421 protein-coding genes, 6 tRNA genes, 3 rRNA genes, 1 other RNA gene, 8 pseudogenes and 1 riboswitch (2 of these 440 only partly in view) are annotated in these 457070 nt (G+C 62.4%); of the genes and pseudogenes, 216 read left to right on the top strand and 223 right to left on the bottom strand.

Annotation, left to right across the window (positions count from 1 at the left end):
• The 12 genes from tuf to tyrS all read right to left on the bottom strand — a co-directional run.
• A protein-coding gene (gene tuf, locus NUH87_RS20420) for an elongation factor Tu (protein WP_338522482.1) crosses the window boundary here: on the bottom strand, positions 1-554 show its start. Its footprint begins 640 nt before the window's first position; 554 of the gene's 1194 nt are visible here — the first part of the coding sequence; its start codon is at positions 552-554; its stop codon lies off the left edge, out of view.
• An 84-nt stretch (positions 555-638) separates the two neighbouring features.
• Positions 639-714 (bottom strand) — tRNA-Thr (locus NUH87_RS20415).
• A gap of 26 nt (positions 715-740) precedes the next feature.
• Positions 741-814 (bottom strand) — tRNA-Gly (locus NUH87_RS20410).
• Positions 815-840: 26 nt separating this feature from the next.
• A tRNA-Tyr gene (locus NUH87_RS20405) sits at positions 841-925 on the bottom strand.
• Positions 926-1066: 141 nt separating this feature from the next.
• Complete coding sequence (locus tag NUH87_RS20400; RefSeq protein ID WP_338522481.1) at positions 1067-1513, bottom strand: SPOR domain-containing protein; 447 nt, start codon at positions 1511-1513, stop codon at positions 1067-1069.
• A 98-nt stretch (positions 1514-1611) separates the two neighbouring features.
• On the bottom strand, positions 1612-2571 hold the full coding sequence (gene birA / locus NUH87_RS20395) for a bifunctional biotin--[acetyl-CoA-carboxylase] ligase/biotin operon repressor BirA (protein ID WP_338522480.1): 960 nt from the start codon (positions 2569-2571) through the stop codon (positions 1612-1614).
• A gap of 178 nt (positions 2572-2749) precedes the next feature.
• A 5S ribosomal RNA gene (gene rrf, locus NUH87_RS20390) occupies positions 2750-2865 on the bottom strand.
• A 152-nt stretch (positions 2866-3017) separates the two neighbouring features.
• A 23S ribosomal RNA gene (locus tag NUH87_RS20385) occupies positions 3018-5908 on the bottom strand.
• Between the two features lie 250 nt (positions 5909-6158).
• Positions 6159-6234: transfer RNA gene (locus tag NUH87_RS20380), tRNA-Ala, on the bottom strand.
• Between the two features lie 28 nt (positions 6235-6262).
• Positions 6263-6339, bottom strand: a tRNA-Ile gene (locus tag NUH87_RS20375).
• An 82-nt stretch (positions 6340-6421) separates the two neighbouring features.
• Positions 6422-7958 (bottom strand): 16S ribosomal RNA (locus NUH87_RS20370).
• The 16S, 23S and 5S rRNA genes sit together here with 2 tRNA genes alongside, the layout of an rRNA operon.
• Before the next feature lie 666 nt (positions 7959-8624).
• Positions 8625-9824 carry a tyrosine--tRNA ligase gene (gene tyrS / locus NUH87_RS20365; RefSeq protein WP_338522479.1) on the bottom strand — a complete coding sequence of 400 codons (1200 nt, stop codon included), beginning with the start codon at positions 9822-9824 and terminating at the stop codon, positions 8625-8627.
• 209 nt (positions 9825-10033) lie between these two features.
• On the opposite strand from tyrS, the gene NUH87_RS20360 reads away from it, so the two are divergent.
• Positions 10034-11446 carry a peptidoglycan DD-metalloendopeptidase family protein gene (locus NUH87_RS20360; protein WP_338522478.1) on the top strand — a complete coding sequence of 471 codons (1413 nt, stop codon included), beginning with the start codon at positions 10034-10036 and terminating at the stop codon, positions 11444-11446.
• A gap of 6 nt (positions 11447-11452) precedes the next feature.
• Entirely contained in the window at positions 11453-12541 is a 1089-nt protein-coding gene (locus NUH87_RS20355; RefSeq protein ID WP_338522477.1) for an anhydro-N-acetylmuramic acid kinase, read from the top strand.
• A 55-nt stretch (positions 12542-12596) separates the two neighbouring features.
• Here the strand turns inward: NUH87_RS20355 and erpA are convergent, their stop codons facing one another.
• Together erpA and argC are read right to left on the bottom strand one after the other, a co-directional pair.
• On the bottom strand, positions 12597-12947 hold the full coding sequence (erpA, locus tag NUH87_RS20350; RefSeq protein ID WP_007906865.1) for an iron-sulfur cluster insertion protein ErpA: 351 nt from the start codon (positions 12945-12947) through the stop codon (positions 12597-12599).
• Positions 12948-13116: 169 nt separating this feature from the next.
• Positions 13117-14151 carry an N-acetyl-gamma-glutamyl-phosphate reductase gene (gene argC / locus NUH87_RS20345; RefSeq protein WP_338522476.1) on the bottom strand — a complete coding sequence of 345 codons (1035 nt, stop codon included), beginning with the start codon at positions 14149-14151 and terminating at the stop codon, positions 13117-13119.
• A gap of 135 nt (positions 14152-14286) precedes the next feature.
• Here argC and hemJ point away from each other — a divergent pair, with 135 nt between their 5' ends.
• The 6 genes from hemJ (at position 14287) to coq7 (ending at position 18771) form a co-directional block, all read left to right on the top strand.
• Entirely contained in the window at positions 14287-14715 is a 429-nt protein-coding gene (hemJ, locus tag NUH87_RS20340) for a protoporphyrinogen oxidase HemJ (protein ID WP_338522475.1), read from the top strand.
• Positions 14716-14750: 35 nt separating this feature from the next.
• Positions 14751-15722: a nitronate monooxygenase family protein gene (locus NUH87_RS20335; protein WP_338522474.1), complete on the top strand. Its 972-nt coding sequence runs from the start codon at positions 14751-14753 to the stop codon at positions 15720-15722.
• Between the two features lie 72 nt (positions 15723-15794).
• Complete coding sequence (locus NUH87_RS20330; RefSeq protein WP_338522473.1) at positions 15795-16754, top strand: DUF805 domain-containing protein; 960 nt, start codon at positions 15795-15797, stop codon at positions 16752-16754.
• Positions 16755-16814: 60 nt separating this feature from the next.
• Positions 16815-17603, top strand: coding sequence for an SDR family oxidoreductase (locus NUH87_RS20325; protein WP_338522472.1), 789 nt, complete (start codon positions 16815-16817; stop codon positions 17601-17603).
• Between the two features lie 63 nt (positions 17604-17666).
• Positions 17667-18005 carry a histidine triad nucleotide-binding protein gene (locus NUH87_RS20320; protein WP_040064873.1) on the top strand — a complete coding sequence of 113 codons (339 nt, stop codon included), beginning with the start codon at positions 17667-17669 and terminating at the stop codon, positions 18003-18005.
• Positions 18006-18123: 118 nt separating this feature from the next.
• A complete protein-coding gene (gene coq7 / locus NUH87_RS20315; RefSeq protein ID WP_338522471.1) occupies positions 18124-18771 on the top strand; it encodes a 2-polyprenyl-3-methyl-6-methoxy-1,4-benzoquinone monooxygenase in 648 nt (215 codons plus the stop codon).
• A 75-nt stretch (positions 18772-18846) separates the two neighbouring features.
• Here the strand turns inward: coq7 and speD are convergent, their stop codons facing one another.
• Positions 18847-19641 (bottom strand): adenosylmethionine decarboxylase, encoded by a 795-nt coding sequence (speD, locus tag NUH87_RS20310; protein ID WP_338522470.1) that lies wholly within the window; start codon positions 19639-19641, stop codon positions 18847-18849.
• 77 nt (positions 19642-19718) lie between these two features.
• Complete coding sequence (locus NUH87_RS20305) at positions 19719-20141, bottom strand: OsmC family protein (RefSeq protein ID WP_338522469.1); 423 nt, start codon at positions 20139-20141, stop codon at positions 19719-19721.
• A 221-nt stretch (positions 20142-20362) separates the two neighbouring features.
• Here NUH87_RS20305 and crp point away from each other — a divergent pair, with 221 nt between their 5' ends.
• On the top strand, positions 20363-21007 hold the full coding sequence (gene crp, locus NUH87_RS20300) for a cAMP-activated global transcriptional regulator CRP (RefSeq protein WP_338522468.1): 645 nt from the start codon (positions 20363-20365) through the stop codon (positions 21005-21007).
• Here the strand turns inward: crp and NUH87_RS20295 are convergent.
• The 4 genes from NUH87_RS20295 to NUH87_RS20280 are packed head-to-tail and all read right to left on the bottom strand — an operon-like array spanning position 21004 to position 24221.
• The gene (locus NUH87_RS20295) at positions 21004-21705 is read right to left on the bottom strand and encodes a lipoate--protein ligase family protein (RefSeq protein WP_338522467.1); all 702 of its coding nucleotides are present in this window, start codon (positions 21703-21705) and stop codon (positions 21004-21006) included. The genes crp and NUH87_RS20295 overlap by 4 nt on opposite strands.
• A gap of 27 nt (positions 21706-21732) precedes the next feature.
• Positions 21733-22572, bottom strand: a complete 840-nt coding sequence (trpC, locus tag NUH87_RS20290) for an indole-3-glycerol phosphate synthase TrpC (protein ID WP_338522466.1) — start codon at positions 22570-22572, stop codon at positions 21733-21735.
• On the bottom strand, positions 22569-23618 hold the full coding sequence (gene trpD / locus NUH87_RS20285; protein ID WP_338522465.1) for an anthranilate phosphoribosyltransferase: 1050 nt from the start codon (positions 23616-23618) through the stop codon (positions 22569-22571). Before trpD ends, trpC begins: the two co-directional genes overlap by 4 nt.
• Positions 23619-23627: 9 nt before the next feature.
• A complete protein-coding gene (locus NUH87_RS20280; protein WP_338522464.1) occupies positions 23628-24221 on the bottom strand; it encodes an aminodeoxychorismate/anthranilate synthase component II in 594 nt (197 codons plus the stop codon).
• 428 nt (positions 24222-24649) lie between these two features.
• Between NUH87_RS20280 and estP the strand changes: the two genes are divergently transcribed.
• Positions 24650-26527 carry an esterase EstP gene (estP, locus tag NUH87_RS20275; protein ID WP_338522463.1) on the top strand — a complete coding sequence of 626 codons (1878 nt, stop codon included), beginning with the start codon at positions 24650-24652 and terminating at the stop codon, positions 26525-26527.
• A gap of 73 nt (positions 26528-26600) precedes the next feature.
• Here estP and trpE read toward each other — a convergent pair whose 3' ends face one another.
• The 10 genes and pseudogenes from trpE to NUH87_RS20225 all read right to left on the bottom strand — a co-directional run bounded on the left by trpE (position 26601) and on the right by NUH87_RS20225 (position 38741).
• Positions 26601-28082: an anthranilate synthase component I gene (trpE, locus tag NUH87_RS20270; RefSeq protein ID WP_338522462.1), complete on the bottom strand. Its 1482-nt coding sequence runs from the start codon at positions 28080-28082 to the stop codon at positions 26601-26603.
• A gap of 70 nt (positions 28083-28152) precedes the next feature.
• Positions 28153-28968 carry a phosphoglycolate phosphatase gene (locus NUH87_RS20265; protein WP_338522461.1) on the bottom strand — a complete coding sequence of 272 codons (816 nt, stop codon included), beginning with the start codon at positions 28966-28968 and terminating at the stop codon, positions 28153-28155.
• Entirely contained in the window at positions 28965-29639 is a 675-nt protein-coding gene (gene rpe / locus NUH87_RS20260) for a ribulose-phosphate 3-epimerase (RefSeq protein WP_338522460.1), read from the bottom strand. The genes NUH87_RS20265 and rpe overlap by 4 nt, the downstream gene beginning before the upstream one ends.
• A 117-nt stretch (positions 29640-29756) precedes the next feature.
• Positions 29757-30905 (bottom strand): iron-containing alcohol dehydrogenase, encoded by a 1149-nt coding sequence (locus NUH87_RS20255; protein WP_338522459.1) that lies wholly within the window; start codon positions 30903-30905, stop codon positions 29757-29759.
• A gap of 108 nt (positions 30906-31013) precedes the next feature.
• On the bottom strand, positions 31014-31838 hold the full coding sequence (locus NUH87_RS20250) for an ABC transporter permease (protein ID WP_338522458.1): 825 nt from the start codon (positions 31836-31838) through the stop codon (positions 31014-31016).
• Positions 31839-31850: 12 nt separating this feature from the next.
• Positions 31851-33097, bottom strand: a pseudogene (locus NUH87_RS20245) (ABC transporter permease).
• 83 nt (positions 33098-33180) lie between these two features.
• On the bottom strand, positions 33181-34221 hold the full coding sequence (locus NUH87_RS20240; RefSeq protein ID WP_338522457.1) for an ABC transporter substrate-binding protein: 1041 nt from the start codon (positions 34219-34221) through the stop codon (positions 33181-33183).
• A 69-nt stretch (positions 34222-34290) separates the two neighbouring features.
• The gene (locus tag NUH87_RS20235; RefSeq protein ID WP_338522456.1) at positions 34291-35415 is read right to left on the bottom strand and encodes an ABC transporter ATP-binding protein; all 1125 of its coding nucleotides are present in this window, start codon (positions 35413-35415) and stop codon (positions 34291-34293) included.
• Positions 35416-35671: 256 nt separating this feature from the next.
• Positions 35672-36301 carry a response regulator transcription factor gene (locus NUH87_RS20230; protein WP_338522455.1) on the bottom strand — a complete coding sequence of 210 codons (630 nt, stop codon included), beginning with the start codon at positions 36299-36301 and terminating at the stop codon, positions 35672-35674.
• A gap of 46 nt (positions 36302-36347) precedes the next feature.
• On the bottom strand, positions 36348-38741 hold the full coding sequence (locus tag NUH87_RS20225) for a PAS domain-containing sensor histidine kinase (RefSeq protein ID WP_338522454.1): 2394 nt from the start codon (positions 38739-38741) through the stop codon (positions 36348-36350).
• 72 nt (positions 38742-38813) lie between these two features.
• On the opposite strand from NUH87_RS20225, the gene NUH87_RS20220 reads away from it, so the two are divergent.
• Complete coding sequence (locus NUH87_RS20220; protein ID WP_338522453.1) at positions 38814-39803, top strand: alpha/beta hydrolase family protein; 990 nt, start codon at positions 38814-38816, stop codon at positions 39801-39803.
• An 85-nt stretch (positions 39804-39888) separates the two neighbouring features.
• Here NUH87_RS20220 and NUH87_RS20215 read toward each other — a convergent pair whose 3' ends face one another.
• From NUH87_RS20215 to NUH87_RS20205, 3 genes are read right to left on the bottom strand one after another with little or no spacing between them, the layout of a single operon-like run.
• Positions 39889-40656 (bottom strand): TerB family tellurite resistance protein, encoded by a 768-nt coding sequence (locus NUH87_RS20215; RefSeq protein WP_338522452.1) that lies wholly within the window; start codon positions 40654-40656, stop codon positions 39889-39891.
• Between the two features lie 2 nt (positions 40657-40658).
• Positions 40659-41333 carry an N-acetylmuramate alpha-1-phosphate uridylyltransferase MurU gene (murU, locus tag NUH87_RS20210; RefSeq protein WP_338522451.1) on the bottom strand — a complete coding sequence of 225 codons (675 nt, stop codon included), beginning with the start codon at positions 41331-41333 and terminating at the stop codon, positions 40659-40661.
• Positions 41330-42355 carry an aminoglycoside phosphotransferase family protein gene (locus NUH87_RS20205; protein ID WP_338522450.1) on the bottom strand — a complete coding sequence of 342 codons (1026 nt, stop codon included), beginning with the start codon at positions 42353-42355 and terminating at the stop codon, positions 41330-41332. The genes murU and NUH87_RS20205 overlap by 4 nt, the downstream gene beginning before the upstream one ends.
• Before the next feature lie 1134 nt (positions 42356-43489).
• Here NUH87_RS20205 and ltrA point away from each other — a divergent pair.
• The 12 genes and pseudogenes from ltrA (at position 43490) to NUH87_RS20145 (ending at position 59494) form a co-directional block, all read left to right on the top strand.
• Positions 43490-45214, top strand: a complete 1725-nt coding sequence (ltrA, locus tag NUH87_RS20200; RefSeq protein WP_338522449.1) for a group II intron reverse transcriptase/maturase — start codon at positions 43490-43492, stop codon at positions 45212-45214.
• Between the two features lie 129 nt (positions 45215-45343).
• Complete coding sequence (locus tag NUH87_RS20195; protein ID WP_338522448.1) at positions 45344-48169, top strand: LPS-assembly protein LptD; 2826 nt, start codon at positions 45344-45346, stop codon at positions 48167-48169.
• On the top strand, positions 48150-49466 hold the full coding sequence (locus NUH87_RS20190; protein WP_338522447.1) for a peptidylprolyl isomerase: 1317 nt from the start codon (positions 48150-48152) through the stop codon (positions 49464-49466). The genes NUH87_RS20195 and NUH87_RS20190 overlap by 20 nt, the downstream gene beginning before the upstream one ends.
• A complete protein-coding gene (pdxA, locus tag NUH87_RS20185; protein WP_338522446.1) occupies positions 49463-50452 on the top strand; it encodes a 4-hydroxythreonine-4-phosphate dehydrogenase PdxA in 990 nt (329 codons plus the stop codon). Before NUH87_RS20190 ends, pdxA begins: the two co-directional genes overlap by 4 nt.
• Positions 50449-51267 (top strand): 16S rRNA (adenine(1518)-N(6)/adenine(1519)-N(6))-dimethyltransferase RsmA, encoded by an 819-nt coding sequence (gene rsmA / locus NUH87_RS20180; protein ID WP_040063437.1) that lies wholly within the window; start codon positions 50449-50451, stop codon positions 51265-51267. The genes pdxA and rsmA overlap by 4 nt, the downstream gene beginning before the upstream one ends.
• Before the next feature lie 108 nt (positions 51268-51375).
• The gene (apaG, locus tag NUH87_RS20175; RefSeq protein ID WP_040063438.1) at positions 51376-51756 is read left to right on the top strand and encodes a Co2+/Mg2+ efflux protein ApaG; all 381 of its coding nucleotides are present in this window, start codon (positions 51376-51378) and stop codon (positions 51754-51756) included.
• Complete coding sequence (locus NUH87_RS20170; RefSeq protein WP_338522445.1) at positions 51756-52631, top strand: symmetrical bis(5'-nucleosyl)-tetraphosphatase; 876 nt, start codon at positions 51756-51758, stop codon at positions 52629-52631. The genes apaG and NUH87_RS20170 overlap by 1 nt, the downstream gene beginning before the upstream one ends.
• Positions 52632-52666: 35 nt before the next feature.
• Positions 52667-52996, top strand: coding sequence for a thiosulfate sulfurtransferase GlpE (gene glpE / locus NUH87_RS20165; RefSeq protein ID WP_040063441.1), 330 nt, complete (start codon positions 52667-52669; stop codon positions 52994-52996).
• 301 nt (positions 52997-53297) lie between these two features.
• Positions 53298-55220, top strand: a complete 1923-nt coding sequence (locus NUH87_RS20160; RefSeq protein WP_040063444.1) for a PrkA family serine protein kinase — start codon at positions 53298-53300, stop codon at positions 55218-55220.
• Positions 55221-55362: 142 nt separating this feature from the next.
• Complete coding sequence (locus NUH87_RS20155; protein ID WP_338522444.1) at positions 55363-56634, top strand: YeaH/YhbH family protein; 1272 nt, start codon at positions 55363-55365, stop codon at positions 56632-56634.
• Positions 56631-58200: pseudogene (locus tag NUH87_RS20150) on the top strand (SpoVR family protein). Before NUH87_RS20155 ends, NUH87_RS20150 begins: the two are co-directional and overlap by 4 nt.
• 64 nt (positions 58201-58264) lie before the next feature.
• The gene (locus tag NUH87_RS20145) at positions 58265-59494 is read left to right on the top strand and encodes a multifunctional CCA addition/repair protein (protein ID WP_338522443.1); all 1230 of its coding nucleotides are present in this window, start codon (positions 58265-58267) and stop codon (positions 59492-59494) included.
• Between the two features lie 9 nt (positions 59495-59503).
• Here the strand turns inward: NUH87_RS20145 and folK are convergent, their stop codons facing one another.
• Entirely contained in the window at positions 59504-60022 is a 519-nt protein-coding gene (gene folK, locus NUH87_RS20140) for a 2-amino-4-hydroxy-6-hydroxymethyldihydropteridine diphosphokinase (RefSeq protein ID WP_040063451.1), read from the bottom strand.
• Positions 60013-60366, bottom strand: coding sequence for a dihydroneopterin aldolase (gene folB / locus NUH87_RS20135; RefSeq protein ID WP_040063453.1), 354 nt, complete (start codon positions 60364-60366; stop codon positions 60013-60015). Before folB ends, folK begins: the two co-directional genes overlap by 10 nt.
• A gap of 74 nt (positions 60367-60440) precedes the next feature.
• Here folB and plsY point away from each other — a divergent pair, with 74 nt between their 5' ends.
• Positions 60441-61010 carry a glycerol-3-phosphate 1-O-acyltransferase PlsY gene (plsY, locus tag NUH87_RS20130; RefSeq protein WP_338522442.1) on the top strand — a complete coding sequence of 190 codons (570 nt, stop codon included), beginning with the start codon at positions 60441-60443 and terminating at the stop codon, positions 61008-61010.
• A 47-nt stretch (positions 61011-61057) separates the two neighbouring features.
• On the opposite strand, the gene tsaD is transcribed toward plsY, so the two are convergent.
• On the bottom strand, positions 61058-62083 hold the full coding sequence (gene tsaD, locus NUH87_RS20125; RefSeq protein WP_338522441.1) for a tRNA (adenosine(37)-N6)-threonylcarbamoyltransferase complex transferase subunit TsaD: 1026 nt from the start codon (positions 62081-62083) through the stop codon (positions 61058-61060).
• Positions 62084-62278: 195 nt separating this feature from the next.
• Between tsaD and rpsU the strand changes: the two genes are divergently transcribed.
• The 5 genes and pseudogenes from rpsU (at position 62279) to NUH87_RS20100 (ending at position 70552) form a co-directional block, all read left to right on the top strand.
• Positions 62279-62494 (top strand): 30S ribosomal protein S21, encoded by a 216-nt coding sequence (gene rpsU, locus NUH87_RS20120; protein ID WP_002551877.1) that lies wholly within the window; start codon positions 62279-62281, stop codon positions 62492-62494.
• 242 nt (positions 62495-62736) lie between these two features.
• A pseudogene (gene dnaG, locus NUH87_RS20115) lies at positions 62737-64697 on the top strand (DNA primase).
• 67 nt (positions 64698-64764) lie between these two features.
• On the top strand, positions 64765-66612 hold the full coding sequence (gene rpoD, locus NUH87_RS20110; RefSeq protein WP_040063462.1) for an RNA polymerase sigma factor RpoD: 1848 nt from the start codon (positions 64765-64767) through the stop codon (positions 66610-66612).
• Positions 66613-66719: 107 nt separating this feature from the next.
• The gene (locus NUH87_RS20105) at positions 66720-70460 is read left to right on the top strand and encodes a bifunctional diguanylate cyclase/phosphodiesterase (protein WP_338522440.1); all 3741 of its coding nucleotides are present in this window, start codon (positions 66720-66722) and stop codon (positions 70458-70460) included.
• Positions 70461-70475: 15 nt separating this feature from the next.
• Positions 70476-70552, top strand: a tRNA-Ile gene (locus tag NUH87_RS20100).
• 255 nt (positions 70553-70807) lie between these two features.
• On the opposite strand, the pseudogene NUH87_RS31315 reads toward NUH87_RS20100, so the two are convergent.
• Positions 70808-71545 (bottom strand): annotated as a pseudogene (locus tag NUH87_RS31315) (phage integrase); the annotation flags it as partial.
• Positions 71546-71744: 199 nt separating this feature from the next.
• Entirely contained in the window at positions 71745-72005 is a 261-nt protein-coding gene (locus tag NUH87_RS20090; RefSeq protein WP_338522439.1) for a helix-turn-helix transcriptional regulator, read from the bottom strand.
• 87 nt (positions 72006-72092) lie between these two features.
• Between NUH87_RS20090 and NUH87_RS20085 the strand changes: the two genes are divergently transcribed.
• The 7 genes from NUH87_RS20085 (at position 72093) to NUH87_RS20055 (ending at position 76932) form a co-directional block, all read left to right on the top strand.
• A complete protein-coding gene (locus tag NUH87_RS20085; RefSeq protein WP_338522438.1) occupies positions 72093-72314 on the top strand; it encodes a hypothetical protein in 222 nt (73 codons plus the stop codon).
• A 9-nt stretch (positions 72315-72323) separates the two neighbouring features.
• Entirely contained in the window at positions 72324-75002 is a 2679-nt protein-coding gene (locus tag NUH87_RS20080) for a toprim domain-containing protein (protein WP_338522437.1), read from the top strand.
• Between the two features lie 422 nt (positions 75003-75424).
• Positions 75425-75625, top strand: coding sequence for a hypothetical protein (locus NUH87_RS20075; RefSeq protein ID WP_338522436.1), 201 nt, complete (start codon positions 75425-75427; stop codon positions 75623-75625).
• Positions 75622-75981 carry a DUF7673 family protein gene (locus NUH87_RS20070; RefSeq protein ID WP_338522435.1) on the top strand — a complete coding sequence of 120 codons (360 nt, stop codon included), beginning with the start codon at positions 75622-75624 and terminating at the stop codon, positions 75979-75981. The genes NUH87_RS20075 and NUH87_RS20070 overlap by 4 nt, the downstream gene beginning before the upstream one ends.
• On the top strand, positions 75981-76232 hold the full coding sequence (locus tag NUH87_RS20065; protein ID WP_338522434.1) for a hypothetical protein: 252 nt from the start codon (positions 75981-75983) through the stop codon (positions 76230-76232). The genes NUH87_RS20070 and NUH87_RS20065 overlap by 1 nt, the downstream gene beginning before the upstream one ends.
• Positions 76233-76304: 72 nt before the next feature.
• Complete coding sequence (locus NUH87_RS20060) at positions 76305-76640, top strand: hypothetical protein (protein WP_338522433.1); 336 nt, start codon at positions 76305-76307, stop codon at positions 76638-76640.
• A complete protein-coding gene (locus NUH87_RS20055) occupies positions 76633-76932 on the top strand; it encodes a hypothetical protein (RefSeq protein WP_338522432.1) in 300 nt (99 codons plus the stop codon). Before NUH87_RS20060 ends, NUH87_RS20055 begins: the two co-directional genes overlap by 8 nt.
• Positions 76933-77562: 630 nt before the next feature.
• Here the strand turns inward: NUH87_RS20055 and NUH87_RS20050 are convergent.
• Entirely contained in the window at positions 77563-77820 is a 258-nt protein-coding gene (locus NUH87_RS20050; RefSeq protein WP_338522431.1) for an ogr/Delta-like zinc finger family protein, read from the bottom strand.
• 182 nt (positions 77821-78002) lie between these two features.
• Here NUH87_RS20050 and NUH87_RS20045 point away from each other — a divergent pair, with 182 nt between their 5' ends.
• Both NUH87_RS20045 and NUH87_RS20040 read left to right on the top strand, forming a co-directional pair.
• Positions 78003-78350 (top strand): hypothetical protein, encoded by a 348-nt coding sequence (locus NUH87_RS20045; protein WP_338522430.1) that lies wholly within the window; start codon positions 78003-78005, stop codon positions 78348-78350.
• 17 nt (positions 78351-78367) lie between these two features.
• Positions 78368-78985 (top strand): DUF2335 domain-containing protein, encoded by a 618-nt coding sequence (locus NUH87_RS20040; protein WP_338522429.1) that lies wholly within the window; start codon positions 78368-78370, stop codon positions 78983-78985.
• A gap of 183 nt (positions 78986-79168) precedes the next feature.
• Here the strand turns inward: NUH87_RS20040 and NUH87_RS20035 are convergent, their stop codons facing one another.
• From NUH87_RS20035 to NUH87_RS20025, 3 genes are all read right to left on the bottom strand, one after another.
• Positions 79169-79804 carry a hypothetical protein gene (locus NUH87_RS20035; protein ID WP_338522428.1) on the bottom strand — a complete coding sequence of 212 codons (636 nt, stop codon included), beginning with the start codon at positions 79802-79804 and terminating at the stop codon, positions 79169-79171.
• A gap of 115 nt (positions 79805-79919) precedes the next feature.
• Positions 79920-80756, bottom strand: coding sequence for a phage portal protein (locus NUH87_RS20030; RefSeq protein ID WP_338522427.1), 837 nt, complete (start codon positions 80754-80756; stop codon positions 79920-79922).
• Positions 80692-82713, bottom strand: a complete 2022-nt coding sequence (locus tag NUH87_RS20025; protein ID WP_338522426.1) for a terminase large subunit domain-containing protein — start codon at positions 82711-82713, stop codon at positions 80692-80694. Before NUH87_RS20025 ends, NUH87_RS20030 begins: the two co-directional genes overlap by 65 nt.
• A gap of 162 nt (positions 82714-82875) precedes the next feature.
• Here NUH87_RS20025 and NUH87_RS20020 point away from each other — a divergent pair, with 162 nt between their 5' ends.
• The 8 genes from NUH87_RS20020 (at position 82876) to NUH87_RS19985 (ending at position 88690) form a co-directional block, all read left to right on the top strand.
• Entirely contained in the window at positions 82876-83712 is an 837-nt protein-coding gene (locus NUH87_RS20020; RefSeq protein WP_338522425.1) for a GPO family capsid scaffolding protein, read from the top strand.
• Positions 83712-84770, top strand: coding sequence for a phage major capsid protein, P2 family (locus tag NUH87_RS20015; protein ID WP_338522424.1), 1059 nt, complete (start codon positions 83712-83714; stop codon positions 84768-84770). The genes NUH87_RS20020 and NUH87_RS20015 overlap by 1 nt, the downstream gene beginning before the upstream one ends.
• Positions 84767-85453 (top strand): phage terminase small subunit, encoded by a 687-nt coding sequence (gpM, locus tag NUH87_RS20010; RefSeq protein ID WP_338522423.1) that lies wholly within the window; start codon positions 84767-84769, stop codon positions 85451-85453. Before NUH87_RS20015 ends, gpM begins: the two co-directional genes overlap by 4 nt.
• A gap of 99 nt (positions 85454-85552) precedes the next feature.
• The gene (locus NUH87_RS20005) at positions 85553-86014 is read left to right on the top strand and encodes a head completion/stabilization protein (protein WP_338522422.1); all 462 of its coding nucleotides are present in this window, start codon (positions 85553-85555) and stop codon (positions 86012-86014) included.
• Entirely contained in the window at positions 86014-86469 is a 456-nt protein-coding gene (locus NUH87_RS20000; RefSeq protein WP_338522421.1) for a phage tail protein, read from the top strand. The genes NUH87_RS20005 and NUH87_RS20000 overlap by 1 nt, the downstream gene beginning before the upstream one ends.
• Positions 86450-87106: a virion morphogenesis protein gene (locus NUH87_RS19995; protein WP_338522420.1), complete on the top strand. Its 657-nt coding sequence runs from the start codon at positions 86450-86452 to the stop codon at positions 87104-87106. The genes NUH87_RS20000 and NUH87_RS19995 overlap by 20 nt, the downstream gene beginning before the upstream one ends.
• Positions 87107-87118: 12 nt before the next feature.
• Positions 87119-88237, top strand: coding sequence for a DUF2586 domain-containing protein (locus NUH87_RS19990; protein WP_338522419.1), 1119 nt, complete (start codon positions 87119-87121; stop codon positions 88235-88237).
• Positions 88238-88240: 3 nt separating this feature from the next.
• Entirely contained in the window at positions 88241-88690 is a 450-nt protein-coding gene (locus tag NUH87_RS19985) for a phage protein (RefSeq protein ID WP_338522418.1), read from the top strand.
• A gap of 172 nt (positions 88691-88862) precedes the next feature.
• Here NUH87_RS19985 and NUH87_RS19980 read toward each other — a convergent pair whose 3' ends face one another.
• Entirely contained in the window at positions 88863-89246 is a 384-nt protein-coding gene (locus NUH87_RS19980) for a hypothetical protein (RefSeq protein ID WP_338522417.1), read from the bottom strand.
• Positions 89247-89655: 409 nt separating this feature from the next.
• On the opposite strand from NUH87_RS19980, the gene NUH87_RS19975 reads away from it, so the two are divergent.
• The 13 genes from NUH87_RS19975 to NUH87_RS19915 all read left to right on the top strand — a co-directional run bounded on the left by NUH87_RS19975 (position 89656) and on the right by NUH87_RS19915 (position 101137).
• Positions 89656-89943 (top strand): putative phage tail assembly chaperone, encoded by a 288-nt coding sequence (locus NUH87_RS19975; RefSeq protein ID WP_338522416.1) that lies wholly within the window; start codon positions 89656-89658, stop codon positions 89941-89943.
• A 23-nt stretch (positions 89944-89966) separates the two neighbouring features.
• On the top strand, positions 89967-90107 hold the full coding sequence (locus NUH87_RS19970; protein ID WP_338522415.1) for a DUF6890 family protein: 141 nt from the start codon (positions 89967-89969) through the stop codon (positions 90105-90107).
• Positions 90108-90123: 16 nt separating this feature from the next.
• Positions 90124-92085 carry a phage tail tape measure protein gene (locus NUH87_RS19965; protein ID WP_338522414.1) on the top strand — a complete coding sequence of 654 codons (1962 nt, stop codon included), beginning with the start codon at positions 90124-90126 and terminating at the stop codon, positions 92083-92085.
• Positions 92082-92399 carry a DUF2590 family protein gene (locus tag NUH87_RS19960; RefSeq protein WP_338522413.1) on the top strand — a complete coding sequence of 106 codons (318 nt, stop codon included), beginning with the start codon at positions 92082-92084 and terminating at the stop codon, positions 92397-92399. Before NUH87_RS19965 ends, NUH87_RS19960 begins: the two co-directional genes overlap by 4 nt.
• A complete protein-coding gene (locus NUH87_RS19955) occupies positions 92396-93571 on the top strand; it encodes a baseplate J/gp47 family protein (protein WP_338522412.1) in 1176 nt (391 codons plus the stop codon). Before NUH87_RS19960 ends, NUH87_RS19955 begins: the two co-directional genes overlap by 4 nt.
• Positions 93564-94088: a phage tail protein gene (locus NUH87_RS19950; protein WP_338522411.1), complete on the top strand. Its 525-nt coding sequence runs from the start codon at positions 93564-93566 to the stop codon at positions 94086-94088. Before NUH87_RS19955 ends, NUH87_RS19950 begins: the two co-directional genes overlap by 8 nt.
• A 9-nt stretch (positions 94089-94097) precedes the next feature.
• Positions 94098-95753: a phage tail protein gene (locus NUH87_RS19945; RefSeq protein ID WP_338522410.1), complete on the top strand. Its 1656-nt coding sequence runs from the start codon at positions 94098-94100 to the stop codon at positions 95751-95753.
• Between the two features lie 7 nt (positions 95754-95760).
• Positions 95761-96468 carry a hypothetical protein gene (locus NUH87_RS19940; RefSeq protein WP_338522409.1) on the top strand — a complete coding sequence of 236 codons (708 nt, stop codon included), beginning with the start codon at positions 95761-95763 and terminating at the stop codon, positions 96466-96468.
• Entirely contained in the window at positions 96465-97382 is a 918-nt protein-coding gene (locus tag NUH87_RS19935) for a hypothetical protein (RefSeq protein WP_338522407.1), read from the top strand. Before NUH87_RS19940 ends, NUH87_RS19935 begins: the two co-directional genes overlap by 4 nt.
• On the top strand, positions 97379-97918 hold the full coding sequence (locus tag NUH87_RS19930) for a DNA-binding protein (RefSeq protein ID WP_338522406.1): 540 nt from the start codon (positions 97379-97381) through the stop codon (positions 97916-97918). The genes NUH87_RS19935 and NUH87_RS19930 overlap by 4 nt, the downstream gene beginning before the upstream one ends.
• Positions 97915-98607 carry a hypothetical protein gene (locus NUH87_RS19925; protein WP_338522405.1) on the top strand — a complete coding sequence of 231 codons (693 nt, stop codon included), beginning with the start codon at positions 97915-97917 and terminating at the stop codon, positions 98605-98607. The genes NUH87_RS19930 and NUH87_RS19925 overlap by 4 nt, the downstream gene beginning before the upstream one ends.
• On the top strand, positions 98592-99572 hold the full coding sequence (locus NUH87_RS19920; RefSeq protein ID WP_338522404.1) for a hypothetical protein: 981 nt from the start codon (positions 98592-98594) through the stop codon (positions 99570-99572). The genes NUH87_RS19925 and NUH87_RS19920 overlap by 16 nt, the downstream gene beginning before the upstream one ends.
• Positions 99573-99670: 98 nt before the next feature.
• Complete coding sequence (locus NUH87_RS19915) at positions 99671-101137, top strand: Shedu immune nuclease family protein (protein ID WP_338522403.1); 1467 nt, start codon at positions 99671-99673, stop codon at positions 101135-101137.
• 104 nt (positions 101138-101241) lie between these two features.
• On the opposite strand, the gene NUH87_RS19910 is transcribed toward NUH87_RS19915, so the two are convergent.
• Positions 101242-101985 carry a hypothetical protein gene (locus NUH87_RS19910; RefSeq protein ID WP_338522402.1) on the bottom strand — a complete coding sequence of 248 codons (744 nt, stop codon included), beginning with the start codon at positions 101983-101985 and terminating at the stop codon, positions 101242-101244.
• A gap of 129 nt (positions 101986-102114) precedes the next feature.
• A complete protein-coding gene (locus tag NUH87_RS19905; RefSeq protein WP_338522401.1) occupies positions 102115-102756 on the bottom strand; it encodes a GIY-YIG nuclease family protein in 642 nt (213 codons plus the stop codon).
• A gap of 105 nt (positions 102757-102861) precedes the next feature.
• On the opposite strand from NUH87_RS19905, the gene NUH87_RS19900 reads away from it, so the two are divergent.
• Together NUH87_RS19900 and NUH87_RS19895 are read left to right on the top strand one after the other, a co-directional pair.
• Positions 102862-103140, top strand: a complete 279-nt coding sequence (locus tag NUH87_RS19900; protein ID WP_338522400.1) for a Com family DNA-binding transcriptional regulator — start codon at positions 102862-102864, stop codon at positions 103138-103140.
• Positions 103101-103952, top strand: a complete 852-nt coding sequence (locus NUH87_RS19895) for a DNA cytosine methyltransferase (protein WP_338522399.1) — start codon at positions 103101-103103, stop codon at positions 103950-103952. Before NUH87_RS19900 ends, NUH87_RS19895 begins: the two co-directional genes overlap by 40 nt.
• A 183-nt stretch (positions 103953-104135) precedes the next feature.
• Here the strand turns inward: NUH87_RS19895 and NUH87_RS19890 are convergent, their stop codons facing one another.
• The gene (locus tag NUH87_RS19890; RefSeq protein WP_338522398.1) at positions 104136-105200 is read right to left on the bottom strand and encodes an SEC-C metal-binding domain-containing protein; all 1065 of its coding nucleotides are present in this window, start codon (positions 105198-105200) and stop codon (positions 104136-104138) included.
• 138 nt (positions 105201-105338) lie between these two features.
• On the opposite strand from NUH87_RS19890, the gene hxsA2 reads away from it, so the two are divergent.
• The 5 genes from hxsA2 (at position 105339) to NUH87_RS19865 (ending at position 108883) form a co-directional block, all read left to right on the top strand.
• The gene (gene hxsA2 / locus NUH87_RS19885; RefSeq protein ID WP_338522397.1) at positions 105339-105635 is read left to right on the top strand and encodes a His-Xaa-Ser repeat protein HxsA2; all 297 of its coding nucleotides are present in this window, start codon (positions 105339-105341) and stop codon (positions 105633-105635) included.
• Positions 105635-105931 (top strand): His-Xaa-Ser system protein HxsD, encoded by a 297-nt coding sequence (hxsD, locus tag NUH87_RS19880; protein ID WP_338522395.1) that lies wholly within the window; start codon positions 105635-105637, stop codon positions 105929-105931. Before hxsA2 ends, hxsD begins: the two co-directional genes overlap by 1 nt.
• Position 105932: 1 nt before the next feature.
• On the top strand, positions 105933-107390 hold the full coding sequence (gene hxsB / locus NUH87_RS19875; protein WP_338522394.1) for a His-Xaa-Ser system radical SAM maturase HxsB: 1458 nt from the start codon (positions 105933-105935) through the stop codon (positions 107388-107390).
• A complete protein-coding gene (hxsC, locus tag NUH87_RS19870; RefSeq protein WP_338522392.1) occupies positions 107384-108556 on the top strand; it encodes a His-Xaa-Ser system radical SAM maturase HxsC in 1173 nt (390 codons plus the stop codon). The genes hxsB and hxsC overlap by 7 nt, the downstream gene beginning before the upstream one ends.
• Before the next feature lie 120 nt (positions 108557-108676).
• Positions 108677-108883 carry a hypothetical protein gene (locus NUH87_RS19865; RefSeq protein WP_338522391.1) on the top strand — a complete coding sequence of 69 codons (207 nt, stop codon included), beginning with the start codon at positions 108677-108679 and terminating at the stop codon, positions 108881-108883.
• Between the two features lie 405 nt (positions 108884-109288).
• On the opposite strand, the gene NUH87_RS19860 is transcribed toward NUH87_RS19865, so the two are convergent.
• Complete coding sequence (locus NUH87_RS19860; RefSeq protein ID WP_338522390.1) at positions 109289-110074, bottom strand: CHAD domain-containing protein; 786 nt, start codon at positions 110072-110074, stop codon at positions 109289-109291.
• Positions 110075-110398: 324 nt separating this feature from the next.
• On the opposite strand from NUH87_RS19860, the gene NUH87_RS19855 reads away from it, so the two are divergent.
• Entirely contained in the window at positions 110399-110665 is a 267-nt protein-coding gene (locus NUH87_RS19855) for a hypothetical protein (protein ID WP_338522389.1), read from the top strand.
• A 638-nt stretch (positions 110666-111303) separates the two neighbouring features.
• Here NUH87_RS19855 and NUH87_RS19850 read toward each other — a convergent pair.
• A complete protein-coding gene (locus NUH87_RS19850; RefSeq protein WP_338522387.1) occupies positions 111304-111609 on the bottom strand; it encodes an XRE family transcriptional regulator in 306 nt (101 codons plus the stop codon).
• Positions 111602-112015 (bottom strand): type II toxin-antitoxin system RelE/ParE family toxin, encoded by a 414-nt coding sequence (locus NUH87_RS19845; RefSeq protein WP_338522385.1) that lies wholly within the window; start codon positions 112013-112015, stop codon positions 111602-111604. The genes NUH87_RS19850 and NUH87_RS19845 overlap by 8 nt, the downstream gene beginning before the upstream one ends.
• Positions 112016-112302: 287 nt before the next feature.
• On the opposite strand from NUH87_RS19845, the gene NUH87_RS19840 reads away from it, so the two are divergent.
• From NUH87_RS19840 to NUH87_RS19830, 3 genes are all read left to right on the top strand, one after another.
• Positions 112303-112764 (top strand): Lrp/AsnC family transcriptional regulator, encoded by a 462-nt coding sequence (locus NUH87_RS19840; protein ID WP_338522384.1) that lies wholly within the window; start codon positions 112303-112305, stop codon positions 112762-112764.
• Positions 112765-113113: 349 nt separating this feature from the next.
• Positions 113114-114796 (top strand): flavin monoamine oxidase family protein, encoded by a 1683-nt coding sequence (locus NUH87_RS19835; protein WP_040071296.1) that lies wholly within the window; start codon positions 113114-113116, stop codon positions 114794-114796.
• 13 nt (positions 114797-114809) lie between these two features.
• Positions 114810-115604 carry a carbon-nitrogen hydrolase family protein gene (locus NUH87_RS19830; protein ID WP_338522383.1) on the top strand — a complete coding sequence of 265 codons (795 nt, stop codon included), beginning with the start codon at positions 114810-114812 and terminating at the stop codon, positions 115602-115604.
• Between the two features lie 236 nt (positions 115605-115840).
• Here NUH87_RS19830 and NUH87_RS19825 read toward each other — a convergent pair whose 3' ends face one another.
• The 4 genes from NUH87_RS19825 to NUH87_RS19810 form a co-directional block, all read right to left on the bottom strand.
• Positions 115841-116161 carry a DNA-binding transcriptional regulator gene (locus tag NUH87_RS19825; RefSeq protein ID WP_338522382.1) on the bottom strand — a complete coding sequence of 107 codons (321 nt, stop codon included), beginning with the start codon at positions 116159-116161 and terminating at the stop codon, positions 115841-115843.
• Entirely contained in the window at positions 116145-116510 is a 366-nt protein-coding gene (locus NUH87_RS19820; RefSeq protein ID WP_338522381.1) for a type II toxin-antitoxin system RelE/ParE family toxin, read from the bottom strand. The genes NUH87_RS19825 and NUH87_RS19820 overlap by 17 nt, the downstream gene beginning before the upstream one ends.
• A gap of 222 nt (positions 116511-116732) precedes the next feature.
• On the bottom strand, positions 116733-118016 hold the full coding sequence (locus NUH87_RS19815) for an aspartate aminotransferase family protein (protein WP_338522379.1): 1284 nt from the start codon (positions 118014-118016) through the stop codon (positions 116733-116735).
• Entirely contained in the window at positions 118013-118711 is a 699-nt protein-coding gene (locus NUH87_RS19810; protein WP_040071300.1) for an MOSC domain-containing protein, read from the bottom strand. The genes NUH87_RS19815 and NUH87_RS19810 overlap by 4 nt, the downstream gene beginning before the upstream one ends.
• 102 nt (positions 118712-118813) lie before the next feature.
• On the opposite strand from NUH87_RS19810, the gene NUH87_RS19805 reads away from it, so the two are divergent.
• Positions 118814-119737: a LysR family transcriptional regulator gene (locus NUH87_RS19805; protein ID WP_338522377.1), complete on the top strand. Its 924-nt coding sequence runs from the start codon at positions 118814-118816 to the stop codon at positions 119735-119737.
• Between the two features lie 232 nt (positions 119738-119969).
• Here the strand turns inward: NUH87_RS19805 and NUH87_RS19800 are convergent, their stop codons facing one another.
• From NUH87_RS19800 to bioB, 10 genes are all read right to left on the bottom strand, one after another.
• Positions 119970-121748, bottom strand: coding sequence for an acyl-CoA dehydrogenase C-terminal domain-containing protein (locus tag NUH87_RS19800; protein ID WP_338522375.1), 1779 nt, complete (start codon positions 121746-121748; stop codon positions 119970-119972).
• A 187-nt stretch (positions 121749-121935) separates the two neighbouring features.
• Complete coding sequence (locus NUH87_RS19795) at positions 121936-123732, bottom strand: acyl-CoA dehydrogenase C-terminal domain-containing protein (protein WP_338522374.1); 1797 nt, start codon at positions 123730-123732, stop codon at positions 121936-121938.
• 89 nt (positions 123733-123821) lie between these two features.
• Positions 123822-125114 (bottom strand): GGDEF domain-containing protein, encoded by a 1293-nt coding sequence (locus tag NUH87_RS19790; RefSeq protein ID WP_338522373.1) that lies wholly within the window; start codon positions 125112-125114, stop codon positions 123822-123824.
• Positions 125115-125342: 228 nt separating this feature from the next.
• Positions 125343-127148 (bottom strand): phenylacyl-CoA dehydrogenase, encoded by a 1806-nt coding sequence (locus NUH87_RS19785; protein WP_040071305.1) that lies wholly within the window; start codon positions 127146-127148, stop codon positions 125343-125345.
• Between the two features lie 357 nt (positions 127149-127505).
• A complete protein-coding gene (locus tag NUH87_RS19780) occupies positions 127506-127799 on the bottom strand; it encodes a hypothetical protein (RefSeq protein ID WP_040071306.1) in 294 nt (97 codons plus the stop codon).
• A gap of 149 nt (positions 127800-127948) precedes the next feature.
• Positions 127949-128629, bottom strand: a complete 681-nt coding sequence (gene bioD / locus NUH87_RS19775) for a dethiobiotin synthase (RefSeq protein ID WP_040071307.1) — start codon at positions 128627-128629, stop codon at positions 127949-127951.
• Positions 128626-129438, bottom strand: a complete 813-nt coding sequence (gene bioC, locus NUH87_RS19770) for a malonyl-ACP O-methyltransferase BioC (protein WP_338522370.1) — start codon at positions 129436-129438, stop codon at positions 128626-128628. Before bioC ends, bioD begins: the two co-directional genes overlap by 4 nt.
• Positions 129431-130162, bottom strand: a complete 732-nt coding sequence (locus tag NUH87_RS19765) for an alpha/beta fold hydrolase (RefSeq protein ID WP_338522369.1) — start codon at positions 130160-130162, stop codon at positions 129431-129433. The genes bioC and NUH87_RS19765 overlap by 8 nt, the downstream gene beginning before the upstream one ends.
• The gene (bioF, locus tag NUH87_RS19760; protein ID WP_338522368.1) at positions 130155-131345 is read right to left on the bottom strand and encodes an 8-amino-7-oxononanoate synthase; all 1191 of its coding nucleotides are present in this window, start codon (positions 131343-131345) and stop codon (positions 130155-130157) included. Before bioF ends, NUH87_RS19765 begins: the two co-directional genes overlap by 8 nt.
• A 16-nt stretch (positions 131346-131361) precedes the next feature.
• A complete protein-coding gene (gene bioB / locus NUH87_RS19755; protein WP_040071311.1) occupies positions 131362-132417 on the bottom strand; it encodes a biotin synthase BioB in 1056 nt (351 codons plus the stop codon).
• Between the two features lie 93 nt (positions 132418-132510).
• Between bioB and NUH87_RS19750 the strand changes: the two genes are divergently transcribed.
• The 5 genes from NUH87_RS19750 (at position 132511) to rarD (ending at position 138490) form a co-directional block, all read left to right on the top strand.
• The gene (locus NUH87_RS19750) at positions 132511-133248 is read left to right on the top strand and encodes a ComF family protein (protein WP_338522367.1); all 738 of its coding nucleotides are present in this window, start codon (positions 132511-132513) and stop codon (positions 133246-133248) included.
• A gap of 181 nt (positions 133249-133429) precedes the next feature.
• Positions 133430-134194, top strand: coding sequence for a TOBE domain-containing protein (locus tag NUH87_RS19745; protein WP_338522366.1), 765 nt, complete (start codon positions 133430-133432; stop codon positions 134192-134194).
• A gap of 158 nt (positions 134195-134352) precedes the next feature.
• Positions 134353-136254, top strand: a complete 1902-nt coding sequence (locus NUH87_RS19740) for a PhoX family phosphatase (RefSeq protein WP_338522365.1) — start codon at positions 134353-134355, stop codon at positions 136252-136254.
• 319 nt (positions 136255-136573) lie between these two features.
• Positions 136574-137548 (top strand): serine/threonine protein kinase, encoded by a 975-nt coding sequence (locus NUH87_RS19735; RefSeq protein ID WP_338522364.1) that lies wholly within the window; start codon positions 136574-136576, stop codon positions 137546-137548.
• A gap of 54 nt (positions 137549-137602) precedes the next feature.
• Positions 137603-138490 (top strand): EamA family transporter RarD, encoded by an 888-nt coding sequence (gene rarD / locus NUH87_RS19730; RefSeq protein WP_338522363.1) that lies wholly within the window; start codon positions 137603-137605, stop codon positions 138488-138490.
• A gap of 216 nt (positions 138491-138706) precedes the next feature.
• On the opposite strand, the gene NUH87_RS19725 is transcribed toward rarD, so the two are convergent.
• Positions 138707-139228 (bottom strand): glycine cleavage system protein R, encoded by a 522-nt coding sequence (locus NUH87_RS19725; RefSeq protein ID WP_338522362.1) that lies wholly within the window; start codon positions 139226-139228, stop codon positions 138707-138709.
• A 423-nt stretch (positions 139229-139651) separates the two neighbouring features.
• Here NUH87_RS19725 and NUH87_RS19720 point away from each other — a divergent pair, with 423 nt between their 5' ends.
• The gene (locus NUH87_RS19720) at positions 139652-141829 is read left to right on the top strand and encodes a malate synthase G (protein ID WP_338522361.1); all 2178 of its coding nucleotides are present in this window, start codon (positions 139652-139654) and stop codon (positions 141827-141829) included.
• Positions 141830-141907: 78 nt separating this feature from the next.
• Here the strand turns inward: NUH87_RS19720 and NUH87_RS19715 are convergent, their stop codons facing one another.
• Positions 141908-142351, bottom strand: coding sequence for a response regulator (locus tag NUH87_RS19715; protein ID WP_040071319.1), 444 nt, complete (start codon positions 142349-142351; stop codon positions 141908-141910).
• A gap of 313 nt (positions 142352-142664) precedes the next feature.
• Here NUH87_RS19715 and NUH87_RS19710 point away from each other — a divergent pair, with 313 nt between their 5' ends.
• Together NUH87_RS19710 and NUH87_RS19705 are read left to right on the top strand one after the other, a co-directional pair.
• On the top strand, positions 142665-144599 hold the full coding sequence (locus tag NUH87_RS19710; RefSeq protein ID WP_338522360.1) for a putative nucleotidyltransferase substrate binding domain-containing protein: 1935 nt from the start codon (positions 142665-142667) through the stop codon (positions 144597-144599).
• Positions 144596-145303, top strand: coding sequence for a 3'-5' exonuclease (locus NUH87_RS19705; RefSeq protein ID WP_338522359.1), 708 nt, complete (start codon positions 144596-144598; stop codon positions 145301-145303). Before NUH87_RS19710 ends, NUH87_RS19705 begins: the two co-directional genes overlap by 4 nt.
• Before the next feature lie 202 nt (positions 145304-145505).
• On the opposite strand, the gene creD is transcribed toward NUH87_RS19705, so the two are convergent.
• The 4 genes from creD to NUH87_RS19685 form a co-directional block, all read right to left on the bottom strand.
• The gene (gene creD, locus NUH87_RS19700) at positions 145506-146879 is read right to left on the bottom strand and encodes a cell envelope integrity protein CreD (RefSeq protein ID WP_338522358.1); all 1374 of its coding nucleotides are present in this window, start codon (positions 146877-146879) and stop codon (positions 145506-145508) included.
• A gap of 95 nt (positions 146880-146974) precedes the next feature.
• Entirely contained in the window at positions 146975-148393 is a 1419-nt protein-coding gene (gene creC, locus NUH87_RS19695; protein ID WP_338522357.1) for a two-component system sensor histidine kinase CreC, read from the bottom strand.
• The gene (gene creB / locus NUH87_RS19690) at positions 148393-149073 is read right to left on the bottom strand and encodes a two-component system response regulator CreB (protein WP_338522356.1); all 681 of its coding nucleotides are present in this window, start codon (positions 149071-149073) and stop codon (positions 148393-148395) included. Before creB ends, creC begins: the two co-directional genes overlap by 1 nt.
• Before the next feature lie 58 nt (positions 149074-149131).
• Positions 149132-149632, bottom strand: a complete 501-nt coding sequence (locus tag NUH87_RS19685; protein WP_338522355.1) for an ATP-dependent zinc protease — start codon at positions 149630-149632, stop codon at positions 149132-149134.
• A 195-nt stretch (positions 149633-149827) separates the two neighbouring features.
• Between NUH87_RS19685 and NUH87_RS19680 the strand changes: the two genes are divergently transcribed.
• Positions 149828-150751 (top strand): acyltransferase, encoded by a 924-nt coding sequence (locus NUH87_RS19680; protein WP_338522354.1) that lies wholly within the window; start codon positions 149828-149830, stop codon positions 150749-150751.
• Positions 150752-150809: 58 nt separating this feature from the next.
• Here the strand turns inward: NUH87_RS19680 and NUH87_RS19675 are convergent, their stop codons facing one another.
• Positions 150810-151352: a DUF2780 domain-containing protein gene (locus tag NUH87_RS19675; protein ID WP_338522353.1), complete on the bottom strand. Its 543-nt coding sequence runs from the start codon at positions 151350-151352 to the stop codon at positions 150810-150812.
• Positions 151353-151573: 221 nt separating this feature from the next.
• Between NUH87_RS19675 and NUH87_RS19670 the strand changes: the two genes are divergently transcribed.
• From NUH87_RS19670 to NUH87_RS19650, 5 genes are all read left to right on the top strand, one after another.
• Positions 151574-152161 carry a fasciclin domain-containing protein gene (locus NUH87_RS19670; RefSeq protein ID WP_338522352.1) on the top strand — a complete coding sequence of 196 codons (588 nt, stop codon included), beginning with the start codon at positions 151574-151576 and terminating at the stop codon, positions 152159-152161.
• Between the two features lie 155 nt (positions 152162-152316).
• Complete coding sequence (locus tag NUH87_RS19665; protein WP_338522351.1) at positions 152317-152961, top strand: sigma-70 family RNA polymerase sigma factor; 645 nt, start codon at positions 152317-152319, stop codon at positions 152959-152961.
• Positions 152958-153632 (top strand): anti-sigma factor, encoded by a 675-nt coding sequence (locus tag NUH87_RS19660; protein ID WP_338522350.1) that lies wholly within the window; start codon positions 152958-152960, stop codon positions 153630-153632. The genes NUH87_RS19665 and NUH87_RS19660 overlap by 4 nt, the downstream gene beginning before the upstream one ends.
• A gap of 123 nt (positions 153633-153755) precedes the next feature.
• On the top strand, positions 153756-154793 hold the full coding sequence (locus NUH87_RS19655; protein WP_338522349.1) for an RHS repeat-associated core domain-containing protein: 1038 nt from the start codon (positions 153756-153758) through the stop codon (positions 154791-154793).
• 448 nt (positions 154794-155241) lie between these two features.
• Positions 155242-155502, top strand: a complete 261-nt coding sequence (locus NUH87_RS19650; RefSeq protein ID WP_338522348.1) for a short-chain dehydrogenase — start codon at positions 155242-155244, stop codon at positions 155500-155502.
• A gap of 66 nt (positions 155503-155568) precedes the next feature.
• Here NUH87_RS19650 and fdhA read toward each other — a convergent pair whose 3' ends face one another.
• From fdhA to NUH87_RS19615, 7 genes are all read right to left on the bottom strand, one after another.
• Positions 155569-156768, bottom strand: a complete 1200-nt coding sequence (fdhA, locus tag NUH87_RS19645; RefSeq protein ID WP_040071332.1) for a formaldehyde dehydrogenase, glutathione-independent — start codon at positions 156766-156768, stop codon at positions 155569-155571.
• Positions 156769-156880: 112 nt separating this feature from the next.
• Complete coding sequence (purU, locus tag NUH87_RS19640; protein ID WP_040071333.1) at positions 156881-157738, bottom strand: formyltetrahydrofolate deformylase; 858 nt, start codon at positions 157736-157738, stop codon at positions 156881-156883.
• 89 nt (positions 157739-157827) lie between these two features.
• Entirely contained in the window at positions 157828-158460 is a 633-nt protein-coding gene (locus NUH87_RS19635) for a sarcosine oxidase subunit gamma (protein WP_338522347.1), read from the bottom strand.
• A gap of 121 nt (positions 158461-158581) precedes the next feature.
• Positions 158582-161599 (bottom strand): sarcosine oxidase subunit alpha, encoded by a 3018-nt coding sequence (locus tag NUH87_RS19630; protein WP_338522346.1) that lies wholly within the window; start codon positions 161597-161599, stop codon positions 158582-158584.
• Positions 161596-161925 carry a sarcosine oxidase subunit delta gene (locus NUH87_RS19625; protein ID WP_040071336.1) on the bottom strand — a complete coding sequence of 110 codons (330 nt, stop codon included), beginning with the start codon at positions 161923-161925 and terminating at the stop codon, positions 161596-161598. Before NUH87_RS19625 ends, NUH87_RS19630 begins: the two co-directional genes overlap by 4 nt.
• 14 nt (positions 161926-161939) lie before the next feature.
• The gene (locus tag NUH87_RS19620; RefSeq protein ID WP_040071338.1) at positions 161940-163190 is read right to left on the bottom strand and encodes a sarcosine oxidase subunit beta; all 1251 of its coding nucleotides are present in this window, start codon (positions 163188-163190) and stop codon (positions 161940-161942) included.
• A gap of 23 nt (positions 163191-163213) precedes the next feature.
• Positions 163214-164467: a serine hydroxymethyltransferase gene (locus NUH87_RS19615; RefSeq protein WP_040071339.1), complete on the bottom strand. Its 1254-nt coding sequence runs from the start codon at positions 164465-164467 to the stop codon at positions 163214-163216.
• A 430-nt stretch (positions 164468-164897) separates the two neighbouring features.
• Between NUH87_RS19615 and NUH87_RS19610 the strand changes: the two genes are divergently transcribed.
• On the top strand, positions 164898-165938 hold the full coding sequence (locus NUH87_RS19610; protein WP_338522345.1) for a low specificity L-threonine aldolase: 1041 nt from the start codon (positions 164898-164900) through the stop codon (positions 165936-165938).
• A gap of 2 nt (positions 165939-165940) precedes the next feature.
• Here NUH87_RS19610 and NUH87_RS19605 read toward each other — a convergent pair whose 3' ends face one another.
• Together NUH87_RS19605 and NUH87_RS19600 are read right to left on the bottom strand one after the other, a co-directional pair.
• Positions 165941-166243 (bottom strand): cell division protein ZapA, encoded by a 303-nt coding sequence (locus NUH87_RS19605; RefSeq protein WP_040071341.1) that lies wholly within the window; start codon positions 166241-166243, stop codon positions 165941-165943.
• The gene (locus NUH87_RS19600) at positions 166240-166470 is read right to left on the bottom strand and encodes a hypothetical protein (protein WP_338526874.1); all 231 of its coding nucleotides are present in this window, start codon (positions 166468-166470) and stop codon (positions 166240-166242) included. The genes NUH87_RS19605 and NUH87_RS19600 overlap by 4 nt, the downstream gene beginning before the upstream one ends.
• Before the next feature lie 212 nt (positions 166471-166682).
• On the opposite strand from NUH87_RS19600, the pseudogene NUH87_RS31310 reads away from it, so the two are divergent.
• Positions 166683-167522 (top strand): annotated as a pseudogene (locus NUH87_RS31310) (MCP four helix bundle domain-containing protein); the annotation flags it as partial.
• Positions 167505-168377, top strand: coding sequence for a methyl-accepting chemotaxis protein (locus tag NUH87_RS31305; protein WP_422393949.1), 873 nt, complete (start codon positions 167505-167507; stop codon positions 168375-168377). The pseudogene NUH87_RS31310 and the gene NUH87_RS31305, both read left to right, overlap by 18 nt.
• Positions 168378-168430: 53 nt before the next feature.
• Here the strand turns inward: NUH87_RS31305 and gbcB are convergent, their stop codons facing one another.
• Positions 168431-169531 (bottom strand): glycine-betaine demethylase subunit GbcB, encoded by a 1101-nt coding sequence (gbcB, locus tag NUH87_RS19590; protein WP_338522343.1) that lies wholly within the window; start codon positions 169529-169531, stop codon positions 168431-168433.
• Positions 169532-169815: 284 nt separating this feature from the next.
• Here gbcB and gbcA point away from each other — a divergent pair, with 284 nt between their 5' ends.
• Complete coding sequence (gene gbcA / locus NUH87_RS19585) at positions 169816-171111, top strand: glycine-betaine demethylase subunit GbcA (protein ID WP_338522342.1); 1296 nt, start codon at positions 169816-169818, stop codon at positions 171109-171111.
• 69 nt (positions 171112-171180) lie between these two features.
• On the opposite strand, the gene NUH87_RS19580 is transcribed toward gbcA, so the two are convergent.
• The 9 genes from NUH87_RS19580 to NUH87_RS19540 form a co-directional block, all read right to left on the bottom strand.
• Positions 171181-172425 carry a metallophosphoesterase gene (locus NUH87_RS19580; protein WP_338522341.1) on the bottom strand — a complete coding sequence of 415 codons (1245 nt, stop codon included), beginning with the start codon at positions 172423-172425 and terminating at the stop codon, positions 171181-171183.
• A gap of 10 nt (positions 172426-172435) precedes the next feature.
• Positions 172436-174304, bottom strand: a complete 1869-nt coding sequence (locus NUH87_RS19575; protein ID WP_338522340.1) for a hypothetical protein — start codon at positions 174302-174304, stop codon at positions 172436-172438.
• Between the two features lie 220 nt (positions 174305-174524).
• Positions 174525-177977, bottom strand: coding sequence for a GMC family oxidoreductase N-terminal domain-containing protein (locus NUH87_RS19570; RefSeq protein WP_338522339.1), 3453 nt, complete (start codon positions 177975-177977; stop codon positions 174525-174527).
• A 1188-nt stretch (positions 177978-179165) separates the two neighbouring features.
• The gene (locus NUH87_RS19565) at positions 179166-179936 is read right to left on the bottom strand and encodes an electron transfer flavoprotein subunit beta (RefSeq protein ID WP_338522338.1); all 771 of its coding nucleotides are present in this window, start codon (positions 179934-179936) and stop codon (positions 179166-179168) included.
• Positions 179937-179951: 15 nt separating this feature from the next.
• Complete coding sequence (locus NUH87_RS19560) at positions 179952-181172, bottom strand: electron transfer flavoprotein subunit alpha/FixB family protein (RefSeq protein ID WP_338522337.1); 1221 nt, start codon at positions 181170-181172, stop codon at positions 179952-179954.
• Positions 181172-183115, bottom strand: a complete 1944-nt coding sequence (gene dgcB / locus NUH87_RS19555) for a dimethylglycine demethylation protein DgcB (RefSeq protein WP_338522336.1) — start codon at positions 183113-183115, stop codon at positions 181172-181174. The genes NUH87_RS19560 and dgcB overlap by 1 nt, the downstream gene beginning before the upstream one ends.
• A 126-nt stretch (positions 183116-183241) precedes the next feature.
• Positions 183242-185302: a dimethylglycine demethylation protein DgcA gene (gene dgcA, locus NUH87_RS19550; RefSeq protein WP_338522335.1), complete on the bottom strand. Its 2061-nt coding sequence runs from the start codon at positions 185300-185302 to the stop codon at positions 183242-183244.
• 15 nt (positions 185303-185317) lie between these two features.
• On the bottom strand, positions 185318-185848 hold the full coding sequence (locus NUH87_RS19545) for a DUF5943 domain-containing protein (protein ID WP_040071353.1): 531 nt from the start codon (positions 185846-185848) through the stop codon (positions 185318-185320).
• Positions 185849-185944: 96 nt separating this feature from the next.
• On the bottom strand, positions 185945-186922 hold the full coding sequence (locus tag NUH87_RS19540; protein ID WP_338522334.1) for a dipeptidase: 978 nt from the start codon (positions 186920-186922) through the stop codon (positions 185945-185947).
• Between the two features lie 269 nt (positions 186923-187191).
• On the opposite strand from NUH87_RS19540, the gene NUH87_RS19535 reads away from it, so the two are divergent.
• From NUH87_RS19535 to NUH87_RS19520, 4 genes are all read left to right on the top strand, one after another.
• Positions 187192-187593 carry a lysozyme inhibitor LprI family protein gene (locus tag NUH87_RS19535; RefSeq protein ID WP_040071355.1) on the top strand — a complete coding sequence of 134 codons (402 nt, stop codon included), beginning with the start codon at positions 187192-187194 and terminating at the stop codon, positions 187591-187593.
• Between the two features lie 86 nt (positions 187594-187679).
• Positions 187680-188456: a DUF4239 domain-containing protein gene (locus tag NUH87_RS19530; protein WP_338522333.1), complete on the top strand. Its 777-nt coding sequence runs from the start codon at positions 187680-187682 to the stop codon at positions 188454-188456.
• Between the two features lie 67 nt (positions 188457-188523).
• The gene (locus NUH87_RS19525; RefSeq protein WP_338522332.1) at positions 188524-189009 is read left to right on the top strand and encodes a hypothetical protein; all 486 of its coding nucleotides are present in this window, start codon (positions 188524-188526) and stop codon (positions 189007-189009) included.
• 172 nt (positions 189010-189181) lie between these two features.
• Positions 189182-189598, top strand: a complete 417-nt coding sequence (locus NUH87_RS19520; protein ID WP_338522331.1) for a DUF3010 family protein — start codon at positions 189182-189184, stop codon at positions 189596-189598.
• Between the two features lie 8 nt (positions 189599-189606).
• On the opposite strand, the gene NUH87_RS19515 is transcribed toward NUH87_RS19520, so the two are convergent.
• Positions 189607-190551, bottom strand: coding sequence for a GlxA family transcriptional regulator (locus tag NUH87_RS19515; protein ID WP_218224319.1), 945 nt, complete (start codon positions 190549-190551; stop codon positions 189607-189609).
• Between the two features lie 194 nt (positions 190552-190745).
• Between NUH87_RS19515 and choX the strand changes: the two genes are divergently transcribed.
• From choX to NUH87_RS19485, 6 genes are all read left to right on the top strand, one after another.
• Positions 190746-191690, top strand: a complete 945-nt coding sequence (gene choX / locus NUH87_RS19510; RefSeq protein WP_040071361.1) for a choline ABC transporter substrate-binding protein — start codon at positions 190746-190748, stop codon at positions 191688-191690.
• A gap of 71 nt (positions 191691-191761) precedes the next feature.
• Entirely contained in the window at positions 191762-192649 is an 888-nt protein-coding gene (locus NUH87_RS19505) for a 3-keto-5-aminohexanoate cleavage protein (protein ID WP_040071362.1), read from the top strand.
• Between the two features lie 174 nt (positions 192650-192823).
• Complete coding sequence (locus NUH87_RS19500) at positions 192824-193789, top strand: L-carnitine dehydrogenase (protein ID WP_338522330.1); 966 nt, start codon at positions 192824-192826, stop codon at positions 193787-193789.
• 171 nt (positions 193790-193960) lie between these two features.
• Entirely contained in the window at positions 193961-194437 is a 477-nt protein-coding gene (locus NUH87_RS19495) for a thioesterase family protein (RefSeq protein ID WP_338522329.1), read from the top strand.
• A gap of 24 nt (positions 194438-194461) precedes the next feature.
• Positions 194462-195625 (top strand): gamma-butyrobetaine dioxygenase, encoded by a 1164-nt coding sequence (locus tag NUH87_RS19490; protein ID WP_338522328.1) that lies wholly within the window; start codon positions 194462-194464, stop codon positions 195623-195625.
• Positions 195626-195903: 278 nt separating this feature from the next.
• Positions 195904-196167: a hypothetical protein gene (locus NUH87_RS19485; protein WP_040071365.1), complete on the top strand. Its 264-nt coding sequence runs from the start codon at positions 195904-195906 to the stop codon at positions 196165-196167.
• A 207-nt stretch (positions 196168-196374) separates the two neighbouring features.
• Here the strand turns inward: NUH87_RS19485 and NUH87_RS19480 are convergent, their stop codons facing one another.
• Complete coding sequence (locus NUH87_RS19480; RefSeq protein ID WP_040071366.1) at positions 196375-197478, bottom strand: GlxA family transcriptional regulator; 1104 nt, start codon at positions 197476-197478, stop codon at positions 196375-196377.
• A 432-nt stretch (positions 197479-197910) separates the two neighbouring features.
• Entirely contained in the window at positions 197911-199287 is a 1377-nt protein-coding gene (locus NUH87_RS19475; RefSeq protein WP_338522327.1) for an L-serine ammonia-lyase, read from the bottom strand.
• 440 nt (positions 199288-199727) lie between these two features.
• On the opposite strand from NUH87_RS19475, the gene NUH87_RS19470 reads away from it, so the two are divergent.
• From NUH87_RS19470 to choV, 3 genes are all read left to right on the top strand, one after another.
• Positions 199728-200675, top strand: a complete 948-nt coding sequence (locus tag NUH87_RS19470) for a choline ABC transporter substrate-binding protein (protein ID WP_338522326.1) — start codon at positions 199728-199730, stop codon at positions 200673-200675.
• Between the two features lie 69 nt (positions 200676-200744).
• Positions 200745-201590 (top strand): choline ABC transporter permease subunit, encoded by an 846-nt coding sequence (gene choW / locus NUH87_RS19465; RefSeq protein ID WP_338522325.1) that lies wholly within the window; start codon positions 200745-200747, stop codon positions 201588-201590.
• Positions 201587-202765 (top strand): choline ABC transporter ATP-binding protein, encoded by a 1179-nt coding sequence (gene choV, locus NUH87_RS19460; protein WP_338522324.1) that lies wholly within the window; start codon positions 201587-201589, stop codon positions 202763-202765. The genes choW and choV overlap by 4 nt, the downstream gene beginning before the upstream one ends.
• Before the next feature lie 140 nt (positions 202766-202905).
• On the opposite strand, the gene NUH87_RS19455 is transcribed toward choV, so the two are convergent.
• Positions 202906-204495 carry a BCCT family transporter gene (locus tag NUH87_RS19455; RefSeq protein ID WP_338526872.1) on the bottom strand — a complete coding sequence of 530 codons (1590 nt, stop codon included), beginning with the start codon at positions 204493-204495 and terminating at the stop codon, positions 202906-202908.
• Between the two features lie 424 nt (positions 204496-204919).
• Between NUH87_RS19455 and betI the strand changes: the two genes are divergently transcribed.
• From betI to yccS, 11 genes are all read left to right on the top strand, one after another.
• Entirely contained in the window at positions 204920-205513 is a 594-nt protein-coding gene (gene betI / locus NUH87_RS19450; protein ID WP_338522323.1) for a transcriptional regulator BetI, read from the top strand.
• A 107-nt stretch (positions 205514-205620) separates the two neighbouring features.
• Entirely contained in the window at positions 205621-207093 is a 1473-nt protein-coding gene (betB, locus tag NUH87_RS19445) for a betaine-aldehyde dehydrogenase (RefSeq protein WP_338522322.1), read from the top strand.
• A gap of 78 nt (positions 207094-207171) precedes the next feature.
• A complete protein-coding gene (gene betA / locus NUH87_RS19440; RefSeq protein WP_338522321.1) occupies positions 207172-208875 on the top strand; it encodes a choline dehydrogenase in 1704 nt (567 codons plus the stop codon).
• A gap of 206 nt (positions 208876-209081) precedes the next feature.
• Positions 209082-209777: an RraA family protein gene (locus NUH87_RS19435; RefSeq protein ID WP_040071373.1), complete on the top strand. Its 696-nt coding sequence runs from the start codon at positions 209082-209084 to the stop codon at positions 209775-209777.
• Between the two features lie 147 nt (positions 209778-209924).
• Entirely contained in the window at positions 209925-211367 is a 1443-nt protein-coding gene (locus tag NUH87_RS19430; protein ID WP_338522320.1) for a TldD/PmbA family protein, read from the top strand.
• Entirely contained in the window at positions 211367-212704 is a 1338-nt protein-coding gene (locus tag NUH87_RS19425) for a TldD/PmbA family protein (RefSeq protein WP_338522319.1), read from the top strand. Before NUH87_RS19430 ends, NUH87_RS19425 begins: the two co-directional genes overlap by 1 nt.
• Before the next feature lie 376 nt (positions 212705-213080).
• Entirely contained in the window at positions 213081-213920 is an 840-nt protein-coding gene (locus NUH87_RS19420) for an alpha/beta hydrolase (RefSeq protein ID WP_338522318.1), read from the top strand.
• Positions 213921-214023: 103 nt separating this feature from the next.
• The gene (gene mdtD / locus NUH87_RS19415; protein WP_338522317.1) at positions 214024-215454 is read left to right on the top strand and encodes a multidrug transporter subunit MdtD; all 1431 of its coding nucleotides are present in this window, start codon (positions 214024-214026) and stop codon (positions 215452-215454) included.
• A 161-nt stretch (positions 215455-215615) separates the two neighbouring features.
• Positions 215616-216953: an ATP-dependent RNA helicase DbpA gene (dbpA, locus tag NUH87_RS19410; RefSeq protein WP_338526869.1), complete on the top strand. Its 1338-nt coding sequence runs from the start codon at positions 215616-215618 to the stop codon at positions 216951-216953.
• Between the two features lie 68 nt (positions 216954-217021).
• Positions 217022-218200, top strand: a complete 1179-nt coding sequence (locus tag NUH87_RS19405; RefSeq protein ID WP_338526867.1) for an NAD(P)/FAD-dependent oxidoreductase — start codon at positions 217022-217024, stop codon at positions 218198-218200.
• Between the two features lie 144 nt (positions 218201-218344).
• Positions 218345-220528 (top strand): YccS family putative transporter, encoded by a 2184-nt coding sequence (yccS, locus tag NUH87_RS19400; RefSeq protein WP_338522316.1) that lies wholly within the window; start codon positions 218345-218347, stop codon positions 220526-220528.
• 29 nt (positions 220529-220557) lie between these two features.
• On the opposite strand, the gene NUH87_RS19395 is transcribed toward yccS, so the two are convergent.
• A complete protein-coding gene (locus tag NUH87_RS19395; RefSeq protein WP_338522315.1) occupies positions 220558-221295 on the bottom strand; it encodes a substrate-binding periplasmic protein in 738 nt (245 codons plus the stop codon).
• 323 nt (positions 221296-221618) lie between these two features.
• On the opposite strand from NUH87_RS19395, the gene NUH87_RS19390 reads away from it, so the two are divergent.
• Positions 221619-222086: a GNAT family N-acetyltransferase gene (locus NUH87_RS19390; RefSeq protein ID WP_338522314.1), complete on the top strand. Its 468-nt coding sequence runs from the start codon at positions 221619-221621 to the stop codon at positions 222084-222086.
• Here NUH87_RS19390 and NUH87_RS19385 read toward each other — a convergent pair.
• From NUH87_RS19385 to tkt, 11 genes are all read right to left on the bottom strand, one after another.
• Positions 222077-222373 (bottom strand): winged helix-turn-helix domain-containing protein, encoded by a 297-nt coding sequence (locus NUH87_RS19385; protein WP_040071429.1) that lies wholly within the window; start codon positions 222371-222373, stop codon positions 222077-222079. The two genes, NUH87_RS19390 and NUH87_RS19385, sit on opposite strands and share 10 nt — an antisense overlap.
• A gap of 59 nt (positions 222374-222432) precedes the next feature.
• Positions 222433-222942, bottom strand: a complete 510-nt coding sequence (locus tag NUH87_RS19380; RefSeq protein ID WP_040071382.1) for a M48 family metallopeptidase — start codon at positions 222940-222942, stop codon at positions 222433-222435.
• 42 nt (positions 222943-222984) lie between these two features.
• Positions 222985-225108 (bottom strand): putative bifunctional diguanylate cyclase/phosphodiesterase, encoded by a 2124-nt coding sequence (locus NUH87_RS19375; RefSeq protein WP_338522313.1) that lies wholly within the window; start codon positions 225106-225108, stop codon positions 222985-222987.
• Between the two features lie 238 nt (positions 225109-225346).
• Positions 225347-225586 (bottom strand): hypothetical protein, encoded by a 240-nt coding sequence (locus NUH87_RS19370; RefSeq protein WP_040071384.1) that lies wholly within the window; start codon positions 225584-225586, stop codon positions 225347-225349.
• Between the two features lie 323 nt (positions 225587-225909).
• Positions 225910-226092 (bottom strand): hypothetical protein, encoded by a 183-nt coding sequence (locus tag NUH87_RS19365; protein ID WP_338522312.1) that lies wholly within the window; start codon positions 226090-226092, stop codon positions 225910-225912.
• A 700-nt stretch (positions 226093-226792) separates the two neighbouring features.
• The gene (gene fba / locus NUH87_RS19360) at positions 226793-227857 is read right to left on the bottom strand and encodes a class II fructose-bisphosphate aldolase (RefSeq protein ID WP_040071386.1); all 1065 of its coding nucleotides are present in this window, start codon (positions 227855-227857) and stop codon (positions 226793-226795) included.
• An 86-nt stretch (positions 227858-227943) separates the two neighbouring features.
• Positions 227944-228276 (bottom strand): MliC family protein, encoded by a 333-nt coding sequence (locus NUH87_RS19355; protein ID WP_040071387.1) that lies wholly within the window; start codon positions 228274-228276, stop codon positions 227944-227946.
• 59 nt (positions 228277-228335) lie between these two features.
• Positions 228336-228560, bottom strand: coding sequence for a hypothetical protein (locus tag NUH87_RS19350; protein WP_040071388.1), 225 nt, complete (start codon positions 228558-228560; stop codon positions 228336-228338).
• 31 nt (positions 228561-228591) lie between these two features.
• Positions 228592-229755 (bottom strand): phosphoglycerate kinase, encoded by a 1164-nt coding sequence (locus tag NUH87_RS19345; RefSeq protein ID WP_338522311.1) that lies wholly within the window; start codon positions 229753-229755, stop codon positions 228592-228594.
• 17 nt (positions 229756-229772) lie between these two features.
• Positions 229773-230822 carry an erythrose-4-phosphate dehydrogenase gene (gene epd, locus NUH87_RS19340; protein ID WP_040071390.1) on the bottom strand — a complete coding sequence of 350 codons (1050 nt, stop codon included), beginning with the start codon at positions 230820-230822 and terminating at the stop codon, positions 229773-229775.
• Positions 230823-230948: 126 nt separating this feature from the next.
• A complete protein-coding gene (tkt, locus tag NUH87_RS19335) occupies positions 230949-232946 on the bottom strand; it encodes a transketolase (RefSeq protein WP_338522310.1) in 1998 nt (665 codons plus the stop codon).
• Positions 232947-233218: 272 nt separating this feature from the next.
• Here tkt and NUH87_RS19330 point away from each other — a divergent pair, with 272 nt between their 5' ends.
• From NUH87_RS19330 to NUH87_RS19315, 4 genes are all read left to right on the top strand, one after another.
• The gene (locus tag NUH87_RS19330; RefSeq protein ID WP_338522309.1) at positions 233219-234235 is read left to right on the top strand and encodes a metalloregulator ArsR/SmtB family transcription factor; all 1017 of its coding nucleotides are present in this window, start codon (positions 233219-233221) and stop codon (positions 234233-234235) included.
• A complete protein-coding gene (gene metK, locus NUH87_RS19325; protein WP_338522308.1) occupies positions 234232-235422 on the top strand; it encodes a methionine adenosyltransferase in 1191 nt (396 codons plus the stop codon). Before NUH87_RS19330 ends, metK begins: the two co-directional genes overlap by 4 nt.
• Before the next feature lie 127 nt (positions 235423-235549).
• Positions 235550-237220 (top strand): NAD-dependent DNA ligase LigB, encoded by a 1671-nt coding sequence (gene ligB / locus NUH87_RS19320; RefSeq protein WP_338522307.1) that lies wholly within the window; start codon positions 235550-235552, stop codon positions 237218-237220.
• Between the two features lie 100 nt (positions 237221-237320).
• A complete protein-coding gene (locus NUH87_RS19315) occupies positions 237321-237716 on the top strand; it encodes a DUF1090 domain-containing protein (protein ID WP_338522306.1) in 396 nt (131 codons plus the stop codon).
• Positions 237717-237767: 51 nt separating this feature from the next.
• Here the strand turns inward: NUH87_RS19315 and NUH87_RS19310 are convergent, their stop codons facing one another.
• A complete protein-coding gene (locus NUH87_RS19310) occupies positions 237768-238217 on the bottom strand; it encodes a c-type cytochrome (protein WP_338522305.1) in 450 nt (149 codons plus the stop codon).
• 146 nt (positions 238218-238363) lie between these two features.
• Between NUH87_RS19310 and NUH87_RS19305 the strand changes: the two genes are divergently transcribed.
• Positions 238364-239515, top strand: a complete 1152-nt coding sequence (locus NUH87_RS19305) for a murein transglycosylase A (RefSeq protein WP_338522304.1) — start codon at positions 238364-238366, stop codon at positions 239513-239515.
• A 68-nt stretch (positions 239516-239583) separates the two neighbouring features.
• Here the strand turns inward: NUH87_RS19305 and NUH87_RS19300 are convergent, their stop codons facing one another.
• Both NUH87_RS19300 and NUH87_RS19295 read right to left on the bottom strand, forming a co-directional pair.
• The gene (locus tag NUH87_RS19300) at positions 239584-239964 is read right to left on the bottom strand and encodes an MAPEG family protein (RefSeq protein ID WP_338522303.1); all 381 of its coding nucleotides are present in this window, start codon (positions 239962-239964) and stop codon (positions 239584-239586) included.
• 97 nt (positions 239965-240061) lie between these two features.
• Positions 240062-240466 (bottom strand): acyl-CoA thioesterase, encoded by a 405-nt coding sequence (locus NUH87_RS19295; protein WP_338522302.1) that lies wholly within the window; start codon positions 240464-240466, stop codon positions 240062-240064.
• Between the two features lie 317 nt (positions 240467-240783).
• Here NUH87_RS19295 and NUH87_RS19290 point away from each other — a divergent pair, with 317 nt between their 5' ends.
• From NUH87_RS19290 to NUH87_RS19270, 5 genes are all read left to right on the top strand, one after another.
• Positions 240784-241287 (top strand): inclusion body family protein, encoded by a 504-nt coding sequence (locus tag NUH87_RS19290; RefSeq protein ID WP_040071403.1) that lies wholly within the window; start codon positions 240784-240786, stop codon positions 241285-241287.
• Between the two features lie 125 nt (positions 241288-241412).
• Complete coding sequence (locus NUH87_RS19285) at positions 241413-241925, top strand: AidA/PixA family protein (RefSeq protein WP_338522301.1); 513 nt, start codon at positions 241413-241415, stop codon at positions 241923-241925.
• A 146-nt stretch (positions 241926-242071) separates the two neighbouring features.
• A riboswitch (S-adenosyl-L-homocysteine riboswitch) is annotated at positions 242072-242178 on the top strand.
• A gap of 22 nt (positions 242179-242200) precedes the next feature.
• Complete coding sequence (gene ahcY, locus NUH87_RS19280) at positions 242201-243610, top strand: adenosylhomocysteinase (protein WP_338522300.1); 1410 nt, start codon at positions 242201-242203, stop codon at positions 243608-243610.
• Positions 243611-243692: 82 nt separating this feature from the next.
• Positions 243693-244538 (top strand): methylenetetrahydrofolate reductase [NAD(P)H], encoded by an 846-nt coding sequence (metF, locus tag NUH87_RS19275; protein ID WP_040071406.1) that lies wholly within the window; start codon positions 243693-243695, stop codon positions 244536-244538.
• Positions 244539-244931: 393 nt separating this feature from the next.
• A complete protein-coding gene (locus NUH87_RS19270; protein WP_338522299.1) occupies positions 244932-246788 on the top strand; it encodes a DEAD/DEAH box helicase in 1857 nt (618 codons plus the stop codon).
• Positions 246789-246970: 182 nt separating this feature from the next.
• Here NUH87_RS19270 and NUH87_RS19265 read toward each other — a convergent pair whose 3' ends face one another.
• Entirely contained in the window at positions 246971-247567 is a 597-nt protein-coding gene (locus NUH87_RS19265; RefSeq protein ID WP_040071409.1) for a YceI family protein, read from the bottom strand.
• A 32-nt stretch (positions 247568-247599) separates the two neighbouring features.
• Positions 247600-248151 (bottom strand): cytochrome b, encoded by a 552-nt coding sequence (locus NUH87_RS19260; protein ID WP_338522298.1) that lies wholly within the window; start codon positions 248149-248151, stop codon positions 247600-247602.
• 286 nt (positions 248152-248437) lie between these two features.
• On the opposite strand from NUH87_RS19260, the gene NUH87_RS19255 reads away from it, so the two are divergent.
• Positions 248438-249844, top strand: a complete 1407-nt coding sequence (locus NUH87_RS19255) for an adenosylmethionine--8-amino-7-oxononanoate transaminase (protein WP_040071411.1) — start codon at positions 248438-248440, stop codon at positions 249842-249844.
• 86 nt (positions 249845-249930) lie between these two features.
• Positions 249931-250650: a 16S rRNA (uracil(1498)-N(3))-methyltransferase gene (locus tag NUH87_RS19250; RefSeq protein WP_338522297.1), complete on the top strand. Its 720-nt coding sequence runs from the start codon at positions 249931-249933 to the stop codon at positions 250648-250650.
• 46 nt (positions 250651-250696) lie between these two features.
• Here the strand turns inward: NUH87_RS19250 and trhA are convergent, their stop codons facing one another.
• The gene (trhA, locus tag NUH87_RS19245) at positions 250697-251314 is read right to left on the bottom strand and encodes a PAQR family membrane homeostasis protein TrhA (RefSeq protein WP_040071413.1); all 618 of its coding nucleotides are present in this window, start codon (positions 251312-251314) and stop codon (positions 250697-250699) included.
• 240 nt (positions 251315-251554) lie between these two features.
• Between trhA and NUH87_RS19240 the strand changes: the two genes are divergently transcribed.
• Complete coding sequence (locus tag NUH87_RS19240) at positions 251555-252469, top strand: LysR family transcriptional regulator (protein ID WP_040071414.1); 915 nt, start codon at positions 251555-251557, stop codon at positions 252467-252469.
• A 31-nt stretch (positions 252470-252500) separates the two neighbouring features.
• Here the strand turns inward: NUH87_RS19240 and madM are convergent, their stop codons facing one another.
• The 11 genes from madM to NUH87_RS19185 all read right to left on the bottom strand — a co-directional run bounded on the left by madM (position 252501) and on the right by NUH87_RS19185 (position 260924).
• Positions 252501-253265 carry a malonate transporter subunit MadM gene (gene madM, locus NUH87_RS19235; RefSeq protein WP_338522296.1) on the bottom strand — a complete coding sequence of 255 codons (765 nt, stop codon included), beginning with the start codon at positions 253263-253265 and terminating at the stop codon, positions 252501-252503.
• 1 nt (position 253266) lies between these two features.
• Positions 253267-253683: a malonate transporter subunit MadL gene (madL, locus tag NUH87_RS19230; protein ID WP_338522295.1), complete on the bottom strand. Its 417-nt coding sequence runs from the start codon at positions 253681-253683 to the stop codon at positions 253267-253269.
• 65 nt (positions 253684-253748) lie between these two features.
• Positions 253749-254678: a malonate decarboxylase subunit epsilon gene (gene mdcH / locus NUH87_RS19225; protein WP_338522294.1), complete on the bottom strand. Its 930-nt coding sequence runs from the start codon at positions 254676-254678 to the stop codon at positions 253749-253751.
• Complete coding sequence (locus NUH87_RS19220) at positions 254675-255304, bottom strand: malonate decarboxylase holo-ACP synthase (protein WP_338522293.1); 630 nt, start codon at positions 255302-255304, stop codon at positions 254675-254677. Before NUH87_RS19220 ends, mdcH begins: the two co-directional genes overlap by 4 nt.
• A gap of 6 nt (positions 255305-255310) precedes the next feature.
• Positions 255311-256114 (bottom strand): biotin-independent malonate decarboxylase subunit gamma, encoded by an 804-nt coding sequence (mdcE, locus tag NUH87_RS19215; protein ID WP_338522292.1) that lies wholly within the window; start codon positions 256112-256114, stop codon positions 255311-255313.
• Complete coding sequence (locus NUH87_RS19210) at positions 256111-256962, bottom strand: biotin-independent malonate decarboxylase subunit beta (protein WP_338522291.1); 852 nt, start codon at positions 256960-256962, stop codon at positions 256111-256113. Before NUH87_RS19210 ends, mdcE begins: the two co-directional genes overlap by 4 nt.
• Positions 256955-257254, bottom strand: coding sequence for a malonate decarboxylase subunit delta (locus NUH87_RS19205; protein WP_040069734.1), 300 nt, complete (start codon positions 257252-257254; stop codon positions 256955-256957). The genes NUH87_RS19210 and NUH87_RS19205 overlap by 8 nt, the downstream gene beginning before the upstream one ends.
• Positions 257254-258111 carry a triphosphoribosyl-dephospho-CoA synthase gene (locus NUH87_RS19200; RefSeq protein ID WP_338522290.1) on the bottom strand — a complete coding sequence of 286 codons (858 nt, stop codon included), beginning with the start codon at positions 258109-258111 and terminating at the stop codon, positions 257254-257256. Before NUH87_RS19200 ends, NUH87_RS19205 begins: the two co-directional genes overlap by 1 nt.
• A complete protein-coding gene (gene mdcA / locus NUH87_RS19195) occupies positions 258112-259788 on the bottom strand; it encodes a malonate decarboxylase subunit alpha (RefSeq protein ID WP_338522289.1) in 1677 nt (558 codons plus the stop codon).
• Positions 259789-259897: 109 nt separating this feature from the next.
• A complete protein-coding gene (locus NUH87_RS19190; protein WP_338522288.1) occupies positions 259898-260332 on the bottom strand; it encodes a hypothetical protein in 435 nt (144 codons plus the stop codon).
• The gene (locus NUH87_RS19185; RefSeq protein ID WP_338522287.1) at positions 260295-260924 is read right to left on the bottom strand and encodes a nucleotidyltransferase domain-containing protein; all 630 of its coding nucleotides are present in this window, start codon (positions 260922-260924) and stop codon (positions 260295-260297) included. The genes NUH87_RS19190 and NUH87_RS19185 overlap by 38 nt, the downstream gene beginning before the upstream one ends.
• 233 nt (positions 260925-261157) lie before the next feature.
• Between NUH87_RS19185 and NUH87_RS19180 the strand changes: the two genes are divergently transcribed.
• Positions 261158-261643 (top strand): hypothetical protein, encoded by a 486-nt coding sequence (locus NUH87_RS19180; RefSeq protein ID WP_338522286.1) that lies wholly within the window; start codon positions 261158-261160, stop codon positions 261641-261643.
• Positions 261644-261666: 23 nt separating this feature from the next.
• On the opposite strand, the gene NUH87_RS19175 is transcribed toward NUH87_RS19180, so the two are convergent.
• From NUH87_RS19175 to pilG, 6 genes are read right to left on the bottom strand one after another with little or no spacing between them, the layout of a single operon-like run.
• Positions 261667-262122 carry a chemotaxis protein CheW gene (locus tag NUH87_RS19175; protein ID WP_338522285.1) on the bottom strand — a complete coding sequence of 152 codons (456 nt, stop codon included), beginning with the start codon at positions 262120-262122 and terminating at the stop codon, positions 261667-261669.
• Positions 262115-268021: an Hpt domain-containing protein gene (locus NUH87_RS19170; protein ID WP_338522284.1), complete on the bottom strand. Its 5907-nt coding sequence runs from the start codon at positions 268019-268021 to the stop codon at positions 262115-262117. The genes NUH87_RS19175 and NUH87_RS19170 overlap by 8 nt, the downstream gene beginning before the upstream one ends.
• A 10-nt stretch (positions 268022-268031) precedes the next feature.
• Positions 268032-270089, bottom strand: coding sequence for a methyl-accepting chemotaxis protein (locus tag NUH87_RS19165; protein ID WP_338522283.1), 2058 nt, complete (start codon positions 270087-270089; stop codon positions 268032-268034).
• A gap of 3 nt (positions 270090-270092) precedes the next feature.
• Complete coding sequence (locus tag NUH87_RS19160; protein ID WP_338522282.1) at positions 270093-270644, bottom strand: chemotaxis protein CheW; 552 nt, start codon at positions 270642-270644, stop codon at positions 270093-270095.
• A gap of 12 nt (positions 270645-270656) precedes the next feature.
• Positions 270657-271022, bottom strand: coding sequence for a twitching motility response regulator PilH (gene pilH / locus NUH87_RS19155; RefSeq protein ID WP_040071471.1), 366 nt, complete (start codon positions 271020-271022; stop codon positions 270657-270659).
• A 45-nt stretch (positions 271023-271067) separates the two neighbouring features.
• Positions 271068-271475: a twitching motility response regulator PilG gene (pilG, locus tag NUH87_RS19150; RefSeq protein WP_040071472.1), complete on the bottom strand. Its 408-nt coding sequence runs from the start codon at positions 271473-271475 to the stop codon at positions 271068-271070.
• Between the two features lie 251 nt (positions 271476-271726).
• Between pilG and gshB the strand changes: the two genes are divergently transcribed.
• From gshB to NUH87_RS19115, 7 genes are all read left to right on the top strand, one after another.
• Positions 271727-272680 carry a glutathione synthase gene (gene gshB, locus NUH87_RS19145; protein ID WP_338522281.1) on the top strand — a complete coding sequence of 318 codons (954 nt, stop codon included), beginning with the start codon at positions 271727-271729 and terminating at the stop codon, positions 272678-272680.
• Between the two features lie 77 nt (positions 272681-272757).
• Complete coding sequence (locus NUH87_RS19140; RefSeq protein ID WP_338522280.1) at positions 272758-273657, top strand: energy transducer TonB; 900 nt, start codon at positions 272758-272760, stop codon at positions 273655-273657.
• A gap of 52 nt (positions 273658-273709) precedes the next feature.
• Positions 273710-274279, top strand: coding sequence for a YqgE/AlgH family protein (locus NUH87_RS19135; protein WP_040071475.1), 570 nt, complete (start codon positions 273710-273712; stop codon positions 274277-274279).
• Complete coding sequence (gene ruvX / locus NUH87_RS19130) at positions 274279-274719, top strand: Holliday junction resolvase RuvX (RefSeq protein ID WP_040071477.1); 441 nt, start codon at positions 274279-274281, stop codon at positions 274717-274719. Before NUH87_RS19135 ends, ruvX begins: the two co-directional genes overlap by 1 nt.
• A gap of 67 nt (positions 274720-274786) precedes the next feature.
• Complete coding sequence (gene pyrR, locus NUH87_RS19125; RefSeq protein ID WP_040071478.1) at positions 274787-275293, top strand: bifunctional pyr operon transcriptional regulator/uracil phosphoribosyltransferase PyrR; 507 nt, start codon at positions 274787-274789, stop codon at positions 275291-275293.
• Positions 275294-275305: 12 nt separating this feature from the next.
• A complete protein-coding gene (locus NUH87_RS19120) occupies positions 275306-276310 on the top strand; it encodes an aspartate carbamoyltransferase catalytic subunit (protein WP_040071479.1) in 1005 nt (334 codons plus the stop codon).
• Entirely contained in the window at positions 276307-277578 is a 1272-nt protein-coding gene (locus tag NUH87_RS19115; protein WP_338522278.1) for a dihydroorotase, read from the top strand. Before NUH87_RS19120 ends, NUH87_RS19115 begins: the two co-directional genes overlap by 4 nt.
• A 46-nt stretch (positions 277579-277624) precedes the next feature.
• Here NUH87_RS19115 and NUH87_RS19110 read toward each other — a convergent pair whose 3' ends face one another.
• Entirely contained in the window at positions 277625-278044 is a 420-nt protein-coding gene (locus NUH87_RS19110) for a TM2 domain-containing protein (protein ID WP_338522277.1), read from the bottom strand.
• A gap of 250 nt (positions 278045-278294) precedes the next feature.
• On the opposite strand from NUH87_RS19110, the gene NUH87_RS19105 reads away from it, so the two are divergent.
• Entirely contained in the window at positions 278295-278939 is a 645-nt protein-coding gene (locus tag NUH87_RS19105) for a C40 family peptidase (protein ID WP_040071482.1), read from the top strand.
• 51 nt (positions 278940-278990) lie between these two features.
• Here the strand turns inward: NUH87_RS19105 and NUH87_RS19100 are convergent, their stop codons facing one another.
• Together NUH87_RS19100 and NUH87_RS19095 are read right to left on the bottom strand one after the other, a co-directional pair.
• On the bottom strand, positions 278991-280097 hold the full coding sequence (locus NUH87_RS19100) for a PilT/PilU family type 4a pilus ATPase (RefSeq protein ID WP_338522276.1): 1107 nt from the start codon (positions 280095-280097) through the stop codon (positions 278991-278993).
• Between the two features lie 64 nt (positions 280098-280161).
• A complete protein-coding gene (locus NUH87_RS19095; protein ID WP_040071484.1) occupies positions 280162-281196 on the bottom strand; it encodes a type IV pilus twitching motility protein PilT in 1035 nt (344 codons plus the stop codon).
• Positions 281197-281252: 56 nt separating this feature from the next.
• Here NUH87_RS19095 and NUH87_RS19090 point away from each other — a divergent pair, with 56 nt between their 5' ends.
• The 9 genes from NUH87_RS19090 to NUH87_RS19050 all read left to right on the top strand — a co-directional run bounded on the left by NUH87_RS19090 (position 281253) and on the right by NUH87_RS19050 (position 287942).
• Complete coding sequence (locus tag NUH87_RS19090; RefSeq protein WP_338522275.1) at positions 281253-281939, top strand: YggS family pyridoxal phosphate-dependent enzyme; 687 nt, start codon at positions 281253-281255, stop codon at positions 281937-281939.
• A 33-nt stretch (positions 281940-281972) separates the two neighbouring features.
• Entirely contained in the window at positions 281973-282797 is an 825-nt protein-coding gene (gene proC, locus NUH87_RS19085; RefSeq protein ID WP_040071486.1) for a pyrroline-5-carboxylate reductase, read from the top strand.
• An 18-nt stretch (positions 282798-282815) separates the two neighbouring features.
• The gene (locus NUH87_RS19080) at positions 282816-283406 is read left to right on the top strand and encodes a YggT family protein (RefSeq protein ID WP_338522274.1); all 591 of its coding nucleotides are present in this window, start codon (positions 282816-282818) and stop codon (positions 283404-283406) included.
• A 181-nt stretch (positions 283407-283587) separates the two neighbouring features.
• Entirely contained in the window at positions 283588-284727 is a 1140-nt protein-coding gene (gene metX, locus NUH87_RS19075; RefSeq protein ID WP_040071488.1) for a homoserine O-succinyltransferase MetX, read from the top strand.
• 7 nt (positions 284728-284734) lie between these two features.
• Positions 284735-285355: a methionine biosynthesis protein MetW gene (metW, locus tag NUH87_RS19070; RefSeq protein ID WP_040071489.1), complete on the top strand. Its 621-nt coding sequence runs from the start codon at positions 284735-284737 to the stop codon at positions 285353-285355.
• A 27-nt stretch (positions 285356-285382) separates the two neighbouring features.
• Positions 285383-285817 carry a DUF4426 domain-containing protein gene (locus NUH87_RS19065; protein ID WP_338522273.1) on the top strand — a complete coding sequence of 145 codons (435 nt, stop codon included), beginning with the start codon at positions 285383-285385 and terminating at the stop codon, positions 285815-285817.
• The gene (gene rdgB / locus NUH87_RS19060; protein ID WP_338522272.1) at positions 285814-286410 is read left to right on the top strand and encodes an RdgB/HAM1 family non-canonical purine NTP pyrophosphatase; all 597 of its coding nucleotides are present in this window, start codon (positions 285814-285816) and stop codon (positions 286408-286410) included. Before NUH87_RS19065 ends, rdgB begins: the two co-directional genes overlap by 4 nt.
• Positions 286407-287609, top strand: coding sequence for a radical SAM family heme chaperone HemW (gene hemW / locus NUH87_RS19055; RefSeq protein ID WP_338522271.1), 1203 nt, complete (start codon positions 286407-286409; stop codon positions 287607-287609). The genes rdgB and hemW overlap by 4 nt, the downstream gene beginning before the upstream one ends.
• Before the next feature lie 9 nt (positions 287610-287618).
• Positions 287619-287942, top strand: coding sequence for a DUF3392 domain-containing protein (locus tag NUH87_RS19050; protein WP_060781995.1), 324 nt, complete (start codon positions 287619-287621; stop codon positions 287940-287942).
• A gap of 147 nt (positions 287943-288089) precedes the next feature.
• Here NUH87_RS19050 and trmB read toward each other — a convergent pair whose 3' ends face one another.
• The 4 genes from trmB to NUH87_RS19030 form a co-directional block, all read right to left on the bottom strand.
• The gene (trmB, locus tag NUH87_RS19045) at positions 288090-288815 is read right to left on the bottom strand and encodes a tRNA (guanosine(46)-N7)-methyltransferase TrmB (RefSeq protein ID WP_338522270.1); all 726 of its coding nucleotides are present in this window, start codon (positions 288813-288815) and stop codon (positions 288090-288092) included.
• Between the two features lie 9 nt (positions 288816-288824).
• A complete protein-coding gene (locus NUH87_RS19040) occupies positions 288825-289619 on the bottom strand; it encodes a thiazole synthase (protein ID WP_100944605.1) in 795 nt (264 codons plus the stop codon).
• A 65-nt stretch (positions 289620-289684) separates the two neighbouring features.
• Positions 289685-289885, bottom strand: coding sequence for a sulfur carrier protein ThiS (gene thiS, locus NUH87_RS19035; RefSeq protein WP_040071495.1), 201 nt, complete (start codon positions 289883-289885; stop codon positions 289685-289687).
• An 87-nt stretch (positions 289886-289972) separates the two neighbouring features.
• Positions 289973-290353, bottom strand: a complete 381-nt coding sequence (locus NUH87_RS19030; RefSeq protein ID WP_040071496.1) for a DUF423 domain-containing protein — start codon at positions 290351-290353, stop codon at positions 289973-289975.
• Between the two features lie 70 nt (positions 290354-290423).
• Here NUH87_RS19030 and mtgA point away from each other — a divergent pair, with 70 nt between their 5' ends.
• Entirely contained in the window at positions 290424-291146 is a 723-nt protein-coding gene (gene mtgA / locus NUH87_RS19025) for a monofunctional biosynthetic peptidoglycan transglycosylase (protein WP_338522269.1), read from the top strand.
• 53 nt (positions 291147-291199) lie between these two features.
• Here the strand turns inward: mtgA and rpoH are convergent, their stop codons facing one another.
• The 4 genes from rpoH to ftsY all read right to left on the bottom strand — a co-directional run bounded on the left by rpoH (position 291200) and on the right by ftsY (position 295349).
• Entirely contained in the window at positions 291200-292054 is an 855-nt protein-coding gene (rpoH, locus tag NUH87_RS19020; RefSeq protein WP_040071498.1) for an RNA polymerase sigma factor RpoH, read from the bottom strand.
• 129 nt (positions 292055-292183) lie between these two features.
• A complete protein-coding gene (gene ftsX / locus NUH87_RS19015; protein ID WP_040071499.1) occupies positions 292184-293206 on the bottom strand; it encodes a permease-like cell division protein FtsX in 1023 nt (340 codons plus the stop codon).
• Entirely contained in the window at positions 293203-293874 is a 672-nt protein-coding gene (gene ftsE / locus NUH87_RS19010) for a cell division ATP-binding protein FtsE (protein WP_040071500.1), read from the bottom strand. Before ftsE ends, ftsX begins: the two co-directional genes overlap by 4 nt.
• Positions 293871-295349 carry a signal recognition particle-docking protein FtsY gene (gene ftsY / locus NUH87_RS19005; protein WP_338522268.1) on the bottom strand — a complete coding sequence of 493 codons (1479 nt, stop codon included), beginning with the start codon at positions 295347-295349 and terminating at the stop codon, positions 293871-293873. The genes ftsE and ftsY overlap by 4 nt, the downstream gene beginning before the upstream one ends.
• Positions 295350-295523: 174 nt before the next feature.
• Between ftsY and NUH87_RS19000 the strand changes: the two genes are divergently transcribed.
• From NUH87_RS19000 to NUH87_RS18985, 4 genes are read left to right on the top strand one after another with little or no spacing between them, the layout of a single operon-like run.
• Entirely contained in the window at positions 295524-296876 is a 1353-nt protein-coding gene (locus NUH87_RS19000; protein WP_338522267.1) for a pitrilysin family protein, read from the top strand.
• Positions 296873-298363 carry a pitrilysin family protein gene (locus NUH87_RS18995; protein ID WP_338522266.1) on the top strand — a complete coding sequence of 497 codons (1491 nt, stop codon included), beginning with the start codon at positions 296873-296875 and terminating at the stop codon, positions 298361-298363. The genes NUH87_RS19000 and NUH87_RS18995 overlap by 4 nt, the downstream gene beginning before the upstream one ends.
• Positions 298363-298980: a 16S rRNA (guanine(966)-N(2))-methyltransferase RsmD gene (rsmD, locus tag NUH87_RS18990; protein ID WP_338522265.1), complete on the top strand. Its 618-nt coding sequence runs from the start codon at positions 298363-298365 to the stop codon at positions 298978-298980. The genes NUH87_RS18995 and rsmD overlap by 1 nt, the downstream gene beginning before the upstream one ends.
• A 59-nt stretch (positions 298981-299039) precedes the next feature.
• On the top strand, positions 299040-300026 hold the full coding sequence (locus NUH87_RS18985) for a hydrolase (RefSeq protein ID WP_338526866.1): 987 nt from the start codon (positions 299040-299042) through the stop codon (positions 300024-300026).
• A gap of 131 nt (positions 300027-300157) precedes the next feature.
• Here the strand turns inward: NUH87_RS18985 and NUH87_RS18980 are convergent, their stop codons facing one another.
• Complete coding sequence (locus tag NUH87_RS18980; RefSeq protein WP_338522264.1) at positions 300158-301012, bottom strand: sulfurtransferase; 855 nt, start codon at positions 301010-301012, stop codon at positions 300158-300160.
• 132 nt (positions 301013-301144) lie between these two features.
• On the bottom strand, positions 301145-301816 hold the full coding sequence (locus NUH87_RS18975; protein WP_338522263.1) for a TetR/AcrR family transcriptional regulator: 672 nt from the start codon (positions 301814-301816) through the stop codon (positions 301145-301147).
• 176 nt (positions 301817-301992) lie between these two features.
• Between NUH87_RS18975 and NUH87_RS18970 the strand changes: the two genes are divergently transcribed.
• The 5 genes and pseudogenes from NUH87_RS18970 to NUH87_RS18950 all read left to right on the top strand — a co-directional run bounded on the left by NUH87_RS18970 (position 301993) and on the right by NUH87_RS18950 (position 306640).
• A complete protein-coding gene (locus tag NUH87_RS18970) occupies positions 301993-303423 on the top strand; it encodes a coniferyl aldehyde dehydrogenase (protein WP_040071507.1) in 1431 nt (476 codons plus the stop codon).
• Positions 303424-303451: 28 nt separating this feature from the next.
• Complete coding sequence (locus NUH87_RS18965) at positions 303452-303994, top strand: twin-arginine translocation pathway signal protein (protein WP_338522262.1); 543 nt, start codon at positions 303452-303454, stop codon at positions 303992-303994.
• A gap of 66 nt (positions 303995-304060) precedes the next feature.
• A pseudogene (locus NUH87_RS18960) lies at positions 304061-305655 on the top strand (GMC family oxidoreductase N-terminal domain-containing protein).
• Between the two features lie 117 nt (positions 305656-305772).
• Positions 305773-306252, top strand: a complete 480-nt coding sequence (coaD, locus tag NUH87_RS18955) for a pantetheine-phosphate adenylyltransferase (RefSeq protein ID WP_040071510.1) — start codon at positions 305773-305775, stop codon at positions 306250-306252.
• 136 nt (positions 306253-306388) lie between these two features.
• A complete protein-coding gene (locus NUH87_RS18950) occupies positions 306389-306640 on the top strand; it encodes a YfhL family 4Fe-4S dicluster ferredoxin (protein ID WP_040071511.1) in 252 nt (83 codons plus the stop codon).
• A gap of 40 nt (positions 306641-306680) precedes the next feature.
• Here the strand turns inward: NUH87_RS18950 and NUH87_RS18945 are convergent, their stop codons facing one another.
• The 3 genes from NUH87_RS18945 to NUH87_RS18935 form a co-directional block, all read right to left on the bottom strand.
• Entirely contained in the window at positions 306681-307019 is a 339-nt protein-coding gene (locus NUH87_RS18945; RefSeq protein WP_338522261.1) for a multidrug transporter, read from the bottom strand.
• A gap of 69 nt (positions 307020-307088) precedes the next feature.
• The gene (gene mutM, locus NUH87_RS18940; protein ID WP_040071513.1) at positions 307089-307901 is read right to left on the bottom strand and encodes a bifunctional DNA-formamidopyrimidine glycosylase/DNA-(apurinic or apyrimidinic site) lyase; all 813 of its coding nucleotides are present in this window, start codon (positions 307899-307901) and stop codon (positions 307089-307091) included.
• Between the two features lie 49 nt (positions 307902-307950).
• Entirely contained in the window at positions 307951-308763 is an 813-nt protein-coding gene (locus NUH87_RS18935; RefSeq protein WP_338526863.1) for an HDOD domain-containing protein, read from the bottom strand.
• Between the two features lie 198 nt (positions 308764-308961).
• Here NUH87_RS18935 and NUH87_RS18930 point away from each other — a divergent pair, with 198 nt between their 5' ends.
• The 3 genes from NUH87_RS18930 to ilvD all read left to right on the top strand — a co-directional run bounded on the left by NUH87_RS18930 (position 308962) and on the right by ilvD (position 313638).
• Positions 308962-310158: a class I SAM-dependent rRNA methyltransferase gene (locus tag NUH87_RS18930; RefSeq protein WP_338522260.1), complete on the top strand. Its 1197-nt coding sequence runs from the start codon at positions 308962-308964 to the stop codon at positions 310156-310158.
• Positions 310159-310312: 154 nt separating this feature from the next.
• Positions 310313-311533 (top strand): MFS transporter, encoded by a 1221-nt coding sequence (locus NUH87_RS18925; protein WP_338522259.1) that lies wholly within the window; start codon positions 310313-310315, stop codon positions 311531-311533.
• Between the two features lie 257 nt (positions 311534-311790).
• Entirely contained in the window at positions 311791-313638 is a 1848-nt protein-coding gene (gene ilvD, locus NUH87_RS18920; RefSeq protein WP_338522258.1) for a dihydroxy-acid dehydratase, read from the top strand.
• Between the two features lie 77 nt (positions 313639-313715).
• Here ilvD and NUH87_RS18915 read toward each other — a convergent pair whose 3' ends face one another.
• A complete protein-coding gene (locus NUH87_RS18915) occupies positions 313716-314297 on the bottom strand; it encodes a YopT-type cysteine protease domain-containing protein (protein WP_338522257.1) in 582 nt (193 codons plus the stop codon).
• Positions 314298-314493: 196 nt separating this feature from the next.
• Entirely contained in the window at positions 314494-315078 is a 585-nt protein-coding gene (locus tag NUH87_RS18910) for a YopT-type cysteine protease domain-containing protein (RefSeq protein WP_338522256.1), read from the bottom strand.
• A 335-nt stretch (positions 315079-315413) separates the two neighbouring features.
• Here NUH87_RS18910 and NUH87_RS18905 point away from each other — a divergent pair, with 335 nt between their 5' ends.
• Complete coding sequence (locus NUH87_RS18905) at positions 315414-316805, top strand: L-cystine transporter (RefSeq protein WP_338522255.1); 1392 nt, start codon at positions 315414-315416, stop codon at positions 316803-316805.
• Positions 316806-316879: 74 nt separating this feature from the next.
• On the opposite strand, the gene NUH87_RS18900 is transcribed toward NUH87_RS18905, so the two are convergent.
• Complete coding sequence (locus NUH87_RS18900) at positions 316880-317392, bottom strand: dihydrofolate reductase (RefSeq protein WP_040071525.1); 513 nt, start codon at positions 317390-317392, stop codon at positions 316880-316882.
• A 139-nt stretch (positions 317393-317531) separates the two neighbouring features.
• On the opposite strand from NUH87_RS18900, the gene NUH87_RS18895 reads away from it, so the two are divergent.
• Together NUH87_RS18895 and NUH87_RS18890 are read left to right on the top strand one after the other, a co-directional pair.
• The gene (locus tag NUH87_RS18895; protein ID WP_338522254.1) at positions 317532-318911 is read left to right on the top strand and encodes a DUF2868 domain-containing protein; all 1380 of its coding nucleotides are present in this window, start codon (positions 317532-317534) and stop codon (positions 318909-318911) included.
• Positions 318904-320277 (top strand): DUF3482 domain-containing protein, encoded by a 1374-nt coding sequence (locus NUH87_RS18890; RefSeq protein WP_338522253.1) that lies wholly within the window; start codon positions 318904-318906, stop codon positions 320275-320277. Before NUH87_RS18895 ends, NUH87_RS18890 begins: the two co-directional genes overlap by 8 nt.
• A 10-nt stretch (positions 320278-320287) precedes the next feature.
• Here the strand turns inward: NUH87_RS18890 and NUH87_RS18885 are convergent, their stop codons facing one another.
• The 13 genes from NUH87_RS18885 to NUH87_RS18825 form a co-directional block, all read right to left on the bottom strand.
• Positions 320288-320824, bottom strand: coding sequence for a hypothetical protein (locus NUH87_RS18885; RefSeq protein WP_338522252.1), 537 nt, complete (start codon positions 320822-320824; stop codon positions 320288-320290).
• Positions 320825-320956: 132 nt separating this feature from the next.
• Positions 320957-322333, bottom strand: a complete 1377-nt coding sequence (locus NUH87_RS18880; protein ID WP_338522250.1) for an efflux transporter outer membrane subunit — start codon at positions 322331-322333, stop codon at positions 320957-320959.
• Positions 322330-323340: a hypothetical protein gene (locus NUH87_RS18875; RefSeq protein WP_338522249.1), complete on the bottom strand. Its 1011-nt coding sequence runs from the start codon at positions 323338-323340 to the stop codon at positions 322330-322332. Before NUH87_RS18875 ends, NUH87_RS18880 begins: the two co-directional genes overlap by 4 nt.
• Complete coding sequence (locus NUH87_RS18870; protein ID WP_338522248.1) at positions 323337-325502, bottom strand: peptidase domain-containing ABC transporter; 2166 nt, start codon at positions 325500-325502, stop codon at positions 323337-323339. The genes NUH87_RS18875 and NUH87_RS18870 overlap by 4 nt, the downstream gene beginning before the upstream one ends.
• Positions 325499-326779, bottom strand: a complete 1281-nt coding sequence (locus NUH87_RS18865; protein WP_338522247.1) for an HlyD family secretion protein — start codon at positions 326777-326779, stop codon at positions 325499-325501. The genes NUH87_RS18870 and NUH87_RS18865 overlap by 4 nt, the downstream gene beginning before the upstream one ends.
• A gap of 185 nt (positions 326780-326964) precedes the next feature.
• On the bottom strand, positions 326965-327117 hold the full coding sequence (locus NUH87_RS18860; protein ID WP_191489403.1) for a hypothetical protein: 153 nt from the start codon (positions 327115-327117) through the stop codon (positions 326965-326967).
• Between the two features lie 175 nt (positions 327118-327292).
• Complete coding sequence (locus NUH87_RS18855; RefSeq protein WP_338522246.1) at positions 327293-327892, bottom strand: phosphonate degradation HD-domain oxygenase; 600 nt, start codon at positions 327890-327892, stop codon at positions 327293-327295.
• Positions 327889-329025, bottom strand: coding sequence for a TIGR03364 family FAD-dependent oxidoreductase (locus NUH87_RS18850; protein WP_338522245.1), 1137 nt, complete (start codon positions 329023-329025; stop codon positions 327889-327891). The genes NUH87_RS18855 and NUH87_RS18850 overlap by 4 nt, the downstream gene beginning before the upstream one ends.
• A 159-nt stretch (positions 329026-329184) precedes the next feature.
• On the bottom strand, positions 329185-330207 hold the full coding sequence (locus NUH87_RS18845) for a putative 2-aminoethylphosphonate ABC transporter substrate-binding protein (RefSeq protein ID WP_040071538.1): 1023 nt from the start codon (positions 330205-330207) through the stop codon (positions 329185-329187).
• A gap of 53 nt (positions 330208-330260) precedes the next feature.
• A complete protein-coding gene (locus tag NUH87_RS18840) occupies positions 330261-331985 on the bottom strand; it encodes a putative 2-aminoethylphosphonate ABC transporter permease subunit (protein ID WP_338522244.1) in 1725 nt (574 codons plus the stop codon).
• A gap of 1 nt (position 331986) precedes the next feature.
• Complete coding sequence (locus tag NUH87_RS18835) at positions 331987-333063, bottom strand: putative 2-aminoethylphosphonate ABC transporter ATP-binding protein (protein WP_338522243.1); 1077 nt, start codon at positions 333061-333063, stop codon at positions 331987-331989.
• Between the two features lie 103 nt (positions 333064-333166).
• Positions 333167-334030 carry a LysR family transcriptional regulator gene (locus NUH87_RS18830; RefSeq protein WP_338522241.1) on the bottom strand — a complete coding sequence of 288 codons (864 nt, stop codon included), beginning with the start codon at positions 334028-334030 and terminating at the stop codon, positions 333167-333169.
• A gap of 17 nt (positions 334031-334047) precedes the next feature.
• The gene (locus NUH87_RS18825; protein ID WP_338522240.1) at positions 334048-336414 is read right to left on the bottom strand and encodes a heavy metal translocating P-type ATPase; all 2367 of its coding nucleotides are present in this window, start codon (positions 336412-336414) and stop codon (positions 334048-334050) included.
• Positions 336415-336497: 83 nt separating this feature from the next.
• Here NUH87_RS18825 and cadR point away from each other — a divergent pair, with 83 nt between their 5' ends.
• Entirely contained in the window at positions 336498-336944 is a 447-nt protein-coding gene (gene cadR / locus NUH87_RS18820; RefSeq protein WP_338522239.1) for a Cd(II)/Pb(II)-responsive transcriptional regulator, read from the top strand.
• Between the two features lie 142 nt (positions 336945-337086).
• On the opposite strand, the gene NUH87_RS18815 is transcribed toward cadR, so the two are convergent.
• The 3 genes from NUH87_RS18815 to NUH87_RS18805 form a co-directional block, all read right to left on the bottom strand.
• A complete protein-coding gene (locus tag NUH87_RS18815; RefSeq protein WP_338522238.1) occupies positions 337087-338058 on the bottom strand; it encodes a thymidylate synthase in 972 nt (323 codons plus the stop codon).
• Between the two features lie 48 nt (positions 338059-338106).
• The gene (lgt, locus tag NUH87_RS18810) at positions 338107-338919 is read right to left on the bottom strand and encodes a prolipoprotein diacylglyceryl transferase (RefSeq protein ID WP_338522237.1); all 813 of its coding nucleotides are present in this window, start codon (positions 338917-338919) and stop codon (positions 338107-338109) included.
• Between the two features lie 125 nt (positions 338920-339044).
• Positions 339045-339827, bottom strand: a complete 783-nt coding sequence (locus tag NUH87_RS18805; protein ID WP_040071550.1) for a sulfite exporter TauE/SafE family protein — start codon at positions 339825-339827, stop codon at positions 339045-339047.
• A 112-nt stretch (positions 339828-339939) separates the two neighbouring features.
• Here NUH87_RS18805 and NUH87_RS18800 point away from each other — a divergent pair, with 112 nt between their 5' ends.
• Entirely contained in the window at positions 339940-340686 is a 747-nt protein-coding gene (locus tag NUH87_RS18800; RefSeq protein WP_338522235.1) for an NRDE family protein, read from the top strand.
• A gap of 6 nt (positions 340687-340692) precedes the next feature.
• On the opposite strand, the gene ptsP is transcribed toward NUH87_RS18800, so the two are convergent.
• Together ptsP and NUH87_RS18790 are read right to left on the bottom strand one after the other, a co-directional pair.
• Positions 340693-342966 (bottom strand): phosphoenolpyruvate--protein phosphotransferase, encoded by a 2274-nt coding sequence (gene ptsP / locus NUH87_RS18795; RefSeq protein WP_338522234.1) that lies wholly within the window; start codon positions 342964-342966, stop codon positions 340693-340695.
• A 21-nt stretch (positions 342967-342987) separates the two neighbouring features.
• Positions 342988-343467: an RNA pyrophosphohydrolase gene (locus NUH87_RS18790; protein ID WP_040071746.1), complete on the bottom strand. Its 480-nt coding sequence runs from the start codon at positions 343465-343467 to the stop codon at positions 342988-342990.
• A gap of 143 nt (positions 343468-343610) precedes the next feature.
• Here NUH87_RS18790 and NUH87_RS18785 point away from each other — a divergent pair, with 143 nt between their 5' ends.
• Positions 343611-344267, top strand: a complete 657-nt coding sequence (locus tag NUH87_RS18785) for an HAD family hydrolase (protein WP_338522232.1) — start codon at positions 343611-343613, stop codon at positions 344265-344267.
• 26 nt (positions 344268-344293) lie between these two features.
• Here the strand turns inward: NUH87_RS18785 and NUH87_RS18780 are convergent, their stop codons facing one another.
• The 4 genes from NUH87_RS18780 to ilvA form a co-directional block, all read right to left on the bottom strand.
• On the bottom strand, positions 344294-344761 hold the full coding sequence (locus tag NUH87_RS18780) for a DUF2269 domain-containing protein (protein ID WP_338522230.1): 468 nt from the start codon (positions 344759-344761) through the stop codon (positions 344294-344296).
• A complete protein-coding gene (locus NUH87_RS18775) occupies positions 344758-346014 on the bottom strand; it encodes an SDR family oxidoreductase (protein WP_338522229.1) in 1257 nt (418 codons plus the stop codon). The genes NUH87_RS18780 and NUH87_RS18775 overlap by 4 nt, the downstream gene beginning before the upstream one ends.
• Before the next feature lie 22 nt (positions 346015-346036).
• Positions 346037-346465: a DUF2269 domain-containing protein gene (locus NUH87_RS18770; RefSeq protein WP_338522228.1), complete on the bottom strand. Its 429-nt coding sequence runs from the start codon at positions 346463-346465 to the stop codon at positions 346037-346039.
• Between the two features lie 79 nt (positions 346466-346544).
• Complete coding sequence (ilvA, locus tag NUH87_RS18765; RefSeq protein ID WP_422393870.1) at positions 346545-348059, bottom strand: threonine ammonia-lyase, biosynthetic; 1515 nt, start codon at positions 348057-348059, stop codon at positions 346545-346547.
• Between the two features lie 207 nt (positions 348060-348266).
• Here ilvA and rpiA point away from each other — a divergent pair, with 207 nt between their 5' ends.
• Positions 348267-348938: a ribose-5-phosphate isomerase RpiA gene (rpiA, locus tag NUH87_RS18760; RefSeq protein ID WP_338522226.1), complete on the top strand. Its 672-nt coding sequence runs from the start codon at positions 348267-348269 to the stop codon at positions 348936-348938.
• A 40-nt stretch (positions 348939-348978) separates the two neighbouring features.
• Here rpiA and NUH87_RS18755 read toward each other — a convergent pair whose 3' ends face one another.
• Together NUH87_RS18755 and NUH87_RS18750 are read right to left on the bottom strand one after the other, a co-directional pair.
• Positions 348979-349644, bottom strand: coding sequence for a fumarylacetoacetate hydrolase family protein (locus tag NUH87_RS18755; RefSeq protein ID WP_338522225.1), 666 nt, complete (start codon positions 349642-349644; stop codon positions 348979-348981).
• A 37-nt stretch (positions 349645-349681) separates the two neighbouring features.
• Positions 349682-351076 carry an FAD-binding oxidoreductase gene (locus NUH87_RS18750; protein ID WP_338522224.1) on the bottom strand — a complete coding sequence of 465 codons (1395 nt, stop codon included), beginning with the start codon at positions 351074-351076 and terminating at the stop codon, positions 349682-349684.
• A gap of 202 nt (positions 351077-351278) precedes the next feature.
• Here NUH87_RS18750 and serA point away from each other — a divergent pair, with 202 nt between their 5' ends.
• The gene (gene serA / locus NUH87_RS18745; RefSeq protein ID WP_338522223.1) at positions 351279-352508 is read left to right on the top strand and encodes a phosphoglycerate dehydrogenase; all 1230 of its coding nucleotides are present in this window, start codon (positions 351279-351281) and stop codon (positions 352506-352508) included.
• A 63-nt stretch (positions 352509-352571) separates the two neighbouring features.
• Here the strand turns inward: serA and NUH87_RS18740 are convergent, their stop codons facing one another.
• Positions 352572-353012, bottom strand: coding sequence for a DUF4399 domain-containing protein (locus tag NUH87_RS18740; RefSeq protein WP_338522222.1), 441 nt, complete (start codon positions 353010-353012; stop codon positions 352572-352574).
• 136 nt (positions 353013-353148) lie between these two features.
• Here NUH87_RS18740 and NUH87_RS18735 point away from each other — a divergent pair, with 136 nt between their 5' ends.
• Positions 353149-353748 (top strand): transporter substrate-binding domain-containing protein, encoded by a 600-nt coding sequence (locus tag NUH87_RS18735; RefSeq protein WP_338522220.1) that lies wholly within the window; start codon positions 353149-353151, stop codon positions 353746-353748.
• Positions 353749-353912: 164 nt separating this feature from the next.
• Here the strand turns inward: NUH87_RS18735 and NUH87_RS18730 are convergent, their stop codons facing one another.
• Entirely contained in the window at positions 353913-354416 is a 504-nt protein-coding gene (locus NUH87_RS18730) for a DUF523 domain-containing protein (protein WP_338522219.1), read from the bottom strand.
• Positions 354413-355048: a 2OG-Fe(II) oxygenase gene (locus tag NUH87_RS18725; protein WP_338522218.1), complete on the bottom strand. Its 636-nt coding sequence runs from the start codon at positions 355046-355048 to the stop codon at positions 354413-354415. The genes NUH87_RS18730 and NUH87_RS18725 overlap by 4 nt, the downstream gene beginning before the upstream one ends.
• A 108-nt stretch (positions 355049-355156) precedes the next feature.
• On the opposite strand from NUH87_RS18725, the gene NUH87_RS18720 reads away from it, so the two are divergent.
• On the top strand, positions 355157-355918 hold the full coding sequence (locus NUH87_RS18720) for a DUF2059 domain-containing protein (RefSeq protein WP_338522217.1): 762 nt from the start codon (positions 355157-355159) through the stop codon (positions 355916-355918).
• A 23-nt stretch (positions 355919-355941) separates the two neighbouring features.
• Here the strand turns inward: NUH87_RS18720 and NUH87_RS18715 are convergent, their stop codons facing one another.
• Entirely contained in the window at positions 355942-357894 is a 1953-nt protein-coding gene (locus NUH87_RS18715; protein ID WP_338522216.1) for an ATP-dependent DNA helicase RecQ, read from the bottom strand.
• Positions 357895-358173: 279 nt separating this feature from the next.
• On the opposite strand from NUH87_RS18715, the gene NUH87_RS18710 reads away from it, so the two are divergent.
• Positions 358174-359289, top strand: coding sequence for a S8 family peptidase (locus tag NUH87_RS18710; protein WP_338522214.1), 1116 nt, complete (start codon positions 358174-358176; stop codon positions 359287-359289).
• Positions 359290-359501: 212 nt separating this feature from the next.
• Complete coding sequence (locus NUH87_RS18705; protein ID WP_338522213.1) at positions 359502-360263, top strand: hypothetical protein; 762 nt, start codon at positions 359502-359504, stop codon at positions 360261-360263.
• Between the two features lie 244 nt (positions 360264-360507).
• Here NUH87_RS18705 and NUH87_RS18700 read toward each other — a convergent pair whose 3' ends face one another.
• The 3 genes from NUH87_RS18700 to NUH87_RS18690 form a co-directional block, all read right to left on the bottom strand.
• On the bottom strand, positions 360508-362055 hold the full coding sequence (locus NUH87_RS18700; RefSeq protein WP_338522212.1) for a phosphoenolpyruvate carboxykinase: 1548 nt from the start codon (positions 362053-362055) through the stop codon (positions 360508-360510).
• 179 nt (positions 362056-362234) lie between these two features.
• Complete coding sequence (gene hslO / locus NUH87_RS18695) at positions 362235-363137, bottom strand: Hsp33 family molecular chaperone HslO (RefSeq protein WP_040071572.1); 903 nt, start codon at positions 363135-363137, stop codon at positions 362235-362237.
• A 136-nt stretch (positions 363138-363273) separates the two neighbouring features.
• Positions 363274-363678 carry an RNA-binding S4 domain-containing protein gene (locus NUH87_RS18690; protein ID WP_338522211.1) on the bottom strand — a complete coding sequence of 135 codons (405 nt, stop codon included), beginning with the start codon at positions 363676-363678 and terminating at the stop codon, positions 363274-363276.
• 217 nt (positions 363679-363895) lie between these two features.
• Between NUH87_RS18690 and NUH87_RS18685 the strand changes: the two genes are divergently transcribed.
• Together NUH87_RS18685 and rimK are read left to right on the top strand one after the other, a co-directional pair.
• Positions 363896-364378, top strand: a complete 483-nt coding sequence (locus NUH87_RS18685; RefSeq protein ID WP_040071747.1) for an ATP-dependent zinc protease — start codon at positions 363896-363898, stop codon at positions 364376-364378.
• Complete coding sequence (rimK, locus tag NUH87_RS18680) at positions 364375-365280, top strand: 30S ribosomal protein S6--L-glutamate ligase (RefSeq protein ID WP_040071574.1); 906 nt, start codon at positions 364375-364377, stop codon at positions 365278-365280. Before NUH87_RS18685 ends, rimK begins: the two co-directional genes overlap by 4 nt.
• Here rimK and NUH87_RS18675 read toward each other — a convergent pair.
• Both NUH87_RS18675 and ompR read right to left on the bottom strand, forming a co-directional pair.
• Positions 365277-366590 carry an ATP-binding protein gene (locus NUH87_RS18675; RefSeq protein ID WP_040071575.1) on the bottom strand — a complete coding sequence of 438 codons (1314 nt, stop codon included), beginning with the start codon at positions 366588-366590 and terminating at the stop codon, positions 365277-365279. The genes rimK and NUH87_RS18675 overlap by 4 nt on opposite strands.
• Positions 366591-366729: 139 nt before the next feature.
• Positions 366730-367470, bottom strand: coding sequence for a two-component system response regulator OmpR (gene ompR, locus NUH87_RS18670; protein ID WP_040071576.1), 741 nt, complete (start codon positions 367468-367470; stop codon positions 366730-366732).
• 338 nt (positions 367471-367808) lie between these two features.
• Here ompR and NUH87_RS18665 point away from each other — a divergent pair, with 338 nt between their 5' ends.
• The 3 genes from NUH87_RS18665 to gshA all read left to right on the top strand — a co-directional run bounded on the left by NUH87_RS18665 (position 367809) and on the right by gshA (position 372299).
• The gene (locus NUH87_RS18665) at positions 367809-370133 is read left to right on the top strand and encodes a Tex family protein (protein WP_338522209.1); all 2325 of its coding nucleotides are present in this window, start codon (positions 367809-367811) and stop codon (positions 370131-370133) included.
• Positions 370133-370516 (top strand): PaaI family thioesterase, encoded by a 384-nt coding sequence (locus NUH87_RS18660; RefSeq protein ID WP_338522208.1) that lies wholly within the window; start codon positions 370133-370135, stop codon positions 370514-370516. The genes NUH87_RS18665 and NUH87_RS18660 overlap by 1 nt, the downstream gene beginning before the upstream one ends.
• A gap of 199 nt (positions 370517-370715) precedes the next feature.
• On the top strand, positions 370716-372299 hold the full coding sequence (gshA, locus tag NUH87_RS18655; RefSeq protein ID WP_338522207.1) for a glutamate--cysteine ligase: 1584 nt from the start codon (positions 370716-370718) through the stop codon (positions 372297-372299).
• A 42-nt stretch (positions 372300-372341) separates the two neighbouring features.
• Here gshA and argA read toward each other — a convergent pair whose 3' ends face one another.
• Positions 372342-373640, bottom strand: coding sequence for an amino-acid N-acetyltransferase (gene argA, locus NUH87_RS18650; RefSeq protein WP_338522206.1), 1299 nt, complete (start codon positions 373638-373640; stop codon positions 372342-372344).
• A gap of 158 nt (positions 373641-373798) precedes the next feature.
• A complete protein-coding gene (gene argE / locus NUH87_RS18645) occupies positions 373799-374959 on the bottom strand; it encodes an acetylornithine deacetylase (RefSeq protein ID WP_040071580.1) in 1161 nt (386 codons plus the stop codon).
• Between the two features lie 159 nt (positions 374960-375118).
• Between argE and NUH87_RS18640 the strand changes: the two genes are divergently transcribed.
• The 7 genes from NUH87_RS18640 (at position 375119) to NUH87_RS18610 (ending at position 387539) form a co-directional block, all read left to right on the top strand.
• On the top strand, positions 375119-376486 hold the full coding sequence (locus NUH87_RS18640; protein WP_338522205.1) for an inorganic triphosphatase: 1368 nt from the start codon (positions 375119-375121) through the stop codon (positions 376484-376486).
• A 242-nt stretch (positions 376487-376728) separates the two neighbouring features.
• Positions 376729-377796: a cellulose biosynthesis protein BcsQ gene (gene bcsQ, locus NUH87_RS18635; RefSeq protein WP_338522204.1), complete on the top strand. Its 1068-nt coding sequence runs from the start codon at positions 376729-376731 to the stop codon at positions 377794-377796.
• Positions 377793-379982 carry a UDP-forming cellulose synthase catalytic subunit gene (gene bcsA / locus NUH87_RS18630; protein WP_338522203.1) on the top strand — a complete coding sequence of 730 codons (2190 nt, stop codon included), beginning with the start codon at positions 377793-377795 and terminating at the stop codon, positions 379980-379982. The genes bcsQ and bcsA overlap by 4 nt, the downstream gene beginning before the upstream one ends.
• Positions 379979-382276 carry a cellulose biosynthesis cyclic di-GMP-binding regulatory protein BcsB gene (bcsB, locus tag NUH87_RS18625; protein ID WP_338522202.1) on the top strand — a complete coding sequence of 766 codons (2298 nt, stop codon included), beginning with the start codon at positions 379979-379981 and terminating at the stop codon, positions 382274-382276. Before bcsA ends, bcsB begins: the two co-directional genes overlap by 4 nt.
• A gap of 23 nt (positions 382277-382299) precedes the next feature.
• Complete coding sequence (locus NUH87_RS18620; RefSeq protein WP_338522201.1) at positions 382300-386196, top strand: cellulose synthase subunit BcsC-related outer membrane protein; 3897 nt, start codon at positions 382300-382302, stop codon at positions 386194-386196.
• Positions 386197-386214: 18 nt separating this feature from the next.
• Positions 386215-386874, top strand: a complete 660-nt coding sequence (locus NUH87_RS18615) for an SGNH/GDSL hydrolase family protein (RefSeq protein WP_338522200.1) — start codon at positions 386215-386217, stop codon at positions 386872-386874.
• Complete coding sequence (locus NUH87_RS18610; RefSeq protein ID WP_338522199.1) at positions 386871-387539, top strand: cell division protein FtsQ; 669 nt, start codon at positions 386871-386873, stop codon at positions 387537-387539. Before NUH87_RS18615 ends, NUH87_RS18610 begins: the two co-directional genes overlap by 4 nt.
• Positions 387540-387543: 4 nt before the next feature.
• On the opposite strand, the gene NUH87_RS18605 is transcribed toward NUH87_RS18610, so the two are convergent.
• Entirely contained in the window at positions 387544-388020 is a 477-nt protein-coding gene (locus NUH87_RS18605) for an Lrp/AsnC family transcriptional regulator (protein WP_338522198.1), read from the bottom strand.
• 140 nt (positions 388021-388160) lie between these two features.
• On the opposite strand from NUH87_RS18605, the gene NUH87_RS18600 reads away from it, so the two are divergent.
• From NUH87_RS18600 to NUH87_RS18575, 6 genes are all read left to right on the top strand, one after another.
• A complete protein-coding gene (locus NUH87_RS18600; protein WP_338522197.1) occupies positions 388161-388499 on the top strand; it encodes a hypothetical protein in 339 nt (112 codons plus the stop codon).
• A 142-nt stretch (positions 388500-388641) separates the two neighbouring features.
• The gene (locus NUH87_RS18595) at positions 388642-390423 is read left to right on the top strand and encodes a GspE/PulE family protein (protein WP_338522196.1); all 1782 of its coding nucleotides are present in this window, start codon (positions 388642-388644) and stop codon (positions 390421-390423) included.
• A gap of 111 nt (positions 390424-390534) precedes the next feature.
• Positions 390535-391455 (top strand): SPFH domain-containing protein, encoded by a 921-nt coding sequence (locus tag NUH87_RS18590; RefSeq protein ID WP_040071592.1) that lies wholly within the window; start codon positions 390535-390537, stop codon positions 391453-391455.
• 10 nt (positions 391456-391465) lie between these two features.
• Positions 391466-391915, top strand: coding sequence for an NfeD family protein (locus NUH87_RS18585; RefSeq protein ID WP_338522195.1), 450 nt, complete (start codon positions 391466-391468; stop codon positions 391913-391915).
• Between the two features lie 69 nt (positions 391916-391984).
• On the top strand, positions 391985-392302 hold the full coding sequence (locus NUH87_RS18580) for a DUF2388 domain-containing protein (protein WP_040071594.1): 318 nt from the start codon (positions 391985-391987) through the stop codon (positions 392300-392302).
• 232 nt (positions 392303-392534) lie between these two features.
• Positions 392535-393674, top strand: a complete 1140-nt coding sequence (locus NUH87_RS18575; protein WP_040071595.1) for a DegT/DnrJ/EryC1/StrS family aminotransferase — start codon at positions 392535-392537, stop codon at positions 393672-393674.
• Positions 393675-393766: 92 nt separating this feature from the next.
• On the opposite strand, the gene gcvH is transcribed toward NUH87_RS18575, so the two are convergent.
• The 6 genes from gcvH to NUH87_RS18545 all read right to left on the bottom strand — a co-directional run bounded on the left by gcvH (position 393767) and on the right by NUH87_RS18545 (position 399869).
• Positions 393767-394150: a glycine cleavage system protein GcvH gene (gene gcvH / locus NUH87_RS18570; RefSeq protein WP_338522194.1), complete on the bottom strand. Its 384-nt coding sequence runs from the start codon at positions 394148-394150 to the stop codon at positions 393767-393769.
• A gap of 58 nt (positions 394151-394208) precedes the next feature.
• Positions 394209-395291: a glycine cleavage system aminomethyltransferase GcvT gene (gene gcvT / locus NUH87_RS18565; RefSeq protein ID WP_338522193.1), complete on the bottom strand. Its 1083-nt coding sequence runs from the start codon at positions 395289-395291 to the stop codon at positions 394209-394211.
• A gap of 223 nt (positions 395292-395514) precedes the next feature.
• Positions 395515-396732 carry a 2-octaprenyl-3-methyl-6-methoxy-1,4-benzoquinol hydroxylase gene (locus NUH87_RS18560; protein ID WP_338526862.1) on the bottom strand — a complete coding sequence of 406 codons (1218 nt, stop codon included), beginning with the start codon at positions 396730-396732 and terminating at the stop codon, positions 395515-395517.
• A gap of 35 nt (positions 396733-396767) precedes the next feature.
• Positions 396768-397955, bottom strand: coding sequence for a 2-octaprenyl-6-methoxyphenyl hydroxylase (gene ubiH / locus NUH87_RS18555; RefSeq protein ID WP_338522192.1), 1188 nt, complete (start codon positions 397953-397955; stop codon positions 396768-396770).
• Positions 397952-399286, bottom strand: coding sequence for a Xaa-Pro aminopeptidase (gene pepP, locus NUH87_RS18550; protein WP_338522191.1), 1335 nt, complete (start codon positions 399284-399286; stop codon positions 397952-397954). The genes ubiH and pepP overlap by 4 nt, the downstream gene beginning before the upstream one ends.
• A 28-nt stretch (positions 399287-399314) precedes the next feature.
• On the bottom strand, positions 399315-399869 hold the full coding sequence (locus NUH87_RS18545) for a YecA family protein (RefSeq protein ID WP_338522190.1): 555 nt from the start codon (positions 399867-399869) through the stop codon (positions 399315-399317).
• Positions 399870-400014: 145 nt separating this feature from the next.
• Between NUH87_RS18545 and NUH87_RS18540 the strand changes: the two genes are divergently transcribed.
• The 4 genes from NUH87_RS18540 to NUH87_RS18525 all read left to right on the top strand — a co-directional run bounded on the left by NUH87_RS18540 (position 400015) and on the right by NUH87_RS18525 (position 401440).
• The gene (locus tag NUH87_RS18540) at positions 400015-400224 is read left to right on the top strand and encodes a TIGR02449 family protein (RefSeq protein WP_040071602.1); all 210 of its coding nucleotides are present in this window, start codon (positions 400015-400017) and stop codon (positions 400222-400224) included.
• A complete protein-coding gene (locus tag NUH87_RS18535; RefSeq protein ID WP_040071603.1) occupies positions 400221-400538 on the top strand; it encodes a cell division protein ZapA in 318 nt (105 codons plus the stop codon). The genes NUH87_RS18540 and NUH87_RS18535 overlap by 4 nt, the downstream gene beginning before the upstream one ends.
• 31 nt (positions 400539-400569) lie before the next feature.
• Positions 400570-400748, top strand: a non-coding RNA gene (ssrS, locus tag NUH87_RS18530) — 6S RNA.
• Between the two features lie 86 nt (positions 400749-400834).
• Positions 400835-401440 (top strand): 5-formyltetrahydrofolate cyclo-ligase, encoded by a 606-nt coding sequence (locus tag NUH87_RS18525; protein ID WP_040071749.1) that lies wholly within the window; start codon positions 400835-400837, stop codon positions 401438-401440.
• Between the two features lie 46 nt (positions 401441-401486).
• Here NUH87_RS18525 and NUH87_RS18520 read toward each other — a convergent pair whose 3' ends face one another.
• Entirely contained in the window at positions 401487-401645 is a 159-nt protein-coding gene (locus NUH87_RS18520; RefSeq protein ID WP_157016069.1) for a hypothetical protein, read from the bottom strand.
• 185 nt (positions 401646-401830) lie between these two features.
• Here NUH87_RS18520 and NUH87_RS18515 point away from each other — a divergent pair, with 185 nt between their 5' ends.
• Positions 401831-402280, top strand: coding sequence for an EVE domain-containing protein (locus NUH87_RS18515; RefSeq protein ID WP_040071604.1), 450 nt, complete (start codon positions 401831-401833; stop codon positions 402278-402280).
• Positions 402281-402303: 23 nt separating this feature from the next.
• Here the strand turns inward: NUH87_RS18515 and NUH87_RS18510 are convergent, their stop codons facing one another.
• Positions 402304-402720, bottom strand: a complete 417-nt coding sequence (locus NUH87_RS18510; RefSeq protein WP_040071608.1) for a flagellar basal body-associated protein FliL — start codon at positions 402718-402720, stop codon at positions 402304-402306.
• 157 nt (positions 402721-402877) lie between these two features.
• Here NUH87_RS18510 and NUH87_RS18505 point away from each other — a divergent pair, with 157 nt between their 5' ends.
• Entirely contained in the window at positions 402878-403855 is a 978-nt protein-coding gene (locus NUH87_RS18505; protein ID WP_040071609.1) for an NADPH:quinone oxidoreductase family protein, read from the top strand.
• A gap of 118 nt (positions 403856-403973) precedes the next feature.
• Entirely contained in the window at positions 403974-404582 is a 609-nt protein-coding gene (locus tag NUH87_RS18500) for a flagellar basal body-associated protein FliL (protein WP_338522189.1), read from the top strand.
• A 55-nt stretch (positions 404583-404637) separates the two neighbouring features.
• Here NUH87_RS18500 and NUH87_RS18495 read toward each other — a convergent pair whose 3' ends face one another.
• The 3 genes from NUH87_RS18495 to NUH87_RS18485 form a co-directional block, all read right to left on the bottom strand.
• Entirely contained in the window at positions 404638-405234 is a 597-nt protein-coding gene (locus tag NUH87_RS18495; protein ID WP_338522188.1) for a hypothetical protein, read from the bottom strand.
• A complete protein-coding gene (locus tag NUH87_RS18490) occupies positions 405186-405722 on the bottom strand; it encodes an anthrax toxin-like adenylyl cyclase domain-containing protein (protein WP_338522187.1) in 537 nt (178 codons plus the stop codon). Before NUH87_RS18490 ends, NUH87_RS18495 begins: the two co-directional genes overlap by 49 nt.
• Positions 405723-405947: 225 nt before the next feature.
• Positions 405948-406595, bottom strand: a complete 648-nt coding sequence (locus NUH87_RS18485; RefSeq protein WP_338526860.1) for a gamma-glutamylcyclotransferase — start codon at positions 406593-406595, stop codon at positions 405948-405950.
• 348 nt (positions 406596-406943) lie between these two features.
• On the opposite strand from NUH87_RS18485, the gene NUH87_RS18480 reads away from it, so the two are divergent.
• On the top strand, positions 406944-407393 hold the full coding sequence (locus NUH87_RS18480; protein ID WP_338526858.1) for a sn-glycerol-3-phosphate transporter: 450 nt from the start codon (positions 406944-406946) through the stop codon (positions 407391-407393).
• A 70-nt stretch (positions 407394-407463) separates the two neighbouring features.
• Here the strand turns inward: NUH87_RS18480 and NUH87_RS18475 are convergent, their stop codons facing one another.
• From NUH87_RS18475 to NUH87_RS18455, 5 genes are all read right to left on the bottom strand, one after another.
• On the bottom strand, positions 407464-408432 hold the full coding sequence (locus NUH87_RS18475) for a CDP-6-deoxy-delta-3,4-glucoseen reductase (RefSeq protein WP_040071616.1): 969 nt from the start codon (positions 408430-408432) through the stop codon (positions 407464-407466).
• The gene (gene ubiD, locus NUH87_RS18470) at positions 408432-409898 is read right to left on the bottom strand and encodes a 4-hydroxy-3-polyprenylbenzoate decarboxylase (protein ID WP_040071617.1); all 1467 of its coding nucleotides are present in this window, start codon (positions 409896-409898) and stop codon (positions 408432-408434) included. The genes NUH87_RS18475 and ubiD overlap by 1 nt, the downstream gene beginning before the upstream one ends.
• Positions 409899-410027: 129 nt before the next feature.
• On the bottom strand, positions 410028-411287 hold the full coding sequence (rho, locus tag NUH87_RS18465; protein ID WP_040071618.1) for a transcription termination factor Rho: 1260 nt from the start codon (positions 411285-411287) through the stop codon (positions 410028-410030).
• A gap of 242 nt (positions 411288-411529) precedes the next feature.
• Positions 411530-411856, bottom strand: a complete 327-nt coding sequence (gene trxA, locus NUH87_RS18460) for a thioredoxin TrxA (RefSeq protein ID WP_338522186.1) — start codon at positions 411854-411856, stop codon at positions 411530-411532.
• Positions 411857-412019: 163 nt separating this feature from the next.
• A complete protein-coding gene (locus tag NUH87_RS18455; RefSeq protein ID WP_338522185.1) occupies positions 412020-412718 on the bottom strand; it encodes a FadR/GntR family transcriptional regulator in 699 nt (232 codons plus the stop codon).
• A gap of 251 nt (positions 412719-412969) precedes the next feature.
• Between NUH87_RS18455 and NUH87_RS18450 the strand changes: the two genes are divergently transcribed.
• The 4 genes and pseudogenes from NUH87_RS18450 to NUH87_RS18435 all read left to right on the top strand — a co-directional run bounded on the left by NUH87_RS18450 (position 412970) and on the right by NUH87_RS18435 (position 415815).
• Entirely contained in the window at positions 412970-413755 is a 786-nt protein-coding gene (locus tag NUH87_RS18450) for a transporter substrate-binding domain-containing protein (RefSeq protein WP_338522184.1), read from the top strand.
• A 24-nt stretch (positions 413756-413779) separates the two neighbouring features.
• A pseudogene (locus tag NUH87_RS18445) lies at positions 413780-414444 on the top strand (amino acid ABC transporter permease).
• On the top strand, positions 414444-415091 hold the full coding sequence (locus NUH87_RS18440) for an amino acid ABC transporter permease (protein ID WP_338522183.1): 648 nt from the start codon (positions 414444-414446) through the stop codon (positions 415089-415091). Before NUH87_RS18445 ends, NUH87_RS18440 begins: the two are co-directional and overlap by 1 nt.
• Complete coding sequence (locus NUH87_RS18435) at positions 415078-415815, top strand: amino acid ABC transporter ATP-binding protein (RefSeq protein ID WP_338522182.1); 738 nt, start codon at positions 415078-415080, stop codon at positions 415813-415815. Before NUH87_RS18440 ends, NUH87_RS18435 begins: the two co-directional genes overlap by 14 nt.
• 4 nt (positions 415816-415819) lie before the next feature.
• Here the strand turns inward: NUH87_RS18435 and NUH87_RS18430 are convergent, their stop codons facing one another.
• The 4 genes from NUH87_RS18430 to NUH87_RS18415 all read right to left on the bottom strand — a co-directional run bounded on the left by NUH87_RS18430 (position 415820) and on the right by NUH87_RS18415 (position 420346).
• Positions 415820-416371: a hypothetical protein gene (locus NUH87_RS18430; protein ID WP_338522181.1), complete on the bottom strand. Its 552-nt coding sequence runs from the start codon at positions 416369-416371 to the stop codon at positions 415820-415822.
• Positions 416368-418788, bottom strand: a complete 2421-nt coding sequence (locus tag NUH87_RS18425; RefSeq protein WP_338522180.1) for a fimbria/pilus outer membrane usher protein — start codon at positions 418786-418788, stop codon at positions 416368-416370. Before NUH87_RS18425 ends, NUH87_RS18430 begins: the two co-directional genes overlap by 4 nt.
• A gap of 70 nt (positions 418789-418858) precedes the next feature.
• The gene (locus NUH87_RS18420) at positions 418859-419551 is read right to left on the bottom strand and encodes a fimbria/pilus chaperone family protein (protein ID WP_338522179.1); all 693 of its coding nucleotides are present in this window, start codon (positions 419549-419551) and stop codon (positions 418859-418861) included.
• 141 nt (positions 419552-419692) lie between these two features.
• Positions 419693-420346: a DUF1120 domain-containing protein gene (locus NUH87_RS18415; protein ID WP_338522178.1), complete on the bottom strand. Its 654-nt coding sequence runs from the start codon at positions 420344-420346 to the stop codon at positions 419693-419695.
• A 426-nt stretch (positions 420347-420772) separates the two neighbouring features.
• On the opposite strand from NUH87_RS18415, the gene ppx reads away from it, so the two are divergent.
• Positions 420773-422281, top strand: a complete 1509-nt coding sequence (gene ppx / locus NUH87_RS18410) for an exopolyphosphatase (RefSeq protein WP_338522177.1) — start codon at positions 420773-420775, stop codon at positions 422279-422281.
• On the opposite strand, the gene ppk1 is transcribed toward ppx, so the two are convergent.
• The gene (ppk1, locus tag NUH87_RS18405) at positions 422268-424490 is read right to left on the bottom strand and encodes a polyphosphate kinase 1 (RefSeq protein WP_338522176.1); all 2223 of its coding nucleotides are present in this window, start codon (positions 424488-424490) and stop codon (positions 422268-422270) included. The genes ppx and ppk1 overlap by 14 nt on opposite strands.
• A gap of 18 nt (positions 424491-424508) precedes the next feature.
• Entirely contained in the window at positions 424509-425522 is a 1014-nt protein-coding gene (gene hemB / locus NUH87_RS18400; RefSeq protein ID WP_040071632.1) for a porphobilinogen synthase, read from the bottom strand.
• A 207-nt stretch (positions 425523-425729) separates the two neighbouring features.
• Between hemB and NUH87_RS18395 the strand changes: the two genes are divergently transcribed.
• Entirely contained in the window at positions 425730-426332 is a 603-nt protein-coding gene (locus NUH87_RS18395) for a DedA family protein (protein WP_040071633.1), read from the top strand.
• Here the strand turns inward: NUH87_RS18395 and NUH87_RS18390 are convergent.
• A complete protein-coding gene (locus NUH87_RS18390) occupies positions 426310-427551 on the bottom strand; it encodes a sterol desaturase family protein (RefSeq protein ID WP_338522175.1) in 1242 nt (413 codons plus the stop codon). The two genes, NUH87_RS18395 and NUH87_RS18390, sit on opposite strands and share 23 nt — an antisense overlap.
• A gap of 169 nt (positions 427552-427720) precedes the next feature.
• A complete protein-coding gene (locus NUH87_RS18385; RefSeq protein ID WP_338522174.1) occupies positions 427721-429619 on the bottom strand; it encodes an FTR1 family protein in 1899 nt (632 codons plus the stop codon).
• Between the two features lie 203 nt (positions 429620-429822).
• Here NUH87_RS18385 and NUH87_RS18380 point away from each other — a divergent pair, with 203 nt between their 5' ends.
• The 5 genes from NUH87_RS18380 to NUH87_RS18360 all read left to right on the top strand — a co-directional run bounded on the left by NUH87_RS18380 (position 429823) and on the right by NUH87_RS18360 (position 434518).
• A complete protein-coding gene (locus tag NUH87_RS18380; RefSeq protein WP_338522172.1) occupies positions 429823-431169 on the top strand; it encodes a hypothetical protein in 1347 nt (448 codons plus the stop codon).
• Between the two features lie 179 nt (positions 431170-431348).
• A complete protein-coding gene (locus NUH87_RS18375) occupies positions 431349-432746 on the top strand; it encodes a hypothetical protein (protein WP_338522171.1) in 1398 nt (465 codons plus the stop codon).
• Between the two features lie 17 nt (positions 432747-432763).
• Complete coding sequence (locus NUH87_RS18370; protein ID WP_338522170.1) at positions 432764-433138, top strand: YcfL family protein; 375 nt, start codon at positions 432764-432766, stop codon at positions 433136-433138.
• 42 nt (positions 433139-433180) lie between these two features.
• On the top strand, positions 433181-433771 hold the full coding sequence (gene lpoB, locus NUH87_RS18365) for a penicillin-binding protein activator LpoB (protein ID WP_338522169.1): 591 nt from the start codon (positions 433181-433183) through the stop codon (positions 433769-433771).
• Between the two features lie 3 nt (positions 433772-433774).
• Positions 433775-434518 (top strand): penicillin-binding protein activator LpoB, encoded by a 744-nt coding sequence (locus tag NUH87_RS18360; RefSeq protein WP_338522168.1) that lies wholly within the window; start codon positions 433775-433777, stop codon positions 434516-434518.
• 135 nt (positions 434519-434653) lie between these two features.
• Here the strand turns inward: NUH87_RS18360 and NUH87_RS18355 are convergent, their stop codons facing one another.
• Both NUH87_RS18355 and NUH87_RS18350 read right to left on the bottom strand, forming a co-directional pair.
• Complete coding sequence (locus NUH87_RS18355; RefSeq protein WP_040071641.1) at positions 434654-435286, bottom strand: LysE family transporter; 633 nt, start codon at positions 435284-435286, stop codon at positions 434654-434656.
• 77 nt (positions 435287-435363) lie between these two features.
• Positions 435364-437274 carry an ATP-binding cassette domain-containing protein gene (locus tag NUH87_RS18350; RefSeq protein ID WP_338522166.1) on the bottom strand — a complete coding sequence of 637 codons (1911 nt, stop codon included), beginning with the start codon at positions 437272-437274 and terminating at the stop codon, positions 435364-435366.
• Positions 437275-437324: 50 nt separating this feature from the next.
• Between NUH87_RS18350 and NUH87_RS18345 the strand changes: the two genes are divergently transcribed.
• Positions 437325-437789: a TIGR02444 family protein gene (locus tag NUH87_RS18345; RefSeq protein WP_338522164.1), complete on the top strand. Its 465-nt coding sequence runs from the start codon at positions 437325-437327 to the stop codon at positions 437787-437789.
• On the opposite strand, the gene NUH87_RS18340 is transcribed toward NUH87_RS18345, so the two are convergent.
• On the bottom strand, positions 437786-438733 hold the full coding sequence (locus NUH87_RS18340) for an AlgP family protein (protein WP_338522163.1): 948 nt from the start codon (positions 438731-438733) through the stop codon (positions 437786-437788). The two genes, NUH87_RS18345 and NUH87_RS18340, sit on opposite strands and share 4 nt — an antisense overlap.
• A 172-nt stretch (positions 438734-438905) precedes the next feature.
• Here NUH87_RS18340 and NUH87_RS18335 point away from each other — a divergent pair, with 172 nt between their 5' ends.
• The gene (locus NUH87_RS18335; protein ID WP_338522162.1) at positions 438906-439571 is read left to right on the top strand and encodes an FKBP-type peptidyl-prolyl cis-trans isomerase; all 666 of its coding nucleotides are present in this window, start codon (positions 438906-438908) and stop codon (positions 439569-439571) included.
• 65 nt (positions 439572-439636) lie between these two features.
• Here the strand turns inward: NUH87_RS18335 and NUH87_RS18330 are convergent, their stop codons facing one another.
• The 8 genes and pseudogenes from NUH87_RS18330 to NUH87_RS18295 all read right to left on the bottom strand — a co-directional run bounded on the left by NUH87_RS18330 (position 439637) and on the right by NUH87_RS18295 (position 447056).
• Positions 439637-440095 (bottom strand): Rsd/AlgQ family anti-sigma factor, encoded by a 459-nt coding sequence (locus NUH87_RS18330; RefSeq protein ID WP_040071645.1) that lies wholly within the window; start codon positions 440093-440095, stop codon positions 439637-439639.
• A gap of 188 nt (positions 440096-440283) precedes the next feature.
• Positions 440284-440796: a disulfide bond formation protein B gene (locus tag NUH87_RS18325; protein WP_338522161.1), complete on the bottom strand. Its 513-nt coding sequence runs from the start codon at positions 440794-440796 to the stop codon at positions 440284-440286.
• A gap of 224 nt (positions 440797-441020) precedes the next feature.
• On the bottom strand, positions 441021-442244 hold the full coding sequence (locus NUH87_RS18320) for a heme biosynthesis protein HemY (RefSeq protein WP_338522160.1): 1224 nt from the start codon (positions 442242-442244) through the stop codon (positions 441021-441023).
• On the bottom strand, positions 442241-443368 hold the full coding sequence (locus NUH87_RS18315) for a uroporphyrinogen-III C-methyltransferase (RefSeq protein WP_338522159.1): 1128 nt from the start codon (positions 443366-443368) through the stop codon (positions 442241-442243). Before NUH87_RS18315 ends, NUH87_RS18320 begins: the two co-directional genes overlap by 4 nt.
• An 18-nt stretch (positions 443369-443386) precedes the next feature.
• Positions 443387-444154: a uroporphyrinogen-III synthase gene (locus NUH87_RS18310; RefSeq protein ID WP_338522158.1), complete on the bottom strand. Its 768-nt coding sequence runs from the start codon at positions 444152-444154 to the stop codon at positions 443387-443389.
• The gene (gene hemC, locus NUH87_RS18305; RefSeq protein WP_040071650.1) at positions 444151-445092 is read right to left on the bottom strand and encodes a hydroxymethylbilane synthase; all 942 of its coding nucleotides are present in this window, start codon (positions 445090-445092) and stop codon (positions 444151-444153) included. The genes NUH87_RS18310 and hemC overlap by 4 nt, the downstream gene beginning before the upstream one ends.
• A gap of 139 nt (positions 445093-445231) precedes the next feature.
• Positions 445232-445978, bottom strand: a complete 747-nt coding sequence (locus tag NUH87_RS18300) for a LytR/AlgR family response regulator transcription factor (protein WP_040071651.1) — start codon at positions 445976-445978, stop codon at positions 445232-445234.
• Positions 445975-447056: pseudogene (locus NUH87_RS18295) on the bottom strand (sensor histidine kinase). Before NUH87_RS18295 ends, NUH87_RS18300 begins: the two are co-directional and overlap by 4 nt.
• A 275-nt stretch (positions 447057-447331) precedes the next feature.
• On the opposite strand from NUH87_RS18295, the gene argH reads away from it, so the two are divergent.
• Entirely contained in the window at positions 447332-448726 is a 1395-nt protein-coding gene (gene argH / locus NUH87_RS18290) for an argininosuccinate lyase (protein WP_338522156.1), read from the top strand.
• A 97-nt stretch (positions 448727-448823) separates the two neighbouring features.
• On the opposite strand, the gene NUH87_RS18285 is transcribed toward argH, so the two are convergent.
• The gene (locus tag NUH87_RS18285) at positions 448824-449483 is read right to left on the bottom strand and encodes a glutathione S-transferase family protein (RefSeq protein WP_040071654.1); all 660 of its coding nucleotides are present in this window, start codon (positions 449481-449483) and stop codon (positions 448824-448826) included.
• A 124-nt stretch (positions 449484-449607) separates the two neighbouring features.
• Between NUH87_RS18285 and NUH87_RS18280 the strand changes: the two genes are divergently transcribed.
• The 3 genes from NUH87_RS18280 (at position 449608) to NUH87_RS18270 (ending at position 453334) form a co-directional block, all read left to right on the top strand.
• Positions 449608-449892, top strand: coding sequence for a hypothetical protein (locus NUH87_RS18280; RefSeq protein WP_040071655.1), 285 nt, complete (start codon positions 449608-449610; stop codon positions 449890-449892).
• A 176-nt stretch (positions 449893-450068) separates the two neighbouring features.
• Entirely contained in the window at positions 450069-450314 is a 246-nt protein-coding gene (locus NUH87_RS18275; RefSeq protein WP_338522155.1) for a TIGR02647 family protein, read from the top strand.
• 173 nt (positions 450315-450487) lie between these two features.
• Positions 450488-453334 carry a class I adenylate cyclase gene (locus NUH87_RS18270; protein ID WP_338522153.1) on the top strand — a complete coding sequence of 949 codons (2847 nt, stop codon included), beginning with the start codon at positions 450488-450490 and terminating at the stop codon, positions 453332-453334.
• A 70-nt stretch (positions 453335-453404) separates the two neighbouring features.
• On the opposite strand, the gene rnk is transcribed toward NUH87_RS18270, so the two are convergent.
• The 4 genes from rnk to NUH87_RS18250 form a co-directional block, all read right to left on the bottom strand.
• Entirely contained in the window at positions 453405-453818 is a 414-nt protein-coding gene (gene rnk / locus NUH87_RS18265; protein ID WP_040071658.1) for a nucleoside diphosphate kinase regulator, read from the bottom strand.
• Between the two features lie 220 nt (positions 453819-454038).
• On the bottom strand, positions 454039-454260 hold the full coding sequence (locus NUH87_RS18260) for a DUF1289 domain-containing protein (RefSeq protein WP_338522152.1): 222 nt from the start codon (positions 454258-454260) through the stop codon (positions 454039-454041).
• A 2-nt stretch (positions 454261-454262) separates the two neighbouring features.
• Positions 454263-454631, bottom strand: coding sequence for an iron donor protein CyaY (gene cyaY / locus NUH87_RS18255; protein ID WP_338522151.1), 369 nt, complete (start codon positions 454629-454631; stop codon positions 454263-454265).
• Positions 454618-454848: a hypothetical protein gene (locus tag NUH87_RS18250; protein WP_167337465.1), complete on the bottom strand. Its 231-nt coding sequence runs from the start codon at positions 454846-454848 to the stop codon at positions 454618-454620. Before NUH87_RS18250 ends, cyaY begins: the two co-directional genes overlap by 14 nt.
• Between NUH87_RS18250 and lptM the strand changes: the two genes are divergently transcribed.
• The 3 genes in view from lptM to dapF are tightly spaced (at most 9 nt apart) and all read left to right on the top strand, a layout consistent with a single transcriptional unit that may run on beyond the window.
• Complete coding sequence (gene lptM, locus NUH87_RS18245; protein WP_040071661.1) at positions 454847-455011, top strand: LPS translocon maturation chaperone LptM; 165 nt, start codon at positions 454847-454849, stop codon at positions 455009-455011. The two genes, NUH87_RS18250 and lptM, sit on opposite strands and share 2 nt — an antisense overlap.
• 9 nt (positions 455012-455020) lie before the next feature.
• Positions 455021-456268: a diaminopimelate decarboxylase gene (gene lysA, locus NUH87_RS18240; RefSeq protein ID WP_338522149.1), complete on the top strand. Its 1248-nt coding sequence runs from the start codon at positions 455021-455023 to the stop codon at positions 456266-456268.
• Between the two features lie 4 nt (positions 456269-456272).
• On the top strand, positions 456273-457070 hold the 5' portion of the coding sequence (dapF, locus tag NUH87_RS18235) for a diaminopimelate epimerase (RefSeq protein ID WP_338522148.1). It continues 33 nt past the right edge of the window; only the first 798 of its 831 coding nucleotides appear in the window; the start codon lies at positions 456273-456275; its stop codon lies beyond the right edge, outside the window.

The raw sequence follows: 457070 nt of genomic DNA, 5'->3' as shown, positions 1-457070 counted from the left end.
TTGTCATCATTGCCTTCCAGCGCCATACGCGCGGAACCGATGATGATCGGAGTGTCATCGCCTGGGAAGTCATAAGTGCTCAGCAGATCGCGCACTTCCATCTCAACCAGTTCCAGCAGCTCAGCGTCGTCTACCAGGTCAGCCTTGTTCAGGAAAACCACGATGTATGGAACGCCTACCTGACGGGACAGCAGGATGTGTTCACGAGTTTGCGGCATCGGACCATCGGCGGCCGAGCAAACCAGGATCGCACCGTCCATCTGGGCAGCACCGGTGATCATGTTTTTTACGTAGTCGGCGTGACCAGGGCAGTCAACGTGAGCGTAGTGACGCTCGGCCGAATCGTACTCAACGTGAGCGGTGTTGATGGTGATACCGCGAGCTTTCTCTTCCGGGGCGCTGTCGATTTTATCGAACTCAACCTTGGCCGAACCGAACACTTCGGAACAAACGCGGGTCAGAGCGGCAGTCAGCGTGGTCTTACCGTGGTCGACGTGACCAATGGTACCTACGTTGACGTGCGGCTTATTACGTTCGAACTTTTCCTTAGCCATCGAAATCACCCTCAGGAGAAGAATTGAGCAAGCTACATCAGCCATTAAAACAAAGGCAGATATTTTCATATCTGCCTTGTTATATGGAGCTCTTGAGCGGATTTGAACCGCTGACCTCACCCTTACCAAGGGTGTGCTCTACCAACTGAGCTACAAGAGCGAAACACTGTGCACAAACAGCAAACTTGGAGCGGGTAGCGGGAATCGAACCCGCATCATCAGCTTGGAAGGCTGAGGTTCTACCACTAAACTATACCCGCGGAGCTTGCAGCTCACGCTTGAAATATGGTGGAGGGGGAAGGATTCGAACCTTCGAAGTCGTAGACGTCAGATTTACAGTCTGATCCCTTTGGCCGCTCGGGAACCCCTCCTAAGCGAGCCGACATTTTACATCATGTCGACCTTCTGTCAAGCATTTTCTCATTTAAATCATGAGGTTAGCTGCGTTGACCCGCTTCGTAGCCAGTCCCTCAAGAGGTGTTCACTGCGAAGCGGGCGCCATTCTATGCAAACTATTCGACAGTTGCAATACCCTCGCAGGGCATTATTTTATGTTTTAACTCATTGAATTCTTTAGCAAGGTTCTGCAGCAGGGCATCGTCCAGCAAATGCTGGCTTTCGGGCGCGATCCGCACCCAGTAACCCGTCGAATCAGGCACATTCACCTGCTCGACCCGCGCCTTGATATTGCTGCCCTGGAGACGCTGCGCGACGGACTGCGCCAGATCCTGGCGAGCGACAGCTCCCAGATAAACACATTCGCCCTCGCGTACCTGGGTGCTTCCAGCCGCACGACGACCACCCGCCCCGTCCGACTCGCTCAACAACTGGATATCCTGGTGAGCGCTGCGGTACAACGAAAGAGGTGCGACTTCCTTGGCCCTCAGGGGTGCCTCCTGCTGATGCCAGACGTAATAGACACCGTTGAGCACCAGCAGCAACAGAAACAACCAACGCATAGGAACCTCAATCGAGCGGACACGCCACCGCCAAGCCAACAAATACCCGATCAGGCACCGGACGCGCCTGCTGGACAAACTCACTACCACTCTCGAACTCAAGCATCGTCACGCAGCCTCAAGCTGAGCTCGCCACCGCTGAAGACCTTTTCGACGCCATCGACCTGCAGGCGCAAGGCGCCTTGCTGATCGATACCCAGCACGACCCCTTCAACCTGGTTCACCCCGGCGACCAGGGCCACCTTGCGCCCTTGCCAGAGGTGATTCTGCTCCCACTCAGCCTGGATCGCGGCAAAACCCGAGGACTGGTGCCATTCCAGGTAAAAGCGCAGCTTTTCACCCAGGCTGGCGATCAACTGGTTGCGATCGATCGACCGCCCCGTTTCCAGGCGAGCCGATGTCCACAGCTGATCCACCTGGTCGGCGACCTGCATGTTGACGTTGATCCCAACCCCCAGCACGACGTGACAGACATCCGCCGGGTCGCCGACCAGCTCCAGCAAAATGCCGGCGATCTTCTTGTTGTCGACCAGGACATCGTTTGGCCACTTCAGACCCGCCCCGGCAATGCCCAGCTCACGCAATGCCTGCAGAACGGCCAGGCCAACCACAAGACTCAGGCCTTCCAGCTGACGCATGCCGCCGTCGATCCTGAGCAACAGACTGTAATAGATATTTTCCGCGAACGGACTGACCCACTGGCGCCCCCTGCGCCCTCGCCCCGCGGTCTGCCGCTCGGCCACCACGATAAAAGGTGCAACAACGCCCTCGCCCACCAGGCGCAACGCCTCGGCATTGGTCGAGTCGATGGAGTCGTAAACATGAACAGGCCAGGGCGCCGAAGGCGTTGCAGTCGCAATCTCCAGCTCGCTCAGCAGCACCAGCGGATTGGCCAACTGGTAACCCCGGCCACGGACTTTATGGATAACCAGCCCGAACTCCGCCTCCAATTGCTGGAGCTGCTTCCAGACAGCACTGCGACTGACCCCCAGCGCCGCTCCAAGCGCTTGCCCGGAGTGGAATCGACCATCTTTGAGGAGCTTCAACAACGTCAGCATGCAGGTCTCGCCTAACAATGAGGCAGGCATGATAGCCATGCGCCGAGGCCTTGCATAGAAACCCAGGGCGCGTAGCGACCAGGTGAAACCCTAGAAGCCAGCCTGCTGCGGGCGGCATTTCGATGGCGTAAAAACAAAACCCCTACCTGCGGTCGCAGATAGGGGTTTCGGAATTTAATCTTGACGATGACCTACTCTCACATGGGGAAACCCCACACTACCATCGGCGATGCATCGTTTCACTGCTGAGTTCGGGATGGGATCAGGTGGTTCCAATGCTCTATGGTCGTCAAGAAATTCGGTAGCCAGGTCGTTGGCCCTTGCGGGTTCACGCTCCAGCGAATGGGTATGTGACAGCTTGGTGTTTTGTGAGTTACAAATTTTCGGTTCGTTTCGTCTTCACACACCGCAATCTGGCCTTTCGACTCAAATTGCTTGGGTGTTATATGGTCAAGCCTCACGGGCAATTAGTATTGGTTAGCTCAACGCCTCACAGCGCTTACACACCCAACCTATCAACGTCGTAGTCTTCGACGGCCCTTCAGGGAACTCAAGGTTCCAGTGAGATCTCATCTTGAGGCAAGTTTCCCGCTTAGATGCTTTCAGCGGTTATCTTTTCCGAACATAGCTACCCGGCAATGCCACTGGCGTGACAACCGGAACACCAGAGGTTCGTCCACTCCGGTCCTCTCGTACTAGGAGCAGCCCCTCTCAAATCTCAAACGTCCACGGCAGATAGGGACCGAACTGTCTCACGACGTTCTAAACCCAGCTCGCGTACCACTTTAAATGGCGAACAGCCATACCCTTGGGACCGGCTTCAGCCCCAGGATGTGATGAGCCGACATCGAGGTGCCAAACACCGCCGTCGATATGAACTCTTGGGCGGTATCAGCCTGTTATCCCCGGAGTACCTTTTATCCGTTGAGCGATGGCCCTTCCATACAGAACCACCGGATCACTAAGACCTACTTTCGTACCTGCTCGACGTGTCTGTCTCGCAGTCAAGCGCGCTTTTGCCTTTATACTCTACGACCGATTTCCGACCGGTCTGAGCGCACCTTCGTACTCCTCCGTTACTCTTTAGGAGGAGACCGCCCCAGTCAAACTACCCACCATACACTGTCCTCGATCCGGATAACGGACCTGAGTTAGAACCTCAAAGTTGCCAGGGTGGTATTTCAAGGATGGCTCCACGCAGACTGGCGTCCACGCTTCAAAGCCTCCCACCTATCCTACACAAGCAAATTCAAAGTCCAGTGCAAAGCTATAGTAAAGGTTCACGGGGTCTTTCCGTCTAGCCGCGGATACACTGCATCTTCACAGCGATTTCAATTTCACTGAGTCTCGGGTGGAGACAGCGCCGCCATCGTTACGCCATTCGTGCAGGTCGGAACTTACCCGACAAGGAATTTCGCTACCTTAGGACCGTTATAGTTACGGCCGCCGTTTACCGGGGCTTCGATCAAGAGCTTCGCGTTAGCTAACCCCATCAATTAACCTTCCGGCACCGGGCAGGCGTCACACCCTATACGTCCACTTTCGTGTTTGCAGAGTGCTGTGTTTTTAATAAACAGTCGCAGCGGCCTGGTATCTTCGACCGGCATGGGCTTACGGAGCAAGTCCTTCACCCTCACCGGCGCACCTTCTCCCGAAGTTACGGTGCCATTTTGCCTAGTTCCTTCACCCGAGTTCTCTCAAGCGCCTTGGTATTCTCTACCCAACCACCTGTGTCGGTTTGGGGTACGGTTCCTGGTTACCTGAAGCTTAGAAGCTTTTCTTGGAAGCATGGCATCAACCACTTCGCGTCCTAAAGGACACTCGTCATCAGCTCTCGGCCTTGAACTCCCGGATTTACCTAAGAGTCCAGCCTACCACCTTAAACTTGGACAACCAACGCCAAGCTGGCCTAGCCTTCTCCGTCCCTCCATCGCAATAACCAGAAGTACAGGAATATTAACCTGTTTTCCATCGACTACGCTTTTCAGCCTCGCCTTAGGGACCGACTAACCCTGCGTCGATTAACGTTGCGCAGGAAACCTTGGTCTTTCGGCGTGGGTGTTTTTCACACCCATTGTCGTTACTCATGTCAGCATTCGCACTTCTGATACCTCCAGCAAGCTTCTCAACTCACCTTCACAGGCTTACAGAACGCTCCTCTACCGCATCACTTACGTGATACCCGTAGCTTCGGTGCATGGTTTGAGCCCCGTTACATCTTCCGCGCAGGCCGACTCGACTAGTGAGCTATTACGCTTTCTTTAAAGGGTGGCTGCTTCTAAGCCAACCTCCTAGCTGTCTAAGCCTTCCCACATCGTTTCCCACTTAACCATGACTTTGGGACCTTAGCTGACGGTCTGGGTTGTTTCCCTTTTCACGACGGACGTTAGCACCCGCCGTGTGTCTCCCATGCTCGGCACTTGTAGGTATTCGGAGTTTGCATCGGTTTGGTAAGTCGGGATGACCCCCTAGCCGAAACAGTGCTCTACCCCCTACAGTGATACATGAGGCGCTACCTAAATAGCTTTCGAGGAGAACCAGCTATCTCCGAGCTTGATTAGCCTTTCACTCCGATCCACAGGTCATCCGCTAACTTTTCAACGGTAGTCGGTTCGGTCCTCCAGTCAGTGTTACCTAACCTTCAACCTGCCCATGGATAGATCGCCCGGTTTCGGGTCTATACCCAGCGACTAAACGCCCTATTAAGACTCGCTTTCGCTACGCCTCCCCTATTCGGTTAAGCTCGCCACTGAATATAAGTCGCTGACCCATTATACAAAAGGTACGCAGTCACCCAACAAAGTGGGCTCCCACTGCTTGTACGCATACGGTTTCAGGATCTATTTCACTCCCCTCTCCGGGGTTCTTTTCGCCTTTCCCTCACGGTACTAGTTCACTATCGGTCAGTCAGTAGTATTTAGCCTTGGAGGATGGTCCCCCCATATTCAGACAAGGTTTCTCGTGCCCCGTCCTACTCGATTTCATGACTAAGAGACTTTCGCGTACAGGGCTATCACCCACTATGGCCGCACTTTCCAGAGCGTTCCGCTAATCTCAAAGCCACTTAAGGGCTAGTCCCCGTTCGCTCGCCACTACTAAGGGAATCTCGGTTGATTTCTTTTCCTCAGGGTACTTAGATGTTTCAGTTCCCCTGGTTCGCCTCTTGCACCTATGTATTCAGTGCAAGATAACCAGCTTATGCTGGCTGGGTTCCCCCATTCAGAGATCTCCGGATCAAAGTCTGTTTGCCGACTCCCCGAAGCTTATCGCAGGCTACCACGTCTTTCATCGCCTCTGACTGCCAAGGCATCCACCGTATGCGCTTCTTCACTTGACCATATAACCCCAAGCAATCTGGTTATACTATGAAGACGACATTCGCCGAAAATTTGCATGCTGCTCAATTAAGAGCCTCACAAATTTTACCTTAGCCTGATCCGTTACCAGTGAAAGTAACGTTCAGTCTATCTTTCTATCACATACCCAAATTTTTAAAGAACGATTCTGAAAAAGATCAGAAATCAACATTCAGCGCCGTTTTAGCGGAATGCTCATTTCTAAGCTTTGACACAAGAAACAGCCGTAAATGGTGGAGCCAAACGGGATCGAACCGTTGACCTCCTGCGTGCAAGGCAGGCGCTCTCCCAGCTGAGCTATGGCCCCGTATTTCTACAGGCTTCCCACACAAAATTGGTGGGTCTGGGCAGATTCGAACTGCCGACCTCACCCTTATCAGGGGTGCGCTCTAACCAACTGAGCTACAGACCCAATTTCGGGCTGCTTCTAATCGTCTTCTTCAATGAATCAAGCAATTCGTGTGGGAACTTATGGAGCAGCTGATGTCGTCGATTAAGGAGGTGATCCAGCCGCAGGTTCCCCTACGGCTACCTTGTTACGACTTCACCCCAGTCATGAATCACACCGTGGTAACCGTCCCCCCGAAGGTTAGACTAGCTACTTCTGGTGCAACCCACTCCCATGGTGTGACGGGCGGTGTGTACAAGGCCCGGGAACGTATTCACCGCGACATTCTGATTCGCGATTACTAGCGATTCCGACTTCACGCAGTCGAGTTGCAGACTGCGATCCGGACTACGATCGGTTTTATGGGATTAGCTCCACCTCGCGGCTTGGCAACCCTTTGTACCGACCATTGTAGCACGTGTGTAGCCCAGGCCGTAAGGGCCATGATGACTTGACGTCATCCCCACCTTCCTCCGGTTTGTCACCGGCAGTCTCCTTAGAGTGCCCACCATAACGTGCTGGTAACTAAGGACAAGGGTTGCGCTCGTTACGGGACTTAACCCAACATCTCACGACACGAGCTGACGACAGCCATGCAGCACCTGTCTCAATGTTCCCGAAGGCACCAATCCATCTCTGGAAAGTTCATTGGATGTCAAGGCCTGGTAAGGTTCTTCGCGTTGCTTCGAATTAAACCACATGCTCCACCGCTTGTGCGGGCCCCCGTCAATTCATTTGAGTTTTAACCTTGCGGCCGTACTCCCCAGGCGGTCAACTTAATGCGTTAGCTGCGCCACTAAAGACTCAAGGTCCCCAACGGCTAGTTGACATCGTTTACGGCGTGGACTACCAGGGTATCTAATCCTGTTTGCTCCCCACGCTTTCGCACCTCAGTGTCAGTATCAGTCCAGGTGGTCGCCTTCGCCACTGGTGTTCCTTCCTATATCTACGCATTTCACCGCTACACAGGAAATTCCACCACCCTCTACCATACTCTAGCTCGCCAGTTTTGGATGCAGTTCCCAGGTTGAGCCCGGGGATTTCACATTCAACTTAACGAACCACCTACGCGCGCTTTACGCCCAGTAATTCCGATTAACGCTTGCACCCTCTGTATTACCGCGGCTGCTGGCACAGAGTTAGCCGGTGCTTATTCTGTCGGTAACGTCAAAACACTAACGTATTAGGTTAATGCCCTTCCTCCCAACTTAAAGTGCTTTACAATCCGAAGACCTTCTTCACACACGCGGCATGGCTGGATCAGGCTTTCGCCCATTGTCCAATATTCCCCACTGCTGCCTCCCGTAGGAGTCTGGACCGTGTCTCAGTTCCAGTGTGACTGATCATCCTCTCAGACCAGTTACGGATCGTCGCCTTGGTGAGCCATTACCTCACCAACTAGCTAATCCGACCTAGGCTCATCTGATAGCGCAAGGCCCGAAGGTCCCCTGCTTTCTCCCGTAGGACGTATGCGGTATTAGCGTTCCTTTCGAAACGTTGTCCCCCACTACCAGGCAGATTCCTAGGCATTACTCACCCGTCCGCCGCTGAATCGAAGAGCAAGCTCTTCTCATCCGCTCGACTTGCATGTGTTAGGCCTGCCGCCAGCGTTCAATCTGAGCCATGATCAAACTCTTCAGTTCAAACATCTTTGGGTTTTGAGAAAACCCTAAACTTGGCTCAGCAATCGTTGGTTACATCTTTGATTTCTCGCGGAGTAACTTGTGATGCTGATAATCTAATGACTATTCAGTCTGACTCCACAAGCACCCACACGAATTGCTTGATTCAGTTGTTAAAGAGCGGTTGGTGAGCTGTTCGCTCAACCGAGGCGCGCATTCTACAGCAGCCTCATTTGCTGTCAAGTGATTATTTTCAGAAGTTTTCAAGGCTTCCCGTGTAACTTCAACCACTTGCGCTTCCGATCTCTCGTTAGCGGGAGGCGAATTCTACAGCGTTACACGCTGCTGTCAACACCTCTTTTACACCGCTTTCGATCGAGAGGATCAAACCGCTGAACCGGCGAAAACACGCTGCCGTTTCAGCTCCTTCTGGGCTTCGATACTCTGAAGCGAACCGCCGACCCAAACTCTCAAAACCCTTGTAACTCATTGAATCTCAAAGGCTTTTCCGTTTCGACCGCGCCGGAAGTGGGGCGAATTATAGACCTGTAGGATTTGCCGTCAACCGTTAATTTCACTTTTCTGTCATAAAGGTCAAAGGCACCGCAAAAACAACTAAGGGAGCCTGCGGCTCCCTTAGCGTTCACCTCACACCCAGCTGGTGCGCCCTCTATCTAAAAGACAGCGTTACTCGGCCTTGAGGGTGATCCGTGCAAATGCCTTCTTTCCAGCCTGACAAACGTGAGTAGCACCCAGCTTGTATATAAAGGAGCGGTCGACGACCTCCCCATCGATACGCACACCGCCGGAACCCAGCAGATCACGAGCGACCGCCGAGTTCTTCACCAGACCCGCCTTATTGAGGACAGCGGCAATCGGCATGTCTTCAGTCGCGCCGATTTCGACCTCAGGCAGATCATCCGGCAGCTCGCCATCTTTCATGCGATTGCCCGCCCCACGGTGAGCACTGGCCGCCGCCTCTTCACCATGGAAGCGCGCGACGATCTCTTCAGCCAGCTTGATCTTGATATCACGCGGGTTGGCACCCGCCTCGACATCCTTGCGCAGCTGATTGATCTCATCCATCGAACGGAAGCTCAGCAGCTCGAAGTAGCGCCACATCAAGGCATCAGGGATCGATACCAGCTTGCCGTACATGACACCCGGCGCTTCCTGGATCCCCACATAGTTGCCCAGGGACTTGGACATCTTCTTCACGCCATCCAGCCCTTCGAGCAACGGCATGGTGAGAATGCACTGAGCCTCCTGTCCATAGGCGCGTTGCAACTCACGCCCCATCAGCAGGTTGAACTTCTGGTCGGTACCGCCCAACTCGACATCCGCGCGCAGCGCAACGGAGTCATACCCCTGCACCAGCGGATAAAGGAACTCATGGATGGCGATAGGCTGGTTGGTGCCATAGCGCTTGCTGAAGTCGTCGCGCTCGAGCATTCGTGCCACGGTGTACTGCGACGTCAGGCGAATGAAGTCCGCCGGCCCCATCTGGTCCATCCAGGTGGAGTTGAACGCCACCTCGGTCCTGGCCGGATCAAGGATCTTGAACACCTGGTTCTTGTAGGTCTCGGCATTCTCGAGCACCTGCTCGCGCGTCAGCGGTGGACGCGTGGCGCTCTTGCCGCTCGGGTCACCAATCATGCCGGTGAAGTCGCCGATCAGGAAGATCACCTGATGCCCCAGCTCCTGGAACTGGCGCAGCTTGTTGATAAGGACCGTGTGTCCCAGATGCAGATCCGGTGCCGTCGGGTCAAAGCCGGCCTTGATACGCAACGGCTGGCCGCGTTTGAGCTTCTCGACCAATTCGGACTCGACCAACACCTCTTCCGCACCACGCTTGATCAGCGCGAGCTGCTCTTCAACCGACTTCATAACCAACCTGCAAGGCTCAGATTCAAAGGGAACCAACCATACAAGATCACAGCCCAAATACAAGTTTTGCCCGGCATACGGGCACGAAACGCCCGTCCGCACATGACAGACTTGCTTCAGAGGTGTTTTGGTTATATTTTATACAGTTATTTCATCTTCATCATGTCATTCATCTTTTCCAGTTCATCTTCTTCAAAGTCAAATTACCTATGACCACAGAGCCGCCTAAAGCGCCCCCGCTTTATCCGAAGACCCACCTGCTGGCCGCAAGTGGCATCGCCGCCCTTCTCAGCCTGGCGCTACTGATATTTCCATCCAGTGACGTAGAGGCCAAGAAGACAACGTTGAACCTGGAGCTGGAACGCCCAGCCGATCAACTGACACAAGACAAAGACGCCGTCGAACTCGATCAAGCCACAAATGAAGGCAATCCATCGCCTTTCGCCCAGATCGACAACAGCGCCGAAGAGCCCCACGACACCGCCAAGACCGAACCGGCGCCCGAGGAAAAGAAGGCTTCAGGCCATCGCGAGGTGACCGTTACCCGCGGCGATACGCTCTCTACCCTGTTCGAAAAGGTCGGCCTGCCGGCTGCATCGGTACATGAGGTCCTGGCCAGCGATAAACAAGCCAAGCAGTTTTCCCAACTCAAGCATGGTCAGACCCTGGAGTTCGAGCTGAGCCCCGACGGCCAGTTGAACAACCTGCACAGCAAGGTCAGCGACCTTGAGACCATCACCCTGACCAAGGGCCCGAAAGGTTTCACCTTCAATCGTGTGATTGCCAAGCCGGTGGTGCGTTCTGCCTACGTGCACGGCGTTATCAAAGGCTCGCTGTCACTCTCCGCCCAACGCGCCGGCATGCCCCATAGCCTGACCCAAGAAATGACCAAGGTGTTCGGCTACGACATCGACTTCGCCCAGGACATCCGCCCCGGCGACGAGTTCGAAGTGATCTACGAGCAGAAAGTGGTCAACGGCAAGATCGTCGGCACCGGCAATATCCTGTCCGCACGCTTCACCAATCGTGGCAAGACCCACACCGCCGTGCGCTACACCAACAAGCAGGGTTCCAGCAGCTACTACACCGCCGATGGCAACAGCATGCGCAAGGCCTTTATCCGCACGCCCGTGGATTTCGCCCGCATCAGCTCGCGCTTCTCCATGGGCCGCAAGCATCCGATCCTGAACAAGATTCGCGCCCACAAAGGCGTCGACTACGCAGCTCCGCGCGGTACGCCGATCAAGGCCGCCGGCGACGGCAAGGTACTCCTGGCCGGTCGTCGCGGCGGCTATGGCAACACGGTGATCATCCAGCACAACAATACCTACCGGACCCTCTACGGTCACATGCAGGGTTTTGCCAAAGGTGTACACACCGGCAGCAGCGTCAAGCAAGGCCAGGTCATTGGCTACATCGGCACCACCGGCCTGTCGACCGGGCCGCACCTGCACTACGAGTTCCAGGTCAATGGCGTACACGTCGACCCGCTGGGCCAGAAACTGCCCATGGCCGACCCGATCGCCAAGTCCGAACGGGCCCGCTTCCTGCAACAGAGCCAGCCGCTGATGGCGCGCATGGACCAGGAAAAGCCCAGCAAAGTCGCCTCGGCCAAACGGTAAACCACGATGCTCTACATAGGTGTGATGTCCGGGACCAGTCTTGATGGGCTGGACATTGCCCTGGTAGCGCTCGACGGCTCCATCCGGCTGCTGGCCAGCCACTACATCCCCATGCCGCAGGCCTTGCGCGCAGAACTGCTTGGCCTGTGCGCCAGCGGCCCCGACGAAATTGCCCGGGCCGCCATCGCCGAGCAGAACTGGGTCAGCCTGGCCGCCCAGGGTATCAACACCCTGCTGGAACAACAGCGACTCAAGCCCGATGCCGTGCGAGCCATCGGCAGTCACGGCCAGACCATCCGCCACGAGCCCGCACGCGGTTTTACCGTGCAGATCGGCAACCCGGCCTTGCTCGCGGAACTGACCGGCATCACCGTCGTCAGCGACTTCCGGCGCCGTGATGTGGCGGCCGGCGGTCAGGGCGCACCACTGGTTCCGGCGTTCCATGAAGCGCTTTTCGAAGCGCGCAAGGGACAGCGCGCCGTGCTGAATGTCGGCGGATTCAGCAATCTGAGCCTGATCGAACCGGGCCAGGCGGTCTCCGGCTTCGACTGCGGCCCCGGCAATGTGCTGCTCGACGCCTGGATCCAGGATCAGCGCAACGAACCCTACGACCGCAACGGCCAATGGGCGACCAGCGGCCGAGTTGATTCCGCGCTGCTGCAAGCCCTGCTCAGCGATCCGTTCTTCCAGACCCAGGGCCCGAAAAGCACCGGTCGGGAGGTGTTCAACCTGAACTGGCTGAAACGGCATCTGAGCCGCCTGCCCGCCCTGGCGGCCGAAGATATCCAGGCCACCCTGCTCGAACTCAGCGCACGGACCATCGTCGAGTCGCTGACAAGCGCCCAGGAGAAGACCGAAGAATTACTGGTGTGTGGCGGCGGTGCCCATAACGCGGCCCTGATGGCGCGACTGGCCCAGTTGCTGCCCGGCACCCGGGTCGGCAGCACCGCCACCCATGGCGTGGACCCCGACTGGGTCGAAGCCATGGCCTTTGCCTGGCTGGCCCAATGCTGCCTTGATGGCATCGAAGCCAATCGCCCAAGTGTCACCGGCGCACGCGGCCTGCGGGTGCTGGGCGCCATCTACCCTGCCTGACACACAGCAAAACGCCGCGAAGTTCGCGGCGTTGGCGGTAAAGCGCACTCTACAATCAGATCGAGAATGACGACCCGCAACCACAGGTCGTGGTGGCATTCGGGTTCTTGATCACAAAACGAGAGCCTTCCAGGCCTTCCTGGTAATCCACCTCGGCGCCTGCCAGGTACTGGAAGCTCATCGGATCGACCACCAGGCTGACGCCTTCGCGCTCGACGATGGTGTCGTCATCGGCCACTTCCTCATCGAAGGTGAAGCCGTACTGAAACCCTGAACAACCGCCACCCGTAACGAATACGCGCAGCTTCAAGCGATCATTACCCTCTTCATCGACCAGACTCTTCACCTTGTGCGCGGCACCGTGAGTGAATTGCAAAGCCGTGGGGGTGAAGGATTCGACGCTCATGCTGACTATCTCCCGGCGTTACGCCGCCATAATGCGTGATGACGCGCATTATCCGCTTCTCCTAGAAAAGCGGTCAACTATTGTTAGGGTATATCAATCAACCCAGGCAACCTCGCAGAATGCAGGAAGGCCCGCTTGACGGGCCTTCCTGGCAAACGCGATCGAGACCTTACGGCAGCATGCCCGCATGGGACAGGCCCAGGCGCTCGTCCAGACCGAACAGGATGTTCATGTTCTGCACCGCCTGGCCCGAGGCACCCTTGACCAGGTTGTCGATCACCGACAACACCACCACCAGGTCCCCGTCCTGCGGACGATGCACGGCAATCCGGCACACGTTGGCGCCGCGTACGCTACGGGTTTCCGGGTGGCTACCGGCCGGCATCACGTCGACGAACGGTTCGTTGGCGTAACGCTTCTCGAACAGCGCCTGCAGATCCACCGAACGATCGACCACGGTCGCGTAAAGCGTGGAGTGAATACCGCGGATCATCGGCGTGAGGTGCGGTACGAAGGTCAGCCCCACGTCCTGACCGGCGGCACGCCGCAGCCCCTGGCGGATTTCCGGCAAGTGACGATGGCCCTTGACCGCATAGGCCTTCAGGCTTTCGGAGGTTTCCGAGTACAGCGAACCGACGCTGGCGCCACGACCAGCCCCGCTGACGCCCGACTTGCAGTCGGCGATCAGGCGCGTGGTATCCGCCAGGCCCGCTTCAAGCAGCGGCAGGAAACCCAGCTGGGTGGCGGTCGGATAGCATCCCGGCACGGCAATCAGGCGGGCCTGCTTGATCTTCTCGCGGTTCACTTCCGGCAAGCCATAGACCGCCTCGTCCAGCAACCCCGGCGCACCGTGCGGCTGGCCATACCACTTGGCCCATTCCTCGGCGTCCTGCAGACGGAAGTCGGCGGACAGGTCGATGACCTTGGTGCCGGCCGACAGCAACTCACCGGCCAGGGCGTGGGCCACGCCATGGGGCGTGGCGAAGAACACCACATCGCAGGCGCCGAGGGTATTGATGTCCGGCACACTGAACCTCAGGCCGTCGTAATGACCACGCAGGTTCGGGTACATGTCGGCCACGGCCAGGCCCGCCTCGGATCGCGAAGTGATGACGACCACTTCTGCCTGCGGATGCTGTGCCAACAGACGCAGCAATTCGACACCGGTGTAACCCGTGCCGCCGACGATACCGACCTTGACCATGACCTGCCCCCTCAACGAAACCACTGGAAAGCCCACGATGATAGGGGCCGCGCGCGCCTGCGACAACCGTCAAGGTGACGTGCGGGCGCACGAGCCTCTACTATTCGGCCTACCGTGAACCTGGGAATAACCAAAATGCTCTATCTGTGGGTCAAAGCCTTCCATATCGTCAGCGTCATCTGCTGGTTTGCCGGCCTGTTCTATCTGCCGCGCCTGTTCGTCTACCACGCCCAGAGCGAGGACAGCACCAGCCAGGAGCGTTTCAGCGTCATGGAACGCAAGCTGTATCGCGCGATCATGGGCCCGGCGATGATCGCCACGCTGATCTTCGGCGGCTGGCTGATCGCCCTCAACCCGAGCATCTTCAGCCAAGGCGCCTGGATACATGCCAAGCTGACCCTGGTGGCCGTGCTGATCGGCTATCACCATATTTGCGGCGCCCAGGTGAAACGCTTTGCCCGTGGCGAAAACACCCGCAGTCATGTCTTTTATCGCTGGTTCAATGAAGTGCCGGTTCTGATATTGCTGGCTATTGTCATTCTGGTCGTTGTCCGGCCGTTCTAGCTAGAGTCCACTCATCCCTTATCGGAGCACTCTCCATGTCGCTGCCCGCCCTGCTCGAACAACGCCTGCGCTTGCCCGTGGTGGCCGCGCCGATGTTCCTGATTTCCAACCCGCAACTGGTGCTCGCTTGCTGCCGCAACGGGGTGGTGGGCAGCTTCCCGGCACTGAACCAGCGTGAAAGCAGTGGTTTCAAGGCCTGGCTCGAGGAAATCGAAGCAGGCCTGGCGACGCTGGACAATCCGGCGCCTTACGCCGTCAACCTGATCGTGCACAACAGCAACCCGCGACTACAGGCCGATCTGCAGATCTGCATCGAACACAAGGTGCCAATCGTCATCACCAGCCTGGGCGCCGTCAAGGAACTGGTGGACGCCGTACACGGCTACGGCGGCCTGGTGTTCCACGACGTGACCACCCGTCGCCATGCCGAAAAAGCCGCCGAAGCCGGGGTGGATGGCCTGATTGCCGTGGCAGCCGGTGCCGGTGGCCATGCCGGCACCTGGAGTCCGTTTGCCCTGATCGCCGAAATCCGCCAGTTCTTCGACAAGACGCTGTTGCTGGCCGGCTGCCTGAACCACGGTCACGAGATTCTCGCCGCACAGTTGCTCGGCGCGGACCTGGCCTATTTCGGCACCCGATTTATCGGAACCACGGAAAGTCATGCTTCCGATGCGTATAAAGAGATGCTGCTCACAGCCCAGGCAGCCGATATCGTGCACACTGCGGCGGTATCCGGCGTACCGGCGAGCTTCATGCGCCAGAGCCTGGAAAAGGCCGGCTTCGACCTCGCCGCGCTGCAAGGCAAGGGCGAGGTGAACTTCGGTGCCAAGCTCAAGCCGATCAGCGATGAGGCCAAGGCCTGGAAAACCGTCTGGTCGGCCGGCCAGGGGGTCGGTGAAATCGCTGACCTGCCCAGCGTCGACCAATTGATCGCCCGGCTCGATGCCGAGTACCGCAAAGCCCAGGCACTGGCCGCGGAACTGCCACGGCACTGGCCGCGCCGGTAAGTAGAAGGTGGCCTGCACCCCTGTTGCAGGCTTACACTGCAACGCCAATGACTTGTGACAAGGACGCCCTTCATGAGCGAAAACCGCTTCAAAATTGTGTTCGACGGCACCTTGCAGGCCGGTGTGGATAAATCCACCGCCCTGCACAACCTCGCCGCCCTGTTCAAGACCGATGCCGCTTCGATCGAGCGACTGTTCAGCGGTCAGCCGGTTGCCCTGAAACGCGACCTTTCAGCCGCCGAGGCCGAGTCCTACCTGCAAGCCCTGCGCAAGACCGGCATCGAGGCCCGCCTGGAAGCCGAACCGGCCGCGGTCGAGCTGAGCCTGGCGGATATCGATGACCTGCCGGCCAGTACCGCACCGGCGGACACCGCGACCGAGCAATCGCCCTACGCCCCGCCGCAGGCCCGGGTCGGGGATGCCCTTCCCGCCTTTGGCCAGCTCCAGGCCTTCACCACTCGCGGGCGGATCGGTCGGCTGCGCTACCTGGCCTGGAGCATGGTCCTGATGTTCGTGACCCTCCCGGTGGCGGGCGCAATCTTCGCCCTCGCCATGGGCACTGCGGCAGCCTCCCTGAACACGGCGATCACCATCGGCGTTGTGCTCGGCGGCGCGGCCTTGATCGCCTTCATGGTCTTTTCCATCCAGATCGCCGTACAGCGCCTGCACGATATCGGTTGGTCCGGCTGGCTCTGGCTGCTGACCCTGGTACCGTTCGTGGGCAGCGTATTCCCCTTCGTGCTGATGTTCTGCCCCGGCAACAACGGCGCCAACCAATACGGCGCACCGCCACCGCCCAACAGCACCGCGGTCAAGGTCCTGGCCGTGCTCTCGGTCGTCTGCGGGGTCATCTTTGGCGTTGCGGCCGTGACCGGTGGCCTGACCAACCTGGAGAAAGGCTACTACAAGGAATCGGCCAGCTATTCCGAAAGCAGCGACGCCGTCAGCCCCGACGAAGCCGACAGCGCCAGCGATGCAGCAGCCGAACCCGCTCCGCCCGCTGTAGACTATGGGAAAGACGAGAAAGAATAACCGTTTCCGAGCCTGCGACCCTCTGTCCCAAGGCTCGGAGCCGTTGTGATGGAGAACTGCATGACCCGTTACGCCCTGATCACCGGCGCCTCCAGTGGCATTGGCCTGGCACTGGCCGAAGCCCTGGCGCGCCGGGGCCGCAGCCTGATTCTGGTGGCCCGCCAGCGTGATCAGCTGGAAACCATTGCCCTGGAGTTGACCCAGCGCTTCGGCGTCGAGGTGCTGTTTCGCGCCTGCGACCTGAGCGAGCCGCTGCGCCTTTCCGGCTTTCTCCTGGAACTGGAAGAAGGCGAACGGCAGATCGACCTGCTGGTCAACTGCGCCGGCCTCGGCACCTGCGGCCCGTTCCTGGCCCAGGATTGGGGGACGGAGCAGGACCTGATCGAGGTCAATATCCTGGCCCTGACCCGACTTTGTCATACCCTGGGTAACCTCATGGCGATACACGGTGGCGGACAGATCCTCAACGTGGCATCGATGGCGGCTTTTCACCCGGCCCCCTGGATGAGCACCTATTACGCGAGCAAGGCCTACGTGCTGCACTTCTCCGAAGGCCTGCGCGAAGAGTTGAAGAAAACCGGCATCAAGGTGTCGGTGCTCTGCCCGGGCCTAACCCGGACCGCGTTCTTTCGCACGGCCCAGCTGGCGGTCGAAAAGCTTGCCCACAGCCGGCTGATGATGAGCCCCGAAGAGGTGGCGCTATACGCGGTGCGCGCCCTGGACAAGAACCGGGCGGTGATCATTCCCGGCTGGCGCAACCGCTGGCTGGCCCGGGCCCCGCGCCTGGTGCCACGCTGGATGATGCGCAAGCTCGCCGGTGTCACCACCAAGGCCTATTGCCCGCGCTGAAACTTAAACTCACGGCCGTGTCCGTACAGACTCTGGCCCGACTCACCCAACGGAGAAACAGCTGTGGATACTCTGTTCACCAAGATCATCAACAGAGAAATACCCGCGAGGATCATCTACGAAGATGACCAGGTCCTCGCCTTCCACGATATCGCCCCGCAGGCACCGGTGCATTTCCTGGTCGTGCCGAAAAAGCCGGTACGCACGCTCAATGACCTGACCGAAGACGACAAGGCCCTGGCCGGGCACATCCTCTTCACCGCCCAGCGCCTGGCCCTGGAGCTGGGATGCGAAGAAGGCTTTCGCGTGGTGATGAACTGCAATGAACAAGGCGGGCAGACCGTCTATCACATTCATATGCACGTGCTGGGTCAGCGCCAGATGCACTGGCCGCCGGGCTGATACCCCACGCCCTGTGTAGGAGCGAGCAAGCTCGCTCCTACAGGCCCCATGACCCAACGCAAACCTTCCTCTCTCGATTGCGGTAAACTGCAGACCGAGATTTTTCCCGGAGGTCAGCATGACTACCCAACGTCACTACTCGCCGATTGATCGTTTTCTGCTGCAAGCCGATACCGCCATGCGCACCCTGCTGCCGTTCAGCGGCCAGCCCTACCGTCCTTCGCCGGCCATCGTGCAGCCCGACGCGCCGATGAGCGAAGACGACAGCCGTCACGTCGCCGGCCTGATGCGCATCAACCATACCGGGGAAGTCTGTGCCCAGGCGCTCTATCAGGGCCAGGCCCTGACCGCCAAGCTGCCCCACGTACGCGCGGCCATGGAAAAGGCCGCCGAAGAAGAGATCGATCACCTGGCCTGGTGCGAACAGCGCATCCGCCAACTGGGCAGCCACCCCAGCGTGCTCAATCCGCTGTTCTATGGTCTGTCCTTTGGTATCGGCGCCGCGGCCGGCCTGATCAGCGACAAGATGAGCCTGGGTTTCGTCGCCGCCACCGAAGACCAGGTGTGCAAACACCTGAACGAGCACCTGGAACAGTTGCCCGCCGAAGACGAAAAGTCCCGGGCGATCCTCGAGCAGATGCGCATCGACGAAGAACAGCACGCCGAGTCCGCCCTGGACGCCGGCGGCTTTCGCTTCCCGGCACCGGTGAAGTTCGGCATGAGCCTGCTGGCCAAGGTCATGACCAAGAGCACCTACCGGATCTGATGCCACGCCAGCCCCTGCAAGGGGCGGCCAAAAAGAAGGGCGCCACTGGGGCGCCCTTCTTTTTGCCCGGAAAACCTACGCCGGCATATTGCGCGCGTAAAAGATCTCCAGCATTTCGTGTTTCACCCGCTGGGTCACCTGGGCACGCTGCTCCGGCGACAGGTTGCTGGTCGCGTCACCAAACAGGTAGTTGTCCAGTTCGAAATCCTTGAGCAGCATCTTGGTGTGGAACAGGTTCTCCTGGTACACGTTCACATCCGTCATCTGATAGCTCTTGCGGCTGTCTTCCGAGAGATAGTTCTGGATCGAGTTGATCTCGTGGTCGATGAAGTGCTTCCTGCCTTCGACATCACGGGTGAAGCCGCGCACGCGATAATCGACGGTGACGATGTCCGAGTCGAACTGGTGAATCAGGTAGTTGAGGGCTTTGAGCGGTGAGATGACGCCGCAGGTCGACACATCGATGTCCACACGGAAGGTCGCGATACCGTCGACCGGATGGATTTCCGGGTAGGTATGCACCGTGATGTGGCTCTTGTCGAGGTGGGCCAGGAGGGTCTCGGGCAACGGGCCTGGGGATTCTTCGATCTGACTGTCGGTCGGGGTCACCGGCTGCTCGGAGATCAGGATCGTGACACTGGCACCTTGGGGATCATAATCCTGACGCGCGATGTTCAGGATGTTGGCACCAATGATATCCACCACCTCCGTGAGGATCTGGGTCAGACGTGCCGCGTCGTATTCCTGATTGATGTACTCGACGTAGGCCTGCTGATCCTGCGGGGTTTCCGCGTAACAGATGTCATAGATGTTGAAGCTCAAGGTCTTGGTCAGGTTGTTGAACCCGTGGAGCTTGAGTTTGCTTTTCACCGTTAACGACTCTCCATGCAGACCAAGGCGACTGATCGCCAGAGTCTGCACGGACTTTATGATAGTTGAATGTCGACTCAGCCGAGTTCGACGATCTCGTAGTCGTGGCTGATGGCAACGCCGGCGGCACCGAGCATGATCGAGGCCGAGCAGTATTTCTCCGCCGACAGTTCGATCGCCCGCTTGACCTGGGCTTCTTTCAAGCCACGACCCTTGACCACGAAATGCAGGTGAATCTTGGTGAACACCTTGGGATCTTCAGTGGCGCGCTCGGCCTCGAGAAAGGCTTCGCAGCTTTCAACCGGCTGACGGGACTTCTTGAGAATGCTCACCACATCGAAGTTGCTGCAGCCACCCAGGCCCAACAGCACCATTTCCATCGGGCGGACACCCAGGTTGCGGCCACCGCTTTCCGGCGGACCGTCCATGACCACCACATGCCCGCTACCGGACTCTCCGAGGAACATGGCTTCGCCAGCCCATTGGATGCGTGCCTTCATCACCTAGACTCCACTGCTGAAAAAAGGGACCCAGCTTAGCACAGCGCCCCGCCCACGCAGGAAAACGGCAACGGGCGACGACCGGTCAGTCACCTGGGTAAATTCACAAATTTCGACAGAGTGCGTCTGCTATGCTGGCGCCAAATGAATGGCGTTCTGCCAGCCTTGCAGCTAGGCCTAAAAAAACAAATCACACTGTGCAGTCTTTCCGGGATACAACCATGGTTGCTCTGGCTTCCGCCCCCAAGATCAAGAACCTCGACAAACTGCTGATGCATTGTCAGCGCCGCCGCTATCAGGCCAAGAGCAATATCATTTGTGCCGGTGATCGCTCGCAAACGCTGTTTTTCATCATCAAGGGCGCGGTCACGATCCTGATCGAGGATGACGACGGGCGGGAAATGATCATCGCCTACCTCAACACGGGCGATTTTTTCGGCGAACTGGGTCTGTTCGAACAGGCCGGCCTGGAGCAGGAGCGCAGCGCCTGGGTGCGTGCCAAGGTCGAGTGCGAAGTGGCAGAGATCAGCTACTGCAAATTCCGCGAACTGGCCCAGCAGGACCCGGACATTCTCTACGCCCTCAGCGGCCAGATTGCCCAGCGCCTGCGCAACACCACACGCAAGGTGGGCGACCTGGCGTTCTTCGACGTCACCGGTCGCGTCGCCCGCTGCCTGCTCGAACTGTGCAAGCAACCCGATGCCATGACCCACCCCGACGGCATGCAGATCAAGATCACCCGTCAGGAAATCGGACGGATCGTCGGCTGCTCGCGGGAAATGGTCGGGCGGGTGCTCAAGGATCTGGAAGAACAGAACCTGGTGAACGTCAAAGGCAAGACCATGGTGGTGTTCGGCACCCGTTAGCGGCAGAACATGTCCGTCAACATCTGCTGATACAGCTCGCTGAGCCGCTCGAGGAATAGCGGTGCGGCATAGACCTCATGCAGGGCCACATGGCTTTGCGCCCTGACCCGTGCCTCCAACTGGCAGGCCTGGTTGAAGCGATTGACCGCCGCCACCATCGCGTCGCGCTCGTTATCGATCAACATCGCACCATGCACCAGGCCCACCGGCCGAGTGCCGCCCCGGCTCTGGCGCCAGCGCTGGGCAGTGCCGACCATCTTGCGGCCATTGAGGTTGACGTTGAAGCGACCGTCACAAAACGCGCCGTCGATTTCACCCAGGGATGACACACCGCCCAACTCATCCAGTGCATCGCAGATCGGCTGGCACAGGCGCCGGTAGCCCGTCTCGATGCGATGCTGGTCGCCTTCATCACGGGGCGGTGCATACACCAGGGCGATATTGACGGTGGAACCGGACTGCGGCACCGGCTCGCCACCGGTTTCCCGCAGCAATACCGGCCAGTCGCTGGCGGCCAGGGCTTCGCAGGCCGCGTCGAAACCCGGCAAACGATTCAAGCGCCGAGGCATGACCAGCGCGCGGTCGCTGGGCTGCCAGAACAACAGCCCCCAATCCTGCTCACCGGCACAGACCGAGGCCAGCAGATCCTGTTCGGCGCGCAGGCCGGCTTCGACGGTGAGGGAAATCGGCAAGGCCATTGGCGTCATCCTGATAGCAACTGCCCGTCAGTCGAGGGTAGAACCCATGACCACCGGCGCGCCACGCTCCGGGAAAAACAGGCGCTGCAATTCATCGCCCGGACTTTCCGCACGCATGAACGCCTCGCCCACCAGGAACGAATACACCTCGCTGACTTCCATCAGCTCGACATCCGCCCGGTTGAGAATGCCGCTCTCGGTAATGACCAGGCGATCACGGGGGATGATCGGCAACAGGTCGAGAGTGGTTTCCAGGCTGACCTCAAAGGTGTGCAGGTTACGGTTGTTGATACCGATCAGCGGCGTATCCAACACCTTCAGCGCCCGCTCCAGTTCGGCGGCGTCATGGGACTCCACCAATACGTCGAGGCCGACCCCCTTGGCCACATTGGCCAATTCAGCCATCTGCCCATCGTCCAGCGCCGCGACGATCAGCAGGATGCAATCGGCGCCGAGGGCACGGGCTTCGACGATCTGATACGGGTCGACCATGAAATCCTTGCGGATCACCGGCAGCTTGCACGCCGCGCGCGCCTGTTGCAGGTAAAGGTCGGCGCCCTGGAAGTAGTCCACGTCGGTCAACACCGACAGGCAGGTCGCCCCGCCCTTTTCGTAGCTGCGCGCAATGTCGGCCGGGATGAAGTGCTCCCGGATCACGCCCTTGCTCGGCGAAGCCTTCTTGATTTCGGCAATCACCGCCGGCTGTTTCTGCTTCGCCCGCTCGATCAGCGCCTTGGCGAAACCGCGCGGCGCGTCGGCGGCCCGGGCCATCGCCTCAAGCTCTGCCAGGCTCACGCGGGCGCTACGCTCGGCCACTTCCTCGGCCTTGCGAGCGAGGATCTTCTCCAGAACGGTTGGCACACTCATCCTTCATTCTCCTGCTTGAATACGGCGGTGAACGCGCCCAGTTCTTCGAGTTTTTCCCGGGCAAGACCGGTGTGCAGTGCATCGTGAGCCAGAGCCACACCCTCCTTGAGACTGCTGGCGTGATCGGCGGCATACAGCGCGGCACCGGCATTGAGCACGATCATTTCCGCGGCCTTCTGGCCGTTCTCGGTCTTGCGCCGCCCCAGGGCATCTCGGATCAGCTCCAGGGACGCCGCCGGGCTCTCGACCACCAGGCCAAACAGACTCTGGCTCTTTATACCCAGGTCTTCGGGCTGAACCCAGTATTCAGTTATTGCACCATCTTTCAGCTCCGCCACATAGGTCGGCGCGGCGAGGCTGAATTCATCCAGGCCGTCCTGGGAATGCACCACCAGCACGTGCTTGCTGCCCAGGCGGTGCAACACTTCGGCCAGTGGCCGGCACAACGCCTGGGTGAACACGCCGACCACCTGGTGTTTCACACCGGCCGGATTCGTAAGCGGGCCGAGCATGTTGAACAAGGTGCGCAGGCCCAGGTCGCGGCGCGGCGCGGCGGCATGCTTCATCGCACTGTGATGGGTCTGGGCGAACATGAAGCCGATCCCGACGTTATCGATGCAGCGCGCCACCTGGACCGGTGTCAGGTTCAGGTAGATGCCGGCGGCTTCGAGCAGGTCGGCGCTGCCACTTTTGCCCGACACCGCGCGGTTGCCGTGCTTGGCAACGGTGCAACCGGCAGCGGCCACGACAAAGGCGGATGCCGTGGATACGTTGAAAATATTCGCCCCGTCACCGCCGGTGCCGACCACGTCGACCACGCCGTCGAGGGTCTTGAGTTCGACCTTGTCCGCCAGCTCGCGCATCACCGAGACCGCGCCGACGATTTCGTCGATGCTTTCGCTCTTCATCCGCATGGCCATCATGAAGGCGCCGATCTGCGCCTCGGTGCATTGCCCGGTCATGATTTCACGCATGACATCGCGCATTTCTTCGGTGCTCAGGTCCAGGTGGCCGACGATACGGCTCAGGGCAGTCTTGATATCCATGAAAACTCCTTAGCGCGTGCCGCCGGTCTGTTTGAGAAAGTTGGCGAACAGCTGGTGACCCTGCTCGGAGAGAATCGACTCGGGATGGAATTGCACCCCTTCGATGTTCAGTGTCTTGTGGCGCAGGCCCATGATCTCGTCGACCGAGCCGTCTTCCAACTGGGTCCAGGCGGTCAGCTCCAGGCAGTCGGGCAAGGTTTCGCGCTTGACGATCAGGGAGTGATAGCGGGTAACGGTCAACGGCAGGTTCAAGCCCTCGAACACGCCCTTGCCCTCATGGAACAGCGGGCTGGTCTTGCCGTGCATCACCTGGCGGGCACGAACCACATCGCCGCCGAAGGCCTGGCCGATGGACTGGTGGCCCAGGCATACGCCGAGGATCGGAAGCTTGCCAGCAAAATGCAGGATGGCTTCGATGGAAACGCCTGCCTCACTCGGCGTGCAAGGGCCCGGCGAGACGACGATGCGTTCAGGCTTGAGGGCTTCGATCTGGGCGATGGTCATCTCGTCATTGCGAATGACCTTGACCTCGGCACCTAACTCACCAAGGTACTGAACGACGTTGTAGGTAAAGGAATCATAGTTGTCGATCATCAGTAACATCTGGGCCAACCTCTTGAATACTGACTTTGGCTTCGAACCTTCCCGCGCCGGTCATGGGCACGGCGATACCGCAGTGGCGGCGATGGAGCATCAGGAAGGCAAACGGGGGCGGGCCGGGCGAGCCGGCAGGGGATTAAAGTCAGGCGCGCCAACGCCAACGGGCGTGGGCCTTGATAACACGCATCAAGAGCTTGCTGACAATCAACACAGGGTAACTCTCACCAATACATTTCGGCACAGTAGCCTACCGGGACGACGGGCGCAATATCGTCGAAAATTATCGCAACACACAGCAAGGAACAAATCCCACATCAATACGAAAGCAATCCTACCGAAATAGGAAAAACCTCCTGCAATGCGCATGTCCATCCTCTTGATATGGTCATTCGGGCCATCTTTGGCAAAAAACCAGAAAAGGATTTTCGTGCATGCGCAAAGCGCCCTTCTTTCGTTCCGCCTTGAGTCTATTGGCCATGCCCCTGATCAGCGGCCAGGCACTGGCGGCCCCCTCCCCTTATTCATCGCTGATCGCTTTTGGCGACAGCCTCGGCGACTCCGGGCAGTTTCCCGGCGGTGAACGCTTCACCAACCGCGATGCCAATGGCAACTTCGCCCCCGTCTCGCCGATGATCCTCGGCGGTCGACTGGGTATCGACCCTGACCAACTCAATCCCTCCACCTCCCTGGACACTCGTCCAGATGGCAACAACTGGTCGGTCGGCGGCTACCGTACCGACCAGATCCTCGAGTCGATCATCGGCACCTCGCAGCTCATCATCCCGCCGGGCGAGCCTGGCGCCGGCACGGTCCTGCGCGAGCGCCCCGGCTATCTGGCCAATGGCCGCCGGGCCGACCCGAACGCCCTCTACTACCTGACCGGTGGCGGCAATGACTTCTTCCAGGGATACGTCACCAATGCCGCCGACGCCGCCGCGGCCGGCGCACGCCTGGCCGCCAGTGCACAGGCACTGCAGCAGGGCGGAGCGCGCTACATCATGGTCTGGCTGCTGCCCGACCTGGGCCTGACCCCGAACTACAGCGGCACACCACTGCAAGGCGTAGTGTCGCAACTGTCCGGCGTATTCAATCAGTCCCTGGTGAACCAGCTCGGTCAGATCAAAGCCGAGATCATCCCACTGAATGTCCCCGCCCTGTTCGGCGAGGCCCTGGTCAGCCCGGCCCAGTTCGGTCTGGCCACCGACCAGAACCTGATCGGCACCTGCTACAGTGGCGAAAATTGCGTCGAGAATCCGCTCTACGGTGCCCATGGCGCGACACCAGACCCGACCAAACTGCTGTTCAACGACATGGTGCATCCGACCATCGCCGGCCAGCAACTGATTGCCGACTATGCCTATTCGATCATTTCCGCTCCCTGGGAACTGACCCTGCTGCCGGAGATGGCCCACGCCAGCCTGCGCGCCCATCAGGACGAACTGCGCAACCAGTTGCAAACCTCCTGGCAGGCGGTCAACCAGTGGCAAGCATTCGTCGCCACCGGCGCCCAGGATCTGGACTTCGACAGCCAGCGTAGCGCCGCCAGTGGCAACGGTCACGGCTATAACCTGACCCTGGGTGGCAGCTACCGGCTCGACGAAGCCTGGCGCCTGGGTCTGGCGGCGGGGGTCTATCGGCAGAAACTGGAGGCGGGCCAGCAACACTCGAACTACAAGCTCGACAGCTACCTCGCCACGGCCTTCGCCCAGTATCGCCAGAACCGCTGGTGGGCCGATGCGGCGCTGACCGCGGGTTACCTCGACTATCACGACCTCAAGCGTACCTTCGCCCTAGGTGTCAGCGAGCGCAGTGAGGCAGGCGATACCGATGGCAAGGCCTGGGCGCTGAGCGGCCAACTAGGCTACAACCTCGCTGCCGATGGCAGCGTCTGGCAGTTGTCGCCGTTCATCGGCGCCGACTATGCGCGGGTCAGGGTCAATGGCTACGACGAGAAGAGCGGGCTCTCCACCGCGCTCGGCTTCAACGACCAGGATCGCAAGTCCCGACGCCTGGGTATCGGCTTGCAGGGCGGCTATCAGGTACGACACGGCACCCGGTTGTTCGCCGAAGTTGCACGTGAGCATGAGTTCGAGAATGACCGGCAGGATCTGACGATGCACCTGACCAGCTTGCCGGCAAACCATTTCACCCTGATCGGTTACACGCCACAGAGCAACCTGACACGCGCCAGTCTGGGTTTGAGTCATGAACTGATGCAGGGGTTGAACCTGCGGGGCAATTACAACTGGCGCAAGAGTGACGAGTTGACGCAGCAGGGAGTGAATTTGGCTGTCAGCATGGACTTCTAAACCTGTTGGGGCCGCCTAGCAGCCCCGGCTTACAAAAAAACGGCGCTCACCAGAAGCGCCGTTTCCTCATCGATCACGCCTCGGCGCTCTGCTCCGCCAAGGCCACGGCACGGAACATCGCGCGACGCTTGTTCAGCGTTTCTTCCCACTCCAGCGCCGGCACCGAGTCGGCGACGATGCCGCCACCGGCCTGCACATGCAACTCGCCGTCCTTGATCACCGCGGTACGGATGGCGATAGCGGTGTCCATGTTGCCGTTCCAGGCGTAGTAGCCGACCGCACCGCCATACACCCCGCGCTTGACCGGCTCCAGCTCGTCGATGATTTCCATGGCGCGGATCTTCGGCGCACCGGACAAGGTGCCCGCCGGCAGGATCGCCCGCAAGGCGTCCATGGAGGTCAGGCCGCTCTTCAGTTGCCCGGTGACGTTGGAAACAATGTGCATCACATTGGAGTAACGCTCGATCACCATCTTCTCGGTCAGTTTCACCGAACCGATCTCGGACACCCGTCCGGTGTCGTTACGCCCCAGGTCGATGAGCATCAGGTGCTCGGCGATTTCCTTGGCATCGGACAGCAGGTCTTCTTCCAGGGCCCGATCCGCTTCTTCGGTGGCGCCACGCGGGCGGGTACCGGCGATGGGGCGAACAGTGATCAGGTTGTCTTCGACCCGCACCAGCACTTCCGGCGAGCTGCCGACCACATGGAAATCGCCGAAGTTGAAGAAGTACATGTAGGGCGTCGGGTTGAAGCAGCGCAGCGCGCGGTACAGGTCGATCGGCGCGGCCTTGAAATCGATGGACATGCGCTGCGACGGCACGACCTGCATGCAGTCACCGGCCAGGATGTATTCCTTGATGGTGTCGACCGCGCGCTCATAGTCACCCTGGGTGAAGCTTGAACGGAACACCGGGTCGGCGGCCGGCGGCCGGTCGAGCTCCAGCCCGCGACGCGGGGTGATCGGCTGGCGCAGTTGCTCCAGCAGTTCCCGCAGGCGCGCCTGGCCCTGTTCGTAGGCATTTTCCTGGGACGGATCGGCCAGGACGATGGCGTGCATCTTGCCCGCCAGGTTGTCGAAGACCACCACGGCATCGGAGACCATCAGCAGGATATCCGGCACGCCCAGGGGATCCGGGTTCGGGCACTTGCCCAGGCGTTTCTCCACGTAGCGCACGCAGTCATAGCCGAAATAGCCCACCAGCCCGCCGTTGAAACGCGGCAACCCGGGGATGGTCGGTACGTTGTAGCGCGCCTTGAACGTCTCGACGAAGGCCAGCGGATCCTCGGCTTCGCAGCGCTCGATCTCAACGCCGTCGTGGCTCACGCTGACCTGGTGATCGTGCACCCGCAACACCGTGCGGCATGGCAGGCCGATGATCGAGTAGCGGCCCCATTTCTCACCGCCCTGCACCGACTCCAGCAGGTAGGAGTTGGGCTGGTCGGCCAGTTTCAGGTAGATCGACAGCGGGGTATCGAAGTCGGCCAGGGTTTCGCAGGCAAGCGGGATGCGGTTGTAGCCGGCAGCGGCCAAACGCAGGAATTCTTCGCGGGTCATGATATGCCTCGTGGCTTGAGGGTCAAACGGTCAGGTATGCAAACGCGCCGCGTGAGCGGCCAGGATCAAGTCAGGCGCGCCAACGCCAACGGGCCAGGGCCTTGATGACTTTCATCCAGAGTTTGCGGGTGACCACCACGATGGCATGTCCAGGAGGGGATTGAACGGAATCCGACATTATCTCAGCGCCCGCTTCCAGGCAACCGGGAATCAACGCCCGCAGGTCATCGATCACCATCGCCGGCGACTCTTCCTCGATCGGCCGACCATGGTTATAGCCATAACTCAAGGCCACGCAGGTGACTCCGGCCGCCTTGGCGGCCTGCACATCGCTGCGCGAGTCGCCGACGAACAGGCACTGCGAGGCCGGGATACCGGCCATCTTCATCACATGGAACAGCGCCGCCGGGTCGGGCTTGCGCTGCGGCAGGGTATCGCCGCCGATGATCCAGCGGAAAAACCGCCCCAGTTTCATTTCATCCAGCAAGGGCGCGACGAAACGTTCGGGCTTGTTGGTGATCAGGGCCATTTCCACGCCCCGGGCCTGCATCCATTTCAGGGTTTCGTGCACACCGGGATAGACCTGGGTCAGCTCATGGCTATCGGCATAGGCGTCCATGAAGATCTCCAGCGCCTGTTCGGCTTCGCCGTCGTCGACGCCCGAGTGATCGAGACTCCCGGCCAGCGCCCGGCGTACCAGGACCAGCACGCCGTTGCCGACCCACTCGCGGACCGCATGCAGTCCGGCCACCGGACGCCCCAGGGCGAGCAGCATTTTATCCACCGCCAAGGCCAGGTCGGGCACCGAATCCACCAGTGTCCCATCCAGATCGAACATCACCAGCCTGGGCAAACGGCCCGGAAAAAGCTGCTCGAAACCATTCATGATCGAGCCAGCGCCAGTTCGGCGCGCATTTTCTCGATGACTTCACGGTAGTCCGGCGCATTGAAGATCGCCGAGCCGGCAACAAAGGTGTCGGCACCGGCCGCGGCGATTTCGCGAATGTTGTTGACGTTCACGCCGCCGTCGATTTCCAGGCGGATATCGCGGCCCGAGGCATCGATCAGGGCTCGCGCTTCCCGCAGTTTGTCGAGGGTGCCGGGAATGAACTTCTGCCCGCCAAAGCCCGGGTTGACGCTCATCAGCAGGACCATGTCGACCTTGTCCATCACGTGCTTGAGCACATCCAGGGGCGTGGCCGGGTTGAACACCAGGCCGGCCTTGCAACCGCCTTCGCGGATCATTTGCAGGGAGCGGTCGACGTGCAGCGTGGCTTCCGGGTGGAAGGTGATGTAGGTCGCACCGGCCTCGATGAAGTCGCCGATGATGCGGTCCACCGGGCTGACCATCAGGTGCGCGTCGATGGGCGCGGTGATGCCGTACTTGCGCAGCGCCGAGCAGACCATCGGGCCGATGGTCAGGTTGGGCACATAGTGGTTGTCCATGACATCGAAGTGCACGATGTCGGCACCGGCGGCAAGCACGTTGTCCACTTCCTCGCCCAGGCGGGCAAAATCGGCGGAGAGAATCGACGGAGCAATGGCGAAGGGCTGCATGACGCACCTTTTTTGAGCAGAATCACGATGGCCGGCATTGTATACCGCCGGCTTTGCCCCGCCCACCGTAACCGCGAGGATTGGCCGTACCGGCCGCAAATGCCTGAGTGAACGCGCTCAGTAGGCCGCGCGATAGATCTTTTCGATATCCACGGCACTCAGCCGACGGGGATTGTTGCGCATCAGGCGCTCGGTACCCGCCGCCTCTTCAGCCATCGCCGGGATCGCCTCCAGGGGCACGCCGAAGCTGGCAAGGCCGGCGGGAATCTCAACGGCGGCACATAGATCGCCCATGGCCGCGACCGCCTTGTCGGCCGCCTCGACCCGGCTCAAGCCCGCCACATTGACCCCCATGGCGACGGCAATATCCTGCATGCGTTCGACACAGGCGATCTTGTTCCAGGTCATGACATAGGGCAGCAGCAAGGCATTGCTGACCCCGTGGGAGATATTGAATCGCCCGCCCAACGGATAGGCCAGGGCGTGTACGGCCCCGACACCGGCATTGCCGAAGGCCATGCCGGCCATCAGGCTCGCGGTGGCCATTTCCTCGCGGGCCTGGAGGTTGGACGGGTTGGCGTAGGCCTTGGGCAACGCCGTGGCGATCAGCTTGATCGCGCCGATGGCCAGGGCATCGGTAATCGGCGAGGCATTGAGCGACAGGTAGGCTTCAATGGCGTGCACCAGCGCATCCACGCCACTGGCCGCGGTGACGCTGCGCGGACAGGTCAGGGTCATCTGCGGACTGACCAGCGCCACGTCCGGCAGCAGGTAATCGCTGACGATGCCCTTTTTCAGCTGGGCCTGCTTGTCGGAAAGAATGGCGACATTGGTCACCTCGGAGCCGGTACCGGCGGTGGTGGGAATCGCGATCAGCGGCGGCCCCTTGCGTGGCACCTGGTCGCTACCGAACAGGTCCTCCAGGGCCCCGTGATAACCGGCGTAGGCACCGACGCTCTTGGCGATGTCGATGGCGCTGCCACCGCCCAGGCCGATCAGGCCGTCATGCCCGCCTTCGCGGTAGACCCGCATGCAGTCCTCGACGATGGCGATTTCCGGGTCGGGCAGCACGCGGTCGAAGATTTCATAGCTGCGCCCACCCAGGTGAGCCAGCGCCAGCTCGACAGTCCCTGACTTGACCAGTGCCGCATCGGTCACGATCAACGGATGGTCGACATTCAGCCGGGTCAGCTCATCGGCCAATTGCTCGATGGCGCCACGGCCGGTGATCAGTTTATGGGCGATCTTGAATGAGGAAATGCTCATGCTCGCGGCCTTCTTGTCGTGATGATCAGGGCACGGGCAAGCATAACCGGGATTGGCTTTCCTCTGTCATCCAGAAGATGAATTCAAGATCGAATGCTGGCGCCCTCCTCACATCTCGGTGGTACGCAATTTCTCGCTACGTCCGCGCAACCACTCCAGGGTCAGCAGCAGGATCACCGAGAAGGCAATCAGCAAGGTGGCGGCCGCGGCGATGGTCGGGCTGAGGTTCTCACGAATGCCACTGAACATTTGCCGGGGCAGGGTCGCCTGCTCAGGGCCGGCCAGGAACAAGGTCACCACCACTTCGTCGAACGAGGTCGCAAAGGCAAACAGCGCCCCGGAAATCACCCCCGGCGCGATCAGCGGCAAGGTCACCCGGCGGAACGTCGTCAGTGGCGATGCGCCCAGGCTCGCGGCGGCGCGCACCAGGTTGTGGTTGAAACCCTGCAAGGTCGCCGACACGGTGATGATCACAAAGGGCACGCCCAACACCGCATGCACCACGATCAACGAAACGAAGCTGTTGCCCAGCCCCAGGGGCGCGAAGAACAGGTAGCTGGCCACGCCTATGATCACCACCGGGACCACCATGGGCGAAATCACCAGGGCCATCACCAACGGCTTGCCCGGGAAGTTGCCACGGGTCAGGCCGATGGCCGCCAGGGTCCCGAAGACCATCGCCAGCGCCGTGGCCGCCGGGGCCACGATCATGCTGTTCCTCAAGGAACGCATCCATTCCGCCGAGGCGAAGAAGTCCTGGTACCAGTGCAGCGAGAAACCTTGCAGCGGATAGACCAGGAAACTGCCCGCGTTGAACGACAGCGGCACGATCACCAGCACCGGCAGGATCAGGAACAGCAGGATCAGCCCGCACAGGATGCGCAAACTGTAGAACCAGACCCGCTCGACGGGCGACATGTAGGGGCTCAGCATTTCTTATTCTCCTTAGCTCAGGCTCAGGCGGCTTGCGCCCACCAACCGGCTGTAAATCAGGTACAGCACCACGGTCGCCAGCAGCAGCAGGCCGCCCAGGGCGGTCGCCATGCCCCAGTTGATGCTGGTGTTGGTGTAGAAGGCCACGAAGTAGCTGACCATCTGGTCGTTCGGGCTACCCAGCAATGCCGGGGTGATGTAGTAACCAATGGCCAGGATGAACACCAGCAGGCAGCCCGCGCCCACGCCGGCATAGGTCTGCGGGAAATACACCCGCCAGAAGCTGGCGAAGGGATGACAGCCCAGGGAAATCGCCGCGCGCATATAGGTCGGCGAGATGCCTTTCATCACGCTGTAGATCGGCAGGATCATGAACGGCAGCAGGATGTGCACCATGGAGATGTAGACCCCGGTGCGGTTGAAGACCAGCTCGAGCGGCTTGTCGATCACCCCCATGGCCATCAAGGCGCTGTTGATCAGGCCGCCGGATTGCAACAGCACGATCCAGGCCGCAACCCGCACCAGGATCGAGGTCCAGAACGGCAGCAGCACGAGGATCATCAACAGGTTGCTTTGCCGTGACGGCAGGTTCGCCAGCAGGTAGGCCAGCGGGTAGGCCAGCACCAGGCAGATGGCGGTGATCACCAGCCCCATCCAGAAGGTGCGGGCAAAGATATCGAGGTAGATTGCCTGGTCGGGGGTGGCCGGGGCCAGTTCACCGAGGTCGTCGATCCGATGGTCGACGGCCGCCAGCAGGTAGTAAGGGGTGATGCTGCTGGTATTGCGGCGGATCGCCTGCCAGTACGCCGGATCCCCCAGCGTTCGTCGAGGGCTTCCAGTGCATCTTTATAGGAGGCCGGTTCGGTCTTGAACGGCAGGGCACGCGCGGTCTTGGTCAGCAGGCTGCGATAGCCGGCCAGTTCCATGTTCAGGCGCTTGGACAGATCGCCCAGGCTCTGGTTCTTGCGGGCGTCGCCCAGGTCCTCGCTCAAGGCCTTGTAGACGGGCTCGCCGGGCAGGCTCTTGCCGTCCCAGGCGGCGACGGCGGCCACGGTGCGCGGCATGGCGCCGACCACTTCCGGGTTACCGACGCTTTTATAGAGCAGCGCCACGATCGGCACCAGGAACACCAGCAACAGAAACAGCACCAGCGGTGCAATCAAGGCCTGGGCCTTCCAGCGGTTGACCCGCTCGGCACGCGCCAGGCGCTGCTTCAAGGTGGGACTGGTGACCTCGTTCAGAGGAACGGTGAGGGCCATGGCGAACTCCGGAATTCTTATAGTGTTACAGCGGACGGTGTGGCACTTCGGCACACCGCCCGTTGTTCTTGGGACGTGTTGTGTTACTTGGCGGCCCACGCGTTGAAGCGTTGCTCCAGCTGCTCACCGTTATCCGCCCAGAACGCAACGTCGATCTGCACCTGGTTGGCGATGTTTTCCGGAGTGGTCGGCATGTCTTTCAGGATCGCCTTGTCGAGCAACGGTACCGCCTGGGTGTTGGCCGGACCGTAGGCGATGTTTTCCGAGTAGGTCTTCTGCTGCTGCGGCATCACCGAGAAGGCGATGAATTTCTTCGCCGCTTCAAGACGCTCGCCCTTCAGGCCCTTTGGAATCGCCCAGGCATCGAAGTCATAGACGCCGCCGTTCCAGACGACTTTCAGGTTGCTTTCCTTCTGTACCGCAGCGATCCGACCGTTGTAGGCCGAGCTCATCACCACGTCACCGGAGGCGAGGTACTGCGGCGGTTGCGCGCCGGCTTCCCACCACTGGATATTCGGCTTCAGCTCGTCGAGCTTCTTGAACGCACGGTCTTGACCATCCTTGCCGGCCAGTACCTTGTAGACGTCTTTCGGCGCGACGCCGTCGGCCATCAGGGCGAATTCCAGGGTGTACTTGGCGCCCTTGCGCAGGCCACGCTTGCCCGGGAATTTCTTGGTGTCCCAGAAATCGGCCCAGCTGGTCGGTGCGCTGCTCACCTTGTCGGCGTTGTAGGCCAGTACCGTCGACCAGACGAAGAAGCCCACGCCGCAAGGCTGGATGGCGCCCTTGACGTAGTCTTCGCTCTTGCCGAACAGCGCCGGATCGAGAGGCTCGAACATGTCCTCGTCGCAACCGCGGGACAGCTCCGGCGACTCGACTTCCACCAGGTCCCAGGACACGCTCTTGGTGTCGACCATGGCCTTGACCTTGGCCATCTCGCCGTTGTACTCACCTGCGACGATCTTGCCCTTGCCCGCCGCCTCCCACGGCGCATAGAACGCCTTGGCCTGTGCGGCCTTGTTCGCGCCACCAAAGGACACCACGGTCAGGTCCGTCGCCGCCATGGCATTTGCCGCGCACATCAGCCCAAGGGTCAGGGCGCTGAATTTCAGGGATTTGAGCATTTATTCTTCTCTCCACAGTGCAGGTTGGTGAAGCACGGGGCGATGGATTCGCCTCTTGGGTTACCGCAGTCAGCTGGCGTCCAGTAACGGATCGAGCGCGCGAACGTGCTCCACTTGCCAGCCGAGAGGTACGACGTCGCCGACCGCCAGGGCTGGGTCCAGCTCGGCAATGGGCTGTTTCACGAAAAAGTCGGTCTTGCCGCAGACTTCCAGGCGCACGCGTACGTGATCGCCCAGGTAGATGAACTCGGCCACGCGGCCCGAGAAGCGGTTCACGCAGGATTCGCTGGAGCCGTTGAGGCTGATGCGTTCCGGGCGGATCGACAGGGTCACCGGCTCGCCGGTCCGGCCGACGTTCACCGCCAGCGCCTCGACCTTTTCACCACGGCTGAGCTCGACCACGCAACGATCGCCGCTGTGGCTGTGCAGGCGGCCACTGAGGCGGTTGTTCTCGCCGATGAAGTTGGCGACGAAGGTGTTCTTCGGCTCTTCGTAGAGGGTGCGCGGTGGCGCGATCTGCTGGATCTCGCCCTGGTGGAACACTGCCACGCGGTCGGACATGGTCAGGGCTTCGCCCTGGTCGTGGGTCACGTAGACCACGGTCACGCCCAGGCGCTGGTGCAGGTGCTTGATCTCCATCTGCATGTGTTCACGCAACTGTTTGTCCAGTGCGCCGAGGGGCTCGTCCATCAGCACCAGCTGTGGCTCGAACACCAGGGCCCGGGCCAACGCCACCCGCTGCTGCTGGCCGCCGGACAACTGCGCCGGATAGCGCTGGGCGAACTTGTCGAGCTGGACCATGCCCAGCACCCGCTTGACCCGCTCGCTGACGTCGGTCTTGCTCATGCCACGCACGGTCAGCGGGAACGCCAGGTTCTCGGCAACGGTCATGTGCGGGAACAGGGCATAGTTCTGGAACACCATGCCGATATCGCGCTTGTGCGGCGGGACATGGTTGATGGCGCGTCCGGCCAGCTTGATCTCGCCGGCGGTCGGGGTTTCGAACCCGGCCAGCATCATCAGGCTGGTGGTCTTGCCGGAGCCGGAAGGCCCGAGCAGGGTAAGGAATTCGCCCTTGCGAATGTCCAGGTTGAGGTCTTTGACGATCAGGTTCTCACCGTCGTAGCTCTTTTGTACGCCACGAAAGCTGACCAGTACATCGTTCGCCCCAGCGCTTGAATCGACCTCGCTCATACCCTCACCTTTTTGTTTTGGACTGCCGTGGGACTAAGCCTAGTGAAGGCTCGGGGCAGCGCAAATCGGGGGGCAAGAGAGATTGGCCTCAGCCATCTGGAAGAGTTGGGGTAGGGATTGCCCTACATGAATGGCGGGATTGGATAAGCCCGCAAGCGGCTGCCGACGGCGAGGCCCGGAACGTCGTCAAACGACCCTCCGGGGCTGTCGCAAATGGATATGTGCACCGTTTTTTTCTTTTGCAGGAGCAGCCGGTTCAGAGCAGCTTGTGCTCCATCGCGTATTTCACCAGCTCGGCCAGGGAGGTGATGTTGAGCTTCTGCATCAACCGCGCCTTGTGGGTGCTGATGGTCTTGCTGCTCAGGGCCAGCTGCTGGGCGATGTCGTTGACGTTGGCGCCCTGGGCCAGACGTTCGAATACCGAAAACTCGCGCTCCGAGAGCAAGGCATGCAGCGGCCGCGCGTCGGTCAGGCCGACTTCGAAGACCATGCGGTCGGCCAGTTCCGGATCAATGTAGCGCCCGCCGGCGGCGACCTTGCGGATCGCCGTCAGCAGCAGCGCCGGATCGCTGTCCTTGGTGGCGTAACCGGCAGCGCCGACCTTGAGCGCGCGCGCCGCCATCTGCGCCTCGTCGTGCATGGACAGCACCAGGATCGCCGGTGGATTGTTCAACGCGCGAATCCGCGGAATCGCCTCCAGGCCGTTGACCCCGGGCATGGAGATGTCCAGCAGCACCACCTCGCAGGGCGTATGGCGCAGGGCGTCGAGCAGTTGTTCGCCATTGCCGGCCTCGCCCACCACGGACAGGTCCTTGGCCAGACCGATCAACTGCTTGATGCCCTCGCGGACAATGGTGTGGTCTTCGGCTACCAATACGCGGATCACGTTTATCTCCCGGTTGAATCAGTTGAATCGCTATCGCTGGCAAGACCTACCTATCCAATGGCACCCGTACGCTCAGGGTCGTCCCCTCGCCCACCTCGCTTTCCAGCCGCATTGTGCCGCCGAGCATCAACACCCGCTCACGCATGCCCACCACCCCAAAGGAGGTCGGCCTGCCGCCGGCGGAGACGAATCCTACGCCATCATCACTGATGGTCAGGCATAAATCCTTGCCTTCAACGGCCAATGTCAGTTCAACAGTATGCGCCTGGGCATGACGCATGACATTGGTCAGTGCTTCCTGAAGGATACGGAACAGGCCCGTGGCTTTCGCATCGCTGAGGGCCGGCAGATGCTCCGGCACCTGCACCAGGCAGGGAATCTGCGTCCGCGACTCGAACCGCCGGGCCTGCCACTCGATGGCCGAGGCGATGCCGGCGTCGAGAATCGGCGGGCGCAAGGCGGTCGCCACATCCCGGACCAGTTGGAACAACTGCGCAATCAGCTTCTTCATGCTGTTGAGCCGGTCATTCAAACCGGGATCGAGCTGGGCATAAGCCAGTTCGCACATGGACGTTTCCAGCTTGAGCACCGTCAGCATCTGACCCAACTCGTCGTGGACTTCCCGGGCGATGCGGGCCTTTTCCTCTTCACGGACGCTTTCCAGGTGGGCCGACAACTCACGCAACTGTTCGCGGGAGGCGGCCAGTTCCAGCTCGATGCGCTTGCTTTCGCTGATATCCCAGACGATGCCGTCCCAGACCACGGTGCCATCCTCCAGCCGCCGGGTGATGGCCTTGATCTCGGCCCAGCGCTGCCGGCCTTCGCGCGTCATGATCCGCCCTTGCCAGGACCAGTCGCTGTCCGAGTCCAGCGCCCGGTCCTGGGTCTGGTGGTAGCTGGCCCTGTCGTCCGGATGCACCAGGCTGCGCAAGCCGATGTCCTGCTGGCGCAGGGTCGCCGGGGCATAGCCCACCAGGCTCTCGCTGCCTTCACTGATGTAGGGAAAATGCAACTCGCCGGTCTGGGGCACACGCTCCAGGCGGAACACCAGGCCCGGCACGTTGGCGGCGATCGCCTTCAAGCGCGCTTCGCTTTCCTGCACCGCCGCCAGCGCCCGGCGCCGTTCGGTGACGTCGTTGAGGTAGACCACCAGGTATTCGCCCTCGCGAAAGCGCAGAAAGCTCAAGGACACATCGGCGGGCAGAATGCTGCCATCGGCGCGGATACACTGGGTTTCAAAACTCTGCGGGCCTTCGTCACTGGCCCGGGCCCGCTTCCACAGGTTCAGCCAGCGGTCCATGTGCAGGTTGGGCTCGAAGTCGATCAGGGGCCGATCGAACACCCCGCCCGGCGGATAACCGAGCATCTCTTCCGCTGCCCGGTTGGCGTAACGGACATGACTGTCCCAGTTGACCCAGAGAATCCCCACCGTGCTCTGGTCGATGGAAAACTGGGTCAGGCGCAGGGCTTCTTCGCTCGCCTCGCGCCGGGCCAGATCTTCCCGGGCCGCGAGCAAGTCATGCTCCAGGGCGCTCCGCTGGCGCCGCAGCCAGAAGACGATGGCCAAACCCGCAAGAAGCAATACCGCCAGCAGCAGGCACAGGTTCTGCCAGAAACCGGGGGACTCGGCCAGACGCGGATACTTCGGTTGCAGCCAGCGGGCATGCAATTGCTCCAGATCCCGCGCCGGGATGGCGTGCAGGGCCTTTTCCACGGCAGCGGCCAGTTCCGGCCAGTCACGCCGCGTCGCGACCCTCAGCAGCTGCGGCAAGCCGATATCGCCGACCACCGCCAGCCCGGCGAACTCTTCTTCATTGGAGAGGCGACTGAGTTGCGCCTCATCGATCACCGCGTAGCGGGCCTGCTGGCTGGACAACAATTGCAGGGCCTGGCGCTCCAGCGGGACGCCCTGCAGATTGAGATTGGGGTAAGTGCTGCGCAGGTAGTCGGCGACCGCGCTGGGCATGCGCACGGCCACGCGGGTCTGGGCGTCGAGCTTCTCCAGTTCCACGGCGCCGGCACCGTTGCGCTCACCCACCACCAGTTGCGGTACGCGCATGTAGGGATCGGAGAACAACCACAGACGCAACCCGGCGGGGGTCTGGGTCAGCCCCGGCGCCAGGTCGATCTCGCCCTCGCGCAAGGCTTTGTCCAACTGGGCCTGATCGGGAAAGTTACGCCAGGTCAGCTCGACATCGAGACTGTTGGCGACCCAGTTCATAAGCTCCACATTGGCCCCGGACAAGCGCTGCAAGCGGCGATCGTATTGCGCATAGGGCGCCTGCAGGACCAGGCCGACCCGCAACTCCCGGTGCTGGTCGAGCCACTGGCGTTGTTCGCCGGACAAGGCGATGCCCTGCCCATGGGGAGCAGGCGCCGCCCAGGCAATCAAGGGAAAACACAAACAGCCGATAACCCACAGGCAGCAAAACCGTATCATCCGACGCTCACACACTGACAAATGCAGACCAACCCATTAGGCTGCCAGGATGACTCTGGCCTGGAAAATCCGATGCCCCTTCTCTACCGCCTGGCACTGCCTGCGCTGTGCCTGTCGTTGATACTACCTTGTACCGCGCCCGTCATGGCGGCCGACCCGACACCCGCCCCGGCGCAGAAGCCCGCCGACAAGCCAGTGGAGCGCCAGCCCCTGCCCGAGCGCAGCCAGGAAGACGCCGCTGCCCTGGAGCGACAAGTGCCCCAGCAGGAACAGCAGCAACTGCAAGCCGGCGGCGACAGCTTCCTGGCCTTGTGGAAACCGGCCAACACGCCTTCGCCCCAAGGCGCCGTGATCCTGATTCCCGGTGCCGGCGAAACGGCTGACTGGCCCCAGGTGATCGGCCCGTTGCGCGGCAAGTTCCCGGATGCCCGGTGGAGCAGCCTGAGCCTGACCTTGCCGGACCTGCAAAGCGATGCGATCCAGCCGCGAGTGGCCGAGGCGCCCAAGGAGCCGGCGGCGACCGCCACCAACAGCAAGGATGCCAGCACCACGGCCAAGCCCATCGAACAGGCGGCCAGCGCCGAAGCCGAGGTGGTCGACCACGCCGCCGCGCAAACCGCTGAAGACCAGTTGAAAGCCGATGCTGAGCGAATCTTCGCACGAATCGACGCAGCGATTGCCTACGCAAAACAGCAAAATGCCCGTAGCGTGGTCCTATTGGGTCATGGCACCGGTGCTTACTGGGCAGCCCGCTACATGAGCGAGAGGCCCTCGCCGCAGATACAGAAACTGCTGCTGGTGGCCGCGCAGACGCCGACCAGTGCCACGCAGAACCTGGCCCAGCTCACGCCCGGGCTGAAACTGGCAACGGCAGACTTCTACTATCAGGACCGGCCGCTGGATCGCAAAGCCGCACTGGAGCGGTTGCAGGCCAGCAAGCGGCAGAAAACCTCGAGCTACAGCCAGGTTGCACTGAAGACGCTACCGGGCAATGCCGGGCAGGAGCAATTGTTCCGACGCATTCGCGGCTGGTTGAATCCGCAGGCCGTAGGCGGCCTCTGAAGCGCATCACCTAATCCTGAGAGCACAACGGAATCTGTAGGAGCCGGCTTGCCGGCTCCTACATGGGAGGTCTCTCATCTCCGACCTAACGGAAATCCCTTCGCTCGCGAATCAGCCCATAGGCATGGTGCAGCTCGCGGGTTTTCTCCGTGGCCTCGCGCACTTGCAACGGCGTCGCGCCGCTGCCCGCGACCTTGTCGGGGTGGTGTCGGCTGAGCAGGCGCCGATAAGCCCGCTTGATTTGCGCCGGCTCACTGTTGACCGTCACACCCAGCAACAGCAGCGCCTCCTCGTAAGTCACGGCATTGCTCGACAATGACCGGCGAGCAGGCTCGTAGTCACTGGCCAGGGCCTGGACCTGATAGCTCGTCCAGCCCAGCCATTTGCCCCAGAGCATGATCAGTTCACGCTCCTTCGGCCCGACCCGGCCATCGGCCCAGACCATTCGCCAGCACGCCCGCAAAACGCCTTCGGCGGCATGGGGCTGGGCCTTCAGATGGTTCAGGTAGCCGCGCAGTCGATCACGTCCCGACTTGCCCCGGTTGAACGCGGCAATCGCCCGGCGCTGCGCCGCATCGTGCATGTCCAGTTGGCGCATCTCCTCGCGTGCCTGCTGGATATGCCCATCGACCACCCGCCCGTCACTCTTGGCCAAGCGTCCCAGCAAGACAAACAGCAATTCATCGTTGCGCAACGCGGGCTTGCCCCCCAGGCGTTCGCGCAAATGCGCAAGGCTGTGCAATTGCAGGCGCCGGTCCAGTGCCTGTCCAAGCAATGCGCCCAGCATGGCCCCCGGGATGCTGGCGATGACAAATCCCGCCCCGGCTCCAATCAGAGTCCCTGGCCACAACATAATCAGTGTCTCTCTTTCAACAATTGCTCGACTTGCGCCAGGCGCTCCTGCGTGCCGACATCAACCCAGTGTCCGCGCATGTGCTCTCCGGTCACCAACCCCCGCGCCATCGCCTCGCGCCACAGCGGCGCGATCTTGAAAGCGCCGTCCGTGCAGTCGGCAAACAGCTTCGGGTGCAGGACTGAAATACCGCTATAGGTCAGTTTCTCGCCCGCCGTCCCACCGTCGTGCAGTTGGCCATCGAGCAGGTTGAAGTCGCCCCCGGACGGGTGATGCGGCGGATTGTCGACCATGACCAGATGCGCGAGGCCGGCGATCGGCCGACGCAGGGAGGCAAAATCATAGTCGGTCCAGATATCGCCGTTGACCACCAGGAAAGGCTCATCCCCCAGCAACGGCAACGCCCGGAAAATACCGCCACCGGTTTCCAGCGGCTCGCCCTCGGGCGAATAGGCGATGCTCAGGCCGTAGCGCGAACCGTCGCCCAGGTAATCCTCGATCTGCTGCCCCAACCAGGCGTGATTGATCACCACCTCCTTGAAACCGGCCGCCGCCAGCGCGTGCAGGTGATAGTCGATCAAGGGGGTGCCTGCCGCACGGATCAGCGGCTTGGGGGTGTGCAAGGTCAACGGACGCATGCGTTCGCCTTTGCCGGCGGCCAGGATCATCGCCTTCATACGGCGGCACCCACCGGCTGACGCAGACCGGCCAGCAACTCACCCAACTCGGCCAGCTCGGGACGACGCGCCACCACTGCATCTATATAAGCAAAGAAGCGCGGCACGTCCGCCAGGTAACGCGGCTTGCCGTCGCGATGGCAGATGCGCGCGAAGATCCCGATCACTTTCAGATGGCGCTGCACCCCCATCAGGTCGCTGGCCCGCAGGAACGCCTCGAAATCGGCCTGTACCGCGATGCCGGCGTCACCGGCCCGTTGCCAGTAATCCTGCAGCCAACCACGCACCCGGGCTTCGGGCCAACTGAGGAAGGCGTCCTTGAACAGGCAGGTAATGTCGTAGGTCACCGGCCCGTAGACCGCATCCTGGAAATCCAGCACGCCGGGGTTGGGCTCGCTGGCCATCAGGTTGCGTGGCATATAGTCACGGTGCACCAGCACTTTCGGCTGGGCCAGGGCACTGTCGATCAGCAGGTCGCTGACCCGTTGCCACAGCGCCAGTTGCGTGGAATCGAACGCGCGACCCAGTTCATGCCCCACGTACCACTCGGGAAACAGCTCCAGCTCGCGGCGCAGCAATGCCACGTCATAACTCGGCAGTTCGCTGTCCATCGGCAGTTGCTGGAACGCCAGCAGCGCGTCGATGGCATCGGCGAACAACGCATCGGCGTTGTCGGCGTCGATCACATCCAGATAGGTCCGGTTGCCGAGGTCATTGAGCAAAAGAAAACCGTTTTCCAGATCCTGCGCATGAATTTTCGGCACATTGATGCCGGATTTCGCCAGCAGATGAGCGATATCCACGAAGGGCTTGCAGTTTTCCCGGGGCGGCGGCGCATCCATCACGATCAGGCTGCGGCCCTCGCCCTCCCAGCGAAAATAGCGCCGGAAACTCGCGTCACTGCTGGCCGCGGTCAACGTGGCCGGGGGTATGGCGCCCCAGCCTTCGGCCAGGAAAAGTTTTTCCAACTGCTGATCCAACCAAACTTTCAGGTGTTGCAGGCGTACATCTTGATCAGGCATTACATGGGTCTCCGACGACGCTAGCCGTCAAGCGGGTGTTGCTTTATTATCCAGCATCTTGTGCGACACGCGTGGCGTGTCTCCAAACTTCGAGGTGTAAGGTCATCTTGAAGGGTTTTCGCAAGAAAGCCGACAGCTTGGGCATCCAATCCCGGGAAATAAAACCAACCCATAAGTCCAGTGTTTTCAAGGACTTGCCGCAGCGGCGGTAACACACCCCCAAGGTCGTAGCGCGCTTGGCAGCACGACCGCAGGATCGGCACCCCCGGTCTTGAAGCGTATCCTACACCTAGGCCCCCAGAGGGCTAAACCCATGCGGGAGACAATCCCCGCTGGGGTTATCTCCTGCTCTCGAAACAGGAGGTAACAATCTTACAGAGCATGCTGCCCTCGGCAGTCCCTGCTCTCTCTTCACACTCGGAGACATGAGCGAAAGCTCTGTCTGTCATTGTCCAACCATTGCCTTTATGGAGTGGTAGCGGACTCGTTGTGCGACCAACGATAGCCTAGGAAGACATGCGTCACTGGTAACGGTGAGGTGTGAAGCTCTTCCAACAACGTAGCCCCCGCAAGGGCATGAACTTGCCGCGAGGCAAGCCATGGATGCTCGGAGCAGTACCGGGTTGAGGCGCTAGGCTGGCTGGCACGGGTAACGCAAGTGAACTGCTGATAAACGCCGTAAGGATAACCATGCCCAAACTGCTGTCAGGCATGAACCAAAAGGTACGGGGCCAGTTATTCCTGTGGGATGTGGGAATACGTCGCTACAAAGGCCCCCGGTGGAAAGGCAGACCCTAAACCAATCGTGTGACAGGCAGGGAACGTGGTAAGCCCGTATGGCTGCCTTTGGGCAGGTGAACCGCAAGGGGATCTGTTGGCTATGCGGGTATGGGATCGCAGAGAAAGCGAACGCCGGGCCGTAATCGCTCGGATAGGGGTTGGAACATCACCCCACGGGAAACCGGGCAGACTTCTGCGTGGTCTTTCATCGCATGAACGCTGAGTGAGCTGGTCTCAATGAACCTAGAGGTCCCGCTGTAACGGACCTTCTATTAATACAGCCCTGACGGGGACGTCCATTCCCGTCAGGGGATGCATACGTCTTCGCTTGGGGAAACTTGAGAGGAAGGCAGCATGTTAGAACACAGCCAAATGGCCGTGTCTGCGCCTTCCGGCGCTCCGCAACAGTGGCACGACATCGATTGGTGTCTAGTCCAGCGGAACGTCCGGGCGATGCAGTTACGGATTGCGAAGGCTTGTCGGGAAGGCAACTGGCGCAGGGTGAAAGCCTTGCAACGGATGCTGACCCGCTCACCCTCGGCCAGATACCTGGCCGTACGGCGAGTCACTGAAAACCAGGGTAAGCGCACGGCGGGAGTCGACCGCGTGCTCTGGGATACACCCGACGCCAAATGGAAAGCGGTCGATGGATTGAAGCGCCACGGATACAAACCCCGGCCCTTAAGGCGGGTATTTATTCCAAAGTCGAATGGAAAGGAACGCCCTCTGGGCATCCCGACCATGGCGGACAGAGCTATGCAGGCGCTGTATCTGCTAGCTCTGGCCCCCATTGCGGAAACTACTGGTGATCCGAATAGCTACGGCTTCAGGATCGAAAGATCCACGGCGGATGCAATGGGACAGCTGTTCGTTTGCCTATCCAAGAAGCTCTCGGCCAAATGGGTTCTGGAAGCGGACATAAAAGGTTGTTTCGACCATATCAACCACGACTGGCTGATCAACAACGTCCCTACGGACACAGTGATCCTTCGGAAATGGTTAAAAGCTGGAGTGATTCATAAAGGCCAGCTACAGGCAACGGATGCCGGTACGCCACAAGGTGGGATTATCTCGCCGACCTTGGCAAACATGACGTTGGATGGCCTGGAAACACAGCTCAAGCAACATCTGGGCGTGACAAAGGCCAAGAAGCTCAAGATCAACGTGGTGCGGTACGCGGATGATTTCGTCATCACCAGTGACTCGAAAGAGGTGCTGGAAAATGAGGTCCGCCCTTGGATAGAGCATTTTCTGGCGGTACGCGGATTACAGCTCTCTCCCGAGAAAACGCACGTCACCCACATTGAGAAGGGCTTTGACTTTCTGGGTTGGAATTTCCGTAAGTACGATGGGAAGCTTCTGATCAAGCCAAGCAAGAAAAACGCGAAAGCGTTTTACCGCAAGGTAAAGGAAGTCATCTGTACCAACAAAGCGGTATCGCAGGAGGATCTGATCCGCCTGTTGAACCCAATGCTGCGAGGCTGGGCGCTGTATCACCAACCCGTGGTAGCCAAGAAAGCGTACAGCCGCATGGACTTCCAAATATTCCAAGCAATATGGCGCTGGGCAAGACGGAGGCATGCAAACAAAAGCCTCGACTGGATCAGGAAGAAATATTTCCAGACCGTTGATGGCCGAAATTGGGTGTTCTGCACCACATTACTGACGGAGGCAGGCGACAAAAAGGAGATCAGGCTGTACACCCTGGAGGCTACGCCGATCGAGAGGCACAGAAAAATCAGCGGGGAGTACAACCCGTTCGATCCTGAGATGGAAGAAATGGGCGAGAAACTGCGGACGTCCCGGATGCTCGGGAAGCTGAAATACCGCAAGCAGGTATCAACCCTATTTCAGTCACAGCGAGGGCTCTGTCTACTTTGCAAGAACCCCATAACTAGGGAGACGGGGTGGCATGACCACCACATCATTTATCGCTCACAAGGCGGTGGTGACTCGCTAAACAACCGGGTACTATTGCATCCCATTTGCCACCAACAGCTACACGTTCGTGGTCTAGAAGTGAACAAACCGGTCCCCAGTTTGGGGGGCTTTGTTAAAGACTTGAGCCGTGTGCGCTGAAAGGCGCACGCACGGTTCTTAGGGGGGGATGGGCCAGTAATGGTCTGTCCCTACCCAACTTTCTGACCATCGATAGGCGTGTGGCCCCCACCGCGGGCAGATGGCACGCAGGAAGCCCGGACTAATAAGATGGCATTGAAATCCCCCGCGTTTCGTAAAAAATTCCCGTTGCTGGTGACTGGCGGTTTGCTGGCTCTGCAACCTCTTGCCACCCCGTTCGCGGTCGCCGCGGAGCAGTTTGACTGCGCCGCCTCGGCTTCCGGTTCCTGGGACTGCGCCCCCAAGACCACTGCGGCCCCGTTGCCGCCACGTCCCGTGCATGACACCAATGCCGTGGCCTCGGGCGCTGCAGCCCCGGCGGACAGCGGTTCCAGCAGCGGCAAGGCCGCCGGCCCGGTACTGGTCACCGAGGCCAAGGGTCGCGGCCTGCAGTCGCGCAGTGCCGACTACAGTCACCTCGACTGGGTCCCACGTGAGAAGCTGACGCCCGCACAGTTGGCCGAAGCCGGTCCTTACTGCTCTGGTTCCTATATCGAACCGATTCGTCCTGGCATGAATGACACGACGAATAAAAGTGATTCGCCGACCTTCATCGGGGCCAAGGCCTCGCGTTACGAACAGGATAAGCAGGTCGCCACACTGGCCGGCGACGTGGTCATGCGCCAGGGCAGTATGCAGGTCGAGGCCGACGAAGCCAGCCTGTACCAGGCCGAAAACCGTGGCGAGCTGAACGGCAACGTTCGTGTTCGCGACCAGGGTGCCCTGCTGGTCGGTGACCATGCCGAGGTGCAGCTGGACACGGGCGAGTCGCAGGTCGACAACGCCGAATACGTGATGCACAAGTCGCATGTGCGCGGCAACGCGCTGTACGCCAAGCGCGCCGAGAATGCGATCATTCGCCTCAAGGACGGTACGTACACCACGTGTGAGCCGAACAGCAACGCCTGGCAGCTCAAGGGCAACAACATCACCTTGAACCCCGCGACCGGCTTCGGTACGGCCACCAACGTGACCTTGCGGGTCAAGGACATTCCGGTCTTCTATACCCCGTACATCTACTTCCCGATCGATGACCGTCGCCAGTCCGGCTTCCTGCCGCCAAGCCTCTCCAGCGACAGCACCTCGGGCTTGAACCTGACCACGCCTTACTACTTCAACCTGGCACCGAACTACGACGCCACGTTGTATCCGCACTACATGACCAAGCGCGGACTGTTGACCGAAGGCGAGTTCCGCTATCTGACCAAGTCCACCGAAGGGCAGTTCGGCGGCGCGTTCCTGAACGACGAGAGCAACGATCGCGCCAAACAGACGGACTCCACCAAAGATCGCTACATGATCAACTGGCAGCACAAGGGCGGGCTGGATTCGCGGGTACTGACCACGGTCGACTACACCAAGATCAGCGATCCGTACTACTTCCAGGACTTGCAGACCTACCAGATCGGCGTCAAGAGCGCTGATTATGTGAATCAGCAGGCGATGGCGACCTATCGCGGTGACGATTTCAACGCCCAGTTGAACGTGCAGGCCTTTGAGTTGGCGAGCGTGGCGGTCATCACACCTTACAACCGCCTGCCACAGATCACTTTCGCCGGTGTCCTGCCTTATCATCCGGAAGGCCTCAATTTCACCTACGAAACTGAAGCTGTTCGCTTCGAGCGCAGCTTGCAGTCGGGTAACTATCTCGACAAGGACGGCGGGCCTTTCAATACTGACGGCACAGTCGGGACGCCGCGCCTGGACACCAACGTGACCGGCCTGGCCCGTGCCAACGGTGACCGCCTGAACCTGAAACCAGGTATCAGCCTGCCGCTCAACTCGACGTATGGCTATGTCATACCATCGCTGAAATACCAGTACACCCAATACGATCTGGACCTGAGCTCTCTGGGGCAAACCCAGATCCAGCAGGCTCAGGCCGCGCTCGGCGCGAATTACGTCGGCGGGGTCTACGACCGCTCGCAAAGCCGCGGCGTCCCTATCGCCAGTATCGACAGCGGCTTGTACTTCGACCGCGACACCCAATTGTTCGGCACCAACTACCGCCAGACCCTGGAACCTCGCCTGTTCTATCTCTATGTTCCGGAGAAGGACCAGAAAGACATTCCAGTGTTCGACACCGCCGAATACAGCTTCAACTATGCGTCGCTGTTCCGTGAAAACCGCTTCTCCGGCAATGACCGCGTCGGCGACGAGAACAAACTGTCCCTGGGCGTTACCAGCCGCTGGATCGAGGACAACGGTTTCGAACGTCAGCGCATCAGTGTTGGCCAGGCGTACTACTTCAAGGACCGCACGGTGCAGTTGCCGGGTGTCAACTTCACCACCCGCGCCGACGCCAAGACCAACGTGTCGCCGTACGCCCTGGAGTACGCCTACAACTTCAACCGCGACTGGCGTGCAACCGCCGACTACAACTGGGACCCGGAAAGCCACAGCCCGCGTTCCGGCAGTGCGATGTTCCACTACCAGCCTGAAGACAACCCGAACAAGGTGGTCAACGCCGGCTATCGCTATCGCAATGACCAGGTGATCTACAACCAGAACACCGGCCAATGGCAGTTCGGTGGTGACTACGGCACCCCAGGCACCGCGAACTTCGTGAAGGACTACTACAAGATCGAGCAGCACGACTTCTCGGTCATCTGGCCTGTCGTTCCGCAGTGGAACGTCATCAGCCGCTGGCAGTACGACTACAACCGCAACCGTACACTGGAAGCCTTCGGCGGCTTCGAGTACGACAACTGCTGCTGGAAAATGCGCCTGATCAACCGCTACTGGGTCCAGTATGACGAGTTCAGTCAACTGGCTCCGCAAAACGAACGAGGCGACCACGGTATCTTCCTTCAGTTTGTACTGAAGGGCCTGGGTGGCGTCATGGGCAACAAGGTCGAGAGCTTCCTCGACAAAGGCATCCAAGGTTATCGTGAACGTGAAGATCAAGCTTTCTGATTGTCTGCGCCCGCTGATGCTGGGCGCGCTGGTCCTGAGTGCGGCGGTTCACGCCGCCGTGCAACCCCTCGACACCGTCGCGGCCATCGTCGACAACGATGTGATCATGAAGAGCCAACTGGACCAGCGCGTCCACGAGGTTCAGCAGACCATCGCCAAGCGCGGTGGTGGCGTGCCGCCTACCAGCGTCCTCGACCAGCAGGTCCTCGACCGCCTGATCGTCGAGAACCTGCAATTGCAGATCGGCGAGCGCTCCGGCATTCGCATCAGCGACGATGAGCTGAACCAGGCCGTCGGCACCATTGCCCAGCGCAACAACATGAGCATCGATCAATTCCGCGCCGCCCTGGCGCACGACGGCCTCTCCTATGAGGACGCCCGTGACCAGATTCGCCGGGAAATGATCATCAGCCGCGTGCGTCAGCGTCGTGTCGCCGAGCGCGTCCAGGTTTCGGAACAGGAAGTGAAGAACTTCCTCGCCTCGGACCTGGGCAAGATGCAGCTCTCCGAAGAACTGCACCTGGCCAATATCCTGATTCCGACACCGGACAGCGCCAGTTCGCAAGCCATCCAGACGGCCGCGGCCCAGGCCCAGGACCTCTACCGGCAACTCAAGCAAGGCGCTGATTTCAGTCAGTTGGCCATTGCCCACTCCGGCAGCGACAACGCCCTGGAAGGCGGCGACATGGGCTGGCGCAAGCCGGCTCAACTGCCACCACCGTTCGACCGCATGCTGAACAGCATGGCGATTGGCGACATCAGCGAGCCGACACGCACCCCGGGGGGCTTCATCATCCTGAAGGTCCTGGAGAAGCGCGGTGGCGAGATGCAGATGCGTGACGAAGTCCATGTTCGTCACATCCTGATCAAGCCCAACGCCATTCGCAGCGAAGCCGAAACCCAGGCCCTGGCGCAGCGGCTCTACGAGCGGATCTCCAACGGCGAAGATTTCGCCACGCTGGCCAAGAGCTTCTCGGAAGACCCGGGCTCGGCGCTCAACGGCGGCGACCTGAACTGGGTCGACCCGAACGCGCTGGTACCGGAATTCCGCGAAGTGATGGCGAAGACCCCGCAAGGTGTCCTGTCCAAGCCGTTCAAGACCCAATACGGCTGGCACGTACTGGAAGTCCTCGGCCGTCGCGCCACCGACAGCACCACCCAGGCCCGCGAACAGCAAGCCATGACCGTGCTGCGTAATCGCAAATACGATGAAGAGCTGCAAACCTGGCTGCGTCAGATCCGTGACGAGGCCTACGTTGAAATCAAGCTCCCCGGCGCGGAACAGGCGCCAAAGTGAAACCCCGGCGTTTCGCATTGACACCCGGCGAGCCGGCGGGCATCGGTCCAGACCTTTGCCTGCTGCTCGCCGCGCAGTCCCAGCCCTACCCCCTGATCGCCATTACCAGCCGTGACCTGCTCCGTGAGCGGGCCGCGCAACTGGGCGTGACCGTCGATCTGCTACCAGTGGCACCGGGCCAATGGCCCGAGCAACCGGCCCCGGTGGGCAGCCTGTATGTCTGGGATACCCCGTTGTCGACCCCGGTCGTCGCCGGGCAACTGGACAAGGCCAATGCCGCCTTTGTCCTGGAAACCCTGACCCGTGCCGGCCAAGGCTGCCTGGACGGCGACTTCGCCGGCATGATCACCGCCCCGGTGCACAAGGGCGTGATCAACGAGTCCGGGATCGCCTTTTCCGGCCACACCGAGTTCCTCGCCGACCTGACCCACACCGCCCAGGTGGTGATGATGCTGGCGACCCGAGGACTGCGCGTGGCCCTGGTGACCACCCACCTGCCCCTGCGACACGTCGCCGATGCCATTACCCCGGAGCGCCTGGAGCGGGTCACCCGCATCCTGCATGGCGACCTGCGGGAAAAGTTCGGCATTGCCAAGCCGCGCATCCTGGTCTGTGGGCTCAACCCCCATGCCGGCGAGGGCGGGCACCTGGGTCACGAAGAAATCGACATCATCGAACCGACATTGGAGCGCCTGCGCGGCGAAGGCATGGACCTGCGTGGCCCGCTGCCCGCCGACACTCTGTTTACCCCCAAATATCTGGAGCACTGCGACGCGGTGCTGGCGATGTACCACGACCAGGGCCTGCCCGTGCTGAAATACAAAGGTTTCGGCGCCGCGGTCAACGTGACCCTGGGCTTGCCGATCATCCGCACTTCGGTCGACCACGGCACCGCCCTGGACCTGGCCGGCAGCGGCAAGATCGACACCGGCAGCCTGCAAGTCGCCCTGGAAACCGCCTACCAGATGGCCGAGACCCGTTTATGACCGAGCAATACCAACACCGGGCGCGCAAGCGTTTCGGACAGAACTTCCTGCATGACGCTGGCGTGATCGACCGCATCCTGCGCGCCATCAATGCCAAGGCCGAAGACCGCCTGCTGGAAATCGGCCCGGGCCAGGGTGCCTTGACCGAAGGCCTGCTGGGCAGTGGCGCACAACTGGATGTCGTCGAACTGGACAAGGACCTGGTGCCGATCCTCAACCAGCAATTCGCTGGCAGGCCGAATTTCAACCTGCACCAGGGCGATGCGCTGAAGTTCGACTTCACCCGCCTGAACCCGGCGCCCAACAGCCTGCGGGTGGTCGGCAACCTGCCCTACAACATCTCCACGCCGCTGATCTTCCACCTGCTGCACAACGCCAGCCTGATTCGCGACATGCACTTCATGCTGCAAAAGGAAGTGGTCGAACGCCTGGCCGCGGGCCCCGGCGGCGGCGACTGGGGACGCCTGTCGATCATGGTCCAGTACCATTGCCGCGTGGAACACCTGTTCAATGTCGGCCCGGGCGCCTTCAACCCGCCGCCCAAGGTCGACTCGGCCATCGTGCGCCTGGTGCCCCACGCCGTCCTGCCCCACCCGGCCAAGGATCACCGCCTGCTGGAGCGCATCGTTCGCGAAGCCTTCAACCAGCGCCGCAAAACCTTGCGCAACACCCTCAAGGCTCTGCTCGGCAGCGCCGAGATCGAGGCCGCCGGCGTCGACGGCAGCCTGCGCCCGGAACAGCTCGACCTGGCCGCCTTCGTGCGCCTGGCCGACAAACTCAGCGAGCAGACCGCCAGGACACCCGACGTCAACTGATCCCACCGGTAGCGGGCCAGCGTACATGTCTGGCCTACTACCCGGCACATGACCTAGACTGGGCTTAATCCCTGCGTCTCTTGCGCTTCAGCCTCCAAGGCCTCTTGCATGTCCGATCCTCGTTACCAGGTCGACGTCAGCGTCGTCACCCGCTTCCTCGCAGAACAATCGCAACCCGAGCAGAACCGCTTTGCCTTTGCCTACACCATCACGGTGCAGAACAACGGCCAACTGTCCGCGCGGTTGATGTCACGGCACTGGGTGATCACCGATGGCGACGGCCATGTGGAAGAAGTGCGCGGTGCCGGGGTCGTGGGTCAGCAACCGCTGATCGAGGCCGGCCAGAGCCACACCTACAGCAGTGGCACGGTGATGACGACGAAAGTCGGCAACATGCAGGGCAGTTACCAGATGCTGGCCGAAGACGGCAAGCACTTCGAAGCCGTGATCGCCCCCTTCCGCCTTGCCGTACCCGGGGCCCTGCACTGATGGCGGTGTATGCCGTCGGCGACCTGCAAGGCTGCCTGGAACCGCTCAAATGCCTGCTCGAACGCGTCAAGTTCGATCCGCTCCGGGATAAGCTGTGGGTGGTGGGTGACCTGGTCAACCGGGGCCCGCAGTCCCTGGAAACCCTGCGTTTTCTCTACCGCATGCGCGAGTCGCTGGTTTGCGTGCTGGGCAACCATGACCTGCACCTGCTCGCGGCCGGCCATAACATCGAACGCCTGAAAAAAAGCGATACGCTGCACGAGATCCTCGACGCGCCGGATCGCGCCGAACTGCTGGACTGGCTGCGCCGCCAAAAGCTGCTGCACCATGATGCCGAGCGCAACGTGGCCCTGGTCCACGCCGGCATTCCGCCCCAGTGGAGCCTGAAGAAAGCCCTCAAATGCGCCGCTGAAGTGGAAACAGCCTTGCGCGACGACAACCTCCTGCCCGCCTTCCTCGACGGCATGTACGGCAATGAGCCGAACAAGTGGGATGGTGCCCTGCAGGGCGTGACCCGCCTGCGGGTGATCACCAACTATTTCACCCGCATGCGCTTCTGCACCGCCGACGGCAAGCTCGACCTCAAGGGCAAGGAAGGCGCCGACACCGCGCCCCGCGGCTACGCCCCCTGGTTCAGCTACAAGGAGCGCAGGACCCAGGACCTGAAGATCATCTTCGGCCACTGGGCAGCCCTTGAGGGCCAATGCGACGAGCCCGGCATCTTCGCCCTCGATACCGGTTGCGTCTGGGGCGGTGCCATGACCCTGATGAACGTCGACACCGGCGAACGCCTGAGCTGCAAATGTGACGCCCAGGGGGGTGTCGCCCCGCCACCGACCCTGCGCGAGCGATTCCGCGCCTGGTTATATCGCTAGACTGTACGACCTACCCGCCCCCGACGGAGCCCAACATGACCGAATTCAAACGCATCCCGCCCGACCAAGCCCAGACCCTGCGCGAGCAAGGCGCCGTGGTCGTCGACATCCGCGACCCGCAGGCCTTCTCCCAGAGCCATATCAGCGGCGCCCGGCATCTGGATAACCACAACATCGCCGATTTCATTCGCGCCGCCGACCTCGATGCGCCGCTGGTGGTGTGCTGCTACCACGGCAATTCAAGCCAGAGCGCAGCCGCCTACCTGGTCAGCCAGGGCTTCAGCGACGTTTATAGCCTGGACGGTGGCTTCGAACTGTGGCGCACGACCTATCCATCAGAAATTGCTCAGGATATTTCCGAATAATTATTTTTCTCCTGCTGGAGCCCGCAGGATCCGCGGGCTAGAGCCTTTCCTGACGAACGGTCAGGCGCAACTAATTGCTCATCTTGACTTGCCCCCGCCGATTCCGAACTATCCTTAAGCGCAGGCCATCCAAATCAGGGGAGAGCCGGTACACCGGCGTTCGGGTCATCGGTAGCAATTTTCAAGGCGATTGTCGCCTTGAAGGTGTTCTGGGGGGTAAACGGCAACGGCTTCGCGGTTGCATGCCAGCACGGGACTGACTGATCCGGCACCGGCTCCACGTATCGAGCGAGGTGACGTCATGAGCATTTTCAGCCATTTCCAACAACGCTTCGAATCCACACGGCAAGAAGAACTCACGCTGCAGGAGTACCTCGAGCTGTGCAAAAAGGATCGCAGTGCCTATGCGTCATCGGCCGAGCGCCTGCTATTGGCCATCGGCGACCCCGAACTGCTGGATACGTCCACCAACTCGCGGTTGTCGCGCATCTTCTCCAACAAGGTGATTCGTCGCTATCCGGCCTTTGAAGACTTCCATGGGATGGAAGAATGCATCGACCAGATCGTTTCGTATTTCCGCCATGCCGCCCAGGGCCTGGAAGAGAAGAAACAGATCCTTTACCTGCTGGGTCCGGTCGGCGGCGGTAAATCGTCCCTGGCGGAAAAGCTGAAACAACTGATCGAGAAAGTGCCTTTCTATGCCATCAAGGGCTCACCGGTCTTCGAATCCCCCCTGGGTCTGTTCAACGCCACGGAAGATGGCGCGATCCTCGAGGAAGACTTCGGCATTCCCCGGCGCTACCTGAACACCATCATGTCTCCCTGGGCCACCAAGCGCCTGGCCGAGTTCGGCGGTGACATCAGCCAGTTCCGCGTGGTCAAGCTCTACCCTTCGATCCTCAACCAGATCGCCGTGGCCAAGACCGAACCGGGTGACGAAAACAACCAGGATATCTCCGCCCTCGTGGGCAAGGTCGATATCCGCAAGCTGGAAGAGTTTCCACAGAACGACGCCGACGCCTACAGCTACTCGGGCGCCCTGTGCCGGTCCAACCAGGGCCTGATGGAGTTCGTGGAAATGTTCAAGGCACCGATCAAGGTGCTGCACCCTCTGCTCACCGCCACCCAGGAAGGCAACTACAACAGCACCGAGGGCCTGGGGGCGATTCCGTTCACCGGCATCCTGCTGGCCCACTCCAACGAATCGGAATGGCACACCTTCCGCAACAACAAGAACAACGAAGCCTTCATCGACCGGATCTACATCGTCAAGGTCCCGTATTGCCTGCGGGTCAGCGACGAGGTGAAGATCTACGACAAGCTGCTGTTCAACAGTTCCCTGTCCAAGGCCCACTGCGCGCCCGACACCCTGAAGATGCTGGCCCAGTTCACCGTGCTCTCGCGCCTCAAGGAGCCGGAAAACTCCAACATCTACTCCAAGATGCGGGTATACGACGGCGAAAACCTCAAGGACACCGACCCCAAGGCCAAGTCGATCCAGGAATACCGCGACGTGGCAGGCGTGGACGAAGGCATGAACGGCCTGTCGACCCGCTTCGCGTTCAAGATCCTCTCGAAGGTCTTCAACTTCGATCCCCACGAGATCGCCGCCAACCCGGTTCACCTGCTGTACGTGCTGGAACAGCAGATCGAACAGGAACAGTTCCAGGCCGAAACCCGTGAGCGCTACCTGCGCTACCTCAAGGAATACCTGGCACCGCGCTATATCGAGTTCATCGGCAAGGAAATCCAGACCGCGTACCTGGAGTCCTACAGCGAGTATGGCCAGAACATCTTCGACCGCTACGTGCTGTACGCCGACTTCTGGATCCAGGACCAGGAATATCGCGACCCGGAAACCGGCGAGATCCTCAATCGCGTGGCCCTGAACGAAGAGCTGGAGAAAATCGAAAAGCCGGCCGGCATCAGCAATCCGAAGGATTTCCGCAACGAGATCGTCAACTTCGTCCTGCGCGCCCGGGCCAACAACAACGGCAAGAACCCGACCTGGCTCAGCTACGAGAAGCTGCGGGTGGTCATCGAGAAGAAAATGTTCTCCAACACCGAGGATCTGCTGCCGGTCATCAGCTTCAACGCCAAAGCCAGCAAAGAGGATCAAAAGAAACACAACGACTTCGTCACACGCATGGTCGAACGCGGCTACACCGACAAACAGGTACGCCTGCTCTCCGAGTGGTACCTGCGGGTCAGAAAATCGCAGTAGTAACGGGGCAGCTGCAAGCGGTACGTGACAAGCCGCAGGCACGCTCATCGGCATGCTTGCGGTGCGGGAGCCGACCGCTTGTCTTTAAGCTTCCAGCTTGGCGCTCGAAGCTTGTAACTTGAAGCTGTCCGGAGGGCTCCTCATGAGCTATGTGATCGACCGACGTCTCAACGGCAAGAACAAGAGCACAGTGAACCGCCAGCGCTTCCTGCGGCGCTACCGTGACCATATCAAAAAGGCTGTCGAGGAAGCCGTGAGTCGGCGCTCCATTACCGACATGGAACATGGCGAGCAGATCAGCATCCCCGGCCGCGACATCGATGAGCCCGTGCTGCACCACGGCCGTGGCGGCAAGCAAACCGTGGTTCATCCCGGCAACAAGGAATTCACCAGCGGCGAGCATATCCCCCGGCCTCCCGGCGGCGGTGGTGGCCGCGGCCCGGGCAAGGCCGGCAACTCGGGCGAAGGGATGGACGAGTTCGTCTTCCAGATCACCCAGGAAGAGTTTCTCGAGTTCATGTTCGAGGACCTGGAGCTGCCGAACCTGGTCAAGCGCAACCTCACCGGCACCGACACCTTCAAGACCGTCCGCGCCGGGATCAGCAACGAGGGCAACCCCTCGCGCATCAACATCATCCGTACCCTGCGCTCGGCCCACGCCCGACGGATCGCCCTGTCCGGCAGCAGCCGGGCCAAACTCAAGGAAGCCAAGGCCGAACTGGAGCGACTGAGACGGGAAGAGCCGGACAACTTCGGCGATATTCAGGAAATCGAGGCGGAGATCGAGAAACTCATCGCGCGCATCTATCGCATACCGTTCCTCGACACCTTCGACCTCAAGTACAACCTGCTGGTCAAGCAACCCAACCCCAGCTCCAAGGCCGTGATGTTCTGCCTGATGGACGTGTCCGGCTCCATGACCCAGGCGACCAAGGACATCGCCAAGCGCTTCTTCATCCTGCTGTACCTGTTTCTCAAACGGAACTACGACAAGATCGAGGTGGTGTTCATCCGCCATCACACCAGCGCCCGGGAAGTCGACGAAGAGGAGTTCTTCTACTCACGGGAAACCGGCGGCACCATCGTTTCCAGCGCCTTGAAGCTGATGCAGGAGATCATGGCCGAGCGCTACCCGACCAACGAGTGGAACATCTACGCCGCCCAGGCGTCTGACGGCGACAACTGGAACGATGACTCGCCGATCTGCCGCGACATCCTGATCAACCAGATCATGCCGTTCGTGCAGTACTACACTTACGTAGAGATCACCCCCCGCGAACACCAGGCCCTGTGGTACGAATACGAACGCATCTGCGAGGCGTTCAGCGATACGTTTGCCCAGCAGCAGCTGGTGTCGGCCGCCGATATCTATCCGGTTTTCCGTGAACTCTTCCAGCGCAGGTTAGTGACATGACCGCCAAAGAGCAGAAACAGCAGAAACGCCAACCCATTTCCACCGGCTCCGAGTGGACCTTCGAGCTGATCCAGGCCTACGACCGCGAAATCAGCCGTATCGCCAATCGCTATGCCCTGGATACCTACCCCAACCAGATCGAGGTGATTACCGCCGAGCAGATGATGGACGCCTACGCCTCCGTCGGCATGCCCCTGGGTTATCACCATTGGTCCTACGGCAAGCACTTCCTCAGCACGGAAAAATCCTATAGCCGCGGCCAGATGGGCCTGGCCTACGAAATCGTGATCAACTCGGACCCCTGCATTGCCTACCTGATGGAAGAGAACACCATCTGCATGCAAGCGCTGGTGGTGGCCCACGCCTGCTATGGCCACAACAGTTTCTTCAAGGGTAATTACCTGTTCCGCACCTGGACCGACGCCAGCTCGATCATCGACTACCTGGTCTTCGCCAAGCAGTACATCATGCAATGCGAGGAGCGCCATGGCATCGACGCGGTCGAAGACCTGCTCGACTCCTGCCACGCCCTGATGAACTACGGCGTCGACCGCTACAAACGCCCCTACCCGATTTCCGCGGAAGAGGAGCGACGGCGCCAGAAGGACCGCGAGGAGCACCTGCAGAAGCAGATCAACGACCTGTGGCGCACCATTCCCAAGGGTGCGGACAAGTTCAGCGACAAGGACAACGCACGTTTCCCCCCGAACCCCAGGAAAACATCCTCTATTTCATCGAAAAACACGCGCCGCTGCTGGAACCCTGGCAGCGGGAAATCGTGCGGATCGTGCGCAAGATCGCCCAGTACTTCTACCCGCAGCGCCAGACCCAGGTGATGAACGAAGGCTGGGCGACGTTCTGGCACTACACCCTGATGAACGATCTCTACGACGAAGGGCTGGTCACCGACGGCTTCATGATGGAGTTCCTGACCTCCCACACCAGCGTGGTGTTCCAACCGGGCTTCGACAGCCCCTACTACAACGGCATCAACCCCTACACCCTGGGGTTTGCCATGTACCGCGACATTCGACGGATCTGCGAGGAGCCGACGGAAGAAGACCGTCGCTGGTTCCCGGAACTGGCCGGCAGCGACTGGCTCTCGAGCATCAAGTTCGCCATGAGCAGCTTCAAGGACGAGAGCTTCATCCTGCAGTACCTGTCACCGAAAGTGATTCGCGACCTCAAGCTGTTCAGCATCCTCGATGACGACCAGCGCGACGACCTGCTGGTACCGGCCATTCATGACGAAGGCGGCTACCGGATCATTCGCGAAACCCTGGCCGCCCAGTACAACCTGGGCAACCGCGAACCCAACGTGCAGATCTGGAGCATTGACCGTCGCGGCGACCGCTCGCTGACCCTGCGTCACCAGCAACATGACCGCAAACCCCTGGGCGATTCGACCGACGAAGTGCTCAAGCACCTGCACCGGCTCTGGGGCTTCGATATCCACCTGGAAACCCTGCAAGGCGACCAGGTCATGAAAACCCACCACATCCCCCCAAGGGTGACCACAGCGATGGGGAATACGGTCGACTGGATCTGGCCGTGATTCATCTCTGAGCAGCACCCTCGCCTCCGCTGGCGCGATCCACGGGTTATCCTGTCGTGCCAACGGAGGTTTTTCATGCAGATTTATAAAGTCGGCGGCGCGGTTCGCGATCGCCTGCTGGGCCGGCCGGTTACCGATATCGACTGGGTGGTGGTGGGTGCCAGCGCCGAAGAGATGCTCGCCAAGGGATTTCGCCCGGTCGGTGCGGACTTTCCGGTTTTTCTCCACCCTTCGAGCGGTGAGGAATATGCCCTGGCCCGGACCGAGCGCAAGAGCGGACACGGCTATGGCGGGTTCACGTTCCACGCCAGCCCTGATGTCACACTGGAAGAGGACCTGATCCGCCGGGACCTGACCATCAATGCCATGGCTGAAGACGAGCACGGCAACCTGACCGACCCCTATCACGGCCAGGCGGATCTCGATGCCCGCCTTTTGCGTCATGTTTCCCCCGCCTTCGCCGAAGATCCCCTCCGGGTCCTGCGGGTAGCCCGCTTTGCCGCGCGTTATGCCGCCCTGGGTTTCAAGGTGGTCCCCGAGACCCTGGCGCTGATGCGCCAGCTGGCCGAATCGGGCGAGCTGCAAGCCCTGACGCCGGAGCGCAGCTGGAAGGAAATCTCCCGCGCCCTGATGGAAGACCAACCCCAGGTGTTCATCCAGGTGCTGCGCGACTGCGGTGCGCTCGCCGTGCTGTTTCCGGAAGTCGACGCCTTGTTCGGGGTGCCGCAACCCGAGGCACATCATCCGGAAATCGACAGCGGCGCGCATACCTTGAGCGTGCTGGAGCAAGCGGCACGCCATCGGCAACCGCTGACCGTCCGCTGGGCCTGCCTGCTGCACGACCTCGGCAAGGGACTGACGCCCGAAGACCAATGGCCGAAACACATTGCCCACGAGTCCAAGGGACTGAAGCTGATAAAGGCGGTGAATGAGCGCTACAAGGTACCGCGCGACTGCCAGGAACTGGCGTTGCTGGTGGGTGAGTACCACACCCATGGCCATCGCGCCCTGGAACTCAGAGCCTCGACCTTGCTGGAGTTGCTGCAGAGCTTCGATGTCTATCGACGACCGCAGCGTTTCGAGGAATTTATCGCCGCCTGCGAGATGGATGCCCGCGGGCGCCTGGGGCTGGAGGAGCGGGCTTATCCACAGGCGGACTATCTGCGAGGTGCGGCGGCGGCGGCCAAGGCGGTTGCCGTTCAGCCGCTGCTGGAACAGGGATTCAAGGGGCCGGAACTGGGCGAAGCGCTCAAGCGCGAACGCCTGAAAGCGCTCAAGGCCTACAAGGAGCAGGCCGCAGGCTAGGTGCGCGACCTACAGCAGGTCCGGGGGCGTCAACTGCCCCCCACGCCATTCAAATGCCACGGGAGCCAGCACCTGATCGATCCGCGCCTCTGCCCACAACGTCGCGAAAGGTTTCCCCGCCTCGGGATGCAGCCGGTCCGGCGCGATCAGCGCCAAAGGCCACAACACAAAGGCATTCTTGAGAATTTCCGCCCGAGGCAGGATCAGTCCGTCGAAATTCCCCACCCATTCGCCATACAACAGCACATCGATGTCCAGCGGCAGCCCTTTGCGATCCGGCGCATAGCGACCATTGTCGGCCTCGATGAATTTCAAGCGCCGATCCAGCTCCAGCAACGGCAGGTCGGTAAACGCCGACACCACCAGATTGAAGAACGGCCCGCTCTTGATGCCCACCGGCTGGCTTTCGAACACCGCCGAACAGCGGATATCCACCAGGAAACCGGCCAACGCGTCCAACCCGGCGCGCAAGTGGGTTTCGCGCTCGATATTACTGCCGAGCCCGAGATAAACCTGAGTTAGCGACATCCGCGCTCGATCTCCACGCCCACGCCCTTGGCCGCCGCAACGGCCCCCGGCTTGGTCAGCTTGAGGTGCAACCAGGGAATCTGGAACTCGCTCATCAGCACCTGTGCCAGGCGTTCGGCGAAGGTTTCCACCAACTGGAACTGCGACTGCTCGGCAAACAGCTGGATGCGCGCAGAAACGCTCGCATAATCGAGGGCCAGGCTCAGATCGTCACCGGCCGCGGCCGGGCGGTTGTCCCAGGCAAAACTGAGATCAAGGCGCAGGCACTGACGGATGCCGCGCTCCCAGTCATAGGCACCGATCACGGTGTCGACTTCCAGGCCCTCGATAAACACTCTGTCCAAGCACTTCTCTCCGCAGCACGACAAGGGCGCAATGCGCCGTTAGAATCAGGGCGTCCCCGCCCGGAATAGTTAGCATGTTTTGGTTACTGGCGATCCTCGCCTACCTGCTCGGCTCTCTGTCCTTCGCCATTTTGCTCAGCCGCCTCACGGGAAGCCCCGATCCGCGAATGAGTGGCTCGGGCAATGCCGGCGCCACCAACATGCTGCGTCTGGCCGGCAAGAAGCTGGCCATCCTGACCTTGCTCGGCGACCTCTGCAAAGGCTTGCTGTCGGTGCTGATCGCCGGCGCCGCCGGGTTGTCGCTCCAGCAGCAAGCCTGGGTCGGGCTCTGCGCCGTCCTCGGCCACCTGTTTCCAGTGTACTTCCGCTTTCGCGGCGGCAAGGGCGTCGCCACGGCGGCCGGCATGCTGCTGGGGCTGTACCCACCCGCCGCCCTGCTGGCCCTCGCGACCTGGCTCCTGACCTTCTACCTCACCCGCACCAGCTCCCTGGCCGCCTTGATCGCCACCCCGCTGACCCTGCCGCTGCTGGCCTGGCAGGAACCGGCTGCCTTGCTGCCGATGAGCGTGGTGACCGGACTGATCGTCTGGCGCCATCGCGGCAATCTACGCGACCTTTTCGCAGGGCGCGAACGACATTTCTGATCCTGGCCGTGAAGATGGCTCACACGCCACCTTCCATCGACCGCCGCTCAAATCGCCGACAACTGCTCCATGGGCCAGCGTGCCTGCACGCTGATCGCCAAGCTTTCCTTCTGTCCGGCCTGCAAACGCTGACACCCGGCAAACGCAATCATCGCGCCATTATCGGTACAGAACTCGGGGCGGGCATAGAACACACTGCCCTTCATGTCACCCAGCATCTTTTCCAGCGAGACCCGCAGGGCCTTGTTGGCACTGACGCCCCCGGCGATCACCAGGCGCTTCATGCCCGCCTGTTTCAGCGCACGCTTGCACTTGATGGTCAAAGTCTCCACCACCGCCTGCTGGAAGGCCAGCGAGATGTCGCAACGGGTTTGCTCGCCGTCGTCCCCAGCGCTGACGCACTGCTGCCAGGTATTCAGGGCGAAGGTCTTCAGGCCGCTGAAACTGAAATCCAGCCCCGGGCGATCGCACATCGGCCGCGGGAAGACGAAACGCCCCGCCACACCCTGCTCGGCCAAGCGGGCGATTTCCGGACCACCCGGATAATTGAGACCGATCATCTTCGCCGTCTTGTCGAACGCTTCACCGGCCGCATCGTCCAGGGTTTCCCCCAACAAGGCGTATTGGCCGATGCCGTCCACGCGAACGAGCTGGGTATGCCCGCCGGAGACCAACAAAGCGACGAACGGAAACTCCGGCGGCTGCTCTTCCAGCATCGGTGCCAGCAGATGGCCTTCCATGTGATGCACGCCCAGCGCTGGCACATCCCAGGCAAAGGCCAGGGCCTGGGCGCACGAAGCCCCGACCAGCAAGGCCCCGACCAGGCCAGGACCGGCCGTGTAGGCAATCGCATCGATCTCGGTCGGCGCGCAGTCGGCCTCGGCCAGGACCTGGCGGATCAACGGCAGCATGCGCTTGACGTGGTCACGCGAGGCCAGCTCCGGCACCACGCCACCATAGGCGCGGTGCAGGTCGATCTGACTGAACAGCGCATGGGCGAGAAGCCCGCGTTCACTGTCGTACAGCGCGACGCCGGTTTCGTCGCAGGAGGTTTCTAATCCCAGTACTAGCATGGGTTTGCGCCCTGAGGCTAAATTCGAAGGCGCGAATAATAGTCGTCACTCCGGGCCCCGACCAGCGGTTTTCGATCAGAGGCTTTGCATTCCTCGCCACGAGGGGTTAACATCCGCAACCCTTAAAAACCGACGATCTCCAGTGCGCTTTTGCCTGAGGACGTTGACCCCGGTAATGAATGAAGGTAGCTCTGGATGCCAGCCGTCAAAGTTAAAGAGAACGAACCCTTCGACGTAGCTCTGCGTCGTTTCAAGCGCTCCTGCGAAAAAGCCGGTGTTCTGGCTGAAGTTCGTAGCCGCGAATTTTACGAGAAGCCGACTTCCGAGCGTAAGCGTAAGGCAGCTGCTGCTGTCAAGCGTCACGCCAAGAAAGTTCAGCGCGAACAGCGCCGCGCCGTTCGTCTGTACTAATACACAGACGTTCGTTGCAAGCTTCTGCCAAGCCCGGCCCTCAGCCGGGCTAATGGCATTTGCGGATATCGCTTGATGCTTCACCGTCGAAGCCGCCGATGCGACCCAGACGAACCCGCTTCACCCCGTCAGACCTGGCACTCGCCAGCGGTGCACGTCTTTACTGACGAGCCTTCCAAGGCTAATGACGAGCACACCCTTTCCGTTCCAGCTATCGAGCACTCTGCGATGATGAGAACGCCATGGCGGGGCTGATTCCCCAAAGTTTCATTGACGACCTTCTCAACCGCACCGACATCGTCGACGTGGTGAGTTCGCGCGTGCAACTGAAAAAGGCCGGCAAGAACTACACCGCCTGCTGCCCGTTCCACAAGGAAAAGACACCGTCCTTCAGCGTCAGCCCGGACAAGCAGTTCTACTACTGCTTTGGCTGCGGCGCTGGCGGCAACGCCCTCGGCTTCCTCATGGACCACGACAACCTGGATTTCCCCCAGGCCGTCGAGGACCTGGCCAAAGCCGCCGGCATGGAAATCCCCCGCGAGGAAAGCGGCCGCGCGCACAAACCGCGCCAGCCGACCGATTCGCCGCTCTACCCGCTCCTGACGGCGGCCGCCGATTTTTATCGCCAGGCGCTGAAAAGCCACCCGGCACGCAAGGCGGCGGTGGACTACCTCAAGGGTCGCGGCCTGACCGGGGAGATCGCCCGGGATTTCGGCCTGGGCTTTGCCCCGCCGGGCTGGGACAACCTGTTCAAGCACCTTTCCAGCGACACGCTCCAGCAGAAAGCCATGATCGACGCCGGCCTGCTGATCGAGAACGCTGAAACCGGCAAGCGCTACGACCGCTTCCGCGACCGCGTGATGTTCCCCATCCGCGATACCCGCGGCCGGATCATCGCCTTCGGCGGCCGGGTACTGGGCGACGACAAGCCCAAATATCTGAACTCGCCGGAAACCCCGGTGTTTCACAAGGGCCAGGAACTCTACGGCCTGTTCGAGGCCCGCAAGAACAACCGCAACCTCGACGAAATCATCGTCGTCGAAGGCTACATGGACGTTATCGCCCTGGCCCAGCAAGGCCTGCGCAACGCCGTCGCGACCCTGGGCACCGCCACCAGCGAAGAACACCTCAAGCGCCTGTTTCGCGTGGTGCCCAACGTCCTGTTCTGCTTCGACGGCGACCAGGCAGGCCGCAACGCCGCCTGGCGCGCACTGGAAGCGACCCTGGGCAGCCTGCAGGACGGCCGTCGCGCACGCTTCCTGTTCCTGCCCGAAGGCGAAGACCCGGACACCCTGATTCGCGCCGAAGGCACTGACGCCTTCCGCGCCCGGATCAACCAGCACGCACAGCCGCTGGCGGATTATTTCTTCCAGCAACTGAGCGAAGAGGCGGACCCGCGCTCACTGGAAGGCAAGGCGCACATGGCCACCCTCGCCGCACCGCTGATCGACAAGGTGCCGGGGGCGAACCTGCGCACCCTGATGCGCCAACGCCTCACACAGATTACCGGCCTGACCAGCGAAACCGTCAGCCAACTGGCGCACAGCGCGCCGGCCGAAGCGCCACCGCCCTACGACCCCGGCATCGACTACGACGCCATGCCCGACTATTCGGACTACCATGCGCCGCAGGAGGCCTACGCCCCCAGCAGGAGTGGACCCCGAAGAAGCCCGGTGCGGGCGGCAAGAAATGGGAAAAAAAACCCTGGGACAAGAACGGCAAGCGCGGCGGCGACCGCGACGAGCCCCGTGGCCCGCGTACCCCGGCGCCCGTCGAGCCGCCGACGCTCACCGCCCTGCGCACATTGGTCCATCACCCGCAACTGGCCGCCAAGGTCGAGACCGCCGGTCACCTCGCGGATGAAGAAAACGTCCATGCACAGCTGCTCGTGGCCTTGCTCGAAGCCGTGCAAAAGAATCCTGAGCTAAGCTCATTTCAACTACTTTCGCGCTGGCACGGCACCGACCAGGGTCGATTACTCACCCGTTTGGCGGAAAAGGAGTGGCTGATCGAAGGAGATAACCTTGAACAACAGTTTTTCGACACCATAACCAGCTTGTCGACCCGTCAACGCGAGCGAAAGCTGGAGCAACTCATCAGGAAGTCGCGGCAAGGCGAATTGAGCGCTGAAGACAAAAATCAGCTGCTTGAACTGCTAAAACGCAATCTTCCTGCATCAAACCCGACCTCAACTGGCGCGTGAGGTCATAGCTCGGGTATAATCCTCGGCTTGTTTTTTGCCCGCCAAGACCTTCAGTGGATAGGGTGTTATGTCCGGAAAAGCGCAACAGCAGTCTCGCCTCAAAGAGTTGATCAGCCGTGGTCGTGAGCAGGGTTACCTGACTTACGCGGAGGTCAACGACCACCTGCCGGAGGATATTTCAGATCCGGAACAGGTGGAAGACATCATCCGCATGATCAACGACATGGGGATCAACGTATTCGAGAGTGCTCCGGATGCGGATGCCCTTTTGTTGGCCGAAGCCGATACCGACGAAGCCGCTGCCGAAGAAGCAGCAGCAGCGTTGGCGGCCGTGGAAACCGACATCGGTCGCACTACCGACCCGGTGCGCATGTACATGCGCGAAATGGGTACGGTAGAGCTGCTCACACGTGAAGGCGAAATCGAAATCGCCAAGCGTATCGAAGAGGGCATCCGTGAAGTGATGGGCGCTATCGCGCACTTCCCCGGCACGGTTGAACACATCCTCAGCGAATACGATCGCGTCACCAGCGAAGGCGGTCGCCTGTCCGACGTCCTGAGCGGCTATATCGATCCGGACGACGGCACTGCGCCGCCGGCCGCCGAAGTACCGCCACCTGTCGATGCCAAGGCCGTGAAAGCGGACGACGACAGCGACGACGATGACGCCGAAGCCAGCGACGACGAAGAAGAAGCCGAAAGCGGTCCAGACCCGATCATTGCCGCACAGCGCTTCGGCGCCGTGGCCGAGCAGATGGAAATCACCCGCAAGGCCCTGAAAAAGCACGGTCGCCATCACAAGCTGGCAGTTGCCGAACTGGTGGCCCTGGCCGACCTGTTCATGCCGATCAAGCTGGTGCCCAAGCAGTTCGAAGGCCTGGTCGAGCGCGTTCGCGACGCCCTGGACCGCCTGCGCCAGCAGGAACGCGCCATCATGCAGCTGTGCGTGCGTGATGCCCGCATGCCGCGTGCCGACTTCCTGCGCCAGTTCCCGGGCAATGAAGTCGACGAAAGCTGGTCCGACGCCCTGGCCAAAGGCAAGAGCAAGTACGCCGAAGCCATTGGTCGTGTGCAAGCCGATATCGTTCGTTGCCAGCAGAAGCTGACTGCGCTCGAGACCGAAACCGGCCTGACCATCGTCGAAATCAAGGACATCAACCGTCGCATGTCGATCGGTGAGGCCAAGGCCCGCCGCGCGAAGAAAGAGATGGTTGAAGCGAACCTGCGTCTGGTGATCTCCATCGCCAAGAAGTACACCAACCGCGGCCTGCAGTTCCTCGACCTGATCCAGGAAGGCAACATCGGCCTGATGAAGGCGGTGGACAAGTTCGAATACCGTCGCGGCTACAAGTTCTCGACCTATGCCACCTGGTGGATCCGTCAGGCGATCACTCGCTCGATCGCCGACCAGGCCCGCACCATCCGTATTCCGGTGCACATGATCGAGACGATCAACAAGCTCAACCGTATTTCCCGGCAGATGCTGCAGGAAATGGGTCGTGAACCGACGCCGGAAGAGCTGGGCGAACGCATGGAAATGCCTGAGGACAAGATCCGCAAGGTATTGAAGATCGCTAAAGAGCCGATCTCCATGGAAACCCCGATCGGTGATGACGAAGACTCTCATCTGGGTGACTTCATCGAAGACTCGACCATGCAGTCGCCCATCGATGTCGCCACCGTTGAAAGCCTCAAGGAAGCGACTCGCGAAGTGCTCTCCGGCCTCACTGCCCGTGAAGCCAAGGTACTGCGCATGCGCTTCGGTATCGACATGAATACCGACCACACCCTTGAGGAAGTCGGTAAGCAGTTCGATGTCACCCGTGAGCGGATTCGCCAGATCGAAGCCAAGGCGCTGCGCAAGCTGCGCCACCCGACGCGAAGCGAGCATCTGCGCTCCTTCCTCGACGAGTGATACCAAAACCCCCGGCTTGCCGGGGGTTTTGCTTTGTGCAGATTCCCTTTTCTCCAGCCGCCGTCCGTCTACACTCGAATCATCCCCCGTGCCATAACGAGACCGTTATGCCCAGACTGACAGCCCTGCTTCTGTTGCTGCTGCTTACCTGGACCGCAACGGCTGGAGCGTTGAATCTCACCGATGAGGAACGTGACTGGCTCAAGGCCCACCCGCAGCTGCGCCTGGGTGTCGATGCGTCGTGGCCGCCATTCGAGTTCAGGGGGGAAGACGGCGCCTACCATGGCTTGGCGGCCGACTACATCCACCTGATCGAAGAGCGCCTGAACATCAAGCTCACCCCCATCGAACCGGTGAGCTGGACCGAGGTACTGCAACTGGCGAAGACGGGCCAGGTCGACCTGCTGCCCGGCATCATGTCGACCCCGGAACGGCAGGCCTACCTGTCCTTTACCCGCCCCTACCTGGATTTTCCGATTGTCATCCTCGCCCATGAGGGCGGTGCCAAACCCCATGACATGAAAGACCTCTATGGCCTGAAGATCGCCGTGGTGGAGAACTACGCGCCCCACGAGCTGTTACGCAGCCATCATCCGGACCTCAACCTCGTGGCCCTGCCCAACGTCAGCTCGGCCCTGCAGGCCCTGGCCACCGACGAGGTCGACGCTGTCATCGGCGATCTCGCCTCCAGTGTCTGGAGCCTGCGCCAGCTCAAGCTCGAAGGGCTCTACGTCAGCGGCGAAACGCCCTATCGCTACCAGTTGGCGATGGCCGTGCCCCAGGACCAGAAAATCTTCGTCGGCATTCTCGACAAGGTCATGGCCGACATGAGCGTCGCCGAGACCGAGGCCATCCAGAAACGCTGGGTGGGCAACATCCCGATCAACCCCTCTTCTTGGACCGACCTGCTGCTCTACGGCTTGCCCGGCGTCCTGCTGCTGGTCAGCGTGCTGGCCGTGGTGATCCGCATCAACCGCCGCCTGAGTTCGGAAATCGCCCGGCGCGTGGCCCTCGAGCAGGAACTGCGCAGCAGCGAATACCATTACCGCGGCCTGGTGGAGAGCCTATCGGCCATCGCCTGGGAAGCGCGGATGGATTTCACCTACACCTATGTCTCGCCCCATGCCGAAGCCTTGCTGGGTTATCCGCTGGCCCATTGGCTGATTCCCGGATTCTGGCGCAGCATTACCCACCCCGCCGACCTGACCCGTGCCCAGGCGTTCTGTGACAAGGAAATAACCGAAGGGCGCGACCACACCCTCGACTATCGGGTGATCAGCGCCGATGGCCGCACGCTATGGGTACGCGATCTGGTCAGCCTGATCGAACACGACCACGAACCGCTCATACGCGGCCTGATGATCGACATCAGCGAAATCAAGCGCACCGAGGAAGCGCTGCGCCTGTCGGAACAGAAATTCGCCTCGGTCTTCCAGCAATGCCCGGACATCCTGGTCATCGCCCGCCTGTCCGACGGCCACCTGCTGGAAGTCAACAAGGCCTTCGAGGAACAGATAGGCCTGAACGCCCGGGACGTGATCGGACGCACCGCCACCGAGCTCAACATCTGGGCCGTCGACGGCGTGGGCGCGGGACTGCTGCAGCGCTTGCAGGGCGGCAGTATCCGCAACCTGGAAATGCCCTTCAGACGCAGCAATGGCCAACTGTTCACCGGCCTGATCTCCGCCGAGCCTTTCGAACTCGACACCACACCCGCCCTGGTGGTGGTGGTCCGGGACATCAGCCAGCTCAAGCAAACCCAGCAACAACTGCAAACATCCGAAGAGAAGTTCGCCAAGGCCTTCCACGCCTCCCCCGACGGCCTGCTGCTGAGCCGGCAAAGCGACGGCTTGCTGCTGGAGGTCAACGACGGTTTCAGTCGCCTTACCGGCTACAACAGCGCCACCTCGCTGGACCGTTCAACCCTGGACCTGGGCCTGTGGGTCAACCTGAACGAACGCAAGCACCTGCTCGAACTGCTGCATCGCGATGGTTTTGTCCGTGACTTCAGTTGCCATATCCGCCGCAGCGACGGGCAGGTCCGCCTGTGCGAACTCTCCAGCCGGCCGCTGCCCATCGGCGGCGAGGACTGCATGCTGACCATCGCCCGGGACATCACCGAGCGCCACGTCATGCAGGAAAAGCTGCAACAGGCCGCCACCGTCTTCGAAAGCACCGCCGAAGGCGTATTGATCACCGACACCCAGCAACACATCAGCGCGGTCAACCGGGCCTTCAGCGAGATCACCGGCTACAGCGAAACCGAAGCCCTGGGCCATACCCCGCGCCTGCTAGCCTCCGGCCAGCACGACAGCGCCTTCTACGCGGCCATGTGGCATCAACTGACCGCCGAAGGCCATTGGCAGGGCGAGATCTGCAACCGGCGCAAGAACGGCGAGCTCTACCCCAGCTGGCTGACCATCAGTGCCGTGCGTAACCGCGATACTGTGGTCACCCACTTCGTCGCCGTATTCGCCGACATTTCGAGCCTCAAGCATGCCCAGGCCCGCCTGGACTACCAGGCCCACCACGACCCGTTGACCGGCCTGCCCAACCGCAGCCTGTTCGAAAGCCGCCTGCTGGCCGCGCTGAACAGCCAGAGCGAAAATGGCGGCCAGGGCGCCGTGCTGTTTCTCGGCCTCGACCGTTTCAAGCATATCAACGACAGCCTGGGCCATCCGGTCGGCGACCTGTTGCTCAAAGGCATTGCCGTCCGGCTCAAGGACCAGTTGCGCGACATCGACACCGTGGCCCGACTGGGCGGCGACGAGTTCATCATCCTGCTGCCGGGCCTGCACCAGGCCAGCGATGCCCTGCACCTGGCCAACAAGCTGCTGGGTTGCTTCAGCGCACCGTTCCAGGCCGGCGAGCACGAGTTCTTCATCAGCGCCAGCATCGGCACCAGCCTCTACCCCAAGGACGGCAACGATGTCGCCACCCTGATCAAGAACGCCGACGCGGCGATGTACCGCTCCAAGGCCAAGGGGCGTAACCGGGTCGAAAGCTACACCCGCGACCTCACGGCCCAGGCCAGCGAGCGTGTGGCCCTGGAGCACGAACTGCGCCGGGCCATCGAACGCCAGGAACTGCACCTGCTCTACCAGCCCAAGATCAGTCTCGACAGCGGTCAACTGGTGGGGGCCGAAGCCTTGATTCGCTGGCAGCACCCGACCCTTGGCGAGGTGCCACCCGAGCATTTCATTCCGTTGGCCGAAGAGAACGGCATGATCCTGCAAATTGGCGACTGGGTGCTGGAGCGCGCCTGCCGGCAGATGCAACGCTGGAACAGGACCCATCGCGACTTCGGCCCGCTCTCGGTCAACCTGGCCGGCGCGCAGTTGCGCCAACCGAACCTGCTCGCGCGGATCGAACAGTTGCTCAGGGATTACTGTCTCGAGCCTGGCTGCCTACAGTTGGAGATCACCGAAAACTTCATCATGAGCCAGGCCGAGGAGGCCCTGGAGGTCCTGCACCAGCTCAAGCGCCTGGGGGTGCAATTGGCCATTGACGACTTCGGCACCGGCTATTCGTCACTGAGCTACCTCAAGCGCCTGCCGTTGGACGTGCTGAAAATCGACCAGTCATTCGTTCGCGGCCTGCCGGATGATCCCCACGATGTCGCCATCGTCCGCGCCATCATCGCCCTGGGGCGCAGCATGCAGTTCACGGTGATTGCCGAGGGCGTGGAGAACCAGGCCCAGCAGGCTTTCCTGGCCGCCGAAGGTTGCGAACAGATCCAGGGCTACATCGTCAGCCTGCCGTTGCCGGCCGAAGAATTCGCCGCGACTTTTCTTCATATGACGCTTTCGGAGTTTTCGGATAGCACCCGCGAGAAACCATCGCTATAATTCGCGGCCTACTGAGGGCCTATAGCTCAGTTGGTTAGAGCAGAGGACTCATAATCCTTTGGTCCACGGTTCAAGTCCGTGTGGGCCCACCACCTCTGGAGGCCGCGTGTTACGCGGCCTTCGCATTTCTGGCAAAGCGAGTTTTCCGGCTCGAAAAACTGCCAAAAATCGCCTTCCGTCCAAGATTCGTCCAATCTCAAAATTTCTCGTTCTGAAGCGACCGGTTTTTTCTTCTTCGCAATCACCGTCAGCGGGTTCAGCTCGACCACCTCGGCCATGTGCCCCGGGCTGAAATGTGCGTATTTTTGTGTCATTGCCAAGGTCGAATGCCCGAGCACACGCTGGAGCGTCAAGATATCGCCACCGTTCATCATGTAGTGGCTTGCGAAGGTATGGCGCAATACATGAGTCAACTGGCCTTCGGGCAATTCCAAGCCGATTTTTTGGACTGACCGGCGGAAGGTGTTGTAGCAATACTTGAACGGCAGAGCTTTCTTGAGCCGGCTCTCAAGTTCCTTCGAGATGGGTACCGTACGGTTTTTACTGGATTTCGTTTTGCTGAAATGCACCAGTCCATTGCGAACCTGCCGGGGATGTAACTTTTGTGCCTCGCCCCACCGGGCGCCTGTCGCTAAACAAACCTCTGTCACCAGATGCGCGTCCGACTTTCGTGTATCCAAATCGGCCAACAACTCCACAATGTTTTCCGTCAGCAGGTAAGCCATTTCTGTTTCATCGAATTGAAGCTTACGAACCTTCGCCAGAGGGTTATCCCCTTCCCACTCTCCCAGCCGACTCAGTTCATTGAACACCGCCCGCAAGTAGGCGAGTTCGTGATTTAGCGTATTAGCGCTGACCGGCTTGCTCTCCTCCCCCTCCTTCGCAGCACATTTCCCCGGACTTGTCCTGGCATGCTTGCCCTCCGACCGTTCCGCACGATATTGCGAGAAATGGGCGGCACTGAACTTCGCTGCCTTGGGGTTCTTCATGCACTCGACCATGTTGCACAACAAGGACAAGCGTTCGGCGCCGGTCTTGAGATTGCGCCCATGGACGGCATACCAGCGATTCACCAGATCGAGCATCGATCTTGAATCATGCTTCACAGGCTTCGGTACAACCCCTTTGGCCAGATCCGCCATCAGTTGGTTCTGGTACTTCAGGGCCTCATTGCGCGTCCGAAACACTTTCCGCGTGCGATACCCGTAGCTACCATCCGGCCGGAAGTCCACCTCATAGCGACCATCCTGCAATTTTCGAATAGCCATACTCCTCCACTGCTTCCTAGCAGTCCTCAGTCCCCCCTATCAGAGGGGTGATTTGTCCGCACTCCGAGCAGGTCTTCCCAGTCACCAGCCACAGCGCGTATTTCTCAAACTGCGGATGGGTCGTGACCTTCAGCAGCTCGACCGAATTGACCGACTTGCTGCGCCCGTACTCGTAGCTTTTCAACGTCTCCAGCTTGATGCCCGTCAGTTCGCAGAACTCTCTCTGGCCCAACCGTTCGGTGAGACGTATCTCCTTGAGCTTGATGCCCAGCTCCATATTCACCTCTTGACAAAGTGTATGTAAATACATAATTTGTGTATGAATGTACACATTAGCTGCACATACATACACGGAGCTTACCAAATGCAGATCTGTATCGACACGCCCTATACCACCGTGCGGGAGCTCGCGCGTCGCTCTGGTCAGTCTGAGCGTGCCATCCGCCACGACATCCAGCACGGGCGCCTCCTGATCAGGGAAAAAGACGACGGCTCCAAAAAGGCCGTTCTGGTCAACATGATCGCGCTGCTGGCCGAAGCCGCCGCCCAGGCCGAGCGCGTCAACACCCATGACGGTTTGCGCTAAGGGGGCGGCATGAAACCCAAACACGACCAGAAACACTTCGACGAGCTCTACCGCACGGACGTCCTGAACGCCCTGGAGCAAGACCCCCAGCTCGACTTCGAAGACATCGGCGACAGGTACCTGCAAAAAGGTAAATGCCCGAATTGCGGCCAGCGCCGACTATTCATCAGTCGAGAAAAACCCTATGTGCTGAAATGCAATCGCGAGTCCGAATGCCAGTTCGAAGAGAAGACCCACGAGCGTTACCACTACCTGTTCGAAAACCTGAGTGAGCGTTTCCCCGCCACCAACGAACAGCCCAACGCCACGGCCGACGCCTATCTGCAGCGCAACCGCGGATTCGATATCCAACGCCTGCAAGGCTGGTACGAACAGGGCCGGCGCAAGCTCGCCAACGGCACCTGGGCCGACACCGTGCGCTTCCCCCTGTGCAACGGCTACTGGGAACGCCTCATCGACACCACTGCGGTCACGGCCAATGACGGCATCAAGGCCGGTATCAAATACGGCATGTCCTATAAGGCCAGCGGCTGGATGCCCAAGGGCATGACCATCGACAGCAATGATCGGGTCTACATCGTCGAAGGCATCTTCCACGCCATCGCCCTGCACCTGGCCGGATTCAAAGCCATTGCCGCGATCAGCTGCGTCAACTTCCCGTGGGACATCATCGAGGCCCACAAGGGCAAGCTGATCACCTGGGTCATCGCCCTGGACGATGACGCGGCTGGCCACAAATACATCCCCAAATACCTGAGCCAACTGCGCGAGATACACGAAATCGGCTGGGTCGCCCTGGCCGGTGAGCGCGACTGGGACGATGTCTACCGCGACCGCCAACTGACCGCCGACTTCATGCAAGAGGCCTGCTATCGAGGGCGCCTGTTCACCGCCGAGACCACCGCCAAACTCGCCTACCTGCTCTACCTGCGCCGCCCTGTGGCTTTCTACCTGATGGAGTTCCGCAACCGCCTCTACTCCGCCCGCGTCAACCAGGCCGAACTGGGCAAAGACCTGGGAGACGACAAGGTCGAGGGCAACCGCGAAACCTTCACCCGCCACCTGAAAATCAAACAGGTCGCGAACTGCATCCCTGACCTGGAGTACCTGGAAAAGGACATCGTCACGGGCGAACAGCGCTACTTCTTCGACTTCCGCTTCCCGGACAAAAGCCGCAGTTGCAAAGCCCCCCTGGCCCCGGGCTCGATCACCGACCCACGCGGCTTTGCCCGCTCGCTGCTCGAACACACCCCGGGCGGCAACTTCGAAGGCGGCGAAAGCGTCCTGGCCATGCTCAAAGCCAAATGGCTCAACGACGAATCCCGCGCCGTGCGCACCGTCCGAAGCCTGCCGTTCGTGGGCTATGACGACACCAGCGGCATCTACTGCTTTCCCGGCTATGGCTACTACCAAGGCCGCGAACTACCGGTCAACAAACACGGCTTCATAGAGGTCGGCAGCGACGGAGTTAAAACCACACTCAACACCTTTGCGATGGACAAGGGCCAGGACTTCGACCCGGAATGGTTCCCGGACTTCCTCGCCGTCAACGGCCTGAACGGGCTGGCCGTCCTGTCCTGGTGGACCGCCTCCTTCTTTGTCCAGCAGATCGGCGTCCGCCAGGGCTCATTCGCCGTACTCGAATTCACCGGCGATCCCGGCGCGGGGAAAACCACCCTGCTGCGTTTCCTCTGGCGCCTGGCCGGGCGCGCCAACGAAGAAGGCACTCGTCCCAGCGGCACGGGCGCGAGTGCCGTGGGCCTTTCCCGCGCCTTCGCCGAAGTGAGCAATCTGCCCGTGGTGCTGATCGAATCGGACCGCGAATACACCGACGCCCAGGGCCGCAAAGTCATCGTGCAGTTCAACTTCGACGACTATAAAAACCTGTTCGACTACCACGCCAAACTGCGCGTGACAGGGGCCAAAACCACCGGCAACGAAACGCGCACCACGCTATGGCGCGGCGCCCTGGCCATCTCACAAAACGCCAGTGTCGACGCCTCCATAGCCTTCCTGTCGCGCATCGTTCACCTGCATGCCAGCAAGGAACACCACTCCCTGGCCCTCAAACCTTTGGCCGATCGCCTCAAAGCCTTGGACGCCCGATACCTGGGCGGGTATCTGCGCCGTTGCCTGTCATTCGAACAAGGCTGGCTCGATCGCTACTTCGAAGTTTTCCCCCGTTTCGAGCAGCGCATGCAGGCGGTCGGGGCCATTACCGACGCCCGGATAACCATGACCCATGCCCAGATACTGGCAGCCGCCTACGCCACACAAGCGCTGTTCCCGGCCTGGACCGATGCCGATACCGAGCAACTCGCCAAACATCTGGAAGTGCGAGCCATCGATCGACAACAACGCTGCCGCTTGGAACACCCAGACGCCGCTGCGTTCTGGCAGATCTATCAGTACCTCAACGAGCGCCGGGTCAGCATCACCGACGCCCACGGCACCCGCGAGGAGATTCACGAAACCCTCAATCACAGCAGCGACCGCGGCGTCATCGCCATCAACATCGAACACTTTCAGGAGGCCTGTCGCAAAGCCGGCCAGGAGGTACTGACGCGGGTGCAACTCCAGCGCGCCCTGCCAAAAAGCACGACCTACACCTTCATGGAAAGCCGGAAGACCTATTCCCGGCTCGAACGCCGCACCATCAACTGCTGGCTGTTCAAGAAACACAGATAACTAACTGACTAGAAAGCGTTTTTCACCCAAGGGGATCGGCTGCCTGCGATTTGACCAAGAGCCTGTGTGCGGTGCCATTTTCCATCTGTAATTTTTGAACTAAGAGGTAAATATCAAATGAATACAGCTACTTATAAAACTACCCTGCTGGAAGTTCAGTGTCCGACGCTGAACCACTTTTCATTACAGCCACATTCCATTACTTCCCGCCTGGTTGAACTCCGCTACGGGCCTTTAAAAACGGGGGCTCCAGAGCTTTATCCACACCTCGATAGTTCAGCGCATTCCACCCCCGCTGAACGACCCGTAGCCGCACGCGAAACACCACAGAACAAGGCCAAACGGCCCTCCCATCCGGCCATGATTCAAAAATTCCAGACGCCGAGAGCCCGCCCGCGAACTTCATCCACGCCGGTACGACGGTGACCGAACTTTCGGAACAGGAAGCCTTTCGCCGCGACTGCCTTGCCCGCCATCTGCTGACCCGGTGGAGCCGGCAGGAAATCGTCGACTGGCTCAACGACCCGAAGAAAAAAACCGCTTTGCGTGAAGACATGCGGATGCGGCTCAACACCCAGCGACATCAACTTTCTCAACCACGAAACAAGGATCAACACCCATGACCAACAACCTCAACGGCCTGCCCAAGAGCCTCGTCGAAATGCTGATTTACCGCGAAATACGCCCCTTCATCGTCCTGGCCGGTGAACGCGCCCTGAACCGTTTGGTTCATGTTGCCCAACAGGACTTCGGGCAGAGCCGCATCGTCGGTCGGTTCCTACTCGGTCTTTACGACGGCGACAGCTACGCGTTCGACCTGACCGAATTGCGTTCACTGGACCTGGCGTTGTTCCAGGACTGCATGAGCGTCCTGTCGCTGGATTACCAGCCAGAAGTTGAGGTGCATCAGCGATTGGAGGACGGCCAAAAGATCTGGGCCCAACTGGTGAAACGCTGGGCCCCGGTGGTGACGCACTGATGGACATCTTCTACAGCGTCAACGGCGATGCCGAGCGCATCACGCTGCCCAACCATTACTACGATGTCTGCACCCCGACGAACCTGGCGGAACTGGTCGCCAGCTTCTACTGGCGCCAGCGCCCTCTGGACCCACCGAGAAAGGTCAGCGTCGTTCACTTGAGACGGGTGGACGGAATCGACATGGGCACTTTCGAAGTCGTGCGCAGCCTGCGCCCGGTCTACACGGCGAGCCCCACGCGGGAAGCCTGAAAAGATGGGGCTGAGGGGGAGAGCTTGCCGGCGCCCCCTCGGCATCCGTATCAACCACGGAGCAACACACCGATGAACCCTGAACAGCACGACGCTTTCGAGCCCTACACGTCCACAGTCCTGATGCACTACTGCCTGATGCGCAGGCCCCGGCCCGATTCTACGGACCCGCAACTCGCCGGACAAATGCGGGGCGACGTCTTCGTCTCCGTCCGGATCGTCAGGCAGGTGCCACGCGACAATGCCCTGCTGGGCCTCGCTTATGAGCGGTTGCAACAGTCCCTGGTGGCCTTGGGGCAAACGCCTCAAGCGAACCAAGCACTGCGCCGTGACATTCGATTATTGCTGCTGGCCCTGAGCGCCAGACGACGCGCCGAAAAACCACAGGGAGAGCCTCGCCATGGATGACACCCCCGAGCCCGTCAATGTCGAAGACCTGGTGAAAAGCCTGTACCACGGGCAAGTACCGATCTACCGGGCCAGCCCGGCCCGTGAAAAGCAGGCCCGCTTACAGCTCGGCGTGACGACGGCCTTTCATATCTACCACGCCAGCCATGTGCTGGAGGTCTACACGGAGCTCGGCGTGTTCCAAGTGCAATTGCCCCGACACGAGTTCCTGGTGGGCATGGTCGACGCCATGGGCACCCGACGGCTCGGCATGGTGAGATTTGAAGGCATACAGGATAAAGACGGTTGGTAGAACGTCGAAAAAACTGAGTCCAGATAGAGGGCGTTTAGGCGTCCTCTGTTTTGGCCGGTTGCACTTCTAGCTCCAGAGAAAAGCACACCAAGCATGTAAGACTTTGCCTTACTCAATCATGGAAAAAATGAAATCCAAGTGACGCAGCGGCCCCGACAAGGAAGATCAAGAAAACTGCTATCAGACTTTTCTTGAAATATTCAACAACAAATAAGCAGACTACACAAAAATGAGAAATGCTTGTCAGAACTGGATTTAAATTCAGAAAACTCTCACTGTGAAAATATTCTCTTTAAAAACAATCACTTAGAAATCAAGGTTTTCACTTGAAATATATATACACCCCCCAAGACCTCATCAGCCATAACCTTGACTGTTTATTTCATTCGTCCCTAAAGTATGTCGGAGTCTTCCGACTATCAAAGGAGAAATAAGTTTGGCAAACCTGGACTGCAAAGTAATAGAGGCGTTGGACACGATCAACGAAGTCTCGTGTGTTGTCACCTGTATGGGAGTGGCTGTTGCCGCCAGGGCATTGGATGAATACGAAAGCAGCGGTGTCACCGCTGTCCTCCGTTGGTCGACTCAACGGCTGGATGACAGCTTAAGCGTGCTGAAGAGAGCCGTATTTCAGGACGACAAAGCGCCCAACTGATCGAACAGCTCTCGCTGTTTGGCCGCTGGCAGCTCACGCAGGCGGTCAAACAGCAACTGATCGCCACTCCCGGCCGGTGGTCGCAGGCTATGGGAGTAGGTCAGGTTCATGACGAACGTGTGACCACAGACAGGGTCCAGACATTGGCAGTACAGCTTGGTGAACGCAGACGAAAGCTGCTCCCGCGAAGCGATACGGCCCTTGGCCCCACAACTACCACAATAGATACGCAATGACCTGTCCCCCGACGTATGGCGTAACACGCTAAAAACACAATATCTGGGGGACTTTAACATCTTGGGCACCAGATCTAGGCGCCGAGATAACATCTTGAATAGGTTTAGCCCTTTACGCTGTTACGCTTTTGGCTATATTTTCAGTATATGTATCCATTCAATGCTTTACGCGTAGCAGGATGGACCTGTCCTACAAAATCGCAGGGCAAACACAACGAGGCACCGCAGACATGGCGAAGTACAAACTGGATTTCGACGCATTTTCTTCCGTTCTGAACCTGTATCCCGACGGCGACCCCTACGAGGAAGCTGGCAGGCTGGCCAAGAAGGTCACTGAGGGTTTGCCGCTCACTCAAAACACTCGGACAGATCAAAGCATGTCCGCCTTGAAATCAATTGTTGATATTGATCGCTATAGCAGCGCCTGTAGTTTGGGTAGTGATATCAAAAGGCTAACTGACGACTACCAAGCCGCCTCCAAACAATTTTTTGCAACGGTGCGTAACTCCAGGCGAACTCAAGCCTAAGGATCGATCCTTAACCGATGATAAAACATACAGAATCTGAAGCATCTGGTGAAAAAGAAATAGCACTCGAATTAGACCCCACCGCTGACTCCGGCGAAATCGTAGAAGAAGTTTCCGCAGCGCTGCAAGCGTTGGGGGAATACGATCCCGCCATCAGCGCACTGCTCAAAAGTAGCCAAAGCAAAGCCACTCTCGACGCAATCTCGATGGTCGCCATTTCGATTGCCGAAGAGCGTCATCTTGCAGGTACTTTGTCAGCACGACAACTGAGGGAGTACGAATCCGTTGTAGAAGGCGGCGCCCACCTCATGTTCGAGTTGATGAAAACCGAGCAAACTCATCGACATAAAATGGAAATGGGTATGCTTGATGTTCGTAAAGAAGAACTCACTGCAACATTAAATAATCAAGCTACCGACCTGACGGTTAAGTCGAATTCATTGAACCTGATCGAACAGCGTGAACGGCGAGGCCAGAACATCGGCGGCGCTTTGGCTTTTGGGGTACTGCTACTGGGCGGGTATCTCATCCACTTAGGGCATCCTGAAATCGGTGCTGGCATGATCGGCTCTACGATGGTTGCCATCGCAGCCGTTTTCGTGACACGCAGACGACCTAAAAAGCCTGGTCAATAATCGCTCAATGAAAGCGCCTGCGCGGCTGATGCAGGCGTTATGCTGCTCTCCATCCATCTCAGCAGTCTCTTCTCTGGCAACCGTGTCTATTTGGACAACGGCGGCATAGATATGCCTACCAAGTAACACACTTTAGCGCTGAACAATACGAACAGCCACTGACAACTTCTTAAACTCCATTGTTTAACCAAGGAAGGTTGAAATATGTCCTGCCACTGCATTGGGCAACAGATTCATTCTATCAATAGCTTCGCGACAACTAGTTTGCATCGCTCCACTGTAACTCTCTCCATAGGCAAGGTTCCATTTTATTTGAGGGGTTAGCTTCATAGCTGTGTATAGTTTCGGGCCACACCCTCCAGGCAATTTCATGACATTTCCATTGAAACGGAAATTCCATGGCATTGAGGTAGCGGCGCACGGGATTCTTGATATATAAATATCAATTTCATGAGGCGGCATTGATAGCATCATTAGCTTTTGAATAAGAAATTCTTCGGCGTGACCTCCAATCTGATTTTCCGAAGGCGCATGAGTAAAACCTCTCAAGGCGGCCCCAGTAGATTTACCGTTTGCCCCCACAAGAAACGCCGAATTATTCATAGCTTGTCTTTGGAGTTTTTCTACTGGGTGATGCAAGGCTACTCCATCTCTAAAAAAATTCTCCCGCCCACTCCTATAGCCCGCATCCCATATGGCTTCCAAGGTTTGATCGTTATTGTCAAAGCGATAAATAAGATAGACGTTATTATTGGCTGCTCTTAACGTTTCACACTGATTGTACAGATCGGCTACAGGTGCGGTAAATGTAAATGCCATGTTAAGCCTCGCTCATTTAACGTTCCGTCTCGGGTCTGAGGGACCTTAGTTTCCTTCCTTGCCGAGACTCGTACGACAGCACGGCACAGGAGTCTAGTCAAGAATAGGGAACTCGTTATCTGGCCTGGGCTTTGCCATTCGTCCATCCGACCGCCCGCCCCTTAGGCAGACGGCTATTAATTTGCAAGAACAACTGCTGAATCGGCCGTATTTCATTATTCGTATACACCCGGTCGATCTTCTCGATATCCCCAAACCCAGCCGCATTTTCCGGCATCACCCCGGCCAACGCTGGGTTCATCCGCCACGCAGCGATCACGTCGTTGCGCGTGATGTTCTTCACCCGTTCGAATTCGTCCTTCGTCGCAATATCCCCCACCGGGATGATCTGAATCGCCTTGTCACTCCCACCCGGAATGTTCACGAACAACGACCGAAAATTCCCGACGCCCTTGCTCCCGGCAATCTGGTGCTTCAGCCGTTTCTCATCCTCTTCCGACAGGTCGGGGTCGTTGGTATAAAACACGTACCCCGCATGGGCGCCGTTGTTGTAATAGCGGCGCCGAAACAGGGTCGCCGACTCGTTCAACAGCAACGCATGCATACCCCCCAAGTAATCCGGCACACCGTAGATATCCTGCTCCACGTCGTACTCCTTCACGTGCTCCACCTCGTCCGCGTCAAAGTGCAGCTCCTTCCCATGGGGCAACAGCATCACAAACCCACCGCCGACCTTGCAGCGCATATTGATCGCCGGCAGGTGGCGCAGCTCCAGCACCTGCCCGATCACATTACGCAGCCGTTGAAAGTACGCCTCCCCGAACACCATGAAGTCCAGCGCGGCGCGCCCCATGGTCGCGGCACTGCACCCCGCCGATGGTTGGAAGTCACGCAACAACAGATTGCGCTTGAAGCGCGGGATCGTGCCGTGGTGCGCGTTGGCGCGGAGCAACCGGGCCAACCCGATACGAGACACGGGCGGCGTGTAAAAACGCCCGTCGTGGCTGGCGAACACGCCCAGATACCCGCCCAGCTCGTTGGACAGCACCGGTTCCGGCTCGCCAAAACTGAACACCTGCATCGGGCGCTTCTCTTGAGGTTGCTGCTTGAGTACGGTCATCACGGCCTTCGACGGTCGACCAGCGGCTTTTGCGCTGTTTGTTGAAATTGAGGGGTTCTTTCGCCAGGGCATGCATTACCGCCCAGGCAATATCGGCGTGACCGGTGGCCTCGGTCCGGGACGCGCTGTAGGTGATCTGGCCGCTGGCCGTGGCGCCACGCTTGATCGTCAGGAAGGCGGCGGCGATATCGTTCCAACCGGCGTCCCACTCGATACGCGTCCCTTGGATGGTGTCCTGAGCCTTGAGCACCAGCGCGTTCTTCGTCTCCAGGCTGTAATGGATCGGCGTTGCCCGCGGGAAGAACTCACGCACCAGGTCAAACACGCCGTAGCCCACGCCCGTGACATCGATCCCGATGTGCTGGACGTTGAAGCGCTCGCACAGCTTTTTGACCTGGGCCGCTTGATAGGTGAAGGAGTGGCCGCGCCAGGAATGTTTTTCCAGAATGCGAAACCGTCCCCCCGGTTCCAACGGCGGCGCCACCACCACGCAAGTGGCATCGTCGCGGGTCCGACTGGGGTCATAACCGATCCACACCGGGCTGTTGCCGAAGGGGCGCTTGGCCTTCGGATCAGTGTTGTAGTCGGTCCACAGACTGAGGTCCGAATAGCAGCGCTCCAGGTCGGCCAGGTGGAACACACTCTGCGTGCTGTCGATGAATTGGCACAGGTAAATCTGCTCGAATACTTCGTCCGAGTTTTCCAGGCGCAACTGCTCAAGGTCGAACAGGTCACAGCCACCGGCAATGGCGTCGTGGATGTTGATGATCTTGCGCCACTGCCCGTCTGGACAGAGTGCCCCTTTGCGTAGCTCGGCCTCGCCTGGGAATCGCTGGCTGGCGTTTTTATGCTTGCCTCGGCGAAACTCATCGCCCGTCCAGAACGGATAGGCCTGATGGCTGGTGGCGCTAGGCGTCGAGAAGTAGGTTTTGCGCCATTTTTTGTGGGTGGCCATGGCACCGGCCAAGGTGTTGAGTTTGGAGAAGTCGCGGATCCAGAAATACTCATCCACATACACATGACCGTGGTAGCCCTGGGCGGTGCTGCTGTTGGTACTCAGGAAACGCAACTCGGCGCCGTTGCTCAGAATGATCGGGTTGCCCGTCAGTTCCAGGCCAAACCATTTCTGCGCAAAATGGATGATGTAGTTACGAAAAATCTCCGACTGGGACCGGCTGGCCGAAAGGAACATCTGATTGTCACCGGTCAGCACCGCGTCCATGAACGCTTCGCCGGCGAAGTAATAAGTTAGGCCGGACTGACGGCACTTGAGCACGTTGCGAATCCGCCGCGTCAGCGAGTTCTGTTTGGCCTCGAACAGTTCTTTCTGATAGCCGTATAGCTGGCTGGTGAATTTCTCCAGGAAGTCCAGTTCGGTCAGGTGAGAGATGTCGTTTTTGACCGGTTTGGGCTTTTTCTTCCGATGGCCGTCCGGGTCGTGTTGCCTGGGGCGCTCGCCTCGCTCTTCACGGGGCTCTACCTGTCGCTCGCCGGTCAGCGACTTCGCGCACTGCTTCAGCAGCCGCTCGCGCACGGTGGTCAGCCGGTCCAACTCGTCCAGCTCGCCTTTGGCCAGCGACCCCGATTTTTCCAGCAACAAGGTGATGCGCCGGCTCACCGCCGTCAGCGGCTCCTCGTCAGACAGCAAGTCATCCCAACCGCCTTTCTCGATCCAGTAGTAGACGATACGGACGTTGGACAGCTTGAGCTGGACCTGAATTTCTCGCGGCTTGCAGCGACGCAAATAGAGGCGTTTGGCCGTTTCTTTGATTTCGATGGAATAGGGCATGAAGCGCAGTTTATGCAGCGAAAATCAGCGAAACCCGCTCAAAAACTCCGCAAATATCCTATTTATCGTTTCTAGGAGAAACGCGCAGTAGAACCGTTTGTTTGCGGTCTTTCAGGTGCCTATCGTGACGGCAACTGCAAACCGAACCGAGCAAACAACCCCATGACCCGCGCCCTTGTCACCGATTGGAAATGCATCGCCACCAGCGGCAAGACCGCCGATGGCCGCACTCTCGATGCCCAAGACCTGCGCGATATGGCGACCTGTTACAACCCAAACCATTACACCGCCGTCATCTGGTACGAACACATTCGCTACCTGGGCAATTTCGGCACTGTCGCCGCACTCAAGTGCCGAGACCTGGGCGACGGCCGTGTCGGCCTGTTTGCCCAACTCAAACCCAACGACCGCTTGCTCCAGCTCAACAAGGAAGCGCAGAAGCTCTTCACCAGCATCGAGATTCGCCCCAACTTCGCCGACAGCGGCAAGCCTTACCTGGCGGGCCTGGCGATAACCGACCAGCCCGCCAGCCTCGGTACCGACGCCCTGCACTTTTCACGCAGGGCTGGTGAAGGCAACCACTTTGGCGCTCCCGAACCGCTGGGTGACCTGTCGACGAGCGACCTCGACGACACCCGTGTCACGGCCTTTTTCTCCCGGCTGTTCAGCCAACTGCATCGTAAAGACGCTCCCGAATCCCTTCACGACGAGACCCCATCCATGGAACCGAAATCGGTCGAGGCTTTCACCGCCGCGGTGGAAAAGCTCGGCAACGCGGCAGAAAGCCTTGAAAAAAGCGCCGCGACCTTTGCCGCGCAACCGGACAAAGCCGCTCCCACCGAGCCATCCACCGCGCTCCAGTCCGAGGAATACAAAAGCCTCAAAAGCACGCTGGACGAACTGACCGAGACCTTCAACAAGGCGTTGAACCAGGGCAGGGGCCAAGACGTCCCGCCCACCACGGGTGCTGTCGATGACCCACAAGAAGAGGTCTACTGATGAGCCTGAGCTCTGAAGCCCGGCAGCGCTATTACGCCCTGCAAGCCTCCGTTGCCCGGACCTACCGTGTTCGCTCCGCCCGGGAAGAGTTCAATATTGAACCGTCCATGGCGCAGACCCTGAACGACAAGATCACCTTGAGTTCGGCTTTTCTCCAGCGCATCAACATCGTCCCGGTCAGGGAGCTTCGCGGACAGAAGGTCATCCTCGGCTTGAACGGCCCCTCGACCGGGCGCACCGACGTGAACCGAGCCGACCGGGAGCCGAAAAACCTGCTCGACCTGAACGGTCTGGAATACGAACTGTTCGACACCCAAAGCGATGTCGCCCTGCCGTTCGCCACCATCGACGCCTGGGCCAAATTCCCGGACTTTGCCCAGCGCTACAGCAAAGCCGTGCATACCGGCATGGCCCTGGACCGAATCATGATCGGCTGGCATGGCACCCACGCGGCAGCCGACACCAATCCTGTCGCCTATCCCATGCTTCAGGACGTGAACAAAGGCTGGATTCAACTGGTGCGCGAACAGGCGCCCGAGCAGATCCTGATCGAGGGTGCCACACCCGGCAAAATCCAGATCGGCGGCACTGGGGATTACCCGAACCTGGACGCCCTGGTGCATGACGTGTCGCTCATGATCGATGAGGTGTTTCGCGGCAGCGGTGATCTGGTCGCCCTGATCGGACGAGATCTGCTGTCCCATGAAAAGGGCAAGCTCTACGCCGCCCAAGGTCGTACCCCCACGGAAAAAGAACGTGTCGAAATGGCCCAGGTCATTGCCACTTACGGCGGCCTGCCCAGCTACACCTGCCCGTTCTTCCCTCCCAAAGGCGTGGTCGTCACCAGCTTCAACAACCTGTCGATCTACTTCCAGGACACCTCCTGGCGACGCCACCTGCTGGAAAACCCAAGACGCTCGCGCACCGAGGACTACAACAGCCGCAACGAAGGTTATGTCGTCGAGCAATTGGGGAAATTCGCCAGCATCGAAGCGGACAACGTCGAGTTTGTTCCCGACACCGCGCCCGAAGAGCCCCCGGAAGGAATCGCCGCATGAGCCTGGCCCTCAAACATAAGCAACGGATACTCGACCAGGGGCCTGCCACCAACGACGTGCCCTACAGCCCGACCCAAGCCCTGGCCGGCCCGGCCAATGCGCGAAAGCACCTGGCCCTGATGAGCAGCGCCATGGCCGAGGATCTGGCGCGCCTGTCGGACCTCAACGCCCTGGACGCCCGCCAGCGTCTCAAGCGCGACGAACTCCTGCCCAAGTACAGGGAGTACGTGCAGCGTTATCGAGATTCGGGCCTGAACCACCCAAATCCGATCCTGATGCAAGTCCTGATCTGGCTGTTCGACACCGAGCAGTTCGAGGAGGGTTTGGAGCTGGCCGACTTCGCCATGCAACAGAAACAGCCGATGCCCGAGCGCTTTCGTCGCGATATTCCGACCTTCGTCGCCGACACGGTGATCGAGTGGGCCGACGCTGAATACAAGGCCCACCGCAGCCCCGAACCCTACCTGTCGCGGCTACTCCCCCGAGTCGATGGCGAATGGCAGCTGTTCGAAAAGATCCCGGCTCGCTACCACAAGTTGCTCGGCTGCATCGCCATGGATCGGGAGCAGTGGAGCGATGCCATCGCTCATTTTGAGCGCGCTGCCGCCTTGTATCCGAGCATTCAGGTGAAGACCCGGCTGGACGACGCCACCAAGGCCCTGCGTCGACAAGAAGGCCAATAAACGACTTCCCCCCCGCAGCGGGGGCCTGCCGAGGCCATGGCATCAGCCAACGGCCGCAAGCAGTCACCCCCGCTTTTTATTTCGAACGAGCGCACCGCCATGAGCTTTTCCGGCAGACCCACGCACCTGATCGACCACCCGATCCCCAACGACGGCTTCTGGCCGGACCTGGACGTGGCCGAGTTTCAGCGCAGCTACCGGCTTCCGGCGGAGTACCTGCTGGAACTGCTGGTGGACGGCCTCACCACCGCCATGCACGAAGTAAACAACGACTTGGCTAAACGCAAAGCCGACTGGCAGCGCGCCGATATTCACCAGGTCTCCCGCGCCGATCCGATGGTGCTGCCTGAGCGCCATTTCTACGTGGCCAGCTACAAGCGCGCCGTGTACTGCCGGGCCAAGTCCTTCCTGTTGAGCCAGTTCGCCACGGTGAACCGTCGAGAGTCGGCGCAAAACCTGGCCAAGGAAGCGCCCGACACCGCCGAACAGTTCCTGGCGTTCAGTCAGCAAGCTGTGCGCCTGATTCAGGGCCGAAGCCGCATCACCTCGGAGCTGATCTGATGTACAAGCTCCGTGCCCTGACCGACTACCTGATCACCCGTCGTCTGGTGGCCCCCGAACAGCTCGACAGCTGGGCCGAAGAGGTCAGCCTGCCGCTGTTCTGGAAACCCACCGAGCAAGGCCTGCACATGGGTGATATGCGCTATCGCGCCGTCATTGTCATGGAGCGCTTTGGCGACAATCCTGCCCGGCTGATGGCCCTGGTCGGCTCATGGTTGGAGGTCAACGACCCTGATCGGGAAAGCCACGATCTGTCGTCGCCCACCTTTGAGATTGACCAGCTCGACCCGGACCTGGCCGACATCGAGCTGCAACTAGACTTTATCGAACCCCAGCACCTGGCCGAGTCCGATGACGGCGAGATTGAGGCCTTCGGCAAGCGCTGGGCGTTCGTGCCGTATGACCTGTGGATCGCCGAGCACGGGAGCGTGATCCATGCCGACGCCGATGCTTGATTTCGATATCCGCGGCCTGCTCGATGCCCGGGCGCAAATCCAGCTGCTGGACCTGCCCGCCACCAAGCGCCGCCGTCTGCTGAATACAGCCAGCAAACGCCTTCGCACCCAGGACCGCAAGCGTATCCGCGACCAACGCAACCTGGACGGAACGCCTTATGCCCGCCGCAAAAGTGGCGGTAACCGCAAGATGCTGCGCGGCCTGGGCAAAGGCCTGCAGGTAATCGGCCTGAATCCCCAGCAGGCCGTGTTGGGTTGGAAAAGCCGCCGAGTATCGCGGGTGGCCGGTGAGCATCAGCACGGTCGGTCGCAAACCATGACCGCCGCACGTCTGCGCCGCTGGAACAAAACCCCTCAGTATCAGGACCACGCCACACGTCCCCAGGCCCGCGCCTTGCTCAAGGCGGGTTACCGGGTCCGTCAGGACAAGCGCTGGAAGCGCCCCACCCAAGCCTGGGTCATGGAAAACCTCAAGACCGGCCAAGCCGGTCTGATCCTCTCCCTGCTGCAGGGCGATCCGAAAAAACAGAGCTGGAAGATCGATCTGCCCGCCCGAATCGTCCTGGGCGCCAACGTCCAGGACGTGCGCGACATCCTGCAGATCGTCCTGGCACAAACCCTCAACGCCCCCCGATAGCGAGGCCCGTCCATGGCTCAAGGCAAAGTCAGCGTCAACAACCTGAACCTGGGACAAGGCCCGGTGACAGAGATCGAGCGCTATTTCCTGTTTATCGGCCCGGCGCCGAAAAACGTCGGCAAGTTGCTGGCCCTGAACACCGACAGCGAGTTGGATACTGAACTGGGTGTGGACGATTCCGATCTGAAAACCCAGATCACTGCCTCCCGTCTCAACGGGGGAGACCGCTGGGCATGCACCGCGATTCCCCTGGCCGTAGATGGTGATTGGGCCGATGCCCTGGAGAAAGCCCAAACCGAAAACGTTTCGGTCGAAGGCGTGGTGATCACCAAACCCATCACCGCAAGCACCGAGTTGACGGCCATGCACGCCGCTGCCGTGGCCTTGCACAACCGCTACGGTCGCCGCGTCTTTGTGATGGCGGCCAGTTCAGGTATTTCGACCGCCACCCAGGAATGGGCCGACTACCTGGCGGAGCAGCGCGCCTTGACCAACAGCGTTGCGGCCCAACGGGTGCTGCTGGTCCCGCAACTGCACGGCAACGACCTGGGCGTATTGGCCGGACGCCTGGCGACCGCTGAAGTCAGCGTCGCCGACAGTCCTATGCGCGTGGCAACCGGCGCCCTGATCGGCCTGGGCCCAACCCCTGAAGACAAAGAGAAGCTGCCGCTACCGTCCTCGGTCCTGGCCGAGCTGGACAAGGCGCGCCTATCGGTGCCGAAAACCTATCCGGACTATCCCGGGGTGTTTTGGGGTGACGCCAACCTGCTGGATGCCCCGGGTAGCGATTTCACCGTGATCGAAAATCTACGTGTCGTCGATAAGGCAGCACGGCGCATCCGGCTTTTGCTGATTCGCCTGGTGGCTGATCGCAAGGTCAACAGCACGCCCAACAGCATGGCCAGCACCAAGCTCAAGCTGATGCGGCCACTGCGCGAAATGGCCCGCGCCGTGACCTTTGCCGGCGAGCAGTTTCCCGGCGATATCGAGCCCCCCAAGGACGGCGACGTGGTGTTGCTGTGGAAGAACCGCACCACCATCGAGATCTATTTCAAAGTCCGACCGTTCAACTGCCCCAAGGACCTGACCGCCAATATCGCCTTGGACCTGTCTGCCGGCGAGGAGGAATAACCCATGGCCCGAATCAGCGGCATGAACTTCGATATCAACCTGGGCGACCTGCAGGTGCATATCGAAACAGCCACCTTGGATATCACCGACAACAGCGCAGTGGCCCAGACCCGCGGTGTACCGGACGGTCATGTGGACGGCGACGTGGCGGCAAGCGGGGAGTTCGAACTCGACAGCGCCAACTTTTCGCTGTTGATCGAGGCCGCCGGGCGCGCTGGATCGTTCCGCAAATTGGAGCCGTTCGATGTGTTGTTTTTCGCCAAGACCGCCACCGACGAACTGCGCGTCGAGGCCTTCGGTTGCCGGCTGAAAATCTCCAGCCTATTGGACATCGACCCCAAGGGCGGGCAGAAGTCCGTTCACAAGGTGCCGTTCGACGTCACCAGTCCGGATTTTATCCGCATCAACGGCGTGTCGTACCTGGACGCCACTGAAACTGAGGGGCTGCGCTGATGTGGAAAGCAGCTTGCCTCACTGGTCGCGGCGAAGGGGAGAAGATTTGAGATGAACGACTGCAAAAAACAGCAGCCACCGAGAGCGGCGGCTGCCAATGGCGATAGCACTTCATGCGTGCGGCGGGACATACAACCGGCTGATCAGCCCCCCAACCGCAGCACCTTCCACGTCAACCAAGTGAGTGGTCGACTGCGGATGATGCGTGATGAGGTGAGGACGAACCCGCCAACAGGGCGTCCACAACAGCCCGCGCCATTTCTACCGAGTGAAGCATGCCCCAGAACAGAGACCGCTCCACGGGATTGGTATGCAAGCTGATTTCGTCACCGTTCAGTTCGGCGACTTCCAGCAATTTCGACACGTAGACCAGCGCGTCCTGAGCCTTGACGCCAGGTTGGATGGCAAAAATCGTGGGTCTGAGAGGGTCAGCGTAATTGACGGTTTTGGATAGGGTTACCGCGAGGGTATCGAGCAGGCGGGCCGCGTCTGGCCGCATTGATTTCACAGGACCGTTAGAAACGGGAGGCGGATCGGGGGTGATTTTCTTAATCATGGTGAGTCTCCGTGTATTTGTGGAGTTCACCGCCGTTCGTGTCCAAGCGAATGGTGGCGAACTGTACGCAGGTTGGACAACCGGGACACAGATAACCCGGCACACTCGAAAGTGTCCCGCGCACAGCCCGCCATGATGCGAGCACAAAAAAACCGCAATTGCGGTGCTGTACGCACTGTGAGTTCCGGGAGTCCAAGCCCGTATCGCTGAATTTGCAACGACAACAGGAATGTAGACCCGGCAATGGGCACGCACAACATTCTCCCACGCCAAAAACACGTAGGAAATATTAGTTTTTTTGGAAGGCCATTGCCCCTCATCGCGAGGCGCTGGCGAGCTGCAGGGCGAGGAAGGGAAACCACTCACCTGCCAATATGAAAACGACGACATCAACCGGAGTAAAGACCCTATGAGCGAACACCGCGACATCACCCTACAGATCAGCGAGCACGACTTTCTCTTCACCCTGGCCCCCCAGGACGTGACCAAGTACTTCAACGCCGTCACCCCAAACAACAAGGTCGCGCCGTCCAACAACTTGCTGACGACCACCGTCAAATCCGACCAGCTCGACGCGCTGCGCCCCTTCTTGCGCAACCCGATGTTGACGATGCAACTCGCCGGCACGCTCCTCGAGGAGTACGCGCCGGATGTTGAAGTGACCGTAAAAAAGCCCTCGGCCGAGCGGAGCGCCTGAGCGACGACGGCCTGGGTCAGTTAATGGCTCTGGTCGAGCGCTGGCTACCCGGCTTTGAGCCCACGGCGCACAACCTGGGTACCGCCAAATGGCTGGAAGACAACTATTGGAAACGCATGGAGATCGCAGTCGCCAATGGTATCGCCGTAGCACTGAAAGGCTGATTTTGAGAACCGAGACATGAGCACATCCGCCACCAGCAAACTCGACTTTGTCCTGCGCCTGGTCGATCAGGTCAGCAAGCCGTTGAAGCTTGTCGATTCCTCTTTCAGCCAGCTCGGCCAGCGAGGGCAACAGGGAATCAAGCAGATGGGCTTGGGGCTGGCCGGCATGATCGGCGCCGGTTACGCGCTCAAGCAGGCTATGGGCCCTGCGCTCGCCCAGCAGGCCGCGTTGGGCGAAGTCCAGAGCCTGGGCGTGGCAGCGGACGCCCTGGATCTGCTCAATCAGAAATCCCTGGCGTTCAGCATTGCGTATGGCAACAACGCCAGTGCCTTCGTCAGTTCGGCCTATGACATCCAGAGCGCAATCGCGGGTCTGACCGGCACGCAGCTGGCGACCTTCACCGAGGCCTCGAACGTGCTGGCCAAGGCGACCAAAGCCGATGCCGCGACCATCACCGGCTACGTCGGCACGATGTACGGGATTTTCAAAAACCAAGCCGATGCCATGGGCAAAGCCCAGTGGGTCGAGCAACTGACCGGCCAGACTGCCACGGCGGTACAGATGTTCAAGACCACGGGCCAGGGCATGAGCAGCGCCTTTTCGTCCCTCGGCGCAACGGCCACCAGCATGGGCATCAGCATGACCGAACAACTGGCGGTGCTCGGTACGCTGCAAACGACGATGAGTGGCAGCGAGTCCGGGACCAAGTACCAGGCGTTTCTGGCCGGCGTGTACGGCGCCCAGCAAAAGCTAGGCCTGTCGTTCACTGACAGCCAGGGCCGCATCCTGCCCCTGCTCACCATCCTGGACAAACTCAAAGGCAAGTTCGGCGATACGCTGGATCTGGCCGAGATGAAGCAGATCGAAAAGGCCTTTGGCAGCAAGGTGGCGTTGGGCTTTATCACCGGTTTGATTGATCAAACCGCGGGCCTGAATAACAGCATCGACCAGCTCGGCAAGGTCAAAGGCATGGAAAAAGCCATTGAGATGGCCCAGGCCATTGCCGACCCCTGGGAGCGTTTCGGCGAGGCCGTCAACGCCGTGCGGATCATCTTCGGCCAAGCGTTGCTGCCCGTGCTCAATCCGCTGATGGAACGGCTGGCCGAAGGCGGCAACACGGTATTGCGCTGGTCGAAGCTCTTCCCCAACCTGACCCGCATCATCGGCCTGAGCGCCCTGGCCGTGGTGGGCCTGACGGCGGGGGTCGCGCTGATGACCTTTGTGTTCGGCGTCTGGCGCACGGCCATGGTGCCGGTGATTGTGTTGTTCAAGCTGTGGAACCTGCTGAACTGGCGCGGTGCCCTGCGCATCCTCGGGCATATCGCGATGATTACCCTGTTCGTGGCCGGCCTCTCGCTGCTGTACACCTGGATGGGCATCGCTCGCACCGGCATGTTGTTATGGCAAGCCGCTATCTGGCTGGTCAACGCTGCACTGTGGGCCAACCCGATCACCTGGATCATCGCCGGCATCATCGCGCTCGGCGCGTTGGTTGTGGCCGCCATCTACTACTGGGACGAATGGACCACGGCCTTGATGAACAGCGCCGCCTTCCAGTTTGTCAGCGAACAGCTCACTGCCCTCTCTGACTGGTTCGACTCCATGGGCGGCTGGTCAGGCATGGCCAAGGCTGCCTGGGACGGCATCGTGGCGATCTTTCACAACGCCATCAACGGCCTGATCGCCCTGCTCAACAAGATCCCCGGCGTGGACATCAAGGCCCAGTTCGGTGAGCTGCCGGCCGGGCCGAATCTGGAGAGCCTGGAGGCTGCGCAGCGCGCCCAGCAAACCATCAACGCCGCCATTCCTTCGCTCTCCCCCAACCGCGCCACGGCGGTGCCGCCCGGCGGGCTGCTGACCAGCATCCAGAACAGCAACACGCAGAACAAGGGCACCCACATCGAGCACCTGACCATCCAGAACAGCAAACCGATGACCCCGCACGAGCTGCAGGGAATGTTGGAGATGGCCGGATGAGTGAGTACGTCGATTTGCTGATTGTCGGCAACGACCTGGTGCTGGACCCGTCGAATCAGCCGGTGTTGGTCGACGACCGCGCCAGCATTGCGCAAGACATCGCCCACATGATCCGCGACAGCGGGCTGCTGGTGACGCTGGTCGCCGAGCGTGATCGTCTGCGCCAGCGCGATTGCATCCAGCAGATGGAGCTTCTGGTGGAGGCTGACGAGCGCCTGGTGCCGGGCACGGCGCGGATTCACCCGACAGCGCCCGGGCAGTACCTGGTCACCGCCACGACCGTGAAATTCGGCCATATCAAGGTGACGCTGTGAGCGACGTGGACTTTGAAGAGGCGCTGAAAGAGGCCGGCATTCCCATCACCGAGGCAACGCTGAAAACCGCCTGGGAAAAGGAGATGACGGACCAGGGCAGCAAACTGAGCAATACCAGTGCCTTCTCACCGTTCTGGCGGCTGGTCAGCGCGCTGGTGACCAAGCCGGTGTTGTGGCTGATCCGGTTCGTGATCGAGACGGTACTGCCGAACTTCTTTGTCAAAACCGCCGAGGATGCCTGGCTGGACATGCTGGCCTGGGCGGTAGATGTCGAGCGTAAAGCCGCCACCAAAGCCAGAGGCGAATTGCTGTTCACCCGGGGCAGCGCCGCCGGCACACTGGAAGTCCCCGCCGGCACACGTGTGCAATCGGCGGCGATCAACGGCCATGTGTACGAGCTTAAAACCACACTCCCCGGCGTGTTTGCCGACGGCCAGGCTCAGTTGGCCATTCCGGTGGAGGCGATCGAGGCCGGTAGCGGTTTCAACCTGGCGCCGGGGTACTACGCCATTCTCCCGGTGCCGGTACCGGGCATTGTCCAGGTCGTGAACACCGAGAACTGGCTGATCGAACCCGGCGACGATGCCGAGCACAACGACCAGTTGCGCCTGCGCACACGTAACCAGTTCTCGGCGGTCAACCAGTACCACACCGACGCGGTATACCGGGCGATGATTGCATCATTCCCCGGCGTACGTTTGGACGGTGTGTATTTCGAGCACGGCGCCCCCCGGGGCCCGGGCAGCGCCAACGCACTTGTGTTGTTCGAGGCCGGCGTGCCGGCAGCGGAATACCTGGAAAGGATCAATGCGTACATTCGCGACGGTGGCAATCACGGCCACGGCGACGACATGCTGGTCATGGTGATGCCCGAGACCTTGCACAGCATCACGTTGACGCTATGGCCCCGACCGAACCTGAACGCCGAGCAACGGACCCGCTTGCAGCTTGAGGTCGAACAATTCATCCGCGCCGCCTTCCGCGAGAGCACTGCCAGCGACTACCAGCCGACCCTGACCTTTCCGCAGTCGCGCTTTTCCTTCAGCCGCCTGGGTGAAGAACTGCACGAGCAGTTCCCGCGCATCGAGTCTCTGTACTTCGATAACACCGACATCATTTCCGACCTGAACATTCCCCGGATCGAAAGCCTGGAGGTGCTGCTCGATGCTTAAGCTCGACCTGCCTTTTTGGTTGAACGCGGGCGAGCTGGCCAAGCTCAAGGCCGGTGTCCAAGCCTGGTGGACAAAGGTCGAGGGCTGGCTGCAATGGCCCCTGCAGCAGATGGATGCCGAACAGTGCCACCTGAACATTCTGGATCTGCTGGCCTGGCAGCGGGATATCACTCGCTTTCGCGGTGAGCCCGAGTCGCTGTACCGCCTGCGCGTGGCGTACGCCTTTATCAACTCGGTGGATGCCGGTTCCACCGCCGGGCTGATGCGGGTTCTGCACCGGCTGGGGGTGGGCTACGTCGAGATCGAGGAGCGGCTGCCCGATCGGGATTGGGACGTGGTGCTGCTCAAGCTCAGTGATTCGCAGCTGTCCGACAACCCCGAGTTGCTGCGGGTGATCGTGCAGCAGTACGGGCGCACGTGCAGGCGCTACGACTTCGTGACCATCACCCCCGTCACCCTGCTGCTGGCAGCGGTCGACTTCAACGACGATCAGCAGACGCTGGTCGCCACGCTGTAGGAGAGCCTCGTGGGCGCCGCGATTACCCTGGCAGGCGAACGCCTGATCGCCGAGAAACAGGCCGCTGGTGAAGTGCTGGAGGTGAGGCGCTTCGTCCTCGCCCTGGTGCCCGACCTTGATCCGGAGCAGCCGTTAGATCGGGAGGCGGGCAAACCACCGCCTGAGCAGATCGTGTTCACCGCGCCGTACACGCAGAAAGGGTTCGTGAACCCCAACCAGGTCGCGTACAGCCTGATGATGGGCAGCGATATCGGCGACTTCGACTGGAACTGGTTGGGCCTGGAGACGGAGGAAGAGGTGCTGCTGACCGTGGCCTATGTTCCTGTCCAGGAAAAGCGCAAGAACATCCCACCGCACCAAATTGGCAACAACGTCACGCGCAATATTCTGGTGGCCTTTGACGGCGCCCAGGAACTGACGGCCATTCATGTTGACGCCAGTACCTGGCAGCACGACTTCACCGTACGCCTGACCGGCATCGATGAGCGTGAACGCCTGAGCAATCGCGAGCTGTTCGGCCGCGCGTGTTTCTTTGGCGAATCCCTGGCAATGGAGCAGGTCGACGGGAGCTATCAGCTCAAATCCGGGCTGGCCTATGTCGAGGGCATCCGCCTCGAACAGCTCGCCGTCCTGCCCGTGGCGCCCGATGATTTGCCGACCACGGCCTGGCTGGATGTCGCCCTGCAGCGAGACCTAAATGATCGTGGCGCGACCTGGGCCGTGGTGTTCAGCGACGACCTGCAGGACTATACCGACAGTGCCGGCGTACGGCACTACTGCATTCCGATTGCCGACCTGCCCGACACCTCCCGCGTGGTAGATCGGCGCCCGGTCGAGCCCATCGATGGGCCGCTGCTCCAGCACTTCGCCGCCCGGATCGGCGACTATCCGGCGCTGCGCGCCCGCGCCACCACCAAAGACGACGTAGGGCTGGACCAACTGCCCAACGCCAAGAGCGATGACCCGGACACCAACAGCAGCGAGATCCTGGCGACCACGGCTGCACTGAACAAGCTGAATCAGCAGATCAGTGACGCCCTGGTGGGAATGGTCGCTGCGTTCGACATGGAGACCGCACCGCTGGGCTGGCTCAAGTGCAATGGCGCCGCAGTCTCTCGTGAAGCCTACGCCAAGCTATTTGCCGTGATCGGCACGCGCTATGGGGCTGGCGATGGCAGTACCACGTTCAACTTGAGTGACCTGCGCGGGCAGTTCATCCGCGGCTGGAGCGACGGCGGCGGGATTGATCCAGCGCGGGCCCTGGGCAGCCTGCAGGACGGGCAGAACGCCTCCCACACACATACCGGTACGGCCGATCTGGGCGGGGTCCACTCTCACGGCGGTGGCACACACGGCGCTGGCGATCATACCCACAGCGCCAGTACAACAATAAATGGAGACCACCAGCATGGGATATACGCGACCGGCAATAACACGTCCTTCGGTCGCCAGGGCACCGGCAGCGGGCCAGGAGACTACGCGGCACAAACCACCGTTGCGGGTGCGCACGCTCACGGCGTCACTATCGGTGTCGCGGGTGAGCACTACCACTCCCTCGTCACCGATAACAGTGCGGCACACACCCATACGCTTACCGTTGATGCCTCGGGCGGCAACGAGGTCCGCCCGACCAACGTCGCCTATCTGATCTGTATCAAGTATTGAGGTACCCATGACGACCAAAACGGTTTATCAGGTCAATCGGATGGGCGTGTACGTCGGCCCCGTCACAGCGGATGAGTCGCCCCTGGAGCCGGGTATTTTCCTGATTCCCGGTGGTTGTGTGGAAAGCGCACCGCCCGAGGCCCCCGAGCATAAAGCCGCCTACTGGAATGGTCGCGCCTGGCAGTTGGTGGAGTATTTCGAGGGGCTGGTTGTGTACAACACAGCCAACCGCGAACCGCTGACGCTTACGGGTGTCGGTCCGATTCCCAACGGCTACACCGTGAAAAAACCCGAGCCCGGGCAGATCTGGAAATACGGCCGCTGGGTCGATGACCTGGACACGATGCTGGCCAAGCTCTATGAACAGAAACTCGCCTCGATCAATGAGGGCTGTAGTCGCTACATCGAGTCGGGGTTTACCTCCGAGGCCTTGGGCGAGCGCTACAGATATAGCAGTTCGCTGGAAGATCAAGTGAACCTCTACGGTCTGATCGACAGCGAGTTGGACGGGCTTTACCCGGCCTACGATAGCGATGGGAAAAAAGTCTTTCTGCTCCACGAGGCAAGGCAACTGCGCCAGCTTGGCACAGACCTGGTGCTGTTCAAGCAGAGCGCCTTGCTGCACGCCGAGACACTGAAACAAGCCTTGGCCCAGGCACTGGCCGACAAGGATCTGGCCGCCATGAAAGCTATCGAATGGAGCCCGCTGGCATGACCTGGGCCCCCGTAACCCTGCGCTGGCCCGCCGAATCCACGCAGTGGATGGAGGACCTGGGGCCGGCCAAGGATCTGGCCGGTAGCGAACTGGTCAGCACTGCGCGGCGCCTGGCGGACTTGGACGGATTGGCCACCACCACCCCGGGGCCGGTGGGAGAGGCTGCCGAAGCGGCGGTGGCGGCGGGTCGGCTCGCCATGGCCGAGCAACTGGGCCAGGCACCCGCGTGTCTGGCCGTGACGCCATTTCAAAGTGGGATCGGCCAGGGCAGCGGGAATCAGCGGTTTCTGTCGGCACCGAATCTACTGCAATTGCTCGCCGACAAGCTGCTGGACGACGACGCCCGGCGATTCGCCGGCGATCAATACGCCTTGGCGCTGATGTTCCTCTCGACCCGCTATGAACAGTTGGCCGAGACTCTGGCGCGCTTCAATACGTTGATGCCCGTGCCGGACCTGGTGCGCAGCGAGCGCCGGGCTCGGCACCTGTCGCGCCTCGAAGCGGAAAAGTGGGAGCTGCCCAGTGCCGGCACACTCCCGCGCTGGGGGGCCCTACCTCTGGAGCGCTGCACGATTACCAAGGCGGCCAAGCAGTCACTGTCGGGGCAACTGGCGGTGCTGGAGAGCTACGCAAACAGCTCGCCGCTGTCCGACCTGGGCGCGCTGGCCACCCGCAAAGCGGCCCAGAGCGCCGCCCGTGATCAGCAGTTAAAAGACCTGCAGGAGCAGTTGGCCAACCCCAGTCCGGACAGCAGCATGGTGGTACGCCTGGTCGGCCCCGGCAACACGGCCGAGCTGCGACGCGCCTTGCTCGCCGGCACGGCACCGGGGCATGAATGGGTGCTGTGTGCCGGCCTGGTTTTGGTCGGTCCTCGGGAAGGGCTGGGCTTTGTCCAGGAACTGGTGGGCCTGTGACGCTGCTGCTCGACGGCCAGAAGGTCAATGGGAAGTCGTTGAAGGTAACCGCCAACCTGCGTATCGACAGCGCGGACATGTCCGGGCAGACCAGCAACACCGACAGCTCGCACAAGGGCTTTAAGCCCAAGGCGTTGACGGTCACGCTGATGATCCCATTCCGCGATCAGGACCATCTGACGGAGCTGATGCAATTGGCCGAGGCCACTGAAGCCGGTGGCCAGCTCAAGACCTATCGGGTGGTCAATGACACGGCCCAGGCCTTCGGCCTGCGCCAGGTGCAGTTCAGCGATAACGTCAGCGTGCGCGAGGACGACACCCTGTCAGCTTGGCGGGTGCAGTTCTCCCTGAGCGAAAAACTGTCCAATCCGGAACGCGTGGAGTCCCGTCGGCCGGATAATTCAGTACAGCAGCAAGGTGGTACCGGCAACGGCGTGGCCGACCCATCGACGGACAGCGAGGCTGGGGCCCCGGAGCTGAGCCGCTTCGAAAAGATGCTGAAACGGGTCGATGACTACCTGGCGCCGCCCTCATGAAACTGCACAAAGTCTTGAGCGTGAATGGGCAGCCGTTCGATCTGGTCAGCGATGACGTACGCCTAGACCTGCGCAGTCCTGGGCGGGCCAGCTTTACCCTCAAGGCCGACGCGCCCCTGCGCGGTCTGGTGACGCTCGACATCGGCTACAACGACCGCCCACTGCAACGGCATTTCCTGGGTTACATCGAGCGCTGCACAGCGGCCAACAGCCGGGAACAGCTACTGTTCTGCCGGGAGGCGGCAGCGGTCCTGACCTTCCCGCTTCCGCTGGCGTTGCGTCATGTGAACCTGAGCGAAGTGCTGGTTGCGGTCAGTCAGCTGACCGGTCTGCGCTTCCGGGTGCCCGACACCGACTATGCACGGATCAAGACACCTTACTTCTACTCCCTGGCGGCGGGCATTCAGGCCATGGACAGCCTAGCGCAGACGTTCGGCATTCCCGACTTTATCTGGCAGCAACAGGGTGACGGCGAGGTCTACGTGGGCAGTTGGGCCGACAGCTACTGGGGCGCCCGCTCGCCGCTGCAACTGCCGGTCGAGCTATTCGACCAATACCAGGGCAACCAGAGCGCCACGGTGACCGCAATTCCTGGCCTGCGCCCCGGGGCATCCATCAACCAAGGCCAGCGCATCACGGCGATGACGCTAGCCGGTACCGAGATGGCCATCCAATGGAAGAGGCAGTAACCCGTATTGTCGAGCGGCGCTTTCCGGAGCTGACCGGCGCTTACCATCTGCCCCACTTTGCCCGCGTGGTCGCCGTCGCCGACCCGCCGGCCGAGAGCGGACTGTGTGACGACTTCCGGCCGCGCTATGCGGTGGATCTGGAAGTGCTGGGCCCGGACGGAGAGCCCGATCCCGGGTTGCCTATCTTGCGGGGCATAGCTCTGCCGCTGCCGGGCGGCGGCGAGGAAACCGGGTTCTTTGGGTTCCCCGGGGAGGGAACCACAGTCGTGATCGGCTTTGCCTACGGGCTGCCAAACAAGCCATTTATTCTGCAGATCCTACCCCACGGCCTGAGTCTGCCACGGTTGCCGAAAGGCGATCAGCTCTGGCAACACAGTGAAGCCGTGCAACAGCGCGCCGATGCCGAGGGCAACTGGTTGCGCCAGACCGATGCGCGTATCACTGATCGAGCCAGCGAGCGCGAGGTGGAGGCCCTGGAGAACACCGAGCGGTACCAGAGCAGCCACATAGAGGTCGATGACCACAGCCGCGAGTCCGTGGGAGGTGTAAAGACGATCGAGGCGCTGGGAGCACTCAAGCTGCTGTCCGGTGGTTCCGGCAGCCTGGCGGCGGTCGACGATCTGCACCTGGCCACCGGGCGCGACCTGAACTTGGTGGTGGGGCAAAAGCACAACGCCGTTGTGGGCGGGGACATGCATGAACAGATCCAGGGCCTGCGAAACAGCGTCGCGGCCATCGGGCAGCGCCTGAAGGCGCCTAAGACCTGGTTGGGCTCGGAAGGGGTTAACGTCCTGCAGGTGCTGGGGGATCTGATCGACCTGGTGGAGCAGTTGAGCACGGCGCTTGCCAGCCACAAACACGGGGCGACCCCGCCCCCAGACAACGCGGCCGAGTTTGCTGCCCATGCGGCACAGGCGACAGCTCTTTCAGTGAAATTGAAGCCCATCACCGAAGAGCGTTGGTAGGTCATAAGACTCGCCGCTCAGGATGCCATGAGTTCGTTGACGCACAGGGGGCGCGCTGACAAGCTCCACACTACGCCAACATCGAAGGGAATCTCCGGATGGCCTCTATCTCAAACAGTGAGTACCGCCTCGCGCAGCGCACCGACGGCGGCCCCTTCGCAGCACTGCTGTTGCTAGATGAGTTCGGTTTGCCCACCAACATTCAGGACGAAGTCGTCGAGGTTGAGGCTTACTACTCAGACACCCAGGTTCCTGATGGAGTCCCCATCGGCATGAAACCCTGGATACGCATCATGTCCATAGCTACGAACCTGATAACGATCTGGCCTGTGCAGCAACGACATGGCCATCGGGACTATGGAAAACCACTGTTCGACAATATCGATCGGCTCTGTCTTGTTGATCGGGTCGATGGTCCCTACAAGCTACCGATGACCATTGAAGACCTTGATGAACTGCTGGAATCCTTACCCACGGGCTTCTACAAAGACTGGCGTCTTGGGCTCGGTCTGCGCTGGGAGTTCCGTAGCATTATCACCACCATTGCTGAAATGTCGGATATCACAACCGTTTGCTTTCACGGCCCAGCTAATTACCCAGGCACTGATCGCGTGGAGTCCCCGATTTACTGTTTGGGCATGAATACCTTTAATCGACTGCGGAAAGAGATAACAGCTGCAGCAGGTCGACACCAGCGTGCGGCGCGCAAGGAAAAGGCTGCAATCTGTCACAACAGTCTTCTACATAGAGTCTTGCCACAGCAGTTCGGCCTGAGACGTTTTTCGCTCCCTCAAGACGCGCTGGCAGATCTAACTGCACACTCCCACGGTCAGGTTATGCTGACTAAGCGGGATCAACGGGCCGCAGTTACATTGGTTCAAGAGCACGCGGGTGCTCTGGTGAAGACAGAGCCTGCAGCGTTGCTTCGCTTGAAGCAGGACATCGAGCTGGTCACGCTCCGAGAGCTAATCGAGCGGTGTACTGAGCTGTTGGTTGTCTCAACGCCAGAGCCCAAGTGGCAGGATTTTCTATCCACTAACCCTTTCATCCTCACCATGGCGTTCCACTATCCGGTCATTAAGATCCGTGACCAGCCCTATGTCGGAGGGAAACTGCATACTGGCCAGGGAGGCTCCTATAGCGACTTCCTGATGGCGGCGGCCTCCACCAACAATCTCGCCCTTGTTGAGATCAAGAAACCAGGCATTCCGTTGCTCAGTAGTAAATACCGAGGGGTCTATCCACCCTCCGGAGAGCTCAGCGCGGCTGTTGCGCAGGTGGTAGCCCAGCGGGCGGAATTCCAGGCCAGCTTCAAGCACGTGGGCACCGAGCTGGATCGACAGGGATACCGACCACATTCCATTGCTTGCGTGGTGATCATCGGTCTGAAGCCAACCGAAGACGAAAAAAACCAAGGGTTCGAGCAGTACCGCCATTCACTGCAAGGCGTTCATGTCGTCACGTTCGACGAATTGGTTGAACGTCTTCAGTCGCTATACGACTTGCTTGCAAGCGGAGCGGGCTCACCTGTAACAACCTTGCAGGATGACGAAGCGCCGTTCTAGGGAAGGACGCGATTGGGTTTAATACAAATGACTGCGACACAGATATCCTAAGATATTGGGACTGGCTTGAAACTTGCGGAGCTCAAGCCAGTGCAGCACATTCCTTAGCCTAGGTAGACACCATTAGAGTTCTGCATTTTTCTCTCCCTTTCTATCCGTGCAGCCTTTTCCTCATCGGACTCAGGCAGATAGATTTTGTCACTGGTTTCAGGGTTAAGCGACAAGGCAAGTATCACCATCAAAGAAATAGCGAATATCCCCAAAGCAATATAAATTAAAGCACTGATCCAAAAGCCTCTGGTCACGTCCAACAACGTGACTGCGGCTTGAGTGAGCGTCAACACTTGGCTAGTTCCTAAGAGCCAAAAGTTGATAACGAACGTAAATACCAAACCAAAGCCGATATTCATGCTGGTATCATGATCTCTTCTGTGTTCCTCTTGCTTATCGAGCAATTCAATGACTAATTTATCCCTTTCAATTAGTGCTTTTTGGCGGGTGATGGACGGAATGCGATAGTCGTGATCGATTTGGTTGTCTTTGGCCGAGGGGAACAACTTAGTCCACACCGTCACTGCGAGTAAAACCTGACGCAAAACAGGAAAAAACAGGGCCATCAAAAACGCAAAAATACCTAAAAAAACCAACGCTCCTGCAGCAGTGACCTCCGGGGCGTTCAAGCTACCGAAAGATTGCAGTAGATTTTTTTTGTAGAAAATCATCAGGCATGAATCGAGCGTTAACAAAAACGAAATCAGCAGCATAAAATGCCGAAACTCAACTGCTTTATCGATGAAGGTGGTGCTAGTGGTAATGACTTTGCTAATGCTAATGCTGGAGTCGGCCATGAGCGTCCTTGGGTTGGCTAAATAATTGGCGGTCATGTCAGTATGACATCAAAAAATACGCCATACAATTCGTCAGCCTGAATCATTGGAGCTGTCATCATCGGTGAGCGGGTTGAAGATTTTTTAAAGTCAAGCCTGTTCAATTTTTTGATGGATTGCGATCAGATCAGGTATGTGGTCTAGACAATGAGCCGTGAAAAACTCACGAGCCTTGTTGATCCGATACTTATCAAACAGGCAATGCAGCGCTTGTTCAAGCTTGGAGCAATTAGTGGTCTCCAGCTGAGAAATTACCCGAAAGCGAAAAGGCACTCCGGTTGTATAAAGTTGAGTGATTCGCTTATCTACAGGCCCTGTAGTTATGCCAATCTTGACGATTTCAATACCATCGACTGTGAACAGATTGGTTCCGAGGACATATAGGGTGCCGATATCATCAGCCAGCTTTTCGAGGTTTTCACCCTCAATGATATTTTCTGCCCCCAGCTCGGTAGGCTCAGCATCCGTCTCTAATGACATTCTGTGAGGCTTCTGAGATTTGTCCGCAAAAATATCCGGTGCGCTACGGCACGCGATATAAATGCGCGCCAGTACCGCGTGATCAACATCTTTGTAATTTCCATTCTGAACGTTACGTAGATGTGATTCGGTACCGTAGTACTCAGGGTAATGAATCTTGACGACTGCCCTGATTTCTTGAGGCGTCATACCCGTGGGGTCATCTCGGAGAATTGTACGTACAACATCAGTAAAGCTAAGTTTTGGTTGCATAAACGCTCCTTGTTTCGCGGGTAGGGCTAGGGACGGAAAATTTTAACGCAACCAAGCCGATTCTTCTAAGAATCCGCAGTGTCGCATGTCAGGAGATTCTGAAAAATGACGTACAGGCTGATCGAGGCAAAGCAGCCGTCACCAGAGGAGGAAGATGACCGAAAACCTGAAGGGACCCGGATGATGCAAGACATCCGCTGTGGCCACTGCCGCCGCAAGCTCGCCGCCGCCAGCGGCTTCATCGATCTGCAAATCAAGTGCCCGCGCTGTCGGACACTCAATCACCTGAAGGCCCAGAGCCTCCCGCCAGAACGCCAAGAGCCTCCACAACCACGAGTGTTGGAATGCAACAACCTACCCTTGGCAGCCTGTTCGCAGGCATAGGAGGCTTTGATGTCGGATTTGAAAACGCCGGATACCGAACCGCCTGGCAAGTTGAACTCAACCCCGTCAACCGGGCTGTGCTTGCCGATCGATTTCCCCATGCACGCCAGTTTGAAGATGTGCGCCAGTGCGGCGCTCACAACCTCTGTCCTGTCGATGTCCTCACCGGAGGATTCCCCTGCCAGGACATCAGTACAGCCGGTGCCCGGGAAAGCAACAAAGGTCGACGCGGGCTGCGCGGCGAACGCAGCGGCCTTTTCTGGGAAATCATACGAATACTCAAGGAAATTCAACCTCGCTGGGTGGTGCTTGAGAACGTCGTTAACCTGCTCGCTGTCAACGATAGCCAAGACTTTGAGACAGTCATCAGGACCCTTGCGGACTGCGGGTATGTGGGATTCTGGCGAGTGCTTAATGCCCAATATTTCGGAGTCCCCCAGCAGCGTCGTCGCGTATTCCTGGTCGCCGGTTATCGAAAAATGCCCCCCATGGAGCTGCTGGCTGACGCCGCTCCAGTGGACGCAATACCTCCGGCGTCTGGCTCGATCCGATGGCCTTTACCCGCGGATGCCTGGGCTGCCAATACTCTATTGGCAAATAAAGCCGGATCACAGATCACTCTGGGCTGTACCACTTTCGTCGCTCAGCCGAACGGATGGGATCAGATGGTTGAGCGGCAGCGAGCGTCTGAAGATGATGGGCTTTGCCTCGGACTGGATGCGGCCAACCTTGCGGAGGCTTTCGGTGCCGGAAATGCCGTTGTTGCGCAGGTGGCGGGGTGGATTGCGCGGAAGCTGATCGAGGCAGGGTGAGCAGGATCAGGAGGGATTGGAGAATTTCAGGCTGCCCAAACGAATTTGGGCTAGCTCCCCTACTGCCTAATTCTAGCGCGATGGACCGTAGGATATTCACGGTTCAGAAAACCGGACAAAGCTCAAAGCATATCTGCACTTGTGTCACAGTAAAAATACAAAGACAGTCCGAACCCCAAAAATTTATGGAAAATATTCCTCGACAGCCTCATAAGTGAGGGAGATTTCAACTTTCTCACCTCTCTTAATTTCATTAGATATGAAATCAATCTGACTATAGCCAGGAGCACCATATTTACTCACAAACTCATCAGACACCATAACTGGTGCAACAGCAAATCCTCTGTTACCAGGCACAGCATCGGTGGGAATAATAACCTGATACTGAAAACATCCAAAACCCAGAACCAAAATATGCCTATAACACTCACCTGCATATTCAGGAACAACCTCATACAAGGTACACCAGAGTTTGTCTGGGTCGCGAGGCCCAGGAATTTTCCATTCCACGACTGGAAGATCACCGGTAAAATAATATTCGCGATCCTTTCTCAGCAGCCATTTTTTTAAATTTTCAAGATTCTCAAGCTTTCTTTCTGGCATCACCGCCAATGCGATTTTTACAAACATTTTATATACATCAATCGGATAATAAGACTGACGAACCAAGCTATACGTCAATAACTTCCTCTCTTTATCCACATGCAAATCAAACCCATCTGGATCTAGATAAATCGAAAGATTCCTCTCAGCGTCCGCACTAACTTTAAGGTCATTTGATTTGTATTTCGGTATGCCTCTACCTCTAATTCTTGAAAAAACAAGATGGGGTTGTGCATATTTTGAAAAGCTATCTTCAAGATACTTTCCAAAGTGGGAATTGCACTCATCGCATTCATTGCAATCAAATATGACCTTATTTCCTATAAACATAGGCAAGGCATGAGATTCATTTTTAAAACTCGTTTCAACCTCGGTTCTACCACAATATCTACACTCCCTCTTGGAATGTGAACCTAAATGTACCGGCTCATCTCTTGGAGACCTTATGAAATAATGAGAAATAACAGAGTACCGCTTTGAAAAAAAATCCTTTCGAGCCAAATTCCCTTGAGTAAAATTCTCAGCGCGCGTTCTCATAAATACCTCAACCCCAAAGATTAAAGCACAGCACTTTTTATATTTTACCCCAGAACCACATGGGCACGTTTCATTACGCCCAGTCGATTTTATCGAGGCAACCAGCACCAAACCGTTCCGCTAGCGACACACACGCCCTACTCGTCATTTCGTCTGCTACGTCGGCCGGCGAATGGACAGGCCACTGGATAGCTACTATTTTGATAGCACAGTATCCGCAGAGTTTTCCTGAACAAGGACGTCATCATGAAAAAGCGCGCGTTTCTCATGCCCCTGGCCACTCTGGCCGCTGTATTTTCGACGAACCAGGCCTCAGCCACGGTGGAAGCACCCACTGCCCCGCTGGAAAAAGCTGACGCCGGCCAGCATGTGCACCAACTGACCAGCCACGCTGATCAGGAATCCGTGCAGGTCAAGGCCGGAGGCAACCAGTTCCAGTTCCTCCTCCAGCGCGGCGAGAACGGCCAACTGATGGCCTACCATAGCTCCCACTCTTCGCATTCCTCGCATTCGTCCCACCGCTCGCACTATTCCGGCTCCTGATGAACCGGACGGTCGAGTTGGTCTATGACCGGCGCCTGTACGACCCGCAGGCTATTCAAAAAGCGGCGTACATCGGCCTGTCAGCCTTCACACTGGATCTCCGGATCGAGGGTGAGCAGTTGCACTGCACTCTCCTGTGCAACCTGACGAGCTCGGCCGAGGCTTTCGAGCAGGCGATCGAAGAGTTCCGCAAGGACGTCCTGGATTACCAACTGCGGCTCAAGCTAAAAGCGGAAACTGAGCCGGTGCGTAACCTGATCCTGGGCATTGCGTTTTCCAATACCGGATTGGGTTGATGTGAATAAATTCCAACCGCTGGATGCGTACCGCACCCAGACCCCATACGAGCTGTTGCCCTTCAAGTTCGACCGGTTCAATGCAGCCGAATACCTGCTGACTAACCTGGTCGGCGAGTACCTGCTACTCCCAACTGAGGACTTGCCCCGGCTGATCGACAAGTCCCTGGACGACCGCCACCCGCTATACGCCAACCTGCGGTCCAAGCATTTTATCCGCCACACGGATGAACAGGCGCCACTGGAGCTGCTCGCACTCAAGGTCCGTACCCGCTACGCCCGGCTAGCCGGTTTCACCAACCTGCACATCTTCGTGGTCACCCTGCGCTGCGACCACAGCTGTCCATACTGCCAGGTGTCACGGCAGATGGAGAGCGAGGGCGCCTTCGACATGACCCCGGTGATGGCGGACAAGGCCTTGGACTTTGTCTTCCGTTCGCCTAATCCGGCAATCAAGATCGAATTCCAGGGGGGTGAATCGCTGCTCAATTTCGAGTTGATCCGCTACGTGGTTGAACAAGCCAAGCGACGCAACCAACTGGAGCGGCGCGACTTGCAATTCGTCATTGCCACTACGCTGTCGCTGCTCACCGATGACATGCTTCAGTTCTGCAAGGCGAATGACATCTTCCTGTCCTCATCGCTGGATGGCCCGCAGGCACTGCACAACACCAACCGCCCTCGGCCAGGAAAGGACAGCCACCAGCGCTTCGAGGCGGGGCTCCACCGCGCCCGTGCAGTGCTCGGCTACGACCGCATTTCAGCGCTGATGACCACCACTGACAAGAGCCTCGACCAAGTCAAGGCGATCATCGACGAGTACCTGCGCCTGGGCTTCAACGGCATCTTTCTGCGCACACTTTCCCCCTACGGGTTTGCCATTAAAACCAAGAAGTACAGAGGCTATGGCACCGAGCGCTGGCTGACCTTCTACAAAGAAGGCCTGGACTACATCCTGGAACTGAATAAGGCTGGCATCCCCTTCGTCGAGCATTATGCAGCCCTAATCCTGAAGAAAATGCTGACCAGCGACGACCCAGGCTATGTCGACCTGATGAGCCCAGCCGGAGCCGGAATCGCAGCCATCGTGTTCAACTACGATGGGGCGGTGTACGCGTCCGACGAGAGCCGGATGCTGGCAGAGATGCAGGATCACAGCTTCCGTCTGGGTAATCTGCTGACCGAGAGCTACGAGGAGATCATCCTTTCCGATCCGCTGCTCAACGCCCTGGAGGACTCCTTCACCCTAAGTGCTCCTATGTGCTCGGACTGCGCCTATGAGCCCTTCTGTGGCGCCGACCCGGTGTTCCATCACGCCACCAGCGGCAACGTGCTCGGGCGCAAACCCGAATCGGCGTTCTGCCAGCGCAACATGAGCATCTTCAAGCACCTGATCGACCTGATGCGCCGCGATCCAGCGGCACGACAGATTTTCATGGAGTGGGTCAACCCATGCTGAAGCTCGGTGGCACACTCATTCCCGTCCAGCCCGTCGAGGAGACGGTGACACCCCTGCTGCTGAAACTAAGCACGCACCCACAGTTGCCCGAGGTACTCCGGCGAGAACGTGCTTACTTGGTCGGTCATGACAGCATCCCACCCAGCTACCGCCATTACCTCATCCCCGAAGCCCTAGCGTCGCGAGCCGCCGAGCTGGAGCTCGGTGCCTCATTCAACCTCTTGCCGGAGGAGTACCACTACCTCGGGCATGACGACATCGTGCGCCTATCGGCCGACCGGCAGAAGATCCGGGTACTGTTTCGCGCGCGCTCGCCGCATAACAGCCTGTTGATGACTGAGCAGTGCAACCACTACTGTCTGATGTGTTCTCAACCGCCCAAACGGGCCGACGACAGCTGGCTGCTTGATGAGATCGAAGCCCTAATTCCGCTGATCCCGAAGGACACCCAGGAAATCGGCTTCACCGGGGGCGAGCCGACCCTCAACCGCGTGCGGTTCTTGCATATCCTTGGGATGACACAAGCCTACCTGCCGCGCACCGCCGTGCATGTACTGTCCAACGGCCGCAGCTTTGCCGACCCGTCGTTCGCCACCGAGTATGCACGCCTTGGCCATCACGACCTGATGGTAGGAATACCGCTGTATTCCGACGACCCGGCCCGACATGACTACATCGTCCAGGCCCAGGGGGCCTTTGACGAAACCGTGCGAGGCATCCTCAACCTCAAGCGCCTGGGCCAGAAGGTAGAGGTACGCGTTGTCCTCCACCAGCAGTCGATCCCCCGCCTCCCCCAGCTCTGCGAGTTCATCGCCCGCAACCTGTTGTTCGTGGATCATGTCGCGCTGATGGGCCTGGAGATGATGGGTTTTACCCGCGCCAACCTGCATGCCTTGTGGATTGATCCAGCTGACTACCGCGACGTGCTGAGTGAAGCGGTGGCGATCCTCGCGCGCTACCGGTTAAACGTCTCGGTCTATAACCACCAGCTCTGCCTGGTCAACGACGACATACGGCCCTACTACCGAAAGTCGATCAGCGACTGGAAGAACGAGTACGCCCCGGAATGCCAAGCCTGTGCGCGCCGGGCTGAATGCGGGGGGTTCTTCGCTTCCGGCGTTCAGCATGGCTACAGCAAACAACTGCGACCATTCCGGGCTGAATAAACGTCTCAATGGCTCAAAGGGCCGGTGATCTGGTGGGGTAACCTGTCTGGACGATTTAAGGCGTGCAGGCATGCACGCCCTGACGCTGCTAGGCTTGCTTTTACCCTTGAGGATATCGCCATGCCAGCTGACTCCCCACTGCCTGACATTCTCGAAAAACTGCACGAAAACCAGCTCGCACTGACCGACGCCATCGAGTCGATAGGAATGTGGATAGACCAGAGAGGATCCACTGGCGTTTCCAGTCATGTTCTTGGAGCCATCGCCACGCTCGACTTGAACGCCGACACCATCAGAAAGGGAATCGAATCACTGAAGAAATCATAAGAAGAAAACGATCAAAGCCAGTGACAGGTTCTGCTTGAGACGCGATAGACAGACCTCGTAAAGGTATGAACACTTCAATCCGAGCTCGGCATTGGCCCATCCAACTCACGAAAGGGTTCCAATGGTGCTGATCAGTATTCAAGACGCGGACACCAACGCTGGCTGGCTTGTCGTGATGAACGCTTGGCACGTCAGATTTCGTAGCTACGCGGAGGCCGAAGCCTTTGTGAAAAGACTGAAAGATCGCATCAATGCACCGCATCCGTTACCTATCAGCATCAACAGACCGATAGCGAAGTCATCTTGAGGAATGATCTCAGCCCCTCAACAAATACGTCATCATTTTGTAACCCATCGACAGCAATATTCACCTTATGCAACGTGTGCTCTTTTTCCTGCTGCCATCTAAGGCAGCTTTTTTTTGCCTGATCGTTTTGGCAGTCGCTGCGCCAGTTCTACCAATTGAATGTCGGCTTTCTCCAGGGCGGTGGTCGCGGAAGACAACCAGGTCTGCTCCAGCGGCTGCAGGTCGGTTTCGACCAAAGCCTTTTGACACCACTGATAGTGGTCATGCCAGGAGCCCAATGCTGATTGCAGCTCCTTGAGTGATAGTGCGGCATCCCTCGACAAGGGAGATAGCTCGGGGAATGCTTCGGTCAGATAACGGGTTCGTTTGACCAGTATCCTCAATTGGTGCCGATCAAACTGAACGTCATCCACGGCAGCCTGTAATCGATCGATCTGTTTTCTCAGCGCTTTCTGGATTTGAGGCTGAATATGCTTCAGCTCGCCATTGACCTCAGCCAAACGAAAGCCCGACGGCCAATCATCCAGTTGAATCAGTAGGTTTTTGAAGGCCGAGCCTTTAACGATGTCGTCATAGCTGGAGCCCAATCGAGACAGTCTGGGTTTCACCAGCTTCGCGAATCCTCTCTCCTCAAGCTCTTGAATCATCACCTCCAGGTCACGGGTCGGTGTCGTCTGCCTTCCAAACTCTGCCGCAGCCTCGCTCAAAGCGACAACTTCATTCATTGACCGAAATGGCCTCAACAAGCTCCTAATACGTCTGACGGCTACCCTCAGATCGTGCAACGCTTCGCTGTCGGTACGGCACGCCAAGCGAGCATGCGCGTGATACACCGCGACCTGAAGGGTCAAGATCTCAACCACGAACGTGTCTACAAATGACATTTCGCGACTTCTCATTGAGAGGTTATACGATGAGGTTAGCAGAGGCCTGAAGCCCTACCCGCACCTGCACATGGATCAAAATGTGCTTTCCGGTTAGATTGCATCTCTTCAAATTCAGCGCTCTACCCACAGGAACAACACATCCAGAGCGCCTTGCACTGCCGGCAAGGGAGGTGGCCACAACGAGTGCTCACGAGTAGCCTACAATCAGATTTCAGTTTTATGTCAGCAGGTGACCGGTCACTTCGCTCCGTGCCCTGATCAATTTCAAGATCACCTGATCTCAAATGGAATCGTGACGTTACCACCCCCAAGGATGTAGCTATGCATTCAACGCTAGACGTAGTTCGCGCTCAAATGCAGGCGGCTGAGCCGGTATTGAAGCAGCTTGACGTGGAATTAGAGGCCATCAGCTTTGATCCATCTGTCTCTTCGAGCGTCGACGCAGCCACCGAGAGGGTCACTGCAATCATTGATACGCTTCTGGTGGGATTTAAGGCCAATCCGATACTCGGTCCGCTGGCCGACCAACTAAAATCTCAATATCTCGACGCGATTCAACACCAGGTTGCTTCAGCTCAGGTAGGGTGAAATGACAGCCCCGCCCCGCCGTTGTGGGAGACCTGCTTGGTTTTAAAGAAATGCCATTAATCTGATATAGCCCGCCGGCCTTTTCACCCCTCCCCTCTAACATACTCACGACCCGACCAAGATCCGTACCCAGTCAGGAAATTCCGTGCGCCCCAGAAAAATCTCGGAGGAAAGCACTTTTCCCCCTCCCGCCGACGGGGTTCGTGTCAATTTTTTGTGCAAATCTGATGCTCACCCAGGCGAGCGCCCAAACCAAGCCGCCCTTGCGGGCGGCTCGTCTGATGACGGTTTCACGAAATGAAAAACTCAGCAGGAACGTGCAAAACGGCTGCGTTTTTCCGTCCAACGTCCGTCCAATCTAGCTGTGCTCATGTGCAGCATATAAGTACAACCGATTCGCTGAGCTCCCGTTTTTGCTGGCTTTCCCCAACAGACGCAGGACACTCATTCGGGCTCATAATCCTTTGGTCCACGGTTCAAGTCCGTGTGGGCCCACCACCTCTGAAAGCCGCGCAGTGCGCGGCTTTGTCGTTTCTGGCACTCTGAAACTCCATGCCAAGAAGCTGAGCGCGGGAAAACGACAAGGCCCGGTAGCAAACCGGGCCTTGAACGTTACCGATGCGGCGCTACTGCCGAATTCAACCGGCAAAGTTCTCGATCTTGACCTGCCCCTCGGGAAAGGTCGCGATGATCTCCAATTCACCGCCCATGGCACGGATGTAATTGCGCAATGTGCTGATGTACATGTCCGTGCGCCGCTCCATCTTGGAGACCGCGGCTTGATTGATGTGCAACGTCTTCGCCAGGGTTTCCTGACTTAACTGTTGTGCCTGGCGAAGTTCATACAACGGCATTTCAGCACGCAATTGTTGATAGATGGCATCGACACGCCCACGGGATTCGGGCGAGCGCTGTGCCACCAAATCGGCGAATTTCTTAGCCATTGTCAAAACCCTCTTTTCTCAAGATATCCAGATGCTCGTCGTACAAACGCTCTGCCTTGGGGATATTTTCTTCGTACCAGCGGTCCTGACCAGTCTTGTCACCCCCCAATAGCAAAATGGCACAACGGCGCGGATCAAACACATACAACACACGATAAGGCTTGCCCCCATGCTGTATTCGCAGCTCGCGTAAATGCCCATAACGTGAGCCTTTGATATGACTGCTGTGCGGAAAACCAAGATGTGGGCCGAAGTCCCCCAGCAACATGACCGTCGCCTCGACAGAGTCTTGCTCGGATTCGATTTGACGATCCCACCAACACTCAAATTCGTCGGTGTATTCAATTTCCCAGTTCGCGCTCAAAGTATGCCACCCAAGGAATATAACCCCAAGGGAATTTTCCATGGTTCGAGATCCGAGACAATAGAAGCAAACAATGAGAAACAATAAGGCCAGAGCCGAGATCTATCTTGACGTCTTCGCCCCGCCGCTCGCTGTACGACGTGGCTCCGTCTGATCTCTGCATCGCCTATTCACTGGGCTATCTAAATAATCGGCTCATTCTGTGAGCCGAATAGCTCATTTATTCGGCTCACACCCCAGCTGTGCACTGCCTGAACGCATGCTTCGAATCCCCTCCATGCATTCGAGTCTGTAACATGTGAGGTCTTCCCCCTCACCGGAGCCCGACCTTGTCCGACACCCGCCCTCCCGTTCTCGACGAAATCGACCGTCAGTTGATTTCAGCCCTGCAGATCAATGCCCGCGAAAGCGTGGCGATGCTGGCGCGGCAGTTGGGGATCGCGCGGACCACGGTCACCTCGCGGCTGGCACGCCTGGAAAAGGCCAAGATCATCACCGGCTATGGCGTGCGTCTGGGTCAGCGAGTGGTCGACGGCGGCTTGCAGGCCTATGTAGGGATCACGGTCCAGCCGCGCTCGGGTAAGGATGTGGTGCGGCGCCTCAGCGCCATGGCGCAGATCCAGCAACTCTGCGCCGTGAGCGGCGAGTTCGATTACGTGGCCTGGCTACGCAGCGATTCGCCGGAACAGCTGGACCAGCTGCTCGACCAGATCGGCAGTGTCGAAGGCGTGGAGAAAACCACCACCTCGATCATTCTCAGCAGCAAGGTGGACCGAGGTCAGCCGGTTTAGACCGACTGAACGCGGTTCCTGTAGGAGCAAGCTTGCTCGCGATCAGCCGGCAGGCTGAGATTTTGATGGTGCCGCGCAGATCGTCATCGCCAGCAAGCCGGCTCCCACAGATGTTGAGCTTGCGCCGAAGCTTTCAGCGATCTTGAGGGCCTCATCGCTGGCAAGCCAGCTCCTACAAGATTTCGTCGATTCGAAAAATTGTGTCGTCACAAAGCATCAATATCAATCAAAACGACGACACTCTGCGTCTTATTAACGTACTCCACGCTCCCTACAATGGCGTCAGTCTTTTCCTATCTATACTCCAGCCGGACACACCGCCCGGCCCGAGTCGCCAGTAAGGTCTGCCATGAACAAGAACAATCGCCACCCTGCCGACGGTAAAAAACCCATCACCATCTTCGGCCCGGACTTCCCTTTCGCCTTCGACGACTGGATCGAGCACCCGGCCGGACTGGGCAGCATCCCGGCGGAAAACCACGGCGCCGAGGTAGCGATTGTCGGCGCCGGGATCGCCGGGCTGGTGGCCGCTTACGAACTGATGAAGCTGGGCCTCAAGCCGGTCGTCTACGAAGCCTCGAAAATGGGCGGGCGCCTGCGCTCCCAGTCCTTCGAAGGCGCCGAAGGCATCATCGCCGAGTTGGGCGGCATGCGTTTCCCGGTCTCTTCCACGGCGTTCTACCACTACGTCGACAAGCTCGGCCTTGAGACCAAACCCTTCCCCAACCCGCTGACCCCGGCGTCCGGCAGCACCGTGATCGATCTCGAAGGCGAAACCTACTACGCCGAGAAACTCGCCGACCTGCCCGCCCTGTTCCAGGAAGTGGCCGACGCCTGGGCCGATGCCCTGGAAGACGGCGCACGCTTCGGCGATATCCAGCAGGCCATTCGCGACCGCGATGTGCCACGCCTGAAAGAACTGTGGAACACCCTGGTCCCGCTGTGGGATGACCGCACCTTCTACGACTTCGTCGCCACCTCCAAAGCCTTCGCCAAGCTGTCGTTCCAGCACCGCGAAGTGTTCGGCCAGGTCGGTTTCGGCACCGGCGGCTGGGATTCGGACTTCCCCAACTCGATGCTGGAAATCTTCCGCGTGGTGATGACCAACTGCGACGACCACCAACACCTGGTGGTCGGCGGTGTGGAGCAAGTGCCGCTGGGGATCTGGCGCCATGTACCGGAGCGCTGCGCCCATTGGCCGGCCGGCACCAGCCTCAGCAGCCTGCACCACGGTGCCCCGCGCACCGGCGTCAAGCGTATTGCCCGTGCCGCCGACGGCCAGTTCGCGGTCACCGACAACTGGGGCGATACCCGTCACTACGCCGCCGTCCTGACCACCTGCCAGAGCTGGCTGCTGACCACCCAGATCGAGTGCGAGGAATCGCTGTTCTCGCAGAAGATGTGGATGGCCCTGGACCGCACGCGCTACATGCAGTCCTCGAAGACCTTCGTCATGGTCGACCGCCCATTCTGGAAGGACAAGGACCCGGAGACCGGTCGCGACCTGATGAGCATGACCCTCACCGATCGCCTGACCCGCGGGACCTACCTGTTCGACAACGGCGACGACAAGCCCGGGGTGATTTGCCTGTCGTACTCGTGGATGAGCGACGCCCTGAAAATGCTTCCGCAGCCCATCGACAAGCGGGTGAAACTGGCCCTGGACGCGCTGAAGAAGATCTACCCGAAAGTGGATATCGCCGCGCGCATCATCGGCGATCCGATCACCGTGTCCTGGGAAGCCGACCCGCATTTCCTCGGGGCCTTCAAAGGCGCCCTGCCCGGCCACTACCGCTACAACCAGCGGATGTACGCGCACTTCATGCAGGCCGGCATGCCCGCCGAACAACGCGGCATCTTCATTGCCGGTGACGATGTGTCCTGGACACCGGCCTGGGTCGAAGGCGCGGTCCAGACCTCGCTGAACGCCGTGTGGGGCATCATGAACCACTTCGGTGGCCGCACCCACGCCGAGAACCCGGGACCGGGCGATGTCTTCAATGACATCGGTCCGATTGCCCTGGCCGACTAAAAGGAACGCGCTCGTGCAGATCGCCCTTTACCAATGCCCGCCGCAACCGCTGGATGTCGCAGGCAACCTGCAACGCTTGCAGCGCCTGACCGTCGAGGCCCGGGGGGCGGACGTGCTGGTGCTCCCGGAGATGTTCCTGACCGGCTACAATATCGGTGCCGAAGCGGTCGGCACCCTGGCCGAAGCCCGCGACGGCGCCAGTGCACAGCGGATTGCCGCCCTCGCCCGGGCGGCGAACATGGCCATCGTGTACGGTTACCCGGAGCGTGATGAAGACGGTCGGATCTACAACGCCGTGCAGTTGATCGACGCCCACGGCCGGAGCCTGTGCAACTACCGCAAGACTCACCTCTACGGCGACCTGGATCATTCGATGTTCAGTGCCGGGCCCGATCACTTTCCGGTGGTGGAACTGGGCGGCTGGAAATTCGGGCTGCTGATCTGCTACGACGTCGAGTTCCCGGAAAACACCCGGCGCCTGGCCCTGAGTGGGGCCGAGGTGATCCTGGTGCCCACCGCCAACATGGTGCCGTTCGACTTCGTCGCCGATGTTACCATTCGCGCCCGGGCCTTCGAGAATCAGTGTTTTGTGGCGTACGCCAACTACTGCGGCCATGAGGGTGATATCCAGTACTGCGGCCAGAGCAGCATTGCCGCGCCGGACGGCAGCCGCCTGGCCCGAGCCGGCCTGGATGAAACCCTGATCGTGGCCACCCTGGACCGCTCGCTGATGCAAACCTCACGGGCCAGCAACCGCTACCTGCTGGACCGCCGTCCGGCGCTCTACACGGACCTGAGCCGGGACTGAGCGGGCGTTATCCGCTAAAATGGGCGTTCCTCTTTCAAGGAAACGCCCATGTCCCTGCCGACCGCTCCCGACTCCGAAGGTCCAGCGTCCTCGAACGAATCCGGGGAGCCGACGCAAACGCCGCCTTCTATCCCCCTCGTGCAGCCCACTGAGCCAGCCCTGATTCGCGGACAAACCAGCGCCCACCGCGGGTTGCGCACCTTCGCCCAGGATCGCTCACGCAATCGCCGCGAGCGCTAGGCCAATATCTGCAGGCCGTATTTCTGCACGATGCTCAACAGCTTGAGTGCCATGCCACTGGGCTGCTTGTCGCCTGCCTCCCACTGCTTGACGGTCGAGGCACTGGTGTTCAGGTAACGGGCGAACACCGGTTGACTGACATGGTTGCGCTCACGCAACAGCTTGATCTGCTCCGGCGGGATTTCATCCGGCACTGGCGCCAGGCACGACTCATCGAACTCGCGCATGGTCGCCTTGCTGATCGCCCCAATGGCGTGCAACGCGCTGGCCGACTCATGAACCGATTCCAGTGCCTCGCTTTTAAATCTCTTGGTCATGACCTATCTCCACAAACTCTTTCATTTCCAGTAGCTGCCGGACCTGCTGATCGCAGAGTCCCTCATAGGTTTTGGCCAAAGCCTTGAACGCAGCGAGCTCCTGCGCCGTGATATTGCTCTGATCGCTTTTGGCGAACAGAAACTGGAAAACCCAATAACGACGTCCCCTCGCCAGAACAATTGCGCGATGACGGTTTTCGTTGAGCCGCTTCTTCCATGCACCGCCGCCCAGATTGTCTGCCTGACCGCTGATGGCCTCCTTCATCGCAGCTACCAGCGCTGCATCGGTGATCAGTGCCTTTCTCGCATCGACGCTGAAGCGCCGGGTTTTGAAAAACCTGTGTGCCATGGAAATCCTTCTCCAAAAAAAACATACCACTGAGTGGTATACAAATTCAAGCCCGTCACCTACCTCGCTGCCCGGACTCCTGAAGGGTGTCCTTATGCAAAACGGCGTACTCAGAACACCGCCCACAAAAAAACACCCCATGCCAAAAGAGTCAGGCATAGGGCGACGCGTTATACCGCGAGACGGTTCGGGAATTCGTTGGGGAAAAGGCGCCGCTCAATGTCAGACGGCAATGCCCTTGCGGCACTGGACCTGGGCGGTCCGCACACGGGCAAAGGCGCGGGCCAGGCGCAGCAGCATCTCGTCGATATCACTCTTGCTGACGTTCAGTGCCGGTGAAAAACGCAGGCAATCGGCTTTCGGCGCATCCAACAGCAGCCCTTCCTGCAGCGCCGCCTTGAGCACCGCATCCGCCGAGTCGTCGCCCAGGTCCAGACCCCAAAGCAGTCCGCTGCCACGCAACTCGCCCTGGGCATAACGCTGGGCCAGGCGCGCCAACCCATCACGCAGGTACTGCCCGGTTTCGCGGACATGGGCGAGGAAATCGCCGCCGAGCAGCGTCTCCAGCACCGCCAACCCGGCGCTGCACATCAGGGCATTGCCGTGATGACTGCCACCGATTTCGCCCGGTGCGAAGCAGCAGGCCTTGCCCCGCGCCAGCAGGGCGGCCAGCGGCACACCGCCGCCCAGGCCCTTGCCTAGGGTGATGATGTCGGCCTTCACACCGTACTGCTGCTCCACCAGCAAGGCGCCGCAGCGCCCCATGCCGGTCTGCACTTCGTCCACGATCAGCAGGATGCCCAACTCGCAACACAACCGCTCGACACCCTTGAGGTAGTGCCCGGTCGCCGGAATCACCCCCGCAGCACTCTGGATCGGTTCCAGCATGATCGCGACGGTCTTGGCATCCACGGCGGCATGCAAGGCGGGCAGGTCATTGAACGGCACCTGGCTGAAGCCCGGCAGCTGGGGTTCGAAACGATTGTCGAAGGCATCAGGCGCCGAGGCCGCCATGGCACCGAAGCCACTACCGTGGCAGGCGTTGCTCAGCGAAATGATCCGGGACGCGCCACCACGATGCAGCTGCCCCCATTTGCGCGCCAGCTTGATCGCGCCGTCGCAGGCTTCGGAACCGCTGTTGAAAAAATGCACTTGGTCGCAGCCCGTGCTTTCACACAGGCGCTGGGCCAGATTCAATTGTCCCTGGTTATGAAATCCGGCCCCGCTGTTGATCAAGCCGTAGGCCTGGTCGGACAAGGCCCGGGCCAGAACGCCAGGACTGTGGCCGAGACTGTTGCTGCCACCGCCCTGGCTGAAATCCAGATAGGCCTGTTCCCGCGTATCCCATACCCAGGAGCCCTGGCCGCGAACGAACACCGGAGCAGGACGCTCGGCAGCCGGCATCAGGTATTCATCGCTGACACTGTCACGCCGGGTGGATTGCCGGTACTCGGCCGTCAGGTCGTCGAGACTCGGCGGTGTGCGACGCAAGCTGAACAGGTTCATGCGCGCAGCCCCTCCAGAGGCAGGCCGAGCAGCCGGGCCGACCAGTCTTCCACCCGTCCGCTGCGCAGGCGCTTGATGGCCGTGTCGCGCCAGCGCGAAGACAGCGCCGGGCAGTCCACCAGTTTCTTCAGGCCCGCATGCTCCAGGGGTTCCTGGTAGAAGGCATGCAGCGCCCAGGCCACGGTCAGGCCGGGATAACTGCGCTGGATCAGCTCGAACGGTTGATCGGCGCTGACAAACCCCGGTTTGAGCACCCGGTAGAACCAACCGCAACGCCCCGTGTCCTGGGCCTGTTGCGGCAGATCCGGCAATGTTCCGAGGCGGCTCAGGCGATAGCAGGCCGAGCGCGGCTGGCTGACCTGCAACAACGCGCCGCCCCAGCGAAACAGATCGCCCAGGCAAACCTGTTCTTCGGTCAGGCCCCGCGTTGACAGATTCTCGCCAAAAGCCGGTGCGGCCCAGTCGAGCTGTGGATAACGCTTGCGCCAGTAGGCGTAATGCTCGGCGGGATAGTGGTGCAGCGCCCGCTCGGGCCCGGTGTGGAAACGCGGGTCGCCGTGCTCGTCGCTGCCCAGGCCCTGCGGCCACAGCCAGAGCCGATTGGCAACCCGGTGTTTATCCGTGTCGCCGACCAAACCCTGCCCGAGATTTTTTGCCTTGCCTATGTAAACACCGTCCACGCAAACCGTATTCATCGTGCTCTATGGCCCTGTAAGCCTTATGAATTGGGGGTAGACTAGGCCTCCCCGGCACCCGCGGCCATTTCGTTTTTCGAGCATTTTCGATAAGTACAGCTTATGGATTTCAAGCAACTGCGTTATTTCGTCGCGGTGTATGAAGAAGGCCATGTCGGCCGCGCCGCCGAGCGCCTGTCGATCTCGCAGCCAGCCCTCTCCCAGCAGATCCGCCAGCTCGAACACAACCTGGATGTGAGCCTGTTCGAGCGCAGCAGCAAGCGCCTGCTGCCCACCCTCGCCGCCCATACGCTCTACAACCATGCCCTGCCGCTGCTCGATGGTCTGCAACGAGCCCGCGACGACCTGCGCAACTTCCAGGGGCAGGCCCTGCGGACCCTGGCCATTGGTGTACTGCAGACCGTACACACCAGCCTGGTGCCGCAGATGCTGGAACAGGTGCGCAAGGCCCAGCCGCACCTGGTGGTGCAGATCTACGAGCTGACCGGCATGGAGATCGAGCGACGCCTGCTCAATGGTTCGCTGGACATCGGCATCAGCTACCTGCCGCCGCGCCAGCCCGGCTTGCACGGCGTGCTGCTGTACGAAGACGAACTGCAACTGGTGATCCCGAGCGATCATCCATTGCGCGAGTTCAAGAAGGTCTCGTTGAGCCAGGCCGCCGAACTGCCGATGTTGCTGCTGGGTGAGGAGTTCCAGATACGGCAGATCTGGCAGGGCCAACTGGCCAACCTGGGGCGACGCCCTCAGGTCCAGGCCGAGCTGAACAACATGGCCGGTATTCTCGACAGCCTGCCCCACACACGGCTGGCGACCGTACTTCCGGGCCGCTCGCGCCATGAGCATGACGACGAACTGCTGCTGTGGAAGCCGCTGACCGAACCGCGTGTCGCCTTGAAAGTGGGGTTGGTGTGCCGGGATATGCAGCGTCAACAGGCGACGCTGGAGTTGTTGCGCACCTTGCTCGAAGACGTGACGAGCCGCGCAAGCGGGCATCCGCCGGTGGCGCGCGAGGGGCTGAACTGACCGGCACTTTTTCGCGGGCAAAAGAAAACCCCGCCGAAGCGGGGCTTTGCAGACTGTTTCCCTGACATCCATTTCACTCCACCGTCCTGGCGGAATCCTACGTGTCCCTGTTGTTGCTTTTGAGCTTCCTGCTCGACGTCCTTGGTGCAAAGATTATCGCTGGATCCAATCTGGCGATAGGGGCAAAGAGCAGCGCGTTATGTAAGTAAATGCTTACAGGACATCCGAAGAATTAAAATTGCTCGGCATCCAGTAGGAACAACGACTCGCTCCCCGCTTTAACCGATGCCGTCAGCGAGTGAATACGCGGCAACAGACGTGCGAAATAGAACCTCGCCGTGCCCACTTTGCTCGCGTAGAACGCCTCCTGATTCTCCTTGCCCAACGCAGCCTTGGCCATCAGCGCCCACATGTAGGCATAGGCGGTGTAACCGAAGGCTTGCAGGTATTCGACTGATGCCGCACCGATTTCGTCCGGATTGGTCTTGGCGCGATCCAGGACCCAGGCCGTCAGGTCATCGAGGTTATCCACAGCGGCGCTCAGCGGCTGGGTGAACTCGGCCAGCCCGGCGTCGGCGGTCTTGATGAAGTGGCGCATCTCTTCCGCGAACAACCGGTAGTAGGCGCCGCCGTTGCCGACGATCTTGCGCCCCATCAGGTCCAGGGCCTGGATACCGTTGGTGCCCTCGTAGATCTGCGTGATCCGCACATCGCGCACCAGTTGTTCCTGCCCCCACTCGCGGATATAGCCATGGCCGCCGAAAACCTGCTGACCGTGCACGGTGGTTTCCAGGCCCAGGTCGGTCAGGAACGCCTTGGCCACCGGTGTCAGCAAGGCCACCAGGCCATCCGCGCGCTCGCGGGTGGCGGCGTCCTCGCTGAACTTGGCGGTGTCCAGCTGCATCGCCACGTAGGTGGAAAACGCCCGACCGCCTTCGTTCGAGGCTTTCATGGTCAACAGCATGCGCCGCACATCGGGATGGACGATGATCGGGTCGGCGACCTTGTCCTTGGCCTTCGGACCGGTCGGAGAACGACTTTGCAGACGGTCACGGGCGTACTCGACGGCGTTCTGGTAGGAACGCTCGCCCGACGCCAGGCCCTGGATGCCAACCCCCAGGCGCTCGTAGTTCATCATGGTGAACATCGCGGCCAGGCCCTTGTTCGGCTCGCCGACCAGGTAACCCACGGCCTCGTCGAAGTTCATCACGCAGGTCGCGGAAGCCTGGATGCCCATCTTGTGCTCGATGGAACCACAGTTCGCCGGGTTGCGCGCGCCGAGGCTGCCGTCGGCGTTGACCAGGAACTTCGGCACCAGGAACAGCGAGATGCCCTTGGGGCCGGCCGGTGCGTCCGGCAGCTTGGCCAGCACCAGGTGAATGATGTTCTCGGTCAGGTCGTGCTCGCCGCCGGTGATGAAGATCTTGGTGCCGGTGACCTTGTAGGAACCGTCCGCCTGTGGCTCGGCCTTGGTGCGGATAATCCCCAGGTCGGTGCCGGCATGGGGTTCGGTCAGGCACATGGAACCGGCCCAGACACCCGAATACATGTTCGGCAGGTAAGCGGCCTTCAGTTCCTCGCTGGCGTGGGTGTTGATCGATACACAGGCACCGGCCGTCAGCATCGGGTAGAGGCCGAATGCGAGGCTGGAGGAGTTGATCATCTCTTCGACCTGGGCCGACACCGCCTTGGGCATGCCCATGCCGCCGAAGGCCGGATCACCGCCGACGCCGACCCAGCCGCCTTCGGCGTAGGTCTGGTAGGCCTCGGGGAAACCGGCCGGCGTGCTGACCGCGCCGTTGTCCCAGCGGCAACCTTCCTCATCGCCGCTGCGGCTCAGGGGAGCGATACTCTTGGCGGTGACCTTGCCGGCCTCTTCGAGAATCGCCTCGACGGTTTCGGCGTCGACGGTCTCGGCCAGGGCAGGCAGTTGGGCCCAGAGTTTCGCGACCTCGAACACTTCATTGAGGACGAAGCGCATATCGCGCAGGGGCGCTTTGTAGTCAGCCATGGCAAACCTCGCAAGATCTAAACGATAAGCCCGAATGGGGGCGATTTCTAAGGCCGAGCTTACCAGAACAACTTTTGCAACACATAGGGTCTATGTGTGACTTTTTTGTTATTTTTAGTCACGCAGTTATATTCGAGTCATGCGACGGCTGTTCCGACGGCTTCGCCGGAACACCGCCCGCCAATGGCTAGAGCGCGAACAGCTCCGCCGGCAAACGCATCAGGCACTCGCTGCCGGCCTCCACCGCCGCCCGATGCGTGGTTGTACGCGGCAGCAGGCGCTTGAAGTAGAACTCGCAGGTCGCCAGCTTGCCCTGGCAATATTCCGCGTCGCCGCTCCCTTCCTCCAACTGGGCCTGGGCCACCAGCGCCATGCGCAGCCAGAGGTAGGCCAGGATGATATAGCCGCTGTACATCAGATAGTCCAAGGCCGCGGCGCCCACTTCATCCGGGTTCTTCATCGCCGCCATGCCGACCTGGGTGGTCAGTTCGCCCCACTGCCGGTTCAAGCCGTTCAGTTGCGCCACATACTCCTTGAGCTGCGGATGCCCGGCATTCGCCTCGCAGAACTTGTGCACGATTTTAGTAAAGCCGCGCAGCAACTTGCCCTGACTTCCGAGCACCTTGCGCCCCAACAGGTCCAGCGCCTGGATTCCGTTGGTGCCTTCGTAGATCGGCGCGATCCGGCAATCGCGGACCAGTTGCTCCATGCCCCACTCACGAATGAAGCCGTGACCACCGAACACCTGCATCCCGTGGTTGGTCACCTCAAGGCCGGTCTCGGTCATGAAGGCCTTGCAGATCGGGGTCAGGAACGCCAGCAGGTCCTCGGCGTCCTGGCGCTGGGTCGCATCGCCGCTCAGATGAGCGACATCCAGCCACTGCGCGGTGAAGTAGGTCAGTGCCCGGTTGCCTTCGTTGAAGGCCTTCATGGTCAGCAGCATGCGCCGCACATCGGGGTGGACGATGATCGGGTCGGCGACCTTGTCCGGCGCCTTGGGGCCGGTGAGCGCGCGCATCTGCAGGCGGTCGTTGGCGTACCTGACCGCGCCCTGGAAGCTCGTTTCGCCCAGGCACAGGCCCTGCATCCCGGTGCCGAGCCGGGCATGGTTCATCATGGTGAACATGCAGTTCAGGCCCTTGTTGGCCTCGCCGATCAGAAAGCCCCGGGCGTCGTCGAAATTCAGCACGCAGGTCGCGGACGCCTTGATCCCCATCTTGTGCTCGATGGAACCGCAGTGCACGCCGTTGCGCCCGCCCGCGTCGCCGGCGGCATCGGGCAGGAACTTGGGCACAATGAACAGGGAAATGCCCTTGGTCCCCGCCGGGGCGTCCGGCAGCTTGGCCAGCACCAGGTGCACGATGTTCTCGCTCATGTCGTGCTCGCCGGCGGAGATGAAGATCTTGCTGCCGGTGATCCCATAGCTGCCGTCGGCCCGGGGCACGGCGCGGGTCTTGATGAGCCCCAGGTCCGTGCCGCAATGGGCTTCGGTCAGGCACATGGTGCCGGTCCAACGACCTTCGGTCAGTTTCCGCAGGTAGGTGTTTTTCTGCTCCTCGGTGCCATGGGCATGGATCGCCGACATCGCGCCGTGGGTCAGGCCCGGGTACATGCCCCAGGAGGTATTGCTGGAACCGATCATCTCGCTGATCACCAGTCCCAGGGACGACGGCAGGCCCTGCCCGCCATAGGCCGGATCCGCCGCCAGGCCATGCCAGCCGCCTTCGACATACTGGGCAAAGGCCTGCTTGAAGCCCTGGGGCGTGGTCACCACGCCGTTGTCGAAATGGCAGCCTTCTTCATCGCCGGAGCGGTTCAGCGGCGACAACACCTGCTCGCAGAACTTCGCGCCTTCTTCAAGGATCGCGCCGACCATGTCGGGGCTGGCATCGGTGGCGCCGAGCGCTAGGTAGTGGGCGTGGAAATCGAAAACATGGTCGATCAGAAAGCGCATATCGCGTAGCGGGGCTTTGTACTCAGGCATGGTCGTTTCTCCGGCAGCAGATGACTCAACCTACTGCCCTGCCCCGCCCCGGACAATCACCGTCCAACCGCTGAATGCTCCACCATCACTCAGTCGACAGCTTCGCTCGTGCGGATCGCCCCACGTCGGGTCTGCCCTGACGCGACCACACAGTTACGGCCCGCGCCCTTGGCGGCATAGAGCGCCTGGTCGGCGGATTTGAGCACTTCTTCCGGGGTGCGCTGCTCCGGTTGACGCTCGGCGACACCGATACTGATGGTCACCGACACACTCGACGCCCCGCTGCCCGCACGCCGCTGGCGACCTTGCTGGTCGTCCTGGGGGCGGCTGTCCTGGTTGCGCAACTGGATATGGTAGTTGGCGATCACTTCGCGAATCACCTCCAGGTGCGGCATGCATTCTTCCAGGCTCTTGCCGGCGAACACCACCGCGAACTCTTCACCGCCGTAGCGATAGGCGCGACCGCCACCGCTGACCTTCGCCAGCTTGCTGGCCACCAGGCGCAACACCTGGTCACCGACGTCGTGACCGTGGGTGTCGTTGAATTTCTTGAAGTGGTCGACGTCGGTCATCGCCAGCACATAGTTGCGCCCCAGGCGCTGCATGCGTTCATTCAATGCCCGTCGTCCCGGCAAGCCCGTGAGCTCGTCGCGGAAGGCCATCTGATAGGCCTCGTGAGCCACCGCCGCGGCGATCATCAACATCACCTGGCTGCACATGATGTTCAGGGTGAACGGCAGGATGAAGGTCTTGGGCAGCATCCAGAACAACCCGACCAGCCCGGTCAGCTGCGCCGCGTGCAGCGGTCGCGGATTACGCCAGTACTGGACCAGGAGCAACACGAAGGAAGCGAAGAACACCGGGTAGGACAGCTGGATCAGGCTCATCCAGGCACCGTGCAGCGCCGGCCAGCGAATTTCCGCCAGCCAGCCGAGCAAGGCATCCGGAAAACTCTGCTCCAACCCCAGCGCCACGCTGCCGACCGCCAGCAACACGGCGAAACGCGCCACCATGTCCTGGAACAGGTGCGTGCGCTCCTGCCAGGCGGCGTACACGCCGAACAGCAGCGGCAGCAACAGGCAACACAGGTGAAAGACCACGGCGGCGTCCTCGCGGACCTTGCCGTGATCCCGGTAATAATCGGTCTGGGTGGAGAGCAGGAAATAGGCGATGTACACCGTCACCATCAGGAACAGCTCGCGCTGGCGTCGATACACCGCGCAGTAGGATCCACCCAGCAACAGCACCAGGGTCGGCAGCACATTGAACAGCGAGGTGAAGAAAACGTTGAGTTCCTTGACGTAGGCAGCCGCAAGCCCCGCAAGCAACAACAGGAGAGAGGGTAAAAAATGACCAAGATGGACAGCGGAAGAACGCGGCAAGGGTAAAACTCCGACCGGCAAAGCAACAAATGGCATTGTGCCTGTATGTAAGACCTAAAGCACGGCAATGTGACATCAGTCACAAATGCCATCTCTGTAACGGCAGCGCGGCGATTCTTCTTAGCGATTTAGTCGGGAATATTTTCTGTCCGGATCGCTTGGGTCGCACGCAAAAAAAAGCCGCTTCCCCCGTAGGCGAAGCGGCTTTCGCAGCGAACTCAGCGCGGTTTAGTAGCCCAGGCTGAAATGCTCTTCCTTCAGGTCCATCAGGTTATTGGCACCCGACAGCATGGCCGCCACGTGAGTGCGGGTACGCGGCAGGATGCGCTGGAAGTAGAAGCGCGCGGTCTGCAATTTGGCGGTGTAGAAACCTTCCTCGGTGGTACCGGCTGCCAGTTTTTCGGCCGCCAGGCGCGCCATGTCGGCCCAGAAGTAAGCCAGGCAGGCATAACCGGAGTACATCAGGTAGTCCACCGAAGCGGCGCCGACTTCTTCACGGTCCTTCATCGCGGCCATGCCCACTTTCATGGTCAGCTCGCCCCACTCCTTGTTGATGGCCGCCAGCGGCGCGACGAACTCGCTGACCGCTGCGTTGCCTTCGTTGGCCTGGCAGAACTTGTGGACGATCTTGGTGAAGCCCTTCAGCGCTTCGCCCTGAGTCATCAACACCTTGCGACCCAGCAGATCCAGGGCCTGGATACCGGTGGTGCCTTCGTACAGCATCGAGATGCGGCTGTCGCGAACGTTCTGCTCCATGCCCCACTCGGCGATGAAGCCGTGGCCGCCGTAGATCTGCACGCCATGGTTGGCGGCTTCGAAGCCCACTTCGGTCATGAACGCCTTGGCAATCGGCGTCATGAACGCCAGCAGTGCATCGGCCTTCTTCTTCTCTTCTTCATCCTGGCCGTACTTGACGATGTCCACCTGCTTGGCGGTGAAGTACACCATCGCCCGGTTGCCTTCGGCGAAGGCCTTCATGGTCAGCAGCATGCGACGCACGTCAGGGTGCACGATGATCGGGTCGGCCGCCTTGTCCGGCGCTTTCGGGCCCGTCAGGGAGCGCATCTGCAGACGTTCGCGAGCGTATTTCAGACCACCCTGGAAACCGATCTCGGCGTGGGCCAGGCCTTGCAGCGCGGTCCCCAGGCGAGCGGTGTTCATGAAGGTGAACATGCAGTTCAGGCCCTTGTTCGGCGGGCCGATCAGGAAACCGGTGGCGGCATCGAAGTTCATCACGCAGGTGGCGTTGCCGTGGATGCCCATCTTGTGTTCGATGGAACCGCAGGAAACCGCGTTGCGTGCACCGACGCTACCGTCGGCATTCGGCAGGAACTTGGGCACGATGAACAGCGAAATGCCCTTGGTGCCGGCCGGTGCATCCGGCAGGCGTGCCAGGACGATATGGACGATGTTGTCGGCCATGTCGTGCTCACCGGCCGAAATGAAGATCTTGGTCCCGCTGACCTTGTAGGAACCGTCTGCCTGAGGCTCGGCCTTGGTGCGCAGCATGCCCAGGTCGGTGCCGCAGTGCGGTTCGGTCAGGCACATGGTGCCGGTCCACTCGCCGGAGACCAGCTTGGTCAGGTAGGCCTCTTGCTGCTCGGGCGTGCCGTGTTCGGAAATGGTGTTCATCGCGCCATGGGACAGGCCCGGGTACATGCCCCACGACCAGTTGGCTTCGCCGACCATTTCGCTGACCGCCAGGCCCAGGGACTCCGGCAGACCCTGGCCGCCGTGTGCCACGTCGTGGGCCAGGCTTGGCCAGCCGCCTTCGACGAACTGCTTGTAGGCTGCCTTGAAACCGGTTGGCGTCTTAACGCCGGACTCGCTCCAGGTGCAACCTTCGGTGTCGCCGACCCGGTTCAACGGGGCCAGTACCTGCTCACAGAACTTGGCGCCTTCCTCGAGGATGGCGTCAACCATGTCCGGGGTAGCGTCCTGGCATGCCGGCAGGCTCTGATAGTGCGCTTCGTAACCGAGCAGCTCGTCACGGACGAAACGAATATCACGCAAGGGGGCCTTGTAGTCAGGCATAGCGATAAACCTCTGCTGATGAATCCTGGAATGAGCGACCGCGTCGATTTGCCACGCCGGTCAAACGGTTGTTTGAAACATACGTTTGCGCTCAATCCTTGTCAAGTGTCGTTCATAAGCCATTCGTCACACATGGCTGAGAAACGCGCAGGAAAAGGCCTGCGGCCTGGAAGGCAGCAGAGGGCGATAAGGAAAGAATAGTCGAGGGTGGGGCGGGTTTATGGGGCGACGGAAATCGTTGTAGGAGCCAGCTTGCTGGCGATAGGAACGACACGGAGTGTCAGGCAGGACGCTTCGCGAGCAAGCTCGCTCCTACAAAAAAGATCGCGTTTCAAGTCTGGTGGGGCGGTGTACGCCTCAGGCGTAGGTATCGATCAAGGTGCCAAGCATCTTGTCCGAGGCCTTTTCCACCTTGGCGCCCAACTCCACCTGGAGCTTGCCCTGGGACATGTCCACCATGCTGCTCGCCAAGTCTTGCTGGCTGCGGTCCACCGACAACAAGCGGTTGACCTGGGTATCGGACGACTGGCTCTTGAGCGAGCGCTCGATCGTGGTATCGGCGATCTGGCTGGCGGCCTGGTCGACACGGTTCTGCCCAGAGCGAATAGTGCTCAGACCGGCATAAACAGCGGTATTTCCTGAGATTTCCATGGGCGAACTCGACTGGAGGCAGAATCAACAGTGTGCATTTAAGCAGACCTGTCAAAGGAACACCCGTCAAAAACAATAATGGCATATTGCCTTTTGATAGGCAGAATCTGGAAAACGCCGATCAACCCGCAGGCACCACGGCGTCCAGCCTAGTCCAGCAAATCCAATTGCAGGTGCTGCGCCACGGCGTCGGCGGTCACCGCCTTGAGCCTGGGCACCCGTCCCAGGCAAGGCGCAGGCAAGCGTTCGGCCAAAGTCGCGAGGTTCTCTTCCAGACGCGAGGTCTTCGGATCGACGATATTGGCCACCCAGCCGGCCAGTTGCAGCCCGTCCCGGGCGATGGCTTCGGCGGTCAGCAGGGCATGACTGATGCACCCCAGGCGCACCCCCACCACCAGGATCACCGGTAAGGCCAGCGCCTGCGCCAGGTCCGACAGGCTGGCCTGGTCCGCCAGCGGTACCCGCCAGCCGCCGGCCCCCTCGATCAGGGTGAAGTCGGCCTGTTTGGCCAACACCTGCCGCATCGGTCCCAGCAAGGACTGCACGGTCAACATCACCCCCGCCTCACGCGCCGCCAGATGTGGGGCAATCGCCGGCTCGAAGGCCACCGGATTGACCTCGGCATACGTCAGCGGCAACGAACACTCGGCCAACAACGCCAGGGCATCGGCGTTGCGCAGCCCCGCGGGCGTCACCTCGCAGCCGGAGGCCACCGGCTTGCCCGCCGCGGTGCTCAGGCCGGCCTGGCGGGCAGCATGCAGCAACCCGGCGGCAATCGTGGTCTTGCCCACGTCGGTGTCGGTGCCGGTGATGAAATAGGCAGCGCTCATAGCGGTTTCTCCAGAATGGCGTAGACCACCTGATAGGTCGCCGGCAAACCTTCGGCCTGGCGAAACTGTTCATAGGCGTGCATCAACCCGAGAATCCGCGCTCGTCCGGTCAATCCGCCGGGGCGACCCGGATTGAGGTTATGCGCACCCAGGGCCTTGAGCTCATGGGTCAGGCTGCGCACATCAGGGTAGTGCAACACCTGCGGCCGGCTTTCCAGGCTGACCACCCGCAAACCGCTGTCCCCGCACAACTGTTGGTAGTCGCTGAACAGCCGGAAGCGGTTGACGTGCACCAGGCCATCCACCGCCCGCCAACTTTCCCGCAACTCGTGCAGGGTGCCGACACACAGGCTGGCAAAGGCCATGACGCCGCCCGGCCGCAATACGCGGTGGGCCTCGCCGAGTACCGCAGCGAAATCGGCGCACCACTGTACCGCCAGGCTGGAGAACACCAGGTCGCAGCTGTCGGCCTGCAATGGCAGGCGTTCGGCGTCCCCGGCGACAAAGTGCCGGGCACCGCCCAGCGGCCGCGCATGCTCCAGCATGCCCTGGGCAATATCCAGCGCCACGCCTTCGCCCTGGTTGAAACGAACGCCCAGGGCACGGCTGAAGTAGCCGGTGCCGCAGCCCATGTCGAGCCAACGGGACGGATTCAGGTTGGCCGGCAAGCGCCCGAGCAATTCGTGACCGACATCGCGCTGCAGTTGGGCCACGCTGTCATAGCTGGCCGCCGCGCGGGAAAACGAGGCCGCGACTTGACGCTTGTCAGGCAGGCCGCCCGGCAAGGCAGGATGGGAAAGATCAGTCATCACCGGACTCATGCAAAAAGGCCTGGATAGCCCCGGCCACTCCATGGGGGTCGTCCAGTAGAAAAGCGTGACCGGCCTGTTCGATCAGGCCGACTTCGACATCCGGCAGCAACGCCAGCAAATCACTGGCGGCTTCGGCCGGCACCAGGCCATCCTGGCCGGCGAACAGGTGCAGTTGCGGACCGCGATACGCTTGCAGGGCCTGGCGGGTATCCAGTTGCGCCAGCACCTCCAGCCCGTTCAACAGGGCCTCGGGGGCGGTGTGCGGCGCACCGGCCAGGAGCTGTCGCGCCTGGCTGCGCGGGTCTGGCGAGCCCTGGGCACAGAGCAGGCTGAAGCGCTTGAGGGTTGTCTGCGGATCGGCGCGGCAGCCGGCCAGGAACTGGTCGAAGGTGTCGTTCGCCATCGCCCCGGGCCAGCCGTCGCCCACCACGAAACAGGGGTTGCTCGCCAGCGTCAGCAGGCCGCAGCAACGCTCGCCGCGCCGCGCCGCCAAGGCCGAGGCCAGCATGCCGCCTAGGGACCAACCGCCCAGCCAGGCATTGTCCGGCAGGCTCGCCTCCAGTTCGTCGAGCCACTCCTCGGGATCGCCGCTGGCCGGTTCCGGCAAGGGTTCGATTTCCACCCGCAAGTGCTCGTCCAACCCGCGCAATGCCGCGGCCAGGGGCTCCAACGGCGAAATGCCGAGCCCCCAACCGGGCAACAGGATCAGACGATCACGCATGGTTTGGCTCCAACGGCTCAACGGGACCCAACAAGCTGAAACAGGCTGCCAGCCCCTCTAACAATAGCTGCACCTGCGCCTCACTGTGGGCCGCGGACAAGGTCACCCGCAGACGCGCACTGCCCGCCGGCACGGTGGGCGGACGAATCGCCGTCACCATCAGGCCGCGCTCGCGCAACAACTGCGAGAACCGCAGCGCCCGGGCGCTGTCGCCGATCAGGATCGGCTGGATCGGGGTGAAGCTGTCCATCAGCGTCAGGCCGATTTGTTCGGCACCCTGGCGGAACTGGCGAATCAGCGCATTCAGGTGCTCGCGCCGCCAGTGCTCGGTGCGCAGCAGCTCCAGGCTCTTCAGCGTCGCACAGGCCAGGGCCGGCGGTTGGCTGGTGGTGTAGATGTAGGGCCGGGCGAACTGCACCAGGCTTTCAATCAACTCTTCACTGCCGGCGACAAAGGCGCCCGCCGTGCCGAAGGCCTTGCCCAGGGTGCCGACCAGCACCGGCACGTCCTCCTGGCTCAGGCCGAAATGCTCGACGATACCGCCGCCATGGGCGCCCAGCGGGCCGAAACCATGGGCGTCGTCGACCATCAGCCACGCGCCCCTGGCCCGGGTTTCACGGGCCAGGGCCGGCAAGTCGGCGAGGTCGCCGTCCATGCTGAATACGCCATCGGTGACCACCAGCGTATTACCCGTGGCTTTTTCCAGGCGCTTGGCGAGGCTGGCGGCGTCGTTGTGCAGGTAACGGTTGAAGCGCGCCCCCGACAGCAACCCGGCATCCAGCAACGACGCATGGTTGAGACGATCCTCCAGCACCGTATCGCCCTGCCCCACCAGGGCCGTGACCGCGCCGAGGTTGGCCATGTAGCCGGTGGTGAACAACAGCGCCCGCGGGCGCCCGGTGAGATCGGCCAGGGCCTCTTCCAGGGCATGGTGCGGCGTGCTGTGACCGATCACCAGGTGCGATGCACCGCCGCCGACACCCCAGCGCGCCGCGCCGGCCTGCCAGGCTTCGATGACCTGTGGATGATTGGCCAGGCCCAGGTAGTCGTTGTTACAGAAGGCCAGCAGGGGCTGGCCGTCGACCACCACCTGCGGGCCCTGCGGACTTTCGAGCAGCGGCCGCTGGCGATAGAGGTTTTCGGCACGCCGGGCGGACAGCCGGGCGGCGAGATCGAAGGACATGCAAGGCCTCGCGGGATCAGACAGCGGCGTTGTAGAACTGCTCGCTGCTCTTTTGCTCCACCAGCGCCTGCTCGATGGCCGCCTGGTGCACTTCGTCGGCGTGCTCCTCACGGGCCTCGGGCTGGATGCCCAGGCGTGCGAACAGTTGCATGTCCTTGTCGGCCTGCGGGTTGGCGGTGGTCAGCAGCTTATCGCCGTAGAAGATCGAGTTGGCGCCGGCGAAGAACGCCAGGGCCTGCATCTGGTCGTTCATCGCCTCACGACCCGCCGACAGCCGGACGTGGGATTGCGGCATGAGGATCCGCGCCACCGCCAGCATGCGGATGAAATCGAACGGATCGACCTCCTCGGCATTTTCCAGCGGGGTACCGGCAACCTTCACCAGCATGTTGATCGGCACCGACTCCGGGTGTTCCGGCAGGTTCGCCAGCTGGATCAGCAGCCCGGCGCGGTCGTCGAGGGACTCGCCCATGCCGAGGATGCCACCGGAGCAGATCTTCATCCCGGCATCACGCACATAGGCCAGGGTCTGCAGGCGCTCGCTGTAGGTACGGGTGGTGATGATGCTGCCGTAGAACTCCGGCGAGGTGTCGAGGTTGTGGTTGTAGTAGTCCAGGCCGGCTTCGGCCAGGGCGACGGTCTGGTCCTGGTCGAGCTTGCCCAGGGTCATGCAGGTTTCCAGGCCCATGGCCTTGACGCCCTTGACCATCTGCAGCACGTAGGGCATGTCCTTGGCCGACGGATGTTTCCACGCCGCGCCCATGCAGAAACGGGTCGAACCGATGGCCTTGGCCCGCGCGGCCTCCTCCAGCACCTTCTGCACTTCCATCAGTTTTTCTTTTTCCAGCCCGGTGTTGTAGTGGCCGGACTGTGGGCAGTACTTGCAGTCTTCCGGGCAGGCGCCGGTCTTGATCGACAGCAGGGTCGACACTTGCACGCGATTGGCATCGAAGTGCGCGCGATGCACGGTTTGCGCCTGGAACAGCAGGTCATTGAACGGCTGGACGAACAGCGCCTTGACCTCGGCTAAAGACCAATCGTGACGCAAAGTGGCGGTGGTGCTGGCGCTCATCGGCGGAGTTCCTTGTTTTATGCTGGGCAAGCGGCTGGGGCGGGCAATACCCACAGACGCGACACGGATGCTCGGCATATTTAAGGAAGACTCATGCACTGTCAACCACGATACAGAGGGCCGGTTTACATCTGGTTAAAAAACAAACAACACTGTTTGTTATGCGATGAAGCCACCGACACCCCTCACCCAATCTGTACACCCTGCGAGAGCGAGCTGCCCTGGCTGATGGAGTCTTGCCAGGTCTGCGCCCTGCCCTTGCCGATGGTGGGGCTGACCTGCGGGCAGTGTCTCAAGCAGCCGCCGGCCTTCGAGCAGGTGATTGCGCCCTGGACCTACCGCTTCCCGCTGGACAGCCTGATCACCCGCTTCAAGCACCAGAGCCAATGGCCGCTGGGACGACTGCTCGGCGAATTGCTGGCCCAGGCGCTGCGCGAGCGCTTCGACAATGGCCTGCCGCGACCGGACCTGCTGCTGCCGGTGCCCATGGCTGCCCGGCGCCTGCGCCAACGCGGCTATAACCAGGCGGCGATGCTGGCGAACTGGTTGGCGAAAAGCCTGGAGATCCGCACCGATGAGCATTGTCTGCGGCGTATTCAGGACACACTGGCCCAACAAGGCCTGGATGCCCGGGCCCGCCGGCGCAACCTGCTGCAGGCGTTTGCCCTGGCGCCCGGCGCAAAGGTCGAAGGCCTGCACCTGGCAGTGGTGGACGATGTGCTGACCACTGGCGCCACTGCCGAAAGCCTGGCCCGGTTGCTGATCAAGGCCGGTGCGCGACGGGTCGACGTTTACTGCCTGGCGCGCACACCGAGTCCGCAGACCCGCTAACCGCAACCCTGTGGGAGCGCCGGTCGACGCTCGATTGCCGGCGATGAGGCCAGTCAGCCTTGCATCGCCTGATCGGCCGCTATCGCCAGCAAGCCGGCTCCTACAGAAACGGCGTTCGGCTTGACGTCGATGGTACCGAGAGGCACCTTTCCCGATACCCCTGTCGCCCGAAGTCCGCCCCATGTCCCTGCCCGTCCTGTTGACCCAACACATCGTCCGCCGCCCCCAGCGCATCGCCTTGCTGCAACATATCGCCGAACAGGGTTCCATCACCCGCGCCGCGAAAAGCGCGGGCTTGAGCTACAAGGCGGCCTGGGACGCCATCGATGAGTTGAACAACCTCGCGCAAAAGCCCCTGGTGGAGCGCAGCGTCGGCGGCAAGGGCGGCGGCGGCGCAAAATTGTCGGCTGAGGGCGAACGGGTGCTGCGTCTGTATCAACGCCTGCAGACCCTCCAGGCCCAGGTCCTGGAAGCGGCCGAAGACAGCGGCGACCTCGATCTGCTCGGTCGCCTGATGCTGCGCACCAGCGCCCGCAACCAGCTCCACGGCACGGTGCAGGACATCGCCAGCCACGGGCGCAACGACCTCGTACGACTGGCCTTGGCCGGTGGCCTCACGCTCCAGGCGCAGATCACCCACGACAGCACCCTGCGCCTGGAGCTGGAAAGCGGCACCGAAGTGGTCGCCCTGATCAAGGCCGGTTGGCTGGAATTAAGTGCCATCGGGCAGCCGGCAAAATCCGGACACAATTCTCTGGACGGTCAAATCGAGGAAATTTCCGAGGACGAAGACGGACCGTCGGAGGTCAGAATCTCGCTGCCGAACGGACAAATCCTCTGTGCGCTGGCGCAGCCGGAGCAGATCAAAAATCTCGGTCTGCACGTGGGAAGCCCGGTGCAGACGACGTTTGCGCCGTCCTTGGTGATTCTGGGTACACCGTTATGACGCCATCGCCGGCAAGCCGACTCCTACAGAGGACCGCACTCCCCTTGTAGGAGCCAGCTTGCTGGCGATCGATCGCGCAGCGATCCCCCGCTTTTCCCGCAACAAATCCGTCACACGGCATTACTAAGGTGACCCCCTGACCCGCAGGGAGCCTGATCATGAACCTTTTGGAAGAAAACCAACCGACCGACCTGGAACAGATGGTCGGCCTCAGCCGTCGCGGCTTCATCAGTGCCGGTGCCTTGTGCGGCGCGGCGCTGTTCCTCGGCGGCAACCTGCTGACCCGCAGCGTAATGGCGGCCGGCACCAGCGCCGCCTCCGGCAAGCTGCTGGGCTTCGACAGCATCGCCGCCGCCACCCGCGACACCCTGACCCTGCCACCCGGCTACACCGCGTCGGTGCTGATCAGCTGGGGCCAACCGCTGGCCAAGCACGGCCCGGCCTTCGACCCGAGCGGCAACGGCACCGCCAAGGCCCAGGAAGTCCAGTTCGGCGACAACAACGACGGCATGAGCCTGTTCCCCTTCCCCGGCGACGACAACCGCGCGCTGCTGGCGATCAACAACGAATACACCAACTACCGCTACCTCTACGCCCACGGCGGCCAGCCGCAATCGCTCGAAGACGTGCGCAAGGCCCAGGCCAGCGAGGGCGTCTCGGTGATCGAAATCCAGCGCAAGGACGACCAATGGCGGTTCGTCCAGGGTTCGCCCTACAACCGGCGGATCCACGGCAACACCCCAATCCGCTTTGGTGGCCCGGCAGCCGGCCATCCCTGGCTGCAGACCCAGGCCGACAAGCAGGGCCGCAAGGTCCTCGGCACCTTCCAGAACTGCGCCAACGGCAAGACGCCGTGGGGCACCTACCTGACCTGTGAAGAGAACTTCACCGACTGCTTCGGCAGCAGCCATGCCGAACACAAGTTCGATACCGCGCAGAAGCGCTATGGCGTCGTGGCAGGCAGCAAAGAGATCAACTGGCACGCCCACGATCCGCGCTTCGACATGGCCCTGAACCCCAACGAACTGAACCGTCACGGCTGGGTGGTGGAAATCGACCCGTTCGACCCGCAGTCCACGCCGGTCAAGCGCACCGCCCTGGGCCGTTTCAAGCACGAGAACGCGGCCCTGGCCGAAACCCGTGACGGCCGCGCCGTGGTCTACATGGGCGACGACGAGCGCGGCGAGTTCATCTACAGGTTCATCAGCCGCGACAGGATCGACCACAAGAACCCCAAGGCCAACCGCGACCTGCTGGACCATGGCACGCTGTACGTGGCGCGCTTCGACAACGGCGACGGCCACCCGGATCGTCCGAAGGGTTCGGGGGAATGGGTCGAACTGACCTTCGGCAAGAACGGCATCGACGCCGCCAGCGGTTTCGCCAGCCAGGCCGAAGTGCTGATTCACGCCCGCCTGGCCGCCAGCGTGGTCAAGGCCACGCGCATGGACCGTCCGGAGTGGATTGTCGTCAGCCCCATCGACGGCCAGGTCTATTGCACCCTGACCAACAACTCCAAGCGCGGCGACGACGGCATGCCGGCCGGCGGACCAAATCCTCGGGAGAAGAACGTCTACGGACAGATCCTGCGCTGGCAGGCCCTGGGCGACGACCATGGGGCGGACCGTTTCGGCTGGGACCTGTTCGTGGTCGCGGGCAACCCCGCCGTGCATCCCGGCACGGCCAAGGCCGGCTCGTCCAACATCACCCCGCAGAACATGTTCAACAGCCCGGACGGTCTGGGTTTCGACCAGGCCGGACGGCTGTGGATCCTCAGCGACGGCGACTACAGCAATGCCGGGGATTTTGCCGGCATGGGCAACAACCAGATGCTCTGCGCCGATCCGGCCAGCGGTGAAATCCGCCGCTTCATGGTTGGCCCGGTGGGTTGCGAAGTGACCGGCATCAGCTTCTCGCCGGACCAGAAGACCTTGTTCGTCGGCATCCAGCATCCCGGTGAAAGCGGCCACTCGACCTTCCCCGAGCATTTGCCGAACGGCAAGCCGCGCTCCTCGGTAATGGCGATCCGTCGGGAGGATGGCGGGATCATCGGCGCCTGACGATCCCTTTCGCGGCGGTGCGGCGATCCGACAAGCTCCGCTCCCACAGGGACCGTATTCAGTCAAGGCGATTTGACGTCGAGCGCGATCTTGTGGCGAGCGGGCTTGCCCGCGCTCGGCTGCGAAGCAGTCGCAAAACCTGTGACTGCGTACTACCTGACACAATGAGGTCGCTGATTTTAGGGCCGCTTCGCGCCCCAGCGCGGGCAAGCCCGCTCGCCACAAGAGTCCATCCCCTTTCAGTCCATCACCTATCCGAACCCCGTCTGCGTTAACATGCTGGGTCGGACGCGGCCGCCTGCCGCCCGCAGGAGTCAGCATGTCTCACCCGTTTGAAACACTCACCCCCGACCTGGTGCTCGACGCCGTGGAAAGCATTGGCTTTCTCAGCGACGCCCGGGTCATGGCCCTCAACAGCTACGAAAACCGTGTCTATCAGGTGGGCATCGAAGACGGCCAACCGCTGATCGCCAAGTTCTACCGCCCGCAGCGCTGGACCAACGAGGCGATTCTCGAGGAACACCGCTTCACCTTCGAACTGGCCGAATGCGAAGTCCCGGTCGTCGCCCCGCTGATCCACAACGGCGAAAGCCTGTTCGAACACGCCGGTTTTCGCTTCACCCTGTTCCCCCGGCGGGGTGGCCGGGCCCCGGAGCCGGGCAATCTCGACCAGCTCTATCGCCTCGGACAACTGCTCGGCCGCCTGCATGCCGTGGGTGCCACCCGTCCGTTCGAACACCGCGAAGCCCTGGGCGTGAAGAACTTCGGCGAGGACTCGCTGAGCACCCTGCTGGAAGGTAATTTCATTCCCCGCAGCCTGCTGCCGGCCTACGAGTCCGTGGCCCGCGACCTGCTCAAGCGGGTGCAACAGGTCTACGCCCAAACCCCGCACCAGAACATCCGCATGCACGGTGACTGCCACCCCGGCAACATGATGTGCCGTGACGAGATGTTCCACATCGTCGACCTCGATGACTGCCGCATGGGCCCGGCGGTGCAGGACCTGTGGATGATGCTCGCAGGCAGCCGCCAGGAATGCCTCGGCCAACTGTCGGAGCTGATGGACGGCTACAGCGAGTTCCACGACTTCGATCCCCGCGAACTGGCGCTGATCGAACCCCTGCGCGCCTTGCGCCTGATGCACTACAGCGCCTGGCTGGCCCGGCGCTGGGACGACCCGGCGTTTCCCCGCAGCTTCCCGTGGTTCGGCAGCGAACGCTACTGGGGCGACCAGGTACTGGCATTGCGCGAACAATTAGCCGCCCTGGACGAAGAACCGCTGAAAATATTCTGACGGTTGTGGCAGGATTTACCGACAATTAGTTAGCAGCCTAAGCAAGGACTCTGCATGCAAGCCGCCAACCCGCGTCGCGGGTACATCCTTGGCCTCACCGCCTACATCATCTGGGGCCTGTTCCCGATCTACTTCAAAGCCATCGCCGCCGTACCGGCCGTAGAGATCATCATCCACCGCGTGCTCTGGTCCGCCCTGTTCGGCGCCCTGCTGCTGGTGGTGTGGAAGCACCCGGGCTGGTGGCGCGAACTACGGGACAACCCGCGCCGCCTGGCGATCCTGGCGCTGAGCGGGACCCTGATCGCCGCCAACTGGCTGACCTACGTCTGGTCGGTCAACAACGGACGCATGCTCGAGGCCAGTCTGGGTTACTACATCAACCCGTTGGTCAACGTACTGCTGGGCATGCTGCTGTTGGGCGAACGCCTGCGCCGCCTACAATGGATCGCCGTGGGCCTGGCCACCGTGGGGGTGGCGCAACAGGTCTGGCAGGTCGGCAGCCTGCCCTGGGTGTCGCTGGTGCTGGCGCTGACCTTCGGCTTCTACGGGCTGATCCGCAAGCAGGCACCGGTCAAGGCCCTGCCGGGGCTGGTGGTGGAAACCTGGATGCTGGTGCCCATCGCCCTCGGCTGGCTGTTGCTGCACCCGCTCGCCAGCAGCGCCCAAGCCGAATTCTGGAGCACCTCGCAAGCCTGGTGGCTGATCGCCGCCGGTCCGGTCACGCTGGTCCCCCTGGTGAGCTTCAATGCGGCGGCGCGTCACCTGCCCTACACCACCCTGGGTTTCCTGCAATACCTGGCACCGACCCTGGTGCTGCTGCAAGCCGTGCTGCTGTTCGGCGAACATCTGACCTCCAGCAACCTGGTGGCGTTCATGTTCATCTGGGCCGGCCTGGTGGTGTACAGCGCCGACATCTGGCTCAGCCTGCGCAAGCGCAGCTGATCAAAAAACGCACAGAAGCCTGTAAGCCTTGCTCCACGTGGGCTGCAAGCTTCTACCCCAAGGTTATCCACAAGCCGGTCCACGCCGTTTGTGCACAAGCCCTTGAAACTGCTCGTTTTTTGCTCATATCCTGGAAAGCCCCGGCCGGCCTGGCCGGGCGCCGTGTCTCCCCAGGTTATCCACAGGGCCGTCCCCGTTAAAACTGGATAACCCGCTTCATTCTTCCTCGCTGCGCAGCATCAATTCCACCATCAGCTCATCGGCCAGGGTTTCCAGGCTCGACTGCAAGGTTTCCAGCGGCAGGTCAAACGGCACCGCCAGGATCGCCTCGGCATGAAACAGCGGGTCGCCGCTCATCGGGGCGGGACTCACATCGGTCACCAGTTGCTCCAGATTGATCCCCTGTTCAGTCAGCAGACGGGTGATGTCCCGCACGATGCCCGGACGATCATTGCCCACCAACTCCATCGCGATGGGTTTCCACTGGCCGGGCGCTTCACCACTGCCGGGAATCACCTGGATCTGAATACCTTGGCTGGCGAGGGCGTGGAGCGCCTTGATCAACTCGTCATGGGCCTCGGCCGGCGCCTCGACCCGAACAATCCCGACAAACTGCCCGGCCAGGCCAGACATGCGACTTTCCAGCCAGTTGCCGCCATGCTCGGCAACGCACAAGGCAATCTGTTCGACCTGGCCGGCCTTGTCGGGTGCGAATACAGTCAGTACGAGATGGTCCACGGGATAGCCCTCTTGTTGGTTGATCCAGTATAGGCACGGCCCTTGTCGAGCGCCGTGCGGTCGGTCGCGGGAAGACCGCAAAGGAAAATCGTGTACGATTTTTATATTTGTATGGAACAATCCATGCATTTCTTGAGAACATCAACGCCCGCGGCATGACCAGACAGAACCCACTGGTCGCGAAACGACGTATTTAGTCTGATTTTCACAACCGCAATGCATCATGTAGTATGCGCCAGCACGCACTACATAACGTTGCAACGATATCTGCCCGAGTGCCTGCCAAAGCACGCAAAGCCCCGCCCGCTCGCGTTGGCGGGGTTCGCCCAGCCGCCCGCAAGGGCATGTTCTGGTACTGTGTTGAGAGAAGCGCGCAAGGCTTTAAATAGAAGAGCTGAATAGCTGAGCAGAGTGAGGCAAGCAATGACTGAACACGTTCAAGTCGGTGGCCTTCAGGTCGCCAAAGTCCTGTTCGACTTCGTAAACAACGAAGCCATTCCCGGTACCGGTCTGACCGCCGACCAGTTCTGGGCCGGTGCCGACAAGGTCATTCACGACCTGGCGCCGAAGAACCGAGCCCTACTCGCCAAACGCGATGATTTCCAGGCCCGCATCGATGCCTGGCACCAGTCCCGGGCCGGCCAGGCCCATGACGCCATGGCTTACAAAGCCTTCCTGCAAGACATCGGTTACCTGCTGCCAGAAGCGGCGGATTTCCAGGCCACTACCCAGAACGTCGACGACGAAATCGCCCGCATGGCCGGCCCACAGCTGGTGGTACCGGTGATGAACGCGCGTTTCGCCCTCAACGCCTCGAACGCCCGCTGGGGTTCGCTGTATGACGCGCTCTATGGCACCGATGCCATCAGCGAAGCCGACGGCGCGGAAAAAAGCAAAGGCTACAACAAGGTCCGTGGCGACAAGGTCATCGCCTTCGCCCGCGCCTTCCTCGACGAAGCCGCGCCCCTGGCCGCCGGCTCCCACGTCGACTCCGTGGGTTACAAGATCGTCGACGGCAAACTGGTGGTCGGCCTCAAGGGCGGCACCAACAGCGGTCTGCGCAACGATGCCCAGCTTATCGGCTTCCAGGGCGACGCGGCGGCCCCGAGCGCCATCCTGCTGAAGCACAACGGCCTGCACTTCGAAATCCAGATCGACGCCAGCAGCCCGATCGGCCAGACCGACGCCGCCGGCGTGAAGGACCTGCTGATGGAAGCGGCCCTGACCACCATCATGGACTGCGAAGACTCGGTCGCCGCCGTCGATGCCGATGACAAGGTGGTGATCTACCGCAACTGGCTCGGCCTGATGAAGGGCGACCTGGCGGAACAAGTCGCCAAGGGCGGCACCACCTTCACCCGCACCATGAACGCCGACCGCACCTACACCGCCGTCGATGGCGGCGAATTGAGCCTGCACGGTCGCTCGCTGCTGTTCGTGCGCAACGTCGGTCACCTGATGACCATCGACGCGATCCTCGACAGCCATGGCAACGAAGTCCCCGAAGGCATCCTCGACGGCCTGGTCACCAGCCTCGCGGCGATCCACAGCCTCAATGGCAATACCGTGCGCAAGAACAGCCGCACCGGCTCGGTCTACATCGTCAAGCCGAAGATGCACGGTCCGGAAGAAGCTGCGTTCACCAACGAGCTGTTCGGCCGCATCGAAGACGTCCTGAACCTGCCGCGCAACACGCTGAAAGTCGGGATCATGGACGAGGAGCGCCGCACCACCGTCAACCTGAAAGCCTGCATCAAGGCCGCCAGCGAGCGCGTAGTGTTCATCAACACCGGCTTCCTCGACCGTACCGGTGACGAGATCCACACCTCCATGGAAGCTGGCGCGATGGTGCGCAAGGCGGCCATGAAGGCCGAAAAATGGATCGGCGCCTACGAGAACTGGAACGTCGATATTGGTCTGAGCACCGGCCTACAAGGTCGCGCGCAGATCGGCAAGGGCATGTGGGCCATGCCCGACCTGATGGCGGCGATGCTCGAACAGAAGATCGCCCACCCGCTGGCCGGGGCCAACACCGCCTGGGTGCCGTCGCCGACCGCCGCCGCGTTGCACGCGCTGCATTACCACAAGGTCGACGTGTTCGCCCGCCAGGCCGAGCTGGCCAAGCGCGCCCGCGCCTCGGTGGACGACATCCTGACCATTCCCCTGGCGAGCAACACCGACTGGTCGGCCGAGGAGATCCGCAACGAACTGGACAACAACGCCCAGGGTATCCTCGGCTACGTGGTGCGCTGGATCGACCAGGGTGTCGGTTGCTCGAAGGTGCCGGACATCCATGATGTCGGCCTGATGGAAGACCGCGCCACCCTGCGGATTTCCAGCCAGCACATCGCCAACTGGCTGCGGCATGGCGTGGTCACCCAGGACCAGGTCATGGAAAGCCTCAAGCGCATGGCCCCTGTGGTCGACCGGCAGAATGCCGGTGATGCGCTGTACCGCCCGCTGGCCCCGGACTTCGACAGCAACATCGCCTTCCAGGCGGCGGTCGAACTGGTGATCGAGGGGACCAAGCAGCCCAACGGCTACACCGAGCCGGTGCTGCACCGTCGTCGTCGCGAGTTCAAGGCCCGCAACGGCCTGTAATCCCGCGCTGATGGCCAACGGAAAAAGCCCTGATCGGTAACGATCAGGGCTTTTTCATTCCGGCCGCGGCTACAGGAGCTAGACCACCATCCCCAGCTCACGCTTGACCAGCTTCAGCAACTGCGCGGTATCGATGGGCTTGAGCAGAAAATCCACCACGCTCAAATGCATGGCATCAATGGCATCGCGCACATCGGCATTGCCGGAGACGATGATGATCGGCAGCGCCGCCCGCTCCGACTCGCGCACCTTGCGGATCAGGTCCAACCCGTCATCGGCCATGCGCAGATCGGTGATCAACAGACCGATGTTGCGATTGGACTCCAGCAACGCAAAGGCCGCCGCGCCACTGGCGGCGGTCAGGCAGTGGATATCGTGCAAGGCGAGGATTTCCGACAGCAGCTCCCGGGCGTCCTGGTCGTCATCGACGATCAAGACCCGCTGATGCGACAAGCGAGGTGCCTGCATCACCTGCAGTATGGCCTCGCGCTCGGCATCGCTCAAAATATCGTGGTCGGACATACGGCTCTCTGGTATCCCTTAGCAATTCAATTCCCTGGCACAGCGCTCAGACATCGCTAAACGGGTGCTCAATGTGCACTTCGTCGGAAAGTTTTCCAAGTCGATATTTGTTAAGAATCTACTTATTCAACTGTAGGCTATTTCGCAGACCGCAGGATCTGTACGAAAACTCGCCGTGCGGCGGTCAGGTAAGGCTGTTTTCGTACAGATCCTAGACTTACGTCCAATGGGCACCCTGGGGAAGGGAGCCGACCATGCTCGCAACAGCGATTCATCGCGCCCCTCACAACGGACAAAAAAAGCGATAGTGGTCATGAGCAAAGCGGATGCCTTCACCCAGGCCGGGAAGACCGCGGTGTTGCAGAATATCCACGGCACCTTGCAGTTCCTGCAGCGATTCCCGCCCTTCAACCAGATGGAGAACGCCCATCTGGCCTATCTGGTCGAACAGTGCCAGCTGCGTTTCTACGGCACCGGCGAGAGCATCATCAAGCCCGCCGACGGTCCGGTGGAGCACTTCTATATCGTCAAACAGGGACGAGTGGTCGGCGAACGCCCGCATACCGCCAAGGGCGGCACCGAAACCGTCTTCGAAATCACCACCGGCGAATGCTTCCCCCTCGCGGCGCTGCTGGGCGAGCGGGCCACCCGTACCGAACACCTGGCCGGCGAAGACACCTTCTGCCTGCTACTGAACAAACCGGCGTTCATCAAGCTGTTCTCGTCCTCCGAGACCTTTCGCAACTTTGCCCTGCGTTGCGTCAGCAGCCTGCTGGACCAGGTCAACCAACAGGTCCAGCGCAAAGCCGTGGAAACCCTCGGTACCCAGTATTCGCTCAACACTCGGCTGGGTGAACTGGCGATGCGCCATCCCGTGACCTGCCGCCCGAGCACCCCACTGCGCGAAGCGGTGAGCCTGATGCACGAGCAACAGGTCGGCAGCATCGTAGTGGTCAATGAGGCCAAGGCCCCGGTCGGCATCTTCACCCTGCGTGATCTGCGCCAGGTGGTGGCCGACGGCGTCCATGACTTCGACCAGCCCATCGACCGACACATGATCCAGGCGCCCTTCGCCCTGACCCCGGACCACAGCGCCTTCGACGCCGCGCTCGCCATGACCGAACGGCACATTGCCCACGTATGCCTGGTCAAGGAGCAGCGCCTGTGCGGCGTGGTGTCCGAACGCGACCTGTTTTCCCTGCAACGGGTCGATCTGGTGCACCTGGCGCGGACCATCCGCAGCGCGGCGCGCCTGGACAACCTGGTGACCATTCGCGGCGAAATCGGCCAGTTGGTGGAGCGCATGCTGGCCCATGGTGCGTCGTCGACCCAGATCACCCAGATCATCACCCTGCTCAATGACCACACCGTCTGCCGGGTCATCGAACTGACCCTGGCCGACAAGGGCGACCCGGGCGTGCCGTTCAGCTGGCTGTGCTTCGGCAGCGAAGGCCGCCGCGAACAGACGCTGTACACCGACCAGGACAACGGCATCCTCTTCGAGGCGCGCGACGCGGCCCAGGCCGCCGAGATCCGCGGCAAGTTGCTGCCCCTGGCGCAGCAGATCAACCAGAGCCTGGCGCTGTGCGGCTTCAGCCTGTGCAAGGGCAACATCATGGCCGGCAACCCCGAGCTGTGCCTGTCCCGTGCCGAATGGGCCCGGCGCTTTGCCGCTTTCATTCGTGAGGCCACGCCGGAAAACCTGCTGGCGTCGAGCATCTATTTCGACCTGCGGGTGGTCTGGGGCGACGAACAAGGCTGCCGACAACTGCGCCAGGGCATCCTCGCCCAGGTCGCCGACAATCGGCTGTTCCAGCGCATGATGGCCGATAACGCCTTGCGCCAGCGCCCGCCGGTCGGGCGTTTGCGTGAGTTCGTGCTGACCCGCAACGGCAACGACAAGGCCACCCTGGACCTGAAAGTCCAGGGACTGACCCCCTTCGTCGACGGCGCCCGCCTGCTGGCTCTGGCCAACGGCATCGACGCCGGCAACACCGTCGAGCGCCTGCGCCAGCTGGTGGCCAAGGAGGTGATCGAACGCCTCGACGGCGCGGCTTATGAAGAGGCCTATCACTTCATCCAGCAGACCCGCCTGCAACAACATCAGTTGCAAACCCGGCACAACCTGCCGTATTCCAACCGGGTCGATCCGGACAGCCTCAACCAGCTCGACCGACGCATCCTGCGTGAAGCCCTGCGCCAGGCGCAGCGCCTGCAAAGCAGCCTGGCCCTGCGGTATCAGCTATGAAGCTGTTTTCCTGGCTGAAGGCCCCCGCGCCAACCCTGGATGCCACCACCCTGGCGCGGGTCGGGCAACTGCCGGCCGCCAAGCCCCTGGACGGGTGTTCGCTGCGGGAACAGCGCTGGATTGTCGTCGACCTGGAAACCAGCGGCCTGAACCTGCATCGCGACCAGGTGCTGTCCATCGGCGCGGTGGTCATCGAAGACGGCGCCATCGACCTGGGGCAGTGCTTTGAGCGGACGTTGCTGCGCCCCGGGCAGAGCGTCAACCCCAGCGTACTGATCCACGGCCTGGGGCCCAGTGCCCTGGCGGCCGGCAGCGATCCGGCGCTGGCGTTGCTGGAGTTCATGGAGTTCGTCGGCGACAGCCCGCTGCTGGCGTTCCACGCGCCCTTCGACCAGCACATGCTCGCGCGCGCGCTGAAGGACAGCCTCGGTTACCGCCTGCAGCATCCGTTTTTCGATGTGGCCGATATGGCGCCCTTGCTATGTCCACACGCGACCTTGCGCGAAGCCGGGCTCGACGACTGGATCGGCTATTTCAAACTGCACGTGGAAGAGCGCCACAACGCCAGCGCCGATGCCCTGGCCACCGCCGAACTGGCGCTGATCCTGTTCAGCCGGGCGCGGCAACAGCAGATCCACAGCCCGTTGAATCTGCAACAACGCCTGGACCAATGGAAACGTCGCCGGCAGTCACCGTCTTTTTAAGCCACACCTCATCCCCCTGTAGGAGCCAGCTTGCTGGCGATGAAGGTCAACGATAACGCGGGGTGCCTGGAAACACCCCGGCGCCCTTGAGTTCATCGCCGGCAAGTCGGCTCCTACAGGGATCGTGTCCGTTCTCAAGGCGTCATCGAGCAACCGCGCCAACTCCGCGCCCCACTGCTGATCCTCGCGCAACCCCAGCGACCTACTCATGGACAGCCCCGCTATCAAGGTTCAGCGCCTCGGCGGATTTGCCCTGGCCGATCCCGTACCAATCGAGTTTGCGGGTCAGCACCATGAACACCCCGAGCAGGCAGAACAGCAGCAGCGAGCCCATCAACAGCGCATAGTCCTCGGCGCTCAGCAGCCCATACAGCAAGCCATACAAGGCCGCCAAGCCGATGCCGAAACCCAGGCCATGGGTCAGGCTGCGCAACACATGACAGACATAGAAGCCGAGCAACGCAACACAAGCCCCGGCCGACAGCAGGTACGCCAGGCCAAATCCAAGATGCTCCGACAGCGACAGCAACAGCAGGTAGAAGAAGGCCAGCGCCACCCCGACCAGGGCGTACTGGACCGGGTGCACCGCCAGGCGCTTGAGCACTTCGAACAGAAAGAAGCCGGCAAAGGTCAAGGCGATGAACAGCAGCGCATATTTGATTGCCCGGTCGGACTTGAGGTACTGGTCCACCGGCTCGATAAAGCTCACACCGAAGCTACGGGACTTGAAGCCGTCACAGTGGGTGGTCGCCAGGCAGTTGTTCAGCGCTTCACTCAGATTGGTGGAGAAGAACGACGTCTGCCAGTGGGCATTGAAGCCTTGATCGGTGACCTCGCGCCTGACCGGCAGGTAGTTGCCGATAAAACTGGGGTTCGGCCAATCGGCGGCCAGATGGATGTTGCTGGTCTTGCCCACCGGCAACACCTGCAACTGGCCGGTGCCTTGCAGCGCCAGGTCGAAGTCGAACTCGATGTGCTGCTCTTCCCGGCCATCGACGCGCGGCAGGTTCACATGCACACCGTCGCCCAGCCAGCTCACCTGGGTTCCGGGCCGGAACTCCAGGTTCTGGCTGCCCACGTGCAAGGTCAGGGCGTTTTCGATGCCGCGGATATCGCTGATGCCCAGCGCCAGGTACGGTTCATCGAAGCGATAATCGGCAAAGTCCTCGGTGATGCCCAATTGCAGCGGCAGCGCGAAGCTACCGCTGATCTGGTTATTGGCGTGGAACAGTCGCGCTTCATAGATACCCCGCGCGCGCAGCTCGGTCTGGACCTTGCCATCGAGCTCGAAGCGTTCCGGCAGAAAGTACAGGCGCCCGCTGACTTCGCTGGTTTGCTGGTAACGCTCACCCTTGGCATCGGTCTTCCATTCGCGCACGGTCTGGCGATACGGCACCACCAGCAGCGGGCCGTTCAATTGCTGGCTGTAGCTGGAACTGCGGGCGATATCTTCCAGAACGCCGTCGCGCAGGCGCTGGCGCTCGCTGATGACGCCATCGATCATCATCAAAGGCACCAGCAACAACAGCATCAGTAGGGCTATCGCCCCGAGTTTTATAGCCAGACTGCGGTTCATGGGTTCTCTCCCTGTTGGTATGGGGGAGAGTCTGCGCAGCCTGTGTGGAGGCTTGATGGGGCGAATGTGGAGACTGTGTGGAGAGGCTGTGCGGGTCAGGGAAACCTCAGGCTGACCTCGACACCGCCGGGCACATTGCCGATCCGCAGTTCGCCGCCGTGCAGCTTCATCACTTCCTCGACGAAGTTCAGCCCCAGCCCGGTGCTCTTGCGACCACTGCCCGGGCGCGGCAGGGAGTAGAAGCGCTCGCTCAACCTCGGCAGGGCATATTCGGGGATCGCCTCGGCCTGGTTGAACAGCGAGAAGCACAGCTGCCGGCCCTGGCGCTCGGCCTTGAAACGCACAACCCCCTTGGTCGGCGTGAAATCCAGGGCATTGTCCAACAGGTTGCCGATGGCCTGGCGTAGCAGGAAGGGTTCGCCGAACAGCTTCAAGTCTGGCGCAAACGATTGTTCCACCTGCAAACGTCCGCGCTCGATCCGCGCGGCCTGGGCCTGCAACACCTCATCCACCAGGCTCGCCAACGGCACCTCGACCTGTTCCTCCAGCGCCTGGCGCTGCTCCACCAGAGCCAGGTTCAGCAGCCGCTCGATCAACTGCTGCATCCGCGCGCTTTCGCTGTCGATATTGCCGACGAAGCGCTCACGCTGGGCCTGCGGCATCTCGCCCTGCAACAGCTCCGCCGCCCCGCGAATCGCCGCCAGCGGGCTTTTCAGCTCGTGGGTCAGGGTGTGCACGTAGCGCTCGACATAGGCCTTGCCCTCCAGTTGCGTGCGCATGTGTTCCACGGCATTGGCCAACTGCGCCATCTCGCCGCCGCGATAGTGCGGCAACTCGGCCCGACGCCCTTCGCTGACCGCCTGGGCGTAGGCGGTCAGGCGCCGCAACGCCGCGCTCAGCCACCAGGACAGCAACGCACCGAACAACAGGCCCAGGCCGATCAGCCCGGCGCCGTACCAGAGCAGGCGGTGCTCGGTGCGATCCACGTAGGGCTGCAACGAACTGTTGGGCTTGGCCACCGTGACCACGCCGATGATCTGGCCGTTGTCGGTGATCGGCGCGCCGACATGCATCACCGAGGAGTTCGGGTCGCCGTCCACCGTGCGGGTCGAGCGGGCACCGTACTCGCCGCGCAGGGTCAGGTAGACATCGTTCCAGTTCGAATAGTCCTGCCCCACCGCCTGCTCGGCGGAATCGAGCAATACGATACCGTGGGCGTCGGTCACGTAGATCCGGTGATTGACCTGATTCTTCTCCAGACCCCAGATGGTCGCCGCCGGCTTGCGCTGGCCGTAGGCCTTGAGCACTTGCGGCAGGCGGCTCTGGCCGAGGGTGCCGTTCTTGACGTCATCGTGGAGGATTTCCGCCAGCAGGTTGGCCGTGTCCACCAGGGTTTCCTCCGTGGACTGGCGCACGCCGGGGCGGATTTCCTTCATCACCGTGTTCAGCACGAAGTAACCGGTCAGGCCGATGAAGAGCAGGTACACCAGGAAAATCCGGATCGACAAGGGCATCAGCTGTTCCCCGAACTGTAGCTGTAGCCCAGCCCGCGATGGGTCTGGATCGGTTCGGCATCGGCCGCCACCGCCCGCAGCTTGGCCCGCAGGCTCTTGATATGGCTGTCGATATTGCGCTCGTAGCCGGCATCCGCCGCCACGCCCAGCGCATCGAGCAACTGCTCGCGGCTGAAGACCCGCTCGGGTTGTTCCAGCAGGCAGGCGAGCAGGCGGAATTCGTGACGGGTCAGGCTCAAGGGGTGGCTGCGATAGCTGATCTGCACCCGCTCGTGGTCGACCAGGAAGCGTTCGCTGGAAACCGGCGACGGTGCCGGGGACACCACGCGCTTGAGGATCGCCCGCACCCGCGCCGCGACCTCCCGTGGGCTGAAGGGCTTGACCACGTAATCGTCGGCACCGATCTCCAGGCCCACCACGCGATCGATTTCGCCATCGCGGGCGCTGAGAAACATCACCGGCACTTCGGTAAAGCGCCGCAGTTGCTTGCACACCTCGAAACCGCTGATGTCCGGCAGGCCGATATCGAGAATCAGCAGGTCGGCAGGCGTCGCACGTTGATGTTCCACCGCCGCGCCGCCCAGGTTCAGCCAGGTGGTGGTGAACCCCTCCCCCTGCAAGGCGTAGATAAGGGTATCGGCAATCGCCGCTTCGTCTTCGACTATCAGGATATGGGGCATGGCGTCCGAGCACTGGTGTTGATCGCGCAACGGTGCCGGACGCGTGCCGCCCCGTCAATCAGCAGTCGGGTTTGTCGGCGGTATAACGCCGCGCCGGGTTCACCGCCGCGCCGAACTCACGCAGGGCCTTGGCACCGATCAGCAACGGAAAGTTGAAGCTGCTGCGGTTGGTCAGGTTGACCTCCACCGTGCGTTTGACATTGCCCAGGCACATCTCCAGTTCCACCACCGGGCGCTTGCTCGGATCGGCGGCTTCGCCGTCCTCGTCTTCCTCGGAGCGGGTCTTGATCCTGCTGATCCGTGAAACCTTGTGTTCATAGACCTTGTTGCCGGCATCCGCCGTGCCCAGGCGGAAGCGCACCCAGTCCTCGCCATCGCGCTTGAACAACTCGATGTCCTTGGCCGACAGCGAGGCGGTCAGCGCACCGGTGTCCATCTTGGCCTTGAAGGTCTGGCCGATTTCCGGCAACCGGATGTATTCGTAGCGCCCGTAGAGGGTCGGTTCGGCCGCCATGACCGGCAGGGCCAGGAGAGACAGCAGGGCAATAATGGATTTCACTTCGGCTGTACCTTTGAGTGGACGCACAAGGAGCGCCATTTTAGACCGCCGTGGCAGCATTGGTTCATGAACAAATCCGGCGAATAGACATCAAGCTGTCCGAATCCAGGTGAAATATTCGTCGTTCGCCCGATTTGGCGTCTGTCCACGTCGCCTTTATCATGACGCGCCCTCACGCTTTGAAAGAGTCCCTGTATGCGCCGCCTGCTCACCGGCAGTCTTGTCACGCTACTGCTTTTGCTCAACACGCTGGTGCTGTTCGGCCCGCTGATGGTCTTCGCCCTGCTCAAGCTGCTCCTGCCCGGTCGTCTGCGCGACTACGCCAGCGCGGCGGTGATGTGGATCGCCGAAACCTGGGCCGAGATCGACAAGCTGATCTTCGCCCTGTGCATCCCCACCCGCTGGGATATTCGCGGCGCCGAAGGCTTGCGCGGCGACACCTCGTACCTGGTGGTCTGCAACCATCAATCCTGGGTCGATATCCCGGCACTGATCCAGACGCTCAACCGGCGCACGCCGTTCTTCAAGTTCTTCCTCAAGAAAGAACTGATCTGGGTGCCCTTCCTCGGCCTGGCCTGGTGGGCGCTGGACTACCCGTTCATGAAGCGCTACTCCAAGGCCTTCCTCGACAAGCATCCCGAACTCAAGGGCCATGACCTGGAAATCACCCAGGCCGCCTGCGAGTTGTTCAAGCGCCAGCCGGTGACCGTGGTCAACTACCTGGAAGGCACCCGCTTCAGCCCGGCCAAACGCCGGGAGCAGGAATCGCCCTTCACCCACCTGCTCAAACCCAAGGCCGGCGGCGTGGCCTTCGTGCTGGCGGCCATGGGCGAACAGCTGGATGCGATCCTCGACGTCACCGTGGTCTATCCACAGGAGCGGATCCCGGGCTTCTGGGATTTGATCAGCGGCAACCTGCCCAAGGTCATCATCGACTTCCAGACCCGCGAATTGACCGCGGACCTGTGGCAGGGCGACTACGAGAACGATCCGCTGTTTCGCCAGCGAATCCAGGACTGGGTCAACCGGATCTGGAGCGAAAAGGACCAGCGCATCGCTGCCTTGCTTCGCGAGAGCGACCCGGCACCGTCGACCGACAACCTTCGGCAATCCTCATAAAAAAACGCATCGAGCGGCCTGAACCGCTCGATGCGTTTTATTCGAGCCCGATGGCTTGTCAGCCACCGGCGCCCCAGATACCGCCCAGGCTATTGAGCAGCGGACCACCGACACCCTGCTGCCCCAGGTATTGCAGGATCAGCGGGGCAAACTGACCGACCATGCCGCTGTCCATGCCCAGGGCACCGAAGGCCTTGTTCAGGTCATTGGTGTTCTGCACATTGCCCAGCGCACTGCCCAGCGCCGACGCGTTACCCGACTGGCCGAGCAAACCGCCCAGGCCGGCCAGGGCGCCGCCACCCGACAGCTGGTCGAGCCCTGGCACGCTCTGGCTCAACTGCGAATAGTCGTTGTTGCTGAGCTGGTTCTTCGCCAGGCCCAGCATCGCAGCGGTGCCCCCCACGGCCTGTTGCGGGGTGACATTCAATTGCGAACCCAAGGTGCCGAGCAGGTCGCCCGCCGGTGCCGCCGCATTGCCATTCTGGCCGCCCTGCATGGCCGAGACCGCATCGGCCGCATCGCTCAGGCTGAACGCCGCGAACACCGGCGTAGCGGCGAAGGTCAGGAGCGAAGCCAGTACCACACCGCGTGAAATCTTCATTGCAACACCTCTTGAGTCATCAAAAACGCCCGCCAGCAGGCACACGTGTCGAACACTGGTCGTTGGAGTCAAAAAAACCGGACTTGTTCCGCATCCACCGAATCCTCTCACCGGGTCTGTAAAAAGAATGTGCGCCCGGTGCATCCGATTCCCTCCCCCTTGCGTATATCAAGCACGGCCAGACTCCCTGGCCGACTTCACAGCGACAAGGATTCCTCATCATGAAACGCACTTCGATCAAAGCCCCCCTGATTGCCAGCCTGCTGACCCTTGCCTTGTTCGGCGGCCTGGCCGAGGCGGCGAGCATGAGCATGGACCACGACAGCGTGACGGTCGGCGGGCAAAGCATGCTGCCGAGCAAGGACATCATCGACAACGCGGTCAACTCCGCCGACCACACCACCCTGGTCACCGCCGTGAAGGCCGCCGGGCTGGTCACCACCCTCAAGGGCCAAGGCCCGTTCACCGTCTTCGCCCCCGTCAACGCCGCCTTTGCCGCCCTGCCCGCCGGCACCGTCGACAACCTGCTCAAGCCGGAAAACAAAGGCACCCTGAGCCACATCCTCACCTATCACGTGGTGGCCGGAAGACTGGACATGGCCGAGCTGGCCAAGCGCATCAAGGCCGGCGGCGGCAAGACCGAACTGACCACCGTGGCCGGTGGCAAGCTGTGGGCGATGATGAACGGCCCGCACAACATCGTGATCAAGGATGAGAAAGGCACCACCGCCGACATCACCACCTACGACGTCATGCAATCCAACGGCGTGATCCAGGTGATCGACAAGGTGCTGCTGCCCAAAGGCTGAACCCGGCCCCGCCGCCGCTCCCACCCTACTGTAGGAGCCGGCTTGCCGGCGATGAACTCAAGGACGCCGGGGTGTTTCAGGCGCCCCGTGTGATCGTTGACCGCCATCGCCAGCAAGCTGGCTCCTACAACGGCCGTGCCGCCCGGAAGGCCCCCATGAATGGAACAACTGCCTGCCGTGAACTACCCTCAGCCGGCAACGAGCGCAAAGCGCGGCCCATTCATCGTCTTTTGATTGACTGGAGAACAGCCATTTCCACCGCCGACGCCGAACAACTCAGGCAGCTGTTGGCCCAGTGTTCGCTGGGCAACCGCCGCGCATTCGAGACGCTGTATCGCAGCGTCGCCCCACGCCTGCACGGCGTGGCCCTGCGGTGCCTGGGCCGTGCGGACCTGGCCGAGGAAGTCCTCCAGGAAAGCTTCGTCCGTATCTGGAACAACGCTTCGCGCTACGAGGCCCACCTTTCGGCGCCGATGACCTGGATGGTCAACATCACCCGCAACCGGGCCATCGACCAGTTGCGCAGGCTCCGCGAAGTGCCCCTGGACGATCGGCAGGCGGAGCGCCTGGCCGACGACAGCCCATCGGCCCAAGAACTGCTCGACAGCGCCCGCCAGTCCAGTGCCCTGAACCGTTGCCTGGAAACCCTGGAGGACCCGCAACGCCAGTCGATCACCCTGGCCTACTTCCATGGCCTGTCCTACGCGGAGCTGGCCGAACAGCTGCCCGCGCCGCTGGGCTCGGTCAAATCCTGGATACGTCGCGGCATGGAACGCCTGCGCAGGTGCCTTGAATCATGAACTACCAGAACCCCCGCCTGCGTCGTGCCCTGGCTGCCGACTACGCCATCGGCCTGATGTCCAAGGCCGCGCGTCGGCGCTTCGAAGAGTTGATGCGTGATGACGCCAAGCTGCGCGCCCAGGTCGCCGAATGGCAGGAAAACCTGATGGCCCTGACCGAATCCGTGCCCGACCAGCCGGTACCGGATCGTGTGTGGCAAGGCATTGTGGCGCGGATCGATCCGCAACGGCTGCACCTGCCCGAGCGGCGGCCGTTCTGGAACAAGCTTCGGGTCCTGGCGGCGGCCTTTTCACTGGTGCTGATCGTGGCCCTGGGCGCGCTCTATAACCACGACCCGGTGAGCGCCAGCGCGACCCTACTCAGCGGAACGCAAACCCCGGCATTACGAATCAAGGCCCATACCGAGTACCTGCAAGTGGAGCCGCTGACCCTGGCGGCGGTGCAGGCCGACCGCAGCCTGGAACTGTGGGCAATTCCAGTGGATGGCAAGCCGGTGTCCCTGGGGCTGGTGCCGAAGGAAGGCAAGGGACGGGTCGAGTTGAGCGAAGCGCATAAGGCCTTGCTCGGCACCTCGGTGGTCCTGGCGGTCAGCCTTGAGCCGGCGGGTGGCTCGCCGACTGGGCAGCCGACCGGACCGGTGTTGTACCAAGGGCCGCTGGCAGCGCTTTGAGCGCCAAGGCTCGCGGCTCGGCGAGAACGCAAGTAAGAACCTGATAGTTCTGTCAGTAGGCAAACCCTGACCATGCGCGGAAACTATGCCCAGAGACCTCGGGTCGCTCTGATACCCATCGCCATGCCATCACCACGCACCCTGCTGATCCAGTACCGCTACGACCCACTCGACCGGCTGGTGACGTGTACACCGACCGCCCTGCCGCACCAGCAGCGCTTCTACCAGAAAGACCGCCTGGCCACCGAGATCCACGGGGCAATCAGCCACTCAATTTTCCAGCAAGAAGACCTGCTGTTGGCCCAACAACGGCGTCAGGGGACAACAACCGACACCACCTTGCTGGCGACCAATCAGCAACGCTCCGCCCTCCAAGCCCTGGACAAGACACAACGCCAAGCCATCGCCTATAGCCCCTACGGCCATCATGCACTGACAAACGGCTCGCTGAGTTTGCTGGGGTTCAACGGCGAACGGGCGGATCCGGTGACTGGACATTATTTATTGGGCAACGGCCATCGAGCGTTCAATACAGTCCTGATGCGATTCAATAGTCCGGATCGGCTGAGTCCGTTTGGAAAGGGAGGGGTCAATGCTTATGCCTATGGGCTGGGCGATCCTCTGAACAGGGTCGACCCGACCGGACAATTTGCCGAGTGGCTGCCCTCTGTCCTTTCGATCGCGACGTCAATGCTCAATTTCAAGGTGGCCATCTTCAACACACCCGCCCGCACCAGCCCTTCGATCTGGGCCGCGCGCGCAAGCCTGATCGCGGTGCCCCTGTCCATCACGGGCGTGGTGATGCAGTTGGCGGGCAACAAGGAGACGAAAACGGCCGGCCAGATCCTGGCGATAGCTGGAGCCGGTATTTCGATACTGGGACTGACCGCCAGATTGACGTTGGGTGTGAAAAATATCTTGAGTGCAGCCAAGCCCAGGTCCGAGATCGGGAAAAATTTCAGAAACCTCTTCGCCATTAAAAAACCTTCCACTCGATCCGTTCAGGCAGCTTCCGAGAGACCAGAGCCGGGCTCCGTTGTTTCCCCACGAGCTGGCGTTGGCGCTGAGCAGACGAGCCTGTCCCCCCTGAGAAAGTGCCCAACATCTCAAATAAAGGGCATTCGGCAATCCCTACTGGCATATGACATCCGCGTTCATTGAACCCTGCCCCTGCAAAAAACCTGATACTTCTGCCAGTAGCCAAGTGTCAGGAGCAAGCAGAGACTGTTTCTGAATCGTCGCCCTGAAGGCCCATGTTCAACCTTGGCTGACAGGCCTTGGCGCTTGCCTCCTTAGCCATACACGAACGCTTACATCTGCCCTCTCATCAGCACCTTGCTTCCTCAGAAGCCTGCGGCTTATAGTCCGCCGGTCGCCCTTATTGGCGATACGGGTTTGGCGACCCGAGAATTGAACTGTGCGAAAGCCCTGTGCTTGTTTGCAGGTATCTTCGCACCCGCAAAGTCGCTTTATGGCGGCTGTGCGCGGGAGACCTTCGGGTCTGCCGGTTTGGTTCATGCCCGGTTCGCCAACCTGCGTACAGCTGCCACCCGTTCGTTTGGCGACGGATGAGTGGTGGCCTCATACCGACTGAAAAGAGGTACTGCGCATGAGCCGATACATACCGTTAACCGCCATCGACTGCCTGATCCCCAGCCTGTTGATCGACGCCGAAAGCCCGACCGACGTGCTCCACGCCAACGCCGCCGCCCGCTTCCTCGCAGCGACGCAAATGCTCGAATCGCTGTCCCGCATCGAACTGCACAACGCCAATGACATCGACTTCCAACACATTCTCCAGGTCCCCGCGATGGTCATGCGCGATGGCTGCGACCTGATGGATGTACTGGGTTGGCGGCTGCGGGCCTGATCGCTGAATTTCACCCATTAAAAAGGGCGACCGAAGTCGCCCTTTTTCCGTCTTGCCCTTTACTGCTTACGCCGCACTGAACAGCTTGTGCGGGTCAATCACGAATTTCTTCGGTACGCCGGCGTCGAACTCGCCGTAGCCTTTCGGCGCGTCATCCAGGCTGATGACCTGGACACCGACGATCTCGGCGATATTGATCCGATCCCACATGATCGCCTGCATCAGCTGGCGGTTGTACTTCATCACCGGGGTCTGGCCGGTGTGGAAGCTGTGGGACTTGGCCCAACCGAGACCGAAGCGGATGCTCAGGCTGCCGATTTTCGCGGCGGCGTCCACTGCACCCGGATCCTCGGTCACGTACAGGCCAGGAATACCGATCTTGCCCGCCACGCGGACCACGCCCATCAGCGAGTTGAGCACGGTGGCCGGGGCCTCGTGCTTCACGCCTTCATGACCGTGACCACGGGCTTCGAAGCCCACCGCATCGACGGCGCAGTCCACTTCCGGCTCGCCCAGCAGTGCGGCGATCTGTTCGTGCAGCGGGGTGTCCTTGGACAGGTCGGCGATTTCAAAACCCTGGGCCTTGGCGTGAGCCAGGCGGATCGGGTTGACGTCACCGACGATCACCACCGCCGCACCCAGCAGGCGGGCCGAAGCCGCTGCCGCGAGGCCGACCGGGCCGGCACCGGCGATGTACACGCTGCTGCCCGGGCCAACGCCCGCGGTGACCGCACCGTGGTAGCCGGTGGGCAGGATGTCGGAGAGGCAGGTCAGGTCGCGGATCTTCTCCATGGCCTTGTCGCGATCCGGCAGCTTGAGCAGGTTGAAGTCGGCGTATGGCACCAGTACGTATTCGGCCTGGCCGCCGGTCCAGTCGCCCATGTCGACATAACCGTAGGCACCGCCGGCACGGGCCGGGTTGACGGTCAGGCAGACGCCGGTGTGTTGTTCCTTGCAGGAACGGCAGCGCCCGCAAGCCACGTTGAACGGTACCGAGACCAGGTCGCCGAGTTTCAGGTTCTCGACGTCACTGCCCTTCTCGACCACTTCACCGGTGATTTCATGGCCCAGGACCAGGCCGACCTGGGCGGTGGTGCGACCACGGACCATGTGTTGGTCCGAGCCGCAGATGTTGGTGGAGACAACGCGCAGGATGACACCGTGCTCGATCTTCCTGCCGCGCGGGTCCTGCATTTTCGGATAGTCGATTTTCTGCACCTCGACCTTGCCATTGCCGAGATACACCACACCACGATTGCCAGACATGCTTTCACCTCGCTGTTGTTTTTATGTAGCGACGCGTCGCCAGGGGGCAACGCGTAAATTGCTCGGGTTATTGCCTGTGGTTGTTGCGTTGTTCTTGCGGGCAGCAAAAAACTTAGAGAACGACTGTTCTGTTGGCGTTCAGGAAGACCCGCCGTTCAATGTGATAACCCACCGCCCGGGCCAGGGTCAGCCCTTCGATATCCCGGCCCTTGGCGATCAGGTCCTCGGGGTAGTGACTGTGGTCCACCGCCTCCACGCCCTGGGCGATGATCGGGCCTTCGTCCAGGTCGTTGTTGATGTAGTGCGCGGTGGCCCCCACCAGTTTCACGCCCTTGTTGTAGGCCTGGTGATAGGGCTTGGCGCCCTTGAAACCGGGCAGCAACGAGTGGTGAATGTTGATGGCCTTGCCGTCGAGCTTGCGGCACAGCTCGGGCGAGAGCACCTGCATGTAGCGGGCAAGAATCACCAGCTCGGCGCCGGACTCCTCGATCACCTGCCAGACCTGCCGCTCCTGGGCCGGTTTGTCGTTGGGGTCCAGCGGGAAATGGTAGTAGGGAATCTGGTGCCAGTCGGCCAGGGGCTTGAGGTCCGGGTGGTTGGACACCACGGCGGCCACGTCCATGGACAATTGGCCGATGCGCTGGCGATAGAGCAGGTCGTTGAGGCAGTGATCGGCCTTGGAGACCATGATCACCACTTTCGGCCGATAGTTCGGCGGGGTCAGTTCGAACAGCATGCCGAAGGTCTCGCCGCGTTCGGCCAGGCCGGCGCGGAAGGCCAGTTCGTCGAAACCGTCGGGCTGGCGAAACTCCACGCGAATGAAGAAACGCCCCGAGAGGCGGTCATCGAACGAATGGTGCTCGGTGACATAGCAGCCCTGCTCGAACAGGTAGCGGGTCACCACATCCACCGTGCCGAGCACGCTGGGGCAGTCGGCGGTCAAAATCCATGTATCGGGGGCGCGGCTCATAGCTTGACTCCTGTTCGTGAATAGCTGTGCGGTACAAAACCTGTGGCGAGGGGGCTTGCCCCCTCGCCACATGGAGTCCGCGTGTTGCCTCAGGCCTGGACGTTCAGCCCGTACTCCGCCGCCGCATCCTGCAGCCACAGCCACCAGTAATCCGAGAAGCTGCGACGAATCACCAGCTCCCAGGTGTCTTCGGCGGTATGGCGGATCATCAGTTGCGACTTGGCGAACACCGTGCCCACGGCCTTGCCCACCGGGAAGTTGTTCGGGTGCACGTCATAGCTGGTGGACTTCTTCAGCACTTCACGGACCTTCGGCCCGCTCAGTTCCAGCAATTGCTGGCCGCCGCTGACGTTGACGATGGCGATATGCAGGTCGCCCAGGGCCTCGCGCAGGGCCTTCTCGGCAGCGAACTCTTCGCCGCTCGGGACGATCAGCAGCCACTCGTCGGGGCCGAGCCATTGCAGGCTGGTGTCGCCCTTGGCGACCACGGTCAGCGCCACGGGCAGTTCCAGGCCGAGTGCCTTGTGCACGCCGGCGGCAAAGGCCGCGTCATGGCCGTCGCCACGAATGGTCAGGTGACCGAGCAGTTTCTTTTCCCGCACGGTGACACCGGCGTTCTTGCGGCCCTTGCCCACCAGGCTGGCGAGGTCGGCATGGTGCAACGACGACTCGGCCTTGGCCCCGGAAGTCGGGCGTTGTTGGTAAACGTTGGCTGTGGTCATGTGAAACACCTGTGTTGAATGCTGTCTTTGCAGTTGTGCGCAGACCCTGTAGTGACTGTCCTGCCGTCATCGCCGGCAAGCCGGCGCCTACCAGGGTCCGCGTCCAACCTCGATCCCGTTGTCAGATGTTCTGGCGATCGCCCTTCGGATCGAAGAACACCGAAGAAACGATTTCCGCCTCGATCACGCTGCCGTCGGCCAAGGGTGCGAACACCCGCTCGCCCATACGCTTCAGGCCGCCCTTGACCACCGCCATGGCAAACGAATAGCCAAGGGAGTTGTGGGCATAGCTGGAGGTCACGTGACCGACCATCTTCATCGGGATCGACTGCTTGGTGTCGAACACCAGTTGCGCACCTTCCGGCAGCCACTTGGTCGGATCGATCGGCTTGAGCCCGACCAACTGCTTGCGCTCTTCACGCACGCAGTCTTCGCGGTTCATCCCGCGCCAGCCGATCCAGGAGAACGGCTTGGTCCGGCCCACGCACCAGCCCATGTTCAGGTCGTCCGGGGTCATCGAGCCGTCGGTGTCCTGGCCGACGATGATGAAGCCCTTCTCGGCCCGCAGCACGTGCATGGTCTCGGTGCCGTACGGGGTCAGGTTGTATTTCTTGCCGGCCTCGACGATCTTCTCCAGCACACCCATGGCGTAGTCGGCCTGGACGTTGACCTCGTAGGACAGCTCGCCGGTAAAGGAAATCCGGAACACCCGCGCCGGTACACCGCCGACCAGACCTTCTTTCCAGGTCATGAACGGGAACCCGTCCTTGTCCAGGTCGATGTCGGTGACTTCGCTGAGCAGCTTGCGGCTGTTCGGTCCGGACAGGGTCATGGTCGCCCAGTGGTCGGTCACGGAGGTGAAGTACACCTTCATGTTCGGCCATTCGGTCTGGTGGTACAGCTCCAGCCACTGCAGTACGCGGGCCGCGCCGCCGGTGGTGGTGGTCATCATGAAGTGGTTGTCGGCCAGACAGGCGGTCACGCCGTCGTCGAAAACCATACCGTCTTCCTTGCACATCAGGCCGTAGCGGGCCTTGCCCACATCGAGCTTGGTCCAGGCGTTGGTGTACACGCGGTTGAGGAACTCGCGGGCATCCGGGCCCTGGATGTCGATCTTGCCCAGGGTCGAGGCGTCGAGCAGGCCGACGCTGTCGCGCACGGCCTTGCACTCACGCTTGACCGCCGCATGCAGGTCTTCGCCGTTGCGCGGGAAGTACCAGGGACGTTTCCACTGGCCGACGTCCTCGAACTTGGCGCCCTGCTTCACATGCCAGGCCTGCAAGGCGGTGTAGCGCACCGGCTCGAAGATATGCCCACAGTGACGGCCGGCCACCGCGCCGAAGGTGATCGGCGTGTAGTTCGGACGGAACATGGTGGTGCCCATCTGCGGGATGGTCACGTTCAGCGAACGGGCGGCGATGGCCAGGCCGTTGACGTTGCCCAGCTTGCCCTGGTCGGTACCGAAGCCCAGCGCGGTGTAGCGCTTGACGTGTTCGACCGACTCGAAGCCCTCGCGGGTCGCCAGTTCGATGGCGGCGGCGGTGACGTCGTTCTGCAGGTCGACGAATTGCTTCGGCGCCCGGGCAGTGGCTTTTTCATGGGGCACCTGGAACAGCGCCAGGGTCGGTTCTTCCACACGGGACAAAGCCTTGGGCAACACGCCTTCGACAGCCTTGAAACCGGCTTCGCTGGCCGCGCGAACGCCGCCTTCAAAACCGTCAGCCAGGGTATCGGCCAGACCGTAGACGCCATTGATGCCGCCGACGCACACGCGTTTCTGCGGTGCTTCGCCCGGCACGAAACCGAGAATGTCTTCACGCCAGGTCGGCTTGCCGCCCAGGTGCGAGGCCAGGTGCACCACCGGGCTGTAGCCGCCGGAGCTGGCTACCAGGTCGCACTCCAGCCATTCGCCGGGGCTGGTGACTTTATGGGCGCGGACGTCGATGGCGGCGACCCGCGCCGCGGTCACGTGCTTGCTGCCACGGGCTTCGATCACGGCGCTGCCGGTGAGGATGCGAATACCCTTGGCGCGCGCCTCTTCCACCAGCGCACCCCGTGGGTTGCTGCGGGCATCGGCGATGGCAACCACCTGCAGGCTGGCATCGAGCCAGTCCAGGGCCACGCGGTAGGCGTGATCGTTGTTGGTGCTCAGCACCAGTTTCTTGCCCGGGGCCACGCCGTAACGACGGACGTAGGTGGACACGGCACCGGCCAGCATGTTGCCCGGCACGTCGTTGTTGCCGTAGACCAGCGGACGCTCGTGGGCACCGGTGGCCAGGACCACGCGCTTGGCGCGGACCCGGTGGATACGCTGGCGGACCTGGCCGATCGGCGCGCGATCACCGAGGTGGTCGGTGAGGCGTTCGTGAATGGTCAGGAAGTTGTGGTCGTGGTAGCCGTTGACAGTGGCACGAGGCAGCAACAGCACGTCCGGCAGGCCTTTCAATTCGGCGATGACGCTGGCGATCCATTCGGCCGCCGGCTTGCCGTCGAGGCTTTCGCGGGAGTCGAGCAGGCTGCCGCCGAACTCTTCCTGTTCATCGGCGAGGATCACCCGGGCACCGCTGCGCGCGGCGGCCAGTGCGGCGGCCAGGCCGGCAGGGCCGGCACCGACGATCAGCACGTCGCAGTGCTGGTTCATGTAGTCGTAGGTGTCCGGATCGTTCTCGGTCGGCGAGCGACCCAGGCCGGCGGCCTTGCGGATGTACTTCTCGTAGGTCATCCAGAACGACTGCGGATACATGAAGGTCTTGTAGTAGAAACCCGGTGGCATCAGCTTGCCGCCGACCTTGCCGAGAATCCCCATCATGTCGTTGTTGACGCTCGGCCAGCCGTTGGTGCTGGTGGCCACCAGGCCCTGATACAGCGCTTGCTGGGTGGCGCGCACGTTAGGAATCTGGGTCGCTTCGGTGGCGCCGATCTGCAGCACCGCGTTCGGCTCTTCGGCACCGGCGGCGAAAATGCCCCGTGGGCGGGAATACTTGAAGCTGCGGCCGACGATATCGACCCCGTTGGCCAGCAACGCGGCGGCCAGGGTGTCGCCTTCAAAGCCCTTGTAGACCTGGCCGTTGAAGGTGAAGCTCAAGACTTTGTTGCGGTCGATCCGACCACCGTTGGACAGGCGATTGACCTGGCTCATACCTTCTCTCCCACAGCCGCGCCGGGCACTTTCGAACTCTCTGCTTTAGCGGTGAATTGCGGCTTCTCGCCAATCTTGTAGGTTTCCAGGATCTCGTAGGTGACGGTGTCGCGGGTCACGTTGAAATACTGGCGGCAACCGGCGACGTGGTCCCACAGCTCGTGGTGCAGGCCGCGCGGGTTGTCGCGGAAGAACATGTAGTCGCCCCACTGCTCGTCGGTGCAGGTGTTCGGGTCCAGGGGACGCGGGATATGCGCCTGGCCGGAAGCGTGGAATTCCTCTTCGGAGCGCAGCTCGCCGCAATGAGGACAGAAGATATGCAACATAGGGATTTCTCCTGTTAGTGGGCGACCGCAGCAGCACCGTGTTCGTCGATCAACGCACCGCTGTGGAAGCGGTCGATGGAGAAAGGAGCGGCCAACGGGTGCATTTCACCCTTGGCCAGGCTCGCGGCAAACACGTTGCCTGAACCCGGGGTGGCCTTGAAGCCGCCGGTACCCCAACCGCAGTTGAAGAACATGTTCGGTACCGGGGTTTTCGAAATGATCGGGCAGGCGTCCGGAGTGGTGTCGACGATGCCGCCCCACTGGCGGTTCATGCGCACGCGGGACAGCACCGGGAACATCTCGACGATGGCCTGGATGGTGTGCTCGATCACCGGGTACGAACCACGCTGGCCGTAGCCGTTGTAGCCGTCGATACCGGCACCGATCACCAGGTCGCCCTTGTCGGACTGGCTGATGTAGCCGTGCACGGCGTTGGACATGATCACACTGTCGATGATCGGCTTGATCGGTTCGGACACCAGCGCTTGCAGCGGGTGCGATTCGACCGGCAGGCGGAAGCCCGCCAGCTTGGCCATGTGCCCGGAGTTACCGGCGGTGACCACGCCGACGCGCTTGGCGCCGATGAAGCCCTTGTTGGTTTCGACACCGATGCACACGCCGTTTTCCTTGCGGAAACCGATCACTTCGGTCTGCTGGATCAGGTCCACGCCCAGGGCGTCGGCCGCACGGGCGAAGCCCCAGGCCACGGCATCGTGACGGGCCACGCCGCCGCGACGCTGGACGGTGGCGCCCATCACCGGGTAGCGGGTGTTCTTCGAGCAGTCCAGGTACGGAATCTCGTCCGCCACCTGCTGGGCGTTGAGCAGTTCGCCGTCGACGCCGTTGAGGCGGTTGGCGCTGACCCGACGCTCGGAATCACGGATGTCCTGCAGGGTGTGGCAGAGGTTGTAGACGCCACGCTGGGAGAACATCACGTTGTAGTTCAGGTCCTGGGACAGGCCTTCCCACAATTTCATCGCGTGTTCGTACAGGTGCGCCGACTCGTCCCACAGGTAGTTGGAACGCACGATGGTGGTGTTGCGCGCGGTGTTACCGCCGCCCAGCCAGCCCTTCTCGACCACGGCCACGTTGGTGATGCCGTGCTCCTTGGCCAGGTAGTAGGCGGTCGCCAGGCCATGCCCGCCGCCGCCGACGATGACCACGTCATAGACCTTTTTCGGGGTCGGCGTGCGCCACATTCTCTGCCAGTTTTCGTGGTGACTGAGAGAGTGCTTGAAGAGGCCGAAGCCCGAATAGCGTTGCATAGTCATTTACTCCAAAACCGCTCTCAGCGATAAACCGGGAAGTCCGCGCACAGGGCTGCCACGTGCTTGGCGACGTTCGCTTCGACATCGGCATCGCCGAGGTTGTCGAGGATGTCGCAGATCCAACCGGCCAGTTCGACACACTGGGTCACCTTGAACCCACGGGTGGTGACGGCCGGGGTACCGATGCGCAGACCCGAAGTGACGAACGGCGACTGCGGGTCGTTCGGCACGGCGTTCTTGTTCACGGTGATATGGGCACGGCCCAGGGCGGCATCGGCCTCCTTGCCGGTCAGGCCCTGACGGATCAGGCTGACCAGGAACAGGTGGTTGTCGGTACCGCCGGACACTACATCGTAGCCACGTTTGATAAATACGCCCGCCATCGCCTGGGCGTTATCGATCACTTGCTGCTGATAGACCTTGAAGCCCGGCTCCAGCGCTTCCTTGAAGCACACGGCCTTGGCGGCGATCACGTGCATCAGCGGGCCGCCCTGGGCGCCCGGGAACACCGCGGCGTTGAGTTTCTTCTCGATCTCTTCGTTGGCCTTGGCCAGGATCAGGCCGCCACGCGGACCGCGCAGGGTCTTGTGGGTGGTGGTGGTGACCACGTCGGCGAATGGGATCGGGTTCGGGTAGAGGCCAGCAGCGACCAGCCCGGCAACGTGGGCCATGTCGACGAACAGCAGCGCACCGACCTTGTCGGCGATCTGACGGAAGCGTGGGAAATCAAGGGTTTTCGAGTAGGCCGAGAAACCGGCGACGATCATCTTCGGTTTGTGCTCGACCGCCAGGCGCTCGACTTCATCGTAGTCGATCAGGCCGGTCGCGGTGTCGATCCCGTATTGAACGGCGTTGTACAGCTTGCCCGAGGACGACACCTTGGCACCGTGGGTCAGGTGACCGCCATGGGCCAGGCTCATGCCCAGGATGGTGTCGCCGGCCTGCAGCAGGGCCAGGTACACGGCGCCGTTGGCCGAGGAGCCGGAGTGCGGCTGGACGTTGGCGTAATCGGCGCCGAACAGTTGCTTGGCGCGCTCGATGGCCAGGGCCTCGACCTTGTCCACGTGCTCGCAGCCACCGTAGTAGCGCTTGCCCGGATAGCCTTCGGCGTATTTGTTGGTCAGGCCGCTGCCCTGGGCCTGCATGACGCGCTTGCTGGTGTAGTTTTCCGACGCGATCAGCTCGATGTGATCTTCCTGACGCTGCTCCTCGGCATTCATGGCCGCCATCAGTGCATCGTCATAACCCTGGATCTGGTCTTGCTTGCTGAACATCGCGTCTCTCCCAGCGGCGGCGGTGCGCCATTCGTCTCGGTGAGGCCTTTGCCGTGCGGCAGTGCCCTTTGATGCGATGGTATGGCCGACGCAGACCGATCAAATGCCTATGGACGCCACGCAAAGGTGCGTTTACGACATGGCCTGGCGCGCTGAGATAATCGAAGAGAAAAGTGGCGCAAACCTGTGGCGAGCGGGCTTGTCGGAACGCCGCACCGCCGCGCTCAGCTGCGAAGCAGTCGTAAAACCGGTCATCTCGGTCTACCTGATAGATCTCGTTCGCCGGTTTTAGGGCCGCTTCGCGCCCCAGCGCGGGCAAGCCCGCTCGCCACAAGGGATCTGTGCACATCAGGTAGAGGTTTTCTGTGCCTGTGCGCTGCCGCCAATTCTGGTTACAGTGCGCACCATAATCGTTCACAAGGAGCGGGCCATGACCGACAAGAGCCAACAATTCGCCAGCGACAACTACTCCGGTATCTGCCCCGAAGCCTGGGCCGCCATGGAACAGGCCAATCACGGCCACCAGCGTGCCTACGGCGAAGACGAATGGACCCAGCGCGCCGCCGACGGCTTCCGCGAGCTGTTCGAAACCGACAGCGAAGTGTTCTTCGCCTTCAACGGCACCGCGGCCAACTCCCTGGCCCTGTCGTCGCTGTGCCAGAGCTATCACAGCGTGATCTGCTCGGAGACCGCCCACGTCGAGACCGACGAATGCGGCGCGCCGGAGTTTTTCTCCAACGGCTCCAAGCTGCTCACCGCGCGCACCGAAAACGGCAAGCTGACCCCCGACACGATCCGCGAAATCGCCCTCAAGCGCCAGGACATCCACTTCCCCAAAGCCCGCGTGGTGACCCTGACCCAGGCCACCGAGGTCGGCAGTGTCTACACCCCGGACGAAATCCGCGCCATCAGTGCCACCTGCAAGGAACTGGGCCTGAACCTGCACATGGACGGCGCGCGCTTCTCCAACGCCTGCGCCTTCCTCGGCTGCACCCCGGCGGAGCTGACCTGGAAGGCCGGCGTCGACGTGCTGTGCTTCGGCGGCACGAAAAACGGCATGGCAGTGGGTGAAGCGATCCTGTTCTTCAACCGCGACCTGGCGGTGGATTTCGACTATCGCTGCAAGCAGGCCGGGCAGTTGGCCTCGAAAATGCGCTTTCTCTCGGCGCCCTGGGTCGGCCTGCTGGAAAACCACGCCTGGCTCAAGCACGCCCGCCACGCCAACCATTGCGCGCAGCTGCTCAGCAACCTGGTCAAGGACATTCCCGGCGTGGAACTGATGTTCCCGGTGGAAGCCAACGGCGTGTTCCTGCAACTCTCGGAACCGGCCATCGCCGCGCTGACCGCCAGGGGCTGGCGTTTCTACACCTTCATCGGCAAGGGCGGCGCGCGCTTCATGTGCTCGTGGGACACCGAGGAAGCGCGGGTTCGGGAACTGGCGGCAGATATCCGCGAGGTGATGGGGGCCTGACCTCAGTTCTGCCCGATGGTCCGCGAAATCACATCGACCGTGGCGTTGACCTGCTCCTGGTAACGGTCGAGTTCCTCGCGGTGGCGCTGCTGCGCTTCGATCTGCTGCGAACACAGGTTCAGCGCCGCCAGCACCAGCAGTTTGTCGCCGATCAGCGTGGGGAACTTCTTCTTGGTGTCGGCCAAGGCGGCCCTGAGCATCACGGTCGCCTCCTGCAACGTGCGTTCCTGGCCGGCGGGCGCCTTGATCGAATAGTCCTCGCCGAGGATCGAGATGACGGTTACACCGTCGCTGCTGGTTCTCATGCGCTCACGGGACCTGCGCTGACACGCTCGACCAGCGCCTGGATACGGGCGGCGGTGGCGCCGTGCTTTTCTTCCTGTTCCATCAGGCTCAGTTGCAGGCTTTCGTTTTCATCCTTGGCCTGAGCCAGCTCAGTGCTCAGCGCCGCATTGGCAGCCAGCAGCTCCTGTTTTTGCTGAACCAGTTCGCCGACCAGTTGTTCCAGTTGACTGAGGGAGGCTTCCAACATTTTCTTGATCTCTCGGGCAGTTTCAAAGGGCGCGTACGATAAAGAAAAGCCCCCCTGTTTGCCAGGGGAAAACTGTCGCAAAGCCTTGATTTTCCTGGCGGGATGCTTTTCTTCGAACCTTAGTGACTGCGATTGCCAGGACATGTTCCCCGCCCCCCGTCGGAAACCTTCATCTGCGACAAATACGCGCAGGGACTTAAGACTTTAGTCGAATGACCGATAGGTCATTAGAACCCGTCTCAAAAACCGCACGGAATGCGTCCTCTTCTCAGGTAGCCACCATGTCCCTACGCAACATGAACATCGCCCCGCGAGCGTTCCTCAGCTTCACCCTGATCGGCGCCCTGATGCTGATCCTGGGGATATTTGCCCTGAACCAGATGAGCAAGATCCGCGGCGCGGCCGAAGAGCTCAGCGCCAACAGCGTGCCGAGCATCAAGAGCCTCGACGACCTCACCCAACTGACCCTGCGCCAGCGGGTGTTGTCCTATCGCCTGCTCACCAACCGTGCAGCGGACGAGCAACAGAAAATCCTCGACCTGTTCACCCTGCGCAACCAGCAGATCGGCAAGGCCCAGGCCCTTTACGAAAAACTGATCAACAGCCCGCAAGAGCGCACGGCCTACGACCAATATGTGCAGGTGCTAGGCCAGTACCGTCAGCTCGAAGAGCGCATGAAGAGCCTGTCGCGCAATAATCAGCTCAGCGAGCTGACAACCCTGATCAATACCGAATTGCTGGCCAACTCCGAACAGCTCAACAACGTGCTCGCCAAGCTGGTGGAGATCAACACCCGGCAGAGCGACGACTCTCATCAACAGGCCAGCGACGATTACGCTTCGGCGTTCGATCTGGTGGTGAGCCTGCTGGTGGTCGCCACCGGCCTGACCTTCCTGTTCGCCTGGCTGCTGACCAACAGCATCACCCGCCCCATCGCCGACGCCCTGAACGCCGCCGAGCAGATCGCCGAAGGCGACCTGACCCGCCCGATCAAGGTCGAGGGTAGCGATGAAGCCGGTCGCCTGTTGCAGGCCATGGCCAAGATGCAGCAGAAACTGCGTGACACCCTGCAACGTATTTCCGGCTCCGCGACCCAGCTAGCCTCTGCGGCGGAAGAACTGAACAGCGTCACCGACGAAAGCGCCCGTGGCCTGGTGCAGCAGAACAACGAGATCGAGCAGGCCGCCACCGCCGTCAATGAGATGACCAGTGCCGTGGAAGAAGTCGCGCGCAATGCCGTGAGCACTTCCGAAGCCTCGAAGAATGCCACCGCCTCGGCCGGCGACGGTCGCGACCTGGTGCAGGAAACCGTCGGCGCCATCGAACGCATGAGCAGCGATGTGCAGAGCACCGCCACGCTGATCGGCGACCTGGCCAAGGAGTCCCAGGACATCGGCAAGGTGCTCGACGTGATTCGCGGCCTGGCCGACCAGACCAACCTGCTGGCCCTGAACGCCGCCATCGAAGCGGCGCGGGCCGGGGAAGCCGGTCGCGGTTTTGCCGTGGTGGCGGACGAGGTCCGTGCCCTGGCGCACCGTACCCAGCAGTCCACCAGCGAAATCGAACGGATGATCGGCAGCATCCAGGGTGGGACCGAACAGGCGGTGAACTCGATGCGCAACAGCACCGATCGGGCGGAATCGACCCTGAACATCGCCAAGGGCGCGGGCGTGGCGCTGGACACCATCAACACGGCCATCATCGAGATCAACGAGCGTAACCTGGTGATCGCCAGCGCGGCGGAAGAACAGGCCCAGGTGGCCCGCGAAGTGGACCGCAACCTGGTAAATATCCGGGATCTGTCGGTGCAATCGGCGACCGGGGCGAACCAGACCAGCGCGGCGAGCAGCGAACTGTCGCGCCTGGCGGTGGACCTGAACAGCATGGTGGCGCGGTTCAGTCTGTAAACCTCAAGATCGCGCCGGCCCCCTGTGACAAGGGGGCTGTCGCGGTCTTTCTGTCAGTACTCGATCCGCACATCACCCTTCGGCACGCTGCAGCACGAAAGGATATAGCCCTCGGCCACATCGTCGTCGGTGATCCCGCCGTTGTGCTCCATGTCCACTTCGCCAGCCAGCTTGAGCACCTTGCAGGTGCCGCAGATGCCCATGCCGCAGGCCTTGGGAATCATCAGGCCAAGCTTGGCCGCCGCGGCGTGCACGGTTTCCCCCGGTGCCACGCGAATGCTCTTGCCCGTGGCGGTGAACTCCACCTGGTGCAGGTCCGCGGCATCCACTTCCGGCGCGTCGGCGGCCTCGGCGGCCTGCTCCACCGCGTCGGCACGGGCCTCCGGCGGCGTCGCGCCGAACGACTCCTCGTGGTAGCGCTTCATGTCGAAACCCGCGGCTTCCAGCAGGCGCTTCACCGCGTTCATGTACGGCGTCGGGCCGCAGCAGAACACTTCGCGCTCGAGGAAGTCCGGCGCCATCAGTTCCAGCATCTTGTGGTTCAGGTAGCCGCGATAGCCGGCCCAGGGCTCGCCCAGGCCATGCTTTTCACAGATCAGGTGCAGGCTGAAGTTGTCGATCCGCGACGCCATGTGCTCCAGCTCGCGGTGATAAATGATGTCTTTCGGCGAACGGGCGCTGTGGATGAACACCATGTCGACGTTGCCATTGGTGTCGTAGAACCAGCGGGCCATGGACATCACCGGGGTGATGCCGACGCCGCCGCTCAGGTACAGCGCCTTCGGGCTCGGGAAGTCGATGGCGTTGAACAGCCCCACCGGCCCGTGCACCGCCAGCTCCTGGCCTTCGTGCAGGGTGTCGTGCAACCAGTTGGAGACCTTGCCGCCAGGCACGCGCTTGATGGTCACCGAAAAGCTGTAGGGCACCGACGGCGAGCTGGAAATGGTGTAGGAGCGCATGATCGGCTGCCCCTCGATTTCCAGCTCCAGGGTGACGAACTGCCCCGGTTTGAAGAAGAACATGATCGGCTGGTCGGCCATGAAGCAGAAGGTGCGTACATCCCAGGTTTCCTGGATGACCTTCACGCAGCGCACGATATGCCGACCATTGGCCCAGGTCTGGGTCGTTACCGGATTCAGGAAGTTGTTCGACATATTGTTCTCCACCGCCGACTGTCGGCTCTATGTGAGTGATTCTGCGCAAGGGCCGAAGCGACCATTTACCTATCCGCGACATTGGCATGCTTATCGCGACCAGCCCATAACGACCGGGGCTTGCGCGTCGGGAACGGATTCGGCCATGTCGTCCATGGATAAGATTAGGGTCGCTGCCAGCCCCACACTCCATCGCAAATGATCTGCTGTATTTTCTGTCTTGCGTCGCAACCGTATCAGCCACTATTCGCCGGCCACACCGCATGGCCATGAGGACCAAATCGATGGACATCACCACAACCCTGAGCCTGGGCGATCCGCTGGAACCCGCACGCAAGGCCACCGCGCAAATGCTGCAAGAGCGCGAGCGTACCTTTTCCCTGCCACAACCGTTCTACTCCGATGAGCGGCTGTTCGAAATCGATATGCAGGAGATCTTCCAGAAGGAATGGTTGATCGCCGGCATGACCTGCGAAATCCCGACCAAGGGCAACTACATCACCCTGCAGATCGGCAAGAACCCGATCATCGTGATCCGCGGTGCCGACGGCGTGGTCCACGCCTTCCACAACGTCTGCCGCCACCGCGGTTCGCGGCTGTGCACCAGCGACAAGGGCAAGGTGGCCAAGCTGGTCTGCCACTACCACCAGTGGACCTACGAACTGGACGGCCGCCTGCTGTTCGCCGGCACCGAGATGGGCGCCGACTTCGACATGAAGCAGTACGGCCTCAAGCCGGTGCACGTGAAGACCTCCGGCGGCTACATCTTCATCAGCCTGGCGGAAAACCCGCCGCCGATCGATGAGTTCCTGGCTACCCTGAACCACTACATGGAACCCTACGACATGGAAAACACCAAGGTGGCGGTGCAAACCACCTTGATGGAAAAGGCCAACTGGAAGCTGGTGCTGGAGAACAACCGCGAGTGCTACCACTGCGGCGGCTCCCACCCGGAACTGCTGAAGACCCTGCTGGAGTGGGACGACGTCACCGACCCGCGCGCCGACCAGGCGTTCAAGGATCATGTGGCCGCCTCCGCCGCCGCCTGGGAAGCCGAGAAGATCCCCTACGCCCACGCCAGCTTCGGCCTGCGTAACCGTATCGTGCGCATGCCGCTGCTCAAGGGCACCGTGTCCATGACCATGGACGGCAAGCAGGGCTGCGCCAAGCTGATGGGCCGGATCAAGAACCCGGACCTGGGCTCGATGCGTATCCTGCACCTGCCGCACTCGTGGAACCACTGCATGGGCGACCACATCATCGTGTTCACCGTGTGGCCGATCAGCGCCCAGGAAACCATGGTCACCACCAAGTGGCTGGTGCACAAGGACGCGGTCGAAGGCGTGGACTATGACGTGACGCGCATGCGTGAAGTCTGGGATGCGACCAACGACCAGGACCGTCGCCTGGCCGAGGAAAACCAGCGCGGCATCAACTCCACGGCCTACCAGCCGGGCCCGTACTCGAAGACCTACGAGCTCGGCGTGGTCAACTTCGTGGACTGGTACAGCGAGCGCATGCTGAGCAACCTGGGGGCGGAGCCTGCGCCGTACCTCAAGGGTGTTCCGGTTCACGGCTGATGGCGTGACAAACATTTGCGGCGAGGGGCTTGCCCCCTCGCCGCAATGATCAATCAGCCTTGTTTCAGGTCAATGGCTCGACGACCACCTCACCGACCCATCCTCGCCGATAAACTCCTCGACAATCTCCTCCCCGCTCAAGCGCACCCGCGCATAGCCGTTCAGCACCCGCTCCGGGTATTCGTCGTCCATGGCATTCTTCGATTCGGAAAACAGCACCCGCTCATTGCCGTCCAGCTCGCTGGTCACGCCATAGGGAATCGCCCCATGCCCGGCACAGCGCGCCTTCAGCCCGCCTTGTTCGGCATAGACAATCCCGTTGTGCAGATGCCCCCAATACCAGTAGTCCGGCACCCGCCCCAGGGCATCGCAGACCGGCTGGTACAGCGCCGTCTGATGCTGCGCACCAATGTCGAAGCCCTGGTGATGGCTAAGCACCATCAACTTCTTGCGTTTGGGCAAGCCTTGCATCCATTGGATCTGCGCCTCATTGAGCGCACCGTCCATATAGAGGTTCATCGCGTCCGAGGCATAGGCCGAATCCAGCCCGACAATCAGCCAGTCATCGTTGTACAGGGCAAAGTAGCTGGTGCCGTTCTGCACCGGGAAACGTGCCTTGAGTTCGGCGAAGTAGCCGTGGGCACCGCTGTACATTTCGTGATTGGAGTTGAGGGTGAACGAGCCGAATTTGCCTTGGGGCCAGCCCTTCATGTCGACGTTTTCCTGGGACCCGGTACCGGCGTAATAGACATCCCCCAGGTGAATGCTGAAGTCCGCCTCGGCCAACTGCATCTGGTTGGCCACGCTGACCGCCGGGGCATGGCTGTCGAACGGCCCGGTTCCCCAGTCGCCGGCAATCGCCAGCACCACCTCGCGCTCCATCTTGACCAGCGCCGGGGTGGTGGCGAAGGGCGCGTGATGGCGCAGGTTCTCGATCCACTTGATCAGTGCCTCGCTCCAGAGCAGGTCCAGCAGCTCCCATTTGCGACAGCCCAGCAGGGTGCCGTCCTTGAGTACCTGGGTCGGCAGCTCCTGCTCCGACTTCGGCAAGGGACTGGCGCTGCCCAGGTGCAGGATCGACAGGCCATGTGACAACTCCCAGGGCACCGCGGGCCGATCGCTCGGCAACTCGCCATGTTCGATGACGTACTGCGCCTGGTCGTGACCGCGCTGGAGCAGATCCTGGATAGCCCGGAACTCCTCGGGCTCGATGTCGCTGACGAGTTTTTTCCAGGACAACTCCAGGCGCGCCTTCAAGCCGCTGAGCCGGACGAAGATTTTCGCAAGTTCATGTTCCAGATGAGGCAAGTTCATGGCTGTCTCCCTACAACGTCTTCATGAATTCGATCAGCGCCCATTTCTCGGCGTCGGTCAGTTGGGTCCCGTACAGGTGTCCCGTGTTGTGGTTGCCCTCCAGGCGTGTGTCGTAGCGGAAGTAGCTTGGCGCCTGGACCAGCGGACCGCTGGTGACGAAGCCGACCTTGACCGGGTCGTAGACATCCGAGCCGGTGTTGAACAGCACCGGACGTTTATCCGGGGTCTGCAACAGGTCCCACAGGCTCGGCACCGAACCGTTGTGCAGATAGGGCGCACGCATCCAGATGCCATCGGTGGGGGTGTTGCTGTAGCTCTGGGTCTTGCGGTAGGCATTGAAGTCGAACGGCGGCGTCTTGAAGCTGTGGAACGCCTGCACCAGGCCGGTGGTGAAGGAATCCAGGCGATGCGGGTCGGTCCCCAGTTGGTCGATGGTGGTGGTGACATGGCCGGTGTCGGCCTTGCCGAACTCATGGCAACCCGCGCAGTTGCTGTCCCAGATCGGCTTGCCCTGGGCCACCCGCGCCTGATCCACGGCGAACGGCCAGGCCGGCGCCTTGGTGTCCAGCAACCAACTGGTGACGCGGTTGAAACTGTCCGGCAACACCGACTGCGGCGTCGCGCCCACGGCCATCGCCGCCGCGTAGTTGCGCTCGTGGATATCGTTGTTATTGCCGTCCCAGTGCAGGTACAGCGACTCCCGGGGCTTCTGGTTCCAGATCTGCGGCAGGTCGACGGTGCCGATGGTCGAGTCATCCGGGAAACCGAAGACCACCATCTTGGTCGGGTTGAAGGTGTCGGTGCGCCCGGGGCCTTGTGCGGGACGCAGTTTCTGCCAGGCGTAGGCCTGCTTCTGCTTGAGCAACGCGCTCTTGGCCATGGGGATGATCAGGTAGCGGTTGTACAGGCGCTCGAAGAAGCCCAGCTGGAACTTGCCGTTGATCGCCGCCATCACCGCATCGGTAGTGAATTTCGGGTCGCTGGCACAATCGTAGGCGAACCATTGGAAGGCCTGCAGTTGCAGGGTATTGGCCGGCGCCATGGGCACCGGCTTGGCCACATCGTCGGCCGAGGCGCGATAGGAGCCGGTGTGGCACAAGGCGCAGTTGGGCTCCACGGTCGGGTAGCCGATCTGCCGCTTGGCCATGCCGATGGGCAGGTCGCGACCGTTTTCAAAGAGAAAGCCGAACGCTTCCCAGCCACCGGGCTTGGGCATCTTTTCCGGGCACATCTGCGGCAGCACGGAAAACAGGTAATAGGGAATCCGCGCCTCGATGCCCAGGCCGATGGCGGCGTACTTGAAATGCTCCTCGTCGGTGGCGAATTTCTCCTCGGGCACCACCCGCAGCATGTTGTACCAGGTCTCGTAGCCGATAAAACCCAGCACCAGCAGGGTGATCAGCAGGCCGACCCGAAAACCGTGGCGCTGCCAGCGCACTTCCCAGCCGTGACACCAGGCCCGCCAACCGTCGGCCAGCAAGGCCCAGGGCCGGTTGGCCGGCGTACTGCCCAGATAAAGCGTGAGGCCCAGGACCAGGAACATGCCCAGGTCGCCGTAGAGCATGGGCACGAACACCGAGGGGGTGTTGCTGGTGTCGATCAGGTAGATCCAGAACACCACGGCGATCAGCCGGCTCAGCACGCACAGCCAGGAGTGGATCGGGAAACGCGGGGCGTTGAAGCCCGACGGCAGGTAGAACAGGCTGATGCCCACCAGCAACATGCCGGCATTTTCCAGCCAGGGGTCCGACAGCACCGGCGGCAGGCCGACCACCGAGGTCAGCAGCGCCGGGGCGAACAGGGCCGGCAGTGCGAACACCATGTTCATCACCACACCTACCCAGATGAAGCGTTGAAACCAGCGGATGTAACTGTCCATATCACCACCCTTCCCTGTTATGCAGGAGCACCTTTCTTGCGACCAACGGGCTTATTTGTGGCTAGAGCCCTTATTGTGGCGAGCGGGCTTGCCCGCGCTCGGCTGCGCAGCAGTCGTAAAACCGATCACCTCGGTTTACCAGACACACCGAGTTCTCAGGTTTTAGGGCCGCTTCGCGCCCCAGCGGGGGCAAGCCCCCTCGCCACAGGCTGTGCGTGCTTCAGCCCTGCGCGGTTTTCTCCAGGTGATCAAGAATCAGCGGATACACATCCACCACCGCGTTCTTGCCGAACATGCAGTCGATATGACCGTAGCCCGGCACCACATGGCGGCTGTACAGCTCGGGGCCATGCAGCGCGACCAGGCGGTCGTAGGTCTTCTCGGTACTTTCCGGCAGGTAGCACTGGTTGTCGGCACCACTGATAAAACAGATCGGCAACTGCAGCCGGTTGAAATGTGGCATGTAGACATCGTTGCCCTTGAAGTCCACCAGGTGCCCCTTGCGACAGATCAGCGCCAGGTGCTCGAAGGTCTGGATATTCGAGCTGCCGAACAGCTCGTGCAGGTTGTCGTGCAGGGTTTCGTTGAGGGTGTCGTGACGGTACAGCGAGGCATACATGAAGGTGATCCGGTGACAGACCGGGTTGGTGCAGTAGCCCTGGGCCTCGATCCGCGCATAGACATTGAGGGCCTTGTCATAGAGCTTGTTGAACCAGCTTTCCTTGCTGTCGGCATAGGCGGTCAGCGACTTGACACCCAGCGCATCGAGCCCCCCCGGCAGGTGTAGACCGGCCTTGATCCCGGTCGCCGTGGCCACCACCGTGTCCGCGGCGATCTGCGAACAGACCACCGAACGCACATCCGCCAGCCCCGCCAACAGCGACATGAAGAAGGTCGTGGCGCCGTAGCAATGCACCACGCACTGCACGTCCAGGGCACCGGTCGCCTGGCGAATCTGCGCAATGGCCGCCTTGTAGTCGTACTGGGCGATCTGGTCGCCGTTCCACTCCTGCTTGCTCGCCGGCAACAGGATGCTGACCCGAAAATCCAGCAGCCAGACGTCGTATTCGTGCTTGCACAGGTACTCCAGCAGATTGGTCTGGATGGTGTCGGTGGAGAAGATATTCGAGCCCACTCCCAAGCCGTGCACCAGCATCACCGGGCCTTTGCTGCCGGCCTGGTAACGGGTCAGGCGCAATTGCACATGGTCCTCGGTCTCGAAGAAATGCACCGTCGGCACCGGCGCATCCAGCGGCCGCTTGTGCCGGGGCGGTGCATCCGGGTTGAAGTAGATATCGCCGGCAAACACGCCGCCGTAGCTCTCCCAGAGAATCCCGGCGAAGAACTTGCCGAAACGCGCCAGGGCTTCGATCCGCTCGCGCTCGCTACGGGCATTGAGCACCTTCATGGTGGTCATCTGCTTGGCGAAGTCGGCGGGCTCGATATGCATGACCCCGGAGCCGATCACCGTGCCGGTCTTGTCCGGGCCTTGATAGAGCGTGACGTAGAGGGTGCTGGTGTCCGGCCAGATATTCAGCACGCCGTTGTCTTCGGGCACCGTCTTGAAGGCGCTGAAGTAATAGTCGCGGCCGTCCTCGGCGGTCAGTTTCATGTCGTAGTTCATGTGGCGCACGCCGACCTGCTGTTCGTATTGCTCGAACAGGTTGAACACGCCGTTGCTGGCCGTCAGCGGATAAGGCGAAAGCGCCGGAGCATTGAGGGTGCCGACCAGGGTCGCGGCATGCGCCGGCTCCTTGATCAGGCGATTGAGGTCGTTGGCGGTGATGGTCAGGGTGAACTCGATGGGCGAGTTCTGCGCCTCGCCGCGCTTGGCCGCCGCCTGGTAGAGCGCAAGGTCAGTGCCCTGGGGCTCGGTGAAGTCCCGGGAGAAATAGCCCTTCATGGTTTCGGTGAACTGCACCCCCAGGGTCGGTGGCGCCACCGGTTTGCGCGGAGCCGACGGCAGGCGGTAGTCGATGACCCAGCCGCGATCGGCGGCCAGCAGGCCCATGTTGCGCTCGCTGACCGCGGAAATGGTCAGTAGCGGATTGACCGCCAGCGAGGTCGGAATCACCGCGCCATCGGCCACGTACAGCCCCGGATAGACCGCGTTGCCGCTGGTGCCACTGAACACCTGGCCCTTGTGGTTGACCACGCCCTGCTCGGCACCCTCGCCCATCACGCAGCCGCCCAGCGGGTGCACCGAGACGATGCTGTGCTTGAGCAGTTTGGTCCAGATCGGGTTCGGCACCCAGACCCCGCCCAGGGCCTTGGTCGACTGGCGCAGGCGGTCGTTGCCGAGTTTGAAGTTTTCCTGTTCGCCCACTCCCGGCCAGTCGATGCGCAGCTGGTCCTTGTCATCCAGCAGCATGCGGCCCTTGCCGTCGTCGTGGCTCATGATCAGGTAGGTCTGCATATTGTGCAGCGCGCCGTAGTACGGGCCGCGCAGGAAGCTTTCGGCCTCGCGGGCCTTGTAGTGGAGTTGGGCGTTGAGGCCCTTGTCGGTGGCCTCGCCGATCAGTTCGGCAAACCCCGCCATGGCCGGCACCATGGGCCGCCCCAGCGCTCCTGGAATCGAGCCCTCTTCGATCACCATGCGGCTGCGCCAGTCGCCTTCGGTGCGCATGTCGATGATCGAGGTGATGCACGGACCGACCGGCTCCATCTCCTTGGCCGAATGAGCACCGAAACCGATGCCGTTGATGGTCTGTTCGCAGTTGTGGCCAAAGCCGAGGATATCGCCGTTGCCGCTCATGTTTTCGCCAAGCTGGTCGGACATCGCCACGCCTTTGCTGCGCGAGCGCAGGAGGATTTCCGTGGAGCCCAGGGTGCCGGCGGAGACCACCACTATGTTGGCCCTGACGAACAGCGTCGGTGCCGAGAATGCTTCCCGGCCGCTGTCCAGGTATTGGAAGTGCACGATCCAGCCGTCGCCGTCGCGCTCCAGATGCCGCACCTCGGCCTGGCAGAAAATCTCCGCGCCATGGTTCCAGGCATCCGGCAGGTAGTTCATCAAGGTGGTGTTCTTGGCCTTGTTGTTACAGCCCGAGACGCAGTCGCCGCACTGGTTGCACGGCAACTGTTCGACGCCAACATGGTTGAGGTTGTTGGGCAGCTTGTCGAAGGTCACGTTAATCGGCGGCGTGTAGAAATGCGCTTTCTCTTTCAGGAAATCCGCCGACTTGCGGTTGGCGTCCAGCTTGGGCAATTTCGGCCCGGATGCCGGATAAGGATTGGGCTTGAGCATTTCCCGGGCCCGCGCATAGCCTTCGGCAAGCAGCGTGTCCCGATGCTCGCGCACCGCCTGGGGCCAGCGCGGGTCATCGAAGACACCCGGCTCCGGCTCCAGGGACACGTTGGCATTGATCAGCGAGGTGCCCCCCAGACCGCAACCGACCACCACGTTCTGCTGGGCATTGACGTGCAGGTCGAACAGACCGGTACGCGAACCGATGTGGCCGTCCGGGTCATGGACCTGCAACTCTTCCGTCGCCGCGACCATGGTGTTGGGGTATTCCCCCGGCTGGATCTCCCGTCCGCGCTCCAGCAGACAGACACTTTTCCCTGCACGCGACAGCCGCGACGCCGCGATGCCACCGCCATAGCCGGAACCGATCACGATGACGTCGTAGCGTTCCTTGATCTCACTGATGGGTGTCGAAATCCGTGTCATGGTTATTTCCTCTCAAGGCTGGGTCGGGCAACTCTGCGGTTGCCGCTACAGGGGCAGACGGTGATGCCACAGGCGAACACACACGGGCTCCACGTACGAGCCGGTTGTGCACAGGGAGATCGGAGCGCGCCGGCGCCAGGGTAGACGCTATAGGCGAGCGCGCTGATTGCGGGCATGGCGATGAATACGCCGGGGAACCAGGGCACTGGCTCGGGCCACGGCGTTGAGGCCGGGGAGTGGCGGTGGACGGTGGTGCGGTTGGCGACCCATCAAGCGTTCTCCCTGAACCTGATATGGAAGCGAATAACGTGGTGTCCTTGTGGGATGAGTGAAGACTTTGGGCAGGGGGGTGTCAATAAACACCCTTAGAACTGTATGAAATTTGATCTATAGCGCTGCGCGCTATAAGAACCGGGGCCTGGCGACCTTAGCGAACAACTTATCCACAGAGCCACCCACAGCAAATGTGGGCAAGTGGCGGTTTATGCGGCGCCGATGGAGGCGGAATCTGAATAAAATCCGTGACTTATTCAGAAACCCCTGTTCAGGCAGGGATTGATCATTTTTTAACCTTGTCTTTGAAAGCCATGTATTTAAAGGCCTGTAGAGGACCGCGAACACCTTATCCACAGAAAGGCCAACAGACTTTGTGTGCAAGTCGGCGATTTATCCAGGGATCTGTGGAAAACCGCTGAAAGCCGCGAAAACAGAAGGTTTCAGAACGATCAAATGCAGCAAAAGACGTGTTTGTATATTTTTTGATCAAACCTTTGCAGGCCTTATAAAACAAGGCCCACAGGGGATAGCAAACATCTTATCCACAAAAGCGCCAACAGACTTTGTTAACAACTGGCCGCCCGCACGAAACCCTGCAAAGCCCTTATCCACATAAAAACTCGAATAAAAACCGCCAGTTAGGCTGATCATTTTTCGTACTAAGGGCTACAGGGGTTGATCTGCGTGGGGTGTGGCGATGCACAAACACCTTATCCACAGGCCGGCCCACAGTCTCTGTGGACACTTGGCCGTCAGGCAAAGGTCTGAAGTGTCAAAGGGCAGGAAATGATGCCATCGAACGTCGGGCGACACGCTTTCCACAGCGCACCCTGTTCTGGCAGTAAAGAGGTCTTGGACTGATGCGTTGATGAGGGAGCCCTCGCGGGTACTCCCCCCGAAACCGTGCCGTTTTCAGCGCAGCACGCCTTCCTCGATCAACAGCTTGAGAATCGCTTCGGCCCCGGCTTCGGCGCTGACGCCCTTGAGCAGCTGCCCCCCGCCACCACTGGCCTTGGCCGTCGCCGCCTTCATCCGGTCGGCGCCGCTCTTGGCCTTGATCACCTTCAGGCGCTTGGGCCGTGGCTTGGCCGGTTGCAGCAGAGCACCTGTGAATAACTCATCTTCCAGCACCTCTACTTCCTCGGCGTGGAGCACACCGCGCTGCGCCGGACCGTAGGCACTTTGCCGAGGCTTGGGCGCGGCGTTATCCACCGTGGCGAGAAACGGCAGACGGACCTTCAAGCGGCGCCGCTGCCCGCGAGGCAAGGCTTGCAGCACATGGGCGACGCCATTGGCGATGGACTCGACCTGGGCCAGCCCCACCACCAGCGGCCAACCGAGGTTTTCCGCCAGCAGGAACGGCAGCATGCCCGAGCCTTCGCCGGTTTCCGCCTGGCTGCCGGTGAGCACCAGCTGGGCCCCGGCATCGCGCAGATAATCGGTCAACACCGGCAACGCATCGGCGCCGGCCGGTTGTTCCAGCACCCGCAACTCGTCCAGGCCCATGCCCAGGTAAGCCCGCAGCGCCGGCTCCGAGACATCGCCGGCATGCACCACCTGCAAGTTATCCCCAGCCAGTTGCAAACCCAGTTCCACCGCGCGGGCATCCTGCTCGGCGCGACGGGCGCGGCCGGAGGTGGGGTGGGCACCGATGGACACCAGGCTGATTACATTCGTACTCATGACGTCATCCCTACCTTAAGCCGCATCGCGCTTGGCGCCGTTGCGATATGCCGTCACCGCCGCGATCAGGGCGCGGAAGATCTCGCTGCTCTCGCCGATCACCGACAGGTCGGCACGCTTGATCATGTCGCAACCCGGATCGAGGTTGATCGCCACCACCTTGTCGCAGGCACCGATGCCTTGCAGGTGCTGGATCGCCCCGGAAATCCCCACGGCCACGTAGACCCGCGCGGTGACCCAGGTGCCGCTGGCGCCGACCTGGCGATCGCGGGACATGAAGCCATCGTCCACCGCCACCCGCGAAGCGCCTTCGGTGGCGCCCAGGGCCGCCGCCGTTTCATGGAACAGCGCCCAGTCCTTGACCCCGTTGCCGCCGGAGAAAATGAATTCGGCTTCGGCCATGGGAATCGCCCCCGGGTCCACCGCCACCGCGCCGAGATCCTCGATACGTGGCAGGCTGCGGGCAATGCTTGTGGATAACTCCACGGGCAAGGCTTCGTGACGGGTTTCGCTGACCGGCTCGGCACATTCGGCGGCGGCCAGGATCAAGCGCGCCAAGGGGCGCGCCAGGTCCTGCAGACCGGCACCGGCGCGACCGATGCACTCCTCGCCCTTGACCTGCCAGACCCGCGTGGCCGGGCGTTCGCCCAGGCTGGCGGCAAACCGCCGGCCCAGTTCGCCACCACCGCTGCGGCTGTCCGGCAGCAACCAGTGGCGGGGATTGAACTGGTTATCCACAGCCCGCAGGCCCTGGACCCGCTGTTCCGGTGAGTAACCGCTGAACTCATTGCCGTCGAGCACCAGCAGGCGGTCGACGCCGGCGGTTTCGAAGGTGGACTCCTTGTGCTCGCCAAAGACCACGGCCAGGACCGCGCCGTCCTTACCCGCCATCTGGTGGGCCAGGCCCAGCAGATCGCGGTCGTGACTGCTCAGGCGACCGCCGACCATGTCCGGCACCACGCTGATATAGAACGCCGGTTGCGGTACCTGGTGCAGCGGCAGTTGCACTTCGACGCTGGCCGAACGCTTGGTCGCGCCGCCCTGCTGGGCGCCGCTGCGGTCGATGCGCTTGATGCCGTTGGGGCCGATGAAGCCGACGCCATGGACATTCTTGCGGATGATCCCGTTAGGTCCCATCCAGCTGTATTGTACCGGTTGCATGGCCGCGTGCAGCGGGTGCAGGCGGTTGCGGGCGATCCACTCGGCGCGGGGGTCCCGGCGGATAATATCGCTCATCAGTGCACCTCCGCGGGTTCACGCTTGGGGGCTGGTTTGCTCGGTGCCGCTTCTTCAAGCAGGGCGTCGGCCACCAGTTCGGCAAGGTCCTTGATCAGGGGACGCGGTTCGACCACGCCTTCGAGCATCGCGGTGCATTGCGGGCAACCGACCGCCACCAGTTCGGCGCCGGTTTCACGAATGTCTTCCATGCGCATGTCGGGAATCCGCTGCTTGCCGGGAATATCGGTGATCGGTGCACCGCCACCGCCGCCGCAGCAACGGGAACGGAAACCGGAACGCTGCATTTCCTTGACCTCGATCCCCAGTGCCCGCAGCACGTCACGCGGCGCTTCATACTCGCCGTTGTAGCGGCCCAGGTAGCACGGATCGTGATAGGTCACGCTGTCGCCCTTGTGCTGCCCGAGGTTCAAGGCACCGGCACCGATCAGTTCGGCCATGTAGGTGCTGTGATGCTGCACCAGGTAGTTGCCGCCAAAGGCGCCGTATTCGTTTTTCAGCACATGGAAACTGTGGGGATCGCAGGTGACGATGCGCTTGAAGCTGTACTTGGCCAGGGTCTGGATATTGCGTTTGGCCAGCAGCTGGAAGGTCGCCTCGTCGCCCAGGCGCCGGGCCACGTCACCGCTGTCGCGCTCTTCCAGGCCGAGCACCGCGAAGTCGACCTTGGCCGCCTTCAGCACTTTGACGAAGGCGCGCAAGGTGCGCTGGTTGCGCATGTCGAAGGCACCGTCGCCGACCCAGAACAGCACGTCGGTGGTTTTCTTCTCGCCGAGCACGCTGAGGTTCAGGTCCGCCGCCCAGTTCATCCGCCCGCCCGGGGCGAAACCGCCGGGGTTGTCGGTGGCGATCAGGTTTTCCAGGACTTCGGCGCCTTTGTTCGGCGTCGCGCCTTTTTCCAGGGTCAGGTGACGGCGCATGTCGATGATGGCATCGACGTGCTCGATCATCATCGGGCATTCCTCGACGCAGGCGCGGCAGGTGGTGCAGGACCACAGGGTCTCGGCGTCCACCAGGCCGTTGACGATCGGTTGGTGCGGGTTGCCCGAATGCTCGCCGATGGCTTTTCCAGGGTACGGACTGCCGGCGAAGTTGGCATCGGTGCCACCCGCCAGGCCGACCACCATGTCCTGGATCAGTTTTTTCGGGTTCAACGGCTGGCCGGCGGCGAACGCCGGGCAGGCGGCTTCACATTTACCGCACTGCACGCAGGCGTCGAAGCCCAGCAGTTGGTTCCAGGCGAAGTCCTTGGGTTTCTCCACGCCCAGCGGCGCTTTCGGGTCGCTCAGGTCCAGCGGCTTGAGGCCGGTGGAACGGCCACCGCCGAAGCGTTCGGCACGGCGGTGCCAGGCCAGGTGCAGGGCACCGGCGAAGGCGTGCTTCATCGGGCCGCCCCAGGTCATGCCGAGGAATAGCTCGGACACGCCCCACAGCACACCGATGCCGAGGATCACCGCCAGTACCCAGCCGCCGAAGTCTTCCGGAAGGATACCGGCCACCGGCAGGGTCACCAGGAAGAACGACGCCGAGAAGGCCAGCAGGCTTTTCGGCAGGCGCATCCACGGGCCTTTCGACAGACGCGCCGGCGGGTTGCGGCGGCGCAGGAAGACGAAGATCGCGCCGACGAACATCACCGCCGACATCAGCAGCAAGGCATAGCCGAGGATCTGGTTATGCAGGCCGAAACCGTGCACCAGGATCGCCAGCACGATAGACGCCACCGCGCCGCCGGCCGTGGCGACGTGGGTGTTGGCAATGTATTTGTCCCGCGCCACTACATGGTGCAGGTCGACCATATAGCGCTTGGGCATGGCGAAAAGGCCGCCGAGCAGATCGACTTTCGAGGGTCGACCGCGACGCCACATGGCGATCCGCCGCAATGCGCCGAGGACGCCAAGGCCCAGGGCGGCAAACAGCAGGATGGGAAGAAGGGTGTTCAACATGGTGCAGCTCCCAAAGACCTCGGGGCTCGGCAGGAGCCGATCGGCTGGCGATTCAGGCAACGCGGTGCATCAGTCAACCCGCGTTATCGTTCATCGCCAGCAAGCCGGCTCCCACAGGAGGGTGGCTTAGAAATCCTTGCACAGACGCAACGCGTCATAGATCGCCGCGTGCGTGTTGCGCTGGGCCACGCAGTCGCCGATGCGGAACAGCAGGTAGCCGTCACCGGGTTGGCTCAGGCACGGCTGCGGCTTGATCGCGAACAGGGCTTCGACATCGATCTGGCCCTTGTTGCGCGAACCTTCCTTGAGCCCGTAGTAGATTTCCTCGTCCGGGCGCACGCCGTTCTCCACCACCACCTGGTCCACCACCCGCTCTTCCTTGGCGCCGGTGTATTCGTTCTCCAGCACCGCCACCAGCTTGTCGCCCTCGCGATAGACCTTTTCCAGCATCATGTCGCCGGTCATGATCACTTCTTTCGGGTACATGCTGCGGTAGTAGGTCGGGAACGACGTACCGCCAATCGCCACGCCCGGCTTGATGTCGTCGGTGACGATCTCCACCTGGCTGCCCTTGTCGGCGAGGTAGTCGGCCACCGACATACCGGTGAACTCGCAGATGGTGTCGTAGACCAGCACGTTCTTGCCCGGTGCGACCTTGCCGTCCAGCACGTCCCAGCTGCTGACCACCAGCCCTTCGGCGGCGCCCCAGTGTTCGTTCTGTTCCAGGTTCGGATGCCCGCCGACGGCCAGCACCACGATGTCCGGGCGCAGGTCGAGAATGGTCGCGGCATCGGCGGCGGTGCCCAGGCGCAGGTCGACCTTCAGGCGCGCCAGCTCCAGCTGGAACCAGCGGGTGATACCGGCGATCTGGTCACGCTGCGGCGCCTTCGAGGCCGTGGTGATCTGCCCGCCGATGGCGTCTTTCTTCTCGAACAGGGTCACATCGTGCCCACGCTCGGCGGCCACGCGAGCCGCCTCCATCCCGGCAGGACCGGCACCGACGATCACCACCTTGCGCTTGGGCCCGGTGGATTTCTCGATGATGTGCGGCACGCCCATGTATTCACGGGAAGTCGCGGCGTTCTGGATGCACAGCACATCCAGGCCCTGGTACTGGCGGTCGATGCAGTAGTTGGCACCGACGCATTGCTTGATCTGGTCGACCTGGCCCATCTTGATCTTGGCGATCAGATGCGGGTCGGCGATATGCGCACGGGTCATGCCGACCATGTCGACATAGCCGCCTTCGAGGATACGGGTGGCCTGGTTCGGGTCCTTGATGTTCTGCGCGTGCAGCACCGGAACCTTGACCACTTCCTTGATCCCGGCCGCCAGGTGCAGGAACGGCTCCGGCGGGAAGCTCATGTTCGGGATCACGTTGGCCAGGGTGTTGTGGGTGTCGCAGCCCGAACCGACCACGCCGATGAAGTCGAGCATGCCGGTGTCGTCGTAATACTTGGCGATCTGCTTCATGTCCTCGTGGGACAGGCCGTCCGGGTGGAATTCGTCACCGCAGATGCGCATGCCGACGCAGAAATCGTCGCCGACTTCCTTGCGCACGGCCTTGAGCACTTCCAGGCCGAACTTCATCCGGCCTTCGAAGGTGCCGCCCCATTCGTCGGTCCGCTTGTTGACCCGCGGGCTCCAGAACTGGTCGATCATGTGCTGGTGCACGGCGGACAGCTCGACGCCGTCCAGGCCGCCGGCCTTGGCCCGGCGCGCGGCCTGGGCGTAGTTGCCGATCACCCGCCAGATCTCTTCCGGCTCGATGGTCTTGCAGGTGGCACGGTGCACCGGCTCACGCACGCCCGAAGGCGACATCAGGGTCGGCCAGTTGAAACCGTCCCAACGCGAGCGACGACCCATGTGGGTAATCTGGATCATGATCTTGGCGCCATGCTTGTGCATGGCGTCGGCCAGGTTCTGGAAGTGCGGAATGATGCGGTCGGTGGACAGGTTCACCGAGCTCCACCACTCCTGCGGGCTGTCGATGGCCACCACGGACGAGCCACCGCAGATCGCCAGGCCGATGCCGCCCTTGGCTTTCTCTTCGTAATACTTCACATAGCGCTCGGTGGTCATCCCGCCGTCGGTGGCATACACCTCGGCGTGGGCGGTACTGAGCACGCGGTTGCGGATGGTCAGCTTGCCGATCTGGATCGGCTGGAACATTGCTTCGAAAGCCATGGTGCGATCCTCGACTTACAACGGCTTGACGGTAAACAGGCCATCGTCGTGACCTTCTTCGGAACCACCGTAGACCTGCTCGGCCACGGTGCGGATCGCGCTGCCGCGCGCAGCCAGGATCTGGTCCATGGCGCCGGCGAACCAGCCGGTGAACATGTAGTCGACCTTGCGCCCGACCTTGCCGTAGACGTAGACGAACGCCGAGTGTTCAAGCTTGACGCTGGCGGTGCCCTTGTCGAGGTCGATGTCCTGGATCTTGAACAAGCCCCAGCCGCGTTGCGACAGGCGCTTCATGTAGTGCTCGAACACCGCGACGCCTTCCAGGCCATGGCATTCGGCTTCTTTTTCACACCAGTGCCAGGCGGACTTGTAGCCGGCCTTGTAGAGGATCTCGGCATAGGCCTCGGCCCCCAGGACTTCTTCGATGCCCATGTGGTTGTTGACGAAGAAGTGCCGCGGCACGTAGAGCATCGGCAGGGCGTCGGAAGTCCAGACACCGGTTTCGCTGTCGACTTCGATAGGCAGTTGCGGGGCGATTTTAGCCATGGGTAACACTCCAGAATTCGTTGATCGCGGCTGGCCGCTTACACCCTGCGCGGCAGGCGCGCAGGGTGTGTTGTCAGTTGGGAAAAGACCGCGGCGTTATTCGCCCCAGACTTCCTTGAGGACGTTGACCCAGTTTTCGCCCATGATCTTGCGCACCACGCGCTCGCTGTGACCGCGCTTGAGCAGGGTCTCGGTGAGGTTGGGGAACTCGCCCACGGTACGGATGCCCAGCGGGTTGATGATCTTGCCGAAACTGGTCAGGCGACGGGCGTAGCCCTTGTCGTGGGTCAGGTATTCGAAGAAGTCCTGGCCATGGCCCTGGGTGAAGTCGGTGCCGATGCCGATGGCGTCTTCGCCGACGATGTTCATGGTGTATTCGATGGCTTCGGCGTAGTCGTCGATGGTCGAATCGATGCCCTTGGCGAGGAACGGCGCGAACATGGTCACACCGACGAAACCGCCGTGGTCGGCAATGAACTTCAACTCTTCATCGGACTTGTTGCGCGGGTGCTCCTTGAGCCCCGACGGCAGGCAATGGGAGTAGCAGACCGGCTTTTTCGATTCGAGGATGACTTCCTCGGAAGTCTTGGAACCGACGTGGGACAGGTCGCACATCACCCCGACCCGGTTCATTTCGGCGACGATCTCGCGACCGAAGCCCGACAGGCCGCCGTCACGCTCGTAGCAACCGGTGCCCACCAGGTTCTGGGTGTTGTAGCACATCTGCACAATGCCGACGCCCAGCTGCTTGAAGATCTCGACATAGCCGATCTGGTCTTCGAAGGCGTGGGCATTCTGGAAGCCGAACAGGATACCGGTCTTGCCCAGTTCCTTGGCCTTGCGAATGTCGGCGGTGGTGCGCACCGGCATGACCAGGTCGCTGTTCTCGCGGATCAGCTTCTGGCTCGAGGCGATGCTGTTGATGGTGGCCTGGAAGCCTTCCCACACCGACACGGTGCAGTTGGCGGCGGTCAGCCCGCCTTTGCGCATGTCCTCGAACAGTTCGCGGTTCCACTTGGCAATGATCAGCCCGTCGATAACGATGCTGTCGGCGTGCAGTTCGGCTGGGCTCATCAGGCTGTCCCCTATTGGCGATTCACGCGCCGAATCGTCTGCCGGCGCTTTGGGATCAGCATATGCCCAGGGGGCCACGGAGCCGGGTGCAAAAACGACAGGGGAATTGCCGAAAGCGTCAATCCGCGACAAAGGGACGCCGCTGCGCAGATTTCCGGGTCGTAGCTTTAAGTACTTGTCCATGTACGACTATTCTTTGACGCGGGCTTGAGACAGAATTGCCCTCCATCGCTTTGCCACCTCTATTTATCAAGGATCGGGACGCCGCAATGAAATCGATTTTCCTGGCTTTGGCGCTTGTCAGCCTGGGTGCCCACGCGGCTGAAGACACGGGCACCTCGCCCTGCGACGCGGTCGAAAACGACCAGCAGACCCTGGAGTGCGCCACCTACAGCAAGAACACCGCCGAGCAGTTGCTCAAGGAAAACTTCGACGCGCTGCTGGACCGGGTCAAGACGCAATATGCCAATGACAAGGCGCAACTGGCCGACATCACCGGCAAGCTGCAGACCGCCCAGCAGCTCTGGACCAAGTCGCGGGATGCCGATTGCGCCATCGCGCCGTTGCCGGCCAAGCCCGGGAGCAAGGCGTTCACCATCGACCAATACGACTGTATCGCGAGCAAGAGCGACGAACGGTCGGAATTTCTCGAGTCGATTGCCCAGGAATAATCCGGGGCGGCTGTCTACACTGGGGCAAATCCCGTCCTGAGTTGGCTGTACAGGCGAGTTGTTGACGATCTTCACAGGATTTTCGCATGCACTCACTTTCAGCCATTCCGTGGTACGCCCTGGCGATTTTCGTCGCCATTGTGCTGTTCATCGAAATCGGTCGCCGGGTCGGTGCCCGGCACTTGGCCCTCGACCCCGAGGGCGCGCGGACCGGAACCGGCGCCATCGAGGGCGCGGTCTTCGGCCTGCTGGCGCTGTTGATCGCCTTCACCTTTTCCGGCGCGGCCACCCGGCTGGACACCCGTCGCAACCTGATCGTCGAAGAAACCAACGCCATGGGCACCGCCTGGTTGCGCCTGGACCTGCTGCCGCCGGCCAACCAACCGGCCTTGCGCCAGGCGTTTCGCGATTATGTGGATGCACGCATTGCCTATTATCGTGATCTGAGCGAACTCGACCCCACCAACCAGGACAGCCAGCGGGCCAACGCCTTGCAGGCGGACATCTGGAAACAGACGATCGCCGCGCTGCCGCAGATGCCGACACCGGCGCTGGGCTCGAATGTGCTGCAGGCCCTCAACCAGATGATCGACATCACCACCACCCGCGCCGTGGCGCAGCAAACCCACCCGCCGCTGGTCATCTACCTGATGCTGATCGCCCTGACCCAGGTCAGTGCCCTGTTCATCGGCTATGGGATGGCCGGCACGGCCACGCGCAACTGGCTGCACAGCCTGGGTTACGCGCTGGTGATGGTCTGCGTGCTGTATGTGATCCTGGATTTCGAGTTTCCCCGGATCGGCCTTATCCGCGTCGACTACTTCGACCAGATCATGCTGGACCTGCGCAAAAGCCTGGACTGAGCGCCTGCGCAGGCGCCAGACAGCGACTAGACTGGGGCGTGAACTCACTCATTCAAAAGGAACTTGAATGTACGCTCCCCGAGAAACCGAACAGGACTACCTCTTTACCCGAGGCGTCCTGCTGCTTTTCCTGATTATCCTGGCCTTTGGCATGGCGGCGTTGTCCAAGAGCGGCGGGCTGCTGTATGCCGCGATCAAGGCGGCGCCACGGGAAGTGACCGGCACCATCACGCAGGTGATAGACACCCGCAAACAGGCCTCCCCGGCGGATATCTACTACGCCTTCGACTACGAAGCGGGCAACCGTGGCCAGGGGGCCTTCTCGCTGAATGCCATGGTGGTGAACCCGACGTACCAGATCGGCGATCCGGTGCAGATCGTCTATTCCGACTGGTTTCCGAACTTTCACAGCCTGAAATCCGAATTCAGCTTCAAACGCGCGGATTTCTACATTTTCAGCGCCAGTTTGAGCCTGATCGTGCTGTGCGTCTGCCTGCTGTGCTGGAATTACAGGCAGATGGCCAGGTTTCGTGAGGAGGGGGTCTATTACTGAGCGCCTACGGCCAATCGCCACTACCCCACTGTAGGAGCGAGCTTGCTCGCGATGGTGGTCAACGATAACGCGGTAAGCCTGATGCCCCGTGGTGTCTGGCCATCCATCGCGAGCAAGCTCGCTCCTACAGGGGGTAACATGGCGCACTCCCCCCAACTCTCCAAGGACTCCAATGACCCTCTGCGGCATCGAAATCAAAGGCAGCGAAGCCATCTTCGCCATCGCCACCTTGCAGGGCAGCGCCCTCGCCCACGTGGCCGTCAGCACCAAAAAAATCGCCCTGGACGAGGATGACGAAGCCATCAATGTCAAAACCTTCGCCGCCCAGGTCAAGGCGTTCGTCCAGGACGCCGGCATCGAACGGATTGCCATCAAGAAGCGCAGCAAGAAAGGCGAATTCGCCGGCGGGCCGACCACCTTCAAGATCGAAGGGGTTTTCCAACTGCTGGAGAACTGCGAGGTGACACTGCTGTCACCCCAGACCATCAACGCGCAGAACAAGAAGTTCGACTTCGCCCTGCCGGCCACGCTGAACAAATATCAGCATGAAGCCTACAAGACGGCCTGTGCGGCATTGATGAAAAAATAAGCCGGCGCCTACGCCTTGATCCCGCGCCGATCCTCCCGCGGGCACTGGGCAAACCGCGCCCGGTAGCTGCGGGTGAAATACGACGGAGATTCGAACCCACTGGCGATGCTCACCTCCAGCACGCTCATGTCCGTCTGGCGCAGCAGCTGCCGCGCCTTCTCCAGCCGCAAACCCAGGTAGAAATTGCTCGGGGTGTCCTTGAGGTACAGGCGAAACAGGCGCTCCAGCTGCCGCCGCGTGACCTTGATCGATTCCGCCAGCTCCAGCGTGCTCAACGGCGGCTCCATGTGCTGCTCCATCTCACCGACCACATGCACCAGCTTCTTGTTACTGATGCCATAGCGCGTGGCGATCTGCATGCGCTGGTGGTCCTTGCGCGGGCGGATGCGTCCCAGCACGAACTGCTCGGAGACCTGGATCGCCAGTTCCGGGCCGTGGGCCTGGCCGATCAGGTCGAGCATCATGTCGATGGACGCGGTGCCGCCGGCACAGGTGATCCTCCGACGATCGATCTCGAACAGCTCCTGGGTCACTTCCAGCTGTGGATAAGATTCCTTGAAGGCTTCCAGCGCTTCCCAGTGCAGGGTCACGCGGTGTCCTTCCAGCAGACCGGCCTCGGCCAGCACTACGCTGCCGGTGTCGATACCACCCAGGGTTACGCCTTCATGATCCAGGCGCCGCAACCAATGAGCCAAGGTCGGGGTGGCGAACTTCAGCGGCTCGAATCCGGCCACCACCAATAGCGTCGCGCCCTTCTTCAACGGCTCCAACGCCGCATCGGCGTTGACCGACATGCCGTTGCTCGCCAGCACCGCCCCGCCGTCCGCGCTCAATACATGCCAGCGATACAGCTCGCCACGAAAGCGGTTGGCCACCCGCAGCGGCTCGATCGCCGAGATAAAGCCCATCGCCGAAAAACCCGGCATCAACAAGAAATAGAAATCCTGGGACATGGAACGCGCTCGCAAGACGGGTAGCGTTCCCGACGTGATACGCCAGTTGCGAGACGGCCACAAGAGCACAGGTCGCTGCTGTGCAAGAGTCGGTCGCCGCTGTGCGTTTTCAGCAAGGCCAGGCTGCGTAACTTGACGTCACCGGGGCACAAAGACGCCGGAACCGACAATAACGACCTGCCGAGGAAATCATCATGAAACGACTGATCAGCCGCTGTGCGCTCGCACTCACCGGTACCGCGCTCCTGAGCACAGGAGTCATGGCCGCGGAGCAAGCCTCCTGCCAGAACGTTCGCCTCGGTGTGGTCAACTGGACCGACGTCATCGCCACCAGCGCCATGACCCAGGTGCTGCTCGACGGCCTGGGCTACCAGGTCAAGCAGACCAGCGCATCCCAGCAGATCATCTTCGCCGGTATCCGCGACCAGCGCCTGGACATGTTCCTCGGCTACTGGAACCCGCTGATGACCCAGACCATCACCCCGTTCGTCGACGCCAAGCAGGTCAAGGTCCTGGCCGAACCGAGCCTCAAGGACGCCCGCGCGACCCTGGCCGTGCCCACCTACCTGGCCGACAAGGGCCTGAAGACCTTCGCCGACATCGCCAAGTTCGAGAAAGAACTGGGCGGCAAGATCTACGGCATCGAGCCCGGCTCCGGCGCCAACACCCAGATCAAGGAAATGATCGCCAAGAACCAGTTCGGCCTGGGCAAGTTCCAGTTGGTGGAGTCCAGTGAGGCCGGCATGCTCTCGGCGGTGGATCGTGCCGTGCGCCGTAAGGAAGCCGTGGTGTTCTTCGGCTGGGCGCCGCACCCGATGAACGTCAACGTGCAGATGACCTATCTCACCGGTAGCGAAAACGCGTTGGGTCCGAACGAAGGCATGGCCACCGTCTGGACCGTCACCGCGCCGACCTATGCCGAACAATGCCCGAACGTGAACAAGTTGCTGAGCAACCTGACCTTCAGCGCCGCCGACGAGAGCCGCATGATGCAACCGCTGCTCGACCACAAGGACGCCCTCGAGTCGGCCAAACAGTGGCTCAAGGATCACCCGCAAGACAAGGCCCGCTGGCTGGAAGGTGTCACCACCTTCGATGGCAAGCCAGCCGCTGAAAACCTGCAATTGACCAGTAAATAACCACCGAAAATCGCACCCGCAGCCCCCGACGGCTGCGGTGTGAACCACCACGCCTGCAAGGAAACCGCACCATGAACCACGACGTCATCATCACCTGCGCACTCACCGGTGCTGGCGACACGACCGGCAAAAGCCCCCACGTTCCGGTCACGCCCAAACAGATCGCGGCGGCTGCCGTGGAAGCGGCCAAGGCCGGCGCCACCGTGGTGCATTGCCACGTGCGCAACCCCGAGACCGGCAAGTTCAGCCGCGACGTGGCGCTCTATCGCGAAGTGATGGAGCGGATCCGCGAGGCAGACGTGGACATCATCGTCAACCTCACCGCCGGCATGGGCGGCGACCTGGAAATCGGCGCCGGCGAGAACCCCATGGAGTTCGGCCCGAACACCGACCTGGTGGGCCCATTGACCCGCCTGGCCCATGTCGAGGCGCTGCTGCCGGAAATCTGCACGCTGGACTGCGGCACCCTGAATTTCGGCGACGGCGACACCATCTACGTTTCCACTCCGGCGCAACTGCGGGCCGGTGCCAAGCGCATTCAAGAGCTGGGCGTGAAGGCCGAGCTGGAAATCTTCGACACCGGCCACCTGTGGTTCGCCAAGCAGATGATGAAGGAAGGCCTGCTGGACGATCCGTTGTTCCAGCTGTGCCTGGGCATCCCATGGGGCGCGCCGGCGGACACCACCACCATGAAGGCCATGGTCGACAACCTGCCGGCGGGCGCGGTGTGGGCCGGGTTCGGGATTGGTCGCATGCAGATGCCGATGGCGGCGCAAGCGGTGCTGCTAGGCGGCAACGTGCGGGTCGGCCTGGAAGACAACCTGTGGCTGGACAAGGGCGTGCTGGCGACCAACGGCCAGTTGGTCGAACGCGCCACGGAAATCCTCAGCCGCCTGGGCGCCCGTGTCCTGACCCCGGCCGAAGGGCGGGTGAAGATGGGCCTGACCAAGCGCGGCTGACCCCAAAACAACCCTCAACTGTAGGAGCAGCCGGTCGACGCTCGATTGCTCGCGATGGACGTCAACGATGACACGGGGTGCCTGATACCCCGCAGCGCCCGAGCCGCCATCGCGAGCAATCGAGCGTCGACCGGCTGCTCCTACAGAGACTGCGAACTTTTTTAGGACATCACCATGAGCTTTATCACCGAAATCAAAACCTTCGCCGCCCTGGGCAGCGGTGTCATCGGCAGCGGCTGGGTCTCCCGCGCCCTTGCCCACGGCCTCGACGTCATCGCCTGGGACCCGGCTCCGGGCGCCGAAGCGGCCCTGCGCAAGCGCGTCGCCAATGCCTGGGGTGCCCTGGAGAAACAGGGCCTGGCCCCCGGCGCCTCGCAGGACCGCCTGCGCTTTGTCGCCACCATCGAAGAATGCGTGAAAGACGCTGACTTCATCCAGGAAAGCGCTCCGGAACGCCTGGAGCTGAAACTCGAACTGCATGGCAAGATCAGCGCCGCGGCCAAGCCCAATGCCCTGATCGGCTCCAGCACCTCGGGCCTGCTGCCCAGCGAATTCTACGAAAGCGCCACCCACCCGGAGCGCTGCGTGGTCGGTCACCCGTTCAACCCGGTGTATTTGCTACCGCTGGTTGAAGTGGTCGGCGGCAAGAACACCGCCCCCGAAGCCGTGCAGGCGGCGATGAAGGTCTATGAATCCCTTGGCATGCGCCCGCTGCACGTGCGCAAGGAAGTCCCGGGCTTTATCGCCGACCGTCTGCTCGAAGCGCTGTGGCGCGAGGCCTTGCACCTGGTCAACGACGGCGTCGCCACCACTGGCGAAATCGACGATGCGATCCGCTTTGGCGCCGGCCTGCGCTGGTCGTTCATGGGCACCTTCCTGACCTACACCCTGGCCGGTGGCGATGCCGGCATGCGCCACTTCATGGCCCAGTTCGGCCCGGCGTTGCAGTTGCCGTGGACCTACCTGCCGGCCCCGGAGCTGACCGACAAGCTGATCGACGACGTGGTGGACGGCACCAGCGACCAGTTGGGCAAACACAGCATTTCGGCCCTGGAACGCTATCGCGACGACTGCCTGCTGGCGGTGCTGGAGGCGGTGAAAACCACCAAGGCCAAGCATGGCATGAGCTTCAGCGAGTAAGTTTATCGGTGCTTGGGAGGCCGCCTTCGCGGGCAAGCTCCGCTCCCACAGGGTGAGGTGTCGTACACAAGATCCGTACTCGACACAAACCCCGTGGGAGCGGAGCTTGCCCGCGAAGAGGCCCGCCCAGGCGCAACACCTCTGCGACCAGCCCACTTCCGGGAGCCCTGCATGCCCACCCTCACCACCTACACCACCGAAGTCATCCCCGACTGGGTCGACTACAACGGCCACCTGCGTGACGCCTTCTACCTGCTGATCTTCAGCTACGCCACCGACGCCTTGATGCAGCGCCTGGGCATGGACAGCGACAACCGCGAAGCCACCGGCAGCTCCCTGTTCACCCTCGAACTGCACCTCAACTACCTGCACGAAGTGAAGCTCGGCGCCCAGGTCGAGGTGCACACCCAGATCCTCGGTCACGACGCCAAGCGCCTGCACCTCTACCACAGCCTGCACCTGGTGGGCGGCGACAAGGAACTGTCCGGCAACGAACAGATGCTGCTCCACGTCGACCTCGCCGGCCCGCGTTCGGCGCCCTTCACCGACGCCGTGCTGGAAAAGCTGCACGCTATCATCGAAGACCAGCGCGACCTGCCGCCCCCGGAATACATCGGTCGTGTAATTGGATTGCCCGCGAAAAAATAAGAATCCACCGAAAAGGAGCTCACCGTGAACACCGCCGCCGCTTTTGCCGATTTCCGCAGTTACCCGCTGATCAGCACCCTGACCGCTGCGCATCCATTGGCGGATCGCATCGAGGTGTATTGGGCGGACGGGCGCATCAGTCCGTACCATCACGTGTGGCTACGGGACAACTGCCCATGCCCGCAGTGCGTGTACACGGTGACCCGGGAACAGGTGCTGGAAATCGTCGACGTGCCCGAGGACCTGGCCCCGGCCGCCATCCGCATCGACGACGGTGGCTGCCTGTGCATCGACTGGCAGGACGGCCACGCCAGCCGTTTCGACCCGGGCTGGTTGCGGGCCCATGCCTATGACGACGAGACCCGCGCCGAGCGCCAGGCCGGTAAGCCGAAAAGCCGGTTGTGGGATAGTCGCCTGAGCTTGCCAGTATTCGAGTTCGCCGCCCTCAAGGAAGACCCGAAAGCCTTGCTGCAATGGTTAGTGGCGCTGCGCGATACCGGCCTGACCCAGGTGCGCGACGTACCCACCGAGCCCGGTTCGCTGTCCGAAGTAGCGCGGCTGATCTCGTTTATCCGTCAGACCAATTTCGGCGTACTGTTCAACGTGCAATCCAAGGCCGACGCCGACAGCAACGCCTACACCGCCTTCAACCTGCCATTGCACAGCGACCTGCCGACCCGCGAGCTGCAACCGGGCCTGCAATTCCTGCATTGCCTGGTGAATGACGCCGAGGGTGGCGAGAGCATTTTCGTCGATGGCTTTGCCATTGCCGACGCGCTGCGCCGGGAAGATCCGGCGGCGTTTCGCGCCCTGAGCGAGATCCCCGTGGAGTTTCGCAACAAGGACCGGCACAGCGACTACCGCTGCCTGGCGCCGGTCATTGCGCTGGACAGTACCGGGCAGGTCAGCGAGATCCGCATGGCCAACTTCCTGCGTGGCCCGTTCGAGGCGTCGGTGGAGCAGATGCCGGTGCTGTACGGCGCCTATCGGCGCTTTATCGCCATGACCCGCGAAGCGCGCTTCCGGGTGATGCAGCGGCTCAACCCGGGCGAACTTTGGTGCTTCGACAACCGCCGCACCCTGCACGCGCGCAATGCCTTCGACCCGGCCACCGGGGCGCGGCATTTCCAGGGCTGCTATATCGACCGGGATGAATTGTTGTCGCGGATATTGGTGTTGCAGCGCTGAAGTTAACGCTGCCTGATCCGGCCTCTTCGCGGGCAAAAAAAACCCCGATCAAGCCGTGACAGGATCGGGGTGAGGAGTGTCCGCAGAGACCCGAACCGAGGGTGACCAAACCGTCGATAAGTCTGCTGGTACCCAGTGTGCCCGCTTGCCCTACCTGCGAGTTAGCCGAAAACGACCTGTTCATAGGTATCAGAGTCACTCGGCCGATCGGCTCTTGCCGACGCCACGCAGGGCTACCAGAATCGAAACACGATCATATCGGAACAAGGACCAGCGCCATGATGTACGCGGATTTGATTGACCAGGAAGACCTGTTGGGCCAGCTCAAATCCCTCGGCCTGCAAGTGCCGAGCGGTGCCACCGCCGAGCAGGCCTGCGAGTGTGCGGTACGCGGCCTCGACGACGCCCGGGCCTATGAGCTGCGCAAGATGGTCAAGGAGATGTACACCAGCAGCGCGACGATTCTGCCGGCGGTGCGCCAGGCCATCGACAAGCAGTTGTTGCCGGCGTTGGCGCTGTATCAGCAGAGCCGCCCGGCCTGATTCAGGAACCGTTGGCAGGAGATTGAAAACGCCGCGAAACCTGTAGGAGCGGCCGGTCGACGCTCGATTGCTGGCGATGGCGTCCGGATGGACGCCTCAAGGCTCAAGGGCCTCATCGCCAGCAAGCTGGCTCCTACAGGTACGGCGTTTCACCGAAAAATACCGCCAAGCCCAGCCTCTGTAGGGCCGGGCTGCAAGGCGGCTCGGTCAGAGCCTCACACTGGCAAACGTCGACTCATTACGCGCCTGGCTCAACGCCGACATCGGCCCGGACAACGGCGCCAGCACCAGCGCCTGCGGAATCGGCATCATCGCCACTTGCTGGGTGGTGTTGGAACCGACGCGCTCGTCACGTGGCGGAATACCGAAGTACTCGCGGTAGCACTTGGAGAAGTGCGGCGTGGAGACAAAACCACACACCGACGCCACTTCGATAATCGACATCGGCGTCTGCTTGAGCAACTGCCGCGCCCGAATCAGCCGCAGCTTCAGGTAGTAACGCGACGGCGAGCAGTGCAGGTATTTCTGGAACAACCGCTCCAGCTGCCGACGGGACACGGAAACATACACCGCCAGTTCGTCCAGATCGATCGGCTCTTCCAGGTTGGCTTCCATCAGCGCAACGATTTCCTGCAGCTTCGGCTGGTTGGTACCCAGCATGTGCTTGAGCGGCACGCGCTGGTGATCCTGTTCGTTGCGGATACGCTCGTAGACGAACATCTCCGAGATCGCCGCCGACAACTCGCGCCCATGATCACGGCTGATCAGGTGCAGCATCATGTCCAGCGGCGCGGTACCGCCGGAGCTGGTGAAACGGTTACGGTCGAGGGTGAACAGGCGGGTGCTCATGGCCACTCGCGGGAAAGCTTCCTGCATCGCGGCCAGACACTCCCAGTGCACGCTGCAGTCGAAGCCGTCGAGCAAGCCGGCGCAGGCCAGGGCCCAGCTGCCGGTGCACACGGCGCCGAGGCGACGGGACTGACGGGCCTGGCTCTGCAACCAGGACACGTGCTCACGGGTCACGGTGCGTTGAATACCGATGCCGCCGCAGACAATCACAGTGTCCATGGCCGGGGCTTTGTGCATGGAGGCGTCGGGGGTGATCTGCAGGCCGTCGCTGGCCCAGACCTGTCCGCCATCGACGCTCAGGGTCGTCCAGCGATACAGCTCGCGGCCGGACAATTGGTTGGCCATCCGTAGCGGTTCTACAGCGGAAGCCAGAGAAATGAGCGTGAAATTATCCAGCAGCAGGAAGCCGATGGATTGAGGCGCACGGTTCTGGGGTTGAGCACCGGACTGGAACGACGTCATCGCGATATCTCCTCACACAAAGCAGGTGATGGCCTCAGGCGGAGGCTCTTGTTATGGCCCTCGTTCTCTAGCGGAGCGGGGCTTTGTAATGACAGAGCAATTGCCATGCCGAAAATTGAATAGGTATTCAATAACTCCTGAAAACGACGTCGCGAAGCGTCTATATAGCCCATGCCATGAATGCGGGTTATAAGTCTGAGAAATGTCTGAAAGCGACCTGCCCAGGCGGCTTGAGCAGTTCGGTAGCACTTGTGTGCCCGGCGCCGGGAAGCGCCGGAATAGAGTGTCACCGCAAGCACGGGTGACCGGCGGTCACAGGCTCAAAGAGGAGTGTTGCGAAGGGCTATCAGTTACCTGTTTGCGACGCGCCAAAAGGTGGCGCATCCCAGGGTGAATGTTCGATTTGTGCACAGCCTTGGCGTGGGCCCGGCCTCAGCACTCCACCGCACTGACCGCCAACCCACCGCGCGATGTCTCTTTATATTTGTCATGCATGTCGGCCCCGGTATCGCGCATGGTGCGGATCACCCGGTCCAGCGAAATGAAATGCTGGCCGTCGCCGCGCAAGGCCATCTGCGCCGCGTTGATCGCCTTGACCGCGGCAATCGCGTTGCGCTCGATGCACGGCACCTGCACCAGCCCGCCCACCGGATCGCAGGTCAGCCCCAGGTTGTGTTCCAGGCCGATTTCCGCCGCGTTGCACAACTGCTCCGGCGTCGCCCCGAGCACCTGCGCCAAACCCGCCGCCGCCATGGCACAAGCCGAGCCCACTTCACCCTGGCAACCGACCTCGGCCCCCGAGATCGACGCGTTCTTCTTGCACAGGATCCCCACCGCCGCCGCCGCGAGGAAATAGTCGACGACATTGGCGTCGGTGACCGCCTCGCTGAACTTCATGAAGTAGTGCAGCACCGCCGGGATAATCCCCGCCGCACCGTTGGTCGGTGCCGTGACCATGCGCCCGCCCGCCGCGTTCTCTTCGTTGACCGCCAGGGCGAACAGGTTCACCCACTCCATGGCGCTCAGGGTCGAACCGATGACGTTGGGCTTGTTCAGTTCCTGCAGGCTGCGGTGCAGCTTGGCCGCGCGCCGGCGCACATTCAGGCCACCGGGCAGGATGCCTTCGTGCTTGAGGCCATGCTCGACGCAATCCTGCATGGCCCGCCAGAGCTTCATCAGGCCGCTGCGGATCTCGTCCTCGGAACGCCAGACCTTTTCATTGGCCAGCATCAGCTCGGCCACGCTCAGGCCGTGTTGCCGACACAACTCGAGCAATTCCACGGCACTGGAGAAGTCATAGGGCAACACCGTGCTGTCCAGGTCCGCCACGCCGCTGTCGGCCTGGGCCTGGTCGACGACAAAACCGCCGCCCACGGAATAGTAGGTATCGCGATACAGCTCGCCGCCCTCGCCTTCGGCCACCAGGGTCATGGCATTGGGATGGAACGCCAGGTTCTCGTCGATCAGGCGCATGTCCCGCGCCCAGACAAAAGGAATCGGCAGGCGGTTGTCCAGCAACAGCGTGTCGGTTTCACGCAGGGTGGCGATGCGCAGGCCGATTTGCGACGGATCGATCGCGTCCGGCCATTCGCCCATCAGGCCCATGATCACCGCGTTGTCGCTGCCGTGACCGATGCCGGTGGCCGACAGAGAACCATAGAGTTGCACTTCGACCCGCGTCACCCGCTCAAGCTCGCCACGCTCACGCAGCCCCTGGACGAACAGCGCCGCAGCGCGCATGGGCCCCACGGTGTGGGAACTGGAGGGGCCGATACCGATCTTGAACAGGTCAAACACGCTGATTGCCATTGTTGCGAAGTCCTCTGAGTGCCTGTTCCAGACGCCTGAGCGTCCGGTGGCGGAGCTGCTACGCTCAAGGTCGCAATCCGCCGGGATAAAGCATCATCAGCCTTTTGAAAGCCCACACGACGTCTGACACCGACGCACTCATGCCCAGCAACGCCAGCGTCCGCGCACAGGCAAATTTCGGCGTTTTTTTGCGTCGCAGAAGGGAAAAAAGCCCGGAAAAAAGCTGTAAACGACCTCACCGACACTGGATGCGACCCTCCCTGTACTGGATACGACGCACCCTGTAGGCGACAGATTTAGGCTGGTACATGATCAGTCTCGACTCGATTGCAAGGCACCGGGGTAGAGCCGTCCTCAGCGCCTACAACCGCAACACACAATAACTAAGTGCGATCGTCCAGTCGGACCACTGCCAAAAATAAACATCCAGGAGTCCACCCATGAAAGGTTCCCCGTCGTTGTTGTTGGCCGCAATGCTCAGTCTGCCCATGCTGGCCCAGGCCGCAGAGCCGGCGCAGTGCAGTACCGTTAACTTCTCTGATGTCGGTTGGACTGACATCACCGCCACCACGGCGACCACCAGCGTGGTGCTCGACGCCCTGGGCTACAAGACCAAGACCACGATGATTTCCGTGCCGGTGACCTACAAGTCCCTGGCCGACGGCAAGAACATGGACGTGTTCCTCGGCAACTGGATGCCGACCATGGAAAACGACATCAAGGCCTACCGCGATGCCGGCACCGTGGAAACCGTGCGCACCAACCTCAAGGGCGCCAAGTACACCCTCGCCGTGCCTCAGGCACTGTACGACAAGGGCCTGCATGACTTCGCCGATATCGCCAAGTTCAAGAAGGAACTGGACGGCAAGATCTACGGCATCGAGCCAGGCAACGACGGCAACCGCCTGATTCAGAGTATGATCGATAAGAACGCCTTCGGCCTGAAGGACGCTGGTTTCAAAGTCGTCGAATCCAGCGAAGCCGGCATGCTCTCGCAGGTCGAGCGCGCGCAGAAGCGCGACACCGCCGTGGTCTTCCTCGGCTGGGCGCCGCACCCGATGAACAAGCGCTTCAAGATCGAATACCTGACCGGCGGCGACGAATACTTCGGCCCGGACTTCGGTGCAGCGACCGTCCTGACCAACACCCGCAAGGGCTACAGCCAGGAATGCAGCAACGTCGGCCAACTGCTGAAGAACCTCGAGTTCACCGTCGACATGGAAAGCTCGCTGATGGGCAACATCCTCGACGACAAGATGAAGCCTGAAGCCGCCGCCAAGGCCTGGCTGAAGAAAAACCCACAGGTGCTGACCACCTGGCTGGCGGGCGTGACCACCATTGACGGAAAACCTGGCCTGGAAGCCGTGAAGGCCAAGCTCGCGCAATAACCGCCATGTCCGGGCGGGTTCGTCCGCCCGGACAGGCATTTATTTCCCCGCATGTGGACGTTCGATACCATGCTGACTGAACATAAAATCCCCCTGGGCCAGTACATCGCGGCGTTTGTCGAATGGTTGACGAAGCACGGTGCCAGTTACTTCGACCTCATCGCCTCGACGCTGGAAGCGATGATCCACGGCGTGACCTTTGCGCTGGCCTGGTTCAATCCGCTGGCATTGATCGCACTGATCGCGGTGATCGCCCACCTGATCCAACGCAAATGGGGCCTGACCGCCTTCGTGATCGCCTCCTTCCTGCTGATCCTCAACCTGGGGTACTGGCAGGAGACCATGGAAACCCTGGCCCAGGTGATGTTCGCCACCTTCGTCTGCGTGATCATCGGCGTGCCGCTGGGCATCGTCGCCGCGCACAAGCCCATGTTCTACACCATCATGCGTCCGGTCCTCGACCTGATGCAGACCGTACCGACCTTCGTGTACCTCATTCCAACCCTGACCCTGTTCGGTCTGGGTGTCGTCCCGGGTCTGATCTCCACGGTGGTGTTCGCGATTGCCGCGCCCATCCGCCTGACCTACCTGGGCATCCAGGATGTCCCGCAAGAACTGATGGACGCCGGCAAGGCCTTCGGCTGCTCGCGCCGTCAACTGCTCTCGCGCATTGAACTGCCCCACGCCATGCCGAGCATCGCCGCCGGTGTCACCCAGTGCATCATGCTGTCGTTGTCGATGGTGGTGATCGCCGCACTGGTGGGTGCCGATGGCTTGGGCAAACCCGTGGTCAACGCACTGAACACCGCTGATATCGCCCTGGGCTTCGAAGCCGGCCTGGCGATCGTATTGCTGGCAATCATGCTCGACCGTATCTGCAAACAACCCGACGCACAGGTAAGGGGTGACGCATGAGCATCATTCGCTTCGACAAGGTAGACGTCATCTTCTCCAAGAACCCGCGAGAGGCCCTCGCGCTGCTGGACAAAGGCCTCAAGCGTGAAGAGATCCTGAAAAAGACCGGCCAGATCGTCGGTGTGGAAAACGCCAGCCTGGAAATCGAGAAAGGCGAGATCTGCGTCCTGATGGGGTTGTCCGGTTCCGGCAAGTCCAGCCTGCTGCGCTGCATCAACGGCTTGAATACGGTCAGCCGCGGCCACCTGTACGTCGAGCATGAAGGCCGGCAGGTCGACATCGCCAACTGCACCGAAGCCGAGCTCAAGATGATGCGCACCAAGCGCATCGCCATGGTGTTCCAGAAGTTCGCCCTGATGCCCTGGCTGACGGTGCGCGAGAACATCAGCTTCGGCCTGGAGATGCAGGGCCGTCCGGAGAAGGAACGCCGCCAGCTGGTGGACGAGAAGCTGCAACTGGTGGGCCTTGAGCAATGGCGTAACAAGAAGCCCGACGAGCTGTCCGGCGGTATGCAACAACGGGTGGGCCTGGCCCGCGCCCTGGCGATGGACGCCGACATCCTGTTGATGGACGAACCCTTTTCGGCCCTCGACCCGCTGATTCGCCAAGGCTTGCAGGATGAACTGCTCGACCTGCAGCGCAAGCTGCACAAGACCATCGTGTTCGTCAGTCATGACCTGGATGAAGCCCTGAAGCTGGGCAGCCGCATCGCCATCATGAAGGACGGTCGGATCATCCAGTACAGCAAGCCGGAAGACATCGTGCTCAACCCGGCGGACGAATACGTACGGACCTTCGTCGCCCACACCAATCCGCTCAACGTGCTCTGCGGGCGCAGCCTGATGCGCACCCTGGACAACTGCAAGCGGATCAACGGTTCGGTGTGCATCGACCCGGGCGGCGACTCCTGGATCGACCTGGCCGAAGGCAACACCATCAAGGGAGCCCGCCAGAACGGTTCCAGCCTGAACCTGCAAAGCTGGGTGCAGGGCCAGTCGGTGGAAGGCCTGGGGCGTACGCCAACGCTGGTGGACTCGAACATCGGCATGCGCGATGCGCTGCAGATCCGCTACCAGACCGGCAACAAGCTGGTGCTGCACGACAACAACAAGGTGGTGGGGATCCTTGGCGACAGCGAGCTGTACCACGCGCTGCTGGGCAAGAACCTGGGTTGAGACACAGACAAGAACGCCGCGAGAGTATCGCGGCGTTTTTGTTTGTGGCACAGCAGATGCAGCGCGTCGCTCAACCCTCAGCTATAGACCCGGCCCAGGAGTTGTCGATGTCTTTCGAACGGGTAGTCACGTGCCTGTACTCAGTGCTCAACCACCGCGCGGGTCCGTTGCCGATCCACCGTGCCCAGGCGCTCGCCGGTACCGCGACGACCAAGGGCCGCCAGCTCCGCCTGTTCCTCTTCGGCCCGCACGTCCTGGCCCATGGCCTTGTACAAACCGAACATGAAGAACACCAGCACCACCGAGAACGGCAGGCCCGCCAGCACCACCATGGTCTGCATGGCTTCGAAGTTGCCGGCGAACAACAAGCCGATGGTCACCAGGGTGATCACCGCCGACCAGAAGATCCGCAACCAGTGCGGCGCGTCCTCGTCCACCTCGCCGCCCTTGCACGACAAGTTGGCCATCATCACCGCGCCGGAGTCGGCCGGGGTCAGGAACAGCACGAAGCCGACAAAGATCGACACGCCGATAACGACTTTCGACGCCGGGTAATGCTCCAGCAGTTGATAGATCGACATGGACGGCTGTTCCAGCGCCGTCTTGCCCAGCGCCACCGCCTCATGGTTCATCACCAGGTCCAGGGCCGAGTTGCCGAAGATCGACAGCCACGCCAGGGTGAAGCCCAACGGGATCAGCAATACGCCGGCCACCAGCTCGCGCACGGTACGCCCACGGGAAATACGCGCGATGAACATGCCCACGAATGGCGCCCAGGAAATCCACCAGGCCCAGTAGAACAGGGTCCACAAGCCCAGCCAGCGGTCGGACTTCTCGGCGTCGTTTTCGTAGACGTAGAGGTCGAAGGTCTTGAGCACCACGCCGTTGAGGTAGTCGCCGATGTTCTGCACGAAGCCGTTGAGCAGGTGCAGGGTCGGACCGAACAGCAGCACGAAGATCAGCAGGCCACTGAACAGCAGGATGTTCAGGTTGGACAGGCGGCGAATGCCGTTCTCCACGCCCGACACGGCGGCGATGGTCGCCACGGTGCTCATCACGATGATCACGATCAGCAGGTTGGTGTTGCTGTGGGTCATGCCGAACAGGCTTTCCAGGCCCGAGGACACCTGCATCGAACCGATGCCCAGGTTGGTCACCAGGCCCAGCAGGGTCACGAACATGCCGAAACCGTCCACCGCGTGACCGGCCGCGCCCTTGACCCAACGCTCCCCCACCAGCGGGTACAGCGCCGAGCGCAACGCCAGCGGCTGGTTGTGCCGATAGGCGAAGTAGGCCACGGCCAGGCCGACCAGCGCATAGATCGCCCAACCGTGCAGGCCCCAGTGCAGGAAGGTCAGCTGCAATGCCTGGCGCGCGGCCGCATGGCTGCCGGCCACGCCTTCAGGCGGGTTGAAATAGTGGTCCAGCGGCTCGGAAGCGCCGAAGTACAGCAGCGAAATGCCGATCCCCGAGGAAAACAGCATCCCGGCCCAGGCGCCGTAGCTGAAGTCCGGGGTGTCCTGCCTGGAGCCCAGCTTCAACTTGCCGTAGGAGGAGAACGCCAGCCCGATGACAAACACCAGGTAGGCGGCGATCACCACCATGTAGTACCAGCCAAAGCTGCGCGACAGCCAGGCCTGGGCCACGCCGAGCAGTTTGCCGGCCTCTTGCGGGGCGATGATCAGGATGGCGGTGAGCAACAGAATCAACGCGGTCGAGGTGTAGAACACCCAACCGTTGACCCGCACCTTTTCGGCGGGGGTCTTTATAAGCGAGGCAGAACTCATTGCACGGAGGCTCCAGGCAGTGCGGGAGAAAGACACAAGGCAACACGGCACCCGGCCGATCGGTTAGTGGGCAGTCGACCGCCGGGTGATATAAAGACACCCCGAAAAAACCCCGGCCCTGCGGGGGATTGCGCCAAAACCGGCGCGCAAGGACCGTCTTCGCCTGCGCGGCGTGTCTGCCCCGCAGGTTCGGTGTTTTTTCGGAGGTCGTTTTTCCGCCAACTGCATGTAGGAAAAACCCTAGGCAGCGACGATTTGTCGCGGATCTTATTCTTTGTTGATTGAACGTTCAATCAAAACAAAATAGACTGGCCCACATACCGGTAGTCGTTCCACGTCTGCCGGCGGGCCTGAGGAGAGATGCACGATGCCCAAGGTCGGTATGCAACCCATACGCCGCCAGCAATTGATCGAAGCCACCTTGACGGCGGTCGATCAGGTCGGAATGGGGGACGCCAGCATTGCGCTGATAGCCCGTTTGGCCGGTGTCTCGAATGGCATCATCAGTCACTATTTTCAGGACAAGAACGGCCTGATCGCCGCCACGATGCGGTACCTGATGAATGTCCTCACCGAGAACGTCGCCGCGCGCCGCCTGGCGCTGACAGATGCAAGCCCCAGGGCCCATCTGCAGGTGATCATCGAAGGCAACTTCGACGCCAGCCAGGTCAATGGCCCGGCAATGAAAACCTGGTTGGCCTTCTGGGCCACCAGCATGCACCACCCGTCTTTGCACAGGTTGCAGCGGATCAACGATCACCGTCTGTATTCCAACCTGTGCTGCCAGTTCCGCCGTGCCCTGCCGCTGCCCGCGGCACGAAGCGCGGCACGGGGGCTGGCAGCGTTGATCGACGGTTTGTGGTTGCGCGGTGCGTTGTCGGGAGACGCGTTCGACACCGTACAGGCGCAACGGATCGCTTACGAATACATGGATTTCCAACTGGCTAAGCAGGAGTGCTAGAGCACCGAGAAACGCTCGGCCCCTGAACGACTGCCGATCGGTATCGCCAGCACCTGATGGCGCGGCCGGCGGTTAACGCCAACCACTGATGCACTTGCGAGGACACTATGGCCCGTTTCGAACTGCAAAAACTCTACATCGACGGCGGCTACACCGACGCCGGCGGCGATGCGACTTTCGATACCATCAACCCGGCTAACGGTGAAGTGCTCGCCAAAGTGCAACGTGCAACCAAGGACGACGTCGAGCGTGCCGTGGTCAGTGCCGAGAAAGGCCAGAAAATCTGGGCCGCGATGACCGCCATGGAGCGTTCGCGGATCCTGCGTCGCGCCGTGGAGATCCTCCGTGAGCGCAACGACGAACTGGCGGTCCTGGAAACCCTGGACACCGGCAAGGCCTATTCCGAAACCCGTTACGTCGACATCGTCACCGGCGCCGACGTGCTGGAATACTACGCCGGCCTGGTGCCCGCCATCGAAGGCGAGCAGATCCCGCTGCGCACCACTTCGTTCGTCTACACCCGTCGCGAACCGCTGGGCGTGGTGGCCGGTATCGGCGCCTGGAACTACCCGATCCAGATCGCCCTGTGGAAATCCGCACCGGCCCTGGCCGCCGGCAACGCGATGATCTTCAAGCCAAGCGAAGTCACCTCGCTGACCACCCTGAAGCTGGCCGAGATCTACACTGAAGCCGGTGTGCCGGACGGCGTGTTCAACGTCCTGACCGGCAGCGGCCGTGAAGTCGGCACCTGGCTGACCGAACACCCGCGCATCGAGAAAGTCTCCTTCACTGGCGGTACCGACACCGGCAAGAAGGTCATGGCCAGCGCTTCCAGCTCGTCGCTCAAGGACGTGACCATGGAACTGGGCGGCAAGTCGCCGCTGATCATTTGCGACGACGCCGACCTCGATCGCGCCGCCGACACCGCGATGATGGCCAACTTCTACAGCTCCGGCCAGGTCTGCACCAACGGCACCCGCGTGTTCGTGCCGAGCCACCTGAAAGCCGCCTTCGAAGCCAAGATCGTCGAGCGCGTGGCGCGTATCCGCGTCGGTAACCCGGAAGACGAGAACACCAACTTCGGCCCGCTGGTCAGCTTCGCCCATATGGAAAGCGTGCTCGGCTACATCGCCAAGGGCAAGGAAGAAGGCGCACGCCTGCTGTGCGGCGGCGAACGCCTGACCAGCGGCGAATTCGCCAAGGGCGCCTTTGTGGCCCCGACCGTGTTCACCGACTGCCGCGACGACATGACCATCGTCCGTGAAGAGATCTTCGGCCCGGTGATGAGCATCCTCAGCTACGAAACCGAAGAAGAAGTGATCCGCCGCGCCAACGACACCGACTTCGGCCTGGCCGCCGGTGTGGTGACCCGCGACCTGAACCGCGCCCACCGCGTGATTCATCAGCTCGAAGCCGGTATCTGCTGGATCAACGCCTGGGGCGAGTCCGACGCCAAGATGCCGGTCGGCGGCTACAAGCAGTCGGGTGTCGGCCGCGAGAACGGCATCAGCTCGTTGAACAACTTCACGCGGATCAAATCGGTGCAAGTGGAACTGGGTGAATACAACTCGGTGTTCTAAGACCCGAGCCCTGGATTGCCCGTGAAGTCATCTTCACGGGCGCCCACCCCCGACCCACTTCCACGAGGGCTGCATTTCATGTCCCAAGAATACGACTACATCATCATCGGTGCCGGCTCCGCCGGTAACACCCTGGCCACCCGCCTAACCGAAGACGCCGGTGTCACCGTCCTGCTGCTCGAAGCCGGCGGCCCCGACTACCGCCTCGACTTCCGCACCCAGATGCCCGCCGCCCTGGCCTTTCCGCTGCAAGGCAAGCGCTACAACTGGGCCTACGAAACCGACCCGGAACCGCATATGGACGGACGGCGCATGGAGTGCGGTCGCGGCAAGGGCCTGGGCGGCTCCTCGCTGATCAACGGCATGTGCTACATCCGCGGCAACGCCATGGACTACGACGGCTGGGCCAAGCTGCCGGGCCTGGAAGACTGGACCTACCTCGACTGCCTGCCGTATTTCCGCAAGGCGGAAACCCGTGACATCGGCCCCAACGACTACCACGGCGGCGAAGGCCCGGTCAGCGTGACCACGCCCAAGGCCGGCAACAACCCACTGTTCCACGCCATGGTCGAAGCCGGCGTGCAGGCCGGTTACCCGCGCACAGTGGACCTCAACGGCTACCAACAGGAAGGTTTCGGTCCGATGGACCGCACCGTGACGCCCAAGGGCCGTCGCTCCAGCACCGCGCGCGGTTACCTGGACACTGCCAAGCAGCGCTCGACCCTGACCATCGTCACCCACGCCCTGACCGACAGGATCCTCTTCGAAGGCAAGCGGGCGGTCGGCGTGCGTTACCTGCTGGGCTCGGCCGAAGAACCGGTCGAAGTCCGCGCGCGCAAGGAAGTCATCGTCAGCAGCGGCGCGATTGCCTCGCCACAGTTGCTGCAACGCTCCGGCGTCGGTCCGGCCAAGCTCCTGCAAAGCCTGGACATCCCGGTAGTCCACGATCTGCCGGGCGTCGGCGAGAACCTGCAGGACCACCTGGAACTGTACCTGCAATACGCCTGCACCCAGCCGGTTTCGCTGTATCCGTCGCTGCTGTGGTGGAACCAGCCGGCGATCGGTGCCGAATGGCTGTTCAACGGCACCGGCATCGGCGCCAGCAACCAGTTCGAGGCCGGCGGTTTCATTCGTACCCGTCCGGAATTCGAATGGCCGAATATCCAGTACCACTTCCTGCCGGTGGCGATCAACTACAACGGCAGCAACGGTGTGAAGGAACATGGCTTCCAGGCGCACATGGGTTCCATGCGTTCGCCGAGCCGCGGTCGTATCCAGCTCAAGTCCAAGGACCCGCGCCAGCACCCGAGCATCCTGTTCAACTACATGGCCACCGAGCAGGACTGGCAGGAATTCCGCGACGGCATCCGCCTGACCCGGGAAATCATGCAGCAGCCGGCCCTGGATGCTTACCGTGGGCGTGAGATCAGCCCGGGTATCGAGGTGCAGACCGACGAGCAACTGGACCAGTTTGTCCGCGAGCACGCCGAGACCGCGTTCCACCCGTCCTGCTCGTGCAAGATGGGCACCGACGAGATGGCGGTGGTCGACGGCCAGGGTCGCGTGCATGGCATGCAAGGCCTGCGGGTGGTCGATGCCTCGATCATGCCGATCATCACCACCGGTAACCTGAACGCGCCGACGATCATGATGGCCGAGAAAATCGCCGACAAGATCCGTGGCCGCCAGCCGCTGCCGCGCAGCAAGGCCGACTACTACGTGGCGGGCGAAGCCCCGGTGCGTGGCACGCCGTTGCGTCAGGTGAGCCGTACCGCGCAGTAACCTCTATCGGGAGAGCGATACAGCCCCCTGTGGGAGCCGGCTTGCCGGCTCCCACAGGTTTTGAGCCCTGCACAAAGCGTAAACAATCCCTACACCGCCCTACCCTTGCTCCTACCCCCCGCGCAGGCCTAATCTAGTGGCGCGCAAACGTTTCACCCCCGCCCCAATCCGACACGCCGCCACATTGCTGGCCACGAGGCTTTCCCATGTTTGATGTCGTCTCTTCGAGCAAATGGCCCACCGGCTACCTGATCAATCCCAACCCCGAACCGCTGGACCCCAAGTGGCTCAAGGAATTCAGCAAGATCCCGGCCGCCGCGGTCAGCGACTGCCTGGGGCGTAACGTCGGCGGCCTCGGCCTCAAGCCGTTCCACGGCAACACGCCGATGCTCGGCAATGCCCTGACCGTGCGCGTGCGCCCGGGTGACAACCTGATGATCCTCAAGGCCATGCAGATGGCCCGTCCGGGCGATGTGCTGGTGATCGACGGCAGCGCCGACCTGACCCGCGCCGTGTTCGGCGGCATCATGCGCGCCATGGCCCTCAAGGCCGGCATCGTCGGCGTGGTGATCAACGGCGCCCTGCGCGACCTCGACGAATGGCAGACCGGCGAACTGCCGGCCTATGCGATTGGCGGCGTGCACCGTGGCCCGAGCACCGACGGCGGTGGCGAGATCAACGTGCCGATTTCCTGCGCTGGCATGCTGGTGAACCCGGGCGACCTGATGATCGGCGACGGTGACGGCGTCGTGGCCGCGGCCCGTTCCGAACTGCCGGAACTGCTGGTGCGCTGCCACGACCTGCTGGCACGGGAAAAGGCCACGCTGGCGGCGATCGAAGCCGGCACCCTGGACCCGGACCGCTTCGATGCGATCCTGCGGGCCAAGGGCTGCCCGCTGTAACGCCCTTCCGCTTTCTGTGGGAGCCGGCTTGCTGGCTCCTACAAGATTCGTATCGTTCGCAAAATTGCCTTTTCCTGACAGACTGGTCATTGGGGCCGCCTACACAGCGCCCCTTACGGCCACCGCCATTTCCAGGGAGGTTCCCCCATGTTCGACTTCCACCCCCAGCTCAAGCAGCGTTTCGCCGGCTTGCGCACGGGCGCTGAATTCTTCTCGCTGCGTTACGTCCGCGAATCCGGCCAATACCTGTCGGTGCGCAAGAACGTGGCGGAACCCCCGAGCCTGCGCGTCGACGAAGGCGCGATGCTGGCCGTGCGGGTCAACGGCGTCGAAGCCTACGCCGCCACCAACGATCTGTCCCAGGCCGGCCTGCAAAGCGCCCTCGAACGTGCCGAAGGCTACGCCCGGCTGATGGCCCCCCACGCCCTGCTCGACCTGCGCCAGCAGGCGGTGTCCAGCGACCGCGCCGACTATCGCTCGCCCCAGCTCGACCAGGCCTTCCCGTCCCTAAGCGACTGCTACGCCCTGCTCGGCGCCGAATCGGCCGCCGTGCCCAAGGACGAGCGGCTGGTCAACTGGGAAGTCAGCCTCGGCCTGACCGAGGTCGAGCAGATCTACCTCAACAACGCCGGCGCCGAACTGCGCCAGGCCCTGCGCTTCGTCTACCCTGGCCTGACGGTCACCGCCTACGACGGCGCGGACAGCCAGACCCGCACCCTGGGCCGGGAAAACTTCGGCCAGCAAGGCAGCGCCGATGTCATCGGGCGCTCCGGCCTGATCGGCGCAGGCGCGCGGATCGCCGACCAGGCCCTGCAATTGCTGCTGGCGCCCAACACCCCGCAAGGCCCGCGCGACCTGCTGCTGACCCCGGACCAGATGATCCTGCAGATCCACGAATCCATCGGCCACCCGCTGGAGCTGGACCGCATTCTCGGCGACGAGCGCAATTACGCCGGCACCAGCTTCGTCAAGGCCAGCGACTTCGGCAGCCTGCAATATGGCTCGCCGCTGCTCAACGTCACCTTCGATCCCTCCATCCCACAGCAGTTGGCCAGCTACGGCCATGACGACGACGGCACGCCGGCCCACAAGGAGTTCCTGATTCGTGAAGGCCGCTTGCTGCGCCCACTGGGCGGCGCGCTGTCGCAGTTCCGCGCCGGGCTGGACGGGGTCGCCAACAGCCGCGCCTGCAGCTGGAACCGTCCGCCCATCGACCGCATGGCCAACCTCAATATCGAACCGGGCGACCAGTCCTTCGAGCAACTGGTGGGCGGTATCGAGAAAGGCATCCTGATGTCCACCAACCGCTCCTGGTCCATCGACGACGCCCGCAACAAATTCCAGTTCGGCTGCGAGTGGGGCCAGTTGATCGAGAACGGCGAGCTCAAGGGCGTGGTGAAAAACCCCAACTACCGGGCGATTTCCGCGCAGTTCTGGCGCAACCTCAGCGCCGTCGGCAACGCCGAGACCTTCCAGGTGCTGGGCACGCCGAACTGCGGCAAGGGCGAGCCGAACCAGGTGATCCGGGTCGGGCATGCTTCGCCCGCCTGTGTTTTCAGCAACGTCGATGTGTTTGGAGGAGATGCCTGATGAGTACTTCACTGAGTCAGGTCGAACACTTCCGCGCCCTGGTCGAGGGGTTGCAGGAGCAGCTCCGCGCCACGGAACGCTTTACCCTGGGTTATGCCGCCGAGTCGTCGGACTTTATCCGCTTCAATCACGCCCGGGTGCGCCAGGCCGGACAGGTGCAGCAAGCCACGTTGAGCTTCAAGCTGATCGACGACGGGCGCCACGCCGACTTACAGATCACCCTCTCCGGCGAACGGGCAGCGGACCGTCAGCGCCTGGCGGACGGCCTGCAACAACTGCGCGAGATCCTCCCGCTGTTGCCGGCGGACCCCTATCTGCTGCTCAACCACAACGCTTGGCAAAGCCAGAACGTGCAGAGCCACGCGCTGCCGGACACGGCCCAGGTACTGGAGGAGATCAGCCGGGCCTCGGTCGGCCTGGACATGGTCGGTTTCTACGCCGCCGGTCCCATCAGCCGGGGCTTTGCCAGCGCCGACGGGGCCTTCGGCTGGCACCAGGCCAACAGTTTCAACTTCGACTGGAGCCTGTTCCACGAAAACGGCCAGGCGGTGAAAGCCAGCTTCGCCGGCCATGACTGGAACAGCGACAGCTTTGCCCGGCGCTTCCAGCAGGCCCGTGAGCAGCTCGAATTTCTCGGACGGCCGTTGCGTACCCTGGCGCCGGGGGAATATCGCGCCTACCTGGCACCGGCGGCGCTCGAGGAAGTCATGGGCATGCTCAGTTGGGGCGGTTTCTCGGCCCAGGCCATCGGCAGCAAGCACAGCCCGCTGCAGAAGCTTTACGCCGGCGAGGCCCGCTTCAGCCCGCTGGTCTGGCTTGACGAGCAGATCAGCGGATCGTTGAGCCCGGCGTTTTCCAACGAGGGTTATCCACGCGCCGATGTGTCGCTGGTGGCCGCGGGTGTCGCCGACCAGCAACTGATCAACTCCCGCAGTGCCGCCGAATACGGGCTCACGACCAACGGCGCCAGCGGCGGCGAGTACCCCGGTGCCTTGCAGATGCGCGCCGGGCAACTGGCCCAGGCCGATATCCTCAAGCAACTGGGCACCGGCTTGTACATCAGCAACCTGTGGTACCTGAACTACTCGGACCAACCGGCGGCACGGATGACCGGCATGACCCGCTTCGCCACCTTCTGGGTGGAGAACGGCGAGATCCAGGCGCCGGTCAGCACCATGCGCTTCGACGACAGTGCCTACAGCCTGCTGGGCAGCCAGTTGGAGGCCCTGACCCAGGAGCGCGAGCTGCTGTTGTCGGCCAGCACCTACGACCAGCGGCAGACCGCGTCGAACCTGCTGCCGGGGGCGCTGATCAGCAAGCTGACCTTGACCCTGTAACCCCTTGCGGGCACAGCAACACCTGTAGGAGCAGCCGGTCGACGCTCGATTGCTGGCGATGGTCGTCAACGATAACGCGGGGTACCTGAAACCACGCGGCGATCTTGAGTTCATCGCCAGCAAGCTGGCTCCTACAAGGTCCACAGCGACCCAAAAATCGCCCTGGCCACCCTGGCCGAAATACCCGCACGCCTATCCGTTCAGCCAGTTGCCCCAACGCAACCCGGCGCGCTATACATTCCCCTATCCTTTATCGAACTATCAAAACGCCACCCTCGCGCAGCACCCCCTAGAAAAAAACAGGCTTTACCCGCGACGTTCTGACTCAGTACCGCACCTCTTTCATCCCCCCGAAAGTGTTTTGCTGGAGCTTGATATGAATCATGGAAGCTTTGTCATCAACAACCTGTACCGGCACTTCAACATCCACCTCGAACGCCTCGGCGACGATCCACGGCGCAAGACAGTCCTGCTGGTCAACGGCGCCCTGGCCACCACCAGTTCCTTCACCCGCACCGGCAAGTGCCTGGCCGAACATTTCAACGTGGTGCTGTTCGACCTGCCCTTCGCCGGGCGCTCGCAACCCTACAACCCCGATCCGGGCCTGGTGACCAAGGACGACGAGGTGGAGATCCTCCTGGCCCTGGTGCAGCGCTTCGAGGTCAACCACCTGGTGTCCGCCTCCTGGGGCGGCATTTCCACCCTGCTGGCCCTGACCCGTCACCCGCCGACCATCGAGAGCTCGGTGGTGATGGCCCTGGCCCCCGACCTGAACCCGCCGATGCTGGCTTACGTGCAGCGGGTCCATGAGTTGATCGCGGCAGACGACAAATCCGCCATCGGCCACCTGCTCAACGACACCGTCGGCCACTACCTGCCGTCGCGCCTCAAGGCCACCAACCACCAGCACCTGTCCTCGATGCCCAGCACCGAATACCGCCAGGCGCGCTTTCATATCGACCAGGTGCTGCAACTGGGCGACGGCAATTACCTGCGGGCACTGTCCGGAATCCGCAGCCCGGTGCATTTCATCAACGGCGCCAAGGACATCTACACCCCCGCCGAGGCGGCGCGAGTGTTTCAGCAGTACATCCCGCGCTGCAGTTTTTCCGTCGCCGAGGACACCGGTCACCTGCTGGACCTGGAGTCGCGCCCCGCCGCCAATGCGGTCCATCAGGCCCTGCTCGGTTTTCTGCGGCCCGCCAGCGCCGGATAGCCCTTGTAGGAGCCAGCTTGCTGGCTCCTACAGGCCCTTACGCGATTCCTGACCGATCAGGCATACTGCAACTTACGTAGCCAGCTAACAAATAGAGCCGCCCATGCCCGATCGCGCCCCTCTCGACGTCACCACCGCTCGCTGGCTACCGTGGGTGGTGGCCATTGCCTTCTTCATGCAATCCCTCGACGGGACCATCCTCAACACCGCACTGCCCGCCATGGCCCTGGACCTGGCGGAAAACCCCCTGCGCATGCAGGGCGTGGTGATCGCCTACATGCTCACCGTGGCCTTGCTGATCCCGGCCTCGGGCTGGATTTCCGACCGCTTCGGCACCAAGCGCATCTTCTTCAGCGCGATCCTGCTGTTCAGCATCGGCTCCCTGCTCTGCGCCCTGTCGAGTTCACTGAACATGCTGGTGGGTGCCCGGGTGATCCAGGGCCTGGGCGGCTCGCTGATGCTGCCGGTCGGCAGGCTGGTGGTGCTGCGGGCCTACCCGCGCTCGGAACTGGTGCGGATCATGGGCTTCATCACCATCCCCGGCCTGCTCGGCCCCTTGATCGGCCCGACCATGGGCGGCTGGATGGTGCAGTACCTGACCTGGCACTGGATTTTCCTGATCAACCTGCCGGTGGGCCTGCTCGGCTGCTACGCGGTGTGGAAGTTCATCCCGGACCTGCGCGGCAGCGAGCGCACGCGCTTCGACGGTGTGGGTTTCCTGCTGTTCGGCGCGGCGATGCTGCTGATCACCATCGCCATGGAAGGCCTGGGCGAACTGCAACTGCCGCACCTGCGGGTGATGTTGCTGCTGATCGCCGGTCTCGCCTGCCTGGCGGCGTACTGGCTGCGGGCCGGGCATATCGACAGCCCGCTGTTCGCGCCGTCGCTGTTCGAGACCCGGACGTTCGCGGTGGGCATCCTCGGCAACCTGTTCGCCCGCCTGGGCAGCGGCGCCCTGCCATTCCTGGTGCCCTTGCTGCTGCAAGTGGCCCTGGGTTACTCGCCGTCCCAGGCCGGGATGAGCATGCTGCCCCTGGCGGCGGCGGCGATGTTCGCCAAATCCATTGCCCGGCCGCTGATCGAGCGCCTGGGTTATCGCATCGTGCTCACCGGCAACACCCTGGCGCTGGGCATCATGCTCGCGGTCATGGGCCTGGTCACCGAGCACACGCCCTACCCCTTGTTGCTGGGCCTGCTGGCGATTGCCGGGGCGATCAACTCGCTGCAATTCACGGCGATGAACACCGTGACCCTGATCGACCTCGACGACAAGTCCGCCAGCAGCGGCAACAGCCTGCTGTCGGTGGTCGCGCAGCTGTCCCTGAGCCTTGGCGTGGCCTGCGCCGGCGCCCTGCTCGGCGGCTTCACTGCCGCCGTCGGCAATGACGGGGTGGAGACGGTGCTCGGCGCGTTCCAGCTGACGTTCCTCACCGTGGGCATCATGGCGATGCTGGCGGCGACGATTTTCCTGCAGCTCTCGCCCCAGGACGGACGTCGGGTCAAGGTGGTTCAGGAACAGCACATCGAACACTGAGCGCCCGGCAAAACGCGATTCCGGCACTATTTGGCTACTTTTCGTCCAGAATTTGCGGCGCCGCCGGTCGGGACTGATACACTGCGCGACATTTTGTTTTGCAGGCCCGTCCCGTGACCACCATCGCCACCGCGTTTAACTCTTTGCCACTGTCCGCCGCCATGCTGGCTAACCTCGACTCCCTCGGTTATGCCCAGATGACGCCGATCCAGGCGCAAAGCTTGCCGGTGATCCTCAAGGGCATGGACCTGATCGCCCAGGCCAAGACCGGCAGCGGCAAGACCGCCGCCTTCGGCATCGGCCTGCTGAACCCGATCAACCCGCGCTTCTACGGCTGCCAGGCACTGGTGATCTGCCCGACCCGCGAGCTGGCCGACCAGGTCGCCAAGGAAATCCGTCGCCTGGCCCGCGCCGAAGACAACATCAAGGTGCTGACCCTCTGCGGTGGCGTAGCCCTGGGGCCGCAGATCGCCTCCCTGGAACACGGCACGCACATCATCGTCGGCACCCCGGGGCGCATCCAGCAGCACCTGCGCAAGGGCTCGCTGGTCCTGCACGGCCTCAACACCCTGGTGCTCGATGAAGCCGACCGCATGCTCGACATGGGCTTCTACGACGCCATCGAGGAAATCATCGCCCAGCTCCCCGAGCGCCGGCAGACCCTGCTGTTCTCCGCCACCTACCCGGTGAGCATCAAGCAGCTGGCCGCCAAGTTCATGCGCAACCCGCAGCAGGTCAAGGCCGAGGCACTGCACGCCGACAGCGAGATCGAACAGCGTTTCTACGAGATCTCCCCGGAAGAGCGCATGGAGGCCGTGGCCAAGGTACTCAACCATTTCCGCCCGGCGTCTTGCGTGGCGTTCTGCTTCACCAAGCAGCAGGTCCAGGAAACTGTCGACCACCTGACCGCCAAGGGCGTGTCCGCCGTCGCCCTGCACGGCGACCTGGAGCAGCGTGACCGCGACCAGGTCCTGGCGATGTTCGCCAACCGCAGTATCTCGGTGCTGGTAGCCACCGACGTGGCGGCGCGCGGCCTGGATATCGATGCCCTCGACATGGTGATCAACGTCGAGCTGGCACGGGATTCGGAGATGCATATCCACCGCGTCGGCCGTACCGGACGGGCCGGTGAGAAAGGCCTTGCCATCAGCCTGGTGGCGCCGTCGGAAAGCCTGCGCGCGCGGTCCATCGAGGAAGTGCAGAAGTCCGCGTTGAACTGGGACCAGCTCGACAACCTCAAGTCCCAGGGCGGCGGCCCGCTGCTGCCGGCCATGAGCACCCTGTGCATCGCGGCCGGGCGCAAGGACAAGGTTCGCCCGGGCGACATCCTCGGCGCGCTGACCGGCGATGCCGGGATTCCCGGTGCCCAGGTCGGCAAGATCGCGATTTTCGACTTCCAGGCCTATGTGGCGGTGGAGCGCGGTATCGCCAAGCAGGCCTTGCAGCGCCTGAACAGTGGCAAGATCAAGGGCCGCTCGCTGCGCGTGCGAATCCTCTGACCGACACCACTCCTGTAGGAGCCGGCTTGCTGGCTCCCACAAACCAATTGCCTTCCGAGGACATCGTTGTGCCCGTTACTGAAGTTGTGATCATCGGCGCTGGCGCCGCCGGCTTGATGTGCGCCTTTACCGCCGCCGCCCGCGGGCGCCAGGTGATGCTGATCGACCACGCCAACAAGGCCGGCAAGAAAATCCTGATGTCCGGCGGTGGCCGCTGCAACTTCACCAACATGTACGCCGAGCCCGGTAACTTCCTCTCGCAGAACCCGCATTTCTGCAAGTCGGCCCTGGCCCGCTACACCCAATGGGACTTCATCGCGATGGTGGCCAAGCATGGCGTGCCCTATCACGAGAAAAAACTCGGCCAGCTGTTCTGCGACAACAAGTCCAGCGACATCCTCGGCATGCTCCTGGACGAGTGCGACCAGGCCGGCGTCAGCCTGCACCTGGACACCTCCATCCAGCAAATCGAAAAGCTGGAAAACGGCTACCTGCTGGAAACCACCCTAGGCCAGATCACCTGCCAGTCGCTGGTGATCGCCACCGGCGGCCTGTCGATCCCGACCCTGGGCGCGACCGGTTTCGGTTATCAGGTCGCCAAGCAGTTCGGCCACCAGGTGTTACCGACCCGGGCGGGCCTGGTGCCGTTCACCATTACCGATCAACTCAAGGCCCTGTGCACGGAACTGTCCGGGACCTCGGTCGATTGCCTGGTGAGCTGCAACGACCAGAGCTTCCGGGAAAATATCCTGTTCACCCACCGCGGCCTCAGCGGCCCGGCGATCCTGCAGATCTCCTCATTCTGGAACCCCGGCGAGACGCTGCACATCAACCTGCTGCCGGACCACGACGCCCTCGACTGGCTGCAACAGCAACAGGCCGAACGCCCCAACAGCGAACTGAAAACCCTGCTGGGCGAGCTGTTCACCAAGAAAATGGCCAACCTGCTGGCCGAGCACTGGTTCGTCTCCAAGCCGATGAAGCAGTACACCCCGGCGGAGCTGGCCGAGGTCGCGCGCAAACTCGGCGACTGGCAGCTCGTGCCCGCCGGCACGGAAGGCTATCGCACCGCCGAAGTGACCCTGGGGGGCGTCGACACCCGGGAAGTGTCGTCGAAAACCATGGAATCGCTGAAAAGCCCCGGGCTCTACTTCATCGGTGAAGTGCTGGATGTCAGCGGCCACCTGGGCGGCTTCAATTTCCAGTGGGCCTGGGCCTCGGGGTACGCGGCGGCGCAATTCGCCTGAGCCTGGTGGGAGCCGGCTCCCACAATTGATGACAACGCTCGACGATCACGGAACAAATTTTGCTGTAGGCCGATGTGGCGCCATTGCAATGCCGCCCGTCTACACATCATTCAGATCAACCGCTTGGCAGGCTCTCACTCCTACATGGCATCGACCTCGTTCAACCAATCCCTGCGCCGCCTCTGGGCCCTGGACAAATTCAGCTATAGCGTTCGGGTGTTCATCGCCCTGACCGGCATCATGACCCTGTGCTGGTTCCAGAACGAGATGAAGCTCCTGATCCCGCTGTTCCTCGGGGTCATCGCCAGCGCCCTGGCCGAGACCGATGACAGTTGGCAGGGCCGCCTCAACGCCCTGGCGGTGACGCTGGTGTGCTTCAGCGTCGCGGCGTTCTCGGTCGAGCTGCTGTTCCCCTATCCGTGGATATTCGTCTGCGCCATGGCCCTGGCCGCCTTTGCCCTGACCATGCTCGGCGCCTTGGGCGAGCGCTACGGCGCCATTGCCTCGGCGACCCTGATCCTGTCGGTCTACACCATGATCGGCGTCGACCAGCGCGGCGGCGAAGTCGCCAACCTCTGGCACGAGCCGGTGCTGCTGGTGACCGGCGCGGCCTGGTACGGCGTGCTCTCGGTCCTCTGGCAGGCGATGTTCTCCAACCAGCCGGTGCAACAGAGCCTGGCCAAGCTGTTCCGCGAACTGGGCTACTACCTCAAGCTAAAGTCCTCGCTGTTCGAACCCATCCGCCAACTGGACGTGGAAGCCCGGCGCCTGGAGCTGGCGCAGCAGAACGGCAAGGTGGTGGCGGCGCTGAACAGCGCCAAGGAGATCATCCTGCATCGGGTCGGCGACAGTCGGCCGGGGTCGAAGGTCAGCCGCTACCTGAAGCTGTACTTCCTCGCCCAGGACATCCATGAGCGCGCCAGCTCCTCGCACTATCCGTACAACGCGCTGGCCGAGGCGTTCTTTCACAGCGACGTGCTGTTCCGCTGCCAGCGCCTGCTGCGTGAGCAAGGCAAGGCCTGCCAGGCCCTGGCGGCGTCGATCCGGCTGCGCCAGCCGTTCGTCTACAACGCCAGCTTCGCCGAAGCCCTGGGCGACCTGCACGCCTCCCTGGAGCACCTGCGCATCCAGAGCAACCCGGCCTGGCGCGGCCTGCTGCGTTCGCTGCGGGCACTGGCCGCCAACCTCGGCACCCTCGACCGCCTGCTGAGCGACGCGAGCAACCCCGACAGCCTCGCCGACGCCACCGACAGCAGCCTGCTGGACCGTTCGCCGCGCAATCTCAAGGACGTCTGGACGCGCCTGCGCACCCAACTGACGCCGACTTCGCTGCTGTTTCGCCATGCGCTGCGCCTGCCGCTGGCGCTGAGCATCGGCTATGGCATGGTGCACCTGGTGCACCCGTCCCAGGGCTACTGGATCATCCTCACCACCCTGTTCGTCTGCCAGCCGAGCTACGGCGCCACCCGGCGCAAACTGGGCCAGCGGATCCTCGGCACGGCCTTCGGCCTGACCGCCGCCTGGGCCCTGTTCGACCTGTTCCCGAGTCCCTTGATCCAGGCCCTGTTCACCATCGCCGCCGGGGTGGTGTTCTTTATCAACCGCACCACCCGCTACACCCTGGCAACCGCCGCCATGACCCTGACGGTGCTGTTCTGCTTCAACCAGGTGGGCGACGGCTACGGCCTGTTCCTGCCGCGTCTGCTCGACACCCTGCTGGGTGCGCTGATCGCCGGCCTGGCGGTGTTCCTGTTCCTGCCGGACTGGCAAGGCCGCCGCCTGAACAAGGTGCTGGCCAACACCCTGAGCTGCAACAGCCTGTACCTGCGCCAGATCATGCGCCAGTACGCCCAGGGCAAGAGCGACGACCTCGCCTACCGCCTGGCCCGGCGCAACGCCCACAACGCCGACGCGGCGCTGTCGACCACCCTGGCGAACATGCTGATGGAGCCGGGACATTTCCGTAAGGAAGCCGACGTGGGCTTTCGCTTCCTGGTGCTCTCGCACACCCTGCTCAGCTACCTCTCGGGGCTCGGCGCACACCGCGAAAACCAGCTGCCGGAGGCCGTACGCGGGCATTTGCTCGAGGGCGCGGGCACCACGCTGGCGGCGAGTATCGAAGAGATTGCCGCGGGCCTGGCGAACAAGACGCCCATCGCCATTCAAAGCGATGCCGAGGAAACCCTGGCCAGCGAGCTGGAACAGATGCCGGACGAGATCGACGAAATCCAGCGGCTGGTGCAGACCCAGTTGGCGTTAATCTGCCGGCAGTTGGGCCCCTTGCGCACCCTGGCGGCGCACCTGATCAAGGATCCGGAAGAAAGCTGAGGCCCGCCCCTGGTCGGCTCAGGGGCGCGTCACATCCCGTGCAGCTTGAGCAAGCGCTCATAGCTGCCATCGGCCTTCATCGCCGCGATCTCGCGGTCGAACCCGGCGACAATCTGCTCATGCTGCGGATTCTTCAGGCTGACCAGGATATGCAGGCTGTTCTCGCTCAACGGCTTGGGCATGAACTCCACGGCGTTGCGCACCCGTGGCGCCTCGCTCTTGAGGTAGTAGCGCGCCACATACTCGTCTTCCAGGGTCAGCTTCACCCGGTCCGCCGCCAGCATGCGCACGGCCATGGCGAAGTTGTGCACCGGGATCTTCTGCAACTGCGCGTCGCCGTCGAACTCGGCGCTATAGGCATAGTCACGCACCACCGCGATCGGCAGGTCGTGCAACTGCTGCAAGTTGTCGTACTCGATGGTCGACTCCTTGCGCTTGAGAAACAGCACGCGGTTGACCAGGTACTCCGCCGAGAACTGCCCCAACAAGGTGCGCTCGTCGCTGTACCAGGCATTGATCAGCACGTCATAGCGCCCTTCGCCGACGCCCTTGAGCGCCCGGGCCCAGGGCACCTGTTCGAAGTCGCTGGTATAGCCGGCCCGTGACAGCGCCGTGCTGACGATATCGGTGGCCAGGCCACCGTTGACCAACGTCGCATCGGTAAAAGGTGGCCAACCGTCGGCCACCAACCGCAACCTGTCCGCGGCAGCGCCTTGTGAAAGCAGCAGCAATCCAAGCAAAGCAAACGCTCGATGCAATCGCGGCATGCTAAAGATCCTTAGCGGGCACATAGCCCAGCACAGTTAGCCGAAGCCCGAGGAGCCCGTCGGAAAACAACCGGCTACATCCCTGGTCCTAACATTAGCTCATCCGAGCCAGAGCAAAAGCGCGGTCCAGCAGATTACACAAAGATGATGATGCCGGGCAAAACCAATGATAGCGGGTAGCCTCTACCCAACTGGAACGCGCGTGCGAATCTCCTGCAAGGAGCCTTCCAGCTTCTGTCCTGACGGGTAAAAAAAATCCCGGGTTGGCGACCTGGGACAACCCGCCTAGTATCGACATCACGTTATTGAATCCAGAGGCGAGCATGACCACCGACTGGCTCTGCAAACATCATGGCGACCTGAGCAAGGAACAGTTGTACAGCATCCTGCAACTGCGTACCGAAGTCTTCGTGGTCGAACAGAAATGCCCTTACCAGGAAGTCGACGGGCGCGATCTGGAGGGCGACACCTGTCATCTGATGGCCTGGCGGGAGGATCGGCTGGTGGCCTACCTGCGTCTGCTCGACCCGGTTTCCCAGGGCGGCGACGTGGTGATCGGGCGGGTGGTCATCGCCCCCGAGGCCCGCGGCCAGGGACTGGGGCACGACCTGATGACCCAGGCACTGAAGCAGGCCGGGAAGCTCTGGCCGGAACTGCCGATCTACCTGTCTGCCCAGACGCATTTGCAGGCTTATTACGGGCGCTACGGGTTCGAGGTGGTGGGCGAGGAGTATCTGGAGGATGACATCCCGCACATCGGGATGCGCAGGACACCCTTCACTCAAGGGTAACCCAGCACCTGCTTGATCGAAGCCAGGTTGCGTTCGATCCAGGCCTTGTCGATCGCCCCCCAACCATGGATCCGGTAGTGCCCGGCATGGTTGCGGGCGCCCTCCTGTTGCTCGAACTCGCAGAGAATATCCAGGTCGGCCAATGCCAGGATGGTGTCCTGGGCCGTGCGCCGCGGCATGCCGGTCACTTCGGTCAGCGCCGGGACACTGCTGGCCACCCCGCTGTCGATCAGCCAGGCCACGTACAGGCGGCGGTAGAAACTGCTCTTGGTCTTGCTGATGTCCATCCGGTAGTCCTTGTCGTTGGCCTTCTGCCCATGCCTCTACTCAAGGCCGCACCCGGCGCCTACGGGTTGGCGGACTTGCCCTGAAGATCGCGCCAGGTCAGGTAGACCCGCAGGTCGAACTCCAGCTGGTGATAACCGGGCTGCATGTATTCGCACAGCTGGTAGAACGCCTTGTTGTGGTCGGCTTCCTTGAGGTGGGCCAGTTCGTGCACCACGATCATCTTCAGAAACTCCGGCGCCGCCTCCTTGAACAGCGAGGCGATGCGGATTTCCTTCTTGGCCTTGAGCTTGCCGCCCTGGACCCGCGAGATCGCGGTGTGCAGGCCGAGGGCGCGGTGGGTCAGGTCCAGGCGGTTATCGAAGAGCACTTTGTCGATGGCCGGCGCATTGCGCAAATGCTCCTGCTTCAGGGCCAGGGCGTAGCTGTACAACGCCTTGTCGCTCTGCACCGCGTGCCGCTCCGGATAACGCTGGCGCAGGTAGTCGCCCAGCGAATCCCGGGCAATCATCTGGCGGACCTGTTCCTGCAAGGAGGGGGGATAAGCCTGAAGGTATTTCAGCACAGTCATGACAGGCCTTGCGGACACCGAAAAAAGGCCAGTGTAGCGAATTCACGCGGACAGCGCGCTCCAGTCGAACGCCGCGCCGAAAGCGGTGGCATCCTTGGCCGTCAGCGGTCGGGCCACCAGGAACCCCTGGATCAGCGGACAGCCACTGGCCTTGAGCCACTGCCATTGCTCCACGGTTTCCACGCCCTCGGCGATCACCAGCAAACCAAACTCCTTGCACAGGTCGATCACCGTACGTGCCAGTGCCGCATCCCGGGGTGAAACGAGGATCTTGGCGATCAGTTGCCGGTCGAGCTTGAGGGTGTCCAGTTCAAGGTCGCGAAGGTGGTTCAGCGAACAGTGCCCCGAGCCGAAGTCGTCCAGGGCCACGCGCACGCCCTGGGCGCGGATCCGCCGCAGTTGCTTGCGCGAAGCCTCGAAGTCCTGCATCAGCGCCGCCTCCGTCACCTCGACTTCCAGCTGATGCGCGCGCAGGTCATGGCGCTCCAGCACCTCCTGCAGCTCGTCCGCCAGGTTCGGCATGCTGAATTGCGTGGCGCTCAGGCTGACGCTCAGCACCAGGTCCTCGGCGAACACACCGTTCCAGGCGTGTCGCTGGGTCGCCGCCTGGCGATAGATCCAACTGCCCAGCCGGCTGATCAACCGCACCTCCTCCAGCAAGGGCAGGAACAGCCCCGGCGGGACGTCGCCGACACTGGGATGGTGCCAGCGCAGCAACGCCTCGAACCCCCGCAGGCGGCCGTCTTCCAGAGACACCTGCGGCTGATAGACCATCTTGAATTCCTGGCTCTCGATCGCCGAGCGGACGCTTTCCTCCAGCATCAACCGTGAGCGGGCGCGCCCGTTCATCTCGGTATCGTAATAGCGATACTGCTGGCGCCCGGCGCGCTTGGCCTCGTACATGGCGATGTCCGACGCGCGCAGCAAGCCATCGAGGTTGGCACCGCAATCCGGGTAGGTGGCAATGCCGATGCTGACGCCGAGGGTCATTTCCATGCCATCGATCTGCTGGCGAATCGACACCCGCTCGATCAGCCGCTCGGCGATTTTCGCCGCCTGCTCGGGGCGCTCGAGGTTGAGCAGGGCGGTGAACTCGTCACCGCCCATGCGCGCCAGGATGTCGAAGGGGTTGAGGCAGGACTTCAACTGTTCCGATACCCAGCGCAGCACCCGGTCGCCAGCTTCGTGGCCGAGGGAATCGTTGACCCGCTTGAAACCGTCGAGGTCCAGGTACATCAGCACCAGGGACTGGTCCGCGCGGTCGCTGCGGCGCAAGGTATTTTCCGCGGTCTGGTAGAAGCCCCGGCGATTGAGCAGGCCGGTCAGCGGATCGGTCACCGCCTGGAACTCCAGTTGCTTGTGCAGATGCTGCACCACCGACATGTCCAGCACCGTCACCACCATGGCCTTCTGGTCGGAGGGCAACGGCGCGCAGGACAAGGCCACGGGCAGCATCTGCTCCTGGCTGGTGCGCAAGTAGGCATCATGCACGCGATAGGTTTCCCCCTTGCGGTATTCCTCGTACAAGGGTGAGGACAACCACTCGGGAAAATGCGGGTTTTGCAGAAAATCCAGGAACGGCTGGCCGGCTATGGCCTCCAGCGACACATTGAGCAAACGTGAAATCGCCGGGTTGGCGAAACGGACCGTGCCGTCGTCGTTGACCACCAGGATGCCTTCGGCGGCATTCTCCAGCACCGAGGCATTGAACGCCCGGGCGGCTTCCAGGTCGCGACTCAGGCATTGCAAGGCCCGGCGGTTGCGCTGCTGTTCCAGCAACGCCTGGACCTTGGGCCTGAGGATATCGGGGTTGAACGGTTTGAACATGTAATCCACGGCACCGCTGGCATAGCCCTTGATCACGGCATCCTGGGTCTGCTCGTTGGCGGTGAGGAAAATAATCGGGGTCAGACGCGTGCGCTGGCTGCCGCGCATCAGGCGGGCCACTTCGAAACCGTCCATCCCAGGCATCTGTACATCCAGCAACACCAGGTCAATCTCATGCTCGAGCAGCAACGTCAGCGCCTCAATGCCTGAGGCGGCAGTAACCACCTGCCAATCCTGACGTTCCAGCAAGGCACGCATGCTGATCAGATTTTCAGGGTAATCATCAACGACCAGAAGGACGGAACTACCATCACCGGGTATCTGTTGCACGCAATCCATGCTGCTTCTCTTGTTCGGGGGACTCCACCGGAAATCGCATGAAAACCGGACTAAACCTATCGACTACTCTAGACCGGGATTGTGCAAAGCGTAGTGAGCAATAGGCCATCATCCAGCCATGTCCACGATCTCCCGACTAACGGTCGGTGACCAGCCCTCGGACGCGGCTCGGAAAACGCCTCAGGCCTGCGAGCCCGCGCCGTACCACGGCGACGACCGTTGACACGGTCAGCCACGCCTACGAGGTTCGATACTCCGCAATGGGTTCAATCTCGTAGATCTCATCGAAGCGCACCGTATTATATAAACCGAATTCGCCATGATAGGTCAGCGTTCGGCGCGTCCAGTCGATGCAGCACAGCTCGCCCCGCTCGGATTCCACTTCGCGGCCATGCAGCCTCCCGAGCAGGTTGATCTTTTGTTTGCGCTTGAAGTACTTCAGATATTCAGGCTCGTTCCTCGCTTCCTCTTCGTCCATAGTGCAACCCTTTTTGTCAGCTATTGGACCTTTATCCTGTGAATTTGACCGATGAAAAACAACTGTCATAAATAACAGGTATTTATATCGGTTTTTAATAGAAGCCCAACAGGTTCATTCTATGGATAGCGGTGGGCGGTATATTCGTCGACAGATTGACGTCAGCGCTCGCCGGATCGGCGGTCGGCTGTGCAACGGGTTGTACCGCGAGGCCAACAACTATCTGAAGGTACGGCCATACGGCCGGCGTAAAGCGTCGAGACAGAAGCGGAAGGGGCGAATAATGAATGATTCCGTCCCTTTTTAGTCCTGCCAAAAAACGTCTACTTATTAAGCTTGGCGGATGCCGAACCTTTGAACTCTGGCGTCACACCCTCTTCCGGTTTGAGCGTGGCCTGCGCCGCGCCCTTGAAATCCGGAGCTGCCGCCTCCGGCTTGAGCGTAGCCCCAGCCGCGCCTTTAAAACCCACACCCGCCTTTTTCACCTTTTTGCCCTTTGAACTCATGACGTACACTCCCTTACAGTAAGTGAGCCTTGAAGGTGCAGGACGCGAACACACTTGGCTACTGTCAGAACTGACAGTTTTTATATTGTTTTCGACTTTTTATATTCTGTAATCTTCCATAAAGGCTACCCGCCTCTTACAGAATCAATTATTCAGTGATTGCCAAACAACAGGCTGCCCGCCCTCTTTAAAACGCCGCTTTATTCTTTAAGACACTACTCACCATTCGGAAACCGTCTATAAACCTGTCATTTCTGACAGTAGACCGGCCTGCGAACCGTGATCAACATCCTCTGTAACTGACCATCAATGGCATGCAGAGGCAGATATGAAATGGGCCTTGGTCATCGAGTCCAGCCTTCACGGCTATTACGTGAGTGAAATCAGGGAGGCGGAGCAACAACCGCCCTACCATCCCTCGCACCTCCGCCTCTGGCACTGGATCATGGTCCCGTCAGGGAAAGATGTCCGTGTAGGCGATATCTGGACTGGCGAGTCTTTCCATCCGCCGCAGGTAAGCCCGCGTTGAGCCTGTTGCGTGGCAATGTGGGTGCGTTGCTTGAAAGCGCGACCCTACCGCCAGCCGGTGCGGCGTTCCGACAAGCCCGCTCGCCACAGGATTGTGTTCGGCTTCAAACCTCCTTGACGCTCGCCCACAAAAAACCCGCATCGCTGCGGGTTTTTTATGACGCTGCCGGTCTTAGTTGACCTTGGCGTTCAACTCACCTTTCAGGTAACGCTGGAACATCGCTTCGAGGGAGATCGGCTTGATCTTCGAAGCCTGGCCGGCCGTACCGAAGGCTTCGTAACGGGCGATACATACGTCACGCATGGCGGTCACGGTGGCGCCGAAGAACTTGCGCGGGTCGAACTCGCTCGGGTTGGTGGCCATCAGGCGACGCATCGCACCGGTGGACGCCAAGCGCAGATCGGTGTCGATGTTGACCTTGCGCACGCCGTGCTTGATGCCTTCGACGATTTCTTCAACCGGCACGCCGTAGGTTTCCTTGATGTCGCCACCGTACTGGTTGATGATCGCCAGCCACTCTTGCGGCACCGAGGACGAACCGTGCATCACCAGGTGAGTGTTGGGGATGCGCTTGTGGATTTCTTTGATGCGGTCGATCGCCAGCACGTCGCCGGTAGGCGGCTTGGTGAACTTGTAGGCGCCGTGGCTGGTGCCGATGGCGATGGCCAGGGCGTCGACCTGGGTCTTCTTGACGAAGTCCGCGGCTTCTTCCGGGTCGGTCAGCATCTGGCTGTGATCCAGCACGCCTTCGGCGCCGATGCCGTCTTCTTCACCGGCCATGCCGGTTTCCAGCGAACCCAGGCAACCCAGCTCGCCCTCAACCGAAACGCCGCAGGCGTGAGCCATGGCCACGGTCTGCTGGGTCACACGGACGTTGTATTCGTAGTCGGTCGGGGTCTTGCCGTCTTCGCCCAGGGAACCGTCCATCATCACCGAGCTGAAGCCCAGCTGGATGGAACGCTGGCAGACGTCCGGGCTGGTGCCGTGGTCCTGGTGCATGCACACCGGGATATGCGGGAATTCTTCGATGGCGGCCAGGATCAGGTGTCGCAGGAACGGCGCGCCGGCGTATTTGCGGGCACCGGCCGAAGCCTGGACGATCACCGGGGAGTCAGTCTTGTCAGCGGCTTCCATGATGGCGCGCATCTGCTCAAGGTTGTTGACGTTGAAGGCTGGAACGCCGTAGCCGAATTCGGCTGCGTGGTCCAACATCTGGCGCATGCTGATAAGTGCCATTGTGTGTGTCTCTCCCGGTCGAGGGTCGTTAATCGTGCAAGCCTGCCGGAGCGGCGGCTGCTATTCAAGTCATTGCAGATCGGGGGTTAGTGCGCCTTGCAGGCCCGGCCGATCAAATCGTTGGTGGCGACCCAGTAAACCAGGCCTTCCTCACCTTTTTTGTGAAACGCCAATACGTTGTCGCTGTACAACACACCACTCTCGACGGCGCCGGCCTCGGGCTTGAGGCGATACACCTGGTCACCGCTGCCCAGGCGCACGTCGACCGCCTGCTGCGCACTGTCGGCATAACGCCAGAGCACTTCGGCCTGGCTGTCACAGGTCCAGTGCGTCCAGTTGTCCGCCGGGGCCGACGCCTGGTTGAAGACGGCGCAACCACCCAGGGCTGCCAGTGAAACAAGAGCGATAAAGCCTTTCATGCCGCTTCCTCGACTGACGACCCCTGGCCGTCAGCACTGCCTGTAGTGAATCTGACCCGTCAAGGACAACCCTGTTCCCGGGTCCCGGACGAGGTGTCGTACTTTTCCAGCCCGTCCGGCCCCAGGCGCTTGTTGATCACCGGGGCGGTTTCCGCCTGCCAGTCGGCCTGGTAGCAACCTTTGCCGGCAGGCGGGGCGACCTCTGCCGCCGTCCCGGCCCCGGGTTTGCCGGCACAACCGGCCAGCACACCCGCCAGGATCAGCAGCGTTGACGGCTTGACCATATGAGACTCCCTGTCAAAGGCCAGTGCCGGCTCAGGCCTTGGCGCGGCTTTCCAGCACTTCCACGGCCGGCAGGACCTTGCCCTCGACGAACTCGAGGAAGGCACCGCCGCCGGTGGAAATGTAGGAGATATTCGCGGCAACACCGTACTTGTCGATGGCCGCCAGGGTGTCGCCACCACCGGCGATGGAGAACGCCGAGCTGTCGGCGATGGCCTGGGCCAGGACCTTGGTGCCGTTGCCGAACTGGTCGAATTCGAACACCCCGACCGGACCGTTCCACAGGATGGTCTTCGACGACTTCAGCAGATCGGCGAAGTGCGCGGCGGTTTGCGGGCCGATGTCGAGGATCATGTCGTCAGCGGCCACGTCAGCGATCAGTTTCACGGTAGCCGCGGCGCTCTCGGCGAACTCCTTGGCCACCACCACATCCACCGGCAGCGGCACGCTGACCTTGGCCGCGATGGCGCGGGCGGTGTCCAGCAGGTCCGGCTCGTAGAGCGACTTGCCCACCGGGTGACCGGCAGCGGCCAGGAAGGTGTTGGCGATGCCGCCGCCGACGATCAGTTGGTCGCAGATCTGGCTCAGGCTGTTGAGCACGTCGAGCTTGGTCGACACCTTGGAACCGGCGACGATGGCCGCCATCGGCTTGGCCGGCGCGCCCAGGGCCTTGCCCAATGCTTCCAGCTCAGCGGCCAGCAGCGGGCCGGCGGCGGCGACCTTGGCGAACTTGGCCACGCCGTGGGTCGAACCCTCGGCGCGGTGCGCGGTGCCGAAAGCGTCCATCACGAACACGTCGCACAGGGCGGCGTATTGTTGGGCCAGATCGTCGGCGTTCTTTTTCTCGCCCTTGTTGAAGCGCACGTTTTCGAACAGCACGACGTCGCCGGCCTTGACCTCGACGCCGCCCAGGTAGTCAGCCACCAGCGGCACTTCACGGCCCAGGGCCTTGCTCAGGTAGTCGGCGACCGGCTTGAGGCTGTTCTCGGCCGAGAACTCGCCTTCGGTCGGACGGCCCAGGTGCGAGCAGATCATGACTGCCGCGCCTTTTTCCAGGGCCAGCTTGATGGTCGGCAGCGAAGCCAGGATACGCGCATCGCTGGTGACAACACCGTCCTTGACGGGGACGTTGAGGTCTTCGCGGATCAGTACGCGCTTACCTTGCAGATCGAGGTCGGTCATCTTCAACACGGTCATGGGTCGCAATCTCTGGTTTACGGTTTGTGATGAATGGTGTGCAGATAATGTCCTGCAACATCCAGCATTCGGTTGGCAAAACCCCATTCGTTGTCGAACCAGGCCAGCACGTTCACCAGCCGAGGGCCGGAGACGCGGGTCTGACTCGCATCGACAATCGCCGAATGAGGGTCATGGTTGAAATCGCAGCTGGCGTGGGGCAGCTCGGTATAGGCCAGCAGGCCCTTGAGCGGGCCATGGGTGGCGGCCTCGCGCAGGATCCGGTTGACCTCCACGGCATCGGTGTCGCTGACGGTCTGCATCGTGATGTCGAGGCAGGACACGTTGACCGTCGGCACCCGCACGGCCTTGGCCTGGATTCGCCCGGCGAGTTCCGGCAGCAGGCGTTCGATGCCCCGCGCGAGGCCCGTGGACACCGGGATCACCGACTGGAAGGCCGAGCGCGTACGGCGCAGGTCTTCGGCATGGTAGGCGTCGATCACCGGCTGGTCGTTCATCGCCGAGTGGATGGTGGTGATCGACACGTATTCCAGACCGATGGCCTGGTCCAGCAGGCGCAACAGCGGCACGCCGCAGTTGGTGGTGCAGGAGGCGTTGGACACCAGGCGCTCGTCGCCGGTCAGGCACTCCTGGTTGATGCCGTAGACGATGGTGGCGTCGACATCGGTCTCGCTGGCCATCGGCTGGGAGAACAACACCCGCGGCGCGCCGGCGGCAAGGAAGCGTTCGCCGTCCGCGCGGGTGTGATAGGCGCCGGAGCACTCCAGCACCAGGTCCACGTCCAGCGCGGCCCAGTCGATCTCTTCGGGGTTGGCACGGCGGAAGACTTTCACGCAGTGACCATTGATATGCAGACAATCGTCCTCGACCCGCACTTCGCCGGGAAAGCGGCCGTGGGTGGAGTCGAAACGTGTCAGGTATTCGAGACTGGCCATGTCGGCCAGATCGTTGAGGGCAACGATTTCAAAACCGGCCCGATCCCCTCGCTCGAACAGCGCACGCAGGACACAACGACCGATACGGCCGTAGCCGTTGAGTGCAACTCTGTAAGGACGCGGTTGGGGCATGGGGATCTCGATAGGCGCAGACAGACGCCAGTGTCATGAGCAGCACAGCTCCTACAGGGTTCGCGGTGGTCGAAACCACCGGGAACCACTGTAGTGCTCGCAATCCGAACGCAAGGCGTTCGGCGCTTAGTCTTCCAGCAGCTCTTCAGCCTGGCCCAGGATGTTCTCCAGGGTAAAGCCGAAGTGTTCGAACAAGGCCGACGCAGGTGCCGACTCGCCGTAGGTGGTCATGCCGATGACGCGACCTTCCAGGCCCACGTACTTGTACCAGTAGTCGGCATGCGCGGCCTCGATGGCGATACGCGCGCCCACCTGCAGCGGCAACACCGACTGCTTGTAGCTCGCGTCCTGGGCATCGAAAAGGCTGGTGCACGGCATCGACACCACACGAACCTTGCGGCCCTGCTCGGTCAGCTTGTCGAACGCCTGCACCGCCAGGCCGACTTCGGAACCGGTGGCGATCAGGATCAGCTCGGGCTCGCCCGCGCAATCCTTCAACACGTAACCACCACGGCTGATGTTGTCGATCTGCGCGGCATCGCGGACCTGGTGCTGCAGGTTCTGCCGGGAGAAGATCAGCGCCGAAGGACCGTCCTTGCGCTCGATGGCGTTTTTCCAGGCCACGGCGGATTCCACCGCGTCGGCCGGACGCCAGGTGTCGAGGTTCGGCGTGCAGCGCAGGCTCGCCAGTTGCTCGATCGGCTGGTGGGTCGGGCCGTCTTCGCCCAGACCGATGGAGTCGTGGGTGTAGACATGGATCACGCGCTGCTTCATCAGCGCCGACATGCGCACCGCGTTGCGAGCGTATTCCATGAACATCAGGAAGGTCGCGCCGTAAGGCACCAGGCCACCGTGCAGGGCGACACCGTTCATGATCGCGGTCATGCCGAACTCGCGCACGCCGTAGTACATATAGTTGCCGCTGGCATCTTCGGCGCTGACACCCTTGCAACCTTTCCACAGGGTCAGGTTGGAACCGGCCAGGTCGGCCGAACCGCCGAGGAACTCAGGCAGCAGCGGACCGAAGGCATTCAGGGCGTTCTGGCTGGCCTTGCGGCTGGCGATGGTTTCGCCCTTGGCCGCGACTTCGGCGATGTAGGCCGAGGCTTTTTCGGCGAAGTCGGCCGGCAGCTCGCCGTTCAGGCGACGGACCAGCTCTTTGGCTTCGGCCGGGAAGGCCGCGGAGTAGGCAGCGAAACGCTGGTCCCACTCGGCTTCGACCGCGCGACCGGCTTCCTTGGCATCCCACTCGGCATAGATGTCGGCAGGGATTTCGAACGGACCGTGGTTCCACTTCAGCGCTTCGCGGGTCAGGGCGATTTCCGCGTCACCCAGCGGGGCGCCGTGGCAATCTTCCTTGCCTTGCTTGTTCGGCGAACCGAAGCCGATGGTGGTCTTGCAGCAGATCAGGGTCGGCTGCTGGCTCTTGCGGGCGGTCTCGATCGCGGTCTTGATCTCTTCCGGATCATGGCCGTCGACGTTGCGGATCACCTGCCAGTTGTAGGATTCGAAACGCTTCGGCGTATCGTCGGTGAACCAGCCTTCGACTTCGCCGTCGATGGAGATGCCGTTGTCATCGTAGAAGGCGATCAGCTTGCCCAGGCCCAGGGTGCCGGCCAGGGAAGCGACTTCGTGGGAAATGCCTTCCATCATGCAGCCATCACCGAGGAACACATAGGTGTGGTGGTCGACGATGTTGTGGCCGGGACGGTTGAACTGTGCGCCCAGGACTTTTTCCGCCAGGGCGAAGCCCACGGCGTTGGCCAGGCCTTGGCCCAGCGGACCGGTGGTGGTCTCTACACCCGCGGTGTAGCCGTATTCCGGGTGACCCGGGGTGCGGCTGTGCAGCTGGCGGAAGCTCTTCAGGTCGTCGATCGACAGGTCGTAGCCGGTCAGGTGCAGCAACGAATAGATCAGCATCGAACCATGGCCGTTGGACAGGATGAAACGGTCACGGTCGGCGAACGACGGATTGCTCGGGTTGTGCTTCAGGTAGTCACGCCACAGTACTTCGGCAATATCCGCCATACCCATGGGGGCACCGGGATGGCCGCTGTTGGCTTTTTGCACGGCATCCATGCTGAGGGCACGAATGGCGTTGGCACGCTCACGACGGCTGGGCATCGCTGATCTCCTGGGGATGTTGATTCGAAAGTAAATAAAACGAAACGGAAAAAAGGCGAGCATTTTCCCTCAGGGACCGCCAAGGGGCAATGACAGATAGTCACTGCGAGGCGTTTTTCCTGCGGATAGTTGCGCATTGCGCGGATGAATCCTTTCCGCCATCGACCTATAGAGCACCACGAAGACCGGAAAGTGCCGCCCATCCATCAATATCAAAACTTTTTGATATTGATCTTGCTAGCCGACCGAGGGGTCACTAGACTGCTGGCCTTATGAATTTAACCGCGCCCGAGATCCGTCACGACGACAGCGACGACCTGCCCGCCCTGTGCAAGGCCGGCGGCGATCCGCTGCGCCTGAACGTCTTGCGGGCCCTGGCCAACGATTCGTTCGGCGTGCTGGAGCTGGCGCAGATCTTCGGCATCGGCCAGTCCGGCATGAGTCACCATCTGAAAGTGCTGGCCCAGGCCGGCCTGGTGGCCACCCGTCGTGAAGGCAATGCGATCTTCTACCGGCGCGCCCTGCCCCACACCGGGCGCCTGGGCGGCAAGCTGCACGCGGCGCTGCTTGAGGAGGTCGACGCGCTCGACCTGCCGGGCGACGTCCAGGCCCGCATCGGCCTGGTGCACAGCCAGCGCGCCGCCGCCAGCCAGGACTTTTTCGCCCGGGTGGCGGAAAAATTCCGCGCCCAGCAAGACCTGATCGCCGGCCTGCCGCAGTACCGCGACAGCGTCCTGGCGCTGCTCGACAAGCTGAGCTTCGCCCCCCAGGCCACGGCCCTGGAAGTCGGCCCCGGCGACGGCGCCTTCCTGCCGGAACTGGCGCGGCGCTTCCAGCGGGTCACCGCGCTGGACAACAGCCCGGCCATGCTCGAACTGGCTCGCCAGCTGTGTGAGCGCGAAGCCCTGGCTAATGTCAGCCTGCAACTGGCCGATGCCTTGCAGGAGGCCAGGCTGCAAGCCGACTGCGTGGTACTGAACATGGTGCTGCACCATTTCGCCGCGCCGGCCGAGGCCCTCAAGCAGATGGCCGGCCTGCTGCAACCTGGCGGTAGTTTGTTAGTGACAGAATTGTGTAGCCACAACCAGAGCTGGGCCAGGGAGGCCTGCGGTGATCTCTGGCTGGGGTTCGAACAGGACGACCTGGCCCGTTGGGCCATCGCTGCGGGGCTCGTGCCCGAGGACAGCCTCTATGTAGGCTTACGTAATGGTTTCCAGATCCAGGTTCGCCACTTTCAGCGACCCGCTGGCGCCACACACATCGGTAACTCAGGAAAACCATCGATATGAGCGAATATTCCGTTTTCACCTCCGAGTCCGTGTCCGAAGGGCATCCGGACAAAATCGCCGACCAGATTTCCGATGCGGTGCTGGACGCCATCATTGCTGAAGACAAGTTCGCCCGCGTCGCGTGCGAAACCCTGGTGAAAACCGGTGTGGCGATCATCGCTGGCGAAGTGACCACTTCGGCCTGGGTCGACCTCGAAGACATCGTCCGTAACGTGATCCTCGACATCGGCTACAACAGCTCCGACGTCGGCTTCGACGGCGCCACCTGCGGGGTGATGAACATCATCGGCAAGCAGTCCGTGGACATCGCCCAGGGCGTTGACCGCAGCAAGCCGGAAGACCAGGGCGCCGGTGACCAGGGCCTGATGTTCGGCTACGCCAGCAACGAAACCGACGTGCTGATGCCTGCGCCGATCACCTTCTCCCACCAGCTGGTACAGCGTCAGGCCGAAGCCCGCAAATCGGGCCTGCTGCCATGGCTGCGCCCGGACGCCAAGTCCCAGGTCACCTGCCGCTATGAAAACGGCAAGGTCGTCGGCGTCGACGCCATTGTCCTGTCGACCCAGCACAACCCGGAAGTGTCCTACAAGGATCTGCGCGAAGGCGTGATGGAGCTGATCGTCAAGCACGTCATCCCGGCCGAACTGCTGACCAAGGACACCCAGTTCCACATCAACCCGACCGGCAACTTCATCATCGGCGGCCCGGTGGGCGACTGCGGCCTGACCGGTCGCAAGATCATCGTCGACAGCTACGGCGGCATGGCCCGTCACGGCGGTGGCGCGTTCTCCGGCAAGGATCCATCCAAGGTTGACCGTTCCGCCGCCTACGCCGGTCGCTACGTGGCCAAGAACATCGTCGCCGCCGGCCTGGCCGACCGTTGCGAAATCCAGGTGTCCTACGCCATCGGCGTCGCCCAGCCGACCTCGATCTCGTTGAACACCTTCGGCACCGGCAAGATCAGCGATGACAAGATCATCAAGCTGGTTCGCGAAGTCTTCGACCTGCGTCCTTACGCGATCACCACCATGCTCGACCTGCTGCACCCGATGTACCAGGACACCGCTGCCTACGGCCACTTCGGTCGCGCGCCGCAAACCAAGACCGTGGGCGACGACACCTTCACCACGTTCACCTGGGAAAAAACCGACCGCGCCGCCGCACTGCGCGACGCCGCCAACCTGTAATTTCCCCTGCTGGTCGGTCGGCTCAAGCAAGCCGACACACCCAGTAAAACAGCCCCGCCTCGCGCGGGGCTTTTTTATGCGCGTCGTGATCTAGGCTTGGATTTTAGGTCGAGCAAGGATGCTCAGGATGCGCCTCTCCAGTGGTTTTCTGCTGTTCGCTGTTTGCCTTGCTGCCCACGCCCACACCTGCCCGGACTGGCAGGCGGAGCGCGCCCGGCGAGAAATCGACGCCCTGCAAGCACAGCTGGCCCAATGGGACCAAAGCTACCATCGCCAAGGCCTCTCGCCCGTAGCCGACGAACTCTACGACCAGTCCCGCCAACGGCTCGAACAGTGGCGCGGCTGTTTCCGCCTGCCGCCCGGCAAGCTGGACACACCACCGGGCGCGGCAGGCCCCGCCGTCCACCCGACCGCCCATACCGGCCTCGACAAGCTGCCGGACGCCGAAGCCGTCCGGGCCTGGATGAAAGACCGCGAAGGCCTGTGGGTTCAGCCCAAGGTCGATGGCGTGGCGGTGACCCTGGTTTATCGCCAGGGCCGGCTGCACCAGGCCATCAGTCGTGGCAACGGGCTGAGCGGGCAGGACTGGACCGCCTCGGCCCGCAAGATCCCGGCGATCCCCGGCACCCTGCCCGTCGCCCGCGACCTGGTGTTGCAAGGCGAGTTGTACTGGCGCCTGCCGAATCACGTGCAGGCCCGCCAAGGCAGCCTGAACGCCCGTGGCACGGTGGCCGGATTGATGGCCCGGCACCAACTGGGCAGCACGGAAGCCGAGGGTATCGGCCTGTTTGTCTGGGACTGGCCGCAAGGGCCGGCGACGCAGTCGGAACGGCTGGACGGATTAGAGGCACTGGGCTTCCCGGACAGCAAAACCTACAGCCAGCCCGTCGATGATTTCAGCCAGGCCGAACACTGGCGCAACCACTGGTATCGCCATCCCTTGCCGTTTGCCAGCGACGGCATCGTTCTGCGCCAGAGCCGGCGCCCCGCCGCGCAAGGCTGGCAAGCCCAGCCGCCCTACTGGAGCGCGGCCTGGAAATACCCCCACGCCCAGGCGCTGGCCCACGTGCGCAAGGTCAGTTTCAAGGTCGGGCGGACCGGGCGGATCACCCCGATGCTGGAGCTGACGCCGGTGCGACTCGATGATCGGCAGATCAAGCGGGTCAGTCTCGGCTCGCTGCAACGCTGGCAGGCCCTGGATATCCGCCCCGGCGACCAGGTCGCGATCAGCCTCGCCGGCCTGACCATCCCCCGCCTGGACAGCGTGGTCTGGCGCAGCACCGAACGTGAGCCGCTGCCCGTCCCCGACCCTCGGCGCTTCCACGGCCTGAGTTGCTGGCAGTACGGCCCGGGTTGCGAAAGCCAGTTTCTCGCCCGCCTGCGCTGGCTGAGCGGCAAGCAGGGACTGGATCTGCCTCACCTGGGCGGGGGGACCTGGGAAAAGCTGGTGGCCAGCGGGCGCGTCGAGCGACTGCTCGATTGGTTGACCCTGGAGGGGGAAGAGCTTGTTACCATGGCCGGCTTCGGCCCGCGCAGCCGTGCGCGATGGATTGAGACGGTCCAGTTGGCCCGCCAGCGACCTTTCGAGCACTGGCTCAAGGCGCTGGGGCTGCCGCCCGCCGCCACGACCACCCTGGACGAACCCTGGTCGGTATTGGCAGGCCGTACGCTCGAGACATGGAAGGCCATGCCCGGCGTCGGAGCAGAGCGGGCGGTCCAACTGAGCGCATTTTTCCGCGACCAGGAAGTACAGAAACTGGCTGAAACATTACGTAACGCCGGTATCGAGGGATTTTAGAGACATAATCCCTGATTAATTCAGACTATTCATACAGACAGTACTGCCATCTATTTTCAGAGTGACTGTTTTTCAATCATTGTTTCAGTCCGGAGTGTCTATGAGATTTTTTCCACCGCTGGCGGTCCTAACCTTGTGCAGCATCCTGGCCGCCCCCTTGCTGGCCGCCGAAGAGCCCACTGCACTGACCGGTTGCGCCGCCAAGCGCCAGGCCATCGGCAGCCAGCTCGACATCGCCAAGGCCCAGGGCAACAGCGAGCAGCAGGCCGGCCTGGAAAAGGCGCTGGACGAAGTGACCACCCATTGCACCGATGCTTCGCTGAAAAGAGAACGGGAAAACAAGGTGCTCGACGCCAAGCACGAAGTCAGCCGACGTCAGGCTGACCTCGACAAGGCGATGAAAAAAGGCGATCCGGACAAGATCAACAAGCGCAAGGAAAAGCTGGCCGAGTCACGCAAGGAATTGCAGGGCGCGCTGGATGAGCTGGACAAATAAGCAACGGGGACAGGGTGCCGAACAGAAGCCGAGCGCGCCATCCCCCGTGCTTCAATGATCGCGAAATTCCTTATGACAGGCATCGCAGGCGTCCTCTACCTTCTCGACCGCCGGCTTCAGGATACTGGCCTTGTACGGCTGGACCTGACTGGCCACCCGCAACTCCCCGGTCGCGGACTCCAGCGAGCGCGCCAACGCCTGGAAATGCGCCTGCTTCTGCCAGACCGCATCCCGGGCACTGGTATGATCCGCTTCCTTGACTTGCGGGAAGTGCTTCCACGGCTCATGGGACAGGCTGTCGAGCTGGTTCGATCCCTCGACGAAACGCGGCCCGTCAAAGGGAATGCGGCCGCGCAGCATGCCACCCAGGTCTTCACTGGTCTTGAGCATCTGCTTGAAAATGGTCTTGCGTTGCCCCAAGGGAGAATTCGGGTCGACGCCGCCGCAAGCACTGAGGGCCAGGCAGGCCAGCAATACAACAGAAAGGCTTTTAAGAGTCATGGTGGCTTCAGGTCACGGGAAACGGCGGCCAGTATCCTCGCCTCATCGCCAAACACCAATAGTTCGCCCCCTTTTTAACCACACTAAATCAGTGGTTTTGCTGAACAGAGTCTGAACAGGCAATCACCCAAGGAATTCACCGCTGTATGAACACCACTTTCAAACGACTGGCTGCAAGCCTCTGCGCATTCGCCCTGCTCGCTGGCTGCAACCACAAGGAAACCCCGGCTCCCGCCCCGCTGACCACCTACCTCAAGGCGGACTGGCAGGCGTTGCCGGCGGTGTCCGATGCGGACCTGCAAGCGGGTTTCCGTTCGTGGCGCGGCGCCTGCGCCCGGCTCAAGGCCGACGCCAACTGGGGGCCGACCTGCCTGGCAGCCGCGAATGTCGCCGACACCCCGGCGGCCATTCGCGACTTTCTTAGGCAGAACCTGGAGGTCTACGGCCTGCGCTCGGCGCAGAACAGTGCCGACGGCCTGATCACCGGCTACTACGAACCCGTCTACCGCGGCAGCCTGACCCAGACCGCCGAGGCCACGGTGCCGGTCTATGGCGTACCGGACGACCTGATCGTCGTGCAGCTCGACAGCCTCTACCCCGAACTCAAGGGAAAGCGCCTGCGGGGGCGGCTCGAAGGCCGCGTGGTGAAACCCTATGACGACGCGGCGCTGATCGCCACCCAGGGCGTCAAGGCCCCGGTGCTGGCCTGGCTGACCGACCCGATGGACCTGCAATTCCTGCAGATCCAGGGTTCCGGCAGGATTCGCCTGGACGACGGCCAGCAGGTGCGGATCGGTTACGCCGACCAGAACGGTTACCCCTATCGCGCCATCGGCCGTTGGCTGGTGGAACAAGGCGAGCTGAAGAAGGAAGACGTCACCATGGGTGCCATCAGTGCCTGGGCCAAGGCGCATCCGACGCGTATCCCGCAATTGCTCGGCAGCAACCCCAGCTATGTGTTCTTCGCCCGCAACCCGGACAGCAACGAAGGCCCGCGCGGCTCGCTGAACGTACCGCTGACGGCCGGCTACAGCGTGGCGGTGGATCGCAAGGTGATTCCACTGGGCAGCCTGCTGTGGCTGTCGACGACCAAGCCGGATGGCAGTGCCCTGGTCCGTCCGGTGGCGGCCCAGGACACCGGCGGCGCAATTGCCGGCGAGGTCCGCGCCGACCTGTTCTGGGGCACCGGCGATGCGGCGGGGCAACTGGCCGGGGACATGAAGCAGAAAGGCAATCTCTGGATGCTGTGGCCCAAGGGCATGGCGTTGCCCAAGGCCGCCGATTCAGGCACCCCATGACCCGATGACGGCAACGGGTCTTAGAGCCTGTACGAAAACTCGCCGAGCGGCGAGTTCTCGTACAGCGCCTAGACAGACACGATGAAAAAGGTCGCGATCAAGGCCAGGCCGACGAACCACACCAGCGAGCGCAGCACCGCCCAGTCCGCCAGGTAGCAGATGATGTAGAGCAGGCGACTGGTGATGAACAGCACCGCCAGCACATTGATGGTCACCAGCGACGCAGTGCCGGCGATATGGGCAATGACCACCGCCGCGGCAAAGGCCGGGGTGACCTCAAAGCCGTTCAACTGCGCCGAGTGGGCCCGCTTGGCGAAGCCTTCAAGCCCCTCGAGAAAGGCCCGCGGATCATGGTTCTGCCGCAGGCCGAAGCCACTGAAGCGGGTGATGACGGTACACACGTAAGGCAGGAGAATCGCAATCAATACACACCAGAAAGCAACGGTCATGGCAGAGTCCCTGAAGAGTGCCCAGCGGCATTGTCCACAACACTAGCGCATAACCGGACACTCCACAGAAACCGACACGCCAACTCTCCATGGCTGGTCAGGGATGAGGCTCTTCATCCTTGAATTGATCCTTCACGTACTTGATCTCGGTCCGCCCGTGAGGCGCCGGCAGGCCATCCTCGCCGAGGTTGACGAAGACCATTTTCTCCACGGTCAGGATGCTTTTGCGGGTGATCTTGTTGCGCACTTCACAGGTCAGGGTGATGGACGTACGACCGAATTCGGTGGCGGTGATACCCAGTTCGATGATGTCGCCCTGGCGCGAGGCGCTGACAAAATTGATCTCGGAAATGTACTTGGTCACCACACGCTGGTTGCCCAGCTGGACAATGGCGTAGATCGCCGCTTCCTCGTCGATCCAGCGCAGCAGGCTGCCGCCGAACAGCGTGCCATTGGGATTGAGGTCTTCGGGTTTGACCCATTTGCGGGTGTGGAAATTCATGCGTTCTCCTGACCGGCTTGCCGCCGGATGACACTATCCGGCAGGCCTGAACCCTCATGTTAGAACGCTTGCCCGGCGACTCCAACCGCTTGCGAACATCCGTCGAAAAATGACCAGTGGTCCGCGAGGCTGTTTGACAGCCCTCCACCCTTGGCTATTCTGCGTCCGTGACCTGCTGGAACGGACCCAGCATTCAGCCAACCGGAACTTGGCAACACAGCGCCATCAAAGCGAATGCGCAGGACGCGCAAGCTCCGCAAGGCCATGGGGGGACCAGCATCTCACCATTGACCCACCACCAAGTAAGGACACTTAACATGTCTCGAGTTACCGATGTACTCGTCAGCTTCGACACCGAAACCATCCTGAAAAAATACCCCAACCCCAGCCGCAACCCTGACGCCCCGACGCTGATCGACTGGCAGCACGTCTACATGATCACCAATCAGGACAACGTGGTCAGTGGCCAGGCCGGTGGTGAACTGGATCTCAAGGCGCAGGTCGGCGACCTGATCCGCTGGCGCGAAACCAGCCTGTCGCTGGGCTTCGAGAAATCGGTGATTTTCTATCGGTTCATCGGCAACGTCGGCGCCAACCTGATCTCGACCCCGACGCCACGCAAGGCGACCGCCTCGTACGCTCAACCCAATACCAGCAACCCGGTCATCCCGACCTGCCAGAAAGTCGATAACTACTACTGGTCGTCGGAAACCCTGGAGACCGGTCGCGTGACCTACCACTTCAACTTCATGATCGTGGACCGCGATTGCAAGCCATGCGGCTACTTCTCCTGGGATCCGTTCATCAGCATCCATAACTGAGGCGGGATCCTCCACCGACGCTTCGTGGCCAACGCGAAGCGTCACCCCCTGGCGACTCTCGTCACGGCTGACCGGGGCAACACGGCCAGGGCGTAGCATTGGCAGACTCAGGGAAGGAAACCTCCATGCCCCAAGACTCGTTCGACAGACACCTGCTGTTCATCCTGGACAGCGAAACCCTGCTCGCAAACCATCCGGTGCCCAGTGTTTCGGCGGATTCGCCGACCGCGGCCCAGGCACACCACCTGTTTATCCAGGGCGGTCGCCCGGAACACTGGCAGGGCCCGGACCGGCAGCCCTTCAGCTTTTCGGCGCAACCCGGCGACAACCTGCATATCCGCTGCGCACCGATTGCACTGCGCGGAGAAAACCTGTTTTTCGTGCATGACCTCCAGGTCCTCGATAACGCCATCCTCGCCCCCGCGACAGCTTCCACGCGGTCCGGCGTCCTCCTGCCACGACCGCGCTTCGACAATCCGCTGGAGCTGGAAACCGAAACGGCGGATGACTATTTCTGGGAAAGCCGGCTGAACGCCCATGGCCGTACCGGAGTCGACCTGCGCTTTGCCCTGCTCAAGAACGACGGCTCGATCCTCGGCTATTTCTCGATGGCCCTGGAGCTCGACTTTCATCCCTGACCCCCTGCAGGAAACCTTCAGCGCCGACCCTGCGCGGGTCGGCGCGACAAACTGCGTGCTAATCACTTGGGAAAGCCGCAAAAGCCGCGTTATACTGCTGGCCGTTTCAAAACGGTCATCTTCCCTTGATACCGTTTTCCCGCCACCTGTCCGAGGGGCGCTGCAGCAGGTTCGACCTGTCAGGCTCGGATGGGGCGTTGTTCGATCAGGGTTCCCTGCACGGACACTAAACGCACAACGGCGCCCATTCGCATACTTACGAATGGAGGCTCTTCATGAGCGCTGTCAACACGCCTGCAGATTTCAACGACTACAAGGTCGCCGACATGTCCCTGGCTGCCTGGGGCCGTCGCGAAACCATCATCGCCGAATCGGAAATGCCGGCCCTGATGGGTCTGCGCCGCAAGTACGCCGGTGAGCAACCGCTCAAAGGCGCCAAGATCATCGGCTGCATCCACATGACCATCCAGACCGCCGTGCTGATCGAGACCCTGGTTGCCCTGGGTGCCGAAGTGCGCTGGTCGTCCTGCAACATCTTCTCGACCCAGGACCAGGCCGCTGCCGCCATCGCCGCCGCCGGTATCCCGGTATTCGCCTGGAAGGGCGAGACCGAGCAAGAGTACGAGTGGTGCATCGAGCAGACCATCCTCAAGGACGGTCAGCCTTGGGACGCCAACATGATCCTCGACGACGGCGGCGACCTGACCGAGATCATCCACAAGAAATACCCGGCCATGCTGGACAAGATCCACGGCGTGACCGAAGAAACCACCACCGGCGTGCATCGCCTGCTGGACATGCTGGCCAAGGGCGAGCTGAAAATCCCGGCCATCAACGTCAACGACTCGGTGACCAAGAGCAAGAACGACAACAAGTACGGCTGCCGTCACAGCTTGAACGATGCCATCAAGCGCGGCACCGACCACCTGCTGTCCGGCAAGCAGGCGCTGGTGATCGGCTACGGTGACGTGGGCAAGGGTTCGGCCCAGTCGCTGCGTCAGGAAGGCATGATCGTCAAGGTGTCCGAAGTCGACCCGATCTGCGCCATGCAAGCCTGCATGGACGGTTTCGAAGTGGTTTCGCCGTTCATCAACGGCCAGAACGACGGCACCGCCGCGAGCATCGACACCGCCCTGCTGGGCAAGATCGACCTGATCGTCACCACCACCGGTAACGTCAACGTCTGCGATGCGAACATGCTCAAGGCCCTGAAGAAGCGTGCCGTGGTCTGCAACATCGGTCACTTCGACAACGAAATCGACACCGCTTTCATGCGCAAGAACTGGGCATGGGAAGAAGTGAAGCCACAGGTGCACAAGATCCACCGCACCGGCCATGGCGATTTCGATCCGCAGAACGACGACTACCTGATCCTGCTGGCCGAAGGCCGCCTGGTGAACCTGGGCAACGCCACCGGTCACCCAAGCCGTATCATGGACGGCTCGTTCGCCAACCAGGTACTGGCGCAGATCTTCCTGTTCGGCCAGAAGTACGCCGACCTGTCCGCCGCTCAGAAAGCCGAGCGCCTGACCGTGGAAGTGCTGCCGAAGAAACTCGACGAAGAAGTGGCCCTGGAAATGGTTCGCGGCTTCGGCGGCGTGGTCACTCAACTGACCAAGCAACAGGCTGACTACATCGGCGTCACCGTCGAAGGTCCGTTCAAGCCGCACGCTTATCGCTACTGATACGCCCGGTTCCCTGTAGGAGTGAGCTTGCTCGCTCCTACAGGGGCTCGCGTCCGGCTTTCGAGTTTCCAAGGATACGACCATGTCCCAAGATCGTCGCTACAGCTTCGAGTTCTTCCCGACCAAGACCGATGCTGGGCAGGAAAAACTGCTCGCCACTGCGCGTCAGCTGGCCGACTACAACCCCGACTTCTTCTCCTGCACCTACGGTGCCGGTGGCTCGACTCGCGACCGCACGATGAACACCGTGCTGCAGCTCGAGAGCGAAGTAAAGATTCCCGCCGCGCCGCACCTGTCCTGCGTCGGCGACAGCAAGGCCGACCTGCGCGGCCTGCTGGAGCTGTACAAGAACGCCGGCATCCAGCGCATCGTCGCCCTGCGTGGCGACCTGCCTTCCGGCATGGGCATGGCCAGCGGCGAGCTGCGTCACGCCAACGACCTGGTGAGCTTCATCCGTGAAGAAACCGGCAGCCACTTCCACATCGAAGTCGCCGCCTACCCGGAAATGCACCCCCAGGCGCGCAACTTCGAAGACGACCTGCGCAATTTCGTGCGCAAGGCCAACGCCGGCGCCGACAGTGCGATCACCCAGTATTTCTTCAACGCCGACAGCTACTTCTATTTCGTCGAACGCGTGCGTCAGTTGGGTGTGAATATCCCGATCGTGCCGGGCATCATGCCGATCACCAACTACAGCAAGCTGGCGCGTTTCTCCGACGCATGCGGCGCGGAAATCCCACGCTGGATCCGCAAGCAACTGGAAGCCTACGGTGACGACACCCAGAGCATCCAGGCCTTCGGCGAGCAGGTGATCAGCCAGATGTGCGAACGCCTGCTGCAAGGTGGCGCACCCGGGCTGCACTTCTACACCCTGAACCAGGCGGAACCGAGCCTGGCCATCTGGAACAACCTGAAGCTGCCCCGCTGAGCCCTGCAAGCCCCTGGAAATCCGGGGGCTGCAACCTCACCACCCGTGCATGGCGGCCCTATGATCGCCAAAGCGCAAACCGTTGAGCAGCAGGAAAGCAGCGCACGGCGTTTGCTCTGTTATACTCCGGCGTTCCCGCCAGGCTTACGCCCGGACGCTCGACCTTGCTTCAGGTATTCCGACACTGCGACCAGCGCCGCCCCACGGCCCGCGCGAGCAGTGCGTAGAGCCTCAAGGCCCAGCAGGACCGGACGGGATGCGCCCCCGGGGTCCGTAAGAAAACTCGCCAGCCCCGCTCGACATGCGGGCCGCTTTCCTCTTACAGAACCTGAAACGCCATTCGCGCCAGGCAAGATTCCCATCGGGCCAAGCCCTAACTGAACAGGATTACTCATGTCCTTTGCTTCCCTCGGTCTCTCCGAGGCTTTGGTCGGTGCCATCGAGGCAGCCGGCTATACCGAGCCTACTCCGGTGCAACAGCGGGCCATTCCCGCCGTGTTGCAAGGTCGCGACCTGATGGTTGCGGCACAGACAGGTACGGGTAAAACCGGCGGCTTCGCCCTTCCGATCCTGGAACGGTTGTTTCCCAATGGCCACCCGGACAAATCCCAGCGCCATGGCCCGCGCCAGCCGCGGGTACTGGTCCTGACCCCGACCCGCGAACTGGCTGCCCAGGTGCACGACAGCTTCAAGGTCTACGCTCGCGACCTGAAATTCGTCAGCGCCTGCATCTTCGGCGGTGTCGGCATGAACCCACAGGTTCAGGCCATGTCCCGGGGTGTCGACGTACTGGTGGCCTGCCCGGGTCGTTTGCTCGACCTCTGCGGCCAAGGCAGCGTCGATCTGTCCCACGTGGAAATCCTCGTACTGGACGAAGCCGACCGCATGCTCGACATGGGCTTCGTCCATGACGTGAAGAAGGTCCTTGCCCGCCTGCCGGCCAAGCGCCAGAACCTGCTGTTCTCGGCGACCTTCTCCAAGGACATCACCGATCTTGCCGGCAAGCTGCTGCACAACCCGGAACGCATCGAAGTCACGCCGCCGAACACCACGGTCGAGCGTATCGAACAGCGCGTCTTCCGCCTGGCCGCCAGCCACAAGCGCTCGCTGCTGGCCCACCTGATCACCGCCGGCGCCTGGGAACAGGTCCTGGTGTTCACCCGTACCAAACACGGCGCCAACCGTCTGGCCGAGTACCTGGACAAGCACGGCCTGAGCGCCGTCGCCATCCACGGCAACAAGAGCCAGAACGCCCGCACCAAGGCCCTGGCCGACTTCAAGGCCGGTGAAGTACGCATCCTGGTGGCCACCGATATCGCCGCCCGCGGCCTGGATATCGACCAACTGCCGCACGTGGTGAACTTCGAACTGCCGAACGTCGACGAAGACTACGTGCACCGCATCGGCCGTACCGGTCGGGCCGGTCGTTCAGGCGAGGCCATCTCCCTGGTGGCGCCGGACGAAGAGAAGCTGCTGAAAAGCATCGAGCGCATGACCAAGCAGAAAATCGCCGACGGCGACCTGATGGGCTTCGATGCCAGCGCCGTGGAAGCCGAGAAGCCGGAAGTGCGCGAGCGTCCGGATGTGCGTAATCCACGTACCCCACGCGGGCCGAAGGGCGATGGCCCGAACGGCAGCGGTGGCGGTCGTCGCGACAAAGGCAAGGACAAGGGCGGCAAGGACAAGACCGCTCGTGGCGAGCGTCCGGCCCGTGAGCAGAAGCCGCGTGAAGGCACCCCGGCCCGCGAACAGCGCCAGCCAAGCCAGCCACCGCGCGCAGCGGCCGACCGTGCCCCGGACGAGTTCCTTGACGACGATATCGATAACTTCGGTAACCGCGTCGACTACGTGCCCCAGGCCAAGCCGGCACAGGGCCGTGGCCGCCGTCCGGGTGCTCCGGCACAAGGTGGCGGTGCAGGCGCTCCACGCAGCGGCCAGTCGCAAGGTCGTCAGAACGGTCCGCGCAACAGCAGCGGCGCCAGCACCGGTACTCCACCGGCCAAGCGCAGCGGTCCGCGTAGTGGCGCTCCGCGTGACGGTCAGGCACGTCGTGAAGAGTCGCGCAACCGCCGTCCGGCCCGCGATGATTATCAGCGTGAAGAACCGGCCGTGCAGAACCCGCGCAGCCCGGCGCCGAAGATCATTCACAAAGAGTCGAAGAGCGATCGCTTCCCGACGCCTGAGCAGTTGGATCAGTTGCCAGGACGTCCTCGGGGTGAGAAACCGGCGTTGCTGACCCGCAATCGCTGAGTTCTTGGTGCAATGAAAACGCCCCCGGTTCGTGAGAGCCGGGGGCGTTTTTTTGTCTGGCGTATATAAAGCCAAAACCTGGCACTGTGGGAGCAGAGCTTGCTCGCGAAGGGGCCCTTGAAGCCGCAAAAAGCTTCGTCGGAACGCCGCCCGGACCAAGCACCGCTCCTACAGACTCAGCATTACTTCGCTTTCACACCTTCAAAGGTGATGTACAGCGCCAGCGCGTCGGACGCCGGGCCCAGATCCTTCATCGGACCAAAGTCCGAACGCTTGATATGCGCAGTACCTTCGAAAGCTGCACGGTAGCCGCCCCATGGGTCCTTGCCCTCACCCAGGAAGGTGGCCTTGACCACGACCGGCTTGGTCACGCCGTGCAGGGTCAGGTCACCCGTTACATCGGCAGTGTCCTTGCCATCGGCATTCTTGCCAGTGGACTTGACGCTGGTGGAGACGAACTTGGCTTCGGCAAACTTGGCAGCGTCCAGGAAGTCCTTGCTAGCGATGTGCTTGTCACGCTCGGCATGGTTGGTGAACACGCTGGCAGTACGCACGTTGACTTCGATCTTGCTGTCTTCAGGCTTGGCCGGGTCGAAGCTGAACTTGCCATCCAGGTCCTTGAAGGTACCCATGATGTAGCTGAAACCCAGGTGGCTGATCTTGAAATCAACGAAGGCGTGCTGGCCTTCCTTGTCGATCACGTAGTCCGCAGCCATCGCCTGACCGGCAGTCAACAGTGCAGAACCGATTGCCAGAGCGGCGAGTGTCTTTTTCAACATATTGCGTATTCCTTTTGAGTCGAGGTTGAAGATCAGGCTTTGCGCCCCAGCATGCGGGTCAGCGTCGCATCACGATCGATGAAATGGTGTTTCAGGGCTGCCAGGGCATGGAGAACGGCAAAGATCACCACCGTCCAGGCAAGGTACAGATGCACCGCACCGGCCACATCCGCCTGGTCGGGGATGCTGGAAATCCAGGCCGGCACGTCGAACAGGTCGAACACCGGGATCCCGACACCTTCGGCGGTGGAAATCAGGTACCCGGAAAACATCAGGGCGAACAAACCCAGATAGAGGAACCCATGGCCGAACTTGGCACCCAGCCGGGTCAGCCGGCCATGATTGGCAGGCGCCGGCGGCGGCGGGCTGATGAAACGCCAGAGCAGTCGCAGCACCATCACGGCGAACAGGGTCAGGCCAATGCTTTTATGCAGGTCCGGAGCCGCCTTGCGCCACTCGCTGTAGTAGTCGAGCCCGACCATCCACAAGCCCAGCGCAAAAAGACCGAAGACCACCAGGGCAACGCCCCAATGCAGGAATATGCTGACCGCACCGTAGCGAGAAGATGAGTTGCGTAGCTGCATTGCCGAAATCCTGTAAGTGATGCGCCCAAGACTAATGATTTACCTATCGAATTAAAGCGGAAAATTTCGCTTTGAAATATCGAGAAATACGATCATCAGTCTGAAATGAGCGGGTTAAGAAAATATTAAGGTCACTCTCCAGGGTAAACACCCGGGCGCGAGGATTTATTCACCGCCCAGCCGTGAGGTGCCGGCGACGCCATGGGTTGTCCTGCGGCCGCGCATTGCATAGGCTTGCGCGATTGTGTGTCCGCCGGCGTCGCGGACAACCGCCCGGAGAATGGAAATGAGCCTGAACAACCAGTGGATGCAACGCGATCTCGCGGTGGTGTGGCATCCCTGCACCCAGATGAAAGATCACGAGCAACTGCCGATGATTCCCATCAAGCGCGGCGAAGGCGTCTGGCTGGAGGATTTCGACGGCAAGCGCTACCTCGACGCGGTCAGTTCCTGGTGGGTCAACGTGTTCGGTCACTGCAACCCGCGCATCAGCCAGCGCATCAAGGATCAGGTCGACCAGCTCGAACACGTGATCCTCGCCGGTTTCAGCCATCAGCCGGTCATCGAGCTGTCCGAACGCCTGGTGAAGCTGACGCCCGACGGCCTGACCCGCTGCTTCTATGCCGACAACGGCTCGTCCTGCATCGAAGTCGCACTGAAGATGAGCTTTCATTATTGGCTCAATCGCGGCCTGCCGGACAAGAAGCGCTATGTCACCCTGAGCAACAGCTATCACGGCGAGACCGTGGCGGCGATGTCGGTGGGCGATGTGCCGCTGTTCACCGAGACCTACAAGGCCCTGCTGCTGGACACCATCAAGGTGCCCAGCCCGGACTGCTACCTGCGCCCGGAAGGCATGAGCTGGGAAGAGCATTCGCGCAACATGTTCGCGGCCATGGAACAGACCCTGGCGGAAAATCACCACAGCGTTGCCGCGGTGATCGTCGAACCGCTGATCCAGGGTGCCGGCGGCATGCGCATGTACCATCCGGTCTACCTCAAGCTGCTGCGCGAGGCCTGCGACCGTTATGGCGTGCACCTGATCCACGATGAAATCGCCGTCGGTTTCGGGCGTACCGGGACGATGTTCGCCTGCGAACAGGCGGGTATCCGCCCGGACTTCCTGTGCCTGTCCAAGGCGCTGACCGGCGGCTACCTGCCGCTGGCGGCGTGCCTGACCACCGAAGACGTCTACAGCGCGTTCTACGACGACTATCCGACCCTGCGGGCCTTCCTGCACTCCCACAGCTACACCGGCAACCCACTGGCTTGCGCGGCGGCCCTGGCGACCCTGGATATCTTCGAGCAGGACAAGGTCATCGAGAACAACCAGGCCCTGGCCCGGCGGATGGGCAGTTCCACCGCGCACCTGGCGGACCATCCGCACGTCGCCGAAGTCCGCCAGACCGGCATGGCCCTGGCGATTGAAATGGTCCAGGACAAGGCGAGCAAGACCGCCTATCCCTGGCAGGAACGCCGTGGCCTGAAGGTCTTCCAACACGCCCTGGAACGCGGCGCCTTGCTGCGTCCGCTGGGCAGCGTGGTGTATTTCCTGCCGCCGTATGTCATCACCCCGGAGCAGATCGACTTCCTGGCTGAAGTCGCGAGCGAAGGCATCGATATCGCTACCCGCAGCGATATCAGCGTGGCGGTACCGGCCAATTTCCATCCGGATTTCCGTGATCCGGGCTAGAGGGCAATGAAGACCTGTGTGGCGAGCCCGCTCGCCACAAGGCCACCGTTAACCGCCTCAAATACGATTTTCAACAGAGACTGCAAATGCGACTGTCCCGCTTCTTTATCGACGCCCCCCTGAGCCTCGGCGAACACGAGCTGCCCGAGGCCCAGGCCCACTACATCGGACGCGTGCTGCGCATGGCCGAGGGCGATGCGCTGCAAGTGTTCGACGGTTCGGGCACGGAGTTTCTCGGCACCTTGCTGGAAGTCGGCAAGAAGCGCGTGCGCGTGCAACTGACGGAAAGCTTCGCCGGGCAAACCGAGTCACCGCTGCGCATCCACCTCGGCCAGGGCCTGTCCCGGGGCGAGCGGATGGACTGGGCGATCCAGAAAGCCACCGAACTGGGCGTGAGCGAAATCACCCCCATCGTCAGCGAACGCTGCGAAGTCCGTCTCAAGGACGAACGCGCCGACAAGCGCCTGGCCCATTGGCGGCAGATCGCGATCAGCGCTTGCGAACAGTGCGGCCGCTCGACGCTACCGCTGATACATCCGCCGCTGTTGCTGGCCGAGTGGCTGAAACAGGCCGAAGCCGAGCTCAAGCTGGTGCTGCACCCGGTGGCCGAACCGCTGACCAGCCATCCCAAGCCGGGGACACTGGCATTCCTGATCGGACCGGAGGGAGGGTTGTCGGACAGCGAAGTGGCCCAGGCCGCGCAAGCCGGTTATCTGCCGGCGCGCCTCGGCCCACGGGTACTGCGTACCGAAACCGCGCCGGTGGTGGCCCTGGCGGTGGCCCAGCAGCTGTGGGGCGATTTCTGACAGCCTGCGCTCGTTCGAGCAGAGCTTGCTCTGCTCCTCCGTTGCCTCAGATCACGTACCAGAAAATCGCCACGAAATGCAGCACGCTGCCGGCGATCACGAACAGATGCCAGATCCCATGGGCATGCCGCAGCCGGTAATCCAGCGCAAAAAAGATAATCCCCAGGGTGTACAGCGCCCCGCCGGTCGCCAGCCAGACGAACCCCGCCGTGCCCAGCGCGGCGAGCAGCGGCTTGACCGCCACCAGCACGATCCAGCCCATCAACGCATAGATCACGATGGACAGGATCCGTGCTTCCGAGCGCGGCTTGAGTTCCTGCAACATGCCGATCACCGCCAGGCCCCAGACGATCCCGAACAGCGTCCAGCCCCAGGGCCCGCGCAACGTCACCAGGCAGAACGGCGTGTAGCTGCCGGCGATCAGCAGGTAGATCGACAGGTGATCGAGCTTCTGCATGATCACCTTGGCCCGCCCGCGAACGCTGTGGTACACCGTCGACACGCTGTACAGCAACAACAGGGTCACGCCGTAGATCGCCGCGCTGACGATCTTCCACGCACTGCCGTCCAGGCTCGCCACCACCAACAACCAGATCGCCCCGATACACGCCAGCATCGCCCCCACCAGATGGGTCCAGGCGTTGAATCGTTCCCCGTGATACATCTGCCACCTACCCCGCTTGGTCGATACAACTGCGCCCACTAATATGGCGCCCAATAGATTAAGAAAAAAAGACCGACCCTTACAGAAAATAGAATGACGCGCCGTCCCCTGTGGCGAGCGGGCTCGACTTCAGATGGCGTTGACTGCGCAGCATGGTAACCCAATGCCACGCTGAAAAAGCCCCAGCCAAAACCCCAGGACTTGGGCACAATCGGGGGCATTCGAAAAAGAGCCCGCGCCATGCTGATCGACGAAGAGCTGACCCTGAAAAAACTGGAGGTGTTCCTGGCCTTCATGCGCACCGGCAACCTGGCGCGGGCGGCGGCCGAGTTGCAGACCAGCAACGTCAGCGTGCACCGGGCCATCCACTCCCTGGAAAACGCCCTGCGTTGCCCGTTGTTCAAGCACGAAGGACGCAACCTGACGCCGCTGGAAAGTGCCTATGTGCTGGAAGAGCGCGCGCAGAAACTGATCCAGGACGTCCTCGAGAGCATCCGCGTGACCCGCGAGGCCGCCGGCTTCTCCGCCGAACGCTTCAAGCTCGGATCGCTCTATTCGCTGACGGTGAAAACCGTGCCGCAACTGATCATGGGCCTGAAGATCCGCCGCAGCGAGCTCAATATCGACCTGATCCTGGGCTCGAACTTCGACCTGCTCTACAAGCTCAAGAACATGGAAGTGGACGCGATCCTGGTGTCGCTGGACGACACCACCAACGACCCGGACTGCGAACACCTGCCACTGTTTTCCGATGATATTTTCCTGGCGGCCCCCGTCGACTCGCCGCTGGCCCAACAGGACGAAGTCGACCTGGCGGACCTGCGGGACATGACCTTCATCACCCTGACCCAGGGCTTCGCCACCCACCGGGACGGCAACCGGGTGTTCGAGCAGGCCGGGTTCGAGCCGAAGGTGGCGATGCAGGTCAACGATATCTTCACGCTGTTGAGCATGGTCAGCTCCGGCGTCGGCTATGCCTTGCTACCGGGGCGGATTGCGGCGGTGTACGAGAACCGGGTGAAGCTGATCCCCCTACAGGCGCGCTACCGCCTGCAACAGCATATCGGCGTGGTGTTCCTCAAGGCCAAGGAGCGTGACCCCAACCTGTTGGCGCTCCTGGCGGAATGCCGGATGTATGCCAACAGGTTGACTTGAAGCGGGTCCATTATGGCGAGCGGGCTGCCATTCAGCCCACCAGGCCGCGCACCACGAAGAACAGCAGCGAAGGCCCAAGCAGGCAGCCCAGCCCGGTGTGGAAGGTCGCCGTCAACGCGCCATAGGGCACCAGCCGCCGATCCGTCGCCGCCAACCCGGCGGTCACACCGCTGACCGTACCCGCCAGGCCGCCGAACACCATCGCCGAACGCGGGTTGTCCAGTCCCATCCAGCGCGCCGCTACTGGCGTGCCGACCATCACCAGGATCGCCTTGATCAACCCGGTCGCGATCGACAGCGCCACCACTTCGGAACTCGCGCCAATCGCCGCACCGGTCACCGGCCCGACGATGTAGGTCACCGCCCCGGCGCCAATGGTGGTGATGCTCACCGCATCGCGATAACCGAAGGCCCAGGCCATGCTCGCCCCCACAATGAACGGCAGCAGCGTGCCCAGCAGCAACGCCAGCGCGCCGATCAGCCCGGCTTTTTTCGCCTCGGTGGCCTGCACTTCGAACGCTGTGGCAACGATGGCGAAGTCACGCAACATCGCACCGCCCATCAGCCCGACGCCGGAAAACAGCGCCACATCCGCCAGGCCCTTCTGCCCGCCGGTCAGCGTGCCGCCAATCCACGCCAGCACCAGGCCGATCGCGATGGCGATCGCCGAACCGTGGATCCGGCCATAGGTCAGGCGCTTGGACAGCACCACCGACACCCACATCACCACGCCGACACCGGCAAATGCCGTTATCAGCGAATTCTGTCCCAGGTCCTTTGCGATGAGATCCCACATATCAGCGACCTCCCGCAACAGTGGAGGTCGGTGCGAGCGCTACCGGCTCATCCGGCAAAGGCTCGCCTTTATGGGTCCTGCTGATCAGGGCAATGGTGCAGCCGCAGACCACCACCGAACCCACCGCCGCCAGCACCGCCAGCGGGCCGCCGTGCAGCGCCGCGACCACGTTCTGGTTCGCCGCCATGGCCACCACCACCGGGATGTACATGGCGCCCCAGAAACCGACGCCCATCTCGCAATCCCTGGTCAGGCCGCCGCGCTTGTGCATCCACAAACGGACGCAGATCAACAGGATCATCGCGATCCCGACCCCGCCGACATTGGATTTGACACCCAGCAGCATGCCCAGCATGTCACCCAGAATCACCCCTGCCAGCGTACAGATCGCCAACAGCGCCACACCGTAGATAATCATTCTTGTTGTCCTCATATCGCATTGTCGAAGTTGTTGTTTTTGTCCTTCGAAGCAGCAGCCGGTGTTTATCGGTGACGGCGTCCCTCCTCATCCAGCAACGCCTTGAGGCTGTCCAGCCGGGCACCGTCGAACGCAATGACGGTGCCTTGCTCGAACACCCGGCGCGCCAGCCCGGTCAGGACCGAACCCGGAGGCAGTTCGATCTGCAGGCGGGCACCGCGCTCATAGGCGCTTTGCACGGTGCCGCGCCAATCGACGAGCCGGTGCATGTTGAACGCCAGGTCATCGCGGATCTGTTCAGCGCTACGCAGGAGCCGCGCGCTGCTGCCGCTGAGGTAGCCCAGCCGTGGTGCCTGCAGCGACACCTTGGCGAAAGCGGCGGCCAGTACCCGGGCCGGTTCGTCCAGCAGCGGACAATGGGACGGCACGCTGACCGCCAGGCGCCGGGCCACGCCCTCCTTTTTCATCAGGGCGACCAGCGCGTTCATACCCTCGTCGCTCCCGGCGATCACGCATTGGTTATCGGCGTTGATATTCGCCAGATAGACCGGTGTCCGTTCGCTGTGCGCCTGGGCCAATAACTTATCCACAGCCGCCAGCTCCAATCCGATCAGGGCGGTCATGCCATAGCCCTGTGGATAAGCCTGTTGCATCAACTCGCCGCGCAGGCTGACCAGCCGCAGGGCATCGCTGAACGCCAGGGTCTCGGCCAGTACCGCTGCCGGGTAGGCACCGATGGACAAGCCGGCGACGTAAGCCGGCTGCGCCGTGTCTTCCAGCAACAGCCGCGCACAGGCCACACCGGCCACCAGCAGGCAAAGCTGGACCGCCCGGGTCGAGGCCAGGGCTTGCGGCGTATCCAGCAACGCCATGTCCTCGCCCAGCACATCGCTCGCCTCGCGCAGGCAATCACGCACGATCGCGGCATCGGGCAAGCGCTGCAACATACCGGGCTGCTGCGCCCCTTGGCCGGGAAACACCAGCAGGCTGCTCATGCCACTCGCTCCTGGGCATTCCAGGGGTCGAGCACCAACTGAACGCCGCTGGCCTGCTTGAGCAAGACTCGCTGCGCCGTGCCCGCCCACTCCGACAGCGCCACCGCGCCCAGCGGGGTTTGCAGTTGCAGGTCGACACGACAGAACGGGTTGTCGAGTTGCAGCAGCAAACCATTGGCCTGACGGCGCGACAACGCTTGCGGCACGCGCAGAATCAAATCCAGGTCGCTCTGTTGATGCAGGGTCGGCAAGCCGCTGGCCAACTCGAAACCGGCACTGCCGCTGACGCCCCAGACCAGCCCCGACGCATTCAACAACGGCCGCAGGTAATGCAGCGCCTGCAAGGCCGGCCAGTCTTGCGTACAGATTTCAATGTCGATGAGGGCCTCGGGCCGCACGCAACGCTCGACCAACGCCCGTGGCATCAGCGTGGCGAAACGCTGCTCACGCAAAACCCCGCGCACGCCCACCGGCACCTGATCCGAGGCCGTCAGCGCACGGCGCACCACCACCGGCTGGCCGAGGCTCAACGCCTCGGCCACCCAATCCGGCGCCTCCTTCGGCAACTGCGCCGGGGTCAGCCCCCAGAGCAGGTCGTGCGGCAGGAATTCGTCGTCAGCGCGCATCACGGCTCACCACTGCTCGCGCAACAGTTGCCGGACCCGGCTCGACGCCGCCCGATGGCTCGCGCCCAGGCGTCCACTCAAGTCCGTGCCCTTGCCCGCCACATCGTGAATGGCCTCGACCAGACAATCCTCCACCCGCGCCAGATCGTCCGCCGTAGGTTGTTCGATCTGCTCCACGCCCAGGGTTTTCCAGAGCAACCCGAGACTGGCGTAGCTGTCGATGTCATAGGCCATCGGCGGCACGCTGGCGGCCAGGGCCTCCAGCTCTTCGACGCTGCGCAAGGTCACCCGCGCCGCCGAGGCCTTGCCCATGGCATGGACCATCACCCCGGGATCGCGCAAGGCGATCAGCCGATTGGCCTGGTAACCGTGGGCCAGAAATGCCCCGGACATGGCCTTGCCCACCAGCAGCGCGATCACCGCATGCCCCGCCAGGCGGGCGCGGGCATAACTGTCCGCCGCGCCGGCCAGGGCCTGGTGAATCCCCAGGGCTTCCTCGCGACGGCCGTAAGCCTGGCTCGGCACATCGACAATGGCGACCAGGGCGCGCTTGTCCGTGCGTCCGCTGTCGGCCTCGATCACCTCGTCCACGGCCTTGGCCAGGCCCCAGCCTTCCAGCAGCCCGACCTCACCGTTGCGGGCGCGGACAAACCGATTGGCCGGATCGGCCACCACCGCCAGAAAGCGCACCGGCTGCCCCCCTAGTTGCCCGTCCGCGACCTTCAATGAAGGCGGCAGGCCGGACACTTCGTCAGCGCCTGAGGCCAGCGCCTGGAACCAGTGCAAACCGCGCAGGGAATAAGCGCTCATGGGCGATCTCCTTGGAAAAGACGGCGTACCGTGGCCGGATCGATTTGGGGTTCGGCATCCAGTTCGGCCAGCCGTTGCAGGTACCAGTCCGACTGCCGACTGCGCTGCACGGCGGGTAAACCGGCCTCCAGCAAGGCGGCGACCTGTTGCTGGACCGACGCCACGTCGTCGGCCACATAACGATCCACCAGGCCGCTGGCGAAACGCTGCTCGCCACCGGTCAGGCTCCAGATAAACGGCCGGTCACGGGAGTCGTACTCGTCCAGCCCGGCCTCCTGCTCGATCACCTGCGGGCCGTTGAGACCCAGGCGGGCCTCCTGGGTCACCACCAGATAACTGCACAGCGCCGCCGCGATGGACATGCCGCCAAAACAGCCGACGCTGCCCGCCACCACGCCGATCACCGGCTGATAACGGCGCAGATCGACAATCGCCGCATGGATATCGGCGATGGCCGCCAGCCCCAGGTTGGCCTCCTGCAAACGCACGCCGCCGGTTTCCAGCAGCAACACGGCGCGGGTCGGAATGCCGTTGCGGTTGTCTTGCGCGGCCAGTTCCAGAGCGCCGGCGATTTTCGCGCCGCCCACTTCACCGAGACTGCCGCCCTGGAATGCACCTTCGATGGCGGCAATCACCACCGGCAAGCCGTCGATGCTGCCCTTGGCGATCACCACGCCGTCGTCCGCCTGGGGTACCACGCCCTGGCGTTCGAGCCAAGGCGACATGACCCGGGCGAACGGATCGAGCAATTCGCGAAAACTGCCGCGATCGAGCAAGGCCCGGGCGCGCTGCCGGGCACCGAGTTCGACGAAGCTGTGCTTGTGCAACAAACGCTCGCTGTCAATCATGGCCGATCTCCTCGAAACCTTGCTCCAGGCGCAAGCGGACCACACCGGGGGTGGCGCCGAAATCATGGATGGCGATGCTCAGCGCAGGCGGCAACTGGCCGTCGAACAGCCGCTCGAACAGATGTTGCCAGCGGGCGGAGCTGCCGTTCACCGAGGTCGTCACCTGGATCGACAACGTGCCGGGATGGCCGGGTTCCAGCAACACTTCCAGGTCACCCGAACCGACGCAGCCCACCAGCGCGCGCCCCTTGGGCGGTTGCCCGGCGGGGAATTCAAAGGACAATTTTTCCATCACAAGGCTTCCTGTTCGAGGCGGTCGATCAGCAGGCAGGCGGCGAGCAGATCCGCCGCGCCCCCCGGTGAAGCGTTCATCGCCAAAAGCTGTTGATCCAATTCATGCAGGCAGCGCCGTCCGGCCAGGCTGGCGCTACCGCCCGCCTCCAGCACGGCGCGGGCGCCCTGTTGCATGGCCTGCAGACCGGGCACGCCGGCGCGGTAGAGCACACAGGTGTCGGCCAGCGTAGTCATGATCGCGAGCAAGGCATCCAGTCGAGCGTTCTGTTCGCCGTGACCGGCGAGCCGGCTGCGCTGGAGTTGCGGCAGGCCGAGGCGGGTCACTGCCGGAAAACCCAGTTGCGCCTCTTCACGGGCACCGCGAGCACCATAGCGTTGCGCGACCTGGCTGCCGTGGCTGGTGCTGTTGGGCGCGTAGCGGTCTTCCAGCAAGGCCAGGCGCGCGGCGCGCAGGGTCAGGGCATTGGCGCTGACGGCGCTTGGGTCCAGCGCCGCCGCCACCACCAATAGCCCCAAGGCCCAGATAGCCCCGCGATGGGTATTCACGCCGCCGGTGGTCTGCAGCATCACCTGCTCGCCCTCGCGACCAATGCGGCCCAGGGTTTCACGTAGTGACAGGTCAATGCTGCGGGTGCTGCTGGCCGCTTCCGCCATCTCCTTGAACATCGGCCACAGCGACAACGCCGAAGCATGCATCAGGCCCAGATGCAGATCCGTATGCGCGCCGTTGCCACGACGATCCACCAAGGCCGGCTTGGGCGACAGGTCGGCTTCGTCGATCAGCGCTTCCACCGCGAAGTCCGCCAGGCGTTCGGCCAGGGACAGGGGTTGGGCTTGCAGATTGAAGGCGTGCATTTACCAACTCCTGAATTTGGCGGGCGGGTTGTAGAGTCCACCCGACCATTCCATCAGGTCGGCCACGCTCTTGGCCGCCAGCAGTTCGCGGCTGGCGTCGGTCCGCCGGATACCCAGGTCTTCAGGCAAGGCGACCAAGCCTTCGCGACGCATCCGCAGCGTGTCCCTGGGGTTATGCCGCAAACCGATGGCCGTGACACCCGCCACCGCAGCGATCATGGCCTGGCGTTCTTCCAGGGATCGCGCCTTGTACAGGTAGGCGATGCCTTCTTCAGTCAGCAAATGGGTCACGTCGTCGCCGTAGATCATGATCGGCGCCAGCGGCATCCCGCTTTTCTTCGCCACCTCCACGGCATCGAGGGTCTCGACGAAGGTCGGTTTGCCGCCCTCCTGGAAGGTCTCGACCATCTGCACCACCAGTTTCTTGCCGCGTTCGAGCAAGGCTTCGGGCGCATCACCGGTGTCGAGGCGCATATCGAGCCAGGCCGGGGTGCCATGCCGACGACCGCGCGGATCATGCCCCATGTTCGGCGCCCCGCCGAAACCGGCCAGGCGGCCACGGGTCACGGTGGATGAATGACCGTCGCCGTCGACCTGCAAGGTCGCGCCGATAAACAGGTCCACCGCATACTGCCCAGCCAACTGGCAGAACATCCGGTTCGAACGCAATGAGCCGTCACGCCCGGTGAAGAACACATCCGGGCGGGCCGCGATGTAGTGTTCCATCCCCAGTTCGGTACCGAAGCAATGCACGCTTTCGACCCAGCCGCTTTCGATGGCGGGAATCAGGGTCGGGTGCGGGTTGAGCGTCCAGTTGCGGCAGATCTTGCCCTTCAGGCCGAGGGATTCACCGTAGGTCGGCAGGATCAGCTCGATGGCGGCGGTGTTGAAGCCGATCCCGTGGTTGAGGGACTGCACCTTGTGTTTTTCGTAGATCCCGCGAATCGCCATCATCGCCATCAGCACATGCACCGGCTTGATATGGCGCGGGTCACGGGTGAACAGCGGCTCGATATAGAAGGGTTTGTCGGCCACCACCACGAAGTCGACCCAGGACGCGGGAATATCCACCCGGGGCAGTTCGCTGACGTCGTCGACCAACTGGTTGACCTGGACGATCACGATACCGTCGCTGAACGCCGCCGGCTCGATCAGTGCCGGGGTGTCTTCGGTGCTGGGACCGGTGTAGATATTGCCGGCGCGGTCAGCCATGAAACCGGCGCTGAGCACCACGTTGGGGATCAGGTCCACCACCAGGCGGGCATAGAGTTCGATGTAGGTGTGAATGGCGCCGATTTCCAGCAGGCCGTCTTCCAGCAACTGGCTGATGCGCAGGCTCTGGGTGCCGGCGAAGGAGAAGTCCAGCTTGCGGGCGATGCCGCGTTCGAACAGGTCCAGGTGCTCGGCGCGACCGACGCTGGGCATGATCATGTGCAAGTCGTGGAGCTTGGCCGGGTCGGCTTTCACCAGGGAGCGCGAGAGGAAATCCGCCTGCTTCTGGTTATTGCCCTCCAGCACCACCCGGTCGCCGGGCATGATCAGGGCTTCGAGGGCGGCGACGATCTTGTCGGTCGGCAGCACCACACCATCGGCGAGGGCGCGCACCTGATCGAGACGCCGCTGCTTTTCGCTGCGCCGTCGCGTCCAGCGCGAATCGGGGGATATTGTTGTTGTCATGACCACTCCACGGGTTCGCTTTCGTGGAGTAGACAGTAGGTGTGAATCGGCAAGGCATCAATCAAGCCCAACGGCAGATCGTTACGCTCAGGGTAATGACTCTACTCACTCAGCCGGAATAGAGCCCAGCCATTGTTTGCTCGACGACGGCCTTCAATACCGTGGTGTTGTCGATCAACTCCGCCAGCAATCCCTCGTCTTCATCCATGTAGCCTTCATATTCCGCCAGGTTCCGGCGCTCGTGACACAACGCGAACAAACGAACCTGCAACTTGTTGATCCCGGCGGTATGAACCAGACACTGGAACACCAGATAACGGCGGTCGGAACGAAAGCCCGATAAGCGCAGTGCCGTAAGGGCAATGCCGTGGGCGGCGTTATAGGCCAGGTCGAAGCGACTGGCAAAGGAGAGTTGGGCGCTACGTGCATCCTGCAAACGATCACTCGCCGAGCGCATCAGACCTTCGCATTCCTTGCGGTCCACTGGCTCGGCCTTCAGGCCGCCGCTACGTTGCAGGTTCTCCAGGCTTTGGTTTTTGTCCATCCTTAGACTCCAACGGGTTTTCACCCATGATATTGAGCTTTTCCTGCTCCACCACCCGCTGAACGAAGCTGTTGCTCGCAGCGAGTTTTGCGTTCCAATCCTGCAAGCTATACAGCGTGGGGTTGATAGTGCGGCCCAGTTGTTCTTCCATGGGCAACAGCCGCTCCATCACTTCGCTGTAGTGCAGGCCGTCGCCAATCAGCATCAGGTCGATATCGCTGCCGGCATGGGCTTGATCCTTGGCGATGGAGCCGTAGACAAACGCCCAAACCACCTGATCCGCAAATGGGCCGAGCGCCACACGCAACTGCTCGACGATACCAAACGTCTTGCGCACGATGCCCAGCAACTCCTGATAGATAGGGCATGCCGGGTTGGCTTGATAATGCGTTTGATTGCCCTGCCGACTGAGGGTCAGGATGCCAGCCCGTTGCAAGCGCTCCAGCTCACGCATCAGGCTGCCTTTACCGACCTTCGCCCAACGGGCTATCTCATTGGCATAAAAACTATGGTCTGGCTTGCCAAAGAGCAAGCCCAGGATTCGCTGTTGTGTTGCAGTAAATAACGCGTCGCTGAGGGAGAGGGTTTGCATGAGCGCGCCAAAGAGTCCCAAAAAGGGAACGATAGGTCCCTTTTTGGGACTTATCAAGTACCTTTCAGGCCAGCCTCCCCCAATGCAAACCGTTTGTCGGTTAATCGCTTCACCCTGTCAGTTCTGACAGTACCCAAACAACCGTCTCCAGCGCCTACTAAAAACCGCGCTGTGATCTCCAATGTCCGGCTCCACGGGCAGGGTCAAAGGCGCCAGTGACCGGAGAAACAAAGATGAAGAATCTGCATGACCTTACCGATTTCGAAGATGGAGAAAGGAACGGGTGGGAAAATGATATTGGATCTCTCGATGGGATACTCAAAACGGAAGGCCCGAATACTTTCTGGTCCGGCAAGCTGGAATGGAGACCCACACACACGTTTATGCCCTCTCTCGCCAAGGTGTTTACCCTTCCTGGCGGAGAGCAGCAGAAAGGGAATCTTGAAACATCCTTCAAATATCGCGTTCACCCGCCGGAGCCGGGGGAAGCAACAAGGCTCGCGATCACGGTTACAGCGGACGTATCGCTGGGCTCTGGCACTGTTTGGATAGAACCGAACACTCCAACCGGTAAGTGGCTCCAAAGTAATACAATCGGAGTTCGCTACTCCGGTAGCAGGGCCCATGTCTTGATCGGTACGCGTGGCGTGGATGGGACCGCTGTGTCCCGTAAGATAGACATCGATGACATCAAGGTTGTGCAAGTTCCCGATAAATAGAAAGTTACGCCGAGTCCGGGTTGTCAGGCCAACCCGGACTCCAGTACCAACTGCTCCAAGCCCAGCAGGTCCGGCACCTTCGCCACCTGGTCGCCGACCTGTACCGCCGCCTTCTCCAGCCGGCACAGCGGCACATCGACAAAACTCAACTGGCTGTCGAGCTTGTACGAACGTGGGATGCCCTGGATCACCAGCGCAATGAACTTCAACTCCGACCGCCCACCCAGGGCATTGAGCACCACGATCCGCGCCCGATCCCCCACCGCCAGGGGACAGCCGCACGCCGCTTCGAAGCTGATCAGCGGCAATTGCCGATCGCGCCAGGTCACCTGCCGCAGGTACCACGGCGGCGCATCGCTCGCCGGCTCGCCGCGCTGGTAGTCGATCAACTCCGCCACCGCGACATTCGGCAACAGCAGGTAACGGTCCGCCAACGGCAACATCAGCCCCGTCAGGCTGCTGGTGCTGTGCTCATGCATGAGGCTGACTCCAATGGGCGATGCTTTCCAGCAGCGCCGACTCCTGGTACGGCTTGCCCAGGTACTCGTTGACGCCGATGGCCATGGCCCGGTCGCGGTGTTTCTGACCGGTACGGGAGGTGATCATGATGATCGGCAAGTCCTTGAGACGCTCATCGTTGCGGATCCGGGTCGCCACTTCGAAACCGTCCATGCGCGGCATTTCGATATCCAGCAGCATCAGGTCCGGGGTGTGTTCCTCCAGCAACGTCATGGCATCCACCCCATCCTTGGCCGTCAGCACGTTCATGCCGTTGCGCTCCAACAGGCGGCTGGTGACCTTGCGCACCGTGACCGAGTCGTCCACCACCATGACCAGGGTCGGGCGCAACGGCGTGGCGTCCGCGCCGACAGCACTGGACACCGACTGCACCGGTGCCCGCGCCAAGGCACCGCGCAAATGGGCCAGCAAGTCGAGAATCAGTACCACGCGACCGTCGCCGAGGATGGTCGCCCCCGACAGCCCCGGTACCGAGGCGAACTGCGGCCCCAGGCTCTTGACCACGATTTCCCGCGAGCCCGCCAGGGCATCCACTTGCAGCGCTACCCGCTGGTCATTGCAGTGCACCAGCAAGACCGGCAGCGGCAGGCTCTGGCCGAGCAGTTTCGGCTTGCCCACGGTTTGCAGCAGCTCACCGAGATAGCGCAGTTCGTAGGTCTGCCCGGCGTACTCGTAGCGTGGCGGATCGAGTTGGTAATAACTTTCCAGTTCGCCCGGCAACACCCGCACCAGCCCTTCGACGGTGTTCAGCGGTACCGCATATTGTTCGTCGGCACATTGCACCATCAGCGCGCGGTTCACCGAGACGCTGAACGGCAGGCGGATCTGGAAATGCACGCCTTGCCCGGGGATGGAGTCGATACGCATGGTGCCGCCCAGTTGCCGCACCTCTTCGTGAACCACGTCCATGCCGACGCCGCGCCCGGAAATCTGGGTGATCTTTTCCGCGGTGGAAAAGCCCGGTTGCAGGATGAACTGCAGCACGTCGCGATCACTGATCGGCATGTCCGGTTCCAGCAGCCCGCGCTTGATCGCCTTGCGCCGCACCGCTTCGAGCGGTACCCCGGCGCCGTCGTCACGAATGTCGAAGACGATGTCGCCACCTTCGTGGGACAGGTCCAGGGTGATCAGCCCCTGCTCCGGCTTGCCGGCGGCGCGACGGCCTTCGGCATTTTCCAGGCCGTGGTCGACGGCGTTGCGCAACATGTGCTCCAGGGGCGCGACCATGCGCTCCAGCACATTGCGATCCATCTCGCCCTCGGCATTGCCGACCACGAAATCGACCTCCTTGCCCAACTCCCCCGCCACCTGCCGCACGACGCGCTTGAGGCGCGGCACCAGGCGCTCGAACGGCACCATGCGCGTGCGCATCAGGCCTTCCTGCAACTGGGTGTTGACCCGCGCCTGCTGCACCAGCAGGTTTTCCGCATCCTGGTTGCGCCCGGCCAGGGTCTCCTTGAGGTCCAGCAGGTCGGAGGCGGACTCGAACAAGGCCCGCGACAATTGCTGCAACTGGGAATGCCGGTCCATTTCCAGCGGGTCGAATTCTTCATAACCCAGGCGCTCGGCTTCCACCTGCTGCCGGCTGAGGATACGGCCCTGGGTCTCGGTGTCGAGGCGGCGCAACTGGTCGCGCATACGCTCGATGGTGGTCTCCATTTCGTTGAGCGCGACCCTAGCGTCATTGACCTGCTGCTCGATACGGCCGCGGAAGATCGAGGTTTCGCCCGCCAGGTTGACCAGCTCTTCGAGCACGTCCGCCGAGACCTTGATCATGTCCTGGGCCGCCCGATCGGCTTCCGCGACCGCCGGCACCTCGGGTCTGGGCGCGACCGCCGGGGTCGTATCCGGCAGCTTGACCGGCGACTGTCGGCCAAATGCCTGGATATCCTGGATCAGTGCATCGGCGGGCAGCACCGGCTGTTCGGCACGCACCGCATCGAGCATCTGCGCCAGGCGATCGTGGCCGGCCTGCAACAATTCGAACAGTTCAGGCCCCGGTTGCAGCCGGCCCGCCGACAGCCCTTCGTAGAGAAACTCCAGCTCATGGGCCAGGTCACCGATCGGCACGATTTCCACCATGCGCGCGCTGCCCTTGAGGGTGTGCAGGTCGCGCAGCAGGGTTTCCACCTCCTGGCGATTCGCAGGCTCGGCCTGCCAGCGCAGCAAGGCCGCGCCGGAGCTTTCGAGGATGTCGAAACCTTCCTCAAGGAAGATTTCCAGCAGTTCCGGGTCGCTGCCGGCGACGGCCGCTTCGACCGCTTCGCTCGCTTCCGGCGACGCGCTGCTGCCCTGGCGGAACAGGCGCAGGCTCTCGATCAGCGCACTCGGGTCGCCCAGGGGTTGATGCTCCTGGAGCTGGTCGAGCAGGACGGCCAGGCGGTCATGGCTCTTCTGCAGCAGCAGCGCCAGTTCGGGAGAATGGCTGAAGCGCCGATCCACCAGACCTTCATAAAGATTTTCCAGCTCGTGGGCCAGATCGCCCACCGGGCCGATCTCGGCCATCCGCGCGCCCCCCTTGAGGGTGTGCAGGTCCCGTTGCAGCGACAACAGCGGCGCGGCGTTGTCCGGTTCGTCGAGCCAGCGCTGCAAGGCCAGCCCGGCACTGTCGAGGATGTCCGCCGCCTCTTCGAGGAAGATCACGACGATTTCATCGTCCAGCTCCACCTCCTCCAGCAACTGACTGGCTTCGGCGGTGGCGGCGCCCAATTCGGCGATGCTCAGGGCATGGCTGCCGTCGGTCTTGATCAGGCCGGTGGCGGACGGGTCGAGGGCCTCGTCCAGCAGTTCGCGCAGCGCCTGGACCCGCGCCGGCTGCGCCTTGATCTCCTGGCCGGCGGCCAGCTCGTCGAACATGTTGAGCAAGGCTTCATGGGCGTTCTGCGCCTCATGGAAAAACCGCTCGCTGACCGCCAGGCTGCTTTCTTCGACCGCGCCGTACAGGTCGAGCAAGGCTTCGCAGAGTTCGTCCACCGGGTGCAGGTCGGCACTGTGGGCGCCCTGGCCGAGGGTGGTCAGTTCGTCCAGCAGGTCGTTGAGTTCCTGGCGCTCGCCGGGGTGCTGCTGCCAACGGCGCAGCAGGTTCTCCGCGTCCAGCAGGATATCCATGCCCTGGGCCAGGAAGTCGTTGATCAGTTGCGGGTCACGCCGGGGGCTGCTGGCCACGCTGAGCAGGGACTCGAGCCGTGCCGCGAGCAGCGCTTCGGCACGCGAGATCAGTTCCGCGGCGCCCTCGATGGGCGCCAGCGGGTCGTCCGCCAGTTGCTTCAAGCCCTGGTGCAACAGGACCTCGGCCTCCAGCAGCAACTCCACTTCGTCCAGGTCCAGCGGCAACAGGTGGGCCTTGAATTCCCGCACCAGGTGGTAAAACGGCGCCACCAGTTCGGCGATCGGCAGCACGCCCGCCACGTAGGCGCTGCCCTTGAGGGTGTGCAAGGCCCTTTGCAGTTCGTCGCTGGCGGCCAGCGGCAGGTGTTCGGTGGCCGCTTCGAGGAAGTGATCGAGACTGCCCAGGTGCGTCTCGGCCTCGTTGCGGAAAATCTCCAGCAACTGCCGGTCGATGGACTCATCCTCGGTTTCACCCTGCGCCCCGCTCCCGGCCTCGCCCGCGCTCGCCAGCTCATGGGCGCGGGCGGCCAACAGGTCGACATCGTCGCGCTGGCGCTGGGCATGTTCGGCGAACTCGCTGACCAGCTCCGGCAACACCTGCAGCACATCGTCAAGCAAGCGCTGGACCGGCTCGCCGGCCTCGACACTGTGTTCGAGCACGCGGTTGAGCAGGTTCTCCACGGCCCAGGCCAGTTCGCCCAACACCAGGGCCCGCACCATCCGCCCGCTGCCCTTGAGCGTGTGGAAAGCGCGACGCAACTCGGTCAGGGCCGATTTGCTCCCGGCATCCGCCACCCAGCGCGGCAGGTACTCGCCCAGCACATCGAGCACTTCCGCGCATTCTTCGAGGAAGACTTCGCGCAACTCTTCGTCCACCGGAGCCTCGTCGCCCGGCGGCGGCAGCAGGCTGCCCGGGACCTGGCGGGCCGGCGGATTGAGGACGGACACCGGATTGGCCAGGACATCGGCCAGGGACTGCGCCACCTGCGGGTTGTCCAGTGCCTGCAAGCCCTGCATCACCAGGGCTTCGTTGGGGCTCAGGACTTCGTCGAGTACCGGCACATCCTGTTCGGCGGGCGTGTAGCCAAGGGCATCGAGGCTTTCCTCGGCCATGTCCAGCACCCGTTCCCCCGGGGCCTCGTGGTCTTCGCCGAGGCGTTCGAGGTAGTACTCGATACTGGTCAGGGCATCGGCCAGACGGTCGAGCTGCTGCCAGGAAGGCGGTTGCGGGTCTTGCAGCAGATGGTCGTGAATATAGCGATTGCAGGTTTCCAGCAGGCCCGCGGCCCGGCCGAGGGGAATCATCGACAAGGCGCCACGGACCTGGGTCAGCAACTCGGGCAAGGGCTGCAGGCGCTCGCGGTCCCAGTCGGCATCGATGTACTCGATGATCAGGTCCTTGGCCTGTTGCAGGCAGATCCGCGATTCCTTGACCACCAACTGGTGGATCTGGGTCAGGTCGGTGGTGGGCAGGCGGCTTTCTTCGCGGCTTTCCGGTTCCACGGTGCCGATCATCCCGGCCAGGGTCGCCTCGACATAGAGCAAGGCCCCGGCCACGTCCATCAGCACCGCGTCATTCGGTTCGCGCTGGCCCTGGACCAGGCCCAGGACCACCGCCGTCTGGTCGATGATGACCTTGCGCGGCTGGCCAAAGCCGAGCACCGCCAGGGTATCGGCGATCTGCCGCAAGGGCGCCAGCAGGCTGGACAACTCGTCGGTGTGCTGGCGGTCGCCGCGCACGAACAGGTCCAGCCGCTCCTTGACCCGCACCAGTTCCTCGCACAGCGCCGCGACCACCGAACGCATGGCATCGCGGCCCGGGCCGGCCAGGCGCGCCCGTTCCTCGTCGACCACGGCGGTGTCGGGCAGGGCCTCATCCAGGCCATAGCGTTCTTTCAGGACGAGCATCTGCGCCGTCGGCTGCCGCGCCTTGGCGATATAGAACAGCAGGCTCTTGAGCAATTCTTCCGGCGCCGGTTGGTTGATCCCGACGATGCCCTGCTCCAGCAGGCGCTTGAGTTCCTTGTCGGACTCCTTGAGCAGGCTGCGCAGGGCCGGGCTGTTGGCGATGGCCCCGGCCAGCATGCCCTCGACCAGCGCCGAAGCGACTTGCCAGAGCGCCCCCAACGGGGCCTCCAGGCACAGGCTTTCCAGGCGGGCAAAGACCTTGGCCATGTAGCCGAGGTTGGTCTCGTCGTCCTGTTCGCGCAACAGACCGACCAACGCGGTCTGCAACATTTGCCGTAGCTTGCGCAACAGGGCCGGCAGTTCCGCCGGGGTCAATCGGGCAAGGCTCGCCTCGTCCAGTAGCGGTACCGGCGGCAGGGTCGGGCTGAACAGGCTGGTTTCCGACAGCAGGCTTTCGCCCCGGGCGCTACGCAGGTCATTGAGCAGCGGCAGCACCACCAGCGGCAGGTCCCGCCGCGCACTGTGGACCCGGTCCAGGTACAGCGGCATCTGCCCGAGGGCCTGGCGCAGCAGTTGCAGCGCTTCCGGCAGATCGACCACCCGCCCCTCCTGCACGGCCAGGGCCAGGGCTTCGGTTTCTTCGGCGAGCAGGGCCGCGCCGTAGAACTCGACCATCTGCAAGCTGCCGTGAACCTGGTGAATGCATTCCAGGCATTCGGCGATGTCCTGGGCCGAATGCGTCGATTCATCGAAGGCATCCAGGGCCTGGCGCGCCTGTTTCAGGGTGTCGGCGATTTCGCCCTTGACCCATTCGAGGGCCACATAGTCGTGCTGATCGCTCATGACGACTCCACTAACGGGTTTCACGCGCATCGGGTGCCGCGGGCAAGGTAAAGCCGGAGACCGAACGCCGCAGCTGGCTGGCCATTTTCGCCAGGTTGCCAATGCTTTCGGCGGTGGCGGTCGAGCCGGACGAGGTCTGGGTGGTGATCTGCTGGATCACGTTCATGGTCAGCGAAATCTGTCCCGCCGACGAGGTCTGTTGCTGGGCCGCGTTGGAAATGCTCTGGATCAGCGCCGCCAGGGTCTTGGACACCCCTTCGATCTCTTCCAGGGCCACCCCGGCGTCCTGGGCCAGGCGGGCGCCGCGCACCACTTCGGTGGTGGTCTGCTCCATGGAGATCACCGCCTCGTTGGTGTCGGTCTGGATCGCCCGCACCAGGGTTTCGATCTGCCGGGTCGCCGCCGACGAACGCTCCGCCAGGCGCTGGACCTCGTCGGCCACCACCGCGAAACCGCGTCCGGCATCGCCGGCCATGGACGCCTGGATCGCCGCGTTGAGGGCCAGGATGTTGGTCTGGTCGGCAATATCGTCGATCAGGCTGACGATGTCGCCGATTTCCTGGGAAGACTCGCCGAGACGCTTGATCCGCTTGGCGGTGTCCTGGATCTGTTCGCGAATGTTGTCCATGCCGTGGATGGTGTTGTGCACCACCTCGTTGCCCTTGTTGGCGATCTCCACCGAGCGCTCGGCCACCGCCGAAGACTCGGCGGCGTTGGCCGACACCTGGTCGATGGACTCGGCCATGTCGCTGATGGCGGTGGACGCCTCGGAAATCTGCTGGGCCTGGTGCTCGGAGGCCTCGGCCAGTTGCATGGCGGTGGCCTGGGTTTCCTGCACGGCGGCGGCGACCTGGCCGGCGGTGAGGTTGATGGTGGCCACCAGATCACGCAACTGGTCGACGGAATAGTTGATGGAGTCGGCAATGGTCCCGGTGAAATCCTCGGTGACAGACGCGGTCACGGTCAGGTCGCCGTCGGCCAGGTCCTCGATTTCATCCAGCAGACGCATGATCGCGTGCTGGTTGCGTTCGTTCTTCTCGGCGGTCTCGTGCAGCTGCCGATTGGTCTCGCGGACCATGACCAGGCCAATCAGGATGATCGAGGCCAGGGCCAGCAGGCCCAGGACATAACCGCCAATGGTGTCCAGGGAGCGCTCGCCGGCGAGGTTTTCAAACCCGTTGGCCAGGTGCGAGGCCTCGTCCAGCAGGGTTTGCGAGAGGCTGAAGATATTTCCGGCGGATTCGCGGACCTGGAACAGCTGCGGCGAGGTTTCGAGGATTTCATCCACCGAACCCGAGACAAATTCGAAGAGTTCGGCGATATCCTCCAGGCGGGCACGGGCGTCCTTGTCTTCGACCTGGGTGATTTTCAGCGCCGCATTGCCCTGGAGCATGCCGTTGAGGACCTGGCCGAAACGGGCGGCGTCGCGGCCGAAGGCATCGGCGGCCTGGGACGAGGTTTCGTCGCCGGCCAGCACCGTGTTCACCGCACCGAGGATGCGCTCGGCGAGCAGCGACTGGCGCTGGGCCATGGCCACCTGTGCCGCCGGGGCGCCGCGCTGGAGGAGAATCTCCACGACCTTTTCGTATTCGACCTGCAACTGCGGCACGGTTTCGGCCAGGGTCGCGGCCACCTGGTGCAACGACAGCACGGTCTGTTCGCTGGCGAGGATGGCGTCGGTGTTCCTCAGCAGGTTTTCCCAGTCCTGCTGCACCGCATGCATTTCCGTGCGCACGGTGGCCGGCGCGGCGGGCAGGCCGGTGGCCGGGTCGCCTTTCTTCAGGTAACCCCAGCGCTGGGCGAAATCGTTGCGCGCATCGCTCAACAACTTGAAGGCCGCGGCCTTGCCGGAAGCCGCTTCCGTGGCGTTCTTGGCGATGCGCTGGGACAGCACCCGCAACTCGCCGGCATGGCTGATGTATTGCTTGTCGTAGGTGGCCTGGGTGTTCAGGTAGGCGAAGTTGGCGAACAGCAGCATGATGAACACGATCAGGGCGATAAACAGCACGATGATCTGCGAACGACTGCGCGAAGCCTCCAACGGTTTGCCGGTTTTAGCGTTTGTCATCGATCAGGCCCCTGCCTGTAAGGCCACATCCAGAAACCCCGGCGCCTGCGCCAGGGCAAACGGGCTGAACATCCACCAACTGCGTTCACGCTCGAAACGGCCCTGGACGAAGGGTGCCACGGCTACATCCGGCGGCGGCAGCGCAAGCCCCTGCTGCCCGCCCAGGGGAAAGTGCTGCAGGCCGGCCACTTCGTCCACCATCAGGCCGGCGAACACGTCCTTGTACTCCACCACCAGCACCCGCCGCTGCTTGCGCAAGGCCGAGAGCTCCTGCCCGAAAAAACCGCACAGGTCCATGATCGGCAGCAAGCGTCCGCGCAGGTTGGCAACCCCCTTGACCCAGGGCTTGACCCCCGGCAACAGGGTGTAGCGCGGCTCGTGCAGGACTTCGCCGACTTCACCCATGGGCGCCACGTACCAGTGCTCGCCGAGGCGAAAGCCGATACCGCTCCAGGTGTCCTGGCGCGCCTGTTGGGACGGCAGGTCGGCCGCCAGCAGGCGACAGCGCTGGTCGATTTCCAGCAGCAGCTGGAAGGCGGTCTGCGACGGGCTCATGGGCGCGGGCCGTCAGCCGGCGAGGACGCTGTTCAGGATCTTGATCAGGGTGTCTTCCTCCACCGGCTTGGTCAGGTAGTCGCGGGCGCCCTGGCGCGTGCCCCAGACCTTGTCGGTCTCCTGGTCCTTGGTGGTGATGATGATCACTGGGATGTGGCTGGTTTCACTGTCCTTGGTCAATTGCCGGGTGGCCTGGAAGCCATTGAGGCCCGGCATGACGATGTCCATCAACACCGCGTCGGGCTTTTCCTGGCGGGCCAGGGCCACGCCATCGGCACCGTTCTCGGCCTTGAGCACCTCGTGACCGTGCTTTTCCAGCATGCCGGTCAGTTTGTACATTTCAGTCGGCGAATCATCGACGATCAGGATACGTGCCATGGTGTTCCCCACTGCTTATAAGGCGGGCGGCCAACCGGCCCCCCGTCAATGTGCTTGTTCTACCGCCGCGAACCCCGGCACATGGGCCTTGATCGCGGCCAGCAGTTCTTCCTTGCTGAACGGCTTGGTCAAAAACTGATCGGAACCGACGATACGGCCCTTGGCCTTGTCGAACAGGCCGTCCTTGGAGGACAGCATGATCACCGGCGTGGACTTGAACGCACGATGGTTCTTGATCAGGGCGCAGGTCTGGTAGCCATCCAGGCGCGGCATCATGATATCGACGAAGATGATACCCGGATGATGATCGGCGATCTTGGCCAGCGCATCGAAGCCGTCGATGGCCGTGATCACCTCGCAACCCACGTGTTTCAGCAGCGTCTCGGCGGTTCGACGAATCGTCTTGGAGTCGTCGATGACCATCACTTTCAAGGCTGTGGAATGCTGTTCCATATCTGCTCTACCATCGCCACAGCGACTCGATTGACCGCACCTGAGCGGTTTTCGGGCGCGAAGCCCTTGATGTGTAAGCGCTTCAAGCGGCATGCGAGCCTTTTTAGCACAGTCTCGGGATGCAATCTATCAAGCGCCCCCAGCCCCCTCCGGACAGTCGGTTTTTCCTTGACCGCGAATCGGTGTAGCGCCACTCTGACGCCACTTTTTCAAGCCATTGCGGCCATCAAGGCCCATAGAGGATATAGCCCATGAGCGTTCGTCTCGGGATTGTCATGGACCCCATCGCCAACATTTCCTATAAGAAGGACAGCTCCCTGGCGATGCTGCTGGCCGCCCAGGCACGCGGCTGGACCCTGTTCTACATGGAACAGCAGGACCTGTACCAGGATGCCGGCGTGGCGCGGGCGCGCATGCGCCCACTGAAAGTGTTCGCCAACCCCGAGCACTGGTTCGAACTGGAAGCCGAGACCGACACGGTCCTGAGTGACCTGGACGTGATCCTGATGCGCAAGGATCCGCCCTTCGACATGGAATTCGTCTATTCCACCTACCTGCTGGAACAGGCCGAGCGCGTCGGGGTGCTGGTGGTCAACAAGCCGCAGAGCCTGCGCGACTGCAACGAAAAGCTGTTCGCCACCCAGTTCCCGCAGTGCACCCCGGCCACCCTGGTCAGCCGTCGCGCCGATGTGTTGCGCGAATTTGCCGCCAAGCACGGTGACGTGATCCTCAAGCCGCTGGACGGCATGGGCGGTACCTCGATCTTCCGTCACCGGGTCGGCGATCCGAACCTGTCGGTGATCCTCGAGACCCTGACCGCCCTGGGCAGCCAGCAGATCATGGCCCAGGCCTACCTGCCGGGCATCAAGGACGGCGACAAGCGCATCCTGATGGTCGACGGCGAGCCGGTGCCGTATTGCCTGGCGCGGATCCCGGCCGTCGGTGAAACCCGCGGCAACCTGGCGGCCGGCGGTCGCGGCGAAGCCCGTCCGCTGACCGAACGCGACCGCTGGATCGCCGCCCAGGTCGGCCCGACCTTGCGCGAGAAAGGCCTGCTGTTCGTCGGCCTGGACGTGATCGGCGAGCACCTGACGGAAATCAACGTCACCAGCCCGACCTGCATCCGCGAGATCGACAACGCCTTTGGCACCAACATCGCAGGCCTGCTGATGGATGCCATTGAGCGCAAGCTGCAAGCCCGTTGATGTAGAACAGCCGAGAAAAAACCAACATTGCGTTATCATGCCGGGCTCACGATACATGCGATGTTGGTTTTCCGGTCATGACGCTTCCCGTCGATCTGCCTCCCGAACTCTCCCGCGCCGGCGTACGCCCGGCGGATCGGCTCGGCTTCACGCTTTTCCTGGCGGCGCTGATCCACCTGGCGCTACTCCTCGGCGTCGGGTTCGCCGTCGTCGAGCCCAAGCAGATCAGCAAGACCCTGGAAATCACCCTGTCCACCTTCAAGAGCCCGAAGCCGCCCGAGAAGGCCGACTTCCTCGCCCAGGACAACCAGCAAGGCAGCGGCACCCTGGATAAAAAGGCGATTCCCAAGACCACCGAGGTCGCGCCGTTCCAGGACAACACCATCAACCAGGTCACCCCGCCGCCGCCGGCGAAGCAGGAAGTAAAGGAAACGGCACCGAAGGCGGTGGTCACCACGGTGGCGCCGAAACCGAAGAAAGCTGTGATCAAGCACGAACAGGTCAAGACCGAGACGCCGCCCCAGGAGCCGGCGCCGACGTTCGACAGCTCACAGCTGTCCAGCGACATCGCCAGCCTGGAAGCGGAACTGGCCAAGGAACAGCAGCTGTACGCCAAGCGGCCGCGTATTCATCGCTTGAACGCCGCCTCGACCATGCGCGACAAGGGCGCCTGGTACAAAGATGAATGGCGCAAGAAGGTCGAGCGCATCGGCAACCTCAATTATCCCGAGGAAGCCCGTCGCCAGCAGATCTACGGCAATTTGCGCCTGATGGTCTCGATCAACCGCGACGGCTCGCTGTATGAGGTGCTGGTGCTGGAGTCCTCCGGACAACCGCTGCTGGACCAGGCGGCACAGCGTATCGTTCGGCTGGCGGCACCGTTCGCGCCCTTTACCGGAGACCTGTCGGACATCGACCGCCTGGAGATCATCCGCACCTGGCGCTTTGCCCGGGGCGACAAGCTTTCCAGCAATTGAATAGCGCCTACAGAGCTTGTCAGCTCGCCCGCCCACGGCCACACTAGGGCTCATGAAAAACCTCACACCGACGTACCTCAAGCATCACTTCCTGATCGCCATGCCACACATGGCCGACCCGAATTTCGCGCAGACCGTCACTTATATAGTCGAACACAGCGCGAACGGTGCCATGGGGCTGGTGATCAACCGCCCGCAATCGCTGAACCTGGCCGATATCCTCGAGCAACTGCGCCCGGACATCGAGTCGCCGGCCCTCTGCCAACATGTACCGATCTATGCCGGCGGCCCGGTGCAGACCGACCGCGGCTTTGTCCTGCACCCCATCGGCAAGACCTACCAGGCCACCGTCGAACTGGAAGGCGTGGCGCTGTCCACCTCCCAGGACGTGCTGTTCGCCATTGCCGACGGCGACGGTCCGTCCCGCAGCCTGATCGCCCTGGGCTACGCCGGCTGGGAAGCCGGCCAACTGGAAGCGGAACTGGCCGACAACGCCTGGCTGACCTGCCCGTTCTCCGCGGACATCCTCTTCGAAACCGACAGCGACGCACGCCTGGCCGCCGCCGCCGCGCACCTGGGTATCAACCTCAGCCTGCTCACCAGCCAGGCGGGGCACGCCTGATGGCCGCCATCCGCCTGCTGCTGGGTTTCGACTACGGCACCAAACAGATCGGCGTCGCCGTCGGCCAGATGATCACCGGCCAGGCCCGTGAGCTGTGCACCCTCAAGGCGCAGAACGGCATTCCCGACTGGAACCAGGTCGAAGCCCTGATCAAGGAGTGGAAACCCGACGCCGTGGTGGTCGGCCTGCCGTTGAACATGGACGGCACCCCCAGCGACATGTGCGCCCGGGCGGAGAAGTTCGCCCGCCGGCTCAACGGCCGCTACAACCTGCCGTTCTTCACCCAGGACGAACGCCTGACCACCTTCGAAGCCAAGGGCGAACGCATGGCCCGCGGCGGGCAGAAAGGCACCTATCGCGACAACCCGGTGGACGCCATCGCCGCCAAGCTGCTGCTGCAAAGCTGGATCGAAGAACACCCGATGCCCGCCGAAGCCTGAAAACCGGCGGTGCCCGAACGTTTCGCCCTCGCCTTGATTCCCCGCAAGGGCCCTTGAAGGAGCAACCATGAGCCTGCCCAATCCCGCCGACCTGATCAGCCAGATGGCCGTCGATCTCAACGCCCACCTGAGCAAGCGCGCCATTGCCGAGCCACGCTTCATCGGCATCCGTACCGGCGGTGTGTGGGTGGCCCAGGCGCTGCTCAAGGCCCTGGGCAGCGCCGCGCCCCTGGGCACCCTGGATGTCTCCTTCTACCGCGACGACTTCAGCCAGAACGGCCTGCACCCACAGGTGCGCCCGTCCGAGCTGCCGTTCGAGATCGAAGGCCAGCACCTGGTCCTGATCGACGACGTGCTGATGAGCGGCCGGACCGTCCGCGCCGCCCTCAACGAACTCTTCGACTACGGCCGCCCGGCCAGCGTGACGCTGGTCAGCCTGCTGGACCTCGATGCCGCCGAATTGCCGATCCGTCCCGATGTGGTCGGCGCAACACTGTCGCTGGCTCCCTCGGAACGGGTAAAATTGTCCGGCCCCGCGCCGCTCCAACTCGAACTTCAAGACCTCGCCCTTTAAGAGTCCCTTGCGATGACGCCTCTAGACGCCAAGCGCCCGCTGCAGCTCAATGATCAGGGCCAGCTACGCCACTTCCTGTCCCTCGACGGCCTGCGCCGCGAGCTGTTGACCGAAATCCTCGACACCGCCGACTCGTTCCTCGAAGTCGGCGCCCGGGCCGTGAAGAAAGTCCCGTTGCTGCGCGGCAAGACCGTGTGCAACGTGTTCTTCGAGAACTCCACCCGTACCCGCACCACCTTCGAGATGGCCGCCCAACGGCTGTCGGCGGACGTGATCACGTTGAACGTGTCCACCTCCTCGGCGAGCAAGGGTGAAACCCTGCTCGACACCCTGCGCAACCTCGAGGCCATGGCCGCCGACATGTTCGTCGTGCGTCACGGCGACTCCGGCGCCGCGCACTTCATCGCCGAACACGTCTGTCCGCAGGTGGCGATCATCAACGGCGGCGACGGCCGCCACGCGCACCCGACCCAGGGCATGCTCGACATGCTGACCATCCGCCGGCACAAGGGCGGTTTCGAGAACCTCTCGGTGGCCATCGTCGGCGACATCCTGCATTCGCGGGTGGCGCGCTCGAACATGCTGGCGCTCAAGACGCTCGGTTGCCCGGACATCCGCGTGATCGCGCCGAAGACCTTGCTGCCGATCGGCATCGAGCAATACGGGGTGAAGGTCTACACCGACCTGGCCGAAGGCCTGAAGGACGTCGACGTGGTGATCATGCTGCGCCTGCAGCGTGAGCGCATGACCGGCGGCCTGCTGCCCAGCGAAGGCGAGTTCTACCGCCTGTTCGGCCTGACCACCGCCCGCCTGGCCGGCGCCAAGCCGGATGCCATCGTCATGCACCCGGGCCCGATCAACCGTGGCGTGGAGATCGAATCGGCGGTGGCCGACGGTCCCCGCTCGGTCATCCTCAACCAAGTAACCTACGGCATCGCCGTACGCATGGCCGTGCTGTCCATGGCCATGAGCGGGCAAACCGCCCAGCGCCAATTCGAGCAGGAGAACGCCCAGTGAAACTCAGCATACTTGGCGCCCGCGTCATCGATCCGAGCAGCGGCCTGGATCAAGTGACCGATCTGCACCTCGAAGCCGGCAAGCTCATTGCCATCGGCGCCGCCCCGACGGGTTTCGCCGCCGTTGACGTCATCGACGCCAAGGGCCTGGTGGCCGCGCCCGGCCTGGTGGACCTGAACGTCTCCCTGCGCGAGCCGGGCTACAGCCGCAAGGGCAGTATCGCCAGCGAAACCCGCGCGGCGGCGGCCGGCGGCGTCACCAGCCTGTGCTGCCCACCACGGACCAAGCCGGTGCTGGACACCTCGGCGGTGGCCGAACTGATCCTCGACCGCGCCCGCGAGGCCGGCAACACCAAGGTGTTCCCCATCGGCGCCCTGAGCAAGGCCCTGGAAGGCGAGCAACTGGCCGAGCTGGTGGCCTTGCGCGATGCCGGTTGCGTGGCGTTCGGCAACGGCCTGGAGAGTTTCCGCAACACCCGCACCCTGTGCCGGGCGCTGGAATATGCCGCGACGTTCGACCTGACGGTGATTTTCCACTCCCAGGACCATGACCTGGCCCAGGGCGGCCTGGCCCATGAAGGGGCGACCGCCAGTTTCCTCGGCTTGCCGGGAATTCCGGAAACCGCCGAGACCGTGGCCCTGGCCCGGGACCTGCTGCTGGTGGAGCAGAGCGGCGTGCGTGCGCACTTCAGCCAGTTGACCAGCGCCCGCGGTGTCGCCCTGATCGCCCAGGCCCAGGCCCGTGGCTTGCCGGTGACCGCCGATGTCGCGCTGTACCAGTTGATCCTGACCGACGAAGCGCTGATCGACTTCTCCAGCCTCTATCACGTGCAACCGCCGCTGCGCACCCGCGCCGACCGCGACGGTCTGCGCGCGGCGGTGAAATCCGGGGTGGTGAGTGCCATCTCCAGCCATCATCAACCCCATGAGCGGGACGCCAAGCTGGCGCCGTTCGGCGAGACCGAGCCGGGCATCAGCAGCGTCGAACTGCTGCTGCCGCTGGCCTTGAGCCTGGTGGAAGATGGCCTGCTGGACCTGCCGACCCTGTTGGCGCGCCTGAGCGCAGGCCCCGCCGAGGCCCTGCGCCTGCCGGCAGGCAAGCTGGCGGTCGGTGCAGCGGCGGATCTGGTGCTGTTCGATCCGGGCACCTCGACCGTGGCCGGCGAACGCTGGTTGTCCAAGGGCGAGAACTGCCCGTTCATCGGCCATGCGTTGCCGGGGACGGTGCGCTATACGCTGATGGACGGACGGATCACCCACCAGGCCTGATCCCCCCTTGTAGGAGCGAGCTTGCTCGCTCCTACAGGAACCGGGCTCAGCCCCGCCCGCTGTTCTTCAGCGACACCTGGTCATTCAGCGTCCAGAAGTCATACAGCACCCCCAGCCCCAACAACCCGCCCGTCACCAGGTAGAGCAAGCCGGTCAGCCATTTGCCCATGTACATCCGGTGCACGCCCAGCAAGCCCAGGAACGTCAGCAGCAACCAGGCGACGTTGTAGTCCACCGGCCCCGCCGTGAATCGAAGGTCGGCTTCCCGATCCATGCCCGGAATCAGGAACACGTCGATCAACCAGCCGATCCCGAACACTCCGAAGGTAAAAAACCAGATCGTCCCGGTGATCGGCTTGCCGTAATAGAAACGGTGCGAACCGGTAAAACCAAAAATCCACAGCAAATACCCGAGTAAAACGTTGTGGGTATTAACCGGGGTGCCGTCTTGCCGATAGGTGTTCATCAACGCCTTCTCCGAGCCCGATAGATAAATTTTTCGTAATTTCGTGTGACTTTTTTACTGTCTCAAAACATGTAACAAACCCTTGCCAAAAATCGCTGAAAGCCTTGTGGGGCCTGACTTTCACGTGACCCATGGGTCGGATTTCGCAGCCGTTTGCCACTTTAACCCCCTGTATTGAATCGACAAACGGGCCCGAAAGTGACCAAAAAGCTGTTATAAAGTTGCGCGATTACCTACAGAGCCCTGCCTGATGCGACCATTTTTAAAGACATGGCTAACCATTTGCCTATTACTGCCACTGGCCGCCCACGCCACCAACCGTGAGCAACGTCTTCCTTCCGTCAACGGTCACACTGCCAAATCACCGGTTTCCGTTGCCCATGCTACCGATCTGGACGCCCCTGTCGTCAAACGCCCTGGCAAGCACGGCAGCCACGGTAAAGCTCATCATAGCGTCGTTGCCGTCAATCCGGCGGCGCCGAACGCCAAGCAGAGCAGCACCGTGCTCAGCCGCGCCGTGAACGTGCTGGGTACACCGTATCGCTGGGGCGGCAGCAGCCCGAGCAAGGGCTTCGATTGCAGCGGTCTGGTCAAGTATGCCTTCAACGGCGTAGCGCCAGGTGATCTACCGCGCACCTCCAATGCCATGGCCGCCGGCCACGGGCAGAAAGTCGCGCGCAAGGATCTCAAGCCCGGCGACCTGTTGTTCTTCACGATCAAGAGCCGCAAGGTCAACCACGTGGCCATCTACCTGGGCAACGACCGCTTCATCCATGCGCCGCGCCGCGGCAAGTCGGTGACCATCGATACGCTGCAAAAGCCGTACTGGGACAGCCACTACGTGATTGCCAAGCGCGTGATTCCGAAAGAGCAGATGCGGGTCGTTCAGCGCTGATCCCCTATGGTGAGCGGGCTTGCCCGCTCACCATAAAACCCTCCTGTCCGCTCACGCCGGCCCCAGGCTCAAATTATCCGCCCCCTTGCCTCTCGCGCCCTTTTCCAGCTTGATCATCAACCGCAAGTCATTGGCCGAGTCTGCGTACGCCAGGGCGTCGTCGTAGCTGATCGCCCCTTCCTGATGCAACGCATACAGCGCCTGATCCAACGTCTGCATCCCCTGTTCGGTCGAGCGCTTCATCAGCGCCTTGAGCTCCTTGATCTCGCCCTTGCGAATCAGGTCGGCCATCAGTGGCGTATTCAGCAACACTTCCACCACCGCTCGCCGCCCCTGGCCATCCTGGGTCGGAATCAGTTGCTGGGCGACAATCGCCCGCAGGTTGAGTGACAGCTCCATCCAGATCTGCGGATGCCGGTCCACGGGAAAGAAGCTGATGATCCGTTCCAGCGCCTGGTCGGCATTCGGCGCATGCAGGGTCGCCAGGCACAGGTGCCCGGTTTCCGCGAAGGCCAGGGCGTGCTCCATGGTTTCGCGGGTACGCACTTCACCGATCATGATCAGGTCCGGGGCCTGGCGCAGGGTGTTTTTCAGCGCAATCTCGTAGGAGTCGGTGTCGATCCCCACTTCCCGCTGGGTCACGATGCAGTTCTGGTGTTCGTGGACGAACTCGATGGGGTCCTCGACCGTGACGATATGGCCGCTGCCCTGCTGGTTGCGGTGACCGATCATCGCCGCCATGGAGGTCGACTTGCCGGCTCCGGTCGCCCCGACGAGCATCACCAGCCCGCGCTTGAGCAGCGCCAGTTGCTCGAGGATCGGCGGCAGTTTCAGTTCGGCCAGCCCGGGAATCCGTGTCTCGATGCGCCGCAACACCATGCCCGGTTGGCTGCGCTGGTAGAAGGCGCTGACCCGGAAGCGGCCAATGCCCTTGGGATGGATGGCGAAATTGCATTCGTGCAGATGGGCGAAGTCCAGCTTCTGACGCTCGTTCATCAGCCCGAACACCGCGTCCTGGGTCTGCTCGTGGGTCAGCGGCGTACGGGTCACCGGCAGGATCTGGCCGTTGACCTTCAGCGACGGCGGCAGGCCCGGGGTGATGAACAGGTCGGAACCGCCCTTCTCCACCATCAGGCGCAGCAGTTTCTCGAATTCCATGAGTTTCTCCGCGTCACATCAATCAAACACCTCTGTGACAGCGTAGAAGCTCATGGGGTTCGCGTTAGAAGTTGTCCGGGATCTTCGCCTTCTCCCGGGCGTTGTCACGGGTAATCAGGCCCTTGGTCAGCAGGTCCTTGAGGCACATGTCCAGGGTCTGCATGCCCAGCGAGCCACCGGTCTGGATCGAGGAATACATCTGCGCCACCTTGTCCTCGCGGATCAGGTTACGGATCGCCGGCGTGCCGAGCATGATCTCATGGGCCGCGATGCGCCCGCCGCCGACCTTCTTCAGCAGGCTCTGGGAAATCACCGCCTGCAGGGATTCGGAAAGCATCGAGCGGACCATGGACTTCTCTTGCGCCGGAAACACGTCCACCACCCGGTCGATGGTCTTGGCCGCCGAGGTGGTGTGCAGCGTGCCGAACACCAGGTGACCGGTTTCGGCGGCGGTGAGGGCCAGGCGGATGGTTTCCAGGTCGCGCATCTCACCCACCAGGATCACGTCCGGGTCCTCACGCAGGGCCGAACGCAGGGCGGCGGCGAAACTCTGGGTGTCGCGGTGCACTTCACGCTGGTTGACCAGGCACTTCTTCGATTCGTGGACGAATTCGATCGGGTCCTCGATGGTCAGGATATGGTGATGCTTGTTGTTGTTCAGGTGGTCGATCATCGCTGCCAGGGTGGTGGACTTGCCCGAACCGGTCGGCCCGGTCACCAGCACCAGCCCGCGCGGCACCTCGGTGATCTTGCGGAACACCTCACCCATGCCCAGGTCGCTCATGGTCAGGACTTTTGAGGGAATGGTGCGGAACACCGCGCCCGAACCGCGGTTGTGGTTGAAGGCGTTGACCCGGAAGCGCGCCACGCCCGGCACCTCGAAGGAGAAGTCGGTCTCCAGGAACTCCTCGTAGTCCTTGCGCTGGCGGTCGTTCATGATGTCGTAGATCAGGTCGTGGACTTGCTTGTGGTCCAGCGCCGGCAGGTTGATCCGCCGCACATCGCCGTCAACCCGGATCATCGGCGGCAGGCCCGCCGAGAGGTGCAAGTCCGACGCGCCCTGTTTGGCGCTAAAGGCCAGCAGCTCGGTGATATCCATGAGGCTCCCCAATACAGGTAGAATGCCGCAGACTTTTGACCTGCTGGCGAATTTGAATGACCACGATAGCAGACAACATCACCGCCGTTGCAGCCCGCATCGCGGCGGCGGCACAGGCCGCCGGACGCGACAGCGCCGCCATCGGCTTGCTCGCCGTGAGCAAGACCAAGCCCGCCGCCGCCGTGCGCGAAGCCTATGCCGCCGGCCTGCGCGACTTCGGCGAAAACTACCTGCAGGAAGCCCTGGGCAAACAGGCGGAATTGACCGACCTGCCCTTGTGCTGGCACTTCATCGGCCCCATTCAATCGAACAAGACTCGCGCCATCGCCGAGCATTTCGACTGGGTGCACTCCGTGGATCGCCTGAAAATTGCCCAACGCCTGTCCGAACAACGCCCGGCCGACCTGCCGCCGCTGAATATCTGCATCCAGGTCAATGTCAGTGGCGAGGCCAGCAAATCCGGCTGCACCGCGGCCGACCTGCCGGCCCTGGCCGCCGCCATCGCCGACCTGCCAAACCTTCGATTGCGCGGGCTGATGGCCATTCCCGAACCCACCGAAGAGCGTGCCGAACAAGACGCCGCGTTCGCCACCGTGCGGACTTTGCAAGACAGCCTCAACCTGCCGCTCGACACACTTTCCATGGGCATGAGCCACGACCTGGAGTCGGCCATTGCCCAGGGCGCCACCTGGGTGCGGATCGGTACCGCGCTGTTCGGGGCCCGCGACTATGGCCAGGCCTGAAATGGCCTCACACACTGGTTTCAAGGATCCGTCATGAGCAAGAGCAAGAATCGAATCACCTTTATCGGCGCCGGCAACATGGCGGCCAGCCTGATCGGCGGCCTGCGCGCCGAGGGCCTGGACGCCGCGCTGATTCGCGCCAGCGATCCAGGCGCCGAGACCCGTGCGCGGGTCCAGGCCGAACACGGCATCGAAGTGTTCGCCGACAACGCCGAGGCCGTCCAAGGGGCTGACGTGGTGGTGCTGGCGGTCAAGCCGCAAGCCATGAAAGCCGTGTGCGAAGCCTTGCGCCCAAGCCTGAAACCCAATCAGCTGGTGGTGTCGATTGCCGCCGGCATCACCTGCGCCAGCCTGAACAACTGGCTGGGCGAGCAGCCGATCGTGCGCTGCATGCCGAATACCCCGGCGTTGCTGCGCCAGGGCGTGAGCGGCTTGTTCGCCACCCCGCAGGTGTCCGCCGAACAGCGCCAACAGGCGCAAACCTTGCTGTCGGCCGTAGGCAAAGCGCTGTGGCTGGACGAAGAACAGCAACTGGACGCGGTCACCGCGGTGTCCGGCAGCGGCCCGGCGTATTTCTTCCTGCTGATCGAAGCCATGACCGCCGCCGGCGAGAAACTCGGCCTGCCACGTGACATCGCCAGCCAGCTGACGTTGCAGACCGCCCTGGGCGCCGCCCATATGGCCGTCTCCAGCGACGTCGAGGCCGCCGAGCTGCGCCGTCGCGTCACGTCGCCCGCCGGCACCACCGAAGCGGCGATCAAGACCTTCCAGGCCGGTGGCTTCGAAGCCCTGGTAGAAAAGGCGCTCGGCGCCGCCGCCCATCGTTCGGCCGAAATGGCCGAGCAACTCGGTCAGTAATCCTCGAGGGAACACTTAATGCTTGCACTCAATGGCGCTGCCATCTTTGTCATTCAAACCCTGGGCAGCCTGTACCTGCTGGTGGTTCTGTTGCGCTTCATCCTGCAACTGGTCCGGGCCAACTTCTACAATCCGCTCTGCCAGTTCACCGTCAAGGCCACCCAGCCACTGCTCAAGCCGCTGCGCCGGATCATTCCGAGCCTGTTCGGGCTGGACATGTCCTCGCTGGTACTGGCGATTACCGTGCAGATGCTGTTGATGGCGGTGGTCCTGCTGCTCAGCTACGGCGTGACCGGCAACATCGCCTTCCTGCTGATCTGGTCGGTCATCGGCGTCACCTCGCTGTTCCTCAAGGTGTTCTTCTTCGCCATGATCATCAGCGTGATCCTCTCGTGGGTCGCACCCGGCAGCCATAGCCCGGCGGCCGAGCTGGTGTACCAGATCAGCGAGCCGGCCCTGGCGCCGTTCCGCAAGATCGTGCCGAACCTGGGTGGCCTGGATATCTCGCCGATCTTCGCGTTCCTGGTCATCCAGTTGCTCCAGAGCTATGTGATTCCGCCGCTGGCCGCCATGAGCGGCATGCCGCAGGTGCTGTTCCGCCTGATCTGATCCGGGCGCTATCATCGCCAGCAAGCCGGCTCCCACAGTGCCCGTGTCGAACCCTGATGTTGTATACGACCGGAAACCGTGGGAGCCGGCTTGCTGGCGATGCAGGCGCCGCGGTCTCCCTGCTTGCCGCTGGTCCCCCCGCTCATTAGACTTACGCCTCATTCAAGCGTGAGCAGGGTCGATGTCCACAGTCTTTCCCCACGATTCCGTCGGGCTGGTCGTGCCGCAAACGGCACACTTCAGCGAGCCCCTGGCCCTGGCCTGTGGCCGTTCCCTGCCGGCCTACGACCTGATCTACGAAACCTACGGCACCCTCAACGCCACGGCGAGCAATGCCGTGCTGATCTGCCATGCCCTCTCCGGCCACCACCACGCCGCCGGCTTTCACAGCGTCGACGAGCGCAAGCCCGGCTGGTGGGACAGCTGCATCGGCCCCGGCAAGCCCATCGACACCAACAAATTCTTCGTTGTCAGCCTGAACAACCTCGGCGGCTGTAACGGTTCCACCGGCCCGAGCAGCATCAACCCCGAGACCGGCAAGCCCTTCGGCGCCGACTTCCCGGTGCTGACCGTGGAAGACTGGGTCCACAGCCAGGCCCGCCTCGCCGACCGCCTGGGCATCACGCAATGGGCCGCGGTCATCGGCGGCAGCCTGGGCGGCATGCAGGCCATGCAGTGGACCATCACCTACCCCGATCGCGTGCGCCATTGCGTCGCCATCGCCTCGGCCCCCAAGTTGTCGGCGCAGAACATCGCCTTCAACGAAGTGGCGCGCCAGGCGATCCTCACCGATCCGGAGTTCCACGGCGGCTTCTTCCAGGAACAGGGCGTGATCCCCAAGCGCGGCTTGATGCTGGCACGCATGGTCGGGCACATCACCTACCTGTCCGATGACTCCATGGGCGAGAAATTCGGCCGTGGCCTCAAGAGCGAAAAGCTCAACTACGACTTCCACAGCGTGGAATTCCAGGTCGAAAGCTACCTGCGCTACCAGGGCGAGGAGTTTTCCGGACGTTTCGACGCCAACACCTACCTGTTGATGACCAAGGCCCTGGACTACTTCGACCCGGCGGCCAACTTCGACGACGACCTGGCGAAAACCTTCGCCGGCGCCAAGGCCAGCTTCTGCGTGATGTCCTTCACCACCGACTGGCGCTTCTCCCCGGCCCGCTCGCGGGAAGTGGTGGATGCGCTGATGGCGGCCCGCAAGGACGTCTGCTACCTGGAAATCGACGCACCGCAAGGCCACGATGCCTTCCTGATTCCGATCCCGCGTTACTTGCAGGCGTTCGGCAACTACATGAACCGAATAGCCCTGTGAGGACGCCATGAGAGCCGACCTGGAAATCATCCAAGACTGGATCCCCGCCGGCAGCCGCGTGCTCGACCTCGGCTGCGGCGACGGCGAACTGCTGAGCTGGCTGCGCGACCACAAGCAGGTCACCGGCTACGGCCTGGAAAACGACCCGGACAACATCGCCACCTGCGTGGCCAAGGGCATCAACGTCATCGAGCAGGACCTGGACAAGGGCCTGGGCAACTTCGCCAGCAACAGCTTCGATATCGTGGTCATGACCCAGGCCCTGCAGGCCGTGCACTACCCGGACAAGATCCTCGACGAAATGCTCCGGGTCGGTCGCCAGTGCATCATCACCTTCCCCAACTTCGGTCACTGGCGTTGCCGCTGGTACCTGGCGAGCAAGGGGCGGATGCCGGTGTCCGATTTCCTCCCGTACACCTGGTACAACACGCCGAACATCCACTTCTGCACCTTCGAAGACTTCGAGGCCCTGTGCAGCGAACGCTCTGCCAAGGTGATCAACCGGCTTGCCGTGGATCAACAGCACCGTCACGGGTGGGCCAGCAAGCTATGGCCTAATCTATTAGGGGAGATCGGCATCTATCGTGTCAGCAGTCCGGGCCTCGCCGATCATCAGCTCGCGGTGTAAAACCGCACTGTGTCGAGGAGAATGATCATGCTTCGTTCAGCTGTTTTCCTGGTGGCGGCCTGCCTCGGCGTCACGGCCATGGCCGCCGATCCCATCAAGAGCGAGCGCCAGGAAGTGTTCGGTGATCTCACCGTGCACTACAACACCTTCAACTCCACCTACCTTCAACCGGACATTGCCCGGGCCGTGGAGTTGGTGCGCAGCAAGACCGAGGGCGTGATCAACGTCTCGGTGCTCAAGGCCGGCAAACCGCTGGTCGCCCAGGTCAGCGGCAACGTGAAGGACCTGACCGGCATGAACGTCCCACTGCACTTCAAGCAGATCACCGAACAGGGCGCCGTCTACTACCTTGCGCAGTACCCGGTACCGCAGGTGGAAAGCCGCACCTTCGACATTACCGTCACTATCGGCGGCGATGCCCACAATTTCAGCTTCAACCAGGAACTTTTCCCAGCCGAATGATGAATTTCAGCCAACTGGTACTGGCCAGCCACAACGCCGGCAAACTCAAGGAACTCCAGGCCATGCTGGGCGGGTCGGTGCACCTGCGCTCGATCGGCGAGTTCAGCAGCGTCGAACCGGAAGAAACCGGCTTGTCGTTCGTCGAAAACGCCATCCTGAAGGCCCGCAATGCCTCACGTATTTCCGGCTTGCCGGCGCTGGCCGACGACTCGGGGCTGGCGGTGGACTTTCTCGGCGGCGCGCCGGGCATCTATTCGGCCCGCTATGCCGATGGCCAGGGCGATGCGGCGAACAACGCCAAGCTGCTCGACGCCCTGAAGGACGTCCCGAGCGCCGAGCGCGGCGCGCAGTTCGTCTGCGTGCTGGCCCTGGTACGGCATGCCGACGACCCGCTGCCGATCCTCTGCGAAGGCCTGTGGCACGGTCGCATCCTGACCGCCGCCAGCGGCGAGCACGGTTTCGGCTACGATCCGCTGTTCTGGGTGCCGGAACGTGACTGCTCCAGTGCCGAACTGGGCCCCGTGGAGAAGAACCAGCTCAGCCACCGCGCCCGCGCCATGGCCCTGTTGCGCCAGCGCCTGGGCCTGAAATGACACGGACCGACTCCGCGCCGCCGCTGATCCACGGCAGCGTACCGACACCTCGGGCGGCCCTGTCACCACTGCCGCCCCTGGCGCTGTACATCCATATCCCCTGGTGCGTGCGCAAATGCCCGTATTGCGACTTCAACTCCCATGCCGCGAGCCCCGTGCTGCCGGAAGAGGAGTACGTCGACGCGCTGCTGGCCGACCTCGACCAGGACCTGCACGCGGTGTATGGCCGTGAATTGAGCTCGATCTTCTTCGGTGGCGGCACTCCCAGCCTGTTCAGCGCCCAGGCGCTGGGGCGTTTGCTCAAGGGCGTCGAAGCGCGTATCCCGTTCGCCGGCGATATCGAAATCACCCTGGAAGCCAACCCCGGGACGTTCGAGCAGGAAAAATTCATCGCCTATCGCCAACTGGGCATCAATCGGCTGTCCATCGGTATCCAGAGCTTCCAGGAAGACAAGCTCAAGGCCCTGGGCCGCATCCATACCGGCGGCGAAGCCGTGCGGGCGGCGGACATGGCGCGACGGGCCGGGTTCGACAACTTCAACATGGACCTGATGCACGGCCTGCCGGACCAGTCCCTGGAAGATGCCCTGGCCGACCTGCGCCAGGCCATTGCCCTGAAGCCCACGCATCTGTCCTGGTACCAGCTCACCCTCGAGCCGAACACCGTGTTCTGGAACCAGCCGCCGCTGCTGCCGGAAGACGACACCCTGTGGGATATCCAGGAGGCCGGCCAGGCCCTGCTGGCCGAGCACGGTTACGCCCAGTACGAAGTCTCGGCCTATGCCCAGCCCGGGCGGACGGCGCGACACAACCTCAATTACTGGAGCTTCGGCGATTTCATCGGTATCGGCGCCGGTGCCCATGGCAAGCTCAGTCATCCGGACGGGCGTATCGTGCGCACCTGGAAAACCCGCCTGCCCAAGGACTACCTGAACCCGGCCAAGGCCTTCCAGGCCGGGGAAAAAGCCCTGCCCAACGAAGAGCTGCCGTTCGAGTTCCTGATGAACGCCCTGCGCCTGACCGAGGGCGTCGACGCGGTCTTGTTTGCACAGCGTACCGGGCTTAGTCTCGACAGCTTGAACGAAGCACGCGTCGAGGCCGAACAAAGTGGCCTGTTACAGGTCGAACCGTCACGCCTCGCGGCCACCGCCCGCGGACAGCTGTTTCTCAACGACCTGCTGCACTACTTTTTGACCTAAGGAAACCCCATGGACCTGGTACTCGACCTGCTCGCCACGGTGTCACGCTGGAGCCGCAGCAATCTGTCGGAAATCGCCCTGGCGCTGGTGGGCTGCCTACTGGTGCTGTTTGGCGCGGATATCAAGGGTTGGATCGATCAACGCCTGGGCAGCATCGCCGGCGCCTTGCGCGTACCGCTGCTGGCCCTGCTGTGCATGATCGGCAGCGGCGCGGCGTTGATCTATGCGACACCCTGGGTGGTGCGGGGCTTGAGCCAGTTCAACAACTACAGCCTGGCGCCCGTGCTGTTGGTGGTGCTGGTGTTGATTGGGGTTGTTGCGGATCGGCGCTGACTCAGAAGGTTAACGCGGTCAATGTAGGAGCCGGCTTGCCGGCGATGAGGCCAGCAAGTCTTGCATCGATCTTGCGGACGTCATCGCCGGCAAGCCGGCTCCTACAGGGGTTGCGGTGTGAGTGGGTTCACCTCACCGCCACAGGCCTCAGGCCAGCTTCTCGAACTTCAAGTCCCAGACCCCATGCCCCAGCCGCTCGCCGCGGCGTTCGAACTTGGTGATCGGGCGTTCGGCCGGACGCGGCACGCACTTGCCGTCTTCCGCCAGGTTGCGGTAACCCGGCGCGACGTTCATCACCTCCAGCATGTATTCGGCATACGGCTCCCAGTCGGTGGCCATGTGCAGGATCCCGCCGACCTTCAGCTTGCTGCGCACCAGCTCGGCAAAGGACGCCTGGACGATACGCCGCTTGTGATGGCGGCTCTTGTGCCAAGGATCCGGGAAAAACAGCATCAACCGATCCAGGCTGTTGTCCGCCACGCAGCGGTTGAGCACTTCAATGGCGTCGCAGTCGTAGACCCGCAGGTTTTTCAGACCCTGGGTCAGCACGCCATTGAGCAGAGCACCGACACCCGGGCGGTGCACTTCGACACCGATAAAGTCCTGCTCCGGCGCGGCCGCCGCCATCTCCAGCAGGGAATGACCCATGCCGAAGCCGATTTCCAACGAGCGCGGCGCGGAACGGCCAAACACCTGGTCAAAGTCCACCGGCGCATCGGCCAACGGCAGGACGAACAGCGGCGTGCCCTGCTCCAGGCCCTTCTGCTGGCCTTCGGTCATGCGCCCGGCGCGCATCACGAAACTCTTGATACGGCGGTGTTGGCGCTCTTCGCCTTCTTCCGTCTGGATTGGCGTGTCGTTCGATTCAGTCATCAAAGGCTCTTACTTGATCAGACCATCCAGCGGCGAGGAAGCGCTGGCATAGAGTTTTTTCGGCATGCGCCCGGCGAGGTAGGCCAGGCGACCGGCAACGATGGCGTGTTTCATGGCTTCGGCCATCAGGATCGGTTGCTGGGCGTGGGCGATGGCCGAGTTCATCAGCACCGCTTCGCAACCCAGTTCCATGGCGATGGTGGCATCGGACGCGGTACCGACACCGGCGTCCACCAGCACGGGGATCTTCGCTTCTTCGAGGATGATCTGCAGGTTGTACGGGTTGCAGATCCCCAGGCCGGTGCCGATCAGGCCGGCCAGCGGCATGACCGCGATGCAGCCGATTTCCGCCAGTTGCCGGGCGATGATCGGGTCATCGCTGGTGTAGACCATCACGTCGAAGCCTTCCTTGACCAGCACTTCGGCGGCCTTGAGGGTTTCGATCACGTTGGGGAACAGGGTTTTCTGGTCGGCCAGGACTTCCAGCTTCACCAGGTTGTGGCCGTCCAGCAGCTCACGGGCCAGGCGGCAGGTGCGCACGGCCTCGATGGCGTCGTAGCAACCGGCGGTGTTCGGCAGGATGGTGTAGCGATCCGGCGGCAGGATATCCAGCAGGTTCGGTTCACCCGGGTTCTGGCCGAGATTGGTCCGACGCACGGCCACGGTGACGATCTCGGCACCCGAGGCTTCGATGGCCAGGCGGGTTTCTTCCATGTCACGGTATTTGCCGGTGCCCACCAACAGGCGGGACTGATAGGTACGGCCGGCCAGCACGAAGGGCTTGTCGCTGCGAACAGTGCTCATTCGGAAATCCTCTTGAAAGGTTGAGGGCTTGCAGGGGGAATCAGGGCGTGGGACCGCGGGCGGGATCAACCACCACCGATAGCGTGTACCACTTCGACCTGATCGCCTTCACGCAGGGCGGTTTCGCCATGTTGGCTGCGCGGAACGATATCCAGGTTCAGCTCCACCGCCACCCGCCGCCCGACCAGGTCGAGCCGGGCCAGCAACGCCGCGACGGTCTCGCCATCGGGCAGTTCAAAGGATTCGCCGTTCAATTGAATGCGCATGCGCCGGGCTGCCATCATTTTTAGGGGCCAGCATTCTAGCCCGATCAGTCCGGGCGACCCAAGCCATTCGTCGACCTGAGGGTCAGCTCACGCCGCCGCTTGCAGGCGCCAGGCGGCCAGACCGAGGCAGAACCAGCCGACCAGGAAGCCCAGGCCGCCAAACGGGGTGATGATGCCCAGCTTGCCGATGCCGGTGAGGGTCAACAGATACAGGCTGCCGGAGAACAGCATAATCCCGACGGCGAAGGACACGCCGGCCCAGGTGACCAGGCGCCCCGGAATATGCGCCGCCAGCAGCGCGACACCGAACAGCGCCAAGGCATGCACCAGTTGATAGGTCACGCCGGTGTGGAAGATTGCCAGGTACTCCGCGCTCAGGCGGTCTTTCAGGCCATGGGCGGCAAAGGCGCCCAGGGCCACGCCGGTAAAACCGAAAAAGGCGGCCAGCAGCAAAAAACCACGCAACATGACGAACTCCATCCAGGGGGCACAGGGTCTGTATAATGGCCCGCTCCCACGCCCCGGCCAAGCCATCTCTATGTTGCAATTCCTGTTTCGCCGCCTCATCACCGTCCTGAAATGGTTCGCCATCGGCAGTGTGCTGCTGGTGCTGCTGTTTCGTTGGGTACCGCCGCCCGGGACCGCGCTGATGGTCGAACGCAAGATCGAGTCGTGGACCGATGGCCAGCCCATCGACCTGCAACGCAGCTGGCGCCCGTGGAACGAGATCTCCGACGAGCTGAAAGTCGCGGTGATGGCCGGCGAGGACCAGAAATTCCCTGAACACTGGGGCTTCGACTTCGATGCGATCCAGGCCGCCTTCGAGCACAACGAGCGCGGCGGTTCGATTCGCGGCGCCAGCACCTTGAGCCAGCAGGTGTCGAAGAACCTGTTTCTGTGGTCGGGCCGCAGTTATTTCCGCAAGGGGCTGGAGGCCTGGTTTACCGCGCTGATCGAACTGACCTGGCCCAAGCAGCGGATTCTCGAGGTGTACCTGAACAGTGTCGAGTGGGACGACGGCGTGTTCGGCGCGGAAGCGGCGGCGCGACACCACTTCGGCGTAAGCGCGGCGGCCCTGTCGCGCCAGCAGGCCAGTTTGCTGGCGGCCGTACTGCCCAATCCGCGGGAGTGGAGCGCCAGCCATCCGAACACCTATGTGGCGCGCCGGGCGGGCTGGATTCGCCAGCAGATGAACCAGCTGGGCGGGGATGAATACCTGGTGGGGCTGAACAGCTCGCGCAGGGCGCCTTGGGCGCTGTGATCTGAAACAAAAACGCCCCGATCAGATCGGGGCGTTTTTCATTGCGTCAGCACTTAAGCGGCAATCGACAGCTTCAGCTTGTTCATCGCACTCTTTTCCAGCTGGCGAATACGCTCGGCCGAAACATTGTACTTCTGCGCCAGGTCGTGCAGCGTGGCCTTCTCCTCCGCCAGCCAGCGCTGGTAGAGAATGTCACGGCTGCGCTCGTCCAGCACTTCCAGGGCTTCATGCAGATTGCTGTTGGAGTTTTCGCTCCAATCGGCATCTTCCAGCTGACGCGCCGGGTCATACCGGTGGTCTTCCAGGTAGTTGGCCGGAGACTGGAACGCGCTGTCGTCGTCGGCTTCCGCCGCCGGGTCGAAGGCCATGTCCTGGCCGGTCAGCCGGCTTTCCATCTCGCGCACTTCACGCGGCTCCACACCCAGGCTTTCCGCCACGCGGTGGACTTCCTCGTTGTTCAGCCAGGCCAGACGCTTCTTCTGGCTGCGCAGGTTGAAGAACAGCTTGCGCTGGGCCTTGGTGGTCGCCACCTTCACAATGCGCCAGTTGCGCAGGATGAATTCGTGGATTTCCGCCTTGATCCAGTGCACGGCGAACGACACCAGGCGCACGCCCATTTCCGGGTTGAAGCGCTTCACGGCCTTCATCAGGCCGACGTTGCCTTCCTGGATCAGGTCAGCCTGGGCCAGACCGTAGCCGGAATAGCTACGGGCGATATGGACGACAAACCGCAGGTGGGCAAGCACCATCTGCCGAGCCGCCTCCAGATCCTGCTCATAGTAGAGACTCTCGGCCAGTTCACGCTCCTGCTCCGGCGTCAGCAAGGGAATGCTGTTCACCGTGTTCACGTAGGCCTCCAGGTTCGCACCCGGGACCAACGCGTAAGCAGGTTGCAAAGAAGTGGTCATACGAAAAAACCTCCGACTCACATAACTCGTGCAGTGATGCACTGCGAAAATTGACCGGGAACCGCAGGACAAGTTCCCTAAACCACTGACACGGCCAATACAAGCGAAACCACATTAATCTGACATTAACTACTTCGGCGCCAGCTCGCGTAAATGCCGTGCGACCGCAATCCAAGCACCGATATACCCCAAGAGCACCGCCCCAAGCAACAGGGACAGACCATCGGCCACCGGTACGCCGGCCAGGGCAAAATCGCTGCCGTAGAGACCGGCCAGCCCAACCACCGCGTCATTCAGCCAGTTAAGGCCATAAGCCAGCACGCCCCAGGACAAAAACCCGGCACCAAAACCATAAAGCGCGCCCATGTAGAGAAAAGGCCTACGCACATAGCTATCAGTGCCGCCGACCAGTTTAATCACTTCGATCTCGGTGCGGCGGTTTTCAATATGAAGACGAATGGTATTGCCTATCACCAAAAGTAATGCAGACACCAGCAACACCGTCAGGCCGAAGACGAACCGGTCGCCCAGCTTAAGAATCGCCGCCAGGCGCTCGACCCACACCAGGTCCAGTTGCGCCTGTTGCACCTTGGGCAACTCGGCCAGGCGCTGGCGCAATGCCTCCAGGGTCGGCTTGTCGACTTCGTTCGGCGTCACCAGCACCACCCCCGGCAAGGGGTTCTGCGGCAACTCCTTGAGCGCTTCGCCCAGGCCCGACTGTTGCTGGAACTCGTCCAGGGCCTTTTCCTTGCTGATGAACTCGGCATCCGCCACGCCGGGCATGGCCTTGATCTGCTCGCTGAGGTGCTCGCCTTCGGTCGGGCTGGCATCCAGTTGCAGGTACAGGGAAATCTGCGCCGCGCGCTGCCAGGAGCCGCCCAACCGCTCGACGTTGCTCAGCAGCAGCGACAAGCCCATGGGCAGGCTCAGGGCCACCGCCATCACCAGGCAGGTAAAGAAGCTGCCGATCGGCTGCTTGCCCAGGCGGCGCAGGCTGTCCACCAGGCTGGCGCGGTGGCTCTCGATCCAGGCATGCAGCAGGGTGCCGAAGTCCGGACCGTCGTCTTCGTTGCGTTTCTTCTTCGGCGGTTGCGGGTCGGAGGCTTTCGGGGCCACGCGCTCGGCCACTTTCGGGCTGCGGGTCGCACTCATACGCCGGCCTCCCCGTCGCCGATCAATCGGCCGCGTTGCAGGGTCAGCATGCGGTGGCGCATGCGGGCGATCAGGGCCAGGTCGTGGCTGGCGATCAGCACGCTGGTGCCCAGGCGGTTGATGTCTTCGAACACGCCCATGATTTCCGCCGCCAGGCGCGGGTCGAGGTTACCGGTGGGCTCGTCCGCCAGCAGCAGGGCCGGACGGTGGACGATGGCGCGGGCAATGCCCACCCGCTGTTGCTGGCCGGTGGAGAGGTCGCCGGGATAGAGGTCGGTCTTGTCCGACAGCGCCACGCGCTCCAGGGCCGAATCCACGCGCTTGACGATCTCGGCCTTGGACAGGCCGAGGATCTGCAGCGGCAGGGCGACGTTGTTGAACACCGTGCGATCGAACAGCAACTGGTGGTTCTGGAACACCACGCCGATCTGCCGGCGCAGGAACGGGATCTGCGCGTTGCTGATCTGGCCCAGGTCCTGCCCGGCCAGCAGCAGTTTGCCGGTGGTCGGACGTTCCATCGCCAGCAGCAGCCGCAACAGGGTACTTTTGCCCGCGCCGGAATGCCCGGTCACGAACAGGAATTCACCACGACGCACCCGAAAGCTCAGCTCATGCAAGCCGACGTGACCGTTCGGATAGCGTTTACCGACCTGTTCGAAACGAATCATGAACGCTCCCGCTCGGCGAAAAGGGCCTGGACAAAGGGCTCGGCTTCGAAGGTGCGCAGATCGTCGATCCCTTCGCCGACGCCGATGTAGCGAATCGGCAGGCCAAACTGCTTGGCCAGGGCAAAGATCACCCCGCCCTTGGCGGTTCCATCGAGCTTGGTCAAGGCCAGGCCGCTCAGTTGGACCGTCTGGTTGAATTGCTTGGCCTGGTTGATGGCGTTCTGCCCAGTACCAGCGTCGAGCACCAGCAGCACTTCGTGGGGTGCCTCGGTATCGAGCTTGCCGATGACCCGACGGACCTTCTTCAGCTCTTCCATCAGGTTGTCCTTGGTGTGCAGGCGCCCGGCGGTGTCGGCGATCAGCACGTCGATACCGCGAGCCTTGGCCGCCTGGACCGCGTCGAAGATCACCGAGGCCGAATCGGCACCGGTGTGCTGGGCGATCACCGGGATCTGGTTGCGCTCGCCCCACACCTGCAGTTGCTCCACGGCCGCCGCGCGGAAGGTATCGCCCGCCGCCAGCATGACTTTCTTGCCTTCGAGCTGGAGCTTCTTCGCCAGCTTGCCGATGGTGGTGGTCTTGCCGGCGCCATTGACGCCCACCACCAGGATCACGAAAGGTTTCTGCTGCGAAGCGATGGTCAGCGGTTGTTCCACCGGTTTGAGCATCGCCGCCAGTTCGGCCTGCAGCGAGGCGTAGAGCGCGTCGCTGTCGGTCAGTTGCTTGCGGGCGACCTTCTGGGTCAGGCTCTGGATGATCACCGCAGTCGCTTCGACGCCCACGTCGGCGGTCAGCAAGCGGGTTTCAAGCTCTTCCAGCAGGTCGTCGTCGATGGCCTTCTTGCCCAGGAACAGGCTGGCCATGCCTTCGCCGATGCTGGCGCTGGTCTTGGACAGGCCCTGCTTGAGGCGGGCGAAGAAGCCGACCTTGTTTTCCTCAGGGGCTGGCTTGGCCGGTTCGACGGCCACGGGTTCGGCCACGACGACCGGGGCCGGCACAACCACAGATACCACGACCGGTGCGGGAGCTGGAGCTGGAGCTGGAGCTGGAGCTGGAGTCTCGACAATCGGCGCAATGACCGGCGGTTGTACCGGCTCGGCGACGAACGGCGCGGGCGCCGCCACTTCAGCGACAGGCGCAACGACGGGCGCCGGGATCGGTGGGGTGATATGAGGCGCCTGGACATCCTCGACCAGGGCAACCGGCTCTTCGGCCACCGGCAAGCTCGGCCAGGGCTCATGCACCGGGGACACCGGCGCGGTCGCTGGCGTTTCAAGCACCGGCGCGCTGACCGGCAACGGCTCGGCGGCGACCGGCAAAGCCTCGCTCACCGGCGCAGGCGCAGGCGCGGCCTCAGGGGTCGGCTGTGGCTGTTCGACGACGGCTTCCTGCGGTTTCTTGCGCAGCCAGCCGAACAGGCTTTTTTTCTCGCCAGCCGGGGCTGGGGTCTTCTTGTCGTCGTTGGAACCAAACATGGAGGACGGCTATCTCACGGTAGCGACGCGCCAAGGTGGCGCTTCGGCAAATAATATTCTGATGCGTAACAGACTGCCTTTTGACCAGATTGTTCGCGCGCAACGCAGTATCCTAGCACCTCCTCGCCTGCCGACGCTAAGATCACGCGGGCCGTACTACAGGTTTGAAAACGAATGAATGCTCTAGCCCGCCGTGCCGCTGGCCTGTTGCTCAGCACGCTGTGTCTGCCCCTGGCCGCCTGGGCCGCCGACCCGCAACCGACCCACGAATTCACCCTCGACAACGGCCTGAAGGTCGTGGTCCGCGAGGATCACCGCGCTCCCGTGGTGGTCTCGCAGATCTGGTACAAGGTCGGTTCGAGCTACGAGACTCCGGGCCAGACCGGCTTGTCCCACGCCCTGGAACACATGATGTTCAAGGGCAGCTCCAAGGTCGGCCCGGGCGAGGCCTCGCTGATCCTGCGCGACCTGGGCGCCGAGGAAAACGCCTTCACCAGCGACGACTACACGGCGTATTACCAGGTCCTGGCCCGCGACCGCCTGGGCGTGGCCCTGGAACTGGAGGCCGACCGCATGGCCAGCCTGCGCCTGCCGGCCGACGAGTTCAGCCGTGAAATCGAAGTGATCAAGGAAGAGCGCCGCCTGCGCACCGACGACAAGCCCATGGGCAAGGCCTTCGAGCGCTTCAAGGCGATGGCCTACCCGGCCAGTGGCTACCACACGCCGACGATCGGCTGGATGGCGGACCTGGATCGAATGAAGGTCGAGGAACTGCGCCACTGGTACCAGTCCTGGTATGTGCCGAACAACGCCACCCTGGTGGTGGTGGGCGACGTCACCCCGGACGAAGTCAAAACCCTGGCCCAGCGCTATTTCGGCGCCATCCCCCGGCGTGACACGCCGCCGGCGAAGATCCCCCGGGAACTCGACGAACCGGGCGAACGCCAGATCACCCTGCAGGTGAAGACCCAGTTGCCGAGCCTGATGCTCGCCTTCAACGTGCCGAGCTTCGCCACCGCCGAAGACAAGCGCTCGGTCAACGCCCTGCGGCTGATCGCCGCCCTGCTCGACGGCGGCTACAGCGCCCGCCTGCCGTCGCAACTGGAGCGCGGCGAAGAGCTGATCTCCGGCGGCTCGTCGAGCTACGACGCCTACACCCGTGGCGACACCCTGTTCCAGCTCTCGGCCACCCCCAACAGCCAGAAGAAAAAGACCCTGGCCGACACCGAGGCCGGCCTCTGGCGCCTGCTGGACCAGTTGAAGACCCAGGCCCCGAGCGCCGAAGAGCTCGAGCGCGTACGCGCCCAGGTGATTGCCGGCCTGGTCTACGAACGCGACTCCATCACCAGCCAGGCCAGCGCCATCGGCATGCTGGAAACCGTCGGCCTGTCCTGGAAAATGATGGACACCGAGCTGTCCGACCTGCAAAGCGTCACGCCGCAGGATATCCAGAAAGCCGCCCGTACCTATTTCACTCGCGAGCGTCTCAGCGTCGCCCATGTATTGCCCGAGGAGAACGCCCAATGAGTCAGTCCAAGGGGTCACGTTTCGCCTTGCTCGCCCTGACCCTCGCCGTGGCGGCAGGCGGTATCGGCTTTTATCTGTTCGATTCGCGCAACTCCCAGGCCAGCCAGGCCCTGGACGCGGCCAAGGCCGGCAACAAGCTGCAATCGCTGGCAGAGCTGGACAGCAAGGCCCCGGCACACCGCACCTTGAACGTGCAGACCTGGAAAACCGCTGAAGGCGCCAAGGTGCTGTTCGTCGAAGCCCATGAACTGCCGATGTTCAACCTGAACCTGACCTTCGCCGCCGGCAGCAGCCAGGACGGCAAGGCGGCCGGCCTGGCCGCGCTGACCAACGCCATGCTCAACGAAGGCGTGGCCGGCAAGGACGTCGGCGCCATCGCCCAGGGCTTCGAAGGACTGGGGGCCGACTTCGGCAACGGTTCCTACAAGGACATGGCCATTGCGTCGCTGCGCAGCCTCAGCGCCCCGGACAAGCGCACGCCTGCGCTGAAGCTGTTCGCCGAAGTGGTGGGCAAGCCGACCTTCCCCGCCGACTCCCTGGCGCGGATCAAGAACCAGTTGCTGGCCGGCTTCGAATACCAGAAGCAGAACCCCGGCAAGCTGGCGAGCCTGGAATTGTCCAGGCGCCTGTATGGCGATCACCCTTATGCCCACTCCAGCGAAGGCACCGCCCAGAGCATCCCGCCGATCACCCTCGAACAGCTGCGCGCCTTCCATGCCAAGGCCTACGCCGCCGGCAACGTGGTGATCGCGCTGGTCGGCGACCTGTCGCGCAATGAAGCCGAAGGCATCGCCGCCCAGGTCTCCGCCGCCCTGCCCAAGGGCCCGGCCTTGCCGAAGATCGCCCAGCCGGAGGAACCGAAAGCCAGCCTCGGGCATATCGAGTTCCCGTCCAAGCAGACCACCATCCTGATGGCCCAGCAAGGCATCGACCGCACCGACCCGGACTACGCGGCCCTCTCCCTGGGCAACCAGATCCTCGGCGGTGGCGGCTTCGGTACCCGCCTGATGAGCGAAGTACGCGAAAAACGCGGACTGACCTATGGTGTCTATTCGGGCTTCTCGCCGATGCAGGCCCGCGGCCCGTTCCAGATCAACCTGCAAACCCGCGCCGAAATGAGCGAAGGGACCCTCAAGCTGGTGGACGACGTGGTCGCCGACTACCTGAAAAACGGTCCGACCCAGAAGGAGCTCGACGACGCCAAGCGCGAAATGACCGGCAGCTTCCCGCTCTCCAATGCGAGCAACAGCAGCATCGTCGGCCAGTTGGGCGTCATGGGTTTCTACGACCTGCCGCTCGATTACCTGGAAAATTTCGTGCAACAGACCCAGGACTTGACCGTCGACCAGGTCAAGGCCGCCATGAACAAACACCTGAGTGTCGACAGGATGATCGTCGTCACCGCAGGTCCCACGGTGCCGCAAAAGCCCCTGCCGCCGCCGACTGACAAACCCACCGAGCAGCCGCTCGGGGTTCCGGAGCATTAATGGCCAGCCCATCGCGTCCCAGCAAGAAACCCGCTCACCCGCATAACGGCGTGAATCAACTGCGCATCATCGGTGGCGAATGGCGCAGCCGGCGCCTGAGCTTCCCCGATGTCCCGGGGCTGCGCCCGACCCCGGACCGCGTGCGCGAAACCCTGTTCAACTGGCTGGCGCCCTACGTCGCCGGGGCCAAGGTGCTCGATCCGTTCGCCGGCAGCGGCGCCCTGTTCCTCGAGGCCCTGTCCCGTGGCGCGGCCATGGGCCAGGCGCTGGATGCCAGCAACGTGGCCGTGTCCAGCCTGCGCGAGCACCTCGGCACCCTGCGCTGCAGCGTTGGCCAGGTGCAGACCGCCGACGCCATGCGCTACCTGGAGACCCAGGCGGCCACGGCCTTCGACCTGGTGTTCCTTGACCCACCGTTCAACCAGAACCTGCTGCCCGGGGTCTGCGCCCTGCTGGAAGAGCGCCGGTGGCTGGCCGACGACGCCTGGGTCTACACCGAAAGCGAAGCCGCGCCCTCGGGCCTCGGCATGCCGGGCAACTGGCGCCTGCATCGCGAGCAGAAGTCCGGGCGGGTCTACTATGCATTATGGCAACGCAGTGCCGGGGTCGATGGTTAAGCGACCTGTAAAAAGGTGCGTACCCGCCGTACGCACCTGAAGCGACGAGAACGACAGTGCTGACATTCCCCCCGCGTTTCACCCCCGCTCCGGGCTTGGGCAATCCACACCTGCAAACCTTGTGGGGACCGCTCTGGCGCAAGACCGTCCACCTCGAGCGCCAGCGTGAACGCCTGTGGCTCGACGACGGCGATTTCCTCGACCTCGACTGGCACGGCCCGCATGCCGCCGAGACGCCGCTGGTGTTGGTCCTGCACGGGCTGACCGGCTCATCGAACTCGCCTTATGTCGCCGGCCTGCAACAGGCGCTGGGTAACCAGGGCTGGGCCAGCGTGGCGCTGAACTGGCGGGGCTGTTCGGGGGAACCCAATCTGCTGGCGCGCAGTTATCACTCCGGTGCCAGCGAGGACCTGGCGGCGACTGTCGCCCACCTCAAGGCCCAGCGCCCGCTGGCGCCACTCTATGCCGTCGGCTACTCCCTGGGCGGCAACGTGCTGCTCAAGCATCTGGGGGAAAGTGGCCAGGACAGCGGCCTGCAAGGCGCCGTCGCGGTGTCGGTACCGTTTCGCCTGGACCAGTGCGCCGACCGCATCGGCCAGGGCTTTTCGCGGATCTACCAGGCGCACTTCATGCGCGAGATGCTCGCTTATATCAAGAACAAGCAGCGCCGGTTCCAGCACGACGGACTGCTCGAGGGCCTGGCGACCCTGAGCGACCTGGGGCCGCTGACGGGCCTGCGCACCTTCTGGGATTTCGATGGCCGGGTCACCGCGCCGTTGCACGGTTTTGCCGATGCGCAGGATTATTATCGCCGCGCCTCCAGCCGCTATTTCCTTGGCGCGATTCGTACTCCGACGCTGATTATCCAGGCCAAGGACGACCCGTTCGTGTTTCCCCACAGCCTGCCGGAGCCGGGCGAGCTGGCGGTGGACACCCAGTTCGAGTTGCAGGCAAAGGGCGGGCATGTGGGGTTCGTCGACGGCACCCTGGGCAAACCGGGTTACTACCTGGAGAGACGCATTCCGCAATGGCTGGCCGATATCTGAACCATTCCCTCTTGTCGGAGCTGGCTTGTCGGGGCGCCGCACCGCAGCGATGAGGCCCTGGAGTCTTGCGTCGCCCACACGACGCCATCGCCAGCAAGCCGGCTCCTACACAATTCAGGACCTCACCAGGCTTAATCTCCGGTGGCAATCCCGCGCTGCGGATCGGTAATCCACTCGCTCCACGAACCGGCATACAGCGTCCCCAGCGGATACCCCGCCAGGCACAGCGCAAACAGGTTGTGACACGCCGTTACCCCAGAACCGCAATACGCCACCAGTTCCTGCGCAGAACGATCCCCGAGCTTGGCGGCGAAACGCTGCTTGAGCTGATCCGCGGGTAGAAACCGTCCATCCGCGTCCAGGTTCTCGTTGAACGCCGCACATTGCGCGCCGGGAATATGTCCGGCCACCGGATCGATCGGCTCCACCTCACCGCGAAAACGTGGCAAGGCCCGGGCGTCCAGCAGGGTCATCGACGGCTGTCCGAGGCGCTGCTGCAACTCTTCGGCACTGATCTGCAACGAAGCGTCCGGCGTCCCGTCAAAGGTTCCACGACCCGTGTCCGGCGGATCCAGGCTCAGCGGCTGCCCGGCCGCATGCCAGGCTTTCAGCCCACCATCGAGCACGAACACCCCGTCACGCTTGCCCAACCAGGCCAGCAGCCACCAGGCGCGGGCGGCGTACATGCCGGGGCCGTCGTCATAGAGCACGACCTCGCTGTCGGCACTGATGCCCCAGGCCTGCAAGCGCTCGATCAAGTCCGCCGGCGCCGGCAGCGGATGACGACCGGTCACGCCCTTGGTCACCGGACCGCTCAGGTCACGCTCCAGATCGGCGTGGTGTGCGCCTTCGATATGCCCCAGGGCATAGCTGCGCTGTCCGTAATCCGGGTCTTCGAGGGCAAAACGACAATCCAGGATCACCAACCCGGGCCGGCCCAGGGATTGCGCCAGTTGTTGGGGGCTGATCAGTTGCGCAAGGGACATGGCGAACTCCTCCTAAGTAAAGTGGATAAAAAACAGTTGTAGGAGCCAGCTTGCTGGCGATGAGCTCAAGGGCACCGCATGGTTTCAGATACCCCGCGTTATCGTTGACGCCCATCGCGAGCAAGCTCGCTCCTACACCTCATCATCCAGGGCCTGTGCCAACGGCACGTAAAATTCATTGAGCAACTTGTCCACCGCCACCCGCGACTGCGCGGTGACGAAACCCGACTCCAGCACCAGCACCTGATAGACCCCACGCTTGATCGACTCTTCACTCAGGTGATGGGCATTCTCGCGGGTGGTGCTCAGGAAGCGCACCCAGGAGGTCAGGATGATCCAGGCATTGAGGGTCAGCGACTCGATCTGCACCGCATCCATGTCCAGGATGCCGGCCTCGACAAAACCGGCGTAGATCGCCTGGGCCTGGATCAGGCAGCGCTGGGAAAAACGTCGGTAACGGGCGGCCAGTTCGGCATCGCTCTCCAACAGGTGTTCGAGATCGCGGTGCAGGAAGCGATAACGCCACATCGCCGCCAGCAGCGCCTTGAGATAGAAACGCTTGTCGTCGATGGTCGCGGCGCGATCCTGGGGCGGGCGCAGGAAGCTGTCGACCAGGGCTTCGTACTCGGCGAACAACACGGCGATGATCGCCTGCTTGTTGGGGAAGTGGTAGTAGAGATTACCCGGCGAAATGTCCATGTGCGCCGCGATATGGTTGGTGCTGACACTGCGCTCGCCCTGCTGGTTGAACAGGTCCAGGCTGTTCTGGACGATGCGCTCGCTGGTTTTTATTCGAGAGGCCATGACTTCAGCTTTACTTCCAGAAGACGGTACCGGGCATCTTACGGCCTATCCGGCCGCGGATAAATCGCCCTGATTCTCAGCTGCTACAAGAAAGTGCAGGATCGGCTTGTTGACTTTTTGGAGTAAAAACTCTAAACACTTGTTTGAAAAATACAATCACACACCAGGAGCGCGCCATGTCCGCTGAAATCGCCTACCTGCAGGAATTGCAGCCGCAACTGGACCAGCTCCAGCGCCTGTTCCAAGCGCAACGCCAGGCCTACGCTGCTCACCCCATGCCTCCCGTCGAGCAACGCCGCCAATGGCTCGCCAGCCTGCAGCGGATGCTCAGTGACGAACGGCAGGCCCTGATCGACGCCATCAGCCAGGACTTCGGCAACCGCAGTGCCGATGAAACTCTGCTGGGGGAACTCATGCCCAGCCTGCAGGGCATCCACCACGCCCGCCAACACCTCAAGCGCTGGATGAAACCGTCACGTCGGCGCGTCGGCCTGGCCTTCCAGCCGGCCTCGGCCAAGGTCGTCTACCAGCCGCTGGGCGTGGTCGGGGTGATCGTGCCCTGGAACTACCCGCTGTTCCTGTGCATCGGCCCGCTGGTGGGGGCCTTGGCGGCGGGCAACCGGGTGATGCTCAAGCTCAGCGAGTCGACCCCGGCCACCGGCCTTCTGCTCAAGGAACTGCTGGGCCGGGTATTCCCGGAGGATCAGGTGTGCGTGGTGCTCGGCGAAGCCGAGATCGGCATGGCGTTCTCCAGGCTGCCGTTCGATCACCTGCTGTTCACCGGTGCCACCAGCATCGGCCGGCACGTGATGCGTGCAGCAGCGGAAAACCTGACCCCGGTGACCCTGGAACTGGGCGGCAAGTCGCCGGCCATCGTCTCCCAGGACGTCCCCCTCAAGGACGCCGCCGAACGCATCGCCTTCGGCAAGACCCTCAACGCTGGCCAGACCTGCGTGGCACCGGACTACGTGCTGGTACCGGAAGATCGGGTCGGCGCCTTCGTCGAAGCCTACCGCCAGGCCGTGCGCGGGTTCTATCCGACACTGATCGACAACCCGGACTACACCAGCATTATCAACGACCGCCAACTGGCCCGGCTCAACGGCTACCTCAGCGACGCCACCAGCAAGGGCGCGCTGCTGATTCCGCTGTTCGACCAGGGCCAGGAACGGCGCATGGGTCACAGCCTGCTGCTGAACGTCAGCGATGAGATGACGCTGATGCAGGACGAGATCTTCGGCCCGCTGCTGCCCATCGTGCCCTACAAGGGCCTGGATGAAGCCTTTGCCTACATCAACCGCCGGCCTCGTCCATTGGCGCTCTACTACTTCGGCTACAACAAGGCCGAACAGCAACGGGTGCTCGATGAAACCCATTCCGGCGGCGTCTGCCTGAACGACACCCTGCTCCATGTCCCCCAGGAAGACCTGCCCTTCGGCGGCATCGGTCCCTCGGGCATGGGGCATTACCACGGCCACGAAGGTTTCCTGACCTTCAGCAAGGCCAAGGGGGTGCTGACCAAGCAGCGCTTCAACGCGACACGGCTGATCTATCCGCCTTACGGCAAATCGATCCAGAAACTGATCCAGAAACTGTTCGTCCGTTGATCTTCCACTGCCCAGGTGAATAACAAGAATGCCAAGCCTGTCCGAATCCCCCGAACTGAGCCGCCGCAGCCTGCTGAAAATCGGCCTGTGCGCCGGCGCCTTCCTCAGCACCGCCGGGCTTGCCGCCAGCCTCAGCGGCTGTTCCGCAGGCCACCCGGCCCGCGGTTTTGCCGTGTTGCAGGACAATGACCTGCCGTTCTTGCGCGCCCTGATCCCGGTGATGCTCGAAGGCGCCGTCAGCGCCGAGAAAATGCCCGCCGCCAGCGAACAGACCCTGGCGAGCCTGGACCACGGCCTCAATCACCTGTCGCCGGAAATGCTCAAGCTGACCCGGCAACTGTTCGACGTACTCGCCATGGGCATCACCCGCGGGCCGCTGACCGGTATCTGGGGCCGTTGGGAAAATGCCACCGACACCCAGATCCGCGCCTTTCTCGAACGCTGGGAAAACAGCTACCTGAGCCTGCTGCGCATGGGCCATGCGTCCCTGCTGCAGTTGGTGATGATGGCCTGGTACAACCGCGCCGAAGCCTGGGCGCACTGCGGTTATCCCGGACCGCCGAAAATCTGACCCATCGGCTGGATGCCCCATTCAGCGCCCCGAACATCCCGAAAACAACAAGAAAAGAGGCTGTGCATGCCCGTACCCGATCTGTTTCGCGAAGGCCTGGCCCGAGGCTGGAAAACCTACAACGGCGCCCGCCTGGATCAGGACCTGACGCTGGAGGCCGATGTCGCCATCATCGGCAGCGGCGCGGGCGGCGGCACCACCGCCGAAATCCTCAGTGCCGCCGGCTACAAGGTCCTGCTGATCGAGGAAGGCCCGCTGAAAACCAGCAGCGACTTCAAGATGCTCGAAGACGAGGCCTACACCAGCCTCTACCAGGAAGGCATCGGGCGCATGAGCAAGGACGGCGCCATCACCATCCTCCAGGGCCGCGCGGTCGGCGGCGGCACGCTGATCAACTGGACTTCCAGCTTTCGCACCCCGGAACAGACCCTCGAACACTGGGCCAGGGAGCACAACGTCATAGGCCACAGCAGCGCCGAGATGGCGCCCTGGTTCGAGCAAATGGAACAACGCCTGGGCGTCGCCCCCTGGATCATGCCGCCCAATGCCAACAACGACGTGATCCGCAAGGGCTGCGAAGCCCTCGGCTACAGCTGGAAAGTCATCCCGCGCAATGTCCGCGGCTGCTGGAACCTGGGTTACTGCGGCATGGGCTGCCCGACCAATGCCAAGCAGTCGATGATGGTCACCAGCATTCCCGCGACCCTGGAGAAAGGTGGCGAACTCCTCTATCTGGCGCGGGCTGAGCGCCTGCTGATCGAAGGCGACCAGGTCACCGGCCTGCTCTGTGCAGGAATGGACGAACGCTGTGTGGCCCCCAATGGCCGGACCATCAAGGTCAAGGCCCGGCACTACGTGCTGGCGGGGGCGGGATCAACAGCCCGGGACTGCTGTTGCGCTCCAGGGCACCGGATCCCGGCGGCCGACTGGGCAAACGCACCTTCCTGCACCTGGTGAGTTTCTCCGCCAGCCAGTTTTCCGAGGTCATCAATCCGTTTTACGGCGCCCCCCAGTCGATCTATTGCGACCACTTCCAGTGGAAAACCGGTATCACCGGGCCCATGTCCTACAAACTCGAAGTCCCGCCCCTGCAACCGGCGCTGGCCAGCACCCTGCTGGGTGGCTTCGGCACGCAAAACGCTCTGCGCATGGAGCAACTGCCCCACACCCACATGATGCTGGCGCTGATGCGTGACGGCTTCCACCCGGACAGCCCCGGCGGCAGCGTGGAATTGCGCGGCGACGGCACGCCGGTGCTCGACTACCCGGTTTCCGCCTATGCCTGGGAGGGCCTGCGCCGGGCGTACCACAGCATGGCCGAGATCCAGTTCGCGGCGGGCGCCAAGTCGGTGCTGCCGCTGCACGCCGATGCCGACTACGCCAACACCCTGGCCAAGGCCCGGGAACAGATCGATGGGTTGAGTCTGGAGCTGTACCGCACGCGCCTCGGCAGCGCCCACGTCATGGGCGGTTGCGCCATGGGCGAAGACCCGAAAAGCGCCGTCGCTGACAGCCTGGGCCGTCATCATCAACTGCGCAACCTGTCGATCCACGACGGCTCGCTGTTCCCCACCAGCATAGGCGCCAACCCACAGCTTTCGATCTACGGACTGACGGCGCAGTTGGCGACTGCCCTCGCGCAGCGCTTGAAAAACCCGTGAAAAAGAGGACTATTCGCTGCGTCTATAGTGCTTTCTTCCCGGATTCCTGACTTGGCCGACCGGAAAGGCTGCGCTACCATCCGACTCCCGCAAACGGACACCCGCCAGGACGACGCGATGAACCGAGTGTTGTACCCAGGTACCTTCGACCCGATTACCAAGGGTCATGGCGACTTGGTCGAGCGCGCCGCGCGCCTGTTCGACCACGTGATCATCGCCGTGGCCGCCAGCCCGAAGAAAAACCCGCTGTTCCCGCTGGAGCAACGTGTGGAACTGGCCCGCGAGGTCACCAAGCACCTGCCCAACGTGGAAGTGGTGGGCTTTTCCACCCTGCTGGCGCATTTCGCCAAGGAACAGAACGCCAACGTCTTCCTGCGCGGCCTGCGCGCCGTGTCGGACTTCGAATACGAGTTCCAGCTGGCGAACATGAACCGCCAACTGGCCCCGGACGTCGAAAGCCTGTTCCTGACGCCGTCGGAGCGTTATTCGTTCATTTCGTCGACACTGGTCCGTGAAATCGCGGCCCTGGGTGGCGATATCACCAAGTTCGTCCACCCGGCGGTGGCCGACGCGCTGACCCTGCGCTTCAAGAAATAACGTCCCGCGCAAGCCTTGTCGACGGCGGCCATGACGGTCGCCCCGACGTGCGCGCGTGCACTGCGCGCGCCAATGCGGCACAATTGGTACATTAGTTTTCATGTCGCCCGGGCCTGTCGTCCGGGCCGGAGTGCCCATGTCCCTGATCATCACCGACGACTGCATCAACTGCGACGTCTGCGAACCCGAGTGCCCGAACGCGGCCATTTCCCAAGGCGAAGAGATCTACGTGATCGACCCGAACCTGTGCACCCAGTGCGTGGGCCACTACGACGAGCCGCAATGCCAGCAGGTCTGTCCGGTGGACTGCATCCCACTGGATGAAGCCCATCCGGAAACCGAAGCCGAGTTGATGGCCAAGTACCGCAGGATCACTGGCAAGGCCTGATCCACCATTGTAGGAGCGAGTTAGCGCCTACAAGCGCAGGTCAGTGGTCGCCGTCGAAGCCTTCGGCCGTGCAGCCCAGGCAACGGGCAAAGGCCGCCTTCCCGGGAGCGACCACCAGCGCCTTGCCCGCCTTGCCCACGCCATCGATGCCGCCGAATACGGTAAACGGCAACGACACCACGAACACCGCCGTGCCGATCAGGGTCGCGCCCACGAGCAAGGGGCGGGCCACCAGCAGGTCGCCGATCATCGCGTAGGCCGGCGGATTCTGGATCTTGTAAGTCGGATCGCCGCTGCTGCCATCGTCCGCCAGAACCGGCAACGCTTGCAGGCCAAAACTCAGGGCCACAACCAGGGCCAGGGTGCGAAACGGGTTCATGGCACTATCCTTCAACAAGGCAATGGATGGCAAAGTCTTAACTATAACAGCGTCCGCACGCTTGTCAGGTCAGCTCTGGCAGCGTGGGCAATACACGCTGGCCCGTTGCCCCAGGCGAATCTCGCGCAAGCCGCTGCCACAGACCTTGCAGTGCTCGCCGCCACGCCCATAGACGAACAGTTCCTGCTGGAAGTAGCCGGGCTGGCCGTCGCCGCCGATAAAGTCGCGCAACGTGGTGCCGCCACGCTCGATGGCCGCCGCCAGGATGCGCTTGATTTCGATCGCCAGCGCCAGGTAACGCCCCCGCGAGATGCTCCCGGCCTCGCGACGCGGGTCGATGCCGGCGGCGAACAGGGCCTCGGTCGCGTAGATATTGCCGACCCCCACCACCACCGCGTTATCCATGATGAACGGCTTCACCGCCATGGAACGCTTGCGCGACAGCTGGAACAGCCGCTCGCCGTCGAACAGATCGGTCAGCGGCTCCGGTCCCAGGTGCACCAGCAACTCGTGATGAAGTGGATCGAGACTCCAGAGCATCGCCCCGAAGCGCCGTGGATCGGTGTAGCGCAGTGCCAGCCCGGACTCCAGCTCGATATCCACATGCTCATGCTTGAGCGCCGGCAGTCCGGCTTCCACCAGCCGCAGATTGCCCGACATCCCCAGATGACTGATCAGCGTGCCGACCTCGGCATTGATCAGCAGGTACTTGGCCCGCCGCTCCACTTGCACGATGCGTTGCCCGGACAGGCGCGCATCGAGGTCTTCCGGGATCGGCCAGCGCAGCCGGCGGTCGCGCACGATCACCCGGCTGACCCGCTGGCCTTCCAGATGGGGCGCGATACCGCGCCGGGTGGTTTCGACTTCAGGTAATTCAGGCATGCTAGCCCCAGGTCAGGCGATAACGGGCTCGGCGACGGCGCTCGAACGCTTAGTGAGTGCCGAGCTCGCGGATGTTTTCCCTGAGGTTCTCGAAGTCGTAGTCGGACAGGCCGACATAATCGAGCACCAGAGGGCCGATGGCGTTCCATTCATGGTCTTCGGTCTGGTTGCCCAGCACCCGATGGGACGCGCAGATGTGTTCGGCCATTTTCAGGATTGCCAGCAGGTTCTTCAACTGGCTGTTGCGGGTCGACTCGTCGCTGAAGATCGCCAGGGCATTGTGGTGATTGGCGATGGCGTTGGTCACATGCTCCGGCAGGCGCCAGGACTTGGCGGTGTAGTAGCCGACCACCGCATGGTTGGTGTTCAACTCGGCGTTTTCCGTGTCCACCACGCGCTGCTCCGGGCCGGCATTGGCATAGGCCCGCTCCAGCACCGACATATAGTCGGGGAAGCGCTTGATCATCAGCGGAATGCCGCAATCGTGGAACAGCCCCAGGGCATAGGACTCATCGACCGCCTGGCCGCCGGTACGCTTGGCCAGGGTCAGGCTGGTCATGGCCACATCCTGGGCGGTGTCCCAGAAACGATTGAGGGTCACGATGGTTTCGTCGGCCATCTCGCCCTTGATCGACTGCGCGTTGATCAGGTTGATGATCGAACGGCTGCCCAGCAGATTCACCGCGCGCTGGATCGAAGCAATCTTGTTCGACAGGCCGTAATAGGGCGAGTTGACGATTTTCAGCAATGCGCCGGAGAGGCCGGGATCCTGACTGATCAACCGGGCGATCACCTCCAGGTCCGGGTCCGGCATGTACTGCTCCATCTGCAAATCCACCATGATTTGCGGTTGAGGCGGCACGCTGATGCCTTGCAGGGCCTGCTGGATCTGTTCGGGTGAAAGTTCTTGGGACATGAGTACACACTCCGGGCGAGTGGGCGATTCTAGCGGAAAACCTGTACGGCATGGGCCGAGTGTACAAACGCTTACATGAAACATCCCACGCCGGGAACACCGAACTCCCGCTATAATTCCGCTCTTTTTTCCCGGAGCGACGTCATGTCCCTGCCTAGCCTACGCCTTAAAGCCAACGCCGACCGCCGCCTGCGCGCCGGTCACCTGTGGGTCTACAGCAACGAAATCGACGTGGCGGCCACTCCGCTCCATGGCTTCAAGGCCGGCGACCAGGCCGTGCTGGAAGCCGCCGGCGGCAAGCCGCTGGGCATCGTCGCCATGAGCCCGAACAACCTGATCTGCGCCCGCCTGCTGTCGCGCGACAGCAAGTTGCCGCTGGACAAGTCCCTGCTGGTGCACCGCCTCAACGTGGCCCTGTCGCTGCGCGAGCGGCTGTTCGACAAGCCGTTCTATCGCCTGGTCTATGGCGACTCCGACCTGCTGCCGGGGCTGGTGGTGGATCGTTTCGGCGATATCCTGGTGGTCCAGCTCGCCTCGGCGGCCATGGAACAGCACAAGGACGAAGTGATCGCCGCGCTGGTCCAGGTCCTGAAACCGAGCGGCATCCTGTTCAAGAACGACTCCGCGGCCCGCGACGCCGAAGGTCTTGAGCGTTATGTCGAGACCGTATTCGGCCTGGTGCCGGAGTGGGTAGCCCTGGAAGAGAACGGCGTGAAGTTCGAAGCGCCGGTGATGGAAGGCCAGAAGACCGGCTGGTTCTATGACCACCGCATGAACCGTGCGCGCCTGGCGCCGTATGCCAAGGGCAAGCGGGTGCTGGACCTGTTCAGTTATATCGGCGGCTGGGGCGTGCAGGCGGCGGCTTTCGGTGCCAGCGAAGTGTTCTGCGTCGATGCCTCGTCCTTTGCCCTGGACGGTGTGGAACGTAACGCGGCGTTGAACGGTTTTGCCGAGAAGATGACCTGCATCGAAGGCGACGTGTTCGAAGCCTTGAAGGAGCTGAAGGCCTCCGAAGAGCGTTTCGACGTGATCGTGGCCGACCCGCCTGCTTTCATCAAGCGCAAGAAAGACCTGAAGAACGGCGAAGGCGCCTACCGCCGCCTGAACGAGCAGGCCATGCGCCTGTTGAGCAAGGACGGCATCCTGGTCAGCGCCTCGTGCTCGATGCATTTGCCTGAAGATGACCTGCAGAACATCCTGCTCACCAGCGCCCGTCACCTGGACCGCAATATCCAGTTGCTGGAACGCGGCGGCCAGGGCCCGGATCATCCGGTACACCCGGCGATCCCGGAAACGCGTTATATCAAGAGCATTATTTGCCGGTTGTTGCCTAACAGCTAAGGCCGTTGAGATAGCGGAAGCTTCATCACTTCCGCTATCTCGCTCGCTTCCGGAAGCACCTCACAACCACACAGGAATATCCCTACGCATCCACTGCTTGTCCGGGTTCTGACAAAAACTACTATTCAGAACTTACCCAGCGCAGGCCCGCTTCATGACAAGCCGTCAAGAGATCTCAGCTACCCATACGCATCGACCTCACAGAAAGTCCTTTGCGACGCTGCTGATGACCATTACTCTGCTCGGCGTATTTCCTCTCGACGTCGTGCTTCCGTCTTTTCCAGCCCTGTCCGCGCAGTTTCAAACCCCGATGTCGAACATCGCCCTTTCGGTCAGCCTGTTCGCCATAGGTGTTGCCTTTTCCCAGCTACTGATCGGCCCACTTTCCGATGTGATCGGACGCAAGGGATTGCTCCTGGCAGGCCTGGGCGTTGCGATGATCGGTGCCATCGGTTGCGTCCTTTCGACAAACTTTGCAGGCTTCCTGTTCTTTCGCATGATCCAGGCGCTCGGATGCGGCTGCTTCGTTCTATCTCAGGCCTTGATCCAGGATCTGTTCGAAGAAAAAGAGCGTGATCGGCTACGTATACTTCTGGTGACCACAGGCGGCGTCATGATCTCTGTCTCGCCTTTGCTGGGAACCGGCCTGCAACATCTGACGAACTGGCAAGGTAGTTTCCTGGTTTTCCTGGCTCTAACGATGCTGGTTTTTTTATGGGTCTGCTTTTTTCTTGAAAACGTCCGTCCAACGCCCTCGGCCCCGAGACACACAATGTATCGAGCCTATCGTTTGGTTTTCGGTGATGCCTCGTTTGTCTCCTACTGGCTGATTTCGTCCCTGGCATTCGCCTGCCACTTTTCCTTCATCGTGGTTTCTCCCATTCTTTTCATGGACCGCCTGGGACTCTCCGACTTCCGATTCTCACTGATACTGTTGCTCTACGGAGTCGCGTATGTGATTGGAGGAACCCTTGCCGGTTTCCTGTACAAACGCATCAACCCCAACACCCAGATCTTCCTGGGTTTTTGCCTGATCGCATTCGCCGGCCTGATCCTGCTGACAGTGTCCCGTCAGTTCGGGCTTGACGCTCGAAGCCTATTGCTCTCGATGATTCTCTGTACCACCGGAATTACCTTGGCGCGCCCTGCCGCAACCTCAAGAGCCATGGCCATGTTCCCAGAAAACGCAGGCACAGCATCCTCGGCCGGCAGCCTGCTGATTTTCATCACCGGCGGCCTGATCAGCACCCTGATCAACCTCGGCGACACGTATCAGGAGAACCTGCTGGCTTTTGCGTTCATGGCCATTGCCGGAATAGGGCTCGCTCTGAACACCAGGCTAAAACGCCAGACTCGGTCCAACCCTTCACCTTGAAGCCCCGCCAGTCGCCATCACACACACGTCATGAGCGCCTCAACATCTACGCCCATTCCTTCCCGACGCCAGCGGTGTAGAATCGCGTTATTCATCGCCAGTCATCCCCCGGCGGGTTTATGAGCTCAGGCCCAGGCGCGCGGCGATCCCGCGAGGCCAACGGCAGCTTTCGGGCACCCGGCTATTTTCGGTGTGCACCAGAGGCCCATAGAAGCTCACTTCCCTTTGTGTACCTGATTAGCCGCCCGGAGTGCTCCATGCCTGATTACCGCTCGAAAACATCCACCCACGGCCGCAACATGGCCGGTGCTCGCGCCCTGTGGCGCGCCACGGGGATGAAAGACGCCGACTTCAAGAAACCGATCATCGCCGTCGCCAACTCCTTCACCCAGTTCGTCCCCGGCCACGTCCACCTCAAGGACATGGGCCAGCTGGTCGCCCGCGAGATCGAACGCGCCGGCGGCGTGGCCAAGGAATTCAACACCATCGCCGTGGATGACGGCATCGCCATGGGCCACGACGGCATGCTCTATTCGCTGCCGAGCCGCGAGATCATCGCCGACTCCGTCGAATACATGGTCAACGCCCACTGCGCCGACGCCATCGTCTGCATCTCCAACTGCGACAAGATCACCCCCGGCATGCTGATGGCCGCCCTGCGCCTGAACATCCCGGTGATCTTCGTCTCCGGCGGCCCGATGGAAGCCGGCAAGACCAAACTGGCCGCCCACGGCCTCGACCTGGTGGACGCCATGGTCATCGCCGCCGACTCCAGCGCCTCTGACGAGAAGGTCGCCGAGTACGAGCGCAGCGCCTGCCCGACCTGCGGTTCGTGCTCCGGCATGTTCACCGCCAACTCGATGAACTGCCTCACCGAAGCCCTGGGCCTGGCCCTGCCGGGCAACGGCTCGGCCCTGGCGACCCACGCCGACCGCGAACAGCTGTTCCTCCAGGCCGGCCGCACCATCGTCGAACTGTGCCAGCGTTACTACGGCGACAACGATGACTCGGTCCTGCCGCGCAGCATCGCCAACATCAAGGCGTTCGAAAACGCCATGACCCTGGACATCGCGATGGGCGGTTCCACCAACACCATCCTGCACCTGCTGGCCGCCGCCCAGGAAGCCGAGATCGATTTCGACCTGCGCGACATCGACCGCCTGTCCCGTCACGTGCCGCAGCTGTGCAAGGTCGCGCCGAACATCCAGAAGTACCACATGGAAGACGTGCACCGCGCCGGCGGGATCTTCAGCATCCTCGGCGAACTGGCCCGTGGCGGCCTGCTGCACACCGACCTGCCGACCGTGCACAGCAGGACCCTGGCCGAGGGTATCGCCCAGTGGGACATCACCCAGACCGACGACGAAGCGGTGCACACCTTCTTCAAGGCCGGCCCGGCCGGTATCCCGACCCAGACCGCGTTCAGCCAGTCGACCCGTTGGGACACCCTCGACGACGACCGTGAAAACGGCTGCATCCGCAGCGTCGAGCACGCCTACTCGAAAGAAGGCGGCCTGGCCGTGCTGTACGGCAACATCGCCCTGGACGGCTGCGTGGTGAAAACCGCCGGTGTCGACGAGTCGATCCACGTGTTCGAAGGCAACGCGAAGATCTTCGAAAGCCAGGACAGCGCCGTGCGCGGCATCCTTGCCGACGAAGTGCAGGCCGGCGACATCGTGATCATCCGCTACGAAGGTCCAAAAGGCGGCCCGGGCATGCAGGAAATGCTCTACCCGACGTCCTACCTGAAGTCCAAGGGCCTGGGCAAAGCCTGCGCCCTGCTGACCGACGGACGTTTCTCCGGCGGCACCTCGGGCCTGTCCATCGGCCATGCTTCTCCGGAAGCGGCCGCGGGCGGCGCGATTGGCCTGGTCCGGGACGGCGACAAGGTGCTGATCGACATTCCGAATCGCTCGATCAACCTGTTGGTCAGCGATGAAGAACTGGCGGCACGCCGCGCCGAGCAGGACAAGAAAGGCTGGAAGCCGGTGGAAGTGCGTCCACGCAAAGTGACCACGGCCCTGAAGGCTTACGCGTTGCTCGCCACCAGTGCCGACAAGGGCGCGGTGCGCGACAAGGCGATGCTGGACAAGCTGGTGCCTTAAGTCAGTCCTCGCCATGAAAAGCCCGGCTATATAGCCGGGCTTTTTAATACAGTCGTTCTTTCAGAAAATCGTCGGCTTCACTGCAATCGAATGGCCACGATCGGGACCATGAAGTTGATGTCATAGCCTTGCTGAATCTTATGATCCTGAAAAAAAGCGCTGATAAACAAGGAAAGATTTTTAACCGAGGCAAAGGTCACCTGCCCAAAGTTAGGATCAAAAAAGCGCACTTTTTGATCCGACTCTTTGAATACCGCACAGACATGTTTTCCCGCGACCAGAATAAAAGCCCCGGGTGTATTTTTTATATAACCACCAAGTTGAAAATAGGGTGCGACGCAGGAATTATATCCCACCACTCGCCAACCGGTCTGCTGGACCGCAAATTCAACCCGTCGGGGAACTTGTGGAAAAACCCCAAGCGTATCGTCTGGGCTATTGATGATGGCCTGTAACTTGTCTGCATAAATCCACGTCGCCGCTTCCTCCTTGGCACTGCGAAACTCAACACCATTTCGACGCAGGGCCAGGTAAGTCAGGCACAGAGCGTAGCAAACACCATCTTTATTGCGCAGATCATAACGATTTATATAGTCTCCTTGTTTGAGCTTACCCCAAGTCCCTTCAAAATTTTTCGCATACCTTGCAAAAGCTCCCATCACCACTCCCAAATACAAAATTCAAAACGACGACCGCCCACCAATCACTCAATCGACTGCAAAATAGCCGCACAGCCTTGATTTTAGCGAGACGACAAAAACACCCGCCATAAATTAACGCCCACCTAGAAAAACTAAAGTTCCACATTCAACTCCGGCCCACCACACGTGGAGCCCCCAGCAGTTGCAGCTAGCTCTACCGCAAGTGCATCGCCAGAACCGTCGCCCCAAACGGTATATCGTATTTTTTCTGAATGCTGCAATCCTGAAGAAAAGCATTTATAAATGAAGAGAACTTATCCGCGGAATTGAACACCGCCTGTCCATAATTCGGATCAAAAAACCGTATCCGGCTTTGATTTTTCTCTTTGAAAACTGCGCACGCGTGATGACCCACGTGTAAAACAAATGCCTTTCCCGGGGCGTTCATGATGTGACTCGCCAGGCTTATATAAGGCGCGACACTGGAACTCCATCCCGCTATTTTCCAGCCCGTGTTCAAGGCAACCCATTCAACTCCGCTAGAAACCATCGGAAAGACGCCAGGCATATTACCGAGCACCAGCATGCCTTGCAGCGCGTCAGCGCGGTGCCACAGGGGCTCTTGCTCCTTGGCCACTTGAAACTTCTCACTGTTTCGGCGCATTTCAAGGTAGATAAAACACAGCGCGTGACAGACGCCCCGTTTATTCTGGAGATTGTAACGATTGACGTAATCGCGTTGCCTGAGCTTGCCACAAATCCCTTCGAAAAACTTCGCATACCTTGCAAAAATGCTCATCACAACTCCCTGTATAAACATCACCGGAATTATAACGAGTCGATAAAATGCGCCTCTATAAATTAACGCCCACGGCAAATCAAAGTTTCACATTCAATGCTGACACGCTCGCCCATGAAAGTGATTCAAGCTACAGGCATACAACAGTCCTCATCCGCCGCCCCCCCTTGTGTTCCGCTTCCATCACCCGCACGTGCGCAACCGTCACCGGCTTATTCCAAAAACGACTATCGCCATTCCATATCGATCTTAAATCCATATATATCAAGCTGTTAGGCTTACCGGTTCACAATTGCCGACCAAGGTAATTGGCACCTATCGTTTTCGGAGCTTCAATGAATCTGCCGCTGATTCTCAACCTGCTGGTGTTCCTCACCCTGCTGCTGGGTCTGGCCCAAACCCGCCACACTACCTTCAGCCTGGCGAAAAAAGTGCTGCTCGCCCTGGTCCTGGGGGTGATCTTCGGTGTCGCCCTGCACAGTATCTACGGTACCGGCAACCCGGTCCTCAAGACCTCCATCGGCTGGTTCGACCTGATCGGCAACGGCTACGTGCAATTGCTGCAGATGATCGTGATCCCGCTGGTGTTCGCCTCGATCCTCAGCGCCGTGGCCCGCCTGCACAACGCCACGTCCCTGGGCAAGATCAGCTTCCTGACCATCGGCACGCTGCTGTTCACCACGGCTATCGCCGCACTGATCGGTATCGGCCTGACCAACCTGTTCGGCCTGACCGCCGAAGGCCTGGTGGCCGGCACCCAGGAATTGGCGCGCCTGCAAGTGATCCAGAGCGACTACGCGGGCAAGGTCGCCGACCTGAATGTGCCGCAACTGCTGCTCTCGTTCATCCCGCAGAACCCCTTCGCCGACCTGGCCCGAGCCAAGCCGACCTCGATCATCAGCGTGGTGATCTTTGCCGCGTTCATGGGCGTGGCCGCGCTGCAACTGCTCAAGGATGATGCCGAGAAGGGTCAGAAGGTGGTCAATGCCATCGACACCCTGCAAGCCTGGGTCACGCGCCTGGTGCGTCTGGTGATGAAACTCACGCCCTACGGCGTGCTGGCGCTGATGACCAAGGTGGTCGCCGGTTCCAACCTGCAGGACATCATCAAGCTGGGCAGTTTCGTGGTGGTCTCGTATATCGGCCTGGGCTTGATGTTCGTGGTTCACGGGCTGCTGGTGTCGCTGGCCGGGATCAACCCGCTGCGCTTCTTCCGCAAGATCTGGCCGGTGCTGACCTTTGCCTTCACCAGCCGCTCCAGCGCCGCGAGCATTCCGCTGAGCATCGAAGCCCAGACCCGCCGGCTGGGGATTCCACAATCGATTGCCAGCTTTGCCGCGTCGTTCGGCGCGACCATCGGCCAGAACGGTTGTGCCGGGCTGTATCCGGCGATGCTGGCGGTGATGGTTGCACCGACGGTGGGGATCAACCCGCTGGACCCGCTGTGGATCGCGACGTTGGTGGCCATCGTGACCTTGAGTTCGGCCGGGGTGGCCGGGGTCGGTGGCGGCGCGACGTTCGCCGCGCTGATCGTGCTGCCGGCAATGGGTCTGCCGGTGTCACTGGTGGCGCTGCTGATTTCCGTGGAGCCGTTGATCGACATGGGCCGCACGGCGTTGAACGTGAGTGGTTCGATCACCGCCGGGGCGATTGCCAGCCAGGTGATGCAGCAGACCGACAAGGCGTTGCTGGAGGCTGAAGAGCATGGGGAGTTGGCGCAGGCCTGAGTTCGGCGGCGGCTGATAGACCGCTATCGCGAGCAAGCTCGCTCCTACATGGGGCGAGCTTGCCTACAAAGCTTTTAGCGTTTTTCCCAGATTTCGAAACTGAACGCCGGCTTGCCCTCTGCCGCCGGGTGCGGTTCATCCGACACCAACTTCCACTGACCTTCATCGACCTGCGGAAACCAGGCATCGCCTTCCGGGCTCAACGCCACGCGGGTCAGGTACAGCCGATCCGCCTGCTCCAGGCCCTGGGTATAAAGCTGCGCCCCACCGATCAGCATCAGTTCACTCGCGCCCTGCTCCAGCGCCCACTGTTCAGCGCGCACCAGCGCCGCCTCCAGCGACGGAAAAACCTCTGCGCCTTCCAGCTGCAACCCCACCTGGCGACTGACCACCAGATTCAACCGGCCCGGCAACGGCCGTCCCAGCGAATCCCAGGTCTTGCGCCCCATGATGATCGGCTTGCCGAGGGTCGTGGCCTTGAAGTACTTGAAGTCCGCCGGCAAATGCCAGGGCATGCTGTTGTCGACGCCGATCACGCGGTTTTCACCGAGGGCCGCGATCAGGCTTAAAGGGAGAGTTCTGTTCATGCCGCGAGGATACCAGAGCCCGTAAGCCAACTCGGACATACGCCGACAAAATTAACTCACCCTTGCGACGGCGGACGCCGGGATGCAGGTACCCGCCACAGCGGTTATGCTTCCAACTCACTTGAGCCCAGGACGCCGCGTGACTGAACCGACTCCCCTGCACCGCCTCTGGCTGACCGAGACGGTGCGCCTGCGCGAAGAACAGGCAGGCCCGCTGGAAGACCTCGAAGCCAATCGCCGTGCCCGCGCCGCCGGGGGCGACCTGCCGACCCGCATCCAGCACCGCGCCCTCTGGCTGGCCGAACGCGATGGTTTGCTCAACGCCTTGCGTCATTGGCTGCAAGGCGCGCGGTTGGCGCTGCTGGTCCTGGCGCTGGTGGTGATCGTCAGTGGCGCCGGCATGGCCTTCGCCGCCCTGGGCAACGGCCAGGCAGCGGTCAATGTGTTCTGGGCCCTGGGCAGCCTGCTCGGCCTGAACCTGCTGTTGCTGCTGAGCTGGGCCCTGGGCCTGGCCTTCGCCGGCGAACATGCGGCCAGCTTCGGGCGCCTCTGGCTGTGGCTCAGCGAAAAGCTCGCCCGCGATGCCCAGGCGGCGCAACTGGCGCCGGCCCTGTTGCTGATGCTGCAGCGTCGGCGCCTCAATCGCTGGGCTATCGGCACCGTGGTTCACGGCCTCTGGTTGCTGGCCATGCTCAGCGCCCTGGTCCTGTTGTTGATGCTGATGTCGACCCGGCGCTACGGCTTTGTCTGGGAAACCACCCTGCTGCACAGCGACACCTTTGTCGCGGTGACCCAGGCCCTGGGCGCCTTGCCCGCCCTGCTGGGCTTCGGCCTGCCCGACACAGAAATGATCCGGGCCAGCGGCGATACCGCGCTGAACCTGGAGAATGCCCGGCACGCCTGGGCCTCCTGGCTGGTGGGGGTGCTGGTGGTCTATGGCGTGTTGCCGCGCCTGCTGCTGGCGGGGTTTTGCCTGTGGCGCTGGCGGCACGGCAGCCGCGCCCTGAGTCTGGACCTCAACCTGCCCGGCTACGCGCAACTGCGCGAACGCCTGATGCCCAGCAGCGAACGCCTGGGGGTCAGCGACGTCGCGCCCGACGCGCTGCACAGCACCGAAGCCGGTGCCACCGCCCTGGAGAGCGAAGGCGCCTTGCTGGTGGCCATCGAGCTGGACAACCAGCGCCCCTGGCCGCCGACCTTGCCGAACACCGTGCGGGATGCCGGTATCCTTGACAGCCGCGAGTCCCGGCACAAGCTCCTCGAACAATTGACCCGCTTCCCGCCGGCGCGCCTGGCGATCGCCTGCGACCCGCGACGCTCGCCGGACCGTGGCAGCCTCGGGCTGATCGCCGAACTGGCCCGCAGCGCCGGCGCGACCCGCGTCTGGCTGCTGCAGGCGCCGCCCGGCCAGGCGCTGGATGCCGACCGCCTCGGCGACTGGCACAGCGCCCTGCAACAGCTGGAACTGCCCTTCGCCGACAGCGCCCCGCTGAGCTGGCTGGAGACGGGTCATGACTAAAGCGCTGAAACTGGCCGTGGTCGGCCACACCAACGTCGGCAAGACCTCATTGTTGCGCACCCTCACCCGGGACGTCGGCTTCGGCGAAGTCTCCCACCGCCCCAGCACCACCCGGCATGTGGAGGGCGCGCGGCTGTCGGTGGATGGCGAAGCCCTGCTCGAACTCTACGACACCCCGGGCCTGGAAGACGCCATCGCCCTGCTCGACTACCTCGAACGCCTGGACCGACCCGGCGAACGTCTCGACGGTCCGGCCCGCGTCGCGCGCTTTCTCGACGGCAGCGAAGCCCGCCAGCGTTTCGAACAGGAAGCCAAGGTGCTGCGCCAGTTGCTGGCCTCGGATGCCGGGCTCTATGTGATCGATGCCCGCGAACCGGTGTTGGCCAAATACCGCGACGAACTGAGCGTGCTCGCCAGTTGTGGCAAGCCGCTGTTGCCGGTGCTCAATTTTGTCAGCAGTGCCGAACAGCGCGAGCCGCAATGGCGTGAAGCCTTGGCTCGCCTGGGACTGCACGCGCTGGTGCGGTTCGACAGCGTGGCCCCGCCGGAGGACGGCGAGCGGCGCCTGTATGAGAGCCTGGCGCTGTTGCTGGAAGGCGCGCGCCCGCAGCTGGAACGCCTGGTCCTCGACCTGGAGGCCCAGCGACGGGCTCGACGGCAAAGCGCCAACCGATTGATCGCCGAACTGCTGATCGATTGTGCGGCCTGCCGACGCAGCGTGGTCAGCGACACCGACGCACAGACCCAGGCCATCGGCGAATTGCGCCAGGCCGTGCGTCAACGGGAGCAACGTTGCGTCGATGCCTTGCTCAAGCTCTATGCGTTCCGCCCCGGCGATGCAGCGGCCAGCGACCTGCCGCTGTTGGACGGGCGCTGGGGCGACGATCTGTTCAACCCGGAAACCCTCAAGCAACTGGGGGTGAAGGTCGGTGGCGGGATAGCCGCGGGTGCGGCGGCGGGTGCCGGTATCGACCTGCTGGTGGGTGGCCTGACCCTCGGCGCGGCCGCCCTGGCCGGCGCCATCGCCGGCGGTGCCCTGCAAACCGCCCGCAGCTATGGCAGCCGCTTGCTGGGCAAACTCAAGGGGCAACGGGAACTGACCGTCGACGACAGCGTGCTGCGTCTGCTGGCGCTGCGCCAACGGCAATTGCTGCAAGCCCTGGAGGCACGTGGACATGCGGCAATGGAGAGCATCAAGATGAGCCTGCCAGTGGACAGCACCTGGCGTGAAGGCAAACTGCCCGAGGCCTTGCACAAGGCCCGGGCACATCCGCAGTGGTCGTCGCTCAACGCTCCAGCCCGGTTGAACCAGCCAGAACGCCAGGAGCAAATCGATCTGTTGCTGCAGCGTCTGGCTGAAACCTGAAGCTGGCCTTTCAGCTATACCATTTGAACTTCAGAAAGGTCCGGCCCATATACTTGATCCATTCCTCTTCGGCCCGACTGAAAATGTCCTCGCCGTCGATGTCGAAGTAAACCACCGAATCCAAGGTCCCATTATTGTCGGTGTCATGGGCCGAGGCCTTATAGAGCAGGGTCTGGTTCCTGGGCGTCCCCGTCCCCTCATGAAGATGCAACCTCACCACATTCGGTGACTTGTCGTTGTGATAGTTCTCGGCAAACACCTTGATATAGCGCTGCCAACTTTTCCCCTGGTTGAACCAGCCGAACTTCAGGAACGCATTGGCAAACGCCCGGATCAGTTTTTCATCCTTGGCGTTGCCCTTGCCATCCCGGTTGACGTCACCACCGAACTGCAAGTCCGTCACACCATCGGCGGTCATGTCGACTGCCGCCGCCTTGAATACCAGTTTGTCGGGCTTGCCGGGCACTTCCTCATAAAAGCGCAGCAACACCGTATCAGCCCGGCCATTGCCGCTGCGGTCCTGGGCGGTCATTCTCAAATAACGCATAAAAGACTCCTTTCCATGTGAGCCCTCACCTTAATTCGCCGCGACGATCAGTCACCAGACCGGGATTCCTGACCTTGCGTACGAAACCTCACCCGGCTCTGAAAGCTGCGAACCCTTCAACCTCGGTGCCGATCAGCCACCGCCCAGGCTCTTGTACAGGGCGATACGGTTGCTCACCTGCAACAAGCGGGTCCTGATCAGCGCTTGTTGTGCCGTACTCAGGCCGCGTTGGGCATCGAGCACTTCGAGGTAGCTGTTCAAGCCATCCTGATAGAGCAGTTGCGCCAACTCGACGCGGCGCGACTCGTTCAGCACCAGCCGCTGCTGCGTATCGAGTTGTCGATTGAGCGGTTCGTTCGAGCCCAATGCGTCGGCCACTTCACGAAAGGCTTGCTGGATCGAACGCTGGTACTCGACCACGGCAATCTCACGTTGCACCTTCGACAGCTCAAGCTGCGTAAAGCGCCTGCCCATATCGAACAGCGGCAATGTCACGGCGGGGGTAAATGACCAACCCTTGGCCTCCCCGGAAAACAGCTCGCTCAATTGCGGGCTGCTGGCACCGAAGAACCCGGTCAGGGAAATGCTCGGCAGAAAGGCCGCCCGGGCGGCACCGATATTGGCGTTGAAGGCCTTGAGCCGAGCCTCGGCGGCCCGAATATCCGGGCGTCGCACCAGCAACTCGGAGGGCAGGCCCGGGGCGACCTCCGGCAGTTGCAGCCCGTCGCCCCAGGCGACGGAGGAAAACCGCGAAGGCTCCAGCGTCCTCCCCACCAACAGCTCCAGCCGGTTCAGGGCCAAGCGCTGCTGACGGTCCGCGTCGGCCACTTCGGCCTCCAGCGTCAAGGCCAGTGCATCGGCCTGGCGTAGCTCCAACTCGCTCGCCAACCCCAGCGCCTGACGACGTCCGATCAGGCGTTTCGATTCGCCGGCCCGCTCCAGCAACTGGCGGTTCTGCCGGTGCAGCTCGAGATAGGCACGATGCTCGTAGTAAGCCGTCGCGACCTCGCCGACCAAACCGATCTGCACACTCAGGGCATCTTCCTCACGGGCCACCAGGCGTTGCCCGGCTTCGGTTTTCAACGCCCGGACCCGCCCCCAGAGATCCAGCTCAAAGGCAGTGATCCCCAGCCTGAACTGCCCCTGCTCACGAATCACCGCCTTGCCGATGGGCGAGTCCGCGGCGGAAATCTTCTGCCGTTGCACCGAACCGTCGATCCCGCCGCCGGGCCATTGCTCGGCAGCGGAAATCCCATACAGCGCCCGCGCCTCGTCGATGCGCAGGACAGCCACCTGCAGATCATGGTTATGTATCCGCGCCAGTTCGATCAGTGCTTGCAGCTCGGGATCGAGAAAAACCTCGCTCCAGTCCGGTAACGGCGCGGCATCATCCTGCAAGCCCGGGTCACGCCAATGTTCGGCCACTGTCGGCGACGGCCGCTGGTAGTCGGGAATGAACGAACACCCCGTCAACAGCCAGGCAACCAGTCCCAGATAACGCCCCCTCATCCGACCCTCCGCCGTTGCAGCAGACCCGGCAGTCCCGAGGCTTTCTCGTCCGAAGTCTTTTGCCGCTGATAGAAGGCTTCCAGCCGTGACAGGTAGAACCAGTGCTCGGGCGCCTCGGCAATGAACGACTCCATCGCCAGGGCCCATTGCGCCTGCATCTCCGGCGCGGCGGCGCGGGTGATCCACCGGATCAGATGCAGTTCACCGCAGCCGCCGAGCCGGGCACGATGCCCCGCCAGCAACACGTCGCACTTCATTTTCGCCGCCAGGAACATCGGCCCTTTGACGAATTGCGCGGCGCGGCCAAACAGGCGGCCGTCCACCGGCTCGCCGGAACGCACCCCGCCGAAACTCACCGGCAGGTCGGCAAAGATGATCACCTGGTCGCCGCGCTTGAGCGCCCGGGCAATTGCCAATGCGGTTTTCGGATCGTTGCTGTCGAGAATATCCACGCGGTGCCCGAAAGCCTCCAGGCTCTTCAGCGAGCGTCGGGTCAGAGGATCGTTGAAGTTCCAGATCGGAATGATGAAACGCTTCGGGGCCGGACAACGCTCGATCATGCAAGCCACCGCCATCCAGTATTCCCCTGTGTGCGCCAGTACGATGATCGTCGAGCGCACCCGCGTACGCGGCCAGTGTCGCTCCGGATCGTACCAGGCGATCGCGCGAATCCAGGCGCGCAAGCGCTCGGGATGATGACGTGGGTAAAGCACCTGATAGATAGCGCATTGCAACTGGATGGCGCTGTAGCGGCAGGCCAGCAGTCGACAGGTGCGGGGTTCCAGTCCGAACAGTTCGAGGTTCTGTCGACAGGCGTTGTAGTCCGGACCGCGCCATGCGGACGGTAGTCGCAGCAGGAGGGCCGGCAACAGCGGCAAACCACGATGGGCGATTTTCAGCCGAAAGATCAGCGCCAGTCCTTTCACCAAACGAGCGCGCAACCCAGCCTTGAAGCGCATCCACAGCAACCAGCGGCGGATCGGCCAACCCGGGCGAAACGGCGTCATCGTGCCGCGCCAGCCAGGGGCCGCAGACGTCCCTTGTGCATCAGCAACACCGTGTCGCAGGCCTGGGCCACGGCCTTGTCGTGGGTCACGATCACACACAGCATGGGCAAGCGGCGCACGGTCTCGATGATCACATCGCGGGCACTGGGATCCAGATGGGAGGTCGGTTCATCGAGCAACAACAGCTCCGGGCGCCGATACAGCGCCCGGGCGATCAGCAAGCGCTGCTTCTGGCCCGAGGACAATTGCACGCCCATCGGACCGAGCAAGGTGTTGAAGCCGTTGCTCAGCTTCAGGATGCTTTCCAGCAGCCCGGCCTGTTCGACACAGGTCTGCAAACGCGTGCCGTCCAACGGGTCGCTGTCCATCAGGATGTTCTCGATCACCGTACCGGCGATGATCTCGTCGTGGGCCGTGACATAGGCCACGCTCTGGCGGTAGCGGCGCAAACCGAAATGCCGCATCGCCAGGCCGTTGATCCTGAAACGCCCCGTGTCCAGGGCATAAAACCCGGCGAGCACTTTCAGGAAGGTGCTCTTGCCGCAGCCCGAAGGGCCGAATATCGCGATGCGTCGGCAAGGACCCTCCAGGCTGAAACTCAAGTCCTCGAAGGTCGGCCGGTCGAACGAGCTGTAGCGAAAGCGCGCACCTTCGATCTGGATCGAGCGCAAGGGTTGCTGCTGGCCGAGGGGATCGGCGCTGTACACGCTCGACTCCACCGGCTCGACGGGCTCGTCGACGATTTCCTCGACCCGCTTGAGCTCGACCTTCACCAGCCGCAGGTTCATGTAGCTGTCGACCACCTTGAGCGCGCAACCCATGAACATGTCCTTGTAGAGGACGAAGGCGAACAGGTCGCCGACGCTGTTCTCGCCATGGAGCACGGCCAGCGCACCGAGGGCACTGACCAGCAGCGAATGGCCATGGGACAGCCCTTCGTGCACCACCTGGTTCATCGCCTGCAAACGCTGGACGCCGGCGCGGGCCATTTCGGTGTCGGTGTGCTGGTTGCTCCAGTTCGCCAGCTTGGCCGCTTCGTAGTTGTAGAGCTTCATCGACTCGACATGGCCCAGGGTGCCGAGCAGGGTCACGTTGCGCGCCGTTTCGGCTTCGATCGAGGTCTTGTGGTGTTTCTCCATGACCGGCAGGGTCACGCCGCGAAACAGAAAGAACAGCAGGCACAACAGCAACGACAGGGCCGCCAGCTTGGCGTTGATCAAGGCCATCAGCGCGAGAAACGCCACCCCGAAGGCCAGGTCGATGGCGATGTCCATCCAGCCGGCGGTGAACTGCACGAAGGCTTTGTCGGTGGCCTGGGTCCGCCGCAGGATATCGCCGGGGGCCCGGCGTTCGAAGTAACTCACCGGTAGCCGCAGCAGCCAGGCGATCACGCCAGTGGACAGGTCCTGGCTCAGGGCGATGCGCAGGCGCATATCGAGGGCCGCCCGTAGCCAGGCGGCGAGGCTCTTGAATAGAAAGATCCCGCCAAAAACATAGAGGATCAGAAAGAGGAAATCCTCGTCGTTCTTCGCCACCACTTCATCGATGGTCAGGGAGAACAGCTTGGGCGCGGCGATGGCGCCGAAGTAGCCGACCACCGACAGCAGGCCCATGGGCACCAGGTAACGCAACAGCCAGGTGTTCTTGCGCAGGACGCCGAGCGGGCCGAAGGTGCCGGGAACGCGCCGATGGACCTGGGTGGTGAAACCCAGCCCCGGGAGCATTTCCAGCGCCGCGCCGCTGAACATCGACAGCGCTTCTTCCCAGGTATGGAAGCGCCGTCCCACCGCCGGGTCGACGATATGCAGCCCCTGGCGGTTGGTGGATTGCAGCACGACGAAGTGCATGTTGTTCCAGAACAGGATCGACGGCGTGCGCAGTTGCCGCACGTCGTGCAGTTGCAAGCGCAGAGGGCGGCAGCTGAAGCCCAGTTCCTCGCTGACCTTGATCACCTGGAACAGCGACATGCCGTCCCGCGCCACCCGGTAGCGCTGGCGCATCTCGCGCAAGCTCAGGGCCTTGCCGTGATAGCCGGCGACCATGGCAATCGAGGCCATGCCGCATTCGGACATCTCGTCCTGGAGAATCACCGGGACCGTGCGCTGGAACAACTGCCGCGAACGGGCCAGGGCCTCGCGCAGCGATTGCTTGAGGCGGCTCATGCCGACTTGTCCACAGGCTGCACCGGGGTGCCCAGCGTCGGCAGGTAGTCCGGATTGCCCGCCAGCCCACGGAGCACCGGCAGGAACAGCCACTCCATCAGGTTCAGGCGTTCCAGGCGCAACGAACCGCTGAGGGTCATGCCGTCCTTGAGCCAGTCCTGGCGGATCTTGGTCCGCGAGTCGGAAAAGTCGAGCTTCACCTCGGCCCGATAGGTCGGCCCCGGTTCCTCGCCATCGGTCCTGGCACCGGGTGGGGCTTCAAGGTAGGTGCTGGCGGTGCTGCGGACGATCTGCCCCTTGATCACGCCGTAGCGTTCATAGGGAAACGCATCGACCCGCACGATGACTTCGGTACCGGCGCTGGCGAAACCGATGGCCGCCGGACTGACGTCGAGGACCACCACCGGTGCTTCGTGCAGGGCCCGGCTGATGCGCAACAACATCATCGGCTGGCCGCCCTGGGCCCGGGCCCCGGGAAACACCGAGACGGCATCGACCACCCCCTCGACGGGCGACAGCAGGACATATTCCTGGCTCTTGTTTAGGTTTTCGAGGCGCTCGCGCAGGTCATGCCGTTGCCGGGCGAGGTCGCTGAGGCGGCTGGTGAGGGTGTGATCGGCTTCGCTGCCGCGCTGTTCCAGTTCGAGAATCCGCTGTTGCGCGCTGGCCTGGGCGAGGTCGTTGTTCGCCAGGTCCTGGAGCACCGCCTCGTGCTTGACGATCGCTTCGTTCAGCGCCGCCACGGACACCGCGCCTTCGGCGGCCAGCCGCTCGTGACGCTGGCGGTTTTCCAGGGCAATAGCGGCCCGGCGCTGGATCGAACGCTTGATGGTGGCGGTGAGTTGCAGATCCTTGTGCAACTGCGCGATCTGCAATTGCAGGAGTTTCTTCTGGGTTTCGTGGGCCGAGCGGGCCTGGGTTTCATCCCCGGCGGCATCCTCCAGCAGGCTGCCCAGGCGCTCGGCGCTTTGGGCGGAAAGGGGTTTGTCGCTGCCTTCGTTGAAGCTTTCCGGTTCCAGGGTGCGGATACGCACCAAGGGCTGGTCCTTGCTCACCGATTCGCCGGCCTCGACCAGTACTTCGCGAATATGGGCCGGGCGCTCACTGGTGATGCGGACCACATCGCGGGTGAGGATCCGGCCCTGGACGTCTTCTTTCTTCGCGTAGTTGCCGATGAACAGCAAGACCAGGCCACCGGCGAAAAACAGGCAGACGAACCAGGCGAAGACCACGGGTGCCAACGCCGCTCGCGGCGCGACCTTGCCCAACTCAAGCATAGGTGAACTCGTGCATGACAACCGACGCGACAGGGCGCGCGCCGATGAAGGAATACAGTCTTGAGGACCCTGTGGGAGCCGGCTTGCCGGCGATGGCGGCCGGACAGTCGATGCAGGACGTGCGGGCCTCATCGCCGGCAAGCCGGCTCCTACAATGGGCGATGTCTATCGCCCTGGCAGCGGGATCAGCTGGCTTTCTTCAGGCCTTCGGAGATCCAGTCGACGGCTTTGTCGAGAATCGGACCGAAGTCGGTGAAGAACCCGGAACCACGAACGTCCTGGGTCTCTTCGAGGGTCATTTCCTGAAGGGTGTTTTCTTGTTGGGTTGCTTCCAGCATACGTGTAAACCTCGGCATTATTATTGGATGAAGACAGCATCGAATCGTCCGGCGAGATCACCGTCGAATCGAACTTTCAGGCAGTTTTGGAACGACGCGCCGTGCTTGAACTGCGAGTGCCATCTTCGGCCAAGGTCGTATTTATTTATATCCGAATAGTCTCTGGAGTCCTGTGTTAAAGCCGTACGGATGCGTGGTCACTCGTCCCTTGTTCACGTAGGAACTGCGCCGCCTTGGCGCGCAACAGCCGCAGGTCAAGCACAGGGACTTCCTCGCGCTTGGCCTGCTCGTCCCAATGACGCATCCGCAGACTCACCGCGCATAGCGGGTCCTGCTCGAACGCCCGGGCCTCTTCTTCGCTCATGACGCCGCCCTGGTACGCCAGGGTACGGCGACTCGCTTCGCTCAAACGTTCGTAGTACCCGGGTTCACGCAATGTCAGAAAACGCTTGGCCTGGACGTGATACTCCACCAGCCGCGCCAGCCGTTCGCCGAAGCCGGCCCGACGCAGATAGTCGGCACCGACGCGCTCATGACTGACCACGCCATAACCGCCCATGTCCCCCGCCGGCTGTTCTCCGGTCGGACAGATATGCCCGATGTCGTGGAAGAACGCCGCCAGCACCACTTCATCGTCGAAGCCCTCGGCCAGCGCCAACTGCGCGGCCTGGGACATATGCTCCAGCTGTGACACCGGCTCCCCGATGTAGTCGGCGTCACCGAACTGCAGGTACAGGCCGAAGACTTCGTCCAGTACCTGCTCGACGGACTTCATGCCGACTCCCCCAGCAAACGGGCGATATGACCTTCGCCCAGGGCCGGGCCAACGCTCATGCCCACCCCCGTGTGCATCAACGCGGCGCTCAGCCCCGGCGCGGCCTGGAGCAGCGAAAACGGTCCCGGTCCCTTGGCGCCGTAGACGCCCTGCCAACGCTCCACCACCTGCACCTTGCAGCCCAGGGTGTGCTCGGCCAGCTCCAGCATCCAGGTATCCACCTGTTCGGCATTGAACGGCGACGCATCGCTGCCGTAGTGGTGGGAGTCGCCGATGATCAGTTCGCCATAAGGGGTTGGGCTGATCAGCAGGTGGATGCCGTGTTCGTGCAGGTGCGGGCTTTCCCGCAGGATCTGCGCCTGGATCGCCGCCGCTTCCGGCAGGTCGGAAAAAGCGCCGTAGTGCACGCAGCTCAGGCCCGTGAGCAGCGCGTGTTGCAGGTTCAACTCGACCTGGGGCCGGGCGCGGAGCATTTGCAGGCGGCAGATGGACGGTTGCAGCTGGCTGATGGGGTCGGCCAGCAGGGTCTGATAGTCGTGACCGGAGCAGACGATGATCTGTTCAGCGTGGAAGGTGCCGGCGGTGCTGTGCAGTTGGCCGGGTTCGACCTCGCGCACCAGGGTCGAGAAGTGGAACGTTACGCCCAGTTCGCGACGCAGGTATTCGATCAGCGTTGGGATTGCCTCTCGGGAGTAAAGCTGCTGGTCGTCGAGACCGTGCAGGGCGGCGCGGTGATGGCTGAATTGACCGCCGTAGAGCTCGTTCAACGCGGCGCCGCGCAGCAGCTCGACGCGGTAGCCCTGTTCCCGGGCGCGTCCGGTACAGAATGCGTCCAGCAGTTGTTCTTCGGCTTCGGTACGGGCGAACAGGTACGAGCCGTTGCGCTTGAGCGCGAAACCGGCCTGCCGCGCCCATTGAGCCCAGATCTCACGGCTGGCGCGGGCCAGCTCGGACATGATTCCCGGCGGCTGACCGGTGACCAGGGCCTGGCCGAAATTGCGCACCGAGGCGCCCAGGGGTGTGGCGCTACGCTCGAAGACCGTGACCTTGAGGCCGCGGCGGGCGGCGGCATAAGCGTGGGACAGGCCAAGGATGCCGGCGCCGACAATGAGGATGTCGCTGTGATTTGTCATGGAGGGTCCTGAAGGGAGTGGCCGTTTGAAAACACCGCGAGCCTGTGGGAGCCGGCTTGCTGGCGATTGCGATGGGATATTCACCACCGCTATCGCCGGCAAGCCAGCTCCTACAAGGGATCGCGCTCAGCCTTGAGTGACTGCGCTCAAACAACGACCTTACTGAGCGACCTTCTCCGACTTGCCGTCATAGCGCTTGCGCCATTCGGTAAGAATCTCGTCGCGGCTCTTCGAAGCCCAGGCGAAGTCGTTCTTGATCAGGCGCTGCTCGTAGTCCGCCGGCAATTCGGTCTGCGGCTTGGCAATGCCCGGCTGTGCCAATACAGCGAAGTTTTCCTTGTACAGCTCCATGGCCGCGGGACTGGCCGAGAAGTCCGCCAATTTCTTCGCCGCCGCCTCATGGGGTGTCCCCTTGATCACCGCCGTGGCCTCGATCTCCCAGCCCAGGCCTTCCTTCGGCAGGATGATGTCCAGCGGCGCGCCCTGGCGCTTCAGCTGCACCGCCGGGTATTCGAACGAAATACCGATCGGGAACTCGCCCGAAGCCGCCAGCTTGCACGGCTTGGAGCCGGAGTGAACGTACTGGCCGATGTTCTGGTGCAGCTCATCCATGTACGTCCAGCCCTGCTGCTGGCCGAAGGTCTGCAACCAGGCGCTGACATCCAGGAAGCCGGTGCCGGACGAGGCCGGGTTCGGCATCACGATCTTGCCCTTGTACTCGGGCTTGGTCAGGTCCTGCCAGCTCACCGGCTTGCTCAGGTGCTGCTTCTCGGCCTCGACGGTGTTGAAGCAGATCGTCGCCGCCCAGACGTCCATGCCGACCCAGGCCGGCGGGTTCGCCGCATCGCGATAGTTGCCGCCGATCTTGCCCAGGTCCTTGGGGGCGTAGCTTTGCAGCATGCCCTGCTGGTCGAGGATCGCCAGGCTGGAAGCCGCCAGGCCCCAGACCGCATCGGCCTGCGGACGCGCCTTCTCGGCCAGCAGCTTGGCGGTGATGATGCCGGTGGAGTCCCGTACCCATTTGATTTCCACGTCCGGGTAGGTCGCCTCGAAGGCTTTCTTGTAGGCGGTCAACTGCTCGGACTCGAGGGCCGTGTACACGGTCAGCTCGGTTTTCGCGGCATAGGCATTCAGGCTGAAAGCAGTGAGGACAGCAGCGGCAAGAGCCAGGGGCTTGAACATGGTGCGGTTCCTTGTTGAGTGCGGTTGGGGTTGGGCAAAGCGTTGACGTGGGATCAATGGCCGGGCACGGTCTGCCGCCAGGCCTGGGAGCGGCGCAGTACCCCGCGCGAAGCCCAGGCCAGCAGCAGCGATACGGCGATCGAGGTAAACAGGATCAGGGTCGACATGGCCGCGGCACCGCCGACGTTGCCGGCGTCGTCCATGTTCAGCACCGCCACCGCCGCCAGGATCGTGTCGGGGCTGTAGAGAAAGATCGCCGCCGACACCGTGGTCATCGCCGAAACGAACAGGTAGCGCACGATGTCCAGCAACGCCGGCAGGCAGATCGGCAGCGTGACCCGCAGGTAATGCCGATAGAGCGGCGCCTTGAGCGACAGGGCGGCGGCCTCGAACTCGTTGTCGAGCTGGCGCAGCGCAGTGGTGGCGGTCATCTGCGCGGTGGTCAGGTAATGGGCGATGGTGCAGACCACCAGCAGGGTCATGGTCCCGTAGAACACATGCAGCGGGTTGCCGTTGAGGTTGAAGAAGAACACGTAGCCCAGGCCCAGGACCAACCCCGGGACCGCCATCGGCACGAAGCCGAGGATCCGCAAGGCCAGGTTCAGGCCACGCTGGCCACGGGTTTTCTCCATCAGGTAGGCACCGGTGAAAATCAGCCCGCTGCCGATCAGCGCCGTGCACAGCGCCAGGGTCAGGCTGTTGCGGTAGGCCAGCCAGCCGCTGCCCGTGGTCGCGTTGAAGGCGTAGTGGCTGAACGACAGCGACAGGTTGTAAGGCCAGAACTTCACCAGCGACGAATACACCGCCATGCCGAACACCAGCAGCAGGCCCGCGCAGACCAGCAGCACAAACGCCAGGTAGCAGGCGTCACGTCTCCAGGACGGTACCGGCTTGAACACCTGGGCGCGCCCGCTCATGGCCTCGCCGTGACGGCGGCGCAACCAGGCATCGACGGCAAAGCTGAACAGCGCCGGCAGCAGCAGGATCATGCCGATCAGGGCACCGCGGCCGAACTGCTGCTGGCCGACCACCGCCTTGTAGGCTTCGAGCGCCAGCACCTGATAGTCGCCGCCCACCACCACCGGCACACCGAAGTCGGTGATGGTCAGGGTGAACACCAGGCAGAAGGCGGCGAACAGCGCCTGGCGGCTGGCCGGCCAGGTGATACTGCGGAATGCCTTCCAGGGCCCGGCGCCCATGCTCGACGCGGCGTCGAACAAACGCGCGTCGGCCAGGGACAGGGCCGAAATCAGGATCATCAGGGCATGGGGAAAGGTGTAGATGACCTCGCCCAGGACCATGCCCCAGAAACCGTAGATATTCTCCGACAACAGGCCACGCAGCAGGCCCTGGTTGCCGAACAGGTAGACCAGCGCGATACCCGGCAGCATCGACGGCGCCATCAGCGGCAACAGGGACAGCGCCCGCCACAGTGGCTTGCCGGGGATCAGCGTGCGTTGCAGGGCGTAGGCAAACAGATAGGCCAGCGGTACGACGATGGCTGCAACGCTGAGGGAAACTTTCAGGCTATTGCCCAGCAACCAGTGAAAGTTGTCGCTGCTCACCAGTTCCTGGGCGGCCAGCCAGCCACCGCCCTGCCCGGCTTCACTGCTGAAGCCCCGCCAGAAGATCGCCAGCAGCGGCAGCAATACCGCCACGCCCAGCAGGCAAAGCCAGAGCAACTTGCCACCGACGACGAACAGGCGGTCGCCGAGGCCGACCCGCACGGGCTTCAGGGTCGACTGCCGGGACAAGGGCAGGCTGATTTCAACGGCCATCTCAGGCAAACACCTGGAGGCTGCGAGGCGGCAGCGCCACCCAGATATCCGGCGCGCCCAGGCGCGGCATGTCCTGCGGGCCGACTTCGGCCAACAGGGGGTGCCCGGGCAAATGATTGAGTTCGAAACTCATCCGGCAGCGATTGCCGAGGAAGGTGATTTCGCGCACCCGCGCCGGGAACAGGTTTTCCTCGTGGATCGGCGGGTTGACGCTGATCGCTTCGGGACGGCAGAACAACCGGCCGGAGGCGGCGCGGGCCGTGCCATCGGCCAGGCGTACATCCATGCCGCCGACCCGCGCATGGCTGTCGCTGCTGCGCTGGAATGGCAGCCAGTTGCCCTGGCCGACGAACTCGGCGACGAACGGCGTGGCCGGCTTGTCGTAGATTTCCTGGGGCGTGGCGTACTGCTCGACCTTGCCGTTGTTCATCACGGCGATGCGATCGGCCATCAGCATGGCCTCGTCCTGGTTGTGGGTGACCATCAGGGTGGTCACGCCCAGGTTGCGCTGCAACTGGCGCAGCTCGCCGCACAGATGCTCGCGGACCCGGGCGTCGAGGGCCGACATGGGTTCGTCGAGCAGCAACAGTGAAGGCGCCGGGGCCAGGGCACGGGCCAGGGCGACACGTTGCTGCTGGCCGCCGGAGAGTTGGCCGGGGTATTTTTTCTCGCTGCCAAGCAGGCCCACCAGTTCCAGCATCTGACCGACGCGCTTGCGGGTTTCGTCACGGCCACTGCCGGCGAGACCGTAGGCGATATTCGCCTCCACCGTCAGATTGGGGAACAGCGCGTAGGACTGGAACAGGATGCCGTAGTCACGGGCCTGCGGCGGCAGCTCGGAGACATTGCGCTCGCCGAGGAACAGTTCGCCGTCGTCCTGACGTTCCAGGCCGGCGATGCAGCGCAGCAAGGTGGTCTTGCCGCAGCCGGACGGGCCGAGCAGGCAGACCAATTCACCGGCGGCCACGTCCAGGGAGACGTTGTCCAGCGCGGTGAAGGCGCCGAAGCGCTTGCGCACGCCGCGCACCTTCATCGGTGCGCCGGGGTTGGCCAGGGCGTTGGCGATCGAGTTGTTCATGGACGGACCTCATCAAGCGGATGAGGGTCATGCTAGGGAGCGAATGCGTAGGCTATGTGGCAATAAGGCAAAAGCTGCCGATAGTGGTATTGGTGGATTTGGGTCAGGCCGGCGCCATCTCCTGGGCCAACCCGAGAAACGCCGCCGGCAGGCGCGCCGACTTGCGCTCCTTGAGGCAATACAGGTACTCGGGAATCTGCGGAGCATTTTCGATGGTCAACACCCGCAGTTGCGGGTCGTGGGGCACTTCCTGCCGGGCAATGATGCTGATGCCGATATTGCGCAGCACCGCCTCACGAATCGACTCTCGGCTGCCGATTTCCAGCAGCGGGCCATAACTGACCTGCGCATTGCGCAATAACGCTTCCGTCAGCTGCCGGGTGGTCGAACCCGCCTCGCGCATCAGCAGGCAATGTCCGGCCAGCGCCGACAGCGGCACATGCTCATGAATCGCCAGTGGATGATTGCGATGCACCGCCAGCACCAGCGGATCGCTGCCCAGCACCCGGCGGATCAAGCGCGGGTCCTCCAGCAGTTGCGACGAGGCCGCGACATCGACCCGATACTCCTCCAGCGCCTCCAGCACCTGCTGGGAGTTGCCGATTTCCACCGACACCTCCACCTGCGGCAAGCGCTCGCGAAACGCCTTCACCAGATCCAGGATGTAATACGGCGCCGTCGCGGCAATGCGCAAGGTGCCCTGCACCTGCCCGCTGTTGCGCAGGAAAAACTCGATATCGGCTTCCTGCTGCAACAGCGTCTTGACCATCGGCAGCAAGCGCGCGCCCTCCTCGCTGAGGCTCAGCCGCCGACCGCCGCGATAGAAGAGTTCGACCGAGTACTGGCTTTCCAGATGACGGATCTGGGTGGTCACCGTGGGCTGGCTGAGCCCGAGCCTTTTCGCCGCCTGGGTGATGCTGCCCAGGCGGGCGACCATGTAAAACGCCTTCAGCTCGGCACTCAGCACATCACCCTCTCATTCGTTTACTTGCGCAACAGGCGCAACCCATTGAACACCACCAGCAGGCTGACGCCCATGTCGGCGAACACCGCCATCCACATGGTCGCGAAACCCAGGAACGTCACCGCCAGGAAGATCGCCTTGATCACCAGCGCCAGGGCGATATTCTGCCTGAGGATACTCGCGGTCTGGCGCGAAAGGCGAATGAACGCGGGAATCTTGCGCAGATCGTCGTCCATCAGGGCGACATCGGCGGTCTCGATCGCGGTGTCGGTACCGGCGGCGGCCATGGCGAAGCCGATCTCGGCACGGGCCAGGGCCGGGGCGTCGTTGATGCCGTCGCCGACCATGCCGACCTGATGGCCTTGGGCATACAGCGTTTCGATGGCCTGCAGTTTGTCGGTGGGCAGCAGGTCGCCACGCGCCTCGTCGATCCCGACCTGGGCCGCAATGGCGGAGGCGGTGTGGACATTGTCACCGGTGAGCATCTGGGTCCGGATACCCAACGCGTGCAACTCGCGGATCGCCTCGCGGCTGGAGGCCTTGACCGTATCGGCCACGGCGAACAACGCCAGCGGGCCGGACGCATCGAGCAACAGCACCACGGTCTTGCCTTGTTTTTCCAGGGCGAAGAGTTTTTCTTCCAGGGCCGGCGAGCAGAGTCCGAGGTCTTCCACCAGGCGATGATTGCCCAGGTAATAGCCCTTGCCGTCGATCTCGCCGCGCACGCCGCGTCCGCTCAAGGCTTCGAATGCCTCGACGTCCTGCAGCGCCCACTGTTTGTCCCGCGCATCCTTGGCGATCGCCAGGGATACCGGGTGATCGGAACGGGACGCAAGGCTGGCGGCGATCAGCGGTGCGGTTTCCAGGGCCAGCGGCTCGAGGGACAGGTAGTCGGTCAGCACCGGCTTGCCATGGGTGATGGTGCCGGTCTTGTCCAGGGCCAGGTAATCGAGCTTGTGCCCGCTTTCCAGATACACCCCGCCCTTGATCAGGATGCCCTTGCGCGCGGCGGCGGCCAGGCCGCTGACGATGGTCACCGGTGTCGAGATCACCAGCGCGCACGGACAGGCGACCACCAGCAGGACCAGCGCCCGGTAGATCCAGTCGAACCACAGGCCGTTCATCAACAGCGGCGGCAACACCGCCACCACCAGGGCCAAGGCGAATACCGCCGGGGTGTAGATTTTCGAGAAGGTGTCGACGAAACGCTGGGTCGGTGCCCGCGCGCCCTGGGCCTGCTCGACGGCATGGATGATCCGCGCCAGGGTCGAGTGTCCCGCGGTAGCTGTCACCCGATAGTCCAGCGAGCCCGCCTGGTTGATGGTACCGGCGAAGAGCTTGTCGCCAGGGTTCTTCTCGATAGGCAGGCTTTCGCCGGTGATCGGTGCCTGATCGACGCTTGAACTGCCGTAGACCACTTCGCCATCAAGCGCAATGCGCTCACCGGGTCGTACCCGTACCAGCGCGTCCAGTTCGATGCTTTTGACCTCGCGTTCGACCCAATCGCCGTCATCCTGGCGCACCGTGGCCTTCTCCGGCGTCATCTGCATCAGGCCGCTGATGGCGTTGCGCGCCCGGTCCAGTGACTTGGCTTCGATCAGCTCGGCGATGGTGAAGAGGAACATCACCATCGCCGCTTCCGGCCACTGGCCGATCAGCACGGCACCGGTCACGGCGATGCTCATCAGCGCGTTGATGTTCAGGTTGCGGTTCTTCAGGGCGATCCAGCCCTTTTTATAGGTGGTCAGGCCGCCACTGAGGATGGAGACCAGTGCGACGATTGCCACCACCCAGGTCGGGGCCACGCCGGTGAAGTGAATCACTTCGGCGGCCAACGCGCCGACGCCGGACAGCGCCAGGGGCCACCAGGGCTTCTTCACTGGCGGCTGGCTCGGGGTGTCGGCGTTCGCGCCCTCTTCCAGCGGCTCGGCCTGCATGCCCAGGGACTTGATGGCGTCGACGATCGGCGCGGTCGACGACAGGTCGTGGGTCACGCCGAGGATCCGGTTGATCAGGTTGAACTCAAGCTGCTGCACACCCGAGAGCTTGCCGAGCTTGTTCTGGATCAGCGTCTGCTCGGTGGGGCAGTCCATGGCTTCGATGCGGAAACGGCTCAACCGCGCGTCGGCGCTGGTGGTGGCGCTGAGCTTGACCAACGCGGGGGCCTCAGCGCTCGAACAGCAACTGCTGTGCGCATGACCGGCCTTCCCATGGGAGTGGGAAGCCTTCACCGGCTGGAGGACACGAAAAGGCTGGGGAGCGTGTTTATCGGCATGGCTGTGGTCATGGCCGTGATCGTGATCGTGATCGTGATCGTGATCGTGATCGTGATCAGCGTGCGCATGATCGCTGCCGAGCTTGTGCGAAGTGTGGATGGAGTCGCTCATGGGTGCGTCCCTGAAAGTGCTTGTTGCCAAGTGAACACCCTGTAGCCACTATAGGGTCAAGCACCCTTTTGGGAGATCGAACGATGAAGATTGGCGAACTGGCGAAACTCACCGACTGCCAGGTGGAAACCATCCGCTATTACGAAAAGGAAAACCTGCTGCCGGAACCGGCGCGCAGCGAGGGCAACTATCGCCTGTACACCCAGGCGCACGTGGAGCGCCTGACCTTTATCCGCAACTGTCGCAGCCTGGACATGACACTGGAGGAGATTCGCAGTTTGCTGGGCCTGCGCGACAGCCCGCAGGATCAGTGCGAAAGCGTGAATGCGCTGATCGACGAGCACATCCACCACGTCAAGGCGCGGATCGACGGGCTGCTGGCGTTGCAGGTGCAGTTGCTGGACCTGCGCCAACGCTGCGGCGGCGGGCCGGACCTGGATCAGTGCGGGATCTTGCAGCGGCTGGAAGTCAGCGGCAGCGTGGTGCCGACGGAAGAGCATTCACATGTCGGGAGAAGTCACGGGCATTGAGGGCCTCTTCGCGGCGATGCGGCGACCCGACAAGCTCCGCTCCCACAGATTCCGAGTCGTACGCACCTTCTGTGTACGACACAAACCTACTGTGGAAGCGGAGCTTGCCCGCGAAGAACGATAACGCGGTCCGGAGTCGGACTCAGACCGCCATCGGCGCCGTCATCGGCGCATGGTGTTGATAACCTTCCAGCGAGAAATCGCCCGGCTCGACCAACTCCAGCCACTCCGGCTGGTACACCCCGGTCTTGGCAAACTCCGGCACCCGCTCGGAAATCACCAGTTTCGGCATCGGGAACGGCTCGCGCGTCAGTTGCTCATTGAGCATGTCCAGGTGGTTTTCATACACATGGGCATCGCCGATGAAATAGGTGAACCAGCGCGGCGTGTAGCCGGTCAGCCGCCCGATCAGGCTCAGCAGCGCCGCCCCCTCGGTCAGGTTGAACGGCGTGCCCAGGCCCAGGTCGTTCGAACGGATGTAGAGGGTCAGGGAAATCTCCTTCGTCTCCACATTCGGATGAAACTGGTAGAGCAAATGACAGGGCGGCAAGGCCATTTCATCCAGCTGCGCGCAGTTCCAGCCGTGGAACAGGATCCGCCGGCTGCCCGGGTCCTTGATGATGGTGTCGACGCACTGGCGCACCTGGTCGATGGCCTTGTACAGCACCACATAGGCCTGGCCGTTTTCCTCGCCCTCGGCAATCTGCCGGTAGCCCTGGCCCAGGGTCTGCTCGATGGCGGCCACGTTGCTCTTGGCAATCTGCTTGTACGCCGGCCATTTGCGCCATTGCACCCCGTAGATCTCGCCCAGGTCGTCATCGCCCTGGCGGAACGGATTGGCCAGCCATTGCGCGTTTTCGTTGGCGTTCTGGTCCCAGACCTTGCAGCCCAACGCCCGGAACTCGGCGGCGTTGTTCACCCCACGGAGAAAACCGCACATCTCGCCGATGGCGGACTTGAAGGCCATCTTGCGGGTGGTGATCGCCGGGAAGCCTTCCTGGAGGTCATAGCGCAGCATCGCCCCGGGAAAGCTGATGGTGTTCACGCCGGTACGGTTGGCCTGCTTGGTGCCGTTCTTGATGACGTGGGCGACCAGTTCGAGATATTGCTTCATGAGTTACCTGCATCCTTGAATACGGGGCCCGCGGGCCCCGATTCGAATTTAAAGCGCGGCGTCTTTCGCCGTCGGCGTGCGGTGATAGGCGAACCACAGCAAGCCCAGGCCGCCGATGATCATCGGCAGACTGAGAATCTGCCCCATGGTCACCCAGCCGAACGCCAGATAGCCGAGCTGCGCATCCGGCACCCGGACGAACTCGACGACAAAACGGAAGATCCCGTAGAACAACGCGAACATGCCCGAGACCGCCATGGTCGGCCGCGGCTTGCGCGAGAACAACCAGAGAATGACGAACAGCGCCACGCCCTCCAGGGCGAACTGGTACAGCTGCGACGGGTGACGCGGCAACTGCGCCGGGTCGCTGAACGGCGGGAAGACCATCGCCCACGGCAAATCGGTCGGTTTGCCCCACAGCTCAGCATTGATGAAATTGCCGATCCGCCCGGCACCCAGGCCGATCGGCACCATCGGCGCGACAAAGTCCATCAGTTCGAAGAACGACTTGCCGTTACGCCGACCGAACCACCAGGCCGCCAGCATCACCCCGATGAAACCGCCATGGAACGCCATGCCGCCCTTCCAGACCTCGAAGATCAGCGTCGGGTTGGCCAGGTAGGCGCTCAGGTCGTAGAACAGCACATAACCCAGGCGCCCGCCGACGATCACGCCCATGGCCAACCAGAAGATCAGGTCGGAGAGCTTTTCCTTGGTCCAGGTCGGGTCGAAACGGTTCAGGCGCCGGGAGGCCAGCAGCCACGCACCGCCAATGCCGACCAGGTACATCAGGCCGTACCAGTGGATTTTCAGCGGACCGATGGCCACGGCCACCGGGTCGATCTGCGGGTAAGGCAGCATTGCAACTCCTCGATAGAGTAAAAATTCAGGGCCCGGCGGGTCAGGGATCGCAAGGCCGGCGGGTCATGTTGCAGCCCCGCCATTAAGCCAATATTGCGTCAACGTGACTGAACCGAGCCTGTGGCTCAGAGCAGGAACTTCATGCCGACAATGAACAACAGGCCGGCAAACAGCCGCTTGAGCAGCAACGGCGACAACTTGTGTGCCAATTGCACGCCGAAACGGGCAAAAAACATACTGGTCAGGGCAATCCCGAGCAAGGCCGGCAAATAGATGAAACCCAGGCTGTAGGCCGGCAACAACGGATCGTGCCAACCCAGGATCATGAAACTCAAGGTACTGGCCAGGGCAATCGGCAAGCCACAGGCCGAGGACGTCCCCACCGCCTGCTGCATCGACACGCTGCGCCAGGTCAGGAACGGCACGGTCAAGGAGCCGCCGCCGATCCCGAAAATCGCCGAGGCCCAGCCGATCACCGCCCCCGCCAGACCCAGGCCGAATTTGCCGGGCACGGTGTGGCTGGCCTTGGGCTTGAGGTTCAGCGCCATCTGGGCCGCCACCACCAGGGCGAACACGCCGATGATCTTCTGCAGGTTCGGGCCGGCGATGGCCTTGGCGGTCAGCGCGCCGAGGCCCGAGCCCGCGAGGATGCCCAGGGCCATCCAGACAAAGATCGACCACTGCACCGCACCGCGCTTGTGGTGCCCGCGAATGGTGTTGAACGAGGTGAAGATGATCGTCGCCAGGGAGGTGCCCACCGCCAGGTGCGTGAGGATCAGCGGATCGAAACCTTGCAGGGTGAAACTGAACACCAGCACGGGGACGATAATGATCCCCCCGCCCACGCCGAACAGCCCGGCCAGTACGCCGGCACAGGCCCCCAATAGCAGATAGAGCAGAAATTCCATGTGCGCCCCCACGAAACAAGTCCGGCATGGTAACGGAAGGACGGACACGGCTCTACTGGATGACGATGGATACCCTGCGTAGAGTGGGCAAAAAACATCGAGGGACAACCTGATGTGTCTGATTGTCTTTGCCTGGCGCCCGGGCCACGCCCAGCCGCTGATCGTCGCGGCCAACCGCGACGAGTTCTACGCCCGGCCGAGCCTGCCGCTGGCGCAGTGGCCCGAAGCGCCGCGGGTCTATGCCGGACGGGATCTGGAGGCGGGCGGTACCTGGCTCGGGATCGGCGCCGGGGGGCGCTTTGCGGCCTTGACCAATATCCGCAACCCGAACCAGCCAGTGGGTCGCCGATCGCGCGGGGAGCTGGTGGCACGCTTTCTCACCGAGGATCAACCGGCTGAGGACTATTTAGCCGAAGTTCGCGCAAGATCGCAGGAATATGGTGGTTTCAACCTGCTAGTGGGCACCGCGGACACCTTGTGGCATTTCAACTCTCACGAGGGTGAGCCGCGCCAACTGACGGAAGGTGTGTACGGGCTGTCGAATGCCGGGCTCGATACGCCCTGGCCGAAACTGCTCAAGGCCCGGGCGGCGCTGTCCTGGGAATTGCGCGATCCCCGGCCGGAGGCCTTGCTGGCGTTGCTCGGCGACCCGACGAGCGCACCGCTTGCCGAGCTGCCGGACACCGGAGTGGGCGTTGCAACCGAGAGCCTGTTGTCCAGCATCTTTATCGCCAGCCCCAGCTATGGCACACGGGCGAGCACGGTGCTGATCGTCCACGCCGATGGTCGGCGCCATCTGCTCGAACGCAGTTTCGGCCCTTATGGCGGGCATCTGGGGGAGGTGGAGCTGAAGGTCTAGCTCCCCTCAATGCGTGACGGTCGGCGCCACCATCCGTGACAACCCGAGGTTCTTCAGCGCCAACTGCAAGGTACTGCGAATCACCTGCGGGTTATCGATGGTCATCACCTGGGCCAGCAGCTCCCGGGCCTTGCTCAGGCTGACCTGGCGCAACATCCATTTCACCTTCGGCAGGTTGGTGGCGTTCATCGACAGGCTGTCAAAACCCATCGCCATCAACAGCACCGCCGCCATCGGATCACCGGCCATCTCGCCGCAGATACTCACCGGCTTGCCTTCGGCATGGGCATCGCGCACCACGTTCTGCAAGGCTTGCAGCACCGCCGGGTGCAGGTAGTCGTAGAGGTCCGCCACCCGTGGGTTGTTGCGGTCCACCGCCAGCAGGTACTGGGTCAGGTCGTTGGAACCCACCGAGAGGAAGTCCACCTGCCGCGCCAGCTCGCGGGTCTGGTACACCGCCGCGGGAATCTCGATCATCACCCCCACCGGCGGCATCGGCACGTCGGTGCCTTCGTCGCGCACCTCGCCCCAGGCGCGGTGGATCAGGTGCAGCGCCTCTTCCATCTCGTGGATACCCGAGATCATCGGCAGCAGGATCCGCAGGTTGTTCAGGCTTTCGCTGGCCTTGAGCATGGCCCGCGCCTGCACCAGGAAGATTTCCGGGTGGTCGAGGGTCACGCGGATACCGCGCCAGCCGAGGAACGGGTTGTCTTCTTCGATCGGGAAATACGGCAGCGACTTGTCGCCGCCGATGTCCAGGCTGCGCATGGTCACCGGCTGCGGATGGAACGCCGACAACTGCTCGCGGTAGATCGCCAGCTGTTCCTTCTCGCTCGGGAAACGCTGGTTGATCATGAAGGGGACTTCGGTGCGGTACAGGCCCACCCCCTCGGCTCCGCGCTGCTGCGCCCGGGCCACGTCCGCCAGCAGGCCAGTGTTGACCCACAGCGGCATGCGGTGACCATCAGGGGTCACGCAGGGCAGTTCGCGCAAGGCATCCAGGCCTTCGGACAGCTGGCGTTCTTCTTCTACCACACTGACATATTGCCGGCGCAAGACTTCGCCAGGGTTGGTAAACACCTCGCCGCGCGCGCCGTCGACGATCATCTCGATGCCGTCGACCTTCGAATACGGCAGGTCCACCAGGCCCATGACCGTCGGAATACCCATGGCCCGCGCCAGGATCGCCACGTGGGAGTTACCCGAACCCAGTACCGACACCAGGCCCTTGAGCTTGCCTTCCGGCACCTCGCCCAGCATGGCCGCGGTCAATTCTTCACTGACCATGATGGTGTTGTCCGGGTAGACCATGGCCTGCTGCCGCTCGGATTGCAGGTAGGCCAGCAGCCGACGCCCGAGGTCCTTGACGTCCGACGCGCGCTCGCGCAGGTAGGCGTCGTCCATCAGTTCAAAACGGTTGACGTGATCGGTCACCACCTGGCGCAAGGCACCCTGGGCCCATTGGCCGGTCTTGATCACATTGGTGATTTCGCTGCCGAGGGAGGCATCGTCGAGCATCATCAGGTAGACGTCGAACAGCGCCCGCTCTTCCGGACGCAACTGGGTCGCGAGCTTGGCCGAGAGCGTGCGCATGTCGGCGCGTACGCCTTCGATAGCGGTCTTGAACAGGGCCAGTTCGGCATCGACATCGGCGATCGCCTTGTCCGGCACCACATCCAGGTCCGCCGGCGGCAGCATGACCACCGCCGTACCCACTGCCGCGCCCGGCGAGCCCGGCACACCGATGAACTTGGCTTCCTGGATGCCCTTGCCTTCACGCCCCAGCCCGCGGATCGAACCGGTGGCTTCGGCATGGGCGATAACGCCGGCGAGCTGGGCGCTCATGGTCACCAGGAAGGCTTCTTCGCCTTCGTCGAACTGGCGACGCTCTTTCTGCTGGATCACCAACACGCCGACCACCCGGCGGTGGTGAATGATCGGTGCACCGAGGAAGGAGGCATAACGCTCCTCGCCGGTTTCGGCAAAGTAGCGATAACGCGGGTGATCGGCGGCGTTTTCCAGGTTCAGCGGTTCTTCACGCGTACCCACCAGACCGACCAGGCCTTCGTTCGGCGCCATGCTGACCTTGCCGATCGAGCGCTTGTTCAAGCCCTCGGTGGCCATCAGGACAAAGCGGTTGGTCTCGGGGTCCAGCAAGTAGACCGAGCAGACCTGGCTGCCCATGGCCTCCTTGACGCGCAATACAATAATGCCCAACGCCGCCTTGAGATCCTTGGCGGCGTTAACTTCCTGGACGATCTTGCGCAGCGTATTGAGCATGGCTCGGGGTCGAACTCCGTGTCAGTCGCGCGCCAACAGGCGCGGGGCAAGCTCTTTGAGCGCGCGACGGTAGACCTCGCGCTTGAATGTCACCACCTGGCCCAACGGGTACCAATAGCTGACCCAGCGCCAGCCATCGAACTCCGGTTTACCGGTCAAATCCATCCGCACCCGCTGCTCGTTGGAGAGCAGGCGCAGGAGAAACCATTTCTGTTTCTGGCCGATGCACAGCGGTTGGCTGTGGGTACGCACCAGACGTTGCGGCAAACGATAGCGCAACCAGCCCCGGGTACAGGCCAGAATTTGCACATCTTCACGTTCCAGGCCGACTTCTTCGTTCAATTCGCGGTACAAAGCGTCTTCAGGCGTTTCGTCAGGATTGATCCCGCCTTGCGGAAACTGCCATGCATCTTGATTGATCCGGCGCGCCCATAGGACCTGACCGGCATCATTCGTCAGAATTATCCCGACATTAGGACGGAAACCATCGGGGTCGATCACGGCAACCACCTCGCAAACGCATGTCGCCGCATTGTTCCACAAAGGTTGTGAAAGCAGCAACGAGCCTGCCTACCTTATGTGCACTCTTGTGAAAAGACCGTATTCTGGTGGCCTTTTTACAGGCTTTTCAGCGAGTAACCGCAATGCGTCTGGCTATATTCGACTTGGACAACACACTTTTGGGCGGTGACAGCGATCACGCCTGGGGCGATTACCTCTGCGAGCGGGGCATTCTCGATCCGGTGGCCTACAAAAACCGTAACGACGAGTTCTACCAGGACTACCTGGCGGGCCGCCTGGACAACGCCGCGTACCTGAATTTCTGCCTGGAGATTCTCGGTCGCAGCGAAATGGCCCAGTTGGACGAGTGGCATCGCGACTACATGCGCGACTGCATCGAGCCCATCGTGCTGCCCAAGGGCCTGGAGCTGCTGGCCCGGCACCGGGACGCCGGCGACAAGCTGGTGATCATCACCGCCACCAACCGCTTCGTGACGGCACCGATTGCCGCGCGGCTGGGAGTCGAGACCCTGATCGCCACCGAGTGCGAGATGATCGACGGTCGCTACAGCGGGCGCAGCACCGATGTACCGTGCTTTCGCGAAGGCAAGGTGACGCGCCTGAACCGTTGGCTGGAAGAGACCGGCCTTGGCCTGGAAGACAGCTATTTCTACAGCGATTCGATGAACGACCTGCCGTTGCTGGAGCAGGTGGCCAATCCCGTGGCGGTGGACCCGGACCCGAACCTGCGGGCCGAAGCCGAGAAGCGTGGCTGGCCGGTGATCAGCCTGCGCGACTGACCACACCTTCGCGACCAAACCGGTACTCAGGCCGGTTTGGCGACCATCAGGTAGAAAATCGCCATGAAGGACAGAAACGCCGGCCAGCCCAGGGCAAACCACCAGCGCATATAGGTCTCAGCCTGGATCGGCATCGCCGTCCCCTCGCGCAGGGCCTGCCCGGCCATCTTGTGCACCCGGATCTGCAGCCATACCACCGGCAACCAGCAGATCCCCGCCAACAGGAACAACCCCAGACTCCACGTCAGCCAGTTTTGCTGGATCGGCCACCCCGCCAGATACATCAGCCCCAGCCCGCTCAACGGCTGGAACACCGCCGTGGTCGTGGTAAAGGCCCAATCGGCGAACACCAGGTGCTTGAAGGTCACCGCGATCACCTCGACCTGGCCCGTGCGCCAGGCGCGCAAGGCGTAGTACGCGGAACCGGCGCCCAGGCCGAAGAGAATGGTGGAAGACAGGATATGCAGGGTTTTGAGCAGTAGATAAGCACTCATCGACGCGGTTCAGTCCAAAGCAGCCAGAGGGTCGCCACCATCAGCACCAGGTTCTTGGCGACGGCGGCATAAGGGTCAAGCCAGTAGTGCGGCAGCACGAAGCTGATGATCAGGGTGTAGCCGCTCATCAACAGCAACTGGGCCTGGAACGCCCGCCTGCGCCAGCGCTTGAACAACATCCCCAGCCCCAGCAGCCCGTCGCACAGCGCCCCGGCGTAGACCGCGAACACCGCAGGCGTGCCGCTCACACCGGCCTCGGCCATGATCCGTAGGCTCCAGTCATAACCCGGCCCCAGGCACACCGCCGCCGTGCCCAGCCAGATCAACAGCATCACCGCCAGCAGCAACGGACGCAGCGCCCATTGGGCACTCTGGCCGGCGTTCGGCCAGTCCACCAGGCGGGTCGACAGCGGTGCGACCCGGTAACCGCAGACCGCGGCCAGCGCCTCGGGGTCCGCGACATTGTCGCGCCGGGCCATGCGCAGGCTCTGGTGATTCAAGGCCCGCCAGCCCAGGCGCTCGCCCAGCCAGGCAGCGGCCCGCGACAGGATTCCCGGTACGCTCACATAGCGCGCCGGCGCCCAGCCCTGGGCAGCGCGCAGCTGATCGAGCACCTGCGCCAAGGTCAGCGCCTGCGGCCCCACCAGCGGCAACACCTGGGACTGCGCCGGCCAATGACGCAGCAAGGCCAGCACCGCGGCGGACAGATCGTCGATATGCAGCGGCTGCAAGCGGGCATGCAGGTCCAGCAGCGGGATCAGCGGCCACGGCGACAGGCGCGCCAGCCAGGCACTGCTGGCCCCGCCCGCCCCCACCAGCAACGAGGGCCGCAGCACCACGGCCTGTACGCCGAGCGCCATCAGGTAGTCATCCGCCGCCGCCTTGCTCGCCAGGAACGGCACATCCGGCTGCTCGCCGGCGCCCAGCGCGGAAATGTGCAGCACCCGCACGCCCTGGCGCGCCGCCAGGTCGAACAGCGCCCGGGTGCCCAGGTCCTGGGTCAGGCGCAACGCCTGCTCGTCGACACTCAGCAACCCGGCGGCATTGATCAGCAGGTCGATACCGTGGGGCAGGATGAAATGCTTGGCGTCAGTGGCCAGCCGATCAAGATCGAGCACCTGCCATTCGACACCCGGCACCGAGCGGACGTGGTGGCCGCGGCTGGTGGCGATCACTTCATGACCCGCGGCGTTCAACGCAACCAGCAAATGGCGACCGACGAACCCCGTGGCCCCCACCAGAAGCACCTTCATGACAATTCCCCGGCCTGGCGGTTTAAACCGGCTTCGCGCCCATCAGGCCCGCAATGGCGACAAAACCGACAACCGTGAAAATGGCCAGGGCCAGCGTGAACCCCGGATGCCGCGCCGTCATGCCACGGCGCAGGCGATTGAGACGGACCACCAGCCACAGCCAGCTCAAGGTACAGAGGGTGTAGAGCACACTCGAACCCAGCAGCCAGGTCTGGCCCAATGGCCAGCCGGCCAGGTGCACCAGCCACCAGCCACTGACCGGCAGCACGGCCAGGCACAGCGCCATCAGTGCCCAGACGAAAAACCAGGGGCGCTGCAAGGTGTGATTCTGAACAGTCAGATCGCCGGCACGGCGGCCGCGCCAAAGCCTGATCGCCACCGCCAGCGCGCTGCCCAGCAAAAGTACCGGTGCCACGGCGTGTAGCAGTTTCAAGGCAGTGAAGGTTTCCATTTCATCGTTTCCCTGGTTTTACGATCAACTTTCGAGCAGCAGTGCCTTGCCCATCAGCTTAGCAGCCATCTGCCTCGCTTCAGCCGAGGAACAGCTGATACGCCGGGTTATCGCTTTCATCCCAATACGGGTAGCCGATTTCCGCGAGGGCGGCCGGTACCTGGTGACGCTCTTCCTCCGGCACCTGCAGGCCCGCGACCACCCGGCCATCCGCGGCGCCATGGTTGCGGTAATGGAACATCGAGATATTCCAGCGCCCGCCCAGCTTGTTGAGGAAGTTGAACAACGCCCCCGGACGCTCCGGAAACTCGAAGCGCAGCACCATCTCGTCGCTGACACGGGCCGCATGGCCACCGACCATATGGCGGATATGCAACTTGGCCAATTCGTTGTCGGTCAGGTCGAGCACCGGGAAACCCTGGCGGGTCAGGCTGTCGATCAGGACACTGCGCGGATCGCTGTCGGGATGGGTCTGAACGCCGACGAAAATATGCGCTTCATGACCGGTGTGATAGCGGTAGTTGAACTCGGTGATCTGACGCTTGCCGATGGCCTCGCAGAACGCCTTGAAACTGCCCGGCTGCTCCGGGATGGTCACGGCGATGATGGCTTCGCGCCCTTCGCCCAGTTCGGCGCGCTCGGCCACATGGCGCAGGCGGTCGAAGTTGACGTTGGCGCCGGAGTCGATGGCCACCAGGGTCTGCCCGCTGATCTTGCGCGATTCGACGTACTTCTTGATCCCCGCCACACCGAGGGCGCCGGCCGGTTCGGTGATCGAGCGGGTATCGTCGTAGATATCCTTGATGGCGGCGCAGATCTCGTCGGTGCTGACAGTGATCACCTCGTCGACATAGTCCTTGCAGATATCGAAGGTGTGCTGGCCGATCTGGGCCACGGCCACGCCGTCGGCGAACAGGCCCACGGAAGGCAATACCACCCGCTCACCGGCGGCCATGGCCTGCTGCAGGCAGTTGGAATCGTCCGGCTCGACACCGATCACCTTGATGTCCGGCCGCAGGTACTTCACATAGGCCGCAATACCGGCAATCAACCCGCCACCGCCGACCGGAACGAAGATCGCATCCAACGGGGCCGGATGCTGACGCAGAATCTCCATCGCCACGGTGCCCTGCCCGGCAATGGTGTGCGGATCATCGTAGGGGTGGATGTAGACGTAGCCTTTTTCCTCGACCAGCTTCAGCGAATACGCCAGGGCTTCGGGGAACGAGTCGCCGTGCAGCACCACTTTGCCGCCCCGGGAGCGTACGCCTTCGACCTTGATTTCAGGGGTGGTCTTGGGCATCACGATGGTGGCCTTGACCCCCAGCACCTTGGCCGCCAGGGCCAGGCCCTGGGCATGGTTGCCCGCCGACGCCGTGACCACGCCACGCGCGCGCTCGGCGTCGCTGAGCTGGTTCAGCTTGTTGTAGGCACCGCGAATCTTGAAGGAGAACACCGGCTGCAAGTCTTCACGCTTGAGCCAGACCTGGTTGCCCAGCCGCTCGGAGAGCTGGCGAGCGGTCTGCAACGGGGTTTCCACGGCAACGTCGTAGACGCGCGAGTTGAGGATCTTCTTGACGTACTGTTCAAGCATCGGAAGGCATCGCTGGCGGGTGTGGACAGGGACCGACGAGTCTAACCCAGCGCTTGCGGCAACGACCACAGGGTTCCTGAGGTTTTGTTGCCCACGCCAGCGGTTTGCCACGGGGCCCGCCTGCGGCCAAACGGGCAATGACCTTCCCGGCCCTGGCGCTTATAATGCCGGCCTTCCGTACATCCCCTGCCCGCTTCCGGAGCCCGCATGACCCAGGATCAACTCAAACAGGCCGTGGCCCAAGCCGCTGTCGACTTCATCCTTCCCAAGCTCGATGACAAAAGCATCATCGGCGTGGGCACCGGCTCCACCGCCAACTGCTTCATCGATGCGCTGGCCCAACACAAGGGCGCCTTCGACGGCGCGGTCGCCAGCTCCGAAGCCACCGCCGCGCGCCTCAAGGGCCACGGGATCCCGGTCTATGAGCTGAACACCGTCAGCGACCTGGAGTTCTACATCGACGGCGCCGACGAAAGCGACGCCCACCTGAACCTGATCAAGGGCGGCGGCGCGGCCCTGACCCGCGAGAAGATCGTCGCGGCCGTGGCCAAGACCTTTATCTGCATCGCCGACGGCAGCAAGCTGGTCCCGGTGCTCGGCGCCTTCCCGCTGCCGGTGGAAGTGATCCCGATGGCCCGCAGCCATGTGGCGCGGCAGTTGGTGAAACTGGGGGGCGATCCGGTGTACCGCGAAGGCGTGTTGACCGATAACGGCAACATCATTCTGGATGTGCACAACCTGCAGATCACCAACCCGGTGGAGCTGGAAAGCCAGATCAATGCGATTGTCGGCGTGGTCACCAACGGCCTGTTCGCGGCGCGTCCGGCGGACCTGCTGCTGCTGGGCACCAGCGAAGGCGTGAAAACCCTGAAGGCCTGATGCAAACGCCGCCTCCCCCTACCGGGGGAGGCGGTCGTGATTAACGGACGCTGCTGTCGAAGCGGCTGGCGCCCGGCAATTCCAGCACCAACTCATCCCCTGCATTCAACGGACCGACACCCACCGGCGTGCCGGTCAGGATCACATCGCCGGCCTGCAACGAGAAGCACGCCGCCATGTACTGGATCATCGGCACGATCGGGTTGAGCATGTCCCTGCTGATGCCATCCTGGCGGACCTGGCCGTTGATGGTCAGGCGAATACCGATCCGGGTCAGGTCCGGGAAGGTGCTGCCGACCACGAACGGCGCCAGCACGCAGGCACCGTCGAACGACTTGGCGACTTCCCAGGGCAAGCCCTTGCTCTTCAACTCCGACTGCTTGTCACGCAAGGTCAGGTCCAGGGCCGGGGCAAAACCGGAAATGGCATCCAGCACCTCTTCGACACTGGGCTTGGTGGACAACGGCTTGCCGATCAACACGGCAATCTCGGCCTCGTAATGCACCGAACCCCGGTCCGCCGGGATGCTGAAACCACCCTCGACCGGCACCACGCAACTGCCCGGCTTGATGAACAGCAACGGCTCGGTCGGCACCGGATTGTTCAGCTCATGGGCGTGCTCGGCGTAATTGCGCCCGATGCACACCACCTTGCCGATAGGAAAGTGAATGCGGGTACCGTCGACATACTGGTGCTGATAGCTCATTACCGACTCCTGGTCGTTGTCATCAGTGACTTCAGGTTCAAACCGCGAAGATCTTGCCCGGGTTCATGATCCCGTTCGGATCGAACACCGCCTTGATCGCCTTCATGTATTCAATTTCCGCCGGGGAACGGCTGTAGGTCAGGTAATCGCGCTTGGTCATGCCCACGCCGTGCTCCGCGGAGATCGAACCGTTGTACTTCTCGACGGTTTCGAACACCCGCTTGTTGACGGTGGCGCATTTGGCGAAGAACTCGTCCTTGCTCAGGCTTTCCGGCTTGAGGATGTTCAGGTGCAGGTTGCCGTCGCCGATGTGGCCGTACCAGACGACTTCGAAGTCCGGGTAGTATTCACCGACGATCGCGTCGATTTCCTTGAGGAAAGCCGGCACTTTCGACACAGTGACCGAGATGTCGTTCTTGTACGGCGTCCAGTGGGAAATGGTTTCGGAGATGTACTCGCGCAGCTTCCAGAGGTTCTGCAACTGGGTTTCGCTCTGGCTCATCACGCCGTCCAGCACCCAGCCCTGCTCGACACAGTGCTCGAAGGTTTCCAGGGCCTGGTTGGCCACATCGAGGGTGGTCGCCTCGAACTCCAGCAGCACGTAGAACGGGCAGTCGGTTTCGAACGGCGCCGGCACGTCGCCACGGCCGAGGACCTTGGCCAGGGCCTTGTCGGAGAAGAATTCGAAGGCGGTCAGGTCCAGCTTGCCCTGGAACGCATGCAGCACCGGCATGATCGAGTCGAAATCCGCGGTGCCGAGGACCATGCAGGTCAGGTTCTTCGGCGCCCGATCCAGGCGCATGGTGGCCTCGACCACAAAGCCCAGGGTGCCCTCGGCACCGATGAACAGCTGGCGCAGGTCGTAGCCGGTGGCGTTCTTGATCAGGTCCTTGTTCAGTTCCAGCAGATCGCCCTTGCCGGTCACCACCTTCATGCCGGCCACCCAGTTACGGGTCATGCCGTAGCGAATCACCTTGATCCCGCCGGCATTGGTGCCGATGTTGCCGCCAATCTGGCTGGAACCGGCCGACGCGAAGTCCACCGGGTAGTACAGGCCCTTTTCTTCGGCCAGGTTCTGCAACTGCTCGGTGACCACGCCCGGCTGGCAGACCGCGGTACGGTCGGTGAGGTTGATGTCCAGCACCTGGTTCATGTAGTCGAAGGAGACCACCACTTCGCCGTTGGCCGCGACAGCCGCGGCGGACAGCCCGGTACGACCGCCCGAGGGCACCAGTGCGACCTTGTGCTGGTTGGCCCAGCGCACGATGGCCTGGACCTGCCCGGTGGTTTTCGGGAACACGATGGCCGTCGGCGCGGGCGCGAAATGCTTGGTCCAATCCTTCCCGTAAGCGTTCAGGGAGTCGGCATCGGTCAGGACCTTGCCAGGCTCGACCAAGGTCTTCAGCTCATCAATCAGGGCAGACTGGGTCATCGGCAGAACTCTCAAACAATTCATGGTCATCCTGCGGACACTTCATGTCGCAGAATGAGTGTTTGCGGGTCGCATATGCTAGCATACGCCCCCCGCAGAAGCGTGCTATCAGGCCGATCTGCGGTGCCGGCGATCACGCCGCGCGGTCAGCTCAAGCTGTCCATTTCCCTGCCATTTTTCTCCGGGACACAGGTTTACGCAGATGAGCAAGACTTCTCTCGATAAGAGCAAGATCAAGTTCCTTCTTCTCGAAGGCGTCCACCAATCCGCAGTCGACGTCCTCAAGGCCGCCGGGTACGTCAACATCGAGTACCACACCAAATCCCTGCCGGACGCCGAACTGAAGGAAAAGATCGCCGATGCCCACTTCATCGGCATTCGCTCGCGCACCCAACTGACCGAGGAACTCTTCGATCACGCGAAGAAACTCGTCGCCGTGGGCTGTTTCTGTATCGGCACCAACCAGGTCGACCTCGACGCGGCTCGCCAGCGCGGCATCGCCGTGTTCAACGCCCCGTACTCCAACACCCGCTCCGTTGCCGAGCTGGTGCTGGCCGAGGCGATCCTGTTGCTGCGCGGTATTCCCGAGAAGAACGCTTCCTGCCATCGCGGTGGCTGGATCAAGAGCGCGGCCAACTCCTTTGAAATCCGCGGCAAGAAGCTGGGGATCATCGGTTACGGCTCGATCGGTACGCAGTTGTCGGTCCTGGCCGAAGGCCTGGGCATGCAGGTATTCTTCTACGACACCCTGACCAAGCTGCCGCTGGGCAACGCCACCCAGGTTGCGAACCTGACCGACCTGCTGGGCATGTCCGATATCGTCACCCTGCACGTTCCGGAAACCGCTGAGACCCAGTGGATGATCGGCGAGAAGGAAATCCGCGCGATCAAGCCAGGCGGCATCCTGATCAACGCCGCACGCGGCACCGTGGTCGAGTTGGACGCCCTGGCGAGCGCGATCAAGGACCAGCACCTGATCGGCGCGGCCATCGACGTCTTCCCGGTGGAGCCACGCTCCAACGACGACGTGTTCGAAAGCCCGCTGCGTGGCCTGGACAACGTGATCCTGACCCCGCACATCGGTGGTTCGACAGCCGAAGCCCAGGCCAACATCGGCCTGGAAGTGGCGGAAAAACTGGTCAAGTACAGCGACAACGGTACTTCGGTATCGTCGGTGAACTTCCCCGAAGTGGCCCTGCCGGCTCACCCTGGCAAGCATCGCCTGCTGCACATCCACGCCAACATCCCGGGTGTAATGAGCGAAATCAACAAGGTCTTCGCGGAAAACGGCATTAACATCTCCGGTCAGTTCCTGCAGACCAACGAGAAAGTCGGCTACGTGGTAATCGACGTCGACGCCGAGTACTCGGACCTGGCGCAAGAGAAGCTGCAACACATCAAGGGCACCATCCGGTCCCGCGTATTGTTCTAAGCTTCAAGCGCCGGACGAAAAAAGGGAGGCCTGCGAGGGCCTCCCTTTTTTATTTGTGCAAACTTACTTCACATTGACAGTGATGACTTTCGAAGCGACGGTCGGATCGAACTGCATGTGACCCTTGTCACCCGCCACCAGTTGCAAGGTGTGCTTGCCCGGGGTCAGGGTCAGTTGGGTTTCGGTCTGGGCCTTGCCGTAGTGGATCACGGTGTCGCTCGCCGGGATCGGCAGGGTCGGATCCGGCAGGGCTTTCTGGTCGACCAGCAGGTGATGGTGGCCGGAGTTCGGCGCAAGGTCGCCGGCGGGCTTGAGGTCCATGCCCTTCATGCCGAACTTGACCGTGAAGGTCTTGTCGACCGTGGCGCCGTTTTTCGGCGAAACGATAAAGACCTTGGCGTCTTTCGGCGCCGCAGGACGCGGGAGTCCATCCGCGGCAAGCGCCAGCATCGAAGAACCCAGCAAAACAGTAGCCAACGCGACACGAGATACTAAGGTTTTCATTAACTTCTCCAGTTTTCCGCAATTTCAGTACGGTGATGACAACTTCGTAGTGATTTGTTGTCCAAGGCACTCAACAACATAGCAAAGCGTGCCGAAACGGCGCGGTACATATTTGTATTTCATTTCGGGAGCGACCATGCGCGTTTTGCCTGGCCTATTACTTCTACTGCCTCTTGCCAGCCCTTTCGTCCAGGCTGAACTGATTGATGACGTCAACGACCGGGGCGAATTGCGTATTGCCCTGGAAGGGGACATGCGCCCCTTCGGCTTCACCGAGTCCGGTCGCCTGACCGGCTTCGAGGTCGAACTGGGCGAACAACTGGCCCGGGAACTGGACGTGCAAGCCTCGTTCGTCCCCACCGACGCCGCTGATCTGCTGCAAGGCGTCGAGAGTGGCAAATACGATGTCGCCCTCAACCACATGGCTATGACCGCGGAACTGCGCAAACGTTATGACTTCAGCGAACCTTATGGTTACGCCAATGCGCAATGGCTCGCGCACAAGGAAGCGCCGCCGACGCAGATCCCGTTCGCCATGCAGGAAAACTCGCTGGCGGTCACGCAAGACGCGTCCGGGGCGCCAACCGTGACCCTGGCGATTCCGTTCCAGAAAGGTAATCCGGCGTTCCAGGCCAGTCTCGACAAGGCGTTGCAGCGCTTGAAAGCGGACGGACGCCTCGCGGCGCTCTCGCAGAAATGGTTCGGGATGGATGCCACCCAGCCGCCGCAGCAGTGAGCCGACAGGGGTGCAGGTGTTCTAGGGTCTGTACGAAAACTCGCCGAGCGGCGATCAGGCAAGGCAAAAACAGGCGAGGAAGCGGAGTGTAGGGGCCTACATGAGCATTCCGAGCCTGTTTTTAACGCAGCATGATCGTCGCGCAGGCAGTTTTCGTACAGAGCCTAGGGTTTTGCGCGATGCTCCAGGTTCCGCAGGGCGACGACCGCTTCAGCCAGTTCCAACTCACTGAACACCTGCACCCCGGCCTGCTTCAACAACGCCGCCGTCACCCCTTCGCCGCGAACCTTCACCCCGCTGAAGCTCCCGTCGTAGGTCAGCAGGTTGCCACAGGACGGGCTGTTGGCCTTGAGCACCGCGAGACGAATGCCATGCTGCTGCACCAACGCCAGCGCCTGGCGCGCGCCAGAGAGAAAGGCCTCGCTGACGTCCTCGCCCTCGGTGGTAATGACCCGGGCCAGCCCCTCCAGCACCTGCGCGCCCTGCCCACCGGGAATTTCCGCTGCCGCACGGGGCGTCGGCAAGCCGCCGGCCACTTCCGGGCACAAAGGCACCACCCGTCCCTCAGCCTGCCAACGGGACAGTTGCTCATAAGGCCCGCTGGCCCCGCCGTCATAGCGCACGAGATGCCCCAGCAGGCAGCGACTGACCAGAATCTTCTGCTTCATGGAAACGGCCCATTGCCGCGCCGACGAAACCAGCCGGTCAAGGACAGGCGCTCGCGGGTCGCCGGCAACACTTCATGGGGCACATCGCCCGAGAGGAACACCACCAGGCAACCGCCGGTCGGAACCACGTCATGTTCCACGCCGTAGTCCAGATACATCCGTAGCTGACCGCCATGCTCCGGCAACCAGGCGTCGTTCAGATAGATCACCACCGAGACCATTCGTCGGTCATCGTCGTGAAAGCGATCCAGATGCGTTTTGTAGAAGGCCCCTGGCGGGTAGAGCGCGAAATGGCTTTCGAAATCCTCGAGCCCCAGGAACAACCCACGGTTGAGGGCCTCGCGCAGGCTGTCCATCAGCCCCAGGTATTCATCGCAGGCCTCGGCCTGGCCCGGTTCCAGCCACTGGATATGGTCGCCGCGAATCCCCTCGCGCACTTCCTGGGCCGGCCCGCGCCCCACCCCGGCCGGCGCCAGCTCGCCTTCGGCGGCGCGTCGGCGGCACTCGGCGGCCAGGGCCACGGTCAGCGCCTGCGGCAGGAAGATGTTCTGCTGCGACCAGCCGCGCTCGGCCAGGTCGTCGACGATACGTAACAGCAGCGGATGATCAGAGGGTATGTGCATGCCGCGCATAGTATCCAGATGCCCGAAAATCCGACAGAGCCGCCTGAACGACTTACAGGAATTCTCGACAAGTACGGCGCCCGCCGGGACAATAGCCGGCTGTAGACAGGAGTCCCTATGCGCCGTTTGCTTTTTTCGCTGTTGATGTTCTGCACCTTGCCCGCCTGGGCAGACAGCCACGACCAGTTGTACCGGGTCGCCGGTTGGCCGGAACAGCGCGCGCATTTCAACGATGCCCTGAGCGCTGCCCAGCAGAAGTATCGCAACAGCCTGCCGCCGGCGGTCTACGACGCGCTGGTGAGCAACAGCAACCAGCGTTTCGCGCCCCAGGCCATGGACCAGCGGGCCGAGGCCCAGTTGCGCCAGCACCTCGACAACCCGAAACCGGCACTGACGTTCTTCCAGTCGCCGCTGGGGCGCAAGATCGTCTCCGCCGAACTGCTCGCCACCCGCCGTGACCAATTGGCCAAGAACGCCCAGGGCCTGCCGCATATCGAAGCCAGTGCCACCCGGCGCCTGCTGATCAACCACCTGGGCCGGGCCCTGCCGGCGCGCGAGGCCGGGGCCGAAGTGACCCTGGCCATCGCCGGCGTGGCCGCCGACAGCCTGAGCTCGATGCTCCCCGGCCTGCTGGGCAGCGGCGCGACACAAGGCATGCTGAACGGCCAGCGCGAGCGCTTGATGCAACAGATCGGCAAAGACCTGGATAACACCTTGCTCTACGTCTACCGCGGCCTGTCGGACCCGGAGCTGGAGGAGTTCACCACCTTTGCCGAATCGCCGGAGGGCAAGGCCTACTATCAGGCCGCACTCGCCGCGATCCGCGCGGGGCTGGCGGTGGGCCAGAACCTGGCGCCGGCGCCGCAGCCCGGGGGCTGAGCAGCAAACGTCCTCGCCAGTACCTACGCGGTCTGTGCCTGCCCCTCAAGGGACCACGCCGCGACCCACTCCCGCACGTCGGCGTAGGGATACGCCTCCAACGCTGAAAACCCCGGTAGCGCCCTCGCCTTCAACTTCGTAAACAACGGCACACTGATACCGCAGAGGAAGCGCGTCAGGCACTCCGCGCTCGGTGAATGCCCGTTGTGCTCCTGGTGCCTGTGGATAAAGCCACTGCACAGCCCCGGGAAGTCCCGCTGCTCAAGCGCAGGCAAGGCCGGCGGCTCCGGCAGGAATGCCACCTGCCCGTGACACACCGAACAATGCCCGCAGCGCTCGGGCGCCTGCTCATCGCCGAAATAGCGGGCCAGCCGATAGCCCAGGCATTGCTCGCTCGCAAACAACGCCAGCATCGCGTGAATCCGCGCAATCTCGCTGACCTCATGCTGAGCGAAACAGGCATACAGCTCCAGGCTCAGGGCATGGGGATCGAAGTCGCTGACCAACAGGCTGTAGACCTCGGTCATCTGCTTGCTTTCCAGCTCGATCCAGCGCCGCTCCTGGAAAAAGTCCAGGGCCTTCACCACCCGGCCGCGCTCGGCCCGATGCTGCTGATACAGCGCGTCGAAATTCACCGTGGCCCAGGTCCGGGCGCGACTGGAGGTCTGGATGATCGCCGAGACAAAGTCGCGCCGCTCGCCCTCGAACTTCGCCAGCAACACCTCGGGCTCCACCAGGAACTTGAACCGGTATTCGGCAAAGTACGCATAACGCGGCGCGATCAAGCCACGCAACTCCAGCTGGACCAGGAGTGTCTTGAGCGGCAACTGGCGAATATTGCTCTGGTCCGCCAAGGGCCCGAGCAGGAACTCCCACTGTCCGTCCGGGAGCGCGCCCTTGAGCTCATCCAGCACGCGCCGAATCCCCTCCAGCTCCGGCGTATCGCCGTAGACGAAGTTCTCCAGCACGTTGAGGCTGTCGCGATTGGCCAGCACCAGGCAATCGGAAGGTTGGCCGTCGCGTCCGGCCCGACCGATTTCCTGGCTGTAGTTCTCGATGGACTTGGGCAGGTCGAAATGCACCACGTTGCGGATATCGGCCTTGTCGATACCCATGCCGAAGGCAATGGTGGCGACGATGCAGTTCAACTGCCCGGCCATGAACTGCTTCTGGATCGCCTCGCGCTGCTCATTGGGCAAGCCGGCGTGATAGGCCGTGGCCGGGATAGCATTCCGGCTCAGGTGCTGGGCGATCTGCTCGGCGGTCTTCTGCAGGGTGACGTAGACGATACTTGGCTGCCCGACGCGCCCGCCCAGCCACTCCACCAGCCGGCGCTGCTTGTCCTGGCTGCCGACGGGTTCCACCAACAGGTTCAGGTTCGGACGATAGAAACCGGTGGTGACCACATCGCCCGGCGCGATGGCGAACTTGGCCTGCATGTCGGCGATCACCTTCGGCGTGGCGGTGGCGGTCAACAGCAAGGCCTGGGGAATGCGGAACTGGCGCTGATACTCCGGCAGCTTCAGGTAGTCGGGCCGGAAATTGTGGCCCCATTCGGAGATACAGTGCGCCTCGTCCACCACCAGCAGGGAAATCCGCACCTGCTGGAGAAAGTTGCGGAAGCGCTCGTTCTTCAGGCGCTCCACGGAAATCATCAGGATCTTCAGCTCACCGGCGCGGGCACGGGCCATCACCGCATTGGCCTCGTCGCGGCTCTGGGCCGAATCGATGCTTGCCGCCGCAATGCCGTGGCGCTGCAGAAAGGCCAGCTGGTCCTGCATCAGCGCCAGCAGCGGCGACACCACCAGCGTCAGGTGCGGCAGCAGCAGCGCCGGCAGTTGATAACACAGGGACTTGCCGGACCCTGTGGGAAAGATCGCCGCCGCCGAACGCCCGGCCAATACCGCGCCGATCGCCGCTTCCTGGCCGTCGCGAAACTGTGGATAACCAAAAACCCGCTGGAGGGTGTCGTGCATAAGCTGTCACTCCGTTGACCGCTGTGGATAAACAAACCCTAGGCGGTCGGGCGAGAAAAGGTCCGAGGCAAGCATTACAAACTGCTACGGCGCGCCAGACTAGCGCAAAGCAGGCCGCGGTTGCGCGATGGCGACCAATACCCGGATACAAATCCCCAGGTGCGCCCCGGTGGAAATGTCGATTACATCGAAGCGACTTGGGTGACTGACATTCAGTACCCGATCACCCCGCCCTTGAAACGGACAGTTCAAGGGTTGTCGTTTGCACAGGAGCTTCACATGGACGCTGTACTTCATCGCCTCTTATCGCTGCCTCGCGGCCTGCTGCTGACCCCACTCCTGCTGGGGGGCTGCCTGTACGACCTGGACTTCAGCCAACTCGGCCAGACGGGCAAGACCGGGATCGAACCGCTCTCCAGCATCTTCGAAACCCCGGAATACAAGGCTCAACGCGCGCTGGCCGTGGTCAAGGCGTCGGCACTTTATGCACAGGGTGGCACCGGCAAAGGCATCAACGTGGCCGTCATCGACTCGGGCCTCAATACTGAGTTGCCCGAATTCAAGGATCGCCTCGCCACACCCGGCCACGACTATGTGCGTAATGTGCCGGAACTGATCGACCCTCACGGCCATGGCACCCAGATGGCCGGTATTATCGCCGCCAACCGCGACGGCGAAGGCATGCACGGCATCGCCTTTGACGCCAAGCTGATCGCCATGCGCATCGGCGACGACAACGAACCGTTCTTTTTCGACGACCAGATCGCCCGCGCCTGGCGAGACAGCTTCGCGGCCGGGGCCCGAATCCTGAGTAACTCCTGGGCCAATGACATTCCCGCCACCGAAATCACTGAAGCGCGCTACAAACAAGTGATGGGCGATTCCTTGCCAGTCGCTCGCCAGTTGGTGACCGACGGTGCCGTGTTTATTTTTCCCACCGGCAATGAGCTACGCCGCGAACCCCTGGCCGAACCTGGCCTGCCCATGGCATTGCCGGAGCTGGAAAAAGGCCGGATCGCAGTGGTCGCGCTGAAGAATGACGGTACGGCCATCAACCGGAAATCCAACTACTGCGGCGTGGCCGAACGCTGGTGCATTGCGGTCCCGGGCGGAGATGGCGGCCTCGGCAAAGGCCTGCTCACCACCAGTGCCAAGGGCGGCTACAAGGAAACCGCCGGTACCTCGCCCGCCGTGGCGCTGGTCAGTGGTGCGCTCGCCGCCCTGCACAGTCGCTTTCCCGAACTCACGCCCCAGCAACTGCGTGATGTATTGCTCGATAGCGCCAACAACAGCGGGCTTTTTGCCAAGGGCGAGGCTTACGGACGCGGCCTGATGGATCTGGAGGCAGCGGCGCGACTGGCCACCGAACGCGCGAGAAAACAGACCGCCGGCTGACTTCAAGTTCAAGTCCCGCACGCCGATACAAGCCCTACGGAGTCGACCGCAGGGCTTGCAGACTTTGACCGTACAACCCGGCTTTTCGGGAAAATGGCATTTCTGTGAACCCGTCGTTACTGGCGCACAGCCGTTTCACGGTTTGATCTCCGCCCCCAAAGCCCGTGAGAACGCGCCACTATTGGCAGCTCACCAAGGAAGGTAGCGGCGACATGCATCACCCCGAGCAAGAAGATGACGATGGCGTCATCCGTTTCAAGCGCCTGCACCCCGAACATTTTGACGTAGTGCTGGGATCGCATCCGACGAAACAGAAAGTGCCGCGCCCTGTACAACCGAGGTCCTACGGACTGTGGGTACTGGTACTGATACTGGTCGGCATGCTCGGTTACATGGTGGTCAACCGCAACAACCACCAGATCCCTGTCGCGCCACCGCCAACGGCTGAGCCGGTGCCGATAGAAGCACCCGTGCAGCCCGAAGCGCCGGTAGAGCACGTGGAGCCGGTGCAACCGCCTGCCGCACCCAGCGCCAAGATCGCGCCAGCTCCGCAGCAGGTGGTTGTCGTGGTGCAGACCCAGGCCCCGGCGGCTGTACCCGCTCCCACTCCGAAGGCCCAGGGCCTGGTGTCGGCCAGCTACCTGGCCGGCTACCACGCCGAATTGAATGCGCCTGAAGCCCGGCAGACGCGCCCGTTCGAAATCGCCACGGTCAGCATTCGCGAATGGGACGGGCGCGACCGTTATCAGGCGAAATGGCGGATCTTCAACAACGTCATCGACAACGCCAGCGTCTGCGGTAACTTCCTGGCCAGCAGCACCGAACACCGCGAATGCCGCAAATCGGCGGAGGTGTTTTTCAAGGAACAATGCGGCGAATGGGGCAAGCGCTGGGACCGTGACCAGGATGAGAAAAGCAAAGGAATGCGGGAGCGCTATTGCACGGCGATGAAGACGTATAGCGCGGCGGGGTAAATAGCATGCCGTCGCTGCCAATTCAGCGATAGGGTTTGGTCACCCTACAAACAATTTCATGCACTGCGGGCATCTCAGCCATTGCAGCGTATTGCTATGGCGGCTGTGTGCGGGACGCCCCACCAGAACACCAGCGACACGAACTCACTCCTGTAGCCGCTTTTTGGTTATCGACGGCATGACCGCCAGACAATAAAAAACCGCCCCTAAGGGCGGTTTTCTTGAAGCGGATAACCAGACCTGATTACAGCTTCGGCCCAGCTGCCTTGATCGCGTCGCTCACGTCGAACTTCTTGAAGTTCTCGATGAACAGACCCGCCAGCGCTTTCGCCGCTTCGTCGTAGGCAGCCTTGTCAGCCCAGGTGTTGCGTGGGTTCAACAGGCCAGTCTCGACGCCCGGTACGGCCAATGGCACGTCCAGGTTGATGGTGTCCAGGTGCTCGGTCTCGGCACCGATCAACGCGCCGCTCTGGATCGCTGCAATCACGCCACGGGTGGTCGGGATGTTGAAGCGCTTGCCGACGCCGTAGCCGCCGCCGGTCCAGCCGGTGTTGACCAGGTAGACCTTCGAGCCGAAACCACGGATACGCTTGATCAGCAGTTCAGCGTATTCACCAGCCGGACGCGGGAAGAACGGCGCGCCGAAGCAGGTGGAGAAAGTCGACTTGATGCCGGAACCCGAACCCATTTCGGTCGAGCCCACCAGTGCGGTGTAGCCGGACAGGAAGTGGTAAGCGGCCTGTTCTTCGCTGAGGATCGACACTGGTGGCAGTACGCCGGTCAGGTCGCAGGTCAGGAAGATCACGGCGTTTGGCTCGCCACCGAGGTTTTTCGGTGCGCGTTTTTCGATCAGTTCGCGCGGGTAGGCCGCACGGCTGTTCTGGGTCAGGCTGCTGTCGGCGTAGTCGGCCTTTTTGTTGGCGTCCAGCACGACGTTTTCCAGCACGGCGCCGTGCTGGATGGCTTTCCAGATCACCGGCTCGTTCTTCTCGGACAGGTCGATGCACTTGGCATAGCAACCGCCTTCGATGTTGAACACCACGCCTTCGCCCCAACCGTGCTCGTCGTCGCCGATCAGGTAGCGGCTTTCGTCGGCGGACAGGGTGGTCTTGCCAGTGCCCGACAGGCCGAAGAACAGGGTCACGTCACCGGCTTCGCCCATGTTGGCGGCACAGTGCATCGGCAGCACGTCAGCCGCCGGCAGCAGGAAGTTCTGTACCGAGAACATGGCCTTCTTCATTTCACCGGCGTAACGCATGCCGGCGATCAGGACTTTCTTGGCCGCGAAGTTGATGATCACGGTGCCGTCGGAGTTGGTGCCGTCACGCTCTGGCACGCACTCGAACTCCGGCACGTTGAGGATCTGCCACTCGTCCTTGCCACCGGCGTTGTACTGGCCGGCTTCCGGATTGATGAACAGGCAACGGCCGAACAGGTTGTGCCAGGCGGTACCGGTGGTCATCTTGACCGGCAGGTAGTGCGCCGGGTCGGAACCGACATGCACGTGGGAAACAAAACGCTCGCGCTCGCCGACGAAGGCTTCGACGCGGTTCCACAGGGCATCGAACTTGTCGGCCGGGAACTTGCGGTTGATCGGGCCCCAGGCAATGGCGGCCTGGGTGGAAGGCTCTTCGACGATGAAACGGTCGACCGGCGAACGACCGGTACGGTGACCGGTGCGAACGACCAGCGCGCCGGTGTCGGCGAGTTCGCCTTCACCACGAGCCAGGGCTTCTTTTACCAGATCGTCGACACTCAGATCGGTGTACACGGCATTGATTGCTTGCGTCATGAGATTCCCCGTCGGCCACTGGCCGAGTGCTCCAAACGTTTTGTAGTAGAAAGTCGTGCACTACTACCGCGAAAAAAGTGGGCCGGATTATGCCAGAAAAGCCCAAAAAGAGTAGGGTCCTCCTGTCAGAACGCCCGTTTTCTGTCATTTGACAGGAGATTTACCTGCGCTGAACCGTTTTAGTGACGAGTATCTGACGGGGTGTCGACGCCGGCACCGGCGAACAATTGCGCAATATCGGCGGCGTCGAACAGGTAACGCTGGTTGCAGAACTGGCAATCGACCTCGATGTTGCCACCGTGCTCGACCGCCAGTTGCTGGGCATCTTCCTGCCCCAGGCTGACCAAGGCATTGCCCGAACGCTCCCGCGAACAGCTGCAGTGGAAACGCAGCGGCTGGAGGTCGAACAGGCGCACGGCCTCTTCGTGGTAGAGGCGGTGCAGGACGGTTTCGTTGTCCAGGCCCAGCAGTTCGTCGGCGGTCAGGGTGCTGCCCAAGGCCGTCAGGTGCTGCCAGCTGGCGTCGCGCTCGTCCTGGTCGCGCAGGCGGTCGGCGGGCAGTTGCTGCAGCAGCATGCCACGGGCACGACGGCCGTCGGCATGGAGCCAGAAGCGTGTGCCGACCTGCTGGGACATGACGAAGTAGTTGGTGAAACAATCCGACAGGGTTTCGCCATCGAGATCGACGATGCCCTGGTAGCGCTGGCCCTGGGTCGGATCGACGGTCAGGGCGAGGACGCCGTTGGGCATCAGGTCGGCCAGGGTCGCGTCGGCGCCGATCTGCTCCGCGTCGTAACGGGCCAGGCCGCGGATTTCGCGCTCGCTGGAGCATTCGATCATCAACAGCGGCACCGGGCCTTCGGAACGCGCCTGGAGAATCAGCAGGCCGTCGAATTTCAGGGTACCGACCAGCAACGACGCGGCGGCCATCAGTTCGCCGAGCAGTTGCGCGACAGGCTCAGGGTAAGTGTGCTTGGCCAGCACTTCGGCGTAGCTGTGCTCCAGCGACACCAGTTCGCCGCGGGTGTCGCTGTCATCGAAGATGAAGCGCTGGGTGTAGTCGGTGTCCGGTAGATCTGACATAGGTATCGATTCTGAAAGTAGGAATAAGGGTGTTCGGCCCAGGAAAGCTGAGCATTTTATGAACAAACGGGATCTGTACCAAGCAACATGGGGGCGAATGTCGCTCAGTCAAGGACCGGAGGCTTCGGGTTATGCCCTACTCGGCGCCACTGTCACGGAACTTGAACAAATCTCGTCGCTGTTTCTTGCTCGGCTTGCCGTCGGTGGTCAGGCCCAGCGCACCGGCCTTGCGTTGCGCCGCGGCAGCCTCGCGCCTGGCCAGGCTTTCCTCGGTTTCAGCATAGAGCGTCTGCGCTTCGGGAGCGCCGCGGCGGACCAGTGACAGCGCCTGCACCACCACCGTCCGTTCGTCGAAACCGGTGCGAATCTGTATTTCGTCGCCCACCCGCGGCTCCTTGCCCGGCTTGCAGCGCTCGCCGCGACAATGCACCTTGCCGCTTTCAATCGCCGCCTTGGCCAGGGCACGGGTTTTATAGAAGCGCGCCGCCCACAACCATTTGTCCAGCCGAACCTTGTCGTCCTCTTCCGCCTTTTGCGCCACTGCCCTTCCTCAAACTGAAATATTGTCGAACTGTACTACCGTTGCCGTCGAAGCTGAACGGCCCTGGTCAGTCTAGAATGCCAGCTGATCCAGAGGGTAATTTCACGACCGGAAACAGGTCGCAGAGATAACTGTCGCCATTTACCCGATATTCTGCGTGAATACCGCGATTACGGCTGCCGGGCAGCCAGAGCGCCTTTCTCATCGGTTGAGCATTTTGAAGACATTTGACCATTTGACTGTAGTGGGTCTGCGCGAGTGGGTGGCGCTTCCGGATCTGGGAGTCGCCGGCCTGCGGGCGAAGATCGACACCGGCGCCAGCACCTCCAGCCTGCACGCCACCGATATCGAGCCGTTCGAGCGCGACGGGAAGCCGTGGGTACGTTTTACCGCCCATCTGGGCAGCGTGGTGCAACTGCGCCACCGGCGCTGCGAAGCGCCGCTGCTGACGATGAAGACCATCAAGAGCTCCAACGGCCAGGCCCAGGTGCGTTACGTGATCGCCACCACCCTGGCCCTGGGCGACCGGGTCTGGCCGGTGCAGTTCACCCTCGCCTGTCGCAAGGCCATGCGCTATCGCCTGTTGCTCGGTTCCAAAGCCCTGATCGATGGCCAACTGGTGGTCAATCCAGAGCACAAATACGTTCAAGACAAACCGGTTTTCCCGGTCACTACTACCTCTGCCACAGGTGTTGCATGAAGATCGCTGTGCTGTCGCGTAACCCGCGTCTGTATTCCACTCGTCGCCTGGTAGAGGCCGGCGTCGCCCGCGGCCATGAGATGGTGGTGGTCGACACCTTGCGTGCCTATATGAACATCGCCAGCCACAAGCCGCAGATCCACTATCGCGGCAAGCCCCTGGAGGGTTTCGATGCGGTGATCCCGCGGATCGGCGCGTCGGTGACCTTTTATGGCTGCGCGGTACTGCGCCAGTTCGAAATGATGGGGGTGTTCCCCCTCAACGAGTCGGTGGCCATTGCCCGTTCACGGGACAAGCTGCGCTCGCTGCAATTGCTGTCGCGACGCGGGATCGGCCTGCCGGTGACCGGCTTTGCTCACTCGCCGGACGATATCCCCGACCTGATCGCGATGGTCAACGGTGCGCCGCTGGTGATCAAGGTGCTCGAAGGCACTCAGGGCATCGGCGTGGTGCTGTGCGAAACGGCGACGGCGGCGGAGTCGGTGATCGAGGCGTTCATGGGCCTGAAGCAGGACATCATGGTCCAGGAATACATCAAGGAAGCCGGTGGCGCCGATATCCGCTGCTTCGTGGTGGGCGACAAGGTGATCGCGGCGATGAAGCGCCAGGCCAAGCCCGGGGAGTTCCGCTCCAACCTGCATCGCGGCGGCAGCGCCAGCCTGATCAAGATCACCCCGGAAGAACGCATGACCGCCATTCGCGCGGCCAAGGTGATGGGCCTGAGCGTGGCCGGGGTGGATATCCTGCGCTCCAATCACGGGCCGCTGGTGATGGAGGTGAACTCCTCGCCGGGCCTGGAAGGGATCGAGGTGACCACCGGCAAGGATGTGGCCGGGATCATCATCGAGCACATCGAGAAGAATGGCGGCCCGAACATGACCCGGACCAAAGGTAAAGGCTAGACCGCGTCGCGGGGCAGCATCAGCCCCAACGGCAGGCGAACCCGCGCTTCCAGACCACCACCGGTGCGGTTGCGCAGTTCGACATTGCCGCCATGCATCGCGGCGATCCGCTTGACGATTGCCAGCCCCAGGCCCGTGCCCTTGCCGCCACGGGCCTTGTCGCCCCGGGTGAAGGGGTTGAAGATGCCCTCCAGTTCCGCCGGATCGATCCCCGTGCCCCGGTCCATGACGCTCAGCACCACATAAGGTGCGCTGCTGTCGCCCGAGACATAGGCCGCCACTTCCACGCCTTCGCCTGCATGGTGCAAGGCGTTGCCGATCAGGTTGTTCAACAGCCGCTTCATCGACACCCGGCGCAACGGAAACGGCTGGATCGGTTGCAGCCGTGTGCGCACCCGCTCTTCGGTCTGGTTGTAGGGCACCACCACCTCGCGCACCAGTTCGCTCAGGTCGACCTCTTCCACCGATTCGTCACGACCGTCGCGGATAAAGGCGAGGAACTGGTCGAGAATGGCGTCCATGTCCTCGATATCCCGCACCATTTCATCGCTGAGATCATCGTGGCGGCCCATCAGCTCCAGCGACAGGCGCAACCGCGTCAACGGCGTGCGCAAGTCATGGGACACCCCCGCCAGCATCAGTTCCCGCTCTCGCCCCGCCTGTTCGACGTCCTCGGCCATCTGGTTGAAGGCCCGGTACACCTCGGTCATTTCGCTCGGGGTATCACTGATCGGCAGCCGTACGCTACGTCCCTGGCCCAGCTGCCGCGCCGCATCCACCAGGCGTTTCAACGGCTGGTTGAGCTGGCTGACGAAGATCCAGGCCGATGCGGTGGAAAGCAGCCCGATCGCCAGGAACCAGCCCAGCACGCTCCAGATCTTCTGCCCGCGCAACGGATGCGGGTACAGCGGCACTTTCAACCAACCGGCGCCCAGGCTCGGCGCCCGAACCCACAGGGCCGGTGGCGAATGCATGCGCAGCCGCACCTCGGTGTCGGCCCCCAGCTCGGCCTGCATCTGGCGCTGGTAGATTTCACTGTAGGGCCAGTGCTGTTCGCCTTCCGGCACCCCGCCACTGACCACCCGGATCAGGCCGGCCGCATCGGCGATCTTGTCGCGATCATCCTCGTCCGCCGCCCAATAGGCGCGCAAGGTCAGGGCCACGCCGTGACTGTACTGACGGTCCACCAGCACGTCCTCGTTCATCAGCAGGTACACCAGGGTCAGCGCCTTGGAGAACAGCACGACGATCAGCACCAGCCAGAGGGTGCGAGCGAAGAAACTTTGGGGGAACCAGAGAGGGGTTTTCATGGGCAGCCGCTGGACACTTTGCAGAAGCGAGCGGGCGGGCTCGCATATTGCGGATTGCGACTCGCCCGGGGGCTTGCGCACACCCGGGCGAATCGTTCCTACCAATCAACCGGTGCCAGCCAAGAGGCACCCGGTATCGTCACTTGGTCGCGGTGCCGTCCGGCACGAACACATAACCCACGCCCCAGACGGTCTGGATGTAGCGCGGCTTGGACGGGTCCGGTTCGATCATGCGACGCAGACGGGAAATCTGCACGTCGATGGAACGCTCCAGGGCATCCCATTCACGACCACGGGCCAGGTTCATCAGTTTGTCGCGGGTCAGCGGCTCACGGGCATGCATGACCAGCGCCTTGAGCACGGCGAACTCACCGGTGGTGAGCATGTGCACTTCCTCGCCACGCTTGAGTTCGCGGGTGGCGAGGGACAGTTCGTAGTCGCCGAAGGTCACGCTTTCGTCTTCGCTGCCCGGTGCGCCCGGCACCGGTGCCGACTGGCGGCGCAACACGGCCTTGACCCGGGCCATCAGTTCGTCGGGGTTGAAGGGTTTGGCCAGGTAGTCGTCGGCCCCCAGCTCAAGGCCCTTGATCCGGCTCAGCTCGTCGCCCTTGGCGGTGAGCATGATGATCGGCACCTGGTTGTTCGCCGCGCGCAGGCGGCGGCAGGCGGTCAGGCCGTCTTCGCCGGGCAGCATCAGGTCCAGGACCACCAGGTTGAACACTTCGCGTGACAGCAGGCGGTCCATCTGTTCTGTATTGGCCACTGCGCGGGCCCGATAGCCCTTGCTGGTGAAAAAACGTTCCAGCAGGCTGCTCAGCCCCGGATCGTCATCAACGATGAGAATTTTTTCGCCTTCAGCAGTGTTTGCAGTGCTGCTCATTGGATGCTCCTTTGATCTCGGCACGCATTATGGGGTCTGCGGCCCTTATCCGTATCCGGTGCATTGTTAGCAGATTTTTCCTCAACTACCAGTAAACGCTCTAAAGACCCGCGCGGGCGCACAATCCCCGCAAGCCCGGAACGCCGGTTATAATGCGCCGCCTCTTGTCTCAGGCAACGTCTGATCATTGCTGTGCGGTGCCGCTCTTTATTTTCCAAGGCACACAGCAATGTGCTGATTTCATGGGTCTCAAGGCTGCCTTTTGATCCCAAACCAGATTCGTCCCCATGGCTTGAGAGCCCCGACGCATCTGCTTTCACACTTTGTCAGGTGGTTTTATGGACAGCATCAACAGCCGCATCGCCGAAGAACTCGGCGTCCGCCCACAACAGGTCGAAGCGGCCGTCGCTCTACTCGATGAAGGCTCCACCGTGCCCTTCATCGCGCGCTACCGCAAGGAAGTCACCGGCAGCCTGGATGACACCCAGCTGCGTCATCTGGAAGAACGCCTGCGCTACCTGCGGGAACTCGACGAACGGCGTATCAGCATCCTCGCCAGCATCGAGGAGCAAGGCAAGCTGACCCCGGAACTGGCCCGTGAGATCAAGCTGGCCGACACCAAGACCCGTCTCGAAGACCTTTACCTGCCCTACAAGCAGAAGCGCCGCACCAAGGGCCAGATCGCCCTCGAAGCCGGCCTCGGCGAACTGGCCGACGGCCTGTTCAACGATCCATCGCTGACCCCGGAAAGCGAAGCGGCACGCTTCGTCGACGGCGAAAAAGGCGTGGCGGACGTGAAGGCGGCGCTGGAAGGCGCCAAGTACATCCTGATGGAGCGCTTCGCCGAAGATGCCGGCCTGCTGGACAAGCTGCGCAACTACCTCAAGCAGGAAGCCACCCTCAGTGCCCGGGTGATCGCCGGCAAGGAAGAAGAAGGCGCCAAGTTCCGCGACTACTTCGAACACGACGAACCCCTGAAAAGCATGCCGTCGCACCGCGCCCTGGCGATTTTCCGCGGCCGCAACGAGGGCATCCTGGGCTCCGCGCTGAAAGTCGGCGACGAGCTGCCGGGCACCCTGCACCCATGCGAAGGCATGATCGGCCAGCACGTCGGCATCCAGAACCAGAACCGCCCCGCCGATAAATGGCTCGGCGAAGTGGTGCGCTGGACCTGGAAGGTCAAGCTCTACACCCACCTGGAAACCGACCTGCTGGGCGAACTGCGCGACGGCGCGGAAACCGAGGCGATCAACGTCTTCGCCCACAACCTGCACGACCTGCTGCTGGCCGCTCCGGCCGGCCCGCGCGCCACCCTGGGCCTGGACCCGGGCCTGCGCACCGGCTGCAAGGTCGCGGTGGTCGACGCCACCGGCAAGCTGCTGGACCACGCCACCGTCTACCCGCATGTGCCGCACAACAAGTGGGACCAGACCCTGGCCGTGCTCGCCGCCCTGTGCGCCAAGCACTCGGTGGACCTGATCGCCATCGGCAACGGCACCGCCAGCCGCGAAACCGACAAGCTGGCCGCCGAGCTGATCAAGAAATACCCGGCCATGAAGATGACCAAGGTCATGGTCTCCGAAGCCGGTGCATCGGTGTATTCCGCCTCTGAACTGGCGGCCAAGGAATTCCCCGACCTGGATGTGTCGATCCGCGGTGCCGTGTCCATCGCCCGCCGCCTGCAGGACCCGCTGGCCGAACTGGTGAAGATCGACCCGAAATCCATCGGTGTCGGCCAGTACCAGCACGACGTGTCCCAGCTCAAGCTGGCCCGTGGCCTGGATGCGGTGGTGGAAGACTGCGTGAACGCCGTAGGCGTGGACGTGAACACCGCCTCGGTGGCGCTGCTGGCACGGATTTCCGGCCTCAACACCACCCTGGCGCAGAACATCGTCAACCACCGTGATGAAAACGGTGCGTTCAAGACCCGCGCCGCGCTGAAGAAAGTCGCCCGCCTGGGCGAGAAGACCTTCGAGCAGGCCGCCGGCTTCCTGCGGGTGATGAACGGCGACAACCCGCTGGACTCCTCCGCGGTGCACCCGGAGGCCTACCCGCTGGTACAGCGCATCGCCGCCGAAACCGACCGCGACATCCGCTCGCTGATCGGCGACGCCAGCTTCCTCAAGCGCCTGGACCCGAAGAAGTTCACCGATGAAACCTTCGGCCTGCCCACCGTCACCGACATTCTCCAGGAACTGGAGAAGCCGGGCCGCGACCCGCGTCCCGAGTTCAAGACCGCCGCGTTCCAGGACGGCGTCGAGGACCTCAAGGACCTCGAACCCGGGATGATCCTCGAAGGCGTGGTGACCAACGTCACCAACTTCGGTGCCTTCGTCGATATCGGCGTGCACCAGGACGGCCTGGTGCATATCTCGGCACTGTCCGAGAAGTTCATCAAGGACCCGCGTGAAGCAGTGAAAGCCGGTGATGTGGTGAAGGTCAAGGTCATGGAAGTCGACATCCCGCGCAAACGCGTCGGCCTGTCGATGCGCATGAGCGACACCCCGGGCGAGAAGGTCGACGGTGCCCGTGGCTCGCGTCCGGGCTCGGCGCCGCGGCCGTCGCAGAACAACGCGCCACGCAAGGAAAGCACGGCCGCCGCGCCGAGCAACAATGCCATGGCCTCGCTGTTCGCCAACGCCAAGCAGTTGAAGAAACGCTGATGGAGATTCCTGACGGCCTGACCCAGAGCGCCTTCAGCGAGATGCTCGGCTGCCGCCTGCAACGCCTGGAAACCGGTGTTGCCGAGGTGGCCCTGGCGCTGGAACCGCACCTGCGCAATCGCGGCAACGTGATGCACGGCGGGGCGATCTTCAGCCTGGTGGACATTACCATGGGGCTGGCCTGTTCCAGCGCCCATGGCTTCGACCAGCGCAGCGTGACCATCGAGTGCAAGATCAACTACATGCGCGCGGTGGCCGAGGGCGAAGTCCTGTGCACCGCCACGGTCATCCACCCGGGTCGCCGCACCCTGGTGGTCGAGGCCGAGGTGCGTCAAGGCGACAAACTTGTCGCGAAAGCACAAGGCACGTTCGCTGTTCTCTAGCCGCTCCCGCTCGATTTGGGTTAATTTCGACACTGTGAACGCAGTGTCGGGGTTTTCCCTGTCACCGCCTCCGACCCAGGGAAGAAGTGTCGGCGTTTTCTGATATTTACCAGGCGACCACGCCAGTTCTCAACTTCACCCTTGTAGACCGTCTTGCCCACCCCCATATTGGGGCGACCGACGCGTGAAGGAATCCAACTTGAGCGAACTTCTCAACCGCCGCCTGGCTCTGCTCGGCGAGCGCGACCACCTCTCTCTGCTCGAACAGTGCCTGCACGGCATCGAGCGTGAATGCCTGCGCGTCACGGGCGTTGCCCGCCTGGCACAGACACCGCACCCCGAAGAGCTGGGCGCCGCGCTGACCAACGAGCAAATCACCACCGATTATTCCGAGTCGCTGCTGGAGTTCATCACTCCGGCCCTCGCCGACCCGGCCGACACCCTGGCCAGCCTGGACAAGATCCATCGCTTCGCCTACAGCAAGCTCGGCAACGAGTACCTGTGGAGCCCGTCGATGCCTTGCCCGCTGCCGGAGGAAGAAGACATTCCGATCGCCTATTACGGCACCTCGAATATCGGCAAGCTCAAGTATGTGTACCGCCAGGGCCTGGCCCTGCGCTACGGCAAGACCATGCAGTGCATCGCCGGGATTCACTACAACTTTTCCCTGCCGGAGAAGCTCTGGCCGCTGCTCAAGGAAGCCGAAGGCTTCAGCGGCAGCGACCGGGAATACCAGTCGCTGGCCTACATCGCCCTGATCCGCAATTTCCGCCGCTACAGCTGGCTGCTGATGTACCTGTTCGGTGCTTCGCCGGCCCTGGACGCCGGTTTCCTGCGCGGGCGCGCCCATCAGTTGGAACAGTTCGACGCCGATACGCTGTACCTGCCCTATGCCACCAGCCTGCGCATGAGCGACCTGGGTTACCAGAGCAGTGCCCAGGCCGGCCTGACACCCTGCTACAACGACCTGAACAGCTACACCGACAGCCTGCGCAAGGCGGTGGCAACCCCTTACGCGCCGTATGTCGAGATCGGTACCCACAAGGATGGTGAGTGGGTGCAGCTCAACACCAACATCCTGCAGATCGAAAACGAGTACTACTCCACCATTCGTCCCAAGCGCGTGACCTACACCGGCGAGCGGCCGATCCAGGCGCTGATGGCCCGTGGCGTGCAGTATGTCGAGGCGCGCTGCCTGGACATCAACCCGTTCCTGCCGACCGGCATCGATTTGACCGAGGCACGCTTCCTCGATGCGTTCCTGCTGTATTGCGCGCTGAACGACAGCCCGCTGTTCGAAAGCTACGAGTGCGGCAATGCCACCTCGAACTTCCTGACCGTGGTCAAGGAAGGTCGGCGCCCGGGCCTGCAATTGCAGCGTCAAGGCCAGGCGGTGGACATGAAGGAATGGGCCTCTGAACTGCTGGAGAAGATCGCTCCGCTGGCGGCGTTGCTGGACAGCAGCCACGGTGGCGATAGCCACAGCAAGGCCTTGGACGAGCAGTTTGCCAAGGTCCAGGACCCGTCCCTGACGCCATCGGCCCAGGTGCTGGCGAGCATGACCCAGCACAAGGAAAGCTTCGCGCAGTTCTCGATGCGCCAGAGCCTGGCCCATGCCGAGTTCTTCCGCAGCCAGCCGTTGAGCCCGCAAGAGCAGGCCGGCTTCGAGGAAGCGGCCCGTCAGTCCCTGGCGCAACAGGCTGAGCTTGAGCAGAACGAGGTGGGGGATTTCGACGTGTTCGTCGGCTCGTACCAGGCGAGCATCCTGGCGATCAGTAACTGATCCGTGGCGAGCGGGCTGGCCCGCTCACCACAAATGCCCGCGTCAGAGGGCTTTTTCGAAGATCTTCGAATTACGCTGGTAGTTGTACAGCGAAGCCCGCGCGCTCGGCAACCGGTCCACGCTGCTCGGCTCGAAACCGCGCTCGCGGAACCAGTGCGCGGTGCGGGTCGTCAGCACGAACAAGGTTTTCAAACCCTGCGCCCGCGCCCGCGTCTCGATCCGCTCCAGCAGCTCATCGCCGCGACCGCCATGGCGATACTCCGGGTTCACCGCCAGGCACGCCAACTCCCCCGCCTGCGAATCGGCGATCTGGTACAGCGCCGCACAGGCGATGATCATGCCTTCGCGCTCCACCACGCTGAACTGCTCGATCTCGCGCTCCAGCACTTCCCGCGAACGCCGCACCAGGATGCCCTGCTCTTCCAGCGGACTGATCAGGTCGAGCAAACCGCCGACATCCTCGATGGCCGCCTCGCGTACCAGTTCGAATTGCTCCTGGGCCACCAGCGTACCGCCGCCGTCACGGGTAAACAGCTCGGTCAACAGCGCGCCATCCTCGGCATAGCTGACGATATGGCTGCGCGCCACGCCACCCCGGCAGGCCTGCGCCGCCGCGTCCAGCAACTCGCCCTGGTAATCGTTGCCCAGGCGCAGCAGATGCGCCGGTACCTGCTGCGGACGCAGCTCACGGACCAGCTTGCCATTTTCATCGATCAGGCCGTGATCGGCGCCGAACAGCAGGAGTTTTTCCGCCTCCAGGTCGATGGCGGCACGGGTCGCCACGTCTTCGCAGGCCAGGTTGAAGATTTCCCCGGTGGGCGAATAGCCCAGCGGCGACAGCAAGACGATGGAGCGCTCGTCCAGCAGGCGATTGATACCCTTGCGGTCGACCCGGCGCACTTCGCCGGTGTGGTGATAATCGACACCTTCCAGCACGCCGATCGGCCGCGCCGTCACCAGGTTGCCGCCGGCGACCCGCAACCGCGAGCCCTGCATCGGCGAGGCGGCCATGTCCATGGACAGGCGCGCCTCGATGGCGATCCGCAGTTGGCCCACGGCATCGATCACGCACTCCAGGGTGGCCGCATCGGTAATCCGCATGCCGCGGTGGTAATGCGGCGTCAGCCCGCGCGCCGCCAGGCGGCTTTCGATCTGCGGACGCGAGCCGTGCACCAGCACCAGCCGCACCCCCAGGCTGTGGAGCAGCACCAGGTCGTGGACGATATTGCCGAAGTTGGGGTGCTCGACGCCGTCGCCGGGCAGCATGACCACAAAGGTGCAGTCCCGGTGGGCATTGATATAGGGAGACGCATGGCGAAGCCAATTCACGTAGTCGGGCATAACACCTGAACCTGTATAAAAAACAGCCAATAGAAAATAGATGCAACGTCAAGACGCACAACGGGCTGTTGGTTATCGTCGGAACAGGCTTGGCGACACGCGCGCTCTCCTTGGTATCCAGGAAAAAGGTGGCTCGAAAACAGTCAGCAGCCGCGCATTTAACGCAAGGTTGCAGCCGGGCTCAAGCAGTAATGTTGAATCAATTCACGCAGTAGATGCACGGTAGGCTGTAAACGTGACATTTCGAGGTATTCCCCCGGCTGATGGGCACAGGCGATGTCGCCGGGCCCCAGGACCAGGGTTTCGCAGCCAAGGCGCTGAAGATAAGGCGCTTCGGTGCCAAATGCCACTGCCTCGGCGCGATGGCCGGTGAGCTTCTCGGCGATGCGCACCAGCTCAGCGTCCTCGGCCTGTTCGAACGGCGGTACTTCGGGAAACAGCGGCGCGTAGTCGATCTTGACCTGGTGCAGCTGCGCCAGGGGTTCGAGCTTGGCGCGGATCGCCGCCCGCAGCACGTTCGGGTCCATGCCCGGCAAGGGCCGCAGGTCGAACTCCAGGGAGCACTGGCCACAGATGCGGTTGGGGTTGTCGCCGCCGTGAATGCAGCCGAAGTTCAGGGTCGGCTGGGGCACGCTGAACTGCGGATTGTTGTATTCGCGCTGCCATTGCCAGCGCAGGCCCTTGAGCTCGCCGATGGCGTCGTGCATGGCCTCCAGGGCGCTATGGCCCAGGCTCGGGTCCGAGGAGTGGCCGCTGCGACCGAGAATCTCGATGCGCTCCATCATCACGCCCTTGTGCAGGCGGATCGGCCGCAGGCCCGTGGGCTCGCCGATCACCGCGGCGCGGCCCAGCGGGCGACCGGCGGCGGCCAGGGCTCGGGCGCCGGACATGGAGCTTTCTTCGTCACAGGTGGCCAGGATCAGCAGCGGCTGCTTGAACGGTTGGTCGAGCAATGGCTTCACGGCTTCGATGGCCAGGGCGAAAAACCCCTTCATGTCGCAACTGCCCAGGCCCACCCAGCGGCCATCGACTTCGGTCAGTTTCAGCGGGTCGGTCTGCCACAGCGCAGCATCGAACGGCACGGTGTCACTGTGCCCGGCCAGCACCAGCCCACCGGGGCCGCTGCCGAAGCTGGCGAGCAGGTTGAACTTGCCAGGGCTGACCAGTTGGATATCGCAGGTGAAGCCCAGGTCGGTCAGCCAGGTGGCCAGCAGGTCGATCACCGGACGGTTGGACTGATCCAGGCTCGGCTGGGTACAGCTGACCGACGGCGCGGCAATCAGCGCGGCGAATTGATCTTTCATCGACGGCAAAGGCATTGCGCTGACTCCCGAACTCCAAGGCGAAGCTCATCATAGAACCATCCGGCGACTGGAATAAACCGTCGCGACGCGTGCCGCCCGCTTGTCCTGTACACTGCACGGCCTTGGCAGCCCCCTTCTCCCCCGGCTGCGCTACCGATCCTGGATTTTCCGGCCATGCAGAAAGAAACCGAAATCAAACTCCGCGTCAGCCGCGAAACCCTCGCCGCCCTGCGCGAGCACCCGCTGCTGAAGAAACGCAACAAAAGTGGCTGGGAACGTCGCGAGCTGATGAATCAGTATTTCGACACCCCCGAGCGCGACCTGGCCAAGGCCAAGGTCGCCCTGCGCCTGCGCCGCGACGGCGAAGAAGTGATCCAGACCCTCAAGACCCGCGGCCAGAGCGTTGCCGGCCTGTCGGAACGCAACGAGTACGACTGGCACCTGCCCAAGGCCAAGCTGGATGTGAAGAAACTCGACGGCGAGTGCTGGCCCGAGGCGTTGGCCGAGCTCGACAAGAAAACCCTGAAGCCGATCTTCACCACCGATTTCGTCCGTGAACGCGCCGAAATCGCCTGGGGTCGCGGCAAGGCCAAGGTGGTGGTCGAGGCCGCGCTGGACCTGGGCTTTGTCATCGTCGGCAAACAGAAGGAAGAAATCTGCGAACTGGAGCTGGAATTGCGCGAAGGCGAGCCGGCGGCGCTGCTGGAACTGGCCGCCGAGCTGGCCGAGAAGCTGGCGCTGATGCCTTGCGATATCAGCAAGGCCGAGCGCGGGTATCGTCTGTTTGACGCCAACAGCTATTCGCTGAGCCTGCCGGCCCCGCAACTGACCGCTGAAATGCCGGTGGACGACGCGTTCGCCGCGCTGGCCTGGCACCTGCTCGGCAGCAGCCAGCGACTGGCCGAACAATACCGTTTCAACGGGCACTGGCGCCTGTTGCAGGACTGGGTCCAGCAGTTGATCGAACTGCGGGCTTTGGTCGGCAGCCTGGGCCAGGCGGCACCCCGGCAATCCACCAGTGAACTGCGCAGCGCCCTGGATGCGTTGCTGGAAGACTGGCGTCCGCTGGTCAACGCCGGCCTGGAAGACGAAGACGTGCGCAAGGCCGCGCCGGAGCAGTTCCTGGAGGAGCTGGAAGATGTGCGTTGGGGCCTGTTCTCGCTGAACACCTCGCGCTGGTTGCTGGCCCGTAGCTGGACGACCGAGCGCACCACTCGCGGCCAGCGCCAGGGCGCGGCGCAGTTGCAGAGCTGGCTGCCACGGCTGCTGGCCGAGGAAGCCACGTCGTTGCAACTGGGACGCTACCAGCAGCAACCGGAAGACCTGGCCGAACAATTGCCGCGGATCGAGCGGATCCAGGCCTGGCTGCACCTGGCCCGTGGCGTGCTGGAGCTGCCGGAACTGGATCGTCTGTTCGGCGAAATGAACAAGCTGGCGCAACTGGCCGAGACGGACATCAGCGACGAAGTGCTGGAGGCGCGGGTGCAACAGGCGCTGACGGTGTTCCAGAGCCGTGCCTGGAAGACCTTGTTGCGTCTGTAAACAACGCTGAAAATTTCTTGCATCGGTAAATCTGGTCTACATTTGAACCTGATAGAACGATAAAGCACTCAGGATTAACCCTAAGTGCTTTCAGTTCTATCGCAAGACATTCAGGCGACACCTTTAAGAACACCATCGTTTGTCTCACCGTCCGGTGGGCCTGCAGCACGACGGCATTGTGTGATTAGCCGTATCTGTCCCCTTTCAAGATTTTTCTTCGAATGGTACGGATGGACGCTGTCATGCAGCCTTCAGATGACGATGATGTTGAAAACCTGATGCGCAAGTTCGGGGCCAGGGCCGACCGCTATCGAGAAATCGAGGTGGCCCGGGTCTTCAGCGAAACGCCCGCGCCCGCCTCCGCGATTCCCCAACCTCCAGCGCCCACGTCTGTCGAACCGGCCTCGCCGCCCCTCGTCCCGGGTGATACCGGCACGCCTGGAAAAGCCGCCGCTCCGTCCTTGCGCACGTTGCTCCACGACCTCGCCCGGGAGCGCCAGGCGCAGGCGGCGCAGCACCTACAGCCGACTCCCGCGCCCCAGGTCACGGCGCAGATCATCGCGGTCGTCTCGACCCGTGGCGGCGTCGGCCGCAGCACACTGGCCAGCCTGCTGGCGATTCTGCTCAACAGCGCCGACACGCGGGCCATGGTCCTGGAACTCGACCCACAGAATGCGCAATACCAGCACCTGGGGACCCACCCGCAAGTAGCGGGCATCTGCCAGGCCAGCCTGGACAAGCGCAGCTGGCGCGATCTCGTGCAAACCGGCTACGCCAACACCCGGCTGCTGGCCTTCGGCGAGAGCGACCCAAGGCAGTTGCACGCCTTCGAACACCAACTCGAAGGCAACCCGCACTGGCTCGCCCAACACCTGGCCGAACTGGAGCTGGGCGAGCGCGACACCCTTATCGTCGATACACCCGCCGGCCACAATGTCTATCAGGAACAGGCGCTGCGCATGGCCAATCTGATTATCGCCGTGGTGCGACCCGACGCCGCCTCCCACGCGGCCCTGGAGCGCCTGATCGCCTCGCTCGAACCCTACCTGGGCGGGGAAAGGCCGGCGGCCTGCTGGTTCGTGATCAACGGTGTGGACACCGCCCATGCCCTGTCCGTGGACATCACGCAGATCCTTGAGCACCAACTGAAAACGCAACTGCTCGGCACCGTCATCTGGGACGACACGATCGCCGAGGCGCTGGCCTATGAATGCAATCCGTTCGAGCAGTCCGCCGATTCCCCTGGCTGCCAGGACATCCTGGCCATCGCCGACAACCTCTACGATCAGTTGGAGTCACCGCTGCCATGACCTTCGAACGCCTGCTCGGCACCGCCCTGAGACGTGCCCGCCAATGGTCCCGGCCACTGCGCCTGGGCCTTATCCTGTGTGCCGCGCTGCTCTGCGCGGTGGTGCTGGCGGGGGTCATCAGCGCTCCCGCGAGCCTGCTCCACCAGGCCCTGTTCGGCCTGGCCTGCGTGGTCGCGGTGCTGGTCTTGCGGCGCCTGGAAGGTCGCCTGCCGATCATCGCGATGATCAGCCTGTCGCTGATCGCCTCGCTGCGCTACATGTACTGGCGCCTGACCGAGACACTGGAACTGGAGAACCTGCACGACACCCTGTTCGGCTACACCCTGGTGCTGGCCGAACTCTATGCCCTGGTGGTGCTGGTGTTCGGTTACGTGCAGACCGCCTGGCCGCTCAAGCGGCGGCCGATCCTGCTCAGTGAAGATCCGGGACAATGGCCCAGCGTCGATGTGTTCATCACCACCGTCAACGAGTCGCTGGATATCGTCAAGATCACCGTGTTCGCCGCCCAGGGGATGGACTGGCCGCAAGACAAGCTCAAGGTCCATGTGCTGGATGACGGGCACCGGGAGGAGTTCCGGCTGTTCTGCGAGAGCGTCGGTGCCCACTACCTGACCCGCGACAACAACCTGCATGCCAAGGCCGGCAATTTCAACGCCGCGCTCAAGGTCACCCGCGGCGAATACATTGCCGCCTTCGACGCCGACCACGTGCCCTCGCGCTCCTTCCTGCAAATCAGCATGGGCTGGTTTCTCAAGGACCCTAAGCTTGCGATGCTGCAAACCCCGCACGTGTTCTTTTCCCCGGACCCCTTCGAGAAAAACCTCAAGACCTACCAGGCGGTTCCCAACGAAGGCGAACTGTTCTACGGGCTGGTGCAGGACGGCAATGACCTGTGGAACGCCGCCATGTTCTGCGGCTCCTGCGCCTTGATGCGCCGGGCCCCGCTGGAAGCCATCGGCGGGATGGACGAAACCACCCTCACCGAAGACGCCCACACCTCGCTGACACTCAACCGCGCCGGCTACAACACCGCCTACCTGGCTCTGCCGCAAGCCGCCGGCATGGCCACGGAAAACCTCTCGCGGCATATCAACCAGCGCGTGCGCTGGGCCCGCGGCATGACGCAGATTTTCCGCACCGACAACCCCATGCTCGGGCGCGGCCTGACCCTGGGCCAGCGCATCTGCTACAGCAACGCCATGCTGCACTTCTTCTATGGTTTCCCGCGCCTGGTGTTTCTCACCGCGCCCCTGGCCTACCTGGTGTTCGGCGCGCAGATCTTCCATGCCGCGCCCCTGATGGTGGCCGCCTATGCGGCGCCGCACCTGTTGCTGGCCAACCTGACCAACTCGCGCATCCAGGGACGCTTCCGCCATTCGTACTGGAACGAGGTCTACGAAACGGTACTGGCCTGGTACATCCTGACCCCGGTGCTGATGGGCCTGCTCAGGCCCAAGTCCGGGCACTTCAACGTCACGGACAAGGGCGGCGACCTGCACCAGGGGTTCTTCGACTGGAAGATGGCCCGTCCCTACATCGTGCTGCTGGTCTTGAACATCGCCGCGGTGGTGTATGGGGTCTACGACTATCTCGGGGCCGATGTCACCACCGATGAAACGGTGCTGCTCAACCAGGTCTGGGCCATCTACAACGCCATCATGTGCGCCGCCGCCCTCGCGGTCGCCAGCGAAAGCCGCCAGGTGCGGGCCGAACCCAGGGTAGACGCGCAGCTGCCGGTCGGCCTGCAGCTGGCCGATGGCACGCAGTATCGCAGCATCACCCAGGACTTCTCCCAGCGCGGCCTTGGCCTGAAGCTTGCGCAAGACCAATCGATTCCCCTCGGAACCCGCCTGCGGGTCTCGCTGTTCCGTCACCAACACCAGTATGACTTCGACGGCACCGTGGTCTTCAGTCGCGCCAACACGGTCGGCATCCGCTTCGACCCGCTGACCTTGAGCCAGCAAAGCGACCTGGTCCACCTGACCTTCTCGCGCGCCGACACCTGGGCCAGGAACTGGGGCAACGGCCCCCCCGACTCGCCCCTCATGGCCCTGCGCGAGATCAGCGTCATCGGCCTGCATGGCATTGCCGAGTTGCTCAAGGCAACCCTCAGATTACCCGGCCAGGCGCTCGAACGGCGGCGCACCGGCTCCTCTCCCTCAGCACCTGCCCTGGACACACCATGAGCCCGATATTTTCCGCTGGCAGCGATGGACGCTGCATTCGTTACGCCCTCCTGTTGCTGGTCTGCTGTGGCGTCTATCCGGGCACCGGCAACAGCGCGACTCAAGCAGACAACCGCACCAGCCCCGCCGGCGCCAGCCAACCCCAGGCGATTACCGGCGACAAGAACAGCTACAGCCTGACCTTCAAGCAGCTGGGACGCCGCGACCCCCTGTACCTGCGCGGCGTCGAGTCGACCGACAGCGTCGACTTCGGGATTCGCGCCGACCAGGTGGTGACCGGCGTCCAGGTGGTCCTGCACTACGGCTATTCGGCGCTGATGCTGCCCGAGCTGTCGCAGATCAACGTGCTGGTCAACGACAAGGTCGCCGCCAGCCTGCCGCTGCCCCGGGAACAGGCCGGCAAGGACCTGGAGAAAGTCGTCGAGATCCCCGCGCGGCTGATCACCGACTTCAACCGCCTGGACCTGCAACTGATCGGGCACTACACGATGCAATGCGAAGACCCGTTGCACTCGAGCCTGTGGGCCAGGGTCAGCAACGACAGCCAACTGAACATCCAGTACTCGCCCATCGCGCTGAAGAACGACCTGGCCCTGTTGCCGGTGCCGTTTTTCGACCGCCACGATGCGCGTCCACTGGTCCTGCCCTTCGTCTTCGACACGTCGCCCAGCGCCGCCAAGCTGGAAGCGGCCGCCGCCCTTTCATCCAAGTTCGGCGCCCTGGCCAGCTACCGCACCGCGACCTTTCCCGCCAGCGTCGGCCAGCTGCCGGCCAAGGGCAATGCGATTGTCCTGGTCACCCATCGCGAAAGCCTGCCGCTGGGCGAGCTGTCGAGCAACGCCGCCAGCGGTCCCAGCGTGACCATGATGACCAACCCCAACGACCCCTATGGCAAGTTGCTGGTGATCAGCGGGCGCAACGACGCCGAACTTAAGACCGCCGCCATGGCCGTCGCCCTGGGCAGCCAGTCGATGTCCGGCGCCACCGCGCTGATCGACCACTTCGACCCGCTGCCGGTGCGCGCGCCCTATGACGCGCCCAACTGGCTACCGACCGACCGGCCGGTGAAGCTCGGCGAACTGGTCGACGCCCGGCAATTGCATGTCTCCGGCTACAGCCCCGAGGACATCAAAATTGCCCTGCGCCTGCCGCCGGACCTGTTCGAATGGCGCGGACGCGGTGCGCCCCTGCTGCTCAAATACCGTTACACGCCGCAGCAGTTCTCGACCAACTCGGCCTTGCTGGTGCACCTCAACGATCACCTGGTGCGCTCGATGCAGTTGCCGTCGATCCCCAATCTCAACGGCGGACCGGACCTCCTGGAATGGCTCAAGAAGGACGACAGCCTGCCGCGCGAAGCCAGCATGTTCCTGCCCCTGGACATCGCCACCTTCGAGTCGCAGCTGCAAATGCGCTACCTGTATGACTATGTCAAACAAGGCGAATGCCGGGACGTTATCGTCGAAGACATGCGCGGCCAGATCGAAGGCGATTCGACCCTCGACCTGAGCGGCCTGGACCACTACACGGCGATGCCCGATCTGGGCAAGTTCCGCGACAGCGGCTTCCCCTTCACCCGCTTGGCCGACCTCTCGGAGACCGCCGTGGTGATGCCCGACACCCTGGAGCCCGCGACCCTCGGCGCCTTCCTCACCGTGCTCGGGCGTTTCGGCGAATCCACCGGTTATCCGGCCACCGGCCTGCAAGTGATCCAGGCCCGCGACGTCGAGGCGGTCAGCGACAAGAACCTGCTGGTGTTCGCCACCGGCAACGACCAGCCCCTGCTCAAGCAATGGGCCGACGCGTTGCCGGCCCGTAGCGAGGGCAGCCGGCACTTCTTCGACCTGAGCGACCTGGCCTTGCGCATTCACGACTGGTTCAGCCCCGACCCGAAGGCGGCGCTGCGCAAGACCCGCGCCAACCTGATCTGGTCGGGCAGCGGCCCACCTTACCTGGCGGGCTTCGAGTCACCGCTCAAAAGCGGACGCAGCGTGGTAGTGGTCGCCAGCAGCGAGCCGACGCGACTGTCCGAGGTGACCGCGGCGATGATCGGCGGCGATGACTACAAGGACCTGATCCAGGGCCGCCTGGCCGTGATCCAGGACAAGCAGATCACCACCCTGACCGCCGACCAACCCTACTACGTCGGTGAACTGAGCTGGTTCAGGCACCTGCAGTTGCTGCTGTCGCGGCATATCAGCTGGATGCTGTTCGGCGTCCTGCTCGGCTTCGTGCTGCTCTGCGCCCTGATCTTCCTGGGGCTGCGGGCTCAGGCCAAGCGGCGGTTGTCGTGAATCCGGTGCGCGGGAGAGCAGGCATGCGCCATACCCTGACCCTGACGTTGCTGTTGGCCCTGGCCGGCACCGCCCTTCAGGCCCGGGCCGACGATCCCCAGGCGCAACTGATCGAACAAGGGCGTTACTGGCAGTCGCAGAACAACCCCGACCGGGCCATCGAGGCCTGGAACAAGTTGCTGCTGATCGCCCCCGATCAACCGGAAGCGCTCTATGGCCTGGGCCTCGGCAACGTCCAGCTCAAGCGCCTGGATGAGGCGAAGAAATACCTCGTCCGTTTGCAGGCCCTGGTGCCCCAACCCCGCCAGGCCCAGCAGCTCGAACAGGACATTGCCCTGGGCGGCGATGACCAGGCCCGGCTGCTGGCCCAGGCCCGGCAACTGGTGGACACCGACAAATACGACGAAGCGGTGAAGGTTTACCGCCAACTGCTGAACGGCCGGCAACCCCAGGGGTCACTCGCCCGGGAGTATTACTACCTGCTGGGTTACACCAGGGGCGGTGAGCAGGAAGCCCGCGCCGGTCTCGAACGGCTGCTGCGCGAACACCCGGACGACCGCGCCGTGGCGCTGTTCCTGGCCAAGCACATGGTGCGCAACCTCGACACCCGTGCCGAAGGCATCCGCCGTCTGGCGGTCCTCGCCAAGGACAAGGATGTCGGCGGTGACGCCAACGAGACCTGGCGCTTCGCCCTGACCTGGATCGGCCCGCCGTCGCCGGCACAAGTCCCGTTGTTCGAGCAGTTCCTCGCCGCGCACCCGGACGACAAGGCAATCCGCGACCTGATGAACAAGGGCAAGACCCTGGCCCGCAGCCGGGTGACACCCGCCACAAAAGTGCCGACCTGGCACCGCGACCCGCAAGACGCCCAAGGGCTGCAAGCGCTCGAGGGCGGTGACCTGGCCGCCGCCGAGCGGGCGTTTCAAACCCGCCTCGAGGAAAAGCCCAACGACCCCGACGCCCTCGGCGGCCTGGGTGTCGTGCGGCAAAAGCAGGAGCGCCTGAAAGAAGCCGAGGACTTGCTGCTGCGGGCCACCCAACAGCCCGGTGGACACCCGTGGAAACAGGCGCTGGACAACGTGCGCTATTGGCGGCTGATGGCCGGCGCGAGCGAGGCCCAAAAAGCCGGGCGCCAGGACCAGGCGCGGAACATGATCGAACAGGCCGCCCACCAGAACCCCGGCCAGCCGGCCAGCCAGGTGGCGCTCGCCAACCTGCAGGCAGAGCGGGGCCAGTTGGCCCAGGCCGAGGCCAGCTACCGGCGCATCCTCGCCAATCATCGCGACGATCCCCAGGCCCTGGGCGGCCTGATCGCGGTGCTGTCGCAGCAGGGCAAGTCCGATGACGCGCTCAAGCTGATCGACTCGATCCCCCCGGCGGACCAGGCCCGCCTGGGCTCCAATGTGTCCACCCGCTCGTTGCGCGCCACCCAGGTGGCGCGGCTTGCCGAACAGCGCGGCGACCTGCGCGCCGCCGAGCAGGCCTACCGCCAGGCACTGGTGGACGACCCCGGCAACACCTGGACCCGTTTTGCCCTGGCGCGAATCTACCTGGGACAAGGCCGCACCCAGGCCGCCAAGGACCAGGTCAACGACCTGCTCAAACGCCACCCCGACCAGCCCGACGCGTTGTACACCCGCACCTTGCTCTCGGCGCAACTGGGTGAATGGCAGGACGCCCAGGCCAGCCTGGCGCGCATCCCGCAGGCTCGGCGCAGCCGCGAGATGGACGAACTGGGCAAGGAGATCGCCCTGCATGTGCAGACCGCAGCCGCCGTCGACAACCTCAGGCGCGGTCAGCGCCAGGAAGCCCAGGCGCTGCTGGCCCGCAGCCAGGCACTGACCGCCGGCAAGCCTGAGCGGGTGGCGATCCTGGCCTCGGCCTATATCGACGCCGGACAACCGCAACAGGGCGTGGCCCTGGTCCGCGACCTGGTGGAGCGCTCCCCCAGCCCCGACGCCAGACTGCAACTGCTGTATGCCGACATCCTGTTCAAGGCCGACCAGGACAACGATGCCGCGGATATCCTCCGGGCCTTGCAGGGCACGCGGTTCAACGAGGCCGATCGCCGGCACTATGCCGAGCTGGTGAAACTGTATCGCATCAAACAGGCCGACCAGTTGCGCGAGAAAGGCAATCTGGCCGGAGCCTACGACCTCCTCAAGCCGACCTTGAAGCAATACCCCCACGACACCCAGGCGATCTCGGCGCTGGCGCGCATGTATGCCGCCAACGGCAATAACGCCAAGGCCATGGCACTCTACAACCCCCTGCTGCAGAACGACCCGCGCAACGCCGACCTGCAACTGAGCGTGGCCAACCTGGCCGCCCAGGACCACGACTACGCCCAGGCCGACAAATCCCTCAAGACCGCCCTGGCGCTCAAGCCGGGCGTGCCGAAAGTGCTGATCAGCGCCGCCGGAACCTACCGTGCCATGGGCAAAAGTGCCGAAGCCGCCGAGCTGCTGCGCCAGGCCGTGGCCATCGAAGGCGGCCAACGCCGCGACGGTCAGTCCCAGGACAGCCTGGACGACGACGGCGACAACCCCTTCCGCAATCAGCCCGGACAATCGCGCCGGGTCGCGGCCCGTTCAGAAGATCCGCTGATGCCGGGCAGCGAGGCCGCCGATACGATGCCACCCGACCCGGCGATAGCCCCGTCGCTCTACGCCAGCTCGGATGCTTTGTCCGACGGCGGTCTGGACAACGACCCGGCCCCGAGCGGCAACCCCTTCGCCGCCAGGCGCCGTTCAGGCGACCCCGCGCGCCAGGACCTGAGTCCGGCCCAGCAGGCGCTGAATGAGATTCTCCAGGAGCGCAGCGGTTATGTGGCCCAGGGCCTGAGCCTGCGCAGCAACAACAATGAGTCGGGCCTGAGCAAACTGACCGACGTCGAAGCGCCCTTCGAAGCCAATCTGCCCGCGGGTGACAATCGCGTGGCGCTGCGGGTGACCCCGGTTTCGCTGCATGCCGGCAGTGTCCAGAACTATAGCCTCACACGCTTCGGCAGCGGCTTGCCCAGCGGTTCCCCCGGCTCGCAACAGGCCAACGGCGTGGGGCTGGCGGTGGCGGTGGAAAGCCCTGCGCACGGCATCAAGGCCGACATCGGCGTCAGCCCCGTGGGCTTCACCTACAACACCGTGATCGGCGGCGTGAGCCTGGACCAGCCGCTGGTGTCCAGTCCCAACCTGCACTACAGCATCGCCCTCTCGCGGCGCCCGGTCACCGACAGCCTGACCTCCTTCGCAGGAACCGAAGACCGGCGGACCGGCGTGAAATGGGGTAGCGTGACCGCCAACGGTGGCCGCGCCCAGCTCAGCTACGACGACCAGGAGGTCGGGGTCTACGGCTACGGCGCCTTGCACAGGCTGGTCGGCAACAACGTCGAGTCCAACAACCGCGCCGAACTGGGCGGCGGGATCTACTGGTACCTGGACAACCAACCCGACGACAAGCTGACCCTGGGTCTGAGCACCACGGTCCTGTCCTACGAGAATAACCAGGGCTTCTTCACCTACGGCCACGGCGGCTACTTCAGTCCGCAGACGTTCTTTTCCGTGGCGGTGCCGATCACCTGGTCCCAGCGCACCGAGCGCTTCACCTATCGGCTCAACGGCGCGGTGGGGGTCCAGCATATCGACCAGAAAGGCGCCGACTACTTTCCCGGCCACAGCGCCGAGCAGGCCGCCAACAACCTCAGGTATCCGGGCCAGAGCAGCACCGGCATCGGCTACAACCTGACGGCGGCGGGCGAGTACCGGCTCGGTTCGAACCTGTTGCTCGGCGGCTCGTTGGGGGTGGATAACGCCCAGGATTATCGGCAGGTGAACGCCGAGCTGTACCTGCGCTACCTGTTCGAGAAGATGACCGGCCCCATGGCGTTGCCGGTCAGCCCGTACCGTTCGCCTTACTCCAACTGACTCCCGGGAGCGTGCACCGTGGCAACTTCATCCGTACTGGCGGGCCTGACCATCCTGATCATCGGCGACAGCCACCTGGCCACCCCGGATTTTCTGCTCAACCCGCTGCATGAAGCGCTCAGCCGGCAAGGGGCCCAGGTCCATTCCCTGGGGATCTGCGGAGCCAATGCCGGCGATTGGCTCAAGGCCACGCCCAGCCCATGCGGCGGGGCCGAACGACGGGGCAGCGGCGAGGCCGTGGTGCTGACCGGTGCGTCGACCCGCTCGATCGGCGACCTGCTGGACAGCGACAAACCCGGTCTCACCCTCATCGTCATGGGCGACACCATGGCCAGCTACGACAAGCCGAGCTTCCCCAAGGCCTGGATCTGGAAACAGACCGACAGCCTGGTCAAGGCCCTTGCCGCCCACCATACCCCCTGCGTCTGGGTCGGACCGAACTGGGGCAGCGAGGGCGGCATGTACGGCAAGACCTACGAACGGGTAAAGACCATGTCGGACTTCCTGGCGAAAAACGTCGCGCCGTGCAGCTATATCGACTCGTTGCAGTTCTCCACCAAGGGCCAGTGGGCCACCATTGACGGCCAGCACCTGACCCGCACCGGCTACCAGACCTGGAGCGCGGACATCGTCAAGGCGCTGTTGCAGGCGTCGGCGCTCAAGGCGGCAGCGAAATGAACCGGGCACGCGGACTGATGCTGGGTCTGGCGGTGCTGATCAGCCCTGCTGCTGCCCACGCCGACACCGCGCTGTATCCCACCGGACCGGGTCGGGAATCGGGCTTCATTCGATTCGTCAATGCCCTGGGCACGCCCCTAGAAGTGCGCCCGGAGGGCAAGCAACCCCCTTCGACCCTGGCCCCCTCGGTCGTATCGGTATTCTCCGCGGTACCCGCCGACAAACCGGTCAGAGGCACCCTGAGCAGTGCAGGTATCAGCCTGCCAGTGACCTTGAACCTGGCGCCCGAAGAGTTCGTGAGCCTGGTGGCGGTGCCCGGCGACAAGGGTTTTGCACTGCTGACCGTGCGCGAGCAACCGCAGGACTTCAATCGCCTCCAGGCGTCGCTGGCGCTGATCAACGCCGATCCGGGCTGTACCGACGGCGGCTTGCGCCGCGAAGGTCGACAGGAGTCGCCGATTTTCCATGACCTGAATCCCGGTCTGCTGGAACGGCGCGACGTCAACCCGGTACAGCTGGCGGTGCAAGGTTTCTGCGACGGGACCCAGGTCACGGAGCCCTTGAACCTGGGCCTGCTGGAGGCGGGAGAGCGCTACACGGTGCTGCTCCTGTCCCGGGGCGGCAAACCGGTCCTGGTGTTCGTTAGGGACGCCTTCGCCCAATGAGCACTCAGGCCGGGCGCAACACCGGCAAGCTGGTCGTGGACTTGATCTCGGACAGGGCGACGATGGAGTTGACCTCCTGGATCCCCGGCACCATCGACAGCTTCTCGAAGAAGAAGCGCTCATAGGCCTCGATGTCCGCGGTGACGATCCGCAGCAGGAAATCCACCGAGCCCATCAGCACATAACACTCCAGCACCTCCGGGAAACCGCGCATCGCCTCGGTGAACTCGGTGAAGTTGGAGCGCCCATGGGCGTTGAGCTTGACCTCGGCGAAGATCTGCGTGTTGAGGCCGATTTTCTTGCGGTCCAGCAAGGTCACCTGGCCACGGATCACGCCCTCCTCCTTGAGCCGCTGAATCCGCCGCCAGCAGGGTGACTGGGACAGCCCCACCTGCTCGGCAATCTGGGCGCTGGAAAGCGAGGCGTCTTCTTGCAGCAACGCCAGGATCCGGCGGTCGTAGGTGTCCAGCTCGCCCTGCATAAAAAAACCCTTCAATAGGATACTGACGAATAAATCATGTCTTGTTCAGACGTTATCAACCCATCATAGATAAGAAATACCCGGCCCGGCGTGTAAAAATTTCTTCAGACCATTCAGCCGCCGAAGCAGGAAGATCCGCCATGCCCTCTCTCCAAGCCGTCCATGACGCGCCTGCCCGCGCCGATGTCTGGGCAACCGGCAACGCCCACTGCCAGGTGCGTTACCAGGTACTCGCCGAGGCGGAGCCGGATCTGCTGTGTCGCCTGCTGAACCTGTTCGCCCTGCAGTTCCTGACGCCGCGACAGGTCCAGGCGCAACAGGACGACGGGCTGCTGTCGATTGCTATCGAGCTGGACGGCCTGAGCTGGCACCGCGCCCAGGTCATCGGTGAAAAAATGCGCAACCTGATCAGCGTCTGCTCCGTGGCCCTGCAACCGACGCAAGGTGCACAGCTGCACAGCGCACAAATCGCGGGCTGAAGGCTTTTTGAAAAAAATCGCAATCTTTGTCTTGGTATCGACGCCAACGTCAGGCAGCCTCGCGTCTATTCTTGGCAATTGACGATCAGACAGGGATTACGTCTGAATCGCTGGTTGCAGGATCGACCGAACAGGAGCCCGCATGCCCGTCGCCCCCCTCTCCCAGGACCGTTGGCTGGATGTCAACGAGCTGTTGCACGAACTGGTCGCCCAGGGTTTTATCAGCCAGGATGCGGCTGAACAGGCCCTGGGCGCTCGTCGCAGCTCGCGCACGCCCCAGCAGCATCCGCTGGAGTTCATCGCCGGCCAGCAGCTGGATGACCTGAGCCGTCCCGGCAAATGCCTCGACCTGGAAAGCCTGACCGTCTGGCTGGCGCGCCACGCCGGCCAGCCTTACCTGCGCATCGATCCGCTGAAGATCAACGTGGCCGCGGTGACCGCGCTGATGTCCTACGCCTTCGCCCAACGCCACAAGATCCTCGCGGTGGCGGTCGACCGCGAAAGCGTGACCATCGCCAGCGCCCAGCCCCATGTCAGGGCCTGGGAGGCGGACCTCGGTCATGTGCTGAAGCTGCCGATCCGCCGGGTGGTGGCCAACCCGGTGGATATCCAGCGTTTCACCGTGGAGTTTTTCCGCCTGGCCAAGTCGGTCAGCGGGGCCAGCCTGGTCGACCAGAAAAGCCATAACCCGGGCAACTTCGAGCAGTTGCTCAACCTCGGCGCCAGCGACCAGGAGCCGGACGCCAACGACGCGCATATCGTCAACATCGTCGACTGGCTGTTCCAGTACGCCTTCCAGCAGCGGGCCAGCGATATCCACATCGAGCCGCGCCGCGAACAGGGCACGGTGCGCTTTCGCATCGACGGCGTGCTGCACAACGTCTACCAGTTCCCGCCCCAGGTGACCATGGCGATTGTCAGCCGCCTGAAAAGCCTGGGCCGGATGAACGTCGCGGAAAAGCGCAAGCCCCAGGACGGCCGGGTCAAGACCAAGACCCCGGACGGCGGCGAAGTCGAATTGCGCCTCTCGACCCTGCCCACCGCGTTCGGCGAGAAGATGGTGATGCGGATCTTCGACCCGGAGGTGCTGCTGAAGAATTTCGACCAGTTGGGCTTCGGCGCCGACGACCTGCGCCGCTGGCAGGAGATGACGCGCCAGCCCAACGGCATCATCCTGGTCACCGGCCCCACCGGCTCGGGCAAGACCACCACGCTGTACACCACCCTGAAGAAGCTGGCGACCTCGGAGGTCAACCTCTGCACCATCGAGGACCCGATCGAGATGATCGAACCGGCCTTCAACCAGATGCAGGTCCAGCACAACATCGACCTGACCTTTGCCAGCGGCGTGCGCGCGCTGATGCGCCAGGACCCGGACATCATCATGATCGGCGAGATCCGTGATCTGGAAACTGCCGAAATGGCTATCCAGGCCGCGCTCACCGGCCACCTGGTGCTCTCGACCCTGCACACCAACGACGCGCCGAGCGCCATCAGTCGCCTGCTGGAACTGGGCGTGCCGCATTACCTGATCAAGGCCACGGTGCTCGGGGTCATGGCCCAGCGCCTGGTCCGCACCCTGTGCCCGCACTGCAAGGCGCCGGTCCAGCTGGAAGAAGAAGACTGGCAAAGCCTGACCCGGCCCTGGCAGGCGCCGATGCCGAGCGGCGCCCAGCGCGCGGTCGGCTGCCTGGAATGCCGCGACACCGGCTATCGCGGGCGCGCCGGGGTCTACGAGATCCTGGTCCTGAACGACGGCCTCAAGGCGCATATCCACGCCGACACCGACCTCCTGGCCCTGCGCCGCCAGGCCTTCATGGACGGCATGCGCAGCCTGCGCCTGTCCGGCGCGCAGAAGGTTGCGGCGGGACTGACCACCCTTGAGGAGGTGTTGCGGGTCACGCCGCAGAGCGAGCAGCGCTGACGAAAGTGTCACCACATGCGTCCAGCGCCGAGTAAACACTTTTTATCCGCGCAAGCCCCGTTACACTCAAGGTAACCGCCTTCTCGATAAACACTTGCACAGGGAATCGTCATGCAAATCGGTAGCGTGCTCCTGCTCTTCGTCGGCCTGGCCATTGCCCTCGTGTTCATGGGCTTCAAGGTCGTACCCCAGGGTTATCAATGGACGGTGGAGCGCTTCGGGCGCTACACCAACACCCTCAAGCCTGGCCTCAACATCATCATCCCGGTCATGGACCGTATCGGGCGCAAGATCAACGTGATGGAGAGCGTGCTCGACATTCCGCCCCAGGAAGTCATCACCTCCGACAACGCCACGGTACAGATCGACGCCGTGTGCTTCTTCCAGGTGGTCAACGCCGCCCAGGCCGCCTACGAGGTGAACAACCTCGAACACGCCATCCGCAACCTGTTGCAGACCAATATCCGCACCGTGCTCGGCTCCATGGAGCTGGACGCCATGCTCGGCCAGCGCGACGCCATCAACGAACGCCTGCTGCGCACCGTCGACGAAGCGACCGCGCCCTGGGGCATCAAGGTGACCCGCATCGAAATCAAGGACATCAGCCCGCCCGCCGACCTGATGGCGGCGATGTCCGGACAGATGAAGGCCGAGCGGGTCAAGCGCGCGCAAATCCTCGAAGCCGAAGGCCTGCGCGCCTCGGCGATCCTCACCGCCGAAGGCAAGAAGCAGGCGCAGATCCTCGAGGCCGAGGGCGCCCGGCAGTCGGCCTTCCTCGAATCCGAGGCCCGCGAACGCCAGGCCGAAGCCGAAGCCAGGGCGACCCAGGTGGTTTCCGAGGCCATCGCCAAGGGTAACGTGCAGGCGGTGAACTACTTCGTCGCGCAGAAATACATCGACGCCCTGGGCAAGCTGGCCTCGGCCAACAACAGCAAGGTGATTCTGATGCCGCTGGAGGCCAGCCAGGTGATCGGCGCGGTGGGCGGCATCGGCGAGATCGTCAAGGCCACGTTCGACGGCAAGAAACCCTGAGGCAGCGCCCATGTGGGAACTCCTGCAACACCTGTCGTTCTGGGACTGGCTGGCCCTCGGCACGCTGCTGTTGATTTTCGAAATATTCGGTGCCGGCGGTTACCTGCTCTGGGTGGGGATTGCCGCCGCGACCGTGGGCGTCCTGACCTTCATGCTCCCCGGCCTGCACTGGACCTTGCAGTTCGTGCTGTTCGGCGTGCTGTCGATCCTGACGGCGTGGCTCTGGTGGAAGCGCCAGCGCAGCGCCGCCAGTCCTAGCGACCAGCCGGGGCTCAACGAGCGGGGTCATGATCTGCTCGGCCGGACCTTCGTGGTGCATGTCGCCATTGTCGCCGGACGCGGCAAGATCAAGGTCGGCGACAGTGTCTGGATGGCCACCGGACCGGATACCGAGGTGGGCGCGCAAGTCCGGGTGATCGGCCAGGACGGCAGCACCCTGCAGGTGGAAAGGATTGAGTAGGACCGATGGAACTCCGGTGTGACAACGGTAATCAAATCGTCCAGATACCCCACACCGGAGTCACCCTTGATGCGTTTCAAAACTGCAGTTGTCGTCAGTGCCTTGCTTTCCCTTCCCGTCAGTGCAGCAATGGCCGACGAGTTCTGGCGCAATGTCCTCTCCTCCGGAGCCACCACCGCTTCCACCTACCTGACCTTCAAGGACCACAAGCTGGTGGTCGCGGCCCAGGATGATGCCGGCAGCTTCGTCGCCAGCAACGGCGGCATCCGCGGCCCTTACCTGGAGGCCGCCATGCAGAAACTGCGGGCCGACAACCCGGGCCTGAAAGCCACCGACATGGAATTGGCCAACGCCATCCTGGCGAAGAACGCCGTCGCCGAAGACTGATCCAAAGATTCCCCCCTTTTTGGACAAAACGCCGCTCACTCAGCGGCGTTTTGCGTTTACCCGCAGGACTTGCCGGTCGCAGCCCGACGTATCCGTTCAGCGTGCGGACAGCAAAAAAAGCACCGAAATTTCAGCTTAAAACAGTATCATCGGCACCATTGCAGCCTTGCTGTCTACTCCTTACCGCCGGTAGAGCCCACTCCCCGGCCTTCACATCGGACGTCACGACCCCATGAGCGAACTTCCTTTCCTGCCTTTTGCCAAACCGACCATCGACGAAGCCACCATTGCCGCCGTAGGCGACGTGCTGCGTTCCGGCTGGATCACCAGCGGCCCGAAAGTCGCGGCCTTTGAAGCCCAGTTGTCGGAGTACTTCGGCGGGCGCCCGGTGCGCACCTTCAACTCCGGCACCTGCACCATGGAAATCGCCCTGCGGATCGCCGGCATCGGCGCGGGCGACGAAGTCATCACCACACCGATTTCCTGGGTGGCCACCGCCAACGTGATCATCGAAGTCGGCGCGACCCCGGTGTTCGCCGATATCGACCCGGTGACCCGCAATATCGACCTGGACAAGGTCGAGGCCGCCATCACCCCGCGCACCAAGGCCATCATCCCCGTTTACCTGTCCGGCCTGCCGGTGGACATGGATCGCCTGTACGCCATCGCCAAGAAACACAACCTGCGCATCGTCGAAGACGCGGCCCAGGCCCTGGGTTCGGAATGGAACGGCCAGAAAATCGGCGCCTTGGGTGACCTGGTGTCGTTCAGCTTCCAGGCGAACAAGAACATCACCTCGTCCGAAGGCGGTTGCCTGGTGTTGAACAACGCCGAAGAAGCCCGTCTGGCCGAGAAGTATCGCCTGCAGGGCGTGACCCGTACCGGCCATGACGGCCTGGACGTGGACGTGCTGGGCGGCAAGTTCAACATGACCGACGTCGCCGCCGCCATCGGCCTGAGCCAGTTCGCCCATGTCGATGCGATCACCGCGCACCGCCGTGAGCTGGCCGAGTACTATTTCGAGTGCTTCGGCAGTGATTTCGAAGAGAAATACGGCGCGCAGCTACCGGTGAAGGACTTCACCAACAGCAACTGGCACATGTTCCAGCTGGTACTGCCGGAGCGTAAGGACGGTCAGCCGGCACGGGCGACCTTCATGGAAGAGATGAAGCAGCGCAACATCGGCATCGGCTATCACTACCCGGCGATCCACCTGCTGAGCCTGTACCGCGAGCGCGGTTTCAAGGACGGCATGTTCCCGATCGCAGAGCGCGTCGGGCGCCTGATCGTGTCGTTGCCGATGTTCAACGTCATGACCAAGGCCGATGTCGAGCGTTCGGTGGCGGCGGTCAAGGCGGTACTGCAACCGTAACAACGTGATCGCGAGCAAGCGCGCTCCTGTAGGAGCACGCTTGTTCCGGGCGGCGTTCCGACGATGAACGATAACGCGGTGAAACTGACGAATTACTCGCCGATCGCCGCCTGGTAACCGGCCGCATCCAGCAAACTCTCAAGCTCCGCGACATTGCTCGGCTTGAGCTTGAAGATCCAGGCCCCGTACGGGTCGGAGTTCAGCAGCTCAGGGCTGGCGGACAGCTCCTCGTTGACCGCAATCACCTCGCCCGACACCGGCGAATAGATATCCGAAGCGGCCTTCACCGACTCGACCACACCGGCGGCCTCGCCAGCGGCGAACACCTGCCCGGCTTCAGTCAGTTCCACGAACACCACATCCCCCAAGGCTTCCTGAGCATGGTCGCTGATGCCGACGGTCACAGTGCCGTCAGCTTCCAGGCGGGCCCACTCGTGGCTTTCGGCAAAACGCAGATCAGCAGGGATATCGCTCATATTCAGTGTCCTCAAATTAAGTATCGGTGACGGGACGACCGAGGGCCCGCCGGAAAAATCAGATCAAGGTTCTGCCATGCCGCACGAACGTCGGCTTTACCACGCGAACCGGGTACCATTTGCCACGAATTTCAACTTCGGCGCGATCGGCCGTGGCCGAGGGAACACGCGCCAGCGCAATCGACTTGCTAAGCGTAGGAGAGAAACTACCACTGGTGATCTCTCCTTCGCCAACCTCGGCGATACGCACCACCTGATGAGCGCGCAGAACGCCGCGCTCTTCCAGCACCAATCCGACCAGCTTGAGCTTGGCCCCGGCGGCTTTTTCCGCCTCCAGGGCGCTACGCCCGATAAAATCGCGAGTGGCCGGCTCCCAGGCAATGGTCCAGGCCATGTTGGCCGCCAGCGGCGAAACGTCCTGGTGAATATCCTGGCCATACAGGTTCATGCCGGCCTCCAGGCGCAAGGTATCCCGGGCGCCCAGACCGATGGGCGAAATACCTGCGCCCACCAGGTCGTTGAAGAAGCCGGGGGCCTGGTCGGCCGGTAGGACGATCTCCAGGCCGTCTTCCCCGGTATAGCCGGTGCGGGCAATGAACCAGTCACCGTCACTGCGGCCTTCGAAGGGTTTGAGGTGCTGGATCAACTGGCCCCGGGACTGGCTCACCAGTTCGGCGATCTTGTGCCGGGCGTGAGGGCCCTGGATCGCCAGCATCGCCAACTCCGGACGCTCGTGCAGTTGCACGTCGTAACCGTCGAGCCGGGCCTGCATCCAGGCCATGTCCTGATCACGGGTCGCGGCATTGACCACCAGGCGGTAACCGGACTCGGTGCGATAGACGATCATGTCGTCGACCACCCCGCCGCGCTCATTGAGCATCGCGCTGTACAAGGCGCGACCGGGGCTGTGCAGGCGCTCGACATCATTGGCCAGCAGATGGCGCAACCAGGCCTTGGCCTGACTGCCGGCGATATCGATCACGGTCATGTGCGAGACATCGAAAACCCCGCAGTCACGGCGCACCTGATGGTGCTCCTCGACCTGCGAGCCGTAATGCAGGGGCATATCCCAACCGCCAAAATCGACCATCTTCGCGCCAAGGGCGAGATGCAGGTCATAGAGAGGCGTACGCTGTCCCATGGGTTTCTCCTTCCGGGCTTGGCGAAGGCGCGGACAGGCGGGAAACCGGCTTGAGCCCTTTATAGTGGGGGGCCTTGAGTCCTGTTTCGCACCCGGTCTGTCAGACGGACCGCACCGAATGCCGCGCATTGTAGCCGCAAGGTGAAGCCCTGACACCTAGCCGATTCGTGCGCCGAACGCCGAATCGACCCGATCACCGGCAAGAGCCCCACCCGATAGGCCGTCAGGCCCTGGCCAGCTCCGGCAGATCGCCCGTCAACCCCAGCGCCTGGCGCACGAACAGCGCCTTGGCCTCGGGCATCTGGTCGACGCTCTTCAACCCGGTGTTACGCAACCAGCGCAGCGCCAGCGAGTCGGCCTGGAACAGCCGCTCGAATCCTTCCATCGCCGCCATCAACCCCAGGTTGTGTGGCATGCGCCGCCGCTCGAAACGGCTCAGCACCCGCACATCCGCCAGTCGCTCGCCACGCTCGCGCGCATGCAGCAGCACTTCGGCCAGCACCGCCGCATCGAGGAAACCCAGGTTCACGCCCTGGCCGGCCAGCGGGTGAATCGTGTGCGCCGCATCGCCGATCAGCGCCAAGCCTTCGGCCACATAGCGCTTGGCGTGGCGCTGGCGCAACGGCACACAGAGCCGCGAGTCCGCTGAAACCACGGTCCCCAGCCGACCTTCGAAGGCCCGCTCCAGTTCGCGACAGAAATCCTCTTCCTCCAGCAGCATCAGGCGCTGCGCCTGCTCCGGCGTGGTCGACCAGACGATCGAGCACCAATCCTGCTGCCCATCGCGCTCCAGCGGCAGGAACGCCAGCGGACCGTCATCGGTAAAGCGTTGCCAGGCGGTCATCTGGTGCGGCAACGAGCTGCGCACGCTGGTCACGATGGCATGGTGCAGGTAGTCCCACTCGCGGGTGGCACAGCCGGTCAAGCGGCGCACCGCCGAATTGGCGCCATCCGCCGCGATCACCAGGGGCGAGCGCAACGTGCGGCCATCGGCCAGGGTCAGCAGCCAGTCATCGCCGGAGCGACGCATCTGCTCCAGGCGCGCGTTGGCCAGCAACCCCATGTCGCAGTCATGCAGGCGGTCGAGCAAGGCATCCTGGACCACCCGGTTCTCGACGATATGCCCCAGCACCTCGGCATGCACGCTGGTCGCCGAGAAATGAATCTGCCCGGTGCCGCTACCGTCCCAGACCTGCATGTCGCGGTACGGGCTGGCACGCCGGGCGCTGATCCCGTCCCACACGCCCAGGCGTTCGAGAATCCGCTGGCTGGCGGCGGACAAGGCACTGACCCTCGGCTCGAAAGCCGACTGCGGGTCGAACGGCTTGACGCTCAGGGGGCTGCCGTCGAGCAGGAGAATCTCCAGCCCACTGTTTTTCAACGCCAGGGCAAGGGCGCTTCCGACCATTCCGGCCCCGACAATCAGCACATCTGCGCGCATTTCCATGCTTTAAGCCTTAAGTGAAGGTGAATGCCCTAGGCATCGGAACGGGTGCCCAGGCCCATCGCTTGCCGGGCGAACCAGCGTTTGGCCGGCGGCAGCAGGTCCAGGCCCAGCAGGCCGATATTGCGCCCCAGGGCGACCAGCGGCTGGGTGTTGCCGAACAGGCGGGTGACCTGGTCGGAGAACCCCACCGTGAGCTGCTGGTCCAGGCGTTGGCGCGCCTGATAGGCCTGCAAGGTGGCCAGGTCCCCCAGCGGCGCGGTGCTCGCCAACAAGGCCTCGGCCAGGGCCTGGGCATCGCGCAGGGACAGATTGAAGCCCTGCCCGGCAATCGGATGCAGGCTGTGGGCGGCGTTGCCCAGCACCACCAGATGCCCGCGCACCTGCTCCTCGGCTTCCACCAGGCTCAACGGGTACAGGTGCCGCACACCGACCTGGCGCAAGGTGCCCAGGCGATAGCCGAACACGCCCTGCAACTCATTGAGGAAACTGCGCTCGTCCAGCTCGGCCAGGCGCTGGGCATCCATCCCGAGCCGGGTCCAGACCAACGCACAGCGATTATCCGGCAGCGGCAGCAGGGCCATCGGCCCTTCGTCGGTAAACCGCTCGAAGGCCATGCCATTGTGGGCTTCGCTGGTGGTGATATTGGCGATCAGCGCACTCTGGTGATAAGGACGCTTGCGCACGCCGATGCCCAACTGCTCGCGCAACCCGGAACGGCCGCCGTCGGCCAGGATCGCCAGGTCGCAGTCCAGCTGGGTTTCATCGCCCAGGGTCAGTCGATAGCCGTCTTCCAGCGGCTGCAGGTGAGTGACTTCCGCCGGGCAGCGCCAGCTGATCACCTCCTTGTCCAGCGCCCGCCAGAGGCATTGCCCCAGCCAGGCGTTCTCCACCACGTAGCCCAGGGCTGGCACGCCCTCCTCCATGGCGGACAGCCGTGCGGTGGAGAAACGCCCGCGGTCGGACACATGAATCTGCTTGATCGGCTCGGCCCGCTGGCCGATCGCCTGCCACAGGCCCAGGCGCTGATAGATCTGCCGGGCACCGAAGGACAGCGCCGAAGAACGCGCGTCGTAGCTGGGCTGGTAGCTGTCGCCGGGGGCGAACGGCTCGATCAGGACGATCTTCCAGCCCCGGGCCTTGGCCCCCGCCTGCAAGGCCAGCGCCAGGCTGGCACCGACCAGGCCACCGCCGATGATCGCCAGGTTGAACCGACTCATGCCGCTTCGGTCCGGGCAGCCGCCATCAGCGCCTCGATCTCGGCCACGGTCTTGGGTACGCCGCCGGTCAGGATTTCACAGCCTTGCCTGGTCACCACCACATCGTCCTCAATGCGCACTCCGATGCCCCGCCATTTCTTCGCCACGTTCTGGTTGTCCGGGGAAATGTAGATCCCCGGTTCCACGGTCAGCGCCATGCCGATTTCCAGCACGCGCCATTGATCACCCACCTTGTAGTCGCCGACATCATGCACATCCATCCCCAGCCAATGGCCGGCACGGTGCATGTAGAAGGCCTTGTAGGCTTCGTCGGCGATCAGTTCGTCGACATTGCCCTGCAACAGTCCCAGCTCCACCAACCCTGCGGTAATGACCCGGACCGTGGCCTCATGGGCCTGGTTCCAGTGCTTGTTCGGCGCGATCTCGGCAAACGCCGCTTCCTGGGCCGCCAGTACCAGTTCGTAGATCGCCTTCTGCTCCGGCGAAAACCGTCCACTGACCGGCCAGGTGCGGGTGATATCGCTGGCGTAGCAGTCGATCTCGCAACCGGCGTCGATCAGCACCAGGTCGCCCTCCCTGAGCACCGCGTCATTCTGCTGGTAGTGCAGGATGCAGCTGTTGCGCCCGGTCGCGACGATGGAACCGTAGGCCGGCATCTTCGCACCGCCCTTGCGGAACTCGTAGTCCAGCTCCGCTTCCAGGCTGAACTCATGCAGGCCGGCGCGGCAGGCCTGCATCGCCCGCACATGGGCACGGGCGGAAATCGCCGCGGCCTCGCGCATCACCTTCACTTCCGCCGCCGATTTATACAGGCGCATGTCGTGCAGCAGGTGATCCAGGGCAACGAATTCGTTCGGCGGTTGGGCACCGAGGTGGGCCTTGGAGCGGATCACGTTGATCCATTCCATCAGGTGACGGTCGAACTCAGGGTTGCTGCCCATGGCCGAATAGACCCGGTCGCGCCCTTCGATCAGGCCCGGGAGAATGTCGTCGATATCGTTGATAGGGAAAGCGTCGTCGGCCCCGTAATCACGCATCGCGCCTTCCTGGCCGGCCCGCAGGCCGTCCCAGAGTTCGCGCTCGACGTTGCGTTCGCGGCAGAACAGCAGGTATTCGCCGTGGGCCCGGCCGGGCATCAGCACGATCACCGCCTGGGGCTCGGGAAAGCCGCTCAGGTACTGGAAATCGCTGTCCTGGCGATAGACATGCTCGACATCACGATTGCGGATCGCCACGGCGGCGGCCGGCAGGATCGCGATGCTGTTGGGCTCCATCTGCGCCATCAGGGCCTTGCGGCGCCGGGCGTATTCCGCTTTCGGGATATGAATCATGGGCAGACGGCGCTCCCTGTCCAGAGACTTAATGCAGAGAAGGCTTGGCAGCCGGTTCAGCCGGTTTGTTGACTTCGGTGAACAACAGCAGCGGCGCGACCCGCAGGTATTCCATGACTTCCATATAGTCGCTTTCCGCGTCGTCGGACTCTTCCAGGGCATCCTGCACCTGGGCGATGGCCGCCAGGTCCTGGAGCACTTCGGTGGCCTCGACGCTCAGGGCGTTGGCGCGGTAGGTCAGGCCGAAACCGGCGAGGAAGCCCTGGCACCACTGGCCCAGTGCGGCGGCACGCTCGGTGAGGGGCGCGTCGTCGCTGGGCAACAACAGGACAACGGTCATGTCATCGCTGGTAAGCTCACCCTTGACCATCTCCTGCAGACCGATCAGCGCGTTGCGCACGTTGTCTTGCGGTTCGCCTTCGAGCAGCTCGGCGGCATCCACCAGCCAGCTGTCGGGTTCGAAGCCGGCACCGGCGCAACTGCGCCCGAGCAACAGGCCGTGCAGTTCGGCCGGCGAGACCGGGTGACCGCTGGTGCTCAGCAGGGTGGCAAAGGCGTTATACGGGGAATTCTGAATAGGCATGGGCGGCTAGGCGCCAAGCGGCGCAATGTCTAGAATGAAGGCCTTGTATCCTAGCATTCGCGCACGAGCCAGACCATCGGCCGTCCAAACGTTTGCTCCGCGCCGCGCTTACTACCGCTCATCAGTCATATTCAGTGGATACACGATGGAAGACACCGACCTGCAAGCGCTGATGGCCAGACTCGAACTGCTGATTGCCCGGGTCGAGCAACTAAAAAGCCAAAATGGACTCTTAGTAGCTCAGGAAAAGACCTGGCGCGAGGAGCGCGCAACCCTCATTGAAAAAAACGAAATCGCCCGGCGTAAGGTCGAATCGATGATTTCGCGCCTCAAAGCCCTGGAGCAAGACTCATGAGTTCAAGCAATAGCGTGACCGTGCAGATCCTCGATAAAGAATATTCGATCATCTGCCCACAGGAAGAACGCAGCAACCTGGTCAGCGCCGCCCGCTACCTGGACGGCAAGATGCGCGAGATCCGCAGCAGCGGCAAGGTCATCGGCGCCGACCGCATCGCCGTGATGGCCGCCCTGAACATCACCCACGACCTGCTGCACCGCCAGGAACGGCCTGACGTGCAGGCCGGCGGCCCGACCCGCGAGCAGGTGCGTGATTTGCTGGATCGTGTCGACCTGGCGTTGTCCTCTGATCCGGACAACAGCAAAGGCTGATTCCTACGGCCAGTTTCGGGTATACTGATGTCACTCCCTGGAGTGCTTGCCAGTTGGTGATGTCCCTGAGCCGATTCGCAAAACCACGGGGGTTGCACGTTGGGGCCGGTGTGCATGTCCGCTAGACGGAAAGCCTTAACGCCCCCTGCAACTTCCACCTTGAACTCTCGGGTTCAAGGGCCAAGCCGACAGCGGTACGTCGGGGAGCCTGATTCCAGCCCAATGCCGGCCATTACCGCCGGCATTGGCGTTAACGGGTGGCCGTCCTGGTCGCTCGATTGCCCAAGCCAGACACCATGACCGAACCTGCGCCGCCTTCCCGCCCGCAACTTCGACGACTGCTGCGCAAGGCCCGCCGGGCACTCAGCGCCAGCGAACAACGCCAGGCCGCGCGCGGCCTGTACCGGCAACTGGCGCAACACCCGCTGTTTCGCCGCGCCCGACACATTTCCCTGTACTTGCCGACCGACGGTGAGATCGATCCGCGCCTGCTGCTGCGTGAAGCGCAACGGCGCGGCAAGCACACCTATCTGCCGGTGCTGAGCGCCTGGCCCCGCACCCGGATGGTGTTCCAGCGCATTCGGCCGGGGGAAAAGCTGCAACCCAATCGCTTTCGCATCCTTGAGCCACGGGTCAACCTGGCGGCGCAACGCAAGGTCTGGGCGTTGGACCTGGTGCTGCTGCCACTGGTGGGTTTCGATACGGAGGGCGGGCGATTGGGCATGGGCGGCGGCTTCTATGACCGCAGCCTGGCCTACCTGGCCCGTCGCCAGAGCTGGCGCAAGCCGACACTGCTGGGGCTGGCCCATGAGTGTCAAAAAGTTGGAAAGTTGAATCAGGCCAGCTGGGATGTGCCGCTACAGGGCACCGTCACGGACCGTGCCTGGTATTTCGCGCCCTGACAAAAAAACATCGGGTCGATCACAACCCCTGCAGGAACCGCCGGGATCAGCGCTTGAACAGGGTCGACTGCTGCGGTTGCTGCTGGACGATTTCCACCGGCAGGTCTTTCTTGCCGGACCAGAGGCCTTGGGCATAGCCTGTAGTGACCACGCCCAAACCGAACAAAATCACCAGAATCCATAGTAAATCCGGTTTGCGTTTCATCGATTGCCCCCCTAGGCAAATGATCCACGATGACAGCAGCGGTTGTCGTTATCAGGCCGCGCAGCAGCGTCAAGCTTAAAATCCCGGCATTTTGCGATAACGTGAAGCACTACGCAAACATTGACGTCAACCGACTGTCGGGTAGTACGGAAAATTGCCTGACAAATTGCCCAAGGAGCAAAACCATGGCCTATTGGCTGATGAAATCCGAGCCCGACGAGCTGTCCATTGCAGACCTGGCCAAGCTCGGCGAGGCGCGCTGGGATGGCGTGCGCAATTACCAGGCGCGCAATTTCCTGCGGGCAATGGCAGTCGGCGACGAGTTCTTCTTCTATCACTCCAGTTGCCCGGAGCCGGGGATTGCCGGGATCGGTCGGATCGTGGCGGCGGCGTACCCGGACCCGACGGCACTGGACCCCGAGAGCCCGTATCACGACCCCAAGGCCAGCGCCGAGAAGAATCCCTGGAGCGCATTGCAGGTCGCGCATGTCGAGACCTTCGGCAAGGTGCTCGGGCTTGGCTACCTGAAGCAGCAGGCCGAGCTGGCGCAAATGCCGTTGGTGCAGAAGGGCAGCCGGTTGTCGGTGATGCCCGTCACGCCCGAGCAGTGGGCAACGGTTCTGGCGTTGCGCTGAGCCTGCCGGGCGTAGCGCCAGGCTTACTGAACGATCAGGTTATTGAACAGCAGGTCCTCGACCACCGGCTTGCCGGTTTCGTCGTTCATCACCTGCTGAACCTGCTTCAGCGCTTCCTGACGCATCTTTTCCTTGGCGTCGACATTGCTCATCGAATCCACGGTCTGTTGGGCGAACAACGCCACCAACTGGTTACGGATCAGCGGCTCATTGGCCTTGACCGCCTTGGCCGCCTCGTCGCCGGTCACCCGCAGGGCCACATCGGCCTTGTACACCTTGAGTTTCGGGCCGCCATCCAGGCCATAGTTACCGACAAACGGTGGCGTCAGGCTGATATAGCTGACTTTCGAACCCGCCCCTTCCCCTTCCTTGGCCTCTTCCGCCGCCACTGCCGCCATCGGCAGGGACAAGGCCAACATCAACATGATCAACGCTTTCACAATTCGCTCCTTATCCGGTTTGCGGCCTAGCATAGCGACCCGCACCGCAGCGCCCAAGCAAAAAGCTTATGGCGGACTATCAGGGCGGGGCATGCTCGTTGACCCTCTGACTCACACACCTACACTTATCGGCCATCACTCCCAAAGGAATAGCCCGATGAAAGCCGTGCTCTGCAAAGCCTTCGGCCCCGCCGAAACGCTGGTGCTGGAAGAGGTCGCCAGTCCCCAACCGGCCAAGAACGAGATCCTGCTGCAGGTGCACGCCGCCGGGGTGAACTTCCCGGACACGCTGATCATCGAGGGCAAGTACCAGTTCAAGCCGCCCTTCCCGTTTTCCCCGGGTGGCGAGGCGGCCGGCGTGGTCGCCGCCGTGGGCGAGAAGGTCAGTCACCTCAAGGTCGGCGACCGGGTGATGGCCCTGACCGGCTGGGGCAGTTTTGCCGAAGAGGTGAAAGTCCCCGGCTATAACGTGATGCCGATCCCCGCCGCCATGGACTTCACCACCGCCGCGGCCTTCAGCATGACCTACGGCACCTCGATGCACGCGCTCAAGCAGCGCGCGCAGTTGCAGCCGGGGGAAACCCTGGTGGTGCTCGGCGCTTCCGGAGGCGTGGGCCTGGCTGCCGTGGAAATCGGCAAGGCCATGGGTGCCCGGGTGATCGCCGCCGCCAGCAGCGCCGAGAAACTCGCGGTGGCCAAGGCCCTCGGCGCCGACGAATTGATCAACTATGGCCAGGACAACCTCAAGGATGAAATCAAGCGCCTGACCGACGGCAACGGTGCCGACGTGATCTACGACCCGGTGGGCGGCGACCTGTTCGACCAGGCCATCCGCTCCATCGCCTGGAACGGCCGCCTGCTGGTGGTGGGTTTTGCCAGCGGGCGCATCCCGGAGCTGCCGGTGAACCTGGCGCTGCTCAAGGGCGCCGCGGTGCTCGGGGTGTTCTGGGGCTCGTTCGCCCAACGCCAGCCCCAGGACAACGCCGCCAACTTCCAGCAACTGTTCAGCTGGTTCGCCGAGGGCAAATTGAAGCCGCTGGTGTCGCAGACCTATCCACTGGCGAACACCGCCCAGGCCATCAATGACCTCGCCCAGCGCAAGGCGGTCGGCAAGGTGGTGGTGCAGGTGCGTTGAGCACCTGAGGCGCTGACCGCGGTTTCATCCGGCAAGCCGGCCAAACACCGCTATATTTTGCCCATGGTCGAGGCGCGCTCATGAGGAGCGCGCCCCTGTATCCCATCGAGGCAAATCCATGATCAAGCTGCTACAGACACTGCTCCCCGGCATGCTCGCCTTCTCGGCACTGACACTCGCCATGCCGGCCATGGCCCAAAAGGACAACGGCTTGCGCGACGTCACAGTGCTGATCGTCCGCCATGCGGAGAAACCCGCCGAGGGTAGCGGACTCAGTCCCGAGGGTGAACATCGGGCCGAAGCCTACGCCAGCTACTTCGATCCCTTGCAACTGGACGGTGGACAACTGACGCCACGACGCCTGATCGCCACCAGCGACAGCAAGGAAAGCGAACGGCCACGCCTGACCCTCACACCCTTGTCCCAACGCCTGAATCTGCCCATCGAACAACCCTACGCCGACGACGAGGTCGACAAACTGGTCAAGTCCCTGGGCAAGGACAACGCCGCACCGGTGGTGTTGATCGCCTGGCACCACGGGCATATCGACAACCTGATCGAAGCCTTCGGCGGCGATGCGACCAAGCTCACCGGGTACAAGCACTGGCCGGAAGATGTGTATGACTGGCTGATCGTGCTGCGCTTCGATCACCAGGGGCAGTTGATCGAGTCCCGCAGCGAGAAGGTCCAGGAGCCGCCGTTTCCCGGCACCGGCGCTCGCTCCTGAGGCTGCGCCAGGGCCTGTACGAAAAATCGTCGCGCAGGCAGTTTTCGTACAGAGCCTAGACTTCGTAATGGCCTTGCCGAGTCATGGTGAGGCCTAGCTGACGATGCCAGCCAGGATTCAATCCGAGTACGTAGTCAAACCCCAACACGCAGAGCAACTGCTTCAGCTCATGCACATTCCGGGCGCAATGAGCCTCTTCCCCCGGAATGAAGAACAGCGAGGGGAAATCAATGTCCGTCACCAGAGGGCGGCCCGCTTCGTCGCTGTGATGCACCACATTTCCCCCACGATAGCCTGCCGCGCAAACGGCCGTGTTCAGGGCGTTTCGAATCCCCCTGATGCGCGGGGTCATATTGCCCAGGTCGGGATGTTCATGTCGGGTATAAACGTCCATGCTCCGGGGAAAGCGATCGGTATCAGGCACCATGCGTCGATCTGCGCCTGAACGGGAATAGGCATGACGCCGGGGGAATACCGCCCACAGGTCATAATCACAAGTCGTTGCGGCCCGATAAGTATCGCGTACTTGCGGCGAGCAGTGGCTATCCACGATGGCCATGACCGGTAGGAGGCTTGCACGATCCGGCGCTTGATTCATCTCTTTCAAGTCATTGGACAGGCGGCGCTCCTGCGGCCCGTAAAATACCCCCAAAGCGCTTCTCCGTTGGCGCCCGCAACGGACGTTGTCTGTTTCAATACAAACTTGATGGGAGCACCCGACGGATCGGCGGCGGTATAGTGCATTTCAAGATTATTTCCGCCTGTGAACGTCATGCACTTCAGTGGGTTCTCCAGCGCTTTACGCCGTTTATCGGTGATATAAAGCGGTGTTTGGCCGGACCCTGAATGCACGGTCTCTTGCAATGCTTTGCGCTGACTTTGAAAGTCCGGGTTCTTGGTGAACCTGGGGTCCGCCAGGACAAAACCGGCCATCGGCCCCCAAGTACAACTTTTAGCCTTATTGTGAAACCCTTTCGTTGCATAGCCTTCAAGCAGCAAGCCGGTGGCAAGGGCCCCCACCGCCCGTACGGAGATCACACATTTTTGAGCATCGGCCACCTGTTGAAATGCCCTGCCATGCTCTATCGGCATGCCCGTACCGGTAATCGCCGATAAACCACGCAACAAATTAAGTTTCATAGAGCAGCGCCACTCACCTTCAAAAGATGATCAGTTATAGCACCGCCCCGCTTCATTCCTGAATGCGGATAATGAAACAATTCTTGAGCACAAATACAACCTAATAAACTTTCGACACCTCCATTGATACTTCTTCTTTAGCCGATATCAAATATCGCTTTCGAAGCTTATAAAGATAGAGTGTTGTATTTCACGGTATTGCCTGAAACATCGTCGGGGGGGGGATTAATGCGAGGCCGAACGGCAGCGCTTGAGCCGCGCCTCCAGGTTGCGATCCGGCATGGCGTGGCTGCGCAAGGCGCTGGCCGTCTGTTCGACGTAGTCGCGGGTGGTGCCATAGCGCCCGCAAGCGCTTTCGAGTACCTGGTTCAACACATGATCCGGCAGGTTGCCGGCATAGCTGGGCAAATGCCGCTCCAGCACGAACCCCAGGGCCTGGACCGTCTGCCCCGTTTCCAACCGGCAACTGAGCCAGTGCGGACGGTAGGAAGGCACCGGCATCTCCCGCTGCCACAAGGCATAGAGCGAAGCCTCCAACTGATCGTCCGGCAACCGGTAGGCAAAGCCGCTGCAGGAACCGCCGCGATCCAGGCCGAACACCAACCCCGGAAACTCCGGCGTGCCCCGATGCTCATGGGACCACAGGTACAGGCCCCGGTGATAACCGTGGACCCGCCCACGCACCCGCTCCACGGCGGAGCACTCGGGACGCCAGATCAGCGAGCCGTAGGCGAACAGCCAGACCGGTCCGCCCTTGTGCCGGGCCATGGTGGCCTGCATGGAGCAGAGCAGTTGCTCGTGGGTCAGTTGCGCCCCCAGTTCCAGGCGCGGCGGATAGGCCAAACTCGGCAACGCAGGATCGATAGCGGTCATGGCGAATTGCGCGGGGTTCCTGATCATTACCAGTTGTCAGTCACTTTACCGTAATAAAACGCGCCACTGTAACCGTGTGGCGAAAAAGTGCTGTAGGCCAGCTTGCCTTCGTCGTTGGCCCGATGGATATATAGCCTAATGTTCTGCAATAAATAAATTAACTATAAAAATCGCATAACGATAAGCCAAACACTGCGTCAAGGATAATTCCTACATACATTTCAGAGTCCGCGGTCTGACAACCCGATCTCGACGTACGTATAACGGCCGCCTACTTAACCGCTACGTATTCACCAGGGGTCAATGACCATGGGTAAATCATTCCTTATCCCGGCGCTGTGCCTGTTCATGCTGGCATCAACCGCCCAGGCCCAATCGCCGGACGGCTCGAACGCCAGTGACAAGGGCTTCTGGCAGCTGCAAACCAGCGTCTTTACCCAACACTTCTCACCGGACCCGGACCACAACAGCCATCAGGAGCTGATCGGGCTAGAACGCAATGAAGCTTCGGGCTTTCTCTATGGGGCGGCGACGTTTCGCAACTCGTTCAGCCAGCGCTCGTATTACGCCTATGCCGGCAAGCGTTTCGACAGCGCCAATTATCCGGTGTACCTGAAGGTCAGCGGCGGCTTGCTGCAGGGGTACACGGGGCAGTACCGCGACAAGATCCCGTTGAACCACCTGGGCGTTGCGCCGGTGATCATTCCTTCCGTCGGCGCGCATTACGGGCCGGTGGCAACGGAACTGGTGTTGCTGGGGTTCAATGCGGCGATGCTCACTGCGGGCGTGCGCTTCTGAGGGGTTTGCGGCAGGCTTGAAGACCCTGTGGCGAGCCCCCCTCGCCACAAAGTGTCACCAACCCGGGAGCTTAAGGCCGCGGCGCGTAGGCAAACACGTCGGCGCGCATCTGGTGCGCATCCATACCGGCGCTCACCAGGGCGTCGAGCGTCGCATAGATCATGGCCGGCGAGCCGCTGGCATAGACGTGCACCGTCGACAGGTCGGCAATGTCTTCGCAGACCGCCTCGTGCAGCAGGCCGCAACGCCCTTCCCAGCCACACAGGTCGCTGACCACCTTGTGCAGGAACAGGTTCGGCAATTGCGCCCACTCGTCCCAGTGGTCCAGCGTGTAGAAATCCTCGGGCCGGCGCACGCCCCAATACAAGTGCACCGGATGCTGGAAACCCGTGGAACGACAATGTTCGATCAGACTGTGCATCTGCGCCATGCCGGTTCCCGCCGCGATCAACACCAGCGGTCCATCCGGCAATTGCGCCAGGTGGGTGTCGCCAAACGGCAGCTCGACCCGCGCCATGCGGTTGCGCTGCAACTGCTCGATCAGACTCTGGGCGCTGGCTTCGCGCACCAGCACATGCAGTTCCAGGTCGCGGCCGGCATGCGGCGCGGACGCCAGGGAAAACGCCGATTTCTCGCCATTGTCGCGCTCGAGCATCAGGTACTGGCCGGCGTGATAACGCGGCGGCCTGCCCGCCGGCGCGCGCAGGCGCACCCGCCAGACATCCCCGCCGATCTCGGCACATTCGATCAACTGACAGGCCAACTTGCGCACCGGTAGTTCTCCTTGCGCGAGCACGCCATCCCAGAGCACCACACAGTCTTCCAGGGGTTCTGCGATACAAGTGTAGAACTCGCCATGGTCGCGCACGTCGCCGGCCTGCGCGACCCGCCCTTCCACCAGCAACGCGGCGCACACATGGCAGTTGCCGTTGCGACAGCTTTGCGGGCAGTCATAGCCCAGGCGCCGGGCACCGTCGAGAATCCGCTCGCCAGGCCGTATCTCAAGCACGGCACCGGACGGCTGCAAGGTCACACGCATCAATCTATTCCTAACTGATTCCAAATGGCATCGACCCGTCGGGTCACGGCCTCATCCTTGACGATCACCCGGCCCCACTCACGTGTGGTCTCGCCGGGCCATTTGTGCGTGGCATCCAACCCCATCTTCGAACCCAGGCCGGACACCGGCGAGGCGAAGTCGAGGTAGTCGATCGGCGTGTTATCGATCATCACCGTGTCGCGCTTGGGGTCCATGCGCGTGGTGATGGCCCAGATCACGTCGTTCCAGTCACGGGCGTTGATATCGTCGTCGGTGACGATAACGAACTTGGTATACATGAACTGTCGCAAAAACGACCAGACGCCCAACATGACGCGCTTGGCGTGGCCCGGATACGACTTCTTCATGGTCACGACGGCCATGCGGTACGAGCAGCCTTCCGGCGGCAGGTAGAAGTCGGTGATTTCCGGGAACTGCTTCTGCAGGATCGGCACGAACACCTCGTTCAGCGCCACGCCGAGAATCGCCGGCTCATCCGGTGGTCGACCGGTGTAGGTGCTGTGGTAGATCGGCTTGATCCGGTGGGTGATGCGCTGCACGGTAAACACCGGGAAGCTGTCGACTTCGTTGTAGTAACCGGTGTGGTCGCCGTAGGGGCCTTCCGGGGCCATTTCGCCCGGGTGGATCACACCCTCCAGGACGATTTCCGCCGAAGCCGGCACCTGCAGGTCGTTGCCACGGCATTTGACCAGCTCGGTGCGGTTGCCCCGCAGCAGGCCGGCAAAGGCGTATTCGGAGAGACTGTCCGGTACCGGGGTCACGGCGCCGAGAATGGTCGCCGGGTCCGCGCCCAGGGCCACGGACACCGGGAACGGCTGGCCCGGATGCTTTTCGCACCACTCGCGGTAATCCAGCGCGCCGCCACGGTGGCTGAGCCAACGCATGATGACCTTGTTGCGGGCGATCACCTGCTGACGGTAGATGCCGAGGTTCTGGCGGTCCTTGTTCGGCCCCTTGGTGACCGTCAGGCCCCAGGTGATCAGCGGTGCGACGTCGCCCGGCCAGCAATGCTGGACCGGCAACTTGCCGAGGTCGACATCATCGCCTTCGATGACGATCTCCTGGCAGGGCGCGTCCTTGACCACCTTCGGCGCCATGGCAATGATCTTGCGAAAGATCGGCAGCTTGGACCAGGCATCCTTGAGCCCCTTGGGCGGCTCCGGCTCCTTGAGGAAGGCCAGCAGCTTGCCGATTTCCCGCAGTTCGCTGACCGCGTCGGCGCCCATCCCCAGGGCCACGCGCTCGGGCGTGCCGAACAGGTTGCCGAGCACCGGGATATCGAAACCGGTGGGCTTCTCGAACAGCAGCGCCGGGCCCTTGGCCCGCAGGGTGCGGTCGCAGACCTCGGTCATTTCCAGGATGGGGGACACCGGAACCTGGATGCGCTTGAGTTCGCCGCGCTGTTCCAGGCCGCTGATAAAGTCGCGCAAGTCGCGATACTGCATGCGTGAGCCTCGTAGAGTCCGTGGCGTTCGGGGTGGGCAGTTTACCCGGTTCGCCCCAATACCGTGCAATCGAACAAACACCCGGCAGCAAAAAGCCGGGTTTCCCCGGCTTTTGCGGCCCTGCTCGACTTACTTGCGTTTCATCGACAGGAAGAACTCATCGTTGGTCTTGGTCTGTTTCAGCTTGTCGACCAGGAACTCGATGGCGGCGACTTCATCCATCGGATGCAGCAGCTTGCGCAGGATCCACATGCGCTGCAGCTCGTCGTCGGCGGTCAGCAACTCTTCGCGGCGGGTGCCGGAACGGTTGATGTTGATGGCCGGGAAGACGCGCTTTTCGGCGATCTTGCGGTCCAGGGGCAGTTCCATGTTGCCGGTACCCTTGAACTCTTCGTAGATCACTTCGTCCATCTTCGAACCGGTTTCAACCAGCGCGGTGGCGATGATGGTCAGCGAACCGCCTTCCTCGATGTTCCGCGCGGCGCCGAAGAAACGCTTCGGTTTCTCCAGGGCATGGGCGTCGACACCACCGGTCAGGACCTTGCCGGAGCTCGGGATCACGGTGTTGTAGGCACGCGCCAGACGGGTGATGGAGTCCAGCAGGATGACCACGTCCTTCTTGTGCTCGACCAGGCGCTTGGCCTTCTCGATGACCATCTCGGCCACTTGCACGTGACGGGTCGGCGGCTCGTCGAACGTCGAGGCGACCACTTCGCCGCGCACGGTGCGCTGCATTTCGGTCACTTCTTCCGGACGCTCGTCGATCAGCAGGACGATCAGGTGCACTTCCGGGTTGTTGCGGGTGATGTTCGAGGCAATGTTCTGCAACATGATCGTCTTGCCGGCTTTCGGCGGCGCCACGATCAGGCCACGCTGGCCTTTGCCGATCGGGGCGCAGAGGTCGATCACGCGACCGGTCAAGTCTTCGGTGGAACCGTTACCGGCTTCCATCTTCATGCGCACGGTCGGGAACAGCGGGGTCAGGTTCTCGAAGAGAATCTTGTTCTTGGCGTTTTCCGGACGATCGAAGTTGATCGTGTCGACCTTGAGCAGGGCGAAATAACGCTCGCCTTCCTTCGGTGGGCGGATCTTGCCAACGATGGTGTCACCGGTGCGCAAGTTGAAGCGACGGATCTGGCTTGGCGAGACGTAGATGTCGTCCGGGCCGGCCAGGTAGGAGGCGTCCGAAGAGCGAAGGAAGCCGAAGCCGTCCTGGAGGATCTCCAGCACGCCATCACCGGAGATTTCCTCGCCGCTTTTCGCGTGCTTTTTCAGCAGGGAGAAAATCACATCCTGCTTGCGCGAACGGGCCATATTTTCTATGCCCATCTGTTCGGCCAATTCGAGCAGTTCGGTAATCGGCTTTTGCTTGAGTTCAGTCAGATTCATATAGGAATGACGTAATCATTTATGGAGGGGGGAGAAATTAAGCTTTTGGCTTAATGAGGCCGCGCCGCAGAGAAGGCGACAGGATCGCGTACTTGTTCGAAAAGGAGTGCGTCGGCGACGGCTTGCAGGGGGCAGTGGAGAAACCAGTGCAGGGCCGAATGTAACACCTGGATTTCTAGGCGTCTAGCCCCTGACAACGAAAAAAGCCCCGCTATTTGCGGGGCTTTTTTGACGACGCCGACTTACAGGTGGGCGTCGAGGAAAGCGGTCAATTGGGACTTGGACAGTGCACCGACCTTGGTCGCCTCGACGTTGCCGTTCTTGAACAGCATCAGGGTCGGGATGCCCCGCACGCCGTGCTTGGCCGGGGTTTCCTGGTTTTCGTCGATGTTCAGTTTGGCGACGATCAGCTTGCCGTGGTAGGTGGTGGCGATCTCGTCCAGCACCGGGGCGATCATCTTGCAGGGACCGCACCATTCAGCCCAGTAATCGACCAGTACTGGCTGCTGGGCCTTGAGAACTTCCGCCTCGAAGGAAGCATCGGTGACGTGCTTGATGTGTTCGCTCATGGAAGTCTCCGTGATTGTAAGCAGAAAAAAACGTGGTCCATCATAGCTGGCCTTCCTACGTTCAGGAAGCTGCAGTTGATTGAGTCTAACTATGACAAATCATCAATTTGGGTATAGCAGGAGTTTTTATAGGCGAGCCCGGCCTGAGAGCGGGTATTGAACCTCAAGAGGGCGTGACAAAGGCAATCCCGGTGCGCAAGGCCGCATTGCGCACGTGCTCCTGCATCGCTTTCTGCGCGGGACCCGAGGCGCGACGCGCCAGGGCACGGAGGATCTTGCGGTGTTCCTGCCAGGTTTCCATGGCCCGCTCCGCCCGGATGAACGGCAGCTTCTGGCTTTCCAGGAACAACTCGGCACTGGCACTGAGGATAGCGACCATGGCCTGGTTGCCGCTGGCCAGCAGGATGCGCCGGTGAAAGTCGAAATCCAGCCGGGCGGCCGCCTCGAAATCCCCGGCCTTGAGCTCCACCCGCAAGGCCTCGACGTTGTCCTGCAACGCATCCAGCTCATTCGCCGTCAAGGTCACCGCCGCCAGGCCCGCGGCAAAACCCTCCAGGGCATAACGCAGCTGGAAGATGTCCTCTGGCGAAGCCTGGGCCGCGAACGGCCACGCCAGGCCGTTCGATGGCGTCAGTTCCATCGGTGCCTGCACGAACACGCCCTTGCCCGGCTGCACGCTGATCACCCCCAGGGCACTCAGGGACGACAGGGCCTCGCGCAGCGATGCCCGGCTCACCCCCAGGCGTAACGCCAGGTCGCGCTGCGAGGGCAGCACGTCACCCGGGCCGAAGCCCTCTTCGGCGATCAGTTTGCGGATGGCTTGCAGCGCCACTTCCGGGACGGCGCGGGAGATCGAATTCATCGTTTTTCTAACTGTCAGGTCCGGGAAAGCGCTAGTTGTAAAGCTATTGGCCGGATCCGGCAAGTCGCGCCCAGCACTGGTTCAGCACGGCCGGCAGATGCCCGATAAGAGTGCGAAAAACCGGCAACTGTTCAGACCAGTAAGACCATAAAAGGCCCCGCAATCCCCATGGGAACAGGCTTCGAGCGAGTGTGGCATGGGCTGTGCACTGCCCCGGCCAGAGATCGCCCTTCTGGATTCGGAGAGTTGCCATGACCAAACGCCGCAGCGCCCTGCTCACCGCCTTGCTGGCCAGCCTGATGCTGAGCCAGGCTCCCGCCCACGCCAATGGCCTGGACGACATCCTCGCCCGTGGCACCCTCAAGGTCGCCGTGCCCCAGGACTTCCCGCCGTTCGGCTCGGTGGGTCCGGACATGAAACCCCGCGGCCTGGACATCGACACCGCGAAGCTGTTGGCCGATCAACTCAAGGTCAAGCTGCAGCTGACCCCGGTCAACAGCACCAACCGCATCCCGTTCCTCACCACCGGCAAGGTCGACCTGGTGATCTCCAGCCTCGGCAAGAACCCCGAGCGGGAGAAGGTCATCGACTTTTCCCGAGCCTACGCGCCCTTCTACCTCGCGGTCTTCGGCCCGCCGGACACCGCGATCAACGGCCTGGCCGACCTCAAGGGCAAGACCATCAGCGTCACCCGTGGCGCCATCGAGGACATCGAACTGACCGCCGTGGCGCCCGAGGGCACGACCATCAAGCGTTTCGAGGACAACAACACCACCATCGCGGCCTATCTGGCCAAGCAGGTCGACCTGATCGCCAGCGGCAACGTGGTGATGGTGGCCATCGCCGAGCGCAACCCCAAGCGCATCCCGGCACTGAAGGTCAAGCTCAAGGACTCGCCGGTCTACGTCGGCGTGAACAAGAACGAACCGGCCCTGCTGGAAAAGGTGAACCAGATCCTCGCCACGGCCAAGGCCGACGGCAGCCTGGAGAAGAACGCCCAACTGTGGCTCAAGCAACCGCTTCCGGCCGATCTCTGATCGCGCTCGCCTGAGGTCCGCGCCATGGCTTATCAGTTCGACTTCCTGCCGGTGCTGCACAACGCCGACCTGCTGCTGCGCGGCGCCCTGTTCACCCTGGAGCTGACCGCCATCGGCACCGTGCTCGGGTCAGCCTGGGCATTCTCGGGGCCGTGGTCAGGGCTTGGCAGATCCGCCCCTTCGCGGCGATCTTCGGCGTCTACGTCGAGTTGATCCGCAACACGCCGTTCCTGGTGCAGCTGTTTTTCATTTTCTTCGGCCTGCCGTCCCTCGGCCTGCAGATTTCCGAGTGGCAGGCGGCCGTGCTGGCGATGGTGATCAACCTCGGCGCCTATTCCACGGAGATCATCCGCGCCGGTATCCAGGCAATCCCGCGCGGGCAACTGGAAGCCGCGGCGGCGCTGGCCATGACCCGCTTCGAAGCCTTTCGCCATGTGGTGCTGCTGCCGGCGCTGGGCAAGGTCTGGCCGGCCCTGAGCAGCCAGATCATCATCGTCATGCTCGGCTCGGCGGTCTGTTCGCAGATCGCCACCGAGGAACTGAGCTTCGCCGCCAACTTCATCCAGTCGCGCAACTTCCGCGCCTTCGAAACCTACGCCCTGACCACCTTGATCTACCTGGTCATGGCGCTGCTGATCCGCCAGTTGCTGAACTGGCTGGGCCGCCGCTACATCGCGAGGAACCGCTAATGGATTTCACCTTGTGGGACATCCTGGGCAATCTGTGGGCAGGCCTGCAATGGACCGTCGTCCTGTCGCTGGCGGCGTTTGTCGGCGGCGGGCTGATCGGCCTGCTGGTGATGGTGCTGCGCATCAGTGACAACCGTTTTGCCGGCGGCTGCGCCCGGGCCTACATCGAGTTGTTCCAGGGCACGCCGCTGCTGATGCAGCTGTTCATGGTGTTTTTCGGCGTGGCCCTGCTCGGGGTGGATATCTCGCCCTGGCTGGCGGCGGCCATCGCCCTGACGCTGTTCACCAGCGCCTACCTGGCGGAGATCTGGCGCGGTTGCGTCGAGTCGATTCCGGGCGGCCAGTGGGAAGCCTCGGCGAGCCTGGCCCTGAGCCCCTACGAACAACTGCGCCATGTGATCCTGCCGCAAGCCCTGCGCATCGCCGTGGCGCCGACCGTGGGCTTTTCGGTGCAGGTGATCAAGGGCACCGCCGTGACCTCGATCATCGGCTTCACCGAGCTGACCAAGACCGGCGGCATGCTCGCCAACGCCACCTTCGAACCCTTCATGGTCTACGGCTTGGTAGCCCTCGGCTACTTCCTGCTGTGCTACCCCCTGTCCCTCAGTGCGCGCTACCTGGAAAGGAGACTGCATGCCGCTTCTTAGAGTTTCAGCCCTGCATAAGTATTACGGCGATCACCACGTGCTCAAGGGCATCGACCTGAGTGTCGAGGAAGGCCAGGTGGTGGCGATCATCGGGCGCAGCGGTTCGGGCAAGAGCACCCTGCTGCGCACCCTCAACGGCCTGGAATCGATCAACGACGGGGTGATCGAGGTCGACGGCCACTACCTGGACGCCGCCCGCGCCGATTTGCGCAGCCTGCGGCAGAAGGTCGGCATGGTGTTCCAGCAGTTCAACCTGTTCCCGCACCTGAGCGTCGGCGAAAACGTCATGCTCGCGCCTCAAGTGGTGCAGAAAGTGCCCAGGGCCAAGGCCGCCGAGCTGGCACGACGGATGCTGGAGCGGGTGGGCCTGGGGGAAAAGTTCGACGCCTTCCCCGAGCGCCTCTCCGGCGGCCAGCAGCAACGCGTGGCGATCGCCCGGGCCCTGGCGATGTCGCCCAAGGTGCTGCTGTGCGACGAGATCACCTCGGCGCTGGACCCGGAACTGGTCAACGAAGTGCTCAGCGTGGTCCGCCAGCTGGCGAAGGAAGGCATGACCCTGATCATGGTCACCCACGAAATGCGCTTCGCCCGGGAAGTCGGCGACAAACTGGTGTTCATGCACCAGGGCAAGGTGCATGAAACGGGCGACCCCAAGGTCTTGTTCGCCCGCCCGCAAACAGCGGAGCTGGCGAACTTCATCGGCAGCGTGGAACAGCCGGCCTGAGCCGCTATTCCCCCGACAGCAACTCGAAACGGCCGCGGCCTTCGACCGGCGTCTCGTCGCGCACCCGGGTCGCACTGACCGGCAGGTGAGTGTCGATCTCGACCTGCGCCGAGAAAAATCGCCCCTTGGCCGGCAGGTCCCGGGCCAGCACCACCAGGCTCTGGCCCGGCGCCATCAAGCGACTGGCCGCGGCCTCGGCCGGGCGTTGCGCGGCCGCCAGGGTCACCGCCTGGCCGTCGAGCACGGCGTTACTCAGGCCGACCGTGAAACGCCCCTGCCGATCGAAACGAAAGGCCTGCGAGCCCGCCGCCGGCCCCTCGAAACGCAGCACCATCGAGGTCGGCCAGGGGCAGGCAATATTCAGGCTCAGCCGGCGGGTGCCGAGGAACAGGTCAGGCTGCCCTGCTACCTGCGCCAGGCCACCCGGGCGCAGCGCACCGAGCTCGATCTGCGACTGGCTCAGCGACAGCGTGCAGTCATTGGCGCCGGCCGGGGCTGAAAACAGGACAAGCACGACGCAACTACGCCGTAGAACCGCGCGGACGCGAGCGTTCATAGAGGTCTTCCATTGGATTGACTCGCCCGGCAAACCGCCGTGGCCGTTTCATAAAGCCGATCACTGTCCGCGGACTCGGACAACTCGACCGGCAGCGTGCAGGCCGTGTGATCCGCCAGCCTGATCGTGAGCCGTTGACCGGCCTCGACGTTGTCCAGGAAAACCATGCCGCCACCGACCACCGTGGTCAGGAAAGCCCCGTCCTGGCTGAACACCGAGACGCCCTGGGGCAACGGCTCGGCGCTTTCGTCGGTGACCTTGAGCAGCAGCCGGCGAACCTTCACCACGGTGAAATCCACCCGATGGAATGAGCCGCGCCCGGCTTCGAGGTTTTTCGTCCCATTGCGCAGGTCGATCCGCCGTGGCAGCGAGCGGGTGTCGACTTCCAGTTGACTATTGCGGTAGGCCGGCAGCCCGGCGACCACCGCCTGACCGCTGAAGTCGGTCCAGACCGGGCCCTGGGGCGTGGCGATCCGCGCCCCGGGCAGATCGCCCACCGAGACCACGCCGAAGGTCTCCTGGATCGCGTAGGGCGAGAACGTCAGGCCGCCCTCGTGCAGCGCAAGGCCTCCGGACAACTGCCCGCTGTAGCTGGTGCTGGCGGGGCTATGGGTCACCCCCAGGCCGACCTGGGTGTAACGCGGCATCAGGTTCAGGTTACCACGGGTGATCTGCCGGTCGCCCTTGAGGTCCTGCTCCAGCCCCAGGTCATAGCTGAGCGTGTCGTTGACCCGCTCGCGGTAGTCGCCGCCAATATCGAGGCGCTCGCCACGACGATTGAGGTAGCTGCTGATCCGCCGGTCACCGCCCAGCGGCACACTGACCCCCAGCCGCACCCCCAGGCCCGAGTCGATGGCGTGGCGGTCGCCGCCCGAACCGAGGTCGGAATCCACGCTGAGGCTCAGGCTGGCATGGCGGTAGCTCTTGTTCCATGAGCCGTGCAGACGCCGGGACAGGCGCCCGTCGAACATCAGATTGCGCGAGTAACCGAGGCTGAAACCGCCGAGTTGACTATCCGACCAGCCAAGCGCGGCCGTGTACTGGTGCCTGAAGCGTGAACCGGGATCGTCCTTCAGGCCCACTTCGCCGACCTGCAGCAGATCGCGATAACCGGCACTGCGCAGCGTGGCGCTGAGGTCCAGATCGACACCCGCCCCCAGCGGACTGTTCAACGACAGGCTGTTCTGGCTCCCCGCCAGCGAGCGCCGGGTGTCATGGGACAAGCTGTTGCGCAGGCCGACGCCGACCTGCTGCCCAAGGCGGCTGTCGAGCGCCCAACCGCTGGAACGGTAGTCATCGCTGCCTAGCAGCCCGGCGCTGAATGACGTGGCCTGGCCCAGTCCCCAGGTACCGCTGCCGGTGGCGAGCAACGGCGGTTCTTCGCCGCGGCCCTGACCGCTGCGCAGCCGACCCAGGGCCAGGTAGTAGCCGGGCTGGAGCGCCGCGGCGCCCGGAAAGGACGCGGCGGGCACGACAAAACGACGCTCGCTGCCGGATGGGCCGATCACCCTCACCTCCAGGTCGCTGGTGCCGTTGAGCAGCGGCAAGCCGCCCAGGCTGAAGGGCCCCTGCGGCACCAGGCTGGTATGGATCAACGCCCCGGACTGGCGGACCTCGACCCGCGACGCATCGAAAGCCATCCCCTCGACCCACACACCGCGCCCGGCCTGGCCCCGCTGCGCGCCATCGGGCATGAATTGCATGCCGGAAAGCTGGACCCCGGCAAACACCGGCCCGGCACTGTTGATCTGGCCGGCCTGGAAGGTCGTCTGCCACGGCAGGAAGTCTCGCTGCGCATAGGCATACAGATGCTCGGTCTGCTCTTTCCCGTCGTTGGAAACACGCAACTGGCGGCTGCGGACAATCCAGTCGCCGGCATTGAACCCGGCCTCGGTGGTCGCCGAAAAGAAACGTCCACCACCCTGGCGCGAGCGCGTATCGAAACCCAGCACATCGTAATTGAGCAGCCCGGCCGTACCGCCACGGGCGTAGACACCGCTGTCGAGCGCCGGTCCGCGCAGGGCCCGGGTCGGCACCAGCAGGGCAACCTCCTCGCGGTTGGGGCGCAGGATGACCTGGGTTTGCGGGTACTCGCGCAGAAAGGCGTGACAAACCTCCTCGACGACTTGCGCGTCTGCGTCGGGCATCTTCAAGCCGGCCTTGTCCAGCAGCCCGGAGGTGAAACACAACTGGCCGTCCCGGTCGAAACGCAGTTCCGCCAGCCCCAGGCGATTGCCGTTGAGTTCCAGTGCCACCCGCTGCATTCCCTCGCGAAAGCGTGGCGCCGTGCGGAAGTAATCGGCCACCTGCGGATCGAGGCCGCGCTCAGAAAGCACGGACAGGTCAAACTCCGCTTCAGCCGCATCCTCCCGTTTCTCGGCCGCGACCGGCTCGCCCAGTCCCAGCAGAGCCGCCACACCGAGCGCCTTCGCCACCCCTGATGCAGGGGCGAACCTACCTGGCTGTCCTGGGTTTCTCATGAGGGCGTCACAACGCCTCGAGCAGAATGGGCGCTTCGTGACGGGCGACGGCAAAACCATAGACCGTCGCGGGCTGCAGCGTGACCGAGGTGGCCACGGGTTGTGTCGCGTCCGTTTCAACCGCCAGCGTCTCCCCTGGCAGGACGTAACCGCGACTCAGCATCACGCTGACCTTGTGCGGATTGAGTTCCAGTTCCGGTGACAGGCGCACCACATAGGGGCTGTCATTGCGCACCACCAGTCGGGCCCCGTCCAAATGCCAGGTCAGCTCCTTCCAGGGCGCCGGATGCCGCGCCAGCCCCTTGGGATGCAGGATCAGCGGCAGGTTCTGGCGCAGGCTGATGCCGACGGTGGCGCCGGACCCGCTCTTGCGCTGGGGAATGCCTTCGAAGGTGACGCGCTTCAAACGCTGGGTCTTGAGTGGCTGGCTGTTGGCGGTGAGAAACCGGACCAACTGCGTCTCACCGGCATCGACCCGAGTGACAGGCGGCGTGATCACCACCAAGGATTCAAGATCCTCGGGAATGGATTCGACAGCCGAATGCAGCAAGGCCGGACCGCTGTCGGTGTTCTTGACATGGATACTCGCCTCCCCCTCCTCCTCATAGAGAATCACCACCGTGGTTTCCGGTTGCATGCCATCGGCACGGGCGACACTCCAGAACACGCCCAGGAGAAAGAACAGCACACTGGCAGACAATGACCCGGACCTGGGTATAAGGGGTACAACATTCAAGCGATACGCTCCTTGCGAATACGTTTTTATTGTTCAACACATATAAAAAGAGCGTGCCGGCACATAGTCTCGTGCCGGCCACTCCATTACTTACATCAGCGTAATTCAGAGATAACGCAGTTCCAGCGTTGCCAAGCCATCCAGATACAGTTCCTGGGTAATATCCAACTCGGAGGTCTTATTGATAACCGGCTGAACTTCCAACCGACCGCTGACCCGTTGTACCGACGCCGGATGAGTGGCGAAGAAGCCGCTCCAGGACATGATGTTCTGATACTGGCCCAAGGCACCGTTGCCACGACTCCAGTTCAATCCGTTATTGGTCGAGACGATGGTGTTGACCAGCGGGAAATCGGCCACGGAATCCGTCACGCGCAGGGCGTAGCCACCGATCCGCTGGCCGACCGCCGTGGTCCCCAGGCCGTAGTTGTAGGCATCGTTATAGCCTGGGCCGAGGGCCGCCTGCAGGATCCCCGGGACCTTGCTGCTGGAGCGATTGTCGAGCGTCTTCACCCCCACCCGGGTGCCACCATCGCAATTGACCGTAAACGGCACTCCCCTGGGCTGCAGACGCGTGTAGGCATTGGGGCTCAGTTCAGCGGCACGGATTTTCCCAAAATCGGCCACGCCGCCATTGTGCAGGCTCAATGTGCAACTGGCCGGAACGATCGTCCCTTTCACCAACAAGTCCGCGGCGTTGGCATTGCCTCCCAGCGCAACCAACAGGGCACCGAGTGCCCATCCGGATACCGACTTCATTTTCCTACTCCCTATTATCAAGTTTTAGCAGATGCCTGTTATTCAGGACTGCGGGATTCAATCCGGGATCACACCCGAAACCGGGCAAGCACTTAGGCCTCCCGAATGCAGTCCGATAAATAATTAACACCCAGGCATGATTGCCGGACGTTAGTTTCCACGCTGGCGCCTGACAAAAAAACCGGAAGTTGCCGCGCGCCGGGTGCGACGGGTAGGCAAACAGTGCCAACTTTAATAAGTATCGGTGTCGTCACAATTCATGACCTGGGTCATCAATGTGAAATATTTATGTAGGAAAATTGAAGTAATAATTTTCCAACCACCCCGCAGCAAGCCCTCCCGGCCGGAAGCTCCTCGGCGTCCTACGTTGGCGTCGGAGCCCGATCGTGGCAGGATGGCGAGGTTACCGACCGAGATCCTTCAACCATGCCGCATTCCCAAGTCACGAATCTGTCCCTGATCGCCGCCATCGATCTGGGCTCCAACAGCTTCCACATGGTCGTGGCCAAGGCCCAGAACGGTGAGATCCGCATTCTGGAGCGCCTCGGCGAGAAGGTTCAGCTGGCGGCGGGTATCGACGAGGAGCGTCAGCTCAGCGAAGAGTCCATTCAGCGTGGGCTCGATTGCCTGAAGCGCTTTGCCCAGCTGATCATCGGCATGCCCCTGGGCGCCGTACGCATCGTCGGCACCAACGCCCTGCGCGAAGCCCGCAACCGTGCTGAATTCATCCGCCGGGCCGAGGAAATCCTCGGCCACCCGGTGGAAGTCATCTCCGGTCGTGAAGAAGCCCGACTGATCTACCTCGGCGTGTCCCACACCCTCGCCGACACCCCGGGCAAGCGCCTGGTGGCCGACATCGGCGGCGGCAGTACCGAATTCATCATCGGCCAGCGCTTCGAGCCGCTGCTGCGCGAAAGCCTGCAAATGGGTTGCGTCAGCTACACCCAGCGCTATTTCCGCGACGGCAAGATCACCCCGGCCCGCTACGCCCAGGCCTATACGGCGGCGCGCCTGGAAATCATGAGCATCGAGTACGCGCTGCACCGCCTGACCTGGGATGAAGCCATCGGCTCGTCCGGCACCATCCGTGCCATCGGCCTGGCCCTCAAGGCCGGCGGCCAGGGCAGCGGCGAGGTGAATGCCGAGGGGCTGGCCTGGCTCAAGCGCAAGCTGTTCAAGCTCGGCGATGTCGAGAAAATCGATTTCGAAGGGATCAAGCCCGACCGCCGCGCCATTTTCCCGGCGGGCATGGCGATTCTCGAAGCGATCTTCGATGCCCTCGACCTGCAACGCATGGACCACTGCGAGGGCGCCCTGCGTGAAGGCGTGCTCTATGACCTGCTGGGCCGTCATCACCACGAAGACGTGCGCGAACGCACCCTCAGCTCGCTGATGGAGCGCTACCACGTCGACCTCGAACAGGCCGCACGGGTCGAACGCAAGGCACTGCATGCCTTCGACCAGGTGGCCGATGCCTGGGAGCTGGACGACGGGGTCTGGCGCGAGCTGCTGGGCTGGGCCGCCAAGGTCCATGAAGTGGGCCTGGACATTGCCCACTACCAGTACCACAAGCACGGCGCCTACCTGATCGAGCACTCGGACCTGGCCGGCTTCTCACGGGAAGACCAGCTCATGCTCGCCCTGCTGGTCCGCGGGCATCGGCGCAATATTCCCAAGGACAAGTTCGCCGAGCTCGGCGATGCAGATGAAGGCACCAAGCTGCTTCGCCTGTGCGTGCTACTGCGCTTCGCGATCCTGTTCCATCACATCCGTGGCACCCAGGAAATGCCGCAGGTCACCTTGCGTGCCGACGGCGATAGCCTGGATGTGGTGTTTCCCAAGGACTGGCTGGAGCAGAACCAGCTGACTCAGGCCGACTTCGCCCAGGAGGCGGAGTGGCTGACCCGAGTCAGCATTACCCTCAACGTACGCTGAGGACCGGGTTGCTCAGACGATCGAGCAAGGTCGCCTGGGCACTGCGCGGGTTCTGGTTGCCGGTCGGGGTGTTGCGGACATAGCGTCCGTCCGACTGCAGGCTCCAGCTGTGGGTGTTATCGGTGAGATAACTTTCCAGCTCTTTCTTGACCCGCAGGATCAACTTCTTGCCCTCCACCGGGAAGCAGGTCTCGACGCGCTTGTCGAGGTTGCGCTCCATCCAGTCGGCGCTGGAGAGGAACATCTGCTCCTCGCCGCCGTTGAGGAAGTAGAACACCCGGGTGTGCTCCAGGAAGCGGCCGATGATCGAGCGCACCTGGATATTGTGCGAAACCCCGGCGATGCCCGGACGCAGGCAGCACATGCCGCGCACCACCAGGTCGATCCGCACGCCGCACTGGCTGGCCTTGTACAAGGCGCGGATGATCTTCGGGTCGGTCAGCGAGTTGAACTTGGCAATGATGTGCGCCGGCTTGCCGTCGATGGCGAACTGGGTTTCCCGGGCAATCATGTCGAGCATGCCCTTCTTCAGGGTGAACGGCGCGTGCAGCAACTTCTTCATGCGCAACGTCTTGCCCATGCCGATCAACTGGCTGAACAGCTTGCCGACGTCTTCGCACAGGGCGTCGTCGGACGTCAGCAGGCTGTAGTCGGTGTACAGGCGGGCGTTGCCGGCGTGGTAGTTACCGGTCCCCAGGTGCGCGTAACGGACGATCTCGCCGGCCTCGCGGCGCAGGATCAACATCATCTTGGCGTGGGTCTTGAAACCGACCACGCCGTAGATCACCACCGCACCGGCCGCTTGCAGGCGGCTGGCCAGTTGCAGGTTGGACTCTTCGTCGAAGCGCGCACGCAATTCGATCACCGCGGTGACTTCCTTGCCGTTGCGCGCGGCGTCCACCAGGGCGTCGACGATTTCCGAGTTGGCCCCGCTGCGGTACAGGGTCTGGCGCACGGCCAGGACGTGCGGGTCCTTGGCCGCCTGGCGCAGCAGGTCGACCACCGGGGTGAAGGATTCGAACGGGTGCAGCAAGAGGATGTCCTGCTTGCTGATCACGCTGAAAATGTTCTCGCTGTTCTGCAGCAGTTTCGGGATCTGCGGGGTGAACGGCGTGTATTGCAGCTCCGGATGGCTATCCAGGCCGGTGATGCTGAACAGCCGCGTCAGGTTCACCGGACCGTTGACCTGGTACAGCTCGGTCTCGTTCAGGTTGAACTGCTTGAGCAGGTAGTCCGACAGGTGTTTCGGGCAGGTGTCGGCCACTTCCAGGCGCACCGCGTCACCGTAGCGCCGGGAGAACAGCTCGCCGCGCAGGGCGCGGGCCAGGTCTTCGACATCCTCGGAGTCCAGCGCCAGGTCGGCGTTACGGGTCAGGCGGAACTGGTAGCAGCCCTTGACCTTCATGCCCTGGAACAGGTCGTCGGCGTGTGCGTGGATCATCGACGACAGGAATACATAGTTATCGCCAGGCCCACCCACGTCTTCGGGTACCTTGATGATCCTCGGCAGCAGGCGCGGCGCCGGGATGATCGCCAGGCCCGAGTCGCGACCAAAGGCGTCGATGCCCTCGAGCTCGACGATGAAGTTCAGGCTCTTGTTCACCAGCAACGGGAACGGGTGCGTCGGGTCTAGACCGATGGGGGTGATGATCGGCGCGATCTCGTCGCGGAAATAGCGACGGACCCAGGTCTTGAGCTTGGTGGTCCAGTAGCGGCGACGGATAAAGCGCACCTGATGCTTTTCCAGCTCCGGCAACAGGATGTCGTTGAGGATCGCGTATTGGCGGTCGACCTGATCGTGTACCAGTTCGCTGATGCGCGCCAGCGCCTGGTGCGGCTGCAAGCCGTCGGCGCCGGCCTGCTCACGGGCAAAGGTGATCTGTTTCTTGAGACCGGCGACACGGATTTCGAAGAACTCGTCCAGGTTGCTGGAGAAGATCAGCAGGAACTTCAGTCGCTCCAGCAGCGGATAGGACTCATCCAGCGCCTGCTCCAGCACGCGGATGTTGAACTTCAGCTGCGACAGCTCACGGTGGATATACAGGCTGCTGTCATCCAGGCTGGGAATCACCACCGCCGAGGGCACCGCCACATGGGGCGCTTCGGCGACCACGGCTACGGATTCCAGCTCCGGCGGGGCTTCGACGATCTGCTCGACCACCGGTTGAGCGTCTTTTACTTCAACTTCGCTGAGTCCTTCGGTATTCATCGAGTGTTCCTGTGAGGGCTATTTCTGCTCTCGTAGCAGTTGGGCGGCGCGGGCGGCAAAGTAGGTCAGGATGCCATCAGCCCCGGCCCTTTTGAAAGCGGTCAAGGATTCAAGGATGACACCTTCGCCCAACCAGCCGTTCTGGATGGCCGCCATGTGCATGGCGTACTCACCGCTCACCTGATAGACAAAAGTCGGCACCTTGAATTCATTCTTGACCCGATAAAGGATATCCAGATACGGCATGCCCGGCTTGACCATGACCATGTCGGCGCCTTCGGCCAGGTCGGCGGCCACTTCATGCAGGGCTTCGTCGCCGTTGGCCGGGTCCATCTGGTAGGACGCCTTGTTCGCCTTGCCCAGGTTCAGGGCGGAGCCGACGGCGTCGCGGAAAGGCCCATAGTAGGCGCTGGCATACTTGGCCGAATAGGCCATGATCCGCACATTGACGTGATCGGCCAGCTCCAGGGCTTCGCGGATCGCCTGGATGCGTCCGTCCATCATATCGGACGGCGCGACCACCTGTGCACCCGCCTCGGCATGGGACAGCGCCTGCTTGACCAGGGCATCGACGGTGATGTCGTTCTGGACGTAGCCGTGCTCGTCGAGGATGCCGTCCTGCCCATGGGTGGTGAACGGGTCCAGGGCGACGTCGGTAATCACCCCCAGTTCCGGGAAACGTGCGCGCAGGGCGCGGGTGGCACGTTGGGCAATACCTTCCGGGTTCCAGGCCTCGCTGGCGTCCAGCGACTTGAGTTCGGCCGGCGTCACCGGGAACAGCGCCAGCGCCGGAATTCCCAGCTCGACCCACTTCGCCGCTTCTTCGAGCAACAGGTCGATGGTCAGGCGCTCGACACCCGGCATCGACGCCACGGCCTCGCGGCGATTTTCCCCATCCAGCACAAACACCGGCAGGATCAGATCATCGACTGTCAGAACGTTCTCACGCACCAGACGGCGAGAAAAATCATCACGGCGATTGCGACGCAGGCGGGTGGCAGGAAACAGGCGGTTGGCGGGGGTAAAGCTCACGGCAGACTCCTGAGCCCGCACAAGCGGGCGAGCATGGCAGTTATAGGCGGCCATTATGACGAAGGAATTACAGTTGTGCTTACTCCTGCGACCTGTCGCCGCAGTCGTGGTTCTTGTAGGAAATGTTAACGTCAAGACACATTTGGACACTTTCCTCTCCGTCCCCGAAGCGTTAGGCTGCGCGTTCATTTCGCCAGCATCCAGACAATGCTCCAACAATTTCTACAGGATTTCGGCTACTTCGCCCTGTTTCTCGGCACGTTTTTCGAAGGCGAGACCATTCTGGTCCTGGCCGGCTTCCTCGCGTTCCGCGGATACATGGACATCAACCTGGTGGTTATCGTGGCGTTCTTCGGCAGCTATGCCGGCGACCAGCTGTGGTATTTCCTGGGGCGCAGGCATGGCCGCAAACTGTTGGCCCGCAAGCCGCGCTGGCAATTGATGGGTGACCGGGCACTGGAGCATATCCGCCGCCATCCGGATATCTGGGTACTGTCGTTCCGCTTCGTCTACGGCTTGCGCACGGTGATGCCGGTGGCGATCGGCCTGTCGGGCTATCCGCCGGGACGCTATCTGCTGCTCAACGGCATTGGCGCGGCGATCTGGGCGGCGGCCTTGGCCGCGGCCGCCTATCACTTCGGGGCGATCCTCGAAGGCATGCTCGGCAGCGTGAAGAAATACGAGCTGTGGGTGCTCGGCGGCCTGCTGGTGGCCGGCCTGCTGCTCTGGAGCTGGCGCCGCATCAAGAGCGCACGGCTGGCCCGGGCCGAAGCCCGGCAGGCCGAGCCTACGAACCGGCCAGGCGAATGACCCGCGGCTTGCAGCAGTAGTAGAGACCGATCACGCTCAACAGGCTGTAGCTGAACACACCGACCCAGCCCAGCGGGCTGGCCGGCCACAATCCGACCCACGGCGCCCACCAGACCAGCGGCAGGTTGCACGCCAGGCGGACGATCTCCAGGCGCAACGCCCAAGGGCGATTCTCCAGCGCCGCGCCGAGCACGAACAGGCCCAGCACCAGGGTCCCGCCCCCTAGCAGCAGCGCCGCCAAAGGCAAATGCTCGCCGAAGTTCATCAGATAACTGCCCAAGCCGACATAGACCGCGAATTGCAGCGCCACGTAGATCTGCTGGCGCACCTCCAGGGGCACCTCGAACTTGCGGAACTGGCCCAGGTCCGGCTTGTTCAGCGGGTATCTGGCCGCCACATCGGCCGGACGCCAGCCAGTGCGCATGAACCAGATCCGCAGCTTGTCCCAATAGCTTTCAGTGCGTCGGGCATCGGCCCATAACTGCGCATAGAACTGCAGGTTGGCCCACAGCGGGTTCCAGCTGGCCAGCGGCGTGGTCACGCCGAAGATCACCGGCTCACGCTCGTCTTCCTCCTGGAAGGTGCCGAACAGCCGGTCCCAGAAGATGAACACCCCGCCGTAGTTGCGATCCATGTAGAGCGCGTTCTGCGCGTGATGGGCCCGATGGTTGGACGGCGTGACGAAGAACCACTCGTACCAGCCCAGTTTCGGCACATGCCGGGTGTGGACCCAGAACTGGTACAGCAGGTTCAGCGACGCCACGCTGATGAACACCACCAGCGGCACGCCCAGTACGGCCAGCGGCAAATAGAAGATCCAGCTCAACAGAAAGCCGGTGCTGGTCTGGCGCAGGGCCGTGCTGAGGTTGTAGTCCTCGCTCTGGTGATGCACCGAGTGGGCGGCCCAGAGGATGTTGCGTTCGTGCCCCATGCGGTGCAGCCAGTAGTAGCAGAAGTCATAGGCGACAAAGGCAAACACCCAGACCCAGGGCTTTTGCGCGGACAGCTCGAACAACGCCAGGTGCTGCAGCGCAAACGCGTAGGTGAGCAACCCGACGCCCTTGGTGAGCAGCCCGGTGGTGGTCGACAGCACGCCGGTGCTCAAGCTGTTGATGGCGTCTGCCACCCGATAGTTGCTCACGCCACGCCAGCGATCGGCCAGCAGCTCGATGACGATCAGTGCAAAGAAAAACGGTACCGCGTAAGGCACGAAGTCCATGGGGCCAACCTTTCAGAGTCGATCCGCAGAGATTAGGGGCTGTCGCGGAAAAATCCGCTGACAATGAACGCCAAACCCGTAGACATTTAACGCCAGAAATCAACGCAGGTCGAACACGCTTCCTGTAGGAGCGAGCTTGCTCGCTCCTACAGTTCCGTGCGTTTGTTCGTCAGGCCGCCTGGACCCGACGCTTTTCCGCCAACCGACTGCGACCGTAAAGCACCCCGATCGCCAGCAACGCCAGCGCCTGGGCACCCAGCGAATAGGCGTCGGCATGAATCCCCAGCCAGTCGAACTCAAAGAACGCCACCGGCCGCGTGCCGAAGATGCCGGCTTCCTGCAACGCCTTGACCCCGTGTCCGGCAAACACCACGGACAATGCGCACAGCAACCCGGCATTGATCCCGAAGAACAGCGCCAGCGGCAGCTTCGCCGAACCGCGCAGAATCACCCAGGCCAGCCCGAGCAGCAGCACCAGCGCAGTGCCGGCACCGGCCAGCACGGCGTTGTGCCCCGCGGGCCCGGCCTGCAGCCAGAGGGTTTCATAGAACAGGACCACTTCGAACAATTCGCGGTACACCGAGAAGAACGCCAGCACCGCGAAACCGAAGCGCCCGCCGCCACTGACCAGGCTGCTCTTGATGTAGTCCTGCCAGGCCGCCGCGTGCCGCCGGTCATGCATCCAGACCCCGAGCCAGAGCACCATGACGCTGGCGAACAGCGCCGTGAAGCCCTCCAGCAATTCGCGCTGGGCACCGCTGACGTCGATCAGGTAAGCCGCGGCCGCCCAGGTCAGCAGCCCGGCGAACAGCGCCAGGCCCCAGCCGAGATGCACGCTGCGCACCGCCGACTGCTGGCCGGTGTTGCGCAGGAAAGCCAGCACCGCCGCCAGGACCAGAATGGCTTCCAGACCTTCGCGGAGCAGGATCAACAAGCCGGAGATAAAGCTCAGCGACTGGCTCAGGCCATCATTGCCGAGCAAATCGGCCGATTCCTTGAGCTTGCCCTTGGCAACCCCCAGGCGCTGCTCGACCTGCTCCATCGGCAAGCCGTCCTGCAACGCTTGTCGATAGGCCATCAGCGACTTTTCGGTGTCCTTGCGCACCGTGGCATTGACGTTGTCCAGGGAGCTTTCCACCAGCTCGAAGCCTTCCAGGTAGGCGGCGACGGAAAGGTCGTAGGCTTGCTCACGATCGCCGGCACGGTAGGCCGCCAGGCTCTTGTCCAGGGTTGTCGCGGTGTAGTCGAGCAATTGCCCCGGACCGCGCTTGACCTGCGGCGGCTGGGCCCGCTGGGCACGGAAGGTGGCGGCGGCAGCCGACCCCTCGGCGGCCTGCACTTCCGCCGGCGTCGAGCGGGCCAGGTCGGCCAGGTTGTAGGTCTTGCCGCCGTCACCCGCGACCGGGGCGGCACTGAAACCGCTGATGTAGGTCGCCAGGTCCCAGCGTTGACGCTCATCCAACTGGTCGGCAAAGGCCGGCATGTCGGTGCCTTCGACCCCCAGGCCGAGGGTCGTGTAGATCGCGTAGAGGCTCAGCCGATCCAGCCGCGCGGCATCGCGCAGGTTGGCCGGCGGCGGTGTCAGGCCGACACTGGCCGGACCGTCGCCGGCCCCCGCCGCGCCGTGGCACACCGAACAGTGTTGGGCGTAGAGCGGCGCGCCACGTGTCGGATCCGGAGTAATGATCGGCGCCTGGCTGACCTCATAGGCCAGCGCCAGCTTCGCCCCCAGTTGCCGGGCCTGACGGGCCACCTCTTCGCCGTCTTCCCGGGCGCTCACCGCCGCCTGCAAACGCTCGACGCCCTGCACCAGCTCAGCCTGCTCCGGCTTGGCCGGCAATGCGCTAACCAGCCCTTGCAGGACCTTGATGAATTCCAGTTGCTCGCGGTACTCGGAATCGTCGACCACCTGTCCCGCTTGCACCGTAGGCGGGTAATCCGCGCCGATGTAGTCCAGCAGGTGCAGGGCCTTGGGCGCGCCCTCCACCGTTTCGGCCAGCAGGTTGAGACTGCAGAGAGCGAACAGCGGCAGCATCAGCCACGCCAGGAAACGAGAGGGAACCGTCATGAAAAAACCTGAATGTAAATGCGAAGTAATACATTGTTCCCTCTCAATGCGTTTCACTCAACCCTGATCGCCCCGAATCCTCAATGTTTTGCTCTGGATCATGTCGCGTGATGGCCATAAGAACGCCACCATGACCACGGTTTTGTGCATAATCCCCGCGCTCGAGTCCCACTGCCGTCAGCCAAGGAAAGGAACGACACGCCATGCCCTCCCGCCGCTTACTCATGCTGCTCTCCTGTGCACTGCTGTTGAGTGCTTGCGGGCTGCTTCACAACTACGACCGGGAACTCCAGGCCACCAACGAGCAGTTGATCTCGGGCAACGTCGATGGCGCGCTGCAGTTGCTGGAGCAACACAACCCCTGGGAGGACAAAGACCTGCTCTATTACCTGGAAAAAGGTGAGCTGCTGCGGGTCAAGGGCGATCTCTCCCGCAGCCAGGACACCTGGCGCGCGGCGGACCAACAGGTGTCCCAGTACGAAGAAGGGACGCAGGTCGTCGCCACCCTGAAGGACCTGGGGCTCGACCAGATCCTCGGCATCGGACTTATCGGCGACAAGTTGCATCGCTACGAGGGCTATGACTACGAAAAGGTCATGCTGACCACGCAAATGGCCCTCAACCAGTTGGCCCGGAACGACTTCGATGGCGCCCGCGTCGATATCAAGAAAAGCCATGAACGCGAAGCGCTCATCGCCACCCGGCGCGACAAGCAATACCTCGCGGTCGAAGACGCAGCCAAGGCCAAAGGCATCAAGCTGCACTACAAGGACTTGCAGGGTTACCCGGTGACGACCCTCGACTCGCCGCAGGTCATTGCCCTGAAAAACGGCTACCAGATTGCGTTCAGCCACTACCTGGCCGGCTTCGTCTATGAAGCCCTGGGCGAACGCGACCTCGCCGCGCCGGGTTACCGCCAGGCCATCGAGCTGCGGCCCAATACGCCGCTGCTGGAAAAAGCCCTGTCCAACCTGGGCAAGCCCGCCGACACCTCCCCTGACAGCGATGTGCTGATCATCGTCCAGACCGGGCTGGCCCCGGCACTCATTTCGCTGCGCGTGCCCATCCAGGTGAAAACAGAGGACGGGCAGGTGATCACCGTGAACCAGCCTTTTCCGGTGCTGGTAGCCGACAAGTCGACAACGCCCCTCAAGCAGGTCAGCGTGGATGGCAAACAACAGTCGCTGACCCTGCTCAACAGTACGACCGACATGTCATTGCGCACCCTGCACGACGACATGCCCGCGATCATCAACTTCGCCCTTTCGAGCGTGCGCTTCAATGCCGAACTGCAGGCCCAGGAGAACAAACGCAAACCGGCCAAGGCTTCGTCGGTTTACCAGGGCTTCATCGGCGACTCCGACACCCGCACCTGGCGCACCCTGCCGGACAACACCCTGGTCGCCCGCCTGCGCCTCAAGCCCGGCGCACACAAATTGCTGCTGTCGAATCTGCGAGGCGCGGTACCGGTGAGCGTCAACGTCGAGCATCCCTTCCAGGTGATCAGCCTGCGGGTCATCGGCAATCGGATGTTCCTCCTGCCCGGATGACGCTAAAAAGCCATTACATAGCCAATGGCCATGGTTATAATGCCTTGCCTTCGTTATCGCGATACGGCATTAAAGCTCCTCGTTTCATAAGGAATTGGCAGGGTAGCCGCTTTCCCTCTCAATGGGTCCATCTCAGCCTGACTCGCATCCTCGGCTGATTTTTCATCAGGGAAGATCCCATGGCATCCCGTGCCCTCCTCTCGTTTGCCCTTGGCGCCACGACCTTGCTGTCCGGCTGCTCGATGATGCGCAGCTACGACACCGAACTGGCGCAGACCAACCAGCAACTGGCCTCGGGCAACGTCGATGCGGCGCTGACCCTGCTGGAAAAGAACAACACCGATCCCGACAAGGACCTGCTGTATTTCTTCGAAAAAGGCGAATTGCTGCGCGCCAAGGGCGACCTGGCCGGCAGCCAGAAAGCCTGGGGCAGCGCCGACCAGATGGTTGGCCAATGGGAAGACGCGGTCAAACTGGACAGCGCCAAGTACCTCGCCCAGTTCGGCAGTTTCCTGGTCAACGACAAGGTCCGTCGCTACGAAGGCTATGACTACGAAAAGGTCATGCTGACCACCCAGATGGCGTTGAACCAGCTGGCCCTGAATGACTTCGACGGCGCGCGCATCGCCATCAAGAAGACCCATGAGCGCGAAGCGGTGATCGCCGACCTGCGCGACAAGCAATACCTCAAGAGTGAAACCGAGGCCGGCCAGCAGGGCATCAAGACCCAGTACAAGGACCTCAAGGGCTATCCGGTCGCCAGCCTCGACGCCCCGGAAGTGGTCGGCCTGAAGAACAGCTACCAGAGTGCGTTCAGCCACTACCTGGCCGGGTTCATCTACGAAGCCCTCGGCGAAAAGGACCTCGCGGCGCCCGGCTATCGCCAGGCCGTCGAACTGCGCCCGAACACCCCGCTGCTGGAGCAGGCGCTGGTCAATCTCGACAAGCCCGCCGGCAAGGATGACGACAGCGATATCCTGATCGTCGTGCAGAGCGGCCTGGCGCCGTCCCGGACCTCCATCAGCATTCCGCTGCCGCTGCCGATCGACCACAATCTCGTCATCACCCCGCTGTCGTTCCCGGTCATCCAGGCCGACACCTCGACGGCCACCTTCGCCCAGATCGGCGTGGACGGCCAGCCGCAGAACCTCACCGCGCTCAACAGCACCACCGCCATGTCCCGCCGCGCCCTGCGCGACGACATGCCCGGGATCATCCTGCGCACCAGCGTGCGGGCCATCAGCCGCGGCGCGGCACAGGCGAAGCTGAACAAGACCAATCCCCTGGCCGGCCTGGCCGTGGGCATCACCTCTGCCGTCCTCGAAGGCGCCGACACCCGTACCTGGCGGACCCTGCCGGACACCACCCAGGTGGTGCGGCTGCGGCTGAAAAAGGGTGAACACCAGGTCACCCTGCCCAGCGCCCTCGGCGGTTCGCGCGTCGCCTTCACGGTCGACCGGCGCTACCAGGTCATCAGCCTGCGCGCCGTCGGCAACCAGGTGTTCACCAGCGGCGTAGCCACTCACCGGATGGCGGATGCCGGACCGACCGCCGTCGCCAGCCTCAAACAACCTTGAAGAACGGAGTCTCGTGCATGCGTTTCAAACTGACTGCTGCCGTCGCCCTGACCCTGCTGGCCGGTTGCGCCACCCCGCCGCCACCACCGGCCCCCGGTAGCGCGGCGAGCAAGATCGTCGCCATGGGCGAAATGGAGAACATCGAAGTGGGCGCCATTCGTGTCGCCCGGGAAAACGGCTTCCTGACCGTCAAGGTGCAACTGAGCAACACCCGCACCAAGAACAAGATGATGTATTACCGCTTTGCCTGGCTGGGCAACGACGGGTTCCCGGTGGCCGACGATGAAACCTGGAAGACCCTGAACCTGTATGGCGCCCAGAGCACCTTCCTGCCGGCTATTGCGCCGACGCCCAAGGCCACCGATTTCCGTCTCGAAGTCAAAACCCCCTGAGTCGACGCCGCCCCCTCGCGTCCTTTTGAAGAGAACACTGCCATGTTTACACGCCTGTCCCTCCTTGCCGTCGTCGCCCTGCTGGCCAGCGGCTGCGCCAACAACACCTCGCCCGTGCTGGGCGGGAAGAACATCAGCTATGGCGATACCAAGGCCGTGGAACTGGTGACCAACGAGTTCGGTTCCACCGACCTGCAGATGATCGCCGAGTCCATGACCCGCTCCCTGGCCCAGTCCGGCGTCCTGCAAGGCCGTCCGGTGGTGCAGGTCTACGACGTGAAGAACAAGACCAGCGAGTACATCGATACCCGCGAGATCACCACCTCGATCAAGACCCAACTGATGAAGAGCGGCACCGCCCGTTTCGCCAGCGACAACACCGAGATGCAAAGCCAGGTCGATCAGTTGAAGCTGCAGAACCAGAGCGGCCTGTACAAGAAAAGCACCGTCAGCAAGACCGGCAACATGATCGCCGCCAAGTACCGCCTGGAAGGTTCGATCAGCTCGATCGTCAAGCGCAGCAGCGACTACAAGGACGTGTTCTACAAGTTCAGCCTGCAGCTGATCGACGTCGAAAGCGGCGTGGCCGATTGGATGGACGAAAAAGAGATCCGCAAAACCACGGAGCGTTGAACAATGCGTGCATGGATTGGCATGATCGGCCTGGTCTGCGCCTTCGGCGTCCAGGCCGCGCCCAAGGTGGCGGTGGCGGACCTGGCGTACCAGGCGAAGGTGGAGCAGTACATCCACAGCATCTCCGCGCGGGACAACCACCAGGAGAGTTACTACGGCGCCAGCGGCTCGTCGAGCTATGACGAGTACGAAAGCCGCAGCAGCTACATCGAGCAGGGCGAACTGCGCAAGTTCACCGGCGATATCAAGGGTGAGATCCTGCGTACCGGGATGTTCCAACTGGTCCAGGGCACGCCCTACACCGCCAGCTCCAAGGGTGATGTCTACGACGTCATCAAGCGAATCAAGGGTGGCAGCTTCAAGGGCGCCGACTACGTGCTGTTCGGCACCGTGTCGGACATCGACTTCACCCAGGACATCAACGAGCTGGCCAACACCAACAGCTACTCGGCGGTACTGGGGCTGACCCTGGTGGGCGATTTCAGCCTGATCAACACCCGCACCTACGAGATCACCTCGGCGTTCACCGCCATGGGCGAAGGCCAGGACACCAAGCTGGTCAACAGCCGGGATGTCCATGTCTCGCTGAACCGTCCGCGGGTGGTGCGCGATGTGTCCAAGGCGCTGGGCGAGGATGTGGCGCGGCAGTTGAGCCTGCAGTTGGGTGGGCCGGACATGGGGCCGGGCGCACCGGCACCGCTACGCAACAACCTGCCGCCGGATGAGGCACCACGGGTTCTGCACTGATCCGCGACCGCGTTATCGTTCATCGCCGGCAAGCCCGCTCCTACAAGTCCGCGTCGATCACACTTTTTGTGTACGACACAGCATCTGTGGGAGCCGGCTTGCTGGCGATAGCGTCCGCTCAGGCAACGATGAACTTCAGGTGGTCGCCTTGTGCAAGGTCGCCAGGAACCCCGCCGCGCCGACGAACAAGCCGGCAAAGGTGCGGTTCATCCGGCGTTGCTGCTTGGGCGTGCGCAATAGGCGCAGGACCTTGGCCGCCAGGCCCGTGTAACCGGCCATGACGATCATGTCGACGGCGATCATGGTCACGCCGAGGATCAGGTACTGATGCACCAGGGGTGCGTGGGGATCGATGAACTGCGGCAGCACGGCCAGCATGAACACCAGCGCCTTGGGGTTGCTGACGTTCACCAGGAAACCGCGGAACATCAGGGTCAGCGGCTTGCCGACCGGTCGAATCGTCGCCTCATCGGCCATGTTACTGGGCAAGGCGCGCCATTGCTTGACCGCGAGGTACACCAGGTAGACCACGCCGAACCACTTGATGGCATAGAAGGCCGAGGAAGACGCCGCCAGGATCGCGCCGACGCCTGCGGCAATCACCGCGATCTGCGCCGCCAGACCCAGTTGCAGGCCCAGAGCGTTCCAGTAGCCGCGCAGGAAGCCGTATTGCAGGCCGCTGGACATCGAGGCGATGGCACCGGCGCCCGGAGACAGGCTGATGACCCAGCACGCCGCAAAAAAAGCCAGCCATGTCTCAAGCAGCATCACGCACCTCGGATAAGAGTTGTAACAAACCTCTAAACTAATCCGTGGGCGTGAAATTGACTACCGTTTTTTCTCGGTCAGGACAGCGCTTCCAGCTCGGCCTGCATATTTTCCAGCAACTCCAGCGCCTCCATCCAGGCTTCTTCCAGCTCGGACTCGCGCACCTTCAACTTGGCCTGCTCGGCCAACAGGTCGCGCAACTCGTCCTTGCGCGCCACCTCGTAGATCGCGCTGTCGCCGAGGCTCGCCTCGATCTTCGCCAGCCGCTCGTGCAGCTTGCCCAACTCGGCTTCGAGCTTGTCGGCCTCACGCTTGTGCGGAGCCAGTTGCTGGCGCAACGCGGCGGCCTGCTGACGCTGGACCTTCTTGTCGGTCTTGTCCGGATTGACCGGCGTGTTGCTCACCGGGGCGTTGCGCTGGCGGTACTCGACCAGCCAGCGGGCGTAGTCTTCCAGGTCACCGTCGAATTCTTCGACCTTGCCGTCAGCCACCAGGTAGAAATTGTCGGTGGTGCTCTTGAGCAGATGGCGATCGTGAGAAACCACCAGCACCGCACCGCTGAACTCCTGCAAGGCCATGGTCAGCGCCAGGCGCATCTCCAGGTCCAGGTGGTTGGTCGGTTCGTCGAGCAGCAACAGGTTCGGCCGCTCCCAGGCGATCAAGGCCAGCGCCAGGCGGGCTTTTTCGCCGCCCGAGAAGTTCAGTACCGGCTCGTCGATGCGCGCGCCACGGAAGTCGAAACCGCCGAGGAAGTCGCGCAGGGTCTGTTCGCGCTCGGTCGGTGCCAGGCGTTGCAGGTGCAGCAGCGGGCTGGCCTTGGCGTCCAGCGAGTCGAGCTGGTGCTGGGCAAAGTAGCCGACCACGGTGTTTTCACCGCGGGTCATCCGTCCCGCCAGCGGCGACAGCTCGCCCGCGAGGTTCTTGATCAACGTCGACTTGCCCGCGCCGTTGGGCCCGAGCAGGCCGATCCGCGCACCCGGGGTCAGTTGCAGCTTGACCTTCTCCAGGATGGTCTTTTCACCATAGCCCAGGCGCGCATCGGACAGATCGAGCAAGGGGCTGGAAATCTTCTGCGACTCACGGAAGGTGAAGTCGAACGGCGAATCGACGTGGGCGGCGGACAGCTCTTCCATCCGCTCCAGGGCCTTGATCCGGCTCTGGGCCTGGCGGGCCTTGGTGGCCTGGGCCTTGAAGCGGGCGATGTAGCTTTCCATGTGCGCACGCTGCGCCTGCTGCTTCTCGTAGGCCTGTTGCTGCTGGGCCAGACGCTCGGCACGGGCGCGCTCGAACGCGGTGTAGCCACCGCGATAGAGGGTGATCTTGCGCTGGTCGACATGGGCCACGTGATCGACCACTTCATCGAGGAAGTCACGGTCGTGGGAGATCAACAGCAGGGTGCCGGGGTAGCTCTTGAGCCAGTCTTCCAGCCAGATGATCGCGTCGAGGTCCAGGTGGTTGGTCGGTTCGTCGAGCAGCAACAGGTCCGACGGGCACATCAGCGCCTGCGCCAGGTTCAGGCGCATCCGCCAGCCACCGGAGAAATCCCCGACCTGACGATCCATCTGTTCGTTGGTGAAGCCCAGGCCAGCCAGCAACTTGCGCGCACGGGCATCGGCGGTGTAGCCGTCGGCACTGTCGAGCTCCGCGTGCAGACGGGCCAGGGCGGCGCCATCGTGGGCTGCCTCGGCGGCCGCCAGGTCGTGTTGCACCTGGCGCAGGCGCACGTCGCCATCGAGCACGTAGTCGACCGCCAGGCGTTCGAGGGTATCGACCTCCTGGCGCATGTGGGCGATACGCCAATCGGCCGGCAGGAAGCAGTCACCCGAGTCCGGGTGCAGCTCGCCCCGCAGCAGGGCGAACAGGCTGGATTTGCCGGCGCCGTTGGCACCGATCAGGCCGGCCTTGTGGCCGGCGTGCAGGGTCAGCTCGGCGTCTTCTAGCAGACGTTGCGGGCCACGCTGTAAAGTCAGGTTCTGAAGTCGAATCATAATGGCGGCGGAGTCTACCAGCTTCCCTCGCAACTGGCGCGGATCTCACCATGCATGCTGACCTGTGGACGTTTTCCTTGAACACCTACGCCAAACCCGGCGTCGAAGACGCCTGCCTGGCGCTACAGGCGCAGGGGGCGAATGTCTGCCTGTTGCTCTGCGCGGCCTGGCTGGGCCTGCGCGGGGTGCGCTGCGAGGCCGAACGCTCGCGGCAATTGCAGGCACTCGCCGAGCCCTGGCACGAACAGGTGGTGCAGCCGCTACGGCAGTTGCGCCTGCAATGGCGCACGGCGGCGTCACAGGACGTCGGGTTGAAAGTTCTGCGGGATCAGGTCAAGGCGCTGGAACTGGCCGCAGAGCAACAGCTGTTGCAGCGACTGGAAGCGCTGGGGCGGGATTGGCCGGAGGTGGGCGCAGAAGATCTGGACCCGTGGCTGGAGGCTGTCGCCGCCCAGGTCGCGGGCCTGAATCGCGACGCGCTGCGGCAGCTGCGCGTCGCGGTGAGCCAGGCTTAGGAAGCGCTGGTAGGTGTCGCGGCAGGCGCCGCTGGAGTTGGAGCAGTCGGAGCGGTTGGCGCGACGCTGGCTGGCGCGACTGCTGCAGGCGCTGCCGGCTTCACGGCTACCGCCGGTTTGGCTGCGGTCACCGCGGGCTTTGCGGCTGGCTTGGTGGCTGCCGGCTTTGCAACGGCAGGCTTTGCAGCCGGCTTGGCAGCAACAGCTTTTGCAGCGGGTTTGGCGGCGGCAGGTTTGGCAGCAGCTCTTGCGGCTGGCTTGGCCGCAGCCGGTTTGGCAGCAACAGCTTTTGCAGCCGGCTTGGCGGCGGCAGGTTTGGCAGCAGCCGCTCTTGCAGCTGGCTTGGCCGCAGCCGGTTTAGCAGCAACAGCTTTTGCAGCCGGCTTGGCGGCGGCAGGTTTGGCAGCAGCAGCTCTTGCAGCTGGCTTGGTGGCAGCCGGTTTAGCAGCAGCTTTTGCGGCTGGCTTCGCGGCAGCAGGTTTGGCAGCAGCCGCTTTTGCAGCGGGCTTGGCGGCAGCCGGAGTAGCCGCAGCAGGCTTGGCGGCGCGGGTCGACAGAGCCTTGGTGACCGCCTCTTTCACACGACCCACACCCTGGGCCAGTTTCAGGCTTTCCTGGGCATCGCGCTTGAGTTGCAGGATGTAGCCACGGGTTTCGGACTGGCTGGATTTCAGCTTGTCCAGCAACTCTTCGAGCTCACCGACCGCGCTCTTGGCCTTGGCTTGTGCCTTGGCTTTTCCGGCAGTCGCCGAGTCCTGCAATTTGGTGCGCGCCTTGTGCAGTTTCTCCTGGGCTTTACCGCGTTGCTTCTCCAGTTTGGCGAGCAGTTTTTCAGCATCAGCCAAGGCTTGGGTGCAAGCGGTTTCCAGATGTTCGAGCAGGCTGCCCGACAACTGTTGGAGCAAGTGCAATGGAGTATTTACAGGCTTCTTGGTGGCCGACATGGTGTACCTCCTGGCTGACGTGAATGCGGCCATACTAGCCCTCTGGGAGTACCGCCGCTAGGGCATGTTGACAGTATCGAATGGCCCGGGTTGCATGCGCTGAAAAATGCTTCTTCAACAACCCACCCGGAGCACTGGCATAATCCCCTGCACCTGAGGTCGGAGAGTACTTATGCCGCGTTATTTTCTGCTGTCACTGTGTGTATTCTGGTCGCTTGCGCAGGCCGCGCCAGAGGTCAAGAACGACGACGCCCATGACCTCGCCTACAGCCTCGGCGCCAGCCTCGGCGAGCGTCTGCGCCAGGACGTTCCGGACCTGCAGATCAAGGCCCTGCTCGACGGTTTGCAACAGGCCTACCAAGGCAAGCCACTGGCCTTGAAGGAGGAACGCATTCAGCAGATTCTCGCCGCTCATGATGCCCAGGTCGCTCAGGACGCTTCCAAACCACAGAGCGAAATTGCGCTGGAAGCCGAACGAAAGTTCCTCGATGAAGAAAAGGCCAAGCCCGGCGTCCACGAATTGGCCGACGGCATCCTGATGACGGAACTGACCCCCGGCAACGGAGAGAAAGTCGCGGCCAACGGCAAGGTCCAGGTGCGTTACGTCGGACGCCTGCCCAACGGCACGGTGTTCGACCAGAACAGGCAGCCGCAGTGGTTCCGCCTGGACAGTGTGATCAATGGTTGGCGCAGTGCCTTGCCACAGATGCCCGTCGGTGCGAAATGGCGACTGGTGCTGCCCTCGGCACAGGCTTATGGCGCAGACGGTGCCGGCGACCTGATCGCGCCCTACACACCACTGGTGTTCGAGATCGAGCTGCTCGGCGTTGCCGGCTGAGCGCCGACGCCGTAACGAAAAACGGTGCGCCCGTGCGCACCGTTTTCATGACTGACCAACCGGCATCAGGCCTGGGCTTCAGCCTTCTCCTTGTGGGCCGTATGCAGCACTTCGATCAGGCAGTCTTCCAGCTCGAAGCGCTCGTGAAGCAGGCCGCCCAGCTCCTGGAATTTATGCGCCACGCACTCGCCTTCGTCGCACAGGTCGTTGAAGGCCAGCAGCTTCTCGGTAATGACATCGATACGCGGGTAGATCGTCTCGGCCAGTTCCAGCCCGCGCTGGTCGCCGAAGGCCTTGGCCTCGCCGGTCAACTGTTCGTAGATCTCGAAGTGGCCGGCCGACACATAGTCAACCAGCAGACCGCAGAACTCCTGCAAGGGCTTGGGATTCTGCGCCAGGGCACCCGGCTCGGCACCGAGGCCGTCGTAGGCCTTCACGAGCTCGTGACGCTCCTTCAGCCAGCGATCGATCAGCAGATGAACTCCACCCCAGCGTTCCTGAGCATTTCGACAACTTTCGAGCATGGTGATCTCTTCCCTTCTGGGTCATGCCGACCGACACCCCGAGCACCTCGGGGCTCCTGACTTGGCCAAACAGAACACGCTAATTGCGATAAGGCGATGCGGGCCAGATTATGCCCGCTCGACAGCCGCTTCAAGGTACGCAGGAGAGAAAGTTCATACAAGTGTTTAATCCAGGGCACGACCGCCGGTTACTTCTGCCCGCCCGCCGTCGAATCCGGCCCCACCAGTTGATAGATCATCAGCAGGCTCATGCCGACAAACGCCAGCAGGCTCCACTCGGGAATACTCAGGTCGAAGAGGGTCCACTGGATCTGCGCGCATTCGGCGGTAGCCCGAAACATCAGCTTGAACGCCTCGAGGGGGGGCACCTGCCGGATCAGGCACTGCAGGTCGGGCTGGCAGATCATCAACTGCTCGGCCGGCACCCGCTGCAGCAACACCTGCCGCGCCGCCGTGGCGGCACCGGCCAGGGCCAGCAGCAGGCCAAAGCCGCCATAGACCCAGCGCCCGATGCGCCCCGGACCGTGCAGCATCGCCACCAGGCTGACCAGGCAGAACCCCGCGAGAAAAAAGCGCTGCGCGATGCACAGCGAGCAAGGCTCCAGCCCGGTCACCCGCTCCAGGTACAGCGACGCCCCCATGACCAGGGCACCTGTCAACAAGGCCAGGGAGAACAGCGAACGTGAGCGGGCCAAGAACATGGCTTATCCGTAACAGGAGAGACAGGCAGTTACGGTAGAGGAAAGCCCTTGACCCTTTCAAGACGAGTCAGAGCAGACAATTCCTTAAGCCTGTAAGGAATTACCGACGGACATCCTATGAAACCATTAAGTAAACAGTAGGAATCCGACTTCATTGCGGAAAGGGAAGCATCCCGCCACACAAAAACGGGATGCCGGAAGTGGCACCCCGTCCCCGGGAACTTTCACGCCGGCAGCGGCGATGCCAGCAAACGCTTGTCCAGCAGGCCCAGGCCTTCCTGGAACAACTGGTTACTGCGCTCGGTATCACCCAGCTGGGCCAGCAAGCGCGCCAGCTCCGCGCAGGCTTCGGGATGGCGTTGCACCCGCAGACTGCTTTCCAGGTAGTCGCGGGCCTTGCCCCACAGACTGTTTTGCAGACTCAGGCGCCCCAGCGTCAGCAGCAGGCCGGCATCCTCCGGATGCTCCTTCAGCCAGCCCTCCGCGGTCTGCAACTGACGGGCCGGGTCACGTCCACGCAACAATCCGTACAAACGCGCCAGATGGCTGTCGTACTGGCGCTTGAGCGCCTCGCGCAGCGCTTCTTCGGCCTGGGCATCGGCGCCGAGCTGACGCAGTTGCTCGGCATAGGCCAACACCAATTGCGGCTCCTGGCGCTGGGCCGAGCTCAATTGTTGCCAGGCACGATCCAGCGCTTGCAGGCCCGCTTCGCCCTCCTCACGCCGGGCCGCCAGGCTCAGGTTCTCACCCCAGGCCCGACGCTCCAGTTCGGCCAACTCGCCCTTCCCCAGCACCTTGTCCTTGCGCAGCTCCGGCAACAGGCGGATCAGCGCCGACCAGTCGCCGCGCTGCTGATACAGGCGCTGCAACTGGCGCAGGACCTGAATGCTGTGGGGATGACGATCATGCATGGCTTGCAGGGTATTCAACGCCCCGTCGCTGTCGCCACGGTCCACTTGCAACTGCGCGTGACTGAGGGCAATCGCCAACTCGGCCTGGGGCTGGCGATCCAGGGCACGCTCCAGCAGGTTGTCGCACTCCTCGTGCTTGCCTTGTTCGTTCGCCGCCCGAGCCGCGCCGAGGTAGTACAGCAGCGGCTGGCGCTCGGCCTCGGCGGCGCGCAGCAAATGGCGCTGGGCGCTAGCCCAGCGGCCCTCGGCCAGGTCCATCTGGCCCTGTTCGATGGCCAGCTGGGTGCGGCGACTGCGATTGCGCCGGGACCAGGGATTAGCCACGGAACTCGAGGTGGTCACCAATCCCACCAGGAACTTCACCGACCACAGCACCAGCCACGCCACCACCAGCACGGCCAGGAAGGCCCACAGGCTGGATTCGTAACGGAAGCTGTCATAGGCGATCAGGACGTAGCCCGCGTGCCGCGAGATCGCATAGCCGAGGCCGGCCGCAATGGCGATGACCAGCACCAGGATCAGCAGGAAACGTTTCATGGGCTGGTCTCCTCGGCCGGGGTCGCATTGCTGCTGACCGGGGTCTCGATCTCGACATGCCGCCGCTCGAGATAGGCCTGCACCGCCGCCAGGGCCCCGGCCAGGTCCGGTGTGACCACGGTCACCGGCTGCTTGCTCAGCTCGGCCAGGCGCTCGAGCATGATCTTGCTCTGGGGATTGTCCGGATTGAAGCTGCCGGTCAGCACGTCCCGGGCTTCGGTCAACGCCTGGGTGTAGACCCCGGCCTGGCCGTTCAAGGCGGCCCACTGGGCCTGCTCCAGGGCCAGGCTCAGGGCCAGGCGGACCTGCGTCAGGCCCTGCCCGGCGAGCAACGGCCGGATGTTCTTGTTGGCACTGAAGTCGATGCGGATATAGCGCGAGATCTCATCCCACCACACGGCCCAGCGGCTGGCGCCATCGCCGTCGGCGGTCAGGCCGAGCAAGGAGTCGCCGCGATCCTTGTACTCCGGCGCCAGCTCGTTGAGCTGAGTCACCTGGTTGCGCAAGGCCCCCAGTTGCAGGAACAGGCCGGTGCGGTCCGGCTGCTCGGTGCTGCGCAGCGCGGCGAGGCTCTTGGCCACCTGCTCGCGGGCGGCAAAGGAACCCGGATCGTTCTGTTCACGCAGGATATCGTCGGCACCCTGCACCAGGGCCAAGGCACTGGTGATGTCCTGCAAGGCCGACAAGCGCAGGCTGGCCAGGCGCAGCAGGTGCTCGGCCTCGGCCAGGCGCCAGTCCTTGCGGCTGGCACCCAGCACGCTTTCCAGCCGCTGGCTCAGGCGCTGTTGATCGCCCTGCAACTGCGTGACCAGGCGACGGCGCTCTTCCAGCTCGCCGGCAGCCGGCAACTGATCCAGGCGCGCGGCCAGGCGCTGTTCGCTCAGCTTGAGGGACTGCGCCTGACTGTCCAGGTCTTGCAGTTGCCCGGTCTGCTGCTGGTGGTTGGCTTGCAGGTTGCGCACCTGCCAGACGCCCCAGCCACCCGCCGCCACGCCGGCAGCGCCGAGCAACAGGGCGAGGATCGCCAGGCCATTGCCACGGCGCGCCACGGGCGCCGCCGGCGGTTGAACCGGGGCATCGACCACCGGCTGGGCTTCTTCTTTGGGCAAGGCTGTTTCGCTCACGTGTCCATCCTTTGCATTCTAGAGAGCGGGTACGGGATGCTCCCGCAACGCCGCTAGCAAAGCCGTGGCACTGGCACCACGGCAATCCACCACATATCGAGCCCCCGCGGCGCGTGCCATCTCGGCCACCCGCGGGCTTGGAACAAACAACGGCAGGCGCGCCAGTTCCGGCCAGGCCGTCGCCGCCAGCTGGTACAGGTGTTCAAAGCCCTGCCCACTGCTGACCACCAGGGCGTTCAGGCGTTCCATCGAGACACGCTGTGCCAGGACGCCTTCTGCATAGTCGGGCAAACACCGACGGTACAATTCAAGGTAGTCGACACTAACACCCTGGCTGCGCAAACGCTCGGCCAGCAGCTCGCGCCCGCCCTCGCCACGCAGGATCAAGACACGCGGCTCGGGGTGCGCCAGCGCCTGCTGCAGCGCCGGCAAGGCCAGCAGGGCCTCACTGTCGTCGCCCTCGGCCGGATAAGCAACCTCAAGGCCGTAATCGGCGAGTATCCCTGCGGTCGCGGCGCCGACCGTGAACCATTTCAGAAAGGGCGGCTGCGGCCAGTACTGGTCCACCAGTTCGACTGCCAGGCGCGCCGCCGGCTTGCTGACCACGATCACCGCCTGGTAGTGGGCCAGGTCGTAGATCATCGCCCGCCCGGCCCCGTCGACCGGCAAGGGCTCGATCTCCAGCAACGGCAGGCTGCTGCTGAAAACCCCGGCCTCGGCCAGGGCGCTCGCCAGCTCCGCCGACTCTGACGCCGGCCGGGTCAACAACAGGCGCCAGCCGCTCACTCTTCGCCGGCCTCGCCGTAGACCGCCTGGAGAATCGCATCCGCGCCCTGCGCCAGCAGCGCCTGCGCAACCTGGACGCCAAGGGCCTCGGCCTCGCCTCGCGGAGCACGGGCATCGGCGCTGAGCAACAGGCCGCCATTGGGATCGCCGACCAGGCCACGCAGCCAGACCTGATCACCTTCGAGCACGGCGTAACAGGCAATCGGCACCTGGCAGCCGCCATTCAGATGCTTGTTCAAGGCACGCTCGGCGGTGACCCGCACGGCGGTGTCGGGATGGTGCAGCGGCGCCAGCAGGGCATGGATTTCCGTGTCGGCGCTGCGGCACTCGATGCCCACCGCGCCCTGGCCACCGGCCGGCAGGCTGTCTTCGACACTGATGGCCGAGGTGATGCGGTCTTCGAAGCCGAGCCGGATCAGGCCGGCCGCCGCGAGGATGATGGCGTCGTATTCGCCGGCGTCCAGCTTGGCCAGGCGGGTATTGACGTTGCCCCGCAGGAAGCGGATCTGCAGGTCGGGCCGACGGCTCAGCAATTGTGCCTGGCGCCGCAGGCTCGAGGTGCCGACCACGCTGCCGGCGGGCAGCGCGTCAAGACTGGCGAAGGTGTTGGAAACGAAGGCATCGCGCGGGTCTTCGCGCTCACAGATGCAGAACAGGCCGAGACCTTCGGGGAAATCCATCGGCACGTCTTTCATCGAATGCACGGCGATATCGGCCTCGTGCTCGAGCAGCGCGGTTTCCAGCTCCTTGACGAACAGTCCCTTGCCGCCGATTTTCGACAGCGGCGAGTCCAGCAGCTTGTCGCCGCGACTGACCATGGGCACCAGGATGACCGACAGGCCGGGATGGGCCTGCTCCAGGCGGGCCTTGACGTATTCGGCCTGCCACAGGGCCAGCGCGCTCTTACGGGTAGCGATGCGGATTTCGCGAGAAGACATGGATCGATCCGTACTGAATAGATACGGCAGATAATAACAGCTCGGCCCGCCCCGCTTTGACTTGTATCAGCCAATACGCGGCCTTCCTGGCCTGGAAATACCCGGTGGACAGTACCTTGCGCCTTGCGCAAGGCACGGATTAAAGCTGTTGCATCATCTTGCGCACGCCCGCGACATGACGCCGGCTGACGATCAGCGCATCGCCGTTGAGGCCCTTGAGAAACAGCTGGAAATGTCCCAGCGGCGTCCGTTGCAGCCGCTCGATACGTTCGCGGGCTACCAGGGCGTTGCGGTGAATACGCACGAAGCGGTCGCCGAACTCGTCTTCCAGGGCCTTCAGCGGCTCGTCCAGCAGCACCTCGCCGCCTTCGTGGCGCAGGGTCACGTACTTGTGATCGGCGATGAAGTAGATCACCTGGTCCAGCGGAATCAGCTCGATGCCCTTGCGGGTGCGGGCGCTGATGTGCGTGCGCGGGCCGGTACCGGATTCGGCGGCGGGACGCGTCAAGGCCGCCAGTTGCACACGGTTGGGACGCTCGGCCTTCTTCAGCGCTTCGAGCAGGTGCTCGGCACGCACGGGCTTGACCAGGTAACCCACGGCGCTGACCTGGAACGCTTCCAGGGCAAATTCATCATGGGCGGTGCAGAACACCACGGCGGGGGGGGCTTCGCGCTCGCACAACCGGGCGGCCACCTGCAGGCCGTCGAGGCCGGGCATGCGGATGTCGAGCAAGACGACATCGGGCCTGAGGCTGTCGATCAGGGTCAATGCCTCTTCGCCATTGGTGGCGCTGGGCTCCAGGACACTGTAACCCTCGAGCTCGCCGACCAAACGGTTCAGGCGCTCGCGGGCCAGGGGTTCGTCATCAACGATCAGGACATTCATATTGCACTGGATTCCTGCGTGAGTCTCGCACAAGGATAGCGTAGACAGGTGAAGTGACGACCGTCACGGCGATCCACGCTAAGACTAGCGCGAGGTCCGAAAAGTGCCGTAAGTCGGGCACCGATATTCGTCAGCGCCAATTGAGTACCGCTCGACACCTGCCGCAGAGCGACATCGTCGCAGGGATTGCTGATACACAATATGAACTCTCCCTCTTCATAGTCGGCTTCGACCCTGACCACGCCGCCTTCGATGCGCGGTGCGATGCCGTAGATCAGAGCGTTTTCCAACAGTGGTTGCAAGGTTAAATGCGGGATCGGCAAATCCTCTGGAATTGTGCCCACCCTCCAGTCCAACTGTAGACGGTTGCCAAGACGATATTGCTCAATTGACAAATATCGTTGCGCTAATTCCAGCTCGTCCCCCAGGACACCAGGTTGCCGGGTTTGGCGAGACTGGCGCGGAACAGGTCGGACAGATCCAGCACGGCCTGCTCGGCCTGTTGCGGATCGGTCGCCACCAGGCTCGCAATGCTGTTCAGGCTGTTGAATAGAAAGTGCGGACGGATCCTCGCCTGCAAGGCCTCGATGCGGGCCTGCGACTCCACCTGCTGCTGGCGACGCCACTGACTCAGCAAGTAAAAGTAACGCAACATCAGTACCGACATGATGAGGCTGATCAAACCATGGCGCAGATAGCGCCAGGCCCTGCCTTCGCCCGAGGGCGGGCCCGCCAGGGAAAAATAGTCGGTCAGGCCGGTGCCCGCCAGGCTCAAGCCGACCACCAGGGCACAGCACAGCCCGCCGGCCAGCCCCGGACACAAACGTGCCAGCCAGGCCCGCGCGCCACACAACAAGGCCGCCGACAACAGCACGATCCATTGCACATACAAGGATGTCAGCGCCAGGCGCATCCAGTCGAAGCCGACGGGCATCGGTTCGGCCAGCACCAGCACCATCACCAGCAATTCGGCCAGGACCACCAGCACCAGCAGCGCTTCGGGCAGGCAGAGTTCCGGGAGGAAGCATTCCTGGGTCGCGGACGCCTCACGCCCGTCGTTCGATCGTGAAATAGGCATGGAGCCCAGTCTCTGCGCAGGCACCCACGGCGACAAGCCGTCCGACAGATTCGGTCGAAATATAATTCGCCAATGCCGGATACCCACCCTGCGCAAGCCGGCTGGCGACAATAACGGCTGCCGGGGCGCTTCACCGTCCGGGACAAACCGACGCCCCAGGGGGCGCCGGTGTTTTCGATATCGCGCCGGCCTGGCTGACGGGCATTGGCGCAACCCTGCTATGATCGGCGACAACTTTTCCGGCAACCCACTTTCAGCAGATCACGAGCGAATCCATGAGCACCGACAAGACCAATCAGTCCTGGGGCGGCCGCTTCAGTGAACCCGTCGACGCCTTCGTCGCACGCTTCACCGCCTCCGTCACGTTCGACCAGCGCCTCTATCGTCACGACATCATGGGCTCCATCGCCCACGCCACGATGCTGGCCAAGGTCGGCGTGCTGACCGACGCCGAGCGCGACAGCATCGTCGACGGCCTGACCACGATCCAGGGCGAAATCGAGGCCGGCCAGTTCGACTGGCGCGTGGACCTGGAAGACGTGCACATGAATATCGAAGCGCGCCTGACCGACCGTATCGGCATCACCGGCAAGAAGCTGCACACCGGCCGCAGCCGTAACGACCAGGTCGCCACCGATATCCGCCTGTGGCTGCGCGACGAGATCGACCTGATCCTGGCTGAAATCACCCGCCTGCAGAAAGGCCTGCTGGAACAGGCCGAGCGCGAAGCCGACAGCATCATGCCGGGCTTCACTCACCTGCAGACCGCCCAACCGGTGACCTTCGGGCACCACATGCTGGCCTGGTTCGAAATGCTCAGCCGCGACTACGAGCGCCTGGTCGACTGCCGCAAGCGCACCAACCGCATGCCACTGGGCAGCGCAGCGCTGGCCGGCACCACCTACCCGATCGACCGTGAATACACCGCCCAGTTGCTGGGTTTCGACGCGGTCGGCGGCAATTCCCTGGACAACGTCTCGGATCGTGACTTCGCCATCGAGTTCTGCTCGGCGGCCAGCATCGCGATGATGCACCTGTCGCGTTTCTCCGAAGAGCTGGTGCTGTGGACCAGCGCGCAGTTCCAGTTCATCGACCTGCCGGACCGCTTCTGCACCGGCAGCTCGATCATGCCCCAGAAGAAGAACCCCGACGTACCGGAGCTGGTTCGCGGCAAGACCGGCCGGGTGTTCGGTGCCCTGATGGGCCTGCTGACCCTGATGAAAGGCCAGCCGCTGGCCTACAACAAGGACAACCAGGAAGACAAGGAACCGCTGTTCGACGCCGCCGACACCCTGCGCGATTCGCTGCGGGCGTTTGCCGACATGATTCCGGCGATCAAGCCCAAGCACGCGATGATGCGCGAGGCGGCCCTGCGCGGTTTCTCCACCGCCACCGACCTGGCGGATTACCTGGTGCGGCGTGGCCTGCCGTTCCGTGACTGCCACGAAATCGTTGGCCATGCAGTGAAGTACGGCGTGGACACCGGCAAGGACCTGGCAGAAATGAGCCTGGAAGAACTGCGCCAGTTCAGCGACCAGATCGACCAGGACGTGTTTGCGGTCTTGACCCTGGAAGGCTCGGTCAATGCCCGTAATCACATCGGCGGGACGGCACCGGCGCAGGTGAAGGCCGCGGTCGTTCGCGGCCAGGCGTTGCTCACCAACCGCTGACCCTGACTTGTAGGAGCCGAGCTTGCTCGCGAAGGGGCCCTTAAGGCCGCCAAAAGCTTCGCGAGCAAGCTCGGCTCCTACAGAACGGTGTTTTTTCTTATTGCTTGGCAGCAATCATCGCCAGGAACGCCGGCATCGCCGCGTCCTTGTCCGCCGCGATTCGCTGCACATTCGGCCACTGATGCAAGCGTTCCAGCAACGCCTTGGCTTCGGGCATATCCGCCAACAGATCGATCCCGAACAGTATCTGGCCGACCTCGCAGGCCACGTCGACGCTGTAGAGAAAGTAGATATCCGCCATGCTGAACTCGCTGCCCGCCACATAAGGCGCGAACGCGCCATGGCGCTTGAGCGCGGCGAAGCCCAGGAGCAATTCGGCCCGGGTCTTCTCCTTGATCGCCTCCGGCAACACCATCCCGAAGAATGCCTCGCCGAACGATGCCCGCGCCGGCAACTCGATGTACAACTCGATTTCCTTGGCCAGCGCCAACACCCGGGCACGCTGGAAAGGATCGGCCGGCAACAGTTTCACCCCCGGCTGGGTGTCATCGATATAGGGCAGGATCACCGCGGTTTCGTTGACGAACCCCTGCGGGGTGCCCAGCACCGGGACCTTCCCCCGCGGGCTGATCGCCAGGGCCTCCGGGCTCTGCCCGGCATAGAACGGCACTTCCTCGAAGGGCAGGTCCTTTTCCAGCAGCGCCAGCTTGACCATGTTGTAGTAGTTGCTGACCGCAAATCCATAAAGCTTGAGCATCACAAAGCCTCCAGGCCGTGCAGGGGGTTGGCCCGAGCAGTTATAGAACCTCGAACGCTCTCTTGCCAGCGGCATCACCCCCTGAATGCAGTTAAACTGGCGGCCTTTCCTTGAGGAGTCCGCCATGAGCGAGCCAACCGATATCGACAACGACGACGAAGCGTTCGCCGAGAGTACCCTGACCCAGGCCATCGAAAACCAGATCGAGACCGACAACCCGCCGGCGGCCAAGGCGACCTTCAACAAGCTGACCCTGGTGGGCTACGAGCGCGAAGAGATCCTCAACCTCATGGCCCATGTGCTGGCGGTGGAGATCGATGCGATGCTCGATGAGGATCGCCCGTTCAATACCCAATGGTACGAGAGCGCATTGCGTGCCTTGCCCGAGCTGCCGCCCGAGAACTCGTGAATCCACTGGATTTGCAGCGCTCCCTGTCTACACTGAAAACGCCCCGCCACAACCCGGGCCCGGGGCGTTGTACCCACCGTCCGGCCGCCTACGCATCGAATACTGGACAGAGCGCCCAACTGCGATCACCTTAGGGACGCTGTCGTCCAATAATTCCTAGAAAGTCTGGAGTCCTTATGTCGTATACCCCTGAGTTGGTTGCCGAACTGGAAATCCTTGCACTGTTCAATCTGGACAATTCCCAGGAAGGCCTGAAGATTCATCAGACCGCCGCGCCAAAAGCCATCGCCGCCGCCCAACGTCTGTTCGAGAAAGAACTCATCACCCAACCCGACGGCGGTTACCTGACCAGCCTGGGCCGTGACGCAGCCGAGCATGCCCAGGGCCTGCTGACCATCCTGGCTGTCAAAGAAGCCGCCTGACCCCTCGCCGCGCCCACGGGATCTCCTCCTGCCGGATCTCGCGGGCGCCGACGAAAAATGCTGGAAAACCGGCGTCAAGAAAAATCTATTTAAACGTCCTGCCTCTTCGGCGCTAAACTGCGACCCTTGCGAACCCCTTCCTTTCGAAACCCGCAAGCCGGTTTGAGTGAGACATGACGCGTACCCACGAAATTCGCCCGAACCTGGACGAGGGAATCGATCGCAAAGTCCTCAGCCAGTTGCGCGCGCGTTTCCTGAAACTCAACCAGGGGCGCCTGGACCGTGCCCTCGAAGGCCTGTCGCCGCGCCAACAGGTGGTGCTGAACCTGCTGCCGCTGTTTTTCCACGTCAATCACCCCCTGCTGCCCGGCTATGTCTCGGGCAGCACCCCGGCCGGGCTGTCGGGCTATGAGCCCGACGAACTGGCCCTGGCCGAAGCCCAGCGCCTGACTCGCTCGTTTTCCTACAAGACCCGCCACGGCAATCCACCACGACCGATCCACGGCCTGTTCCTGATGGGCAGCCTCGGCACCCTGGCCCAGGCCGAGCAGAGCGACATGGATGTGTGGGTCTGCCACGCCAGCGAACTGAGCCCGGGCGAGCTCGCCGAACTGCGCAAGAAGTGCCAGTTGCTGGAGGACTGGGCCGCCAGCCAGGGCGCCGAGGCGCATTTCTTCCTGATCGATCCGAGCCGTTTCGTGCGCGGCGAGCGCGACGCGCAACTGAGTTCGGAAGACTGCGGCACCACCCAGCATTACCTGTTGCTGGACGAGTTCTACCGCACCGCGATCTGGCTCGCCGGGCGCACGCCGCTGTGGTGGCTGGTGCCGGTGTACGAAGAGCGGCGCTACGACCAGTACACCCACACCTTGTTGTCCAAGCGCTTCATCGGCGCCAACGAGACCCTCGATCTCGGCCACCTGGCCCGGATCCCGCCGGGAGAATTCATCGGTGCCGGGCTCTGGCAACTGTTCAAGGGCATCGAGTCGCCCTACAAATCGGTACTCAAGCTGCTGCTGATCGAGGTCTACGCCAGCGAGCATCCGCAAGTCGAGTGCCTGAGCCTGCGCTTCAAGCAGGCGGTGTTCGCCAATCACCTGGACCTCGACGAGCTGGACCCCTACATTGTGGTCTACCGGCGTATCGAGGAATACCTCAAGGTCCGCAACGAACCGGAACGCCTGGAACTGGTACGGCGCAGCCTGTACCTGAAGGTCAACCGCAAGCTCACGGGCCAGAGCGCGCGCAACCAGAGCTGGCAGCGCGAGCTGCTGACGCGGCTGGCCAGCGAATGGGGCTGGGACCGCCGGCAACTGGCGCTGCTCGACAGCCGCAGCCAGTGGAAAGTCCGCCAGGTCAGCGCCGAGCGCCGGGCGCTGGTCAACGAACTCAACTACAGCTACCGCTTCCTGACCCAGTTCGTCCGCACCGAACAGGCGGTCAGCCTGATCAACAAGCGCGACCTCAATGTCCTCGGCCGCCGCCTGTACGCCGCGTTCGAGCGCAAGGCCGGGAAGATCGAGTTCATCAACCCCGGCATCGCCCCGGACCTGGCCGAAGACACCCTTACCCTGGTCCAGTCGCCCAACCGCAAGGAGCCGGGGCACACCTACTGGAGCCTGTACAACGGCAGCCTGAACGCCCTGGAATGGGAGAATTTCGCCCCGATCAAGCGCAGCCGCGAGCTGCTGGAACTGCTGACCTGGTGCCACCGCAATGGCGTCATCGACAGCAGCACGCGCCTGTCCCTGCACCCCGGCAGCAGCGACCTGACCGAGTTCGAACTGTTCAACCTGCTGGGCAGCCTGCAACAGACCCTCGCCCTGCCGCTGGGCAGCGTCGGCGAGGAACAGTTGCTGCGCCCCAGCATCCCGGCCGAAGTGCTGATCCTGGTGAACATCGGGGTGGACCCGCTCAAGCACCACCGCGACCTGAATATCCTGATGACCACCGAGCGCACGGACTCCCTGAGTTACGCCGGCGTCCGGGAAAACCTGGTGCTGACCCTCGACCAGGTCACGCTCAACAGCTGGAACGAAGTGCTGATCAAGCGTTACCACGGCCCTCACGCACTGCTCGAATGCGTGCGCGATTACCTCAATCATCTGCCGATCGGGCGCGAACTGCCGCGATTGCGGGTGCGCTGCTTCTGCCACAACCGCGCGCAGTTCATCGCCCAGCGGGTGGAGGAAGTGCTCGACACCGCCCAGGACCTGCTGCTCGGCAATCTCAACCATCGTTACCTGGTCCAGATCCAGCAGCGCTATCACGTACTGGAACTGCTGCAGGGCCATGTCAAGCACATCGCCCTGGACAGTCTGCCGGCACTGCTCAACTACCTGAGCCAGGAGCTGTCCGCCTACAGCCCGCTGTACCTGGACATCCGGGCGCTGGAGGAGCACGACCTGGCCCTGGTGCTGCCCATGGGCCAGCCTGGCTGCGTGCAGGTGTTCTACCGGATCAACGAGACGTACGCCGAGCTGTACGTACTGGACGAGTTCAACGCCCTGTGGCAACAGCGCCTGCCCTTCCACGACGAGCAAAGCCTGCTGGTGCCGCTGCAACGCTTCCTGCAGTCGATCCTCTACCGCCGCGAGGCGCTGATGCCCATGGACACCACCCAGCCTTCGGCGGCGCTGGAAACCCTGTACTACCAGTTGCTGCCCTCGGCCCCGGGGCGGGCGCGCCGGATCGAAACCCGGCCGGCGCCGCAGACGCCGGTCAACAAGCCGTTCTATGACGTCCAGGCGATTGTCGGCAAGGCCGGGACGAACGAAGTCCAGGTCAGCCTGTACTGCAATCAGCGGGAGTTTTCCGAACTGGAATACGGCGACCAGCTGTTTATCACGGTCGCCAGGGAAATCGTCGGGCAGCGCCAGGAAGTCGAACGCTACCGCTGCTACATCACCGACCTGGACCTGAGCGCGCTGATCGGTGACGGACAGGGTTCGAGCAATCTCTACCTGCGCTACAAGGCCGAGCTGGAAAGCGCGCTGAACCTGGCGCTGGAGCAGATCTGAGGGCATCCCTGACGAAAGCCCGCGGTCGGGCTACTCGCGGCGGCACCCGGCCGAGGACGCCGCAGCGGGCTCAGAGGTGGAAATCACCGGCGGCTTCCGGCTGATACTCCACTTCCAGCAGGTTCAGCTTCAGGGTCTTGCCGCCCGGGGCCGGCCAGTCGATGTGCTGCCCGACCTGCAAACCGAGCAAGGCGCTGCCCACCGGCGCGAGAATGGAAATCCGCCCTTCATCGGCATTGGCATCCTGTGGATACACCAGGGTCAGGTGATAGTCCTTGCCGCTGCCTTCTTCCCGGCAATGCACCCGGGAGTTCATGGTCACCACCCCGGCCGGCACTTCTTCGTGACCGACCACGCTGTCGGCGCGGTCCAGTTCGGCTTGCAAGGCGATGACGCCGGGCAGCGTGTCATCCAGGCTGTCGATCAGGCGTTCCAGACGCTGCACGTCAAGGCGGGTGAGGATGATGGAAGGTGCGGTGCTCATGATCCAGGCAGACTCCTTTTTTCTGCACGATAAAAGCAAAACCCCGCCACGAAAGGCGGGGTTTTCACAGGCCTCGTCAATGTGAGGCGTAGTCGGACACTACCACAGCGGCGTAAATACACAACCCGGAGAAAGCGCCCGGTCCCTGTGGAGAGATGGGGCCTGCATGGGAGAGGAATGACCTGTGGCAAGCCCCCTGGCTACAGTGCCCCGCAGCCCGTCAGGCCTGCGCCTGACGCTGCCGGGCCTGCTCGCAGATCACCCGGCGGCGCGCATCGTCCGCCGAGCGCCACTCGCGAATATCCTCGACGTGTCGAAAACAGCCGATACAAATTTTCTGCTCATCCAGCCGGCACAGACTCACGCAAGGCGACGGCACGGCCGCGCTGACGTTGCTGTACAACGGCTTGGCGGGGCGTACCGGGGCGGCTTCCTGCGTCACGCTCAGATCTCTTCGAAATCCAGGTTGATGTCGTCCTGCCCCTCGCTGAAGGGCTGGGTAAAGCGCGCCAGGATCTCGTTGAGCTTCTCTTCGCTCTTCACACAGAACCAATAGCTGCCGTCCTCATCCTCGTTGCTGCTTTCCTTGTACTCGAAGTGATAGCCGCCGGTGGGCTTGGCCGTCGCCAGCCAAAGCTGGCGCAGTGGTTCCTGGCGGCTGAAGATCAGCTGGCTGCCGCCTTCGAACTTCACGGTGAGCACACCGCCGGAGTTCTCCACGTCCACATCCAGACCGCTCTCGTCGAACACCTCTTCCAGGTTTTCCAGGGTGTTATCGACCAGATCGTGAAAACGGGCTTCAGTCAAACTCATTGCGCGAACCTCGAAAAATACCTGTCCCTTCAAGCGCCGCAAGATACGAGCACTCCCAGACGATTGCAAAGCATAACCACGTGGGGCCAAGAGTGACATCAATAATCGGCGCAACGGTGCCCTGACACCGCCGGACGGCCAGCGGCCCGCATAGGCAAGCCGCCGGGTGGCCGGTATACTCCGGCGCAATCAATGCTTTTTCAAAGGATTTCGCCATGAAGCGCCTGATCTCTTCCCTTGCTGCGCTCCTTGCGATCGCTTGCCTCGTCTCTGCCTGCGGCCAGAAAGGTCCGCTGTACCTGCCGGATGACAACCAGAATCCGAACGACCAGGCCAAGTCCTCGCAGACCAAAGCGCACCAGCACGACACCTCCTACTAAGGGATCACCATGGAAGCTTTTGACTACCGTGGCGGTGAGCTGTTCGCGGAAGGTGTAGCTTTGTCCTCCATTGCCGAGCGCTTCGGCACGCCGACCTACGTCTACTCCCGCGCCCACATCGAGGCGCAGTACAACGCCTATGCCAATGCCCTCGCAGGCACGCCACACCTGGTGTGCTTCGCGGTGAAGGCCAACTCCAACCTGGGCGTGCTGAACGTCCTGGCGCGGCTCGGCGCCGGTTTCGACATCGTTTCCCGTGGCGAACTGGAACGTGTCCTGGCCGCCGGCGGCAGCGCGGACAAGATCGTCTTTTCCGGCGTCGGCAAGACCCGCGACGACATGCGCCGCGCCCTGGAAGTCGGCGTGCACTGCTTCAACATCGAGTCCACCGACGAGCTGGAGCGCCTGCAAGTGGTGGCGGCCGAGCTGGGCGTGCGGGCACCGATCTCGCTGCGGGTCAACCCGGACGTCGACGCCGGCACCCATCCGTACATCTCCACCGGGCTCAAGGAAAACAAGTTCGGCATCGCCATTGCCGATGCCGAGGATGTCTACATCCGCGCCGCCCAGCTGCCGAACCTGGAAGTACTGGGCGTCGATTGCCATATCGGTTCGCAACTGACCACCCTTGAGCCGTTCCTCGATGCCCTCGACCGCCTGCTGGCGCTGGTCGACCGGCTCGGCGAATGCGGCATCTACCTGCAGCACATCGACCTCGGTGGCGGCGTGGGCGTACGCTATCGCGACGAAGAGCCGCCGCTGGTGGCCGACTACATCAAGGCCGTGCGCGAGCGCACCGCCGGTCGCGACCTGGCGCTGATGTTCGAGCCGGGCCGCTACATCGTCGCCAATGCCGGCGTGCTGCTGACCCAGGTCGAGTACCTCAAGCACACCGAACACAAGGATTTCGCCATCGTCGACGCGGCGATGAACGACCTGATCCGCCCGGCCCTGTACGAGGCCTGGATGGACGTCAGCGCCGTGCGTCCGCGCGAAGGTGCCGGCCGTGTCTACGACATCGTCGGGCCGATCTGCGAGACCGGCGACTTCCTGGCCAAGGAACGTCAGCTGGCCCTCGAGGAAGGCGATCTGCTGGCCGTGCACTCGGCCGGCGCCTATGGTTTCGTCATGAGCTCCAACTACAACACTCGCGGCCGCGTGGCCGAAGTGCTGGTGGATGGCCAACAGATGTTCGAAGTGCGTCGTCGCGAGACGGTTGCCGAGCTGTATGCCGGCGAAAGCCTGCTGCCGGAGTAAGACCATGCTGCTGCGTTTCACCAAGATGCACGGCCTGGGTAACGACTTCATGGTCCTCGACCTGGTCAGCCAGCACGCGCACATCCAACCCAAGCACGCCAAGCTTTGGGGCGACCGCCACACCGGTATCGGCTTCGACCAGTTGCTGATCGTCGAGGCGCCGAGCAACCCGGAAGTGGATTTCCGCTATCGGATCTTCAACTCCGACGGTTCGGAAGTGGAACAGTGCGGCAACGGTGCCCGCTGTTTCGCCCGTTTCGTGCTCGACAAGCGCCTGACCGCCAAGCGCCAGATCCGTGTCGAAACCAAGAGCGGGGTCATCGAGCTGGATGTCCGCCAGGACGGCCAGATCAGCGTGAACATGGGCCCGCCGCGCCTGGTGCCGGCCGAGATCCCCTTCCAGGCCGAGAGCCAGGCCACCAGCTACACCGTGGACGTCGACGGCCAGAACATCGAGTTGGCCGCCGTGTCCATGGGCAATCCCCATGCGGTACTGCGGGTCAGCGACATCAACAGCGCGCCTGTGCATGAACTGGGGCCGAAGCTCGAACATCACCCGCGCTTCCCGGCCCGGGTCAACGTCGGCTTCCTGCAAGTGATTGACCGCCACCGGGCACAACTGCGAGTCTGGGAGCGTGGCGCCGGGGAAACCCAGGCCTGCGGGACCGGTGCCTGCGCCGCCGCGGTAGCCGCCATCAGCCAGGGCTGGATGGATTCGCCGGTCACCGTCGACCTGCCCGGCGGACGCCTGTCCATCGAATGGGCGGGTATCGGCCAGCCGGTGATGATGACTGGCCCTGCC

Origin of the sequence: Pseudomonas batumici (genome assembly GCF_036585405.1) — a bacterium.
GTDB classification, from domain to species: Bacteria; Pseudomonadota; Gammaproteobacteria; order Pseudomonadales; family Pseudomonadaceae; genus Aquipseudomonas; species Aquipseudomonas batumici.
This window is presented reverse-complemented; position numbering and strand designations above follow the sequence as displayed.

Bases quoted from the DNA above. Each gene is read 5' to 3' on its own strand.
- NUH87_RS18395 (WP_040071633.1), top strand. From the start codon at position 425,730: ATGCTCCAACAATTTCTACAGGATTTCGGCTACTTCGCCCTGTTTCTC.
- rho (WP_040071618.1), bottom strand. From the start codon at position 411,287: ATGAATCTGACTGAACTCAAGCAAAAGCCGATTACCGAACTGCTCGAA.
- NUH87_RS19420 (WP_338522318.1), top strand. From the start codon at position 213,081: ATGAATCATGGAAGCTTTGTCATCAACAACCTGTACCGGCACTTCAAC.
- NUH87_RS18885 (WP_338522252.1), bottom strand. From the start codon at position 320,824: ATGCGTTATTTGAGAATGACCGCCCAGGACCGCAGCGGCAATGGCCGG.
- NUH87_RS20355 (WP_338522477.1), top strand. From the start codon at position 11,453: ATGCTCTACATAGGTGTGATGTCCGGGACCAGTCTTGATGGGCTGGAC.
- ppk1 (WP_338522176.1), bottom strand. From the start codon at position 424,490: ATGAATACCGAAGGACTCAGCGAAGTTGAAGTAAAAGACGCTCAACCG.
- NUH87_RS18755 (WP_338522225.1), bottom strand. From the start codon at position 349,644: ATGAGCTATCAGCACCAGTATGTCGACGGTACCCGCATTCACTTTCCT.
- NUH87_RS19240 (WP_040071414.1), top strand. From the start codon at position 251,555: ATGCTGATCGACGAAGAGCTGACCCTGAAAAAACTGGAGGTGTTCCTG.
- plsY (WP_338522442.1), top strand. From the start codon at position 60,441: ATGTTTTGGTTACTGGCGATCCTCGCCTACCTGCTCGGCTCTCTGTCC.
- NUH87_RS19175 (WP_338522285.1), bottom strand. From the start codon at position 262,122: ATGCATGAGCACAGCACCAGCAGCCTGACGGGGCTGATGTTGCCGTTG.
- ompR (WP_040071576.1), bottom strand. From the start codon at position 367,470: ATGAGCAGCACTGCAAACACTGCTGAAGGCGAAAAAATTCTCATCGTT.
- NUH87_RS18720 (WP_338522217.1), top strand. From the start codon at position 355,157: ATGCGCCGTTTGCTTTTTTCGCTGTTGATGTTCTGCACCTTGCCCGCC.
- NUH87_RS19095 (WP_040071484.1), bottom strand. From the start codon at position 281,196: ATGGATATCACCGAGCTGCTGGCCTTTAGCGCCAAACAGGGCGCGTCG.
- NUH87_RS19530 (WP_338522333.1), top strand. From the start codon at position 187,680: ATGCACTCACTTTCAGCCATTCCGTGGTACGCCCTGGCGATTTTCGTC.
- ppx (WP_338522177.1), top strand. From the start codon at position 420,773: ATGCCGCATTCCCAAGTCACGAATCTGTCCCTGATCGCCGCCATCGAT.
- NUH87_RS19535 (WP_040071355.1), top strand. From the start codon at position 187,192: ATGAAATCGATTTTCCTGGCTTTGGCGCTTGTCAGCCTGGGTGCCCAC.
- apaG (WP_040063438.1), top strand. From the start codon at position 51,376: ATGTCCGATCCTCGTTACCAGGTCGACGTCAGCGTCGTCACCCGCTTC.
- NUH87_RS19865 (WP_338522391.1), top strand. From the start codon at position 108,677: ATGCCAGCTGACTCCCCACTGCCTGACATTCTCGAAAAACTGCACGAA.
- NUH87_RS19080 (WP_338522274.1), top strand. From the start codon at position 282,816: ATGCTTGCACTCAATGGCGCTGCCATCTTTGTCATTCAAACCCTGGGC.
- ptsP (WP_338522234.1), bottom strand. From the start codon at position 342,966: ATGCTCAATACGCTGCGCAAGATCGTCCAGGAAGTTAACGCCGCCAAG.
- NUH87_RS19540 (WP_338522334.1), bottom strand. From the start codon at position 186,922: ATGAGCCCAGCCGAACTGCACGCCGACAGCATCGTTATCGACGGGCTG.
- pilG (WP_040071472.1), bottom strand. From the start codon at position 271,475: ATGGAACAGCATTCCACAGCCTTGAAAGTGATGGTCATCGACGACTCC.
- metW (WP_040071489.1), top strand. From the start codon at position 284,735: ATGAGAGCCGACCTGGAAATCATCCAAGACTGGATCCCCGCCGGCAGC.
- NUH87_RS18280 (WP_040071655.1), top strand. From the start codon at position 449,608: ATGAGCGAGCCAACCGATATCGACAACGACGACGAAGCGTTCGCCGAG.
- NUH87_RS18270 (WP_338522153.1), top strand. From the start codon at position 450,488: ATGACGCGTACCCACGAAATTCGCCCGAACCTGGACGAGGGAATCGAT.
- epd (WP_040071390.1), bottom strand. From the start codon at position 230,822: ATGCCCCAACCGCGTCCTTACAGAGTTGCACTCAACGGCTACGGCCGT.
- NUH87_RS19310 (WP_338522305.1), bottom strand. From the start codon at position 238,217: ATGACTCTTAAAAGCCTTTCTGTTGTATTGCTGGCCTGCCTGGCCCTC.
- murU (WP_338522451.1), bottom strand. From the start codon at position 41,333: ATGAAGGCGATGATCCTGGCCGCCGGCAAAGGCGAACGCATGCGTCCG.
- gcvH (WP_338522194.1), bottom strand. From the start codon at position 394,150: ATGAGCGATATCCCTGCTGATCTGCGTTTTGCCGAAAGCCACGAGTGG.
- NUH87_RS19185 (WP_338522287.1), bottom strand. From the start codon at position 260,924: ATGCAAACCCTCTCCCTCAGCGACGCGTTATTTACTGCAACACAACAG.
- NUH87_RS19370 (WP_040071384.1), bottom strand. From the start codon at position 225,586: ATGGACGAAGAGGAAGCGAGGAACGAGCCTGAATATCTGAAGTACTTC.
- NUH87_RS19565 (WP_338522338.1), bottom strand. From the start codon at position 179,936: ATGAGTACGAATGTAATCAGCCTGGTGTCCATCGGTGCCCACCCCACC.
- crp (WP_338522468.1), top strand. From the start codon at position 20,363: ATGGTTGCTCTGGCTTCCGCCCCCAAGATCAAGAACCTCGACAAACTG.
- NUH87_RS19380 (WP_040071382.1), bottom strand. From the start codon at position 222,942: ATGACTGTGCTGAAATACCTTCAGGCTTATCCCCCCTCCTTGCAGGAA.
- NUH87_RS19285 (WP_338522301.1), top strand. From the start codon at position 241,413: ATGCCCCAAGACTCGTTCGACAGACACCTGCTGTTCATCCTGGACAGC.
- NUH87_RS19525 (WP_338522332.1), top strand. From the start codon at position 188,524: ATGTACGCTCCCCGAGAAACCGAACAGGACTACCTCTTTACCCGAGGC.
- NUH87_RS18620 (WP_338522201.1), top strand. From the start codon at position 382,300: ATGCGCCATACCCTGACCCTGACGTTGCTGTTGGCCCTGGCCGGCACC.
- creC (WP_338522357.1), bottom strand. From the start codon at position 148,393: ATGCCCTTGTCGATCCGGATTTTCCTGGTGTACCTGCTCTTCATCGGC.
- NUH87_RS19845 (WP_338522385.1), bottom strand. From the start codon at position 112,015: ATGGAAAATTCCCTTGGGGTTATATTCCTTGGGTGGCATACTTTGAGC.
- rsmA (WP_040063437.1), top strand. From the start codon at position 50,449: ATGACCGAGCAATACCAACACCGGGCGCGCAAGCGTTTCGGACAGAAC.
- NUH87_RS20225 (WP_338522454.1), bottom strand. From the start codon at position 38,741: ATGATACGGTTTTGCTGCCTGTGGGTTATCGGCTGTTTGTGTTTTCCC.
- bioB (WP_040071311.1), bottom strand. From the start codon at position 132,417: ATGAGCGCCAGCACCACCGCCACTTTGCGTCACGATTGGTCTTTAGCC.
- NUH87_RS20335 (WP_338522474.1), top strand. From the start codon at position 14,751: ATGTCGCTGCCCGCCCTGCTCGAACAACGCCTGCGCTTGCCCGTGGTG.
- NUH87_RS19915 (WP_338522403.1), top strand. From the start codon at position 99,671: ATGGCCTCTATCTCAAACAGTGAGTACCGCCTCGCGCAGCGCACCGAC.
- NUH87_RS18380 (WP_338522172.1), top strand. From the start codon at position 429,823: ATGCCCTCCCGCCGCTTACTCATGCTGCTCTCCTGTGCACTGCTGTTG.
- purU (WP_040071333.1), bottom strand. From the start codon at position 157,738: ATGAGCCGCGCCCCCGATACATGGATTTTGACCGCCGACTGCCCCAGC.
- bioD (WP_040071307.1), bottom strand. From the start codon at position 128,629: ATGAGCGCTGCCTATTTCATCACCGGCACCGACACCGACGTGGGCAAG.
- NUH87_RS18835 (WP_338522243.1), bottom strand. From the start codon at position 333,063: ATGAACAACTCGATCGCCAACGCCCTGGCCAACCCCGGCGCACCGATG.
- madL (WP_338522295.1), bottom strand. From the start codon at position 253,683: ATGATTATCTACGGTGTGGCGCTGTTGGCGATCTGTACGCTGGCAGGG.
- NUH87_RS19250 (WP_338522297.1), top strand. From the start codon at position 249,931: ATGCGACTGTCCCGCTTCTTTATCGACGCCCCCCTGAGCCTCGGCGAA.
- NUH87_RS18390 (WP_338522175.1), bottom strand. From the start codon at position 427,551: ATGGACTTCGTGCCTTACGCGGTACCGTTTTTCTTTGCACTGATCGTC.
- NUH87_RS19630 (WP_338522346.1), bottom strand. From the start codon at position 161,599: ATGAGCCAGGTCAATCGCCTGTCCAACGGTGGTCGGATCGACCGCAAC.
- NUH87_RS20105 (WP_338522440.1), top strand. From the start codon at position 66,720: ATGCCCAGACTGACAGCCCTGCTTCTGTTGCTGCTGCTTACCTGGACC.
- NUH87_RS18560 (WP_338526862.1), bottom strand. From the start codon at position 396,732: ATGCGCGCAGATGTGCTGATTGTCGGGGCCGGAATGGTCGGAAGCGCC.
- trmB (WP_338522270.1), bottom strand. From the start codon at position 288,815: ATGACTGAATCGAACGACACGCCAATCCAGACGGAAGAAGGCGAAGAG.
- NUH87_RS18250 (WP_167337465.1), bottom strand. From the start codon at position 454,848: ATGGCGAAATCCTTTGAAAAAGCATTGATTGCGCCGGAGTATACCGGC.
- metX (WP_040071488.1), top strand. From the start codon at position 283,588: ATGTCCACAGTCTTTCCCCACGATTCCGTCGGGCTGGTCGTGCCGCAA.
- serA (WP_338522223.1), top strand. From the start codon at position 351,279: ATGAGCAAGACTTCTCTCGATAAGAGCAAGATCAAGTTCCTTCTTCTC.
- NUH87_RS18325 (WP_338522161.1), bottom strand. From the start codon at position 440,796: ATGTTCTTGGCCCGCTCACGTTCGCTGTTCTCCCTGGCCTTGTTGACA.
- NUH87_RS18735 (WP_338522220.1), top strand. From the start codon at position 353,149: ATGCGCGTTTTGCCTGGCCTATTACTTCTACTGCCTCTTGCCAGCCCT.
- rnk (WP_040071658.1), bottom strand. From the start codon at position 453,818: ATGAGCACCGCACCTTCCATCATCCTCACCCGCCTTGACGTGCAGCGT.
- NUH87_RS19425 (WP_338522319.1), top strand. From the start codon at position 211,367: ATGAGTACTTCACTGAGTCAGGTCGAACACTTCCGCGCCCTGGTCGAG.
- NUH87_RS19795 (WP_338522374.1), bottom strand. From the start codon at position 123,732: ATGCCTGAGTACAAAGCCCCGCTACGCGATATGCGCTTTCTGATCGAC.
- NUH87_RS20170 (WP_338522445.1), top strand. From the start codon at position 51,756: ATGGCGGTGTATGCCGTCGGCGACCTGCAAGGCTGCCTGGAACCGCTC.
- NUH87_RS19950 (WP_338522411.1), top strand. From the start codon at position 93,564: ATGCTTAAGCTCGACCTGCCTTTTTGGTTGAACGCGGGCGAGCTGGCC.
- NUH87_RS20250 (WP_338522458.1), bottom strand. From the start codon at position 31,838: ATGCTGAGCCCCTACATGTCGCCCGTCGAGCGGGTCTGGTTCTACAGT.
- NUH87_RS19655 (WP_338522349.1), top strand. From the start codon at position 153,756: ATGCCATCACCACGCACCCTGCTGATCCAGTACCGCTACGACCCACTC.
- rpe (WP_338522460.1), bottom strand. From the start codon at position 29,639: ATGCAGCCCTTCGCCATTGCTCCGTCGATTCTCTCCGCCGATTTTGCC.
- NUH87_RS18585 (WP_338522195.1), top strand. From the start codon at position 391,466: ATGTGGGAACTCCTGCAACACCTGTCGTTCTGGGACTGGCTGGCCCTC.
- NUH87_RS19570 (WP_338522339.1), bottom strand. From the start codon at position 177,977: ATGACACGGATTTCGACACCCATCAGTGAGATCAAGGAACGCTACGAC.
- NUH87_RS20090 (WP_338522439.1), bottom strand. From the start codon at position 72,005: ATGGAGCTGGGCATCAAGCTCAAGGAGATACGTCTCACCGAACGGTTG.
- rdgB (WP_338522272.1), top strand. From the start codon at position 285,814: ATGATGAATTTCAGCCAACTGGTACTGGCCAGCCACAACGCCGGCAAA.
- NUH87_RS19315 (WP_338522306.1), top strand. From the start codon at position 237,321: ATGAGATTTTTTCCACCGCTGGCGGTCCTAACCTTGTGCAGCATCCTG.
- NUH87_RS19395 (WP_338522315.1), bottom strand. From the start codon at position 221,295: ATGCCGCGATTGCATCGAGCGTTTGCTTTGCTTGGATTGCTGCTGCTT.
- NUH87_RS19605 (WP_040071341.1), bottom strand. From the start codon at position 166,243: ATGAGAACCAGCAGCGACGGTGTAACCGTCATCTCGATCCTCGGCGAG.
- ftsY (WP_338522268.1), bottom strand. From the start codon at position 295,349: ATGTTTGGTTCCAACGACGACAAGAAGACCCCAGCCCCGGCTGGCGAG.
- bcsA (WP_338522203.1), top strand. From the start codon at position 377,793: ATGACCTTCGAACGCCTGCTCGGCACCGCCCTGAGACGTGCCCGCCAA.
- NUH87_RS19855 (WP_338522389.1), top strand. From the start codon at position 110,399: ATGCATTCAACGCTAGACGTAGTTCGCGCTCAAATGCAGGCGGCTGAG.
- NUH87_RS19670 (WP_338522352.1), top strand. From the start codon at position 151,574: ATGAAACGCACTTCGATCAAAGCCCCCCTGATTGCCAGCCTGCTGACC.
- NUH87_RS20060 (WP_338522433.1), top strand. From the start codon at position 76,305: ATGAACCCTGAACAGCACGACGCTTTCGAGCCCTACACGTCCACAGTC.
- NUH87_RS19515 (WP_218224319.1), bottom strand. From the start codon at position 190,551: ATGTCCCAGGATTTCTATTTCTTGTTGATGCCGGGTTTTTCGGCGATG.
- NUH87_RS18370 (WP_338522170.1), top strand. From the start codon at position 432,764: ATGCGTTTCAAACTGACTGCTGCCGTCGCCCTGACCCTGCTGGCCGGT.
- NUH87_RS19100 (WP_338522276.1), bottom strand. From the start codon at position 280,097: ATGGAATTCGAGAAACTGCTGCGCCTGATGGTGGAGAAGGGCGGTTCC.
- NUH87_RS19940 (WP_338522409.1), top strand. From the start codon at position 95,761: ATGACGACCAAAACGGTTTATCAGGTCAATCGGATGGGCGTGTACGTC.
- NUH87_RS18995 (WP_338522266.1), top strand. From the start codon at position 296,873: ATGAGTCAGTCCAAGGGGTCACGTTTCGCCTTGCTCGCCCTGACCCTC.
- NUH87_RS18520 (WP_157016069.1), bottom strand. From the start codon at position 401,645: ATGAAACGCAAACCGGATTTACTATGGATTCTGGTGATTTTGTTCGGT.
- NUH87_RS18870 (WP_338522248.1), bottom strand. From the start codon at position 325,502: ATGAGCCGCCTCAAGCAATCGCTGCGCGAGGCCCTGGCCCGTTCGCGG.
- bioC (WP_338522370.1), bottom strand. From the start codon at position 129,438: ATGACTGATCTTTCCCATCCTGCCTTGCCGGGCGGCCTGCCTGACAAG.
- NUH87_RS18665 (WP_338522209.1), top strand. From the start codon at position 367,809: ATGGACAGCATCAACAGCCGCATCGCCGAAGAACTCGGCGTCCGCCCA.
- NUH87_RS18490 (WP_338522187.1), bottom strand. From the start codon at position 405,722: ATGAAACTTAATTTGTTGCGTGGTTTATCGGCGATTACCGGTACGGGC.
- tsaD (WP_338522441.1), bottom strand. From the start codon at position 62,083: ATGCTAGTACTGGGATTAGAAACCTCCTGCGACGAAACCGGCGTCGCG.
- NUH87_RS19040 (WP_100944605.1), bottom strand. From the start codon at position 289,619: ATGAGCACTGTTCGCAGCGACAAGCCCTTCGTGCTGGCCGGCCGTACC.
- NUH87_RS18440 (WP_338522183.1), top strand. From the start codon at position 414,444: ATGGATTTCACCTTGTGGGACATCCTGGGCAATCTGTGGGCAGGCCTG.
- metK (WP_338522308.1), top strand. From the start codon at position 234,232: ATGAGCGAATATTCCGTTTTCACCTCCGAGTCCGTGTCCGAAGGGCAT.
- NUH87_RS19330 (WP_338522309.1), top strand. From the start codon at position 233,219: ATGAATTTAACCGCGCCCGAGATCCGTCACGACGACAGCGACGACCTG.
- rpoD (WP_040063462.1), top strand. From the start codon at position 64,765: ATGTCCGGAAAAGCGCAACAGCAGTCTCGCCTCAAAGAGTTGATCAGC.
- gbcB (WP_338522343.1), bottom strand. From the start codon at position 169,531: ATGTCGAACAACTTCCTGAATCCGGTAACGACCCAGACCTGGGCCAAT.
- gshB (WP_338522281.1), top strand. From the start codon at position 271,727: ATGAGCGTTCGTCTCGGGATTGTCATGGACCCCATCGCCAACATTTCC.
- NUH87_RS19205 (WP_040069734.1), bottom strand. From the start codon at position 257,254: ATGGAAAAATTGTCCTTTGAATTCCCCGCCGGGCAACCGCCCAAGGGG.
- NUH87_RS18575 (WP_040071595.1), top strand. From the start codon at position 392,535: ATGAGCGAACTTCCTTTCCTGCCTTTTGCCAAACCGACCATCGACGAA.
- NUH87_RS19290 (WP_040071403.1), top strand. From the start codon at position 240,784: ATGTCTCGAGTTACCGATGTACTCGTCAGCTTCGACACCGAAACCATC.
- NUH87_RS19975 (WP_338522416.1), top strand. From the start codon at position 89,656: ATGAGCGAACACCGCGACATCACCCTACAGATCAGCGAGCACGACTTT.
- NUH87_RS19705 (WP_338522359.1), top strand. From the start codon at position 144,596: ATGAAGCTGTTTTCCTGGCTGAAGGCCCCCGCGCCAACCCTGGATGCC.
- NUH87_RS19820 (WP_338522381.1), bottom strand. From the start codon at position 116,510: ATGGCACACAGGTTTTTCAAAACCCGGCGCTTCAGCGTCGATGCGAGA.
- NUH87_RS19660 (WP_338522350.1), top strand. From the start codon at position 152,958: ATGAACTACCAGAACCCCCGCCTGCGTCGTGCCCTGGCTGCCGACTAC.
- trpD (WP_338522465.1), bottom strand. From the start codon at position 23,618: ATGGATATCAAGACTGCCCTGAGCCGTATCGTCGGCCACCTGGACCTG.
- NUH87_RS19715 (WP_040071319.1), bottom strand. From the start codon at position 142,351: ATGTCCGACCACGATATTTTGAGCGATGCCGAGCGCGAGGCCATACTG.
- hslO (WP_040071572.1), bottom strand. From the start codon at position 363,137: ATGTCAGATCTACCGGACACCGACTACACCCAGCGCTTCATCTTCGAT.
- NUH87_RS19505 (WP_040071362.1), top strand. From the start codon at position 191,762: ATGAACCACGACGTCATCATCACCTGCGCACTCACCGGTGCTGGCGAC.
- NUH87_RS18860 (WP_191489403.1), bottom strand. From the start codon at position 327,117: ATGCTGGAAGCAACCCAACAAGAAAACACCCTTCAGGAAATGACCCTC.
- NUH87_RS18335 (WP_338522162.1), top strand. From the start codon at position 438,906: ATGCCGCGTTATTTTCTGCTGTCACTGTGTGTATTCTGGTCGCTTGCG.
- bioF (WP_338522368.1), bottom strand. From the start codon at position 131,345: ATGTCCTTCGATCTCGCCGCCCGGCTGTCCGCCCGGCGTGCCGAAAAC.
- mdtD (WP_338522317.1), top strand. From the start codon at position 214,024: ATGCCCGATCGCGCCCCTCTCGACGTCACCACCGCTCGCTGGCTACCG.
- NUH87_RS19620 (WP_040071338.1), bottom strand. From the start codon at position 163,190: ATGCAACGCTATTCGGGCTTCGGCCTCTTCAAGCACTCTCTCAGTCAC.
- cyaY (WP_338522151.1), bottom strand. From the start codon at position 454,631: ATGAGTTTGACTGAAGCCCGTTTTCACGATCTGGTCGATAACACCCTG.
- NUH87_RS19935 (WP_338522407.1), top strand. From the start codon at position 96,465: ATGACCTGGGCCCCCGTAACCCTGCGCTGGCCCGCCGAATCCACGCAG.
- NUH87_RS18825 (WP_338522240.1), bottom strand. From the start codon at position 336,414: ATGAGCGACTCCATCCACACTTCGCACAAGCTCGGCAGCGATCATGCG.
- NUH87_RS19835 (WP_040071296.1), top strand. From the start codon at position 113,114: ATGAACAAGAACAATCGCCACCCTGCCGACGGTAAAAAACCCATCACC.
- NUH87_RS19220 (WP_338522293.1), bottom strand. From the start codon at position 255,304: ATGCGCGCTGACGACGAATTCCTGCCGCACGACCTGCTCTGGGGGCTG.
- gcvT (WP_338522193.1), bottom strand. From the start codon at position 395,291: ATGGGACAGCGTACGCCTCTCTATGACCTGCATCTCGCCCTTGGCGCG.
- rpsU (WP_002551877.1), top strand. From the start codon at position 62,279: ATGCCAGCCGTCAAAGTTAAAGAGAACGAACCCTTCGACGTAGCTCTG.
- NUH87_RS18815 (WP_338522238.1), bottom strand. From the start codon at position 338,058: ATGAAGCAATATCTCGAACTGGTCGCCCACGTCATCAAGAACGGCACC.
- NUH87_RS19065 (WP_338522273.1), top strand. From the start codon at position 285,383: ATGCTTCGTTCAGCTGTTTTCCTGGTGGCGGCCTGCCTCGGCGTCACG.
- NUH87_RS19900 (WP_338522400.1), top strand. From the start codon at position 102,862: ATGACGTACAGGCTGATCGAGGCAAAGCAGCCGTCACCAGAGGAGGAA.
- NUH87_RS20055 (WP_338522432.1), top strand. From the start codon at position 76,633: ATGGATGACACCCCCGAGCCCGTCAATGTCGAAGACCTGGTGAAAAGC.
- NUH87_RS19160 (WP_338522282.1), bottom strand. From the start codon at position 270,644: ATGAGCCCGTCGCAGACCGCCTTCCAGCTGCTGCTGGAAATCGACCAG.
- NUH87_RS19720 (WP_338522361.1), top strand. From the start codon at position 139,652: ATGACTGAACACGTTCAAGTCGGTGGCCTTCAGGTCGCCAAAGTCCTG.
- NUH87_RS18345 (WP_338522164.1), top strand. From the start codon at position 437,325: ATGCATGCTGACCTGTGGACGTTTTCCTTGAACACCTACGCCAAACCC.
- NUH87_RS19600 (WP_338526874.1), bottom strand. From the start codon at position 166,470: ATGTTGGAAGCCTCCCTCAGTCAACTGGAACAACTGGTCGGCGAACTG.
- yccS (WP_338522316.1), top strand. From the start codon at position 218,345: ATGGCATCGACCTCGTTCAACCAATCCCTGCGCCGCCTCTGGGCCCTG.
- coaD (WP_040071510.1), top strand. From the start codon at position 305,773: ATGAACCGAGTGTTGTACCCAGGTACCTTCGACCCGATTACCAAGGGT.
- NUH87_RS18500 (WP_338522189.1), top strand. From the start codon at position 403,974: ATGATCAAGCTGCTACAGACACTGCTCCCCGGCATGCTCGCCTTCTCG.
- NUH87_RS19665 (WP_338522351.1), top strand. From the start codon at position 152,317: ATGAATGGAACAACTGCCTGCCGTGAACTACCCTCAGCCGGCAACGAG.
- NUH87_RS19190 (WP_338522288.1), bottom strand. From the start codon at position 260,332: ATGGACAAAAACCAAAGCCTGGAGAACCTGCAACGTAGCGGCGGCCTG.
- NUH87_RS19905 (WP_338522401.1), bottom strand. From the start codon at position 102,756: ATGCAACCAAAACTTAGCTTTACTGATGTTGTACGTACAATTCTCCGA.
- NUH87_RS20400 (WP_338522481.1), bottom strand. From the start codon at position 1,513: ATGCGTTGGTTGTTTCTGTTGCTGCTGGTGCTCAACGGTGTCTATTAC.
- mdcE (WP_338522292.1), bottom strand. From the start codon at position 256,114: ATGAGCGCTTATTCCCTGCGCGGTTTGCACTGGTTCCAGGCGCTGGCC.
- dgcA (WP_338522335.1), bottom strand. From the start codon at position 185,302: ATGGCTTTCGAAGCAATGTTCCAGCCGATCCAGATCGGCAAGCTGACC.
- NUH87_RS20000 (WP_338522421.1), top strand. From the start codon at position 86,014: ATGTACAAGCTCCGTGCCCTGACCGACTACCTGATCACCCGTCGTCTG.
- NUH87_RS18780 (WP_338522230.1), bottom strand. From the start codon at position 344,761: ATGAGTGCTTATCTACTGCTCAAAACCCTGCATATCCTGTCTTCCACC.
- rpiA (WP_338522226.1), top strand. From the start codon at position 348,267: ATGACCCAGGATCAACTCAAACAGGCCGTGGCCCAAGCCGCTGTCGAC.
- NUH87_RS18950 (WP_040071511.1), top strand. From the start codon at position 306,389: ATGTCCCTGATCATCACCGACGACTGCATCAACTGCGACGTCTGCGAA.
- NUH87_RS19030 (WP_040071496.1), bottom strand. From the start codon at position 290,353: ATGTTGCGTGGTTTTTTGCTGCTGGCCGCCTTTTTCGGTTTTACCGGC.
- NUH87_RS19675 (WP_338522353.1), bottom strand. From the start codon at position 151,352: ATGAAGATTTCACGCGGTGTGGTACTGGCTTCGCTCCTGACCTTCGCC.
- ftsE (WP_040071500.1), bottom strand. From the start codon at position 293,874: ATGATTCGTTTCGAACAGGTCGGTAAACGCTATCCGAACGGTCACGTC.
- NUH87_RS19435 (WP_040071373.1), top strand. From the start codon at position 209,082: ATGTTTGATGTCGTCTCTTCGAGCAAATGGCCCACCGGCTACCTGATC.
- NUH87_RS19000 (WP_338522267.1), top strand. From the start codon at position 295,524: ATGAATGCTCTAGCCCGCCGTGCCGCTGGCCTGTTGCTCAGCACGCTG.
- NUH87_RS18740 (WP_338522222.1), bottom strand. From the start codon at position 353,012: ATGAAAACCTTAGTATCTCGTGTCGCGTTGGCTACTGTTTTGCTGGGT.
- NUH87_RS18855 (WP_338522246.1), bottom strand. From the start codon at position 327,892: ATGAAGTCCGTCGAGCAGGTACTGGACGAAGTCTTCGGCCTGTACCTG.
- NUH87_RS20325 (WP_338522472.1), top strand. From the start codon at position 16,815: ATGACCCGTTACGCCCTGATCACCGGCGCCTCCAGTGGCATTGGCCTG.
- NUH87_RS19995 (WP_338522420.1), top strand. From the start codon at position 86,450: ATGCCGACGCCGATGCTTGATTTCGATATCCGCGGCCTGCTCGATGCC.
- creD (WP_338522358.1), bottom strand. From the start codon at position 146,879: ATGAACCGCAGTCTGGCTATAAAACTCGGGGCGATAGCCCTACTGATG.
- madM (WP_338522296.1), bottom strand. From the start codon at position 253,265: ATGTGGGATCTCATCGCAAAGGACCTGGGACAGAATTCGCTGATAACG.
- argE (WP_040071580.1), bottom strand. From the start codon at position 374,959: ATGCCTTTGCCGTCGATGAAAGATCAATTCGCCGCGCTGATTGCCGCG.
- NUH87_RS19485 (WP_040071365.1), top strand. From the start codon at position 195,904: ATGATGTACGCGGATTTGATTGACCAGGAAGACCTGTTGGGCCAGCTC.
- erpA (WP_007906865.1), bottom strand. From the start codon at position 12,947: ATGAGCGTCGAATCCTTCACCCCCACGGCTTTGCAATTCACTCACGGT.
- NUH87_RS19350 (WP_040071388.1), bottom strand. From the start codon at position 228,560: ATGGTCAAGCCGTCAACGCTGCTGATCCTGGCGGGTGTGCTGGCCGGT.
- NUH87_RS19270 (WP_338522299.1), top strand. From the start codon at position 244,932: ATGTCCTTTGCTTCCCTCGGTCTCTCCGAGGCTTTGGTCGGTGCCATC.
- NUH87_RS18640 (WP_338522205.1), top strand. From the start codon at position 375,119: ATGCAGAAAGAAACCGAAATCAAACTCCGCGTCAGCCGCGAAACCCTC.
- NUH87_RS18770 (WP_338522228.1), bottom strand. From the start codon at position 346,465: ATGGAAACCTTCACTGCCTTGAAACTGCTACACGCCGTGGCACCGGTA.
- proC (WP_040071486.1), top strand. From the start codon at position 281,973: ATGAGCAAGAGCAAGAATCGAATCACCTTTATCGGCGCCGGCAACATG.
- NUH87_RS19960 (WP_338522413.1), top strand. From the start codon at position 92,082: ATGAGTGAGTACGTCGATTTGCTGATTGTCGGCAACGACCTGGTGCTG.
- NUH87_RS18435 (WP_338522182.1), top strand. From the start codon at position 415,078: ATGCCGCTTCTTAGAGTTTCAGCCCTGCATAAGTATTACGGCGATCAC.
- NUH87_RS19105 (WP_040071482.1), top strand. From the start codon at position 278,295: ATGCGACCATTTTTAAAGACATGGCTAACCATTTGCCTATTACTGCCA.
- NUH87_RS18320 (WP_338522160.1), bottom strand. From the start codon at position 442,244: ATGAAACGTTTCCTGCTGATCCTGGTGCTGGTCATCGCCATTGCGGCC.
- NUH87_RS18430 (WP_338522181.1), bottom strand. From the start codon at position 416,371: ATGAACGCTCGCGTCCGCGCGGTTCTACGGCGTAGTTGCGTCGTGCTT.
- gpM (WP_338522423.1), top strand. From the start codon at position 84,767: ATGAGCCTGGCCCTCAAACATAAGCAACGGATACTCGACCAGGGGCCT.
- mdcH (WP_338522294.1), bottom strand. From the start codon at position 254,678: ATGAGCAGCCTGCTGGTGTTTCCCGGCCAAGGGGCGCAGCAGCCCGGT.
- NUH87_RS20015 (WP_338522424.1), top strand. From the start codon at position 83,712: ATGAGCCTGAGCTCTGAAGCCCGGCAGCGCTATTACGCCCTGCAAGCC.
- NUH87_RS19120 (WP_040071479.1), top strand. From the start codon at position 275,306: ATGACGCCTCTAGACGCCAAGCGCCCGCTGCAGCTCAATGATCAGGGC.
- NUH87_RS19475 (WP_338522327.1), bottom strand. From the start codon at position 199,287: ATGGCAATCAGCGTGTTTGACCTGTTCAAGATCGGTATCGGCCCCTCC.
- NUH87_RS18600 (WP_338522197.1), top strand. From the start codon at position 388,161: ATGCCCTCTCTCCAAGCCGTCCATGACGCGCCTGCCCGCGCCGATGTC.
- NUH87_RS18485 (WP_338526860.1), bottom strand. From the start codon at position 406,595: ATGACCGCTATCGATCCTGCGTTGCCGAGTTTGGCCTATCCGCCGCGC.
- NUH87_RS18775 (WP_338522229.1), bottom strand. From the start codon at position 346,014: ATGAAGGTGCTTCTGGTGGGGGCCACGGGGTTCGTCGGTCGCCATTTG.
- bcsB (WP_338522202.1), top strand. From the start codon at position 379,979: ATGAGCCCGATATTTTCCGCTGGCAGCGATGGACGCTGCATTCGTTAC.
- ruvX (WP_040071477.1), top strand. From the start codon at position 274,279: ATGGCCGCCATCCGCCTGCTGCTGGGTTTCGACTACGGCACCAAACAG.
- hemC (WP_040071650.1), bottom strand. From the start codon at position 445,092: ATGTCTTCTCGCGAAATCCGCATCGCTACCCGTAAGAGCGCGCTGGCC.
- NUH87_RS18840 (WP_338522244.1), bottom strand. From the start codon at position 331,985: ATGGCCGTTGAAATCAGCCTGCCCTTGTCCCGGCAGTCGACCCTGAAG.
- NUH87_RS20025 (WP_338522426.1), bottom strand. From the start codon at position 82,713: ATGCCCTATTCCATCGAAATCAAAGAAACGGCCAAACGCCTCTATTTG.
- hemW (WP_338522271.1), top strand. From the start codon at position 286,407: ATGACACGGACCGACTCCGCGCCGCCGCTGATCCACGGCAGCGTACCG.
- gbcA (WP_338522342.1), top strand. From the start codon at position 169,816: ATGGACATCACCACAACCCTGAGCCTGGGCGATCCGCTGGAACCCGCA.
- NUH87_RS19785 (WP_040071305.1), bottom strand. From the start codon at position 127,148: ATGCCTGACTACAAGGCCCCCTTGCGTGATATTCGTTTCGTCCGTGAC.
- creB (WP_338522356.1), bottom strand. From the start codon at position 149,073: ATGCCCCATATCCTGATAGTCGAAGACGAAGCGGCGATTGCCGATACC.
- NUH87_RS19520 (WP_338522331.1), top strand. From the start codon at position 189,182: ATGACCCTCTGCGGCATCGAAATCAAAGGCAGCGAAGCCATCTTCGCC.
- NUH87_RS19850 (WP_338522387.1), bottom strand. From the start codon at position 111,609: ATGGCTAAGAAATTCGCCGATTTGGTGGCACAGCGCTCGCCCGAATCC.
- NUH87_RS18595 (WP_338522196.1), top strand. From the start codon at position 388,642: ATGCCCGTCGCCCCCCTCTCCCAGGACCGTTGGCTGGATGTCAACGAG.
- NUH87_RS20195 (WP_338522448.1), top strand. From the start codon at position 45,344: ATGGCATTGAAATCCCCCGCGTTTCGTAAAAAATTCCCGTTGCTGGTG.
- betI (WP_338522323.1), top strand. From the start codon at position 204,920: ATGCCCAAGGTCGGTATGCAACCCATACGCCGCCAGCAATTGATCGAA.
- NUH87_RS18880 (WP_338522250.1), bottom strand. From the start codon at position 322,333: ATGAGGGGGCGTTATCTGGGACTGGTTGCCTGGCTGTTGACGGGGTGT.
- NUH87_RS18515 (WP_040071604.1), top strand. From the start codon at position 401,831: ATGGCCTATTGGCTGATGAAATCCGAGCCCGACGAGCTGTCCATTGCA.
- NUH87_RS19180 (WP_338522286.1), top strand. From the start codon at position 261,158: ATGAAGAATCTGCATGACCTTACCGATTTCGAAGATGGAGAAAGGAAC.
- trhA (WP_040071413.1), bottom strand. From the start codon at position 251,314: ATGTATCACGGGGAACGATTCAACGCCTGGACCCATCTGGTGGGGGCG.
- pepP (WP_338522191.1), bottom strand. From the start codon at position 399,286: ATGATTCATATCCCGAAAGCGGAATACGCCCGGCGCCGCAAGGCCCTG.
- NUH87_RS18705 (WP_338522213.1), top strand. From the start codon at position 359,502: ATGCATCACCCCGAGCAAGAAGATGACGATGGCGTCATCCGTTTCAAG.
- trpE (WP_338522462.1), bottom strand. From the start codon at position 28,082: ATGACCCGCGAAGAATTCCTGCGTTTGGCCGCTGCCGGCTACAACCGC.
- fba (WP_040071386.1), bottom strand. From the start codon at position 227,857: ATGGCACTTATCAGCATGCGCCAGATGTTGGACCACGCAGCCGAATTC.
- NUH87_RS20280 (WP_338522464.1), bottom strand. From the start codon at position 24,221: ATGTTACTGATGATCGACAACTATGATTCCTTTACCTACAACGTCGTT.
- NUH87_RS18300 (WP_040071651.1), bottom strand. From the start codon at position 445,978: ATGAATGTCCTGATCGTTGATGACGAACCCCTGGCCCGCGAGCGCCTG.
- NUH87_RS20005 (WP_338522422.1), top strand. From the start codon at position 85,553: ATGAGCTTTTCCGGCAGACCCACGCACCTGATCGACCACCCGATCCCC.
- lysA (WP_338522149.1), top strand. From the start codon at position 455,021: ATGGAAGCTTTTGACTACCGTGGCGGTGAGCTGTTCGCGGAAGGTGTA.
- NUH87_RS19635 (WP_338522347.1), bottom strand. From the start codon at position 158,460: ATGACCACAGCCAACGTTTACCAACAACGCCCGACTTCCGGGGCCAAG.
- NUH87_RS18905 (WP_338522255.1), top strand. From the start codon at position 315,414: ATGAATCTGCCGCTGATTCTCAACCTGCTGGTGTTCCTCACCCTGCTG.
- NUH87_RS18980 (WP_338522264.1), bottom strand. From the start codon at position 301,012: ATGTCCCTTGCGCAACTGATCAGCCCCCAACAACTGGCGCAATCCCTG.
- NUH87_RS18480 (WP_338526858.1), top strand. From the start codon at position 406,944: ATGCTGGCATCAACCGCCCAGGCCCAATCGCCGGACGGCTCGAACGCC.
- NUH87_RS19300 (WP_338522303.1), bottom strand. From the start codon at position 239,964: ATGACCGTTGCTTTCTGGTGTGTATTGATTGCGATTCTCCTGCCTTAC.
- NUH87_RS18875 (WP_338522249.1), bottom strand. From the start codon at position 323,340: ATGACGCCGTTTCGCCCGGGTTGGCCGATCCGCCGCTGGTTGCTGTGG.
- NUH87_RS19050 (WP_060781995.1), top strand. From the start codon at position 287,619: ATGGACCTGGTACTCGACCTGCTCGCCACGGTGTCACGCTGGAGCCGC.
- NUH87_RS18865 (WP_338522247.1), bottom strand. From the start codon at position 326,779: ATGCTTGAGTTGGGCAAGGTCGCGCCGCGAGCGGCGTTGGCACCCGTG.
- dgcB (WP_338522336.1), bottom strand. From the start codon at position 183,115: ATGTTGAACACCCTTCTTCCCATCCTGCTGTTTGCCGCCCTGGGCCTT.
- NUH87_RS18915 (WP_338522257.1), bottom strand. From the start codon at position 314,297: ATGGGAGCTTTTGCAAGGTATGCGAAAAATTTTGAAGGGACTTGGGGT.
- NUH87_RS18385 (WP_338522174.1), bottom strand. From the start codon at position 429,619: ATGACGGTTCCCTCTCGTTTCCTGGCGTGGCTGATGCTGCCGCTGTTC.
- NUH87_RS19765 (WP_338522369.1), bottom strand. From the start codon at position 130,162: ATGCGTGATCGTCTGATCCTGTTGCCCGGTTGGGGGCTCGGCATTTCG.
- NUH87_RS18545 (WP_338522190.1), bottom strand. From the start codon at position 399,869: ATGCCTATTCAGAATTCCCCGTATAACGCCTTTGCCACCCTGCTGAGC.
- NUH87_RS19345 (WP_338522311.1), bottom strand. From the start codon at position 229,755: ATGACCGTGTTGAAGATGACCGACCTCGATCTGCAAGGTAAGCGCGTA.
- NUH87_RS19580 (WP_338522341.1), bottom strand. From the start codon at position 172,425: ATGAACTTGCCTCATCTGGAACATGAACTTGCGAAAATCTTCGTCCGG.
- NUH87_RS19800 (WP_338522375.1), bottom strand. From the start codon at position 121,748: ATGGCTGACTACAAAGCGCCCCTGCGCGATATGCGCTTCGTCCTCAAT.
- NUH87_RS19255 (WP_040071411.1), top strand. From the start codon at position 248,438: ATGAGCCTGAACAACCAGTGGATGCAACGCGATCTCGCGGTGGTGTGG.
- NUH87_RS18945 (WP_338522261.1), bottom strand. From the start codon at position 307,019: ATGAACCCGTTTCGCACCCTGGCCCTGGTTGTGGCCCTGAGTTTTGGC.
- NUH87_RS18725 (WP_338522218.1), bottom strand. From the start codon at position 355,048: ATGCGCGGCATGCACATACCCTCTGATCATCCGCTGCTGTTACGTATC.
- NUH87_RS19780 (WP_040071306.1), bottom strand. From the start codon at position 127,799: ATGGAAATCTCAGGAAATACCGCTGTTTATGCCGGTCTGAGCACTATT.
- NUH87_RS19825 (WP_338522382.1), bottom strand. From the start codon at position 116,161: ATGACCAAGAGATTTAAAAGCGAGGCACTGGAATCGGTTCATGAGTCG.
- lgt (WP_338522237.1), bottom strand. From the start codon at position 338,919: ATGCTGCCTTACCCGCAGATCGACCCGGTGGCCGTGGCCATCGGTCCG.
- NUH87_RS20155 (WP_338522444.1), top strand. From the start codon at position 55,363: ATGAGCTATGTGATCGACCGACGTCTCAACGGCAAGAACAAGAGCACA.
- fdhA (WP_040071332.1), bottom strand. From the start codon at position 156,768: ATGTCTGGCAATCGTGGTGTGGTGTATCTCGGCAATGGCAAGGTCGAG.
- NUH87_RS19200 (WP_338522290.1), bottom strand. From the start codon at position 258,111: ATGCACGCCTTCAATCTGCAAGCCCAACCCCTGTCCCTGGCCGAACGC.
- NUH87_RS19980 (WP_338522417.1), bottom strand. From the start codon at position 89,246: ATGATTAAGAAAATCACCCCCGATCCGCCTCCCGTTTCTAACGGTCCT.
- NUH87_RS18525 (WP_040071749.1), top strand. From the start codon at position 400,835: ATGACCGAACCTGCGCCGCCTTCCCGCCCGCAACTTCGACGACTGCTG.
- trpC (WP_338522466.1), bottom strand. From the start codon at position 22,572: ATGAGTGTGCCAACCGTTCTGGAGAAGATCCTCGCTCGCAAGGCCGAG.
- argA (WP_338522206.1), bottom strand. From the start codon at position 373,640: ATGCCCGACTACGTGAATTGGCTTCGCCATGCGTCTCCCTATATCAAT.
- rimK (WP_040071574.1), top strand. From the start codon at position 364,375: ATGAAGATCGCTGTGCTGTCGCGTAACCCGCGTCTGTATTCCACTCGT.
- NUH87_RS18360 (WP_338522168.1), top strand. From the start codon at position 433,775: ATGCGTGCATGGATTGGCATGATCGGCCTGGTCTGCGCCTTCGGCGTC.
- NUH87_RS19735 (WP_338522364.1), top strand. From the start codon at position 136,574: ATGTCTCACCCGTTTGAAACACTCACCCCCGACCTGGTGCTCGACGCC.
- NUH87_RS20040 (WP_338522429.1), top strand. From the start codon at position 78,368: ATGATAAAACATACAGAATCTGAAGCATCTGGTGAAAAAGAAATAGCA.
- NUH87_RS18350 (WP_338522166.1), bottom strand. From the start codon at position 437,274: ATGATTCGACTTCAGAACCTGACTTTACAGCGTGGCCCGCAACGTCTG.
- tkt (WP_338522310.1), bottom strand. From the start codon at position 232,946: ATGCCCAGCCGTCGTGAGCGTGCCAACGCCATTCGTGCCCTCAGCATG.
- NUH87_RS19860 (WP_338522390.1), bottom strand. From the start codon at position 110,074: ATGTCATTTGTAGACACGTTCGTGGTTGAGATCTTGACCCTTCAGGTC.
- NUH87_RS19560 (WP_338522337.1), bottom strand. From the start codon at position 181,172: ATGAGCGATATTATCCGCCGGGACCCCCGCGCCGAGTGGATCGCCCGC.
- NUH87_RS20305 (WP_338522469.1), bottom strand. From the start codon at position 20,141: ATGAAGGCACGCATCCAATGGGCTGGCGAAGCCATGTTCCTCGGAGAG.
- NUH87_RS19615 (WP_040071339.1), bottom strand. From the start codon at position 164,467: ATGTTCAGCAAGCAAGACCAGATCCAGGGTTATGACGATGCACTGATG.
- mtgA (WP_338522269.1), top strand. From the start codon at position 290,424: ATGTTGCAATTCCTGTTTCGCCGCCTCATCACCGTCCTGAAATGGTTC.
- birA (WP_338522480.1), bottom strand. From the start codon at position 2,571: ATGCTGACGTTGTTGAAGCTCCTCAAAGATGGTCGATTCCACTCCGGG.
- NUH87_RS19985 (WP_338522418.1), top strand. From the start codon at position 88,241: ATGGCCCGAATCAGCGGCATGAACTTCGATATCAACCTGGGCGACCTG.
- NUH87_RS19650 (WP_338522348.1), top strand. From the start codon at position 155,242: ATGAGCCGATACATACCGTTAACCGCCATCGACTGCCTGATCCCCAGC.
- mdcA (WP_338522289.1), bottom strand. From the start codon at position 259,788: ATGACAACAACAATATCCCCCGATTCGCGCTGGACGCGACGGCGCAGC.
- NUH87_RS19165 (WP_338522283.1), bottom strand. From the start codon at position 270,089: ATGACAAACGCTAAAACCGGCAAACCGTTGGAGGCTTCGCGCAGTCGT.
- lptM (WP_040071661.1), top strand. From the start codon at position 454,847: ATGAAGCGCCTGATCTCTTCCCTTGCTGCGCTCCTTGCGATCGCTTGC.
- NUH87_RS20215 (WP_338522452.1), bottom strand. From the start codon at position 40,656: ATGTTGTGGCCAGGGACTCTGATTGGAGCCGGGGCGGGATTTGTCATC.
- NUH87_RS19500 (WP_338522330.1), top strand. From the start codon at position 192,824: ATGAGCTTTATCACCGAAATCAAAACCTTCGCCGCCCTGGGCAGCGGT.
- betA (WP_338522321.1), top strand. From the start codon at position 207,172: ATGTCCCAAGAATACGACTACATCATCATCGGTGCCGGCTCCGCCGGT.
- NUH87_RS18540 (WP_040071602.1), top strand. From the start codon at position 400,015: ATGGAAGACACCGACCTGCAAGCGCTGATGGCCAGACTCGAACTGCTG.
- NUH87_RS20220 (WP_338522453.1), top strand. From the start codon at position 38,814: ATGCCCCTTCTCTACCGCCTGGCACTGCCTGCGCTGTGCCTGTCGTTG.
- choX (WP_040071361.1), top strand. From the start codon at position 190,746: ATGAAACGACTGATCAGCCGCTGTGCGCTCGCACTCACCGGTACCGCG.
- NUH87_RS20035 (WP_338522428.1), bottom strand. From the start codon at position 79,804: ATGGCATTTACATTTACCGCACCTGTAGCCGATCTGTACAATCAGTGT.
- NUH87_RS31305 (WP_422393949.1), top strand. From the start codon at position 167,505: ATGGCCAAGATGCAGCAGAAACTGCGTGACACCCTGCAACGTATTTCC.
- NUH87_RS19135 (WP_040071475.1), top strand. From the start codon at position 273,710: ATGAAAAACCTCACACCGACGTACCTCAAGCATCACTTCCTGATCGCC.
- NUH87_RS18340 (WP_338522163.1), bottom strand. From the start codon at position 438,733: ATGTCGGCCACCAAGAAGCCTGTAAATACTCCATTGCACTTGCTCCAA.
- NUH87_RS18730 (WP_338522219.1), bottom strand. From the start codon at position 354,416: ATGAAGCAGAAGATTCTGGTCAGTCGCTGCCTGCTGGGGCATCTCGTG.
- NUH87_RS18845 (WP_040071538.1), bottom strand. From the start codon at position 330,207: ATGTTCAAGCCCCTGGCTCTTGCCGCTGCTGTCCTCACTGCTTTCAGC.
- NUH87_RS18535 (WP_040071603.1), top strand. From the start codon at position 400,221: ATGAGTTCAAGCAATAGCGTGACCGTGCAGATCCTCGATAAAGAATAT.
- NUH87_RS19390 (WP_338522314.1), top strand. From the start codon at position 221,619: ATGACCACCGACTGGCTCTGCAAACATCATGGCGACCTGAGCAAGGAA.
- metF (WP_040071406.1), top strand. From the start codon at position 243,693: ATGTCCCAAGATCGTCGCTACAGCTTCGAGTTCTTCCCGACCAAGACC.
- NUH87_RS19110 (WP_338522277.1), bottom strand. From the start codon at position 278,044: ATGAACACCTATCGGCAAGACGGCACCCCGGTTAATACCCACAACGTT.
- NUH87_RS18930 (WP_338522260.1), top strand. From the start codon at position 308,962: ATGTCCCTGCCTAGCCTACGCCTTAAAGCCAACGCCGACCGCCGCCTG.
- NUH87_RS20235 (WP_338522456.1), bottom strand. From the start codon at position 35,415: ATGAGCGAGGTCGATTCAAGCGCTGGGGCGAACGATGTACTGGTCAGC.
- NUH87_RS20360 (WP_338522478.1), top strand. From the start codon at position 10,034: ATGACCACAGAGCCGCCTAAAGCGCCCCCGCTTTATCCGAAGACCCAC.
- NUH87_RS19545 (WP_040071353.1), bottom strand. From the start codon at position 185,848: ATGGCTAAAATCGCCCCGCAACTGCCTATCGAAGTCGACAGCGAAACC.
- NUH87_RS20265 (WP_338522461.1), bottom strand. From the start codon at position 28,968: ATGAATGGTTTCGAGCAGCTTTTTCCGGGCCGTTTGCCCAGGCTGGTG.
- NUH87_RS18580 (WP_040071594.1), top strand. From the start codon at position 391,985: ATGCGTTTCAAAACTGCAGTTGTCGTCAGTGCCTTGCTTTCCCTTCCC.
- NUH87_RS19480 (WP_040071366.1), bottom strand. From the start codon at position 197,478: ATGACGTCGTTCCAGTCCGGTGCTCAACCCCAGAACCGTGCGCCTCAA.
- NUH87_RS19745 (WP_338522366.1), top strand. From the start codon at position 133,430: ATGTCCCTGCCCGTCCTGTTGACCCAACACATCGTCCGCCGCCCCCAG.
- ubiH (WP_338522192.1), bottom strand. From the start codon at position 397,955: ATGAGTCGGTTCAACCTGGCGATCATCGGCGGTGGCCTGGTCGGTGCC.
- NUH87_RS19430 (WP_338522320.1), top strand. From the start codon at position 209,925: ATGTTCGACTTCCACCCCCAGCTCAAGCAGCGTTTCGCCGGCTTGCGC.
- NUH87_RS19810 (WP_040071300.1), bottom strand. From the start codon at position 118,711: ATGAATACGGTTTGCGTGGACGGTGTTTACATAGGCAAGGCAAAAAAT.
- hemJ (WP_338522475.1), top strand. From the start codon at position 14,287: ATGCTCTATCTGTGGGTCAAAGCCTTCCATATCGTCAGCGTCATCTGC.
- NUH87_RS19740 (WP_338522365.1), top strand. From the start codon at position 134,353: ATGAACCTTTTGGAAGAAAACCAACCGACCGACCTGGAACAGATGGTC.
- NUH87_RS19990 (WP_338522419.1), top strand. From the start codon at position 87,119: ATGGCTCAAGGCAAAGTCAGCGTCAACAACCTGAACCTGGGACAAGGC.
- NUH87_RS18475 (WP_040071616.1), bottom strand. From the start codon at position 408,432: ATGCGTGTGACCTTGCAGCCGTCCGGTGCCGTGCTTGAGATACGGCCT.
- NUH87_RS18675 (WP_040071575.1), bottom strand. From the start codon at position 366,590: ATGAAAACCCCTCTCTGGTTCCCCCAAAGTTTCTTCGCTCGCACCCTC.
- NUH87_RS18710 (WP_338522214.1), top strand. From the start codon at position 358,174: ATGGACGCTGTACTTCATCGCCTCTTATCGCTGCCTCGCGGCCTGCTG.
- NUH87_RS18890 (WP_338522253.1), top strand. From the start codon at position 318,904: ATGACTAAAGCGCTGAAACTGGCCGTGGTCGGCCACACCAACGTCGGC.
- ubiD (WP_040071617.1), bottom strand. From the start codon at position 409,898: ATGCAGTATCGCGACTTGCGCGACTTTATCAGCGGCCTGGAACAGCGC.
- ilvD (WP_338522258.1), top strand. From the start codon at position 311,791: ATGCCTGATTACCGCTCGAAAACATCCACCCACGGCCGCAACATGGCC.
- NUH87_RS20330 (WP_338522473.1), top strand. From the start codon at position 15,795: ATGAGCGAAAACCGCTTCAAAATTGTGTTCGACGGCACCTTGCAGGCC.
- NUH87_RS18330 (WP_040071645.1), bottom strand. From the start codon at position 440,095: ATGCTCGAAAGTTGTCGAAATGCTCAGGAACGCTGGGGTGGAGTTCAT.
- hxsC (WP_338522392.1), top strand. From the start codon at position 107,384: ATGCTGAAGCTCGGTGGCACACTCATTCCCGTCCAGCCCGTCGAGGAG.
- NUH87_RS19805 (WP_338522377.1), top strand. From the start codon at position 118,814: ATGGATTTCAAGCAACTGCGTTATTTCGTCGCGGTGTATGAAGAAGGC.
- NUH87_RS19090 (WP_338522275.1), top strand. From the start codon at position 281,253: ATGACCACGATAGCAGACAACATCACCGCCGTTGCAGCCCGCATCGCG.
- dbpA (WP_338526869.1), top strand. From the start codon at position 215,616: ATGCTGGCTAACCTCGACTCCCTCGGTTATGCCCAGATGACGCCGATC.
- choW (WP_338522325.1), top strand. From the start codon at position 200,745: ATGCTGACTGAACATAAAATCCCCCTGGGCCAGTACATCGCGGCGTTT.
- NUH87_RS19305 (WP_338522304.1), top strand. From the start codon at position 238,364: ATGAACACCACTTTCAAACGACTGGCTGCAAGCCTCTGCGCATTCGCC.
- NUH87_RS18965 (WP_338522262.1), top strand. From the start codon at position 303,452: ATGCCAAGCCTGTCCGAATCCCCCGAACTGAGCCGCCGCAGCCTGCTG.
- folK (WP_040063451.1), bottom strand. From the start codon at position 60,022: ATGTCGCTAACTCAGGTTTATCTCGGGCTCGGCAGTAATATCGAGCGC.
- NUH87_RS19815 (WP_338522379.1), bottom strand. From the start codon at position 118,016: ATGAACCTGTTCAGCTTGCGTCGCACACCGCCGAGTCTCGACGACCTG.
- NUH87_RS19470 (WP_338522326.1), top strand. From the start codon at position 199,728: ATGAAAGGTTCCCCGTCGTTGTTGTTGGCCGCAATGCTCAGTCTGCCC.
- hxsD (WP_338522395.1), top strand. From the start codon at position 105,635: ATGAACCGGACGGTCGAGTTGGTCTATGACCGGCGCCTGTACGACCCG.
- NUH87_RS19495 (WP_338522329.1), top strand. From the start codon at position 193,961: ATGCCCACCCTCACCACCTACACCACCGAAGTCATCCCCGACTGGGTC.
- NUH87_RS18900 (WP_040071525.1), bottom strand. From the start codon at position 317,392: ATGAACAGAACTCTCCCTTTAAGCCTGATCGCGGCCCTCGGTGAAAAC.
- NUH87_RS18910 (WP_338522256.1), bottom strand. From the start codon at position 315,078: ATGAGCATTTTTGCAAGGTATGCGAAGTTTTTCGAAGGGATTTGTGGC.
- NUH87_RS20205 (WP_338522450.1), bottom strand. From the start codon at position 42,355: ATGCCTGATCAAGATGTACGCCTGCAACACCTGAAAGTTTGGTTGGAT.
- NUH87_RS20160 (WP_040063444.1), top strand. From the start codon at position 53,298: ATGAGCATTTTCAGCCATTTCCAACAACGCTTCGAATCCACACGGCAA.
- argH (WP_338522156.1), top strand. From the start codon at position 447,332: ATGAGCACCGACAAGACCAATCAGTCCTGGGGCGGCCGCTTCAGTGAA.
- NUH87_RS18750 (WP_338522224.1), bottom strand. From the start codon at position 351,076: ATGACCCAGTCTGCCCTGATTGATGAGCTGAAGACCTTGGTCGAGCCT.
- NUH87_RS20070 (WP_338522435.1), top strand. From the start codon at position 75,622: ATGACCAACAACCTCAACGGCCTGCCCAAGAGCCTCGTCGAAATGCTG.
- coq7 (WP_338522471.1), top strand. From the start codon at position 18,124: ATGACTACCCAACGTCACTACTCGCCGATTGATCGTTTTCTGCTGCAA.
- NUH87_RS20240 (WP_338522457.1), bottom strand. From the start codon at position 34,221: ATGCTCAAATCCCTGAAATTCAGCGCCCTGACCCTTGGGCTGATGTGC.
- hxsA2 (WP_338522397.1), top strand. From the start codon at position 105,339: ATGAAAAAGCGCGCGTTTCTCATGCCCCTGGCCACTCTGGCCGCTGTA.
- NUH87_RS19365 (WP_338522312.1), bottom strand. From the start codon at position 226,092: ATGAGTTCAAAGGGCAAAAAGGTGAAAAAGGCGGGTGTGGGTTTTAAA.
- NUH87_RS19970 (WP_338522415.1), top strand. From the start codon at position 89,967: ATGGCTCTGGTCGAGCGCTGGCTACCCGGCTTTGAGCCCACGGCGCAC.
- NUH87_RS19385 (WP_040071429.1), bottom strand. From the start codon at position 222,373: ATGGACATCAGCAAGACCAAGAGCAGTTTCTACCGCCGCCTGTACGTG.
- rsmD (WP_338522265.1), top strand. From the start codon at position 298,363: ATGGCCAGCCCATCGCGTCCCAGCAAGAAACCCGCTCACCCGCATAAC.
- ahcY (WP_338522300.1), top strand. From the start codon at position 242,201: ATGAGCGCTGTCAACACGCCTGCAGATTTCAACGACTACAAGGTCGCC.
- NUH87_RS18415 (WP_338522178.1), bottom strand. From the start codon at position 420,346: ATGAAGTCGGTATCCGGATGGGCACTCGGTGCCCTGTTGGTTGCGCTG.
- glpE (WP_040063441.1), top strand. From the start codon at position 52,667: ATGACCGAATTCAAACGCATCCCGCCCGACCAAGCCCAGACCCTGCGC.
- NUH87_RS18275 (WP_338522155.1), top strand. From the start codon at position 450,069: ATGTCGTATACCCCTGAGTTGGTTGCCGAACTGGAAATCCTTGCACTG.
- NUH87_RS18805 (WP_040071550.1), bottom strand. From the start codon at position 339,827: ATGGAATTTCTGCTCTATCTGCTATTGGGGGCCTGTGCCGGCGTACTG.
- bcsQ (WP_338522204.1), top strand. From the start codon at position 376,729: ATGCAGCCTTCAGATGACGATGATGTTGAAAACCTGATGCGCAAGTTC.
- NUH87_RS19920 (WP_338522404.1), top strand. From the start codon at position 98,592: ATGGAAGAGGCAGTAACCCGTATTGTCGAGCGGCGCTTTCCGGAGCTG.
- NUH87_RS19625 (WP_040071336.1), bottom strand. From the start codon at position 161,925: ATGTTGCATATCTTCTGTCCTCATTGCGGCGAGCTGCGCTCCGAAGAG.
- NUH87_RS18715 (WP_338522216.1), bottom strand. From the start codon at position 357,894: ATGCACGACACCCTCCAGCGGGTTTTTGGTTATCCACAGTTTCGCGAC.
- pyrR (WP_040071478.1), top strand. From the start codon at position 274,787: ATGAGCCTGCCCAATCCCGCCGACCTGATCAGCCAGATGGCCGTCGAT.
- choV (WP_338522324.1), top strand. From the start codon at position 201,587: ATGAGCATCATTCGCTTCGACAAGGTAGACGTCATCTTCTCCAAGAAC.
- NUH87_RS20295 (WP_338522467.1), bottom strand. From the start codon at position 21,705: ATGGCCTTGCCGATTTCCCTCACCGTCGAAGCCGGCCTGCGCGCCGAA.
- NUH87_RS19925 (WP_338522405.1), top strand. From the start codon at position 97,915: ATGAAACTGCACAAAGTCTTGAGCGTGAATGGGCAGCCGTTCGATCTG.
- NUH87_RS18590 (WP_040071592.1), top strand. From the start codon at position 390,535: ATGCAAATCGGTAGCGTGCTCCTGCTCTTCGTCGGCCTGGCCATTGCC.
- NUH87_RS19355 (WP_040071387.1), bottom strand. From the start codon at position 228,276: ATGAAAGGCTTTATCGCTCTTGTTTCACTGGCAGCCCTGGGTGGTTGC.
- NUH87_RS20045 (WP_338522430.1), top strand. From the start codon at position 78,003: ATGGACCTGTCCTACAAAATCGCAGGGCAAACACAACGAGGCACCGCA.
- NUH87_RS18355 (WP_040071641.1), bottom strand. From the start codon at position 435,286: ATGCTGCTTGAGACATGGCTGGCTTTTTTTGCGGCGTGCTGGGTCATC.
- estP (WP_338522463.1), top strand. From the start codon at position 24,650: ATGCGCAAAGCGCCCTTCTTTCGTTCCGCCTTGAGTCTATTGGCCATG.
- NUH87_RS20085 (WP_338522438.1), top strand. From the start codon at position 72,093: ATGCAGATCTGTATCGACACGCCCTATACCACCGTGCGGGAGCTCGCG.
- NUH87_RS18925 (WP_338522259.1), top strand. From the start codon at position 310,313: ATGACAAGCCGTCAAGAGATCTCAGCTACCCATACGCATCGACCTCAC.
- ilvA (WP_422393870.1), bottom strand. From the start codon at position 348,059: ATGCTTGAACAGTACGTCAAGAAGATCCTCAACTCGCGCGTCTACGAC.
- NUH87_RS20255 (WP_338522459.1), bottom strand. From the start codon at position 30,905: ATGAGCATTTCCTCATTCAAGATCGCCCATAAACTGATCACCGGCCGT.
- NUH87_RS20020 (WP_338522425.1), top strand. From the start codon at position 82,876: ATGACCCGCGCCCTTGTCACCGATTGGAAATGCATCGCCACCAGCGGC.
- ltrA (WP_338522449.1), top strand. From the start codon at position 43,490: ATGTTAGAACACAGCCAAATGGCCGTGTCTGCGCCTTCCGGCGCTCCG.
- NUH87_RS18700 (WP_338522212.1), bottom strand. From the start codon at position 362,055: ATGACGCAAGCAATCAATGCCGTGTACACCGATCTGAGTGTCGACGAT.
- NUH87_RS18850 (WP_338522245.1), bottom strand. From the start codon at position 329,025: ATGACAAATCACAGCGACATCCTCATTGTCGGCGCCGGCATCCTTGGC.
- mutM (WP_040071513.1), bottom strand. From the start codon at position 307,901: ATGCCTGAATTACCTGAAGTCGAAACCACCCGGCGCGGTATCGCGCCC.
- ligB (WP_338522307.1), top strand. From the start codon at position 235,550: ATGCGCCTCTCCAGTGGTTTTCTGCTGTTCGCTGTTTGCCTTGCTGCC.
- NUH87_RS19170 (WP_338522284.1), bottom strand. From the start codon at position 268,021: ATGAGCGATCAGCACGACTATGTGGCCCTCGAATGGGTCAAGGGCGAA.
- ftsX (WP_040071499.1), bottom strand. From the start codon at position 293,206: ATGAGTGCGACCCGCAGCCCGAAAGTGGCCGAGCGCGTGGCCCCGAAA.
- tyrS (WP_338522479.1), bottom strand. From the start codon at position 9,824: ATGAAGTCGGTTGAAGAGCAGCTCGCGCTGATCAAGCGTGGTGCGGAA.
- NUH87_RS18975 (WP_338522263.1), bottom strand. From the start codon at position 301,816: ATGGCCTCTCGAATAAAAACCAGCGAGCGCATCGTCCAGAACAGCCTG.
- NUH87_RS20080 (WP_338522437.1), top strand. From the start codon at position 72,324: ATGAAACCCAAACACGACCAGAAACACTTCGACGAGCTCTACCGCACG.
- NUH87_RS19895 (WP_338522399.1), top strand. From the start codon at position 103,101: ATGCAACAACCTACCCTTGGCAGCCTGTTCGCAGGCATAGGAGGCTTT.
- NUH87_RS18455 (WP_338522185.1), bottom strand. From the start codon at position 412,718: ATGAATTCGATCTCCCGCGCCGTCCCGGAAGTGGCGCTGCAAGCCATC.
- thiS (WP_040071495.1), bottom strand. From the start codon at position 289,885: ATGCGCATTCAATTGAACGGCGAATCCTTTGAACTGCCCGATGGCGAG.
- rarD (WP_338522363.1), top strand. From the start codon at position 137,603: ATGCAAGCCGCCAACCCGCGTCGCGGGTACATCCTTGGCCTCACCGCC.
- NUH87_RS19750 (WP_338522367.1), top strand. From the start codon at position 132,511: ATGCACTGTCAACCACGATACAGAGGGCCGGTTTACATCTGGTTAAAA.
- lpoB (WP_338522169.1), top strand. From the start codon at position 433,181: ATGTTTACACGCCTGTCCCTCCTTGCCGTCGTCGCCCTGCTGGCCAGC.
- NUH87_RS18800 (WP_338522235.1), top strand. From the start codon at position 339,940: ATGTGTCTGATTGTCTTTGCCTGGCGCCCGGGCCACGCCCAGCCGCTG.
- rpoH (WP_040071498.1), bottom strand. From the start codon at position 292,054: ATGACCACTTCTTTGCAACCTGCTTACGCGTTGGTCCCGGGTGCGAAC.
- trxA (WP_338522186.1), bottom strand. From the start codon at position 411,856: ATGAGCGAACACATCAAGCACGTCACCGATGCTTCCTTCGAGGCGGAA.
- pilH (WP_040071471.1), bottom strand. From the start codon at position 271,022: ATGGCACGTATCCTGATCGTCGATGATTCGCCGACTGAAATGTACAAA.
- NUH87_RS18505 (WP_040071609.1), top strand. From the start codon at position 402,878: ATGAAAGCCGTGCTCTGCAAAGCCTTCGGCCCCGCCGAAACGCTGGTG.
- NUH87_RS19965 (WP_338522414.1), top strand. From the start codon at position 90,124: ATGAGCACATCCGCCACCAGCAAACTCGACTTTGTCCTGCGCCTGGTC.
- NUH87_RS18285 (WP_040071654.1), bottom strand. From the start codon at position 449,483: ATGCTCAAGCTTTATGGATTTGCGGTCAGCAACTACTACAACATGGTC.
- NUH87_RS19710 (WP_338522360.1), top strand. From the start codon at position 142,665: ATGAGCAAAGCGGATGCCTTCACCCAGGCCGGGAAGACCGCGGTGTTG.
- NUH87_RS18660 (WP_338522208.1), top strand. From the start codon at position 370,133: ATGGAGATTCCTGACGGCCTGACCCAGAGCGCCTTCAGCGAGATGCTC.
- NUH87_RS19680 (WP_338522354.1), top strand. From the start codon at position 149,828: ATGCGCCGCCTGCTCACCGGCAGTCTTGTCACGCTACTGCTTTTGCTC.
- NUH87_RS19265 (WP_040071409.1), bottom strand. From the start codon at position 247,567: ATGTTGAAAAAGACACTCGCCGCTCTGGCAATCGGTTCTGCACTGTTG.
- NUH87_RS19375 (WP_338522313.1), bottom strand. From the start codon at position 225,108: ATGGATTGCGTGCAACAGATACCCGGTGATGGTAGTTCCGTCCTTCTG.
- NUH87_RS19210 (WP_338522291.1), bottom strand. From the start codon at position 256,962: ATGATTGACAGCGAGCGTTTGTTGCACAAGCACAGCTTCGTCGAACTC.
- betB (WP_338522322.1), top strand. From the start codon at position 205,621: ATGGCCCGTTTCGAACTGCAAAAACTCTACATCGACGGCGGCTACACC.
- NUH87_RS18375 (WP_338522171.1), top strand. From the start codon at position 431,349: ATGGCATCCCGTGCCCTCCTCTCGTTTGCCCTTGGCGCCACGACCTTG.
- NUH87_RS18610 (WP_338522199.1), top strand. From the start codon at position 386,871: ATGAACCGGGCACGCGGACTGATGCTGGGTCTGGCGGTGCTGATCAGC.
- NUH87_RS19575 (WP_338522340.1), bottom strand. From the start codon at position 174,304: ATGGACAGTTACATCCGCTGGTTTCAACGCTTCATCTGGGTAGGTGTG.
- argC (WP_338522476.1), bottom strand. From the start codon at position 14,151: ATGGTCAAGGTCGGTATCGTCGGCGGCACGGGTTACACCGGTGTCGAA.
- NUH87_RS19260 (WP_338522298.1), bottom strand. From the start codon at position 248,151: ATGCAGCTACGCAACTCATCTTCTCGCTACGGTGCGGTCAGCATATTC.
- NUH87_RS19610 (WP_338522345.1), top strand. From the start codon at position 164,898: ATGACCGACAAGAGCCAACAATTCGCCAGCGACAACTACTCCGGTATC.
- NUH87_RS18785 (WP_338522232.1), top strand. From the start codon at position 343,611: ATGCGTCTGGCTATATTCGACTTGGACAACACACTTTTGGGCGGTGAC.
- NUH87_RS19910 (WP_338522402.1), bottom strand. From the start codon at position 101,985: ATGGCCGACTCCAGCATTAGCATTAGCAAAGTCATTACCACTAGCACC.
- NUH87_RS20065 (WP_338522434.1), top strand. From the start codon at position 75,981: ATGGACATCTTCTACAGCGTCAACGGCGATGCCGAGCGCATCACGCTG.
- NUH87_RS18605 (WP_338522198.1), bottom strand. From the start codon at position 388,020: ATGCAGGGCGAGCTGGACACCTACGACCGCCGGATCCTGGCGTTGCTG.
- NUH87_RS19295 (WP_338522302.1), bottom strand. From the start codon at position 240,466: ATGAATTTCCACACCCGCAAATGGGTCAAACCCGAAGACCTCAATCCC.
- NUH87_RS19140 (WP_338522280.1), top strand. From the start codon at position 272,758: ATGACGCTTCCCGTCGATCTGCCTCCCGAACTCTCCCGCGCCGGCGTA.
- cadR (WP_338522239.1), top strand. From the start codon at position 336,498: ATGAAGATTGGCGAACTGGCGAAACTCACCGACTGCCAGGTGGAAACC.
- NUH87_RS18970 (WP_040071507.1), top strand. From the start codon at position 301,993: ATGTCCGCTGAAATCGCCTACCTGCAGGAATTGCAGCCGCAACTGGAC.
- NUH87_RS20145 (WP_338522443.1), top strand. From the start codon at position 58,265: ATGCAGATTTATAAAGTCGGCGGCGCGGTTCGCGATCGCCTGCTGGGC.
- NUH87_RS18450 (WP_338522184.1), top strand. From the start codon at position 412,970: ATGACCAAACGCCGCAGCGCCCTGCTCACCGCCTTGCTGGCCAGCCTG.